A 353,367-nucleotide genomic window follows, 5' to 3' on the forward strand; every position below is an offset into this window, starting at 1 on the left:
TGCGGTGTCGCTCATGCGCCCTTCCCTCCGTTCGGGAGCCCTTCGGGGAACTTGGTCTCGCGTTCGCGGATCGCCTGTTCGCTCTGCTCCCTGAGATGCCAGGGCAGCTCTTCGAACACGTCTTCGAACATGGTGCGGAACGGATGGTGCAGGCCATGGCCGAGGATGCCGTTCTCTTCGGCTTCCTTGGTCGTCTTCTTGACGAATTCGGCGGCCTCGAGGTCCATCTTCTGCTGGCGCTCCTCGTCCCACTCACCGATCTCGATGAGGTGGTTCTTGAGGCGCATCACCGGATCGCCGAGCGGCCACTCGTCGCGCTCCTGCGCGCTGCGATATCCGCTGGGATCGTCCGAGGTGGAGTGTCCTTCGGCGCGGTAGCTGAAGAACTCGATCAGCGTCGGGCCGGCATTGGCGCGGGCGCGGTTGGCGGCCCACTGTTCTGCTGCATAGCAGGCGAGCGGGTCGTTACCGTCGACGCGCAGCGAAGCGATACCGTAGCCGAGACCGCGCGCCGCGAAAGTCGCGCGCTCTGCGCCAGCGAAACCGCTGAAGCTCGAGATCGCCCACTGGTTGTTGACCACGTTGAGGATGACCGGAGCGTTGTAGACGGTCGCGAACAGGCAGGCCGAGTGGAAGTCGCCTTCCGCGGTGCTGCCCTCGCCGACCCAGGTCGCGGCAATCCGGCTGTCGCCCTTGATTGCCGATGCCATCGCCCAGCCGACCGCCTGCGGGGTCTGCGTGGCGAGGTTGCCCGAGATGGTGAAGAAGCTGTGCTCCTTCGAGGAATACATGATCGGCAGCTGGCGGCCCTTCAGCTTGTCGCCCTTGTTCGAGTAGATCTGGTTGATCATCTCGATCATCGGGTAGCCGCGCTGGATCAGGATGCCCTGCTGGCGATAGCTCGGAAACACCATGTCGTCCGCCGCGAGCGCCATCGAGGCCGAGACACTGGTCGCCTCTTCGCCGGTGCACTTCATGTAGAAGCTGGTCTTGCCCTGGCGCTGGCCGCGGAACATGCGCTCGTCGAAGGCGCGCGTCATGGCCATGTGGCCGAGCATTGTGCGCAGCGTTTCCGGGTCGAGCTTCGGGTCCCACGGGCCGTGGGCCTTGTTGTCCTCGCCCAGAACGCGGATCAGGCCATGCGCGAAATCGAGCATGTCTTCCGGCTTGGTGGTCTCGTCGGGGCGCGGCTGCTGGCCGGCCTCCGGAACCTCGATATGCGAGAAGTCGACCGCATCACCGGGTCGGAACTTGGGTTCTGGCACGTGGAGCGAGAGCTTGGGGCGGTTATCGCCAGCTTTCGCAGTACCTTGAGGCCTGTCGGCCATAGAATCGTCTCCCAGACGTAATCTTACGCTTGCGCGTTATTTTATTTCGCGCGGGGGAAACGGTCAAGTACGCCTATGCATACGATTTCCGTCACACCGCGACGGGGGCCTTGATGGCTCCGAGCGGCGTGTAGTCGTGAACCGCGAAATCCTCAATCCGGTAGTCGAAGATAGTCGGCGGGCGCCGCACAATCTCAAGCCGCGGATGACCCTGCGGTTCCCGCGATAGCTGCTCCTTCACGAGGTGTTCGTGGTTGAGATAAAGGTGCGTGTCGCCGCCCATCCACACGAACTCGCCCGGTTCGAGTCGCGCCTGGTGGGCGAGCATGCGCTGGAGCAGCGCCGCCGACCAGAGGTTGAACGGCAGGCCGAGCGCGACGTCGCAGCTGCGCTGGTAGAGAAGGCCATTGAGACGCGGCTTGCCGTCGCGGCCTTCCGATACGTGGAACTGGTAGGTCTTGTGGCACGGCGGCAGCGCCATGCGTGGCACGTCGGCGACGTTCCAGCCCTCGATGATGTGGCGACGGCTGCCCGGATTTTCCTGCAGCGATTCGACGACTTCTGCGACCTGGTTGATACCGCGGCCCTTGCGGAACAGCCCGCCCTTCACCGGCTGGTAGGTCGGCCAGTCGACCCATTGCTTGCCGTACACAGGTCCGAGATCGCCCCACATGGCGGCAAAGTCCTCGTCATCTGCGATGCGCTGGACGAAATCCTCGAGCGAGATCTCGTCGCCCGTCTGCTCGACATATTTGGCGTGCGGCCACTCGTTCCAGATCTTCACGCCCTGTAGCACGAGCGGGCGGATATTGGTGTCGCCGGTAAGGAACCAGAGCAGCTCGCGCGTGGCGGTCTTCCAGTAGACGCGCTTGGTGGTGATGAGCGGCATTGCGCCGTCGGAAAGGTCGAAACGCAGCATTGCGCCGAAGACCGAACGCGTGCCGATACCCGTACGGTCGCGCCGCTCGTCGCCCTCGAGCCAGATGCGGCGCATCAGGTCGAGATATTGGGTTTCGAAATGGGTGTCCGGCATGGCCGAGTTGTCGCTCTTCATCTTATTGCGGCCCTAGGCCCAAAATAACGCAAAAGCCCGCTTGCACCAGTCGCAATCCACACCTATAGGGCCGCCTCTGCCTCGCGGGGTCCGCCCCGCAAGCATCCGGTCGGGGAGTAGCTCAGCCTGGTAGAGCACTGTCTTCGGGAGGCAGGGGCCGGAGGTTCGAATCCTCTCTCCCCGACCATTTTACTTTCCAGAACATCAGGGCGCATTGTCCGCAAATCTGCGGAACAAGCGCAAGTGCGGGCGATTGAATGGCGGTACACTCCCGTCATCAAGGGTCTCGCCGCATAGCCGTGTCCAAGCCTGCCGTCCTGTTCGTCTGCCTCGGCAACATCTGCCGCTCGCCGCTCGCCGAAGCCGCCTTTCGCCATGCCGCCTCCGAAGCTGGCATCGACGTTCACGTCGATAGCGCCGGAACGGCCGGATATCACGTGGGTGAGCCGCCCGATCCGCGCAGCATCGACGAGGCCCGCCGCAGGGGCATCGACATTACCGGCTATCGCGGACGCCAGCTGGGCGAGAGCGACTTCCACGAATTCGACTACATCCTCGGCATGGATTCATCGAACATGGCGAACATCGCGCGTGTCGATCCGGGTGACGGCAAGGCCCGCGTCGCCATGCTGCTCGACCTCGTGCCCGGACAGGAAGGGCGTGAAGTCGGTGACCCCTACTATGGCGGTGCGGAGGGCTTCTCGATCACATGGAGCGAAGTCAGCGCCGGTGCGAATGCGTTGCTGGCAGTCATGATCGAAGAACATGGCTGACGAAGACACCAGCCGGCACCGCTCGGTTCCTGCGTCTCGTATCGGACGCCTCGGCGGTTTCACCCGTCTTGCGGGTGGACTTGCCGGCGGTGCGCTGAGCGAAGGTGCGCGGCGGATTGCCAGCGGAGAGCGCCCGCGCCTCGACCAGCTTCTGCTCACGCCCGCGAATGCGAAGAGGCTTACCGACAGGCTCGCGCACCTTCGCGGCGCGGCGATGAAACTGGGCCAGATGATTTCGATGGATGCAGGCGACCTCTTGCCGCCCGAGCTTTCCGAGATCCTTGCCCGCCTGCGCGAGCGGGCGGATTTCATGCCGCCCAAGCAACTCGACAAGGTCCTGAGTGCGGAATGGGGCAAGGACTGGCGCAAGCGATTCCGCCGCTTCGAGCCGCGCCCGATCGCCGCCGCATCGATCGGACAGGTGCACCGCGCCATGCTGCCGGACGGTCGGCTGCTCGCGATCAAGGTGCAGTATCCGGGAATCGCGCAAAGCATCGACAGCGATGTCGACAATGTAGCCGGTCTCCTGAAGCTGACCGGCCTGCTCCCGGCCGAACTCGACATCGCACCCCTCCTCGCCGCCGCGAAGGAGCAGCTCCACGAAGAGGCCGATTACGTTCGCGAGGGCGCCATGATGACGCGTTTCGGCGAGCTTCTGGAAGGGCGCGAAGGCTTTGTCGTGCCGGAACTCCACGAAGAGCTGACCACCACCCGCATCCTCGCGATGAGTTTCGAGGAAGGCGGGCCGATCGAAGCTCTCGCCAGCGAGCCGCAGGAGCTGCGTGACGAGGTCTTCGCTCGCATGATCGAACTCGTCGCGCGCGAACTGTTCGACAGCCGCCTGATGCAGACCGATCCGAACTTCGCCAACTACCGCTGGCAGGCAAAGACCGGCCGGATCGTGCTGCTCGATTTCGGTGCCGCTCGAGAGGTCTCGGAAGGTATCTCGGCCGACTATCGCAGGCTGCTCTATGCCGGGCTTGCCGAGGACAGGGAAGCCGTCATGGAGGCAGCGATAGAGGCAGGTTTCATGAACCCGCGGGCCCTCGAACGTCATCCGGAGGCGATGCGGCGTGCGGTCGACATCGTCGTCACCCAGATGGCGAGCGATGACCGTCTCGATTTCGGCGACCGCGCCTTCGTGCCCGAGATTCGCGAAACGGTCATGCCGATCGCACGCGACCGCGAAAGCTGGCACCTGCCCCCCGCCGAAACGCTGTTCGTCCAGCGCAAGGTCAGCGGCACTGCGCTGCTGGGAGCAAGGCTGAACGCCCGGGTCGACGTGCGCGGGATCGTCGAACGCGTCTTGGCGGAGACGGCATGAGCGATACGCTTGCAGACGCCGTAGAACGGCTGGTCGGCAAGCGCCCCGCCGACATCCGCCGCTTTGCCGGCGGGGACATTTCGGGCGCGTCGCTTGCGACCTTCGCCGATGGCGAAACCATCGTGGCAAAGTCGGGCCCGGTGGTCGGCATCGAGGCGCGGATGCTCGGAGCGATGGCGCAATCGGGCGCGCCAACGCCGGATGTCATCGCAGCGGATGACGAGGTCATGCTGATCGAGCACCTGCCGAGCGATGCGGGTCTGTCGGGGTCTGCATGGAATTCGCTGGCCGAGGCGCTTGGCCAGTTGCACGCGGAGACTGGCGAGAATTTCGGCTGGCCAGAGAATTACGCTCTACGCGATGTGACGGTCGAGAACGAAGCCTGCGACAGCTGGCCGCAGTTCTGGGGGGAGCGGCGTTTGCTGTGCCACGCCCCTCACCTACCCGCAGCGCTGGCGAGGCGGCTGGACGAACTCGCCTCCAAGCTGGGCGACATGCTGCCGGGCTCACCAAGGCCATCATTGCTCCACGGAGACCTCTGGGGAGGCAACATCCTCGTATCGGGCGGCAGGATCAGCGGACTGATCGACCCTTGCGCCTACTACGGAGACCACGAGGTCGATGCCGCCAGTCTCACAGTGTTCGACCATCCGCCGGGCAGCTTTTTCGCCTCGCTCGGGCTTGAGCCGGGATGGAGCGAACGGCAGCCGGTCTACCGGCTGTGGATGTGGCTGCTCCATGTTCGCCTGTTCGGTGACGGATATCGTCCCGCCGTCGAACGCGAACTGGAGATGCTCGGCTTCTAGAGCCCCTTGCGGCCGAAACCACCGCCGCGCATCTGCGGGGCCGCAGGCATCGGCGCTTCACCGATCACTCCCTGCGAGCGCGCAGCTGGCGCAGCTGGCGCAGCATTGCCGAAACCCTGCGGACGAGCGGGCTGTTGCGGGACTTCCTGCTGCTGCTCGGCGCCTTCGAGGTAATCGACGATCTCTTCGAGCAGGTGCTCTGCCGAGCGATGTTCGCGGGCGAGCAGTCGCTGCGTGATACTGGCATAGCCGAGGAAGGAGAAAGGCCCCTTGATCTTGAGGAAGGTGTTGGTCGCGATCCAGTTGTAGGTCTGCTTTTCCACCTCGAAACCGTGTACTTCCTCCCACCGCAGTCGCGTGCTGCCGAGCACCCCGTGGTAAGTCACGAAATTGCGGTCGTATTCGAGGATTTTGCCCCCATCGAGAAGATAGCGCGCGCCCATTGGCAGGCAGATCACGAAACATCCTGCGATGAGCCAGCCGGCGAAGGACGCCTTGCCGTGGAACGCGCTCCCGGCCAAGACGCCGAGAAAGATGAAACCGATCATGAGGCCGCAGGCCATGGCCACGCGAGACCTCGAATATCTTACGATCTGCATTGTAATTCCCCCGTTTGGGCGAGGGTTTAATGCGAAAATCTTAGCAAAAGCCTGACGTTAGCCGCCGCGCAGGGTCTTCACGCCGAAATCGCGTTCGAACAGGTAGAGCAGGATGCGGGCAGCATCGCCGCGCGTGCCCTCCAGACCGCCATCGCGTTCCATCAGCACGCGCGCATCGTCATGAGCCTTGGGCAGCAGCTCGGTGATCTGCTCGAAACTCGCCACGCTGAAGGGCGTATCGCCTGATTGCCGCGTGCCGAGAAGCTCGCCGCCACCGCGCAATTTGAGGTCTTCTTCGGCGAGCAGGAATCCGTCCTGGCTCTCGCGCATCAGGGCGAGACGCTTCTGGGCGGTTTCGGACAGGCTTTCGCCGTGGAGGAGGACACAGAAGCTCTTCTCGCTCCCCCGCCCCACCCGGCCGCGCAGCTGGTGGAGTTGGGCGAGACCGAAGCGTTCGGCCTGCTCGATCACCATGAGCGTTGCGTTGGGCACGTCGACGCCGACCTCGATCACCGTGGTGGCGACCAGCAGCCGCGCATCGCCGCGCGCGAACCGCTCCATCGCGGCGTCTTTCATTTCCGGTGCGAGCTGGCCGTGGACCATCACCACATCGTCGCCGAACCGCTCTTTCAGGGCCGCATAGCGCGCTTCGGCGGCGGCGATCTCGTCGGGCCCGTCCATCTCGCGGACCATCGGGCAGACCCAGAAGGCTTGCCGTCCCTCGGCAAATTGCGCGGCGAGGCGCTCGACCAGTGCGGGGATCCTGTCCTGCCCCATCACCACCGTGTCGATCGACTGGCGTCCCGGCGGCAGTTCGTCGAGCTTGCTCACGTCGAGCTCACCATATTGCGCGAGAGTGAGCGTACGCGGGATCGGCGTTGCAGTCATGGCAAGGACGTGCGGCGCGCGCTTGCCCTTGTTCGCCAGCATGAGCCGCTGGCCGACACCGAAACGGTGCTGCTCGTCGATCACCACCATCGCGAGGTTCTTGTAGGCAACCTTGTCCTGGAAGATCGCGTGGGTGCCGACGACGATGTCGATGCTGCCGTCCAGAAGCCCCATTAGCGTCGCTTCGCGCGCCTTGCCCTTGTCGCGCCCGGTGAGCAGCGCGACTTCCGCACCGGTAGGCTGGGCCATGCGGCGCAGGCTTTCATAGTGCTGGCGAGCGAGGATTTCGGTGGGTGCGAGCAGCGCCGCCTGCGCGCCCGCCTCGACAGCGATCAGCATGGCTTCCAGCGCAACCACGGTCTTGCCCGCGCCGACGTCGCCCTGCAGCAGGCGAAGCATCGGCGCTTCCTGCGCCATGTCGCTCTCGATCTCGGCGATCGATCGCTTCTGCGCGCCGGTTAGCGGAAACGGCAGGTCGAGCTTGCCGCGATAGCTGCCATCGCCTTTCAAAGGTTGGCCACGGCGTTTGCGATTGTCCGCCCGCACCAGCATCAGTGCGAGGCTGTTGGCGAGCAGTTCGTCATAGGCCAGCCGGTCGCGCGCGAGTTTGTGTTCGCCCTTGTGAGCAAGTTGCAGCGCATCGCGCCAGCCGGGCCAGTCCGATTTCTCGAATTGCGCCGGCTCGATCCATTCGGGCAGCTCGGGTGCCTTCGCCAGCGCCTGTTCGACCAGACCCGCAACACGCGGCTGGGTCAGCCCTTCCGACAGGCGATAGATCGGCTCGCACAGCCGCTGGAGCGTATCGCCGCCCTCCTCGACCACGTGATCAGGGTGGACGATCTGAAGCATGTCGCCATAGCGTTCGAGCTTGCCCGCAACCCAGCGCGTTGCACCGACGGGCAGCTGCTTCTTCGCGGTATAGGAAGCGCGGCCAAAGTAGGTAAGCGCGATGATGTTGCCCACGCTGTCCTGCGCCAGCACACGGTAGGGAGCACGCGCCGATCGCCCGCCCCGATGTTCTGTCACGGTCAGCTTGAGGACGATATTCTCGCCCTCGCCAGCCTCATCGACGGTCTCGACAGAGCGCCTTGTCACGAAGCGTTCCGGCAGGTGGTAGACTAGGTCCTTGAGCCGCGTCAGCCCGAGCTTGTCGAGCGGCTTCTTCAGCTTAGGCCCGACGCCATCGAGCGTTTCGGTCTCTGCGAAAAGCGGATTGAGGACGTCGGGGCGCATGCGCTCACGCTATAGCCGCTTGCACGGCTTTGGCGAGTGCCCTACCCGCGCCCCATGCCGGAAATGCTCACAACCGAAGGCCGCCTCGCCCGCTGCAAGTTCCGCAGCTGGCACCGTGGCACGCGCGAAGCCGATTACATGATCGGCGGCTTCTTCGATCGCTACCACGCGGAATGGGGCGAGGAGGAACTCGCCTGGTTCGAAGCGCTGCTCGAGGAAGACGACGTCGACATCATGGCCTGGGCGCTCAAGACCCAGCCCACCCCGCCGCGCTTCCAGGGCGAGCTGATCGAGAAAATGCAGAAGCTCGACTACGTCGACATTCCGCGTTGACGGGAACAGGCCAAGCCTTACGGCGCTGACCCCATAATGCCCGACCTTTCCCGCATCCTCAAAGCCGACACACCGCTGACGCTGGCGCAGGTCGCGCGCGGCGCGCAGCCGCTGGTGATGGCCGACCTCGCCCGCGCTGGCACGGGCCGCGCGGTCTTCATCGCACCGGACGATGCGGCGATGCGCGGAATCGTCGAGGCGGCCGCATTCTTCGCGCCCGAACTCGACGTCATCGAGTTCCCCGCGTGGGACTCGCTGCCCTACGATCGGGCGAGCCCCGCGCTGTCGATCAGCGCCAAGCGTCTCGCAGCATTGCACCGCCTCCAGACAGGAAAGGCGAAGGCACAGCTGGTTGTCACCACCGCCAATGCGGTTCTCCAGCGCGTGCTCAGCCCGTTCCGCATTCGAGAGAGCGTGCGCGAGTTCAAGCCGGGTACCGAGATCGGTCGCGAGAGCCTGTCGCTGCTGCTGCAGAAACAAGGTTACAGCCGAACCGACACGGTGATCGACAAGGGCGAGTATGCGATCCGCGGCTCGATCGTGGACGTGTTCCCCTCCGGCCTCGACGAAGCGCTCCGCCTCGATTTCTTCGGCGACGAACTGGAAAGCCTGCGCAGTTTCGATCCTAATACGCAGATGAGCACAGGGCGGCTCGACAGCCACCTGCTTCTGCCCGCAAGTGAAGCTCTGCTCGACGAAGACAGCATCAAGCGCTTTCGCAGCCGCTACCGCGAGATGTTCGGCGCCAATGCGACGCAAGACCCGCTTTACGAGGCGGTGAGCGAAGGCCGGCGACTGGCAGGCATGGAGCACTGGCTGCCGCTGTTCGAGGAGAAGCTGGTCACGCTGTTCGATCACCTCGACGACAAGGACACGGTGGTCGTCGACAACGCCTCGCTCGCCGCAGCGGACGAGCGCATCAAGGACGTCACCGACTATTTCGAGCAGCGCAAGGCGGCGAGCGGACAGGCCAAGGGCAGCTATCGCCCTCTCGATCCCAAATCGCTCTACCTGACCTCCGACGAGTTCAAGTCCGCGCTTGCAGAAACGCCGGCGCACCGCGCGACCACATTCGACGAGCCCGAGAGCGACACTGTCATCGATTTCGGCTTCCGTTCGGGCCGCGATTTCGCACCTGAGCGGGCGCGCGGCGACAATGTCTATCCTGTGCTAGCCGATCACCTGAAGGCGCTGGGCAAGGCAGGCAAGCGACCGCTGCTCGCGGCCTACTCCACCGGCAGCCGCGCGCGCATCGCCTCGATCCTGACCGAGGCCGGCGCGGATGTGCAGCTGGCCGAAAGCTGGCAGGAAGCGCTGGGCCTGTCCGCCAAGGGCAAGCCTGCGGCCATGGTGCTGCCTCTGGAAGCCAGTTTCGCCAATGACGAGATGGAGCTGCTCACCGAGCAGGACATCCTTGGCGACCGGCTCGTGCGCCGCAAGAAGAAGCGCAAGGATGCCGACGCCTTCCTCGCCGAACTGCAGGCGCTCAGCGTGGGCGATCTCATCGTCCATACCGAGCACGGCATCGGCAAGTATCTCGGCCTGCAGCCGGTCCCCGTCGGCAAGTCCAAGCACGATTGCGTGCAGCTTGAATACAAGGGCGGCGACAAGCTCTTCATACCCGTAGAGAACATCGACGTACTAAGCCGCTACGGCTCGTCCGAAGAAGCGGTCATGCTCGACCGGCTCGGCGGCGAAGCATGGCAGAAGCGCCGCGCGCGCCTGAAGGAGCGCATCCGCGAGATCGCCGGCGAGCTGATGCAGGTCGCGGCCCAGCGCGCGCTCAAGAAGGCGCCGGTGCTCGAAGTCGAGGACGGCGTCTACAACCAGTTCCTCGACCGCTTCCAGTACGAGGAGACCGACGACCAGGAACGCGCGATCGCCGATGTGCTGAGCGATCTGGAAAGCGGCAAGCCGATGGACCGGCTGGTCTGCGGCGATGTCGGTTTCGGCAAGACCGAAGTCGCGCTGCGCGCCGCTTTCGTCGCGGCGATGAACGGACAGCAGGTCGCGGTGGTCGCGCCCACCACCCTGCTCGCCCGCCAGCACTACCAGAATTTTGCCGAGCGATTCTCCGGCTTCCCGCTGAAGGTCGGTCGCCTTTCGCGCCTCGTTCCCGCCAAGGAAATGAAGGACACGCGCGAAGGGCTGGCCAAGGGCGATATCGACATCGTCGTCGGCACGCATGCGATCCTGTCGAAGCAGACCAAGTTCAAGAACCTGGGGCTGGTCATCGTCGACGAGGAGCAGCGCTTCGGTGTGACGCACAAGGAGAAACTGAAGCAGCTTCGCGCCGATGTGCACATGCTCACGCTCACCGCCACGCCCATCCCGCGCACGCTGCAGATGGCGATGACGGGGCTGCGCGAACTCTCCACCATCCAGACCCCGCCGGTCGATCGCCTCGCAGTGCGCACCTACGTCATGGAATGGGACGACATGGTGATGCGCGAGGCGCTGCTGCGCGAACATCATCGCGGTGGTCAGAGCTTCATCGTCGTGCCGCGCATTTCCGACATGCAGCAGATTTCGGACTGGCTTCACGAGAATGTGCCCGAAGTGAAGTTCGTGCCTGCCCACGGCCAGATGGGCGCAGGCGAGATCGAAGAACGGATGAGCGCGTTCTATGAGGGGAAATACGACGTCCTCCTCGCCACGACGATCGTCGAAAGCGGGCTCGATCTGCCGAGCGCGAACACGATCATCATCCACCGCGCCGACATCTTCGGCCTCGCCCAGCTCTACCAGCTGCGCGGGCGCGTCGGCCGCTCCAAGCTGCGCGCCTATGCCTATCTCACCTACGAGAAGGACGTCGCGCTGTCCGAAGTGGCGGAGAAGCGCCTCAAGGTCCTCGGCGATCTCGACAGCCTGGGCGCGGGCTTCCAGCTTGCGAGCCACGATCTCGACATCCGCGGTGCGGGTAATCTGCTCGGCGACGAACAGTCGGGACATATCCGCGAGGTCGGCTTCGAGCTCTACCAGTCCATGCTGGAGGACGCGATCCTTGCCGCCAAGGCCGGCGAGCTCGGCCTTGAGGCCAAGCCCGAGCGTGTCAGCCCGCAGATCACGGTCGATGCACCGATCATGATCCCCGAAGATTACGTCCCCGACCTCGCCGTGCGCATGGCGCTCTATCGCCGCCTGAACGATGCGGAGAACATGGGCGAGATCGAGGCGCTGGCGGCCGAAATGATCGACCGCTTCGGTCCGCTGCCCTCGGCGACGGAGAACCTCGTCCGGCTCATCCAGATTAAGCTGCAGGCCATCGAAGCGAATATCGCCAAGATCGATGTGGGTGCGGCCGGCACGCTGGTCACCTTTCACAAGGACGACTTCCCCGACGGCCCGGGCCTCATCGCCTATGTCGACCGCCTGCAGGGCACGGCCAAGCTGCGGCCCGACATGAAGCTTGTCATCAGCCGCGCATGGAATTCGCCGGAAAGCCGCCTCAACGGGCTATTCCAGCTGACCAAGGGCCTTTCTGGTATCGTGCGGAAAGCGAAGAAGCGCGAGAAGGCCGCCGCCTAAGCCACCGCTCTTTAGCGGGTGACGAGATTCAGGAACTGGTGCGGCGCCATCGGCTCTGCACGGAAGAAGCCCTGATAGTATTCGCAATCCTCGGCAGCGCAGAAATCTCGCTGCTTCTGAGTCTCGATGCCTTCGACGAGCACCCGCAGGTCCAGTGCCTTCCCCATACCCATGATTGCGCGGAAAATGGCCCGGTCGCGCTCGTCCTCGATCACGCCCTCGACCATCGAGCGGTCGAGCTTAAGGCAATCGATCGGGAGCACCTTGAGGTAGCGGAAGTTGCAGAACCCCGCGCCGAAATCGTCAAGCGCGATGGTGACGTCGAGGACCTTGAGCTGCTGAAGGACGCGGCTGACACGCTCGAGATCGGCCAGCAGCACCTGCTCGGTGATTTCCAGCGTGATCCGGTTGAGCGAGAAGCCGATGCGTTCGGCCAGGCGGGCGAAGTCGATCGCGAAATTGTCGACTGCGAGATCCGCCGGGGTGATGTTGAGCGACAGCTGCATGCCGGGCGGCCAGGACGTGGCCTGCTCCAGCGCCCGACTGGCGATGTGCCGCGAGAGTTGCGCGACATGGTCGGCCCGCTCGGCAATCTGGAAGAGCGTACTCGCGCCAATCAGTCCCACCACCGGATGGTGCCATCGCGCCAGGGCCTCCGCTCCGATGATGCGATCGTCGACGAGCGAGTACTGCGGCTGGAACAGGATTTCGATCTCGTCGCGGTCGATCGCGGCAAGGAGATCGGCCTCGAGCTGGATGTTGGAGCGCGGCGCGGCTTCTATGGTCCCGCTCGACCAGCCGATACGGCGGCCGTGCGACTGGCGCATCTGAGAGGATACTTCGGACAGCCGGTCGAGTATGCTGTCGACGTCGTCATTCTCGCCGGACCGCATCAGCGCAATTCGCGGCGAGAGACGCAGGCTGCCACTCCCGTCGGGATTAGCGATCGGCGCGGCGAGAGCATCGGCCAGCGCCTCGGCCAGCCACTGCCAGCGCTCGCGGCTGCATTCGCCCAGTGCGACCAGCATGAAATTGCTTCCGGAAAGGCGCGAGGCAAGCCAGCCGCTGCTTTCGAACTCGTCGACTGCAAAGTGGCGGATACGCTGCGCAGCTTCCACGAGTGCGCCATCACCGGCGTCTTCGCCGAAAGCGACGTTGACGGTCTCGATCCGCCCCAGCGTGATCAGCATGGCATGGATCGGACACGTGCCGCCATCGTGTGGCCAATCCGCGCACCATTCGGCGACTGTGCGGCGCAATTGCTGCACGTCACCAAGCCCGGTCAGGGCATCGCGCGAATCGTTGTCTACCGTGTCGGCCACACTTGCCATCGCCCTCCCTTAGCAGCGGTTAACGATATGTTAGCCATGTTTTAGCGTTTGTTGCCAAATGGGACAGCGGCCCATAGGGGTTAATCAGGCCCCGCAAAGGTAGTGGCGGCAGGCAGACGGAACGGGTGATGGCCGAATTCAATCGACTTGCACTGCTCGTATCGGATTCCGACCGCGCACAGGAGGCGGCGGATACGATCATTCGACCGCTAACCGATTGGGTTTCCATCGAAGATGCGGACGCGGTTGTCGTTCTCGGCGGCGACGGATTCATGCTGCAGAGCCTGCACGGGATGCTCGACGAAGGGGTTATCAGGCCGGCCTATGGCGTGAATCTGGGCACGGTCGGCTTCCTGATGAACAAGAATCGCCAGCCCGATAAATTGCTGGGACGAATCGCCCGCGCCAAGCCCCACACCATTGCACCGCTTGCAATGGAAGCGGTGACAGAGGACGGTGAAGTGCATCGTTTCTGCGCCATCAACGAGGTCTCGCTGCTGCGTGAAACGCGCCAGACCGCGAAGATCGAAGTGTCGGTCGACGACAAGGTGCGGATCAAGGAGCTCGTGTGCGACGGCGTGCTCTTGTCGACCCCCGCGGGCTCGACAGCCTACAACCTGTCCGCAGACGGCCCGATCCTGCCTCTCGATTCACAGCTGCTCGCGCTGACCCCGATCTCTGCATTCCGGCCGCGTCGCTGGAAGGGTGCGATCCTGCCCGACCGCAGCCAAGTGACCTTCAAGGTACTCGAATCCGAGAAGCGCCCGGTGTCGGCCGTCGCCGACCAGCGCGAGATCCGTCACGTCGCCGAAGTGCGGCTGGAAATCTCGCGCGAGAACGAGCTGACCCTGCTCTTCGACCCGGGTCACGCACTCGACGAACGCATCGTTTCGGAGCAGTTCGTGGTGTGATTGCAACTTGTTGCAGCACGCGTCCATTTTTTTGCAAAACCCCGCTTGCAAAACCGGAATCGCCCCCATATACGCGCGGCCTGCCTTCGGGCTGCTCCCCGATAGCTCAGCGGTAGAGTAGGTGACTGTTAATCACTTGGTCGTTGGTTCGAATCCAACTCGGGGAGCCATTTTCCTTACATCGCGAAGAGCAGCCTCAGCCCTGCCCACAGGGTGAGCCCCGCCGTGCCCCAGCGGATCCACCGCTGCGGCATGAACTTGAGCGCGAGCAGGCTGCCGATCTGGCCGCCGATGGCGACCGCTACAAGAAGCGGCAGGCCGATATCGAAAGCCGCAAGGAAGCGGCCCTCTCCGCCTTTCAGCACTTGGCCGGCAAGCCCGAAGAGCGAGTTCACGAGGATGAAGAAGCTAGCCGTGGCTGCGATCGCGCGCGCCTCGCGCCAGCGGGCAAGGTGCAGCAATGGAGCAAGGAATATCCCCCCACCAATGCCGACGAGACCCGCGAGATAGCCTAACGGCATCGCTCCGAGCGGTATAAAGCGGGCCCAGCGCCGTGCTTCACCCTCCCCTTCGCTTACGGGCAGGAGCATGGTCATCGCCGTCAGGACGAGACTGGCGCCAAGGATCGCAAGGAACGCCCCCTCGCCGATGGGTGTGAGCCCGCCGAGCAAAGCAGCAGGCGCAGCAAGTGCGGTCATGAACAGGGCGCCGCGCCATGGCGTGATCCCGGCACGTGCGAAGCGCAGGGTGCTGCCCGCCACCACGATGATATTGCAGCTCAGCGCCAGCAGCGGGAGGATGCGGTAGTCGACACCCGACAGCGCCAGGAGCGCATTGTAAGTCGAGCCGCCGCCGAAGCCGACGCTCGCGTAAAGCAGTGCCGTAATGAAGAAGGCGGCAATCAGCAGCGGCATGCGGCTTTCCTAGACCGCGTGCCAGCCTGCCGCTAGCCTTGGGCGCACAAGGGAGGACTGGCGCTGTGGACGACGCGGATATCACGCTACCGGAGGGCTTCACGCGAGCCGGCAAGGGAGATGCCTTCGCCATAGGCGAAATCACCGCCGATGCATTCCGCAACGACCCGTTCAACCGGTGGCTCTTCGGCAATTACAAGGGCATCCGCTCGCTCTTCCATATGCAGGCGCGGCGGATTTATGTGCCCCGTGGCTTCGTATACAGCATCGGCGATCAAGGGGCGGCCATGTGGATGCTGCCGGGCGGCGATGCCTCGTTTTCGCAGATGGACTATGCCGCTTTCGCGCTGCCGACAATCTGGCACTGCGGACTGGAAGCCGTGCGAAAGGGCATCAAGACCGGCGAGGCAATGGAGCACGCCCACCCCGACTTCGAACATGCCTATCTCTTCAGCATCGGCGTAAGGCCGTCGCAGCAGGGCAAGGGATTGGGACGGAAACTGATTCAACCAGTGCTGGACGCATGCGACCGCACTGGCACCCGCGCCTATCTCGAGAATTCCAACCCCGCCAATACCGGCTTCTACGCGAGCTGCGGTTTCGAGCCGTGCGGGGAGATCCGCCCGACATCGGACGCTCCACCACTGGTCCCGATGGTGAGAGAACCGCGCCCGCTCTGAAGACGGGCGCGGTTCCCTGAAGTGTGATCAGGCCTTCACGCCCATGGCGCCGTGGCAATGCTTGTACTTGTTGCCCGAGCCACAGGGGCACGGAGCGTTCCGGCTGATGTCCTGATCGGCATAGGGATTGTCGACGAATGCACCGCCCGGACCGGCCGCCGCGCGGGCACTTCCGGCGAGCGCACCGAAGAGTTCGGGACGGTTTTCCGAACCATCGCCGTCACCCGAATTGTCGAGCCCGGTAAGCGGGTCGATGTGGCCGGTGAGGAAGTCGGGCAACTCGGGCAGGTCGACCTGCGGAAGCGGAGCAGGCTCTGCCAGTTCGATCCGCAGCAGCTTGGCGGTGATGTCCTCGCGCAGCTTGTCGAGCATGCGTTCGAACAGGCCGAAGGCTTCCTGCTTGTACTCGTTGATCGGCTGCTTCTGCGCGTGCGCACGCAGCCACACGACCTGCCGCAGCGCGTCGAGCGTGGAGAGATGTTCCTTCCACTGGTGGTCGAGTTCCTGCAGCAGCAGGCTCTTCTCGATGCGGCGCCACATCTTCGGGTCGGCCTTCGAGATTTTCTCTTCCATCCGGCGATCGGCTTCCTCGCGGATGCGCTCCTCGACGATTTCGGGCTCGATGTGATCTTCCTCGAGCCATGCGTCCATCGGGAACTGCATGTCGAAGACTTCGTCGACGCGCGTCTTGAGGCCTTCGATGTCCCACTGCTCGGGATAGGAGCCGGCAGGGCAGTGCTCGGCGACCATGGCATTGATCGCGTCATGGCGCATGTCGACCACGACATCGTCCACGGTCTCGCTATCCATGATTTCGGAGCGCTGTTCGTAGATGACCTTGCGCTGGTCGTTCATCACGTCGTCGTACTGGACGACCTGCTTGCGCACTTCGTAGTTGCGCGCCTCGACCTTCTTCTGCGCGGTCTCGATGGCCTTGGAGAGCCACTTCGAACCGATCGCTTCGCCGTCTTCGAGATTGGCGTTCATCATACGGGCGAACAGCGTGTCCGGCCCGAAGATGCGCAGCAGATCGTCTTCGAGGCAGAGGTAGAAGCGCGAAAGACCCGGGTCGCCCTGACGGCCCGAACGGCCGCGCAGCTGGTTGTCGATACGGCGGCTTTCGTGACGCTCCGTACCCAAGACGAACAGGCCGCCCGCATCGAGCACGCGCTGCTTCTCGGCAGCGACCTCGGCCTTGATGCGGTCGATTTCGAGCGCGCGCTTGGGATCGTCTTCTGCAAGATCGGCAAGCTCTTCCTCGATGCGGAACTCGAGGTTGCCGCCCAGCTGGATGTCGGTGCCGCGACCGGCCATGTTGGTGGCGATGGTCACCGCGCCGATGCGGCCCGCCTGTGCAACGATATGCGCCTCGCGCTCGTGCTGGCGGGCGTTGAGCACCTCGTGCTTCACTCCCTGCTCGTCGAGGAACTTCGAAAGCAGTTCGCTCTTCTCGATCGACACCGTGCCGACCAGCACCGGCTGGCCGATCTCGTTCTTCTCCTTGATCGCCTTGGCGATGGCTTTGAACTTGTCGATCGTGTTTTTGTAGAACTCGTCTTCCTCGTCGATGCGCTGGACGGGGACGTTGGTCGGGATCTCGACCACGTTCATCTTGTAGATGTCCCAGAATTCCGCAGCCTCGGTGGCGGCCGTACCGGTCATGCCCGAGAGCTTGGGATACATGCGGAAGTAGTTCTGGAAGGTGATCGAGGCGAGCGTCTGGTTCTCCGGCTCGATCTTCACGCCTTCCTTGGCCTCGACTGCCTGGTGCAGGCCGTTCGACCAGCGGCGGCCGTCCATCATGCGGCCCGTGAACTCATCGATGATGACGACCTTGTCGTCCTTCACGATGTAGTCGGTGTCCTTCTTGAACATGATGTTGGCCTTGAGGGCCTGGTCGAGGTGGTGGACCACCTGCGTGTTCTCGACGTCGTAGAGGTTGTCGGTCTCGAGCAGGCCGGCTTCCTTGAGCCGCTCCTCGATCGCGTCGGTACCCTCTTCGGTCCAGGTGATGTTCTTGGTCTTCTCGTCGGCCTCGTACCACTCGGGATCGATATCCTTTACGATCTCGTCGATGGCGACGTAGAGCTCCGACTTGTCCTCGGTCGGACCCGAAATGATCAGCGGCGTACGCGCTTCGTCGATCAGGATCGAGTCGACCTCGTCGACGATGGCGAAGTTGAAGGGGCGCTGCACCATCTGGCTGCGCTCGTGCTTCATGTTGTCGCGCAGGTAGTCGAAGCCGAACTCGTTGTTCGTGCCGTAGGTGATGTCCGAACCGTAGGCATCGCGGCGCGAGAACTCGTCGAGGTTCGGCACGATCACGCCGACCGACAGGCCGAGGAAATTGTGCAGCTGCCCCATCCATTCCGCATCGCGGCGGGCGAGGTAGTCGTTCACGGTGACGACGTGGACGCCCTTGCCCTCGATCGCGTTGAGATAGGTGGCGAGCGTGGCGACCAGCGTCTTACCCTCACCCGTGCGCATTTCCGAGATTTCGCCGCGGTGGAGGACGATGCCGCCGATCATCTGCACGTCGAAGTGACGCATGCCGAGGACGCGGACCGATGCCTCGCGCACGGTGGCGAAAGCTTCGGGCAGGATATCGTCGAGCGTCTTGCCGTCGGCGAGCTGCTGGCGGAACTTGTCGGTCTGCGCGCGCAGTTCCTCGTCGCTGAGTGCCTGAAGCTGCGGCTCGAGAGCGTTGATCTGGTTGACGATCTTGCCGATGGATTTGACGTAACGGTCGTTGGACGAGCCGAAAACGGACTTCACGATTGCATTGAACATGGGTGGGCGCGTGCCTCGAGAATAGAAGGAATGTATGGAAAATGCCCGCGCACTGGAAACGTGCCGGGCATGAAACGGGGTCAGCTTTTCAGGCTATTCGTATGCGCGATCGGCGCCGAACTGGACCGTGGGCAGGTAGATGACGACCGGTTCCTGCTTCTTGCAGGGGGTCACTTTTTCGCCGCGCAGCTTCTGCTTGCGCTGCTTTTCCTCGCACGGACACTTCGCTTCGCGGGCATCGCTTGCGCCGGAGGCGGATTGTTCGAAACCGACGCCGATTTCACCGCCCAGCGCGGCATGCGCAGGCACACCGACGGCAGCAAGGCCGGTCAGGAGTGCAAGAAGGGCGAGCAATTGGCGTCGCATAATCAAGCGTGGAGATAGCGCAGAATGCTTAAGGTTTAAAGTCAGGCAGCCTATTTTTCCTACGCGCGGCGCCGCTTGCAGCGCGCCCCCGCCCGTTCTAGCTGCGAAGGCATGGATCTCGAACGCTCTCCGCTCGCCCGCGCCTTTCCCGAAATGCCGGCCATCTCCGGCGTAGAATTGCGTGTCGCCAGGGCTCGGTACAAGGAGTGGGATCGTGCCGACCTGACCTTCGCCAAACTGGCCGAGGGCACCAGCGTGGCAGGTGTTTTCACAAAGTCAGCCTGCGCGTCGAGCGAGGTCGAGCTGGGCCGCGAACAGGTAAAGCTTGGCAGTGCGCGCGCGCTGATCGTCAATGCGGGCAATTCGAACGCTTTCACCGGCATGCGCGGGCGCGAGGCGGTCGAACAAATCATGGCGCAGGTGGCCGACGCACTCGGCTGCAAGCCGAGCGAGGTGCTGGTCTCCTCGACCGGGGTGATCGGCGTGCCGCTTCCAAAGGACAAGGCACGTGCAGGGATCGCCGCGGTCCTCGAGGCCGACACCTGCAGCTGGGAAGAAGCGGCGTCTGCCATCGGCACCACCGACACCTTCACCAAGGGTAGCGGCGCGTCGGCCATGCTCGACGAGACACGCATCGAACTGGCGGGAATCATCAAGGGAAGCGGCATGATCGCGCCCGACATGGCGACCATGCTGGGCTATATATTCACCGACGCAGCCGTGGAGCCGACTTTCCTGCAGGAAATGCTCTCCAAGGCCAATGACGCGACCTATTCGTGCATCACGGTCGATGGCGACACCTCTACCAGCGACACCGTGCTTGCCTTCGCGACCGGCAAGGCAGGCAATCCGCCGCTCGCATCATGGGACGACCCCGGTGCCGACGCGTTCTACGCAGCACTTCTGCAGGTCTGCCGCGATCTTGCGCAGCTGGTCGTGCGCGATGGCGAAGGCGCGCAGAAGTTCATCGAGATCGCGGTGAGCGGCGCCGATTCCGACGAGAGCGCGCGCCGGGTCGGGCTCTCGATCGCCAATTCCCCCCTGGTGAAGACCGCGATTGCAGGCGGCGATGCCAATTGGGGCCGCGTGGTCATGGCGGTGGGAAAGGCCGGCGAACCGGCCGACCGCGACAAGCTCTCGATCGGCTTCGGCGGCACCTGGGCGGCCAAGGACGGCCAGCCGCTCGCCGACTATGACGAGGCCCCGGTCGCCAAGCACCTCGAAGGGCAGGACATCCGCATCGATGTCGACCTTGGCGTCGGTGACGGGCGCGCGACCGTGTGGACCTGCGATCTCACCCACGGATATATCTCGATCAACGCGGACTACCGTTCGTGAGCAGTCTCGACGACGCTATCCTCACCCTGATGCGGCGCGCCACCGAGGAAGCCATCCTCCCGCGCTTCCGCAATCTCGAGGAAGGCCAGGTCGAGGACAAGGGCGGCAACGACCCCGTCACAATCGCCGACAAGGAATCGGAAGCATTACTGCGCGAGGGCCTTGCCGCCATCGACGACAGTCTCGCCTTCGTCGGCGAGGAAAGCGCTCATGCCGATCCCGGCATCCTCGAGCGTCTCGACCAGCCGTGCTGGATCGTCGATCCGGTCGACGGGACGCGCAATTTCGCCCACGGCAAGCCGCCTTTTGCCGTCATCATCGCACGCGCCGACGGAGGCCTTGCCCAGTCGGGCTGGCTCTACGATTGCCTGACGGGGCGCTTTTGCGCCGCGCATCGCGGAAAGGGTGCATTCGTCGACGGCGAGCGCGTCTCCGCCAGGGGAACCGGCCAAACCCCGCCGGTCGCCGCGATCTCGCTGATCTTCATGGAAGAGGAACGCAGGCAGGCGACCCGCCGCCATATCTCGCCCAATTACGAGCTGGTCGACATCCCTTTCTGCGCGGCAGAGCAATACCCGCGCCTCGGGCTGGGCCAGAACGACGTATCGATTTTCGAGCGCACGCTGGCATGGGATCACGCGGCAGGCGCGCTCTGGCTGGAGGAAGCCGGCGGCAGGGTCGCGCGGCCGGACGGCTCGCCCTACCGCGTGGACGAGTGGGACAGGAAAGGCCTTCTCGGCGCCTCCACACCGCAACTTTGGGACAAACTGGCCCTGCAATATGGGCGTTTGTGACCCATTCCTGACAAGCGCACCGGACAGGTGGCAGGTCGAAACCCTTTCCAATAGCGCCAGCGCGCCCTACTCTGCTTGCGATTCACAAAAGGTGTGCCCGTGACCCTTGGAAACTCTGCCGTTTCTGGAAACGAAACTGCTGGCGAGGATATCGCCGAAGAGCTGCCGGTCGCGCCCGAGGCACCCGAAGACCGCTACGTCAATCGCGAGCTGAGCTGGCTGAGCTTCAATCGCCGCGTCCTCGCCGAGAGCGAGAACACCGACTACCCGCTGCTCGAAAGGCTGCGTTTCCTCTCGATTTCGGGCAGCAACCTCGACGAGTTCACCATGGTCCGCATTGCGGGTCTGGAAGGCCAGGTCCAGCGCGGGATCGAAACGCCAGGCATCGACGGCAAATCGCCGCGCCAGCAGCTCGACGCGATCCGCGAACAGGTTCTCGAGCTGGAAGATCGCCAGCAGGAAAGCCTCGACATCCTTCGCGGCCTGCTGCGCGACGAGAACATCCTGATCGCCCTGCCCGACGAGCTCGACAAGCAGCAGATCAAGTGGCTCGACGATTACTTCACCACCGACATCCTGCCTTTGATCACACCGCAGGTGATCGACCCATCGCACCCCTTCCCCTTCGTCGCGAATGGCGGGATGGGCGTGCTGTTTCGCCTCAAGCGCGGCAAGCGCAAGGGCGAGCTGGTCGAGATGGTCCTGATCCCGGCCAATGTCCCGCGCTTCGTGCGCGTGCCGGGCGACAAGGCGATCTATGTCGCGATCGAGCAGATGGTGACACGCTTTGCCGCCGAGATTTTCCCGGGCTTCAAGATCCTGGGTGACGGCATATTCCGCGTCCTTCGGGATAGCGATATCGAGGTGGAAGACGAGGCAGAGGACCTCGTTCGCTACTTCCGCACCGCTATCCAGCGCCGCCGCCGCGGCCGCGCTGTCCTGCTCGAGCTTGATGACGAATGCGATCCGGCGGCAGAAACCCTGCTGCGCGACCAGTTCGACGTCGATGCCGCCATGATCGTGAAGACCGGTGGCATGCTCGGCCTTACAGACTTGGACGCGATTTGCGACGAGCCGCGCCCCGACCTCAAGTTCCCTCCCTTCTCGCCGCGCTATCCCGAGCGCGTGCTGGCGCATGACGGCGATGTCTTCACCGCTATCCGCGAGAAGGACATGGTCATCCACCACCCCTACGAAAGCTTCGAAGTGGTGGTCGATTTCCTTCACCAGGCCGCAGTCGATCCTGCTGTCGTTTCGATCAAGCAGACGCTTTACCGCGCGGGCGACCAGTCACCGGTCATCGCGGCGCTGGTCGAGGCGGCACAGAACGGCAAGGCCGTTACCGCCGTCGTCGAGCTGAAGGCCCGTTTCGACGAAGAACGCAACATCCGCTGGGCAAACGAGCTCGAACGCGCAGGCGTGCAGGTGATCTACGGCTTCACCGAGTGGAAGACCCACGCCAAGGTCAGCCTAGTCGTACGCCGCGAGGAAGATGGCTATCGCACCTACTGCCACTTCGGCACGGGCAACTACCATCCGATCAACGCCAAGATTTATACCGACCTCAGCTACTTCACCGCCGACCAGGCGCTGGGCCGCGATGCGGCGAAGATGTTCAACTTCATCACCGGCTATATCGAGCCCGACGAACTGGAGAAGATCGCGATCTCGCCGATCGGCATGCGCGAGACGCTCTACGAGCTGATCGATGCCGAGATCGCCAATGCGAAGCAGGGCAAGCCCGCGGGCATCTGGTGCAAGCTCAACGCGATCACAAACCAGGCGATCATCGACAAGCTCTACGAGGCCAGCCAGGCCGGCGTGGAAGTGCGCATGGTCGTGCGCGGCATCTGTTCGCTGCGTGCCGGCATTCCGGGCATGTCGGAAAATATCAGCGTGAAGTCGATCATCGGCCGCTTCCTCGAGCATGCCCGCATGTGGGCTTTTGCCAATGGCAAGGAAATGCCCAGCAGGCAGGCCAAGGTCTTCCTCACCAGCGCTGACGCGATGAGCCGCAACCTCGACCGCCGTGTCGAAGTGATGGTGCCGATCTCGAACAAGACCGTGCACGACCAGCTGCTGGGTCAGGTCATGCTCGCCAATATCCTCGACGTCGAACAGAGTTGGCGGCTCGATCCCGACGGGCAATACCGCCGGATGCGCACCGGCGAAGACGCCTTCAACTGTCACGAATACTTCATGTCGAACCCTTCGCTCTCGGGCCGCGGATCGGCGCTGAAATCGCATGATGTGCCGCGCCTTTCGCTGCACGGGGAAAAGCGTTGAGCAGCGCGAAGCTCCGCTCGACGCGTTGGCAGCGCCGATTGATCCATCCCCCGCGCGCTGTGGTCGATATTGGCTCGAACACGGTCCGACTGGTGATTTACGAGGGTACGGGCCGAGCGCCTGAAACCGTGTGGAACGAGAAGGTCGCCGCACGGCTTGGCCGCGACCTCTCGGAAACCGGGCTCATCCCCGAGGAAGCTCAGGAAGAGGCACTCGACGCCCTCGCCCGCTACGCCATCCTGATCGAGGACCGCGGTATCGAGATGGTCCAGACCGTCGCCACCGCCGCTGCACGCGACGCCAAGAACGGGCAGGAATTCCTCGACAAGGTTGCCGCACTCGGTCTCGAACCGCGCCTGCTGTCGGGCGAAGAAGAAGCGTGCGCCTCGGCCTTCGGCGCAATCGGTGCATTCCCCGGCATGAGCGGCATGGTGGCCGACCTTGGCGGTGGCAGCCTCGAACTCGTTGCGATCGGCAATGGCGAATGCATCGATGCGGTGAGCCTGCCCTTCGGCACCTTGCGGCTACCCGCCCTACGCGCGCAGCAGCCGGATTTCGCCGCGACGGTCCATGATGCGGTCTCCAATGTGGGCTGGGCGAAGTCGCACAAGGGTCCGCTATTCATGATCGGCGGCACATGGCGTGCGCTGGCCTATTACGCGATGCGCGAGGCCGACTATCCGCTGACCGACCCGCACGGTTTTTCGCTGTCGGTCGAGGATGCGCGCAACCTTGCTTCGCGGTTGGTGAATGCCAAACCGGAAGAGCTGATGGACATTTCGGGCATCAGCGAGATGCGCGCCAATTACCTGCCGGATGCGGCCGCACTGCTCGGCCCGATGCTCGCGGAGCTGGAGCCGGAGAGGCTGATCTTTTCCAGCTGGGGTATCCGCGAAGGCCTGCTCTATTCGCAGCTCACCGACCTGCAGAAGTCGCTCGATCCGCTGCTTTCGGGCGTTCACGCCTTTTGCGAGCCGCGTGACGCGCCCGTCACCGATGCGACCCGCGTTGCCGGGTGGACGGTCGATCTCGCCAACGGACAGGGCAAGCGTAACGAGCGCCTACGCCTGGCTGCCGCGCAGCTTGCGGCGGGCCTGCAGCGCGTAGAGCCGAACCTGCGCGTCAATCACGCAACCGAATGGGCGCTCGATAAGCGCTGGATCGATTGCAGCGCGCGGGACAAGGCAATGATCTGCGCGGCGCTCTATGGCAGCCTCGGTCGCACTGCGCTTCCCTCCAAGCTACGCGAGATTGCTAGCGACGAGGACCTTCGCGAAGGCGTGACATGGGGCCTCGGCTTCCGCCTTGCACGCCGTCTGGGCGCAGGCTCGCGCACTGCGCTCGGCAACAGCAAGCTACGCCTCAAGAAGAAGTCGCTGGTACTCTACCTCGATGAAAGTCGTGCTGCGCTGGCAACCTGGCCGCTCACGCGCGAGCTGGAAATGCTCGCTGACTGGCTGGAGCGCAAACCCAAGATCAAGATCGGGGATTTCGACTTCGCCGACGAACACGACGAAGACGACGACTAGCGCTTATTCCGCGGTTGCGGGTGCTGCCAGCGGGAAGAACGGGATACGCACTTCGAACGGCGTGCCGTCTTCGCGGTGGAAAGTGTAGAAGCCTTCCATTGAACCGTGGGGCGTATCGAGCGGGCAGCCCGACACGTAATCATGCGCTTCGCCGGGCGCGAGGATCGGCTGTTCGCCGACCACGCCGTCACCATCGACATGCGCGACCATTCCGGCGCCGTCGGTAATCCGCCAGTGGCGTGTCATCAGCTGGACACGCTCGTGCGAAGCGTTCTCGATACGGATGTGATAGACCCAGAACCACTTGCCCGCATCGGGCTGGGACTGTTCAGGCAGGAAGTTCACCGCGACCCGCACGGTAATGCCATCGGTCATGGCGGAATGCTGGAAGAGTTCCTTGATCACACTTCCAAGTTAGGCATTCCCGCGCGGTGGGCAAGAGGCTGGCGCCCAGCAACCCCCAGTTTTTGGCCGCTTGCGACGGATCGATCAGTCCGCGGGATTATGCGTTTCCAGAAAGGCCAGCAGCGCCTTCAAGAAACGCGCTTCCTCGGCGCTGTCACCGAGATAGTGGTCGTCCTCGATTTCCAGCATTTCGATCTCCACGCCGGCAGCTTCCGCTGCCTTCGACAATTGCTCGAACTGGTCGAAGGGGACGCGCATGTCCTGGATGCCGTGGGCCACGAACAAGGGTCGTTCTAACCTCGCGATCTGGTCCGACACCGATATCATCGATAGATCGAACTCGTCATCGCCGGTGATGCGCGGTGTCCAGATGTCCTTGTACCACCGCTTTCGTATCCGGCCCCGGCCGAGATACTGGCTGTCGTAGGCAAGCAGGTCTTCCCAGTCGACGACGCCGGCAAAGCTCGCCCCGCAGCGATAGCGCTCCGGATTGCGCAAGGTCCCCCACATGGAGGCATAGCCGCCATAGCTGGCACCGAAGAGGCACACGCGTGCCGGATCGGCGATACCCTGCGCCACGGCCCAATCGTAGGCATCGTCGATATCGTCCTGCATCGCGCGGCCGATCTGTCCGTCGCCGAGCCGCTCGAACGCCTCACCATAGCCGCCCGAGCCGCGATAATTCGGGCGCAGGACGGCATAACCGCGGCTGGCGAGCAGCTGCGTCCAGTCGTCATAGACCATCGTGTCGCGCACGCCGTAGGGCCCGCCATGCGGCATGATGACCATCGGAAGGCCCTTCGCCGGCCGGTCTTTCGGCAAGGTCAGGAAAGCGCGCATCCGTGTTCCGTCGCGTGCGACGATGTCATGCGCCTGCGTCTGCGAAAGGAGCTTTTCGTCGACGAGCGGGCGCAGGTTCGCGAACAGATCGAGGCTCATCCGCGACGGAGTGAAGACATAGAGGGCGCCGGGATCGGCGTCGCCCGATTGCATCACGAGCATCCGCTCCATTCCCGCGCTGTCGATGATGCGTACCCGGCTGCCCGGAAGCGCCTCCTCGAGCTGGGACTGGATCTTCTGCATTTCCGGCTCGAGCCACTCGGTGCGCGGTTCGTCGTCGGTGTATCTCACGCCAACCGGGCCCTCGCCCCGGCGGATGACAACGCTGTCGATGCTCCAGCGCGGGTTCTCGTAAACGACGTTACCGAGCTCGCCCTTGGAGTAGTCTATCTCGCGCAAGATCGTCTTGCCGTCATCATCGTCGACCATGGCATAGCCTGTGTCGCGCCCGGCATAGATGCCCATGACGTCCCAGGCATCGAGCGCATCGTCATCGCCGCCCTTCACCTTGGTCACACGCCTGTAGCGATCCTCGGGCCCCGAGCGGAAATATATCTTGATGTCCGCTCGCGAGGTCCAGCTCATGCCGAGCCGCACCACGCCCTCGTCATCGGCGAACCACTGGCGCACCTCTTTCTCGGGCTTCTGAACGAGGACTGCAGCGGATGCACCGCTGCCATCAAGCGGGAAACGCCAGACCGCAGGCGGAGTGAAGCGCCGCTCGCTTACAGAGAGGATGACGTAGCGACCATGCTTGTCGGTGTGGAGGACGTCGTCGCCTTCCCAGCCTTGGTCCTCGAAGCCGATGAAGTGAAGCTGGCGCGTGGGAATATCGAAGGCGTGGAGCTTTGTCTCCGCGCTGTATTGTAGCTTCGTGAGACGCATGCGGGTCGATATCAGGATGCGATCGTCGCCGGCCCACTGGAACCAGTTGAAGCCCTCCCGATCGCCGAGGTCGATAGCCACCAGCGGTTCGAGCGTGTCGGAATCGTGCACGGCGAGGATGCGCTTGTCGCCCTCGACCACGACGAAAGCAAAGCGACTGCCGCTCTCCGAAAGCTTCGCCGAATTGAGCTGGCTGCGCCCGGCAAAGGCCTCGACCGGTATTTCGGAAGGTTTCTGCGCCTGTGCAGCGAGAGGCTGAGCCGAAACAACGCCCGAAAAGACCACCGCAACCATGGCCAAGGCGAAGGCCGCTATGAGGCTCCAGACGATCCCTTGCCCCTCCAGAAGCTGCAGTCGCAACCGCCCTTGCGCGCTATCGAGGATGGCAAGCTCCATGATCATTCCGCCGGATTATGGGTGTCGAGGAATTTCTCCAGCGCTTCGAACCAGGCTTCACCGCTGGCAACCTCGCTGAAGCCATGTCCTTCATCCTCGATCAATAGCTCGTCGACCGATACGCCCTGTTCCTTCGCCGCCCTCACCATCAGGTGATACTGTTCCACGTTGACGATCCCGTCGTCCGTGCCGTGGGCCAGAAGGAGTGGGCGTTTGAGCCGCTCCACCTGCTCGAAAGGCGAGACGTCGGCGAGGCGAAAATCCCTTTCCTCCTTGCCTTCGTAGCGGTTGCGCCAGCGACTGGTGGTGCGGCGACTGAAGAACTGCCTGTCGTGACGCAGCATGATATCCCAATCCATGACGCCCGCCCAGGATGCGGCACAGCGATAGCGCTCGGGATTGCGGATTGCGCCCCAGACTGCCGCGTAGCCGCCATAACTCGCGCCGACGAGGCAGACGCGCTCAGGGTCGGCGATACCCTGCGAAACCGCCCAGTCCATCGCATCGTCGAGATCGTCCTGCATCGCGCGTCCGATCTCTCCGTAGCCGAGATCGAAGAACGCATCGCCATAACCGCCCGAGCCGCGATAATTGGGCTGGAGCACCGCATAGCCACGGTTGGCCAGCATCTGCACTTCCGAATTGTACGAAAGCGTGTCGCGAATGCCGTAGGGGCCGCCATGCGGGTTGATGATGAGCGGAAGGCCTTCGGCAGGCCGGCCGCGCGGCAATGTCAGGTAGGCGCGGATCGGTGTTCCGTCGCGCGCGGTGTAGGTGATCGCCTTGGGCTGCGCGAGATGTTCGAAGGGCACGCCCGCGCTCATTTCACCGAGAGCCTCGAGAGTGCCCTCGGCTGGCGTATAGACATAGAGCGCACCCGGATCGGCGGCGCCGCCTGCCTGGATGATCATCCGCGTATCGTCCTCCGAGCGCGAGACGATGCGGACCGTGTCTTCCTCGAGCGCTGCTTCGAGGCCCTTCTGGATCGCACCGAGCTTCTCGTCGAGCCAGACCACTTGCGAGCTGTCATCTGTGTAGGTGACTGCGACCGGCTTGCCATCGCGCGAGAATACCGCCCCGTCCACATCGTATTGCGGATGCTCGTAGACAGTGTCCACGACCTCGGACCGCGCGAGGTCGTAGCGCCTCAACCCGACCTTGCCCGCTTCGTTCTCCTCGAAGACGTAGCCGATATCGCTATCGGGCTCGACGCGGAGGATGTCGAAGTAGCGGTAGGTCTCGTTTTCCTTCTCCAGATCGTCGAGGTGGATCTTGTCGACCATCTCGATGTCCTCTTCGCCGGGCCCGCGGTAGTAGACGCGCAGCTTCTTGCGATACCAGCCGGTCCCGATCCGGACGTTGCCGTCCTTGTCGGCGTACCAGTTCCATATTCCCTGGCGCGAGCCCTGCACCTGATCGCGCTTGCCGTCGCGGGTCAGGTCGAAACGATAAACCGAAGGATAGTGACGCGGATTGGCCTGGAGCGAGACCAGCACCGATGAACCGTCTTCTGCGACCCAGATGACATTGTCGCCGTCGCGGATCGGTTCCTTGCGCCCAATCGAGTAGAGCTCGCCCGTGTCGAGCTCGACCACGAAAAGCCGGGTCCAGTAGCGGTTGTATTCATCATAGGCGGACGCGCTCACCAGCAGCCGCTGGTTTCCGGCCCATCGCACCCAGTTGAGACGATTGCCCTCGCCCATCGCGAATGTGCCGACCGGAGCGCCATTCGCCGCATTGTAGAGCATGACATAGTCCATGCCGTTCACATTCGAACGGCTGGCGAGCTGATTGCCGTCAGGCGACAGCTTTGCGCCGCTCAACTGACTGCGCGCGGCGAAAGCCTTGGCCGGAATTTCCGGCGGACGCGCCTCTGCACTGCTGGCGGACTGATCCTGTGCTGCGAGCGGCGAAGCGCACGCAAGCGAAACGGCAACAACTGTAAGAAAACGCAATGAAACCCCCTGCGACCAAGCGGGCCAACCCTAAGCAAATGGCGAGGCATGACAAGTAGTGGCAGTGAAGTATTGTCGAATTTCTCAACAGCCATCATCGCCCCCAATCATCGGTAACTTTCATTAACCGCAGTTCTCAGTAGGCGGTTAGGGGCATTCGCTTATTCCATGGAAAGGGAAGACCGACTCCAGCCATTGGGACAGGACGGAATCGGGAAAAATCTGGATGGCCCGCCGGTCACCGAAGAGCCGGTCGAGGAGGGAAAAATGTTGTTTCACTTCATCCGCAACCTCAGCCGCGACTGCGGCGGATTCGGCATCATCGAACTTTCGCTGATCGCCCCGCAGGTGATGATCCTGACGTATTACGCATTCGGCCTCTGAGCCCCTTGCCCGAAATCACCTGATCACGGCTTGCCGCCGGAGAGATACTCTTCGAGCTGGCCGAGCCTTTCCTTGCCGAACCACATTTCATCGCCGACGAAGAAGGTCGGTATCCCGAAAGCTCCCCGCTCCACAGCCTGCTCGGTATTCGCAGCAAGCCTGGCTTTTACCTCCGGATCCTGCGTCGCCGTCAACAGGCGCTCCGCATCGAAGCCGCCACTCGCCAGCACTTCGGCCACCACTTCGACATCGCTGCAATCGATGTTGCGCTCCCACACGGCGGGCTGCAGCAGGTCGACCAGCGACTGCATTTCGGCCTGGTCGCTCGCGGCAACCAGCACGCGCTGCAGCAGGATCGTGTTGAACGGAAGGTCCGGGTGCATGGAGAACCTGTCCAGCCCGTGACGGTCGAGGAAGCGACGGAACTCGAGCGCCGCGTAGGGCACCTTCCCCTTCACATTCGCATCGCGCATCATCGGCGGCGAATTGCCCGTGATCTTGTGCATGCCGCCAAGGAACACCGGCGTGACGACAAGCTCGGCGCTGGTGCGCGAGACAACGTCCTTCAGCGGATACCAGGCGAGATATCCGTTGGGCGCACCCAGATCGAGAATGAATTCGACGGTCCTGGTCACTGCTTTCTCCCTCGCCTCCTCATCACAGACCGGTCCGGAAAACACAAAGGGGAAAAGCGCAAACTCTTCTCTTGCGAATGATTATCATTAGCATATTATCGGCTTGCAAAGGAGATCGCATGTCCAAGTCCAACGATTCCACAGTCCTCGACCTACCCTTGCCAGCCCGGCGCCACGAGACCCTCGGCCTCGTCATGATCCGCAGGCTCGCCGGTCACGGCCTCTCGGATGCGCGCGCGACGATGCTCGCCCTCGATGCGGCCGGACCACGGTTTCGCAAATTGCTGCTGCTCACCCGGACGCTGGTGACCGAACTGGCCCGAAGCTCGCGGCGCAAGATCTACCTCGCGCCCTGCTGCGCGGCCGGTATGACCCGCGACGAAGGCCTCATCATGTCGCTCATCGGTGGTGCCGGCCTCGACGTCAGCGAGGCGCTGACCGACAACACCCAGCCCAACACCGCCATCGCCAGCGCGCACGCACTGGGCGAGGAATTGTCCGAGATCGCACTCGCTAGGGGTTGGAGGCGCTAGGACTGCCCGGGACTATCGGGGGCCTCTGCATCGGCACTTTCGGGCATCTCGCCACCCAATGCAGGGCAACCGAGCTGATCTGCTGCCTCGGTCAGCATGGTGTATTGCGGTTCGTCATCCCACTCGAGGCTTTCCGACTGCAACCGCTCGGCGAAGCCCCCTAAGTATGCGAGCTCCCCGTCGGACAGCTCTTCGTCGGTTCCCATCGAAGTAAACGAGCACGGCAGGCCCTGCTCCTTGAGGAAACCTTCTGCCTCGAAAGCAAAGCCCGCGATTTCCTGCGCACCCAGCACTTCCGCATCGCTCGGTGAAATCGGCCAGAGCAGGATGGATTTCACGGCCCCGCCCCGACGTGTCCTGGTCGAGGCCCAGTCGTCATAGCGAAGCGTTTTCTCGAGCGCTTGCGCACGCGCGACATAGGCCTCGGGCGTGTTCGGCGGAGGCGACATGTCGATGTCATTATAGAACTTGGTCCCGAAGTAAGCCACGACGAGTGCCACACCGAGAGCGATCGGCGCATAGCGAACGACCTTGCGCCAGGTCGGGTTCTTTCCGCTCTCCTCGTCGATCCGCATCAGGAGCTCGTCGCGAACCACGAGGGCAGGACCTTCCCAGTCGGGGTGCTCAGCCACAAGAGTCTCGAGGTCCTGTGTGACCCGCCCTTTGACTTCTTCCGCGTCGTCGCCCGTCGCGAGCGCGTCGTAGACGAAACGATTGCGGATGCTCGTAAAAGCGGCCTGTGCCTGCTGGCTCTGCTTCAGTTCTTCGCCATCGAGATAGCCCGAGTATTGCTCGAGCTCGGCCGCCGCCCCCAGCAGCGCGTCATACGAATAATGCATTGCGTCCCTACCCCCATATTCCAAGTGCAGGAACAACTACCCGAAATAACCAGAGCGACAATGCCTTGGAATACTTCCCCACAGCCTGGGGACTGTTAGAATTCCGACATGAAAAGACCCGGCGCAATTGCAATGCTACTGGCCGGCAGCTTGCCGGGATCGCTTGCGGCGCATCCAGCGGAGGCGGACGCCACGCGTTGCCACATGCACAAGGAAACCGGCGCCCTTCATTGTCCCAAGCGTGACGAGCCGGAGGAGACATCACGCGACTATCGTCCAATGCAATCGGTGTCGGTCTACTATCGCAACTGCAGCGAAGCCCGCGCAGCAGGCGTGACACCTATCCGGCGCGGTGAACCCGGCTATCGCCAGGGACTGGACGGCGACAATGACGGCTGGGCTTGCGAACGCTACATCCGCACCCGCCGCTAAAGCCCCGCAGCGCCCAGAGCTCGGTCGAGATCATCGCGCAGGTCTTCGACATCTTCCAGTCCGACGTTGATCCGAAGCAATCCCTCGGTCACGCCCATCGCTTCGCGGTCCTCTGCCGTCATACCCGCGTGCGTAGTGCTGGCGGGGTGGCACATCAGGCTGCGCGCATCGCCGATGTTGTTCGAGATATCGACCAGTTCGAGCGCATCGAGGATGGCGAACGCACGCTCGCGGCTTTCGACGTCGAAAGCGAAGATCGGGCCCGTCGCGCTCATCTGTTCGAGCGCGAGCGCGTGGCGCGGATGGCTCTCGAGGCCGGGATGCAGCATGCGCGGGACGCGGCCCTCGACGAACTTGCCCAGTTCCACCGCATTCTCGCTCTGCTTGTGTGCGCGCATGCTCAATGTCTCGAGACCCTTCAGGACCACCCAGGCATTGAAGGGAGCGACATTGGGTCCGGTGTTGCGCTGGAAAGGCAGCAGGACCTCGTCGATCCACTCCTGCGAACCGCAGACTGCGCCGGCGAGCACCCTGCCCTGTCCGTCCATCAGCTTGGTCGCCGAATAGGCCACCACGTCAGCGCCGAAATCCATCGGGCGCTGGAGCGCGCTGGTCGCAAAGGCATTGTCGACCACGGTGGTGATGCCGCGCGACTTTGCGAGGCCGCAGACATGCGCGAGATCCACCACGTCGAGCGTGGGATTGGCCGGTGTCTCGAAGAAGAAGACCTTGGTGTTGGGCCGGATCGCTGCTTCCCACGCATCATTGTCTGCGCTGTCGACCACGGAGGTCTCGATACCGAAACGCGGGAGCAGATGGTCGAGCAGCCAGCGGCAAGAGCCGAATGCGGCACGCGCTCCGACGATGTGGTCTCCGGCGGACAGCTGGCAGAGCAGCGCAGTCGTCATCGCGGCCATGCCGCTTGCCTGCGCGCGGCACGCCTCGGCGCCTTCCATCAGGGCGATCCGCTCTTCCAGCATTGCCACCGTGGGGTTCTGGAGGCGCGAATAGGTCATGCCTTCGGCTTCGCCTGCAAACCTGTCGGCGACGGTCTGCGCATTGTCGTAGGTGTAGCCCGAGGTGAGGAAGAGCGCTTCGCTCGTCTCGCCATGCTCGCTGCGCCATGTGCCTCCGCGCACGGCCTGCGTTGCGGGACGCCACTTGGAGGTGATCGAACGGTCGGTGCCGGTGGTCTTCTTCATGGCGCCTGCGATAGCACGCAGATTCGCGGCGGCAAGCAGGTCACCCTTCGAGGGCGGCAAGCCCAGCTTCGGCAATATCCGCGCGTCCCACGGCATCGAGCATCTGCGATCCCTCGATGAAGGTGAGCAGCAGGCGCGCCCCGCCGCGCGGATCGGGATCGTCTTCGGGCATGTGCGCCTCGAGCCAGTCGAGCAACAGTCCCATGGTGGACGCCGCACTCTTGCGGAAAGTCTCGTCCCCCGATGCAGCCGCCGCGACGACGTCCCACCACAGCCGCATGAAGGGCTTGAGTTCGTCTGCCGCGGTAACCTGCAATATCTGCCTGACCGTCTCGCACCGGTTGCGCGCACGCTTGGCGGGCAAGGCCGCTTCCAGGCCCGTCTCGTAGAGCTTGGCGAGGTAATCGAGCAGCGCGTCGATCGCGCCCTGCCGGTTGCCGAAGTGATAGATGAGCATGCGATCGCTCGTCCCCGCAGCCTTGGCCAGCGGGCGCAGACTGACGCCGGCAATGCCGTGTTCCAGCACGTGCGCGGCCATTGCCGGCAACAGGGTTTCGCGGGTCATTCGCGGCTTCGGCATGGCCCACTTGTAGCGAGTGCTACAAAAGGCTACAAGTGTAGCACCTGCTACACCCGACTCGGGAGCCCCTAATGTCGCCCTTCGTGATCCTTTTCCTCGCCGGTCTCGCCGCGGCCCTTGCCGCCATGATCTACATCGTCGTCTCGCAAGAGAAGGTGGGCAGCGCCGCGCTTGCAGCCGCGCTTTCGGGCGGCTTCGGTGCGTTCACCGCGATCACCATCCTGTACGAAGGTGTCCTTCCAGTGTGGCTCAACCATACGCAGAACCTGTGGGGCGTGCAGGTCTGGTGGGACCTGCTCATTTCCCTGACCATCGCGCTATTCTTCGTGCTTCCGCGAGCCCGCGCGGCAGGCATGTCCATCTTCCCCTGGCTCCTGTTCGTGGTCTCCACGGCCAGCATCGGCCTGCTCGCCATGGTTGCCCGCCTCTTCTGGCTGGAAAAGCGCGCAGAAGCCGCCTGACCCGCTTGCCGGGCGCGCGGAGGCCTCCTAAGCCCGCCTGCGATGAGCCGCGCGCCCGAGCAACCGCAAGACCCGATCCTCTGGAGCGCTGCGCTGGCGCTTGGCTTCTGGCTGCTGGTAGCTTGGAACCTCGGCATTCCATCGCAGCCCTATTTCGACGAAATCCACTACCTGCCCGCCGCGCGAGACCTGATCGCGCTCGACACTTTCTCGAACCGCGAGCACCCGCTGTTCGGCAAGGAGATGATCGCGCTAGGCATGATGCTGCTGGGCGACAACCCGTGGGGCTGGCGGATCATGCCCTCGCTCGCCGGGGCGCTGGCGCTGTTCGCCGTCCAGCGAACGGTCTGGTTCGGTACGCTGGACCGCTATGCAAGCCTCGTGAGCGGGTTGCTCGTGGCCACGGGCTTCCACCTCTTCATCCACTCGCGCATCGCCATGCTCGATGTCTTTGCCATCGCAGGCATCCTCGTCGCATTCTGGCAATGCGCCGCCGCCATGCGCGAACCCGAGACCGGCCGCTGGCGACTGGCCTTGGCGGGCGTCGCTCTGGGTCTGGCCATGGCAAGCAAGTGGAGCACGCTGATCATTGCGGCGGTCCCGGGACTCGCGTTCCTCGTCCTCCGCTGGTTCGCCGGTCGTCGTCGCCTGCTCCTGAGCCGCCGCGGCATGCCCGTGCCCGGCATGACGCTGGTGGAGGCATTCCTCTGGCTCGGCATCGTACCGTTGCTCGTCTACGCTGCGACATTCTGGCCGGCCTACCACTTCACTTACCAGCCGATCACCGAGGGGCTGATCGCGCACCATCGCTTCATGCTCGAACTGCAGACGCAGGTGCTGAAGCCCCATCCCTACCAGTCGAACTGGCCCGAATGGGTCCTGAACTGGCGCGCGATCTGGTATCTCTACGAGCCTATCGACGGGGCGCAGCGCGGCGTCATGCTGATCGGCAACCCGCTGACGATGCTCATCGGTATTCCCGCACTGATGTGGTGCGCGTGGCAGGGAATCTCGGCGAAGAGGCCGATGCATGGAGCAGTCGCCCTGCTCTACGCGATCAGCCTCGGTTTCTGGATCTTCGCAGCCAAGCCAATCCAGTTCTACTACCACTACTTCCTGCCGAGCACGGCCCTGCTGGTGGCCCTCGCCCTCGCGCTTTCGGACTTGCGGAATGCGGGGCGTGGCAAGATCGCTGGCGCGGTGCTGATCGCCAACCTGCTGGTCTTTTTGTTCTTCTACGAAATCATCGCTGCAGAGCCATTGGCGCGGCCGGACAGCTTCGCCGTATGGACCTGGCTCGAAAGCTGGCGCTAGCGGCCTAGTAGCGGCCCCAGACGAAGCGGCTCGAGAGGGCATAGTTCCAGACCGAGCCGATCCCGATCCCGACCATTGCCGCAAGCACTTCGTGCAACCCCCGCGAAAACAGTGCGCTCGCTACAGCAACATTGGCGAATGCGCCCACTGAACAGGCGGCGACGAAGCTCGCCCAGCCGGCAAGGACCTTGCCGAGCGTCTTCAGGCGGCGGTCGCGATAGGTAAGGAAATTGTTGAGCCAGAAGTTGAAGGTCATCGCCCCGAAGGTCGCGATACCCTGCGCCCAGGTGAAACCCGCGCCGAAGGCAAGCAGACACAGGTAGAGGATGGCGAGGTGCACCAGCACGCCCAGCGCACCGACCGTGCCGAAGAGCGCGAAACGGGTCGGGATGATCCGCCCGAAGCTCTTGTCGTAGAGCCCGGCAAGGAAATCGAGCGCGATCGCGCGGTCGAGTTTGCTCTCGCCTGCCCGCCGCGCGGCAAAGTTCATCGGAAAGTCCTTCACCTTCAGCGGGCGGTCGGAGGTCGCCAGCAGGTCGAGCAGGATCTTGAAGCCAATGCCCGAGAGGCGCGGCACGAGCGCGCGTGCTGTGTCGGATGACAGCAGGAAATAGCCGCTCATCGGATCGGACAGCTCGACGCCGGTCAGCCGCCGCGCGAGACTATTGGCCACCGACGACAGCTTCTCGCGGTCGGGCCTGCCCCACTCCTCCATGCTCGCCCCCTCGGCGAAACGGCTGGCGACAGCGACTTCCGCCTCGCCCGACCGGACAGCCTCGAGCATCGTCTTCAGCAGCTTGGGATCGTGCTGGTGGTCAGCATCCATCACCGCCACATAGGGTGCGGCAGTGGCGCAGAAGCCCTCGATAGCGGCGCTCGACAGGCCCCTCCGGCCGATACGCTGGAGCACGCGAACACGGGTATCGCCTCGGGCCAGCCTGCGCGCCTCGTCGGCCGTGCCGTCGGCGGAATTGTCATCCACCACGAGCACTTCCCACCCGTTCGGGCCCAGTGCATCCTCGATACGATCGACCAGCGGCGCGAGATTGTCGCGCTCGTTGAGCGTGGGGAGGATAATCGCAAGGTCGAGCGTCATGCCGCCCGCCTGACGCGAATTGCCTACAAATTCAAGACAGGGCGGAAAGCGCGCGCAGCACCGCGTCGCCGATTTCGCTGGTCGTGGCGCTTCCGCCGAGGTCCGCACCGCGCACGTCGCTGGCGACGACCTTGGCAACCGCACGCTCGATCCGGCCCGCCTCGGTCTCGCGGCCAAGCGAATGGCGCAGGAGCATCGCAAGGCTGAGGATGGCGGCGATGGGGTTCGCCTTGCCCTGCCCGGCAATGTCGGGCGCGCTGCCGTGGATAGGTTCGTAGAGGCCGAAAGTGCCGAATTCTGTCTGTCGCTCGCCGAGACTGGCGCTTGCAAGCAGGCCGATCGATCCGACGCATGCGCTCGCCTGGTCGGACAGGATGTCTCCGAAGAGATTGCCGGTCAGGATCACGTCGAACTGACCCGGGCTCCGCACCATCTGCATGGCGGCATTGTCGACATACATGTGCTCGAGTTCGACATCGGGATATTCGGCCGCGACCTCGATCACGGTTTCGCGCCAGATGCGGCTGGTCTCGAGGACGTTGGCCTTGTCGACGCTGGTGAGGCGGCGGCGACGTTTCTGCGCGGCGCGGAAACCCGTGTGGGCGATGCGGCGCACCTCGGCCTCGTTATAAGACATGGCGTCCCACCCCTCGCGGCCGCCAGCGCTGGACCGCTCGCCCTTGTCGCCGAAATAGACGTCGCCATTGAGTTCGCGCACGACCAGCAGGTCGATACCACGCGCCACTTCCGGACGCAGCGAGGACATGTCCTCTAGGCCGGGATAGCCCGCTGCGGGGCGCAAATTGGCAAACAGGCCGAGTTCGCTGCGCAGGCCGAGAATCGCCTGTTCGGGACGATGCTCTCGCGGCAGGTCGTCGCATTCGGGATCGCCGACCGCGCCGAAGAGCACCGCATCTGCGCCTCGCGCCATCTCGAGCGTCTCGGCAGGAAGCGGATGGCCATGCCGCTTGTAAGCGATGCCGCCGACGTCGCCTTCGAAAAGCACTAGCCCGGGCAGGGAGAGCGCATCGAGTACGCGCAGCGCCTCGGCGGTCACTTCGGGGCCGATGCCGTCACCGGGCAATATCGCGATTTTCATATCAGGCCATCCGTTCGAGCCGCTGCATCAGGAGTGCCCTTGCGGCTAGAACGTCGGCCCGCGTGTCGGCAAGCAAGTAACGCGCGATTTGCGGCTCCGAAGCGCGCAGAATTTCCAGAGCCTGCTCAAGGCCCGCTATCTCGGGCTTCTGTCCGCCATAGCCGAGCTCGCGCAGAAGCAGCACTTCATAGGCCGCCAGCGCCGGTGCCCAGCCCCGCGCGGAGGGCGCTTTGCAGACGGCATCCAGCAGCGCAGAAAGCGCGCTGTAGAGGCTGGGATAGGGATTGCGTTCGGGCAAGGCGCTGGCGGTCAGCGCGCAGGTCCAGTTGATCGCGGCTGCGGGAAGCGGTTCGGCCAGCCAGGGGCCGCGGCTTTGCGCCAGTTCGAGCCGGGCGAAGGGAAGCTGGCTGTCGGACTTGGCGCGGATTTCCGCCTCGACGAGGTTGCCGGGAATGACGACAGGGCGCAGCTGCCGCCCACGCCCGCCAGCGACATAGGCCGCAACGACACCGCTTTCCTCTGTAAGAAGACGCGCGATCACAGCCGTCTCGCCGTGAGGGCGGGCAGCGATCAGGATTGCCGGTGCGCGAAGATGCATGTTGTTCCCCTACCGCGCGGCAGGGGCGTGCGTCACTTGGTCTTGGCTTCGAGCGCAGCCACACGCTCTGCGAGGTCTTCCGCCTGCTCGCGTGCCTTGGCCGCCATCTGCTTCACTGCGTCGAATTCCTCGCGCGTCACGAAGTCCATGCCGCCGAACGCTTCCTTGGCCCGTTCACGCGCAGTCTCGCGCGCCTCGCGGGTCATGCCCGCAAGTGTACCGGCCGCCGAATTGGCGAGTTTGACGAAGTCGGCGATCATCGGGTTCTGGCTCTGCATGGAGGCTATCTAGGCGCGCGCGACGGCCAGTTCAATTGCCGATGCGCACGCGTTCGACCGCTTCGCCCGAGGAGCCGCCATCGGCATCGGGGTTCAGACGGAGAAACTCGTAATTGAGCAGCGTCGCGAAGCACACCCACGCGAGGTAGGGCAGCAGGAGGACGGCCGCGAGGCGCCGCACGCGCCAGTAAAGGACGATCACCACCAGCAACGACAGCACAATCGCCACCAGCACGCCGAGCGCGAGGGTGAGCTGCTGCATTCCGAAGAAGATAGGCGTCCATGCAAGGTTGAGCAGGAAATGCAGTGCGAAGACCGTCAGTGCAGCGCCGCGTCCGCGTGCTCCCCATGCCGATGCGACCATTGCAGTCGCGAGGCCGATCATGACGTAGAGGATCGTCCAGACGATGCCGAACCACTTCGGTTCGGGATAGATCGCAGGCTTGTCGAGGGCCTGGAACCACGCGCTGCCGGGGCCGGGCCCGACCATGCCGGATAAGAAACCGAGCAGGACGCACAGCGGCACCAGGAAGAGTGCCCAGCGAAGGAAACTTGCGCGCAATTGGCCGCGCGATGCCAGCGTGTTCATGACTGCGGTCCCCGTCGTCGATTCGTTGCCAAGCGTTCTGGCGAGCCTGAGAGCAGCTGGCAATGCGCCGCCGCTCCCCGTCCACTTTCGGGACCGGTCAGACCTTGACCACTGCGTGCTCGATCAGGCTCTTCGCGCAGTCGACGATGCTTTCTTCTTCCTGCCGCGTCTCCCAACCGAGACGCTGCTTGGCATGGCTTGCATCGACGTTGCGAGTCTTGCCGACTTCGCTCTTGATCGAGCGGACACCCGGATTGAACAGGCTGAGCACCGAGACCATCCAGTTAGGCATGATCTTCTTGGGCACCTTGCGGGTATGCTCTGCAGGCAGGCGTTCGCGCAGCACATCGGCGATCTCGATGATCTTCATGAACCTGCCCGCGGCAAGGAAGCGTTCGTTCGCGAGGTTGGGCTCCTCGAGGCAGCGAACGTGGAGGTCGGCGACATCGCGCGTGTCGACGATCGCAAAGCCGAGGTCGGGCGCCATCGGCATCGAGCCGTCGAGCACCTGTTTCACGGCCTCGACAGAGGGCGAGAAGTCCGGATCCTCTACCGGGCCGAGCACCATCGAGGGATTGACCGAGACGAATTCCATGTCCCCGCCATGCTCCTTCACCCAGTCACGCGCGGCGCGCTCGGCAATCGTTTTCGATTTGACGTAAGGATAGACATCGGGGTGGCTGACATCGGTCCAGTCGCTCTCGTCGACCGTATAGACCTTTTCCGCCCGACCGTAGGCGACTGCGGCCATGGAACTGGTCTGCACGAAACGCTTCACGCCGGCATCCTTCGCAAAGCGCAGCGCGCGCAGCGTGCCTTCGCGCGCCGGCACGATCATCTCGTTCTCGTCCTTGGGCGTCGATGCGGCGATCGGCGAGGCAACATGCGCGACGTGGGTGCAGCCAGCCACGGCTTCGGCCCAACCCGCATCGTCCATGAGCTCTGCCTCGAAGACCTTGAATGTGTCTTCGGGCGGATTGCCGAGACGATTGCGCAGCAGGCCCTCGCTCTTCGCCTTGCTGCGCACGGTCGCGTGGACCGTCCAGCCCCTTGCAAGCAGCTGCCTGATCAGTTCGCCGGCGATATAGCCAGTGCCGCCGGTTACGAGCACGGTTCCAGTCATCGCAGTTCTCCCTTTCGGGCAATGCTATGACGGAAGGTTGCTCGCTGCAACCGACTGGCGCGATCAGCGCATCAAGACGAGCTCTTCGGCCATCGTCGGATGGATCGCGGTGGTCGCATCGAAATCGGCCTTGGTGAGGCCAGCCTTCACGGCAATCGCGGCGGCCTGCATCATCTCCGGCGCCTCGGGGGCGATCATGTGGATGCCGACGATTTTTCCGCTGTCTCCGTCGCAGACCATCTTGATCAGGCTGCGCTCGTTGCGGCCTGCCAGCACGTTCTTCATCGGGCGGAAGTCGGACAGGTAGACCTTCACGCTGCCGAGCTTGTTCTTGGCCTCGCCCTCGGTCATGCCGACAGCGGCTATGGGCGGGTGGCTGAAAACTGCGCTCGGGATGCAGGAGTGATCCACGGCTACCGGATCGCAGCCGCCGAAGACCATGTCGGCAAAGGCCTGGCCTTCGCGGATTGCGACGGGGGTCAGCTGCACGCGGTCGGTCACATCGCCGACGGCATAAATGTGGTCGACATTAGTCTTGCTGAAGCGATCGACCTTGATCTCGCCGCCATCGCCCAGCTCGACGCCCGCCTTGTCCAGCCCCAGCCCCTCGGTGTTGGGAACGCGGCCGACTGCGAACATGACGAGGTCAGCCTTTTCCTCGTCCTGGTCGCTGAGCTTTACGAAATAGCCGCCTTCGTCACATGGCTTGATGTATTCGAAGGTCGTGTTGAAGCGGAACTTGATGCCCTTCATCGTGCTGATCTGGAGCAGCCGGTCGCGCACCGCCTCGTCATAGCTGCGCAGCAGGCGGTCGCCGCGATTGACGACGTGAACATCGCAGCCGAACTCGTTGAATACGCCGGCGAATTCGTTGGCAATATAGCCACCGCCCGCGATGATGATCTTCTTTGGCAGTTCGTCGAGGTGGAATGCCTCGTTCGAGCTGATCGCATGTTCGGCGCCCTCGCATTCGGGCATGCGCGGACGCGCGCCGGTTGCGATCAGGATGTACTTGGCCGTAACCTTGCGGCCGCTTGCGAGAGTGATCTCATGCGGGCCGGTGATCTCGGCACGCTCCTTGAAGATCTCGACCTCGTGGTTCTGCAGCGTGTCGGTGTAGGCGCCTTCCAGCCGGTCTACATCGGCCAGCACATTATCGCGCAGCACCTTCCAGTCGAATTTCTTCTCGCCGATTTCCCAGCCGAAGCGCTGGCAATCCTCGAGATCCTCGGCGAAATGTGCGCCGTAGACGAGCATCTTCTTGGGCACGCAGCCGCGGATCACGCAGGTGCCGCCGACGCGGTGTTCCTCTGCAATCGCGACCTTCGCGCCGTGGGCCGCAGAGACACGGCTGGCACGCACGCCGCCAGAACCGGCGCCGATGGTGAAGAGGTCGTAATCGTATTGGTCGGCCATTCGGCGCTCCTGTCAGCTTTCGCGAGTGTCTCTCGCCAACAGGACGCGCCTTGGCAAGTTCCGACTTACCTTCCGCTGCGCGGTCGGTTCCGGTTACGGTTGCGGTTACGATTTCCGCCGGGACGACCGCTAGGCTTGCCGCCCTGCCCTGCGCCCTCGGGCTTACCCTTGCGAGCGGGGTGCTTCTGCTTGGGCTTCGGCTTCTTGGCGCCAGCATTGCCGGTGGGACGGACCTTCGGCTTGGCAAGGCGCGGCTTCTGCTCGCGCTTGGTCGGGCCGACGCCTTCTACCACGGCGCGGAAATTGTCGGGGAGCGGCAGGCGCTCGAATTCCGCGTCGGTCTTCTTGCGGATGTCCTTCAGGTAATCGCGCTCGTCCTCGGCGCAGAAGGCAATCGCGATGCCATCCTTGCCCGCACGCGCGGTGCGCCCGATGCGGTGGACGTATTGTTCGGGCACGTTGGGCAGCTCGTAGTTGATTACGTGGCTGACACCCGGGATATCGATGCCGCGCGCGGCAACGTCGGTCGCGATCAGGATCGGCGTCTTGGCGCGCTTGAACTCGTCGAGCGCGCGTTCGCGTTGCGGCTGGCTCTTGTTGCCGTGAATGGCATTGGCAGGAATGCCCGCCTGACCGAGCTTCTTCACGATACGGTCGCAGCCATGCTTGGTGCGCGCGAAAATAAGCACGCGCTCGAATTTGCCCGGGACCTTGTGGCGCTCGGAAAGCACCAGTTCGAGCAGCGTCTGCTTCTCGTCCTGCTGGACCATGAAGAGATACTGGTCGATGCGTTCAGCCGTCGTGCTTTCGGGCGTCACGCTGACCTTGACCGGATTGCGGCAGTATTTGCCGACCAGTTCCTGGATCTGCTTGGGCATGGTGGCGCTGAAGAAAAGCGTCTGGCGATCGTCCGGCACCAGCTCGCTGATGCGGCGAAGCGCGTGGATGAAGCCGAGGTCGAGCATCTGGTCTGCCTCGTCGAGGACGAGGATTTCCACGCCGTCGAGGCGGAAGGCCTTCTGGTCGATCAAATCGAGCAGCCGTCCCGGCGTCGCGACGAGGATGTCGGTGCCGCGGTGCAGCTTGTTGCGGTCCTTGTTGACCGAAGTACCGCCAACGATCGAGTGGACCTTGAGACCCGCGAGCGCGCCATAGTCCTTGGCGCTCTCTGCGATCTGGCCCGCGAGTTCACGCGTCGGTGCGAGCACCAGCATGCGGCAGGACTTGAACGGCGTCTGCTTGTCGGCGTCCCGCAGGCGGTCGATGCTTGGCAGCATGAAGGCAGCGGTCTTGCCGGTGCCGGTCTGCGCGATGCCGAGCAGGTCTCGCCCTTCGAGAACGCGCGGAATGGCCTGCGCCTGGATCGGCGTCGGCTCGTTATAGCCCTTCATGTCGAGGGCCTGGAGCACGGGCTGCGACAGCCCGAGGTCGGTGAATTGTGTCATGTATACTCGCAATATGCTTGCGGCGCGCAGACGGATTTGTCGCGCGGCGCGGGTGTCAAACGACCCGCGTGAAAAGGGAAGTCCTTGGAAAAACTGGACCGAGGCGCGGCCGGGGCGATGGATGTATCGTCATCGCCGCTTCACGCTGGCTAGCGCGCTTCGATGGCGGCCATGTGGATGCTGCAGTGCAAAAAGTCAATGAGTGCACACTAAAAGAGGCCGCCCAGACGGACGACCTCTCTTCGGGACGGATTTTTTATTGCGCGCGATCAGGCGGCCTTCTTGCCCGCCATGGCGTGAACGTCCGCAGCACCGAGCAACTGCCCGCCAATGCCCCAGTCGCCCTGTTCGACTTCCATGATGCGGACCCAGGTAACGGGGCGCATGGCCTCGCCTTCGACTTCGACCATGGCTTCTGTGACCTTGCCGATAAGGTCCTTCTTCTGGTCGTCGGTGAAGACATTCTTGATCACGTCGATGGTAACGAGCGGCATTAGTATTCTCCTTGAAAGTATCGTTTGGATGTATCGATCGGTGTGTTCCGATGACCTCTGGATAGGCCGCCGATCAACTCCATGCTTGACCTCGGCATGAAGATGTCTGACCTTTTCATGGAGATTTGCCGCAAACGGGGAGTTCGGATGGACGGACCACTGCCCCGGGTCGTGAAATTCGCCGGATTCGAACTGGATCCGCACCGCTTCGAGCTTCGAAGCGAGGGCGAGCGCGTTCATGTCGAGCCGCAGGTGCTATCACTCATCCTGCTTCTCGCAGCAAACCGCGACCGGATGGTGACCAAGGACGAAATCATAGAGGCCGTCTGGGATGGCCGCATCGTCTCGGAATCAGCCATCTCTGCGCGCATCAAGGCCGCTCGCAAGGTGCTGGGAGACGACGGCAAGGCGCAGCGTGTTATCCGCACGATCCACGGGCGCGGATTCCGTTTCGTGGCCGATGTCTGCACGGGCACCGCCGGCAGCGAACCAACACCAACGCTCGAAGCATCTTCCGGACAAATCGAAGCGCCGCCGCCGCGCAGTGCCCGCCCTTCTATAGCGGTCCTGCCCTTCGAGCTTGTGGGCGAGGAAGGGCCGCATGATATCATCGCCGATGCGCTTCCTGCCGACATCATCATGGATCTTGCCCGGATCAACTGGCTGTTCGTGATCTCGCGCGGCTCGAGCTTCCGCTTTCGCGGTGCCGACAGCGATCCGGCGCATGTCGGGGCCGCGCTGAACGTCCATTACTGCCTGACCGGCACCATAGAGCGCAGTGGGCACGAGGTGATCGTGTGGGTAGCTCTCGTCGACACGAGAGACGGGCAAACGGTCTGGTCGGAACGCTACACCGATGCGATCGACCGGCTGCAGGACCTGCGCCCGGAAATCGAGCGGCGAGTGGTCGAGAGTGTGCTCGTCCAGATCCCGCAGAACGAGGTGCGCCTCGCGCGCGGCCTGCCGGTCGCCGAACTCGATGCCTGGGCCAGCTTCCACCTCGGCATCGATCACATGTATCGCTTCAATTCACACGATAACACGACGGCAGCATTCCTTTTCAATCAAGCGCTGGAGCGTGATCCCTATTTCTCACGTGCGATGGCGGGCCTCTCCTTTTCCCACTTCCAGTCCGCCTTCATGTCCTATGACGACGAATCCGAACGGCATGTCGAAATGGCGCGCAGCCTAGCCCAACGGGCGGTCGAAACAGACCGGCTGGACCCGTTCGCCCATTTCAGCGTCGGGCGCTGTTCCTGGCTTGAAGGGCGGTTGGATGACAGCATTTCCTGGTTTGACAGCGCGACAAGCCTCAGCCCGAGTTTTGCGCAAGGAATTTACAATCGCGGCCTTGTCTCGACGATCGCCGGCAAAGCCGAGGCAGCAGATCGCGATCTTGCATTGGCGCTGGAACTGAGCCCGCTCGACCCGATGGCCTATGCGATGATTTCAAGCCGCGCGCTGACACACCTGCAGTTCGGCGATTACGAGAAGGCAGCCGAGTTCGGCGAGCGCGCCGCACTGACGCCGGGAGCGCACAAGCACATCAAGCTGATCGCGGGCCTGACACTTCATCTTGCCGGCCGAGGGGATGAAGCTAAGAGCTGGCTGGCCCGGGCACGGGCGGATGATGCCGAGATCTCGTCGACGAGCTTCTTCCGCTCCTTTCCCTTCCCCCACAACGCACCGCGCGAGACGATTGAACGGGGCCTGCGAGAATTGGGCTTCTGAGTTTTCCCGGTCAGTCGACGAGCCCAGCCGCCTCCAGCAGCCCCTCCGTACTCGCGTCGAACTCCTCGCCACCTTCTTCGATCGCCCTGGCCATCTGCTTGCCGAGTTCGACGCCGAACTGGTCGAAGGGGTTGATGCCCATCAGCACGGCGCTGGCGAAGGTGCGGTGTTCGTGGAATGCGATCAGTGCGCCCAGCGTGGCGGCGTCTAGGTCGTCGCACAGGATCGTCGCCGAGGGTCGGTCGCCCGGGTAATTGCGTGCCGGGTCCTTGCCCTTCTTGCCCGCCATCAGCGCCGCACCTTGCGCAAAGCAGTTCATCAGCAGGATGCGGTGGTGCGCGGGGTCTAGCTCGTCGCCCGGCGCGATGCTGGCTATGAAATCGACCGGGATCAAATGCGTGCCCTGGTGGAGCAGCTGGAAGACCGCGTGCTGCGCATCGGTGCCCACCCCGCCCCAAGTGATGGGCGCGGTCGGGCCGTCGACCGGCTGCATGTCGGCGGTGACGCGCTTGCCGTTGCTCTCCATTTCGAGCTGCTGGAGGTAGTCGGGGAACAGGCCCAGGCGCTCGTCATAGGCGAAGACAGCGCGCGTCTGGCAGCCGCGGACGCGGGTGTAATAGAGATCGGCGAAGGCAGCGCGCAGGACGAGGTTGTTCGCCACCTCCGTGTCGCGGAAGTGCTTGTCGACCTCGGCGGCACCGGCGAGCATCTCGCGGAAATCGTCCATGCCCACGGCCATGGCGATCGGGAAGCCGATGGAGGACCAGATCGAGTAGCGCCCACCCACGCTTTCCTGGAACGGCAGGATGCGCGTCTCGTCGACGCCCCACTCCACCGCTCCTTCGGGATTGGCGGTCAGCGCCACCACGCGGCCACTCGGGTCGGTGACGCCATTGTCGCGCAGCCATTTAAGCGCGCTTTCGGCGTTGGTCATGGTCTCGATGGTGGTAAAAGTCTTGCTGGCGACCGCGATCAGCGTCTTGGCCGGATCACACTTCGCGAACGCCGCCTCCAGCGCCACGCCGTCGATGTTCGAGACGACATGCACGTCGCAGCGCGAGAAATCGCGGCTGAGCGCGTCGACGCCGAGCGCCGGACCAAGAGCGCTGCCGCCGATGCCGATGTGGATGAGGTGGTCGATCTCGCCGAATGCGCCCTGGTGGATCGCCTCGACCAGCATGCCCATACGATCGATCAGCGCAGCCGCTTCCTCGACCTTCGCCTCGTCTCCCACGCCGCGCAGCGTCGCGTGATCGGCCGCCCTGCCCTCGGTCGGGTTCACGACCTCGCCGGCAAAGAGCTTGCGGCGCATTTCGGTGAAATCCATCGCCTCGGCCAGCTCGGCGAACTTCGCGAGCACCGCACGGTCGAGATGCGTTTTCGACCAGTCGAACAGGATACCGCCGGGCGCCATCGGATCGCCCGCGGCCTCGCCTGCCAGCTCGATCCGGCCCGACAGCATCGCCACGCGATCTTCACCGCCCGGCTCGTCCTTACCCTCTCCGCCATCGCGCTCCGTGCTGAACAGTTCGAGCAGCGTGGGCTGCGGAAGGTCGGCGAGTTCGCTCCAGATATCGGCGGCGGCTTTGGTCATGGCGGGCAAAAATCCTTTCGCGGGGTTCGATTGCCGACTAGGGACTTCGGCGATGAATGAGAACCCCCGCCTGACACAACCCGACGCCGATGCGGATCCCGATGCGGTCGCAACCGCCACGAAAGCCGACCACGAAGAGGAAAGCTGGGGCGACTTTACCAAGTTCCTGCTGAAGCTCGTGCTCGCGGTGCTGATCTTCCGCAGCTTCGTCTTCTCGCCCTTCACCATTCCCAGCGAAAGCATGCTGCCGGTGCTGCGAAACGGCGACTACCTCGTCGCAGCGAAGTGGCCCTACGGTTATTCCAAGCTGTCGCTGCCTTTCGAGGCTCCGCTCATCCCGGGCCGCGTTTTCGCCGACCTCCCCGAGCGCGGAGACGTGGTGATCTTCAAGCATCCGGTCGACGGGACCGACTACGTCAAACGCACCATCGGCCTGCCGGGTGACACGATTGCGATGCAAAACGGCACGCTGGTCATCAATGGTGAGCCCGTGCAGCGCGAGCAGGCCGGATTTGCCGACATCCCGATGAGCGTGAACACGCAGTGCCGTCCCGATGGCGGCATCGTGGTCGAAGAGACCACCTGCCGCTATCGCCAGTTCCGCGAGACCCTGCCTTCGGGCAAGAGCTACATGACGCTCGACTTCGGGCCGCGTCCCCGCGACAGTTTCGACACATTCATCGTGCCCAAGGGTCAGCTCTTCGTGATGGGCGACAACCGCGACAATTCGCTCGACAGCCGCTTCCCTGCGACCGCGGGTGGCGGTGTCGGCCTGGTCGATGCCGACCTTCTCGTCGCGCGCGCCAGCATGGTGCTGTGGTCGACCGACGGCAGTGCCGAATGGCTGCTGCCCTGGACCTGGTTCACGGCCGCTCGCTGGGACCGGATCGGAAGCGACATATGAGCGCGTTATCAGACGAAACACGCGCCTGGCTGGAAGAGACCGGCTTCACGGTGAAGGACACCGAACTCTGGCTCGCCGCGCTCACCCACGGCAGCCTCGGCGAGAAGCGCGATTACGAGCGGCTCGAATTCCTCGGCGACCGCGTCCTTGGCCTCTCCATCGCGCAATGGCTCTACGAGCAGAGTGAAGCGCCCGAAGGCAAGCTGGCCCAGCGCCTCAATGCGATCGTCAGCCGCGAGATGTGTGCGAGCGTGGCACGCGGGATTGGCCTGTCCGACCACATGCGCATTTCCAAGCAGGCGCGCGCAGACGGCGGCAAGGATAGCGACAACATCCTCGGTGACGTGATGGAGGCGCTACTCGGCGCGCAGTTCCTCGAAAACGGGTTCAAGGCCTCGCGCAAGCTCATCCAGATCCTCTGGCGCCCTGCACTGGAGAGCGGTGCGGGCGAAAGCAAGCACCCGAAGAGCGCACTTCAGGAGTGGGCCGCGGGCAACCGCCGCAAGCCGCCCGAGTACGAAGTGATCGACCGCTCCGGCCCCGATCACGCGGCACAATTCACGGTACGGGTCAGCGTCCACAAGGTGGGCGAGGCGACCGCAACCGCAAGTAGCAAGGGCGAGGCCGAAAAGGCCGCCGCCAAGGAATTCATGGAGAAGTTCGGATGAGCGATCCGAAAACCAAATGCGGCCTCGTGGCCGTTCTGGGCGCGCCCAATGCGGGCAAGTCGACGTTGGTGAACCAGCTGGTGGGCCAGAAGGTCGCCATCACCAGCGCCAAGGCCCAGACCACACGTGCACGCATGCTCGGCATAGCGCTGCATGAGGACACGCAGATGATCCTCGTCGACACGCCCGGTATCTTCGCGCCCAAGCGCCGCCTCGACCGCGCGATGGTCAGCGCGGCGTGGGAAGGCGCGGAGGCAGCCGATGCCGTCCTGCTTATGGTCGACCCGATCAAGCAACGCCGCCATGAGCTCGAACCGCTGATCGAGGCGCTCAAGGACCGTCCCGAACGCAAGATCCTCGTCCTCAACAAGGTCGACAAGGCGAAGAAGGAACCGCTGCTCGCGCTCGCGCAGGAACTGACCGGCGCTGTCGACTTCGCCGAGGTCTACTTCGTATCCGCACTGACCGGCGACGGTGTGCCCGAGATGAAGGAAGCCCTCGCCGCGATGATGCCCGAGGGTCCGTGGATGTACCCGGAAGACCAGGTCTCCGACGCCAGCGAACGCCTGCTCGCCGCAGAGATCACCCGCGAGCAGCTCTACAAGCAGCTGCACGAGGAACTGCCTTACGACAGCGCGGTGCGGCCCGAGAAATACGTCCAGCGTCCCGACGGCAGCGTGGAAATCCACCAGCAGATCGTCGTCATGCGCGACAACCAGCGCGCCATAGTGCTCGGCAAGGGCGGAAGCCGGATCAAGGCCATCGGCCAGGCCGCGCGCGAGGAGTTGAGCGAACTCCTCGGCCAGAAGGTCCACCTCTTCCTTCACGTCAAGACCGACGAACGCTGGAGCGAGGACAAGGAAATGTTCGAGGAAATGGGCCTCGACTGGGTGAGGTGATAGGCTGGCGCTGATGGACTGGACGGCGCAAGCAGGACAGCTGGGGGCAGCATTCGCGATCGGCCTGATGATCGGGCTCGAACGCGGCTGGAAGCTGCGCGAAGCCGAGGAAGGCTCGCGCGTGGCGGGCATCCGCACATTCTCGCTCTTCGCGCTCGTCGCGGGCATTGCCGGACTGCTTGCACAAGCTGGCCAAAGCATCGTGGCTGGCGTCATCGTGGCAGGGACAGCAGCGATCGCCGCCATCGGTTATTCGCGCTCGATTTCCGACAGCGGCAAGCCGGATGCGACCTCCGCGGTCGCCGCGATGACGACGCTTGCGCTTGGTTTTCTTGCGGGACTGGGAGAACCGGCGATCGCGGTCGCCGGCGGTGCACTCGTCACCGCGTTGCTCGCTCTCAGGACCGAAGTGCACCGCTGGGTCCGGCTGCTCGACGAGGCCGATATCAAGGCGCTGGCACGCTATGCGGTCATCGCTCTCGCGGTGTTCCCCTTCCTGCCCGAAGGTCGCTTCGGTCCCTACGACGCGTGGGAGCCACGCACGCTATGGCTCGTGGTGATCATCGTCACCGGCTTCAGCTTCGTCGGCTACGCTGCAAACCGCATGTTCGGCGCACGGCGCGGGACGATAGCCACCGCCGTGATCGGAGGTGCCTACAGCTCTACGGCCGTCACTCACTCCTTCGCGCAGCGCATCGGTGCGGGCGCCGGTGGCGGTGCGGAAAATGCCGGGATCGCGCTGGCAAGCGCGGTGATGTACCTACGCGTAATCATCCTTATCGCCATTCTCGCAACGAGCCTGCTGCCCCATTTCGTCGGCATCGTCGCCCCGGCCCTGGTGGTCGGTTTCGGGGTTGCCTACTGGCTCTATCGCAAGGCGCCTTCGAGCACGGGCCCCGCACCGCCGGGCAATCCGATCGCCATGCTCCCCGCCCTCACATTCGTCACCTTCGTTGCCGTGGCCGCAGTGGCCGCGCGCTGGGCCGAAACCCGCTTCGGCGAGGAAGGCATCGCGGTGCTCCTGCTGCTGATGGGCAGCATGGATGTCGATGCAGCCATCGTGACCGCAGGCGGTCTGGAGCCTGGCACGATCTCGCCTGACCTCGCCGCACTCGCCATTGCCGGCACGATCCTTGCCAACATGTGCGTCAAGCTGGGTGTGACGATCGTCTACGGCAAGCGCGGTGCAAGACCCGCAGCCCTGGCCCTTGCAGCGAGCATGGTCGCGCTCGCGGCGAGCCTATTGGTGGGTTACCTGGACCTTTAGCTGCGGCTCGCCAGGCTGGCCGATATCGTGGCCGCGATCCTCGCCCAACGCCTTCGCACCAAGCTTGACCAGAACGAATGCGACGAGGAGTACCGGCAGGATCAGCACGCTGTTCTCGGGCCCGAATTCGCCGCCGCTCAGCCATTCCGGACCTACCGGGCGCACTCCGATGATCGAGGCCATGTCGTTGCCGCTGGCGTTGTAGTCGAGGACCACGCCCTGGAAGAAGTTCCAGCCGACATGCATGCCGAAGGACATCCAGATCGCGTTGGTCACCATCACCCCGTAAAGCGCCTTGAACGAGAAGACGACGATGATGAGCGAGGAGAGCAGGGTCGCGTTCGGATTGGTGATGTGGATGAAGCCGAAGATCACGCCAGACACGATCGCAGCGATGAGGAAGCTCGTGCCCTCGGCCAGGTTCCTGAGGAAATAGCCGCGGAAAAACAGCTCTTCCCACCAGCTGACCACCACAGTCATGAAGAAGAACAGCCCCAGCGTCCCCCAGTTCATCGCATCGATCGAAGCGGAGAAAGCGGGCCAGGAGGTGAAATCGGGCGAGCCGTCGCCCCATGCAATGCCGGTGAATTCCACCACACCGAAGAGATAGGCGAGCCCGACGAAGAGAGCGGCCATGACGCCGCTGATGAGGAAGCCGACGATGATCACCGGAATGGTCCGCGCACTCACGGCAAGGCCGAGCGAGGCGAGAGAACGGCGGTCGAGGTAGCGCCGCGCAAACACGACAGCGACCGTCATGGAAATCGCCATCATGATGATGAGAAGCGCGGTGTTCACATACCGGCTCGCATCTGGAATGCCGCCATTCCACAGCTTGAGGCCGGTCTGGAGGCCGAGGTTCAGGACCACGACCAAGGCCACCATCAGCAGCAGTCGCCAGCCTGCGCGAAGCCTGCCCTCTTCCTGATTTACGAACCAGTTTCGCATTTCCTGCACCTCTCCATGCACGCCAGATAGCGTCGCCGGAGAATCGATTTAGCGATATACTGTATTATGTCAACAATACAGCTAAGATATATCTTGTTTCAGGCTCTACCCTGTCGGGCCGAAACGCGCCTTGCTAGCGCTTTTTCGCGATCTTGATCTTGTTCTGCTTGGCGAAGCTCTTGGTCGATTCCTCGCTGCGATTCAGGGCCTTGGCGATCTGCTTGAGGCCCTGCCCCTTGGCGGCGAGGGTGCGGAGCTGGCCCGCCTCCTCGCCCGTCCAGGGTTGCTTGTGCCGCTCGAAGCGCTCCTTGCCCATCAGTCGGCCTTCTTCTTGGCCGCCGCCTTCTTCTTCGGTGCAGCCTTCTTCTTGGCCGGGGCCTTGCGCTTCTTCTTCGCCGGTCCCTTGGCAGCACGCGCATCGATCAGCTCGATCGCCTGCGCCTCGGTCACGTCCTCGGGCTTCATGTCCTTGGGGATCGTGGCATTGGTGGTGCCGTCGGTGACATAGGGGCCGTAGCGACCCGGCATCACCTTCATCTCGCCGCCGCTGGTCGGATGCTCACCCAGCGTCTTGATCGGTTCCGCCTTGCCGCGCCCGCCGCCCTTGCGATTGGCGGCCTGAGCGAGGATGTCGACCGCGCGGTTCATGCCGACCTCGAACACCTCGCGGGTATTCTGGAGCTTCCCGTACTTGCCGTCATGGCGCAGGTAGGGACCGTAGCGCCCGATGGCGGCCTCGATCTCCTTGCCGGTTTCGGGATGCGCGCCGACGATACGCGGCAAGCTAAGCAGCTTCAGCGCCCATTCGAGGTCGAAATCGTCGAGGTCCTTGGGGATGCTCGCACGCTTGGCATCCTTGCCCTCGCCCAGCTGGACATAGGGGCCGAAGCGGCCGCTCTTGCGCTCGACCGGGAGGCCCGTGTCCGGATCCTCGCCCATCACGCCGTCATTAGCGCCGTCGTCACCGTCGCTGCCTGGCTTGGCGAATTGGCGAGTGAACTTGCACTCGGGATAGTTCGCACAGGCGACGAAGGCGCCGAAGCGGCCACCGCGCAGTGCCAAGCGTCCGCCTTCGCGGCCCTCGGTCTCGCAAAGCGGGCAATGACGCGGGTCCTTGCCATCGGCGCGTTCGGGGAAGAGGTAGTCGGACAGGAAGTCGTCCAGCACCTCGGTCACTTCCGAGGGCTTCTTCTCCATGATCTCTTCGGTCTTGGGTTTGAAGTCCTTCCAGAACTCGGCGAGCAGCTTCTTCCACTCCTCGCGCCCGTCCGAAACGGTGTCGAGCTCATCCTCCATCCCGGCGGTGAAATCGAAGGACACGTAGCGCTCGAAAAAGCGTTCGAGAAATGCCGTGAGGAGACGCCCCGATTCCTCTGCAAAGAAACGGTTTTTCTCCATGCGAACGTAATTGCGATCGCGCAGCGTCTGGAGCGTCGAGGCATAGGTCGACGGGCGACCGATGCCCAGCTCTTCGAGCTTCTTAACGAGGCTCGCTTCGCTGAAACGCGGCGGCGGCTGGGTGAAGTGCTGGTTCGCCTCGACCGTCTTCTTGAGCGGGCTGTCGCCCTTGTTGACGACCGGCAGCAGACCGTCCTCATCGTCTTCCGAAGGCTCGTCGCGGCCTTCCTGGTAGACGGCGAAATAGCCCGGGAACTTCACCACCTGGCCGGTCGCGCGCAGCTCGTGCATGCCGGTGCCGTCCCGCAGCGTGATCGTGGTGCGCTCGAGATTGGCCGAGGCCATCTGGCTCGCCATCGCGCGCTTGAAAATCAGGTCGTAGAGCTTGCCCTCATCGCCCGAACTCACGCGGTCGCGGGTGAAATCGGTCGGGCGGATCGCCTCGTGGGCCTCCTGCGCGTTCTTGGCCTTGGTCGAATAGAACCGCGGCTTGTCGGGCAGGTAATAGGCGTCATAGCGGTTCGCGATGGCCTTGCGGCAAGCGTCGATCGCGCTGCCGTCCATCTGCACGCCATCGGTACGCATATAGGTGATCGCGCCAGCCTCGTAGAGCGACTGGGCAAGACGCATCGTGTGGCTGGCGGAGAAGCCGAGCTTGCGCGCAGCCTCCTGCTGCAGCGTCGAGGTCGTGAACGGCGGCGCGGGGCTGCGCTTCAGCGGCTTGGTCTCGATTTCCTCGACCGTGAAACGGGAATCCTCAACCGCTTTCTTGGCGGCCTTGGCGCTGCCCTCGTCACCCAGCGTCAGCTTCTGGAGCTTCTTGCCGTCGAACTTGACCAGCCGCGCGTCGAATTCTGTTCCGTCCTGCTCGAGCTTGGCGAGGACCGACCAGTATTCGTCCGCCTTGAAGTGCTCGATCTCGATCTCGCGATCAACGATCAGGCGCAGCGCGACCGACTGCACGCGGCCCGCACTCTTCGCACCCGGCAGTCGGCGCCAAAGGACCGGCGACAGGGTGAAGCCGTAGAGATAGTCGAGCGCGCGGCGCGCGAGGTAGGCGTCGATCAAATCCTGGTCGAGCTCGCGCGGAGCCTTCATCGCATCGGTTACGGCTTGCTTGGTGATCGCGTTGAAAGTGACGCGGTCGACCTTCTCGGGCAGCGCCTTGCGCTTCTGCAGGAGCTCGCGGACGTGCCAGCTGATCGCCTCGCCTTCGCGGTCAGGGTCGGTCGCGAGGACCAGCCGGTCGGCCTTCTTGGCCGCGTCGCTGATCTCCTTGAAGCGCTTCTGCTTGTCGCGATAGAGCTCCCAATCCATCGCGAAATCCTCGTCCGGGCGCACGCTGCCGTCCTTGGGCGGCAGGTCGCGGACATGGCCGTAGCTGGCGAGAACCTTGAAGTCCTTGCCGAGGTATTTCTCGATGGTCTTCGCCTTCGCGGGCGACTCAACAATAACCAGTTGCATGGGGGTAAAAGCGGTCCCTTACGTGTGTACGTGTATGTACGCGCGATTTTCGGTTCGGTTCGCGGGTCGTCAAGCGGGCAATTCGCTTGAATGCCTATCGCTCCACTTTCACTAGCGCATTGCCCAGATTGGAAACATAGAAAGGCTGATCCTCGCGCCCGATGATTATGCCTGTGAGTACCCCTGGCATTTCGCCCTGCACTTCGAGATTGAGCAGATCCGCCGCGCTCTCCCCAGCTGCACTTCGGCGAAGCCATTCCTGCACTGATTTAGCGCCAGCTTCGGTTTGCGCATCGAACACTACGCGAGTTGCGCCGGTATCGGTGTCAATTGCGATCACCTGGTTTGAAGCAGGAGAAGCCACCCAGAGCGAACCATCAAGAGCCAGACGCATGTTGTCAGGCGATGGCACTTCGGCAAGCACCTTGCGATCGCTCAGGGTCCCTGCTGCAACGTCCAATGTGAATACGAGAACCCGGTTCGCCATGGTCTCGGAAAGGTAGAACTTGCCGTTGGTCTCATCGAGATAGAAGCCATTGGCAAAGTTGAGCCCATCCACGACCAGTTCCGGCTCGCTTGCCAGTTGGCCGTCCTCGGCAGCTGACAACCTGTAGACAGCACCATCGTCCATCGCTTTGTCGACCGCCACAAACAGTCGCTCTTCGCCCTGGTTTTCCGTCGATTGGGTAAACCAGACTGCTCCGGTGCTGTCGGTTATCGCCGTGTTGGCCCCGAACGGATGCGCGTAGACCAACTCGGTTGTGCCAGCTTCGATATTGGTTCGGTAAATGCGTCCGGTGAAGACATCCGCGACAACAACGTGCTTGCCGTCAGGCTCCAAATGAACGCCATTGGGACCGGGAACGACACTTGCCGGTTCTTGTCCAAAGCCAACCGCCGCGAAGTTTCCGAAAGGTTCGAAGGTGCCGTCGGAAGCGACCTTCACTAGACCGTGCCGTTGGTCGGCCACGATCAAGGTCCCGTCATCGAGCTGAACTCCATCTTCGGCGCGCTGAAGTCCTCTGTCGGCCGGGAAGATCGTGGCTTGAGCGATGCTCCACGACTGCTCCTCCCCGTCGGATGCGTCGACCGAGCCTGGCTCAGCGCTGCAACCTACAAGTGATAGTCCTGCCAGAACTGCTGCAAGAAATGGCTTCATGGTTGGTCTCCCCGACAAACGATGCGCCCGCGTGATGGTGATGCTAGGCATTCACTGGGTCAACCCTTCAGCGAGACCCGCCCACCTGCATGCCGTCCCAGTCGCCCGGTGATCTCCAGTTCGAGCAATGCGAGCTGAACAGCCGCGGCGCCTTGCCCCGACTGACGAACGAGCTCGTCGACCGAAACCGGGGCAGTAGTAAGCAGACCTGCGACATCGGCTGGCTCGGTCTCGGCCATTTCCTCATGCGAGAAATCGAACTGGAACGCTGGTTCGCGAAAGGTCGAGCGCGGCTGACCCTCAAAGCCTGTCAGCAGTTCCACCACGTCCTCCGGCGATTGCACCAGCACCGCGCCTTCGCGGATGAGGTGGTTGCAGCCGTGACTGCGCGCTTCGAGCGGGCTGCCGGGGATCGCCATGACCTCGCGCCCTGCCTCGCCCGCCAGCCGCGCGGTGATTAGGCTGCCTGACTTGACCGCAGCCTCCACCACGAGCGTTCCGCTCGCAAGGCCCGCAATGATACGGTTGCGGCTCGGGAAGTGGCTGCCACGCGGTTCGGTGCCGGGAGGCTGCTCGGCGATCAGCAGGCCCTCTTTCGCAATCCGCTCCTGCAGTTCGGAGTGCTGCGGGGGATAAGCGATATCGATTCCGCTCGCGATCACGCCGACGGTTCTGGGCATCGCGCCCTCATGCGCCGCACCGTCGATCCCGCGCGCAAGGCCCGAGACGACGGTAAAGCCAGCCTCCGCCATACCCTGCCCGAAATCGCGCGCCAGCTTGACCGCTGCCGCGCTGGCATTACGCGCGCCTACCATGGCGATGCAGGGCTTCGAGGCGAGCGAGAGGTCGCCGCGATAGGTGACGATCGGCGGTGCGCCGTCGATCTCGCCCAGCAGGCGCGGGTAATCTGGCTGGTCGTGGAAGAGGTATTTCGCGCCCGCCTTGCGGACACCTTCGACCTCGCGGTCGATCTTGTCGAATGGAGCGGCGCGGTATTGCCGCTTCCCGCCTTTTCCAAGTTCGGGGAGCGCCTCCAGCGCTTCTTCCGCGGTGCCGTAGCGCGCCAGCAGCATCGCATAGCTGACCGGCCCGATATTGGGCGAGCGCAGCAGTCGGATGCGGGCGAATGCCTCGTCTTGTGACAGCGGTGCGACCCTTGGATGTGAAGCTTCGTTCACCCCTTGGAGCCGACCTTCGGTTCGGTGCCCGCAGCGAGGCGCTTGATGTTCTCGCGGTGCAGCCAGATCACGAGCACAGCGATCAGCGAAAGCACCTTCACCATCGTCCACCACTGGAAATATGCCGCTGCGAGCGCGGTAGCGACCACGGCGCTCATCCCGGCGACCGAGCTGATACGGGTAATCGCCAGCATGCCCAGCCAAACCACTGCGTAAACTACGCCCAGCGGCCACGCGAGGCCGAATGCGACGCCGGCATTGGTCGCCACGCCCTTGCCGCCCTTGAAGCCGAGCCAGACCGGGAAACAGTGGCCGATCACGGCGAACAGCGCGGTCCAGCCCACTTCCTGCCAGAACAGGTTCCATGCGATCAGCACCGGCACCAGCCCCTTCGCGAGATCGAGCAGCAGCGTTGCCGCAGCCAAACCCTTGCTGCCGGTGCGCAGAACGTTGGTCGCGCCGATATTGCCGCTGCCCTGTTGGCGGATGTCACCCTTGCCCGCGAGCTTGGCCAGGATCAGGCCGAAGGGGATCGAGCCGAAGGCATAGCCGAGCAGCGCCGCCCACAGCACGTTGATGGTGAAATCCGTTCCAAAATCCATTGCGCCGATCCCCAAAGCGTCGTGGCAAGGCTTGAGAAAGCCGAACCTTCTTGTCTAGCGAGGCACTTAATGGGAAGAACCGCCTCCACACAAGGCTGCCGCAACCGGAAGGTCCGATTTGAACTCGAAATCCCCGATACTGCTGTTCGATTCCGGTGTCGGCGGACTGACGGTGCTCTCCGAACTGCGCAAGCTGATGCCCAAGGCGCCGGTGATCTACGCCGCCGACATGGCCGGCCTGCCCTATGGCGGTAAGAGCGAGGCGGAAGTCGCGGCGCGCGTCGCCGGCCTGCTCGGGCGCATGGCCGAACGCTACCAGCCGCGCCTCATCTGCATCGCCTGCAACACGGCGAGCACGATCGCGCTCGGCATGGTGCGCGAGGTGCTGGAAACGCCGATCGTCGGCACAGTGCCCGCGATCAAGCCGGCCGCCGCGATCACCAGGACCGGCACGATCGGGCTCCTCGGCACAGAGGCGACCGTGCGCCAGAAGTATGTCGACGACCTGCAAGAGCAGTTCGCCGAGGGTAAGAGGCTGCTGCGCTACGGCGCCAACCGCCTCGTGGCGCTCGGTGAGAAGAAACTGCGCGGCGAGGCGGTGAGTATCGACGAGGTCGCCAGTGCCGCCTCCGGCCTCGTGCTGCAGCCGGGCGGCGAGGATCTCGACACGGTGGTGCTGGCCTGCACCCACTTCCCGCTGCTCGAGCCCGAGCTGCGCGAAGCCTTCGGCAAGGACGTCACCTTCGTCCACGGGGCCGAGGGTATCGCCAGGCGTATCGAGCATCTGCTGGAAGGCCAGAAATTCAGCTTCTGGAGCAAGAGCCTCGCTGTCACGACAGGCGAGCTCGAAGATTTCAGGCGCCTCGCCCCGGCGTTCGAACAACACGGCATTTCCACGCTCAAGCGCTTCTGAAAAACTGCGAGTCATTCGCAAAGATCGCTGTGGCAAATTTCGGGTGTCTTCACTATGTGCAGCCTCATAAACGGCCGATCTTGGACGGCGCTGAGACGGGTTGCCCCGCGTGAACTACGACCAGATTTTCGACGAAGCGATCGGACGCCTTCATGCAGAAGGCCGCTACCGGGTGTTCATCGACATCATGCGCAACAAGGGGGCCTTCCCCAATGCGCGGTGTTTTCACGGACACAACGGTCCCAAGCCGATCACCGTCTGGTGCTCGAACGATTACCTCGCGATGGGCCAGCACCCCAAGGTGATCGAGGCGATGGAAAACGCGCTGCACGATGTCGGCGCTGGTTCTGGCGGCACGCGCAACATCGGCGGCAACACCCACCTCCATGTCGAGCTGGAACGTGAACTTGCCGATCTCCACGGCAAGGACGCAGCCCTGCTCTTCACGAGCGGCTATGTCTCGAACGACGCGACGCTGTCGACGCTCGCCAAGCTGCTGCCGGGCTGCGTGATCTTTTCCGACGAGCTGAACCACGCCAGCATGATCGCAGGCATCCGCAACTCGGGCTGCGAGAAGCGCGTCTTCCGCCACAACGATCTCGAACACCTCGAGCAGCTGCTGGCTGCCGAGGACGAAGCAACGCCCAAGGTCATCGCCTTCGAGAGCGTTTATTCGATGGACGGCGACGTCGCCCCGATCCACGCGATCTGCGACCTTGCCGAAAAGTACAACGCGCTCACCTATATCGACGAAGTCCACGCGGTCGGCATGTATGGCGACCACGGCGGCGGCATCTCGGAACGTGACGAAGCGGCGCACCGCATCGACATCATCGAGGGCACGCTCGGCAAGGCATTCGGCGTGATGGGTGGCTATATCGCGGCCGACAAGCGAGTGATCGACTGCATCCGCAGCTATGCCCCGGGCTTCATCTTCACAACCTCGCTCAGCCCCGTGCTGGTCGCAGGCGTCCTCGCCGCAGTGAAGCACCTCAAGGAAAGCTCGGAAGAGCGCGATGCACAGCAGGCCGCAGCAGCCATGCTCAAGGAGAAGATGCGCGCGGCAAAGCTGCCCGTGATGGACAGCACCACGCACATCGTCCCGCTCATGGTGGGCGACCCGGTCCGCGCCAAGAAGATCAGCGACATCCTGCTCGCCGAATACGGCGTCTACGTGCAGCCGATCAACTTCCCGACCGTGCCGCGCGGCACCGAACGCCTGCGCTTCACCCCCGGCCCCGCTCACACCGAGGGAATGATGGACGGGCTCGTCGATGCGCTGGTCGAGATCTGGGACCGCATGGACCTGGAATTGCGCGCAGCCGCCTGACGCGCTTAAAGGGGCGACAGCCCGGCGAAATCCAGAAAACAGCGAACCGGGCAGGATGGAGAGCTGCCCGATGTACGACGTCTCGCTGACCGAAAGCTATTTCCCCCGCCAGACCGACTTGGAACTGCGCGATAGCACCGTGGCCTCAGCGATGCGCGATGCTGCAGCCAAATGGCCGGACACCGTGGCGCTCGAAGAGTTCGGCATCGACGGCAAACCGGGCCGCAGATGGACCTTTACCGAGCTTCTTGCCGAGGCCGAGAGCCTCGCTGACGCACTCCTGACCCGTTACCGCCCCGGCGAGAGGATCGTGATCTGGGCGCCCAATATCCCTGAATGGATCCTGTGCGAATATGCATTCGGGATCGCGGGTCTTGTCCTGGTGACCGCCAATCCCGGTTACCAGAAGCGCGAGCTTGCATATGTGATCGAGCAATCCTCCGCAGTCGGCCTGTTCATCGTCGAGAGCTTCCGCGGCAATCCGATGGGCGACATCGCGCGTGCAATCCTGGAAGAGAACGATGCCTTGCGCGAGCTGGTCGACATGGCCGACCGCGATGCGCTCTTCGCCAAGGGATCGCTCGACGCGAGCCGGCCCGACATTGCGCCGCAGGATATCGCGCAGATCCAGTATACTTCGGGCAGCACCGGATTTCCCAAGGGCGTGCTGCTCCATCACTACGGTCTAACCAACAACGCGCGCCATTCCTTCGAGCGGATCGGCATTACCGGCAACGGCAAGCTGCTGCTGGTGGCGCCGCTGTTCCACACCACTGGCTGCGCGGTCTCGGTGCTCGGCGCCTGCCAGTCGGGCACGCATATCGTCCTGCCGCCGCTGTTCGATCCAAACCTCGCGAACATGCTGGTTGAATCGGAAAAGATCACCTCGATCATCGGCGTGCCGACGATGTACATGATGATGCTCGAGGTCGACGATGCCAATCCGCGCGACCTGACCTCGGTCGAGGTGGTCGGTGCCGGCGGCTCGATGGTTTCGCCAGAACTCATCCGCCGTATCAAGGAACGCTTCGGCTGCAAGTTCACCAATGGCTACGGCATGACCGAGACCTCGCCCCTGCTCACCGGAACTCGCGACGACGATCCGATGGACAAGCAGACCGAGACGATCGGACAGCCCTTCGCCCAGCTCGACGTCTCGATCCGCGATCCGCGGACGAACGAGGTCGTCCCGCTCGATACGGTCGGCGAGATTTGCGCGCGCGGCTACAGCGTGATGGCCGGATACAACGACAATCCCGAAGCGACCGCCGAGGCGATCGACGCCGAGGGCTGGATGCACACCGGCGATCTCGGGAAGATGGATGCGCAGGGTTTCGTCACCATCACCGGGCGGGTGAAGGAGATGATCATCCGCGGGGGTGAGAACCTGTTCCCCGTCGAGATCGAGAACGTCCTGCTTGAGCACCCAGATGTGGCGCAGGTCGCCGTGGTCGGCCTGCCTGACGAGAAATGGGGCGAGATCGTCGCCGCCTTCATCCGTACTCCGGACAACTCGCCGTTCGACCCGCAGGCACTCAAGGCGCATTGCCGCGAGCATCTTGCAGCACAGAAGACTCCTGCTGTCTGGGTACACGTGACGGAATACCCGATGACGGGCTCGGGCAAGGTCCAGAAGTTTGAACTACGCGATGCCTATCTCAAGGGTGAATACGCTTCGCTCGGCGCCTGATCTCGCGCCGCATGGGAGTTTGCGCCCCAAGCACGCAAACCCCTTCTGTGAAAAAGCGGCCTATTATTGATTGAAACAATGGGCTTTTCAGATAGTGTCGTTCCACGGAAAGCATTTTCCATTTTTCTTTGGGGTCGTTACTATGAAATATCTTGGCGGAGCGGCACTTGCCGCGGCACTCGCGCTGTCTGCATGTGGTGGTGGTGACGGCGGTTCTGGCCCTCCAACCGGTGGCGGTGGAGGCACTCCTACTCCGACGCCTACACCGACACCAACGCCTGCTCCGACCTATACGAAGTTTGCGGACCTGACAGGGCAGCAGACTTTCCAGACGACCTGCGCAGGACAGGAGCTCTACAACAGCCTGTCTTTGCTTGGCGGCACGCCTTTCGGTAACGATGTCACTATCGTGTCGGACCGAAGCGGACCGAGTTATGACATCACGGTAGACAACATCGGATTCGAAACAGCCCGCTCGCTCAGCTTCACACAGGCCAATCTTGACCCATCATCCACTGCGAACATCGAGCGATACAGTTTCGATGATGGAACGGGTCGGACGCAGCGCCTCTCGGTGTTCGTGCCGATCATCAACAGCACCGAACTCGAATACACGCGCTTCGCCTCGCTCTTCAGCCCGAGCCCGTCTGGTTTCATCAACCTGACATGCGCATTCGGCGTCCCGACAGAGCTGAACGACAGGCCTTCGGGCTCGGTCAACTTTGTCAATTCGACAACTGTCGCGACCTTGGATGTGACCGAGAATGCCGGCGCCGGCCCCACACGCGCATACAGTCCGCGCCCAACTACCGGGGATGCTTTCGCGGACCCATCCACGGGCGAAGTACGCTTCTCGATCAACCTGAAAGGGTTCGAGATCATCAATGGTACCCCTTCGGACGTCGAGACCGATCTCGGCACCTATTCCGGGACAACCTCGATTGATGGCTCTCAGACGCAATTCAGTGGTTCGGTGGTCAATTCCGACAATGTGGTAGCCGGCACTTTCGGTGGCTGGTTCTTCGGTCCGCAGGGGCGGACCATGGCGGTATCCTATTCCATCCAGGATCGCAGGTCCGACAACAGCGATGTTAGTTCTGCAGGCGTATTGTTATTGCGCCGGTAAATCGCTTTAAAGGTCGCTCGGGACGACGAGACAGGCTTGGAGTGACATGAGCGGTAATCCGGAACAGAGGTTCGACGAGGTGGTGTTGGGCCGCCGCAGCATTCGCGGATATCTGGACAAGCCTGTCCCGCGCGAACTGATCGAGGAAGTGCTGGCGCTCGCCATGCGCTCGCCTTCCTCGATGAACACGCAGCCCTATCACTTCCACGTGATCACCGGCGAACCGCTCGACCGGATCCGCAAGGGAAATACCGAGCGCATCCTTGCAGGCGAGCCCGACAGCCGGGAATTCCGCCGTGGAGAGCCCTTCGCTGGCGTTCACCGCGAACGCCAGATCGGCTGCGCCATCCAGCTGTTCGAAGCCATGGGTATCGAGCGCGACGACAAGGAAAAGCGGCAGGACTGGGTGCTGCGCGGCTTCCGCCAGTTCGATGCGCCCGTCTGCGTTATCATCACTTACGACAAGGAACTGTCGGGCAGCGACGATACGCCCTTCGATTGCGGCGCCGTCACCACCGCGCTGGTCAACGCGGCGTGGAGCCGCGGGCTCGGCTGCGTGATCAACTCGCAGGGCATCATGCAGTCGCCGGTCGTGCGCGAGCATGCAAGCATCCCCGACGACCAGGTCATCATGAAAGCCGTCGCCATGGGCTGGCCCGACCCGGACTTCCCCGCCAATCCGGTGAAGATCACCCGCCGCGAGGTAAGCGAGGCAGCACGCTTCGTCGGTTTCGACTGACCAGCAGTAAGTCCATCTTAACCACTGAGACCAGTGGACGGCGGGGCATGTCCCCTTACCGCTCCATTTTGTCGGCCTGCCGCACTAACCTTGCCTATTGCAGCAGAATTAAGACCGATGCCCGAACCAGCTTGCGGAACGGCGCGATGCCGCTCCAAGGCTCGATGGAGGGTAGCAACAATGAAAAAACTGACTTTGGTCGCATTGCCGACCGCACTGACACTGGCGGCTTTCAATCCCGCGCTCGCGCAGGATGACGGTTCGACCGACACCGATGCCGGCACCGACACTGCCGAGCCCACCGGCGCAGTCGTAACCCGCGAAGCTCTCACCGAAGAGCGCGAAGTGGTCGACGACGAGGGCAATCCTGTTCTCGACGCTGATGGAAACCCGACGTTCGAAACCGTCGAAACCGGTTGGGTCCAGACGGTCGAAACGCCGTCGGGCAACACACACACGATCACCAAGGTCGAAGGCGAGCGCGCAGTCGTGACGCACGAAAAGGCCGAACGCGTCGCCCGTGCAGAGCGTCCCGCCAAGGCCGATCGCCCGGACAAGCCCGAGCGCCCCGAGAAGCCCGAAAAGCCGGAAAAGCCTGAGCGTCCCGATCGCCCGGGCCGCGGCGGCTAACCAGCCCGGTTGAATGCGCGCCGTGCGCCCGGTCGTTCAGGAGGCCGGGTGCGCGGCGCCTTACCATTCCAGAATTCATGACGCGAAAGAACCGATGACCAAGCACACCCTGGCATTCGCCGCTTCTGCCCTGCTTGTTGCCTTGCCCCAGGTGGCACGTGCCGACGACGACTACGTCCAGGTCGCGATCGGGGCGGATTACTCGACCGGCGACTATGGTCAGGACGAAGACACCGATTTCCTCGCCATACCGGTTTCGGTGAAGCTCCAGCGAGGCGACTTCAACCTGCGGGTCTCTGTTCCCTACATCAATGTCTCGGGTCCGTCCGATGTCATTCCCGGAGACGGCGGTGTGCGCGGGAACGGTCAGGGCAATGGCGGCGGCGGTGGTCCGTCGAGCTCGTCGCGCTCTGGCATTGGCGACACCAATATCGCGGCGACCTATAGCCTGGGCCTTTCGGATACGACCTACTTCGACGTTACCGGCAAGGTGAAGCTTCCCACGGGTTCACAGGAGAAGGCCCTCTCAACCGGGACCACCGATTTCACCCTGCAGGGCGAGCTTCTGCAGGTCTTCGGCGATGTCAGCGCGGCCGTACGTGCCGGGCGCCGTTTCAATGGCGAGAATGACGATTTCCCGCTCGAGGACGTCTGGCTGGCCGGTGCCGGTCTCTACCTCGTGTCGGGCGACAGCACTTTCGGTCTCGATTACGACTGGCGCGACGGTTCGCTGCCGACAGCACCCAACCGCAGCGAACTGACAGGATCGCTGACCCAGAAGCTCAACGACAGCCTGCGCCTGCAAGGCTACGCCTATACCGGTCTTGCCGACGGCAGCCCCGACGTGGGTGTCGGTGCGCAGGTCCTGGTGCGCTTCGGCGAATAAGCCTCCCGCATCGCCGTACTCGCGCGCCGCGGGAAACCTTGCATGGCTCGATGGTTCGCTTTGCAGGAGGCGAGTTCATGACAGGAAGACTGACCGAAATTGGCGAAGGTTTCTGGCGCGTAAGCGGCAATTTCAAACTGGGTGGGGTTATCAACCTCGGCACCCAGGCTTCGCTCGTGCACCTCGCGGACGGGAATTACGTCTTTCTCGACAGCTATACACTTCCCGACGACGTGAAGAGGGAGGTCGACCTGCTGACCGACGGTGGTCGCAGGCTGACGGCGATCCTCAACCTGCATCCCTTCCATACGCTGCACTGCGAATGGATGCACAACGCGTATCCAGATGCGCGCCTCTACGGGACCGCGCGGCACAACCGGAAGCTGCCGCAATTGCCGTGGCAGGACACGCTGTGCGAGGACGCCGAGCTTGCAGACAAGTTCGGCGTCGATTTCGACTTCAAGGTGCCTGCAGGCGTGCCGCTCGTCTGCGATGACGAGAACGTCCATTTCTCGTCCGTGCTGGCCCTGCACCGCAGCAGCGGGACGATCCACGTCGACGACACGCTCGTTTATCTCGACATGGGCTTTCCGCTCTCGCTGCTGGCGATGATCCGCAGGCTCGATTTCCACCCGACGCTGGCCAAGGCGCTCGAGCCTCGCGCTGGCGCGGCCGACGCGTTTCGCGAGTGGGCAATCGCACTCGGCACAGACTGGGCACAGGCAAAGCGCATCGCTGCGGCTCACAATGCCGTTCTGGAGCTCGAAACGGAGGAATTCCCCACGCTTGTCGGAGAAGCGCTCGGGAGAGTGAAACCCGTACTCGAAAGCCACCGCTCCGAGTACGGATGAGAATTGCCTATCGCAGGTTTACGACGTTGTCGGCCTGCGGACGCGAACGGCTGCCGTCGTACAGGCTCGCCATCGGCTCGTCGGTCACGATGATGCGCTCTGCCGCGCCGAAGCCGTTGAAATCGGTCTTCATTGCCGCGCCGTAGGCACCGAGCATGCCGATCTCGATATAGTCGCCGGCCTGGATGTCCTCGGGCAGGCCAAAGGGACCGGGCATGTAATCGGCGTCGTCGCAGGTCGGGCCGTAGAAGGCGAAGTCCATCTCTGGCTTGATGAGGTCGTCCTCGAGCGCGCGGACCGGGAATTTCCAGTCCACATGCGCAGCATCGAACAGCGCGCCATAGGCACCGTCATTGATGTAGAGTTCTTCGCCGCGGCGCTTTTCCACCTTCACCACGAGGCTCGAGTATTCGGCGCACAGCGCACGGCCCGGCTCGCACCACAGCTCTGCGTTGTAGGCGACAGGCAGCGCGTAGAAGTGCTGGTGGATGATCTTGAAATAGTCTTCGAGCGGCGGCGGCTCCATGCCGGGATAGACGCTCGGGAAGCCGCCACCCACGTCGATCATGTCGATGACCACCGATGCCTCGGCAATCGCCGCACGCGTGCGGTCGAGCGCCTGCACGTAAGCGAACGGGCTCATTGCCTGGCTGCCGACGTGGAAGCAGACGCCCAGCCAGTCTGCATACTGGCGGGTTTCCTGAAGCAGTGCGGGCGCTTCGGTGAGGTCGCAGCCGAACTTGGCAGCAAGGCTCAGCGCGGCGTGCTCGCTCGAGACGCGCAGGCGCACGCAAAGACGCAGGTCGGTCGCGTCATTGCCGTCTTCGTCGCGGGTCGCCTTGACGATCTTTGCCAGTTCCTCGCTGGAATCGAGGCTGAAGGTCTTTACCCCGTGCTGGAAGTACGCCTCGCGGATCGCGCCGGGCGATTTGACCGGGTGCATGAAGCATAGCGTCGCATCGGGCAGGACCGAGCGCACCGAACGCACTTCGGCGATCGAGGCGACGTCATAATGCGTGATGCCGTTGTCCCACAGGATCTGGAACAGGTCGGGCGACGGGTTCGCCTTCACCGCATAGAGCGACTTGCCCGGGAACTTCTCGACAAAGAAGCGGGCAGCGCGCGCAGCGGCGTGCGGGCGATTGAGGATGATCGGTTCGTCCGGCTCGAGGGCGCGAACTACGGACCTGGCGTCGGGATAATGCTGCAACTCAAGGGACCCCCTGAACGGTGAAGTGTCAGACAAGGGCTGCCTTGCGGTTTAGAGTCCCCTTGGGGCAGCGGAGGCGCGCATATAATTCGTACGTCATGAAACGCAAATGAATAATGACGCGAAAGGTTCAACCGGAGGCCGCGATATCGCGAGGCAACCGCGCGATGGACCGACGGGCTGGAAAAAGGCGGAAAAATTGACGCTGCAAGGCTGAAACGGACTTTTGGTTAAGGTCAGTTTAGGCTTTGAGTGCTATCCGCAGCCTATGGGGCTCGCTTCTCGAATCATGTACAGTTTTGCACTTGTGCTCGCAGTTGCGGGCGCGGCTCTCCCGCGCCCTGCCCAAGCCGAAATCTGCATGCTCGCCAGCCAGCAGCAAATGAGCCTCAGCGAAGCGGCTGGCGCAGACGGCTGGGTCTGCGACAACGGCAAGGCCGCAGTTGCTGCCGAAAGCCATGGCTGGCTGAAGTACAGCGGAGACGACCTGCGCGTCGGCCCGACGACCATGGTCGGGCATTCGCTACCCATGGACGGATTCGTCCTGGGGATCGAAGCGGCCGACGGTTCGCTCGACGAGCGCTATTTCTCGGAACACCGGATCGCGGAAGCCTGGACATCGGGTTCGCGCTATGCGCTCGACCTAGACCTGAAACGCGGCGACACCGTCTACGTCCGCTTCGACCAGTCGCTGGGCACCATGGATGCGAAGGAAATCGGCTTCCAGGACCCCGAGTTCGCCGAAACGCTGCGCACCGCATCGCTGATCCTGCTGGGTATCATTCTCGGGATTCTCGGCCTCACCGTCGCCACAAGCACCTTGCTCGCCGTAGCAATCCGGCGTCCCTACGCCTGGCTCCACGCGAGCTACTCGACCCTGCTGACGATCTACGTCGCATGCTCCGGATCGGTGGTATTTGTCGCTTTCCCGTGGCTGTCGCTGTGGGACCGCGCGACGGTGACCTATGCCTCGCTTGCCTGGGCGATAGCCCTTCTCGGGCCCTTCGCCCTCGATTTCTTCCGGCGGGCGGAACTGGGGCGTGGCCTGCGCGGCGCGATCATGGTCTCCGCTTCGTTAGCGTTCCTCGCAGGATTCCTCCTTCCGCTGAGTGCGTTGCTGGATGTGAACCTGCGCACGCTTTACAATGCGGCCTTCCTGCCCGGAATGGTCACGACGATCATCGTCACCGCGGTCGCCTGGCGCCGAGGCAACGAGAACGCGAAGGTTTTCGCGCTCGCATGGGCAATGCCGTTCCTGTTCGGGGCTGAGCGGGTGATCCGCAATCTCGACCTCTACACCCTGCCTCCGATCACCGATTTCGGCTTCCACATCGCGCTGGCCATCGAGGCCTCCATGCTGACGCTCATTATCGGCTGGCAGATCGAGCGCATGCGCAAGGAGCGCGACTCTGCGCTGGCCGAGCGCGCGATCCTCGAGGCGGAATCGCGCCTCGATCCGCTCACCGGCCTGCGCAACCGCCGCGATTATGATCGCCGTGTCTGGAATCGCGGCGAAGTCCTCGGCCTGATCGATCTGGACCACTTCAAGCAGGTCAATGACCGCTATGGTCACGAAACGGGCGATGCCGTTCTCAAGGTGGTCGCCTCCGTGCTCAAGCAAGGCGTGACGGACGGAAAGCTGTCGGGCGCCTGGCGACTTGGCGGCGAGGAATTCGCAGTGATCATCCCGTCGGATGGCCGGGCCATGGCCGAGGTCGAGATCAACGCCCTTCGCAACCGCATCCCGATCGCGATCGACAACAGCATCCCGGGTCTCGAGAATACGGTGACGGCGAGCGCCGGACTGGCCGAGGTCGGAAGCAATTCCAACCTCGCGACTTTCCGCCAGGCCGACCGGATGCTCTATGCTGCCAAGAAACTCGGTCGCGACAGGCTATGCTTCAAGACGGCAGAGGCTGCTCTTTCCGAGAAGAAAGCGACCGAAACTTCGAATGAGCCGGACGATCAGCTCAGCCGGTCGCGGAACGTCGCGTAGCCGAACTCCTTGACGAGCTCGAGCTGGTCGGTCTCGCTGTCCCACATCCAGATGCTGGGTAGCTGGACGCCATTGAAGGTGTTCGTTTTCACCATCGAATAATGCGCCTGGTCGAGGAAGGCGAAGCGCTTGCCGACCTCTGCGCCGCCCGCGATCCGATAATCGCCGATGACATCGCCGGCGAGACAGGACGGGCCGCCGATCCGCACCTCGGGCGTGTCGTAGTTGGTGTCCTCGCCCAGCATGGCCGGACGGTAAGGGGCTTCGATCACATCTGGCATGTGGCAGGTTGCCGAGACGTCCGCGATGGCAACCGGCACTTCGTTGAAGCCGGTATCGAGAATCGTGCCGACGAGGATGCCGGCATCGAGCGCCACGGCTTCGCCCGGTTCGAGATAGATCTCGGCCCCCGTGTCTTCCTTCGCATCCTTGAGGAACTCGACCAGCTCCTCGCGCTGGTAGTCGGCGCGGGTGATGTGGTGCCCGCCGCCCATGTTGATCCACTTGAGCTGCCCGAACCACGGCTCGATCGCGTCGAACACCTTGTCCCAGGTGCGGTGGAGCGGCTCGAAATCCTGCTCGCACAGATTGTGGAAGTGGATGCCCTCGACGCCTTCCATGATTTCCGGCGTGAGCTGGTCGATCGGGAAACCGAGGCGGCTGCCCGGGCTCGAGGGATCGTATCGCGGCACTTCGCCGGTCGGGACCATCGGATTGATACGCAGACCGACCTCGAAATCCTGCCCGCTGGCGCGCGCATTCTCGAGGATGAGCGCAGCGCGCTCCATCTGGCCGGGCGAATTGAAGATCACATGGTCGGAAAGGCGGCAGACCTCGTCCAGCTCGTCTGGCTTGTAGGCGGCACAATAGGTGCTGATCTCGCCGTCATAGAACTCGGACGCCAGCCGCGCTTCCCAAAGGCCCGAGGTGCATACGCCATCGAGATATTCGCCGATGATCGGCGCGGCGCTCCACATGGAGAAGGCCTTCAAGGCGCTGAGCATCTTGATGCCCGCCTCGTCGCGCACGGCGGCGAGCACCTGGCAATTTGCGCGAAGCTTCGCCGCATCCACGACGAATGCGGGGCTGTCGACACGGTTCAGATCGAAGTGGGCAAAGGCGCCCGGATCGCCGGCTTTCGTTTCCATGGAGGCGCATCTAGGCGCGCTCGGCGCCAAGCGAAAGGGGAGAAGTCAGTCCCCGTCAGAGACGCCGGCGGATGCCAGCTTGAATTTCACCACCCTGCCCGCGCGATTGTCGATCATGTAGACGCTGCCGTCACGCGCCAGCGCGATGTCGTGACCGAGGCTTTCGCCCTCCCGCGGATCGATACCCGCATCGAAGACTCGCTCGAGCGAGCCGTCCGCACGGTACACCCGCATGATCGCGCCATATCGGTTCTGGCCATCGCGCCCCTCCACTACCAACGCATAGCCGCTGCCAATGGGTTTGACCGCATAGGGATGCCCCGTCCCGTCCGGCTTCCAGATCGCCAAGGGCTCACCATCGTGAGTAAGCACCTGCAAGCGCGCATTTTCGCGGTCGGCGACGTAGATCCGCTCTTCATCGGCGGCGATGGCGTGCGGCAAGTCGAACTGGCCCTCGCCGGCACCCTCCTCGCCCCACTGCCCGAGGAAATTCCCTTCCCGGTCGAAGATAGCGATGCGATCGTTGATATAGCCGTCCGCGACGAGCACGCGGTCACCCACGAACGCCACGTCTGCCGGCCGCGCGAAATGCGCGCCGTCCTGCCCCGACACACCGCGCTCGCCGATGACGAGCTCTTCATTGCCGTCATGGCTGAAGCGAAGGACCTGTTCGCGGGCGACGTCGGTGATCCAGACCTTGTCCTCGCCGTCGACCGACAGGCCGTGTGGCATCACCAGCGCGCCTGAGCCCCACTTGCCGAGCAACCTGCCATTGGAGGCGAACATGAAGACCGTCGGCTCGGCGATTTCTTCGGCGGGGAACGGCTCCACCCACTCGCGCCCGGCACGGTGCAGCACGAAGATGTGTCCGTGACTGTCGACATCGACCGCGCTCAATTCGCCGAATGCGACGTCCTCGGGCACCTGCGCCCAATCGGTGTCCATATCGACGCGCGGCGCGTCCTCGCGCGCCGGTCCACCGCATGCCGCAAGCGCCAGAGCGCCTGCGGCTGCGAAAGCCCTAGAAACCGACGGGGCCATCAAGTTCCTTCACCTGCCAGGGCAGGCCGTGCTCGTTGAGCATGTCCATGAAGGGATCGGGGTCCATTTCTTCCATGTTGAACACGCCGTCACCTTCCCACTTGCCGGTGACCACCATGGCCGAACCGATCATCGCGGGCACGCCCGTGGTGTAGGAGACCGCCTGGTTGCCGGTTTCCTCGTAAGCGGCCTCATGGCTGCAGATGTTGTTGATGTAGAAGGTCTTCTCGCCCGAACCGTCGAGCGCTTCGCCGGTCGCGATCACACCGATATTGGTGTTGCCCTTGGTGGTTTCGCCCAGCGTTTCGGGCTTGGGCAGGACGGCGGCAAGGAACTGCAGCGGGATGATTTCCTGGCCCTTGTACTTGATCGGGTCGATCCGCGTCATGCCAACGTTCTGCAAAACGGTGAGGTGCTTGATGTACTCGTCACCGAAGGTCATCCAGAAGCGCGCACGCTCGAGCTCGGGATTGAACTTGGCGAGGCTTTCCAGCTCCTCGTGATACATCATGTACATGTTCTTGGGGCCGACACCCTCGAAGTCGAACTCGACCTTCTTGCCCATCGCCGGGGTCTCGACGAATTCGCCGTTCTCCCAGTGACGCGCGGGCGCGGTGACTTCGCGGATGTTGATTTCGGGGTTGAAGTTGGTGGCGAAGGCCTGGCCGTGGTCGCCGCCGTTGCAGTCGAGGATGTCGAGCTGGCGGATGGTCTTGAGCTTGTGCTTCTTCAGCCACATCGTGAACACGCTGGTCACGCCCGGGTCGAAACCCGAACCAAGCAACGCCATCAGGCCGGCGTCCTTGAAGCGGTCGTGATAGGCCCACTGCCACTTGTATTCGAACTTAGCCTCGTCCTTGGGTTCGTAGTTCGCAGTGTCGAGGTAATCGACACCTGCTTCGAGGCAGGCATCCATGATCGGAAGGTCCTGGTAGGGCAGCGCGAGGTTCACCACGAGGCTCGGCTGCGTTTTCCTGATCAGGTTGACCATGGCCGGGACTTCCTCGGCATCGATCTCGTAGGTCGAGATATCGACGCCGGTGCGTTCCTTCACGCTGGCGGCAATGGCATCGCACTTGGACTTGGTACGACTGGCGAGATGGATATCGGTGAAGATATGCTTGTTCATCGCCATCTTGTGAACGCAGACCGAGCTGACGCCGCCCGCACCAATGACCAGGACTGTCGACATGGATGAAACCTCTTTTCTGAAATTCGAATCTTGCGCGCCCTCTAGCGAAATGCACTAGGCTAGCCAAATGGTCCCAGCCGATATTCGCAAACCCACTGAGCAGGGCGTGATCGACGCAGCGGCATCGATTGCCGCGATCCTGCCTCCCACACCCCTGCTGCCTGTCGAGATTGGCGGCATTGCCTGCCATGTAAAGGCGGAGAGCCTGCAGCCGGTCGGGGCATTCAAGATACGCGGCGGCTGGTGGCGCCTTTCCAACTTTTCCGATGAGGAAAAGGCACGCGGGGTGATCGCGGTCTCTTCGGGCAACCATGCGCAGGGCGTCGCCTGGGCTGCCCGCAAGCTGGGAATTGCCGCCACTATCGTGATGCCGCGCAATGCGCCGGCAGTGAAACTCGAAGCGACCCGCGCACTGGGCGCGGAAATCGTCCTCTACGAACGCCCCGGCGAGGACCGCGACGAGGTTGCCGCAAAACTCATCGAGGAACGCGGGGGCACGCTTGTCCACGCTTTCGGCGACCCATGGGTGATCGAGGGTCAGGGCAGCGCCGGGATCGAGATTGCCCGGCAGCTCGGCCGCGCACCTTCCCGCTTGGTCGCTTGCTGCGGCGGCGGAGGCCTCGCTGCGGGCCTCGCCCTCGCCTGCCCCGAAAGCGCGATCCACATCGTCGAACCGCTGGGATGGGACATGGTCGGGCAAGCCGTCGCAAGGAACGATATCGTCCGCGTCGGTGAAAACCCGCCCACGACGATCTGCGATGCCCTGCAACCCGATGCCACGAAGGAGATCAATCTCGAGGTCCTCGCAGGACGCGCAGAGCCCGGCGTCACCGTTACCGACGAAGAGGTTCGCGAGGCACAACGCTTTGCATTTTCAAAGCTCAACCTCGTGGTCGAACCCGGCGGAGCGGCCGCGCTTGCCGCAGCGCTGGCCGGCAAGGTCCCGCTCGACGAGGATACCGTGATCCTGCTCACCGGCGGAAACACCGACGCGGAAAGGTTCGCGAAGACGATCGCGGGAAATTGACATTCGCGGCGCTGCCAAGCAGGTCTAGCGTCACAACAGGGAGGGAAATATCATGCAAGCCCAGATGCTCGCCCCCGCGGCGGTGCTCGTCCTTTGGTCGCTCATAATGCTCTACTGGATGGCCTTCACCCGCCTGCCAGCCATCAAGAAGGTCGGTAGCGGCCTTGGCGAAGCGAAGCCCGGCGGCCGGGGGCAGGACCTTGAAGGGGTCATCCCCGACAAGGTGAACTGGAAGGCGCACAACTACGCGCACCTGATGGAGCAACCGACCATTTTCTACGCTGCCGTCGTGATCCTTGCGATCATGGGCGCCGGCGCGATCGATGTGTTGCTGGCGTGGGCCTATGTCGCCATCCGGATCGTCCATTCGCTTTACCAGGCGACGGTCAACATCGTGAAGCTCCGCTTCCTGCTATTCCTCGTCTCGACGCTCGCCCTGACGGTTCTCGCGGTCCGCGCGGTCATGGCGACCGTCCTGTTCGACCCGTCGCTTGCGCCTGCCTGAGGGAGATCACCCATGGAAATCGCACGTTCCGAAATCCTGCAGCCCGTCGTCGTACTGCTCGCCTGGACGATGATCATGTGGCTGTGGATGTACGCCACCCGCATTCCGGCCATGTCGAAAGCCGGAATTGCGCCCGACGATGCACGCAAGACCAAGTCGCTGGACGAGGCCCTGCCTGCCGAAGTCCAGTGGAAGGCGCATAACTACAACCACCTGCACGAGCAGCCGACCGTCTTCTATGCGACGGCGCTGCTCCTTGCGATGGTGGGCTGGGGCGACGGGATGAACGCGCTGCTGGCGTGGATCTACGTCGGCCTCAGGATCATCCACTCGATCGTTCAGGCGACCGCCAACAAGGTCATGGTGCGCTTCGTACTGTTCGCGCTGTCCAGCCTCGTGCTGATCGCGCTGATCTTCCACGCGGTGATCTACGCGTTCGACATCCACATGTGATGGAACCCGGCGGAGTGCCGGAGCAGCCTATTCGGCCGCTTCGCGCTCCGCCACTTCCAGCGTCGCAAGGAAGCGCTCTGCATCGAGCGCCGCCATGCAGCCCATGCCTGCAGCGGTGACCGCCTGGCGATAGGTGTGGTCGGTGACGTCGCCGGCCGCGAACACGCCGGGAATTTCAGTCTTGGGCGAGCCGGGTTCCGTCAGCAGGTAGCCGCCATCGTCCATGGGCAGCTTGCCCTTGAACAGCTCGGTCGCCGGAGCGTGGCCGATCGCGACGAATGCGCCATCACATTCGAAGGTGCTGTCCGGACCGCCCTGCGTATCGCGCAGGTTGAGATGGTGCAGCGCGCCGTTTTCACCCGCCTCGAAGCTCTCGACAGTCTTGTTCCAGAGCACGGTGATCTTCGGGTGGTTGAGCAGGCGTTCCTGCAGGATCTTCTCTGCGCGAAGCTCGTCGCGGCGATGGATCAGCGTGACGTCGTCCGAGTGGTTGGTGAGATAGAGCGCTTCCTCGACTGCGGTATTCCCGCCGCCGATCACCGCGACCTTCTTGCCGCGATAGAAGAAGCCGTCACAGGTCGCGCAGGCCGAAACGCCCTTGCCGCCCAGTTCCATTTCACCCGGAACGCCCAGCCACTTGGCCTGCGCACCGGTGCAGATCACGAGGACGTCGGCGATATATTCATCGCCGCTGTCGCCCTTGGCGGTGAACGGCGAACCCTTCGATACATCGACGTCGACGATCGTGTCCCACATCATCCGTGTGCCGACGTGTTCTGCCTGCTTCTGCATCTGCTCCATGAGCCAGGGACCCTGGATGACGTCGGCGAAGCCGGGATAATTCTCGACATCGGTGGTGATGGTCAGCTGGCCGCCGGGCTGGAGGCCTTGCACCACGATCGGCTCCATCATCGCGCGCGCGCCGTAAATGGCAGCGGAATAGCCGGCAGGACCGGAGCCGATGATGAGCATCTTGGTGCGATGGGTAGCCATGGTCTTTTCTCTTGGAACGTCTCGGATTGAAGTGAACAGGCTATATGGGGATTGCCCCCGCCAGAGTCACGCCACGAAGCGCGCCTTGAGCCGCTCCTTCAACACCTCATCCACACCTAAGGCGTTTTCGAGATAGGCGTCGAGCGATCCGTGATCCTCCGCTGCCACGCGCCAGAAAGTGGCGAGATAGTCCTCATGGACCTCGAGCAGCGCGCGGATAGCATCGCCGTCGAGCTTGCGGCCCAGCTTAGCCTCGATCCCGGGCACTGACTGGCTGGCCAGCACCTCGAGAGTGGGCGCGTCATTGGTGCGCAGAAACTCGGCCATCTGCTCGTCGCGGTGTACGCCGAGCACATGGAGCACAAGCATGGCTGCGACGCCGGTGCGGTCCTTCCCGGCAAAGCAGTGCACGAGACTGCCTCCCTCGCGCTCGTCCAGCGCCTTGAAATACCGCGAAAACATTTCGGTCATGGCCGGATTGCGGGGCATCCGCGTGTAGACGCCGATCATCCTCTCTCGCGCGAATTCCGCTGTTGTCGTGTCGGGCGCGACGTTCATGTGCGGCGGGCTGGACGTGGTTTCACCCTCATAGGCGATGACCTCGCCCGCCCATCGATCCGAACGGCGACACGGGTTCCGCTCCCGCTCGGATTCGCCGCGCAGGTCGATGATCGTGCGGATATCGAGAGCGTCTACGGCGGCGAGGTCTGCATCGCTTGCGTCGACATGCTGGCCGGACCGCCACAGCAGGCCGGTGCGCACGCTGCCGCCCTCGCCCGTTTTCCACCCGCCGAAATCGCGGAGGTTGTGGATGCCTTCTGTCGGAATGAACGGATCGCGAATCATGAGGTCCCTCGTGCCAGCCATGGCACTGCGTAACAATCCGTATTGCCCGAATTACCGGCCGTGGCGAGGTTTCGTGCCACTGCACATCGCGAGCCGGAACGGAGATGCACGTGGCCCATATCCTGATAGTCGACGACGACGAGATCATTGCCGAAATGGCGAGCCAGATCCTGATGGATGCAGGCCATGCCTCCGGTTGGGTCCCGGACGGCGAAAGGGCACTCGAACTGCTCAACTGGCGGCGACCCGACCTCCTCTTGCTCGATCAGGACATGCCCGGGCTGACGGGCGCACAGGTGCTTCGCTCGCTGCGCAGTTCGGCCGAGAATTACGACCTGCCCGTCATCATGTTCACTGGCATCAGCGGTATCGAGGATGAGAACGCCGCCTTCCACAACGGGGCGCAAGCCTATCTGAGAAAACCCTTCGAGCCCGAAACCCTGCTGCGGCAGGTCGATGAAGTGCTCACCCCGCGTTCCGAGCGGCCACGGCACCTGAGCCTGATGGATCACCTCGAACAGGCCACCGGTCGCTGGCGCGATGCGCCTTCAAAACGCGCCGTTTTCTGATCAGTACTCGACTACGCGGTCGAGGTCTTCGAGGAAAGTCTTGGTCCAGTCCTGGACGTTGTCGTCCCTGACCGTAGCAATAAGCTTTTCATAGCGCGCCTTGCGCTCGTCCCGCGGCATGTCGAGCGCGGTTTTGATCGCATGCGCAAGATCATCGGGACTATGCGGATTGACCAGCAAGGCATCCTCCATCTGCGCCGCCGCACCGGCAAAGCGGGAGAGGATCAGGACGCCGGGATCCTCAGGATCCTGCGCAGCGATGTATTCCTTCGCGACAAGGTTCATGCCGTCGCGCAAAGGCGTGACGAGGCCGATCTTCGAGGCACGGAAGAACCCGAAGAGTTCGGAGTGGCTATATCCGCGGTTGACGTAGCGAACGGGGACGAGATCCACCTCACTGCGCGCGCCGTTGATCTGGCCAGCCTTCTGCTCGAGCGTGGCGCGGATCGCCTGGTAACTGTCCACATCCTCGCGGCTGGGCGGCGCGATCTGCACGAACACCAGATCGCGCGTGCGCTCGGGATTCTTGTCGAAGAAGCGCGAAATACCGTCGAGACGCTCCGGCAGGCCCTTGGAATAGTCCAGCCGGTCCACCCCGATCATGGCAGTCCTGTCGCGGGTCGAGGTCGCAAGCCGCTGTTCGGCCTCCCAGGCATCCTTGGTTTCGCCGAGCGCACTGAAGTGATCCCAATCGATACCGATGGGATAGGCGCGCGCCGTAGTCGTGCGCCCATCGAGTGTCACCGAGCCGGTCCCTTCATCCACCTCCGCGCCCAGTTCGGTCCGGCAATAGTGAAGGAAGCTGTCGAGCCATTCCTTCGTCTGGAAGCCGATCAGGTCGTAGTGCAGCATCGTCCGCACGAGGCGCTCGTGATAGGGTAGCGAGACGAACAGTCGCGTCGCCGGCCACGGGATATGCAGGAAGAACCCGATCCGGTTCTTGAGGCCGCGCGATCGCAAACGTTCGCCGAGCGGGACCAGGTGATAGTCATGGACCCAGACGAGGTCGTCTTCCTCGATCAGCGGTGAGACCAGCTCCGCGAAGCGTTCGTTGACGCGTTCGTAGCCCTTGCCGGTCTCGCGCTCGTACTGCGCAAGATCGAGCCGATAGTGAAACAGCGGCCACAGCGTCGAGTTGGCATAGCCATTGTAATATTCCTCGACGTCGCGCTCCGAGAGATCGATCGTCGCTGTAGTCACGCCGTCGCTGGTCTGGGTGGAGACATTGCCCGTGCGGCCGCTCTCACTCTCTTCGCCCGACCATCCGAACCACAGCCCGCTGCGGTCCTTGAGCGCCGAATGCAGCGCACCTGCAAGACCACCCTGCGCACCTGCCGCGCCGCGCGCCTTGGGCACCGCGACCCGGTTGGAAATCACGACAAGCCGGGCGTCGGCGCTCATCGCACCTCGCTCCAGCTTTTCGAGAGATGGCCTGCAGAGTTGATGATACCTACCAGCGAATAGGTCTGCGGGAAGTTCCCCCAGAGCTCGCCGGTATCATAATCGAGGTCTTCGCTCAGGAGGCCCGACCTGGTCGTGTGGCTGAGCATCGAGCAGAACAACTCGCGCGCCTCGTCGCTGCGTCCGGTCAGGTGCAGCGCCTCGATCAACCAGAAGGTACACACGTTGAAGGCGGTTTCCGGAGCGCCGAAATCGTCCTCGGCAGCGTAACGAAGCATATGGTCGCCACGCCTGAGGTCGCGCTCGACTGCGGCGAATGTCTTGAGGAAGCGCTCGTCATCGGGTTTGAGGAAGCGCAGTTCCACCATCTGGAGCAGGCTCGCATCGAGGTAATCGCTTTCGAAGCTGGCGCCGTAATGGCCGCCATCCTCGCTCCACGCTTCCTGTTCGATCTTGGCCCTGATCGCGTCGGCGCGTTCCTGCCAGAAGGCCACCCGGTCAGCCTTGCCGAGCCTTGAGGCGACCTTCGCAAGCCGGTCGCAGGCGGCCCAGCACATGACGACGGAATAGGTGTGCACCTCCTGCCGCGTGCGGAATTCCCACAGGCCGGCATCGGGCTTGTCGTGCTTCGCCCAGGCCGCTTCGCCCACTTCCTCGAGGTGCGCGAAATCGCGCTCGTCGGCCATGCGCAGCAGGCGCGTGTCGAAGAATGCCTGCGCGGTCGGCATGACGATCTGGCCATAGCAATCGTACTGAACCTGCTTGTAGGCGGCATTGCCGATGCGCACCGGCCCGTTGCCGCGATAACCGGCAAGATGCTCCGCCTCGCTTTCGTGCAGCTCCGGATCGCCCATGACCGAATAGAGCGGCTGGATCTGCCCCCCGCGAGCCTGGTCGATGATGTTGCGAAGGTAGGCGAGATACTTCTCGAGCACGTCGAGCGCGCCGAGGCGGTTCAGCGCCTGCACCGTGTAATAGCTGTCGCGTATCCAGCAGTAGCGATAGTCCCAGTTGCGCTGGCTTCCAGGCGCCTCGGGGATCGAAGTCGTCAGGGCAGCCACAATGGCCCCCGTCTCTTCATGCTGGCAGAGTTTCAGCGCGATTGCCGCGCGAATGACCTCCTCTTGCCAATCGAGCGGGATGTGCAGCCCGCGCACCCAGTGCTGCCAGTATTTCTTGGTCTGCGCTTCCATCCGCCGCAGTTCGCTGCGGATATTGCCCGAGAATGGCTCATCAGGGCCAAGGAAGAAGTGCTGGTCGCTCTCGACGCGGTAGCTGCGTCCCTCGAGGATGTAGCCAACCGGAGCATCGGTCGAAAGGCGCAGCGCCTGGTCGCCGACGAGGTAGCGGATGTGGTTCGTGCCGTTGGTCGTTGCGGCTATGCACTCACCGTAATTCTTCATCGGCGCCAGGCGCACGCGCAGCCGGGGCGCGCCGGCGACGGGCCGCACGATGCGAATGAAGGCGACCGGACGGTACATCCGCCCCGAGCTTTCGAAACGCGGCGCAAAATCGTGGATTTCGAGCGCGCTGCCATCCTCAGCCTCCAGCCGCGTCACGAGGATCGGCGTATTGCGGATATAGTGCTGGCTCGAAGAGACCTGCCCTTCGAGTTCGAAGCGCCAGACGCCTTCGTCGCGCTTGTCGCCATTGAGCAGGGAGCAGAAGACCGGGTCACCATCGACCCGCGGAACACATCCCCAGACGAACCCGCCCCCCTCGTCGACCAGCGCGCTGACCTGGCAATTGCCGATGGGGGAAAGTTCGAGATTGGGTTCGTTCATAGATCCAGCCATTGATGCACTGCAGCGACATCTTCGAGATGATAGCGCGCAGCCTTGCTTGCCCGTTCCCCGACCGCAATGCCGAATCCGGAGAATTCGATTGCAGCGGCCATGCCGTGCTCGTCGGTCACATCGTCGCCGATGAAGACCGGCATGCTGCCGGAGAAGGGTTCGATCGCCATGAAAGCTTCGAGCGCGGCGCCCTTGTTCGCGCCCGGTCTGACGAGTTCCGCAACGCTCTTGCCGCTGGTGACGTCGAGCCCGTGCCGGGACGCAACGCGCGACGCGAAGTCGAGGGTCGCCTCTTCCTTGTGCGGATCACCGCGGAAATGAAGCGCGCCGCCGTGGCTCTTGGTTTCGTAGAAAAGGCCGTGCTCGTCGGCGAAGCTACGCAATTCCGCGACTGCCTCGTCCGGCAATCCGGTGGGGGCTTTGCCGAGGCGCGTGCCATCGGCAAGAAAGCGCGAGGCACCATGCGAACCCGCGCGCGCGATGGAAACTTCGCCGAGATGCGTGTGAAGATCGTCGAGTGCCCTACCACTCACGAGTGCGAGGCGTCCATCGAGCCTGTCGCGCAGGGCGTGGAGATTGCCCGCCAGCGTATCGGGTACGTGGATATCACCCGGCCTCGGCGCAATGCCTACCAGCGTACCGTCGAAGTCGAGGAACAGCGACAAGGGCCCGCGGGCGAGCAGCTCGGCGAGGCTTGGCGGAGATGGGAGCGGAGAGGAGCTGGCCATCGCCCCCGACTTAACGGCTCCTACGCGTCCGTCAAACGATCACTCGGCAGCCGGCAAGCCGGGATTGAGGATGAGTTCGCCATTCTCCACTCGCCAGCCGTCGAGCCGCGAGAGGAAATTCATGCCCAGCACATTGGTGCGGCCGAGGTTCGGCGCGATGACTGCATCGATGCCGCGCGCCTCGATATTGCCTAGGCGCAAGCTCTCGACCGTGGTGAGGTCCGCCGTCACCGTGCCGTTTGCGGTGCTGATCCTGACGGGTAGCCCGCCCGTGCGAGGCTCCAGCCCTGCTGCGCTTGCCGCATCCGCGGAGAAAGCGGTCAATGTGGCGCCCGTATCGACGAGGAATCGCATGGGCGTCCCGTTGACATCCGCCTTGAGCCAGAAATGGCCATCTGGGGACATGGGGATCACTGTCTCGCCGCCTTCGATGCGCTGTTCGGGCATGCCGATCTCGGTGAAGGCGTCCAACCTCGGATCAAAACGGGCGACCTGCACCAGCACGGCGAGCAGAATGCCTACCAGCGCGAGCGTGCTGAGAGTGCGGATGAGCCGGCCGCCTGCCACCTTGTTGCGCAGCATCAGGGCGCCGATCCAGCCCAGGAACAGGGCGGCAATGGTGCCGATCAGCAGGCCGGACCGCGGAACGGTCTGCGCGATTTCCATCAGGCTCGTGAGGACGGGCTCGAAGTCCATGACGACGATATAGGTATGCCTACCCTGCCCGTCGATGAACTTATGGCGCCTCGCGCTTCTCGGTCGCCTCGGCGAGGATCAGAGAGAAGCGACCCTTGCTGTCGGTCCAGCGCTCGCGCGGGGTCCAGCCGCCGGCGAGAAGCAAGGTATTCGCGCTCCTGCGGGTGAACTTGTGGCTGTTTTCCGTGTGGATCGTCTCGCCCGCCTTCATGGCGAACTCGCGCCCTGACACGGAGAAGGCGATGTCGCGGGTCGCCACCAGGTGCATTTCGATCCGGGCGAATTCGTCGTTCCAGACGGCCTGGTGCTCGAGGGCATCGATAGGGATGGTGCCATCCAGCTCGCGATTGATGCGGCGGGCGAGGTTCAGATTGAACTCGGCCGTCACCCCGCGCGCGTCGTCATATGCGGCTTCCAGAACCTCGCGGTCCTTTACGAGGTCCATGCCGATGAGGAGCAACGGCGCCTCACCGTGGTCCGCGCCCAGTGTCGCACGCATCGAGCGCAGCAGGTCGACAGCCGTCCTTGCAACCATGTTCCCGATCGTCGAACCGGGGAAGAACCCCAGCTTTTCCATGCCAGCGACCTCATCGGGCAGAGCGACTTCGCGCATGAAGTCCGCTTCCACCGGATGCACCGCCAGCCCCGGAAACTTCTCGGAAAGGGCGGCTGCGGATTCGCGCAGGAAATCGCCCGAGATATCGAGCGGCACATAGGCACCCGGCTCGATCGCCCTCAACAGGAGCGGTGTCTTGACCGAACTGCCCGAGCCGAACTCGACCACCGCCCTGCCCGCGCCGATCAGCGCTGCGAACTCCTCGCCCCGGCCTTTCAGGATCTCGGTCTCGGCACGCGTCGGATAATATTCCTCGAGGTCGGTAATATCCTCGAACAATTGCGAGCCTGCATCGTCATAGAGCCAGCGCGCCGGAACGGCTTTCTGGCGCTGGCTCAGGCCTGCGAGCACATCTCCGCGAAAGGCGCGGTCCACCCCGTCGTCGTCGCGGTCGACGAGTGCCAATCCGTTTGTTTTCGTCATATGTCCTTTGCCAGTCTCACGCCGGTGAATTGCCAGCGCTGGTGCGGATAGAAGAAATTGCGATAGCTGGGGCGCGAGTGCCCTCTCGCGGTCGCGCAGCTTGCGCCCTTGAGGACGAACTGCCCGCTCATGAACTTACCGTTGTATTCGCCGACTGCGCCCTCTGCCGGTTCAAAGCGCGGATAAGGCAGGTAGGCCGAGCGGGTGAACTGCCAGCAATCGCCGAACAGGCCTTCGCTGCCCACCGGAAGCGGTGGTTCCGCCCGGTCGAGCTGGTTGCCGACCGCCGCATCATGGGCAGGCGCTTCGCCTTCCTGACCGCGCGCGATGGCTTCCCATTCGAACTCGGTGGGCAAGCGATACCCGGTCCATGTGGCAAATGCGTCGGCCTCGAAATAGGAGATGTGCGTAACCGGTGCCTCCGGATCGCGCGCCTGCCAGCCACAATGGGTAAAATGCTCGCCCTCGCGCCAATAGGAGGGCGCTGAAATGCCGTTCTGGTTCACCCAGGCCCAGCCGTCCGACAGCCAGATTGCGGGGTTGCGATATCCGCCATCAGCGATGAACTCGTCCCACTCGCGATTGGTCACAAGCCGCGAAGACAGCGCAAACGGCTCGAGCAGCACACGGTGCGCCGGGCCTTCATTGTCGAAGGCGAACCCGCTCTCCTGATGACCGACCAAGGCGATCCCGCCCGGGTGGCTATGCCAGCCGTCCTCCTGCTTTTGAGCAGGCGGTGGGGTCGCATCCCACATCGCGGAGCCGAGGGGGTTCTGGAACAGAGCATGCTTGATATCGGTCAGCAGCAGTTCCTGATGCTGCTGCTCATGTGCAAGTCCGAGCTCGATCAGAGGCCGAAGGTCCTCGCGCCCGAGCAAAGGCTGCATCGCCTCGTCGACATGCGCTCGCCATTCGAGGATCTCGCCAAGAGTGGGCCGCGAGAGCATCCCGCGGGAGAAGCGCGCGATCCTCTCTCCCTCGGCTTCGTAATAGGAGTTGAAGACGTAGGGCCAGTCATCGTTGTAGAGCGCATAACCGGCCTTGTGGTCGCGCAGGAGGAAGGTCTCCCAGAACCACGTTACATGCGCGAGGTGCCATTTTGCAGGCGATGCGTCTTCCATCGACTGGAGCGTGGCGTCAGCCTCGCTCAAGGGGCCGACCAGGGCCTCGCTCAAAGAGCGCACTTGCCGATAGGTCCCGGCAATATCGCCGCGAGCGCTAGGTTGAGAATGGCTAGTCTGGGTGCGGGGCATGGCCCGGCTCTCCCCTTGCCGGCTGCCAGAATCGAGCAACCGCCGAGCACCATGGCGCATTTCCGTGACGGTTTAAAGGGTGCCGGGTTTCTACGAAATCCGGATTACTTTGAAGGCCTTAGTCAGGCAGCCTTTGTCACGCGGTTGCGGCCTGCGCGCTTGGCCTCGTAGAGCGCCGCATCCGCGCGCGCGAACAGCATGAGCGAGGCGTCGCCCGGCTCGAGCTCCGCATGACCCGCGCTTATCGTGATCGATGGAATGGACGCGCTGTGGGTACCTGCCTCCACTGCCCAGCGCAGCCTTTCGGCAACCCTGAACGCTACATCGGCCGCACAGCCCGGCATGATCCAGATGAATTCCTCTCCGCCGACGCGGCCCACGAGATCCAATTCTCGCGCCTGGCGCGCGGCGATTTCGCCCAACGTCCTGATGACCTTGTCACCGGTCAGATGGCCATGTCCGTCGTTGACCGCCTTGAAGTGATCGATATCGAATACGACGACCGAAAGCGGATAGCCGCATTTTCGCGCCTCGACCACCGCGCGATCGAGGAAGGCCATTGCCGACCTACGGTTGGCCAGCCCCGTGAGTTCGTCGGTGTTGGCCTGCTGCTGTGCGCGAGCCGCCCGTTCCAGCGCCTCGTCACGGTCTCGCTTGAGCGAGTAATCTCCGGTCACATCGCGCACCACCATGAAGACCTGTTCGCGCACGCCCTCGGGCGAGAAGAGATTGCGCGCCCTCGCCCGCAGGATGCGCGAATTGCCGTTTCGATCGACCACTTCAAATTCGATAGCGAATGCTTCGTGGTCGTGCTTGTGTGCCATCAGCGTTGTCTCGATCTGCGCCAGCCCGTCGGGCAGGATACGCTCGAGAATCTCCTCACGCGGAGCCGTACCGGCAGGCAGGCTTGCCAAGTGGCACATTTCCTCGGACCAGAGATGGCGGCGCGGGTCTAGTTCGATGCACCACCTGCCATAGCCTGCCAGTCCCTCGGCGGTTTCCAGCATGTCGACGTTCTGGGCGAGGTGGCGCACATCGCGCCGCAGTTTCCCTGCTAGCTGGCGCGAACGCAGCCCATGGATCGCCACCAAGGCGAATGCGAGGGCGAACAGGAGGCCACTCACACCGGGACGGGGACTGAGGTACGCCAGTCCCGCGAGCACGATGGCCAGCGGCCAAGCTGGTATCGGGAGGGATCGCTCCGATCGCGGTTCGACGTTTTGCACAATGGCCTCCTGCTCATCAGGAGGATTGCGCAGAAATGGTCGAAGGAAGGCTCTACGCCCACCTAGGCGCTTGCACCTAGGCGGCGTTCGCCTGCGCCTGCGAATGCTCGGCGTTGAGGGTCTCTGCGATCAGGAACGCCAGTTCGAGCGATTGCGCCGCATTGAGGCGCGGGTCGCAATGCGTGTGATAGCGGTCCTTGAGCGCTTCGTCGGTAATCGCCACGGCACCGCCGACGCATTCGGTCACGTCCTGTCCGGTCATCTCGATGTGGATGCCGCCCGGATGGGTGCCCTCGGCGCGGTGCACGGCGAAGAAGCCCTTCACCTCGCTGAGGATGCGGTCGAACGGCCGTGTCTTGTAGCCGCTGTCCGACTTGATGACGTTGCCATGCATCGGATCGCAGCTCCACACGACCGGATGCCCTTCCGCCTTCACCGCGCGAACAAGGCGCGGCAGGCCGTCTTCGACCTTGTCGTGGCCGAAGCGACTGATGAGCGTGATCCGACCCGGCTCGCGGGCAGGATTCAGCGTGTCGAGCAGCTTGAGCAGCGCGTCGGTCTCGAGGCTGGGTCCGCATTTCATGCCCAGCGGATTGCCAATGCCGCGCGCGAATTCGACATGCGCGCTGCCTTCAAAGCGGGTGCGGTCTCCGATCCAGACCATGTGCGCGCTGGTGTCGTACCAGTCGCCGGTCAGGCTGTCGCGGCGGGTCAGCGCCTGCTCGTAGGGGAGCAGCAGCGCCTCGTGGCTGGTGTAAAAGCTGGTGCCCTGCAACTGCGGCACGGTCGCCGGGTCGATCCCGCAGGCTTCCATGAAGTCCAGCGACTCGCCGATGCGATCGGCGGTCTCGGCGAACTTTTCCGCCCAGGGGCTGCGGCCCATGAAGTCGAGCGTCCACTGGTGAACCTGGCGAAGGTTTGCGTATCCGCCGCCTGCGAAGGCGCGCAGCAGGTTCAGCGTGGCCGAGGCCTGGAAATAGGCGCGAACCATGCGCTGTGGGTCGTTGGTACGCGTCGCGGCGTCGAACTCGATGCCGTTGACGTTATCACCGAAGTAGCTCGGCAGCGTCACATCGCCCTGCGTTTCCGTGTCGGAGCTGCGCGGCTTGGCAAACTGGCCTGCCATGCGGCCCACCTTCACCACCGGCTGCTTACTGGCAAAGGTCATGACGACCGCCATCTGAAGCAGCACGCGGAAAGTGTCGCGGATGTTGTTCGGATGGAATTCGGCAAAGCTCTCCGCGCAATCGCCGCCCTGGAGCAGGAAGGCCTTGCCGGCCGCAACTTCCGCGAGATCGGCCTTCAGCGCACGCGCCTCGCCTGCGAAAACGAGCGGCGGATGGCTGGCAAGCGCCTGCGTCGCCTCGTTGAGGGCCTCGGCGCTTTCATAGCGCGGCAGGTGCTTCGCTTCGAAATCCTGCCAGCTATCGGGTGCCCATTCGCGTGCCATTATCCATCCATCCGGTACTAAATTCGGTATTGCTTACGAGGCTCATGCCAAGCCCACACAGGCTTTTCGCGCAAGCAGCATAAACTTGGCCAGCACAAAAGCCCGATTGCCGTGATCGCTCCTAGCGACCGCTTTGCGCTGCCCCCGAAGGCACACGGGTAGCGAGTTCCTGACCCTCCGGCAGCACCGCCATGCGCCAAGCGCCGTCGGCAAGATAGCGCTGCGCAAGCTCGAGCATGCGCTCGGGCGAAGGATTGACGTAATCCTGCAGGAACCCGCGAAGCGCGCGCATCCGGCGCGGATCGGTGGTCGAACCCTCGAGCTCGGTCATGAAGAAGTAATTCCCGCTCGAAAGACGCTCGTAATAATTGCGCAGCGGCTCTGCAGCGCGGGCCAGCTCCTCCGCAGTAGGCGGCGTCTCGGCCAGTTCGCGCGCGATGCGGTCGGCTTCTGCGAAGAACACCGGCACATCTTTGGGCTGGAGCTGGGCAAGTCCGACGATCGAGCCGCCGCTTTCAACGTCGGTCGGCCAGTCGAGACGGACCGATGGAGAGTAGCTTGCACCAGAGCGCTCGCGCATGGAATCGAGCAGGCGGTTGCTAATCACCTCGGTAAGGATCGCCAGCTGGCGCGATTCGCGGATGCCGCCGCGCCCGGCACCGGCAGGCCAAGCGATCACTGCGGCAGCCTGGTTCGCCTCTCCCTTGTGGAAGCGCACCACGGTCTCGCCCGCATCGCCCAGTTCATAGGCACGCGCAGCGACTTCGGCAGGGATCGGCTTGCGGTCGGGCAATGCGCCGAACGTCTTGCTGAGCACTTCGACGGCCTGTTCCTTGTCGTAGTCACCGAAGATCAGGACCTCGACCGGGCCTTGCTCAAGGATCGGTTCCCAGACCTCGCGGTAACCCTCGATGTCCGCCGCAGCGAGCATGTCCGGCGTCGCGGTACGGAAGACTTCGAGCTCGTCGTAGAGGAAGTAGTTGAGGTCGCGCGACAGGACACCGCCCGGCGTTGCCGCATAGCTTTCGTAGGCGAGCTGGGCAGCTGCCTTGGAGCGCAGCACCGGATTGGCATCCCAGCGCGGCATGCCGAGCTTGGCAGCGAAGAGATAGAGCTGGTCGGCAAGATCCTGGCGCCGGGTCTGGGCCGAGAAGCTGAAAGTGCCATCACCGATCGCAAAATCGAGGCCGAGCTTGCGCCCAGTGCGGATGCGGTCGAGCTCTTCCTGTCCCAGTTCGCCAAGCCCGGTCGAGAACATCGAGGACTGGCCGAGCTGGATATAGGCCGCGTCTTCGGGATCGAAGGCGAGATAGCCAGCCCCGAAGCGAACTTTCACCAGCGTGCGGCCCGGCTCGAAGCTGTTGGCCTGAAGCAGCGCGGTAACGCCATTGTCGAAAACGATGCGCTCGACATCGCCGATCCCGTGCGGGCCGCGACTGACGATCTGGCCCGGCTCGCCGATTGCCGGCAGGTCGTCGAACGAGATCGTCTGCGCTGCGAGGCGAGCGTTTGCTGCTGCATCGACCCGCTCGAGCAGCGCCGTGCGCAGGACGTTCTCGTCACCGTCGGCCGCGTTTGGCGTCACATAGGTCGCGCGGATCACCGGACCGCTGAACAAGTCTCGCGTGGTCTCAAGAACTGATTCTGGCGTCGCTTTGTCGCGCATCGAGTTGAAGACCATCAGGAAGGTCTCGGGCGCGGCAATCGCCTCGCGGATGTCGACCGCATTGACGAGATCGTCGGCAAAGTTCGCAGCCGGAAGCACCGAACGCTGTTCGACGTAATTGGCGTAGCCGACTTCCATTTCGTCGAGCTCGCGCTCCATTTCCTCACGCGTGGGAGGATTGGCGAGTGCATCGGCGATGACGGCTCGCACGTCAGCAAGCGCAGCCTGCCAGTCGTCGGTGAGCGGTGCGAACTGCACCAGCGTTGCATGGGTGGACCGGCTGAACTTGTCTTCGCTCGCCTGTGCATAGAGGTAGCTTCCGCCAGCGCGCGCCCGCGCTTCGAGACGACGGTTGATCAGCAGCAGAGCCAGCTGCTCTTCAAGGCGACCTTCATTGTAGATGATCGTGTCGTTCACCTGCCGCCAGGGACGGAAATATCCATAGGTGAAGCTGCGCGGCAGCGTCGGCTCGACGATGACAGCCACATCGCCTACCGGGTTCGCCGGATCGGCCCCCTGAGGCGCCACCGGATCGCCGAAATCGGGCGCGTCCACTGACGGGCCCTTGCCTTCCCAGCCGTCGAAGTACTTCTCGACCATCGCGGCCAGCAAGTTGGGGTCGAGATCGCCGACCACCGAGATCACGGTGTTTTCCGGGCGATACCAGCGATCGTAAAAGGCTTCGACCGACGTGCCATTGGCTGCGCGCAGCGTGTCCTCGGTGCCGATGGTGATGCGTTCTGCCATGCGCTGGCCGGCGAACAGGGTCTGGAGGTTTGCCTCCGAAACACGCTCTGAAACGCCACCACGCTCACGCTTCTCGGCGAGCACGATGGGGACTTCGGCGCGCACATTGGCATCGCTCAGCACGGGGCCACGGACCATGCCCGAGATCAGCATCATGCTTTCCTCGAACTTCGCAGGGTCCACATTCGGCAGGTCGAGCTTGTAGACGGTGTGGGTCGGGCTCGTCTCGGCATTGGTGTCGCTGCCGAAGGTCGCGCCCAGCTTCTGCCAGCGCGGAATGGCTTCCGCCGGCCCGAGGTACTGGCTTTCACGGAACAGCAGGTGTTCGAGCAAATGGGCAAAGCCCAGCTCGCTATCTTCTTCGTGGAGCGATCCAGCATCGATACGAACACGGATCGAGACCTGTCCGGGCGGCACGCCGTTCTCGCGCACGCCGTAACGCAGGCCATTGTCGAGCTTGCCGAAGACCCATTCCTCGTCGCGCGGAACATCGCTGTTCTCGTAGATCCAAGGAACTTCGTCCTCGGCCTGCACGCTTGCGGGTGCCGGATAGTCCTGCGCCGGCAGCGTCTGCGGGACGAGCAGCAGTGCGGGAAGGAAGAGCGCGAGACGCCGTGCGGCGCGCGAAAAGTCGGTCATGACAGGCATATAGGCGAGCCCCAAGTGAAGCGCCAGTGAATGAAAGAGATGCTTCGCCGCTGCGGGCCAAGAATGGCTTGTCCTCCAAGGGCCCCGCTCCTACATCGCGGCCATGTTCATCGAGACCGAAACGACCCCGAACCCCGCCAGCCTCAAGTTCTTGCCGGGCCGCCCGGTGATGGGACAGGGAACGCGCGAATTCGCATCGCCCGAAGCTGCCGAGGCGAGCCCGCTCGCGCAGGCCATTTTCGACACCGGCGAGGTCGTGAACGTGTTCTTCGGCGGCGACTTCGTGACGGTGACCGCTGCACCCGGCGTCAGCTGGAGCGATCTCAAGCCGCAGGTGCTTTCGATCCTGCTCGATCACTTCGTTTCCGAGGCCCCGCTCTTCGCTCCCGGCAGCGCCGGCGGCATTGCCGTCCCGCCCGAAGACGAGGAACTGCTCGTTGAAGAGCGCGAGGAAGATGCCGACATCGTCGCCCAGATCAACGAATTGCTGGAAACGCGCGTGCGCCCCGCCGTCGCGGGCGATGGCGGCGATATCCAGTACCGCGGCTTCAAGGACGGCATCGTCTACCTCCAGATGCAGGGCGCCTGCTCGGGCTGCCCCTCCTCCACCGCCACGCTCAAGCACGGCATCGAGGGGCTGCTGAAACATTACGTGCCCGAGGTCGTTGAAGTCCGCGCAGCCTGATTTTCGTCTGCGCCAGAACCAAGGATTTCCATGACCAAGCAGTTCCACGACAACACGCTCTCGGCAGACGCTCTCGATCAGATTTTCCGCGAGGCGCGCAGCTACAATGGCTGGCATGACAAGGAAGTCAGCGACGAGCAGATCCACCAGATCCACGAGCTGCTGAAAATGGGCCCGACCTCGGCCAACATGCAGCCCGGTCGCTTCGTCTGGTGCAAGTCGCAGGAATCGCGTGACAAGCTTGCCGAGATGGCATCCGAGGGCAATCAGGAGAAGATAAAGACTGCTCCCGTGGTCGTGATCATCGGCTACGATATCGACTTCCATGAAGAGCTCCCGTGGCTCTTCCCGCACACCGACGCGAAGAGCTGGTTCGAGGGTGACGAGGAAGGTCGCAAGGAAGGCGCGGCGCGCAATTCAGCGCTGCAGGGCGCCTACCTCATGCTCGCAGCCCGCTCGATCGGTCTTGATTGCGGCCCGATGTCGGGCGTCGACCTCGACAAGATCACCGATCATTTCTTCGCCGACAGCCCGCGGCACCGTGCCGACTGGGTCTGCGCGATCGGCTACGGCGACAAGACGACGATCTTCGACCGTAGCCCGCGGCCCGATTTCGACAAGTTCAATTCGATCGTCTGACTTGCAGGCCGCGCCCGGCTGAGGCAGGGCGCGGACCATGCGAACACTCGCGATAGAAACGGCCACCGAGGCCTGTTCCGTTGCCCTCTTCGAAGACGGCGCGCTCGTCGATGCGCGCCATGTCGAGCTTGGCCGTGGCCATGCCGAGAGGCTCGTCCCGATGATCGGCGAACTGCCTGGTAAGGGCCGCGCCGATCACATCCGTGTCTCGCTTGGCCCGGGAAGCTTTACCGGCGTCAGGATCGGGCTGGCGGCAGCACGCGCGCTGGGCCTCGCCTGGGGCGCCGAGGTCCGGGGCTTTCCCACGCTGGCGCTGGTCGCTGCGACCGCTCGCCAGAAAAAGCCCGGCCCTCTCGGCATTTGCATGAACGGCGGCCACGGCGAGTGGTTCGTCCAGGAATTCGATGAAGGTGGGTTGCCTGCCACAGAGCTCGCTTCGCTTGTCCCGGCCGAAGCCGTTGGCGTGATCCGGTCACCTGCAGTTGCAGGCAACCGCGCTGATGCATTCGCCGAGGAAGCTGGCCGAGAGGTCGAAAGCATCAGCCTCCTGCCCGATGCGCGCTTCGCTCTCTTGGTCCCCGAGCAATTGCTGCTCACGGACCTTTCTCCGATCTATGGCCGCGCACCCGACGCGAAGGCGCCCGGCCGATGACCGATCTCGACAAGCTGATGGAGGTGATGGAGGAGGCTTTCGACCCCCACTTCCGCGAAGCTTGGACGCGCCGGCAAGTCGAAGATTCGCTCCTGACCCCGTCGACATACATGTTGCTCGCCAATGAGGACGGCGGTCCCTGCAGTGATGGCGAATCCGCGGTCGGCTTTGTTCTTGCCCGGCAGGCGGCAGATGAAATCGAACTCCTGCTTATTGCCATCCGTCCCGACTTCCGTGGACGCGGGCTCGGCCGCAAGCTCCTCGAGCGTTTCATTGCCAGCGCCGCTGAACGCGATGCGGCCAAAGTGTTTCTTGAAATGCGGGCGAACAATCCGGCGGAGAATTTCTACCGCAATGCTGGATTCGAGCAGATCGGTATTCGGCACGAATACTATCGCACCGTCCTCGGGACCCCGATCGACGCGCTCACATTCGCCAAATCGCTGCCCTGACAGGCTGTATTTCCGCCTCAAGTTGTAAGCACGCGACAATGATGGCGGATTTTTACAATTTCCAGTAGACAGCGGTAAAAACGAAGCATACGGCCACTATAGATGGGGAGTATGCAGATGGATGAATTTGAAGTCGACATGTCGGAAACGTTGATTACGCTAACCTCGGATATCGTCGCAGCACACGTATCGAATAACAGCGTGGCAGTTGATGATGTTCCTGCCCTTATTTCGAACGTGTATTCGGCACTTTCGGGCCTCGGAACCGGCGGTGCAGCCGAAGAAATCCGCCCTGATCCGGCAGTTTCGGTCCGCGCTTCGGTCAAGAAGGATCACATCATTTGCCTCGACTGCGGCAAGAAGATGAAGATGCTCAAGCGCCACCTGTCGACCGAACACGACATGACACCTGACGAGTATCGCCAGCGCTGGGATCTTGCCGCCGATTACCCGATGGTCGCACCCGATTACGCCGATACGCGCCGCGACCTGGCCAAGAAGATCGGCCTCGGCCGCAAGCCCGGACAGAAGCGCGGTCGCAAGAAGGCTGCATAAAGCCTTTCGGTTCGCCTTGAGATAGACGCCCCGGCCCGATAAGGGTGCGGGGCGTTATTCATTCAGGAAGTCGAATTGCACCAGCGTATCGATCTCGAGCAACTCTGCGCCGACAAGGGCTTGCGCATCACCGAACAGCGTCGCGTCATCGCGAAAGTGCTGTCCGAAAGCGATGACCACCCCGATGTCGAAATGCTTCACGAACGCGCCAACAAGATCGACCCGGGCATTTCGATCGCCACGGTCTATCGTACCGTGCGCTTGTTCGAAGAGGCCGGCATCCTTGACCGGCACGACTTCGGCGACGGCCGTGCGCGCTACGAAGCGGCGCCCGAAGCGCATCACGATCACCTGATCGACGTCGAAACCGGCAAGGTCGTCGAATTCGTCGACCCCGAGCTCGAGGCGCTGCAGAAGCAGATTGCCGAAAAGCTGGGCTATCGCCTCGTCGACCACCGCATGGAACTTTATGGCGTCCGGCTCGACCGCGAAAGCTGAGCGCAAGCTAGCCCGCTATACCGAGAAGCGACTGGCCGCCGCGCGCGGCGAGAACGTTCCGCTGACCATCTTCGGCTGGATTCGCTTCATCCTGCGGACCATCGGCATCATCGCGTTGCTGATGGTTTTCGTGCCGCTCCATTACATCTACCGCATCTTTGCCTACGGCTCGCCCTTCCCGATGCTGTTCCTGCGCTACACGGCGCGAGTTGCCGGAGCCAAGGTCGAAGTCGTCGGAACACCGTTGAAGCGCGACGTCTTCTTCATCGCCAATCATGTCTCATGGTTCGACATCCTCGCGATGGCGGGAGCGAGCGGTACGGCCTTCGTCGCCAAGTGGGAATTGAGCCAGGTGCCGGTCATCGGCTGGCTCTGCCGCCTCAATCGCACCGTCTTCGTCAAGCGCGAGCACCGCATGGGTGTTGCCGAGCAGATAAACGCGCTGAAGGATGCCCTGCAGGACAACTGGTCGGTCACGGTCTTTCCCGAAGGGACGGTGACGGACGGTCATTCGCTGCTGCCGTTCAAGTCATCGATGATCTCGGTGCTCGAGCCGCCACCACCCGGTGTCCTCGTCCAGCCGGCCGTCGTCGATTACGGCGTGCACTCGGAAGAGATCGCATGGGTCGGCGAGGAAAGCGGGCTGCACAATGCGATGCGCGTCATGGCGCGCTCGGGCACGTTCAGGCTGCGGATCCATTATCTCGAGCCCTTCAGTCCCGAGGACCACCACGGGCGCAAGGCGATTGCAGCCAAGGCGCGGGAAGAGATCGAGGAACGGCTCGTGGCGAACCTCGGTAAGCCGCTGCGCGACTACCAGCACGTTGTCGATGCAGTGAGGTACAAGCCGCCCGAAGGGATCGGCTACGACTAGAGTCCGGCGTTGACCAGCCAGTCGTGGAAGAGCCGCACCGGGCGTTCTTCCAGCGCTGTCGGCTTGCACACGAACCAGTAGCTGTAGGGGCTCTCCACCTCGACACCGAAGAGATCGGTAAGGCGCGAATCCGCTGCGCGCTTGAGGTGGTCGTCATGCATGATCGCGATACCGAGGCCTTGCGCTGCGGCTTCCAGCATGAGCTGGCCGGAATCGTACTGGTCGATCGCTGTCGGCTCGAGATCGTGCATATCGAGCTCGTCCTTCCACGCGCGGAAGCTCTCAGGCAGCTCGTTGTGGATCAGGAAGGTCTGCTTGGCGAGAACCTCCTGGTCGGGCTTGTCGCCCAGCTTCGCGGCCAGTTCCTTGCTCGCGATCGCGTGCACCATGTTGAAATCGAGCCGGACCGCGTGGAGCCCGCTCGCAGGACCGCGCGACAGGATGATCGCCGCATCGAGGGTATCGCCCACGCGATCCTCGAGATGCGGGCCGGTATCGATATCGATATGGAGCAGCGGATGGCGTGCACGCAGCTCGGCAAGGCGCGGGAACAGGCGCTGGCTTCCGAAGAGCGGGAGGACGCCGAGATGGAGGCGCAGGACGGAAAGGTTTTCCGACTGGCTCTCCACCGCCCTCGCCAGCGCCTCGAGCTGCGGATTGACCGCCTCGTAGAATGCATGGCCATCGTCGGTCAGCGACATTGCCTGGCGCGCGCGCGTGAAGAGCTTCTTGCCGACGAAATCTTCGAGATTGCCGATGCGGCGGGACAGTGCCGAGGGGCTGAGACCGAGTTCGTCCGCTGCAGCGCGCGCCGAGCCCAGGCGCACGGTGCGGACAAAGGCTTCTAGGGCGCGGAGCGGAGGTAGGCGACGGACTGCCATTTCGAAATCCGCCTATTGCCCCGGACGCGCACTGTCGAGTGGCATTCGGAAAGTTTGTGCAATTCCACGCAAGTGATCAGCCTTCGCCGTCTGCCGATTTGGGCTCGTGCAGCCGAAGCCGCGTAACATGAGTTTCATCACCATCGGTGATTTCTATCCGCCAGCCGCTCGGATGTTCCACGACCGCTCCTACCGGCGGGACCTGTTCGGCCAGCACGAAGGCAAGACCGCCCAGCGTGTCGACCGATTCCTCGACCTCCGCGAGGCGCGGGTCGATGCGTTCGGCGACATCGTCCAGCTCGGCGCGGGCGTCGCAGTCCCACATGCCTTCACCGATCGAAGCGATCCATTCCTCGGGCGCGTCGTCGTGCTCGTCCTCGATCTCCCCGACGATCTCTTCCACCAGGTCCTCGATGGTGATGATGCCATCGGTGCCGGAGAATTCGTCGAGCACGATCGCGAGGTGCATCCGGTGCGAACGCATATCCGCCAGCACATCGAGCGCGTTGCGCGTTTGCGGCACGTAGAGCGGCTGTCGCATCAGCACCGTCCAGTCGGGCGGCGGCGTCTTCTTTTCCGCGAGGAACGGGAAGATGTCCTTGATGTGGATCATGCCGATCACATCGTCGAGCTGGCCGCGATAGACCGGCATGCGCGAATGGCCATGCTCGGAAAAGGTCGCGACAACCTCGTCCCAGCTGGCATCGGCATTGACCGCGATGATTTCGCCGCGCGGCACGGCGACATCGTCGGCATCGTGCTCGCTGAAGTGCAGGAGGTTGCGGAGCATCTGACGCTCGACGCCCGAAAGATCGCCCTTGGCGGTGTCCTCGGTGTCTTCGCTGCCGTTCTCGCCCTCGTGCTCGTCGATAGCTTCTTCCAGCTGCGCGCGCAGTGAGCGCTCGCCGCTTTCGGGGTCGAACAATTTGCGGATTGCGGGCCAAAGCCCGCTGCTACTCTCCGCGTCTCCGGCGGGGGGTGAAGAATTGGCCATGGGCCGGTTGCGTACTCCTATTTGTCGCGATCCCCATATGGGTCCGCGATACCCAGTTTTGCAAGCGCTTCGATCTCGAGTTTTTCCATCGCCGCTGCCTGCTCGTCTGAATCGACGTGGTCATGGCCTGCAAGATGCAGGAATCCGTGAACGAGAAGGTGCGTCGTGTGATCCGCAAGGCTGATGCCTTTCTCGCCCGCCTCGCGCTCACAGGTCCCGAATGCGAGCGCGATATCGCCCAGCATTTCGGGTGGCCCGTCCTCGCCCAGTTCTAGCAGGTCCTCACGCTCGAGCATGGGGAATGAAAGCACATTGGTCGGCTTGTCCTTGCCGCGCCATTCCTTGTTGAGTTCGTGCACCTGCTCGTCCGACGTGAACAATACGCTGGTCGTCAGGCGCGGGTGTGCAAGCGCAGGCTCGACCAGCGCGATAGCCTCATGGGCCTTTTGCGAAAGGAACTCCCAGTCCTCGGCATCAGGCCATCCATCGATTTCGATATCGAGGTCCATCAGTTGAAGCTTTCACGCATCCAAGCAATTCTCTGGCGCGCTTCTGTTTCAGCGGTCAACGCAGAGTCGTATATTCCGAGGTCCAAGCCGTCGCCCCACTCACCCTCAACCGTCCGCCTGTTGAGATGAAAAGTGAAACGTCCATCCTTCCGTTGAAGGATCCGGACACACTCGGAGTCGTCAGGACTGTCAACGACCTTCACAACCTTCAAATCACTCAAGCTGCAGGCCCCTCGTAGGCCTCCACGATACGCCCGACGATCGGGTGGCGCACGACGTCCGCGGCAGTGAAGCGGATGGTGCCGAAACCCTCGACGCCTTCCAGCTTCCCGACCGCATCGGCAAGGCCGCTCATGCCGTCACCACCGGGAATGTCGACCTGACGCGGGTCGCCGCAGATGACCATGCGGCTGTTCTGGCCGAAGCGGGTGAGGAACATCTTCATCTGCTCGCGCGTGGTGTTCTGCGCCTCGTCTAGGATGACGAAGGCGTCGGCCAGCGTGCGGCCGCGCATGAAGGCGATGGGCGCGATCTCGATCTCACCCGATGCCAGACGCCGCTCGACCTGTTCGGGCGGCATGCAGTCATAGAGCGCGTCATAGAGCGGGCGCAGGTAAGGATCGACCTTGTCTTTCATGTCGCCGGGAAGGAAGCCGAGCTTCTCGCCCGCCTCCACCGCCGGTCGGGAGAGGATCAGGCGCTGGACGCTGCCGTTAATCAGCTGGCTCACCGCCTGCGCCACGGCGAGGTAGGTCTTTCCGGTACCTGCCGGGCCCAGCGCGAAGATGATGTCGTCGCGCACGAGGCTACGCATGTAGGTCGCCTGCATGGCGCTGCGCGGAACGATGGTCTTCCGGCGCGTGCGGATCATGATCGGCGGGCCTTCGGGCTTGCCGTCCATGATGCCGTCGAGAGTCGGCTCGTTCGACATCGCGATCAGAGATTCGATCGCGCCCTGGTCGAGATCCTGCCCCATGGCGAGGCGGTCGTACATTTCGTTCAGAACATCGCGTGCGCGGGCGACGCTGTCTTCAGGGCCTTCGATATGGATCGCGTTGCCGCGGGCGGAGATGAACACTCCCAGCCGGTTTTCGACCTGCACTAGATTGGCATCGAACTGTCCGAAAAGCGCGCCGAGGAGGCTCTGGTTCTCGAATTCGAGGTCGATCTGGGCGCGGCGCACTTCGCGCTGCGGTGCTGGCGGTTTGGTCAGGACCGGGTCGGCCTGCCGTGCTGGTTTGCGAGCCATTTGCTCCTTTCGCGTATCTGCGAGTCGGAATCTACGCCTCCGGTCGGCAGGTGCAAGTCGGGCGCTGTCGTGACGGTGGAAAGTAACCGGCTTGTCATGCGTTTGAGGCGCGCTCACACTCCCGCTCCGACTCGCAGTACCGGGAGAATGCAGATGTTTCGTGTTGCCCTCGCCGCCGCTTCCTTCGTAGCCCTTGCCGCTTGTTCGTCGGGCAACGAGACCGCCGAAGCACCTGAGGTCGATGCTCCCGAGACCGAAGCGGCTGAAGTGTCGACGCCGACGCGCGAAGACGACATCCGGCACTTCCTGCTGCAGGAGTATCCGGAGGCCGGAAGCATGCGCTACGCGCTGGCATGGAGCGATCTTGACGGAGATGGCGCTGACGAGGCGATCGTATATCTCGCCGCTCCCTATTTCTGCGGTACGGGCGGGTGCCCGACGCTGGTTCTCACACCGGCCGGGCCGATGTGGCGCAAGGTCGGCGACATCAGCGTGTCGCGCACTCCGGTGACCGTATTGGAGAGCGGCACCAACGGCTGGAAGGACATTACCGTGGCCATCTCCGGCGGAGGCGGTGCGTCGGGCAATGCGCTGATGAAGTTCGACGGAGAGGCCTATCCGTCCAATCCCACGGTCGCTCCGGCGGAGATGACCGAGACGACGGGTGAGGTCTTGATTGCCGAGATGCCGGAATTCATCGACCTCGAGCCCGAGGTCGCCCCGGAAGGCTGATCAGGCCGCGACAGTCTCGCGCAGCTTGCCGGCCAGCGAGTTGGGGCCTGCCTCGACCAGTTCGGCCTGCACCAGGTCGCCGATCGCGGCATCGCCTTCGAACCATACGCTCTGCAACCAGGGCGACTTGCCGAGCCACTGACCCGGATGCTTGCCCTTGCGCTCCACGAGGACTTCGCATGTCCGTCCGACGCTTGCCTCGTTGAAAGCCAGCTGGTCGCGGTTGAGCGCGGCCTGGAGGCGCCGGAGGCGCTCATCCATCACTTCCTTCGCCACCTGACCGTCCATCGTGGCGGCGGGCGTACCGGGGCGCGGCGAATACTTGAAGCTGAATGCCTGCGCGTATTTCACCTCGTCGACCAGCGCGAGTGTCTCCTCGAACTCGGCGTCAGTTTCGCCGGGGAAGCCGACGATGAAGTCGCCCGACAGCGCAAGGTCGGGCCGCGCAGCACGGAAGCGGTCGAGCAGCTTGAGATAGCTCTCAGCCGTGTGGCTGCGGTTCATGGCCTTGAGGACACGGTCACTGCCCGCCTGCACCGGCAGGTGGAGGAAGGGCATGAGCTTGTCGATCTCGCCATGCGCGGCAATCAGATCGTCGTCCATGTCGGCGGGGTGGCTGGTGGTGTAGCGGATGCGTGCGAGGCCATCGACCTTCGCAAGGTCGCGGATCAAGCCTGCGAGGCCTACCGTGTGGCCCTTCTCGTCCTCGCCCGACCATGCCGAGACATTCTGCCCGAGCAGCGTGATTTCTTTCGCGCCCGCATCGACCAGTTTCTTCGCTTCGGTGACCAAGTCGCTGTAAGGACGACTGATTTCCGCGCCGCGCGTATAGGGCACAACGCAATAGGTGCAGAACTTGTCGCAGCCTTCCTGCACGGTGAGGAAGCTCGCCGGATTAGTGCGGCGGCGTTCGGGCAATGCGGCGAATTTGGCGATGGCGGGCATGTCGGTGTCGGTCGCCCGCTCGCCCTTCACCGCCTTGTCGAGCATTTCGGGCAGTCGGTGATAGGCCTGCGGACCGACGACCATGCTGACCGCAGGAGAGCGCTTCATGATCTCCTCGCCCTCGGCCTGCGCGACGCAGCCCGCGACTGCGATCAGCGGCGTCTTGCCCGCTTCCGCGCCCGCCTTGGAGATGCGGCCGATGTCCGAATAGACCTTCTCCGCCGCCTTCTCGCGGATGTGGCAGGTATTGAGCACGACGAGGTCGGCATCCTCGCCCTCGGGCGCAGGCACGATGCCCTGCTGGCCCAGCATCTCGGCCATGCGCTCGCCGTCATAGACGTTCATCTGGCAGCCGAAGCTCTTGACCCTGTAGGTCTTGGGGGAATTGGTCGGTTTCATGACAGGCGGGCGCACATAGCGAAAACGGTGGGTTCCTACAATGAGAAGGGCGGCACTTGGCCGCCCTTCCTTCAGTCTATGTTCGCGAGGCTTACGAAACAGTCGCCTTCACGATCTTGCCCGGGTTTGCCGGCGGCTCACCCTTGGGCAGCGCGTCGACGTGTTCCATGCCGCTCTCGACCTGGCCCCAGACGGTGTACTGGCCGTCGAGGAATTCGGCGTCGTCGAAGCAGATGAAGAATTGGCTGTTGGCGCTGTCGGGCACCTGGGTGCGGGCCATCGAGCAGGTGCCGCGGGTGTGCGGCTCACTGTTGAATTCGGCCTTGAGGTCGGGCTTGTCGCTGCCGCCCATGCCGGTGCCGGTCGGATCGCCACCCTGCGCCATGAAGCCGGGGATCACGCGGTGGAAGACGACGCCGTCGTAGAAGCCTTCGCCGGCAAGCGTGGTGATGCGCTCGACATGGCCCGGGGCAAGGTCGGGGCGCAGCTTGATGACTACGTCCTTGTTCTCGCCATCGCCGGTATCGAGGGTGAAGGTCAGCTTGTCGGCCATTGAAGTGTCTCCTGTAATTCGGTTGGCGCCTACATAGGCTTTCACAGCCTCATGTCACCCTCTGCTTGCTTTCTATGTCCTTGTGCCTAGAGGTTTCGCCCCATGGCGGAGGACGATCGCATCCCCGAGGACGACGTGATGCTGGCGGAAACGCCGGACGAAGGCGGTCGTCCGGACGATCGCATCGACGACGAACGCATGGACGAGGAGAACACGCTCAAGCGCGAGTTCGTCCGCTCGGTCGAAGACGCGCTGGATGCCGGTGAAACGGCGCAGGTCTACGACCTTGTCGAACCGCTCCACCCTGCCGACGTCGCCGACCTTCTCGAGCTGTTCGAAAAGGACGAGCGCCACCAGCTTGCCACGGCCATCACCGACCTGATGACCAGCGAAGTCGTTGCCGAACTCAACGACTACGTGCGCGAGGAGATGATGGAGGCGCTGCCCGCCGACGCGGTGGCGCAGATTGCCGAGCAGCTCGAGACCGATGACGCCGTCCAGCTGATCGAGGATTTGGACGAGGACGACCAGAAGGCCATCCTCGCCGAACTCGATCCGGAAGACCGCACCGCGATCGAGACCGCGCTCGCCTATCCGGAAGAGACCGCCGGACGCCTGATGAGCCGCGAGTTCGTGGCTGTCCCCGAACACATCACGGTCGGCGACCTGATCGACTTCCTGCGCGAGGAGCGCGACCTTCCGGGCGACTTCTTCGAGGTCTTCGTGATCGACCAGCGCATGCACCCGGTCGGCACCTGCCAGCTCTCGTGGGTCCTGCGCACGCCGCGCGAAGTGGCGCTGGGTGACGTGATGAAGCGCGACCAGACGCTGATCCCCGCGGAGCTCGACCAGGAAGAGGTCGCGCTGATGTTCCAGAAATACGGCCTGATCAGCGCCGCCGTAATTGACGATGACGGTCGCCTCGTGGGCCAGATGACGGTCGACGACATCGTCCACATCATCGCCGAAGAAGCGGGCGAGGACGCCCTGCTGATGTCGGGTGCCGGCGAAGGCGACATCAATGAGCCGATCCGCGAGGCATACTCCAGCCGCGTGCGCTGGCTGGTGGCGAACCTCGGCACGGCGCTGGTGGCATCGCTCATCATCGCGCTGTTCGGTTCTGCGATCGAGAAGCTGGTCGCTCTCGCCGTGCTCATGCCCATCGTCGCCAGCATCGGCGGCAATGCGGGGACGCAGACCATGGCCGTGACCGTGCGCGCCATCGCGATGAACCAGCTTACCAGCAGCAACACGCGGCGCATCCTTACCAAGGAACTGCGCGTGGCATTCCTCAACGGCCTTACCATCGCGATCCTGATCGGGGCGGCGACGGCCGTGATCTTCACGCCGCTGCTCGGCGCGGTGATCGCGCTGGCGATGGTGATCAACGTGGTGACGGCGGGACTTGCAGGTGTGCTTGTGCCCGTGGCCTTCGACCGGTTGGACCAAGACCCCGCAGTGGCTTCCAGCGTCTTCGTGACCATGATCACCGATTCGATGGGCTTCTTCGCCTTCCTCGGCCTTGCCGTGGCGATGCAGGTCGTCTGAAGGGGTTGAGGACCCCGACCGATTGCCTAGATTAAGCGCCCATGCCGCTTCACCTGACCAAGATCGCCTTCGGCGCGCAGTCGTATAACGATATCGAAAGCTGGTATGCGCAGCGGCGCAGCCCCAACCTGACGACGCGCTATCGCCCCACCAAGTGGGAACAGTGCATCGGCGGCTCGCTCTACTGGATCCACCAGCACGCCATCGTTGCGCGCAGCGAGATCCTCGGCTTCAGCGAGACCAAGACCGGGCGCTGGTCGATCGACCTCAAGCCCGAACTGATCCGCGTCCATCCCCGCCCCAAGCGCGCACACCAGGGCTGGCGCTACCTCAAGGGCGAACCGCCGCGCGATCTCGCACCGGGTGAGGACATCGGCGATGCCCTGCCCGGCAAGCTCGCCGGAAAGCTGGAACGGCTCGGCCTGATCTGACGCGGATTCGCGCTCTTCCGCCATTCGTGTAGGTTGTCGCACCGCAGCCGCCCGACTTCTCCGAGGTCCCGAGTGGCTAGCCGGAGGAGAGACGGCATGGGACATGCGAAGACCTGTTTGAAAGCAAGCGTGATGGCAGCAGCGGCACTGGTCGCTAGCGCGCCCGGAATTCTATCCGCCCAGTCCACCATCGGGGCCCGCTCGGGGACCGGCACCCATTTCCATCTCATGCAGCTGTCGGTCAAAAGCGGAGAGGTTCCGCTCCAGCGATTCCGCGAAGAGACCCAGACGATCCGCGATTGCGGCGATGCCCGCGAGGTGGGCGAGGCGCTTGGCGCGGACATCCGCAAGAACCGCTGGGTGCCCGCGTGGAAGATACCCAAGCCGGTCAAGGCCGTACTCGAAGAGGTCGAAACGGGCCACGCCACCGGCGTCTTCAGCAACGAGCCCGGGATCATGCGCGTGATCGTGATCTGCCACCGGCTCTAGCCGCTGGCCCGGACGGGCCTCGCGTGCGACGAATTGCGGATCGTTATCAGCGACTTGGGCGTTGATTGGGCAAAGGAGATATTCTCATGCCCGAACGCCAATCCATGCACCCCGATAACGAACTTATCGACGAACTCACCGAATACGACACGCCCTCGCAGCAGAGTTCGTCTGGCGGCGAAGTGAACCGCCAGGTCGGCTCGCGCGGAGAGCTGAACCGCGCCTTCGATCCCGACAATCGCGAGCCGGAAACGGGCTCCGACAATCCCGCGCAGGACGCGATGAAGGGCGAGAAGACCCTTCAGGCAATGCAGGACAGCCGCTCGAACTAAGCGCGCCTGACCAATTCACAGCGAGCGACGCCCCGCCGGTTTGTGCCGGTGGGGCGTTTGTCTTGGCCCGTCAGGAGGACTGCTGCGTTACTCTACTGCCGCGACAGAGAAGCGTTCGAAGAAACCTTTCTCCTGCGCATCGGGAATTTCCGCCGTAATCCCGTAATCGCCCGGCTCCAGCGTAAGTTTGAAATAGCCGGTGGTGCCTTCCGGCATGTCGTGAATGCCGCCCACGAATCGCGCAGGCGCTGGTGTCTGCTGGCCATCTGTCGGGAAGAAGTCCGGCCATCTTGCCGCCGCGTCGACATTCGTATCCTCGTCGATGCGGAAGACATGCGCGTCGTGGCCGACGAAATTGTTGTAAAGTTGCTGCTCTGCGAAGTTCACCCGCACCGAGTTTTCGCCGGTAACGAATGCGCCTTCCGAGATCTCGTAGCCGCTGTTCGAAAGCGTCAGCGTCACATTCGCTTCGGGTTCGGACATTCCGCCGTCTTCGGCGACTACCGTCAGCGGGAACACCATGCCGAATTCGCCGGGCTCGGGATTGTAATTATGCTGGACGCCGTTGGTCTTCACGTAGCATTCGACGATGTAGTTGCCCGGTTCCAGGTACATAGTCGCCTCGCCGGTGACACCATCGGACATCATGCCTGGGCCGCCAAGCCAGATGAGATCGCCAACCCAGGCTGGCATAGTTGCCGCGATCTCGGCCGCCTTCTTCGTGTCTCCGGCAATTGCTGCTGTCAGGCTTTGCTGGATAGGAACGACGATCTGTTCGTCCACCATCTCGGCAGTGATCCCGTCGGGCAGTCGATATACCAGTGCGTGGTGCGTCATCCCACCATTGTTGATCACTCGAATTGTGGTCCAGCCGGACTTGATCGTGTCGGGACCGACAAACGAAAGTCCCTGCACCTCGAGCTCGAGCACGTTTTCCTGAGAACGTTCCGCCTGGGGCGCTTCGGGAGAACACCCGGCTAGAGAAAGAGCGAGTACGGCCCCAATTGCGAAATGCTTCATCGTGGTTCCCCATGCATGCTCGAAGGCAACAGGCAGAAGAGCAGCAGAACCTCGATTTTGCAAATTTGGCGCTGGCCCGCCGCGGACAGGCCTCAGCAAGGCAGTCCTGATGGACGGGTCACTCCCAATCCGCTGATGCCGAACGCCACTCCTTGGCTTCTCCGTCCCAAACGCTTGAGGTAACGCATGGCGTGGGGTTGATCCCGTCACATTGCGATCCGTGGACGTTGGCAAGCACCACTCGGTAGCGCCCGTGGCTCACGACTTCCCAGCCTTGGTTGAGCAACGAGCTGACCTGTCCGTCGACCAGGAAATGGGACATGTTGCCGCCGGTCCCACCGTAAAGCGATGCGGCGGAGGAACAGGCGAAACCGCTTTCATTCAAGACCCAGTCGGCGACCAGATCGCCATCAAGGTCCACTCTTTCTATCGCTCCCCACTCGAGTGCGAATTCCCCGCCGTCAAATTCGGCACAAGCCTCTTTGGCGACAGCGATCTTGTATTGCAGCGGTAGGGGTAACGACGAAATATCCTGGGCTCGCAAGGCCGGTGAAACCAGCAAGCCAGCAATTGCCAGGACGCCCATCAATAAACGCGACTGCTTTTGCATTCGACACCTCCCTCTCACGATCCCCGAACGGGACGCCATCATGCCCGAGGCTCGGGCACCGCGCAAATTCAGGTCAGGAAGCAGAGAACAGCGTAGTAAAGGGACATCACCCCTCGGCAACGGCCGCAGTCTTCTCCGCCACACGGCGCAGCGCGTTGACATAAGCCTCGGGCGGCTGCGCGCCCGGGATCATGAAGCGGCCTTCGACGATCATCGCGGGAACGCCAGTGATGTTCATTTCCATTGCGGCGCGTTCCTCGACGCGGGTCTTGCGGGCAAGTTCCTCGTCGTCGAGCGCGGCTGCAGCGGCAGCGCGGTCGAGACCGACTTCTTCGGCCACGTCGAGCAACACTTCACGCTCTCCGATGCGGCGGCGGTGGTTGAAGTGGGCTTCGAAGAGCGCGAGCTTGAGCTCGGTCTGCTTTTCGGCTCCGTGCTCCTCGATCGCCCAGGTCAGCAGGCGATGCGCGGCGAAGGTGTTCCACATCATCGCATCTGGCGCGGGGTCCGCTTCACCTTCGTAATCGAGGCTGACACCGGCCTGCTCTGCCGCCTGTCGCATCTGGCCCTGCACCTGTTTCGACTGCTCGATCGTGCGGCGGTATTTGCGTGCGATATGCGCGGTTCGCTCTTCGCCCTCTTCGGGCATGTCGGGATTGAGCTCGAAGGCGTGCCAGCGGATGTCCGCGTCCAGTTCGCCGTCGAGTTGGCCCAGCGCCTGTTTCAGATTGCCCCAGCCGACAAGGCACCAGGGGCACATGACATCCGACCAGATGTCGATCGTGAGCTTACGGGGCTGGGTCATCTGTGTATCCACCAATGCATGAGGTGATGTGCTATAGCATGCGGCGGCGGCGCCCTGAACGGTCCTTCTCCGGCGAGCGAGGCCTTCACCTCCTCGTGCGTGTACCAGTTGATCTCGGCCATCTCGGTTTCGTCGATGGTGAGCGCATCGTCATCGGCGTAGGCGTGGCAGCCGATCATCAGCTGGCTGGGGAACGGCCAGGGCTGGCTCGCGACATAGCTGACATCGCGGACCTTCACGCCGCTTTCCTCCAGCACCTCGCGCGCGACACCCTCCTCGATGCTCTCGCCTGGCTCGACGAAGCCAGCGAGCGCCGAGAACGCACCCTCGGGCCAGCCGAGACCGCGGCCTAGCATCAGCTTGCCGTCATATTCGACAAGCATGATCGTAACCGGATCGGTGCGCGGGAAATGGTTCATGCCGCAGGCGGTGCAATTGCGCTGCCATCCGCCCTTGGCGATCTCGGTCGGGCCGCCGCATTGGGCGCAAAAGCGGTGGCGTGCGTGCCAGTCTACAATGCTGCGCGCACCGCCATAAGCCGCGAGGTCCGAAGGCTGGAGCGTCGACATGAGCGACCAGAGCTGCGGGTTCGCCATGCGCGGTGACGCATCGCCCTTGGGCGGCACGGCAGCGAAGCAGGCCTTGCCGCTTTCGCTCTCCGAATAGTCGAGGCCGAGGAATACGAGCTCGGCATCTTCCGCCGCATCGGCCAGCGTGCCCCAGACCAGCCGGCCGTCGTCACCGATCGAGGGCATCAAGCCGTCGAGCGCGAGCAGTCGCGCCTTCCAGTTCATGTATCCCGCCAGCCGCTCCGGGTCGGCGCGGACGTGGTCAGCCCTGTCGATATGCGATCCTGTGAAGGACAGCATCACGCTGCCGCCGCTGCTGCGACAGCCTGGAGATCGGCTGTGAGCGCGGCGATGAATTCCTCGCGGATCGGATAGGTCTCGGGCGGCATGTACTGGGTGTAGAGGCCGGTGCGCATGTTGAGCTTGAAGTCGACCGCGGCGAGCGTGCCTGCCGCACCGCCCCAGCCGAACTGGCCATTGGTCGAGCGGCCGCCCGCGCCGAAGCCCTGTCCGGCGATCCACGTGCCTGCCGTGTCCACGCCTGCGGGAAGCAGGTTGGAGACGCCCGTGCGCACGGTATCGCTTTCCATGACCTGCACCGTGCCGAGCTTGCCGTAGCCGAGCAGCATGCGAAGGAAGCGGTCATAGTCGCGCGGGCTGGAAACGAGCCCGCCGCCGCCAGCCGGGAAGGCCGGCTCGTCGAGGAAGACCGAGCTCGGACCCGGATCGACCGGGATCGGCATCGTGCCCAGGAATCCGTAGTTGGTCGTCATGCGCGCACGCTCGCTATCGGGCACTGCCCAATAGGTGCTCGTCATGCCGCAGGGCTCGAAAATGCGCGTGCGCAGGAAGTCCTCGTAGCTCATCCCCGATGCCACCTCGACCACGCGTCCGAGGAGGTCGAGGCTGGCCGAATAGATCCATTCCGTGCCCGGCTGCGCCACCAGCGGAAGCTCGGCAAGACGGTCCGCGAAAGCCTCTAGCGAGGGCGCGGGCGTGACCTGCGGCAGGCCAGGGATCGGCATGCGGCTGACGCGCCCCCCGACAAGGCCCTGTTTCACGAATTCGCCGAGCAGCGGGCCTTTGGCATCGATGATGTAGCTGAGGCCGGCGGTATGGGTGAGCAGGTGGCGGATCGTGATCTGCGTCTCGGCCGGCACCGTATCGTCGAGGGCGCCGTCTGGGGTCCTCAGCACCTGCATGTCGGCGAACGCCGGGAGAATTTCCGCAAGCGGCGTGTCGAGACCGAAATGGCCGTCTTCGATGCACATCATCGTCGCCATGCCGGTAATCGGCTTGGTCATCGAATAGATGCGATAGAGGGTGTCGAGCCCCACTTCCGCGTCGCTACCGAAGGCCAGCGTTCCTGCGCCCACGGTATGCGCCATGTCTTCCTGACCGCGTCCGAGGGCGACAATCAGATTGGCGACCTTGCCCTCGCGAACATAGCGGCTGGTCAGCTTCGCGAGCTCGGGAAAAGCGTGTCCGACATCGTGCGCCAGCAGGCTCGAAGCACCCGGAATGCCGGCGGCTGCGGTGCCTGCGGCCAGCCATGCTCCGGAGCGGAAGAGCGCGCGGCGGGAAAGCTGGGGTGTGTCGAATTCGCGAAAGGCCATGTAATCACTCTCCGGTCTGGTCTGCGCGCCTTGATGCGCACGCGAAGCTGAACGGTCAATTGCGAATTGAAACGCTTGCAATCGCGAACTGTCCTACCCATATAAGACACATGCTCAATCTACTCTCCTTCCTTTTCGGAATCGTCTCGCTCGTGATCGTCATCCCGGCGACCATCCCGCTTCTCGGCTGGGCCAACTGGCTTGCGTTGCCCCTGATCGTGCTGGGCATCATCATCGGCCAGCTGTCGTCGAGCAGTTCGGGAAGGAATTTCTGCCTGATCGTCCTGCTGATCGCGGCGATCCGCCTCAGCATCGGCGGCGGCGTAATCTAGGCCAGTACCAGCCGCGCGGCTTTCGCGAAGAGCGTGGGCAGGCCCGCATCGTCGAGTTCGGCGATCGGCCACCACTCGCCCTCGCCTTCCGGCTGTCCGGCTCCAGATTGGCGCTCTACCGACAGCTCGATGGCGAAATGGGTGAAGGTGTGGCGAACGACGCCGCGCGCTTCCCAGCTTCCCTCGATGGGAGCCTCGCCCGAGCCGTCGCCGCGTGCAGACCAGCCGTCATCGGGCAGTGCGCGCATGCCGCCGAGCATGCCCGTGCTTTCCCTCCGCACGAGCCAGACCGCACCCTCGCGCTCGATCCACCAGGCCGTGCCCTGACGGGTCGGCTTGGCTTTCTTCGGAGCCTTGACGGGCAAAAGCGCGGGGTCACCCTCGGCCTTACCCTTGCAGTCGCGCTCGAGCGGGCAGATCAGGCATTTCGGAGCGCGAGCGGTGCAGATGCCCGACCCCAGATCCATCATCGCCTGCGCAAAGTCACCGGCGCGGCTGTTCGGCGTGATCGCGTCGGTCGCTGCGCGGATGGCCTTGCGCGATCCGGGCAGCGGTTCGCGGATTGAGAAGAGGCGCGAGACAACACGCTCCACATTGGCATCGACCACCACCGCGCGCCTGCCGAAGGCGATCGCAGCGACGGCAGCCGCGGTATAATCGCCGAGCCCGGGAAGCTTGCGCAGCTCCACCTCTGTATCGGGAAAGCCGCCCATTTCGGCGACGGCACGCGCGGCCTTCACGAGATTGCAGGCCCGCGAATAATATCCCAGCCCCGCCCATGCAGCCATGACGTCTTCCTCGGGAGCGGCAGCGAGCGCTTCGACAGTCGGCCAGCGCGACGTGAAAGCTTCGAAATAGGGCTTCACCGCCGCAACCGTGGTCTGCTGCAGCATGACCTCGGACAACCACACGCGATACGGATCGGGCGCAGGCTCGCCCGGTCGCGCACGCCACGGCAGGTCGCGGGCATGGGCATCGTACCAGTCGAGCAATTTATCGGAGACTATAGCGGCCACGCGCCGCCTATGGCATGAGCGGCAGCGCAATGGGAAGCGACAAGCCGAAATCCGGAACGAAGGCGGGACGAAAGAAATCTCCCAAGCCTTACGAGCGCCCGCGCGGCGGGCAGGCGAAGGCCATTTCCGACCTGATGCCGCAGATAGGGCGTCCGGCATTCCGGCGCTTCGGCTTCGTGCAGAGCTCTGTGGTCAGCCGCTGGCCCGAAATCGTCGGCGAGACGCATGCCCGCGTCTGCATGCCCGAAATGATCCGCTTTCCTCCAGGCGAGAAGTCCGAAGGCATTCTCGAGCTGGTAGTGCTGCCCGCTCATGCCCCGCTCATCCAGCAGGTGCTCCCCGAGATCACCGAGCGCGTGAACCGTTTTTTCGGCTACAAGGCGGTCGCGCGGATCAAGCTTCGGCAAGGTGCGGTTAAGCCGCCCGAAGACAAGAACAAGGTGAAGGCTCCGCCTTCATTGAAGCCCATCCCGATGGAGCTTGGTGACAGCTTGCGCGATATCGGCGACCCCGAATTGCGTACCGTGCTCGAATCGCTGGCGCGCAGTTTCGGCGATGACGACAAGGACAGGAACGACTGAAGTGGTTGCATTACCCCGTTTCACCCGCCCCCTGATGATCGCGGCGGCATCCGCCCTCGCAGTCGGCGCGACAGCGCAGGACGCGCCGCTTCCCGGCTCCGAAATCAGGGGAAACTGGGGCGCCACGGTCACCGAGACCGACGGCGGCCACCTGATCGGCAACCCGCAAGCCGAAGGCAAGCTGGTCGAGTACATGAGCTACACCTGCTCGCACTGCGCCACGTTTGCGCGCTCGGGCGACGGGGCGATCAAGATGCTCTACGTGCCCACGGGCAAGGTCTCCTACGAAATCCGCCACCTGATCCGCGACCCCATCGACCTGACCGCGGCACTTGCCGCGCGCTGCGGCGATGCGGACAAGTTCTTCGGCAATCACGAGGCGCTGATCCTCAAGCACGAGGAATGGATGGCGACCGCGCGCAAGGCAACGCAGGCGCAGCAGGCGCGCTGGAACTTCGGCACCTTCCCCTCGCGTGCGCAGGCCATCGCCAGCGATCTCGGTTTCTACGAAATCATGGAACGGCGCGGCTATTCGCGCAGCCAGCTCGACGTCTGCCTGACCGATTACGACGCCGCAAAGGCCATCGCCGACCGGAGCAATGCCGATATCGCGCGGCTGCAACTGCGCGGCACGCCGACCTTCCTGATGAGCGGAAACAAGCTCGATGCCTACGATTGGCCTTCGCTCCAGCCTTATCTCGACGAGTTGTTCTGACCTGTTTCGCACTGCGCGGGGAGGCGTATTTGCGGGGGACAGCCCTGTGGACACGCAGAACCGCGCGCTTCACCTTACCTTTCGCCTGACATAGGCTTCCCAGTCCACGAGAGAGGATTTTCGATGACCAGTACCCTTCGTTTTGCCCTTGCCGCACCGCTCGCGCTCGCGCTTGCCGCCTGTGGAGGAGGAGCCGAAGAAACGACCGGCGCAATCGAAGGCGAAGCCATCGCCGCCATCCCCGCGCCCGAAGGCTCGAGCTGGCTCGAAGTTGCGAGCAAGACCGACGAAGGCGGCTTTATCATCGGCAATCCCGATGCTCCGCTCAAGCTGGTCGAATACGCCAGCCACACTTGCGGCGCCTGCGCATACTTCGCGGAAACCGGTGCAGAGCCGCTGCTCAACAACTATGTCCAGAGCGGCGTCGTCAGCTTCGAAATCCGTCCCTTCCTGCGCGATCCGCTCGACGTGACCATTTCGACGCTGGCCCAGTGCGGCGCACCGGAAAGCTTCCACGCCCTGTCTGACCAGGCATGGGCTTCGCTCGAGCAGTTCGGCCAGAACCTGCAGTCCAATGGCGCCGCCTATGAAGCCGCCATGCAGGCACCGCCCGAGCAGCGCTTCGTCAGCCTTGCCCAGACTGCCGGCCTGATCGACTTCTTCGCCGCCCGCGGCCTCTCGGCCGACCAGGCGCGTGCCTGCCTGACCGATACCGACAACATCACGCAGATCGCCAACACCTCGAGCGAGGCCGGCACTGCGAACAACATCACCGGGACGCCCACCTTCTTCCTCAATGGCCGCCGCCTCGAGGAAAACCAGTGGCAGGGCATCGAGCCCATCCTGCAGGCAGCCGGCGCCCGGTAAGCCGGGCACGAAAGGGGGGACGGAAAGACGATGCTCATCAAACAGCTCAGACTGAGCGGTTTCAAGAGCTTCGTCGAGCCGTCCACGCTGCGCATCGAACCGGGCCTGACCGGCGTGGTCGGCCCCAATGGCTGCGGCAAGTCCAACCTGCTCGAAGCGATCCGCTGGGTCATGGGCGAGAATTCGCCCAAGTCCATGCGTTCGGGCGGTATGGAAGACGTCATCTTCGCCGGCACGGCCAGCCGCCCGCCGCGCGATTTCGCCGAAGTGGTGCTGTCGGCCGAGGATGACGACGGCGACGAGCTCGAGGTCGTTCGGCGGATAGAGCGCGGCGCCGGTTCGGCCTACCGCGTCAACGGCAAGGACGTGCGCGCCAAGGATGTCGCGCTGACCTTCGCCGATGCGGCGACCGGCGCGCACAGCCCCGCACTCGTCAGCCAGGGCAAGATCGCGCAGGTCATTGCCGCAAAGCCCGTCGAACGGCGGATGATGCTCGAAGAGGCGGCGGGTATCGCGGGCCTCCACGTTCGCCGCCGTGACGCCGAGAGCAAGCTGCGCTCGACCGAGAAGAACCTCGAGCGGCTCGAGGACCTGATGGCGGGCCTCGACAGCCAGATCGCCTCGCTGCGCCGGCAGGCCAAGCAGGCCGAACGCTATCGCAAGCTTTCCGACCAGATAAAGACCGCCGAAGCTCGGCTCGTCTTCGCCCGCTGGCGCGATGCCGCGGCCGCTGCGGAAGAGGCAAAGGAAGCCGCCGCAAACGCAGATGCGCGGGTCGCGGAGGCCCAGAAAGCCGCTAACGAAGCGCAGAAGGCACAGCGCGAGGCAGCCGAGAAACTCTCCGAAGCGCGCGAGGAACAGGCCGATCGCCGCGACGATGCGAGCGCGCACGGCCACCGCATGGCAGCTCTGACCAGCCAGCTGGAAGCTGCCGAACAGCGCCTCGCCGACCTCGAGCGCCAGAAAGTCCGGCTCGAAGAAGACCGCGGCGATGCCGACCGCATGACCAAGGATGCGGCAGAGGCGCTTGCGCGGCTCGAGAAGGAGCTGGCCGAGAGCGAGAAGACGCTCGCCGCCGACGAGGAGCGCCGCCCCAAGCTGGTCGCCCAGAGCGAGGATGCGGAACGCGCCAGCCGTACGGCCGAACTGGCACTCGCCAAGGCCACGGCGGACAATGCCGGTGTCGAAGCCGAATGGCGCGTCGTCGAGGCCGAAGTGCAGCAGGCGAAGACGCGGCTCGATCGTGTCGAGGCGGAAGGTCGCCGGATGGCCGATCAGCGCGAAGCGCTGGCAGGTGAGGACCTCGACGCCGAGGTGCAGCGCGCCCGTAGGGCCGCAGAGGATGCCACCGCCGATATCGCGGCCAAGCGTGCCGCCATCGAAGAGATGCAGTCGCGCAAGACCGAGCTGCAAGCGCAGCGCGACGAAGCGGCGAGCGCCTATTCTGCGGCCAAGGCCGAACTCTCGGGCGTCCAACGCGAATATGACGCGCTGAAGCGCGACCGCGAGGCGCGCGAACGTGCCGCGGCGAAGCGTTCGGGCCGCCAGCAGGCGATCGACGGCGTTCGCGCCGAGAAGGGCTATGAACGCGCTATCGCCGCTGCGCTGGGGCGTGACGGCAAGGCCCTGCTCGGCGCTCCCGACGAGGGTAGCGAAGGCCGCTACTGGACCGGTGCGAGCGCGCCGAAGAAGGTCGCAAGCAGCCTCGCCGACCACATCGCCCAGTGCCCCGATGAATTGCGCGCCCGGCTCGCGCTGGTCCATGTCGTCGAAAGCGATGACGGACGCGCACTGGGCCCGGGCGAAAACCTCGTCACGATGGACGGCATGCTGCGCCGCTGGGACGGTCTCGTCGTCCGCGGCGAAGGCGCTGCCGAGGCCGCGCGTCTCGAAGCCGAGAACCGCTTCGCCGAACTCGACAAGCTGGTGCCCGACCTGCAGGCGGCGGTCGACAAGGCCGAGGCGCAGCAATCCTCGGCTAGCGAGACCCTCTCCGCGCTCCAACGGGACATCGTCGGCGCCGACCGCGATCTTGCCGCAGCATCGGAAACCGAACGCCAGGCGCTACGCACGCTCGACCAGGCCGAGGCCCAGCGCGAACGTGTCGCCGCGCGCCTCGAGGAATTGCGCGAAGCCGAGAAGGAGCATTCGGACATCCTCGGTCAGGCCAAGGCCGAAGTCTCAGCCGCCGAGGCAAAGCGCGACGCGCTACCCGATCCCGAGGCCGGCCGCGCCTCGCTCGATGCGGCGAAGGCCAAGAACGAGGCCGCCCGCGCCGCGCTGCAAGCCCGCGCCGCCGAACTCGCCGCGCATGACCAGTCGCTCGCCGTCGCCCGCGAACGTACCGCCGCGCAGCGCAGCGATATGGCCAACTGGCAGGCCCGCTCGGGCGAGGCCGCGCGCCGCCTGTCGGACATGGCCCGCCGCTTCGAGGAGATCGAGGAACAGCGCGCCATCTTCGCCGCCAAGCCCGAAGGCCTCATGAAGGAGATCGAACAGGGCGACACGGTGCGCGAGCGTCTGGGCGCAGAGCTTGCCGAGGCCGAAAAGGCCGTCGCTGCCGCCGCCGAAGTCGCGCAGGAGGCCGACCGCGCTTTCTCGGCCGCTAACGAAACGCTGGCAGAAGCCCGCGAAAACCGCGCCGGCCTGACTGCGCGCGCCGAGAACCAGGATGCCCGCCGGATCGAAATGGCGCGCGTGTCGGGCGAACGCTTCCAGTCCCCTCCCCCGCTGCTTCCGGCCAAGTTCGAATTCGAGGAGGACGACGTGAAGTCCGCCGAAGCCGAGAGCGAGGAGATGGACCGCCTCACCGCCAGCCGCGAGCGGATCGGCCCGGTGAACCTCGTCGCCGCCGAGGAACTCGAAAAGATCGAGAGCGAGCACGGCACCAATGCCGCCGAGCAGGAAGAACTGCGCGAGGCGGTGAACCGGCTGCGCGGATCGATCGGTAATCTCAACCGCGAAGGCCGCGAACGGCTGCGCGAGGCGTTCGAGAAGGTCAACGCCCATTTCAAGACGCTGTTCTCGCGCCTCTTCGAAGGCGGCGAGGCGCACCTTGCGCTGATCGACAGCGACGATCCGCTGGAAGCGGGCCTCGAGATCTTTGCCCAGCCGCCGGGCAAGCGTCTCCAGTCGCTCACGCTGCTGTCGGGCGGCGAGCAGGCGCTGACCGCGACCGCGCTGATCTTCGCGCTGTTCCTCACCAATCCCGCGCCGATCTGCGTGCTGGACGAAGTCGACGCGCCGCTGGACGATGCCAATATCGATCGTTTCTGCGACCTGCTCGAGGCGATGGTGAAGGAAACCGACACGCGCTACCTCATCGTCACCCACAATGCCGTGACGATGAGCCGCATGCACCGCCTGTTCGGCGTGACCATGATCGAGAAAGGCGTGAGCCGCCTCGTCAGCGTCGACCTCGGCGCCGCCGAAGAGCTGCTGGCAGCGGAATAGGTGGCATCGCAGGACATCTACGATCCCGACTTCGTGCGCGACGTCTTCGATCGCTGCTCGGATCGCTACATCGCCTTCAGCAACGCCTGCTCCTTCGGCTTTACGCAAATCTGGCGGCGGCAATGCGTGGAGATGCTCGATCTCCCGCCAGAAGCGCGTCATGGATACGACTTGATGGCTGGCACCGGCGAGGTCTGGCCGCACCTCCTTTCACATTCGCCCCAAGTGGAATCGATTGTCGCCGTCGATATCTCGGCAGGCATGCATCGCCGCGCGATGGACCGCCTCCACGCGATGCGCGCCCACAAGATCGAATTCCGCGAGGACGACGTTCTTGCCAGCTCGCTTCCCGACGAAAGCGCGGACTTCGTCGTTTCGACGTTCGGGCTGAAGACCTTCAATCCGGACCAGCACCGGCGCCTTGCCGAACTGACCGCGCGCGTCCTCAAACCGGGTGGCCGCTTCGCATATATCGAGGCATCCGATCCCAAGGGCTGGCCGCTGCGACCGCTCTATCGCCTGCACCTCGACCGGGTGCTTCCCATGGTCGAGCGTGTGCTCCTGCGCGGAGCACATGATTTTGCGATGATCGGACAGTATTCCGCCAATTTCGGGGATGCGCGCGAATTTTCAGGAATGCTGGAGGATGCGGGCCTGAACTCGGAATTCCGCAAGTTCTTCTTCGGCTGCGCTTCAGGCGTTTGCGGCAGCAAACCCGCCAGCTCCAAAGCTACAAGCCAGGCAGATTACGAGGCCACGACACCATGAACCAAGGCAAGCTGGCCCTCGCATGCGCCACCATGGCCGCACTTTACGCCCCGCAGGCCATGGCAGGCGAAACCGACCTATACGCGATCCCGATGTCGGAAACCGAGCGGGCCAATCCCGCCCTGCCCACCATCCTGCCGCTGAAGGAACGCGCTGAGGTAGTCGACCGGATCCTTGCCGAGCGGCTGGAGACAGTCATCCCCGCGATCATGCGCGAACAGGGCATCGACATGTGGCTGCTGATGTCGCGAGAGTATTTCGAGGAGCCGGTTCTCGCCACCATGCTCGATGCGCAGAGCTTCCATGCGCGGCGCCGCACGATCCTCATCTTCTTCGATCCGGGCGACGGCCAGCCGGTCGAGCGCCTTACGGTCAGCCGCTACGGCCTCGCCGACCTGTTCGAGCCGTCGTGGGCGCCGGAGGAGGAGCCCGACCAGTGGAAGGCGGTCGCCGATATCATCGCGGCGCGCGATCCCGACAAGATCGCGATCAACTATTCGGATGCGACACGTTTCGGCGACGGGATGACACTGAGCCAGTACCGCGCAATGACCGAGGCTCTGCCTGAGGAGTATGCCGAACGCATCGTCTCGGGCGAGACGCTTTCGGTCCGCTGGCTCGAAAGCCGAACCAAGGCCGAGCTGGACCTTTATCCGGGCATCGTGCGCATCGCGCATGCGCTGATTTCAGAGGCGTTCTCTCGCCGCGTGATCACTCCCGGCGAAACGACTACGCACGAGGTGCGCTGGTGGTACCGCGAGAAGCTCGCCTCGCTCGGCATTGCCCCATGGTTCCATCCCTCCGTCGCGATCCAGCGCGAGGGGACCGAGGGCATGATCTACGAGGACACGGTTATCCAGCCGGGCGACCTGCTGTGGACCGACTTCGGCATCACCTACCTACGGCTCAACACCGATACACAGCATCTCGCCTATGTGCTGAAGCCGGGTGAGACCGAGGCACCGGAGGGTCTGCGCGAGGGCCTGAGGCGCACCAACCGCGTCGGCGATATCCTCACCGCGTCATTCCGGGCAGGCGAAAGCGGCAACGAGATCCTGGCCCGCGCGCGGGCGGCGGCGCTTGCCGAGGGGCTTGATCCATCGATCTACAGTCATCCCATCGGCTTTCACGGCCACGGTGCTGGCACTTCGATCGGGTTCTGGGACAACCAGCAGGCGGACCCGCGCGGCGAATATCCCGTGCTGGCGGGCACCACCTGGTCGATCGAGTTCACCAATTACTACGAGGTCCCTGAATGGGGCGGCCAGCGCGTCGATTTCCGGTCGGAAGAGGACGCCTTCTTCGACGGGGAAACCGTGCGATATCTAGACGGGCGCCAGACCGAGCTGACGCTGATCCCGTCCGACTAGTCAGGATGCGAGAGCGGCTTTCAGGTCGTCGCGAATGGCCTTGAGGCGCGTGACGACTGCCGCATTGTCGGCTCCGCCACCCGAGGCAGGGACCTGGGCGGCAGCCTGCTGGTCCGGCACGCCGCGCAGCGCCGCCTTGGCACCCTTCAGCGTGTAGCCTTCCTTGTTCACGAGGCGGTCGATCCGCTCGACCAGTGCGACGTCTTCCGTGCGGTAATAGCGCCTGCCACCGCTGCGCTTCAGCGGCTTCAGCTGGGGGAACTGCTGTTCCCAATAGCGCAGCACATGCGTCTTGATGCCGGTTGCCTTTGCAACCTCGCCAATCGTGCGCAGAGCGCCGTCTTCCTTATGATCGTCAAACTCGGCCATGTGCCGGTTTTAGGCCGAACGATCAGCCGTTTGCAATCCGCTCTTTCAACAGCTGGCTGGCGCGGAAGGTCATCACGCGGCGGGGCGTGATCGGCACTTCGACACCGGTCTTGGGATTGCGGCCAATGCGTTCTTTCTTGTCGCGCAGCACGAAGCTGCCGAAGCCGGAGATCTTGACGTTTTCACCGCGGGCAAGCGCATCGCTCATCTTGGCAAGCACGTTCTCGACCAGGTCGAGAGACTCGGCCCGGCTAAGGCCCATCTTGCGGTTGATGGTTTCGGCGAGGTCTGCGCGGGTCAGCGTACCCACGGAGCGCATCATATCCATTTTTTGTCCTTCCCCAGACGCGACCCTGGGTTCAAGCTGACTCACAAGCTACTGTATTTTGACGATTCCGGCAATGGACGGGCCGGAAAAATTCAACATTTGTTACATGCGCGCGAGTGATGCGCCCCATGTGAAGCCGCCGCCCATCGCCTCGAACATGACGAGGTCGCCGGGTTTGATGCGGCCATCCTTCTTCGCAACGTCGAGCGCGAGGGGAACCGAGGCCGCCGAGGTGTTGGCATGCTGGTCGACCGTGACGATCACTTTCTCCGGCGCAAGATTGAGCTTGCGGGCGGTCGCATCGAGGATACGGGCATTGGCCTGGTGCGGCACGACCCAGTCGACATCCGCAGCCTCTACCGAGGCGTCTTCAAGCACTTCCCTGAGCACGTCGGCCAGGTTGACCACCGCGTGGCGGAAAACCTCGCGTCCCTTCATGCGCAGCTTGCCGACTTCGCCGGTGGTCGAGGGACCGCCGTCGACATAAAGCAATTCGCGGTGCTCGCCGTCCGCGTGGAGGCGCGTGGCGAGGATGCCCGGCCCGTCTTCTTCGACGTCCTTCGCCTCGAGCACGACGGCACCCGCGCCGTCACCGAACAGAACGCAGGTCGTGCGGTCTTCCCAGTCAAGGATGCGGCTGAAGGTCTCCGCGCCGATCACCAGCGCCTTCTTCGCCATGCCCGTGCGCAGCAGCGAATCCGCAGTGCCCAGTGCGTAGAGGAAGCCCGAGCAGACCGCGTGCACGTCGAATGCCACGCCGCCGCGGCAGCCGAGATTGGCCTGCACCTGCGTGGCGGTGGCGGGGAAAGTGTGGTCGGGTGTCGCGGTGGCAAGGATGATCAGGCCGATCTCGCTTGCATCGATGCCCGCATCCTCGAGCGCCTTGCGCGCCGCTTCGGTCGCGAGGCTGGACGTCGTCTCGCCCTCTCCCGCTATGTAGCGCTGGCGGATGCCGGTGCGCTCCTGGATCCATTCATCCGTGGTGTCGACCCGCTGGGCCAGATCGTCATTGGTGACGCATTGGGCGGGAAGTGCGCTCCCGCTGCCGGTGATCACGGCACGGATCATTTGGCTGCCAGCTCGTCACCGCCGACTTCGCCGAGATCCTTGGCGATGCGGTTGGTGATGTCGTCTTCGAGGAGGCGCGCTGCAACTTCGACAGCGTTCGCGACGCCCTTGGCATTGGCGCTGCCGTGGCTCTTCACGACCACGCCGTTGAGGCCGAGGAAGACGGCGCCGTTGTGGTTGTTCGGATCGAGATGGTGGCGCAGCAGTTCGGTCGCAGGACGCGAGACGAGGAATCCGACCTTCGAACGGATCGAGGAACTGAAAGCGCGCTTCAGGAGGTCGGTCACGAAGCGCGCCGCCCCCTCGATCGCCTTCAATGCGATATTGCCCGAGAAACCGTCGCAAACCACCACGTCGCATTCGCCGCGATTGATCTTGTCGGCTTCGACATATCCTTCGAAGTCCATCGACAGACCGGATGCTGCACGCAGGCTATCGGCGGCTGCCTGGATGTCCTCGGTGCCCTTGGTTTCTTCGGTGCCGATGTTGAGCAGTCGCACGCGAGGGCGCTCGCGTCCTGTGACGATGCGCGAATAGGCAGCGCCCATGATCGCGAATTGCACGAGGTTGCGCGCGTCGCATTCGCGGTTCGCGCCGAGGTCGAGCATGATGACGTCGTTATCGCCGAGCGTCGGCAGCAATGCGGCAAGTGCCGGACGGTCGAGGCCGGGCATGGTGCGCAGCGCGAGCTTGCTCATCGCCATCAGCGCGCCGGTATTGCCTGCAGAGACGGCAGCGCCGGCTTCGCCGCGCTTCACGGCGTCGACGGCAAGACCCATGCTGGTCGTCTTCGCACGGCGAAGCGCGCGGCTGGGCTTCTCGTCCCCCGCGACGACATCTTCGCAATGCAGGATTTCGCTGGCCTCGGCCATGCCGGGATGCTCGGCAAGCGCGGCCTTGATCCGCGTCTCGTCACCGACCAGCAGGAATTTGAATCGATCGTGGCGCCTACGCGCGAGCGCGGCGCCTTCGATCATTACGCGAACGCCTTCATCTCCGCCCATCGCGTCGACGGCGATACGCGGAAGACTCATAACGCTCTCCGACTCAAACTAAGTCTTAAAGACCCTCGGGTGCGAGGACTTCGCGCCCGTTGTAGTAGCCGCAGTGCGGGCACAGGTTGTGCGGACGCTTCAGCTCGCCACAGTTCGAGCACTCGTGATGAGCTTCGACCTTGAGCGAATCGTGTGCACGACGGTTGCCGCGGCGGTGGGGCGATACTTTTCTCTTGGGGACGGCCATCTCGGCACCTGTTCCTCAAACAATTTCAATCAATTTCGGTGGCCGCCCTAGGGGAAGCTCCGGCAACGCACAAGAGCGCGATGACGGCAAACTACCCGACCGTGACGGTGAAGGCGCGCGCTATAGCGAATTTTCCGGATGATGCAAGCGTAGCGGAGGATAAGATCACGCATCCGATTGCGGCACCCGCAACCCCGACCTAGCAAGGCGTGGAGGGTACGCAAGAGGGAGGAATTTTCCATGGCTATCGTCCTGCCGGTCACGCTGACCGCCGCCGCGGCTGCCGCGATCATCAACCTGTGGCTTTCGATCCGTGTCGGTCAGATGCGCATCAAGCACAAAGTCTCCATCGGCGATGATGGCGCGGGCGGCCCGCTCACGGCCCGCATGCGCGCGCAACTCAATTTCGTCGAGAATACCGCCTTCTTCCTCGTGCTGGTCGCAGCGATCGAGCTGTCGGGCCGCGGCGATCCCTGGCTCGCCTGGGTGGTCGCCCTCTACATGATCGGGCGCGTTGCACATGGATTCGGCATGGACGGCGGCACGCTCGCCAAGGGGCGCTCGATCGGAGTCCTAATCACCATGCTGTCGCTGCTCGGCCTTGCGGCCGTCGCCGTGCTGATCACGCTCGGCGTGATGTAAGCGAGTTCAGGCCAGCGCCGCGTCGCTGACGAAGGCGTTGGTCTTTCGCTCCTGCCCGAAGGTGCTGGTGGGTCCGTGACCGGGAATGAAGGTCACGTCGTCGCCCAGCGGCCACAGCTTCTGGGTGATGGCATCGATCAGGTCCTGATGGTTGCCCATGGGGAAATCGGTGCGCCCGATGCTGCCCTGGAACAGCACGTCGCCGACCACTGCGAACTTGCTCGGCCGATGGAAGAAGACCACGTGTCCGGGCGTGTGGCCCGGGCAGTGGATCACCTCGAGAGTGAGCTCGCCCACGGTGACGGTGTCGCCGTCTTCCAGCCAGCGGTCGGGCTCGAAAACCTGCCCGTTCACGCCATAGCGCGCGCCGTCCTCGTCAAGGCGGCTGATCCAGAAGCGGTCGTCCTCGTGCGGACCTTCGATCGGAAGGCCGAGTTCCTTGGCGAGGATGCCCGCCTCGCCGCAGTGATCGATGTGACCGTGGGTAATGAGAATCTTCTCGAGCTCCACGCCCGTCTGCTTCACCGCTGCCTTCAGCCTGTCGAGATCGCCGCCCGGATCGATAAGCGCGCCCTTGTTGGTGCTGGTGCACCAGATCAGCGAGCAGTTCTGCTGGAGCGGCGTCACCGGCACGATGCCGGCTTTCATCGGAGGCTGGGAAGTCGTCTCGGTCATGACATGCGAGATGGCTTGGAGGCCCCGTGAATGCAAGCACCCCTTTGCGCTCGGCGACCGATGCAAATTGATCCAGCGCAATGCACAAGGAAGCTTGTATGCTATCCCATCATGCGAGGAGAACGGATATGCGTCGAATAGAGGCCCTGGTGTCGATCGGCCTGCTGGCCGCGGGTTGTCAGGCGAACAGTTCATCGCTCGAGCAGGCGCCGCCCCTGCCCCCTCCGGCAGCGACGGCGGATACCGAAGTTCCCGTCTTCGTGACCGCGATCTGCGGCGATTGCCACGCGGTTACAGAGGGTACGATCTCGCCCAATCCGCAGGCCCCCGGCTTCGCCGATATCGCCAATTCGCCGGGCCTGACTCGCGAAACGCTCGTCACCTTCCTCTCGGACGCGCACAATTACCCGATGCAGATGGATGTCGATCTGGTGGAGGAAGATATCGAGGTGATCGCCGACTACATGATGACGCTGCAATCGGACGATTATCACCGCACGCCAAGCTGAGGGTTACCTGACGCGAGCCCGCAGGCAGTCAATTAGTGGCCCTCGATTTCCTCGAAATCCAGACCGCATCCGTGACAGATTTCCGGGGCTAATATTGGCGGCGCGATCGGCGAATATCCCAATGGGCGGCCGCAGCGTGGACATTTCACGCTCATGATCGACCAGATCAACCAGACAAACGCCAAGGCGGCCAGAGTGAGGAAAATCAGGAAATCCGCTTTCGAGCTCAGATCGAAAAGCCAGAGCAAGTACGGAAGAAGGAAGACAACGAAGAGGCATCCGCCGCAAGATGACAAGCGGCGGCGGTTGTATGTTTCACGAAGACCCTCGCGATCATCCTTCATGTCACTGCATGCCCCGCATCACTGCTCGCTCGCAGCGATCGGATCGGAAACTAATCGCGACTACCCAGCGCATCATATCCTGCCCCCCTTCCAGACGACGCGGCCGATAACTTCGACTTCGCCACGCTCCAGTTCGATCGGCGCGTAGGCATCGTTCGCGCTGATCAGCGTGATGCGACCCGGCGCGCTTGCCTGGACCTGCTTCACATGGAGCGCATCGCCGATGCGGACCACGTGGATGCCCTCGCCAGCCCGCTTGTGACGGTCGACGAAGATCTCGTCACCACTGCGCAGGGTCGGCTCCATGCTGTCACCCTCCACGCGGATCGCGGTGAGGTCCGCACCTTCCAGTCCCATCTCGCGCAGCCACCGCCGCGAGAAGCGGAACGCGTCGAAGGAAATTTCCTCTGCGGAGAAGGCGCCGGGTCCAGCCGAAGCATCAAGAGCGAGCCTTGGGACGGCGACGAAATCACCCGATTCGCGGCTCGGCCTGAGGTCCGGATCGGCACCCAGTTCGACCTCGTCGACGCCGAAAAACTCGGCCAGCCGGCGGCGGTCTGCTTCTTCCAGCTTGCGCGGGGAGCCCTTGCGGACGAATTGCTGCAAGTAGCTGGGATTACGCCCCAACATCGACGAAAGCGAGGCGAGGCTCGTGCGACTTTTCTCGGTCAGTTCGACCAGTCGCGCGCGTTCCGGGGTCATCTCCGCCATGCCATCGCTCCTAATTCCGCCCCCTTCCCGACCGCCGATAACAGGTGGCGAAAGAGGACCCATGCGAGAAAATTCCTATAGCATAGGATTTTTCCTAGACAAGTAGGATTTGGAGTGGAACGAATCGGGAACGCAGCGAGCGATTCGCTGTTCGGAGTTAGCCACGGGGAGCACCAGACATGTTGATCCGCTCAATCGAGAAATTCCTCCGCGCGCACGACATGCCGCCGACCAAGTTCGGTCGCCTTGCAGCGCACGATCCGCGTTTCGTGCTCGACCTGCGCATGGGCCGCGAACCGCGCAGCGCGACCGAAGCGCGTATCCGCGGGTTCATGCAGGGCTTCGATGCCGCTGCCGGTCAGGGCATGAAGGAGGCGCTCGATGTCCAGTGAGACCAAACCGCCCCGCCCTCCGCGCATCCGGCGTTCCGCAGGCGACAGGCTGCGGCAGGCGCTGATTGTCCTTGCGGAGCACCAGGGTCAGGTCATCACCCATTCCGAAAAGGCCTGGGCGAGCATCACCTTCGCCGGCACGCGCCACAGCCTCTCGCTGCTCTTCGCGGGCGAGGATGCGGTCGAGGCGGGCGAGCATTTCGTGGCCGCCCTGCCTGATCACGAATTCGCGATCCCCGGCCAGCTGGTCGCCGACGCGGGCATCGTCGAGGTAGAGCACCGCCTTTCGCCGAGCCCGCGAATGGTCGTGCAATGCGACCTGCTGCTGCTCGAGGACGCGTAATCAGTAGCCGGCGACGAGATCCATCTGCGGGCCGACCGGCTCACCCTTGTGCCAGCGCTCGAGATTCTCGACGAAACGGTCGGCGGACCGCATGAACATCTTGGTCTGCGCGCGGCCGGAAAGGTGCATGGTGACCTGCGCGTTTTCGAGGTCCCATAGCGGGTGATCCTCGGGCAGCGGCTCGGGATCGGTGACGTCGAGCAGCGCGGCCTCGATCGTCTTGGCCTGCAGAGCCTCGACGAGATCGTCCTGCTTGACCACATCGCCGCGCGCGATGTTCACCAGCACCGCGTTTGGTCGCATGGCGGCAAGCTCGCTCGCTGCGATCATGTGGCGGGTCTCGTCGGTCGAGGGCACCGCGAGGATTACCCAGTCGAACTCACCCAGTTTCTCGCGCCATTCGCCGGGTCTGAGCGAACCTTCACCGTCCGAGCGGCGCACGGGCACGACGGTCATGTCGAAGGCTTCGAGCCGCGTCTTGATGAGCGAACCGATCGCCCCGAGGCCGAGCAGAAGCACGCGCTCGCCCGAAAGCTCGCGCTTGCCCGGACTGTCGAGCAGCCATTCGTGCCGTTCCTGAGCGCGCACCACCTCGCGGTATCCCTTGGCATGGGCGAGCATCAGCATGACGACATATTCGGCGATGGTGATCGCGTTGATGCCGACGCCATTGGTCACGGTGACGCCGCGCTCCTGCAGCACGTCGAGCGGCAGGAAATCCAGGCCCGCATAGATCGAGTTCAGCCATTTGAGGTTGGTCGCGGCATTGGCGATCTCGATCATTGGGTCCTTGTCGTTCAAGTCGAACCAGCCGATCTCGGCCTCCGGCGCCATTTCCAGCGCCTGTTCCTTGGTCATGAACCACATGGGCTCGACCCAATCGGGCAGGCGCGGCTCCACCAGCGGGCGGATCAGGGCAGACATTACGGCTTTGGTCATCTAGCGTCTCTCCAATGTCGCACAGTGACGAACCCGAAGCCGCGTCCAAGGTCAAGTCCGCGATCGCGGAGGCGCCGCTGCATGTCGCGGACGGTTTCATGGGAGAGGACTTCGCAGCCGACCTCTGCAGCTTCGCGGCGGCCAACGAGGCAGAGTTCAAGCGCGCGGTCGTCACGCGGCCCAATGTCGAGCGCGAGCTGGACCTGGCGACACGGCGCTCCTTCACCTTCGAGGGCGATCTCGGCGAGCTGGGCGACCGCTTCCTTGAGCGCGTCCATGCAACGGGCCTGTTCGAGAAGCTCGCCATGGAACCGGTCGAAGACCCGCACCACGAATTCCTGCTGTCGGCACATCGCGACGGCGACCTCTTCACCCCGCACACCGATATCACGGTAAGCGATAACCGCAGTTTCCTCGGCTACGACCGGCTGGTGACGCTCACATATTACGCCCATGTGCCCAGCGCACGCTTCGCGGGCGGCGAGCTGGTGATGCACGGCCTGTTCGGACGCGGCGAGCCGAGGGTCATCGAACCTGCGAACGACCGGCTCGTGGCATTCCCCAGCTTCGCACCGCACGAGGTGAGGAAGGTAGCGCAGCCCGGCGCGCCCTTTGCCGAAGCACGCTTTGCGCTGACCTGCTGGATCGGACGAAAGCTCGCCTAGAGCTTCCACTCCCAGCCGAGCGCATCGCCGTCCATTACCTCGACGCCCTTTGCGGCGAGGCTTTCGCGGATGGCGTCGCTGGTGGCGAAATCCTTCGCGATGCGCGCTTCCTTGCGGCGGATAAGTTCGGCTTCGATCTCGGCCTCGGTGATTTCGGCGGACCTGGGCCGGATGCGCAGGTCTTCGCGAGAGAGGCCGAACAGGTCGAGGCCGAGGACGCGGTCCATCTCCTCGATCACAGCGCGCTTCACGCCGCCATCGACCTTCTTCACGGCGAGAGCCTCTTCGAGCGCAACCAGCGCGATCGGCGTGTTGAGATCGTCCGAGATCGCTTCCGCGAACTTCTCGCGCATCGGTGCGAACTTCTGGTGCGAGGGATCACCCGCCACTTCATCCTTCAGACGCTCGACCGCCATGACGATGCGCTTCAGGCGCGTGAGTGCCGCTTGGAGACCGTCCCAGCTGAATTCCAGCTCGCTGCGGTAATGCGCCTGCAGGCACATCATGCGGTAGGCGAGCGGGTGATAGCCCTTGTCGATCAACAATTGCAGGCGCAGGAACTCGCCCGCGCTCTTCGACATCTTGCCGCTGCGCTCGACGAGGAAGTTGTTGTGCATCCAGATGCGCGCACCGCTGTTCTCGGCGACGTCGAGGCCGTTGGTGCAGCAATGCGCCTGGTTCTGCGCGATCTCGTTCGGGTGGTGGATCTCGCGATGGTCGATCCCGCCGGTGTGAATGTCGAAGGGGAAGCCAAGAAGCTTTCCGCCCATGACCGAGCATTCGAGATGCCAGCCCGGCGCGCCTTTCCCCCAAGGCGAATCCCATTCCATCTGGCGTTTCTCGCCTGCAGGCGTCTTGCGCCAGATCGCGAAGTCGGCCGCATTGCGCTTGCCCTCGACCGTGTCGATGCGGCCCTCGCCTTCCTCGGTGACGGCGCGAGCGAGCTTGCCGTAATCTTCGATCGTCGAGACGTCGAAATAGAGCCCGCTTTCGAGCTCGTAGCAGTGCTTGTCCGCGATGCCTTTGGCGAAATCGATCATCTCGTCGATGTAATCGGTGGCAACCGACCACTTGGCAGGCTGGCGGATGTTCAGCGCCTTCACATCGGCCCAGTATGCCTCGGTATAGTGCTTCGCGATGTCCCAGATCGACTGCGCTTTCTCCGCAGCCATCTTCTCCATCTTGTCCTCGCCCGCATCGGCATCGTCGGTCAGGTGGCCGACATCCGTGATGTTGATGATGTGGGTGAGATCATACCCCTTCCAGCTGAGCGTCCGGCCCAGGATGTCGGCGAAGACATAGGCACGCATGTTGCCGATGTGGGGGTAGTTGTAGACCGTCGGGCCGCAGGTGTAGACGCGCGCCTCGCCCGGGTGGACGGGGGTGAAGGTCTCGATCTCGCGGGTGAGCGAGTTGAACAGCTTGAGCGGCGTTTCGGTCATGCGCAGGCCATTAGGTGGCGGCGGACCTACTGCCAACCCTCCCAGCGCACGGATTCGTCCAGCCCTGCGCGTTTCACATCGAACTGGTTCACCGGCGCATCCGGATCGCGGTAGCCGATGGCCATGCCGCAGAAGAAGATGTGGTCATCGGGAATGTCGACCATTTCGCGCACCTGCGGGCTGTAGGCGGCCCAGGCTTCCTGTGCGCAGCTATCGAGACCTTCTTCGCGCAGCAGCAGCATGATGGTCTGCAGCCACATGCCGATATCGCTCCACTGCGGCGGGCCCATGTATTTCGGCGTGTGGACCAGCATCAGCACCGGCGCCCCGAAGGCGCGGAAGTTCTGCGCGAACCACATCAGGCGCTTGGCCTTGTCCTCACGCGTGATGCCGAGCGAGGCATACATGTCCTCGCCCACGCCGAAGCGGCGCTCCTCGTAAACCCCGTCGAGGCCCTTGGGATAGATATCGTACTCAGGCTTGAGCGCCGCGCGGCCCTTGGGAAATTCCTGCGCCACCCGGTCGAACAGCGCCTGCATCGGATCGCCGGTGAGGATGACGGCATTCCACGGCTGGACATTGCCGCCCGAAGGCGAACGCTGCGCCTTTTCGAGCACGCGGGTGAGGATCTCGCGGTCGACCGGCTGATCGGTGAAGGCGCGGACGGAGCGGCGGGACTGGACGGCTTCTGTGGGGGTCATTTTCTAGTCTTCAACATCGGAGTTTTCCCTCAACCACTGCTCTTCAGCTTCCATTTCAGCCTCCCATTCGGCGATGGCTGCTTGCCTCAGGCTCGCCAGAGTTTCGCCTTCCGAAGGTCGAAGATAAGGTTCGGGTCGAACTACACCCGGCGCACATTTCTTTGCTTTTTCCGGCTCGGCCAACCGGAGAATGTTGTATTCCCCGAGAGTGTTTTCTCGAAGAAACCAAGTAAGGGTTTTATCGACATAACGGGAGTGAAGTACGGCAAGCGCTGAAATTTCTGGGTCATTCATCCGGCCGTCAATCACTCGTGCCACTTCCAAGTCCACGAACCACGGCCAGCTTATGACTATATAGTTGGGATCATTCGGAAATGGCGTAGGAAATTGGCCGATTGCCTTCGCTCGGACCTTCAAATCATAGCAATCTGTTTCGTTGACGCTCGTTGGTGTGGTCGCACATCCGCTCAAGGCCGCGATTACAATAGCCAAGAGCGCTGTCCGCATCACCCCTCCACCTCGAACAATCCTGCAAGCTGCTCGATAATCGTGCCGCCGAGCTGTTCGACATCCATGATGGTCACCGAGCGCTTGTAGTAGCGGGTCACGTCATGGCCGATGCCGATGGCGGCGAGCTGGACGGGGCTTTGCTTCTCGATCCACTCGATCACCTTGCGCAGGTGCCCTTCGAGATAGCCCGCCTGGTTCACGCTCAACGTGCTGTCGTCGACCGGTGCGCCGTCCGAGATTACCAGCAGGATGCGGCGGTCTTCGGGCCGGGCAAGCAGGCGCGTGTGCGCCCAGAGCAGCGCCTCGCCGTCGATGTTTTCCTTGAGCAGCCCCTCGCGCATCATCAGGCCGAGATTGCGGCGCGCGCGGCGCCATGGCTCGTCGGCTTTCTTGTAGACGATGTGGCGCAAGTCGTTGAGGCGGCCCGGATCTGCGGGGCGACCGTCGGCGAGCCACTTCTCGCGGCTCTGCCCGCCCTTCCATGCGCGGGTGGTGAAGCCGAGAATCTCCGTCTTCACGCCGCAGCGCTCTAGCGTGCGGGCCATGATGTCGGCGCTGATCGCGGCGATGGAGATCGGCCGCCCGCGCATCGAGCCCGAATTGTCGATCAGCAGCGTGACGACCGTGTCCTTGAACTCGGTATCGCGCTCCATCTTGTAGGACAGCGCATGGCCGGGGCTGACGACCACGCGGGTAAGGCGCGCAGCATCCAGCAAGCCCTCTTCCTGGTCGAAATCCCAGCTGCGGTTCTGCTGCGCCATCAGGCGGCGCTGGAGGCGGTTGGCGAGCCGTGTGACGATGCCCTGCAGGCCCGCCAGCTGGCTGTCGAGATAGGCGCGCAGCCGGTCCAGTTCCTCGTGATCGCACAGCTCGGGGGCTTCGATCACCTCGTCGAATTTGTCGGTATAGGCCTTGTAATCGAACTCTTCGGGCAAGTCGGTCCAGGGGCGGTTCGGGCGGACGGGCTGCATGCCCTCGCCGTCCTCGTCCGAAGGATCGCCGTCGGACATTTCCTGCTCGCCCTCGACCTCCTGCTCGGCATCGCCATCGGCCTCGCCATCGACGACTTCGCCGCGAGCATCGCTTTCCTGCGGCTGCGCGTCGCCCTGGTCTTCCTCGTCAGTGTCCTGATCGTCCTCGGGCGTATCGCCTTCCTCGTCCTCGCCGTCTTCCTTGCCCTCGTCCTCGGGCGTATCGGGCAGCGTGAGTTCGAGATGCCGGAGCATGTCGAGCGTCAGGTCCTGGAAAGCGCGCTGGTCGTCGAGCGCACCTGCGAGATCGTCCATGTCGGTGCCGATGCGCGACATGATTTCCTCACGCACCATGTCGACACCGGGCTTGGCGCGGTCGGGAATTTCCTCGCCCGTCAACGCTTCGCGCAGCATGAGCGAGAGCGCGGTCGGGAGCGGCACATCATTGGCGGTTTCCGCACGCCCGATCGGATCGGAGGCGGTGCGAAGCTCGACTGCAGCGTCGAGGTTGCCTTTCATGCCCGAATAATTGTTCGAACCCAGCGCCTCGTATCGCGTGCGTTCGATCGCATCGTAGCAGGCGCGCGCGATCGGTTCGGGCGGCGCGCCCTTAGCGTGCATTGCCTCGTTATGATGACGCAGCTTGAGCGCGAAACTGTCGGCGAAACCGCGCGCTTCGCGGGCCTGGTCCTCGGGCAGGTTGCGCCCGGGCAGCGGAACGCGGAAGTTCTTGCCCGACTGGCTCGGGCTGTCCGCGCTCCACGCGACCTCGACCTCCGGCTCGCGCGCGATGGCGCGCGCCGTACCGGTCAGCGCCTGCTTGAAGAGATCGAGGGGAGTCTGGTCTGCCACGCGGCCTAATTAGGACGTCGGAATGCTTTGGCCAGTCTTTTCCCAGTCCTTGATGAAGCCTTCGAGGCCCTTGTCGGTCAGGACGTGCTTGAAAAGGCCCTTGATGACGGCGGGCGGCATGGTCGCGACATCGGCACCCAGGCGCGCGCTCTGCAGCACGTGGACGGGATTGCGGATCGAAGCGGCGAGGATCTCGGTCTGGAAGTCGTAATTGTTGTAGATCAGGCGGATATCGCCGATCAGTTCCATGCCGTCGAAGCCGTTGTCGTCGTGGCGGCCGATGAAGGGCGAGACGAAGGTCGCGCCGGCCTTGGCGGCGAGCAGTGCCTGGTTGGCCGAGAAGCACAGCGTGACATTCACCATCGTGCCGTCCGAGGTCAGCTTCTTGCAGGTCTTGAGGCCGTCGATCGTGAGCGGGACCTTGATGCAGACATTGTCCGCGATCTTCCGCAGGGTCTCGGCTTCCTTCATCATCGTCTCGTGATCGAGAGCGACGACTTCGGCGCTGACCGGGCCATCGACGAGACCGCAGATTTCCTTGGTCACTTCCATGAAGTCACGGCCCGACTTCGCGATCAGCGACGGATTGGTGGTGACGCCATCGAGCAGGCCGGTGTCGGCCATTTCCTTGATGTCGGCGATGTCGGCGGTGTCGACGAAGAATTTCATGGGATGCGGCTCCGGGGAAGTGCTTTCGATTCCTTCGAAGCCTTAGCGGCCCCGCGAGGGCGCGGCTAGAGGCGCGCGCCGGTTCCGAACACCCCGATGATCAGCGGATCGCGTGTCGCTGCCGGATCGGCACGGATCGCGGCTTCCTCGACACCGATTTCGCGCCAGATCGTGTCGTCGATCCGGCCCGCAACCCGGCCCGAGACCGTGGGGATGTCGACCCCGGTCAGCGCGGCCAATGCCTGTCCCACCAGCGGGTCCTGCGCGACGCGCATGGCGGTGCCGAGCTCGGGCACCATGGCCTCGATCAGCGAGCTGCCCATCGAGCCGCGCAGGAATGCGGTAGCCGCAGTCGGACCTCCGTTCACGAGCTCGATTGCATTACGAATGCCGATCGTCCGGACGGCTTCGGTCACCAGCGGAGCGGCGCGGTCGGCACCTTCATAGGCGATGTCCCCGAAGGCATCGGCCAGGCGGTCCTTGAACAGCGCCGAGGTCAGGATGCTCGACAGCACCCCGCCCCGCGCGCCCAGCAGGCTTTCGAGGCCGACGGTGGCGACCTGTTCGTCCCAGAAACCGTCCGGCTGGAGCATGCGTGCAAAGGCACGCTCGCTCGACAGGAAAAGGATGCGCTGGACGGCATCGGTGAGGCTGAAGCCGGGCAGGCCCGTACAGCCGGGGAGCGCCAGTGCCGCGCCGCCGAGGCCGATGCCGCCTAGGAAGGCCCTACGGCCGGTGGGCTTCGCGAGAATATCGGTCATTACTTGTCTCCTCATCAGGTCCCACCCTTGTTTTGTCGCAGTGTCGCCGCCCATATGGCCGGGCCATGAACCGCGTGCGCTGCCTCGTCCTCAATGCCGCTCTCGGCCCGCTCGACTACAAGGTGCCGGACGGCATGGATGTCGGCCCGGGCTCGGTGGTAGAGTGCCCCTTGGGCCCGCGCACCGTGATCGGGATCGTCTGGGAGGCTGAACGGCTGCCGGGGACGGACGTTCCTGCCGAAAAGCTGCGCAACCTCAGGGGCGTATACCCGATCCCGCCGCTGCCCGAACCGCTTCGGCGCCTGATCGAATGGACCGCCGACTACTATGTCGCCTCGCTCGCCAGCGTAACGCGCATGGCGCTGTCTTCGGGTGGCGCGCTGAAAGGGCCGGCGAGCATTACCGAATATCGCCTGACCGGCGGCATGCCCGAGCGCATGACACCGCAGCGGCTGGCGGCGATGGAGGCGCTGGAAGGCGAGCAGGCGACGATCCGCGAACTGGCGGGCATTGCCGGAGTGTCGGAAGGCGTGCTGCGCGGCCTCGTGAACCAAGGCGTGCTCGAACCGGTCGAGGTCGATTGCGACCGCCCCTATGACGAGGCGCGACCCGATTTCGCGCAAGTCGAGCTGAGCGACCAGCAGCGCGAGGCGGCGGACATCTTCTCCAATGCCGTACGCGAGGCGAAGTTCGCGCCCTTCCTGCTCGACGGGGTGACCGGATCGGGCAAGACCGAAACCTATTTTGAACCCGTCGCAGAGGCGCTTCGCATGGGTAGGCAGGTACTCGTCCTGCTGCCCGAGATCGCGCTGACCGAGAACTTCCTCCACCGCTTCGAAGAACGCTTCGGCGTGCCGCCGGTGCTGTGGCACTCCTCGCTCAAATCGACCGAGCGTCGCCGCGCATGGCGCGCCGTGGCGAGCGGAGAGGCGCAGGTGGTGGTGGGCGCGCGCTCCGCACTGTTCCTGCCCTTCGCCAAGCTTGGCCTGATCGTGGTCGACGAGGCGCACGAGACGAGCTTCAAGCAGGAAGACGGCGTGCGCTACAATGCGCGCGACGTGGCCGTGATGCGCGCGCATTTCGAGGGCTTCCCGATCATCCTCGCCAGCGCCACGCCTGCGCTCGAAAGCCTCCAGATGGCCGAGAGCGGAATCTATTCGAAGGTCGACCTGCCCAGCCGCTTCGGCGGGGCGCAATTGCCCGCTATCGACACGATCGACCTCAAGGAGGAGAAGCCGCCGCACGGCATGTGGCTTGCACAGCGATTGGTCGACGGGATTGCCGAAAGGCTCGAGCGCGGCGAGCAGTCGCTCCTCTTCCTCAATCGCCGCGGCTATGCGCCGCTCACGCTCTGCCGCAATTGCGGCTTCCGCTACCAGTGCCCCAACTGCAGCGCATGGCTGGTCGAGCACCGCTTCACCCGCCGCCTCGCGTGTCACCACTGCGGGCACGAGGCGCCCAGCCCCGCCGCTTGCCAGGAATGCGGCGAGCCCGACTGCCTCGTAGCCTGCGGTCCGGGAGTCGAGCGGATCGCCGACGAAGTGGCCGAGCGCCTGCCCGAAGCACGCGTCTTCGTGGCGACTTCGGACACGCTGAATTCGCCAGGGCGCGCGGCGGAGTTCATCGCTGCGGTCGAGGCGAGGGAAATCGACGTGATCGTCGGGACGCAGCTCGTCACCAAGGGCTTCCACTTTCCCGAACTCACGCTGGTCGGTGTGGTGGACGCCGATCTTGGCCTCGAAGGTGGGGACTTGCGCGCTGGCGAACGAACCTACCAGCAGGTCGCGCAGGTCGCAGGCCGTGCCGGACGCGGCGCGAAACCGGGCGAAGTGCTCATCCAGACACGCCATCCCGAGGCGAGCGTCATCGCCGCACTCGCTGCCGGAGACCGCGACGCCTTCTACACGGCCGAAACCGAGATGCGCCGCGACGCAGGCGCTCCGCCGTTCGGTCGCTGGGCCTCGATCATTGTGTCCAGCGAAGACGAAGCCGAAGCACGCGAGGCCGCCCGCCGGATCGGCGATACGCGCCCCGACGTTGCCGACTGCATGATCCTCGGCCCCGCGCCTGCCCCCATGGCGCAGCTGCGCGGGCGCTATCGCTATAGGCTCCTCATGAATGCCCGGCGCAGCGTGCAATTGCAGGACGTGATCCGCAACTGGCTCGGCCGCATCGACCATCCGCCCGGTGTGCGCGTGGCGGTTGACGTCGACCCCTACAGCTTCGTCTGAGGCACTCTCTGCATCCTCGCGCATTGTCGGGGCATGTCAGGCCCCGTTCTCGTACCCATCCTCGGCGACCAGCTGACCCGCGACCTCGCCTCGATCCGCGGGCGGACGAAGGACGACACCGTCATCCTGATGATGGAGGTCTGGGACGAGGCGACCTACGTCAAACACCACAAGCAGAAGATCGCGCTCATCTTCTCAGCCATGCGCCACTTCGCAGAGGAACTGCGCGATGCCGGGTGGACGGTCGACTACGTGAAACTCGATAGCGAGGGCAATTCGGGAAGCTTCACGGGCGAAGTCGCCCGCGCGATCGAAGAGCACTCGCCGCGGCTGGTCAGCGTTGTCGAGGCGGGCGAGTGGCGCGTGCGCGAGGCGATGGACCAGTGGGCCGACAAGTTCGCCTGCGACGTCGAGATCCTGCGCGACGATCGCTTCATCTCCACGCAGGCCGAGTTCGACGAGTGGGCGGAGGACCGCAAGGAGCTCCGCATGGAGTTCTTCTACCGCGAGATGCGCCGCAAGACCGGCCTCCTCATGGATGGCGACAAGCCCGAAGGCGGCGACTGGAATTACGACAGCGAGAACCGAAAGCCGCCCAAGGAAGGCCTCTCCGCACCCGAGCGCCCGAAGTTCGAGCCCGACGGGATCACGCGAGAGGTGATCGAACTGGTCGAGGCCCGCTTCAGTGACCACTTTGGTTCGCTCGAACGCTTCGAATGGCCCGTAACCCGCGAAGAGGCAGAGGAAGCCGCCGACGCCTTTTTTGCCGAGCGGATCGAATGCTTCGGCCCCTACCAGGACGCGATGGTCGCGGGCGAGGACGATCTGTTCCACTCGATGCTCTCGACCAGCATCAACCTCGGCCTGCTCGACCCGCTGGAGCTCTGCCAGCGCGCGGAGAAGGCATACAAGGACGGCAAGGCGCCGATCAATTCGGCCGAGGGCTTCATTCGCCAGATCATCGGCTGGCGCGAATATGTGCGCGGTTTCTACTTCCACCAGATGCCGCACCTGCAGAAAGCGAATGCGCTCAATGCCCAGCGCGGCCTGCCCGAGTTCTACTGGACCGGCGAGACCGACATGGCCTGCCTTGCAGACTGCATTCGTTCGACCCGCGACAACGCACATGCGCACCACATCCAGCGGCTGATGGTTCTCGGCAATTTCGCTCTGATCGCAGGCATCAATCCGCGCGAAGTGCAGGACTGGTTCCTTGTGGTCTACGCCGATGCCTATGAATGGGTCGAACTGCCCAATGTCGCCGCGATGATCCTCTATGCCGACGGCGGCAAGCTCGCCTCCAAACCCTATGCGGCGTCCGGAAATTACATCAACAAGATGAGCAACTACTGCACGGGCTGCAAATACTCACCGAGCAAGAAAACCGGTGAAGGCGCCTGCCCCTTCAACCCGCTCTACTGGCACTTCATGGACCGCCACCGCGAGCGGCTGGAAAAGAACCCGCGCATCGGGCGGATCTACTCGACCTGGGACCGGATGGGCGAGGAGAAGCAGGCGGAGTATCTGGAGAGCGCGGAGGCGTTTCTCGATACGCTCACGCCGGCTGGCAAAGGCTGGGCACAAGACTAAGAAGGCCCGTGCCGGAAAGCCGGCGCCTACACTCTCGCTTTAAGTCACGACCAATCCTCGGATTTGACCCATGGCTGGCATTGGTCGTGTCGTTTCACATGCCTTTCGACTGCGCGGGCGTCATGGGGATGGCCCAAGGGATAGTTTACGCAGCTGTCCAGTGTGCACGCACGGATAGGATCGCCAATGGTCTGATCGCAAGTGACATTTACAACGTCCGGATATGACGGCCCCATCCAACGAACCTCACCCAATATGGGGTTCCCTTTTTCCTTGGTTCCCGTCTCGCGTATTTGGATCCGCTGTTCTCGATTGCCATCCAATCGCATTTCGAATCGAGCACGCGTGGCCACGCACACACCTTCGTTGGTTCTGCACGATTTCATTCGTGGGCCTGTTGAACTCTTGGCGATGTCATCCGCGGCGCCCACCTCCTCATAATAGAGGATTAGAAGGCCGTGCCCCTTCAAATCTGAGCCATCGCTATTCAACTTGACAACGATATGGGGAAACACTGGCTTGCAAGCGCGATCCGTCTCCAGGCTCGTATCCGCCACGAGCGGAGACGCCGAGAAAAATGCAAATGCGAGCGCTAACTGCTTGTGTCGCAAGCTGGCTATAGTCATCGATGCTCCCCCTACTGCGAACCTGCCTGAATCATGTCCGACGCTGACATTTACTTATGAATCCAAATATTTACTAGGTGATATTTGTGATCCTTTTTGCAAAAGTACTTTTGCACATGGCGTATGGCGCAAACTTGCCGCGTAACATTAGCTGTTACTAGATCGATCAGCGCAAGGCTGCGAAAGTCGTACTTGGAATAGCGCTCAGCCCCGCTCCCGCCGCAACAGCTCGGCCTTGATCTCCGTGCCGTAGGCATACCCGCCCAGCCCGCCGTCGGCTGCGATCACGCGGTGGCAGGGGATGAGGACGGCGATATTGTTGGCGCCATTTGCTCCGCCCACTGCGCGGCTGGCCTTGGGGTTGCCGAGCATCGCGGCCTGCTCCCCATAGCTGCGCGTCTCGCCTGCGGGTATCTGGCGTAGCGCTTCCCAGCAGCGCTGCTGGAAGGCGGTGCCCTTGACGTCGAGCGGGATGTCGGCAGTGGTGGCCGTGTGCGGCGCTTCGACGGCGGCTGTCACCTTCTCGAACAGTGCGCGGAATTCCTCGCCGCCTTCGACCAGATCGGCCTTGGGGAAACGGGCGCGCAGTTCTTCCTCACCTTCGCCGAACGAGAGGCAGCATACGCCCTTCTCGGTCGCGGCCACTAGCATTTTGCCGAGCGTCGTTGCGATCACGGACCAGTGTACCGTGCGGCCCTTGCCGCCATCTTTCCAGTCGCTCGCGCTCATGCCGCTGTCTTTCCTGTCCTCGTAGAAGCGCGATGGCGCGCCGTAGCCTGCTTCGTAGATCGCCTGCGTGACGCTCACGCCCTCGCCCAGTGCCTCGTCCGCGCGTTCACGGCGCAGGGCGCGCTGGTAGGCGGCAGGAGAGAGCCCGACCGCGCGGGTGAAGATGCGCTGGAAATGCGTCGGCGAGTAATCGGTGAGCAGGCCCAGCCGTTCGAGCGAAACCGTCTCCTCCGCCTCGCGCAGCACCTTCAGCGCTGCGAGTACGGCGCCTTCTTCGCGGCTCTGCTGGTCGGGCGCGCAACGCTTGCAGGCGCGCAAGCCCGCCTCTTCGGCCGCCTCGCATGTCGCGTAGAAGCGCACGTTCTCGCGCTTGGGCGCGCGCGCCGGGCAAGATGGGCGGCAGTAGATGCCGGTCGAATGCACACCGGTCACGAAGACACCGTCGAACCGCCGGTCTTTGGCCAGCGCGATGCGCCAGCGATCATCGTCGGTCAGGGGTTTCGTCTCGGTCACGTCGCTCATCCTTCTATCGCTTCCGGCGATCTTGCAAGCATGGCTCTGGCAAAAGCTGAGCAGGGCCGCATCCCGCATCTTGCGGTCAATGTGGACGCGACGCTAAGAGAACGGCGGATGGGACGTCTCCTTGTAAAGATTGCCGCGCTGCTCGCGCTCCTCGCCCCTGCCCTTGCGCATGCGGAACCTGCCGATATCGATGCGGCGGCGCGCGGCGTCGTGCGCGTGGTGATCATCGGGAATGATGATGACGAACTCTTCCCGGTAAGCCACGGCACTGGCTTCGCCGTCACCAGCGACCTGATCGTGACCAATGCCCACGTGGTGCGCGACGCGATGAGTGACAATGACCTGCGCGTCGGCATCGTGCCCAGCGGCGGTGGACAGGCGGTCTATGGCCGTATCGTGTCCGTCAATGCGAGGAACGACCTGGCGCTCGTACGCCTGACCGGCAGCCTGCGCCTGCCCCCGCTGGCCATCGCAGGCCGGCCGATTGCCAACAGCGGCGAAGTAACCAGCGTCGGCTACCCCATGAATGTCGACCGCGCGCAAGGCCTCGATCTTGCCGATATCTTTCGCTCGATGCCGCCGGTGAAAAGCCGCGGCTTCGTTTCCGGCGAGCGTCCCAGCCGCCAGTTCGACACCATCCTCCACACCGCCCCGATCGCGCGCGGCAATTCGGGCGGACCGCTGCTCGACCCCTGCGGCCGCGTGGTGGGCGTGAACAGTTTCGGCGCCGACAACGAGGGCGGCGATGCGGAGTTCTTCTTCGCCGTGTCGAACCGCGAACTGTTGCCCTTCCTGCGCGCGAACGAGGTCGAGCCGGTCATCAACGACACGGTCTGCCGCAGCCTTGCCGATCTCGACGCTGCGGAACGCGAACGGCTCGAGCGCGAGCAGATGGAGGCGCTCCAGAGCCTCGCCCAGCGCGCCGAGGAAACCCGCGAACGCCGCGAGCGCGCCCTCCTGAAGGCCCAGCTGAGCGTTGCCGAGGACCGCGAGGACCGCATGGCGCTTGCCTTCATCCTCGTGCTTTTCGCCTTCGGCCTCGCGCTCTGGGCATGGAGCGAGCAACAGAAGATCGATCCCGAAGGCGAAGACGCCGAACTGCGCCAGAAGAAAATCAAGATCGCTTTCGGAATCGCGGGCTTCCTCGTGATCGTCGGCCTTATCGCTTTCCTTACCCGCCCCGGTCTGGACGAGATCGACCGACGTGTGTCTGCCGAGATGCAGGAAGGTACAGGTGGCAACACCACCGACCCCGAAAACCCGGAAACGGGCGATGCCAACCTCGTTTGCCGCCTCATCCCCGAACGCAGCAAGTTCACCGGTGCCAACCCGCCCGACATCGAATTCGACTGGGCCGAGACGGGCTGCGTCAACGAACGTACGCAGTATGGCTATGCTGCAGGCACATGGTCGCGCGTCTTCGTGCCCAATTCCGAAGACGCGGTATCGGTCAACAGTTTCGACCCGGACCGCAGGATCTTCCGCTCCGAGCGCTATCTCCTGCCGCGCAGCGCGATGAACGAAGCGCGCGAGGCCCGCGGCAAGTACACCGCGCCGGTCTGCGGTGCCGAAGGCGCAGCGGTCCAGCTGGGCGATCTGCAGGGCGAAGTCCTCGGCCAGCTCCCCACCCAGCCCAACGAACGGCTGGTCTATCGCTGCGAGACGCGTGAATAGTTCGTGGAGCAGGCGCTAGTCTTTGCCTCGATAATGCTCGGCGTGGCGATCGCATCCGAGCTTACCAACCTGCATCACCTTCTCCGCGCGAAGCAGGTCATCTGGCACTGGGCGCAGCCGGCCTTTGCGATCTTCGTCCTTCTGAACATTGTCGCATTCTGGTGGGGAGCAGCGAACAACCAGGGTTCGATCAGCTTTGCACGGTTCCTGCCGATCCTCCTGCAGCTGGTGCTGCTCGTGCTGCTGGCGGCGGTATCCCTGCCCGACAAGATACCCGACGACCGGCTCGACCTCGGAGAATACTACCACGAGAACCGGCGGTATCAGTGGATCCTGTTCTCTCTATATTTCTGGTCGATCCATATTGGCTTCGTAGCGCGCACCCTAGCGCTCGACATCTCCGCGCTGGACAAGGTCGCCATGCTCGGTCCGGACACGATCGCCGGGCTCATCGCATTCGGGATGATCTTCGCGCAGCGTTGGCGCTGGATTGCGCTCGGCTTCGCCTTCTTCGCATTGTCGCCGATCGCCTGGGCCGCCCGTACGCTGGGCTAGCCGCCGAGACTCAGGCGGCCAGCGCTTCCCCGCTCAGCGTGATGCGATGCATTTCGCGGGCGTAGCCCTGATAATCGTTCATCGCATAGTGCCAGGTGGTCCGGTTGTCCCAGATCGCCACCGTGCCCGGCTCCCATTCGACGCGGCACTGGTGTTCAAGCTTCATCGCGTGATCGAACAGCTCGCGCAGGAGCGGCAGACTTTCCTCGCGGCTCATGCCCACGAAGTGCATGGTAAAGCCCGGATTGACGTAGAGCAGCTTCTGGCCGGTATGCGGGTGGCGGATGACGACAGGGTGCGTCGCGCCGGTCTTCAGGTCCTGCCCACGCAGTTCCTTGCCCTGGTCGGTCTGCGCGTAGAGACCATCGGGCGCATAGATATGGTCCGCGGTGTGGAATGCCTCCAACCCTTCGATCCGCTCCTTCATCTCGTCTGACAGGCTTTCGTAGGCGGCGCCCATATGCGCCCAGAGCGTGTCGCCGCCCTTGGGTGGTAGCGTGCGCGCGACGAGGATGGAGCCCATCGCCGGGACCTGGTCATAGGAGTGATCGGTGTGCCACCCGCCGCCGATATTGGTGGTCTGGTCCTCGCTCTTCCGGACCACCGCGATTTCAGGGTGTTCGTCGGTCAGCGGGAAATAATTGTTGATGTCGATCCCGCCCCAGCGCTTCGCGAAGGCGATATGATCGTCGGGCGAGAATTCCTGGTCGCGGAAGATCGCCACGCCGTGCCGATATATAAGGTCGCGCACCTCATCGAGATCCGCTCCATCGAGCCCCGCCAACGAAACATCGCTAATCTCGACCCCGCAATGCGATGCCATCGGTGTCGTCTTCATCAGGTCTCTCCCGGTCCCGGCTTGGGCCTACTGATTTACCCCACGAAGCGCTCATCTCCAAATTTATCCCGCGTGAGTCGGGTTGCCTTGCCGCACCCCCTTTGCTAGGCGCGCGCCAATCTTGCCGGAGCGACTCATTTTCGCCTCCAACATGGCAGGAAACGACAGACCTTTTTTCCGACCCTTAGAGGACGAGAACGCGTGGAAATTTCCGCCGGTATCAAGGCCAGCCTTGCTGGACGTTACGCTTCGGCCCTGTTCGATCTGGCCAGCGAGGCCGGGACCGTGACTGCGGTCGAATCGGACCTCGACAAGCTTGAAGCAGGGCTCGCCGAATCGGCAGAGCTCAAAATGCTCACCACCAATCCGCGCGTGACGCGTTCGCAGGCCGAAAAGGCGCTGTGGGGCGTTTCGGCCATCATGGGCCTGTCGGACCTCACTCAGAAATTCCTCGGCACGCTGGCGCAGAACCGCCGCCTGCGCGACCTGTCCGGCATCATCCGCGCCTTCCGCGCGATCGCCGCGGCACAGCGCGGTGAAGTCGCTGCAGAAGTCACGAGCGCCCACGCGCTGACCGACGCGCAGCTTGCCGATCTCAAGACCAAGCTGACCGCGCGCGAAGGCCGCACTGTCAAACTTTCCACGAAGGTCGACCCCGAGCTCCTCGGCGGCCTCGTCGTCACCATCGGATCGAAGCGCATTGATGGCTCGATCCGCACCCGTCTCAATTCGCTCTCCCAGGCCATGAAGGCTTAAAGGAACACATCATGGATATCCGCGCCGCAGAAATCTCCAAGGTCATCAAGGACCAGATCGCCAATTTCGGCAGCGAAGCCGAAGTCAGCGAAGTCGGTTCCGTTCTCTCGGTGGGTGACGGCATCGCCCGCATCCACGGCCTCGACAAGGTCCAGGCCGGCGAGATGATCGAATTCGCCAACGGCACGCAGGGCATGGCCCTCAACCTCGAAGCCGACAACGTGGGTGCGGTTATCTTCGGCGCCGACACCGACATCGCCGAAGGCGACACGGTGAAGCGTACCGGCACCATCGTGGACGTTCCCGTCGGCAAGGGCCTCCTCGGCCGCGTCGTCGACGCTCTGGGCAACCCGATCGACGGCAAGGGCCCGATCGAATCGACCGAGCGTCGCCGCGTCGAAGTGAAGGCACCGGGCATCATCCCGCGTGAATCGGTTTCGGAGCCGGTGCAGTCGGGCCTCAAGGCCATCGACGCTCTCGTTCCCGTCGGCCGCGGCCAGCGCGAACTCATCATCGGTGACCGCCAGACCGGTAAGTCGGCCGTCGCGATCGACACCTTCATCAACCAGAAGGAACTGAACGCGGGCGACGACGAGTTCAAGAAGCTCTACTGCGTCTATGTCGCTGTCGGCCAGAAGCGTTCGACGGTCGCCCAGATCGTGAAGCAGCTCGAAGAAAACGGCGCGATGGAATACTCGATCGTCGTCGCTGCAACCGCTTCGGAGCCCGCTCCGCTGCAGTACCTCGCACCATACACCGGCTGTGCGATGGGCGAATTTTTCCGCGACAACGGCATGCACGCCGTGATCGTTTACGACGACCTTTCGAAGCAGGCAGTTGCCTATCGCCAGATGTCGCTCCTGCTCCGTCGTCCTCCGGGCCGCGAAGCTTACCCGGGTGACGTTTTCTACCTGCACAGCCGCCTTCTCGAGCGCGCTGCAAAGATGAACGGCGACAATGGCGGCGGCTCGCTGACCGCACTGCCGATCATCGAAACGCAGGCAGGCGACGTGTCGGCCTACATTCCGACCAACGTGATCTCGATCACCGACGGCCAGATCTTCCTCGAAACCGACCTGTTCTACCAGGGTATCCGTCCGGCAATTAACGTCGGCCTGTCGGTTAGCCGTGTGGGCGGTGCTGCCCAGACCAAGGCAATGAAGAAGGTCTCGGGCTCGATGAAGCTCGACCTCGCACAGTATCGTGAAATGGCTGCCTTCGCGCAGTTCGGCTCGGACCTCGACGCCGCAACGCAGAAGCTGCTCAACCGCGGTGCACGCCTGACCGAGCTGCTCAAGCAGCCGCAGTTCTCGCCGATGCCCTTCGAAGAGCAGACCGTCTCGATCTTCGCCGGCACCAACGGTTACCTCGACGATATCCCCGTCGACCGCGTGAACGACTACGAAGAGCAGATGCTCAGCTACATGCGTGCAGAGCATGGCGATGTGCTCAAGGAAATCCGCACCAGCGGCAAGTTCGAAGACGACACCAAGAACAAGGTCGTCGACGCACTTAAGACCTTCGCCAAGCAGTTCGCCTGAGACCCACGAGCCTAACAGGGAGCCGTCATGGCCTCGCTTAAAGAACTCAAGGGCCGGATCAACTCGGTCAAGTCGACCCAGAAGATCACCAAGGCCAAGCAGATGGTCGCAGCAGCCAAGCTGCGCCGTGCGCAGGCTGCTGCCGAAGCCGCACGCCCCTATGCCGAACGGCTGTCGGGCGTGATGGCCTCACTCGCCGGCAAGGTGAGCGGCGACAGCGCGCCCAAGCTGCTCGCAGGAACCGGTTCGGACAAGCGCCACCTGCTGGTGGTCGTGAACACCGACAAGGGCCTGTGTGGCGGTCTCAACGCGAACATCGTCAAGGCTGCCAAGGCCAAGGCGCGCGAACTGATCGCCGACGGCAAGGACGTGACCTTCTACCTCGTCGGCAAGAAGGGCCGCGCCCCGATCAAGCGCGACTATGCCGACAAGATCGAAAAGCACTTCGACACCTCGAACGTCCGCAACCCGGGCTTCGAAGAGGCCGAAGCGATCGCCGATGATCTGATCGAGCGTTTCGAGAAGGGCGAATTCGACGTTGCCCACCTCGTCTACCCGATCTTCAAGTCGGCCCTCGCCCAGGACCCGACCGCCGACCAGCTGATCCCCGTCCCCTCGCCGGAAAGCGAAGGTACCGGCGGTGACGCAGTGGTCGAATACGAGCCGGGCGAAGAGGAAATCCTCGAGGAACTGCTCCCGCGCTACGTGAAGACCCAGCTCTTCGGTGCGCTGCTCGAGCGCGAGGCATCCGAACAGGGTGCATCGATGACCGCGATGGACAACGCCACGCGCAACGCCGGCGACCTCATCAACAAGCTGACCATCCAGTACAACCGCAGCCGCCAGGCCGCGATTACCACCGAGCTGATCGAAATCATCGCCGGTGCCGAAGCCCTCTAAAGGACGACGAAAAGTGAAGAAACTCGCTCTCCTCCTGCCGATCGCCCTCCTCGCCGCTTGCGGTGAAGAGCCCGCGCCCGAGCCGACCCCGACCGAGACGGTTGCCCCCGAACCGATCGAAACGCTCGCGGCTCCCGATCAGGCGCTGTTTACCGAGATGTATGCCGAAGCATGCCCCTCGGACGATGCGGTGAACACTGCCGTCTGCCGCCGCGCCGGCATGGGCTCCGAAGACGTCGTTTGCGAATTCGGCCTCGGTGAAGACGAATACCTGCGCAACAAGGCAACCCTGACCGCCGGCGACGGCGAATGGGTACTTGCCGATCCCGAAAACGTTTGCGTCGGCTGACGCGATAACTCGAAACCAGGACTTAGATCATGGCCACCGCTCCCAAGCTTAACCAGAGCCCCAACGGCACTATCGCCCAGGTCATCGGCGCCGTCGTCGACGTCGCCTTCGAAGGCGAACTGCCGCCGATCCTGACCGCGCTCGAAACCAAGAACGGCGACAACACGCTCGTTCTCGAAGTCGCTCAGCACCTCGGTGAAAGCACCGTGCGTACCATCGCGATGGACGGCACCGACGGCCTCGTCCGCGGACAGGAAGTCGTCAACACCGGCGCACAGATCTCGGTCCCGGTGGGCCCGAAGACGCTCGGCCGCATCATGAACGTCGTCGGCGCGCCGATCGACGAGCGCGGCCCGATCGGTGCCGAAACCTCCAGCCCGATCCACGCGGAAGCACCGCTCTTCGTCGACCAGTCGACCGAAGCAGCCATCCTCGTGACCGGCATCAAGGTCATCGACCTTCTCGCACCTTACGCAAAGGGCGGTAAGATCGGCCTGTTCGGCGGCGCCGGCGTGGGCAAGACCGTGCTCATCCAGGAACTCATCAACAACATCGCGAAGGGCCACGGTGGTGTGTCCGTCTTCGCAGGTGTCGGTGAGCGTACCCGCGAAGGTAACGACCTTTACCACGAATTCCTCGATGCTGGCGTTATCGCCAAGAACGACGCTGGCGAAGCCATCAGCGAAGGTTCGAAGGTGGCCCTGGTCTTCGGCCAGATGAACGAGCCTCCGGGCGCACGTGCACGCGTCGCTCTCTCGGGCCTGACCATGGCGGAATACTTCCGCGACGTCGAAGGCCAGGACGTTCTGTTCTTCGTCGACAACATCTTCCGCTTCACCCAGGCCGGTTCGGAAGTGTCGGCACTGCTCGGCCGTATTCCTTCGGCAGTGGGCTACCAGCCGACCCTCTCGACCGACATGGGTAACCTGCAGGAACGCATCACCTCGACCACCAAGGGTTCGATCACCTCGGTCCAGGCCATCTACGTTCCCGCCGACGACCTTACCGACCCGGCACCGGCAACCTCGTTCGCCCACTTGGACGCAACGACCACCCTGTCGCGCGCCATCTCGGAGCTGGGCATCTACCCGGCCGTCGACCCGCTCGACTCGACCAGCCGCGTTCTCGAACCGCGCGTTGTCGGCCAGGAGCACTACGAGACTGCTCGCCGCGTTCAGGAAACGCTGCAGAAGTACAAGAGCCTCCAGGACATCATCGCCATCCTCGGTATGGACGAACTGTCGGAAGAAGATAAGCTGACCGTGGCACGTGCCCGCAAGATCCAGCGCTTCCTCTCGCAGCCGTTCCACGTCGCCGAAGTCTTCACCAACATCCCGGGCGTGTTCGTCCAGCTGGAAGACACGGTGAAGTCGTTCAAGGCTGTCGTCGACGGCGAATACGACCACCTGCCGGAAGCTGCCTTCTACATGGTCGGCGGCATCGACCAGGCGGTCGAGAAGGCCAAGAAGCTGGCCGAGGAAGCCTAAGCACATGGCCCTCCACTTCGAACTCGTCACGCCGGCCAAGCTGGTCCGTTCGGAAGACGTCCACATGGTGGTCGTCCCCGGTACGGAAGGCGAATTCGGCGTGCTCGAGGGCCACGCGCCCTTCATGTCGACCATCCGCGACGGCGAAGTCCAGGTCTACAAGACCGAAGGCGGCGCGCCGGAGACCATCGAGGTCCGCGGCGGCTTCGCCGAAGTCGGCGAGAATGGCCTGACGGTCCTCGCGGAGCATGTCGAAGGCTGAGCCTTTCGGACAATCGCACAAGATTAAGGGCGGCCCTCGGGTCGCCCTTTTTCGTTGGTCCACCCTCATTGCCCGCTCGTCGAGCAGGGCTGTCCTTTCCTTTCTCTATGAGCAGGTTAGAAGCGACCCGCATCATATGCAGGAGAGGACTGTGAAACGTGTTTCTACGCTGGCATTGGCAGCGACCATGACCATCGCCACCCCCAATTCGCTCGCCGCACAGGACGGCGTCCCGGGACCCGATGAAGATCCCTACATCTGGCTCGAAGAAGCCCGCAGCGAGGAAGCACTCGACTGGGTGCGCGCCGAGAACAACCGCACCATGGCGCACATGGCGCAGGACCCACGCTTCGACGAGTTGACCGCCGATGCGCTGGCCATCCTCGATGCAGAGGACCGCGTGCCTTACGTCTCGATCCGCAAGGACGGGCTCTACAATTTCTGGCAGGACAAGCAGAACCCCAAGGGCGTGCTGCGCCGGACCACGCTGGAAAGCTACAAGACCGACGATCCCGAGTGGGAAACCGTGCTCGATATCGACGCGCTCGCCGCGGCCGAGGGCAAGGAGTGGGTCTACAAGGGCAGCACCTGCCTGCCGCCCGACCAGCGCATGTGCATGATCGCCCTGTCCGACGGGGGTGAGGACGCCACCATCATGCGCGAATTCGACATGACGACGAAGCAGTTCGTCGAGGGCGGCTTCGTGATCGAGGAGAAGAGCCAGGGCGGCGTGCAGTGGCTCGATGAAGACACGCTGCTGGTCGGTCGCGACTTCGGCGGCGAGACCATCACGGAGAGCGAATATCCCTTCACCACCCGCATGTGGAAGCGCGGCACGCCGCTCTCCGAAGCAGAAGAGATCTTCCGCGGCGACAAGAGCGACGTCTGGGCAGGTTCGGGCCTGATCCGCGACAATGAAGGCACGGTCCACCTTCGCACCGCCTTCCGCGGCATCAGCTTCCACGAGAGCATCAACTACGTCTGGCACAATGGCGAATGGCTCGAGCTCGACATGCCCAAGAAGGCCAATCTCGGCGGTATCGTCGACGGCCAGCTGACCATTTCGACCGACGTCGACTGGGAAACGCAGGGTCAGGTCTTCCCGGCCGATGCGCTGATCTCGGTCGACCTCGAGGAGTTCAAGCGCGATCCGAACGGCGCGAAGAAGACGCTCGTCTGGGCGCCTGCGGAACGCCAGACCAAGCGCGGCGGCGGCGCGACTGCCAACAGCGCCTACATGGCGATCCTCGACAATGTCGTCGGCAAGGTCCTCAAGCTCGACTATGAGGATGGCGAGTGGGTCACGACCGAAGTCAACCTGCCCGACAACGCCACGCTGAGCGTGTCGACCACCTCGTCCGAAACCGACGAGATCATGTTCACCTCGACCGACTTCCTGACGCCGAGCACGCTCTGGTACTCGGACGGCACCGGCGATCCGGAAGTGCTCAAGACCTCGCCCAGCTACTTCGATGCCGAGGGCATGGAAGTCGAGCAGTTCGAGGCGACCAGCAAGGACGGGACCAAGATCCCCTACTTCCTCGTGAAGCCCAAGGGCATGGAGATGGACGGCACCACGCCGACGCTGCTCTACGGTTACGGCGGTTTCCAGATCTCGCAGCTGCCCAGCTACCGCTCGCTCACCGGCAAGCTGTGGCTCGAGAATGGCGGCGCCTTCATCCTCGCCAACCTGCGCGGTGGCGGCGAGTTCGGCCCCGGCTGGCACCAGACCGCGATCCGCGAGAACAAGCAGCGCACCTGGGACGATTTCATCGCGGTGGGCCGCGATGCGATCGACCGCGGCATCACCAATGCCGGCCAACTCGGCATCCAGGGCGGTTCGCAGGGCGGCCTTCTGGTTGGCACGGCCTTCACCCAGGCTCCCGAGCTGTTCGATGCAGCGATCGTTGCGATCCCGCTGTTCGACATGCTGCGCTACCACCTGATCGGCCGCGGCGCTTCGTGGATCGGCGAATATGGCGATCCGCGTATCCCTGAGCAGCGCGCGTGGATCGAAGGCTACTCGCCCTACCAGAAGATCGTCGAGGGCGTGGACTACCCCGCCCCGTTCCTCTGGGCATCGACCGCTGATGACCGCACGCATCCGGCTCATGCCCGCAAGGGTGCGGCCAAGCTCAAGGAACTCGGCCAGCCCTACTGGTATTACGAGGACATGACTGGGGGCCACTCGGGCGGCGTCGACAACGAACAGCGCGCCAAGCTCCAGGCCCTGCAGATGGTCTACCTGATGCAGCGCCTGATGGACGACAACGAGAGCGAATAACCCTTCGCTGGAAGGCACAAAGAAGGGGCGGTCCCGCGTTGGGGCCGCCCCTTTTTCCTTTCCTGAAAGGCTATTTGACCGGGATCATGACCTCGTTGCGGCGCATACGGGCCGGAACGCGCGGCGCATCGTAGAAGGCGTATTCGGGCGCACCGGCTGCTTCCAGGCCCTGCTCTTCCATCCAGCGTCGCAGGAAGCCTTCCATCTTCTCGAGATCCTCCTGACGGCCCCAGCCGTCGAATTTGACGCTCGCCATCTTGCGCGATGGGATCTCTATCAGCGTTATGTCCGATGGCGGTTCGGGCAGGGTCTCCATGGTATAGCTGTCGGGCATGACGAAACGCGTGTTCCAGCTGCCCGTATCCTCGCCCTCGCCAATCGTTACGGGCGAGGTCATGGCAATCTTCTCAGCCTGCTTGCGAATGACGGGTGTCGTCATGCCGATAGGCGCGCGGCCGTCTTCCTGCGCAAAGATATAGGCGGCAAGGCGCCGGAACCCGGCATTCATCGCGCGCCGCCGATCGCCGGTATGCGTGACCTCGGCAACGATCATCGGTTCGTATTCGCGCACTTCGAAAGCGCCCTGCTGGGTGATGAGCTCGAACGCGGGCTCGTCGTTATATCGTCCCTGCGCGTAAACTGCGGTTCCTGCGAGCAATGCCGCGCCCAGACCCATCGCAAGATATTTCGCTTTCACCATTACCGACGTCCTCTGCATGTCTCTATCTGACAGCAGTTACGCAGCCGCTTCGTTCCCGGATGCGAGGCGGGTCACTTTCGCGTCGGCGCATGGAAATCGGGCGGCTTGTCGGCGATCCAGCGCAGGAACTTCGCAACTGCCTCGTTCGCGATCAGCGTTTCGCGATCCTCACCGATCCGCGCCAATTCGGCATTGGTGAAGTTGGCGTGGATAGCCTGGTGGCAGATCGGGTGCACCGGGACCGTGAAACGCCCCTTCTTCGACTTGGGAATCGGGTGATGGTACTGGACCCGCGTGCCGACGGGCCGTTCACAAAGCCAGCAGGTGGTGCGGCCCTCGCTCAGTCCTTCTTCTCCGACGCCTTCTTCTTTTTCATCGTGTCATGGAAGCGGTCGGCCCAGCCGGGTTTGACGAGCTGTTCGGCGCGCACCATGCGAAGCTCGCCCGGGGCGACATCGCGGCTGACGGCGCTGCCTGCGGCGACGATCGCATCGTCGCCGATCTTCACCGGCGCGATCAGCGCGCTATTGCTACCGATAAAGGCGCGCTCGCCGATCACGGTCTTGTACTTGAAGTAGCCGTCGTAATTGCAGGTGATGGTGCCAGCGCCGATGTTGGCGCCCGCCCCCACCGTCGCATCGCCGAGATAGGTCAGATGGTTGGCCTTGGCACCTTCGCCCAGCACTGCCTTCTTCATTTCGACGAAATTGCCGACCTTGCTGCCCTTTTTCATCACCGCGCCGGGGCGCAGGCGGGCATAGGGACCGACTTCGCAATCCTCGCCGACATGCGCGCCTTCGAGATGGCTGAAAGCGCGGATGCGCGAACCGCTTTCGACCTTCACGCCCGGCGCGAAGACGACGTTCGGTTCGACCGTCACGTCTGAAGCTAGATCTGTGTCATAGCTGAAGAAAACCGTCTCGGGCGCCTTCAGCGTCACGCCGTTCTCCAGCGCCTCCTCGCGCTTCAGGTCCTGCCACTGGCGTTCTGCCGCAGCGAGCTCCTTGCGCGAATTGATACCGACGACCTCGTGCGGCCGGTCGGTGACAACGGCGGCGCAGGTACGACCTTCCTTCACCGCCACGTTGACGATGTCGGGCAGGTAATATTCGCCTTGTGCGTTGTCGTTGTCGACGCGGTCGAGCAGGTCGAAGAGCACTTCGGAGCGTGCGGCCATGAGGCCCGAATTGCACAGGCGGCAGGCCCGCTCGGCCTCGTTCGCATCCTTGAATTCCACCATCTTCTCGATGGTCATGTCCGCATGGGTGATCACGCGGCCATATTGCAGCGCGTCTTCCGGTTCGAAGCCCAGCACCACCACGGCGGGCGCATCGGGCGCGCGCAGGCGGGCGAGCATGTCGTTCATCGTGTCGCTCTTGATGAAGGGCGCATCGCCCAGCAGCATCACGACATCGCCGTCGAACCCGGCGAGCGCTTCCTTCGCCTGCGCAACCGCATGGCCGGTGCCCAGCTGCGGCTCCTGCACCACGCATTCGGCGCGTTCGCCCAGCTGGCCGATGACCTGTTCGCGTTCGTCGCCGACGATCACGATCGTGCGGGCAGGCGCAAGCGCTTCGACCGAGGCTATCAGGTGCTCAATGATCGGGCGGCCGGCGATGTTGTGGAGGACCTTGTGCAGCCCGCTCTTGAGGCGGGTGCCCTTGCCGGCGGCGAGGATGACGGCGGCGAATTCGCGGTTCGTACTCATGGCAAAGGGCCATGCCACCAATCGCTTGCAGTTTGAAGAACCATACTGCACCGCAGGCGCAATGGCTGATTTTCCTTTCGACAGCGTCGGCTTCGACCTCGACGGCACATTGCTCGAGACGCACCGCGATCTCGGCACGGCAGTAAACCACGCGCTTGAACACGGCGGCTTCGATCCGGTCCCCGTCGAAAGCGCGACCGATCTGATCGGCGGCGGCGCCAAGATCATGCTCAAGCGGGCCGTGGACGCGCAGGGCGGCCTTGAGCACGAGGAATTCCGCCGCCTCTACAAGGTGATGCTGGGCTATTACTCCGAAAACAACGCGGTCCACACGCGCCCCTACCCGCATGCGCTCGAAGTGCTCGATGAGCTTGCGGGCCGCGGCGTTCGGGTGGCGGTCGTCACCAACAAGTTCGAAGGGTTTGCCCGCCAGATCCTGACCACGCTCGGCATGATCGACCGCTTCGAAGGGATCATCGGCGGCGACAGTCTCGGCAAGGATGCGGACGGTAACTATATCGCCAAGCCTGCGCCCGGCCCCGTTCTCAAGGCCCGCGAGGTCTGCGGCGGAGGATCGATCGCCTTCATCGGCGACAGCAGCTATGACGTCAAAGCCGCACGAGCTGCAGGCGTACCCGTCGTCGTCGCCATGTACGGCTATTGCGACGGCACGGCCGAGGAACTGGGAGCGGACGCGGCGATTGATTCGCTCAAAGGCCTCATTCCCGCCCTCGAACGCCTTTAGGAGCAAGCACTGCCCCTACGGCATCGGGCATGCCCGCCCGCAGTATTGCAAGTGCGAAGGGAACGTGGCAGTCCGCTTCGCCAATTGACCTTTACGTAAACGAAAAACACACAAGCAGGAGCCTCCCATGAGCATCGACTTCAAGGACAAGGTAGCCATCGTCACCGGCGCAGGCGGCGGTCTGGGCCGCGAATACGCGCTCGAACTTGCACGCCGCGGCGCGAAGGTCGTCGTCAACGACCTCGGCGGTGCACGCGACGGCACCGGCCACTCCGACATGGCCCTCCAGGTCGTCGAGGAAATCGAGAAGATGGGCGGCGAAGCTATGTCGAACGGTGGCAGCGTCACCGAGTACGACCAGATGGAAAAGATGGTCGCCGACGCCAAGCAGAAGTGGGGCGGCGTGCACGTCCTCATCAACAACGCCGGCGTCCTGCGCGACAAGACCTTCGCCAAGATGAGCCCGGAAGACTTCGAGTTCGTCCTCAAGGTCCACCTGACCGGCTCGGCTTTCGTCACCAAGGCATGCTGGGAAACCTTCCGTGAGCAGGCATACGGCCGCATCCTGATGACCGCGTCGTCGACCGGCCTCTTCGGCAACTTCGGCCAGGCCAACTACGGCGCTGCCAAGCTCGGCCTCGCCGGTCTCACCAAGACGCTCCAGCTCGAAGGCGCGAAGTACAACATCAAGGTCAACACGCTCTCGCCCGTCGCGGGCACGCGCATGACCGAAGACCTCTTCCCCGAAGAAGCCTTCAAGCTGTTCGATCCGGTGAACGTGGTTCCGGCCGCGCTCTTCCTCGTCAGCGAAGATGCGCCGACCAATGCCATCGTCGGTGCAGGTGCAGGCGGCTATCACTCGGCATGGACCGTCATGAACGATGCCGTCTGGCTGCCCGATGGCGAGCGCACGGTCGAAGGCTTTGCCGCCAACTGGGACAAGATCAGCGAGTTCTCGAACCTCAAGGCCCCGCAGTCGGGCAGCGAGCAGTCGGGCGCGATCCTGACCGCGATGCAGAAGGTTACCGGAACCGGCCCGAGCAGCGCTCGCGGATAAATCCCTCCCCTTATTGCGAAAAGCCCCGCCCCATCGCATGATGGCGCGGGGTTTTTCTTTGGGGGTCTGCATGAATCTGGAAGCCAAGCTGCGCACGCTGCGCATCTCCTCGCTAGCCGTCACCGGTTTCGCGATCCTGCTGGTACTGGCCGGGCTCTCGCAGCTCGTCCTAGGCGGGGTAGCGGTGAAGGAGGAATACGAGCGGATCGAAAGGCTCGAGGCCCTCGCCCCGCCTCCCAGCCAGTACTACGGCTACCAGCAGCAACGCCGCCAGCTTCAGGCGGAATACAACCGTTCGGGTAGCGCATTCTTCATCGAGGGCCGGTTCCTGCCGGCTGGCGACGACCAGAAGCCCGGCATCATTTCAATCATCTCGCTGATCACGCTGATGCTCGCGGCCCTCGGCTTCGTCGTCTCCGCCCTGATCTGGGTATGGCGCGCGCACGCCAATATCCGCGAGGTGGGGATCCGGTCGAAATACGGACCCGGCTTTGCTGTCGCGTCCTACCTCATTCCGGTGGCCAATTTCATGCTGCCCTTCGAGGCCATGCGCGAGCTGCACAATCGCAGCCATGGCGAGTCGGAAGATTTCGCGCACTCGGGCGTCGAGAATGTGACCGCCTGGTGGACGGCCGTGCTCGTCGGCCTGCTCATCTTCAGCGCGATGATCGTGAAGTTCGCACTCGATGCGGGCACCAACCTCATCCTGATGACGCCGCTCTGGATGGAGTTCGCTCTCCTGGCCTTCGCCATCCTCCTGCTGTTGGTGTCCGCATATCTGTTCTCCTCGCTCACGCGGGCCATCACCGCTGCGCAGGAGGAAGTGCTTCCCGAGATCGATCCGGCAGGGATCGAGGCGGAGATGCCCGATAAGCCGCGGGTGAACATCATCGGGGCCTGATTCCGGAACCGTATTGACGTATTAATACACTAAGGGTATCCAGCTCTCCATCTTCAATGGGGAGAGTTGGCATGTACAGCCAGGAAGACCTTAACTCGGCGGTTGCGGCAGGGGCGATCAGCTCCGACGCCGCAAATGCCCTGCGTGCGCATGTCGCAGCGCAGCGCGACGCCGTGCCCGCAGATGCGGAACACTTTAGACTGATCACCGGCTTCAACGACATTTTCGTCAGCATTGGCGCCGTCATCCTGCTCATGGCGATGGCTGCCATCGGCGATGCGATCTGGAGCAACAATAACGGGCCCTCGCCCGCCAGCGGCTTGCTGGTCGCCGGTACCGCTTGGCTTCTCGCCGAGTTCTTCACGGCGAAGCGCCGCATGGCGCTGCCCAGCATCATTCTGCTGCTTGGCTTCGTGGGCGGGGTTTTCTTCGGCCTGCTCGGCGTCTCGATCAATGTAGCCGGGGTGAATAACGGCCCGGGCAACGAGACACTCGCCGTACTGCTGGTCGCCTTGTCGGCGCTCGTCACCGCGGGCGCGGCCTGGTTCCACTGGCGCCGCTTCATGGTCCCGATCACGATCGCTGCGGGCACCGCCGCGATCGCCGGCACGGTTATCGCGCTGATCGTTGCTGCAGTGGGCACCAACAACCAGAACATGGAGACGATCGTCCTGAGCCTTGTCTTCGTGGCCGGCCTGACGATCTTCGGCTTCGCCATGCGCTGGGACATGAGCGACCCGCGTCGCGAGACCCGTCGTAGCGATGTTGCCTTCTGGCTCCACCTGCTTGCGGCACCGATGATCGCACATCCGATCTTCGCCCTGCTCGGCGTCACTGATGGCGCCAATATCGGCGCAGCCGCCGCAGTAGGCGTGCTGGCAGTCTACATCGTCTTCGGCGTGGTCGCCCTCGCGGTCGACCGCCGGGCGCTGCTGGTCTCCGCCCTCGCCTACGTGCTGATCGCGCTGACCTTCCTGTTCCGCGAGTTCGGCGCAGTGGAGCTCAACTTCGCATTGACCGCGCTGGTCATCGGATCCGCCCTGCTCACGCTGAGCGCGCTGTGGACCCCGATCCGCCGCGCCGTGGTCAAGGGCTTGCCGGGCGACATGCAGGCACGCCTGCCGGCCACTGCCTGATAGCTGATACTCCAGCGGAAAAGGGCTCGCACTTCGGTGCGGGCCCTTTTTTCATGTGGGGATCAGTTGTCTACCGCCTTCAGGAGGCGGCGCTCGATGGGAGCGAGGACACCGGGAAGTTCATGACCGCGCTTGAGTACCTGGCCATGCTCGCCGAACAGCGTCCACATGCCCTGCTTGCCGCGCAGCGAGGGGCGCTTCTCCAGCCGCGCCTGAGGACGCTCGGCATGCCGCACGAAGGCGGCGAATGTGGCGGTATCGCGGGTGAAGTCCATCGCATAGTCGCGCCATTGGCCGGCGGCGACCATTCGTCCGTAGACGTCGAGGATGCGGGTCAGTTCTTCGCGAGTGAACCCGACCTGCTCTGGCCGGCGTCCGGGAAAGGCAACGACCGTCGGCGACCCAAGCGCCATCAGTCGCCGGTACCGCTACGCTTGGCCGGCTCACCTGCAGAGCGCAACTCGGCGATCTCCTGCCGGAGAGCCTTCAACTCGTTCTCGAGCTTCTCGACGCAGTCGCGGCTCGGCTCGCACGGATCGTCGCACGGCGTGCCATAGGGGACGAATTCCTTCATCCATTCCTCTGCCGGCACCAGCGTGCTGCGCGCCTTGAGGCCGATCATCGTCGCGCCTTCCGGCACAGCGTCGGTGACAACGGCATTGGCGCCGATCCGCGCGCGCTTGCCCACAGTGATCGGACCGATGACCTGCGCGCCCGAGCCAATGATCACATCGTCCTCGATCGTCGGGTGACGCTTGCCGCCCTTGCCGTTAGTGGGATTGGTGCCGCCCAGCGTCACGCACTGGTAGATGGTCACGTTGTTTCCGATCTCGGCAGTCTCGCCGATCACGGTGAAGCCGTGGTCGATGAAGAAATTGCGGCCGATCTTCGCGCCGGGATGGATATCGATCCCGGTGACCATACGGCTCCAGTGATTGATCAGGCGGGCAAGGAAATAGAGTTCGGCCTCGAAAAGCCAGTGCGCTGCGCGGTGGTATGCCAGCGCCCAGACACCCGGATAGAGCAGCACTTCCCAGCGGCTGCGAGGCGCAGGATCGCGCGCCTTGATCGAGTCCAGATAGGCGATCAGCCGTTCCAACATGGTCTCAATCCTTCCATTAACCCGCTGTCAAAGCAAGCGGGCTTGCTCGGGACCCTGCACGGCATCGAGTGCGTCGCGCCATATGGACATGGTGGCAGGAACCTTGCGTTCAAGGCTCAGGCGGTCGATTTCGGCCACGATCCGCTCGATCGCGGCATAGCTGCGTTCCATGCGCGGGACGAGATAGGCAGGCGCTCCCTCGCCCAGCGCCAGCCCCCGCTGCGCAGCATGGCTGAGCATGAGCTGTGCGGCCATTTCGTCGTCGGGCGGGCCGATTTCGAGCTGGAGCGCGGCGCCCATGCGGCTGCGCAGGTCGGGCAAGGTAATTTCCCAGCCCTTGGCGTCCACCGTGAGCAGGAGCGGATAACCGTCCTCGCGGGCCCGGTTCCACGCATGGAATATCTCGGTCTCGTCCTTCGTGTGGGCATCGTCGATCGCCCCGCCACCCGTGTGTGAGGCGAACCAGCGTGCGAAGAGCGATTTTCCCGACCGTGCGGGCCCTGCAAGGATAGCCGTCCCGAACGGCCAGTCCTGCGATGCGCCGAGCGCTTCGGCAACGGCGCGATTGCCCTCGCCGATAATGATGCTCTCGGGGCCTTTCGTCCCGGACTGGGTAAGAGGCAGCGCAATCTGGCTCATGCTGGACACCCTGCGCCCAAGCTTAGCGGCTGATCAAGAGCGCGGTGGCTCCCTGCTGCACTGTGAAGCCCTGGCCGCGAAGTGCCTCGGCCAGTTCGCCGATCGAGCCCACATAGCTGACCGTCATGACCGACGTGCCTCCGATCGCCGTGCTGCGCACGCCTGTCGAGCGCACTCCCGGAGTGCCGCGCACAGAGGAAAGGACGGCCCCGAAGCTTGCCGCATCGGGTGTCTGGAACTGAACGGTGTAGAGCGCGACCGAGCCTTCTGGCGGAGGCTGGTTGATCGGAGCAGCGCTAATCGCGCCGCCGCTTGCATCTGTCGGCTGCGAAGCTGCCTGCGCACGCGCCTCGTCCTGTTCGCGAAGGCGGCGGCCAAGTTCGACCAGTCGCGCGATTTCGGGATTTAGGTCGCCGGTCTTCACATTGAGCGTGGGATCGGGACGGATCGTGCCGTCCGAGAGGGCAACCTGGAAGATCGCGTCGAATTTGCGCACCGCTTCTTCGAGCATGGCGGGAAGCTGGTCCGGGCTCTCGGCGGTGAGCGTGAAGCTTTCCAGGAATTCGTTGTCCGGGCCGTGGCGCGCGGTGAAGGTCCCCTCCACCGGACCGCCGGGGTAGGTGTAGCGCAGGCGTGCGATCGGGACGAGCACGTCGGCGGCCCCGAAGGAATCGAGGATGTCGCGCCACCAGACACGGCTGCGGCGGTTGGTCTGGCCGTACGTCAGCAGTAGCGATTCCCCGCCCGCGCCGCTCGGCCGCACGTAGTTCACGCTGCTCTGCCCGGCCTGAAATTCTGCCCAGGCGCGCTGCCACGGGTTGCGTTGCTCGTACATGAGCTGCGTCCCGCCCGAGAAAGTCACCGGGAGGAGCAGCATCGGCGCACTGCGCCGTGTCAGGCCGTCATCGCCGAGATAGGCGTTGGCTTTCTGGCGGTCGAAGATCACCCCAAGCGTGGCGATGTAGCGTTTGGGCCCAAGCCGCTCGCGCTGCACCACGATAGCCGAGACCATCCCCGCGATGCGCGATTCGGGAAGATCCGGCCCGTCGATTTTCTCCCACGCCTTCACCTGGGCCTCTCGCCAGGCTTCCTCGCGCGCTTCGATCCCGGTGGATGCACGCACATCGACCTCGATGTCGCTCACCTGGATATCGCGCGATGCGGCCACTGCAGCGATGCCGCGCTCGCCACCGACCTGCGCCTGCGCGAGCCATCCGGCACCGCCTGCCAGCGCAATGCCGGAAGCGATCAGGGCGATGCGGCCACGTGGAGAAAGGGAGGAAAATGTGCGCATGGGCTATGTTGCGGCGCCTTTTGCCCAATCGGTTCGGGAAATCCAAGCGCATTTGCTGGAAATTCGGACCGAACTCGCGCAAAGGCGAGAGCCATGAGCAGCGATACGCCTTCCTACACCTACGAACAGGCCGGAGTTTCGATCGATGCGGGCAATGCGCTCGTGAAGGCGATCGGTCCGCTGGTGAAAGCAACCATGCGCCCCGGCGCCGACGGCGAGATCGGCGGCTTCGGCGGATTCTTCGATCCCAAGGCCGCCGGATATAAGGATCCGCTGCTGGTCGCGGGCAATGACGGTGTTGGCACGAAGCTCAAGCTGGCCATCGATACCGACCGGCACGACACCGTCGGCATCGATCTCGTCGCCATGTGCGTGAACGACCTGATCGTTCAGGGCGCGGAACCGCTCTTCTTCCTCGACTACTTCGCCACCGGCAAACTGGAGAACGGTGTTGCCGAGCGGGTGATCGCGGGCATCGCCGAAGGCTGCAAGCAGGCAGGCTGCGCGCTGATCGGCGGCGAGACGGCAGAAATGCCCGGCATGTATGCAAGCGGCGACTACGACCTTGCAGGCTTCTGCGTCGGTGCCGTCGAACGCGGCGAGCAACTGACCGGCGAACGCGTTGCGCCTGGACATGTCCTGCTCGGCCTTGCCAGCTCGGGCGTCCATTCGAACGGTTTCTCGCTCGTGCGCCGCCTTGCAGAGGACAAGGAATGGAAGCTCGATCGCCCTGCCCTGTTCGACCAGGACAGGCTGCTGATCGAGACGCTCCTCGAACCGACCCGAATCTATGTAAAAACGCTCCTCCCGCTGGTGCGTGACGGGCTGATCGACGCGATGGCCCACATCACGGGTGGCGGCCTGCTCGAGAACATTCCGCGCGTCCTTCCGCAGGGTGCGCATGCCGAGGTCGATGCCGACGGCTGGCAGCAGCCAGGGCTGATGGCGTTCCTGCAGGCGCAGGGGAATATCGAGCCGGGCGAAATGGCGCGCACTTTCAACTGCGGCGTGGGCATGGTCCTCGCGGTCGAGCCTTCCAAGGTCGAACTCGTCCGCAGCCGCCTCGAAGATGCAGGCGAGCAGGTCCTCGCCGTCGGCCACATCGTCGAGGGCGACAAGGGCTGCACGGTGCGCGGTTCGCAAGGGACCTGGTCCGCGCGTGAGGAGTGGGAGGCCGTCCACCTTGGCTGAGAAGGCGAAGGTCGCGATCTTCATCTCCGGGCGCGGCAGCAACATGGCCGCGCTGCTCTATGCCTCGTTACTTTCCGATTCCGCCTTCGAGGTGGTGCTTGTAGCCGCCAACGATCCCGAGGCCGAGGGACTTGCCCTCGCCGAAGCCGAAGGTGTGAGTACCTTCGCGCTTTCTCACAAGGGCATGGTGCGCTCCGATCACGATGCAGCTATGGAAAAGGCCGCGCGCGATGCTGGCGCCGACTATATCGTGCTTGCCGGTTACATGCGCATCCTCACCGATGAATTCGCCACGCGCTGGGAAGGCCGGATGCTCAACATCCACCCCTCGTTGCTGCCGAAGTACCCCGGGCTCGATACCCATCAGCGGGCGATCGATGCGGGCGACAGCCATGGCGGCGTCTCGGTCCATCTCGTTACTCCCGAACTCGATGCGGGCGAGGTGCTCGGGCAGGTCAAGGTCGCCATCCGGCAAGGCGAAACGGCAGATAGCCTCGCCGAACGGGTAAGATTTGCGGAGCATCAGCTCTATCCGCGCGTTGTCAGTGAATATGTGGGCCGCGAGAACGATCCTGAATTCCTGCTCAGCAAGGTGCGCGAGCTGGCGCTCGCCCTGCCGCAATGCCACGAGCGCGAAAGCCACGGTTCGCCCGGCTGGCGCGCCGGAAGCGAGAAATCGGGCAAGTATTTCGCCTATTTCAACGACCAGCATCACGGCAGCGAACATGTCGCCGTGCTGGTCAAGACAGGCAGCATGGATGAGCTGCTCGACCTCGTCGAAGCGCAGCCTCAGGCCTATTTCAAACCCGCCTATTACGGCGCGAGCGGTTGGATCGGCGTGATCCTCAACCGGCCGGGCCTCGATTGGAACCATGTCGCCGACTGGCTGGAGCGCAGCTGGCGCAGCGTTGCACCAAAGAGCGCGACGAAACTAATGGATGCAGCGGACCAATTCTGATGGACCGGTTGACGCCATACATCTTCTTCATCGTCGCGATCCTCGCAATCGGCATGATCGCGCTGCAGGATGACGGCAGCTGGCGAACCGAGGAAGTCGACATGCTCGACGCGGTCCTCATCACCGGCGGCGTGCTCATCGGTGCGCACCTCCTCCGCTTGATCGGCCGGAAGGTGTTCGAGCGCTGGAAGGAGCGTCGCAAGTGACGCCGCCCCGCCCGCATCCCTTTGCCCGCTCGCGGATGGCCGAGCGCTTCGATCGCGTAGTCGAGTACATGTGGGAGCGCGGCTGGGACGAAAAGCCGCCGCTTGAGCCGGAATACCTCTGGAAGATTGGCAGCCGAGGCTTCGATTCCGCCGACGAGATATCCATCAGGAGCGAGGAGACGGTCGCCGATTTCCGAGAACGGCTCGAGGCACTGTGCAAGGCGCTTCGTGAAGAGGCCGATCTCAATGCGCTGGGCCATGCGATGGCATACGGCCAGATCACCGGCGCGATTCGCAAGCGCCACGCGCTCGGCAGGATCTGGCGCGAGGAGCCCGACCTTGCGAGGACACCGATTGCGCCGCCCATCCTGGTAGTCGGCCAGATGCGCAGCGGGACCACGCGTGTCCAGCGCCTGCTTGCAGCCGACCCGCAGCATAGCGGTACGCGCTTCTGCAACAGCCATGATCCTGTACCCTCGAAGCCTGACCTGAGGCCGCTCAAGGGCCGCTTCGCGCTCGCCCTCGCGCGCCGGATCAATCCCTGGCTCGACACCATGCATCCCTTCGGCAGCCTGCGCACCGACGAGGAGATCGGCTGGCTCGCTGCGGCACTCTCGCCAGCGACCTTCGAGGCGCAGTGGCGGATCGATTCCTTCGTGGCCTTCAGTGAAGGCCGCGACCAAGCACCGATTTACCGCGAGTTCGCGCGCATCCTGCGCACCGATGCTGCCAAGATGGGCGATGCCGGAAAGCCGCGCGTCCTCAAATGTCCGCAATTCGCAGAGGATCTCGGTGCGCTGCTCGACGAGTTTCCCGACGCCCGCCTCGTCGTATGCGAACGCGACCATGAGGAAGTGCTTGCAAGCAGCATATCCATGACCGCCAGCCAGATGGCATTCCAATCCGACAATCACGACATCGAGTGGTTGCAGGAGGCCTGGGCGCGCAAGATCGCCGCGCGGCAGGAAGCGATGGACGCGGCTCTTGAAGAATTCGAAGGGCCGGTTGCCCACATTGCATTCTCGGCGCTTAATGCGAACTGGCGATCTGCGATCATGCAGGCGTACCTCACGCTCGGCATGCCGCTGCCCGATCAAAGCCTTGCAGCGATGACTGCGGAGCGGGAAAAGTCGGCACGCGACCCGCATGACCGCCATGCCAGCCAGATCGCCAATTTCGGCTCCGCCGCAAGGGCCTAGAGCGGCCGCTTTCTACATCTGGTCGGCGCCTTGGCCCAGCAGCCGCGCGAGCTGCCGCGGTTCGCCATCGCAATAGGTCTGGAATTCGGCGATCCGGCCGTCCTCGACCCTAGCCCGCCACAACCGGTCCTTCGCGACAAGCGGGTCCCTGGCAGTGGTCTCCCCCTGCATCAGCACTTCGTCGCCGACGACCGAATAGCTGTCGACCTCAATATGGAATTCGGGTTCCATCGTCATGAACATGCGCGTGGCTTCGACGATGTTGCTTCGCCCCTCAAGCCTGCCGCCGGAACTATCGATGAATGTACAATCGGCCGTGATGCACTTGGCCAACGCGAGGTGATCGTGCGCGTTGAATGCCGCCATCAACTGGCGCGCAGCATCCTTCCGCTGATCCTTGAAGAACATTCACGAATCCCCCGCTCGGGCGCATTTTGCCGCAGGTCGGGGCCGGAATCCAGTGTCAGGCGTATCGAGCGGCGAACCGCGGCACGGTCATGTTGCCGTTTGCGCGTGTGACTTCGATTGCCGAGATCATGTCATCGTCAAAACCGACCCGCCAAAACGTGTCGCCGGCTATTTCGCGTACACTTGTATCGAGGCGGCCGCGCAGGAGTACGTCGCCGTCGCTGTAATCGGCCGATTCGATGACGATTTCAGGCCAGTCCGAGCTCTTCCGGAACCGCTCGACCGCATCGATCATGCGATCGAGGCCCTTGATCGCGTCGCCGCTCACGTCGGAAAATACAACGTCTTCAGACACATATTCGGCAGTCCGGCGATATTGCCTGCGATTGAGCGAATCCACGAAAGCACGAACCGCGCTTTCGCGAGTGCGCCGTTCGCGCAGGTGAGGGAACAATGCCGAAAGCATGACGGGCGCACCTTAACCCAAGATGCGCCCGTCACCTAACCTGTTTACTTTTCACACTTTTCGAGCGCGAAAGAGTAACTTTCAGTCGTTCAGCCGACGATTTCGCTCTCGTCGAAGAAGAAATCGATCTCGATCTTTGCATTCTCTTCGCTGTCCGAACCGTGGACCGAGTTTGCTTCGATCGATTCGGCATAGGTCTTGCGGATGGTGCCTTCTTCGGCGTCGGCCGGGTTGGTGGCGCCCATCACGTCGCGGTTGCGCTTCACGGCGTCTTCGCCTTCGAGGACCTGCACGACGACCGGACCCGAGGTCATGAATTCAACGAGGTCACCGAAGAAGGGGCGTTCCTTGTGGACCGCGTAGAAGCCTTCGGCCTGCTCGCGGGTCATCTTGATGCGCTTCGAAGCCACGACGCGCAGGCCGGCTTCTTCAAGCATCTTGGTGACGCCGCCGGTCAGGTTGCGGCGGGTGGCATCGGGCTTGATGATCGAAAAGGTGCGGGTGACCGCCATGATGTGTGTTCCTTGCGAATTTCGAATGTTTATCGGGGGGAGAGAGTTCTCGCGCGCGCCCCTAGCGCCAAGGGGGCGAAGGGGCAAGAATTAGTCGAATCCGCGCGTGACGCTGATCTGTCCCTCGGTCCGACCTTCCACGCGAGTTACCTGAAGCGCGAAACTGGCTTTGCGATCGCGGTTCTCACCACCCAACGTGGTGGTTTCGCCGCCCGACACCTCGATCTCGGGTTCGACACCCGCTTCTATCGCCTGCTTACGATAGAATTCGACCACGTCGGCGCGCGTGTCGGACGTAGTGAACTCGACCGTCACGAAAGCACCCTCGCCTTGTTCGACCCGCGTAGTGTTGGTGATTTCCGCTCCCGGGTAGGCCGTGAACGGCTCCGGCCAGCGAACCGGCACGTTTTCGCCGGCGCGCATGGTGGTGGTCACGCCTGCCGCATCGGTGTGCGTTGCGCGGACCTCGCCGCTTTCCGGATCGATCGTGTAGGAGCCGAGAGCTTCGGCCTCCGCTGCCTCGGCTGCATCTTCTCCAGCACCGGTGTCACTAGCTCCGCAAGCAGAGACAAGGAGGGCGGAGCAGAGGAGAATGGGGGAACAGGATCTCATGCCCAATCGACGGGCGAGATTGCAGCAGGTTCCTGAAAGTTCAGCGGCCTTCGCGCCAACCGCCCTCGGGCGTCTGCTTGAAGATACGGTTCTCGATGTCGTCGCGCGCGGAAAGCGTGCGCCACAAGTCGCGGGCCGCCTCGGTTGCATCGGCATCGAACAGCAGCATCGCGCGATCGAACGCGCTCGCCTCGTCGCGCCACTGACCGTCGGCAAGGATGACCATCCTCGCATCGTTGGGAGCCTCGCAGCCATCTGAAATCAGGATCGGCTGGCGCGCCGCGTGGGGCGCATCGGCAAGGCCGTTGGCAAGGAAGCTGCCGCCGCCCTGCTGCCAGAGAGCATCGGCCAGCCGTGTGCGTAGCCCTTCGTCCGCTGCGACCACCAGCAGCCGCTCGCCCGCCTGCATCACCTTGCGGGCGAGCTTGACCACGGTGACATCCACCGGATCGCGGCTCAGCTGGTAGAAATCGACGAGGATGAAGTGACCCCTTTTCCTGGCTTCAGCTCTGCTCTTCGCCTGCCGGCTTATTGCGCCGGCATCGCTCGGAGCAATAGCGCACGTTGTCCCAGTCGCGCGCCCATTTCTTGCGCCAGGCGAAGCTGAGGCCGCAAGTTGCGCAGATCTTCGTGGGAAGGTCTGCCTTGCGCCTCATCTTCGCCATGAGCGCTGTTTCCGATCAGCTTTCGACCGTATCGGCGATGAGACGATCGATCAGGCGCACGCCGTAGCCCGTGGCGCCCTTGCCCCACGTGCGGCCCGGCTTGTCCGACCAGGCCATGCCGGCGATGTCGATATGCGCCCAGGGCGTATCGTCGGCGATGAAGCGCTGGAGGAACTGCGCCGCGGTAATCGAACCTGCGCCCTTGCCGCCGATGTTCTTCATGTCGGCGATCGGGCTGTCGATCAGCTTGTCGTAGGCCTTGCCCAGCGGCATGCGCCAGACCTTGTCGCCCACGGCCTCGCCCGCTTCGGAAAGGTCCTTGGACAGCTCGTCGTCATTCGAGAATAGGCCTGCGTACTCATGGCCGAGCGAGATGATGATCGCGCCGGTGAGCGTTGCGAAGTCGACGATGCGCGAGGGCTGGTATTCTTCCTGCGTCCAGTGGAGCGCGTCGGCCAGCACAAGGCGACCTTCGGCGTCGGTGTTGAGGATTTCGATGGTCTGGCCGTTCATCGACTTGACCACGTCACCCGGACGCTGGGCATTGCCGTCGGGCATGTTCTCGACGAGACCCATGACGCCGACCACATTGGCCTTCGCCTTGCGCTTGACGAGAGCGAGCATGCCGCCCGCAACCGCACCGGCGCCGCCCATGTCCCACTTCATGTCTTCCATGCCCGGGCCCGGCTTGATCGAGATGCCGCCGGTATCAAAGGTCACGCCCTTGCCGACGAAGGCCACGGGAGCTTCGCTACCGCCGCCGTTCCAGCGGATTGCGAGGATGCGCGATTCGCGCACCGAACCCTGGCCGACGCCGAGGAGCGAACCCATGCCGAGCTCTTCCATTTGCGCCTCGTCGAGAACGACGAGTTCCGCACCGGTGCCCTCGAAGCGTTCCTTGCAGCGTTCAACGAAGCTTTCGGGATAGATGATGTTCGCAGGCTCGGTCACGAGCTCGCGGGTGAACTCGACACCCTCGGCCAGCGCGAGGTGATCCTGCCATGCGGCCTCCGTGCCTTCGGGCGCTCCGACCACGGTGACGCCTTCTAGCGTGATCTTCTGCTCATCCTTCAACTTGGTGCGATAGACATCATAACGCCAGTTGCGCAGGCGCAGGCCGAGCAGCACATGCGCTGCCTCGTTCGCATCCAGCGAGCTGTCGGTCAGGTCGAGAACCACTTCCTTGTCGCCGGTCGACTGGTACTTGCCTGCCAGCGCAGCGCCTGCCTTCTCGAGGTTTGCGAGGCGGCCCTCGTCATTGCGGTCGCCCGCACCAGCCAGCGCGAGGCGAGCAACGCCATCGCCGGTTTCAGCAAAGCCGTCGAAGGTCTGGCCTGCATTGCCCTTGAAACGTGCCGCTTCGGCGCCGGCGCGCATTGCAGCATTCAGGGAATCAGGAAGCTTGCCCTTGTCGACCACATGCGCAATGAGGCGCGCGCCTTGCGGACGGGACTGGCTGAACTGGATGTGCATGGAATCTCCCAAGATATATTCTGGACGGGAAGCCGACCGTGCCGCCGGTCCCCGAGGAAACGCGATTGCGATTAGGCGTGGCCGGTGCGATAGGCAAGCCATGGTCCCGGCCCCAGCCAATAGAAACATAACAGTGTCGCGCCTGCTGGGATCCGGCATGGCCGCGCTCGTGCTCGCCAGCGCATCGCCCGCTTTTGCGCAGGAAGGCGCAGCCACCGGTGCGGGCACCGTGGAGGAACCGGAAGGCGAAAGCCCTAGCGACCTCCCCGCCCCGCAAGACCCGGTCATCGTGGCGAGCCAGGATGATACCCAGCTCCCTCCGCCCGAATTCAACGCCGAGGGCGAACGCCAGATCGCATTCGAAGCCGATATCCTCAGCTACGACAGCGATGCCGACATCACTACCGCCGAAGGCGATGTGCTGCTGCGCTCGGGCGACCGCTCGCTGCGCGCCGACAGCGTCAGCTGGAGCCAGCGCACCGGCGTGATCGTGGCGAGCGGGAATGTCCGCTTCGTCGATGAGAACGGCAACCAGCTCTATACCGAACGCGTCGAGCTGACCGACCAGTTCGAGGCCGGCGCGATGGAAGACCTGCTGCTCGCGCTGCGCGCCGGAGGCAGGCTCGCGGCCAATCGCGGCGTGCGCGAGAACGACGGATCGATCACGCTAGAAGAAGCCGCCTACAGTGCCTGCGCGGTGACCGATCCGGATGGCTGCGACAAGGAGCCGAGCTGGCGGATCACGGCTGAACGCGTGATCTACGACCCCGAGGACGAGCGCGTGCGGTTCCGCGGCGCCTATCTCGAGCTTTTCGGAGCGCGGCTGCTGCCGCTCCCCGGCCTCTCGATCCGTACGGACGGTGGCGCCGTGTCGGGTTTCCTCGTGCCCGACCTGCGAATTTCGGAAAGCAACGGCGTCGAGGTTTCGGGTAGCTACTACCTGCGCTTCGCGGACAACCAGGACCTCACTGTCTCGGGTTATGTCTTCTCCGAGGCACCGCCGATGGTCTCCGCCCAGTGGAGGCACCTGACCGACAAGGGCGCATACCAGATCACCGGCTATGCAACGCACAGCCGCCGCTTCACCGATGCGAGCCGCACCGACACTTTCGACAGCGAGCCGCGTGGCTACGTGTTCGCGAACGGCAAGTTCCAGTTCTCGCCCGAATGGAGCCTTACCGGGTCATTACGCCTCGCCAGCGACCGCACCTTCCTGCGCCGCTACGACATCAGCCGCGACGACCGCCTGCGCTCGATGATCGATCTCGAGCGGATCGACGCCAACTCCTATTTCTCGCTCTCAGGCTGGGCGACGCAAACCCTCAGGCTCGGCCAGGACCAGGACAATGTCCCGGTCGCGCTGCCGGTGCTGGATTACCGGCAGCGGCTCGCCGATCCGGTCGCGGGCGGAAATCTCGAGCTGCAGGTCAACACTCTCGCCATCACCCGGAAGGAAGGTCAGGAGACCGAGCGCGCCTTCGCAAAGGCACAGTGGGACCTGAAGCAGATCACCGGGCTCGGGCAGGTCGTGACCTTCACCGGCCTGCTGCGCGGCGACGTCTACCATTCTGACGGCAACCAGTTCACCCAGACTGCCTCCTATCGCGGCAATCCGGGTTGGGAGACGCGCGGTGTCGCGCTTGGCGCGGTCGATGTCGAATGGCCTTTCGTGGGCGAGCTTTTCGGCGGCGAGCAGGTCTTCACACCTCGCGTGCAGCTGGTGGTGACGCCAGAGATCAAGAATCTCGCGATCCCCAACGAGGACGCGCGCGCGATCGATCTGGAAGACAGCAACCTTTTCGCGCTCAACCGCTTCCCCGGCTACGACCGTATCGAAGACGGCGCACGCGTCACCTATGGCTTCGACTGGAAGCTCCGCCGTCCGGGATGGGAGCTCCTGACAACCCTCGGCCAGTCCTACCGCCTCGATTCCGATCGCGACATCTTCCCCGACGGTACGGGCCTTTCAGAAAAGGTCAGCGACTTCGTGGGCCGCACGCAGCTGCGCTACCGCGATTTCCTCAAGCTCACGCACCGCTACCGGCTCGACAAGGACAATTTCGCCGTGCGCCGCAACGAGATCGACGCGACGATCGGTTCCAGCCGGACCTATGCCGAGATCGGCTACCTGCGTCTCAACCGCGACATCACCACGGTGGAAGACCTTCAGGACCGCGAGGAGCTGCGTGCCGCAGTGCGCGTGGCGTTTGCCGATTACTGGTCCGCATTCGGTTCGGGCGTGTTCAACCTCACCGACCGCGAAGAAGATCCCACGCTCACCAGCGACGGCTTCCAGCCGATCCGCACGCGCCTCGGCATCGCCTATCAGGACGACTGCCTCGAGATGGGCGCGACCTGGCGGCGCGATTACGTGTCAGCAGGCGATGCGCAGCGCGGCGACACCTTCCAGCTTTACTTCAGCCTGAAAAATCTGGGGTTCCGCTAGGTTAGACGGGGCGCTGCGTGTTGGCAGCGCAGGTCAAACGCGCTATCCGCGCCCTCGGTTATCAGCAACGGTTAAGCCGGGGTCAGGCATGACCGCCGCATTCGGGCGCCGAAGACGCGCCGCAAGGGATTTTTTGAGCGTGAACGCAACATTCGTTTCGAAACTGGCCGCCGCGGCCGCAGCTATCGGACTTCTCGCCAGCGCACCGGGCGCCAGCGCGCAATCTGCAGTGGGCGCGCAGGATCCCCTGAACCTGCCCGAGCAGTTCAACATGCTCACCAATCCCGATCCCAACGTTCGCAGGGCAACCGCCGTGGTAAACGGCCACGTCATCACCGGCACGGACCTCGACCACCGCGTCGCGCTGCTGGTCGATGCGAGCCAGAACGAGATCTCGGCCGAGGAAATGGCCCGCGTCCGCGCGCAGGTTCTTCGCAACCTGATCGACGAGACCCTGCAGATCCAGGCTGCCGAAGCCGAGGAAATCGAGATCGACCGGGCGGAGATCAACCAGACCTACAACCGCCTCGCCGCGCAGAACAATCGCCGGGTCGAGGAAATGGATGCCTATCTCCTTTCGATCGGATCTTCGCCGGTTTCGCTGAAGCGCCAGATCGAAGGCGAGCTCGCGTGGCAGCGCCTGCTGCGCCGCAAGGTCGCGATGTTCGTCAATGTCTCTGCCGAGGAGGTGAACGAGCTCATGGAGCGCCTGAACGCTTCGAAGGGCACGGACGAATACTGGGTCTGGGAAATCTTCCTCTCGGCAACGCCGCAGAACGCTGCTGCCGTTGAAGCCAACGCGCAGAAGATCGTCGAGCAGCTGCGCCAGGGCGGCAGCTTCGTTGCCTACGCCCGCCAGTTCTCCGAAGCTTCGACCGCTGCGGTCGGCGGCGACCTCGGCTGGATCCACCTGCCGCAGCTCAAGGATCCGCAGCTAGAGACGGTCGTCGGCCAGATGCAGCCCGGCCAGCTTGTCGGCCCGATCCAAATTTCGGGTGGCTACTGGATCGTCTTCCTGCGCGAGAAGCGCCAGGTGCTAACCGCCGATCCGCGTGATGCAATGCTGAGCCTCAAGCAGATCCAGGTCTCCTTCGACCCGACCGCCGGTGATGCGGCGAACGAGGCGAAGCTGCAGAACTTCATTTCGGGCGTCCAGTCGATGCGCGGCTGCGGCAGCGCCGACGAAGTTGCTGCATCGCTCAACGCAAACGTCGTCACCAACGACCAGATCCGCGCCCGCGCCCTGCCCGAGCAGCTGCAGAACATCGTTCTCGGCCTGCAGATCGGCGAAGTGACGCCGCCCTTCGGTTCGGTTCAGGAAGGCGTGCGCGTGCTGATGCTGTGCGGTCGTGACGACCCGCAGAGCGAAAGCGGTCCGAACTTCGACGAGCTGATGGCGCAGATCGAGGATGAGCGCGTGAACAAGGCAGCCCAGCGCTACCTGCGCGACCTGCGCAACGACGCCTACATCGAGTACAATTGACGCCCGCACTACCCCCGCTTGCGGTATCGCTCGGCGATCCGGCGGGGATCGGACCCGAGATCATCTCGGCTGCTTGGGCCCGGCGCGAACATGAAGGCATAGCGCCCTTCTTCGTGACCGGCGGTGCCGGCGTGCTGTCCGCTGCTGCAAGAGCGTGCGGGATCGCAGTGCAGGTCCAGCAGATCCAGAGCACCTCGCAAGCGGCAGAGGTGTGGGACGAGGCACTCCCTGTGCTGGGCGAGGCAGACCACTCCTATGAACCCGGCACGGTCAGCGAAGCCGGGGCGAACCTCGCCCTGCATTCGCTCGAGACGGCAACCAAGCTGGCTCTCTCCGGAGAAGCCGGAGGGCTGGTCACGGCGCCCATCGCAAAGTCGGAGCTTGCGAAGGTCGGCTTCACCCAACCGGGCCAGACCGAGTATCTCGCGGACGCCTGCGAACTGGATCGCCATGACGCGGTCATGATGCTTGCCGGGCCGAGCCTGCGCGCCGTGCCGCTCACGATCCATCACGCGCTTGCCGAGGTGCCAAAGCTCCTCACGCGCGAACTGATCTGCCAGCGCGCGAGGATTGTCGCGTCCTCGCTGCAGCATGATTTCGGCATCGAGGTTCCGCGGATCGCGGTCTGCGGGCTCAATCCGCATGCAGGCGAGGACGGTCGATTCGGCAGCGAAGAGGCAGAGATTATCGCCCCGGCCATCGAGGAACTGCAGGCAGAGGGCTTCGCGATAACCGGTCCCTATCCGGGCGATGCGCTCTTCACGCCGCGCGCGCGCAGCACCTACGATGTTGCGCTGGCTATGTATCACGATCAGGCACTGATCCCGCTCAAGGCGCTGGACTTCGACGAAGGCGTCAACGTAACCCTCGGCCTGCCAATCGTGCGGACGAGCCCCGATCACGGAACGGCATTCGATATCGCGGGCAAGGGTCTTGCCGATCCCGGCGCGATGATCGCAGCGCTGCGTATGGCAGGCGAAATGGCCGCAAGGCGCGCCCGCCGTGGCTGACCTGCCTCCGCTCCGGGAAGTCATCGCGCGCCACGGCCTCAGTGCGTCGAAGGCGCTCGGCCAGAACTTCCTTTTCGACGAACAGCTGCTCGACCGCATTGCCGCGGTTCCGGGCGACCTCGCCGGCAGGAACGTGCTCGAAGTCGGCCCCGGCCCCGGTGGTCTGACCCGCGCGCTCCTTCGTGCGGGCGCGAAGGTGACCGCGATCGAGATGGACACGCGCTGCCTCCCCGCCCTGTCCGAACTCGCCATGGCCTTTCCCGACCAGCTGCGCTTGATCGAGGGCGACGCGCTCAAGCTTGATCATGACGACGTGATGGGCGGCGAGCCCTACGCGGTGCTATCGAACCTGCCCTACAATGTCGGTACCGCCTTGTTCACGCGCTGGATGGGCGGCGAGGAATGGCCGCCGCTCTGGACCTCGCTCACGCTGATGTTCCAGCAGGAAGTAGCCCAGCGCATCGTGGCGAAACCCGGAAGTTCGGCCTACGGGCGCCTGGCGGTCCTTGCCCAGTGGCGAGCGCAGGCCAAGATGGCGATGAAGGTCCACCGCAGCGCCTTCACCCCGCCGCCCAAGGTCATGAGCGCCATCGTCCACGTCGAACCGGGCGAGATGCCCGAGGGCGTGTCGGCGAAATTGCTCGAACGCCTGACCGAGGCCGCCTTCGGCCAGCGCCGCAAGATGCTGCGCCAGAGCCTCAAGTCCATACCCGGCGCTGTCGACGCGCTCGAAGGGATCGGCATCGATCCCCAGCGCCGTGCCGAAACGCTCGAAGTCGGCGATTTCGTCCGGCTCGCCCGCGTTCTCGGCTAGTCTTCGCGCAGCGCCAGTTTGCGCAGCATCTGTGCGGCAACATCCAGCGACTGGAGCTGGGTCGCATAACGCGCAAAGAGTTCGGGCTCGCAGGCCAGGGCATCGGCCAGTTCCTCGAGCGCGCCAGCCGATCGTTCCATGTCATCTGCGGTGATCTGCGAGCCGTGAAGCGGCGCGGACATCGCCTGGACATTATCCTGCCCGCGCATCTCCTGCATGATACGCTGGAAGGCACGGTCGACCGCGCGCTGGGGTTCGGCATTGGGCAGCCAGTGCTGCACGGTGATGCGATCTTCGAAGGAGACGCCAGCCTGGTCATCCCCCAGCCACACGACCCTCCCCGAAACCGAGAGCGCACCGCGCTGCAGTTCGACATTGCTGCCGACAGCCGGAAGATCGCTACCCTCGATCAGCGCCCCGATGGGCGAGATATTGCACAGGCGCACGACGCCCGCGCTCTGGGGCGCATGCATGGTGGCGCGGACCAGGATGTCTATCCTGTCCTCGCGACGTTCCTGGAGGGCTCTGCCTTGTATTTGCACGACCGTTATTCCTTATAGGTCGCACAGCTTAACCGCGAAACTTTACCAGTCCCTTGACGCGCCGGCAGGCGGTTTCTCAGGCGGCAGCTTTCCTTTTGAGCCTCCACGCGTGCAGAAGCGGTTCGGTATAACCGCTCGGCTGCTCCACGCCCTTGAAAATCAGGTCTTTCGCCGCGCTGAAGGCAGCGCCGTCCCGGTTTTCGAGCAGCGGCTCGTAGAAGGGATCGCCCGCATTCTGCTCGTCCACCTTGGCGGCCATCCTGTGCAGCGCATCCATCACCTGTTCCTCGGTGATAACCCCGTGGAGCAACCAGTTCGCGATGTGCTGGCTCGAGATGCGCAGCGTCGCGCGGTCTTCCATCAGGCCGACATCGCCCAAGTCGGGCACCTTGGAACAGCCCACGCCCTGATCGATCCAGCGCACCACGTAGCCGAGCAGGCCCTGGCAATTGTTGTCGAGTTCCTCGCGGATTTCGTCGTCCGTCCAGTTGGTGCCTTCGGCGAGCGGGATGCTCAGCAGCTCGTCGATCTTGGCCGCATCGCCCAGCCCCTTCTGGATCTCGAACACATCCTCGCGGTGATAGTGGATCGCGTGGAGCGTCGCCGCGGTCGGGCTCGGCACCCATGCGGTATTGGCACCTGCACGCAGATGACCGATCTTCTCGATCATCATCTGCCCCATGAGGTCGGGCGCGGCCCACATGCCTTTGCCGATCTGAGCGCGGCCCGACAGGCCATGCGCCAGGCCGATGCCGACATTGCGCGCCTCGTAAGCCTTGAGCCAGGCGGAGTTCTTCATCTCGCCCTTGCGCATCATCGGGCCGGCACGCATCGAGGTGTGGATCTCGTCACCCGTCCGGTCGAGGAAGCCGGTGTTGATGAAGACGATCCGGTTCTTCACCGCGTGGATACAGGCGGCAAGGTTGGCCGAGGTGCGACGCTCCTCGTCCATCACACCGACCTTGATCGTGTTGCGAGGCAACTCGAGCAGGTCCTCGACCGCATCGAACAGATCATTGGTGAAGGCGCATTCCTCGGGCCCGTGCATCTTGGGCTTCACGATGTAGATGCTGCCTTTCCGGCTGTTGCCGTACTTGCCCAGCCCCGCGACGTCCTGCGCCGAGATCGCGCTGGTCATCACCGCATCGAGAATTCCCTCGGGGATTTCCTTTCCATCCCACAGCATCGCGGGATTGGTCATCAGGTGACCGACATTGCGCACGAACATCAGGCTGCGCCCGGGCAGCGAGTGCTCCTTCCCCTCGCCGTCCTTGAAAGTGATATCTTCGGAGAGCGCGCGGGTTACGGTCTTGCCGCCCTTGTCGAAACTTTCGGAAAGGTCGCCCCGGATGATGCCCAGCCAGTTGCGATAGGCGAGCAGCTTGTCCTCGGCATCGACTGCCGCGACCGAATCCTCGCAGTCGGCGATGGTGGTTAGGGCTGCCTCGAGGACGATATCCGAAATGCCTGCCTTGTCGGTCTTGCCGACCGGGTGATCGCGGTCGAACTGCACTTCGATGTGAAGCCCGTTGTTGCGGAACAGCAGCCCCTTTTCGGTGTGGCCGACCCACTGGCTTTCGTCCTCGAGCTTGCCGTCGTGCTCGTCGGCGAGATCGACCCAGCTCTGGTCAACAAGCGGCAGGGTCTCGTCGAGGAACTTGCGCCCTGCAGCGATCACTGCCGCGCCGCGTTCCTCGTCGTAACCGCCGGGCTTCGCTGGCGGCGCGTCGAGCGCGTCCGTGCCGTAGAAAGCATCGTAGAGGCTGCCCCAGCGCGCATTGGCAGCGTTGAGCAAGAAGCGCGCGTTGAGGATCGGCACCACGAGTTGGGGGCCGGCCATGGTTGCGATCTCGGGATCGACATTCTCGGTGCCGATGGTGAAATCCCCCGGCTCAGGGACGAGATAGCCGATTTCCTCGAGAAAGGCGCGATAGGCAGCCGCGTCATGCGGCTGGTCAGCACGCTCCACGTGCCAAGCGTCGATCTTCGCCTGCAGGTCCTCGCGCTTCTCGAGCAGCGCGGCATTGCGCGGCGCGAACGAGCCGAGCAGCTGTGCAAAGCCTGCCCAGAAAGCGTCCGCATCGCGGCCCAGCGGCGGCAGGACGTCGGTTTCGACAAAAGTGGCCAGCGCCGGGTCGACCTCGATACCGGCGCGCGTCACGTAATTGGTCATGGAACTCCTCTGGGAAAGCGATTGGCTTCGTGATGTGGACCCGGGGAGGAGTGGCACGACCTATGCCGCCAGCCGTTGACGAATGCAAGGCGCGGGGTGGACTTGGAAGCGCGTAAGTCTAAGGAAGTTGCCAATGAAACCGGATATGCCCTCGCAAGCGCTTTTGGACGCCGTGGATGCCGACACGATGCTGGCCGAGGTACAGGATTGGGCCGCGATCAATACCGGCACGGCCAATATCGATGGCCTCAAGACAATGGCCGGTGTGCTCGCCGATGCGTTTTCCGCGCTGCCCGGCGAAGTCGAACTCGTCGATCCGGCTATCGTGACCGCAATTTCCGCCGAAGGGCGCGAGTTTGAGAAGCCGCACGGCCAGCACTTGGTGCTGCGTGTGCGTCCCGAAGCGGAGCGCCGCTTCGTCCTGACCGGGCACATGGATACGGTATTCCCCGTCGACCACCCCTTCCAGGAGACCAAGTGGCTCGACGACGAGACGATCAACGGTCCCGGCACGGCCGACATGAAAGGCGGGCTCAACGTCATCCTCCACGCGCTGAAGACCTTCGAGACGATCGAGGGTTCGAACCGCGTGGGCTATGACGTGATGGTCAATTCGGACGAGGAAACCGGCAGCCTCGCCAGCCGCGGCCTCATCGAGGAACTGGCGCGCGGGAAATACGCCGCGCTGACCTATGAACCTTCCGCCCTGCCCGACGGCACGCTCGCCCATGCGCGCGGCGGCACGGGCAATTACTCGATCACCATCACCGGGCGCAGCGCCCACGCGGGCCGCAACCCGCACGAGGGGCGCAACGCCATCGTCGCCGCCTCAGACCTCGTCCTGCGCATCAAGGCGCTCGAGGCCGAGGACATCACTGTCAATCCCGCCAAGATCGAGGGCGGCGCGGCCAACAATGTCGTGCCAGACCTAGCGATCCTGCGCTTCAACATCCGCCCCAAGTCGACCGATGCGATGAACCGCTTCGACGGCGAACTCGATGCGATCCTTTCGATGATCGAGAGCGAGCACGAAGTCGGCATCCACCGCCACGGCGGTGTCACCCGGCCGCCCAAGCCGGTCGACGAGAAGGCCCAGCGCCTGTTCGACCTCGTCAAGACATGCGGCGCCGAGCTCGGCCAGCAGATCGGCTGGAAATCGACCGGCGGCGTTTGCGACGGCAACAATATCGCTGCCACCGGCGTCCCCGTGGTCGACACCATGGGCGTGCGCGGCGGAGCCATCCATTCGCCCGACGAATTCATGATCGTACCTTCGCTCCGCGAGCGCGCTGCATTGTCCGCGCTGGTGCTGACGAAGCTATCCACCGGAGACCATTTGTGACCTTTCGCCTGCGCGCCGCGCATCTTTCCGATCTCGAACACCTTTACGAGATGGCCAAGCTTACCGGCGGCGGCTTCACCAACCTGCCGGCCGACAAGTCTGCGCTGACCAAGAAGCTCGAGCGTGCGGACGAGGCATTCTCCCGCACCGGAGACGAGCTCGGCGACGACGTGTTCACGCTGGTCCTCGAAAACACCGAGACGGGTCAGGTTCGCGGCACTTGCCAGCTGTTCACCCAGGTCGGCCAGCAATGGCCCTTTTATTCCTATCGGCTCAACACGCTGACCCAGCACAGCCAGGAACTCGACCGCACCGTGCGCGCCGAGCTGCTGAGCCTCGTCACCGATCTCGAGGGCTCCTCCGAAGTCGGCGGATTGTTCCTCCATCCGGGCGAACGCGCAGGCGGACTGGGCCTGTTGCTTGCGCGGAGCCGCTATCTCTTCATCGCCATGCATCGCAGCCGCTTTGCCGACCGCATCCTCGCCGAACTTCGCGGCGTGATCGACGATCGTGGCGGTTCGCCCTTCTGGGACGGAGTGGCAGGGCGCTTCTTCGGCATGACCTTCCAGGAAGCCGACTATTTCAACGCCATCAACGGCAACCAGTTCATCGCCGACCTGATGCCCAAGCATCCGGTCTACGTCGCCATGCTCAACGAAGAGGCCAAGAAGGTCATCGGCGTGCCGCACCCGACGGGCCGTGCCGCCATGCGCATGCTGGAAAACGAGGGCTTCGCCTACGAAGGCTATGTCGACATTTTCGACGGCGGCCCGACGATGACCGCGCGCACGGACAACGTGAAGAGCGTTGCAGAAGCACGCCCGGCGAAGGTTTCGGCAATCGATCTCGATATCGGCGAGCGCGCGCTGGTTGCGACCGGCGAACTCGGTAGCTTCAAGTCCGCCTATGGCATGCGCGAATTCCGTGAAGACGACACCATCGCCATCGACGAGGTCTGCGCCAAGGCCCTCGACGTCGGCGTCGGTGACACCGTCTGGAGCGTGGCGCGATGAGCCTCGTCGAGATCAATTTCGACGGGATCGTCGGCCCTTCGCACAATTACGCAGGCCTCAGCCTCGGCAATATCGCCAGCGCGAGCCACAAGGGCGACACCTCCTACCCCCGCGCGGCTGCGCTGCAGGGCATTGCCAAGATGCGTTCCAACATGGCGCTCGGCCTCGCACAGGGCTTCCTGCTGCCACTGCCCCGCCCCAATGGCGATCTCATCCGCGGCCTCGCGATCGACGAGACTGCTCCGCGCCAGTTGCTCGCCGCCGCATGGTCGGCCTCGAGCATGTGGACCGCCAATGCCGCCACCGTCAGCCCCGCGCCCGATACGGCAGATGGCCGCTGCCACCTGACCCCGGCCAACCTCGTCACCATGCCGCACCGCGCGCAGGAGTGGCAGGACACGCAGGCGCAGCTCGCCATCGCTTTCGGCGACGAAGAGCATTTCACGATCCACGACGCCGTCCTTCCCGCTTTCGGTGACGAGGGCGCGGCAAATCACATGCGCTTTTGCGAGGGTCACGGCGCGCCCGGTGTCGAGGCTTTCGTCTGGGGCCGCCAGGGCGGCAAGTTTCCCGCGCGCCAGCACGAGCAGGCCAGCCGCGCCATCGCGCGCCTCCATGGTCTCGATCCGGACAAGTGCGTCTTCATCGAGCAGAACCCCGAGGCGATCGAAGCCGGCGCCTTCCACAATGACGTGGTCTCCGTGGCGAACGAGCGCGTGCTCTTCACCCACGAGCGCGCCTTCGCCGATCAGAAGGGTGCATACGAGGCGATCCGCGCAGCCTTCCCCGCGCTCGAAGTGGTCGAAGTCCCGGAAAGCGCGGTCAGCCTCGAGGAGGCGATCCGCACCTACCTGTTCAACGCGCAGCTGCTGACCCTGCCCTCGGGCGAAATGGCTTTGGTTGTGCCGAGCGAATGCCAGGAAAGCGCCAGCGTCTGGGCCTATTGCGAGAGCATGCTCGCCGGCAACGGCCCGATCCGCAAGGTCATACCCGTCGATGTGCGCCAGTCTATGGCCAATGGCGGCGGCCCTGCCTGCCTGCGCCTGCGCGTCGTCGCGGACCCGGCGACGATCGACCAGCGCTTCATGCTCGACGAAGCCAAGGCTGACCGTATCGAGGCGGTGATTGCCGAGATGTGGCCGGAAACCATCGATCCTGCCGATATCGGGACCGAAGAACTCGCGCACCGCGTTATCGAGGCGCGCGAAGCCCTGTTGACTGTCCTATCCTTGGACACCCTCGCCTAAACATGGTTCATAAAAGTTAACCACCTCGACTCTGCGTCGGGCGTTCTTACACTCGGCTCTGGATTAACCACGCGAATCGGCAGGAACGTGTTTGTGGCACGTTCATTGCAATTCAAGAGGTTAAGAAAGGAGCATCCGCCAACCATGTGGCAGAAGGTCAAAAGGCTATTCGTGATCAAGACGCGCTTCGAAGCGTATCTGATCATCTATGCCCTTGCCCTTGGCGCGATGACCCGCGGAGCGCACTACACGGTCGAGTATCCCGGAGTGGGCGGTTACCTGCTGTTTGCGGCAACTGCCGGCGCGGTATTCCTGGGCGGCGCGAAGATCCTCGACGCTATCCGCTACGAGCAGGACGCGAAGAAGGCCGAAGAGGCCGAGCCGCCCGCTTCCGACTGATTTTCCGACATTTTTTTGAAGGTGGGGGTTTCTGTTGCTAGCTACCCCCGGAGCCCCGGAATCCGCTTCTGTTGCCCGGTGGGTCCAACCGCGCTTTAGCTTTGTAAGATCAGGGCGTTAGCCCGTCAGATTACGCTGCGAGAGCGAGTGCTTCGTTATCGTTGGCACTTGTGTGTTGTGAACAGTTTTACGGGTTACTCAGCCCGGGCGAAAACACAGTCTTTCAGCACACGTCGATCCTAGTTCGGCCCCGTCAAAAACCGCGTATTTACCGCGGGTTATGGTGGAGCCGCCGGGTACTGCCCCCGGGTCCGTTGTACCTATTGCACAGCGCAATTTATCGCCATAGCCGGCCGAAACCGGCAGAACCCATATAGCGATCCATCGCTTAATGTGAAGTGTACCCCTCCCCCCGCAAGGAAGAGGGGTTCTCACTCAGCCCATCGGGCCCTTGTCGGGAGCATAATCGGGGCGCGCAGCACGCAGCTCGTCGCGGATTTCCTTGAGCAGGTCGAGCTCGGTCGGACCCGCGGGCTTTTCTTCCGGCTTGTCTTCGAACTCTTCCATCACCTTCTTGGCGTAGCGCACCAGAAGGAAGATGATGAAGGCCAGGATCAGGAAGTTGATGATCGCCGTGATGAAGCTGCCGTAGCCGATCATTGCTGCGCCCGCTTCCTGCAGGGCGGCATAATCGTCGAGCGGTCCGTCGTACCCTTCGGGCGTGCTCAGCAGGACGAAGTAGCGCGAGAAGTCCGCGCCGCCGAAGATCGCGCCGACCACGGGCATGATGATCTCGTCAGTCAACGATTTGACGATGGTGGCGAATGCGCCGCCGATGATGACCGCGACCGCAAGATCGATCACGTTACCCTTGGCGATAAATGCCTTGAAATCACTCAGCATAGACAGTCCCTCTCGCAACCCTGTTTGAGGGCGGAAGTTGTTGCATGACAATTCTATGCTCTCAAGGTCTGCATTCCTTGAATGCACAGTCTGGCGTGCTATCTAGATAAGACAGTTTGAAAGGGGAACTTCCGACATGAACCGCATAATCGCCATCCGCACTGCCTTGCTGGGCGCCTTCGCCCTCGCGCTCTCGGCTTGCGGGATCAATTCGGTCCCCGAGAAGGAAGAAGTCGTCAACGCCCGTTGGGCAGATGTGCAGAGCGCCTACCAGCGCCGCGCCGACCTTGTCCCGAATCTCGTCTCGACGGTCCGCGCCGCTGCAGGCTCCGAAGAGGCAATCCTGACGCAGGTCATCGAAGCCCGCGCGCAGGCGACCTCTACTACGATCAATACCGGCGATCTCGGAGATGCCGAGAAGTTCCGGCAGTTCGAACAGGCTCAAGGCAATCTCGGCAGCGCTCTCAGCCGCCTGATGGTCGTGGTCGAACGTTATCCCGAGCTGCAGAGCCAGCAACGCTTTGCCGATCTGATGGTGGCGCTCGAAGGCACCGAGAATCGGATCGACGCCAGCCGCACCCGCTACAACGAGGCCGTGCGCGTCTATAACACTGCAATTCGCACCTTCCCCGAAACCATCGGTGCGAACATCATCCACGGTGCAGAGCCCAAGGAAACCTTCCAGGCCGATGCCGCTGCTCAGACTGCGCCGACGGTCGATTTCGGAGACATGGATCCGGGCGCCAGCGGCAACTGAGCGCCTGGGACCACACAAACGTGCAACGCCTGATCCTGCTATTTGCGCTGGTTCTGGCGGCCCTCGGGTCGCCGGCGCTGGCGCAGGACTATCCCCCGCGTCCCGACGGTCCAGTCTATGACGGCGCCGACCTGATCCCGGCTGTCGAAGAAGAGCGGCTGGCGCAGAAGCTCACCGACTATAATCGCGCCACCGGCCGCGCCATCGTGGTGGCGACCGAGCCCACCACCGGCGGCATCGACACGCAAGTCTATGCCCGCGGTCTTGCCGAGACCTGGGATATCGGCGGAGCGGAAACCGAGCAGGGCGTGTTGCTCTATATCGCGCGTGACGACCGGCAGATGTGGATTTCAACATCGCGCGGTGTTCAGGGAACGCTGACCGACATCTCATCGGGCAGGATCGTGCGTAACACGCTGCGCCCGGCCTTTCGCGAAGGCGATTTCGCCGGAGGCATCGACCGGGCAGTCGACCAGATGATCGAGCGCCTGGATATGGATCCCGCGGACGCCCGGGCCATTGCGGAAGCAGAGGCCGCGGCAGAGCGCGAGCGCGGCGACCGGGGCGGCGTACCCATCGGCGGACTCATCTGGTTCGCCTTCGTATTCTTCTTTTTCATCCTTCCCGCATTGCGCGGGCGTGGCCGGCGCAGGCGCTATCGCCGCGGGCCTTGGGGCAATACCGCACGCGACATCATCCTGTGGGAGGCCGGCAAGGCCATCGCGCGCGGGATCGACAGTTCAAGCCGGGGCAGCAGCTGGGGCGGCGGTGGCGGTTTCAGCGGAGGCGGCGGTTTCGGCGGCTTTGGCGGCGGAGGAGGCGGCTTCAACGGCGGCGGCGCCGGAGGGGGTTGGTAATGGGATATCTGACGCGCGAGAAGCACGCGGTCGTCACACAGGCGGTCGCCGAGGCGGAGAGCAAGACCAGCGGCGAGATCGTGACTGTCCTTGCCGACCGTTCCGACGGTTATACCGACGTGATTCTGGTTTGGGCGGCAGGGTTCGCCTTCACGGCCATGAGCCTGTTCGCAGCCTTCCCCGAACCTTTCCTCAATCTCTGGGACAATCTGGTCGGCGGCTGGGGTACAGACTGGACCACGGGCGGTATCGCGACGGCCACCATCCTGCTCGGCCTGCTTACCTTCGCCTCTAGCTGGCTCCTTCTCTCGATCGACACTCTGCGGTTTCTCTGCATCCCCTCGCCGGTCAAGGAAGCGCGAGCGCATGATGCGGCAATCAGGCATTTCAAGGTCGGCGCCGAGCGGCGCACGCACGGGCGCACCGGAGTACTGCTTTACCTCTCGATGCGCGAGCACCGTGCAGAGATAGTCGCCGACGAGGCCATCGCGACCCGCGTTCCGGCAGAGGTATGGGGCGAGGCGATGGTGGACATGCTCGCCGAGGTCTCGAAGGGCTGCATCGCCGAGGGGCTTGCGGCCGGCGTTCGCGATGTCGGGATCGTGCTCGCGGAGCATTTCCCGCGCGATGCCGACGACCAGAACGAATTGCCCGACCGCCTGATCGAGGTCTGACTAGATGAGTGCACCCGACAATGACGCGCCGGTCGAGATCGTCTGGCAGGGCAAGTACATCACCACCAAGAAGCAGGGCCGCTGGGAATATGTCGCGCGCTCACGCGGGATCCGCGCCGCTGCTATCCTCGCGGTGGACGAAGAGGATCACGTCCTGCTTGTCGAACAGTATCGCGTGCCGCTTGGCCGCAACTGCCTGGAATTTCCGGCGGGCTTGATCGGTGACGATGATGGCGAGGAAGACGAGGACGCGCTCACCGCAGCAGGACGCGAACTCGAAGAGGAGACCGGCTACCGCGCCACTGTGCTTGAGGACATGGGCACCTATTTCTCCTCGCCGGGGATGGTCAGCGAAAGCTTCACGCTCGTACGCGCACGTGGGCTGACGAAGGTCGGCGAAGGCGGCGGGGTCGGGGGCGAGAACATCACCGTGCACCGCGTGGCGCGCAGCGATTTGCCCGAATTCATTGCTGCAAAGCGCCGCGAGGGTTGCGGCATCGACGTGCGTGTGCTCACGCTCCTCGTGCAAGGATTTATCGAGGGAGAGTGAGAATGGCAGGTCGTTGCAAGGGCAAGCTGGCGCTGGTCACCGGCGCGGCGCAGGGACTTGGCGCGGCGCATGCGCGCAGGCTCGCGGAAGAAGGCGCAAAGGTGCTGTGCACCGACATCAATGGTGACGGCGCGGAAGCGACTGCGGCGCGCATCGTCGAGGAAATGGGCGCAGGACACGCGATCGGCGTGCAGCACGACGTGACCGATCCCGATGCCTGGGAACGCGTCGTGGGCGTGGCCGAGAGCGAGCTCGGCGGATTGAATGTGCTGGTCAACAACGCCGGCATCGGCGTCGGCGGCAATATCGAGACCTGCAAATTCGAAGACTGGCAGCGCTGCTTCTCGGTCAATGTCGATTCCATCTTCCACGGCTGCCAGAAGGCGCTGCCCCTCATGCGCGAACACGCGCCCGGATCGATCATCAACATCTCAAGCATCGCAGGCCTGATCGCGAGCGACACCATGCCCGCCTACAATGCCAGCAAGGCGGCCGTGTGGATGCTGTCGAAATCGATCGCGCTGCACTGCGCGAAGAACCGGATGGATATCCGCTGCAACTCGGTGCACCCGACATTCGTCGACACGCCGATCCTCGATGGGACGGCGCGCAATCACAATCTCGACAAGGATGTGCTGATGGAAAAGCTCGCCCGTCAGATCCCGCTCAAGAAGGTCGGCGAACCGGACGATATCGCCAATGCGGTGGTTTATCTCGCCAGCGACGAGAGCAAGTTCATGACCGGTGCGGAGCTGAAGCTCGACGGCGGTATCTCGGCCATGTGAGGATTGCAGGCCTTCTGCCTGCAAGAACGAAGCCCGACCCTTCTCGCCCGATCCCGGACCGTTTGTCCGGGATGATGCGGAAGGATCGAACTCAGTCTGCGATCAGTGCGATCGCCAGGTAGATGAGGATGAAGCTGCCGAAGCCGAGCAGCGTGCCCAGAACGAAGGCGACGCGGACCCAGGTGGTATCGATGCCGAAGTAGCGGCCGATGCCCGAGCAGACACCCATCACTTTGCCATTGCGACGGTCCAGACCGAACTTGTTGCTCGGGCGGACGGTGTTGTCTTCGCGGAACTTGAGGTCGTTCATGCGATCACACCTCCGGGCGTGGCGGGAATGATGGCGGTGGCGAAGAATGCCGCCGACAGGGTAAGCGAGAAGGCTGCTGCGAAAAGCTTGCTGCCGTATTTTTCAAAGTCGAACATGATTCCTTTTCCTGTGTTCTAAAGTGCGATTGTCGTGCCGGTTCAGGCGATGACAGGCGTTGCGGGGACGATAGCCATGGCCATGAAGAAGCCCGTGGCGGCGAGTGCGAAGACCGAAGCGAAAGCGCGGTTGTCGGAAACGTTGAAAGCAAACATCTGGATAAACTCCCTTGAAATCTTGGTTGATCACCGGCCCATCCGGTGGACACCCCAAGCATTGCAACGGGCGTGCCAAAATCGAAAAACGGCGGAATTCAGCCATTCTTAACTGAACAGGCGGACCGGGTTTCGTTCATCAATACGAAAGGTTGGTGAAATTTCCCAACATTTGGAAAGCACCTTTGCAGTGGCGGCCCCGTGGGCCCCGCGCTAGGGATTTTCCCACCCCATGCTCGACCGCATCTCCCTCACACGTTTCCGTAATCATGCCGCGACGGAGCTCAGCGAGACCTCGCGTTTCAACCTGCTCGTGGGCGAGAACGGTGCAGGCAAGACAAACGTACTGGAGGCCCTCTCCCTTCTCGCGCCAGGCCGCGGGCTGAGACGCGCTGCTCTTGCCGACATGGTCCTGCACGACGGGACAGGCGGCTTTGCGATCGGCAGCGACCTCGCACAGGAGGATGGCGATCCCGTCCGTCTCGGCACTTATACCGAGAACGAGCACCCGAACCGGCGCAAGGTTCGCATCAACGGCGCGGAGAGCACCGCCGCGGCACTCGGTGAATGGCTGGCGCTTACCTGGCTCACGCCCGCAATGGACGGGCTGTTCACCGGCCCTGCCGCCGATCGTCGCCGCTTCATGGACCGCATGGCGCTCGCACTCGATCCGGCACACGCCTCGCACGCGACCCGTTATGAAGCGGCGCTGCGCGAGCGGAACCGGCTCTTGTCCGACGATCGGGCTCCTGAAAGCGCCTGGCTCGATGCGATCGAGGCGCAGATGGTCGAGCATGGTGGCCGCGTGATTGCCGGACGCGCGTTGCTGGTCGACACGCTGATGAGCCGCATCGCGCATATGCCGAGCGAGCCCTTTGCCCGCCCCGCACTTACCTATGCACCGGGCGGCACCGACACGGCCGAAGCTTTGTCGCAGGCTCTATATGACGGGCGCGCACGCGACCGGGCAGCGCAGCGCACCCTTTCAGGCCCGCATCGTGACGAGCTGGACGTGGTCCACGCCGCCAAGCGCGTCCCTGCAGCGCAAAGCTCCACCGGCGAGCAGAAGGCCATGCTCGTGGCCATCACCCTCGCCCACGCCGCACTCGCAGCGCAGGGGCGCTCGGGCATCCTCCTCCTCGACGAAGTTGCGGCCCATCTCGATCCGGTCCGCCGCGCGGCGCTGTTCGAGCAGCTCGCGGCAAGCGGCGCGCAGGTCTGGATGACCGGCACCGAACTTGCCCCGTTCGACAGCATCGCGGGCGATGCCGCGGTCTGGAAAGTCTCCGGTGGGAGTGCCAGGCGGCTCTAGCCCTGCTCGGGCAGAGCGGCCTGCACATCGTCCAGCGTATCGGCGACAAGCCTGTCGATCCCCTCGGCTGTCGGATGGATCCGGTCGGATTGGAACAGCTCGGGCGACTGGTAGATGCTTTCGAGCCAGAAAGGCACGAGCTCGGCATCATATTCTCCCGCCAGCTCGCCGTAGAGACCATCGAATTCCTGCTGGTATTCCGGTCCATAATTCGGCGGCGAGCGCATGCCCATGAGCAGGACGGGGATGCCGCGGCTCTGCAGTTCGGCCAGCATGCCCTCGAAATTCTCGCGCGTGGCTGCTGGCTGGATGCCACGCAGCATGTCGTTTCCACCCAGCTCGAGGATGAAGAGATCGGGCTTCACAGGCTGCTGGTCGAGCAGGAAACCGATGCGCTCCAGCCCTCCCGAACTCGTATCGCCCGAAACACCGGCGTCGACGACGGTGGCGTTGATCCCTTCCTGCCGCAGCGCGCGCTGGAGACGCTCGGGATAGCCCTCGTGCTCGGCAAGGTTATAGCCCGCGAAAAGGCTGTCGCCGAAAGCGATGATGCGCACTTCGGGCCCGTCGACGACGATCTCCTCGGGCGCCTCGCTGCCCGTCTCTGCGGCTTCGGCGCTGTCCGCTTCCTCGACTGCGCCGCCACAAGCGGCAAGTGCGAGGGCCATGAAGGGTATCGACAAACTACCAAAGCGCATCGGCAAGCTTCCTTGTGCGAGTGTGGGCCATCTGCCATCGCAGCCGCGTGAATACTTCTCAAGATGCGATTTGCGCACGCGACCTGCGCCTAACCCTGGGATCCACCGAAGCACCGGTGGAAATCCTGAAAGGCCTCGACCTCACCATCGGCAAGGGGGAGACCGTGGCGCTGCTCGGACCCTCCGGTTCCGGCAAGAGCTCGCTCATGGCGGTGCTCTCCGGCCTTGAACGGGCAACCTCGGGCACGCTCAACGTGGCGGGCGAGGATTTCGGGACGATGGACGAAGATGCCCTTGCCCGCGCGCGCCGCGGAAGGATCGGCATCGTGCTGCAGGCCTTCCATCTCCTACCGACCATGACCGCGCTCGAGAATGTCGCGACCCCGATGGAGCTGGCCGGCGAAAGCGATGCACAGGAACGCGCGAAGGCAGAGCTCGAGGCTGTCGGCCTCGGCCACCGTCTCGATCACTATCCTCAGCAGCTTTCGGGCGGCGAACAACAGCGCGTGGCCATCGCGCGCGCCATCGCACCGCGCCCCGACCTGATTTTCGCCGACGAGCCCACCGGCAATCTCGATGCGGCGACCGGCCATGAAATCGTCGAGCTGCTGTTCAGCCGCCGCGAGGAAACCGGCGCCACCTTGCTGGTCATCACCCATGATCCCGAGCTCGCAGACCATTGCGAACGCGTTCTGACGCTCGGCGACGGCAGGATCGCGAGCGACACCGCAGACAAGTCGCGCGCGGCATGAGCTGGGCCACCGCCTGGAGGATCGCGCGCCGCGATCTCAATGCCCGCTTCAAGGGGCTGCGGCTCCTGCTGGTGTGCATCTTCCTCGGGACGGCAGCGCTTGCTGCCATCGGCTCTCTGACCGCGGCGATCGAGCGCGAACTCGCGGCGAACGGACAGGCCTTCCTCGGCGGCGACGTGCAGGTCGAGCTGTGGCAACGCTCACTCAACGAAGAGGAGCTGGGCGCGCTCGAAGAGCTTGGCACCGTGTCCGAAGGCACGCGCATGCAAGCGATGGCGCGCAAGGACGATATCGCCGCACCGATCGAACTGAAGGCGGTCGACGGCGCCTATCCGCTTTACGGCACGCTGCTGCTCGACGGCGGACGCGAGGCCGACGCCCCCTCGGGCAACGAGGCCTATATCGCACCCGGTGCGGCCGACAGGCTCGGCGTTGCTCCCGGAGACACCATTGCGATCGGTACCGAAACGCTGACGGTTGCGGGCATCATCGAGGACGAACCGGACCGCCTCGGCGAAGGTTTCCAGCTTGGTCCGACGATCATCGTCTCCGAAGACCTGCCACAAAGGGCCGGACTTCTCGCGCCCGGCGCCATGTACCAGAGCAAGACCCGCGTCGCGCTCTCCAGCCCGGGCAATCTCGAACAGATCGAGGAAGACCTCGAGGCGCGCTTCCCCGAATCGGGCTTCGACATCGATACGGCAGAACGAGCCGCACCGGGTACTGACAGGTTCGTGGAACGGATGAGCGAATTCCTGACCCTGGTCGGCCTCGCTGCTCTTGTGATCGCGGGGATCGGCATCGGGGGCGGTGTTTCGTCCTACCTCGATGCCCGCCGCCAGTCGGTCGCAACACTCAAGGTATTGGGCGCCGGGAGCAGCGATATAGCGCGCATCTATGCGCTCCAGATCTTCGCAGCCGCCGCTGTCGGCAGCCTTGCCGGCCTTGCTGTCGGCGTGGCGGTCGTGCCAATCCTCGCGCAGGCGCTGGATGGGCTCCTGCCCGTCAATGCCGGCTTCGTGATCGATCCGGGCGCGCTACTGCTGGCCGCCACTTATGGCCTGCTTGTAGCGCTGATCTTCGCCGCGCCGCCGTTGATGCGCGCGCGGCATTTCCCGGCCATGGCGCTGATGCGCGCCCGTGTGGCGCCGCTCGTGCGCGACAAGTCGGCGATCGTCGTCGTGATCCTCGGCCTCGCGGCCATCGTCGGCCTTGCCCTCTTCACCTCGAGCCGCCCGTTGCTCGCCGGAGGCTTCCTTGCCGGGGCCGCAGTTGTCCTCGGCCTCCTCGCACTGCTCGGCTGGGCGATCCGCAAGGGCGCCGCCGCCTTGCCCCGCACCGGCAGCCCGATCGCGCGCGCCGCCATCGCCAATATCCACCGGCCGGGCTCCAGCACCGGCGCACTGGTGACTGCCCTTGGCTTCGGCCTCGCCGCCTTCGTGCTCCTCGCCGCGATCCAGAGCTCGATCGATGGCAATATCGAGAAGCGCGTGCCCGAACAGGCGCCCGACTATTTCGTGCTCGACATCCCGCGCGAACGCGAAGGCGATTTCCGCGACCTCGTGACACAGACGGATGAAGACGCGCGGGTAACAGCCGTTGCCGCGCTGCGTGGCTCCGTGCTCGCATTCGGCAGCGAGGGCGACATGACCCGCACTTCCAGCCTCGAGGAAATCCCCGACGGCGCATGGGCGCTGCGCGGCGAGCGCGGCCTGACCTATGGCGACACGCTCCCCGATGGCGACGAGATCGTCGACGGCGAGTGGTGGGGCCCGATGTACGAGGGCGAATACCTCGTCAGCATCGAAGACGATTTTGCGGAAGCGGCGGGGCTCGAAGTCGGCGACAAGCTGGTCTTCGGCGTGCTTGGCGCGGAAATCGAGACCCGGATCGCCAGCACGCGGCGGATCGATTGGGAGAGCATGGGCTTCAACTATGTCTTCGTACTCAGCCCCAATGCCCTGCGCGACACTCCGCACAACCTTGCCGCAACGGTCGAACTGGCAGAGGGAACGCCGACCGGCCCGCTTCTCCAGTCGCTGGTTCGCGAGTTCCCGTCGACCTCGGTCATCGAAGTGGGTGGTGTCCTCCAGCAGGCACGCACGATCCTCGAGCAGGTGGGCCTCGCAACGCTCGCAGCGGCCAGCGTTGCCGTCCTCGCCGGACTTGCCGTGCTGCTTGGCGCAATTGCGGCTGCGCGGGCCTCGCGGACATACGACACGGTGGTGCTGCGCGTCCTCGGCGCGGATCGCGGGCAGGTGCTCAAAATGCAGCTGGTCGAGTATGTCGTGCTGGCGGGTGCACTGGCGCTCGTGGCGCTCGGCCTCGGCAGCCTTACCGCATGGCTCGTCGTGACCCAGCTGTTCGAATTCGACTGGCTGCCCGACTGGATGGAAGTCTTCGCCGTGCTCGGCTTCGGGCTTGCCATCGTCCTCCTGTTCGCGATCGGCGGCTCGCTGCCGCTGCTTCGCGCCAAGCCGGCACAGGCGCTCCGGGCGCTCTAGTCCCTGCGCACCGGCGCGGCCGGGGGCGGGATATAGTCGAATTCAGGGTCGCGCCGCGGTGGTGGCGGCTCGCGCCCCTTGGGATCTTCGCCATAGATCGTCTCGAACGGCTGACCGTCCTGCAAGAGCCAGATCAGCCCGACGATCGTCCCGATCCAGGGGATCAGCACGACCAGGTACCACCAGCCCGAACGGCCCGTGTCGTGCAGGCGGCGGATCGACAGTGCGAGGTGGACCCAGCCGAAGAACAGGAACAGCGGCAGGCCGACCCACATGAGGAAGCTGTTGGCGTCTTCGCTGAGCGGCGGGGCGTCTTCGACCAGCGCCTCGCCAGCCTGCTGTTCGGCCATGGGAAACAGCGTGTCGGCCAGCGCGAAAAGGGCGATCCACAAAGCGAAGAGCGCAAGCGAGAATATCCAGAACTCGCGGCGCCGCGAACGTCCCTTGAAGTCCGTCATTCGCCTGATCGGCACTATCAACCAATTGGTCATGGCAACCCCTCCTGCCCGTCACGCTTGTAGCGCGAAGTCGCACATGAAAAAGGGGGCCCGAAAGCCCCCTTCCCCAAATTCATATCTGTCCGCTTTCGCGATCAGAACTTGAAACGGACAACGCCGCCGTAGGTGCGCGGTGCGCTCGGGTAACCCGAGATCGTACCAGCCTGCGCAACACCGTCGAAGATGGTCAGGATGTACTCATCGTCGAGCAGGTTGCGGCCCCACACGCCGACTTCGAGGCCATTGTTGAGGGCCAGCGTCATCGAGCCGTTCACCAGGTTCACTTCACGCTTGAAGTTGTTCGGACCTGCGGTCGGCAGGCCGTTGGTGTTGATCAGCTCGTTCGACTCGTGGCTGTAGTCCACGCGGGAGATCAGGCGGGTGCCGTTGAACCACTCGTGCGTGTAGGTCGCGCTGGTCGAGATCGCCCAGGACGGGATGCCGCCCGGACGCAGGCCCGTGAGGTCGCCCGTCGGGCTGTCGGTGAAGCTGTCGAACACCGGATCGAGGTGGGTCGTCGCGAAGGTGAAGACGAGGCCGTCGGTCGGCTGGATCGTGGTGTCGAGCTCGAAACCACGAACCGACTGCTCGCCGGCGTTGTTGAGCTGGAAGCCCGTGCCGGTGAACAGGAATGCCTGGAAGCCTTCGATGGTCTGGTCGAACACCGCGAGGTTGAAGCCGAAGCCGTCCCACTGACCCTTCAGGCCGATTTCATAGACCTCGGCATTTTCCGGGCCGGCGAAACGTGAGCCGGTGGTCAGGTTCGGAACCGCCAGGCCACCGTTGAGGATCGGCGAGGACGGAGCCAGGATCGTCGAGTTGAGCGGCCCCGGGATGTAGTCACCGAACAGCGGACGGCTGTCACGCGAGAGGTTGACCGAGCTCGCCTTGAAGCCCGTGGCGTAGCTGAGATAGCCGTTCACTTCGGGCGTGATCTCGACCGAAGCGCGGGCCAGCCAGGTGAACTCGTCGTCACGCGTCTTGCCGTCTTCCACGGCGTTCGGGACTGCGAGGAAGGGCGGCTGGAACTGGAACGGACGAAGCGCCAGCAGCGGGTTGGTTGCCGGGTTTGTTGCGGCACCCGCGATCTGGCCGAACAGGACCGGGTTGGCCGCTGCGAAGGCACCGATCACTGCCGGATCGGTCGAACCGATGGCACCGGCGATGAAAGCATCGACGAGGTTGATGTTCGCCAGTTCGTCATAGGCCTGCGCCGAAAGAGCGAAGTCCTTCTTGTCGTCGGTGTAGTTGAAGCCGCCGGTCAGGGTCAGGCCATCGATCGGCTCGAAGTCGACCGTACCGAAGATCGACCAGGACGTGTTGTCCATGGCGAAGTTTTCGGTGGTGAGCAGGCCTTCCGAGAAGATGCTGTTCTGCGGCAGGCCAAGAGCAGCTTCGACGCCGTTGAAGACCATCGGATCGCCCGCCAGCAGCGAGAAGAAGGGACGCGCCTGCGAACCGGTGTTCAGCTGGCTGTCCTGCGTGATCGATTCGTCGAAGTAGTAGCCGCCCAGCAGGAAATTGACCGGTCCGTCGAAGTCGGAGCTGATCCGCAGTTCCTGCGTGAAGGTATCGACCCTCTGGTCGCGGATTTCGTTCACGATGTCGGCGCTGGTGAAGTCGACGTCCTGATCGACGAAGTTCTTCAGTTCGCGATACGAAGTGATCGAGGTCAGCGACAGGTCACCGAACGCCCAGTCGAGCTGACCCGAGACGCCGTAGTTGTCGACTTCGTTTTCGGGGATCTTGTTGAGGAAGATGTCGTAGCTGAAGAAGTCGGTGTTGAGCGCGCCGCCCACGCCGAACACGGCAGGTGCCGTGGGGCCGGCGACGAGCGTGCTGACAACGCAGCATGCTTCGTCGATCTTCGAGTAGTCGCCGATCAGGCGGATGCTGATGTCCGAAGTCGGCTCGATCAGGAGCTGGCCGCGTGCCGCCCAGCGGTTACGTTCCGAAACTTCCTCGTCGAGATTGACGATCGTGCCGTAGCCGTCGCGCGTGTTGTAGCTGCCGTCGATCGAGAACGCGATGGAATCGCTGATCGGACCGGTCACGTCGCCCTTGACGACGAGAGCGTTGTAATTGCCGTAGCTGACTTCGGCCGAGCCGCCGAATTCGAACTGCGGCGGACGGGTGACGACCGAGATGACACCGGCCGAAGCGTTCTTGCCGAACAGCGTCGATTGCGGGCCGTTCAGGACTTCGATGCGCTGCACGTTGGGAAGGTCGGACAGTGCCGAGGCAGAGCGCGAGCGGAACACGCCGTCGATGAAGACGCCGACCGAAGGCTCGATGCCGAAGTTGTTGTCGCCGTTACCGAAGCCGCGAATGATGAAGGTCGAGGACGACGAGTTCTGCAGCTGGCTGACGCGCAGCGAGGGGGTGACCGTCTGGAGGTCGAGAACGTCGCGGATCTGTGCCTGCTCGAGGGTCTCACCGCTCGTCACGGAGACCGAAATCGGGGTTTCCTGCAGCGTCTGTTCGCGCTTGGTCGCGGTCACGACGATGATATTGCCGGTGTCCTGCTCTTCGGTTTCGAGCGGCATCTGGTCGGCGTCGGGATCAGCGATCTCCTGGTCCTGCGCATGGGCTACGCTCGGAAGGGCGATAGCGGTTGCACCGGCCAGCAATGCGGCCCGGAGGGTCGTATTCTTGAAATTCATGTAAAGGCTTCCTCTCACAGAAACTTGCGTTTTGAACTGCTGCGCAGTCCCCAAAATCACGCAGTGGCAAGGAATTATTCGTGTCGACGCGCCGCAACAAGGGTGAAGCGGCATACCTATGCAAGACACTTATTAGTGTGCCTTTCGAGTCACACCCCAACCTGCTGCGCAGGCGCACTTGCCGCAGTGCACCATATCGGCTAGGGGCGCGCACGATATGGCAGGGCCGAGACGGCCCGCCGCTACGGCATCCTATTGAAAGCACAAATTATGTCCCGCGACCTTCGCAACGTGGCGATCATCGCCCACGTCGACCACGGCAAGACCACGCTCGTCGACCAGCTCTTCCGCCAGTCGGGCACTTTCCGTGAAAACCAGCGTGTCGAAGAGCGCGCGATGGACTCGAACGACCTGGAAAAAGAACGCGGGATCACGATTCTCGCGAAGTGCACCAGCGTCGAATGGAACGGCACGCGCATCAATATCGTCGACACTCCGGGTCACGCCGACTTCGGCGCCGAGGTGGAGCGTATCCTGAGCATGGTCGACGGCGTGATCCTGCTCGTCGACAGCGCCGAAGGCCCGATGCCGCAGACCAAGTTCGTCACCGGCAAGGCGCTCGGCCTCGGCCTGCGTCCGATCGTGGTCGTCAACAAGATCGACCGTAGCGACGCGCGTCCGCAGGAAGTGCTCGACGAAGTGTTCGACCTCTTCGCATCGCTCGATGCGAACGACGACCAGCTCGACTTCCCCAGCCTGTGGGCCTCGGGCCGCGACGGCTATGCCAGCGAAGACGAAACCGCGCGTTCGGGCGATCTGGAACCGCTGTTCAAGCTCATTGTCGACCATGTCCCCGCGCCGGGTCTCGATACCGAAGCACCCTTCAGCTTCCTCGCCACCCTGCTCGACCGCGACAACTTCATGGGCCGCGTCCTGACCGGCCGTGTCCAGTCGGGCACGATCAACCTCAACGACCCGATCCACGCGCTCGACGCGCAGGGCAATGTCCTCGAAGTCGGCCGCGCGACCAAGCTGCTCTCGTTCGACGGCCTCGATCGCGTACCGGTCGAAAGCGCAGCTGCAGGTGACATCATCGCGCTTGCCGGCCTCGAAAAGGCCACTGTTGCGAACACCATCGCCGATCCGAGCGTGAAGACGCCGATCGAAGCGCAGCCGATCGATCCGCCGACCCTCGCGATGCGCTTTGCCGTCAACGACAGCCCGCTCGCGGGCCGCGAAGGCAGCAAGGTCACCAGCCGCATGATCCGCGACCGCCTCTACCGCGAGGCAGAAACCAACGTCGCAATCCGCATCACCGAGAGCGACGACAAGGACAGCTTCGAAGTCGCAGGTCGCGGCGAACTCCAGCTCGGCGTTCTCATCGAAACGATGCGCCGCGAAGGCTTCGAACTCGGTATTTCGCGTCCGCGCGTGCTGTTCCGTGAAGAAAACGGCCAGCGCATGGAGCCGTTCGAGACGGTCGTCATCGACGTCGATGACGAGCACTCGGGCACGGTCGTCGAGAAGATGCAGCGCCGCAAGGCCGAGCTCACCGAAATGCGTCCTTCGGGCCAGGGCAAGACCCGCATCACCTTCTCGGCCCCTTCGCGCGGCCTCATCGGCTACCACGGCGAATTCCTCTCCGACACGCGCGGTACGGGCATCATGAACCGCCTGTTCGAGAAGTACGACACCTATCGCGGACCGATCGAAGGCCGCCAGAACGGCGTTCTCATCTCGATGGTCCCGGGTGAAGCCGTTCCCTACGCGCTCAACGCTCTCGAAGAGCGCGGCGAACTGTTCATCGGCGGCGGCGCGAAAATCTACGAAGGCATGGTGATCGGCGAGAACGCCAAGCCCGACGATCTCGAAGTGAACCCGATGAAGTCGAAGCAGCTGACGAACTTCCGTTCGACCGGCAAGGACGACGCCATCCGCCTCACTCCGCCGCGCGTGATGACGCTGGAACAGGCCATCGCCTACATCGACGACGACGAGATGGTCGAAGTGACGCCGGAGAATATCCGCCTGCGCAAGGCCATCCTCGACCCGCACGAGCGCAAGCGCGCCAAGCGCGCCGCACAGGCCTGATCGACACCAAATCCACGCTCGGGGTTCGCCCCGGGTGCGGAAAACCTGCACCGTCCCGGATGAGAACGCTAACTCGTCGGGAACCCGATCCTGTTTGGCTGGTTAGGCGGACAGGAGGCAGGGAATGCAACGCATCATGATTGTCGACGACGAGGCTCTCGTCCTGTTCGACATGACAATGACAGTCGAGGATCTCGGTTACGAGGTTTTCTGCGACTGCATCAGCGTGCCCGACGCGCTCGAATGCCTGGGTGACGATTGCCCAGATGCAGCCCTTCTCGACATCGATGTCGGTGGCACCATGGTCTGGCCGCTCGCACGCGTCCTCGACCAGCGCGATTGCCCGATCATCTTCGTCAGCGCGAACAAGGCCCACCCCGAGCTTGAGAACGAGTTCAAGCACTGCGGCTTCATCGACAAGCCCGCATCGGCCGAGCAAATCGAAGCGAAGCTGGGCGCTGTCGTCCGGAAAGGCGAAACTGCGCCTAGAGTTGCGGCCAGTCGAGCCTGAAGCTCAGCTTGCGTGAATAGCCTTCGCCTTCGGGCGATCCCTCGATCTCTCCCTTGAGCTGCCGCGCTGCGGTCTGCATCAGGCGCGTGCCGAAACCCGCCTTCGCGTCATCAAGTTCGGCCTGCTGGCCCTGTTCGCGCCAGTCGAGCGTCAGCTTGCCGTCGTCGACCGTCCAGTCGACCTCCAGACTTCCGTCCTTGACCGACAATGCACCGTATTTCGCAGCGTTCGTGGCCCATTCGTGAAGGATAAGCGCGATCGACGTGATCTGACTGTTCGGCACTTCCACGTCTTCGCCTTCCAGCTCTATCGCCTGTTCGGCACGGCTCGGATTGACGACTGTCTCGATCAGGCTGCGCAGCTGCACAGCGCCGGCACCTCCGATCGCGGAATCGTTCGTCAGCGAATGGGAACGGCCGAGCGCATGTATCCGGTCGCGCAGTTCCTCGGCGAACTCGTCGACCTCGTCAGCCTCGCGCGCGGCGATCGAGACCATGGCGCTGATCACCGAGAACAGGTTCTTCACCCGGTGGTTCATCTCACGGATCATCAGCTCACGCTGCTCGAGCAGCGAGCGTTCGGCAGTGATGTCGATCGTCACACCGATGAACTTGTTGTCATTGTCGCCATAGGCGATGCGCTTGCCCAAGCCGTGAAGCCAGCGGTACTCGCCATTTTCGAGCGGTATGCGGAAGCGCTCGTCGAAGTTCCGCGTGCCGTCCATCGCCTGGCGTAGGGACTGGTTGACGCGGTCGCGGTCTGCTTCGGGCAGTGCATCAAGGATCGGCTGCATGGTGTCGCCAGCATCGCTTTCCTTGATGCCAAGAAGCTGACGTTCGGTCTCGTCAAGCACGGTCTTGTCGGTTGACGGTTCGTATTCCCAGATGCCGATCCTTGCGACCTGCAGGGCGAGGCGCAGGCGCTCGCGTTCTTCGCGAAGGTCGCGTTCGAGCGATAGTGCGTCAGTCACATCGGTGAAGATGAGCGTGGCCCCGTCGATCTCGCCGTCGAGCGTGCGATAGGGAATGGCGCGAAGAAAATATTCGCCCTTCCCGTTTTCAGCATTCATCCGCGTTTCCTGCATTTCGCCCTTGGCTGCGGCCTGGCGTGCGAGGCTGATGTGATCGCGCGTGGTGAAATTGTGCGGCAGGTCCTCGAGCGGATAGCCAATGTGCTTTCGCTCGATCGGGAAGAGCTCGGCAGCAGCCTCGGTGAAACTGCGCAATTGCTGGTCATGATCGACCACAACGACGGCAAGCTGGGTACTGTCGAAGAAGTTCTTCAGGTCGGAATTGGCGACAGTGAGCTGGTCGACCTTGTTTTTTAGCTCGTCGTTGACCGTGGTCAGCTCCTCGTTGGTGGACTGGAGCTCCTCGTTCATCGACATCATTTCTTCGTTGGAGCTCTTCAGTTCCTCATTGGTCGTCTCGAGCTCCTCGACCGTAGAACGAAGCCGGTGGCGCGTTGCCTGCAGTTCTTCCTCGAGGAACTGCTGCTGGCCATGCTCCATGTCGAATTCGTCGAACTCGTCCTCGTCGAATGCGCGTAGGGCCCCGGTTTCCTCGATCACGAAGAGGAAAGCGCTATCCTCGATCCGCTCGCAAGAGATGCGCGCCTCTATGACCCCGAAGTCGGTCCGGATTTCGACGCCCTTGACCCCTGCGCGCCGACTGGAAGTAGCCACCTGCCGGATCAGCGGGCCGACAAGCTCGCGAAGACCGGGCCGTGCAAGCGAGGTAACGAGCACCTGTCGCTCCAGGCGGTCGGGGAAATCGAGATAACGACCGGCCGCACCCCACCTTTCCAGCAACTGGCCCTCCCGGTCGACCAGCAGGCTGACCGGGGCATAGCGTTCGGCAATCGTCTTGAGCGCCGAAATCTCCTTGCCGTCCACCCGTGCGCGCGAAGCCGTGGAATCGAGCATGGGCCGCCTGCGCGGGCTGGCAAAGCGGTCTCCGATGCCGAACTGGAGGGAATATTTCCCGCGGGCATTCTTGCGGCGGTAGATGCGCGAATTCTGATCGACGATCTCGAAGAGGTCTTCGTAGCGACCGATGGATTCGGAAGAGCCGAGGAACAGGCGCCCCTTCTCGACAAGCGAGAAGTGAAACAGCGGAATGACCTGCTTCTGAAGAGATTCGTTAAAATAAATCAGGAGGTTGCGGCAGGATACCAGATCGATCTTCGAGAATGGCGGATCGCGCATGACATTGTGAACGCTGAACCGGACCATGTCGCGAATGTTTGCCGAGACGTGGAACTTGTCGCTTCCGCCGATGACGTAACGATCCCGGAGGTCCTGGGGAATGTCCTCCAGCGCCGACAGCGGGTAGGCGCCACCCCTCGCGATATCGAGCATGCCCTCGTCGATATCGGTCGCAAATATCTGCACGTATGGGCGCTTGTTCTGCTTGCGCGCTGCCTCGGCGAACAACATCGCGATCGAAAACGCTTCCTCGCCGCTGGAGCAGCCAGGAACCCAGACGCGCAACTCCTCGTCATCATTGGCCTTTTCGACGAGTGGTTCGATGACTTGCTCGCGCAGCGTTTCGAATTGCTCGCTATCCCGGAAGAACCGCGTCACGTTGATCAGCAGGTCGCGGAATAGGGCTGTGCATTCCTCCTCATCGTCGCGCAGCTTCTGCAGATAGTCCTTGGCATCGTCGAGCCGGAGCAACTGCATGCGCCGGGCGATCCGGCGAGTAAGCGTAGAACGCTTGTAGCGAGAGAAATCGTGCCCGACCGCCTCGCGCAGGATGTCGCAAAGCTCGTCGATATTGTCGGTGACCGTCTTGGCCTCGTCGACGAAGCCCTCGCTGTTGCTCGACCGGTCGAAGAAGTTGTGGAGCGCTCCCACGATTTCACGCGGTGCTGCAACGATATCGACGAGCCCAGTCGCAATCGCGGACGAAGGCATACCGTCATAGCTCGCACTGGTTGGCTCCTGCGCAATACACAGCCCGCCATGCTCCTTGATCGCGCGGAGACCTCGGCTTCCGTCGCCGCCCGTGCCGGAGAGGATCACGCAGGCAGCGTTTGCCTTCTGGTCGCGGGCAAGGCTCTCGAAGAAATCGTCGATCGGGCGGCGCATCCCGCGCGGGTCCTTGAATTCCGTAAGCTCGAGCACGCCATCGCTCATCGCGAGGCCGTGGCCGGGCGGGATAACATAGATATGATCCTGCTCGACCTTCTCGCCGCCGACCGCTTGGGAAACCGCCATTTCGGTGTAGCGCTCGATCAGCTGCGCCATCAGCGATTCATGCGTCGGATCGAGGTGCTGGACGACCACGAAGGCCATCCCTGTCTGCTCTTTCGTGCCGCTGAAGAGCGCACGCAGCGCCTCCAGCCCACCGGCCGAAGCCCCAATCCCGACGATGGGAAAATCCTGACCCGACATTAGTCCCCCGGAACCCCTATTCGAACTTCGATTGCGCTATGATCGAATGGCTCGAGGCGAGCGCCTCGAAGCTGCCAAGGACAACCCAATTGCTCTCGTTTGTCAACAGGTTGAGCTGCCGCAGGTCCTCACTCAGCGCACGGTCGTAAAGCGCGGCCATTTCCTTCATGGCATTTCCCATCCTGAACTGCGACCCGAGGATCAGTTCGGTACGGTCGTTTCGCGTCAACTTGGACATGTAGATGACGTTGAGGAAGGGCTCGCCCTGTTTCGTCACGTTCGGAACGACGAACTTCGCATCGGTCGCGCGGGGATCGTCCAGATATTCGCGCATCCGCTTGCGCACAGGTCCTGCCCCGCCCTCGGGCTGCAGAAAGCGGCAATTCTTTCCGATCACCTCAGCCTCGTCATAGCCGCAAAGGTCGAAGAACTTCTGGTTGGCCGCGACCAGAGGGCAGTCGGGCCGGGTATAGTCGGCGATGGTGAGCGAGACCTCGCTCTTCCCAATCAGCCCCACAAGGCCTTCGGGCAAATTGGCGGTGTCGTCGAAAGCTGCTTTCCCCATGGGCTAGGCGTAAACCCAGGCGAAGGCGTTGAAAAGAGGCTGGGACACTCGCCGGGGTCACACCGGTGGCCAAGGCTGGTTTCATTTGTTACCAGCCCCGCCATGCAAACCGGAACGCTATTTTCACTCGCCTTCTATTTCATCGCCATGATCGCCATCGGCCTCTGGGCCTGGAAGCGGTCGACCGACACGAGCGAGGGCTATCTCCTCGCCGGCCGTAACCTGCCACCGGCAGTCGCGGCACTGTCGGCAGGCGCTTCCGACATGAGCGGCTGGCTGCTCCTCGGCCTGCCCGGCGCGCTCTACGCTGCCGGTCTCGTCGAGGCCTGGATCGGGATCGGCCTGTTCATCGGTGCCTTCGTGAACTGGTTCGTGGTCGCCCCGCGCCTGCGCAAGCAGACCGAGGAACGCGGCAATGCGCTGACAATTCCCGAATTCCTTGCAAATCGCTTTCCCGACAAGGCAGTCGCGCTGCGGGTCGTCTCCGCGCTGATCATCGTCGTGTTTTTCGCGGTCTACACTGCGGCGGGCCTCGTCGGCGGCGGCAAGCTGTTCGAGACGAGCTTTGCGGGCATCCTGCCGGGCGTCGCCATGAGCGACTACATGCTGGGCATCTGGATCACCGCGCTGGTCGTGCTCGCCTACACCATGATCGGCGGCTTCCTCGCGGTGAGCCTCACCGACTTCGTGCAGGGCCTGATCATGGTCCTGGCCCTCGTGGTCATGCCGCTGGTCGTGATGTTCGGCAGCGGCGGCGAAGCCGGCGGTTCGCTGACCGAGGTCGACGTGCCCGGCTTCCTCAGCCTTACCGAGGGGCTGACGCTCCTCGCCTTCATCAGCACGATTTCATGGGGTCTCGGTTATTTCGGCCAGCCGCACATCATCGTGCGCTTCATGGCCATCGATACGGTCGAGAAGGTCAAGACCGCGCGCAATATCGGCATGAGCTGGATGGGCGTCGCCCTTCTCGGTTCGATCGGTATCGGCATCGCGGGCCGCGCCTATGTCGAGCGCAACGGCCTCGTGGTCGAGGACCCGGAGACGATCTTCATCGTGCTCGCGAACCTGCTGTTCCATCCGGTCATCACCGGCTTCCTGCTGGCAGCGCTGCTGGCGGCGATCATGTCGACCATCTCCTCGCAGCTGCTCGTCGCGTCCTCCTCGCTGACCGAGGACTTTTACAAGCTCTTCTTCCGCAAGCAGGCGAGCGAGCGTGAAAGCGTGAACGTGGGCCGTATCTGCGTCGCGCTGGTGGCGCTGGCGGCCATCGCGATCGCCAGCGATCCGGAAAGCCAGGTGCTCGGCCTAGTCTCCAATGCATGGGCTGGTTTTGGCGCAGCATTTGGTCCGCTGATCATCCTCTCGCTGACGTGGGACAGGATGACCGGCGCGGGCGCGGTCGCCGGCCTCATTGCGGGCGCGGGAACTGTCGCTGCATGGATTGCACTGGGCTGGAACAGCCAGATGCCCGGACTTGACGGCGGACTCTACGAGATCGTCCCCGGCTTCATCGTCAGCTGGCTGGCCATCTGGCTGGTCAGCAAGGCGACCGCGAAAGCTTCGGAACCCTTGCCAGCCTGACGCCGAAGCTGCACACCGCTCCTCCAACGCGAGAGGAGACGAGAATGCGAGCGATACTGGCAGGCGTAGCGGCACTGGCACTGGCTGCGACACCTTCGGCGGCGCAGGAAGACACCGAGACGCCCACGGTCGAGCAGCAGATCGGTGCAGGCGGCCGCCCGGTCGGGGCCAACTGGTCCCGCAGCCCGGTCATCGCGCAGAACGGTATGGCTGCAACGGCACATCCGCTGGCCAGCCAGATCGCACTCGATATCCTCAAGGCCGGCGGCAGTGCGGTCGATGCTGCCATCGCCGCAAACGCCGCGCTCGGTCTGATGGAGCCGACCGGCAACGGCATCGGCGGCGATCTTTACGCGATAATCTACGATCCGAAGACCGACAGGCTTTACGGCATCAACGGTTCGGGCCGTTCGCCCAAGGGCCAGACGCTCGAGCAGTTGCTGGAGAAGCTGGACGGCGCGGACAGCCTGCCCCCCGTCGGCCCGCTGCCTATCACCATACCGGGCACGGTCGATGCATGGTTCACCATGCACGGGAAGTTCGGCAAGCTTCCGATGGCTGACAACCTTGCCCCCACCGTGCGCTATGCCCGTGAAGGCCACCCGATCGCACCGGTCATCGGAATGTATCTCGAGCGTAGCCTGCGCGCCTACACCGCGCGGCAGGAGGCCTACCCCTTCGAATTCGACAATGCCCGCAAGGTCTGGTTCGCCGACGGTAGCGCGCCGGAAGCAGGCGAGATGTTCCGCAATCCCGATCTCGCCAACACCCTCGAGGCGATCGGCACTGGCGGTCGCGATGCCTTCTATGACGGCGCGCTGACCGAGGTCATGGTCGACTACCTGCAGGAGCAGGGCAGCGCCTTCACCCGCGAAGACTTCGCCGACCATTCCAGCGACTGGGTCGAACCGGCCTGTGCCGAATACAAGGATGGCTACGAGTTGTGCGAACTGCCGCCCAACGGACAGGGTTTCGCAGCGCTGCAGATGGTCAACATCCTCAAGAACGTCGACCTGTCGCAGTGGGAGCGGGGAAGCGCCGAGGCACTCCACTACATGGTTGAGGCCAAAAGGCTCGCCTATGCCGACGTGGCGCGCTTCTACGCCGATACCGACTTCGCGCCCTTCCCCGAAGAATTGCTGAGCGAGGAATATGGCCGCGAACGCTTCGCGCTGATCGATCCGGCACGCGCCGCGCCCGAATTCGGCCCCGGCGAACCCAAGCTCGAAGGGCCCGGTGACACGACCTACCTCACCGTGGTCGATGGCGACGGGATGATGGTCAGCCTGATCCAGTCGAACTATCGCGGCATGGGTGGCGGGCTCGTCGCGCCGGGCGCCGGTTTCATGTTCCAGGATCGCGGCGAGCTCTTCAGCCTCGATCCCGCGCATCCCAATGCCTACGAGCCGGGCAAGCGCCCCTTCCACACTATCATTCCCGCCTTCGTGAAGAAGGACGGAAAACCCTTCATGACGCTGGGTCTGATGGGCGGCGGCATGCAGCCGCAGGGCCACGTGCAGGTCCTCGTGAACATCGTCGACTACGGAATGAACCTGCAGGAAGCGGGCGATGCCGCGCGCTTCAATCACGATGGCGGCCGCCAGCCGACCGAGGCGCTGGAAGGCCCGGCAGCCGATCCGCTCGGCACGCTCTATGTCGAACCGGGCATTCCGGCTGAAACGATCGAGAAACTGCAGGCGATGGGGCACAAGGTCGAGGTCGTCGACAACGGCATCATGTTCGGCGGCTACCAGGCGATCGCGCGCAACCCCGAGACGGGTGTGCTGACCGGCGCAACCGAGATGCGCAAGGACGGGCAGGCGAGCGGCTACTGAGGAGAAGCGATATGGCGAAGATCACCGGACTGGGTGGCGTATTCTACGTGGTGAAGGACCCCGCGGCGACGCGCGCCTGGTACCGCGACACGCTCGGCATCGACGGCGAATACGGCCCGCAGCTCGACTGGAGCGAGGAGACCGGTGACAAGCCCTATTCGCTCATCAGCCACTTCAAGGACGACGAGTATCTCAAACCCGGAAAGGGCGGCTTCATGATCAACCTGCGGGTCGACGATCTCGACGGTTTCGTAGCGCAGCTCAAGGACAAGGGCGTCGACGTGCTCGACAGCGTCGACGAAGGCTATGGCAAATTCGCTTGGTTGCTCGATCCCGACGGTGTGAAGATCGAGCTGTGGGAACAGGTCGAAGCACCCGAATAGGCTTTCCCACAGTTCGCAAGCGGATCTGGCAGGATAAATTCAGGCTTCGAGTGGTATGATCCCCTCTATGCGCTGGAAACTTCTGATCCTCGCCATCCCGTTTGCGCTCGCTGCCTGTGTCGGCCAGCCGGCAGAACGCGCGACAAATGCGCCTCGACCGGCCGACAATACGGCCGTAACGGCGTCCTTGGAAAAGCCCGAAACCCGGCAGTGCCTCGCCGACCTTGGCGCCACCGGTGCGACCTTCTCGCCTCTGCCCGACCGCTATTACGGCGCCGGATGCAAGACGGTGAATTCGGTCCAGCTCAGCCGTGTAGGCGGCGATATGGGCCAGCTGCAGGTTACCAATCTCAAGAGCGTCGCCTGCCCTCTGGCAAACACGTTTGCATCATGGGCGCGCTTCGGCGTCGATCGGGCGGCACGACAGGTTCTCGGCAGCCCGCTGGCGCGGATCGAGACGATGGGCAGCTACTCCTGCCGCAATGTGGCTGGGACCGGCAGGTTGTCGGCCCACTCGCGCGCGGAGGCTGTCGATGTCGGCGCATTCGTGCTGGCCGACGGACGCCGCATCAGTGTGAAGAACGGCTGGAATGCCTCGAAAGAGGAGCGCGAGTTCCTGCGCGTGATCCATAGCAGCGCCTGCAAGCGCTTCGGAACGGTGCTCGGCCCGGATTACAACGCCGCGCACCACGACCACCTGCATCTTGAACTCGGGAGTGGGTCGTTCTGCAGGTAGGTGGTGCGCGGCGTCACGACGATGGAAGTGCGACCTTCCGGGCCTGGAGGCTAGCCTACTTCGCCGTGAGGATGATTGCCGGTTCTTCGGTCAGGTGAGCTTCGATACGCAGCCGCACCGCTTCGGCTGCATGCGAGGCGCACAGCTTGTTCATCATGTTCGCCCTGTGGATTTCGACCGTACGCGGACTGATCGACAGCTCGCGCGCGATCATCTTGTTGCTGCGCCCTTCGGCGAGCCAGTCGAGCACTTCGCGCTCGCGCGGGGAAAGGGTCGCGATGCGGTTGCGCGCCTCGACGACCTTGCGGCGCGCTCTTACATAAGCATCGGCCTCTTCGCTGATACGTGACACCATCGTCAGGAGTCGATCGTCACGCAGCGGCAAGCGCAGGTAATCGAGCGCCCCCTGCTTGATCGCCTCGACAACCTTGCCGGGACGCGGATCGATCGAGGTGGCAACGAGCGGGATCCAGGCTGCGTGTTGGGCAAGCTCTTCGAGAACCTCGAGGGCGCTGCCCTCCCCCTCGTCGTCACGCGCAAGCACCACCCCGCGCTGGGGCGGTGCGGCGAGCAATTCGGCGGCATCGGAGTAGACTTCGCAATGGAGACCTAGCTCGAAACCCTTTCGCGCCTGTTCCGCACGGGACCGGGATGAGCCATCGACGATATGGAGTACCTGAGCCTGTTGCATGGCCGGAACCATGTCCGCAATCAGCAGCAATACCAATTACGTATCACTACCAATACGACTGTATTCCCAGCAACTTACGGGAACCCCTAGGGGAGATGGCAGGAAATTCGCATCCAAATCGGATCGATTAGTCTTCGCGCTTCAGGAATGCGTAGTCTGGCAACGAATGAAACGCGTTCTTCAGCGCATCACCCCAGCTTGAAGAGATCGCCTGGAAGTAGGGATCTTCGTGCGTGACGCGGTGCTGGTGACCTGCTTCGAAGGTATCGCGCGCGATCACCTGCAGGTCCAGCGGAAGCCCGACCGAGAGGTTGGCCTTCAGCGTCGAATCGAAGCTGACCATCAGCAGCTTGACCCCGTCTTCGAGGCTCATGTGGCGATCATAGCCGCGGATGATGATCGGGCGGCCGTACTTTGTCTCGCCGATCTGGAAGAAGGGCGTATCGAGGCTCGCCTCGATGAAGTTGCCTTCGGGATAGACCATGAAGAGGCGCGGCTCCATGCCCTGGATCTGGCCTGCGACGATGATCGAGGCGGTGAAACGCCCCCTGCCCTTGGCGCCGTTCGCGTCCTGCCGTTCGGAAATGATGCCGCGCATGAGATTTCCGACCTCGGTGGCGACCTGGAACATGGTCGGCGACTTGAGCAGCGCGTTGTCCCGGTTTTCCGGCTCCTTCGTGCGCTCTTCGAGCTGGCTGATGACGGCCTGCGTGGTGGCGAGATTGCCAGCGGTCATTACGGTGATGATGCGATCGCCCGGCACCTGCCAGGTGAACATCTTGCGGAAGACTGAGATATTGTCGACGCCCGAATTGGTGCGGGTATCGCTCATCAGGACAAGCCCCTTGTCGAGCTTCATTCCCACGCAATAGGTCATTGTATTTCTTTCTTTATTGCTGAACTTGCTGCTGTTCTACAGCAACATCGACTTCGAGGTCTTGCGAGCTGTTGCCAAAGCTTATCCCGGTCACAGGCGATGCATCACGGTAGTCGCGACCCGTGGCGACGCGCACATAGCGTTCGTCCGGGCTGATGCCATTGGAAATATCGAACCCGACCCAGCCGAGCCCTTCGACGAAAGCTTCGGCCCAGGCATGCGTCGCTTCCTGTTCGATGCGGTCGTTCATCATGAGGTAGCCGGACACATAGCGCGCGGGCACGTCGAGCGCGCGTGCAGCGCCGATGAAGATATGCGCGTGATCCTGGCAGACACCTTTCTTTGCCGCGAAGCTTTCCTCGCCCGTGGTGTTCCACCCGGTTGAACCGACGCGGTATTCCACCCTGTCGAGCACGCTGCGCGAAAGTTCGTGCAGCATGTCGAGCCGCTCGCCTTCGAAACTTCCGAGATCGCCGACCAGCTTCTTCATGCCAGGACCCGGGCGGGTTAGCCTGGTCTGGGTAAGGAAGCTCCAGAGCGGGAGGTGGCCCGAATGGTGGCCGATCACCCCGGCATGGTCGTGCGTGTCCACCTTGCCGCGGCAAGTGATCGTCACTTCGGTCGCATCGGGTTCGACCGCGACCAGCGTAGTCGTGTTGTGGTGCTGGTCCTCATAAGTCAGCTCCTCGTGCGCATGGTCGTATTCCATCGACCATTCGAGGATTTCCTGGCCTTGCGTTTCCTTCGGCGTCAGGCGCAGCCGCTGGAGGGCGTGTACGACCGGCGTATCGAAGCGGTATCGCGTGGTATGACGGATAGAGAGGCGCATCAGCTCAGGAACCTGTAATCTCGTGCGATGGCTTCGCCAATCGCGGCGTTCGAGGCCATGAATTCGGTCAGGAACTCGTGCAGCCCCTGGTCGAAGATCTCGTCGATCGAAAGATCGGCGATCCTTGTGTCGGCATCGCGCATGAGCGCATTGCTCTCCCCTTCGGTGCCATGCAGGCGGGCGAGCGCGGCGAGATTGTTGCGCAGCTCGGAATGGCAGAAAGCGAGGCTACGCGGGAAGCGATCGTCGAGGATGAGGAACTCGCAGATACCGCGCGCGTCGATCCGGCCCGCATTGAGCCAGCGATAAGCCCTGTCACCCGAAACCGAGCGCAGCACCGTGTCCCACTGGCCTGTATCGAGGCTCGATCCGACGTAGGAAAGCGAGGGGAGCAGGAGGTAATATTTGATGTCGAGAATGCGCGCGATCGAATCCGCGCGCTCGATGAACATGCCGGACTGCGCGAAGTGATAGCCTTCTTCGCGCAGCATGGAGCCGGTGAGCGCGCCGCGTGCCATGGTAGCGGCGCGGCGGATCGTCTTCACTGCATCCAGCACGTGGTTCTCGCCGACGGGTTTCGCCAGCTGGTCGTCGATGATGAGCCAGTTCTCGTTGATCGCTTCCCACAGTTCGCCGCTGATGGCGTTGCGGGCGAGGCGGGCATTCTGGCGCACCAGCTTGTACATGCAGATGATGCTCGCGGGGTTCGCTTTCTCGCGCAGCATGAAGTTCCACGCCTGGTGCCCGGTGTAGCTCGAATGCTTTTGCTCGTAGGCGGCGCGTTGGCCCGAGGTCTCGATCACCGAGCGCCACTCTTCCTCCGCCGTCACGAGATCGCGGGTGAGCGCCATGCGAAGGCCGGCATCGAGCAGGCGCGCAGTGTTTTCAGCCCGCTCGAGATAGCGGAACATCCAGAACAATCCGTTGGCGGTTCTACCCAGCATCAGTCTTTAAGCACCCATGTATCCTTGGTGCCCCCGCCCTGGCTCGAGTTCACCACCAGCGACCCTTCCTTGAGCGCCACCCGCGTCAGGCCGCCCGGGGTAATGTCGATCTTGTCGGGCGAGACCAGCACGAAGGGCCTCAGATCGACATGTCGCGGCGCCAGCCCCTTCTTGGTGAAGATGGGGCAGGTCGAGAGCGAAAGCGTTGGCTGCGCAATGTAATTGGACGGATTGTCGACCAGCTTGGCGCGGAATTCCTCGATCTCCTTCTTGGTCGAGGCGGGCCCGACTAGCATGCCGTAGCCGCCCGACCCGTGGACTTCCTTCACGACCAGCTCGGCAAGATTGTCGAGCACGTATTTGAGGCTTTCCTCGTCCGCGCAGCGCCAGGTCTCGACATTGGGCAGCAGCGGCTTCTCGCCAGTGTAGAATTCAACGATATCGGGCATGAAGGAATAGATCGCCTTGTCGTCGCAAACGCCGGTGCCCGGAGCGTTGGCAATGGTCACCCCGCCAGCACGATAGACGTCCATGATCCCGGGCACGCCGAGCACGCTGTCGGGATTGAAGGTCAGCGGATCGAGGAATTCGTCGTCCACGCGGCGGTAGATGACGTCGATCGCCTTGTACCCGCTGGTCGTACGCATCGCGACGCGGCCATTTACCACGCGCAGGTCGCTACCCTCGACGAGCTCGGCGCCCATCTGGTCGGCAAGGAAAGCGTGTTCGAAATAGGCGGAATTGAAGATACCGGGGGTAAGCACGGCGACGACCGGCTTGTCGCCCGCGCAATCGGGCGCACATGCGGCAAGGCTCTTGGCGAGGCGGCGCGGATAATCCGAAACGCTCTCGACCGGGCAACGCAGGAACAGCTCGGGGAACATCGCCATCATGGTTTCGCGGTTCTCGAGCATGTAGCTCACACCCGAAGGCGTGCGTGCATTGTCCTCGAGCACGAAGAACTCGTCGGGCCCGGTTCGCACGAGATCGATGCCGACGATGTGAGTGTAGACCCCACCGGGCGGCGTGAAGCCGACCATGTTCGGCAGCCAGGCCTCGTTGTTGCGCAACAGGCTTTGCGGGAGGCGCCCTGCGCGGACGATCTCCTGCCGGTGATAGAGGTCGTGCATGAACGCGTTGAGCGCCGATACGCGCTGCTCGATACCGCGCGTCAGCCGCCGCCATTCGCCCGCATCGATGATGCGCGGCACCATGTCGAAGGGGATCAGGCGCTCCTCGGCGTCATCCTCGCCATAGACATTGAAGGTAATGCCGGTTTTCCGGAAATTGGTCTCCGCCTCGCGGTGTTTGCGGCGCAGGAGCTTGTTTTCCTGGTCGTCGAACCACTCGCAATAGTTCGCGTAGGCGGGTCGCACCGAACCGTCAGGCTCGCGCATTTCATCGAAAAAGCCGGCGTCGCCGCTCATAGTCCCCCGAAATTCGATATCGACCTGCAGGTGGCGCAGGAGGCAGCAGGACGCCGCCCTTCACGAGACTAAAGGTTCAGGCGCGGTCCAGTTCCGAAAGAAGCGCAGCAACCGCTTCATTCGTCAACACGAAACCCATGTGGCTGCATCGCAGGGCGATCGCCCGGTCGCGCTCTCCCGCGCGGCCGCAAGCCGACCGCGGATGGACGACGCCATCGCGCGGGCTCCACATGGCCACCGTCTCGACCGGCGGCTTTTCGCTGAGGACGGTATCGATCTCCGGCTCGTCGACGCGGTGACCGGCAATTGCCTGGTAGGCGCGCCAGCCGTTGTTCGCGCGCGGGCTGCCCGAGAAGGGTGAGCCGAGCGTGACGACCTTCTCGATCTTGTCGGGATGGCGCTTCGCCAGTTCGCGCGCCATGACGCCGCCCAGGCTCCAGCCGATAAGGACGATCTGCTCGCCGCGACGCTGGTAAAGGTCGAGCAGCCGCTCTTCCGTCTTGGCAAAACGGTCAGCGGTCGCGCCGAGATTGACGCCCATGCCCCAGCTTTTCGCCGTGTGACCGGCTTTCTCGAGCTGCTTCGCCATCCAGCGCATACGCACGGGGTGAGCCCCGAAACCGGGGAGAAGCATGATCCGTTTGGGCGAGCGCGCAGGCGTCACTTCAAGCGAAGAGAACCGGCGCTTCACAGGTTCGAGCGGCCAGAGGAATTCGCGCAGCAGCAACAGTGCGCGCGGGCCGCGCGCATCGTCCGGGCAGGGTTCGGAGGCCAGCGCCAACCGGCGGCTCCACTCCTGTCGGGTTTCTTGGAACGGTAATGTTGCCATCGTCGTGCAATAATGCGCCGACGCGATGACAGGTTCCTGAATGAGCCACGCGCACCCCCGTTGCGCCCTTGCCGTGCGTTCCCCATATGTGCGCGCATGGCAGAACTCGTAATCAGGCGCGGCCTCGAAGAACCCGACACCACTGGCGAGTTTGTTCCCCACAAACCCGCGCGTCCGGAAAAGTCGATGGGCGGGCGGCCGTTCAAGCTCGTCAGCGATTATACGCCCTCCGGCGACCAGCCGACCGCGATCGCCGAACTTGTGGGTTCGGCGCGCGAGGACGAGCAGACGCAGGTCCTCCTCGGCGTGACCGGTTCGGGCAAGACCTTCACGATGGCCAAGGTCATCGAGGAACTGCAGCGCCCTGCCCTGATCCTCGCGCCGAACAAGATTCTCGCCGCGCAGCTCTATGGCGAGTTCAAGAGCTTCTTTCCGGAGAACGCGGTCGAGTATTTCGTGAGCTATTACGACTACTACCAGCCCGAAGCCTACGTGCCGCGGTCTGACACCTACATCGAGAAGGAAAGCTCGGTGAACGAGGCGATCGACCGGATGCGCCACTCGGCCACGCGCGCGCTGCTCGAAAGGGACGATGTCATCATCGTCGCCTCGGTTTCGTGTCTCTACGGTATCGGATCGGTCGAGACCTATTCGGCGATGATCTTCGACATCAAGAAGGACGATGTCGTCGACCAGCGCGAGCTGATCCGCAAGCTCGTTGCCCTTCAGTACAAGCGTAACGATGCCGCCTTTGCGCGCGGCAATTTCCGCGTGCGCGGCGACAACCTCGAAATCTTCCCATCGCACTATGAGGACATGGCCTGGCGGGTGAGCTTCTTCGGTGACGAGATCGAGGAAATCAGTGAGTTCGACCCGCTCACCGGCAAGAAGGGCGCGAGCCTCGACAAGGTGCGGATCTATGCGAATTCGCACTACGTCACGCCCGGCCCGACGATGAAGCAGGCGAGCGAAGCCATCAAGTTCGAGCTGCAGGAGCGCCTGAAGGAACTGCACGAAGAAGGTCGCCTGCTCGAAGCGCAGCGATTGGAGCAGCGCACCAATTTCGACCTCGAGATGATTGCCGCCACCGGCTCTTGCGCAGGCATCGAGAACTACAGCCGCTTCCTGACCGGTCGCCTGCCCGGTGAACCGCCGCCCACGCTTTTCGAGTACCTGCCGGAAAATGCGCTGCTCTTCGTCGATGAAAGCCACCAGACCGTGCCGCAGATCGGCGCGATGGCGCGCGGGGACCACCGCCGCAAGCTGACGCTCGCCGAATACGGTTTCCGCCTCCCCTCCTGTATCGACAACCGCCCGCTTCGCTTCAACGAGTGGGACGCGATGCGCCCGCAGACCTTCTGCGTCTCAGCCACCCCTGGCCCGTGGGAGATGGAACAGACCGGCGGCGTCTTCGCCGAACAGGTCATCCGCCCCACTGGCCTCATCGACCCTCCGGTCGAGATCAAACCGGTGGAGGACCAGGTCCAGGACTGCATCGAAGAATGCAAAAAGACCGCCGCCAAGGGCTATCGCACGCTGGTCACCACGCTGACCAAGCGGATGGCGGAAGACCTCACCGAATTCATGCACGAGGCGGGTGTGAGGGTGCGCTACATGCACTCCGATGTGGAAACACTCGAACGCATCGAGCTGATCCGCGACCTGCGTCTCGGCGTTTACGACGTGCTGGTGGGCATCAACCTGCTGCGCGAAGGTCTCGATATTCCCGAATGCGGCCTCGTCTGCATCCTCGACGCCGACAAGGAAGGTTTCCTGCGCAGCGAGACCAGTCTCGTCCAGACCATCGGCCGCGCCGCGCGCAACGTCGAAGGTCGCGTGATCCTCTATGCCGACCGGGTCACCGGTTCGATGGAACGCGCAATCGCGGAAACCGACCGCCGCCGCGAGAAGCAAAAGGCCTACAACGAAGAACACGGCATCACGCCCAAGACGATCAAGCGCAACATCGCCGATATCGTCGCGCATACTGCCGCACAGGACGGGGTCACCGTCGATACGGGCGACGACGAGCGCAACAACCTCGTCGGCCACAACCTGCGCGCCTACATCGAGGACCTCGAGAAACGCATGCGCGCCGCTGCCGCCGATCTCGAATTCGAGGAAGCAGGCCGCCTGCGCGACGAAATCCGCCGTCTCGAAAACGACGAGCTCGGCCTTGGCGACGAGGAGAAGAAGGCACCGCGCGTCGGCCGGAGCGATGCGGGCCGTCCCGGCACGCGCAAGACCCGCTATGGCAAGACGCGCTACAAACGAATGGGCGGCAAGCCCTGATACTTCGACCAGCGCACCCGTTCACTCGATCAGCGTAGAGCCGAGGGGTTCTCTCCAGCGCACGCGGCGTCCAAGTTGCGTCGCGCACACGGCAAGGGGAGAAACCATGAAGCCGCACCTGATCCTGAGTACCGCATTGGCCTTTTCACTTGCGGCCTGCTCGCAGCCAGCCACCGACGATCCAGTGGAGACCCCTGCCGACACAACCGTCTCGGCATCAACCCTCGACGCGGCAGTCGCCAATGAAGCGCGCCCGGAGAGCGCCCGGGAACTCGATGCCAACCGCAAGCCCGCCGAAGTGCTCGCCTTCTTCGGCCTCGAGGATGGCGACGATGCCGTCGATGTGATTTCGGGTGGCGGGTACTGGGCGGAAATCCTGGTGCGCGCAGTCGGCGAGAACGGCAGCGTAACCGCGCTCGAGCCCGAGCAATTCTACGATGAGGAAGCCTGGAGCGCGCTCTCGGAACGCGAGCCGCGCATCGCGGTCGAGCGATATCCGTTCGAGAGCTTCACGCCCGGACCGGACCGGTTCGACTTCGCGATCATGAACCTCAACTACCACGACGTGTACTGGGAATCGGAACAGTTCGGCGTGCCCCGCTCCGAACCGCAGGAGTTCCTCGCACAGCTCTTTGCCGCGATGAAACCCGGCGGGGTTGTCGGTGTGATCGACCATGCGGGCAAGGAAGGCGATACCCGCGCGATCGTTGACGAGACGCACCGCATCGCCCCCTCGGTCGTACGGACCGATTTCGAAGCGGCCGGCTTCGTGCTGGAAGATGCCAGCAGCATGCTCGCCAATCCCGATGACGACTACGACACGAGCGTCTTCGATCCGGCAATCCGCGGCAAGACCGACCGCTTCATGATGAAGTTCGTGAAGCCGGCCGAATAGCCGGGAATTTACGCGGGGCTGCTGCTTTGCCATAGCGTCAGCATGACTACGCGCCTGCTAGCCGCCGCAGCGGCCCTCGCCCTTTCCGCTCCCCTCGCCGCCCAGGAGAAGCCTGATACCGCCTCGGCGGCTTCGGCGGCCATCGAGGCGCAGGTAAGGACGCGCGACCTTTCCGGCACCTTCGGCGGCCAGCGCATCAATTACCGCGCGACCGTGCGCGAGACGATCCTCGAAGGGGACGACGGCACGCAGGAAGCCGTCATCGTGACCACCAGCTATGTGAGGAACCCGCGCGATACATCGCGGCCCGTATTCTTCATCTACAACGGCGGCCCGGGCTCGGGCTCGGTCTGGCTGCAGATGGGCGCATGGGGTCCCAAGCGCGTTGGCATTCCCTCAGACGCACGCGACGACGGTGCGCCGCCCTATCCGCTGCTCGACAATCCCGACAGCCTGCTCGACGTCGCCGACCTCGTCTTCATCGATCCGCCGGGCACGGGCTTCAGCTATCTCACCAAGGGCACGGACCCTGAGAAATATTATGGCCTCAGGCAGGATGCGCGCGCCGTTGCGCAAGTCATCCGGCGCTGGATCAACGATAATGGCCGCTGGAACAGCCCCAAGTATCTCGGCGGCGAAAGCTACGGCACCACCCGCACCGCAATGGTGGTGGACGAGCTCGAAGGCAGCACCTTCAACGACGTCGGGCTGAACGGTCTCATCCTCGTCTCGACGATCCTCGATTTCGCCGGTCGCGAGCCGACGCCGGGCAATGAGATGGCCTATATCGTCACCCTGCCCAACATGGCGGCAGCGGCCTACTACCACGGCAAGGTCCAGGCTTCCTCGGTCGAGGCCATCGCCGAGGAAGCGCGCCAGTTCGCCATCGGACCTTACGCGACCGCGCTGCTCAAGGGGCAGGACCTGCCCGCTGCCGAGCGTGTCGCGGTACGCGCTGAACTGGCGAGGTTGACTGGGCTTTCCGAGACATATCTCGACCAGGCGAACCTGCGGGTGACCAGCCAGCGGTTCTACAAGGAGCTGCTGCGCGACCGGGGCCTCACCATCGGACGCCTCGATGCACGCTACACGGGCCGCGATTATGACAATGCGGGCGAGACACCTGACAACGACCCCAGCTTTTACGGCATCGATGCAGGCTATACCGCGGCGGTGAACCAGTGGCTGCGCGAAGGCCTCGGCTTCGAGACGGACAGGGAATACCAGTCGATCGGGCGCGAGCCGGGACGCTATTGGGACTGGTCGCTGGGCCAAGGCTGGGGCCGCAACGCCTATCTCAACGTCGCTCCGCTCATCGGCAAGGCGATGCGCGAGAATTCTCAGCTGCGCCTGTTCAACGCGCAGGGCTGGTACGACTTCGCGACGCCGTTCTTCGGTGCGGAATACTCGCTCAACCGCTTCGGCATCCCGCAGGACCGCCTGACGTTCAAATATTACGACGCGGGCCACATGATGTACGTACGTGACGAGGACCGGGCAAAACTCACCTCAGACCTGCGCGAATTCATCCGCGCGCGTTGACCGGAGCCGCCCGACAATAATAGCTGCAGCCATGCCTCGTTTCGTCGCTCTTTGTGCGCTCACCCTGCTCGCTGCCTGCAAGCCGCCCGCCTCGGACGATTACGTCACGCGTACGCAGATCGCGGACGAGCGGAAGGCACCTGCCAAACCGATCGCTTCGCCCGATGCCGAGGGCGCGACCTGGGCGACAAGCCCGGAAAGCGGGCGCCTGCTCTACGGAAAGCCGGGTGAAATGCCCCTCCTCTCGCTCGGCTGCGAGGACGGCACGCTAGTCTATCGCCGCTATGTCGCAGCCGATCCCGATGCGAAGGCTGTGCTCGCGCTCATCGGCAACGGCCATGTCGAGCGCCTCTGGATCGATGCTGCGCAGGAAGGCGAGGCTTGGCTATGGCGAGGCACCATCGCTGCCGACGACCCCCGGCTCGACGTCCTGACCGGCCCGCGCTCGGTCGAGGCCACGGTTCCCGGGGCTGGATCGCTAAGGCTCAACGGGAGCCAGCGGCCGGCCGAGTTCATCAGCCGCTGCGCAGGCGAGATTATTCCGCCACCAATTCCCGAAGCATCGCCGGAGTAAGCACCTGCGGCAATTGCCGCGCGTCCTCTCCGGGCGCGTACCAGAGGTAGAGCGGCACGCCTGCCGCGCCTTGCGCTGACAGGAAGTTGGCGATTTCCTCGTCGCCGAGGGTCCAGTCGCCTCGCATCGTGATCACATCGGCCGCCTCGAATGCCGCGAGTGTCTCCTCGCGTTCGATGGCGACGCTTTCGTTGACCTTGCAGGTGACGCACCAGTCGGCGGTGAACCAGACGAATACGGGCCTGCCACTCGCACGTGCCTCGGCGAGCGCACTCTCGGAAAATGCAATGGGCGCGTGGATGCTGCTTTCGGCCCGCACCTCGCGCGGTTCCGGCTCGGGGAAGATCGAAAGCGCGAAGATCGATAGGGCCACGATGGCGGCGAAGAAGAACTTCCCGCCGCCGAGGCCCTTCGTCTGGCGCTGGCCGAGCGAGGCAAGCAGCGCGAGGAGCAGCGTAGCGACGGCTCCGAGCATGACCAGCCAGAACGTGTCGGCGATGCGTGTCAACAGCCACACGAGAGCCAGCACGGTCAGTCCCATCGGGATCGCCATCCAGCGGCGGAAGCGCTCCATCCATGGACCCGGCTTCGGCAGTTTCCTGCGCCATGCGGGAATGAAGCCGAGCAGGAGGAACGGCAGGGCAAGGCCCACGCCGAGCGCAGTGAAGATCGCGAAACCCTCGATCGGACGGAGCACGAGGGCAGCTCCAAGTGCGAGCGCCATGAACGGACCAGTACACGGCGTGGCGACGAAGGCTGCCAGCAGCCCGGTGCCGAACGAACCGCGTACCGACTGCTTGCCGCCGGCAATCGCCATGCCCGGCACCTGGAACAGGCCGAGGAAATTGGCAGTGATCGCCAGCATCAGGAGGAACAGGCCGCCGACTACCCGCGGTTCCTGCAACTGAAACGCCCAGCCGACCTGTTCGCCCGCAGAGCGCAGCAGGAGGATCGCCGCACCGAGGCCCGCGCAGGCAAGGACGACACCCGCGGTATAGGCGATCGCGTCCCGCCGCGCGGCAGCCTCCTCGCCGCCGGCCTTGGCGAGCGCGAGCGCCTTGAGGCTGAGGATCGGGAAGACGCAGGGCATGATGTTGAGCAGCAGGCCGCCGACGAGCGAGGCCAGGAGCAGCAACCACAGGGGGGGCATTTCGACCGCGCCGCGGATCGGTTTCACATTCTCGAGCGGCACGTCGCGCGGCTCCGCCTCGAACCGTACACCCTGCCCGTTTCCGAAGGACAATATGCCCCCGATCTTCTCGGGCTGCGGCACATCGTCCGCCTTACCGAAGCGCTTGAGCGGCACTTCGACGACCAGCAGGTTGCCCTCGCTCACCAGCGTCTGGACGGCGGCATAGTCCGGCGAGACGCCGGAGCCGAGATCGGTATTCTCGATGAAGAGGTGTACCTCGGTGAAATCCAGGCCCTCGGGCAAGGGAATTCCGACACGCAGGCGGTCGCCGGAGATCTCGAATCCCGCAGTGCTGTCGAGTTCGGGCGCGATCTGTGCGCGCCAGCTTCGGAAATCGCCCCCCTCCCGCGCTTGCAATACCGCGTCCTGCGGCACGCAGATCCGATCGGTGCAGGCTAGGTAAGAGACGAAGCCGGTGACCGGCGCGACATTTGCTACCGCTGCCTGCTCGGGCACGTCGATGGGCACGAGAACGGCATATTCGCCCTCGTAGATGTGATTCATCAGGCCGGAAATCAGCAACGTCTTCGGCACGGGATAGAGCGGCTCGCCCGCTTCCCATCCCTCGGGCAGGTTGAGCGAAAGCTGCATCCCCTGCCCCGCATCGCCCGGATTGGACCAGTAGCCATGCCATTCGGGGCTCCTGGGGCTGAATCGCAAGGCCAGCATCCAGGTCTCGCCGGCAACCGGCGCACCGTCGCTGCGGAGCTCTACCGAGATATTGTCGTCGCCGAAGCGTGCTTCCTGGGCAGCGAGGCTCCCGGGAACGAGGCTCGCCAGCAACAGGAACAGCAAGACAAGTCCCGCGCGCCAACCGTCCATTGTGCTTGCGTCTCTCACACCCTGCGCATTAGGGACTGCCCCCATGACAGACAAGCGCGACTTGCTCATCCTCGGTGGCGGCCTCGTCGGCACGACGCTCGCACTGGCCGCAGCCCGCAAGGGTCTTTCCAGCCACCTCGTCGACCGCGCCGATCCGGCCGATCTGACCGCCGAAGGCTTCGACGGGCGCGCCTCGGCGATTTCGACCGCCAGCTGGCGCCTCTTCCGCAATATCGGCCTTGCCGAAGCGCTCGAGCCGCATGGCTGCGAGATCGAGGCAATTGCCGTGCTCGACCAGATGAAGCCGGGCCGTATCGATTTCCGACCCGAGCCGCACGAAGGCACGCTCGGCCGCATGTTCGCCAACCGCCAGCTGCGCATCGCGCTCTACGAAGCGGCGAAGAACGAACCGCTCATCACGATGCACGCGCCGGTCGATGTTACCGAGCGCCACCGCGATGCCTTCTCGGTCAGCGCGACGCTGGCGGACGGGAGGGTGCTGGAGGCCGATCTCCTGATCGGCGCCGAAGGCCGCGGCTCGCCCACGCGCGAGGAAGAAGGCCTCAAGATGGCGAGCTGGGATTATTCGCACCGCGCGATCATCACCGGTCTCGACCATTCGAAACCGCACGAAGGCGTAGCTTGGGAAATCTTCTACGAGGACGGCCCCTTCGCACTCCTACCCATGCTCGACAGCGAAGACGGCACGCACCGCAGCGCGCTGGTGTGGACCGTCGACGAGAAGGACGCAGCAGGCGTGCTCAAGCTGTCCGACCGTGCATTCCTCGCCGAAGTCGAGAAGCGCATGGGCGATATCCTCGGCACGCTGTCGCTCAATAGCGGCCGGTCTTCCTATCCGCTCAGCTTCCAGCACACGGCGCGTATCGTGGGCGAGCGCATGGCGCTGATCGGCGACAGCGCGCACGGCATGCACCCCATTGCCGGTCAGGGCCTCAACCTTGGCTTGCGCGATGTCGGTGCGCTGGTCGAAGTGCTCGAAGAAGCGCGCCGCCTCGGCCTCGATCTTGGCGATGCGCAGGTTCTCGAGCGCTACGAGAAGTGGCGCGCACTCGATTCGATCATGGTCATGGGCGCAACCGACACGCTGACCCGCATCTTCGGCGTACCCGGAAAGACCGCCAGCGCCGTTCGGCGTTTCGGCATGGCCGGAGTCCAGCGTTCCGGCTGGCTCAAGAAGTTCTTCATGGACGAGGCACGCGGCGTGTCGGGCGATGTGCCCGAGCTGATGAAGGCCTGACCTATTCTTCTGCCGGACTCGGTTGTGAGATCCGGTTACCCGCACCATCGCGCAGGCGGCGCGGTTCGAGCACGGCGGCGGTTTCGATTAGGTCGAGCGCGCGCTGGGTGGAAGCGTAACGCTCCGCGTCGCGCAGCCATTGGTCGGCCTGCGAGGCTCCGGGAAGATTCCGTACTTCGGCCACCGCATCGTCTGGTCTGCCGCTGAGCAGGAAGAGCCTTGCGCGCTCTAGGCGCATCTCCGGCTGCGGCGAAGGAGCGCTTTCGCGGCGGATCGTGAAGAGCGCGCCGAGTTCTTCCGTGAAACGTTCGAACCCGCCGCGATCGTCGCCCGATTGCAGCTGGGGTGCCAGACCGTCCAGCCGCGCGATCAGCTGGTCGAGTGTCACCGGCTCGCGCGAGAAGGAGATGATCGTATTGACCGCATTGGGCAATGCATCGCCGAAACGCAGGCGCAGCTGGTCGGCAAGATAGCCGAGCTCGGCACCACGATCGATCGCGCGGCGCACCGCGAAGGCGATCAGCAGGCCCTCGGCGCGCGCGGCGTTGCCTGCCGCCGCCTGCGCCTGGAGGTCGAGCCTTGTGAGACGCTGTTCGGCGGCCGCGAGGCGCTGGTCGAGACCGCCCTGCTGTTCGGCAACACGCTCGACGTCTTCGGCGGAAACTTCGGTTGCGCTCGCGGTAGGCGTGGGAGAAGGCGAAGTGCCAGGTGTCGCGGTCGACGTCAGCGCGGCCTGCGGCCCGCTGCTGGTCGCCTGCGCGGTTTCTTCGCCAGAATCCATGCGCCAGGCGAAGTAACCGACAATCGCGGCACCCAGAGCAAAGGATCCTGCAGCAGCAAGCAAGATGGGCCGCATGCTGGACTGCGCCCGCCGATTGCTAACGAAATTCTCCATTGTACTCCGATCCGCGACCCTTCGCGCACCTGCCTCGGCGGTGCGATCAATCCCGCCTAAACTACTGGCACAAAGCCTGGGCCATGGCCAGTAGCTCGACATCCAGAGGCTGCGGCGCGGTGTGGACAGCTTCCCAGCCATCGCCCGCCAGCTCGGCTATCCGCGGGCCGAGAACCGCGAGCGATATCGCGCTTCGGTCGATGCCCAGCCTTTCGCATTCTGCGCCCAGGCGCTTTGCCGCCTCACCCGAGTGCAGCAGCGCCACTCCGCCGCTCTCGCGCATCATGGAAGCGATATCGTCGGCCAGATCGAGCGGCGCGGTCCGATAAACGACGCGCGTGTCGATCGTGATGCCCTCGGGCGGGTCGAGGTCGACCATGGCTTCGCCCGCGAGGCGCAGAAGGTGACGCTCCTTGCCGGACATGTTGTCGATGAGCTTCTGCAGGCCGCCTTTCCCGGTTCGCAAGACGATGAAGCCCTTCTCGCGCGCGCCATCGGCAGTCGCTTCGCCGACCGCGTAGACCGGTAGCGAGGCGAGCTTGTCCAGCCGCTTTCCGCCGTGGCGAAACACGTTCGAACTGCCGACGAGGAGGGCTGAGAATTCATCCGCAGGCGGGACCGTCCATTCGACCGGTTCCACTTCGAACAGCGGACACCCACTGGCATCGAGGCCCTGCGCGGCGGCCGTCTCGAGCGTGACGGAGAGGCCGGGTTCGGGCCGGAAGACGTAGAGCGGCCGCGTCACGCTGCCGCGCCGAACAGGGCAGTGACATGGGCCGGAGCGCTTTCGAGCAGCTTCCTGCCGAGAGCGCGTGCAGCATCAAGGTCGGTGGTGGCGAAATTCGAGGTTTCTCGTACCCGGACTGCCCCGTCGGCGCTGTAGATCGCCGCCGTCATGGAGAATTCGCTGCCTTCCCGGCGGGTAAACACGGCAATCGGGCTGTGGCAGGTGCCGCCGAGTGCCTCCAAAACTGCGCGCTCGGCCATCACTTCCTCGCGGCTGTCACGGTGATCGATCGCCGAGAGGTATCCTTGCGTTTGCTCGTCACCGCTGCGGCATTCGATGCCGATCGCGGCCTGCGCGGGTGCGGGCAGCCATTCTTCCGGATCGAGCCGAATACCGACACCGGTTTCACCCAGCCGCTCAAGCCCGGCGGCTGCGAGGAAAGTGGCATCGGCCTCTCCCGCACCAAGCTTGGCGATGCGGGTCGCGACATTTCCGCGAATTCCCACGACCTCGAGATCCGGTCTCGCGTGGAGGAGTTGCGCAGCCCTTCGCGGGGCGCTGGTGCCGACCTTCGCCCCGCGCGGGAGCGCAGCGATCGAAAGGGCGCCCAGCAGCACATCGGCCTTGTCCGCACGCGGCAGGATCGCGCCGATGGCAATCTTTCGTGGGCGCAGGGTTTCGACGTCCTTCATCGAGTGGACAGCGGCATCGATACGGCCTTCTGCAAGCCAGATATCGAGCTCGCGCGTCCAGAGCGCCTTGCCGCCGATATCAGCGAGCGGGCGGTCCTGGATCTTGTCGCCACTGGCGATGACCGGGACCAGTTCGACTGCTTCCTCGTGCCAGCCGTGCGCTTCGCACAGGCGGCGACGGGTTTCGACCGCCTGCGCCATGGCGAGGGGCGAACGTCTGGTACCGAGGCGGATGAAGGGCTTATCTGTCATGACGCGCGCTTGCCCTAGCGAGCGATACCGTTAAGGGGAAGCGCCATGGCCCTGGTCCTCGGAATAGAAAGCTCATGCGACGAAACCGCCGCCGCGCTTGTCGATAGCGAGCGTCGCATCGTAGCGCAGCGTATCGCCTCGCAGGACGAGCAGCACGCGCCCTTTGGCGGCGTGGTGCCCGAGATCGCCGCGCGCGCGCATGCAGAGCGCCTCGCGCCGATGATTGCAGGCGTGCTCGAGGATGCAGGCGTCACGCTCGAGGATTGCGACGCGATTGCCGCTACTGCAGGCCCCGGCCTCATCGGCGGGGTCATGGTAGGTCTCGTGAGCGCGAAGGCACTTGCGATGGCGAGCGACGTGCCGCTGATCGCGATCAACCACCTCGAAGGCCACGCGCTCAGCCCGCGCCTCGCCGACGAAGGGCTCGATTTTCCCTACGCATTGCTGCTCGTCTCGGGTGGACACTGCCAGATCCTGCGCGTCGATGGTGTCGGCCGGTATCGCCGCCTCGCCACGACGATCGACGATGCGCTGGGCGAGGCATTCGACAAGACCGCGAAGATCCTCGGCCTCGGTTTCCCGGGAGGACCGGCCGTCGAACGGATCGCGAAGGAAGGCGATGCAAGCGCCGTTCCCCTCCCCCGCCCGATGGTCGGCAGCGGAGAGCCGCATTTCTCCTTTGCCGGACTGAAGAGTGCCGTCCTGCGTGCGCACGAGAGCGGCAAGTACAAAGCAGCTGATATTGCCGCGAGTTTCCAGCAGGCGGCCATCGATTGCGTGGTGGACCGGCTCGAGGTCGCACTCGAGGGCATGCAGGGCGTCGAGACGCTGGTCGTTGCCGGCGGTGTAGCCGCCAATGCCTCGGTGCGCGCGGCGCTCGAGGGCGTTGCAGGCGGTTACGGCATGCGTTTCACCGCCCCGCCACCCAAGCTTTGCACCGATAATGCTGCCATGATCGCCTGGGCGGGGATAGAACGTCTTTCCATGGAGGGATTCGCACCCGACCCGCTGGAAATCTCGGCGCGGCCTCGTTGGCCGCTCGACCCTGATGCGGAACCGGTGCGCGGAGCGGGAGTGAAGGCATGAGCGTCGGGATCCTCGGAGCAGGCGCGTGGGGCACTGCCCTTGCGCAGATGGTCGCCAGCGACGGGCGCGACGTCCTGATCTGGGCGCGCGAGGACGAGCTGGTAGAAGAGATCAACTCCGCCCGCACCAACTCGCTGTTCCTGCCGAGCGCGAAACTCTCGGAAAACATCAAGGCAACAGGCGACCTCGCCGACATGGCCGAGCTCGATGTGTTGCTGGTCGTGACTCCTGCTCAGCACATGGGCAGCGTGCTGGCGGCCATGCCCTCACATCCGCGCGACCTCGTGCTGTGTTCCAAGGGTATCGAGGCGGGCACCGGGCGTCTTATGAACGACGTTGCACGCGATGCCGCTCCGGGAAGTGCCGTCGCAGTACTCTCGGGCCCGACCTTTGCCCACGAGGTGGCAGCCGGCCTGCCGACTGCCGTCACGCTCGCCTGCAGCCAGGGCCGCGAGCAATGGGGACGGATTGCGCCCGTCGTCGCGCGCCCTGCCTTCCGCCCTTACTATTCCGACGATGTGACCGGGGCCGAGATCGGCGGAGCGGTGAAGAACGTCCTCGCGATTGCCTGCGGGGTGGTCGACGGGCTCGGACTGGGCCAGAACGCGCGCGCCGCTCTGATCGCGCGCGGTTATGCCGAAATGCTGCGTTTCGGCGAGAGCCTCGGCGCACGTGCGGAAACGCTGGCGGGCCTGTGCGGTCTCGGTGACCTCGTGCTGACCTGCTCGTCCACATCGAGCCGCAACTTCTCGCTCGGCAAGGCACTGGGCGAAGGCCAGAGCGCGCAGGACCTGATGTCGGACAGGCGCACGGTCGCGGAAGGAGCGCACACCGCGCCGGTGCTGGTCGAACTAGCGGCGCGCCGCGGCGTTGCCATGCCGATCGTCACCGCCGTCTATGACCTGCTGAAGGGCGACGATCCCAAGGCCGTGGTCGAAGATATCCTCTCACGTCCGCTCAAGGCCGAACAGGACAGCGGCGCTTGAACGACAAGCCATCACAGGAAGAGGTCGATCCCGCAAAGGGAGGCGACGACATGGCGACGCTCGCGAAGGGCGGACGCACGAACACGCTCGGCTTCCTGATCCGCCTGCTCGGCAACATACCCTTCCTCTTCATCGGCTACCGTCTCTACGGGGTCGAGGACATGGGCCGCTTTGCAGCTGCCTTCGTGGTCATCGAGATATTCGCGCTCGTTTGCGCACTCGGCGAGAAGCGCGGTCTAGCGCAGCGCCTCACCGAAGGCGCGGAGCAGCACGAGGGCACCCCGGCCAACCTCGTGTTCGACGGGATGCTGGTCTCCTTCGCCTTCGCACTCGTGGCGGCAGGCGTGTTGCTGGTGTTCCCCGTCATCATCTTCCCGAACGGGACAGGCAGCCAGTTCGACATGTGGATGATCGCCGCGATCCCAGCTTTCGCGCTGACCGAAATACTGCTCGCAGCGCAGGCCTATCGCTACGACATCGCCACCACGGTGCGCGCCCGCGCCATCGTCGAACCCTGGACCCGTTCCATCGGCGTGGGGGTGTTCTTCTTCATCCCGTTCCTGAAGGACGGCGGCCTCGCGCTCGCCTTCCTCGCCTCGATCTATGCCGGTCTGCTAACAGCGCTATGGTCCTTCCTTCGCACCTACGGCCTCCCGCGAGGCTGGCGTCCGCGGCCGCGTTACCTCGGCAAGCTGACGAGCAGGGCGCTGCCGCTGATCGGTGCCGACGTGATCGAACGCGGCACCCGCCTGCTGGACGTGTTCCTGCTGGGCCAGTCGGCCTCCGCGGCCGCGGTCGGCATCTACTTCTTCGCGAAGGAAATCGTCAGCGTCCCGCAGAAGCTGAAAACGAGCTTCGAGCCGATCCTTTCGCCGGTGATCACCAAGAACCTGAAGATCGGCAACATGAGCGCCATCGCGGCGCAGGTGCGCCAGGTAGGCTTCTGGATCATCGCGCTGCAGGCCGGCATCGCGCTTGCGCTCGCCATTCCGGGCGAGGCCGTGATGGGCCTCGGCGGCCCGGCGATCGTCGGAGGTACCGGTGCGCTGGCCCTGCTGCTGGCGGCCGAAGTGATCGCGTCGATGGCAGTCGTGTCCGAAAGCGTGCTCGTCTACATCGCCCGCAAGCGCAATCTCGCCATTTCGGTCGGCGTAATCACGCTGCAGGGCGCGCTTACGATCGGGCTGATCCAGCTCGCCGACAATCTCGGCCTCGACGAAGGCTTCAAGGCTGCAGGTGCCGCGCTCGCGTTGTTCATCGCGCTCGGCACTTCGAGCCTCGTCAAGGCGCTGCTGCTGAAATCGCTGCTGAAGGCACCGGTCGCCAACTGGCGCTGGGCGCTTGTCTGGGCGACCGGCCCCGCCGTGGTCGTCGGCTTCATAGCCACGCAATTGCCCGAATGGGCCGAGCTGATCTTCGGCATCCCGGCCATCCTTGCTTCTTATGGCTACGTGATCTGGAAACGCGGCTTCGGCCCGGAAGACCGGGTGCTGTTCCAGAAGAGCCAGAGCAAGGACAAGCCTGCACAAGGCAGCGGAGACGCCTGAGTGCCCTGCGTTAAAAACTGCCATCCCGCCCTCGCCTTCCGAACGAGTGAAGTGCGCCAGAAGGGTCGAACTGGGCGCTTGGCATGCGGCGCGCGGCGCGGCTAAGAGCCCCCTGTGATGTTCCAGCGCTTTCTCATCCCCCTCGGGGCCCTGTCGGTCATCGCGATCGGTCTGGTCGCCAGCACGTCCGGCAGTGCCGAACAAATGGCCGAAAGGCTGGCGCTGCAGAGCGAGCAGGCGCTGGCAGAGGCAGATCTGCCCACGATCGAGGCGCGTTTCGCCAACCGCTTCGGTCACCCTTCGCGCCACCCGGTCCTTTCGGGCGGCGAGGATCTCGACGAGGATGCCCGCCTGAAGGCTGCGCAAACTGTCGCCGGTGTTGCAGGTGTCGGCGGGATCAGCTGGATCGACGGCACGGTGAATGCGGAGAGTGGCGAGCGGCAATTCGAGCCGCTCCACTGCCAGGAAGACGTCGATGGGCTGCTGCGTGTCCGCACGATCCGGTTCGAGGAAGCGAGCGCAGCGCTGGTTCCTGCCAGCCGGTTGCTTGTGAACGAGGTCGCGACCGCTCTTCGCCCGTGTCTCGGCGCGATCATCGCCATTACCGGCCATACCGACCGATCGGGCAGCGAACCCGACAATATCGCGCTCAGCATGGATCGCGCCCGCGCCGTTCGCGAGGCGCTGGTGCGCCGCGGTATTCCGCGCGAGGGCCTGCGTGCCCGCGGTGTCGGCTCGAGCGAGCCGATCCCCGGCCTCACAGCAGAAGATCCCGCCAACCGGCGCATCGAGTTCCGCGTGATCCAGATGAAGCCTTTGCAACCCACTCCGGTCGACACGCCGGGTCCAAGGTAAGAAGGCCGCGCTGATGCCGATATGGTTCGAAACAATTGCCCTGATGCTGGTGGCCTATGGAATTGGCCTCACCATCGGCTGGGCGCTGTGGGGCCGTGCCCCTGTCGCAAACAAGAAGGAAGGTGACGAAACATGAGCGAACTGCTCGCCGAGAACTGGATCCTGCTGGCGATCGCACTGGTCATCGGGCTGGTCGTTGCGTGGTTCCTGTTCCGCACCAATCGCCGCACGCGCGTGACCGGCGCGAGCAAGGACGTGCTCGACGAGGGCGCGGAACGCGCCCAGCGCAACGCCGCGCTGGTCGAGAGTGCACCTGCCGCACAACGCGACGAACCTGCCACGCCCGCTGCCGCCAGCGGCGGTGACGACCTTTCGCGGATCAAGGGCGTTGGCCCCAAGCTCGTCGCCATGCTCAACGGCCAGGGTGTCACCAGCTTCGCGCAGATTGCCTCCTGGGATGACGCCGAGATCGACCGCATCGACGCCGAGCTCGGCCGCTTCCAGGGTCGCATTCGCCGCGACGACTGGGTCGGTCAGGCGAAGCTCCTCGCAGAGGGTAAATCGGCCGAGTTTTCCGACAAGTACGGCGCCGGAGCCTGACCTCCGGAACCTTCTTCGCTGCGGTCCATTGAGTATGTTGGGTCGATCGAGCGAGGAGAGGCTGGATGGGACAGCAGCTTAGAGTACTTGTCGCAGAAGACGAGCTGATCGTGGGATACGATCTGTGCGATACCGTGGCCGAAGCCGGCTACCTGGTCGAAGGCCCCTTCGACGACCTGTCGAGCGCCATGCTCGCCTACCAGAAGATGAAGCCTGACGTGGCCATTCTCGACGTGCAGCTGGGTGACGGCATCGTCTACCCGCTGGCCGAACAGATGATGGCCGAAGACGTCCCGGTTATTTTCCATTCCGGCCAGATCACGCCGCAGGAAGTGGCCAGCCGCTTTCCGCAGGCACAGGCCCTGTCCAAGCCCTGCCCCCCGGCAGAGGTTCTGGAAACCGTCAATAGGGCTGCACAGCACCACTAAACGACTGATCAGGAACGACCTTCCTCCTGCCCCATTCCTTGATTGAACGATCAAGGAAAGGAAAACGCATGTCGCTCCAGCAAATGGTCCAGAACCACCCGCAGGTTCAGGACAAGACCGAAGAACTCGTCCTCGCAGCGCGCCACGCGATGCTCTGCTCGCTTTTCTGCACCAGCTGCGCCGATGCCTGCGTCGCAGAGGAAATGGACATGGCGCAATGCATCCGAAACTGCCTCGATTGCGCCGATGTCTGCGCCGCGACGGCAAGGCTCGCCGTGCGCCGAACCGCCCAGAATATCGACGTTCTTCGCGCCCAGCTCGAAGCCTGCATCAAGGCCTGCGAGACTTGCGCCGCCGAATGCGAAGGCCACGACAATCCGCATTGCGCACTGTGTGCGAAAATGTGCCGCGAATGTGCCGATGACTGCAAGAAAGCGCTCGCGCACGTGAATTGAAGCCAAGACCGGCGATGCGTGGTATGATTGCCGGCTGATGTCCAAGCTGCGCACCTTCTTCGCGCTCGATAGCGCCGACAAGTTCGCCTCGCTCGAGGCGATGGTGCTCGTGCTCTACGCGAAGCTCCTGATCGGCAAGGTTCCGCCGCGCCGGTGGCGCTCGCGCTTCGGGGCGGTTGCCCGATCGAGCGAGAAGTCGGGCGATCTCGAAACCGTCCGCCGCGTCCGCCTGGCAATCATGCGGGCCCTCAACAATGTGCCCGGAGCCCCGAACTGCCTCCCGCAGGCATTGGCGGGCCGCTGGATGCTCGAACGCCGCGGAATTGCCTCCAGCCTGTTCCTCGGGACGCAGCGCGACGAGACCGGCAAGGCACGCTTCCACGCATGGCTCAAGGTGGGCGACGAATGGGTGACCGGCCTGTGCGACGAAGCGCAATATACGCTGCTCGTGCCGGGCGAGCCGGAGACAGCCTGAAAGAGGGTGACTTCTGGCCTTGCGCAGGCCCGCTGCCTCTGCCATCGGCCTGACAAGTTACAAAGGAGACCACATGGCTGGCATGGTGCCGTTCGACTGGAACGATCCCTTCAACCTCGACGATCAGCTGACCGAGGAAGAGCGGATGATCCGCGATGCCGCGCATGGTTTTGCGCAAGGCGAATTGCAGCCGCGTGTGATCGAGGCTTTCTCGACCGAGAAGGATGCTCCCGAGCTGTTCCCCCTGATGGGCGAAGCCGGCCTCCTCGGTGCGACCGTTCCGGAAGAGTACGGCGGCGCAGGTGCCAGCTATGTCGCCTACGGCCTGATCGCGCGCGAGATCGAGCGTGTGGACAGCGGCTATCGCTCGATGGCCTCGGTCCAGTCGAGCCTCGTGATGTATCCGATCCATGCCTACGGTTCGGAAGAACAGCGCAAGAAGTATCTCCCCGGCCTCGCCAGCGGCCAGCTGATCGGCTGCTTCGGCCTGACCGAACCCGATGCAGGTTCGGACCCCGCCGGCATGAAGACTACCGCGAAGAAGGTCGACGGCGGCTATGTCATCTCCGGTTCGAAGACCTGGATCTCGAACTCTCCCTTCGCCGATGTCTTCGTCGTCTGGGCGAAGAGCGAGGCGCATGGCGGCGGCATTCGCGGTTTCGTGCTCGAAAAGGGCATGAAGGGTCTCTCGGCTCCCAAGATCGAAGGCAAGATCTCGCTGCGCGCCAGTACCACCGGCATGATCGTCATGGACGAGGTCGAAGTGGGCGAAGACGCGCTGCTTCCCGAAGTCCAGGGCCTCAAGGGCCCGTTCGGCTGCCTCAACCGCGCGCGCTACGGCATCAGTTGGGGTGCGCTTGGAGCGGCGGAGTTCTGCCTCCACGCAGCGCGCCAGTACGGCCTCGACCGCCAGCAGTTCGGTGTACCGCTAGCCTCGAAACAGCTCTACCAGCTCAAGCTTGCCGACATGATGAGCGAGATCGCGCTCGGCCTGCAGGGTTCGCTGCGCGTCGGCCGCCTGATGGACGAAGGCAAGTTTTCGCCCGACATGATCAGCATCGTGAAGCGCAACAATGTCGGCAAGGCGCTCGATATCGCGCGCAAGGCCCGCGACATGCATGGCGGCAACGGCATTTCGGAAGAGTACCAGGTGATCCGTCACATGGTGAACCTCGAGACGGTCAACACCTACGAGGGCACGCACGACGTTCATGCGCTGATCCTCGGCCGCGCCATCACGGGGATCGCCGCGTTTTGATCAGGCTTCACGGATATTATCGCAGCTCGACCTCCTACCGCCTGCGCATCGCGCTGGAGCTGAAGGGGCTCGACTACGAGTATGTCCCCGTGAACCTGCTGAAGAGCGAACAGAAGGGCGAGGCGTTCACCAGCCGCAACCCCTTCGGTTCGGTCCCGCTGCTCGAAGCGGACGGCAAGGACCGCGTGCAGTCGATGGCGCAGATCGAGTGGCTGGACGAAGCCTATCCGGATCGTCCGCTACTGCCGACCGATATCGAGGACCGCTATGTGGCGCGCGAGCTGGCCTATGCCATCGCGACCGAGCTGCACGCCCCGCTCAACCTGCCGGTGTTGAAATACCTCGCCAACGAATACGGCAAGTCGCAGGAAGAGATCGGCGTGTGGTATCGCCACTGGCTCGCCCGCACGCTCGAACCGCTGGAGGCTCGCCTTGCCCAGCTGGGCACCGGCGACTTCCTGTTCGATAGCCCCGGCTTCTTCGAAGTCTGCCTGCTCCCGCAGGTCTACAACGCCCGCCGGTTCGAGTTCGACTTCAGCGACAAGCCGCATATCGAGCGGATCGAGGCGGCCTGCCTCGCGCTTCCCGAATTCCAGCGCGCCCATCCGGACGCGCAACCCGACAATCCTGAAAACACATAAGAGAGGACACCCATGAAACTCGCCACGCTCAAGGACGGAACCCGCGACGGCAAGCTGGTGGTCGTCTCCAAGGACCTCACCCGCTACTGCGCCGCCGACAATATCGCGCCGACCCTGCAGTACGCGCTCGACAATTGGGACGAGGTCGCACCCCGACTCGAAGCGCTCTACACGGACGTTGAACACCAGGCAGTGCCCTGCGAGCGCTTCCACGAGCGCGAAGCACATTCGCCGCTGCCGCGCGCATACCAGTGGGCGGACGGATCGGCCTATATCAACCACGTCGAACTGGTGCGTAAGGCGCGCGGTGCCGAAGTGCCCGAGAGCTTCTACCACGATCCGCTCATGTACCAGGGCGGCAGCGACAACTTCCTCGCACCGCGCGACGACATACCCCTGAAGGACATCAAGTGGGGCTGCGATATGGAAGGCGAGATCGCGGTGATCACCGACGACGTGCCGATGGGCGTGTCGAGCGAGGACGCAGCCGGTCACATCAAGCTGGTGATGCTGGTCAACGATGTGAGCCTTCGCGGTCTTATCCCGGGCGAACTCGCCAAGGGCTTCGGCTTCTTCCAGTCCAAGCCTGCCAGCGCATTCAGCCCCGTCGCGGTCACGCCCGACGAGCTGGGCGATGCGTGGAAGGGCAGCGTCATTCACCTGCCGCTGATGGTCGACTACAACGGCGAAGCATTCGGCCGCGCCAATGCGGGTGTCGATGCGACCTTCAGCCTTGCCGACCTCGTCGCGCATGCAGCCAAGACGCGTAACCTTTCGGCCGGCACGATCATCGGTTCGGGCACTGTCTCGAACCAGGACGAGAACGGCGGCGCGGGCAAGCCCGTTTCCGAAGGTGGTCTCGGCTACAGCTGCATCGCCGAAATCCGCATGATCGAGACCATCGCCGACGGCGAGCCCAAGACCGGTTTCATGAAGCCCGGCGACACCGTTCGCGTCGAAATGAAGGACGCCGAGGGCCACTCGATCTTCGGTGCGATCGAACAGAAGGTCGTCGAGGCCTGAGTAGCGAACGCCCACTTGCCGGCAGGCGGATCGGCCTGCTGTCCTCGTGGGTGTCGCGCCGCAACGGGGGCGTGTTCGAGGCGGTCGTCGCTCAGGCGAAAATGCTCGGCCGGCTCGGAGCGGAGCCTGTCGTCCTTGGCCTGCGCGAGGAATCGACCTCCGACGACCTTTGGCGTCTTGCCGAATTCGAGACGCATCTGGTCGACCAGTCCGGACCGCAGGCATTCGGCTTTTCGCCCGACCTGCCCCAAACGATCGATGCGGCGCGGCTCGATCTCCTGCATCTCCATGGCATCTGGCAATACCCGACCCACGCGGCGGGCGACTGGGCCAGGGCGACTGGTAAGCCGTTCGTCATCAGTCCGCATGGCATGCTCGATCCATGGATCACCTCGCGCAATGCGTGGAAGAAGCATATCGCCCGCGCCTTGTGGGAACGCCATGCCTGGCGTTCGGCCGCCGCGTTCCATGCACTCACCGACGCCGAAGCTGATGACATTGCCCGCGAAACCCGCGGAGCGCGGATCGCGACCATTCCCAACCCTGCCCCGGCCGTAGCAGCGCCTGACGAGGCCACCCGGGGTCCGAATGCCCTCTACATCGGCAGGATCCACGAGAAGAAGAACCTCGCTGCGCTGATCGGGGCCTGGCTCGCCGCCCGACCGGACCTGCCCGAGGGCGCTACGCTCACGATTGCCGGATGGGGCGATGACGCGGGTGTCGACATGCTCGAGCGAACCATGCGCGAGCACCGCGAGGCGGGGATCGAGTTCGTAGGAACGGCTTTCGGCTCGCAAAAGGCCGCCCTGCTGGACCTCGCGCGGTTCCTCGTCCTGCCCTCACACAGCGAGGGCCTGCCGATGGCGATACTCGAAGCCTGGGCCGCGGGCGTTCCCACGATCATGACAGAGCACTGCCATTTGCCCGAAGGGTTTGCGCAAGGCGCGGCGATCCGCTGCGGCACAGACAGCGATTCCATACGCGAGGCGCTGGTCAGTGGCTTTCGCGCCACCGACGCGGAATGGAAGGACATGTCGCGCGCGGCTCTCGAGCTGGCATCAGGACCCTTCGGCGCGCATTCGGTCTCGGCTAAATGGGAAGCGCTCTACAGCGCCTTGCTCGAAAGCTAGTCGCCCACGCGCTCCATGCGCATGTCGTCTAGACGCAGCGCACCGTTCCCCGGCCTCAGCCAGATGCCTAGAACCTGGTCGGGGCAATCGGGCGCGCTGACGAGCTGGCCACGACCCAGCGCGCCGCCTCCGCCGCTCGGTCTGCCGGGGACCGAACAGGTCACTGAGATCAGCACACGGTCCGCATTCGCACCGGCCACGCTGCCGAAGACGCGGTACTCGCCCGCCTCCAGCACGATCGGTTGCGACAGGACGAGACGCGTCACGCCCGCCCGGTTCTCGATTTCGACCGACTTGTCGCTCTCGCCGACCGAAGAGATGCGGACATCGCCGCTGCCATGCCTTCTCCAGCCGAACGTATTTCCGTTGCCAAGCTCCTCGAACTGCGGATCGGCAAGCAGACCGCCCTGGTTGCGCCTGGCACAATAGGTCCGAGAGATATCGCGCGCCTCGCGCATGTAGTTGCGTTGGGTCAGCTCGCGAACGAGCGGCTCGACGCTCTTGCATGATAGATCGAGGCCCTCGCCCGCACCGGCGAGGAAGCGCGCCCGCGATCGCAGCACCTCGTCGCTGGCACGGAAATCGCCGAGGTATGAGCCCGACCAGAGCGGGTCATCCGCGAGCCTTGCGGCCAGCTGGGCCCTGCCCTCCCCGCTCGCCTCGAGCGAGGTGAAGAAATAGTCGATCCGAGCCAGCCGGGGATGCGCTCGCAGCAGGATATCGAGCTGGCGTGCCGCCTCGGCGTAGTTGCCCTCGGCCAGGGCGGCATCGAAGAAGTGGGCCTGCACCAGCGGTTCACGCAGCCCCATGTTGCGGGCGACCGCAAATGCCTCGCTCGCCGAAGATTTCTCGCCAGAAAGAAGCTTTGCCGCCCCCAGAAATGCGGGCCCGCGCGCGTCGTGGGGTCCGGCAAGGATCGCCCTTGTTGCCAGCGCTTCTGCCTTTTCTGCATCCCCTGATGCCAGTGAACGCGCGGCCTCGACGCGCAGAGCGTCCACGCGGAAAACCTCCGGCACGAGCCGGATGGCGCTAGGCTGGTGTTCGCTGTAGCGGTCGAGACCGGAAAAGATCGCGAGGATACCGAACAGGCCCGCCAGCAGCGTCGCGAGCCAGCGGAAACGCCCCGTGATCATGCGTCCTTTCGCCCGCCGTCCTCGGCATAGGCGTAGTAGTCGTAACCGTAATAGGCCGAATAGCGGTTGTCCGCGCGCGAGGGATCGAACTTAGCCAAGACTGCGCCGAGGATGTTGGGCTCCATCGCGCGAAGGCGCCTGAGCGCCGCCTTGAGCGCCCCGCTACGGCCGCGGTCGGCCTCGATGACGAAGACCGTACCATCGGCAATCGCAGACAGCATCGGCGCATCGGCAAGTCCGAGGACCGGCGGGCTGTCGACAATCACCACGCCGTACTTGTCGGCGAAATGCTCGAGCAATTGCGCCATGCGCGGCGATGCGAGCAGTTCGGACGGTGACGGCGGCACCGGGCCTGCAGGGATCAGGTCAAATGTCGCGTCACCCATGTCGACGGGGACCGTCGCGCTCGCCGGATCGTCCTGCGAGACGAGCAGGCTGGTGAGACCGCGGTCCTTGGAGGCACCGAGTATGCGGTGCAGCGCGGGACGCCGCAGGTCGGCATCGATCAGCAGCGGTGCCACCCCGATCCGCGCGAAGCCCGAAGCTAGCGCGAAACTGGTCGTACTCTTGCCCTCGGAGGATTGGGCACTGGTCACGACAATGATCTTGGGCAGCCCGCGCGGTGTCGAATAAAGCAGCGCACCGCGCATCGAGTTGTAGGCTTCGGAAAGCGCGGATTTCGGATTGCCGAGGGCTTCGATCGGCGCACCGTCCTCTGCACGAGGGACGACACCGAGCAGCGAAAGGCGCAGCTTGTCCTCCACGTCCTCCGGCGTGTGGATCACGTCGTCGAGCTGGTCGCGCAGGAAGATGGCAAGGCCTGCCAGCGCCAGTCCGATCAGGATGCCGAGTGCGAGGTTGCGCGTCAGGCTGGGCGAAGACTGCGCGCTCGGCACTTCGGCGCGGTCGATGATGGTCACATTGCTCGACGCGATGCCGGCCGAAGCGTTGAGCTCACGGTAGCGCTGCAGCAATCCGTCATAGATCGAACGCGCCGTGTCCGCTTCGCGCGCAAGCACATTGTAGCGGACCGACTGGTCCTGTTCTGCAAGCGTGGCCCCGCGCGCCTCCTGGACCTGGTTCTGCAGCCTCTGCTCGGCCACGGCGGCGGCCTGGTACTCGGCCTGGATCGACTGCCTCACGTCGCGCGCGGTCCGCTCGAGCTGGGCGTTGATGCCGGCAATGTCGCCTTCAAGCCGGGCAATGGCAGGATGGTTGGGAAGATAGCGATCGCGCGCGCCCTGCAGCTCGCTTTCCAGCTCCGCCCGGCGCGTCATCAGCGACTGGACAGTGGGATGCGACAAAACCGGCTGCGACGACAGGATCGCGGAATTTCGCACCGCGTCCCAACGCGATTCCGCGGCAATCCTGTTCTCGCGCGCACGAATGGCAGCCTGGTTGTATTGCAACAGGCTGGAGGCCGTGACCGAGCCGGTCGCAAGATCGGGCCCGCTGGGAGCCACCGCGTCGCGCGTGCGGATCAGGCCGACACCGCGCGCATATTCGTTGAGCGCGGCCTCGGTCTGCTCGAGATCGCGTCGTGCCTCGTCGAGCTGTTCGGCCACGAAATTGCGCGCATAGGAAGAGCTGTCGAACCGGCGCTGGAGGTTCTGCTGGATGAACTCCTCGGCAAAGGTGTTCGCGATGCGCGCGGAAAGATCGGGATCGGTGCTGGTAAAGGTGATCAGCGCGATGCGTGTCGAGCGCCGCAGCTCGATATCGAGATTACCCTGCAGCAGGTCGATCGCCCATTTGCGGGTCTGCGCCTCGGTACCCGTGAGCGAGGTTGCGGGGACCTCCATCGCGGCGAAGAAACGTTCCTGGCTGGCGAGGTCGAGCGCGTCGACAACCCGCTCGGCCAGCGCGCGACTGCGCAGGACATCGAGCTGCGTGTTGAGGAAGCGTTCGGTATCCCAGTCGGACGGCGGCGCGATCTGCGTCTCGAAATCGCCTCCCAGAACCTCGTCGCTCTGGTCGTTGATCTGGACCGTCGAGGCCGCGGAATACTGCGGCGTGTCGAGCATGGTCGCAACGACAGCGAGGGCGACGCAGATGCCGAGGATTGCTGCCGCCATCCAGAAATAGCGCCTTACCGCCGAGAACACCTGGCGCAGGGTAGCGCTGACCGCGTTCTCTCCCGGCGCGGGATATTCCGCCGGATAGGTGCCGTCGTGGGCCGATGTCGTGATCTGGTCCATCAGTTGATCGGCCTGAAGAAGCCGACCACGGGCAATGCCTTCACGACGTCGAGATAGGCCCCGCGGACGGTCGAATAGCCGACGACCACGACGTCGCCCGGCACGAGGGCGACATCCGGCGACCGGCCACCGCGGATGTCCTGAAGGTCGAAGCGGCCTGCCAGCCGCTGTCCTTCGACCGTGCGGAAAATGATGACCTCGTCGAGCTTGGCGACGTCCGTGGGGCTGCGTGCGAGCGCCAGCGCCGAGAGCAGCGTCTGGCCCTCGGCATAGGGGAACACGCCCGGTTGCTCGACTTCGCCCTCGACGGCGATGGTGCGAACGCGGCCTTGCAGCACCACGACGTTTACGCGCGGATCGCGGACGAAATCGGCGGCGTAGGCTGCCTCGATACCCTGCGCGAGTTCGCCAGCGCTCTGGCCGCTTGCCCGGATTTCGCCGATCAGCGGCAGGTTCACGAAACCGGCATTGTCGATGACCAGCTCGTCAACCGAGAGCTCGGGCTCGCCGTAGACGCGCACCGCGATCTTGTCGCCGGGCGCGAGGTCATAGCTCTGCGGCTGGATCTGCGAAGGATCGATCGCGACGGCGTCATAGCCGGCCTGCCCTGCCGGAACGACAGGGTCCATCGGCCGCTGGCACGAAGCAAGCAGAGTCACCGCGCAAAGCGCCGCAAATTTCGCCATATCCGCCATGTTGAGGCTGCGGATCATATTTAGCCGTCCCGTCCCTTGCGACCCTTCGACCCGCCCGCAGACGGAGTTAGCAAGCCCGCCATCGCCGCAGCGAGGCACGCAATCGCCATATTTCTAAGCGGATAGTCGACGATCGAGTGCAGCGCAACGATGGCAAGCCCGCCCATTGCAAAGAGCTGGAGGACGTTGTCATGGGGTGACAGCTTCCATGCGCGCTGCGCCATCAGGAAGAGAACCACTGCACCGAGCACAATGAGCAGCGGGGCAAGCATTCCCGCTTCGAGCAGAAACTCCAGATAGTCGTTGTGAGCACGGTTGGGCGATGCGGGCCCCAGATATTCCATGCTTTCATGGGGCAGGAAGGCCTCGGTGAAGGTCCCGATGCCGCTACCCGCCCAGCCGAAGCTCTGGATCGCGGTCACCGTATCCTGCCACAAGGGGAAGCGCGCATCGCCCGTCGCATCGAAACGCTCTGCCACACGGGCAAGCTGCGGATTCGAGCCGAGCAGGAACGGGATGGCGAGAAGGCCCATCGCGATTGCCGTAAATCCATAGAGCAATTGCTTTGTTCGCGTACCCACCTCGGTCCTGAACAGGATCAGCCAGCCGAATCCGATGGCCACCAGCAGCAACGCGATCCCTGCGCGCGATCCTGTCAGCAGGATTGCGAACAGCAGTACCACCAGGGCGGCAAGGACGAGCGGTGCGCGGCGCCTGTCCTGCGCGCGTTTGCGATCGCCCGCGTACCAAGCGGCAAAGGCGAGCGACCCGATCAGGAGGACATCGACCGCCGCGTTGCGATTTGCGTGGAAGGCAGTGAGCCAGCCGCGATGGCTTTTCTCGTAGAGGCGGAAGGCTTCCGGCCCGCCAGCGAGCTGCAAGGCGCCGAGCCCTGCTCCTGCGAGCGCAATGAGGCCAATCGTCAACAAGAGGAAACGCCGATCACGGTGGCCCAGCGTCGAGACGGCCCACATCGTCCCAACCGCCGGGATCAGCGCGAGCAATCCGGCCAATGTCAGTGCAGGGCTGATCGAAAGCGGGCGCCAGCTGTCCTCGGCCCCGACAAGCGCGAGATTGGCGAGCGGGAGTTCCCTTCCGGGTAGTGCCTGCCAGATCACCGGTGGCAGCGGTAGCAGCTGGATGAGAGGCAAGGCGACAAGGGCAGCGCCAAAGAAGAGAAGTGGGCGCGGTACGATGGCACTGCGCCCGGCCCACCAGATCCATGCGACCACCGCCGCGACAAAGCCCAGCTGGACGATGATTTCAGCCTTGGGTGTTGGCGAACCACCACCACCGAGGACCATCGCGCAGGCTACGAAGGCCGCACAAATCCACCCGTGGCGCGACGGTGTCCTGTGATCGAACTTCTCCAGCGCCCTGCTCCCTCTCGAAGGAACCGGAGCCTAGGCGCCGGAGAGCCCTGCGCAAACTACATGTTGCGCGCAATCACCATCTTCATGACTTCATTCGAGCCACCGAAGATCCGCGTGATGCGGCTGTCGCGGTACATGCGCGCGATCGGGTAGTCGTTGATGTAACCGGCACCGCCGTGGAACTGGAGGCACTTGTCGACCACTTCGCCCTGGAGCTCGGTGACCCAGTATTTCGCCATGCAGGCGGTATCGACGCTCAGTTCGCGCTTGAGGTGCTTGGCGATACAATCATTGACGAACACCCGCGCCGCGGTGGCCCGCGCCTTGAGATCGGCCATCACGAATTGCGTGTTCTGGAAATCCCAGATCGTCTGCCCGAATGCCTTGCGACTTTTGACGTATTCCATCGTCGTCTCGAGCGCCTTCTCGATCCCCGTCATCGCGCCCATGGCGATGATCAGGCGTTCCTGCGGCAGCTCGCCCATAAGCTGGTAGAAGCCCTTGCCTTCCTCACCGCCGAGGACCGCGTCGCTCGGCACGAAAACGTCGTCGAAGAAGAGCTCGGACGTGTCCGCCGCGTCCATGCCAATCTTGTCGAGCTTCTTGCCGCGCTGGAACCCTTCCGCTCCTTCCGTCTCGAGCAGCATGAGCGAGATGCCCTTCGCGCGCTCGTTCGGGTCGGTCTTGGCGACGACGATGATGAAATCGGCCGTCTGACCATTCGAGATATACGTCTTGGCCCCGTTGATGCGGTAGCCATTGCCGTCCTTCAGCGCCGTGGTGGTGATGCTCTGGAGGTCGGAGCCGACACCCGGCTCGGTCATCGCGATGGCACTGACCAGTTCGCCGGTGACGAGCTTGGGCAGGTACTTCTTCTTCTGCTCCTCGGTGCCGTGACGCACCAGGTACGGAAGGATCACCGTATTGTGCAGGCTGGCAGCGAAGCCTTCGACACCGTGCTTGGCCTGCTGGTCTATGACGACCATCTCGTGGCGGAAATCGCCGCCATGGCCGCCGTATTCCTCGGGAACGGAGGTGCCGAGCAGGCCTGCCTCACCTGCCTCACGCCAGAAATCGCGCTCGACCTGGCCTTCTTCGCGCCATTTGAGGACGCGCTTCTCGGGCGCATGCTGCTGGTAGAACTTGCCCACGGCATCCGCGAAGATCGAAATCTCCTCGTCGTCCATGAACTCGGGCTGGGGTACGTCGATAACGGCCATCTTACTTCCCCTTCCAGTTCGGCTTGCGCTTTTCGGCGAAGGCCGCGGCACCTTCTCGAGCATCTTCGGAGACGAACACCGGTCCGATGAGCTGCGCTTGCTTGTCGTAGCGCTCGTCCATTGCCCAGCCGCGCGATTCCTTCATGACCTGTTTCGACACGCGAACGGCAAGCGGGCCGTTTGCGGCAATACTGGCAGCCAGTGCCTTCGCACCTTCCAGCGCCGATCCGTCGGTCACACGGTTGATCAGGCCGAGCTCATAGGCACGATCGGCACCGATGAAATCGCCGGTCAGCGCCAGTTCCATCGCGACTCGCTCGGGGATCTGGTCAGGCAGCATCATCACGCCGCCGGCAGCTGCCACGAGACCGCGCTTGGCTTCGGGAATGCCGAACTTGGCATCCTTGTGCGCGACGACGAGATCGCATGCGATCATCAGTTCGAGACCGCCGGCGAGTGCATAGCCTTCGACGGCAGCGATCAGCGGCTTCTTCGGCGGAGCCTGCACCACGCCGCCGAAACCGCGGCCCTCGATGCTGGGCGATTCGCCGCGGAGAAAACCCTTCAGGTCCATGCCCGAGCAGAACGTACCGCCCGCGCCGGTCAGGATGCCGACGCGAAGGTCGTCGTCCTCGTCGAGCCGGTCCATCGCGGCCGCAATTCCTTCGGCTGCGGCCTTGTTCATGGCGTTCTTGGCTTCGGGACGGTTGATCGTGACGATCAGCACACCGTCGTCGACTTCGGTCAGGACGTCATCAGACATGCTCTCTCTCCATTGCGATTTGAAACTGTTCTTGCGCCCTTGCTGCGGGAGGTTTACGCAAACGTCAACCGGCAAAAGCCGCAAGATTCGTTCAAACGAGAGAGGAACACGCCATGTCCGAAGCCTATATCATCGATGCCGTCCGCACTCCGCGCGGGATCGGCAAGCAGGGCAAGGGCGCGCTTGCGGCAATGCACCCCCAGCATCTGGCCGCCACCTGTCTCAAGGCGATCAAGGACCGCAACAACCTCGACACCTCGACCGTGGACGACGTGATCTGGTCGGTCAGCACGCAGGACGGCATGCAGGCGGGCGACATGGGCCGCATGGCCGCGCTCGACGCTGGCTACGACATCACCTCTTCGGGCACGACGCTGGACCGCTTCTGCGGCGGCGGCATCACCTCGGTTGCTCTGGCTGCAGCGCAGGTCATGAGCGGCATGGAAGATTGCGTGGTGGCAGGCGGCACCGAAATGATGAGCCTCACCGCGCAGATGTCGAAGGACAAGATGCAGGCCGGGATCAGGCCGCCGATGATGGGCAGCTACAACGAGCGCCTGCAGGCAAGCCATCCGCAAAGCCACCAGGGTGTTTGCGGCGATGCCATCGCCACGATGGAGGGCTTCACCCGCGAGGAATTGGACGAGGTCGGTTACCGCAGCCAGCAGCGCGCGGCCCAGGCGATCGAGGAAGGGCGCTTCGACAAGTCGGTCGTGCCCGTCGTCGACGATGACGGCAATGTGGTGCTCGACCACGAGGAATTCCCCCGTCCGCAGACCACGATGGAAGGCCTTGCCCAGCTCGAACCGGCTTTCACCAAGATCGCCAATGTCCCGCTCGACAAGAACGGAACCACCTTCGCCGGACTGGTGAATGCGAAATATCCCGATCTGGAGATCAAGCACTTCCACCATGCGGGCAACAGCTCGGGCGTGGTCGATGGCGCTGCCGCAGTCCTCGTGACTAGCAAGGACTATGCGCAGAAGCACGGTCTCAAGCCGCGCGCACGCATCGTGGCGACGGCGAACATGGGCGACGATCCCACGCTGATGCTCAACGCGCCGGTCCCCGCGGCAAAGAAGGTGCTCGAAAAGGCGGGTCTGACCAAGGACGACATCGACCTTTACGAGATCAACGAGGCGTTCGCAGTGGTCGCCGCAAAGTTCGTGCGCGACCTCGATCTCGACTGGGACAAGGTCAACGTGAACGGCGGCTCGATCGCTCTCGGCCACCCGATCGGCGCGACCGGTTCGATCCTGATCGGCACGATGGTCGACGAATTGGAGCGCCAGGACAAGCGCTACGGCCTCGTCACCATGTGCGCCGCGGGCGGCATGGCCCCTGCCATCGTGATCGAGCGTGTCGACGATTTCGTCGACTAGGTTTCTCCGCTAGCCCCTTGCGAAACAATCGCTTCCGTGTTTGGGAGCGTGCTTGTCCGTGGTGCGACATGCGCCCGTTAGATCTCGCCCTGGGGAAGACAGATCGCGATGAATTCGGCCAGCTCGTCGAAAGCGGAACATGCCGCACGCGTCCTTGGCAACATGACCATCGTCGATGCAGGCGAGGTGCAGACGCACCTGCTCCCGGCGCTCGCGCGGATCGAAGGCCCGACCACGCTCGGCTTCCTCAACGCGCATGGCGTGAACCTCTCGTGGAGCGATGCCGGGATCGCGGCGAGCTTTGCCGGGCTCGATTTCCTGCTGCGTGACGGGATCGGCGTGGACATCTGTTGTCAGCGCCTCGGCTGGAAGAGCGGCGCCAATCTCAACGGCACCGATTTCATTCCCATGCTGCTCGACCATTGCCGTGGATCGGTCGCCCTCCTCGGAACGCAATCGCCATGGCTCGACGACGCAGCACGCAAGATCGCCGATCAGGGGCACGAGGTCGTGCTGACGCACCACGGTTTCGAAGAGACAGAGTTTTATGTCTCGAAGGTGCTGGAGACCCGCCCCGATATCGTCGTGCTCGCTATGGGTATGCCCAAGCAGGAGAAGATCGCGCTGGCGATCAAGCAGGCAGCCGACTGGCCGGTTCTTATCGTGTGTGGCGGCGCGATCCTCGACTGGATCGCAGAGCGTTTCGCCCGCGCGCCCGAATTCTTCCGGCGCAACCACCTCGAATGGGCCTATCGCCTCTACAAGGAGCCGAGGCGGCTTTTCCGGCGCTACGTGATCGGCAACCCGCTGCTGCTGTCGCGCCTTCCCGCAATCGGCAAGGCCGTGCGCACGGCGAACATCGCTCCGAAGAACATCGCCCAAGGCTGATAGCAAGAGGCCCACCCCTCACGGGATGGGCCCAAAGCCATCAATTCGAGCGAGAAGCCTGCCGCCTATTTCAGCGGCAGGATCTGCTTGATGATGTAGTCCGCGGCTTCCTCGGGGCTCATCGCAACCGTGTTCACGCGGATTTCCGGCTCCTCGGGCTCCTCATAGGGGCTGTCGATGCCGGTGAAGTTCTTCAGCTCGCCTGCGCGCGCCTTCTTGTAGAGGCCCTTCACATCACGTGCTTCGGCCACTTCGAGCGGGGTGTCGACGTGGATCTCGATGAACTCGCCCTCGCCCATCATGTCGCGGACCAGCTGGCGGTCTGCGCGGAAAGGAGAGATGAAAGCGGTCAGCACGATGAGACCCGCGTCGGTCATCAGCTTGGCGACTTCGCCGATACGGCGGATATTCTCGATCCGGTCGCTCTCGGTAAAGCCGAGGTCCTTGTTGAGACCGTGACGGACATTGTCGCCGTCGAGCAGGAAGGTGTGGCGGTTCATCATCGCCAGCTTCTTCTCGACCTCGTTGGCAATGGTCGACTTACCCGAGCCCGACAGGCCGGTGAACCACAGCACGCGCGGCTTCTGGTTCTTCATCGCTGCGTGATCGTCACGCGTGATGTCGACGGCCTGCCAGTGCACGTTCTGCGCGCGGCGCAGGCTGAAGTGCAGCATGCCGGCACCAACCGTGTGGTTGCTGATCTTGTCGATCAGGATGAAGCCGCCGAGCGCGCGGTTCTCGGTATATGGATCGAACACGATCCGCCTGTCGGTCGTGATTTCGGCGACACCGATCTGGTTGAGGTGAAGCGTCTTGGCCGCGAGGTGCGACCCGTCACCCGACGGATCGTTGACGTCGACCTCGTATTTCGGCTCGGCGACGGTCACGCTGACCATCTGGGTGCCGATCTTCATCCAGTAGGCGCGCCCGACAACGAGCGGGTCCTCGTCCATCCAGACGATGGTGCTTTCGAACTGGTCGGCGACTTCGGGCGGACTGTCGGCCGCCGCCAGCACGTCGCCACGCGAACAGTCGATCTCGTCATCGAGAGTAATGGTCACCGACTGGCCGGCAACGCCCTCTTCCAGCTCGCCATCCATCGTGACGACCGATTTGACCGTGCTCGTCTTGCCCGAAGGCAGCGAACGGACCGTGTCACCCGGCTTGACCGAACCGGTGGCAATCAGACCCGAGAATCCGCGGAAGTCGAGGTTCGGGCGATTGACCCACTGCACCGGCATGCGGAACGGGTGGGTAAGGTTCTCATCCGAGCGCACTTCGACCGCTTCGAGGTGCTCCATCAGCGTCGGGCCCGAATACCAGGGGGTATTCCCGGACTTCGACGTGATGTTGTCGCCCGCAAGGCCCGAGATCGGGATGGCGGTGAACTTCTCGATGCCGATGCTCTCGGCGAAATGTTCGTAATCGGCGATAATCGCGTCATACTTTTCCTGGTCGTAGTCGATCAGGTCCATCTTGTTCACGGCGAGCACGAGGTTCTTGATGCCGAGCTGGTGGCACAGATAGCTGTGGCGCTTGGTCTGGACCAGCACGCCCTTTCGCGCATCGATCAGGATGCAGGCGAGATCGGCGGTCGAGGCGCCGGTGACCATGTTGCGCGTGTACTGCTCGTGTCCCGGGCAGTCGGCGACGATGAACTTGCGGTTCTCGGTCGAGAAGAAGCGATAGGCGACATCGATGGTGATGCCCTGCTCGCGCTCTGCGGCGAGGCCGTCGACCAGCAGCGCGAAATCGATTTCCTGGCCCTGCGTCCCGACTTTCTTGCTGTCGTTTTCGAGCGCGGCAAGCTGGTCCTCGAAGATCATCTTGGAATCGTAGAGCAGGCGGCCGATCAGGGTCGACTTGCCATCATCCACGCTGCCGCAGGTGATGAAGCGCAGCATGGTCTTGTGCTGGTGCTTCTCGAGATAGGCGTCGATGTCCTCGGCGATCAGCGCCTCGGTTTCGTAGACAGGATGCTCGCTCATCAGAAATAGCCCTCCTGCTTCTTCTTCTCCATCGATGCGTCACCCGAATCCTTGTCGATCACGCGGCCCTGCCTCTCGGACGTGGTGGTCAGCAGCATTTCCTGGATGATCTCCGGCAGCGTCGCCGCTTCGCTTTCAACAGCTCCGGTCAGCGGAAAGCAGCCGAGCGTGCGGAAGCGGATCGAGCGTTCGGTGATTTCGGGGCGCTTGCCCATCACCTTTTCGAGCCGCTCGATATCGTCGGCCATGAACAGGCCGCCTTCATATTCGAAGGTCGGGCGTTTGGCGGAATAGTAGAGCGGGACGATCTCGATGTTCTCGAGATGGATGTACTGCCAGATGTCGAGCTCGGTCCAGTTCGACAAAGGGAAGACGCGGATGCTCTCACCCTTCTTCTTGCGGGCGTTGTAGAGGTTCCAAAGCTCCGGGCGCTGGCTCTTCGGGTCCCAGCCGTGGCTCGCGGTGCGGAACGAGAAGATGCGCTCCTTCGCGCGGCTCTTTTCCTCGTCGCGCCGCGCGCCGCCGAAGGCTGCATCGAAGCCGTACTTGTCGAGCGCCTGCTTCAGCCCCTGCGTCTTCCACATGTCGGTGTGGAGCGGACCGTGGTCGAAGGGGTTGATCCCCATCTCCTGCGCTTCGGGGTTCTGGTAAACGAGCAGTTCCATGCCCGCATCGGCAGCGCTCTTTTCACGCAGCGCGTACATGTCCTTGAATTTCCACGTCGTGTCGACGTGCAGCAGCGGGAATGGCGGCGGCGAAGGGTAGAAGGCCTTCTTGGCGAGGTGCAGCATCACCGCGCTGTCCTTGCCGATCGAATAGAGCATTACGGGCTTTTCTGCCTCGGACACCACTTCACGCATGATGTGGATGCTTTCGGCCTCGAGCCGCTGCAAATGTGTGAGGGACATTATGGTCTCTTTACGGGTCTGGTGTGGCTTGCTGGGGGACAGCCGCAATCTGGGTTGTCCGGCACTGGCCAGCAAGCAGCGAAAGATCGCCGCTCGGATAGGAGAAGTTTGAACGCAGCACAATGGCGCAGACGGGGTAATTCACCCGCCTGCAACCGTATGCGATCACTTGGGAAAGCCTAGCGCGAACCGCTGCTCAGCAGGCGATAACCCCACGCGGGGAGCGTTACCTCGTGGCCCTCGCCGATGGTGACCGGCTCGCCGGTGGCGAAGTCAGTGTACTCGCCTTCTGGAAGCCCGTCCGAGAAGGTTGCTCCCAGCGGCTTGCCGCTCATGTTGAACAGGCCCAGCACCTTGTTGCCATCCTCCTGCCTCACCCATGCGAAGAGCTGCTCGGGCGCGGAATTCTCGACCTTGTGCATGACCGCGCCCCACTGCCCGTTCTCGAGCGCCGGATTGGCCTTCCGGAATTCGATCAGCCGGGCCAGCAGCTCGCCATAGTCGCAGCCCTCGCCCTGGCTCCAGTCGATCGGGTCGCGCTCGAAGAACTCGAGCCGCTTGGCGTTGCAGGCCTCCATCCCGTTGTGGATCAGCGGCAGGCCCTCGCCGGTGAAGGAAAGCGCGGTCATCGCTTCGAGCGCTTCGCCGTAGTTTTCCTCCATCGTGCCTTCCCACGCATTGCTGTCGTGGTTCTCGATATAGGTCATGCGCATGGCCTCGCGCGGCCACAGGCTCTCGTTCTCGGCGTAGTAGCCGTAGAAGCTGGTCGCATTGCCCTTGCCATGCGCCACGTTCTTGGTCGTGTTGTGCCAGTCCCATGCGTAGGTCGCATCGAAAGCTGCGTGGTGGAAACCGCTCTGCTGCACTTCGCCGAGCATGAAGACCGGTTTGATCGCATCGAGCCGTGCTCGCGCGGTCTCCCAGAAGTCGAGCGGGACATAACCCGCGACATCGGCGCGGTAGCCATCGATATCGAATTCGCGGACCCAGTATTCCATCGCACCGCCGACATGTTCGCGCACGCCGGGCTTGGACCAGTCGAGGTCGATGATGTCGGACCAGTCCCACCAGGGGGTCGGACGGAAATCGCCCTTCCAGTCCTTCTCGTACCAATCGGGGTTCTTCTTCGCGAGCTCGTTGTCCCATGCGGTGTGATTGGCGACGAGGTCGAGGATGACCTTGAAGCCCTGCGCGTGCGCAGCATCCACGAAGGCGCGGAATTCTTCCTCGGTCCCGAACTCGGGGTTCACGCCGTAATAGTCCTGCACCGAATAGGGGCTGCCGAGCGTTCCCTTGCGGTTCTCTGCGCCGATGGGATGGATCGGCATGAGCCAGAGGATGTCGACGCCAAGCTCCTTCAGACGCGGCAGTTCTTGCTGCGCAGCCTTGAAGGTGCCTTCCTCGGTGAAGTGGCGAGTGTTGATCTGGTAGAGCACGGCATCGCGCGACCATTCGGGATGTTCGATGGTGACCTTGCTCTGCGATTCCCAGCCGGTGGCATCGGGCTCGTCCGCCATGGAGCCCATGGCATAGGCACCGCCTGCAAGGGCAAGCGCTGCAGCGCCAGCAATCAGCTTACGCATGGACATTCTCCTGCGGGATGGCTGCCTTCACGCGCTGCATGGCAAGTGCGGCGATGAGCCAGGAAGCGGCGGCGAACAGCATCGTCCACACCGGTTCGCCCGGGAACAGCCACAGCATCAGCTGGCCCATCACGGTCGCCACAAGCAGCTGCGGCACGACGATGAAGACGTTGAACAGCCCCATGTAGATGCCGAGCTTGGCCTGCGGCAGGTTCGAGGCGAGGATGGCGTAGGGCATGGCAAGGATGCTGGCCCATGCGATCCCGATGCCGACTTCTGCCAGCAGCAGCGTGTTCGCATCGCGCACAAAGAAGAACATCAGGAAGCCGACCGCACCCAGCGTCAGGCAGATCGAGTGGGTCATCACCTGCCCGAACTTGCGGCTGAGCACCGGAAGCAGGGCCAGCGCGGCAACTGCGGCTACGCCGTTGTAGACGGTGAAGAGCACATTCACCCAGTTCGCGCCCTCGTTATAGGCGACGCTCGCCGTGTCGGTGCTTCCGAAGACGTACTGGGTCACGACGGGCGTCGTGTTGATCCACATGATGAAGAGCGCCGACCAGCTGAAGAACTGGACCAGCGCGAGGCGCTTCATCACCTCGGGCATGCCCGCAAAATCGCCCACGATGCTGGAAAGCATGTTCGCGGACTGGCCCTTCTTGGCCATCGAGATCGCGATGGCGCTGAGCAGGCCATAGACCACCAGCAGCCCGCCGAGGAGATACATCTCCTTTTGCAGGTCGAGCCACTGGACCGCGAGCACGACAATCGCGCCGAGCACGACCCAGAAGCCTGCATCCCGGTGGCTCTTGGCCGCGAGCGCGCGGATCGGCTGCGAGGTGTCCGCCTCGGCCTCTTCGCCGAATGCCGCCATTTCCTCGGGCGAGAATTCCCTGGTTGTCAGGATGGTCCACATGACCGCGGTGAACAGGGCGAATGCGCCGAACCAGAAGCTGTATTTCACCGTGTCGGGAATGCCGCCGCCTGTCGCGACGTTCGCCACACCCATCTGCTCGAGAAAATATGGGAAGATCGACCCCACGACCGCACCCGCGCCGATAAAGGCGGTCTGCACCGCATAGCCGGCGCTATGCTGGTCGGTGTTGAGCATATCGCCCACGAAGGCGCGGAACGGCTCCATCGAGACATTGAGCGAGGCATCGAGCACCCAGAGCATCGCCGCTGCGAAGAGAAGCGGAGCGCCAAATGCGGGGCTCAGCGGCATGACGAAGAGCGAAAGCGCGGCGAAGATCGCACCGGTCAGGAAGTATGGACGGCGCCGGCCGAGGCGGTTCCACGTCTTGTCGGAAAGGTGCCCGATGATGGGCTGCACGATCAGACCGGTGAGCGGAGCGGCAACCCACAGTGCGGGCAGGTCGTCCATGCTCGCGCCGAGCGTCTGGAAGACACGGCTCATGTTCGCATTTTGCAGCGCGAAGCCGATCTGGATGCCGAAAAAGCCGAAGCTGATGTTCCACAGCCCGGCAAAGCCCTGACGGGGCTTCTCGCGCAAAGTCGCGTCCATAATTCTCCATTCCTCGTCCCACCCGGGTCTTCGCCCGGTCTCCAATTCGACGAAAGCTGGCACGAGAACCGGCGCGAGGCCACTACGTATACGAATACGCGGGGCCCCTAGCCCCCGGTGCTTCCCCGGACGATCAGCTTGCCCGGCAGTTTGCGCGGCGGCAGGTCGCGTCCCTCGACCTGCGCCAACAGCGTTTCGACCAGCGCCTCGCCCGCACCGCGTACGTCCTGCATGATAGTGGTGAGAGGCGGCGTGGTCAGGGAGGCGGCAGGAATATCGTCGAAGCCCACGACCGCAACATCGCCGGGTACGCGCTTCCCGGCTTCTGCCAACGCGCGCATCGCCCCGATGGCGATGAGGTCGCTCGCAGCGAAAACCGCATCGAAGGACTGTCCGCTTTCGACCAGCGCCTTCGCCGCGGCATAGCCCGCCTCTTCGGTCGTGATGGCGTCATACTGGAGCGATTTGTCGCTCGCGATGCCGGCCGATTTCAAAGCCTCGCAAAGACCCGAATACCGCCCGGCAAATTCCGGATACTGCTCGCCCGCATGACCGAGGAAGGCGATGCCCTTGCGCCCCTTCGAAATCAGGTGTTCGCCCGCAAGACGGCCCGCCTGGACGTTGTCAGTACCCACAGTCGCGCCGCTGCTGTCCATCGAAACCGAGCCCCAGCGCGCAAAATGCGTGCCCTGCTCCTCGAGCTGGTCGAGCCGTTCGCGGTAGAGCGTGTAGTCGCCGTAGCCGAGCAGAATCAGCCCGTCGGCGCGGTGGCTGTCCTGGTACTGAACGTGCCAGTCGTCCTCCATCTGTTGGAACGAGATCAGCAGGTCGAGCCCGCGATTGGCACAGGCGCGCGTGATCGATCCGAGCATCCCGAGGAAGAAGGGATTGATCATGCTCTGGTCGGGCGTGGGGTCTTCGAAGAACAGCAGCGCAATCGTGTTGGACCGCTGCGAGCGCAGCGAAGAGGCATTCTTGTCGACCGTGTAATTGAGATCCTGCGCAATCTGGCGGATCTTCTCGCGGGTCTTTTCGCTGACCGACTTGTCACCGCGCAGCGCCCGGCTGACCGTGGGCTGCGAGACCCCGGCCGCATAGGCAATATCGAAACTGGTGGGCCGTCCGGTCGGCTTGCGTCCCATGTCTCTCCCCGCAGGTGGGCACAGCACGGCCCTACGGGCCGACCTTAGGCAGCGTCCGGTGGCAAAGCAAACCTGCATGATCGCCAAAGCATCGGAAAAGCGCGGCTTTCCGAAACTTTCACAATGTGAACGTTCACTGTTGTTTTTGTGCACCAAGCGCCCGTGGGCCGCAGGGTGCGTATACGTATGCCGTCTATGCGTATGACAATCCCGGGACATACTTGTGGGCGCAGAGCAACCGGTGCGCAAACCGGACTCGCATGAGGATTTTCCGGTCCGGGACTGCCCAAACCACGGCACGGACCACAGGGGAGAGGATTACAAGACATGGCATTCCGCAAGCAGCTTTCCGGCGTCAGCGCGTCGGCTGTCGCACTGGCACTCGCCGGGGGCTTCCCGACGATCGCCTCCGCGCAAACGACCCAGCCCGAAACGCCCGATACCGTCAGCGAAGGACAGCCCGTCGCCGATGAGGACGAAGACAGCCAGGTCATCATCGTCAGCGGTTTCCGCGAATCGCTCGCAACCTCGGTTGCAGAGAAGCGTCGCAGCGACCTGATCCTTGAATCGGTGACCGCCGAAGACATCGGCAAGCTGCCCGACGACTCGATCGGTGAATCGATCGCCCGCCTGCCCGGCGTGACCTCGCAGCGCCTCAACGGCCGCGCCAACGTCATCGCCATCCGCGGCCTCGGCCCCGACTTCTCGCAGACGCTTCTGAACGGCCGCGAGCAGACCTCGACCGGCGACAACCGCGCCGTCGAATTCGACCAGTATCCCTCGGAAGTCGTCAACCAGGTCGTCGTCTACAAGAGCCCGTCGGCCAGCCTCATCGGCCAGGGTCTTGTCGGTACGATCGACGTCCGCACCATCCGTCCGCTCGAAGCACCCGAGACCATTCTCGCGATCGGTGCCAAGGGCAGCTACGCCGACCTCGGCGCGCTCAACGCGGGTTCGGAAGAATTCGGCTACCGCGTGAACGGCACCTATGTCGACCAGTTCGCCGACGACACCGTGGGTCTCGCCCTTTCGGCAGCCTACACCGACGAACCCTACCAGCTGCAGGAATTCAACGCCTGGGGCTATGCCGGCGACGGTACGCCGGGCAATCCGTTCGTGATCGGCGGCAACAAGAGCTTCGTCACCTCGACCCAGCTCCAGCGCTTCGGCGTGAACGGTACGCTGCAGTACCAGGCAAGCCCGAACGTCATGCTGACGCTCGACGGCTTCTACTCGAACTTCGACGATGACCAGTCGAAGCGCGGCATCGAGCTTCCGCTCGGCTTCGGCGCCTTCGGCACCACCTTCGATCCCTCGACCGCAACCGTGGTTGACGGTCCCTTCGGCGGCTTCGCCGAAGCCGGTACCTTCGAGAATGTCGAAGGCGTGGTCCGCAACGACGTCTTCCAGCGCAAGGCAGACCTCTACTCGGGCGGCTTCAACGTCGACTATGAAGGCGATGACGGCTGGAGCGCATTTCTCGACTTCGGTTACTCGCGCACCGATCGCGAAGAGCTGAGCATCGAAAGCTACTCGGGCACCGGTTACAACGCCGGCGTCGGCGCAACCGATACAATCGGCTTCATTTCGAACACGCAGGGCACCAGCTTCAGCCCGACGCTCGACTATTCCGATCCCACGCTGATCGTCCTGACCGACCCGCTCGGCTGGGGTGGCAGCCGCGTCCAGGCCGGTTACTACAACAACCGCATCATCGACGACGAGCTGTTCCAGTATCGCCTCGGCGTCGCCAAGGAAGTCGACAGCTTCATCTCCAAGGTGAACTTCGGCCTGAGCTACACCGATCGTGCCAAGAGCCTGACCCCGGACGAATTCTTCGTCTCGCCGGCTGGCGGTGCGACCGAAGTGACGATCCCCTCGGGCGCGCTGCTTCGTTCGACCGACCTTGGCTATCTCGGCCTCGGCCCGATCGTCAGCTACGACGTTCGAGAGCTGATCGCGGACGGCACGCTGATCCTCGATCCGAACACCTCGAACGATATCCCGGCCAAGGCATACGGCATCACCGAGAAGCTGATGACCGCCTACCTGCAGTTCGACGTCCAGCAGGACATCGGCGGTGGCGAGATCACCGGTAACTTCGGTGTCCAGGCGATCAACACCGAGCAGAACTCGACCGGCCTCGCCTTCGTCGATCTCGACGGTGACGGTTCGCAGGACCGCGTCGACCTCTCGCTGGGCGACAACTTCTGGGACATCCTGCCGAGCGCCAACCTCTCGCTGCGTTTCGACAGCGGCTGGGTGATCCGCCTCGCTGCAAGCCGCCAGATCCAGCGCCCGCAGCTCGACGATCTTCGTGTCGCCATCGGCTACGGCATCAACAACAACGTGGCTGACAGCCCGACCGGCCTCGCACCGTTCATCAGCGGCGGTGGCGGTAACCCGCTGCTTCGCCCTTATCGTGCGAACGCAATCGACTTCAACGTCGAGAAGTACTTCGCCGGCGGTGCAGGCGTGATCGCCGCGCAGGTCTTCTACAAGGACCTCGTGAGCTACATCGACGGTTCGCGCGTCGTGTTCGACTACGCTCCGTTCCCGGTCCCAGCCGGCCAGACGCCTGCCACCACCATCGGCTTCCTCGACTCCGAGGTGAACACCGGCGGCGGCGACTTCTACGGTGCGGAACTGTCGGCGACGATCCCGTTCGACGTCTTCACCGAGGCGCTCACCGGCTTCGGTGTGACCGGCGGTGCCGGCTACACCAAGACAAAGGTCGAGAACGCCAATGGCGACATCGACCAGATCCCGGGTTACTCGGAATGGGTCGCCAACGGCACGGTCTACTATGACCTCAACGGCTTCAGCGCCCGCGGCAGCGTGCGCTACCGTTCGGAATTCCTTGCCGACTTCACCGGCTTCGGCGGATCGCCCACGCGCCGCCTGGCCCGTGCAGAGACGATCGTCGATGCGCAGATCGGTTACGAGTTCCAGCCGGGCAGCGCCCTCGAAGGCCTTTCGGTCTACGTGCAGGGACAGAACCTCACGAACGCACCGTTCGTGTCGCAGTTCAACGTGCCCGAGCCGCGCGCTGTGATCGACTACCAGGAATACGGCCGCCGTTTCCTGGCAGGGTTCACCTACAAGTTCTGATTTCCTCCCGGCCGGGTGCGGCTTGCTGCGCCCGGCCACCCTTGGAACATCAGCACTTCCGGCTTACTCGAACCGCCTATCAGGGTGGTGAGGTGATGACGTGAGCGAGCAAGACCCCTTCAAGATTGTCATTGCCGGAGGCGGAACCGCCGGCTGGATGGCAGCATCCTTGCTCGCTCGCTTCTCACCGGCGCATTTCGAAATCGAGCTGGTCGAGAGCGAGACAATCGGCACCGTCGGCGTCGGCGAAGCCACGATCCCGCAAATCCGCCACTTCAACCAGGCCCTCGGCATCGACGAGGCCGAATTCCTCCGCGAGACCAAGGGCAGCTTCAAGCTCGGCATCGCCTTCGACGGATGGATGGGCGACGGCCATAGTTACATGCATGCCTTCGGCCAGGTCGGCCGCGGCGCAGGGCTCCTACCCTTCCACCAGCACTGGCTGCGCGCCAGGAAGCTTGGCCATGCGCGCCCGCTTGCACATTATTCGCTGAACGAGATCGCGGCGCGCGCCCTTCGCATGCCCGCTCCCGGCGGCCCCGAGCTACCCTATGCCTATCACTTCGACGCCGGCCTCTACGCCGCATTCCTGCGCCGCTTCGCCGAGGCGCGCGGCGTCACGCGCACCGAAGGTCTCATCGAAAGCGTCGAGCGCAATGGCGAGACCGGCGATATCGCTGCCCTCACCCTCGATGGCGATCGCCGTATCGAGGGCGACCTCTTCATCGATTGCACCGGCTTCCGTGGCCTCCTGATAGAGGGTGCGATGGAAGCGGGCTTCGACGACTGGTCGCACCTTCTACCCTGCGACCGTGCTGTCGCAGTGCCCTGTTCGGGCGGCGGCGATTTTACGCCTTACACCCGCTCGATCGCGCGCGAGGCGGGCTGGCAGTGGCGCATCCCGCTGCAGCACCGCATCGGCAATGGCTACGTGTTCTCGAGCGCGCATATCTCCGAAGACAAGGCCGCCGAAACGCTGCTCGCCAATCTCGATGGCGAGGCGGACGGCACTCCGCGCGTCCTCAAGTTCACCACCGGCAAGCGCCGCCGCCAATGGGTCGGCAACTGCGTCGCGCTGGGCCTTGCCGCAGGTTTCATGGAACCGCTGGAGTCGACCAGCATTCACCTCGTTCAGAGCGCGCTTGCGCGTGTGCTCCAGCTGCTGCCTTCAGGACGCCCCGATCCGGCGCTGGTCGACCATTTCAACGCGCAGGCCGATTTCGAATGGACCCGCATCCGCGATTTCCTCGTCCTGCACTACTGGGCGAACGGGCGCGAGGGTCAGCCCTTCTGGGACGCAATGCGCGCGCTCGACCTGCCCGAAACGCTGAGTGCCAAGATCGAGCAATGGCGAGCGGGTGGCCACATCCACCGCGAGCATGAAGAGCTCTTCACCGAGGTCGCCTGGTTCCAAGTCCTCGCCGGACAGGGCGTCGAGGCGGATAGCTACAATCCGCTGGCCGACGCCATGCCCGAAAACGAACTCGTCGGCCTGCTGGCCTCGACCGAAGAACAGATGGTTCGCGCCGCGAATGCCATGCCGCAGCACGTCGAAGTGCTCGGCAAGCTGGTGTCGCAAGCCGCGCGTAAGGAGAAAGTCGCGTGAAACTGAAAGCTGCCCTTCCCCTGATCGCGCTTGCCGCTTCCGCCTGTGCCCATGCGCAAAGCCCCGCGCCTGCAGCGCCTGCCGACACGAGCTTTCGCGATCGCGCACCCTCGGAAGAAATCGTCTATTTCGTGCTGCCCGACCGCTTCGAGAATGGCGACACGTCGAACGACCTCGGCGACTTCACCGGCGGCCCGCTCGATCATGGCTTCGACCCCACGCACAAGGGCTTCTTCCATGGCGGCGACCTTGCCGGCCTCACCCAGCGGCTCGACTATCTCGAGGGGCTTGGCGTCACCGCGATCTGGTTCGCGCCGATCTTTCAGAACAAGCCGGTGCAGGGACCCGAGGGCAATGAAAGCGCCGGCTATCACGGTTACTGGGTGACCGATTTCACCCGCCCCGACGGCCACTTCGGCAGCCGCGCGGAATTCAAGGCATTCGTGGATGCGGCGCACGGCCGCGGGATGAAGGTCTATATGGACATCATTACCAACCACACCGCGGACGTCATCCGCTATGCTGAAGGCGACGAGACCGGTTACGCCTACCGCAGCAAGGGCGATTTTCCCTATTCGCGCAAGGGCGGGATCGACGGCCCCGCGATCAACGAAGGCTTCGCAGGCGACGAGGACCGCAGCGAAGCAAACTTCGCCAGGCTGACCGATCCTTCCTACGCCTATACGCCGGTCGTCCCGGCTGCGGAAAGGCAAGTGAAGGTCCCCGCCTGGCTCAACGATCCGATCTACTATCACAACCGCGGCGACACGACCTTCACCGGCGAAAGCAGCCGGCAGGGTGATTTCGTGGGCCTCGACGATCTGTTCACCGAGCACCCGCGCGTGGTCGAAGGCATGATCGACATCTACGCCGGCTGGATCCGCGACACCGGCATCGACGGTTTCCGCGTCGACACCGCGCGCCACGTGAACCCCGAGTTCTGGCAGGAGTTCGTCCCCGCCATGCTCGAGACGGCCAAGGCCGCGGGCATCCCCAATTTCCACATCTTCGGCGAGGTTTACCGCGACGATCACGACAACGGCTACATCGCGCAATACACCCGCCGCGACGGCTTCCCCGCCGTGCTCGACTTCGCCTTCCAGCAGGGCATCCGCGAGACTGTGAGCATGGGCAAGGGGACCTACATCCTCAACGAGCTGTTCGACGGCGACGTGCTCTATGAAGGCGGCGAGGAAGCCGCACTCAGTATGCCGACTTTCCTCGGCAATCACGACATGGGCCGCTTCACCACCATGCTCCGGTGGGACAACGCGGATATCTCCACCGACGAGATGCTGGCCCGCACCAAGCTTGCCCACGCCATGCTGATGACGCTGCGCGGTTCGCCGGTGATCTACTACGGTGCAGAACAAGGCTTCGTGGGCGACGGCAACGACCAGGCAGCGCGCGAGGACATGTTCCCCAGCCGCACCGACAGCTATAATGACAACACGCTGATCGGCACCGATGCGACCACGGCAGTCAGCAATTTCGATCGCCGCCACCCGCTCTACCGTCTGATCGCCGAGCTTTCCGAGGTTCGCCGCACGCATGACGCGCTAAGCCGCGGCCGCCAGGTGGTGCGCCACTACGGGCAGGAAGCCGGCATTTTCGCCGCCAGCCGCTTCGATCCGGAGGACGGGCGCGAGTACCTTCTCGTCTTCAACACGAGCGGCGAAACGCAAAGCGCGAATGTGACGCTTGGCTACGATGCCCGCATTATCGAAACACTTTCGGGCACCTGCCCTGCCGCAGTGAGCGCACCGGGTAGTGCGGCCTTCACCCTCCCCGCCTTCGGTTGGGCGGTGTGCCGCGTGTCGGAGCGCGCCGAATGAGCTCGGCTGGCGAAACCTCCGGCCTCCCCTGGTGGAAGGGCGCGACGATCTACCAGATCTATCCGCGCAGCTTCCGCGATTCCAACGGTGACGGCATCGGCGACCTGCCCGGCATCACCGAGCGCCTGCCGCATATCGCGGAGCTCGGGATCGACGCGATCTGGGTCTCGCCTTTCTTCAAGTCGCCGATGAAGGACTTCGGCTACGACGTCTCGGACTATGCCGCGGTCGATCCGATCTTCGGCGATCTCGACGATTTCGACGCGATGGTCACGCGCTCTCACGAGCTCGGCCTCAAGGTCCTGATCGACCAGGTCTATTCGCATACCTCGGACGAGCATGAGTGGTTCGCAGAAAGCCGCTCCAGCCGCGATAATCCCAAGGCGGACTGGTATGTCTGGGCGGATGCCAAGCCGGACGGGTCGCCGCCGTCGAACTGGCAATCGGTCTTCGGCGGTCCGGCATGGACCTGGGACGCACGCCGCGGCCAGTACTACCTGCACAACTTCCTGAGCTCGCAGCCGCAGCTGAACCTGCACAACCGCGAGGTGCAGGACGCCGTGCTCGGCGTGATGCGTTTCTGGCTCGAGCGCGGCGTCGACGGCTTCCGCATCGATGCGCTCAATTTCGCGATGCACGACCCGCAACTGCGCGACAATCCGTCCGCGCCCGCCAATGGCAAGGCGCGCACGCGGCCGTTCGATTTCCAGATCAAGAAGTACAACCAGAGCCATCCGGACATTCCCGAGTTCATCGAGCGCATCCGTTCGCTGACCGACGAGTTCGACGGTATCTTCACCGTGGCCGAGGTCGGCGGGGACGATGCCGTGCGCGAGATGCGGCTGTTCACCGATGGCGAGACGCACCTCAATTCGGCCTACAGCTTCAACTTCCTTTACGCCGATGCGCTGACGCCCGAGCTTGTCTGCGGCTCGCTCGCCGAATGGCCCGACGAAGACGGGCTCGGCTGGCCGAGCTGGGCATTCGAGAACCACGATGCGCCGCGTGCCCTCAGCCGCTGGTGCGAACCGCACGAGCGCGATGCATTCGCTCGCCTGAAGGCGTTGCTGCTCGTCAGCCTGCGCGGGAATGCGATCTTCTATTACGGCGAGGAACTGGGCCTGACGCAGGTCGATATCCCCTTCGACCAGCTTCACGATCCCGAAGCGATCGCCAACTGGCCGCTCACTCTCAGCCGCGACGGCGCGCGCACGCCCATGCCGTGGAACGACAGCGCCTGCGCCGGTTTCGGCAGCACCACGCCGTGGCTGCCGCTTGGCGAGGAAAACCGCTCCCGCCCGGTCGAGGCGCAGCGCAAGGACAAGAATTCGCTCCTGAACTTCACCCGCGATGCGATCGCCCTGCGCAAGGCCAACCCGGCGCTGCACCATGGCCGTGTGGCCTCCTGCGATCACGAAGGCGACCTGCTGGTATTCTCGCGCGAGACCGACGGACAGCGGCTCGAATGCCGCTTCAACCTCGGCTCAAAGCCGGTTTCGCTCGATAATTGCCAAGGCCGCGTCTTGATGGCTATCAATGGCGCGAGCCAAAGCGAATTGCCGGCCCATGCCGCCATCATAACGGAGATCTCCGCATGAACCGCCTTGCTCTTTTCCTGGGCGCCGCCCTCCTCCCGCTCGCAACGGCAGCGCAGGCCGAGACCGTCTCCTCGCCCGATGGCCGGATCAAGGTGACCGTCGACGCGGATGGCGAAGGCATTCCCTATTACGAGGTCACCCGCGACGGCGTGCCGATCATCGCCAAGTCGAACCTCGGCTTCAGCTTTACCGATGCCGATCCGATGCGCCGCAACTTCGAGGTCGTCGGCTTCCGCGAGCAGGCGAGCAACAGCACCTGGGAACAGCCCTGGGGCGAGCAGCAGTGGGTCATCGACAGCCATAACGAGCTTACCGTCACCTTCCGCGAGAAGGACGACACTCCGCGCCAGATCACCGTGCGCATGCGCGTTTTCGACGACGGGATCGGTTTCCGCACCGAGTTTCCCGACAGCGTCGAACAGCCGGTTTACAGAATTTCGGACGAGCTGACCGAGTTCAACATCGCCGGCGACGGCACCGCCTGGTCGATCCCGGCGGGTGACTGGAACCGCTACGAATATCTCTACGCCAAGACCCCGATCAGCGCCCTGTCGACCGTGCACACGCCGGTCACCATGGTGCTGGCCAACGGCACGCACCTCTCGTTCCACGAGGCGGCGCTGGTGGACTATGCGGGCATGTGGCTGCGCCGGGTCGACGGCACGCGCCTGCGTGCCCAGCTCGCGCCGAGCCCGCGCGGACCCAAGGTCATTCGCGAAGGCGCTTTCACCACGCCGTGGCGCACGATCCAGATCAGCTCGAACGCCAAGGGCCTGTTCGAGAGCGACATCATCCTCAACCTCAACGAGCCGAACAAGCTCGGCGATGTCAGCTGGTTCACGCCGCACAAATACATCGGCATCTGGTGGGGCATGCATCTCGATATCGAGAGCTGGGCGAGCGGCGAGAAGCACGGCGCGACCACCGAAAACGCCAAGAAATACATCGATTTCGCTGCAGAACACGGTTTCCGCGGCGTGCTGATCGAAGGCTGGAATGTCGGCTGGGACGGCAACTGGTTCGGCAATGGCCGCGAGTTCAGCTTCACCGAGGCCTATCCCGATTTCGATATCGCCGAATTGGCCCGCTACGCCGAGGAAAAGGGCGTGAAGATCATCGGCCACCACGAGACAGGCGGCAATATCAAGGTCTACGAGGAACAGCTCGAAGACGCGATGGCATTCTACCAGTCGCTCGGCATCGATGCGGTCAAGAGCGGCTATGTCGCCGATGCAGGCGGCGTGATAGCGCCCTATGGCGAAGGCGGCATGGGCGAGACCTTCGTGTGGCACGACGGGCAGGAAATGGTCCGCCACCACCTCAAGGTCGTCAAGGAGGCCGCCGAGCACCAGATCGCGATGAACCCGCACGAGCCGATCAAGGACACGGGCCTTCGCCGCACCTATCCCAACTGGGTCAGCCGCGAGGGCGCGCGCGGTGCGGAATACGACGCCTGGGCGGTGCCGAAGAACGATCCGGGTCACGTTCCCGAACTGATCTTCACGCGCCTGCTGTCGGGCCCGATGGACTATACGCCGGGCGTCTTCTCGCTCGAGGGACGCGGTGCGACCGCCCCCGACCTGCCGAGCACGCTTGCAAGGCAGCTCGCGTTCTACGTGACGATCTATTCGCCGATCCAGATGGTCGCCGACCTGCCGGAAAACCTCGTCAAATATCCGCGCGCGCTCGACTTCGTGAAGCGCGTGCCGGCCGACTGGGCCGAAAGCATGCTGGTTGACGGCAAGGTGGGCGAGTACGCCGTCATCGCCCGCCGCGATCGCAATACGCTCAACTGGTATGTCGGCGCTGTCACCGACGAGGCCGAGCGCAATGTGAGCGTGCCGCTGTCCTTCCTCGATCCGGGCAAGAGCTATGCCGCCACCATCTGGCGCGACGGGGCCAATGCCGACGGTCAGGGCGAGGATCGCCACGCGATGGAAGTCGAGAGCCGGACGGTCACCTCCGACCAGACGCTCGACCTGCGGATTGCGCCTGCAGGCGGCTTCGCGATCGAATTCGTGCCGCAGGGGTGATCCGCGCGTTCGCCATCGTCCTGATGGGGGTCACACTGGCGTCCTGCGACGTCGAGCTACTCCCGACCCCGGCGGGGCATTCGCAGACGATCGAACTCGAGGAAATCGCGGCCGAAGGCCTGCCCGACCAGAGGGTAACCGTCTGGCTGCCGCCCGAGTACGAGGAAGATGCGGAGCGCCGCTTCCCCGTTCTCTACATGTGGGATGGCCAGAACCTTCTCGATCCCGCGCAGACGCATTACGGCAAGGCCTGGATGATCCAGGACGTGATGAAGGACCTCGTCGCGGCAGGTGAGGCGGAACCGCACATCGTCGTCGGCATCTGGTCGCCCGACGGCATGGACCGGTACCGGGTCTACGTCCCGCAGTTCGTCGGGGATGCTGACGGCAAGATCGCCGATAACGTCGCAGAAATGGCGGGCGGTCCCGTCGCCTCGCAGCGTCAGCTGGACTGGGTAGCCGACGATCTCACCACGCGGATCGACAGTCAATACCGGACCATTGCCGACCCCGAAGCGCGCACCATAGCGGGCGCGAGCATGGGCGGCGTGATGAGCTGTTTCGCCATCATCGAGCGGCCCGATGTCTTCGACAGGGCTGGCTGCATCAGCGCGCATTTCGCACTCGTCGCGCCCGAGATCGTCGATGGGGACGCTGCGCAAGTCGAGCGGCTGTGGGACGAATACCTGACGGCCAAACTCGGCGCGCCCGACGGTCGCCGCGTTTGGATGGATCACGGCACCGTGGGGCTCGATGGCTATTACGCACCCTGGCAAGAGGCGGTCGCGGCGGATTTCCGCCGCCTCGGCTGGCAGGAAGGCGAAGATTTCACCGCACGCGTCTACGAAGGCGCGGAGCATGACGAGATCGCCTGGAGCCGCCGCATGCCCGAAGTCCTCCGCTGGCTCTGGCGCGACGAATGAGCGAAACCAGCCCTCCCCACGTGGTCGTCCTTGGCGGCGGAAGCGCAGGCTGGATCACCGCCTGCCTGCTGCACAAGGAATGGGGCGCGCGCGGCGGCAAAGTCACGGTCGTCGAGAGCCCCGCGATCGGCATCATCGGCGTGGGCGAAGGATCGACTCCGCAGCTCAAGGCATTCTTCGACCACCTCGGCATCGAGGAAGGCGAATGGATGGATGCCTGCGATGCCACCTACAAGCTTGGCATCCGCTTTTCAGGCTGGAGCGAGGCGGAAGGCTGCGAAAGCTACTTCCACCCCTTCCCCGGCCCGATCGACCTCCACAGCGAACCCGGATTCACGCATAATTGCGCACTGCGCAGGCGAGGCGGCGACGTGCCTGCCCATCCCGACGACTGGTTCCTGGCAAGCGTCCTCGCGGATGGCCGAAAGTCGCCGCATTCGGGCGAGAATTTCCCTTTCCCGCCCAGCTACGGCTATCATTTCGATGCCCACAAGCTCGGCGGCTTCCTGCGCGAATGGGCAGTGCCACGCGGTGTCGAGCATCGCCCGCTCAAGGTCGAAGACGTGGAACTGGCGCAGGACGGCGACATCGCAGCGCTCTTGTGCGAGGGCGGCGAGCGCGTCGAGGGCGATCTGTTCGTCGATTGCTCGGGCTTCGCCTCGATCCTCGCCCAGAAGAAGCTCGGCGTGCGCTTCATCTCCTTCGGCGAGAACCTGTTCAATGACCGCGCCGTGGTCATGCCGACACCGCACCGCGAACCGCCGCGCCCGCAAACCGATGCGATCGCCATGCGAGCCGGCTGGCGCTGGTCGATCCCTCTCACCACGCGAGTGGGCAATGGCTATGTCTATTCCTCGCGCCACATCTCGGACGAGGAGGCGGAGGCCGAGTTACGCGCCGCTATCGGCATGGAGGACAGCGATACCGACGCTCGCTTCCTTTCAATGAAGGTCGGGCGCGTGGAAGACAGCTGGACACGCAACTGCCTCGCCGCAGGGCTGTCGCAGGGTTTCATCGAACCGCTCGAGGCCACCGCGCTCCACATCGTGATCTATACCGCGCTCGATTTCGCCAAGGCGTACGAGGCGGGCGGCTTTACCGCGCAGCACCGCGACACGTTCAATCGCCGGATTGCCGCGCGTTACGACGGGATCCGCGATTACATCGTCGCGCACTACCGCATGAACCGGCGCACCGACAGCGACTACTGGCGAGAAAATGCGGCGAACGACACCCTGCCGGACGGCCTCAAGGCGATGATGACCGCCTGGTTCACGCACAAGGACATCGCCGAGGCGAACCGCGCCGCCAACGGCGAACAGCCCGCCTATTCGCCGATGAGCTGGCATTGCCTGTTTGCAGGCTACGGCTGCTTCCCGCCTGGCGAGAAGCTCCAGCCCCTGCCGCAGGGTGTCGAGGCCGCCGATATCGAGGGGACGCGAAGGATGCTGGCAGCATGCGCAGGCAATTTCCCGCCCTACGAACCCGTTTGATACGAAAGGGGCGACAGGATCGCTCCTGCCGCCCCTGAAATCACTATGTCAGGCCTGATCACCTCTGCGGATCGGGCGTATCGTCGGGTCCGGGATTATCGGCGCCCTGCACCACTTCGCCCGACTGGAAGATCGGCCCTTCGGTCGGGAGCGTGACGACCGGCTCGCCGTCGGCGCCCGTTTCATCGGTAGCGATCACGACCGGGGTCTGACTGGACGCAGGCGGCAGGTCGACCGGTGCCTGGGGTTCACCCGGCGCCGTGACCGGCGCGGTCGCCGGCATGGTGCCGACCAGCGTTTCGCCCGGCTCGACCTCGACATTGGGGTCAAGCGGGTTGGTGTAACCCTGCACCGTGGTGGTTACCGTCGGCGGGCCGTACTGCGAATCCCAGGCGGCGAGATCGACGCGGTATTTCTCGTAGGCACGGAAGAAGTCCTCGAACACGGCCTCGATACGGGGCAGCGCGCTGGCCGCGAACACTTCGAGATCGCCCGGAGCGACGGTCACGACCTCATTGCTGACCTCATAGGCCACGTCGCAGAATTCGTCCTTTGCGGGCGGAAGCGCGAAGTAGTTGTAGACCTGCGTCATGTAGGAATCCTGCACGTCGCGATAGGTCGCACCATAACGCTGGCGGAACTCGCTCTGCAGCGCACGGTTCGTCGCCGACAGTTCGCGCGCGTGGACCTTCAGCTTCTTGGCGTAATTGTCGACCAGCATCGCGTGCTTGGGCGCCTGGCAGTTGAGCGCAGCCACGTTGAGCGCGCTGCGCAGGTTCCACGTCGTTTGCGCAGGGGTCAGGTTCGCATTGACCGTCTGGCGCACGCCCGTGGCGGCAACCATCGGGATCGTCATGCTGTTCGTCGCGCCGCCCGGAGGGGTCGGGCGCGGCGGGATGACTACTGCCGGCGGCGGCGGAGGCGGCGGGGGAGGAGGCGGTGGCGGCGGCGGTGGCGGTGCGCAGGCTGCAAGTGCTGCAAGGCCTGCAGCGAGCGCTGCAAGGCGAATGGTCTGGTTCGAACTACGGCTCACGGTGCGCCGACCCTCCTTTGGTATTCCATCTTCTCTCATCACGCATTGACGAGGGATGAAGCTGGAAGTTTCCTAGCCATATCAGTCGGCAAAGAAAATGCCCGGGGCGAGAGTTTCGCCCCGGGCACGATCAAGCGTCTTGCGCCTGCGTTCAATGGTGCGCGATTACTCGCGGTTGCCGAGGAACTGCAGGAGGAAGAGGAACAGGTTGATGAAGTCGAGATAGAGGCTGAGGGCGCCCATTACGACAGCCTTGCCTGCCATCTCGGTACCGCGGAGGTACTGGTACTCGTTCTTCAGGCGCTGCGTGTCGTAGGCGGTGAAGCCTGCGAAGATCAGCACGCCGAGGATCGAGATCACCAGGCCCATCGCGCCCGACTGGAAGACGAAGGCGTTGAGCAGCATGGCCACGATGATGCCGATCAGGCCCATGAGCAGGAAGTTGCCCCAGCCCGAAAGGTTCTTCTTGGTGGTGTAGCCGAACAGGCTCAGGCCCGCGAATGCGGCGGCAGCGGCAAAGAATGCCGAAGCGACCGATTCACCGGTGTAGATCGCGAAGATCGTCGAGAGCGAGAGGCCCATCAGGACCGCAAAGCCCCAGAACATCGCCTGCAACGTGGTCTTGCTGAAGCGCGCTACGCCGCCGAAGCTGATCACGAGGATGAAGGCGAGCGGAGCAAGTTTGATCACCCAGCCTAGGCCGGTGACCTGCAGCGAGCGGCCATAGGGCGTCTGCACGACGTTGAAGGCCGCTTCGAACAGCGCGGTGTTGACGAACAGCAGCGAGACGATGCCGGTCAGCAGCACGCCCGAGGCCATCATGTTGTAGATCGAAAGCATGTGCTGGCGCAGGCCAGCATCGAAGGTGGTGCCACGCGCAACGGCGTCGCCCGCACGCGGCACGGACGTTGCGTGCTGTGAACGGTCGGTGTCGTTCCAATCGGCCATTACAAATTCTCCCTAGCGCGAGGGACGAATACGCGCCTCGCTTCTGCGAACAATATCGGTGTTAAACAGTATAATTTCAAGCGAAACCGGAAGGCATGTACCTAATGGAATTTAACTGTCTTTTCCGGCAGTTTTACGGGCTTCCCGTCCCATTTCGATCCCGCGATCGCGCGCTGCGGCAAGGCAGTTCGTCATCAGCTTCTCCAGCGCGCCGCCATCATCGAGCACGTCGAGGCCCTTCTGGGTCATTCCACCGGGGCTCGCGACGCGGCTTGCAAGCTCGCGCGGTGAATGCTCCGAAGCCGAGGCAAGAGCGCCCGCCCCATCGACCATCTGCACTGCTAGCCGCTGTGCCTGGGCTTCTTCGAGGCCAAGCTCGCTCGCGGCCGATGCGAGCGCATCGATGAAGCGATAGACGAAGCCAGGCCCTGATCCGGCGAGCGCGGTCACCAGCTCGAACTGGCTTTCATCGGGCAGCCATTCGGCGCTCCCGAGATCCTCCGCGAGCGCAGTGACCGCAGCCCGGTCGCTCTCGCCAAGTCCCCGTGCGACCAGCGCATTGGGCGACTTGCCCAGCGCCACCGCGAGATTGGGCATGAAACGCACCCAGCCCCGCGCATCGGGCAGTTCTTCGGCAAGGGTTTCTAGCTCCACGCCGGCGAGGATCGAGAGCACGATCCCGCCGCGCACCACGCCCGCCATGCCGGGTGCGATATCGCCCAGCATGTGCGGCTTGAACCCCAGCACGACCGCATCGAACGACCGATCCGGAATTTCGGTCGTGAAGGTGATCTCTTGGGGCACGTTCTTCGGGCGCGGATTGTATGCGGTGATGCGCGCCGGATCCATGCCTGCGCGAAGCCAGCCGTCGACCATCGCACCGGCCATGGTGCCGTAACCGTAGATCAGAATGTCCATGCGCGGCAGTTGTAGTGCGCTGGAAGGCAGCTTCAAGCCTCTCCGGCGGCGTCCACCATTGCCGATTTGAGGGCGTCGCGCGGATCCTTGTCGCCCCAGAGCACGAACTGGAAGGCGGGGTAGAAGCGATCGCACTCCTCGACCGCGATCTCCACGAGCGATTGCGCCTGGTCGAGACCGAGCAGTCCATCACTGCCGAGCAGAGTGCCGTTGCGATAGAGAAGCACGCCACCGTTCGACCAGATATCGAAATGGCCGAGCCACATCTGCTCGTTCGCCAGCGCCACGAGTTCCTGCGCAGCTGCCTGCTTCTCGTTGGAGATGCGGATATCGGGCAGGCACAGGATCTGGAGCACATTGTCCTCGCCGCGCCAGATCGCGCGCAGCTGGTACTTCGCCCAGCTGCCCTGGATTTCGCCGCTGATTTCCTCCGCAGTCGCCTCGCAAGGCCAGCCACGCGCCTCGAACAGCGCCACCAGCATATCGAGCGGTGCGGCGTCTTCCTCGACTTCGAATTTGGCGTCGACGGCGCGCATCAGGGGCGATTTCTCAAGCTCATGGCAACCATGTGCCGAACAGCCCCGCCGATTGGCAATCGGTCCGCCGCAGGCTTTTGGGGAGAAACCAAGCCGCTTGTGCAAACCCTGTGCACAAGCACCGGTTTACGGATAGCGGCGCAAATCAGTCGAGCTCGGAGATTTCCTGCCCGTCCTCGCTGGTGAAGGGGAAGGTATCGATCCCCAGTTCATTCAGGCGGTTGACCATTGCGCGCGCTTCGTCGCGGCTGCCGAAGGGCCCCGCAAGCAGCCGGTTCGCCTCGCCCCACGGCGTGGTGAACGGGCCCTTGTCGTCGAGCGCGCCCTGCGCATTGCGCGCTATCCGGCGCCAGTCGAACCCAAGTGCGCGCAGATCGCGGCCCGTTGCCACCTGCACCCAATGGCGCTCGGGATGGCGTTCGACCACGGGTGCGGCAGGTGCGCCTTCGAGCGGATAGATACGCTCGCCCTCGGCGCTGCTGAAGGGGAAGGAATCGATGCCATTGGCCCTCAACCGGCTGACGACATCCCTTGCCTCGGAGGCGCTGCCATAGGGCCCTGCTAGCAGCCGGTTTGCCTCGCCCCAGGGGGCGGTAAAAGCGCTCTTGCCCGACAATTCGCCGCCGGCGTTGCGGCTGATCCGGCGCCAGTCGAAACCGAGCGCGCTGATATCCCTGCCCGTGGCGACCTGCACCCAGTGGCGGGCAGGCTCTGCGGGCGGTGACGGCTCGTCCACCTCGCGCGGTGCCTCGATGGCGGTGATGTCGACCGCTCCGGTGCGCGGCGCCGTCGTCCCCGTTGCCGCAAGGTCGAAATTGGCGAATGCGTCATCGACGCTCTGGGCCGGCGCTGGTGGCGGCGGAGGTGGCGGCGGAGGAGGAGGAGGCGGCGGCGGGGCCGGCGCAGGAGTCGGAGTTGGTGTCGGCGTCGGCCTCGGGGCGGGCTCTGCAGCAGCCTGCTGCGGCCTCCTGCGCAACTGTGTGCGCTCGAGCGGATCGGAAGCGCGGCGGGTGCGGCGTTCCTGTTCCTCGCGCACCCGGCCGAGAGCCGGACCGCTCGGCGCGAGCGAGGCATCGGCATTGCGCACGCTGGCCGCCGACGATCCCTCGTATGCAGCGATATCGGCATCGTCCCGCCCGATCAGCGCAGTGCGCGGGAAAACGCCCAGCGATCCGGCGGCGGCCTGCTGCGCCGAGGTCAGTCGCGGCATGTAGCGCAGATAGGGCTCGATACGGTTCGCGGCGGGAGCGCGCATCATGTCGTTGGCGATCTGGACCGCGGCATCCGCTTCGCCGAGGATCGCGAGGCCGAAAGCGCGAGTGCGGAACGCGGCAAGGTCGCCTTGCTCGAGGAGCGGCAGCAGGGTCGCCTCGAAAGCAGGCTTGTTGCCCGAAATTGCCTGGCTCAGTGCAAGGTGGCGGCGCACCTCGGGATCGTCTTCTACGGACAGCGCCAGTCGGTAGAGTTCCTGCGCGCTAGCATTGTCACCCACGAGATCGAATGCGAGCGCGCGATCCGCCGCCATGGTCGCTTCGGCGACTCCGCCCTGCTCTGCACGGGCGAAGAGCCTGAGTGCCTCGACCGGTCGGCGCGAGCGCGTATAGGCGCGGGCAAGGCCCAGCGAGACGCGGGAATTGGAAGGAGCAATATCCTCTGCCCTGCCGAAAAACCCGATCGCAGCGGCGATATCGCCCAGTTTGAGCGCGGCTTCCCCGGCATCGATGAGCGCCGCGACGTCACCCGAATTGCGCGCAAGGCGCTGGAGCGCATCGCCCAGTTCCTGTGCCCCGGGCGCAGGCAGGGCCTGCACGACTTCCTGCGCCGAAGCAGGAACCAGTCCTGCGACCAGTGCCGAGGCGGCTACGCCGGCCGCCCAATACATACGAGACTTGCGAACCATGTTGCCTTTCAAACGCACCAGGGGGCGCGAAGGTTCAGGCCTTCTTACTGGTTGTTCTGGCGACCGAGGAAGCGCGGGATGTTGAGTGCGCCGCTGCCGCCCTCGTCATCATCCTCGTCCTCGTCATCTTCGACTGCACCCGAACCGCGCGACAGGTTTGCCATCCGCTCGAACAGCGTGCTGCCCTGCGGCGTACCGCCACCTGCTGCAGCGCCCGCGGCGCCTGCTACACCGGCCGCTCCAGCACCACCTGCTGCTCCGCCTTCGGAACCGCCACCTGCGGCGGGACCGCGGTTTGGCTTGGTTGCCAGCGGGCTCTGGCCCTCGGCGATCTGGTCGGCACCGAGCTCGAGCTCGCCGCCCTGCCCGTCGTCCATCGGATCGGACAGGTCGAGCGGCGGCGGAGTGTTGCCGTCGTTCTCGTCGGTCCAGCCTTCGGAAACTTCACCGGCTTCGCCGAAGCCGCTGTCGTCCGCGGGAGGAGGCACGCTGCCTTCATCCGCGTAGTCGTCGAATTCCGCGGTTTCTTCTTCGCGCATGCCGGCGAGCGGGTCGACGATGCCGTCTACGTCATCGTCGTCGTGGCCGAAATCGCCCGCGTCGGCCGGCGAAAGACCTTCCTCGGCAAACGGCTCTTCGGCAGGTTCTTCTTCGAAACTCGCAACCGGCTCCGGCTCGGGCTCAGCCTGCGGTTCGGGAGCGGCGACAGGCTCGGGCTCGGCCGAGAGACCTTCGCTCAGTTCGAACGGCTCTTCCTCGCCAGCGTCTTCCTGAAGGTCGAGGACCGGGCGCTGCGGTGCACGCTGCGGTGCCATCGAGAAGCTGCGCGGCTGCGCCGAGGCGGTCGAACCGTCCTGTTCTATACCGGTGGCAACAACCGAAACACGGATCTTGCCGTCGAGTTCGGGGTTGAACGCCGAACCCCAGATGATGTTGGCGTCTTCGTCGACCAGCTCGCGGATGTGGTTTGCCGCTTCGTCAACTTCGAGTAGCTTCATGTCCTCGCCGCCGATGATCGAGATGATCACGCCCTTGGCGCCGGTCATGCTGACACCGTCGAGCAGCGGGTTGGCGATGGCACGTTCGGCGGCCTCGAGAGCGCGATTGTCGCCCTCGCCCTCGCCGGTGCCCATCATGGCCTTGCCCATTTCGCTCATCACCGAGCGAACGTCGGCGAAGTCGAGGTTGATCAGGCCAGGCATCACCATCAGGTCGGTAATCGAGCGTACGCCCTGCTGGAGCACTTCGTCGGCCAGCGCGAAGGCTTCCTTGAAGGTGGTGTCTGCCTTGGCGACCAGGAACAGGTTCTGGTTCGGAATGACGATCAGCGTGTCGACGTGCTTCTGCAGCTCGTCGATGCCGGCTTCTGCGGCGCGCATGCGGCGCGTGCCTTCGAAGAGGAACGGCTTGGTGACGACGCCCACGGTCAGGACGCCCTTCTTGCGGGCAGCCTCCGCGATGACCGGAGCGGCACCTGTACCCGTACCGCCGCCCATGCCGGCAGCGATGAAGCACATGTTCACGCCTTCCATCGCGTCTTCGATGTCTTCGAACGTTTCTTCGGCAGCGGCCTTGCCCACTTCGGGGCGTGCGCCTGCGCCGAGACCGCCGGTAATGTCGGGACCGAGCTGGATGCGCTTTTCAGCCGGCGAACTGGCCAGTGCCTGCGCATCGGTGTTGGCGACGATGAAATCAACGCCTTCGATTTCGGAGTCCATCATGTTGGCGATGGCGTTGCCGCCAGCACCGCCGACGCCGACAACCATGATCTTGGGGCGCATGTCGTCGCTGGAAGCGGGTCCGATATTGATGCTCATTTACTGGTCCCTTTGGGAATAAATTTCGGCTTCTGCCTGTCCTTGCACCTTTTGGCACAAAGCGAATCTCGCATGCAAAGGTTAAATGCCTTTATCCACAAGGCCCAAGCGTTGTTTCCTGCGGTATTCCGCGCGGCTCAGAAATACTCGCGCACCGCCTGCATGACCCTGTTAACCAGCCCGAGGCCCGAATAGCGGCGGGTCGGCTGGTAACTCGGTCCGACCGTGCGAATATCGACCGGGTCCTCGACCGCGTAGAGACACAGGCCTGCAAGCGTTGCGAAACCGGGTGTCGCATGCGCTTCGGGAAGGCCACGGAGCGCCGGTGGCTTGCCCACGCGGACCGGCAGCCCGAGCGCGCCCTGCATGAATTCTGCAATCCCGTGGAGCTCGGCTCCGCCGCCTGTGAGGACCACCTGCCCACCATTCGCACCCGAAAATCCCATTGCTTTCAGACCCTTGCCGATCTCGGTGGTCATCGTGCCCAGACGGTCGGTGACAATCGAAACGAGCTCGGCACGGGGAATGCGGTTCTGCTCGTCGGCGCCGCGTGCCAGCGGGCCGCCCGTCTCGTCGCCCGGAGCATTGACCGGGATCATTTCACGGTGATCGCTCGGCGTGGCAATTGCCGAGCCCGCAACGCATTTGAGGCGCTCGGCCTGGCTGCGCCGGATACCCAGCGAGGATGCGATTGCATCGGTGATGTCGTTCGACCCCACCGGGATCGACCTGAGGCCAAGCAGCATGCCGCCGGCGTGGACCGAGACATTGGTGACCTGCGCGCCGATTTCGATCAGCGCCACACCAAGATCGCGCTCCTCGTAGGAAAGGCATGCATGGGCCGCTGCAAGCGGACTGGCGACGACACCCTCGACATCGAGATGGGCACTTTGCACCGCCTCGATCAGGTTACGGACCGGTGCGCCCTCGGCGAGCGTCACGTGGATGTCGACCCCCAAGGCCTCAGCGTGGAGACCTGTCGGGTCGGCTACGCCGTGGGCACCGTCGAGCGTGTAGTGCGCCGGCTGGGCATGGAGCACCATGCGCCCGTCGGGCTGGATATGGTCGCGCGCTGCAAACAGCAGGTGTTCGATATCGTCTTCATCGATGCGCCTGCCGCCGATCGCGATCTCGACGCTCGAAATCTTGCTGGAGAGACCCGCGCCCGCGCAGCCGATCCATACGCTCGAAACGCTGGTGTTGGCGTTCGCCTCTGCGGTTTCCACGGCGCTGCGGATTGCGTGCGTGGCGGCGCGCATGTCGGTGACATAACCGCGCTTGATGCCCTCGGCCCTGCGGTGCGAGGAGCCGAGGACGATCATCTCCTCGTCCTCTGCCTGCCCCATGATCATGGCAGACACACGGAACGAGCCGATGTTGACCGCGGCAAAGACGCGGCTGATGCGTGGCAAGGGAGCGTTCGCGGGCGTCGCCATCATTCGCCCTCCACCGCAGCGCTCATCTCGCGCGGGCAAGGCCCGTCCGCGCAGCGCAGATAGGCACGGTCGGGCACGCGCATGTCGATCGCGACCGCCTTGCCTCCGATCAGTCGGTTGCGGCCGTCCATCTCGGCGAATTTCACGAGTGCGGCCGGCCCTTTGTCGCCCTCGGGAAGCGCGAGCAACTGGCCGGACTTGAAGCGCAGGTTCCAGCGGCGGTTGCCGACCCATTCGGCGCCCGCGATCTGCGGCTTGAGCGCCGGCGCGGCATCGAGCAGGCGGCCAAGCTCGGCGACCTGCTTCTGCGCGCCCGGCCCCCAGATCAGCAACATGCCCTCGGCCTCGTCGCGCGAAATCGGCTCGAGCTCGTGCCCGCTCGCATCGACCAAGATCAGCCGGTCGGGCTTCTGGACTACGGCGTGCGGCTCACGCTCGACGATATCGATGCGCAGCAGGTCGGGCAGCTGTCGCGAGACGCGGGCATCGGCCACCCAGGAAAGCTCCAGCAGCCGATCGCGGATCGCATCGACCTCGACCAGTGGCATCGGCCGGTCCTGCTCGCCCAGTACACGCTCGAAGACGGCCTGCTTGCTGAGGCGCTCCACGCCGGTCACGCGCACACGGTCGACCTCGAAGCCCGCGCGGCTCGCCGACTTGGCAAGCTCAGTCCGAGCTATCTCGGGCACACCCGCATAGCTGGCCGCAAACCATGCGACCGTAAGGCCGGCCGCGGCGATCATGACCATGAAGAACTTGTGCCACTGCTCCTCGGTGAAGGGCAGCGCGGCCATCGCGCGGTCGAGAAGGCCAGAGGTATGCCGCTTGGCGGCGCGTGCCTTTTGCGTGCGGCTGCGCGCCGCAGCCGAGCGGCGCACGCCAGTCGGCTTGCGCTTGACCTTAGCCATCCTTGGCTCCGGCAGGTCCCTTGCGCTTGTGATCGCGCAGTGCGGCGGCGATGATCGTCTCGACCAGCTCGCCATATTCGATGCCGGCGTGCTTCGCCTGCTCGGGCACGAGGCTGAGCGGCGTCATGCCCGGCTGGGTGTTGGTCTCGAGCACGAAGAGACCGTCCTCGCCCTGCTCCTCGTCCCAGCGGAAATCGGTCCGGCTCGTGCCCTTGCAGCCGAGCACCTTGTGCGCCTTCAATGCGATCTCGAGGCACAGGTCGCGGATGTCTTCGGGAATATCCGCCGGGCAGATATGGTCGGTCATGCCGTCGGTGTATTTCGCGTCGAAATCGTAAAAGCCGCTCTTGGGCTTCAGCTCGGTCACGGCAAGCGCGCGCGGACCGTCCTCGAAATCCACCACCGCCGAGGTCATTTCGCGGCCCTTAATATAGGGCTCGGCGAGGAGCTCGGGGAAATCCTGCCACGGCCCCTTGGCGCTGCGTGCGATGGGATTGCCGTGATTGCTCTCGTCGGTGACGATGGCGACGCCGACCGAGCTGCCCTCGTTGACCGGCTTCAGCACATAGGGACGTGCGATCGGATCGCGCTCGAACAGGTCCTCGCTCTTCACGATGCGCCCGCCGGGCATGGGAATACCATGCGGCACCAGCGCCTGCTTGGTCAGCTGCTTGTCGATGGCGATCACCGAGGTGGCGAGGCCCGAATGGGTGTAGGGAATGCCCATCAGGTCGAGCATGCCCTGCACGCTACCATCTTCGCCCGGTACGCCATGGAGCGCGTTGAACACGACATCGGGCGCGGTTTCGGCGATGCGGGCGGCAACCTGCCGGTCCATATCGATCCGCGTGACCTTGTGGCCGCGTTCTTCAAGCGCCTTCGCGACGCCTTCGCCCGACATGAGGCTGACCGGGCGCTCGTTCGCCCAGCCGCCCATCAGGACTGCAACATGGAGTTTGGGGAGATCGGTCATATTCGGTCCTTACGGTCGCCCCACACGCTGGATTTCCCATTCGAGCTCGACGCCCGAATGCTCGTAGACACGGCGCTTCACTTCCTCGCCCAGCCCCTCGATGTCGGCGCTGGTCGCGTTGTCGACGTTGAGGAGGAAATTGGTGTGCTTCTCGCTCACCTGGGCACCGCCCATTTTCAGGCCGCGACAACCGGCCGCATCGACCAGCTCCCACGCCTTCTTTCCCGGCGGGTTCTTGAAAGTCGATCCGCCGGTTTTCGTGCGGAGCGGCTGCGAATTCTCGCGTGCCTCGGCAATCTCGTCCATCTTCGCGCCGATCGCTTCGGGATCGCCCGGCTCGCCCTGGAAACGGGCAGCGACGACCACCGCGCCATCGGGCAGCGCGGAATGGCGGTAGGTGTACTGGAGGTCGGCGGCGGGCAGCGTGATCAGCTGGCCATCGGGCATCACGACCTCGCAATCGATCAGCACGTCGCTGACCTCGCGGCCATAGGCCCCGCCGTTCATCCGCACGAAGCCGCCGACGGTGCCCGGAATGCCGCGCATGAATTCGAGGCCGGCAATGCCCGCATCTCGCGCGCTGCTGGCAACGAGGATGCCGTGCGCACCGCCGCCGCATGTGACCGTGTGGTCGTCATGCGTTTCGACCTTGGCGAAAGGCTTGCCGAGCTTGATCACGACGCCGGGCACGCCGCCATCGCGGACGATCATGTTCGAACCGAGGCCGAGCGCCATGACCGGCAGTGTGCCGTCGAGGCGGGACAGGAAATTCTTGAGATCGTCGAGATCGGCCGGCTCGAACAGCCAGTCGGCATTGCCGCCGCTCTTGAACCAGACGAGCTTGGCGAGCGGCGCATCGGGCGTCAGCGTGCCGCGCAGGCCGGACGTGTCGACAGGCGCTTCGATCCCGCCTTCGACAGCGCAATCGGGCGCCATTCCGTCATCCCAGTTCCAGACATCACCCGGCTGATCCATTACGAAGCGCGTTCCCTTTCGATGGCATCGGCGAGTCCCGCTGCCCATTTCGTAATGTCGCCTGCCCCGAGGCAGACGATAAGATCGCCCTCTTCGATTTCCCCAGCGAGTTTCGCTGCAAGGTCCTCGCGGTTCTCGACCGTTTCGGCCGAGCGGTGTCCGCGCGACTTGAGACCCGCCACGAGCGCGGCGCTGTCGACGCCCTCGATCGGGTCTTCGCCCGCAGCATAGACGGGCGCTGCGTAGACCTGGTCGGCCTCGTTGAAGGCGCTCTGGAAGTCTTCCATCAGGTCGCGCAGGCGCGTGTAGCGATGCGGCTGGACCACTGCGATGACGCGGTTCTTTGCAGACTCGCGAGCAGCAGAAAGCACGGCGCGGATTTCGACCGGGTGGTGGCCGTAATCGTCGATCACGGTCGCGCCGGCCACGGTGCCGACATTGGTGAAACGCCGGCGCACACCGCTGAAGCTGTCGAAGCCGTTGCAGATGACCTCGTCCGGACAGCCCATCTCGATTGCAACGGCGATCGCGGCGAGCGCGTTCTGGACGTTGTGGCGACCGGGCATCGGGAGCGTCACGTTCTCGATCCGGCGGTCTTCGGCCTGGTCCTTGGGACCTCGCTGGCGCACGATCACGTCGAAGCGGTTGCCGCCTTCATGCGGCTGGACATTCACCCCGCAGATATCGGCCTGCAGGTTGAAGCCGTAGGTCACCACGCGGCGGTCACGGACCTTGCCGATCACGGCCTGCACTTCCGGGTGGTCGATGCACAGGATCGCCGCGCCGTAGAACGGCACATTGTGGATGAACTCGACGAAGGCGTCCTTCACTCCTTCGAAATCACCATAGTGATCGAGGTGCTCTGGATCGATGTTGGTGACTACCGCAATCGTGCCGTCGAGGCGGAGGAAGCTGCCGTCGCTCTCATCGGCCTCGATCACCATCCAGTCGCTGTCACCGAGGCGGGCGTTCGAACCGTACTGTTCGATAATGCCGCCATTGATGACCGTGGGATCGACCTTGCCGCTGTCGAGCAGCGCGGCGATCATGCTGGTGGTGGTTGTCTTGCCGTGCGTTCCGGCGACCGCGATGGTCGACTTGAGGCGCATGAGCTCGGCGAGCATTTCCGCGCGCTTCACGACCGGGATGCGGTTTTCGAGCGCGTGCGCGACCTCGGGATTGGTCCGGCGAACCGCGGTCGAAGTGACCACCACTGCGGCACCTTCGACGTTCTCGGGCGCATGGCCGATCTTCACGTCGATGCCCTGCTCGCGCAGCCGCTCGACAGTGGGACCCTCGTTGATGTCCGAACCCTGCACCGAATAGCCGAGGTTGTTCATCACCTCCGCGATGCCCGACATGCCGATGCCGCCGATGCCGACGAAATGGATGGTCCCGATATCGGTAGGTACGCCCTTCATTCCGCGCTCTCCCGCTTGGCGCCCTGGCCTGCGACCTGCCCCTGTGTTGCACCGCGGGCATTGTTTCCGCCCACGCGGATGACATCCATCATGTCCGCTCCGCCGAAGCTCTCCACGAGGTCGGCGAGGTCTTCGACCGCCTTGGGACGGCCGCAGTTCCACGCGGCGTGCGCTGCGTTGGCGAGCCCCTGCGGATCGTCCGCAAGGACACGGATCTGCTTGGCCAGTTCCTTGGCCTCGAACTTTTCCTGCCGGATCATCCGCGCCCCGCCGGCCTTGGCCATTTCGCGGGTGTTGGCGGCCTGGTGATCGTCGGTCGCGATGGGCAGCGGGATGAGGATGGCCGGACGGCCGACAGCGGTCAGCTCGGCAATCGTCGATGCGCCCGCGCGCCCGATGAAGAGATGCGCATCGGCCAGCCGCGTCGCCATATCTTCGAAATAGGTAGCGAGCTCTGCCGGGATGCCGTGGTTGCGATAGCGCTCGCGCACCGCGTCGAGATCCTCGGGGCGGCACTGCTGGGTGACCTGCAGGCGCTGGCGGATCGCGGGGGGCAGCATGGCGAGGCCATCGGGCACGATCTCGGAAAGGACACGCGCGCCCTGGCTGCCGCCGGTCACGAGGACGCGCAGCAGTCCGTCTTCGCCATAGGCCGGGAATGGTTCGTCGCGCAGCGAGAGGACCTCGTGGCGCACGGGATTGCCGACCAGGTAGGTCTTGCCCTGGTGCGCGGGCTTGAGGCGCTGCACATCGGGATAGGCAGTCGCGATCGCCTCGACGCGGCCTGCCAGCAGGCGGTTCACGCGGCCGAGCACGGCGTTCTGCTCATGCACGATGGTGGGAATGCCCGCCGAAGTGCTGGCGAGGATTGCAGGAAGCGAGGGATAGCCGCCGAAGCCGACGACCGCGCTCGGCTGGAAGCTGTCGAACAGGCGCAGCGCCATCTTGCGGCCTTCGAGCACGGATTTCGCGCCCCTCAGCCATTGCAACGGGTTCTTGCCGAAGCGGCCTGCAGGAATGACATGCGCGGGCATGAAGTCGGGTTTGCCGGGGATCGCCTCGCCGCGCTCGTCGGTGATCAGCGCGACATGGTGGCCGCGCCGCTCGAGCTCGCCTGCCAGCGCGAATGCCGGAAGCAAATGACCGCCGGTACCGCCGGCAGCGAGGACATAATGACGTGACGACCCGGTCATTGGTGGATTTCGCGCGTGCTGCGCGCCTTGTTTGCATTCATTCCATCCCCCTGCCCGATGCCCAGCAGGTCGCCAAGTCCCCTTGTGGTGGTCTTGAGATAGGGATTGCGCCGCGTGACTGCGACGAGCAGCCCGACGGTAAGGCAGATGGCGATGGTCGAGGACCCGCCGTAGCTCACCAACGGCAGCGTCATGCCCTTCGAGGGGAAGAGCTGGAGGTTCACGAGGATATTGATGAAGGCCTGCCCGCCGAGCAGCGCGACAAGGCCGGTTCCGGCGAGCAGCGCGAACAGGTCGTCCTCGTCCACCAGCCGCATCAGCACCCGTACAATGATGGCAAGGTAGAGGCACACGATCACCGCGCAGGCGATAAGGCCGAATTCCTCGCCGATGACCGAGAAGATATAGTCGGTATGCGCCTCTGGCAGGCTCATCTTGCGAATGCCGAGGCCGTAGCCAGCACCGGTCCAGCCGCCAGCCACGAGCGTGCGACTGGCAAGGTCGACCTGGTCGAAAGCAGTGCCGCCGCCGAAGAAGGAATCGATGCGGTGACGCGCGTTGTCGTAGAGGAAATAGGTCGCGGTCAGTGCGGCGAGTGCACCGCCGATCACAGCGCCGAGCTTTTTCACCTCCACGCCCGAGAGGACGACCATCACGAACCAAACGCCGCCGAACAGGATGGTACCGCCGAGGTTCGGCTGCAGCATGAGCAAAGCGGCAATGAGCACCAGCACACCGGTCGCGATGGTCAGCACCGGAAGGTTCGGATCGCGCATCCGCCATGACAGGATCCACGCCAGGGTGATGGCAAAGGCGGGCTTCAGGAATTCGGACGGCTGGAACTGCATGCCGAGATTGATCCAGCGCCGCGCGCCGTTGATCTCCACCCCGATGAAGGGAACGAGGAACATGAGACCGATCATCCCGCCTGCCAGCAGCACGCCGAGACGCCGCGCGTTCTCCCGGGTCAGGAGCGAGGCACCGACAAGCACGCCCAATGCAATGACCTGCCAGATCAGGTGCCGCCAGAAGAAGTAGAGGGGGTCGAGTGTCTCGGCCGAAGTCGACAGGCGGTTGGCGCTTGCAGGGCTCGCCGCTGCGACCGCGATGGTGCCGAGCGCCATCAGGAGAAGGATCAGGCCGAGCAGCACCCGGTCGATCTCGCGCCACCAGATCTTGATCTGGCTCCAGCGCGAAAGCTTGCCGCCCGGGATATGCGCAGGCTTGCGCTTGGCGCCGGGAACGAAGGGCTGCTGCGCATTCATGCCAGCGCCTCCACCAGCTCGCGGAAATGCTCGCCGCGCTTCTCGAAGTCGGTGTACTGGTCGAAGCTCGCGCAGGCGGGCGAGAGCAGGACGGTGTCGCCCGCCTCTGCCTTGGCGGCAGCTGCCGTCACCGCGCGATCAAGCGTTTCGCACTGTTCCACCGGCACGCGGCCTTCCAGCAGCGCGGCAAAGTCCGGCCCGGCCTTGCCGATGGTGTAGGCGGCTTTGACGTGGGGCAGTTCGGCCTCGCACTCGCCCAGACCCGGCTCCTTGGCGAGGCCGCCGAGGATCCAGTGGATGTTGTCGAAGGCCGCGAGCGCGGGAGCGGAGGCAGCGGTGTTCGTCCCCTTGCTGTCGTTGACGTAGGCAACACCGGAGATTTCCGCGACACGTTCCATGCGATGCGGGAGACCGCCATATGTGCGAAGACCTTCGGCAATTTCATCACTCGACAAGCCTAGATCTTCACAAACAGCCTTCGCCGCAGAAGCGTTCTGCCGATTATGTGGTCCTTGTAGCGCAAGCCATGTTTCTTGGTCGCCCGGATCGATGTCGTCGATGAATTGAATCAACGGGTCCTCAGCGTGGTCAAGCACGCCTTCATCTGCTTCGGCGCGGTAATCGACTACAGCGAACTGGTTGGCGGACTGCATCGAAAAGAGTCGCGCTTTGCTCGCCGCATACTTCGCGAAGTCCCCATCATACCGGTCCAGATGATCCGGCGTGATGTTCAGCAGCACCGCCACATCGCAATCGAGCGAATAGGTCAGGTCGATCTGGTAGCTCGACAGCTCCAGTACATAGACCCCGCCTTCCGGCAGAGGCTCCTGCTCGAGGATCGGCAGGCCGATATTGCCGCCCATGGTGGTCGGCACGCCTGCGGTCTTGAGGATATGGTGGACCAGCGCGGTGGTGGTCGACTTGCCGTTGGTGCCCGTAATGCCGACGACCTTGTGCGCCGGCAGGTGCTCGCGCGCCTGTGCGAACAGTTCGACATCGCCAATCACTGGCACGCCGAACTTGTCGGCATGGGGCTTGATCGGGTGGGTGTTGAGCGGGACGCCGGGGCTGACGATGACGCCCGCATATCCGGTAAGGTCCGCTTCGAGCGGATCGCCGATCGCGCAGCGCCCATTGTAAGGCTCGCGCGCCTCCTCGCGGTCGTCCCACACCAGCACGTCCGCGCCCGCGGCCAGAAGCGCCTCGACCGTCGCCCGGCCGGACCGCGCGAGGCCGAGCACCGCGTATTTCTTGTCCTTCCAGGCGGGCGAGGTGATCATCTGAGCTTGAGCGTTGCCAGCCCCAGGAGTGCGAGCACGATGGCGACGATCCAGAAGCGGATGACGACCTTGCTCTCGGACCAGCCGAGCTGCTCGAAATGGTGGTGGATGGGGGCCATGCGGAAGACCCGCCGCCCCGTGCGCTTGAACCAGAAGACCTGGATGATGACCGAAAGCGCCTCGAAGACGAAGAGCCCGCCGACGATCGCGAGGACGACTTCGTGGTGGGTGGCAACGGCGATCGCGCCAAGCGCGCCGCCAAGGGCCAGCGAGCCGGTGTCGCCCATGAAGACGGCGGCCGGCGGCGCGTTGAACCAGAGGAAGGCGAGCCCCGCCCCCATGATCGCCGCACAGAAGATCGCAAGCTCCCCTGCGCCCGGGACATGCGGAATGCCGAGATATTCGGAATAGTCCACGCGGCCCACGAGATAGGCGATGACTGCAAAGGTGCCCGCGGCGATGATCACCGGCATGGTCGCAAGGCCGTCGAGCCCGTCGGTGAGGTTCACCGCATTGCCCGCGCCCACGATCACGAAGGCGGCGAAGACGAAGTAGAACGGCCCCAGCTCGATGCCGAAGTCATTGATGAAGGGGACGTAGAGGAAGGTGTTGATCTGGCTGACGATGAGCCAGCTCGCTGCGCCTGCGACGATGAACTCGAACAGCAGCCGGACCTTGCCCGAAACGCCCTTGTGGCTGGCCTTGCTGACCTTGTCGTAATCGTCGAGGAAGCCGATCAGGCCGAAGCCGCCGGTCACCGCCATGCAGGCCCAGACGAAGGGATTGGACAGGTCCATCCAGAGCAGCATGGACAGCGTCAGGCTGATCAGGATCATCAGGCCGCCCATGGTGGGCGTACCGACCTTGGCGAGATGCGTCTGCGGCCCGTCCTCGCGGATCGGCTGGCCCTTGCCCTGGCGCACGCGCAGCATGTCGATGAAGCGGGGGCCGATGACGAGGCCGATCAGCAGCGCCGTGAGCAGCGTCGCGCCTGCACGCGCCGTCTGGTAGCGGACGAGGTTGAACAGCCCTTCGAAATTAAAATACTCGGCGAGGAAATAGAGCATCGGGCGGCTTGGCTTCCCTAGGTAAAGTGTTCGACGAGCTTGCCGAGCCCGACCGAGTTAGAGCCCTTCACCAGCACGGCATCGCCTGCGACGATGCCGAAATCCTCCAGCAATGCGATGGCCTCCTCGGCAGATTTGCAATGCTCCCACTCGAGCGGCTTGCCAAGCGAGTTGAAGGCCGGTTTCCCCAATTCCCGCGCCAGAGCGCCCATCTCGTCGCCCACAAGCAACGCATAGTCGACATCTGCGGAAATCAGGCTCTCGGACAGGCCTGCATGGAACTTGGCGGCGAAGTCGCCGAGCTCCTTCATCGAGCCCAGCACGGCGATGCGGCGGCTCGAGGGTGTCTGGCCGAGCTGCGCGAGCGTGGCGCGCATGCTGGCGGGATTGGCGTTGTAGCTTTCATCGATCAGCAGCGCCTTGCCGCCAGGTGCATCGATGCCGTGGCGCTCGCCGCGCCCCTTGAGCCCGCCCATCTCGGCAAGCGCGAGACCGGCTGCGGCCATGTCACCGCCGGCAGCGCGCACCGCGGCCATCACGGCGAGCGAGTTGGCAACCCAGTGCTCGCCCGGTTCGGCGACCGTGTAGCACAGGCGTCCGGTGTCGAATTCGCAAGTAACGAGACTGCCGCCATTGGCGCTCGGGATCGCATCGAGCAGGCGCATGTCAGCCTTCTTCGAGCGACCGAAGCTGACGACCTTTGCGCCCTTGCGCAGCGCGGCGAGACGCAGGCGCTCGAAATATTCGCTGTCGGCGGGGATCACGGCGATGCCGCCTTGCTCAAGCCCGGCAAAGATTTCCGCCTTGGCATCGGCGATCGCCTCCATCGAACCGAGGTTCTCGATATGCGCGGGTGCGATCGTGGTGATGACGGCGACATGCGGACGGACCTGCGCGGTCAGGCCTTCGATCTCGCCCTTGTGGTTCATGCCCATTTCGAAAATGCCGAAACGGCTGCGGGCGGGCATGCGCGCGAGGCTGAGCGGCACGCCGACATGGTTGTTGTAGCTGCGCGTCGAGCGATGCGCCGCGCCGCGGCTTGCGCGCTCGAGAGCTGCGAAGATGGCTTCCTTGACCCCGGTCTTGCCGACCGATCCTGTGACACCGATGATCTTCGCCTCGGTGCGTGCCCGCGAGGCCGCAGCGAGCGCTTCGAGCGCCTCATTGGTGTCCTCGACGAGGATATGCGGATAGTCGACCGGGCGATCGACCACGGCAGCGGCAGCCCCGTTCTCGAAAGCCTTGTCGAGGAAACGGTGGCCGTCCATCGCCTCGCCCTTGAGGGCGAAGAAGAGGTCGCCGTTCACGACATCGCGGCTGTCCATTTCGACCCCGGAGACCTGGAAGTCCCCCGAAGCCTGTCCGCCGACCGCCTCGGCAATGCTTTGTGCGTCCCAAAGGGTGAGCGGGAGGCGGTCGCGCGGATCGGCAGGCCATTCCTGATAGGCCGGGTGGCGCAGGATGGCGGCGCTCACGCGTCACCTCTTGCAATAAGCGCCGCGCATTCGCGTGCGACTTCCACGTCGTCGAAGGGATGGACCCGCATGTTTTCTCCCGATCCGATTATCTGACCCGTTTCGTGTCCCTTGCCCGCGACGAGGACGATGTCGTCCCTGCCCGCTTCGGCAATGGCAGCATGGATGGCTTCGCGGCGGCCTGCGACCTCGCGCGCTTGCGGCGCGCCTTCAAGCACCTGGCGGCGGATTTCCGCAGGATCTTCGCCGCGTGGATTGTCGTCGGTGACGATGACGAGGTCACTCGCCTTGGCAGCGGCTTCGCCCATCGGGGCGCGCTTGCCGTGGTCACGATCGCCGCCCGCGCCGAAAACGGTGATGAGCCTGCCCGAGACATGCGGACGCAGCGCCGCAATCGCGGCCTCGAGCGCGTCGGGCGTGTGGGCATAGTCGATATATACGGGTGCGCCGCTCGGAGCGATGACGGCACGCTCGAGCCGCCCGCGCACGGGCTGGAGGCGCGCAACCGCATCCCAGACGCGGCTCGCATCGATCCCGCTCGCCAGCGCAAGGCCGGCCGAAACGAGCGCGTTCGACACCTGGTAGGCGCCGATCAGCGGCAAGTTGATGGTGCGTTCGGTCCCCGCGTGCTCGACCGTCAACGACTGGCCGAGCTGCGTCGGCTCGCGGCGTGAGAGATGGATGTCCTCACCCTCCTCGCCCACGGTCATGATGGCGAGACCGCGTTTCTCGGCGTGTTCGACGACGCGCTTATTCCACCCGCTGTCGCCCGCGCCCATCCAGATGACCGCAGTCGCATCGTCCGAGACGACCTCGTCGAAGAGGCGCATCTTGGCAGCGAAATAGTCTTCCATGTCCGCGTGGTAATCGAGGTGGTCGCGGCTGAAATTGGTGAAGCCGGCTGCTTCGACCGGGATGCCCTCGTTGCGATACTGCGACAGGCCGTGGCTCGATGCCTCGTAGGCGACATGCGTCACGCCTTCGCGAGCCAGCCCGCTCATGTTCGAAAGGAAGGTGACGATATCGGGCGTGGTGAGACCGGTCGAAACGCTCTCGTCGGGCGTGGTGACACCAAGCGTACCGATGCTCGCGGCGCGCTCGCCCGACATGCGCCATATCTGGCGGGTCATCTCGACGCAGCTGGTCTTCCCGTTGGTACCCGTAACCGCAACGATGTGCTCCGGAACGGGCGTGAAGAACTGCGCGGCCAGTTCGGCGAAAGTCTTGCGCGGATTATCGCTGGCGATGTGGATCGCACCGTCCACCTTCGCCTCTGCGCGCGCGATGACGGCTACGGCGCCGGCCTCGATAGCGGCGGGGATGAAGTCCTCGCCATTGACCTTCGTGCCCTGGAATGCACCGAAGACCGTGCCGGGCGCGACCTTGCGATTGTCGATCGCGAAGCCGGTCACATTGACCTCGCCATCGCCCGGACACGCGATCCCGGCCTGGGCGCAGAGCTTACTCAGCTTCATCCTGCGCCTCCGGAATGAGCGGGGTGATGGCGGAAATGTCGATGTCGCGCGTGTCGTCGGGAAGCACCCCGATCAGCGGGCCGATACGCGGCACGAGACGGCCCACGATGGGCGCTGCGTTCCAGGCGGCGGTACGCTGGTAGGAGCTGGCAAGCGTGCCGCGCGGCTCGTCGAGCATGGCGATCACGACATAGCGCGGGCGATCCATCGGGAAGGCCGCTGCGAAGGTCGAGACCAGCGCAGTCTTGCGATAGCCGGCCTTACCGCCCGGCTTCTCGGCCGAGCCGGTCTTGCCGCCCACGCGGTAACCGGGAGCATCGGCGCTGCGGCCGGTGCCATAGACCGAGATGGCGCGCAGCATCTGGCGCATGCGGCTGGAAGTCGAAGCCTTGAATACGCGGCGGCCCTTGGGCGCCTCGCCCGGGCCGAGCTTCTTGAGCGTGGCCGGGCGATAGACGCCGCCATTGACCATGGCTGCATAGGCGCTGGCGAGGTGGAGCGGCGTCACCGCGATCGAGTGTCCGAAGCCGACGGTCATGTTGGTCAGACGCGGCCACTTGTCGCCCGGCCAGATAGGAAAGCCGCGCGCGGGAATTTCGATTTCAGGACGGGCGTTCATACCCAGATCTATCATGTAGCGACGAAGGCGTTCCGCACCGAGCTCGTCGGCGATACGCGCGGTCGTCGTGTTCGACGAGTGGATCAGTGTCTCCACCGCATTCATTTCCGGGTCCATCTTGTGGCTGTCGCGGATCGTGAAGCGACCGACCGTGACCGGTGAAGCGTCGAAGTCGCGGCCGAGGTCGCGCAGCATGCCGCTGTCGATCGCGGCTGCCACGGTCAGCGGCTTGAAGGTGGAGCCGAGCTCGTAGACCTGGTTGGTCACGCGGTTGAACATCAGCTTCTCGCCCTCGGCATCGATCTTGTTCGGATCGAATTCGGGAAGGCTGGCGAGCGCAATGACTTCGCCCGTGTCGACATCGAGCACGATACCCGCACCGCCCTGCGCGCGGGTCAGCTTCATGCCGCGACGCAGTTCGTCCTCGAGGGCGCCCTGCACACGAACGTCGATCGACAGCGCGACCGGCGTGCCACGAGTCAGCGGGCTGGAAAGGTGATCGTCGAAGACCTGCTCCATGCCGACTCGGCCCTTGCCGTCGGCAGCGACATAACCGAGCACGTGCGCCGCCATCTTGCCTTGCGGATAGTGGCGGTCTTCTTCGGTCGGCATTTCGAGCGCGAGTTCGCCCAGTTCGTGGACGCGGTTGGCTTCCTCGGGCAGCAAGCGCTTGCGGATGTAGCCCGCCTTGCCGCTGGCGAGCTGGGCAGCGACTTCCTTCTGGTCGAGGTCGGGGAAAATCGCCTTGAGCTTGGCCGCCACGCCTTCCGGCGTTCCGACGAGCGGCGCGCCGTCTTCGCCCATCGCCTTGGGATTGAACCACAGGGCATAGGCCGGGAAGGCTCGCGCCATGGGCACGCCGTTGCGATCGACGATCTGGCCGCGCGAGGGAAGCAGCGCGTCTTCCAGAGAGGTCGCGCGCGCACCCTCGCCGCCGATGCCGAGATAGGCGATCCGCGTGAGTGCAAGCAGGGCCACGAAAGCGAAGCCGACCGCGATCCAGAGAACGCGCCAGCGCGCAAGATCGAGCGATTGCTGGCGGATGGTGACGAGTTGGACCCGCCCACTTGCCATCGCCATGCTCACCGCCCCCGGGCCACCGTGGAGAGCGGAGAAAGCGTTCACTGGCCAACCTCTGCCGCTGCTACCGAGACACGAGCGGGCTGGGCCAGTCGCTGGGCGAGGCTGCTCGCAAGGCGCCGGGACGGTTCAGCCGGTTGCACGACTGCGACCTGCTTTGCATCGTCCGAGCCGAGCCATTCGTCGAACAGCCCCTCTTCCTCGCTCTCGCCGGCGTCGGCCATGGCGACACGAATGGGCTGCGGCGCACCGATACCGCGCGGAGTGCCGAGCACGGCAAGCTGGCGCTCCTGTTCGAGATACTGGTCGGCGCGCGGGGCGCTGTAGCCGAATTCGACCCGGTTCCAGTCTGCCAGCTGGTGCTGGTTGGCGCGGGTCTGGAACTCGGTTTCGAGCATCTGCTTGGCGCGCTCTGCCGCGATGATCTGGCGTTCGACGAGGCGCACGTCGCTCTTCACCGCGTTGACCTTGAAAGTCAGCGCGAGGAACGCAGCGAGGCACGCACCGAGCAGCACGAGCCAGCCTATCTGGCGCAGGCGGGAGGTGTGCGTCGTCATGCCGCCTCCCTCGCCGGAGTGGAGGTGCGCACGGCGTGGCGGAGCACGGAGGAACGCGAGCGCGGGTTGCGCTCGATTTCGGCCTGCGACGGCTTGATCGCCTTGGAAACTCTTGAGAAGACCGGATCGACCTGCGCGACCATGGGGACATGTCGCGAGGCGCTCGGGGTCGAGGATGCCTCGCGCAGGTAGCGCTTGACGATCCGGTCTTCGAGGCTGTGGAAGCTGACCACCGCGAGGCGGCCCCCTTCGCGCAGCAGGTGTTCGGCAGCCGACAACCCTTGGGACAGTTCGTCGAGCTCGCCGTTCACGTGAATTCTGATGGCCTGGAATGTGCGGGTGGCCGGGTCCTTCTTGTCGCTCGGCTTGTAGCCAAGCGCCTTGCGCACGACGCGCGCCAGATCGCCGGTCGTCTCCAGCGGGCGCGCGGCGACGATCGCGCGGGCCACGCGGCGCGACTGGCGTTCCTCGCCAAACTGGTAGATCACGTCCGCGATCCGGCTTTCCTCGGCAGTGTTGAGGAAGTCCGCAGCGCTTTCGCCCTCCTGGCTCATGCGCATGTCGAGCGGGCCATCGGCGGAGAAGGCAAAGCCGCGCTCGGCCTGGTCGAGCTGCATCGAGGAAACGCCGATATCCATGACGACGCCGTCGACGCTTTCGACGCCGGCATCGCGCATGACTTCGAGCATTTCAGAGAAACGATGCGGATGAAGAATGAGGCGGGGCGGATTTTCCTCCGTCTCCCGCCAGGTGCGACCCGCAGCAATAGCGTCGGGATCCCGGTCGAACGCATGCACGACGGCACCGCGCTCCAGAAGCGCCCGAGTGTAGCCGCCCGCGCCGAATGTCGCGTCGATCAGCACGTCGCCCGGCTGCGGGTCGAGTGCCTCGATTACCTCGTCGAGGAGGACGGGGATGTGGGGTGCTTCGCTCATTTGCCCTTCGCTTTCGCGTCGGCAAGGAAGCTTTCGCAGGCCGCCTTGGCGCTGGCCCAGTCGTCGCCCATTTCGGCGAGCTGCGCAGGGTTCCACAAGGTGAAGAAGCGGCCACCGCCCTGGAAGTAGAGGCCATCCTCGATCCGGCCGAGAGTGCGCAGGTGTTCGGGCATGACGAAGCGGCCGCTGTCGTCGAAGGGCAGTTCGACGAAGCCGAAGAGCTGGCTGGCGCGGGTGTCGCGGTCGAAGTCGCGGCCGACCTTGTATGCGAGTTCTTCCTCGCGATCGAGCTGGGCGTCGAGTTCGTTCTTGCGCGAAAGGCCGAAGCCGGTGAGGCAGTTCCAGGTCGGATGCTTCATGAGGCACAGAACGCGGCCGTCGGAGCTTTCCTTCACGGCCTTGCGGAACAGCGGCGGGAGCACAAAGCGGCCTTTATCGCCCGCAGGCGAGTAGGCTTGTCCGCTGTACCCTCCGAATTGCACTGCCCTGTCCCCAGCTGGCGTTTATCGTCCTCCCCGGACACAGCTCCCCCGTCCGCCGAAGCGCAAAGCTCCGCCGGCCCGCTTCGCGAATGGCGATGCGCGCAAAGACACTGGCATGTCCGATGTGTGTTGGATTTATCGCGGGAGGCGCGGGGATGGAAGGGAAAATTGCGGGATTTTACGGGATTAGTCTGCAACTAGTTGATTTTAAATCACTTATTTCTGTGAACAGTGCACCCAATCCTTGCCAAAGCGTAAATGCAAACCACGGAAAAGTCCCGAGAATCACGGGTAATCCCGTGCTTTCCCCGCCCGAGTCCCGGATTATCCCGGGCCGAGTCCCGCAATTTCCCGTGGCTGCCTAGTCGCCGAAGATGGAAGCGGTGAGAGCGGCGAGCGCTTCGCGGCGTTCGGGCGTGTCGTAGTGGTCGTCCAGAAGCGCCGCATCGGCGATCAGGAGCACCTCGCCCTCACCCACGCTGCAGCGAGCGGCGATGCCGCTTTCGGCTATCGTGCATTGCGCCTTCGGATCTTCTCCCGAGCTTTCGAACTCGCCTGCAAGCTCCACCGGGACGGCGACTTGTCCAAATGCCGCCTCGCGTTGCCCTTCGGACTGCGCATCGTCGAATTTCAGCTCGAGGCCCCAGCGCGTGAGCAGCGGAGAGATGAGCACCATGTCGTGCGGACGGCGCGGATCGCCGATCGCGAACTCGCTGTGCTGGGTGAGCACGGGATCGGCAAAGATGAGCGCCTTTCCGCCAGCGCGCAGCCAGGCGTCGAAAGCCACGTTTTCCGATGGCGCAAGCGGTCTCGGCTGGGCGAGCACGACCTCTTCCAGCCCTTCGAGCGCATCTGCCTCGAGCGTATCGAGTGGCGTCAGCGTGCGATCTTCCTCCAGTTGTGCGCGTACCCATCCTGGCTGGCTTCCCCCTTCGATCATCGAAGAGATGTCCGCGCCCTCGCCCCAGTAGATTGGCAGCGTGCTGAAGAGACCCAGCGTCGGTCCGCTTTCGCCACCGCCAAGATCGCCACTGGCCTCCGGCGCGGCATTGCACGCGGCCAGCAGCAGTCCCAGCGATATGGCGAGCACGCTAGCGCGCAGGCTGGTCGGCATTCTGGCTGCCCTGTTCCGGAACGACGGCAGGCGACTGCGTGGGCGTCGGCTGGGCGGGCAGGTCGGGAACGACGCCTGCTTCGACCAGCGGATCGTTCTGCGTCGGCGCGGCGCTCGGCTCGGTGGTCGGCGCAGCTGCCGGAACCGCGGCCGCATCGACTTCGCGGGTACGGTCCTGGATGAGGCTGGCAAGGCCGACGAGGAGGATCATCAGCACCACGCCGCCGACACCCACCTGCAGGCGCTGCATGGCCTGTGCGCGCGTGCCGCCGAGCGGCACGTCGGTCACATCCTCGAGGGTCGGCTTGTCACGGGTAAGGTCGAAATGGCGTGGCATGGCCCAAAACTTGGGCGCTGCCGCCGCTCGCGTCAATCGCCGTCTTCGAGCCACTCGAAAACCGGCAGGTCCTTCGAGCGCAGCCAGTCGGCATTGTAGAGCGTCGAGAGGTAGCGGAAGCCGGTATCGCAAAGGATGGTCACGACGCGGGGATTCTCGCGCCCTTCGGCCACAAGCTGCTTGCCCAGCGCGATGGCGCCGGCGACATTGATCCCGCTCGACAGGCCGAGACAGAGGCCTTCTTCGCGCAGCAGCCGCGCAACCCAGCCGAGGCCTTCCTCGTCCGAAATGCGGAACTGCGTATCGATCGGCGCGCCTTCGAGGTTGCCGGTGATGCGGCCCTGCCCGATGCCCTCGGCGACCGAGGAGCCCTCGCCCTTCAGTTCGCCGTTTGCGTAGTAGTTATAGAGTGCCGCGCCGTGCGGATCGGTCAGCGCGATCACGACGTTCTCGTCGAATTCCTTGAGGCCCATTCCGACCCCGGCGATCGTGCCGCCGGTACCAGCCGCGCAGGTGAAGCCGTCGATCCGGCCTCCGGTCTGCTCCCAGATTTCCTTTGCCGTGCCCTCGATATGCGCCTTGCGGTTGGCGGTATTGTCGAACTGGCCTGCCCAGATCGCGCCCTCGGTCTCTTCCGCCATGCGGCGCGAGACGTGCTGGAAGTGATTGGGGTCGGCATATTTGGTCGGCGGCACGGTGACGAGTTCGGCACCCAGTGCGCGCAGGGTCGCCATCTTCTCAGCTGACTGGTTGTCAGGCATGACGATGATCGTCTTGTAGCCCAGCGCATTGGCCACCAGCGCGATGCCGATGCCGGTGTTGCCGGCAGTGCCTTCAACCACGCAGCCGCCCGGCTTCAGCTCGCCGCGCGCTTCTGCATCGCGGATGATGTAGAGCGCAGCGCGGTCCTTTACCGAAGCGCCGGGGTTGGCGAATTCGCATTTGCCATAAATGTCGCAGCCGGCTTCCTTGCTGGGGCCTTCGAGCCGCACCAGCGGAGTATTGCCGATCAGGTCGAGCGTATGCTCGCGTACGGGAATTTGTGTCATGCTGGCCGAGGTAGGCGCGGGTGCCCCCTCACGCAAACAACATCAATCTTCAGGGGCAATAGTAACCTTCAGCCCGTCGAGATCGCCGGTGAAGGGAATCTGGCAGGAGAGACGCGAGGTTTCGACGCGGTGGTCCGAGCTCTCGAGAAGGTCGTCCTCATCTTCGCTCATTTCCGGAAGCTTGCCGGTGAATTCGGGATCGACATGCACGTGGCAGGTCGCGCAGCTGCAGCAACCGCCGCACAACGCCAGCAACTCATCGAAGCCGTTGTCGCGGATGGCTTCCATCACGGTCAGGCCGTCTTCGACCTGGATTTCGGAAGTTTCGCCTTCACGGGTGGTGACGATCAGCTTGGGCATCGATGCATTCCTGTGTTGCGTCGCCCGCCGCGCGGGCCGTATGCGAAGGGCTGCTATTCAAAGCGAGGCGGGAAGGCAAGTCACACTATGGGTCTCACCAAGACGCAGATACGCGAGCATCTCGATGCGGTGGCCTCGGACGACCCCGTGGTCGCAGGCGCGCTCGAACGCGTCGGCTATCCCGAAGAGCGTATTCGCCCGAAGGGCTATCGCACGCTCCTGCGCACCATCGTGGGCCAGCAGGTAAGCGTGGCGGCAGCATCATCGGTATGGAACAAGCTCGAGGCCGAGCTGGGCGAGGAAATGCACGCACACGAACTGCTCGCACGAGATTTCGACACGCTGCGCGGCTGCGGGCTGTCGCGCCAGAAACAGGGTTATGCGCGCAGCCTGTGCGAACTGGTGGCAGGCGGCGAGCTCGATCTGGAAAACCTTCCGTCGGACGACGAGGAAGCGATTGCCGAGCTCACCCGCATCAAGGGCATCGGCCGCTGGTCGGCGGAGATCTACCTGCTGTTTGCCGAAGGGCGGCAAGATATCTGGCCGGCAGGCGATCTCGCCGTTCAGGCGGCTTGCGGAAAGCTGCTCGACATGCCGGAACGGCCGAGCGAGAAGGAAACCCGCGCGCTGGCGGAAAGGTGGAAGCCCTATCGCGGGGCCATGGCCATCTTCACCTGGCATGCCTATGCCGATCCGGCACTGTAATTCGGGAGGGAAAACATGAGCACGCGCAAGGCAATTTTCGTCACCGGCGGCGCATCGGGCATCGGGCGCGCGATCGCGCTCTATTTCGCGGAGCGCGACTGGTTCGTCGGGGTGGGCGATGTCGACGAGGCCGGCATGCGCGAAACGCTCGGCATGATGGGCCACGGCTTCAGCTACCAGCACAAGTTCGATGTGCGCGAGCGCGCGGACTGGGACGAAGCGCTCGACGGCTTCGCCACCGCCGCGGGCAGCCGGATCGACGTGCTCGCCAACAATGCGGGCATTCCGCTGGGCGGCTCGCTCATGGAGAACAGCACCGAGGAAATCGAGCGCTGCCTCGACATCAACCTGAAGGGCGTGCTGTTCGGCGCGCAGGCGGCCTATCCGCACCTCAGGAAGACCGCGCCGGGATCATGCCTGCTCAATACCGCGAGCGCCGCGGGTATTTACGGCACGCCGGGAGCGAGCGTCTATTCGGCAACCAAGTTCGGCGTTCGCGCGATCACCGAGAGCCTCGATGGCGAATGGGCGGAAGACGGGATCAAGGTCCGCTCGATCATGCCCAGCTTCATCGACACACCGCTGCTCGACCACAATCCCAACGCGAGAGCCAACGAGGATATCCGCAGCCGCGTGAAAGAGGCGGGCCTCGAGATCACGCCGGTGGAGGAAGTGGCCAAGGCCGCGTGGGACGCGGTGCATGGCGAAAAGCTGCACACCGTGGTGGGCAAGACCGCCAAGCAGATTGCCTTCGGCGCGCGCTGGATGCCCGGCCGGGTTCGCAAGCAGACGCGCAATTCGACGCGTCCGCTGGGGAAATAGCTTCAGACCAGCTTGTCGATCTTCTTGGCCATGTTGACGTCGCGCAGGGACAGCCCGCCGGCGTCATGCGTGGTCAGCGTGATCTCTACCTTGTTGTAGACGTTGAACCATTCGGGATGGTGGTCGCGCTTCTCCGCGATGATCGCGATGCGCGTCATGAATGCGAAAGCCTCGGCGAAATCGGTGAATTCGAACTTGCGTTCGATCGCCTTGCCTTCACGGGTGAGCGTCCACTCGGGCAGTGCGCGCAGCCAGCTGTCACGTTCCTCGGCGGTAAGTTCCTCGACGGGCATGGCTGCGAATCTCCTCTAGCTGGTCGCGCCCTTCTTGTGGGCTCGGGGCCTTTTGCCTAACGCTGCGCGCCATGCAAGCGCAGCTCATCGCAAACGACATCGCATGCCGCCGTGGCGAAAGGCTGCTCTTCAAGGGGTTGTCGCTTGGCTGCGCGCCCGGTGATGCGCTGCAGGTCACGGGATCGAACGGTGTCGGCAAGTCGAGCCTGATCCGCATCCTTGCCGGCCTGCTCAAGCCTTTTTCGGGCGAGGTCAGCACGACGGGCGCGATGGGGCTGATCGACGAGACGCTGGCGCTCGATGCGAACCAGCCGCTGGGCAAGGCGCTCGCATTCTGGGAACGGATCGACGGTTGCAGAGACCCCTCGCGCGCCTTGGAGGTCCTGCAGCTGGAAGAACTGCTCGACGTGCCGGTGCGCTTCCTTTCGACCGGCCAGAAGAAGCGCGCGGCCTTCGCGCGGCTGCTCAATCGCAACTGCCCCATCTGGCTGCTCGACGAGCCGCTGAACGGCCTCGACACGCAGGCCCAGAAGAGCGTCGAGTCGCTGGTGGCGCTGCATTGCTCGGGCGGCGGGATCGCCGTGGTCGCCTCGCACCAGGCGATGGCGTTGCCCGATGCGGAAACGCTCGCGATCGAGGATTTCGCCGCATGAGCCCCGCCCTCGCCCTGCTTCGCCGCGATCTCGGCCTGCTGATGCCCGGCGGCACCCAAGGCGGCGTCCTGCCGTTGCTGTTCTTCCTCGCCGTGGCGATGCTGTACCCCTTCGCCGTCGGTCCCGATGCGCAACTGCTCGCGCGGACGGGCGGAGGCGTGATCTGGGTCGCTGCGCTGCTCGCCGCGATCCTGCCGCTCGAGAAGCTCGTTGCAGGCGATGTCGAGAACGGCACTTTCGACCAATTGCATCTTCGCGGCATTTCGGAAGAGCTGGCGATGGCAATCCGCCTGGCCGCGCACTGGCTCGCCTTTGCTCCGCTGCTGCTGGTCGCCACCTTGCCCGCAGCGGCATTGCTCGGCCTTAGCGGCGAGACGACCCGGACGGTCCTTCTCGGCCTTCTCGCGGGCACTCCCGGCCTTGCCGCAGTGGGCCTGATGGTGGCGGCGCTTACCGCGGCCATGCGCGGCGGCGCAGCGCTTGCGGGGTTGATGGTGATCCCGCTCGCCGTGCCGATCCTCATTTTCGGTGCCGGCGCCCTCGCCCGGCCGGACGAGAGCGCGATCCTGCTGACAGCGGCGATCAGCCTCGTCCTCGTGGCCATCGCTCCCTTCGCGGCAGGGGCCGCGATCCGGGCGTCGCGCGAAAACTAGAAGACAAGCCTGCGACTAGCCTTTTTGAGTAAGTGACACTGCTGCTATGATTGAATAGCAGACACTATTCGTGGACCGGGTATTGGGGGCACCGCAATGGAAGACGACGAAGAGTTCATAGATTTCTACGCCTTGTTGCAGATCGATGCGTCCTGCGACCGGTCGATGGTGGAGAAAGCCTACCGCCACCTCGCGCAGCTCTATCATCCCGACCACTCCGAAACCGCCGACGTCGACAAGTTCCAGGACGTCACGCGCGCCTACAAGGTCCTCAAGGACGCGAAGCGGCGTGCCGAGTACGACCGGCTGTATGAAGCCGAGCTCGGGCTAAAGCCCGCCACCGCCAAACCGCGCGACGACATCATCATCGATGGGTCCTCGGCGATCGAGGATGCCGAAGCGCATGAGAAGATCCTGCTCGCGCTCTACAAGCGCCGCCGCGAACGGGCGGACCAGCCGGGCGTCATGCCCTATCGCATCCAGTCGGAAATCGGCTGTTCGGACGACAGCTTTGAATTCCACACCTGGTACCTGAAGTCGAAGGGCTTCATCCAGATCACGCAGCAGAGCGAACTGGCGATCACCATCGAAGGTGTCGACCACGTGATTTCGCAGAGCCGTGCCGAAAAGGAAAAGCTGCTCCTCGAGCAATCCAAGCCCGAGGAGGAATAATCACTTAGTAGGGCGGCTTATGCAGGCCGCGCGGACTGGTGGTGAAGATCTCGACCCCGTCTTCGGTGATCCCGATCGAATGCTCGAACTGGGCCGAGAGCGACTTGTCGCGCGTGACCGCAGTCCATCCGTCGCGCAGCATCTTGGCATGCGGGCGGCCGAGGTTGATCATCGGCTCGATCGTGAAGAACATGCCCGGCTTCAGTAGCGGGCCGGTGCCCTTGCGGCCGGTGTGGATCACTTCAGGCGCATCGTGGAACAGGCGGCCGAGACCGTGGCCGCAAAACTCCTGCACCACGCCGTAGCGATGCGACTTCGCATGCGCTTCGATCACCGCGCCGATATCGCCGAGACGCGCGCCCGGCTGGCTCGCCGCCTCGATGCCGAGCATGAGGCATTCATAGGTCACGTCGACCAGCTTGCGCGCCTTGAGCGCGGGCTCGCCGGCGAAGTACATCCGGCTCGTATCGCCGTGCCAGCCGTCCAATAGCGGGGTCACGTCGATGTTGACGATGTCGCCGTCCTTCAACGCCTTCTCGCCCGGGATACCATGGCAAATGACGTGGTTGATCGAGGTGCAGCAGCTGTGCGCATAACCGCGATAGCCCATCGTCGCAGGCACTGCGCCCGCATCAAGCATCATCTCGCGGACCTTGTCGTCGATCGCGCCGGTGGTCACGCCCGGCTGCACGAATTCGGTCAGCTCGTCGAGGATCTCGGCGGCAAGGCGCCCGGCCTTGCGCATGCCCTCGAAGCCCTCGGGCCCGTGAAGCTTGATGGTCCCGTCACGATAGACGGTCTGTTCGCTGTCGATTACCTGGTATTCGGTCATGCGCGCCCATGTAGCGATTGCGCGCGAGAATTGCGAGACCGTCAGCGCTTAACGCTGAATGCATTCGCATATTCGGGCTTCACAGCATCGATTACAGAGGCCGTCACCGGGAAATTGAGCTCATAGGCTCCCTCGGCATAGGGCCCTGCGACATAGGGTCCGAAATAGACGCTGATGCGGTCGAAAGTCTGCTCGTTCGACGATCCGACCAGCACGGTCGCCTCGTCGAGACCGGGGCAATCGGAGAAGCTGCCTCCGGACGTCCGGTTGACCGTCGCCCCCCGCCTGCGGGACCGCGCACGATCGAGCGCATCGCACAGTTTCGCGCCGAGCGCGTTTTCGAGTGCGACCGGCGAATTGAACATCTCGATGCCCTTGATAGCGGCCGAGCGCTCCTTGTCCCACACGAGCGACTGCTTGCCGGTCATGCCGTGCGCGCCGCCCGTGTACACATAGGTATCGGCCGAAAGGGAGAGCCAGCCGGGCAGGTCGGTCACGACCTTCCATTCCTTTTCGAACCCGCGGGCCTTGCAGGTCACGCAATCGCCGGGAAAGTCGACCAGCGACTGCTCCCATTCGCTCTTCTGCTCGGCAAGCGCCTCGTCGCGCTCGGCTTCGAGCATGGCGGCAAGGTCGGCCTGCTCCGATACTTTTGCCGGCCAGCTGTAGGCAAATTCGCGCGTGCCGCCGCTGCGTTTCTCGTCGTCGTTGAAAGACACGCCCTCGATCGCCGGGACCTCCGGCGGCTGGGGGACTTCGGGTGGCTGCGGGGGCGCGGAGGCATCTCCACTGTCTTCTTCGGCCTGCGAGCACGCGGCGCTCGACAGAGCCAGAGAAATCAGGAACAGGGGCGCGCGCATGGAATTACCTTGCCGAGACACTTAAACACGCGAGAGGCATATCATGGCCGACAAAGCCGACCTAATCCAGGCAGACCGTGGACAGGAAGCTATCCCCATCCATCTGGTCAACAAGGCCGGTTTCCCGGATTGGGTCAAATCGCTCTCCTCCGGACAGCGTGCGGCCCTCGCTGCCCAGAAGTTCGACGGTTCGGGTTACCAGGTCGGCATTGTCCCCGATGGTGACAACTGGTTCGTGGTCGGCGGCGTCGCCAATCCCGAAGAACTGTCGAGCTGGTGCATGGCCAAGCTCGCCGAGACGCTTCCCGAAGGCACCTATCGCAGGGCCGAAGGCGATGCCGGCCCCGCCGTGCATGGCTGGCAGACCGCGCAGTACACGTTCGAGCGCTACAAGAAGTCCGAGAAGCCGGTCGGCCCCCGCATCCTGCTGACCAAGGAAGTGAAGAAGATCGACGCAGCCAAGGCCGAAGCGCGCGCGGTCTGTCTCGTACGAGACCTCGTAAATACCCCTGCCGAGGACATGGGCCCGGCTGCGCTCGAAGAACAGTGCGAGAAGCTCGCCAAGGAGCATGGCGGTAAGCTCGAGGTGACGCGCGGCGACAAGCTGGAGCAGGAATATCCCATGGTCCATGCGGTCGGCCGCGCTGCTGCGCGCAGCCATGCGCCGCGGATCATGCACCTCACCTGGGGCAAGGAAAGCGACCCGGTGATCGCCGTGGTTGGCAAGGGCGTTTGCTTCGACAGCGGCGGGCTCGACGTCAAGAGCTCCACCGGCATGCTGCTCATGAAGAAGGACATGGGCGGCGCAGCGCACGCCATTGCGCTCGCAGGCCTGATCATGGGCGCGAAACTGCCGGTGCGCCTGCACCTGCTGGTACCAGCGGTGGAGAATGCCATTGCCGGCAACGCCTTCCGTCCCGGCGACGTGCTCAAGACGCGCAAGGGGCTGACGGTGGAGATCGGCAATACCGATGCCGAAGGCCGCCTGATCCTCGGCGATGCGCTGACTCGTGCATCGGAAGAGAATCCCGAATTCATCGTCGATTTCGCAACTCTGACGGGTGCGGCACGCGTGGCGCTGGGGCCCGACTACCCCGCCCTCATGACCCGCGAGGACGCGACGGCCGACGCGCTGATCGAGGCGGGCCGCGGCGTCGATGACGAGCCCTGGCGCCTTCCGCTGCCCGAAGCCTATGCCGAGTGGCTTTCCTCCGACATCGCCGACACCAACAACGCGCATGGCAATGCCTTTGCCGGTGCCAGCGTGGCCGGCCTGTTCCTCGACAAGTTCGTGGGCGAAGGGATCGACTGGGCGCACTTCGACACCTTCGCATGGCGCCCCACGGCCAAGCCCGGGCGACCCAAAGGCGGCGACGCCTACGGCCTGAGGGCCAGCTGGCACATGCTGCAAAAGCGTTTCAAACCGGAATAGTGACGGCTTGCGCGCTTGCCCCGCGACAGGAGCGAGGGTAAGCGCCCGCAACTGCAACAGGGAAACGACACGTTGAGCGAAGCGGCGAACTACAACCTGCCCACCGGAATCGTCGGCCTCAAGGGCCCGGTGGAGAAACCTGCGCCCGGCACGCTGCCGCTGCGTGGCGATCTGGCGCATATCGCGCTCGCAGACCATTTCCTCGCAGCGCACTACGTCATCCCGCACGAACGCCACATCGGCGACGCCGACGTCGTGCTCAAGATCGCCATGCGCGACGATGCCGACGATGGCGCCACGCTCGCAGCGGGCAGCAAGATCGAACTGCTCGACCAGGCCGGTGACTGGCTCTGGGTCACCGTGGGCCCTGAAGGCCCGAGCGGCTACCTGCGGCTCGGCGCACTCGCACCCGACCAGTGACGCACAAGGTCTTTATCGACGGGGCAGCAGGTACGACCGGCCTCGAGATTGCCGATCGTCTTTCCGGGCGCAGCGAATTCACGCTCATCACGCTCGACGACACCCGCCGCAAGGACACCAAGGCTCGCCGCGAAGCGCTGAACGAGGCGGATGTCGCAATCCTCTGCCTGCCTGACGATGCAGCCCGCGAAGCGGTCGAGCTGATCGACCCTGCTTCGGGCACGCGCATCATCGATGCCTCTTCCGCCCACCGCACCGCCGAGGGCTGGTGCTATGGCTTCCCCGAACTGGTCGGCAGCGAGCGCGTCGCCGATGCGCGGCGGGTGAGCAATCCCGGTTGCTATCCGACCGGCTTCCTGGCGCTTGTCGCACCGCTGGTGCGCGAAGGCCTGCTGCCTGCGGACTGGCCGTACACCGTCAACGCGGTGAGTGGCTATTCGGGCGGCGGCAAGGCGCTGATCGAGCGCTTCGAGGCCGAGGGCGCACCTGCCTTCCGTGCCTATGGCTACGATCTTGCGCACAAGCACCTGCCTGAAATGAAAGAGCATGCGGGTCTCGACCACCCCGTGCTGTTCGCGCCGTCTGTCGTACCTGCCTATCGCGGCATGATCGTCGAGGTACCGCTGCATCTCGGCGCGATGGAAAGCGACCCGCACGCCGACAGCCTGCGCGATGCGCTGGCCGAGTTCTACGACGGCTCGCCCCTCGTCACAGTCCATGAAAAGGGCGTGGTCGGGGAGCTGCTGCTCGAAACCGACGCCGCCCCTTCGGACGGGCTGGAGCTGTTCGTTTTCGGCAATGAAGGCGGCTGGAACGCGCGCCTCGTGGCGCGGCTCGACAACCTCGGAAAAGGCGCAAGCGGAGCGGCGGTGCAGAACCTCAACCTGCTTTGCGGACTGCCCGAAACTGCCGGCCTCAAGCTGCCTGCTGCCTAAAATTTAGGCACGGGACGACCAGCCTTTGGGCAAGCCTGCCCGGCACGCCTTCCACCACCCGCGCATTTGCGCCATTTGTGCAGTTGGCACGCTTCTTGGAACGACGCGCGCAGAATTACATTAGGCCTGTGTGCGGAATTTTCCCGCGCGGCGCCAGACGGGACCGGTGGACACGTGAAAAAGATCGAAGCGATCATCAAGCCCTTCAAGCTCGACGAGGTGAAGGAGGCGCTGCACGAAATCGGCGTGTCCGGCATCACCGTTACCGAGGCCAAGGGCTTCGGCCGCCAGAAAGGCCATACCGAACTTTATCGCGGCGCCGAATACGTCGTCGACTTCCTGCCCAAAGTGAAGCTCGAGGTTGTCGTCACCGACGACATCGCCGAGCGCACCGTCGAGGCCATTGCCGCAGCTGCCCAGACCGGCCGCATCGGCGATGGCAAGATCTTCGTCTCGCCGATCGAAAGCGCGCTGCGCATCCGCACCGGCGAAAAAGACGAAGACGCGATCTGATCCGACTGACCTAATTGCCCGCAGCAAGGCGGGCGCAATACGAACTACCCCAACGGAGGCAACCAAATGGCAAGTGCGAAAGACGTCCTCAAGCGCATCAAGGACGAGGACATCGAGTGGGTCGATCTCAGGTTCACCGACCCCAAGGGCAAGTGGCAGCACCTGACCATGGTCGCCAAGGTTCTGGGCGAAGACGAGCTTGAAGACGGCCTGATGTTCGACGGTTCGTCGATCGCCGGCTGGAAGGTCATCAATGAAAGCGACATGATCCTGAAGCCCGATCTCGAGCGCGTCTATCTCGACCCGTTCAGTGCCGAGCCGATGCTGATCATGTTCTGCGACATCGTCGAGCCGTCGACCGGTGAATGGTACGCCCGCGATCCGCGCACGACCGCCAAGCGCGCCGAGGCCTTCCTCAAGTCGACCGGTGTCGGCGACACGATCTACGTCGGCCCGGAAGCCGAATTCTTCATGTTCGACGATGTCCGCTTCGAAGACGGCTATGCCGGCTCGGGCTACGCCATCGACGACATCGAACTGCCGACCAACTCGGGCAAGGAATACGAGAGCGGCAACCTCGCTCACCGTCCGCGCGCCAAGGGCGGCTACTTCCCCGTGGCACCGGTCGACAGCGCCGTCGACATCCGCGGCGAGATGGTTTCGACCATGATCGAAATGGGCCTCAACTGCGACAAGCACCACCACGAGGTGGCCGCCGCTCAGCACGAGCTCGGCCTCACCTTCGGCACGCTCGTCGAAACCGCCGACAACATGCAGATCTACAAGTATGTCGTGCACCAGGTCGCGCACATCTACGGCAAGACCGCGACCTTCATGCCCAAGCCGATCAAGGACGATAACGGTTCGGGCATGCACACCCACATGTCGATCTGGGACGATGGCAAGCCGACCTTCGCGGGCAACCAGTACGGTGGCCTGAGCGAGAACTGCCTCTACTACATCGGCGGTGTCATCAAGCACGCCAAGGCCCTCAACGCCTTCACCAACCCGACCACCAACAGCTACAAGCGCCTTGTGCCGGGCTTCGAAGCTCCCGTCCTGCTCGCCTATTCGGCGCGCAACCGTTCGGCCTCGTGCCGCATTCCCTACGGTGCGGGCGACAAGGCGAAGCGCGTGGAGTTCCGCTTCCCCGACGCGATGGCCAACCCCTACCTCGCCTATGCCGCGCTGCTGATGGCCGGCCTCGACGGGATCACCAACAAGATCCACCCGGGCGAAGCCATGGACAAGAACCTCTACGACCTGCCGCCGGCAGAGCTCGCCGACGTTCCGACCGTTTGCGGCTCGCTTCGCGAAGCGCTTGAGGCTCTCGAAGCCGACCACGAGTTCCTCTTGAAGGGCGACGTCTTCACCAAGGACCAGATCGACGCTTATGCCGAACTGAAGTGGGAAGAAGTCCTGCGCGTCGAAACCACGCCATGCCCGGCAGAATTCGACATGTACTACAGCGCCTAAACAGCGTCGGTACCGAACAACAAAAGGGCCGCCCGGAGCATATCCGGGCGGCCCTTTTTATTTGCGCAATGCGGAGGCGGGATCAGCGCGGGGCCAGCAATCCTCGCCGCCCCGCAGCGATGAACGTCGCAAGCATCGCGATCACGTAGAACATGGTCAGCATCTCGATCGGCTCCTGTGCCCGGGCCAGATCGAGATGTGCGGCCATCGCCCATACGCCCACCACCCCGAGCGTGAGCGAATAGGCAAGCACCGTCGCTTCGGCATTGAGCATCTGCATCAGCTCGTCGGACGCACGATAGGATACCCATGCGAAGCCGCTCCCGATCACGAGCATCGCCACCCCGCCGATCAACGCGGGCAGCGGCGCGATAATTCCGCCCTCTCCGCCCAGCGCGATAATGATCAGGGCAGCGCCCCAGAGCGCCATGGCGATGCAGGAGGTGAGGAGCTTTCCCTTCTGCTCCTCGAGTTCCTCGACATCTTCCACGTTCAGGATTTTCGCCCCGATCCGGGGGCGAAGTGCCCCTAAGCCCACGCCCACGCCTGCAAGTATGTAGAAGGCCCCCACGAGCACTGCCATTTCGGCGGCCTTCGACAGGCCCGCCAGCAAATCGCCCGAGGTTAGCTTCGACACACCAAACATCGTGACGAAGCCGACCGCGGCGCCGATCACGATTGGCACAGCCAGCTTGCGCAATACCGATTGCTCGTTCCTGCCGCTTTCTTCCGTCATCATTCCGTCGGCTCCCAATCGTCGATAAACAGGTCCGGCACGGCGACGGCGAACAGCTTCGCCATGCGCAGCGCCAGCGGCAGCGAGGGATCGTATTTGTCGGTTTCGACCGCGTTGATGGTCTGGCGCGAAACGCCCAGCCGGCGCGCCAGTTCGCCCTGGCTCCAGCCCTTGCCCTCGCGATGTTCCTTCAAGCGGTTCTTCACCGAATCACTCCGTCTGCCTGTAAAGAGCCCTTTACTGACAAGAGCTATTTACAGTCAAGAGCTCTTTACAGCCTCAAGGCAGCGGAATGGCCCGGATCGGCGTGGGAACGTTCGCTATACGAATTCTTAGGGCCTTGCTCCTAGCAATGTATTCGCAAGTATTGGGGCGGAATTACTGTCATGACTTTCTGGAAGAAGGATATCGCGGAGGACGTGGCCGAACGCCGCGCCGAACGCATTATCCAGAGGAAGCGCAGTAAACAGGACCGCTCGGCCAAGGGACTGGGCGCGGTCGCCATCCCCCGCCGCGGTGCCCGCGCCATCCACCAGCGCAATGAGGATCGCCATGTCCTCAAGGGCAAGAAGGCGACTGCAGACCTCGAAGGCGATATTTTCGACGTCTCGCTGCTGAACCTGTCGTCCAACGGTGTCATGATCGGCAGCGACCGGCATCTCGCCATCGGTGACGAGATCACACTCTCGATCGAAGATTGCGCCCCCATCACCACTGCGGTGCGCTGGGTCCGCGACGGCCGGATTGGTCTCGAATTCATTGCCGAAACCGTCATCATCGCCGAAGCCGGGGTGCGCGACTTCATCATGAAGACGATCCGCAAGGAGCACGAGGCGGCAAGCTATTCGCCCAAGCTCGCTATCGGAAGTGAACGCCGCGATGTCGCCAAGCGCCACCAGCTGGTGTGGGTCGGCAAGCTCAAGCTGGGCGAGAAGGATGCCACCGCACGCCTGCGCAATATCTCGCGCTCGGGCGCCATGGTCTCGCTTTCGGGCAACCTCGATCTCGATGACGACCGCGACGTGATCCTATCTCTGCGTCATGCAGGCGATCTGGCAGGCAAGGTCCGGTGGCACGCAGGCCAGGAGTGCGGGATCGAATTTGCCGACGAGTTCGACGTCTCGCTGCTGGTCAACGAGAGCTATGCCGAGCTTGAGCCGGAAATGGAACGGGCGGCCAAGCGCGGCGACGAAGGCGAAGAAGATTCCGGCCCTTCGGATTACGACCTGCTCCGCGTGCGCCACGGCAATGTCGAAAATCCGCACCATGCCCCCGACATGGAATACAAGGCGCTGACGCTGGAAGAGCTTTACGCGACGCTCCACCCGGAAGGGAAAGCGGAAGGCAAAACGGTCGACGCTGACGAGCCGGCCGAAACCGATCAGGCGTAATTATACTCGAGCAAATCGATTTCCGAGAGGCTGGTGCCAAGATCCGGATGGTTCTTGGCCAGGGCGCGTTTCGCCTTCTTCAAATCGCTTCTAAGGTAGGGCTTCAATCCGCTTTCGGCAGGGCCGAGATCGAAACCGTGTAGCGCTGCGGATGCCGCAGTCGCCGTGACCAGGGACTGCTCCGACAGATATCCGGCCGTCGAAGACTGCCAATATGCGTAGAGGTCGTCCTGCCATTTGGCGAAAGTCCGCGCCGAATTCGCCAGCAAAACGCCAAAGCCCAGATAGGCTGCCGCACAGTCGGTCGAATGTTCCATCAGGTCCGGGCCACCCGGAGGATCGCCGGCTTCCCACAAGAGGAAATGGCACAGCTCATGAGCGAAGGTCCCTGCCAGCGCATCGGGATTGGCAAGCATCTGCGAGCTGTAGCGGATCGTTGCGACCCCATCGACGACCGAGCAGGTTCCGCATGCGCCCATCCCTTCGAAAAAGGTTTCGTCGGGTTGATGGACCGGATCATCGGGCACCATCTCGAGCTCGCAGGGCCAGTCCTGCATGCGCATGAGGCCCCTGACCGCTTGGAAAAGCTCCGGGCCGGTCCTCGCTTCCAGCAGTTGCGGATGTGACGGTCCGATCAACCCGGGAGCGGTGTGGCGGTCACCCAGCATTGTCCGCAGCCATGCGAAACAGGCGAGCAACCAGTCGAATTCTTCGCGCGATATCGGTGGCTTGGACGAAAAAAGCATCGACACCGGTTTACCCGGACCGGTCGAGAATTCCAGTGTCGCTCGTCACGGGCATTTTCCTACTCCCCGCTTTTCTGCCTAATTCCCGCACCTCTTTCACAAGGAGGTCTAGTCCATGTCACGCAAGCCCCTGTTCGATACCGTACGCCGCCTTCTCGGGCGAGGGTTCAGCCAGTCCGAAGTCGAGGTGCTCGACCGCGCCATCGATGCCGCGGGAGTTTCTGCGCAGGACCGTGTTCCATCCGTTCCATCCTGTGGGGTCAGCGAAGCAGGTCTCCAACTCATCAAGCGCTTCGAGGGCTGCGCGAGGCTGCGTCCCGACGGCATGGTCGAAGCCTATCCCGATCCCGGCACGGGCGGCGCGCCATGGACCATCGGCTGGGGCGCTACCGGAGCCGACGTCAATCCGGATACCGTGTGGACGCAGGAGCAGTGCGACGCGCGGCTCCTCCACGATGTCGCGCGCCACGCTGCCGAAGTACGCGAGGCGATCGGGCACGCGCCCACCACTGCGGGCCAGTTCGCTGCGCTCGTCAGCTTCCACTTCAATACCGGAGCGATCGGCCGGGCCACGCTGACCCGCAAGCATGTCGCCGGAGACCATGAAGGCGCCGCCCGAGAATTCGCGAAGTGGAAGCATGCCGGCGGCCGGGTCCTGAAGGGGCTGGTTCGGCGCCGAAACGCGGAGGTGGCCCTGTACCGCTCCTGAGATGCGACGAAACGTGGCGGGCAATCCGGATCGTTCGGAACCTGACCACGGTCCGCGCCGTTTCGAAGGGCAAAGGAGCTTGAAAATGCGTATATTGATGGCTGGAGCGGCAGCGCTCGCCCTCGCAGCGAGCGGAGCTGTCGCGCAAGGTAATGGAAATGGCAAAGGCAACGGCGGCAACAAGGCCGCTGCCAGCCAGAGCCAGGGCACCGAGCGCGGGAATCGCGGCGGAAATGACCGGCAGGAACGCCGGGCCGAACGCCGCGAGGAACGGCAGGACCGCCGGGCAGACCGGATGGAAGACCGCCGCGACCGCGCAGCCGATCGCAGTGAAGAACGCCGCGACCGGCAGGCGGACCGCCGCGAGGATTATCGCGACAATCGCGCCGATCGCATCGAGGATTATCGCGACCGCCGCGCCGACCGGAACGAGAACCGGGGCGATGGGCGTATTCGCTACGGCGATCGTGACGACCCGCGGATCATCCGTGAAATCCGTGACTACGGCTGGCTGGCGCAGGATCGCTCGCGCGGCCTGATCGACGGTTGCCCGCCGGGTCTCGCCAAGAAGCGCAACGGCTGCAATCCTCCGGGGCAGGTCCGCGATCGCTACGAACGCACCCTTTTCGGGGACCGTTACCGGCCCTCGCTGTTCGGCCTCTCTAATTATCGCCGCGGCGACTATTACTACAACGACGGCTATCTCGTGCGTTACGGCGACAGCGGTATTTCGGGCTGGGTCCCGCTGCTGGCAGGCGCTCTTGGCATCGGCAACGTCTGGCCCAGCGGCTATCGCAGCTACGAAGTGCCCCGCTATTACGTCGACTACTACAACCTCGGCGGGCGTGATCGCTATCGCTATGCCGACAACGTCATCTACCGGGTCAATCCCGAAGACGCCGCGATCACCTCGATCGCCGCGCTGATTACCGGTGACGAGTTCACGGTCGGCCAGCCGATGCCTTCTGGCTACGACGTCTACAACGTGCCCTATGGCTATCGTGACCGGTATTACGACAGCCCCGAGTACATGTACCGCTATTCGGACGGCTACGTTTACCAGATCGACCCCGAAACGCGCCTGGTCGCCGCTGCGATCGACCTGCTGATCTGATCCGGAGAGAAATGATGACGAACACCTTCGCCAAACCCTTGGTGCTGGCCGGAGCAATCGCGAGCCTCGCACTCCTTCCGGCATGCAGCGAAACGCAGCCCGGCGAAGCGACCTCCGAAACGCAAGAGGAAACCTCGCTTACCGTGGCCGCGGCACTCGGCGGCAAACCCGACCTCGCAAGCCTCAACGGCGCAGTTTCGAACGCACAGATCACCTCGATCTTCGAGGGTTCGGCCAGCTACACGCTGCTTGCGCCCGTCGACGACGCTTTTGCAGCGCTGGGTGAACAGGGACAGGCCCTGATGACCGAGGAACAGGGGCCGGTGCTCGCCGGTGTCCTTCGCGATCACATCCTGCCCGGCCACCTCACGCCCGAAAACATCGCGGACGCGATCGAAAACCAGGGCGGTGAAGTGAAGATGACCAGCTTCGGTGGCGGGGAAGTCACGTTCTCGATGGACGGCGACACGATCGTTGCGACCAACAGCGCGGGTGAAGAAGCGCGCTTCACCGGCAGCGCAACGGCTGCGACCAATGGCGTGATCATCCCGATCGACACCGTCCTGCTGCCCGGAGAGGCGAGCTAGGACGACCTAGTAGTCGCGGCTGATTTCCGCGACCACGCTTTCGCGACCGACCGTCGAAACGCTTGCCAGCAGCGAAAGCCAGCTGGTGATGCGGAATTCGAGCTCGGTCGCGCTGTAGCCCCGCCCGTCGGTGATGAGCTCGACATAGAAGCGGCGCCCGAAGTTCTTGCCCAACGCAACGCCGGTCTGGCGGTCGAGTGCGGGATCGGCAGAGACGATCCGCAGCCGATCGAGGCCAATGGCACTGCGCAGCTGGTTGATCGGGTCCATCCCGCCGCCGCCGCGCAGGCTCGCCACTGCCGCGCCAAGCTGCAGGGCATCGGTCGCGGATAGCGTGGTGATCGAGCCACCGAAGAGTAGCCGCGCGAGGATCTCTTCCTCGGGCAGTGCCGGATCGGAGGAGAAGGCTACCTCGGGCTGCTGCGCGCTGCCGGTCACGGTGACGATCACGTCGGTCCCATCGCGCTCGGTTTCTGCACGGATGTCAAGGCGCGGGTCGATCGGGAGGTTCTCGTCGAAGGCAATCTCTCCGCGCGTCAACTCGAAGCGCGTGCCCGCGAAGGTGTAGTCGCCGCGGACGACCTCGGCGCTGCCGCCGATACGCGGATCGTCCGTGGTCCCGCGAAGGATGATGTCGGCGCCCCATTCACTGTCGAGGCCCATGCCGTCGACATCGATCCTGCTGCGCCCCCTTGCATCGATCAGGTAGCGCCAGGGCCTTCCCGGCGCGACGCGCGGCGCGCGGTCGGCCGGAGCGTTGATCTCCTGCGTCGCGATTACCGGCAGGCGCATGTCCTCGGCGGCAGTCCCGAGCTCCCAGCTCGCGCGGTTGATGCGCACGCGGCCAGCAATGGTCCCGCCAAGACCGTTCGAGACGATCCTGAGCGGCCCGGTGATGGTCGCGCTGATTCCTGCGGCCTCGAGCAGGCGCGCATTGGTGGCCGCAACGCGCAGATCCAGCGTGGGACCGCGAATCTCGAGCAACCGCCCCTGGACGCGTTCGCCGAGGCCTTCGAGGTCGACGATGCCGCTACCCGTCACCGTGCCTCCGTTCGCGGTAGAGCCGGCGAAACGGGTCAGCTGGAGGCGCGAGCCTGCAAACCGCCCGCGCACGCTCACGTCGCGAATATCGGTGCCCGAAAGCGAACTTCTCACGCGCAGGTCGTCACTCGAGACGGTTCCGCGCACCCGCGGCGTGGCTAGCGAGCCGCTGGCATTGGCGGCAATCGCCACCTGTCCGGTGAGATCGAAGGCCTCTACGGCTGCGAGGCGCCAGAGGCTTTCGGCAGCGCCCTGATAACGCAATTGCCCATCGAGACGCCCGGCGCGCAGGCGCTGCGTGAGGTCTCCGCTCGCCGGCAGGTCGGTGATCAGCGCCTGGACGCGGCCACGCCTGATGTCCTCGTTCGCGAGCACAGCGCGCGCTTCGAGGCGCTGCGGCTCGAGATTTACCAGCAGGGAGAGATCGACCGGCTTGGACGAAAGGACGAGACCCGAGCGCGTCAGGTCATCCACTTTCACGCGCGCGGTCCCCCGCGGCAATCCGCCCCGCGGACTGCTGAAATCCACCACGCCCGAAATCGTCCCGCCGAGGCCGATATCGTTGACCGCGATATCCGCGAGCGACAGCGGCATGCTGGCAAGCTTCAGTTCCAGAGCCGTTTCGTCGGGCGCGAAAATGCCCGAGGCGATGGCGGTTCCGTCACCGTAGTTGAGCTGTGTCGGTGCTAGACGCCAGCCGCCTTCTTCCCGCGCAGCAAGGACCGCGCGGCGAGGCATGGAGATTTCGCGTCCGGCAAATTGTCCCTGCGCCGCCACGGCAATACGCTGCGGCTGGAAACGGGCGTTGAGATCGAGCGCGAAGCGGTTGCCGCGCCGACCGGCAATACTGGCATCGACGCTGCCCCTGCCATCCTCGACCTCGCCGCGCGCAGCAAGACGACCGATGAACAGCGTGCCGTACTGCAGGCCCTGTGCCGTCGCGGTGCCTGAGAAGCTCGTCGTACCGCCGCCGATCACGCCCTGCGCTTCGACCTCTCCTCGACCGATCAGGAGCGGCGTGTCGCCCCCGAAACTGGCGTTGCGCGCGGCAAGGTCGATGTCGAGACCCTGCGCCCCGTCGCGCGGCGCCAGTCCGATGGTGCCGCTCAGGCCGCCTCCGGTCAGGCTGAGGTCGCCCCTGGCACCCCCGTCAACCAGCGTGAGGGCACCGGCCACTTCGGTATCGGAAACGGTGAGCCGCTCGACATCGATCCGTGTCGGGCCGTCTTCCGGAGAGAAGAGCGCAAGTGCCCCTTCGAAGGGGCCGAGCGTGGAATCGCCCTCGGCATCGATCGCGAAGCCCTCTTCGCTCGGCGCGATCGCGACGCTCACATTTTCGAGACCCGTGAACGGGCGCGCAAAGACCATCTGTGCGGTCGGCGCGCCGTCCTCGATGCTGCCTTCGACCGTGAAATCGCCGTATTGCGTGTGCGTGCCCGTGCCAGCGAGCTGCGTCGTGCTTCCCTCGATCGCTCCGTTAAGAGCGACTTCGAGCTTGTCTGCGGTGATGCGCAATGCGTCGAAGTCGATCGCGGCACCGCTGCGCGTGGCAATCCCGCCGCGCACGCGGATGGCTGGCCCGGCAAGGTTTTCCAACGTTGAGTTGGTCACCGGCGCGATTCGTCCGTCGACCTGTGCCGCGACCTGCCAGCCGTTCGGCAATAGATCGAATTCAACCAGCGCCGTTCCGCCAGCCTGTCCGACATTCTCGAGCGGCACACCGTTTGCACGAACCGGACCGCGGATCTGGTAGCGCCCTGCATCGAGATCCCCGCGCAGCGCCAAATTTGCAGCGAGACCGCGGAAGGACAGGCGGATGTCCTCGCCGGAAAGACGGCTTCCCGAAAGCGTCAGTCGGCCACGGCCGTCACCATTGACCAGCCGCGCATCGACCAGCGCATTGCCGGTGTTGATCCGCTCGACCGAAAGCGCCAGCGGAAGACGCCACTGCGCGCCGTCATAGGAAAGCGTGCCGCGCTGGCGCAGGCGAGACACTTCCGCACTGCCGAGCTCGAGGTTTCCGACACGCAGGTCGTGGACGATGGCAAGATCGTCGAACGCGCCGTCGACAGTGGCCTGGAAACTGGTATTCTCGAGCCTGATATCGGCGCCGAAGACCTCCGGGTCGCGAAGGCGGCCGGTCAGATCGAGATTGTCCACACGGTTCTGCGCAAGGTCCACGAGCCCCTCACCATCGAGCCTCAAACCGCGTCCAATCACCGTGATCGTACCGTCGAACGCGCGGTTGTCGATCGCCATGCGCGAAGAAAGGGCGACGTCATTGCCTGCCGCGCGCGCCAGAGTGCCGGAAAGGAAATCGCTCGGGTCGAGCTTGCCGAGGAGTCCGAATTGGCCAGCCCGGTTGGTGATCCTTAGCGCAGCGATCCGATCGTCTTCGGCGCGCACGAGCAGGCCGCCCTTCCAATCGGTCCACGTGCCATCGCCTTCGAGATTCGCTTCGTAGGGACGATCGAGGCCCAGCATTCCGGCCAGTGCGCCGTCGGCCGCCGCACGCAGGTCCGCGGAAAGGTCGAAGTGATCGCCGTCGGGTTCCGCATCCAGTTTGAGGGCGAGACGGTCTTCATCGCCAAGGCTCGCGTCGGCATCGACGAGCAGGCGTCGGTCCTCGATCTGGACTTCCGCGAGCAGGTCGGCCTGCTGCGCCTCATCGCCCGCGATGCCCGGTGCCAGCGTGAGGGCATCGATCTCCAGCCGGTCTATCGAAATATCGAAACCCGGAAGGATCGGGCCTTCATCTTCGCTCGGGAGGAATTCGGGAATGCGCGAAAGCGTGGCACGGCGCGCGGCAAAGCTATCGATCTCGAGCCGGTTGGACAGCCATGCGCGCGGGTTCCAATCGACCTCGGCGCGCGGGATCGTGAGGAAGACACCCTCCGGGTCCGACAAGGCGACATCATGGAGGACGGCCTCACCGTAGATATTGCCCTCGATCCGGCCGATCCGGATGTTGAGCCCGTTGGGGAATGTCTCTCGCGCGATGCGGTCGGCGAGATAGCGCTCTCCGATCGGCGTGTTGAGCAAGGCCGCAGCTGCGACGATAAGCAGCAGCAGCCCGCCCAGTATTCCGAGCGCCCACTTGCCGATCCGGCGCCCCCGTCCCCGGCGCGGAGCTTCCGTCACTTCGGCCTCTTCCGCCATCAGAACGCCTGCCCCAGCGATACGTATACGCCAACAGGGGCGTCGTCGGGGTCCGGGTTGAGCGGCACGCCGACATCCACGCGGATGGGCCCGAACCCGGTGTCGTAGCGCAGGCCTACGCCCGCGCCGTATTTGACGAAGCGGAAGTCTGGGGTCTCTTCAATTGAGACGGCTCCCAGGTCGAAGAAGGGAACGACGGATACGGCCCCATCGAAAAAACCTGTCTCGATGCGCGCCTCAACCGAGGCTTCAACGAGACTGCGCCCGCCGGTCGGTTCGCCGAAATCGTTCTTGGGGCCGATTGCCTGATACCCATAGCCGCGGACCGAAGCACCGCCTCCGGCATACAGGCGCCGAGAAGGAGCAATGGCGAATAGTGGGGCGCCGATGATACTCGAGTAGCGTACGCGACCTGCTGCAATCACGCCCGACGAAACCGACTGGTAGTATGAAGCGTCGACTTGGTTCGGCAGATAATAGAACTGGTCCCCCGCCGTGCGTGCGGTGGAAGGGGCAAGAAAGCCCGTGACCCTGAAGCCCTGAGTAGGATCGAGAAGTGAATCCGTCGTGTCGATGGTCGCGCGTCCGAAGACCGCTCCGACCAAGTAGGTCTGTCGCGGCCTCGGAACGCCTCCGATGACCCTGTTGCGTTCGTCGGAGGCGAGCACGAGTGCGCCGACCGACCAACTGAGCGGTTTCTGGAACAGCAGTGTCGAGAGCCGCTCGTATGACCCCGTCACTGCGACAGTGTTTGCATCGTATGCCACCGTATCCTGCGCGGAAGCATAGGCGTCGATCGTAAGCACCTGGTCACGACCGCCGAAGTTGTTTCGTCTGAATGTGACGCCGGCCAGCTGCTCGCGCGTCCCGATGATGCCGCGCACCCTCAGCAGGCCTTCGGGCGGGAACAGGTTGCGATGCTCCCAGCTCGCCTGGACGCGGATACCTTCCTCGGAGCCGTAGCCGATTGCGCCCGAGATCGTGCGCAGCTTCGCGCGTTCGAGCTCGACATCCATGTCGACCACGCCCGGCTGGTTGCCCTGTGGCGGTGTGACTTCGCGCGGAGTGACGCTGACCGAGGAAACGAGGCCTGTCGCGGTCACTGCGCGGCGCAAGTCCATGGAGAGGCTGCGCTGGTAGGTTTCGCCGGGCTCGAAGCGCGCAATCGTGCCGAGGTGTTTGCCCGAAAGGAACTTGGGGTCGCTGCTGACGACTTCCCCGAAAACATACTTGCCGCCCGGTTCGACCTCGAGCGTGAGATCGCCTTCCTCGCGTTCATGGTCGATCAGCAGGCTTGGTTCATTGATCTCGGCAAAGGCGTAGCCGGTCTCGCCCAGCCTGCGATCGAGCGCGAACTGTTCCTGCACGATCGTGTCGCTCTGCAGGAAGTCGCCGGATGTTATTCCGAAGGAAGCGCGCAGATCCTCGTAATCGGGCGCCTGATCGAGATTGCCTAGGTCGATCGCGCCGAAGCGATAGCGATTGCCGGGAATGACATCGAAACGCACCGTAGGCGTCTCGCTGGCGGCTTCGTCGCCGGGCTGCAGCGCGCCGATCGAGCGAATAACCTGCCCGTCATAATAGCCGTAGACGCGCAGCAAATTGCCAAGCAGTTGCTCGTCTTCGCGGGCGCGCGCTACGAGCTGGGCGATGCTCGCGTCCTCGTCCTGCAGGTTTTCGATCGTCGAGAGCGCTTCGTAACGCAGCAGGAAATCGCCGCGTTCGGAGAACGGCGGTTCGGTCTGCGGGAAACCGAGCACGAGATTGCCGTTGAGACGGACCGTCTCTGCTTCCTCGAGGTCCAGCTGTGCGCGGCCGAGGTCGAGATCGGCAAATTCGATCTCTTCTTCCGCTTCGAGCGGCTCGACATCATCGATCTCGATATCGCTCGGCCATGGCATGTCGATGCCTTCCGGGAGCTCGATCGGCGTGTCCGGATCGGGCGCGTCGTTATTGTCCGAAGCCTCTTCGCCCTCGGTACCCTGCCCTGCCCAGTCTTCGGGATTCTCGACTGCACTATCGGGAATGAGGTCTTCGAGTGCAGGAGGTGCTTCGCTGTCCTGTGCAGCAAGCGGCGCGCTGGCCACAGCCAGGGCTGCACCGCAGAGCAACAAGGATTGGCGGAGTTGGCTAGTCGGCGAGCTTGTATTCAAGCTGGTTGCCGTCCTTGGCCGGCAGGGAATCACCGACGCGCCCTTTCCTTGCCGCGGTTGCGGTTGCGATGTGGCGCTTCTGTTCGGCTTCGGGCATGCGCTCCCATCCGCTGCGGCTGAGCCGTTCGAGCGGGCGATAGCGGACCTTGTACTGCATCCGCTCGGAGCCTTCGACCCAGTAGCCGAGATAGACGTAGGGCAGCCCGCTGTCCGCTGCACGGCGGATGTGGTCGAGGATGATGAAATTCCCAAGCCCGGCGCGATCCTCAATTTCGGGGTCGTAGAAGCTGTAGATCATCGACAGCCCGTCACCCTGAACGTCCGTGAGGCAGGCCCCGACCAGACGGCCCGGTTCGGATCCTACTCCCGGTTCCCGATATTCAACCAAAAAGCTCGATACCGGAGTGTGTTCCACCATATCGGCGAAATCGCTTTCGTCCATCTCCGCCATGCCGCCACCGGGGTGACGTGCGGCAAGATAGCGACGAAGCAACTCGTATTGCTCATCCGTGGCCCACGGACGGCATTCCGACACGACGAGATCGCTGTTCGCCTTGATCGTGCGCTTCTGGCTCGACGAAGGCTTGAATTCGCCCGCCACGACGCGAACCGATACGCAGGCCTGGCAGTCGAGGCAGGAGGGGCGGTAGGCGACGGTCTGGCTGCGACGGAAACCGATCCGGCCCAGCGCTTCGTTCAGCTCATCCGCATTTTCGCCGCGCAGTTCGGTGAAGACCTTCCGCTCGCTGCGGCCCGGCAGGTACGGACACGGCGCAGGGCTGGTCACGAAAAACCGGGGGAAGCGAATGGGTGCCGTCACGGCTGGCAGGTCCTCTCTGAGCGACGTTCTCTAATTCGTTAACAACTCCTTTATGCATAACCCAGGTCCGGGTTTAAAGACAATTAACCACGAAAAAGCGGGCGACCCGACGAGTCGCCCGCTTTCCGGGAGTTTCGCGCTTAAGTTTCCTCAGGCGAGTTCGGCCAGTTCCACGCTGTAGCCCTTGCCTTCCAGTTCCTTCACCAGCCGGTCGATCTGCGCTCCATCGCGTGCCTCGCACTCGATTTCGGTAATCAGGCCCTTGGCAGGAAGCGTGGTGAAGATGCGCTGGTGGTAGATCTCGATGATATTGACGTTGTGCGCGTTGAATTCGCGCATCACCTTGTAAAGCGCGCCCGGGCGGTCCTGCAGAGTGATGCGCAGGCGCGCGAGGCGGCCCGAACGGGCAAGGTCGCGCACTAGGACGTTGGCGAGCAGGCGTGTGTCGATGTTGCCGCCACAAAGCACCAGCCCCACCTTCTTGCCGGCAAACTTCTCCGGATTGGAGAGCACTGCGGCAAGACCCGCAGCGCCCGCGCCCTCGACCACCGTCTTCTCGATCTGGAGCAGCAACGAGACGGCGCGTTCGAGCTTGGGCTCACCGACCAGAAGGACTTCATCGACCAGCTCACGGATGATCTGCCGCGTGAAGGCGCCAGGTTCCTTGACCGCGATGCCTTCGGCCAGCGTGTCGCCGCCGCAGGGGCGTTCATCGCCGGTCACGGCGGAGTACATCGAGGGATAGAGCTCCGCCTGCACGCCGACCATCTGGATGTCGGGATGAAGCGCCTTGGCAACCGTTGCCATGCCGCTCATCAATCCGCCGCCGCCGATCGGCACGACGAGACAATCGAAATCGTCCTTCAGCTCGAGCATTTCGAGCGCCACGGTGCCCTGCCCCGCGGCGACTTGCGGATCGTCGAAGGGGTGGACGAAAGTCAGCCCGCGCTCTGCCTCGAGCTCGCGTGCATGGGCATAGGCCTCGTCGAATGTCTCGCCGAACAGCACGACATTGCCGCCCACGCTCTCGGTCTGCATCACTTTCACGCTGGGCGTGGTCGAGGGCATCACGATCGTGACCGGCACCCCGAGGCGGCGCCCGTGATAGGAAAGGCCCTGCGAATGGTTGCCTGCCGAAGCCGCGATGACACCCTTGGCCATCTGTTCTTCAGTCAGCTGCAGCAGCGCATTCAATGCGCCGCGCTCCTTGTAGGCCGCGGTAAACTGCAGGTTCTCGAACTTCAGCCAGATGTCGGCGCCGGTAATTTCGGAAAGCGTAATCGAGTGCATCATCGGAGTCTTGACCACCGCGCCTTCGATGCGCTGCGCAGCAGCGCGCACATCGTCGAGGGTCAGAAGCTCGGTCGCGCTCTGCTCGGCGCGAAGGGATGATACCTGTGTCATGGCTTCGCCCCTACGGCGCACGTGCAAAGGACGCAATCTTGGAAAGGGTTTGCCTACGCCAAGCTATGCCTTATCGCTGGCGCCACAGATACAGATACCGGGGTCTTTCAATGAAGCTGAAACTTGCTGCCGCCCTCCTCGCCAGCGCTGTCGCCATGCCCGCACAGGCCGATGTGCTGGTCGACAACGTGTCGGGGATCACAATCGACGAGAATGGCGAGGTCAAGCGTTTCAGCGCATTGGTGATCGACGATGACGGCAAGGTCGCGCGGCTGCTCGAGCGGGGCGAAGAAGCGCCGCGGACCGACTACCGCGAGGACGGCGAAGGCCGCGTCATGCTGCCCGGCTTCATCGATGCGCACGGTCACGTGAGCGGCATCGGCTTCGGTGCCCTGACACTCGATCTGTCGGGCACGAATTCGCTCGAGGAAGCGCTCGAGGCGATCCGTGTCTTCGCAGAGGAGAACGAGGCCCGCCCGTGGATCCTCGGACGCGGCTGGAACCAGGAAAAATGGGGTCTTGGTCGCTTCCCCACTGCTGCCGAGCTCGACAGCGTGGTTTCCGACCGTCCCGTCTATCTCGCCCGCGTCGACGGCCATGCCGGTTGGGCCAATTCGCTCGCGATGAAGGCTGCGGGCGTTACCGCGAAGAGCGTCTCGCCCAGCGGCGGCCGGATCGAAACCCTAGCGGACGGCAAGACGCCCTCGGGCGTGTTCGTCGATGCTGCCGAAGAGCTCATGACCAAGGCCATTCCGGCCCCGCGTCCGGTCGAGCGTGATCTCGCGCTCGCCGAAGCGCAGAAGGTCCTCCACGCCCAGGGCATCACCGCGATGGCCGACATGGGCACGACGATCGAGGACTGGCAGGCCTTCCGCCGCGCTGGCGACAACGGCTCGCTCTCGCTGCGCATCATGTCCTATGCCGCCGGACCCGAACAGATGGTCCTGATCGGCGGAAGCGGACCCTCGCCCTGGCTTTACGACGACAAGCTGCGCCTCAACGGGATCAAGCTCTATCTCGACGGCGCGCTGGGCAGCCGCGGTGCATGGCTCAAAGAGCCTTATGCCGACGATCCGCACAACACCGGCCTGCCGCTGACCCCGCCTGCCGCGCTCCGCAATATCCTTGTCCGCGCAGCACAGGGCAATTTCCAGCCCGCCGTCCACGCGATCGGAACCGCAGCCAATGCCGAGGCGCTCAATGCCATCTCGGAGATCGCCGAGAGCTTCGACGGCGACCGCCGCTGGCGCATCGAGCACGTCCAGATCGTCGATCCGGCGGACCTGCCGAAACTGGCAGAGCACGGCATCATCTCGAGCATGCAGCCGGTCCATCAGACGAGCGACATGTTCATGGCGGAGGCACGCCTTGGCCCGGATCGTCTCGATGGGGCCTATGCCTGGAACACCATCCTGCAGCTGGGCGGAAGGCTCGCCTTCGGCTCCGACGCACCGGTGGAATCGGCCAACCCCTTTGCCGGCCTCGCAGTCGCCATCACCCGCGCCAATGCCGAGGGCGAACCCTTCGGCGGCTGGCGCCCGAGCGAAAGCGTGAGCCGCGAGCAGGCGCTCGCCGGCTTCACTTCAGAAGCCGCCTTTGCGGGCTTTGCGGAAGGGCGCTTCGGACGCCTGCTTCCCGGAGAGCGTGCGGATTTCGTGCTGGTCGATGTCGATCCGCTGGTCGACACGCCCGACCAGATCCGGAACACCACAGTGCTGGAAACCTGGGTCGGCGGTCGGAAGGTCTACGAGGCCGACTGATCGGCGTCGGGCGGGGTCTCGGCCTCGCCCTTTTCCTTCGCCTTCGCCTTCGCGTCGCGCTTGTCGAACAGGCGCATCAGCAACAGCGATCCTTCGAACAACAGCAGCAGCGGGACCGCCAGCAGCAGCTGCGAGCCGGGATCGGGCGGCGTGATGATCGCGGCGAGCGCTACCACCAGCACGATGACATAGCGGCGCGCGCCGACGAGCTGCTCGCGCGTCACGATCCCTGCGCGGTGCAGCAGAAGCAGCAGGACCGGAAGCAGGAAGCTCATCCCGAAGGCGAGGATGAACTGCATCACCAGACCGAGATATTCGTTCGCCGTCGGCAACGCCTCGATCTGGAGGCCGCCCGCACTGCCCTCGAAACCGAGGAACCATTCGAAAGCGGTCGGCATGACGATGTAATATGCCAGCGCAGCGCCGCTTGCGAAAAGGAAGGGCGTGGCGAACAGGAATGGCAGGAAAGCCTTCTTTTCCTTCGCATAAAGCCCCGGGGCGACGAAGGCCCAGAGCTGGTTCGCGATATAGGGAAAGGCGATGCAGAAGCCTGCGAACAGCGCGACTTTCAGCTCGACGAAGAAGACCTCGTAGAGCTTGGTGAAGATCAGTTGGCCTTCTCCATCGGCGAACGCGCCCTTCAGCGGCTGGATCAGGAAGCCGAGGATACGGTCTGCAAAATAGAGACAGCCGAGGAACGCGACCACCAGTGCCGCCACACAACGCACCAAGCGCGTGCGCAGCTCGATCAGGTGGTCGAGCAGCGGCGCCTGCGTCTCGTCGATATCCTTGACCTCGAACGCCATGTCAGCTGCCCTTTTCCGGTTCGCCGAATGGCAGGCCGGGTTCGTCCGAAGGTTTCTCGCCGCCGTGCTCGGGCGCTTTCTTGGGCGCGGCGCGCTTTATCGCGGCCTCGGCGGCGGCATCTGCGTCAGGCACTTCCTCTACGGCGGCCAGCGGTTCCATTCCCTGGTCGGGCGGCAGGATGTTCTCGGGAGCGCCCGCTTCGGCCTCGGTACCCTTGGGGTACTTTGCCATGATTTCTTCGTTACGCTTGGCCCACTTGTCTTCCATGTCCTCTATCTCGGCCTGGCGGACCATCTCGTCGAGACCGGCACGGAAGTGGGAGGACATACGGCGCAGCTTGCCGATCCAGCGCCCCGCGGTGCGCATGGCCTTGGGCATGTCCTTGGGGCCGATCACGAGGATCGCCACCACGACGATCACCAGCAATTCGGCCGCGCCGATATCGAACATCGAAAATAGCTCCGCCTAGCTGCGGATCACTTGGGCTCGGAGGTCGTCTTGACCTGGTCTTCCTTCAGGCCTTCTTCCGCCGGCTTCGCCTCGTGCGAAATCTGCTTCGCAGGCTCGGCGTCGTCCTCGTTCATGCCCTTCTTGAAGCTTTTGATTCCCTTGCCGAAATCACCCATCATTTCCGAGATGCGACCGCGCCCGAACAGGACGAGGATGACGAGGGCGATAATGATGAGCTGCCAGGGGCCGAGCGACATTGTAAATACCTTTTGAGCGTGGGCTGTTATGGCCAATATAGGCGTGCGTTGGCGCGAACGCCAGTCAGGCCGCGTCGTTTGCCTGTTCGTCGGCCTCGGCCGGTTCCTGCGGATCCTCGCTGTCGCCCTCGCCCATCAGGTCCTCGTAGGCGTCTTCGACCGGATCGAGCAGGCCTGTCGCGCGCAATTCCGCAATTCCGGGCAGGTCGCGGCGGCTGGTCAGGCCGAAATGGTCGAGGAATTCGGGCGTAGTCGCATAGATCGTCGGGCGGCCCGGAACCTCGCGGCGGCCGGCAATCTTCACCCAGCCCGCTTCCATCAGCACGTCGAGCGTCCCGCCCGATGTCTGCACGCCGCGGATCGATTCGATTTCCGCGCGGCTGACCGGCTCGTGATAGGCGATGATCGCAAGGACCTCGGTTGCCGCACGACTGAGGCGGCGAACCTGTTCGCGCTCCTTGCGCAGCAGGTGGGCGAGATCGGGGGCGGTCTCGAAATGCCAGCGCTTGCCACGCTCGACGAGGTGGATACCGCGCTTCTCGTAGGTTTCGGTGAGCGATTTGAGCGCTTCGCGCACCTCCGCCTTTTCCGCATCACCAAGGAAGCCCGCAATCGCATCGACGCTCATCGGCTCTTCCGCTGCGAACAGCGCAGCTTCGACGGCGCGTTCGAGCTCGGTCACGCGACCCGCCTCAGGCGCATCGGGCCGAAGGTTTCCTCCTGCGCGATCTCCGCCTTGCCCATGCGCGCGAGTTCAAGCGCCGCCACGAAGCTGGAGGCGAGCGCCGAGCGGCGCAGGCGCGGCTCGGCATGCGGCGGAAGGAAATCGCGCAGCTCCATCCATTCGAGCGTCACGCCGAGCATGTTGGACACGCGGTCGAGCGCCGATTCGAGCGTCATCACCGGCCGCTCGCGAACCATGTGGACCGCGGGCGCCGTGCGCGCCTTCACACGGCCATAGGCCTCGATCAGCGCGAACTGGTCGCATTGCCACTGCGTCTTGCGGACGATGGCGAGACCTTCCGGCTTTCCGCGCAGGAACACGTCGCGCCCGATGCGGTCGCCTCCCATCAGGCGGCCTGCTGCCTCGCGCATCGCGCCAAGACGCTGGAGGCGCAGCTGCAGCTTGAGCGCCAGCTCCTCGGGGCTCGGGTCTTCCTGCTCTTCCTTGGGCAGGAGCATCGCCGATTTGAGGTAGGCCAGCCAAGCGGCCATCACGAGGTAATCGGCGGCCAGTTCGAGCTTCAGCGCCTCAGCCTGCTCGATGTAATCGAGATATTGCTCCACCAGAGCGAGGATCGAGATTTCGCGCAGGTCGACCTTCTGGCGGCGCGCCAGGTCGAGCAGCAGGTCGAGCGGACCTTCCCAGCCGTCGAGCTCGAGATAGAGCGCGTCCTTGTCGGCGGTCGCCTCGGCGGCGATGCCGTCCCAGTCCTCGGTCTCCTGCTGGGGCGGATCGGTGAAGAGAACGCCCTCGGTCATGCCGCCTCCTCGGTAATGGCGAGCAGCGCATCGCGCTTCGCAAGAAGGTCCGCTGCCTTGCCGGTATCCGGAGCGTTGCCCATCGCGGCATGCACCCGCTCAAGGCGCGCAGCGGTCCCGTCCGAGAGGTCGGGGAAGCGGTTGGCGATTTGCTGCTGGTCGTCCATTTTCGCCCAGCAATTCAATATGATGTCGCAGCCCGCATCGAGTGCCTTGGCGCCGCGCTCGAGTATCGTCCCGTCTAGCGCCTGCATGTCGATGTCATCGGTCAGCAGTAGTCCGTCGAAGCCAATCTGGCCGCGAATGACCTCGCCGATGACCTTTTCCGAAAGTGTCGCGGGATTGTCGGCGTCCCAGGCGTCGAACACGATATGCGCGCTCATGCCGAGTGGGTGCGAGGACAGCGTGCGGAAGGGTTCGATATCGGTTTCGAGCTCCTCTGCGCTGGCAGTAACGCGGGGCAGCTCCTTGTGGCTGTCCACCGTCGCGCGGCCGTGGCCCGGCATGTGCTTGAGGCACCCGACAACACCCGCCCGCGCCATCCCGTCGAGGACCGCACGACCGAGCGCCGCCACCTGCATCGGATCGCTACCCAAGGCGCGGTCGCCGATCACATCGTCGGTCTCCGGACGGCGGACGTCGAAAGGCGCGTGATAATCGACAGAGATACCGACGTAGGCAAGCTCGATCGCCATCGCTTCCGCATTGACGCGTGCCGCTTCGATCGCGGAGGCAGGAGCCGCTTCATAAAGCTTCGCGAAAGCCTCGCCGGCCGGGTATTTCGGCCATTCGGGCGGCTTCATCCGCACGACGCGGCCACCTTCCTGGTCGATCGAGACAATCAGCCGGTCGCGCCCGTGGATCGCCCGCAGACCGTCGGTCAGCCGCCGCATCTGCTCCCGGGTTTCGCAATTGCGCGCGAACAGGATGTAGCCCGCCGGATCGGCCTCCTTGAAGAAGGCGCGTTCGTCGGGCGTGAGTTCAGGCCCGGAAATGCCGAAAATGGCGGGTGTCATGGGGCGATGCTGCTGCTTTTCGCCTGCGAATCCAAGCGCAGCTGAGTCCACAGGTGTGGAAATTAAGCCAGATCGAGTCCGAAACGGCGCCCTATTTCACGAAACAGGCGAGACCCTCGGCTTTCAGGCGGTCACAGAGCGCCTTTGCCGCGGCCCTATCGCCCGGAAGCGCCTGGAGGCGGTAGACCGTGCCGATATCCACCTGCGCCTCGACAACGCGGTTGCGCACGCCGTTGAGGGCCTCCGTCTGGCGCATCAGCCTGCCCCACGCCTCGTTGGCCGCAGTGCGGGTCGGGAAAGCGCCGACCTGAACGGCGACTCCGGTCGGTTCGGGCGCCCGCGGCCCTTCGTTGAGCGTGGTCGCGAGCGAAGGTCCGGCCACTTCCTCGGGCGGAGGTGCCGGCGGCGTGTCGGCGAGCTTGCCCTCGCGGGTCTGGCCTTCGCCGACCGCATAGCTGGTGTCGCCCGTACCCGGGAAAGTCTTGCCCCCGGCATCGTCGGGCCGGGTCTTGTAGGGTTCGTCCGGCGCTTCGATCAGGCTGCCGTCTGCGAGCGGTTCGTTTCCGCCCGAGCCCAGCAGGAACCACGCGCCCGCCACCAGGGCGCCAACAAGCGCGAGCGAGAGCACACCGAGCATGACGAGACGCGAAGTGGCGAAACCCTCGTCCTGCTCTTCCTCGTCATCCGCCTCGAGCCAGGGCAGGCGATCTTCGGACTCGATCAGCTCGAGATCCTCGCCGTCGTCCCAGTCCTGGTCATTCCCGAAAGGCGTATGCGCCATGGCTCACATCTCCTCGACCGCCTCGACACCGAGAATGCCGAGACCGTTGCGGATCACCTGGCCGACCTGCGCTGCGACGAACAGTCGTGCAGCCGTCAGCTCTGCGTCATCTTCCTGGATGATCCGCTTCGCAGGATCATCATTACCCGCATTCCAGAAACTGTGGAAGGCGGCGGCGAGATCGCCGAGGAAAAAGGCGATACGGTGCGGTTCGCGGGCCTTTGCGGCGGCCTCGACCACGCGCGGGAACTGGGCCGCCTCGCGCACCAGCGCAAGCTCGTCCGCACCCAGGCGGTCGAGATTCGCATCGCTTGGCTCGACGCCTGCTTTGCGCAGCGTCGAGCGGATGCGCGCATGGGCATACTGGAGGTAGAAAACCGGGTTGTCCTTCGAGGCTTCGACCACCTTGGCGAAGTCGAATTCCATCTGCGCTTCCGGCTTGCGGGTCAGCATGGTAAAGCGCACCACGTCCTTGCCCACTTCCTTCACCACGTCGGCGAGCGTGACGAAAGTGCCCGCGCGCTTCGACATCTTCACCGGTTCGCCGTCGCGCATCAGGTTGACCATCTGCACCAGCTTCACATCGAACGGCACATCGCGGCCAGCGCCCTTGGTGAGCGCGGCGACGGCTGCCTTGATCCGCTTGACCGTACCGGCGTGGTCCGCACCCCAGATGTCGATCAGCGCATCGGCGTTTTCGGCCTTCTGGAAGTGATAGGCGAGATCGGCGCCGAAATAGGTCCACGCGCCGTTCGATTTCTTGATCGGGCGATCCTGGTCATCACCGAATTCGGTCGAGCGGAAGAGCGGCAGCTCGACCGGCTCCCAGTCTTCCGGCGGTGCCTTGCCCTTGGGCGCTTCGAGCACCCCATCATAGACGAAGCCGTGTTCGCGCAGCCACGCCTCGGCCTCTTCGGGCTTCTTGGCGGCCTGCAGCTTGGCCTCGGAGGAAAACAGGTCGTGATGGATGCCGAGCAGCGAAAGGTCTTCGCGGATCATGTCCATCATCGCGGCAACCGAGCGTTCGCGGAACAGCTCGAGCCATTCGCTCTCGGGCGCGTCCTTGTAGGCCGGGCCGAATTCCTGTGCGAGGCGTTCGCCGACCGGCTTCAGGTAATCGCCGGGGTAAAGACCTTCGGGAATAGCACCGATGTCCTCGCCCAGCGCTTCGCGGTAGCGAAGGTGCGCAGAGCGAGCGAGCACGTCCACCTGCCCGCCGGCATCGTTGACGTAATATTCGCGGATGACCTTGTGGCCGCTGAATTCGAGCAGGCCGGCCAGCGCATCGCCCACCACCGCGCCGCGGCAGTGGCCCATGTGCATCGGGCCGGTCGGGTTGGCCGAGACATATTCGACATTGACCGTCTGCCCGCCGCCCAGCTGCGAGCGGCCATAATCCTCGCCCAGTGCGGCAATGGCCTTTAGTTCGCGCAGCCAAGCCTGTTCGGACAGGCGCAGGTTGATGAAGCCCGGGCCGGCGATGGTCGCTTCGGTGATGTCCGGTTCGCGCGTCAGGTGCTCGACGATCAGCTCGGCCAGCGCGCGCGGATTGGTCTTCGCCTGCTTGGCGAGCACCATCGCGGCATTGGTCGCAAGGTCGCCATGCGAGGGGTCGCGCGGCGGCTCTACGGTAACGCCCGAACGGTTCGTCTCGGGAGGAAGGTGTCCTTCCATCTCGAGCGCGTTGAGAACGGCATCGATTTTCGCCGCGAAACCGGCGTGGAGAGTCTGGATGTCAGCCATGCCCGCGCGCCTAGACGAATGGCGCAAAATGGCAAGGTGTCAGAGCATCAACGTGTCGCGTTGTAGCGCAGCTGGTCCTCGGTGAGCTGGAAGCCGACGAGCAGTTCGAAGGTCGCGCGCTGGACGGCGGCACGCACTTCCGGGTCTGCCAGCGGGTCGAGCGCTGCGTCGGGATCCCCGGGCTTGCGGCGACGGGTAATCCGCTCGACGACGTCTGCGGGCAGCGTCGCATCGGCGCGATTGACGAAAGCACCGGCCTTGCCCGTTGCGCGGGCGCGCTCTTCACCGTCGGCGAAGTTCAAGGTCACGGTGCCGACGCGCTTCGTCACGACGGCCGTGCCGCCGCGAAGGACGGTCGTGAAATAGGGAAGCTCGACGGTGCGCGCACCGCGCACGTCGGTGCGGCGGGCAACAACGTCGAAGCTCGCTTCGGAATAGACCCGCTCGTTCGCCTCGTTGCAGGTTGAGGTGAGATTGGTCATCGCCGCGGTCACGTCGAGGTCAGACAGCGTCTTGGTCGCGCCGCGGAACAGCGTGACGTCGCCGGTGTAATCGGGAATGCCGACTGCGGGACAGGCCGTACGCACAGCCGTGATACCCACTGCATTGCCCTGCACCACGAGTTCGCCGTCGGACTTGCATCCGGCAAGCGCGAGACCCATTCCAAGGGCAGTCAGGAGGCGAAAGCGATTGGTCATGTCGGCGACATTCCTCATGTGTTCGTATTCAAGAGCCCTTCGGGGCGACGCGTGCCCTAGCTTGGCACGATGCAAAGCGCTAGAGGGGCACTCATGAACGCCCCCTTTCCGTCCACGACACAAAATCCCTCGGGCAACGATCCGCGCCTGCCTCTGCAGCTTCTGATCGCGGCTCCGCGCGGCTTTTGCGCCGGTGTCGACCGCGCGATCGAGATCGTCGAGCGCGCGCTCGAAAAATACGGTGCGCCCGTCTACGTCCGCCACGAAATCGTCCACAACCGCTATGTGGTCGACAGCCTGAAGGCCAAGGGCGCTATTTTCGTCGAGGAACTGGACGAAGTCCCCGACGATGTGCCCGTGGTATTCTCTGCGCACGGCGTGCCGAAATCGGTCCCGGCAGAGGCGGAGCGCCGCAAGCTGCTCTATGTCGATGCGACCTGCCCGCTGGTGAGCAAGGTCCACCGTCAGGCCGAACGCCAGATCGAAAAGGGTCAGCACATCCTTTTCATCGGGCATGCCGGCCACCCCGAGGTCATCGGGACCATGGGCCAGGTGCCCGAAGGACAGATCACGCTCGTCGAAACGGTCGAGGATGTGGCGGCCCTTGCGTTCACGCAGGACGACGATCTCTCCTACCTTACCCAGACCACGCTCTCGGTCGACGATACGGCGGAAATCATCGAGGCGCTCGAGGCGCGCTATCCGCAGATCGTCGCGCCGAAGGCGGAAGACATCTGCTACGCGACCAGCAACCGCCAGGCCGCAGTGAAGATCATCGCGCCCAAGAGCGATCTCGTGCTGGTGATCGGTGCGCCAAATTCCTCGAACTCGCTTCGCCTGGTCGAAGTCGCACAGCGGCTCGGTACCGACGCGCGGCTGATCCAGCGCGCCGATGAAATTCAGCCCGAGTGGCTGGAAGGCATCGGCACCCTCGGCCTGACTGCCGGGGCCTCGGCTCCGGAGAAACTGGTGCGCGAAGTCGTCGACCGGATTTCGGAATGGCGCCTGGTGGAAGAGCACCCGATCGCCGCTGCCGAAGAGAACATGATCTTCAAGCTGCCGCGCCAGCTGACCGAATAGGTGGCGGTCTACACGCATCTCGGCGCCGAGGACCTGGCGCGCCTGATCGCGGAGTACGATGTCGGCGAGCTGACTTCCGCGAAGGGCATCGCCGAGGGCATCTCCAATTCCAACTGGCTCATCGAGACCAGCCGCGGCCGTTACATCCTGACGATGTACGAGCGCCGCATCGACACGGCGCAGTTGCCCTTCTTCCTCGGCCTGCTGGACCATCTCGCGGCCAATGGCTGTGCGGTGCCTGCAACCATTCACGACCGCTCGGGTGCTGGGTTCCGGCAGTTCGACGGCAAGGCGGTCGCCTTGATCGAGTTCCTGCCGGGCGTTTCCCCGACCGAACCGACGGCAGGGCAGGCAGAGGCGGTCGGAGCGGCGCTTGCGAAGGTGCATCTCGCGGCGCAGGATTTCGGCATGGATCGGGCGAACGACCTCGCGCCCGCCGATACTCTGGCCGTGCTCGAGAAATGCGGCGAAGACGCACTTGCAGGGATCGATCCAGCCCTCCCCGACATCCTGCCGCGGGCGCGCGCACTGGTTGCGGGCTGGCCGACGGACCTGCCGCGGTCTGTGATCCACTCCGACCTCTTTCCAGACAACGTCCTCATGCTGGGCAGCAAGGTCTCGGGAATGATCGACTTCTATTTCGCGTGCAACGACGCCATGGCCTACGACCTCGCCGTCACGCACGCAGCCTGGTGCTTTCCGGGCGGCACCTTTGCACCCGAACTCGGGAAAGCACTCGTCTCGGGATACGAGAAGGTTCGCCCGCTCGGTGAGGATGAACGCGAGGCACTTCCGCTGCTCGCACAAGGGGCATGCCAGCGCTTCGTCGCCAGCCGCGCGGAGGACTGGCTCGACACGCCCGCCGACGCCCATGTCCTGCGCAAGGACCCCATGGACTTCGTCCGGCGCTGGGATTTTTACGCCGAGAAGGGCGCTGAAGCGTTTTCCTGACGCGCATCCCGCGCTAGGGGCGCAAGCATGAAGCGGGTCGAGATATTCACCGATGGCGCATGCAAGGGCAATCCCGGCCCCGGGGGCTGGGGCGCGCTGCTGCGCATGGGACGGCATGAAAAGGAAATGTCGGGCGGTGAAGCGGACACTACAAATAACCGGATGGAGATGACCGCAGCTATCCGCGCCCTATCGGCGCTGATCGAGCCTTGCGAAGTCGAACTCTACACCGACAGCAAGTACCTGATCGACGGTATCACGAAGTGGGTGCACGGCTGGAAAAAGCGCGGCTGGGTGAATGCCAGCAAGAAGCCGGTGCGCAATGCCGACCTATGGCATGACCTGATCGATCTGACCGGGCGCCACCGGGTAGAATGGCATTGGGTAAAGGGTCACGCGGGCCACCCGGAAAACGAACGGGTGGATAGCCTCGCCAGCGACGCCGCCGAAGCGATCGCCGCTGGCGGAAGCTAGTTAGGATCAGCTCTCGTCAACCGTTTCGGCGCCCGGGCCGTTCTTCTTGATCGATTCGATGGCGTTCTTGGCGCTGGCCTTCGAGCTGTAGCCCTCGGTCCAGAACATCGTTTCCGAATTGTACATGAAATAAGCGACGTATTCGCCCTTCTTGTTCTGCTTGATCTTGAAGTGGTGCGCCATCGAAAGGCTCTCCCGATAATTGTGAATGGGTCGCGCACCCTAACAAATGATACGCTCTTGGCTAGGCAAAGCGTGCAGGATCGTAGAGCGAAGCATCAAGCTTCTCGGTCATTGCATCCCTGCCCGCCCCGAGAAGCAGTTGCGCGGCAAGGCGCGCGGCGGCGGGAGAGGTCTGGATTCCGTAACCGCCCTGCCCGGCAAACCAGGCGAAGCCTTCGACCTGGGGATCGCGCCCGTAGACCGGCAGCCGGTCGGGCGAGAAACTGCGCAGCCCCGCCCAGCGACGTTCGACAGCCTCGATCCGGCAGTCGACGACCTGCTGGAACCGGTCGATCGCAGTAGCCACATCGATCTCTTCGGGTGCGGCATCGCAGGGCTCACAGGGTATCTCGTCATGCGGGCTCAGCCACAGGCGCCCCGCCTCCGGCTTGAAGTAGAATTGCCCCGATATATCCAGCACGAGCGGCTGGTCGGCAGGCACGACGGGATCGATACGCAATTGCACCACGGTGCGTCTTAGTGGTCCGATGCCGAGCGGACGAGCGCCCGCAAGCTGTGCGAGACTGTCGGCCCATGCGCCTGCCGCGTCGACCACCCAGCTCGCCTTATAGGTGCCGCCAGCAGCAGTTTTGATGGTCCAGTGGGCATCTTTCCGAGAAAGGCTATCGACCCGCGCCCGGCATTCAAGGTCCACCCCGGCCTTGCGCGCACGCGCGAGAAAATGCGCGTGGAGACCGGCCACATCGATATCCGCGCAGGCAGGCTCCCAGACAGCTTCGGTCCAGTCCTCGCGCAGGCCGAGGACTTTCTCGGCGAGCGTTTCGCGGTGCAGCCGCTCGATCGTTGCGCCGGTATTGCCGAACCGCTCCATGAACCGATCGAGCGCGCCCGCGTCTTCCTGCCGCCCGATATAAAGCGCCCCGCGCTGGTGGAGAAAACCGTTGTCGCGCAGGTAATCGCCCGAGGCGAGCGTCAGCGGGACGATCTCCGGCCCGCCGTAACATTCTTCCCAGAAGGCCGCCGACCTGCCGGTGGAATGGTAGCCGGGACGGTCCTCGGCCTCGAGCAGGAGCACTTTCGCCCCGCCCGCGGCCAGTTCCGCAGCAAGGCTCGCACCGGCAATCCCGGCTCCGACAATGGCGAAATCGTAAGTCGTCACTGCCTTGCGGGCACCACCCGGTCGAGGAACTCGGTGATGCCGTCCATCGCGCGGCGGCGAACCCCGTCTACTTCACGCAGGATCTCGTGATGCGCCTCTGGCCCGAATGAGATCAATTCGCCCTTGGGGAACCTGCCGGCAGCGCGCGCTGCGGCCTCGTGCTTCACCAGCTTGTCATTCTCGGTGGAGATCACGAGCACCGGGACATCAACCGCCTCCATGGCGCCGGACGCTTCGAGTTCGCGGGTCGAGGCATAGGCGCGCTCGACCCATCCCCAGCTGCCCGGTCCCATGGCCAGTTCGGGCCGTTTCTCGCGCCACCACAATTCATCCTCGTAGCGATCGTCATCATGGGTCAGGAGGTCGCGGCGGCGCGCGGGCATCTCGCCAGGCTTCTCGCTCCACTTCCACGCAGGGCGCGTGGGGGAGCCGATCTTTGTCATTACCTTGGCCACCGAATGCAGCATCGCGAGCGGAAGCGGCGGTCCGGCCATGCCGAGCATGGGAGCGGAAAGGACAACAGCGTCGGGCTTCACAACGCCATCTACCAAAGCGCGGGCCACGATATGGCCGCCCATCGAGTGTGCTGCGAGCACATGCGGGCCCGGTGTTTCGGCGACCCAGCCGTCCCAGAAATGCTTCAGGTCCGCGACCCAGTCGTCGAAATCGTCGACATGACCGGTCAATGCATCGTCGCCCAACCGGCCCGAGCCGGCCTGCCCCCGCCAGTCGGCCGCCGTTACCCTCCAGCCGGCACGGTGCAACTCCTCGAGGCTCTCGAGGTACTTTTCGTAGAAATCGCCGCGTCCGGGAAGGAACAGGATGGAACCACGCGCAGGCTCGGAACCCGCGGGCCAGTCGATCCGGCGAAGCTCGTGGCCGTCCTCCGCCTGCCAGCGGCTTTCGCTGGCAAGGGGCGGAATGGCACGCCTGTCGATCGGCTTTTCGATAGTCTCGGCGATTGCAACCTCCGTCTCACCGGTCGTCATGGTTACTCTTTAGTAAGCATGTTTGGGTAGGCCAGCCCTCGAAACAACTTCGAAGGCAGGTCATGGACCAAGAGATTTTCACCTACGTTCTGCTCGGCGCCTTGGCAATCGCGCTGCTGGTTGCCGCGTTCACCGACCTCAAGAGCCGGACGATCGGGAACAAGCTCAACATCGCAATCGCTGCTGGCGCTCCCCTGTTCTGGTGGGCCAGCGGCATGTCGCTGTGGCCGGACGTCGCCATCCAGGTCGGCATCGCGGCGGCCACCTTCGTTGTTTGCTGTGCCTTCTTCGCCATCCGCCAGATGGGCGGCGGCGACGTGAAACTGCTCACCGCGCTGGCGCTGTGGTTCCCGCCGACCAACTTCGTCGGCCTCATCCTCATCATGGCAATGGTCGGCTGGGTGCTGACGCTGGCCATGGGCATCTGGGGTGTCGCGCGTTCGAACGTGCTCGGCGCAAAGCCGATCCGCGACACCTTCATCCTGGTGGCCTGCACGCTCATCGCGGCGAACTTCGCAAGTGCCGTGCTGGGCGGGCCGAAGCTCGCCGTGCCGGGCAGCGTCATGGAGGCGATCTCGACAAGCGCAGCCGGTCCGCTCGCCATCGCCATGATCCCCATCGCGATCCTCGCCGTGGTGACCCTGGTGTCGATTCGAATCATCCGTCGTCACAAGCACCAGCCGCGTGTTCCTTACGGCCTCGCCATCTCGATTGCGGGCCTCTGGATCGTCGGCGGCGTCTTTCTGACGAGTTTTTCTGCACCTGTGGCGGGCTGAAAACCCGATTTTAACCAATCGCCACTTAGACACGGAAACCATAGTCGCCCGCATCCGATTCCAAGCGGGCCATACGAGGGGGCTTAATAGCCATGGATAGGAAGAAGCTGGTTCTGTTGGTAGGCGCACTGGTCATTGCGATCGGTACTGCTCTTGTTGCCCGCAGCATGTTCGCTGGAGCCTCTGCTCCGAACGCCCAGGCCGCAGCGGTTGTCGAACCGCAGGGGCCGAAGGTTCTCGTCGCGCAGCGTGCTCTGCCGACCGGCACCATCATCACCGCAGATGCAATCGGCTACCAGCTGTGGCCGGAAGAACTGGTCCAGAACGCCTACTTCCTCGACGGGGAAGCAGACGTCTCGAAGCTGATCGGCACCGTTGTCCGCCATCCGGTTACCGCAGGTGAGCCGGTGACGCAGGGTTCGCTGGTGAGCCCGGGCGACCGCGGCTTCCTCGCAGCAGCCCTTACGCCGGGCATGCGCGCAGTCACTGTCCCCGTGGACGCGAAGAGCGGCGTTGCCGGCTTCGTCTTCCCTGGCGACCGTGTAGACATGGTCCTCACGCAGACCGTGCAGGGTGAAGAAGGTGCTCCGCTGAAAACGTCGGAAACCATCCTTCGTAACCTTCGCATTCTCGCGACCGACCAGTCGACCACGCAGACGACTGTCGACGGCAAGACCCAGGTCAAGGCCTTCCGCACGGTTACTCTCGAAGTGACGCCGACCATCGCAGAGAAGGTCGCAGTCGCCCAGACGATCGGTACGCTGAGCCTTGCGCTGCGTTCGCTCGCCGACAACGAGAACGAACTCGAACGCGCCCTCGCCTCCGGTGAGCTCGTCATCCCCGACGACGCAACCCCGGAAGAAGAGGAACGCCTGCTGCGCGAAGTCGCTGCACGTCCCGACGATGCCAAGGGCACCTATGTCACCGGCGGCGATGTCTCGCGCTTCCAGCGTAGCTCGATGCCCGCACAGTCCCGCCCGCGCGGCGGTGCAGGCGGCAACGGCGGCGCAGCCCAGGTCCGCACCGGCGGTCCGACCGTGATCGTTACCCGCGGCAAGACCGCAGAACGCGTCACCGTGGGCCGTGCAGGAGCACTCAACGCCTCGGTCGCTAGTGGAACTCGCAACGCCGGCAACACCGTTCCGGTCGCGCTGAGCACCGTTCGCTAATCCGATGATCAAGACAGGAAGCCATTCAGGGGGCCATTCCATGAAACGTCGTCTTACCGCTAAATTGCTGCTCGCCGGCCTGGCGCTCGCGCCTCTGGCAGCAGTCCCGACGAACGTGGCCACGGCCCAGTCGGTCGTCAGCCCGAGCCAGGAGATCGTTCTTTCGATCGGCCGCGGCGAACTCGTCAACGTGCCCGGCAACATGGCCGATGTGTTCATCTCGAACGATGCCGTCGCCGATGTGCAGGTGAAGTCGCAGCGCCAGCTGTACCTGTTCGGCAAGGGATCGGGTGAAACCACCGTCTATGCCAGCAACGCTGCAGGCGACATCATCTGGGCAGCCAACGTCCGCGTCGGCTCGAACATCGGCAGCATCGACCAGATGCTTTCGCTGGCAATGCCGCAGGCCAAGATCAACGTCGCCACGATGGGCACCAACACGGTGCTCCTGACCGGCACGGTCGCCGCTCCCGAAGATGCAGCCGACGCCCAGGCGCTGGTCGAAGCATATGTCGGTGAAGGCACCAACGTCATCAGCCGCCTGCGCATGGCAACGCCGCTGCAGGTCAACCTGCAGGTCCGCATCGCCGAAGTCAGCCGCAGTGTTGTCCGCGCCATCGGCGTGAACCTCGCCTCGGTCGACGCATCGAGCGGCTTCAAGATCGGGGTCGGCCAGGGCTCGGGTTCGTGGATCCCGCAGTATACGCCTGGCTCGCCCGCCGGTCTCGGCGTCGGTCTCACCGAAGGTCCCGACGGGGCCACGGTGATCCCGGGCAGCGAACAGGGTACGACCCTCGGCGTCGAGGGCAACCTCCTCGGTCTCGATATCGCGTCGGCGCTCGACCTTGCCGAAACGCAGGGCCTCGTGACCACGCTGTCGCAGCCGAACCTGACCGCGCTTTCGGGCGAAACGGCCGAGTTCCTTGCCGGTGGCGAATTCCCGATCCCGCTCAGCGGCGGTCTGGGCACCACCACCATCGAGTACAAGAACTACGGCGTCAGCCTCGCTTACACGCCGACGGTTCTGGCCAATGGCCGCATCTCGATCCGCGTGCGACCGGAAGTGTCGGAACTCTCGAGCCAGGGCGCCATCACGCTCAACGGCTTCCAGATCCCGGCTCTGATCACTCGCCGTGCGGAAACGACCGTGGAACTCGGCTCCGGCCAGAGCTTCATGATCGCCGGCCTGCTGTCCAACAGCTCGCAGAACACGATCGAGAAAGCTCCGGGCCTCGGCGACGTGCCCATCCTTGGCAACCTGTTCCGCTCGACCAACTATCGCAAGGGCGAAACCGAACTCGTGATCGTAGTGACGCCTTATCTGGTGAAGCCGGTCAACGCCAACGAGATCAAGCTGCCGACGGACGGCTATCTCAAGCCGACCGAGCTCCAGCGTCTGGTCACGCTGCGCGAATCCGGCAGCATTTCGGGCCAGCAGCGTCCGATGCCTTCGGCAAGTGGCAGCGATGCCGCCCCGCAGGTCTCGCAGGCCGAGCAGGACGAAGCCCAGGTGGCAATGCCCGCCGAGGCTCGCCGTAACGAGAAGACCGCGGCTGCCAAGCCCGGCTTCAGCTTCGAATAAGGGAGACGAGTATCATGCGTATCAACATCACTCGCAAACTCGCCGCTCCGCTGGCAGCCTCGCTTGCTCTCACGCTGGGTGCATGTGGCGGCGTCAACATGGACAACCGCACGCTCTACAGCGTCAAGCAGCCGGTGGTCGAACGCTCGAACTTCGTGCTCGACGTGAACACCTCTGCCGACGGCCTGCCCGTCAGCGAACAGCAGCGTCTTGCCGGCTGGTTCGAAAGCATGGGCCTTCGCTACGGCGACCGCCTGTCGATCGACGATGCAGGTAACAGCCTTGCCGTTCGCGACGACGTCGAAGCGCTGGCCGGCCGTTACGGTATCCTGGTCGCAGAAGGCGCCCCGGTAACCGCAGGTCGTGCATCGCCGGGTCAGGCCCGCGTGGTCATCACCCGCTCCAGCGCATCGGTTCCGGGCTGCCCGGACTGGTCGCATACGGCCGAAGGCAACGACAAGAACTCGACCAACCCTAATTACGGCTGCGCAACCAACAGCAACCTTGCTGCCATGGTCGCCAATCCGGAAGACCTCATCGCAGGTCAGCAGGGTACGGGCGAGACGGTCGTGACCACTTCCACCAAGGCTATCCAAACCTATCGCGATGCAGAGCCGACGGGTGCCGGTGGCCTGCCTGAAATCAACACCGAAGGAGGCAACTGAGCCATGAGCGCTTTCCAGAAACCCGGAATGCCCGGCAATCGCGATGCGTTCGCAGCCTATATCTGCGACGAGACCGCGCTGGACGTTCTTCGCCCGGTCGTCATCGAGCTCGGCTGGCAGCCCGAGAAGTGCAACAAGGGTGGCCTGCGCAACGCCGTGCAGTCGCTGTCGGTGTCGGCTAGCCCGAACATCCTGATGGTCGACCTGTCGGAAAGCGGCGACCCGCTGAACGACATCAACGCTCTCGCCGAGGTTTGCGAACCCGGTACGGTCGTGATCGCCATCGGCCAGGTCAACGACGTGCGCCTCTATCGCGACCTGCTCGCGAGCGGCATTCACGACTACCTGCTGAAGCCGCTTTCGGCCTCGGTGCTGCGCGACTCGCTCAATGCGGCACAGGCAGTGTTCAGCGCACCGCGCGGCGGTGAAGCCGAACAGGTCACGCGTCACATCTCGACTGCCATCGTGGGTACCCGCGGCGGTGTCGGTGCCTCGACCCTCGCGACCTCGCTCGCGTGGCTTTACAGCGCCGAGAAGAACATGCCGACCGCACTGCTCGATCTCGACGTGCACTTCGGCACCGGCGCGCTGACGCTCGATCTCGAGCCGGGCCGCGGCCTGACCGACGCGATCGACAATCCGAGCCGTATCGATGGCCTGTTCATCGAACGCGCCATGATCCGCGCGAACAACAACCTCGCCATCCTCTCGGCAGAGGCGCCGATCAATTCGCCGCTGATGACCGACGGCGCGGCCTTCCTGCAGCTGCAGGAAGAATTCCGCCACGCCTTCGAGATGACGCTGGTCGACCTACCGCGCAACATGCTGATCAATTTCCCGCACCTGCTCAACGACGTGAACGTCGTGACGCTGGTTACGGAAATGACGCTCGCTTCGGCGCGCGACACGATCCGCCTGCTTTCCTGGCTCAAGACCAACGCCGCGCACGCCACCCCGGTGGTCGTCGCGAACAAGGTCCAGCCCGGTGCTGCAGAAATCAGCAAGGCCGATTTCGAAGCCTCGATCGAACGCAAGATCGATATCTCGATCCCGTACGACCAGAAGGGCGCAGCCACGGCAGCCAAGCTCGGCAAGACCTTCATCGACGCGAACAGCTCGGGCAAGGCGACTGCGGGCATCAAGCAGCTCGGCAGCCGCATCATCGGCCTCGGCGATTCCGACAGCGAAGAGGCAGCGGAAGTTGCCGGCAAGAAATCGCTGCTCGGCGGCTTCGACCTCAAGGGTCTGATGTCGAAGAAGGACAAGGCGGACGCCGACGCCGAATAACCCTGCAACCGGCACGCGCGGGCCAGTCCCCCGCGTGCCGGAAGCAGACGAACGAATGACGGACGGGACGGAGTAGACAGATGAACACGATCCAGCTCATGCTGGTTGCCGGCGGCGTTCTCGCCTTGCTCGTCTTGGGTTACGCCATCATTGCGGGCCCCAACGCCGGCAAGAACGGCCAGCGACGCCTGCAGCAGCTGCGTTATCGCCACTCGGAGAGCACCGACACCAAGGTGGAGTCGCAGCTCAAGAAGGCAATCGCAGCCCGTAAGCCCAAGGCACACAAGACTGCGGGTTCGGATTCGCGCATCGAAGCACTTGCCCTGCGCCTGGATCGCACCGGCAAGGGCTGGACGCTCAGCCAGTATGCCTATGCTTCGCTCGGCATCGGCCTCGTGGTCGCTCTGATCATGTTCCTTCGCTCGGGTTCGCTGCCGCTTTCCTTCGCGATCGGTACCTTTGCAGGTGCGGGCATTCCGCACTTCATCGTCGGCCGCGCGATCAAGAAGCGCACCAACCAGTTCAACGCGAAGTTTCCGGACGCCATCGAACTGCTCGTTCGCGGCCTGCGCTCGGGTCTTCCCGTGACCGAAACGCTTGCCGTCGTGGCACAGGAAGTGCCTGGCCCGGTCGGCGCGGAATTCAAGGGCATCGTCGAGCGCATCAAGATCGGACGGACCATGGAGGAGTCGCTCCAGGAAACCGCCGACAGGCTCAACATCCCGGAATTCAACTTCTTCTGCATCACGCTCGCCATTCAGCGCGAAACCGGTGGTAACCTCGCCGAGACGCTCTCGAACCTGTCGGACGTGCTGCGCAAACGCGCCCAGATGAAACTCAAGATCCGCGCGATGAGCTCGGAATCGAAGGCCTCGGCCTACATCGTCGGCGCGCTGCCTTTCATCGTCTTCGTCCTGATCTGGTGGATCAACCCCGATTACATCGGCGGATTCTTCGAGGACGAGCGTCTCATCGTAACCGGCCTTGGCGGGCTCGTGTGGATGAGCATCGGTGGCTTCATCATGGCCAAGATGGTCAGCTTCGAAATCTAAGGACCCGAGGGAACAGATATCATGGAAACCGGTACCGGACCCACACTCCTCGGCTTCGACGTCATCCTCGTCGGTTCGATCCTGATGGGAATTGCAGCGCTGGCGGTCGTTTTCGCGATCTACACCGCTGTCACCATCAAGGACCCGATGGCGAAGCGCGTGAAGGCGCTCGAGGGGCGCCGCGAAGAGCTCAAGGCTGGCCTTGTCACTTCGGGCTCCAAGAAACGCCAGAGCCTCGTGCGCAAGTCGGACACCACCGACAAGGTGCGCGATACGCTCGGCAACATGAAGGTCCTCCAGGACAGCCAGGTCCAGGAAATGCAGCAGAAGCTTGCCTGGGCAGGCTTCCGCAACAAGGAATTCGCAGTCGTCCTTATCGGTCTGCGCATGGTCCTTCCAGTCGTGCTCGGCCTGATCGCGACCATCCTGCTCTATGTCGTCGAGATCTATCCCGACTGGCAGTTCAAGCGCGTCGCCGCGCTCGGCCTGATCGTATTCCTCGGCTACAAGGGGCCGGAGATCTATCTCGCGAACATCGCGGGCAAGCGCACCGACGCGATCCGCAAGGGTCTGCCCGACGCGCTCGACCTCCTGGTCATCTGCGCCGAGGCCGGTCTTACGGTCGACGCCGCCTTCAACCGCGTCGCCAAGGAACTGGGCCGCGCTTATCCGGAGCTGGGTGACGAATTCGCCCTGACTGCGATCGAGCTGTCATTCCTCAACGAGCGCAAGAAGGCCTTCGACAACCTCGCCTACCGCGTGAACCTCGAGGCGGTGAAGGGCGTGGTCACGACCATGGTCCAGACCGAACGCTACGGTACGCCGCTTGCCTCCGCGCTGCGTGTGCTGTCGGCCGAGTTCCGTAACGAGCGCATGATGCGCGCCGAGGAAAAGGCCGCACGCCTTCCGGCGATCATGACCGTGCCGCTGATCCTGTTCATCCTGCCGGTGCTGTTCATCGTGATCCTTGGCCCGGCGGCCTGTTCGATCTCCGACGCGTTCTCGTGATCGAAGCTCCGCAAGGAGCCACATAGAACCAAGCGAAAAGCCTGGTCGGCTAATTAGTCGGCCAGGCTTTCTGCGTCGAATTCGCCAGCATTGTCACGCAGGCGGGAGAGCATCTCGCGGAAAGTCTCCTGCTCTTCGGCAGAGAGGACCGAGAACATCTCGGCCTCGATCTTCAACGCGAGCGGCATGATGCCGGCGTGCACCGCCCTGCCCTCGGCTGTCAGCTCGAGCAGGTGCGAGCGTCCGTCCTTCGCATTGGGCGCGCGCTTGGCGAGACCGCGAGTCTCGAGAACCTTGCAGGCGCGGTTGACCGGCACCTTGTCCATCAGCGTCATCTGTGAAAGCTCGCGCTGCGTTAGCGGCCCGCTGTCGCCGAGAACCGCCATGATGCGCCACTCGGTAGTCTTGAGCGCAAACCGCTTGCGATACTGCTCCGCGATACGCGTGGAGATCGCGTTCGAGGCGATCGACAGCTGGTACGGCAGGAAGTCGGCGAGGCGTTTTGCTGGTTTGCGTGACGGCATGGGCCATAGCTGTAACCTTCCCGCGCGGCTTGGCAAGGTTTCAGCTGTGACTATCACATGTGCAACTACCCCCAGGCGCTACTTGTATGCGGGCTGATCCCACCAGGGATAGAAGTCGGGCATGTCCTTGCCGACGGTGTCGGGATAGGCCGGCGCACGCTTTTCAAGGAAGCTCGCGATACCCTCTTTCGCATCGTCGCTGCGGCTGAGGCGATAGATCGCGCGGCTGTCGATCCGGTGCGCATCCATCGGATGGCCAGCCGCTCCCAGCCGCCAGAGCATCGCGCGGGTCATGGCGACCGAAACCGCCGAGGTGTTGTCCGCGATCTCGCGCGCGATACCGATGGCGGCATCCATCAGCTCGCCCTGCGGGTGGACCGAACGCACAAGACCACGTTCCTTCGCCTCGGCAGCGTCGAAGATCCGGCCGGTCATGCACCATTCGAGCGCGGTCTGCATGCCGACGAGGCGCGGCAGGAACCAGCTGCTTGCCGCTTCCGGGGTGATCCCGCGCCGGGCGAAGACGAAACCGAAACGCGCATTGTCGCTGCACAGGCGGATATCGAAGGGCAGCTGCATCGTCACGCCGACACCCACGGCCACGCCATTGCAGGCGCCGATAAGGGGCTTTTTGGAATCGAACAGGCGCAGCGTCAGCCGCCCTCCCCCGTCGCGCACGCGTTCGTCGGAGAGATTCTCGACCGGGTTCGGATCGGAAAAGACGTGTCCGCCACCCTCGGGCGTCAGGTCGGCGCCCGCGCAGAAGGCCCTGTCGCCATGTCCCGTCACGATCACGGCACGCACGCTGTCGTCGGCATCGGTCACGTCGAGCGCATCGATGAACTCGTCCATCATGACCCGCGTGAAAGCGTTCATCTTCTCGGGCCGGTGCAGCGTCACGGTGGCAATGCCATCGGCGATATCGAGCTTGATCTGCGTGTAGGAACTCATTTGGATTCGTCTCCCTCGGACCCGTCAGCTTGGAACACATGGAACACGGTCCTGGATCTAAAACCTCTCGCGGCGCGAAGAACGGCAGTCGGGCGCGGAGGAGATTGGCATGAGGACCGTGGCATCTGGCGCGACGATAGGCACAAGCGGGCGAGTAGGGAAGCGCGCTCGTGCATTCGTAGTCATTGCCTAGGCCCTAGTCTAAATCCCCCACCCTTGGCACAAGGCTGCGCATGGGAGAGAAAACCGTAGCCATGCTCACCGCAGGGGGGCTCGCGCCCTGCCTGTCCTCGGCCGTCGGCGGGCTGATCGAGCGCTATACCGAGATCGCGCCCGATGTCCGCATCGTCGCCTATCGCAATGGTTATGCGGGCCTTCTCACCGGCAATTGGATCGAGGCAACCGAGGATGTGCGCGCCAACGCGGGCCGCCTCCACGCCTTCGGCGGCAGCCCCATCGGCAACAGCCGCGTCAAGCTGACCAATGTCGAAGACTGCGTGAAGCGCGGGCTGGTGGAGGAAGGCCAGGACCCGCTCGAAGTCGCCGCAGAGCAGCTGAAGCGCGACGGGATCGACATCCTCCACACGATCGGCGGGGACGATACGAATACCGCTGCCGCCGACCTGAAGGCGCATCTTGCCAAGATCGGCTCCGATCTCACCGTTGTCGGCCTGCCCAAGACGATCGACAACGACGTCGTGCCGATCCGCCAGTCGCTGGGCGCATGGACCGCCGCGGAACAGGGCGCGCTCTACGCCCGCAACATCATCGCGGAATTCTCCGCCAATCCTAACATGCTGATCGTGCACGAGGTCATGGGCCGCCACTGCGGCTGGCTGACCGCCGCGACTGCGCGTGCACACCATGAATGGGTCGGTACGGCGCCCTTCGCCGAGTGGGTAGACAATGCCGCAGCCCGCTGGGACGTCCACGGCGTCTACATCCCCGAGCGCGCGTTCGACCTGTCGCAGGAAGTCGCGCGCCTGCGCGGCATCATGGACGAACACGGCGGCGTGAACCTGTTCATTTCCGAAGGTGCTGGCATGGGCGAGATCGTCGCCGCAATGGAAGCTGCCGGAGAAGAGGTCCCGCGCGATGCCTTCGGCCACGTGAAGCTCGACAAGATCAATCCGGGCCAGTGGTTCGCCGACCGGTTCGCCAAGGAGCTGGGCGCCGAAAAGGTGCTGGTCCAGAAGAGCGGCTACTTCTCGCGCTCCGCCCCGGCCAATGCCTCCGATCGCGAGCTCATCGAGCATTGCACGAGGCTGGCGGTCGACGCCGCGCTTGCCGGAACCAGCGGGGTCGTCGGACACGACGAGGAGCGCGGCGACGAACTCCGCGTCATCGAATTCGAACGCATTGCGGGCGGCAAGAAGTTCGACGTGACACAGAGCTGGTTCAGGGAATTGCTCTCCGAACTCGGGCAGGCCTGAAGCGATCGCGCCGGACTGGTTCCCGGCAAACGCCAAAATATTCCTCGGAACAGCGCAATTGGGGGCACGTTCGACAGAACGTATCCCCAACCTTTCCAAGGTATTCCATGTCCCAGATCCAGACTTGCAACCCGGCTACGCGTGAACCACTCGAAACCTATGACCTGATGGGCAAGAACGAAGCCTTTGCGCTTGTCGACGCTGCCCATGAGGCTTTTCTTTCCTGGAAGAACCGCAGCCATGAAGAGCGCGGCGACATCCTGCGCAAGATCGCGCAGACCCTGCGCGACAATACCGACCGTATCAGCGAGATGATGACCCGCGAGATGGGCAAGCTCCTGAAGGACGGCAAAACCGAGGTCGAGATCTGTGCCCGCATCTTCGAATATACCGCTGACAACGGCCCCTCCGCGCTGGCCGACGAAGAGCGTACGCATTCCGGCGGGAAGAAGCGCGGCATCGTCACCTACTCGCCCATCGGCGTGATCTATTCGATCCAGCCGTGGAATTTCCCCCTCTACCAGCCCGTCCGCGTGCTGGCCGCCAATGCGATGGCGGGCAATGCCTGCATCCTGAAACATGCGTCGATTTGCACCGGCAGCGGGTTGCTGTTGCGTGACCTGTGCCTGGAGGCGGGTCTGCCAAAAGGCCTGTTCGACGTGGTTCTTGTCGATCACGATATATCGGACGACATCATCAAGCACGACAAGATCCGCGCCGTGACGATGACCGGCAGCGATGGCGCGGGCAGCCATATCGGCAAGACCGCCGCCGCAGCACTGAAGAAAACCGTGCTCGAGTTGGGATCGAACGATGCCTATCTCGTGCTCGAAGATGCCGATATCGACCTCGCCGTGAAGACCTGTGTCACCGGACGCCTCTACAACAATGGCGAGACATGCGTTTCGGCCAAGCGCTTCGTGGTGACCGATGCGGTCTATGACGAGTTCGTCGAAGCCTTCGTCGAACGGATGAAATCCGCCAAGATGGGCGACCCGATGGACGAGGAGACACAGCTGGGCCCCGTATCCGGCAAGGATCAGTTCGATACGCTGGTGGAACAGGTGCAGAAGAGCCTCGATGGCGGGTGCACGCTGCTGTGCGGCGGTGATCCCGAAGACGATCCCGACGGCTGGTATTACCCCGCAACCGTGCTGGCCGATTGCAAGCCGGGCACGCCCGCCTATGACGACGAACTATTCGGCCCCGTAGCCTCGATCATTCGCGCAAAGGACGATGAAGACGCCATGCGCATCGCCAACGACAGCCGCTATGGCCTTGGCGGAGGCATCTTCACCAAGGACGAAGACAAGGCCATCCGGCTTGCGCGCGACCATTTCGACACCGGCATGGTGCGGGTCAATTCCTTCGGCGCGGCAGACCCCAACATGCCTTTCGGCGGCGTGAAAGACAGCGGATATGGCCGCGAACATGGCGGCTTCGGAATGAAGGAATTCGTCAACGCCAAGGCGATCTTCCTTCCCTCGTAATCACCTCTGATCTGCACGGAGATTTTCAATGAAAGTTCTCATAGCCGGAGCAACCGGCAATACCGGCGCGCGCCTCGTCAGCGAATTGGCCGAACGCGGTCATCATCCTGTAGCGCTCGTTCGTGAAAGCTCGGACACCAGCGTCCTGCCTGAAGCCACCGAGCAGCGCCTCGGTGATCTAACCGACCTTCAAGACGATGTCGCTTCGGACTGCGAAGCTGTAGTCTTTGCGGCAGGTTCGGGCGGAGACACAAGCGCAGAAATGACCGACAAGGTCGATCGCGACGGCGCTATCGATCTCATCGACAAGGCCGAAAAGAACGGCGTGCGCAGGTTCGTGATGCTGAGCTCGGTCGGTACGGAAAATCCCGACCCCGACAGCGATCTCGCCCACTATCTGCAAGCAAAGCATGACGCGGACGAACATCTCAAGGCCAGCGATCTGGAATATGCCATCCTGCGCCCGGTCGCGCTGACCGACGACGGACCGACCGGCTCCGTCATTCTCGGCGACGAGGTGGATGCCAGGGGCAAGGCAGCACGCGGCGATGTCGCCGTCCTTTTGGCCGATGCAGTGGAACAGGACGAGTGGGCGGGCGCCGTAAGGCTAATGCAAACCGACTACTGACAGCCATCCTCAAACGCAAAGCGCCGCCCGTTCCTTGAGCGAACGGGCGGCGCTTTTACGTTTGAAGCAGGATCGGTTAGCGCGGTGCCATACGGATCGCGCCGTCGAGGCGGACGTCTTCGCCGTTGAAGTAGCCGCACTCGATCATGGTCATGGCGAGCTGCGCGTACTCTTCCGGATTGCCGAGGCGCTTGGGGAACGGGACCGATGCGGCCAGCGCTTCCTTCACCTGCGGCGGGGCTGCGTTCATCAGCGGGGTGTTGAAGATACCCGGCAGGATGGTGTTCACGCGGATGCCCTCGTTCATGAGGTCGCGCGCGATGGGAAGGGTCATGCCGATCACGCCGCCCTTCGATGCCGAATAGGCCGCCTGGCCGATCTGGCCGTCTTCACCGGCAACCGATGCGGTGTTGACGATCGCACCGCGGTCACCGTCGTCCGAAAGCGGGTCGAGCGTCATCATGCCTGCTGCCGACTTGGCGATGCAGCGGAAGGTGCCGATCAGGTTCACCTGGATGACGAATTCGAAGGCCGAGAGCGGGAAGTGGCTGATCTCGCCGGTCTGCTTGTCGCGCTTGGCGGTCTTGATGGCGTTGCCGATGCCCGCGCAGTTGACGAGGATACGCTCCTGGCCGTGCGCCTCGCGTGCCTTTGCAAAGCCCGCGTCGACGTCTTCGTCGCTCATCACGTTAACCTTGCAGAAGATGCCGCCGATGTCCTTGGCGACGGCTTCGCCCTTCTCTTCGTTCATGTCGAAGATGGCGACCTTGGCGCCCTTGGCGGCGATGGCGCGGGCGGTGGCTTCACCGAGGCCCGATGCGCCGCCGGTGACGACTGCGGGGGTATTGCTGCTGACTTCCATGGGGGTAATCCTCTCGTGATATTAGAAGCTTAAAGAGCCTCGACGATAGTGACGTTGGCGACACCGCCGCCCTCACACATCGTCTGGAGGCCGTATTTCTTGCCGCGCGCCTTCAGGGCGTGGACGAGCGTGGCCATGAGCTTGGTGCCCGAAGCGCCGAGCGGGTGGCCCAGTGCAATCGCGCCGCCATTGACGTTAAGGCGTTCGGGATCTGCACCGGTGTGCTTCAGCCATGCGAGCGGCACGGGCGCAAAAGCCTCGTTGACCTCGAACAGGTCGATGTCGGAGATTTTCATTCCGGCACGCTCGAGCGCGCGGTCGGTCGCGAACAGCGGCTCTTCCAGCATGATGACCGGATCGCCTGCGGTGACGGTGAGGTTGTGGATGCGCGCCAGCGGGGTGAGGCCGTATTCCTTCAGCGCCTTCTCGCTGACGACCAGCACCGCGCTCGAGCCGTCGCAGATCTGGCTGCTGGTTGCAGCGGTGATGGTGCCTTCGGGGCTGAGCAGCTTGACGCCGGCGATGCTTTCGAGCGTCGCGTCGAAACGGATGCCCTCGTCCACCGTGTGCATTTCGGTGCCCTCGGGCGTTTCCACCTCGACCGGAACGATCTCGGCTTCGAATGCGCCCGACTTGGTCGCCTCGATCGCCTTCTGGTGGCTCGACAGGGCGAAACGGTCGAGATCTTCCTTGGTGAAGCCGTGCTTCTTGACGATCATCTCGGCGCCCATGAACTGGCTCCACTGGATACCGGGATATTTCTCTTCGAGGCCGGGCGATTTGTAGTTCCCGAGGCCTTCCTTCATGTGGAACATCGCGGTCGAGCCCATCGGCACGCGGGTCATGCTTTCCACGCCGCTTGCGATGACCACATCCTGCGTGCCGCTCATCACGGCCTGCGCGGCGAACTGGATCGCCTGCTGCGAGGAACCGCACTGGCGGTCAATGGTGACGGCGGGGACGCCCTCACCCAGATGCTTGGAAGCGAGCACGGCATTGCGGCCGACCTGCATCGCCTGTTCGCCGCCCTGGCTGACGCAGCCCATCACGACGTCGTCGATTGCCTTGGCCTCGAGGCCCGAACGCTCCATCACTGCGTCGAGCGACTTTGCTGCCAGATCGACCGGGTGCACCCCGGCAAGCCGCCCTCCCCTGCGCCCACCTGCTGTCCTGACGGCTTCGACGATATAGGCTTCGGGCATGGGGGAGAATCCTCTTTCCGTTTCAATTTGCGACCGGCCTATGGCTGCTTTCCGTTTACGTCAAGTGCCGCTTGGGTGGACGAGCGCGGAGGCGTGCTTGCGGGCAGCCGGAGCGCGTCGTAAAGCTCGCCCCATGGCGCTCAAGAAGCTTTTCGAAATCAACCCCGACCTCGACCGCGAGGCACTGGCCAAGCGATTTGCCGAGCATGGCCGCGTCCAGGTGCGAAATGTCCTAACCGAAGAAACCGCTCGCGAGATCCAGATGATCCTTGCGCGCGGCACCAAGTGGGGCATGGCCGTGCAGGCCGGTGACGGCCCGGGCCAGGAACCGCAGAGCTGGCGGATGGAGGAAATCCAGGCCCCCGGCGGTGCGGAGAAGGTCAACGCCGCCGCCAATGCCGCCCACCAGGCCAGCGCGAAAGGCGATTACGGCTTCCGCTTCGCCCAGTATCCGATCCTCACCGCGGTGCAGGAAGGCTGGGACCCGGGCGGTCCGCACGAGTTGCTCCTCGAATATATCAATTCGCCCGAGTTCCTCGACCTTGCGCGCGACATTACCGGCACCCGCACGCTGACCAAGGCGGACGGGCAGGCATCGCTCTATGCCCCCAACCACTATCTGGGCCGGCATATCGACAGTCATGTCGCCGAAGGATGGCGCTACGCCTACGTCCTCAATTTCGCGCGGGACGACTGGCATCCCGACTGGGGCGGCTATCTCAACTTCCTCGACGAGGACGGCGACATAGTCGAGGGCTTCCGCCCGCGCTTCAACGCGTTGAACCTCTTCGCCGTGCCGACCAGCCACCAGGTCTCCTACGTCCCGCCTTTCGCACCGATGGGCCGTACCGCGATCGTGGGCTGGATCCGCGACCAGTGAGCACAGCCCCGCAGGACTGGCACGCACGCGCCATCGCTGCGGAGCGCGGCGGCGATATTGCCGGCGGGCGCAAGCTCCTCGAACAGGGCCTCGCCGAACATCCCGGAAACGCGCAGCTGCACAACAGTGCCGGATCGATGGCCATGCGCGCCGGGGATGCCGCGGCAGCCGAGGCAGCCTTCGCACGCGCCATCGCGCTTGATCCCTCGCAGGTCGACTATTCGCTCAATCGCGCCATCGCGCTGGGTAAGCTCGGTCGGTCTCGCGAAGCTCTGGCCCTGCTGCGCGAGAAGGAGGCTGCCGCCGGCAGCATCGCGAAATACTGGTCGATCCGCGGGAATACCGCTCGCGCGGCTGGCGACTCGGCGGATGCTGCCATGAGCTATGACCGCTGCCTCGTGGTCCAGCCGGGCCACGCAAAGGCGCTGCACGGCCGGGCACGTGTGGCGCTCGACCGCGGCGAGGACCAGGCGGTAACGCGCTTCGACATTGCCCTGTCGGTCAACCAGGCCGAGGCGGACCTCTGGCTGGGCAAGGCGCAGGCGCTCGATGCAGCTGGCGACCATCAGCAGGCCCGTTCGATAGCCGAGCAGCTCGTGGCGCATGCCCCGCACTGGCTCGAGGCGCTCAAGCTCCTCGCACAGCTGCGCCTCGGCATGGGGGACGAGGACTACGCCGGCCATTACCGCGAGGCGGCCGCGCGGCTTCCTGCCGATCCGAATATTCCCACTGCCCATGCCGACCAGCTCGCAGGGCTCGATCACGCTGCCGAAGCGGCCGAAGTGGTGGCGGAGGCGCGCAAGCGCTTTCCTGACAGCCCGCAGTTCGCCCTGATGGAAGCCGTCCATGCCGGAGCAGCCGGCGATCAGGAGCGCGCCGAGGCAATATTCGCCGACCTGCAACTCGACACCCCCGACCGCGCGATCCACGAAGCCCGCCATCGGATCAGGCGCGGAGAGCTCGAAAGGGCCGAAAGCCTGCTCGAGAAGGCGCTGGCGGGAGGCGGCTCGCTTCATTCGACCTATGCGCTGCTCGGTATTGTCTGGCGGCTTACAGACAATCCGAAGGCGCAATGGCTTCACGGGCAGGAAAACCTCGTCCAGCTGCGCCCGCTGCGCGATGCGGAAAGCATCATGCCGCAGGCGATCGAGCGCCTGCACGAATTGCACGACCACTCGCCCCTGCCGCTCGGCCAGTCGCTTCGTGGCGGCTCGCAGACGCGCCACATCCTGTTCCAGAGGCACGAAGAGATCTTCGCGAAGCTTCACCGGGCTATCCTCGGAACGCTCGAGGACTACAGGGCTGGACTGCCGCCGGCCGATCCCGATCACCCGCTCCTGCGGCACCGTGACGATCCATGGGAGCTCACCGGATCATGGTCGGTGCGCCTGCGGGGCGGCGGCGACTATCACACGTCGCACATTCATCCCGACGGCATGTTGAGTTCAGCGCTGTACCTGATCGTGCCCGAGGCGGCACAGGGCGATGACCAGCAGGGCTGGCTCGAGGTCGGTCGTCCCCCGCCGCATCTCGGCCTCGACCTGCCTCCCCTGAGGACCATCCAGCCCAAGGAAGGGCATCTCGCCCTGTTCCCGAGCACGCTTTACCACGGCACGACGCCCTTCGAGGAATCGCTGCGGATGACGGTAGCTTTCGACGTTGTTCCTGTGGCAAGGCCCGCCACATGACGAGCGAAGCGGACAAGGGCGAAGCCTGGAAGGAATTCTGGGCGCGGCAGAGCGCCAATGGCAAAAGCGGCGGCGGTTGCTTGCCCGAACGCTGGGGCGTCATTGAAAAGGTCCAGAAGAGCGCGTGGGAGGCATTTCTGCCCAGCGTCCCCGAGAATGCGAAGGTCCTCGACCTCGCGACGGGCGATGCGCGGGTGCTGCGCTGGATGCTGGCGCTACGGCCCGACCTGAAGGCGGTCGGCGTCGATCTCGCGCCCCGCCTGCCCCCGCCCCCGCCCGGGGTCGAAGTCCATCCGAATATCGCGATGGAAGACCTCCCGTTCCCCGACAGCAGTTTTGGTGCGGTGACGAGCCAGTTCGGCTTCGAATACGGCGATAGCGCCAAGGCTGCCGGAGAGATCGCGCGCGTGCTCGCACCGGGCGGCCTCGTGGGCCTCATGGTCCACCGCGGCGACGGCCCGATCCTCGAGCACAATCTCAACCGCAGACATCAACTGCAATGGGCGCTCGGCGAGAATGGCGTAGCCGAAGCCGTGAAGGAAGCGCTGCGCGAGGGCGCGGGCGGCATAGACAAAGGCGCGCGGATCGCAGCCGAGATTGCCGCGAAGGGCGCAAAGGAGTTCGGGCAGACGTCACCGGCCTGGGAGATCCCCGAGGCCATCCGGCGCTCGTGCCTGATGGGGCGCAGCTCCGGTGCCGGCTCGATTTCCGAGACGATCGGCGTGATCGAAACGCAGGCGAAGAACGAGCTCGGCAGGATCGACTCCCTCGCAGAAGCATGCCGCACTGCGGATGACCGCGGCGACATCGTCGATGCCTTTGCGGCGCATGACCTTTCGCTCAGGGAAACTCGCGCGCTGGAAGACCCTTCCGGCCGGGCAATCGCTGATTTCCTGACTTTCTCCTGATCGGCTGGCTCTAGGCCTCCTTCGAGGCAAGCTCCGGAAATAGAAAAAGGGCGCCAGGCACGAAGCCTGACGCCCTTTTCTTTGTGCTCCCCACCCGAAGGCGGGGAGACACATGTCCCGATTAGAAGCGGAACTGAGCCGAGAAGAAGAAGTCACGGCCCAGCACGTCGTACGTGCTCGGGTAGGTGTTTGCCTGTTCCGAGTTGTTGAAGTCACCCAGAAGCAGCGAGTTGGTGTCGTTGATGACCGTACCCGAAGCATCGAATTCCGGCGACGACGGCAGGGTATCGAACAGGTTGTTGATACCAGCCGACAGCGTCAGCTTGTCGGTTGCTTCGACCGAAACGGTCAGGTCGATCAGGTCGTAGGCGTCGATACGCTCAACGTGGTAGTCGAACGTCGGATCATCGTCTTCGACGGCCGACAGGTGACGCCAGCGAACCGAGGTGGTCACCGGACCGTCCGACCAGCTGAAGCGCGAGGTCCACTTGAACGATGCCTGCGGCTCGCCACAGGTCAGGCCGAATTCACCCGCACAGGTCACGACGTTGCTCGTGTCCGTCACGTCCGGAATGAAGTCGTTGCTTTCCGTCCAGGTTCCGAGGAACTGGATGGCCATGCGCGAGTCAGCTTCGCCGAAGAGCGAGAAGCCGACGTCGGTGCCGTAGTTGACCTGAAGGTCGACGCCCGAGGTGCTGAATTCGGCGATGTTAGCGCCACCCAGAACCGGCGGGTTGGTACGACCGAACGCACCGTCAGCGTCACGCGTGCCAACGAAGTTGAGGCAGCGCGGGTCGCTCAGGTCCTGTGCCTGGTTGTAGCACAGGTCCAGAGCCTGCTGGAGGCTGATCGTGGTGATCGCGTTGTCGATGGTGATGTCGAAGTAGTCAGCCGTGATCGTCAGACCAGGGATGAAGCTCGGCTCGAGCACAACACCGAAGCTGTAGCTGTCCGAGGTTTCTTCTTCGAGGTTCGGGTTACCACCGAACAGGGCAGCGATCTGGCCGTCGGGCTGAAGCACGACGTTGTTGCCGATGTTTGCCTGCGGAACACCGTTCGCAAGACAGGTTGCCAGAAGGCCACCGGTCGGGATCGGGCCGTTGCCTGCACCGTCACCGGCACACGGGTCGTTCGCGCCCGGGAAGCCGATTGCGGTACCCTGGAACAGCTCGTTCACGTTCGGTGCGCGAACTGCACGCTGGTACTGACCACGGAAGGTGATGTCCGGGATCGGCTGGATCTGGATACCACCAGCGTAGGTCCACACGCCGCCAACCGTCTCGAGCGAGTAGTCCGAGTAACGGCCTGCACCGGTGAGCTCGACGCGGAAGCCGCTTTCGGTCTCGAACGGGATGTTGAGCTCGGCGAACACTTCGTTGACGTCATAGCCGCCCGAGGTCGGCGAACCGGCGTTGAAGCCAGCCACGTCGCCCGAAGCGAGGAATTCGTCAGGAAGGAACTGAGCTTCGACGATACGACGCTCTGCACCGATTGCGAAACCGACAGCTTCAGCTTCACCCAGGGCGAAATCGCCGAAGGTACCCGAGACCACACCGGTCAGGACCTGCAGCTTCGAGATGTCGCCGTTCTGAGCCTGGATGCGGAACGAGTCCACCATTGCCGGGGTCAGGGTGTTGGGGCCGAAGATGTTGATCGGGGTCGGGCCCGTGCCGTTCACACCAGCGGTGAAGCGCGAAACCGACGCGTTACCCTGCTGGATGTTGGCGTTACGGGTACGTGCGAACATGTAGTACGCATCGTAGCTCAGGTAGTCGTTGATCGCGCCGCGAGCACCCGTGACAAGACGGAATGCGTTACGTTCGTCGAGGTTACGACGGCCGCCGGCTTCGAGAAGACGACGACGGACCTGAACGTCGATCAGACCGTCGTTCTGGGCGGCACCGGTTTCGTTCGCGTCGAGATCGCGGAACGCTGCGATGGTTGCAGCGTCGACGAAGCCGTTGGCTTCGAGCGAGTCGATGTCGAGGAAGGTGTTGACCAGGATCGGGGTCGGAGCGAGTTCCGCATCAACGCGGTTGTTCGAATACGAAAGTTCGCCGTAGAGCTCGAGGCCCGACGAAATTTCATACGCTGCGTTACCACCAAGCAGGTAGCGCTCTTGCGGCAGCTGCAGGTAGTTGACCGGAGCGTAGTTATAAAGGTCGCCCGGGTTGTCGTATTCGCGGATCGAGCCATCGGCGTTGAAGATCGCGAACGGGTTGCCGTCAACCGACGAATCGAACGGCGAACCGACGGTGTCGGCATCGCCACGATAGGTCAGGCGGGTAGCCGGCGGAAGCGACGAACCCAGCTGGACGAGGGGCGAACCACCCAGTGCGAATTCCGAGAAGTCACGGTCGCCCTGGAAGATTTCTTCACGGTTGTAGTATTCCGCATAGGCCGTCACGTTACCGCGACCGTCAGCGAAGTCGCTGCCGACTGCACCGTGGACCTGATAGCGGGCACCGTCGCCACGCTCGGTGATCGAGTACTGGCCGCCAACTTCGGCGCCGTCGAGTTCACGAAGGCGGAAGTTAACAACACCGGCCATAGCGTCCGAACCGTAAACGGCCGAAGCACCACCGGTCACAACGTCAACCGAATCCAGCAGGAACTGCGGGATGGTGTTGAGGTCGGTGATCTGGTTTGCGTCGTAGAACTTCCAGCGGCGGCCGTTGACCAGCAGCAGGGTGCGGGTCGCGCCGAGGCCACGAAGGTTCAGCGAGGCAGTACCGTTACCGGGGTTGTTCGAGAACGACGTAACGCCGGGAACGACCTGCGGGAGCGTGTTGACAACGTTTTCAACGTTGACGGTACCCGAGAGCTTGAACTCTTCGGCGTTGACGACTGCAACCGGTGCAGCGGTTTCGACGTTGCGGCGCGCAATACGCGAACCGGTAACGACGATCGGTGCGGCCGAAGTTTCTTCGGCAGCGCCCGACTCAAGCGCCGGGTCCTCATCGGCCTGCGCCAGAGCGGGCGAAGCGATCATGGCACCAGCCATGACCGTGCCCGTCAGGAGCGAAGCCTTGGTGAAACGGTAAGACATTAGTATCCCCTCAAATTCGGCCACCACCCATGCGGCAGCCACAGAAAAGAATGGATCCAGACATTAGTCCGAATGTGGCGCATCTAGGCTCATGGGGGGTGGCGGAGCAATCGTCGAACCAAATGATATAGTCGTAAAATTGCCGGTGTGACATTCCGGTTACAGTTGAAACGGCCCCTGAAAAACGGGCGAAAGTGCCTCTTCAGCGCCTCGGCGTTATCACCGTGTTGCATGCGTATCGCGCTATTTTCCAATCATGCGAGACGCGGAAATTTTCTTGCAGGCCCGGGTTTCTTTCAGCCTGTCGCTGCTTGTCCACAGGCGGACCCTGAAGACGGGAAACGCAAAGAAAAAGCCCGGCGGTTTCCCGCCGGGCTTTCCTGTTTCCGGATGGTCAGGCTCAGAGCCCGCCCGGTCCGCAATCGTTCGCCAGGAAGTCGAGCATCTTGGTGTAGAACTGCTCCTGGTGCTCGTACATCAGCGTCGAGTAGAAGTGGTCCGCACCGGTCAGGGTGAGGAACTGGGCATCGGTCTTGCCCGCCTTCTGGATCGCGTCGCGATAATCCTCGAAGTTGAAGTAGAGGACGCGCGCGTCGACGTCGCCATGGACCATGAGGAGCGGCACGTTGACCTTCGACACTTCGTTGATCGGGTTGATGCCGATCATGCCGCGACGCTGTGCCCAATCGTCGATCGCCGTCGGCGTCCACGGGTTGCTGCGCAGCTTGTAGACCTTCTCGGGATCCGCGACTGCTGCACCCGCGATGACGCACTGGTAGATGTTGGGATCACGCGAAGCCGCAACGAGGGCTGCGTAACCGCCGTAGGACCAGCCGAACATCGCGATGCGGTCCGGATCGACGAGACCCTGCTCGACGAGGTAGAGCGCGCCGTCGTCCTTGTCGTCCTGCATGGCGAGACCGTGCTGGCCATAGGCGCTGTCGAACAGTTCCTTACCCCAGCCGACCGACATACGGTACTGCGGCTGCAGGACCATGTAGCCGGCATTGGCCAGCAGCTGGCCCCACTCGTCATAGCTGATGACTTCGTTGACGTGCGGGCCGCCGTGCGGAAGCACGACCAGCGGGAACGGTCCCTCGCCCTTGGGCTTGGTGACGTAACCGGCGATCATCTTGCCGTCGCGCGCGGGGTAGCGGATGAACTCGACATCCGACAGGTCTTCCGCCTTCAGCAGCGGGTTGCGGCTGCCGAGCTTGCTCATGCGGCCGTCCTTGACCAGCCAGAACGAACCCGGGTCACGCGGACCGCGGTTCTGGACGATCATGGTGTTGCCATCGCGCGAACGGCTCGAGATCGAAACCTCGTGGGCGTTCGGGATCTGGGCTTCGAGCGCGTCGTAGAGCGCCTTTTCCTGCTCGTCGAACCAGATGCGGTTGCGCTTGTCCCACGGATAGCGGGCCGCCACGAGGCGGTCGTCACCCGGGAGCGAGCTGGTCTGGATCCACATGATGTCGGCCTGGTCGGTACCGGCGAGCTTCTCGCCGAACTGGCCCTTGTTGAAGTCGAACTCCCACAGCGAAGCCTTGTCCTCGCCGCGGTTGTCGATGACGTAGCCGATGTTGGGATCGTCCTGCTTGAAGCCGACGAGGCCCATGAAGCCCGAAAGGACGCGGTAGAGGTTTTCGTGATCGTCCTGGTCGTAGCGGGCGAATTCGGTCCACGAACCGTCACCCGGCTTGCGGTAATACGTCACTTCTTCCTTGGAAGCGCGATCGTAGCCCGAGGTCCAGCGCGGGTTGCCCTGGCTGTCGAAGACGGCAGTCGGATACTTCTCGCTGCCCTTCAGGACGAGCTGCTTGGAGCCGGTCTTGAGGTTCAGCTTGTAGTATGCGCGCGGACGGAAGGCCGAGAACGGATCGACTTCGGCGGCGCTGCCGACCGAACGACCGGTACCGATCAGGATTTCGTTCGGCTCGTCGGGAAGCAGCGTTGCGATGCTGAAGACGCCCTCGACACGCTGGAACTTCTTCTTGTTCACGTCGAAAATGAACGAAGCGTAGTCGTAGGTGCCTTCTTCGGGGCCGTTCACCTTCTTGCGGTTCTGCTGCCACGCGGTGCCGAAGATGAAGTCGTCGCTGACCCACTGTGCGCCGATGATTTCCATCGGGTCGGCAGCGATACGATAGGGCTTACCACCGAGATTGTCGGTATCGTAAAGCTCCATCAGGTAGTCGCCGTCACGGCTCTCGTTCTTGATGACGAGCAGGCGTTTGCCGCTGGGCGAGACCTGGACGGTCGTCATGGTGTCACGGAGAGCCCAGACTTCGATGGGAACGGTAGGCTGGCCGGTGGTCTGTGCAGTGGAAGGCGCGACCCCCAGTGCAACGGTGCAGGCAGCTGCTGCAAGAAATACTGATCTGAACTTCTTCATTTTTGAACTCTCACAAGACGTGTCCCGGGGGGACGGATGAACCCCTTGAATTAAAATGGGCGGCCCCGCGACTAAACGCGAGGCCGCCCGAACTTACTTACCCTGTTCTGAATAAGATCAGAACTGGATATTGAAGCGGGCGAAGAATTCGCGCCCGTTATAGTCGTAGCCTGCACCCAGTGCCGTGTTCGAGATATCGGTGATACCCGAAGCGAAGGGGCTGACCTGCGGCGGAGCGGTGTCGAAGACGTTGCTCACACCGACCAGGAGGTCCCAGGTGTCGGCACGGTAGCGGATCGACGCGGTGTGCAGGAACTGCTCTTCGGCGTAGCCGATCGGGCGACAGTACACACCGTCACCGACAACGACACCGTCCGGAACGCCGTTCGCGTCACGCGAACCGCCACCGAGACAGGTGCTGCCCGTCTGGCCGATGAAGTTGCCGTCCGCGTCGTAACCGAAGACGTCGGAGAACGGGTCGATGTTGTCCGGATCCTGGTCGAAGCCACCGATGTAGCGGGTGTTCCAGGTGAAACGCCACTTGTCGATGTCCGCCGTGAACGTCGCACGACCGGTCCATTCCTGCAGACCCACTTCGCCTTCATCGCGGTCGCTGATGAAGTTGCCGGTGGTGTCGTCGATGAACAGCGTGCTGCGCTCGATCAGGTGGTTCGCACGAACGTTCAGACCGAGGTCGACGATCGTACCGAACGCCTGGACTTCCTTCGACAGACGGCTGTTGAAGTCGAGACCACGGACGCTTTCTTCGTTCAGGTTGATGAAGCCAGCGAACACATCGGAGATCAGCTGCGAGCCGGTCGTCGATGCCGTGATACGGTCACAGAAGGCCGAACGTTGCGGATCTTCGCGGGTGTAGCAGTCCGAGACGATGAACCCGACCGAAGGAGCGATGATCGAGTCCTTCACCTTGATGTCGTAGTAGTTCGTGCTCAGGGCGAAGTCCCAGCCGTCACCGAAGGTTTCCTCGAAAGCGAAACCGGCGGTCAGCGAGCGCGACGTTTCCGGATCGATGTCGAGTGCACCACCGCGGGTAACTTCCACGCTGGCGATCTGGATCGGCGAGAGCGACTGTCCCGTGGTCGGGTCGATCTGCAGACCGACCGTGGTCGGGTCGCGACCTTCACGGATACAGTTGTCGAGGATGCGCTGGTCACGCGTCTCGTTCGTCGGATCGTAGGTGCCGGTCGCGACGTCGAACGCCGCATCGGGAACCGCACAAGGGTCGGTGACCGAGTTGAAGCCCGACTGCGAACCGAGGAAGTTCTCGCGCAGGTTCGGCGCACGGAACGAAGTACCGTAGCTGAACTTGAGCAGCAGGGATTCGATCGGACGCCAGCCGGCCTTGATCGAGTAGGTGTAGTTGGTGCCGTAGAATTCCTCGTCGGTGATACGGCCCGAGAGGTTCAGGTTGAGTTCCTGGACCCAGGGCTTGCCAGCCTGCAGAGGAATGTCGATTTCACCGAACGCTTCCTTGATTTCCTTCGAACCGGTGGCGCCGCTGTCGGCGAAGAAGCCGAAGAACAGGCCGTTCGAAGCGACATCGCTGGCGACCGAGTTGATCTCGTCACGGCGATACTCGACACCGAACACACCGCCGACCGGGCCGGCCGGGAGGGTGAAGAGGTCGCCGGTGACGAATGCGTTCACGACGATCTGTTCGTAGGTGGTGTCGAACGAACGGTCACCGAAGACGTAGTCACGCTCGGCCTGCGTTGCGAAGTCGCCCTGGGCGGAGCCCAGCACGCTGTCGGCGAACAGGTTGACCGCGACACAGCCGTCCAGGAGGTCGGGCATTGCGAGACCGGGGTTGGCGAGAGCCGAAGCATCACACGGATCGATTGCCGGCAGACCGCCGGTGACCTGTGCGATGAACGAGTTACCGACCGTGGCACCCGAGATGTAGTCGTCGGCAATGCCGTCGCCGTTGTTGTCGACTACGCCGTCGCCGTCGAAGTCCATCGTCGGGTCGATACCCAGAGCGAAGGCAAGCTTGTCTTCGCGGATACCGCGAACGTTCGACTTACCGTCTGCGTACGAATAGACGCCCGAAACTTCGAAGCTCCAGCTCGGAGCGATGAAGGGCAGGTCGCCGCGAATGCCGAACACGCCGCGATACTGCTCCTGCGTGACGTCGGTGTTGTTGCGGTCGCCTTCGATGGCGAAGACCGGACGGACCGAGATCGGACCGAAGCCGGTCAGACCCGAACCGGGCAGCGAACCTTCGGTGTCGGAACGACAGTCAACACCGGTAACGTTGGTGTTACAGGGGTTGAAGGCGTTGTTATCCGGCACGTACGGGAAGATCTGGGCGAAGAACTCGTTATCGCCGCGGATTTCCGCACGGGTGTACATCGCTTCGAAGAACGGAGTGATGTTGGCTTCACCCGGGAAGGTGTACTCACCGTATGCGAGGATGTTGTAACGCTTCTGTTCGCTGAGGAACGTCTGATCGGGGTTTGCACCGTTCAGGTTGTAGTCGTTCAGGAAGTCGATGTCGCGAACGCCGTCACCATCGGCATCCACCGGACCGCCGAAGAACGATTCCGAGTAGCCCGGGATGCCCGAGTTACCGGTCTGACCACCGAAGTAGGTGTTGTTGTCACGATAGACCGAACCGACGTTGGTGAACGGAATGATGATACGGTTGTTGAAGCCGTCCTGGATACATTCGCTCGTCGAAGTGGTGACCGTGCCGTTCGAGTCGGCAAGCGCGTTGGCCTGCTGGTCGATCGTAAGACGACGGACTTCACCGGTGTTGGTGATGTCGAGGTTGGTCGTACAACCGCGGAAGAAGTCACGATCACGCAGACGGATGGTGTCACGATAATCGTACTCGGCGCCGATGCCGAAGAAACCGCGGTCGGTGTTGAAGCCCCAGGCTGCGCCGACCGTGTAGTCGTCGCCACCACCTTCGGGGTTGATGTTGCCGAATGCAGTCAGCTCGAGACCGTCGAAGTCCTTGCGGAGGATGACGTTACCCACACCGGCAACAGCGTCCGAACCGTAAACCGACGATGCACCGTCGAGGAGCAGGTCGTAGCGGTCGATCAGCGTGCTGGGCAGCAGGTTGAGCGAAGGAGCGGTCGGTGCGCCTTCCACACCGGCCGGTGCGAGGCGACGGCCGTTGATGAGGAGCAGCGTACGGTCTGCGCCGAGGCCGCGAAGGTCGAGCGTGGTCGAACCCGGGCCGTTGTCGAGCACGAAGCCCTGGAAGGTTGCGTCGATCTGGACGCCGGCGGCGCTTTCCGAGCGCTGCAGGATCGAGGTCGGATCGAACAGACCAGCTTCCTGCTCGCTTTCGGTCGTCAGGACCTGCAGCGGCGAGATGCTGGAGTAGGTGTCGCGACGGATACGCGAACCGGTAACGACGATGGCGCCTTCACTGCGCTCGCCGCTGGCGCCGGTCGACGTGACGTCGACGACGTCGCCGGTGTTGGCGTCGTTGTTGTCTACGCCGTCGGGACCGTCGCTCTGGACGACGCATTCGCCGTCGACTTCGTCGGTGCCTTCAGGGCAGTCTGCGTCCTGAGCGAACGCCTGGCTGCCCGAAACGAGCGCCAGGGCGGAAGCCGAAAAGGCCAGACCCTTGATCGTGTTGATTTGTAATTTTCGCATTAGATACTCCAGTCGCGACAACCGGAACTGCGCTCCCGAGTCAGGACTCACCAATCGACACTCCCCTAGCGGCGTCGAAATGGCGTTGAATCAGTCCCGGACAATGGTCCCCCAGTCCCTGATGAGACGGGTTCTGCGTTAACCTCAGGTACAAGTCAAAGCGAGTGAGCCGCTTTTGGGCGCGATGTTGCGAAAATCCCACATTTTCCCGCCGGTTTCACGAGAGTTGCAAATGGCAACGCAACAATGGGATTCGCACCGCCCTCTCCAAGTCATAATATTTCGCGCGAGCCAGTCACAGTAGCGTCGTATTTGGCAACCGCTGCGAATCGGCGGATTTGTTGCAGCCATATGAAAACGGGCAGGAGCACATCCGCGCCCCTGCCCGCCTGAATGCCGTATGCAGATCAGCCGACCTGCATCTCCAATGCTCCGTCGCCTTCGTCGATCTTGACCGTCGAACCGTCGGGCACCTTGCCCGATAGGATCATGTCGGCGAGCGGGTCCTGCACATAGCGCTGGACCGCACGCTTGAGCGGCCTTGCGCCGTAAACCGGATCGTAGCCGACACGGCCGAGCCACCGCTTGGCGCCATCGGTGAGATCGAGCACGATCTTGCGATCCTTGAGCAGCTTCTGGACCCGCGCGACCTGGATATCGACGATCGGTGCCATGTGCTCCTGCGCGAGGCGGTGGAACAGGATGATCTCGTCGAGACGGTTGAGGAACTCGGGGCGGAAATGGCCGCGCACGACGTCCATCACCTGCGGCTCGACATCCTCGACCTTCTGGTCGTCGTCCATGTTGGCGAGATACTGGCTGCCGAGGTTCGAGGTGAGGATGATCAGCGTATTGCTGAAATCCACCACCCTGCCCTGCCCGTCGGTCAGACGCCCGTCGTCGAGCACCTGCAGCAGGACGTTGAAGACATCGGTGTGCGCCTTCTCGACCTCGTCGAAGAGCACGACCTGGTAGGGCCTGCGCCTTACGGCCTCGGTCAGTACGCCGCCTTCTTCATATCCGACATATCCCGGAGGCGCGCCGATCAGGCGGGCGACCGCGTGCTTTTCCATGAACTCGCTCATGTCGATGCGAACCATGGCCTGGTCGTCGTCGAACAGGAAGCCGGCGAGAGCCTTGGTGAGCTCGGTCTTGCCGACGCCGGTCGGGCCGAGGAAGAGGAAGCTGCCCAGCGGACGACCGGGGTCCTGCAGGCCCGCACGCGCACGGCGCACTGCCTTGGAGACCGCGTCGATCGCCTGGCTCTGCCCGATCACCCGCTTCGACAGGATGTTCTCCATGTCGAGCAGCTTCTCGCGCTCGCCTTCCATCATCTTGTCGACGGGGATACCCGTCCAGCGCGAGACCACGCCGGCGATATCGTCTTCGGTCACCTCTTCCTTGAGAAGCGCATTCTCGGTGTGGCCGCTGGCCTCCTCGAGCTTCTTCTCGAGCTCAGGGATCTTGCCGTACTGCAGCTCGCCCGCCTTCGCGAGGTCGCCCGCGCGCTGGGCCTGCTCGAGTTCGAGCCGCGCCTGGTCGAGCTCTTCCTTGATCCGGCCTTCGGCATGGATCTTGTCACGCTCGTTCTGCCAGCGGGTGGTCAGTTCGCTCGACTGCTGCTCGAGCTCGGAAAGCTCCTTGCGCAGCGTTTCGAGGCGATCCTTGGAGGCGCTGTCGGTTTCCTTCTGCAGCGCCTGCTCCTCGATCCGCAGCTGGATGATGCGGCGGTCGAGACCCTCGATCTCCTCGGGCTTCGATTCCACCTCCATGCGGATACGCGAGGCCGCCTCGTCCATAAGGTCGATCGCCTTGTCGGGCAGGAAGCGGTTCTGGATGTAACGGTTGGAGAGCTGCGCCGCCGCGACGATCGCGCCGTCGGTGATGCGCACGCCGTGGTGCAGCTCGTACTTGTCCTTGATGCCGCGCAGGATGCTGATCGTGTCCTCGACGCTAGGCTCGTCGATATAGACGGGCTGGAAGCGCCGCTGGAGCGCCGGGTCCTTCTCGACATACTTCTGGTACTCGTCGAGCGTGGTGGCACCGATGCAGTGGAGTTCGCCGCGTGACAGCGCGGGCTTCAGAAGGTTGCCGGCATCCATGCTGCCTTCGCTCGCGCCCGCACCGATCAGCGTGTGCATCTCGTCGATGAACAGGATGATCTGGCCTTCGGCGCCCTTCACTTCGTCGAGAACCGCCTTCAGGCGTTCCTCGAACTCGCCGCGATACTTCGCGCCGGCAATCAGCGCGCCCATATCGAGCGACATGAGCGTACGGCCCTTGAGGCTGTCGGGCACGTCGCCATTGGCGATGCGCAGCGCGAGACCTTCGGCAATGGCGGTCTTACCCGTGCCGGGCTCGCCGATGAGGGCGGGGTTGTTCTTGGTACGACGCGCGAGGATCTGCACCGTGCGGCGGATTTCCTCGTCGCGGCCGATCACAGGGTCGAGCTTGCCGTCGCGCGCCGCCTGCGTGAGGTCGCGCGCGTACTTCTTCATCGCGTCGTAGCTTTCCTCGGCCCCGGCACTGTCCGCAGTGCGGCCACCGGTGACTTCCTGGATCGCTTCCTCGAGGGACTTGGTATCGACGCCGGCCCCCTTGAGCGCCTTGCCTGCGTCGTTGTCCGCCAACGTAAGCGCCTGCAGCACGCGCTGGACGGGCACGAAGCTGTCGCCAGCCTTTTCGGCAAGCTGCTCTGCCTGGTCGAGCGCACGCACGGCGTCATTGTCGAGACCCGGTGTCTGCTGCGCACCACCACCGGAGACTGAGGGAATCTTGCCGAGCGCGGTGTCGATCTCGGTGATCGCCACGCCGGGATTGCCGCCGGCGCGCTGGATCAGCTGCGCGGCCATGCCCTGCTCGTCGTCGAGCAGCGCCTTCAGGAGGTGCGCAGGCGTGATGCGCTGGTGGTTCATGCGGATCGCAACCGTTTGCGCGGCCTGCAGGAAGCCTTTTGCGCGATCGGTGAACTTCTCGAGATTCATTCGAATACCCTCATGCTTGAATTACCACTCGAATATGGTGTTGCGATTATGCAACACAAGCCCTCCCCCGCATTTTATCACGAGGTGTATTAGCTGCATATAGGGGTAAGGAGCGCGTTGGCGAGGGGGCAACGCGAAAAAGTCTGCCGCGCGATCGCCAAGAGCTTCTCGAGCGACGGAATCCAGGCACAAAAAAACCCGCCGGAAGGCGGGCGATCTGTCGGTGGTTGCGGGGGTTGGATTTGAACCAACGACCTTCAGGTTATGAGCCTGACGAGCTACCGGACTGCTCCACCCCGCGGCACCGTGCGTGTCTTTGGGACGTGTAGCCCAGAGACACAAAAGCCGCCGCTCGGTTCGCACCGGCAGCGG

333 protein-coding genes, 3 tRNA genes and 1 other RNA gene (1 of these 337 cut by a window edge) are annotated in these 353,367 nt (G+C 63.8%); 158 read left to right on the forward strand and 179 right to left on the reverse strand.

From position 1 onward, the window contains the following. From K3163_RS09555 to thyA, 3 genes are all read right to left on the reverse strand, one after another. Positions 1-15, reverse strand: the 5' portion of a protein-coding gene (locus K3163_RS09555) for an alpha-ketoacid dehydrogenase subunit beta (RefSeq protein WP_221554056.1). 1,047 nt of this gene lie to the left of the window's left edge; only the first 15 of its 1,062 coding nucleotides appear in the window; the start codon lies at positions 13-15; the stop codon falls past the left edge of the window. Next, complete coding sequence (locus tag K3163_RS09560; protein ID WP_221554057.1) at positions 12-1,328, reverse strand: 3-methyl-2-oxobutanoate dehydrogenase (2-methylpropanoyl-transferring) subunit alpha; 1,317 nt, start codon at positions 1,326-1,328, stop codon at positions 12-14. Before K3163_RS09560 ends, K3163_RS09555 begins: the two co-directional genes overlap by 4 nt. Before the next feature lie 91 nt (positions 1,329-1,419). After that, complete coding sequence (gene thyA / locus K3163_RS09565; protein WP_244920431.1) at positions 1,420-2,382, reverse strand: thymidylate synthase; 963 nt, start codon at positions 2,380-2,382, stop codon at positions 1,420-1,422. Positions 2,383-2,492: 110 nt separating this feature from the next. Between thyA and K3163_RS09570 the strand changes: the two genes are divergently transcribed. The 4 genes from K3163_RS09570 (at position 2,493) to K3163_RS09585 (ending at position 5,285) form a co-directional block, all read left to right on the forward strand. Continuing rightward, a tRNA-Pro gene (locus K3163_RS09570) sits at positions 2,493-2,569 on the forward strand. A 112-nt stretch (positions 2,570-2,681) separates the two neighbouring features. Beyond that, complete coding sequence (locus tag K3163_RS09575; protein WP_221428122.1) at positions 2,682-3,155, forward strand: low molecular weight protein-tyrosine-phosphatase; 474 nt, start codon at positions 2,682-2,684, stop codon at positions 3,153-3,155. Continuing rightward, positions 3,148-4,479 (forward strand): ABC1 kinase family protein, encoded by a 1,332-nt coding sequence (locus K3163_RS09580; protein ID WP_221554058.1) that lies wholly within the window; start codon positions 3,148-3,150, stop codon positions 4,477-4,479. Before K3163_RS09575 ends, K3163_RS09580 begins: the two co-directional genes overlap by 8 nt. Continuing rightward, a complete protein-coding gene (locus tag K3163_RS09585) occupies positions 4,476-5,285 on the forward strand; it encodes a fructosamine kinase family protein (protein ID WP_221554059.1) in 810 nt (269 codons plus the stop codon). The genes K3163_RS09580 and K3163_RS09585 overlap by 4 nt, the downstream gene beginning before the upstream one ends. Here the strand turns inward: K3163_RS09585 and K3163_RS09590 are convergent. After that, positions 5,282-5,884 carry a hypothetical protein gene (locus tag K3163_RS09590; RefSeq protein WP_221554060.1) on the reverse strand — a complete coding sequence of 201 codons (603 nt, stop codon included), beginning with the start codon at positions 5,882-5,884 and terminating at the stop codon, positions 5,282-5,284. The two genes, K3163_RS09585 and K3163_RS09590, sit on opposite strands and share 4 nt — an antisense overlap. 57 nt (positions 5,885-5,941) lie before the next feature. Then, positions 5,942-8,005, reverse strand: coding sequence for an ATP-dependent DNA helicase RecG (gene recG, locus K3163_RS09595; protein WP_221554061.1), 2,064 nt, complete (start codon positions 8,003-8,005; stop codon positions 5,942-5,944). Positions 8,006-8,059: 54 nt separating this feature from the next. Here recG and K3163_RS09600 point away from each other — a divergent pair, with 54 nt between their 5' ends. Beyond that, positions 8,060-8,338, forward strand: coding sequence for an FAD assembly factor SdhE (locus K3163_RS09600; RefSeq protein WP_221428117.1), 279 nt, complete (start codon positions 8,060-8,062; stop codon positions 8,336-8,338). 36 nt (positions 8,339-8,374) lie between these two features. Beyond that, positions 8,375-11,866, forward strand: coding sequence for a transcription-repair coupling factor (gene mfd, locus K3163_RS09605; protein ID WP_221554062.1), 3,492 nt, complete (start codon positions 8,375-8,377; stop codon positions 11,864-11,866). Positions 11,867-11,877: 11 nt separating this feature from the next. Here the strand turns inward: mfd and K3163_RS09610 are convergent, their stop codons facing one another. Further along, positions 11,878-13,197 carry a bifunctional diguanylate cyclase/phosphodiesterase gene (locus tag K3163_RS09610; protein ID WP_221428115.1) on the reverse strand — a complete coding sequence of 440 codons (1,320 nt, stop codon included), beginning with the start codon at positions 13,195-13,197 and terminating at the stop codon, positions 11,878-11,880. A 128-nt stretch (positions 13,198-13,325) separates the two neighbouring features. On the opposite strand from K3163_RS09610, the gene K3163_RS09615 reads away from it, so the two are divergent. After that, a complete protein-coding gene (locus tag K3163_RS09615; RefSeq protein ID WP_221428114.1) occupies positions 13,326-14,108 on the forward strand; it encodes an NAD kinase in 783 nt (260 codons plus the stop codon). 95 nt (positions 14,109-14,203) lie between these two features. Next, positions 14,204-14,278: transfer RNA gene (locus tag K3163_RS09620), tRNA-Asn, on the forward strand. Positions 14,279-14,284: 6 nt separating this feature from the next. Here K3163_RS09620 and K3163_RS09625 read toward each other — a convergent pair. Beyond that, complete coding sequence (locus K3163_RS09625; RefSeq protein WP_221554063.1) at positions 14,285-15,022, reverse strand: sulfite exporter TauE/SafE family protein; 738 nt, start codon at positions 15,020-15,022, stop codon at positions 14,285-14,287. 65 nt (positions 15,023-15,087) lie between these two features. Here K3163_RS09625 and K3163_RS13710 point away from each other — a divergent pair, with 65 nt between their 5' ends. Beyond that, complete coding sequence (locus tag K3163_RS13710; protein WP_345719724.1) at positions 15,088-15,702, forward strand: GNAT family N-acetyltransferase; 615 nt, start codon at positions 15,088-15,090, stop codon at positions 15,700-15,702. A 27-nt stretch (positions 15,703-15,729) separates the two neighbouring features. Here K3163_RS13710 and secA read toward each other — a convergent pair whose 3' ends face one another. Next, complete coding sequence (gene secA, locus K3163_RS09635; RefSeq protein ID WP_221554064.1) at positions 15,730-18,492, reverse strand: preprotein translocase subunit SecA; 2,763 nt, start codon at positions 18,490-18,492, stop codon at positions 15,730-15,732. A 93-nt stretch (positions 18,493-18,585) separates the two neighbouring features. Then, positions 18,586-18,858 carry a hypothetical protein gene (locus K3163_RS09640; RefSeq protein ID WP_221428110.1) on the reverse strand — a complete coding sequence of 91 codons (273 nt, stop codon included), beginning with the start codon at positions 18,856-18,858 and terminating at the stop codon, positions 18,586-18,588. A gap of 111 nt (positions 18,859-18,969) precedes the next feature. Here K3163_RS09640 and argJ point away from each other — a divergent pair, with 111 nt between their 5' ends. The 4 genes from argJ to K3163_RS09660 all read left to right on the forward strand — a co-directional run bounded on the left by argJ (position 18,970) and on the right by K3163_RS09660 (position 24,805). Further along, the gene (argJ, locus tag K3163_RS09645) at positions 18,970-20,196 is read left to right on the forward strand and encodes a bifunctional glutamate N-acetyltransferase/amino-acid acetyltransferase ArgJ (RefSeq protein ID WP_221554065.1); all 1,227 of its coding nucleotides are present in this window, start codon (positions 18,970-18,972) and stop codon (positions 20,194-20,196) included. Positions 20,197-20,225: 29 nt separating this feature from the next. Next, positions 20,226-20,990, forward strand: a complete 765-nt coding sequence (locus tag K3163_RS09650) for an inositol monophosphatase family protein (RefSeq protein WP_221554570.1) — start codon at positions 20,226-20,228, stop codon at positions 20,988-20,990. A gap of 99 nt (positions 20,991-21,089) precedes the next feature. Next, entirely contained in the window at positions 21,090-23,276 is a 2,187-nt protein-coding gene (locus K3163_RS09655) for an RNA degradosome polyphosphate kinase (protein WP_425594720.1), read from the forward strand. A gap of 59 nt (positions 23,277-23,335) precedes the next feature. Beyond that, positions 23,336-24,805, forward strand: a complete 1,470-nt coding sequence (locus K3163_RS09660) for a Ppx/GppA phosphatase family protein (protein ID WP_345719725.1) — start codon at positions 23,336-23,338, stop codon at positions 24,803-24,805. A 3-nt stretch (positions 24,806-24,808) separates the two neighbouring features. Here the strand turns inward: K3163_RS09660 and apaG are convergent, their stop codons facing one another. From apaG to K3163_RS09680, 4 genes are all read right to left on the reverse strand, one after another. Next, on the reverse strand, positions 24,809-25,207 hold the full coding sequence (apaG, locus tag K3163_RS09665; RefSeq protein ID WP_221429558.1) for a Co2+/Mg2+ efflux protein ApaG: 399 nt from the start codon (positions 25,205-25,207) through the stop codon (positions 24,809-24,811). 87 nt (positions 25,208-25,294) lie between these two features. Continuing rightward, on the reverse strand, positions 25,295-27,331 hold the full coding sequence (locus K3163_RS09670) for a prolyl oligopeptidase family serine peptidase (RefSeq protein ID WP_221554067.1): 2,037 nt from the start codon (positions 27,329-27,331) through the stop codon (positions 25,295-25,297). Between the two features lie 2 nt (positions 27,332-27,333). After that, the gene (locus K3163_RS09675) at positions 27,334-29,286 is read right to left on the reverse strand and encodes a prolyl oligopeptidase family serine peptidase (RefSeq protein ID WP_221554068.1); all 1,953 of its coding nucleotides are present in this window, start codon (positions 29,284-29,286) and stop codon (positions 27,334-27,336) included. Between the two features lie 407 nt (positions 29,287-29,693). After that, positions 29,694-30,305 carry a 2-hydroxychromene-2-carboxylate isomerase gene (locus tag K3163_RS09680; RefSeq protein ID WP_221554069.1) on the reverse strand — a complete coding sequence of 204 codons (612 nt, stop codon included), beginning with the start codon at positions 30,303-30,305 and terminating at the stop codon, positions 29,694-29,696. A 119-nt stretch (positions 30,306-30,424) separates the two neighbouring features. Here K3163_RS09680 and K3163_RS09685 point away from each other — a divergent pair, with 119 nt between their 5' ends. Then, complete coding sequence (locus K3163_RS09685) at positions 30,425-30,838, forward strand: DUF6628 family protein (protein WP_221554070.1); 414 nt, start codon at positions 30,425-30,427, stop codon at positions 30,836-30,838. On the opposite strand, the gene K3163_RS09690 is transcribed toward K3163_RS09685, so the two are convergent. Continuing rightward, positions 30,835-31,677 carry a hypothetical protein gene (locus K3163_RS09690; protein WP_221554071.1) on the reverse strand — a complete coding sequence of 281 codons (843 nt, stop codon included), beginning with the start codon at positions 31,675-31,677 and terminating at the stop codon, positions 30,835-30,837. The two genes, K3163_RS09685 and K3163_RS09690, sit on opposite strands and share 4 nt — an antisense overlap. Before the next feature lie 108 nt (positions 31,678-31,785). Here K3163_RS09690 and K3163_RS09695 point away from each other — a divergent pair, with 108 nt between their 5' ends. Beyond that, positions 31,786-32,109, forward strand: coding sequence for an excalibur calcium-binding domain-containing protein (locus K3163_RS09695; RefSeq protein ID WP_221554072.1), 324 nt, complete (start codon positions 31,786-31,788; stop codon positions 32,107-32,109). Here the strand turns inward: K3163_RS09695 and K3163_RS09700 are convergent. Both K3163_RS09700 and K3163_RS09705 read right to left on the reverse strand, forming a co-directional pair. Beyond that, on the reverse strand, positions 32,106-33,311 hold the full coding sequence (locus tag K3163_RS09700; RefSeq protein ID WP_221554073.1) for a trans-sulfuration enzyme family protein: 1,206 nt from the start codon (positions 33,309-33,311) through the stop codon (positions 32,106-32,108). The two genes, K3163_RS09695 and K3163_RS09700, sit on opposite strands and share 4 nt — an antisense overlap. A gap of 40 nt (positions 33,312-33,351) precedes the next feature. After that, positions 33,352-33,876, reverse strand: a complete 525-nt coding sequence (locus K3163_RS09705; RefSeq protein WP_221554074.1) for a TetR/AcrR family transcriptional regulator — start codon at positions 33,874-33,876, stop codon at positions 33,352-33,354. Positions 33,877-33,962: 86 nt separating this feature from the next. Between K3163_RS09705 and K3163_RS09710 the strand changes: the two genes are divergently transcribed. Together K3163_RS09710 and K3163_RS09715 are read left to right on the forward strand one after the other, a co-directional pair. After that, complete coding sequence (locus K3163_RS09710) at positions 33,963-34,352, forward strand: hypothetical protein (RefSeq protein WP_221554075.1); 390 nt, start codon at positions 33,963-33,965, stop codon at positions 34,350-34,352. Between the two features lie 42 nt (positions 34,353-34,394). Further along, on the forward strand, positions 34,395-35,666 hold the full coding sequence (locus K3163_RS09715) for a phospholipid carrier-dependent glycosyltransferase (protein ID WP_221554076.1): 1,272 nt from the start codon (positions 34,395-34,397) through the stop codon (positions 35,664-35,666). A gap of 4 nt (positions 35,667-35,670) precedes the next feature. Here the strand turns inward: K3163_RS09715 and K3163_RS09720 are convergent, their stop codons facing one another. From K3163_RS09720 to K3163_RS09760, 9 genes are all read right to left on the reverse strand, one after another. Then, positions 35,671-36,762: a glycosyltransferase gene (locus K3163_RS09720; protein WP_221554077.1), complete on the reverse strand. Its 1,092-nt coding sequence runs from the start codon at positions 36,760-36,762 to the stop codon at positions 35,671-35,673. A 31-nt stretch (positions 36,763-36,793) separates the two neighbouring features. Further along, positions 36,794-37,861 (reverse strand): 3-isopropylmalate dehydrogenase, encoded by a 1,068-nt coding sequence (gene leuB / locus K3163_RS09725; protein WP_221554078.1) that lies wholly within the window; start codon positions 37,859-37,861, stop codon positions 36,794-36,796. A gap of 1 nt (position 37,862) precedes the next feature. Next, positions 37,863-38,459 (reverse strand): DNA repair protein RecO, encoded by a 597-nt coding sequence (gene recO, locus K3163_RS09730; RefSeq protein WP_221554079.1) that lies wholly within the window; start codon positions 38,457-38,459, stop codon positions 37,863-37,865. 32 nt (positions 38,460-38,491) lie between these two features. Continuing rightward, complete coding sequence (locus tag K3163_RS09735; RefSeq protein WP_221428094.1) at positions 38,492-38,737, reverse strand: accessory factor UbiK family protein; 246 nt, start codon at positions 38,735-38,737, stop codon at positions 38,492-38,494. A 31-nt stretch (positions 38,738-38,768) separates the two neighbouring features. Next, positions 38,769-39,326, reverse strand: coding sequence for a TspO/MBR family protein (locus tag K3163_RS09740; protein ID WP_221428093.1), 558 nt, complete (start codon positions 39,324-39,326; stop codon positions 38,769-38,771). 97 nt (positions 39,327-39,423) lie between these two features. Further along, the gene (locus K3163_RS09745) at positions 39,424-40,449 is read right to left on the reverse strand and encodes an NAD-dependent epimerase/dehydratase family protein (RefSeq protein WP_221554080.1); all 1,026 of its coding nucleotides are present in this window, start codon (positions 40,447-40,449) and stop codon (positions 39,424-39,426) included. Between the two features lie 63 nt (positions 40,450-40,512). Then, the gene (gene gorA / locus K3163_RS09750) at positions 40,513-41,865 is read right to left on the reverse strand and encodes a glutathione-disulfide reductase (RefSeq protein ID WP_221554081.1); all 1,353 of its coding nucleotides are present in this window, start codon (positions 41,863-41,865) and stop codon (positions 40,513-40,515) included. Positions 41,866-41,930: 65 nt separating this feature from the next. Further along, a complete protein-coding gene (locus K3163_RS09755; protein WP_221428090.1) occupies positions 41,931-43,310 on the reverse strand; it encodes a DEAD/DEAH box helicase in 1,380 nt (459 codons plus the stop codon). Between the two features lie 269 nt (positions 43,311-43,579). Next, complete coding sequence (locus K3163_RS09760) at positions 43,580-43,804, reverse strand: tautomerase family protein (RefSeq protein WP_221428089.1); 225 nt, start codon at positions 43,802-43,804, stop codon at positions 43,580-43,582. Positions 43,805-43,951: 147 nt separating this feature from the next. Here K3163_RS09760 and K3163_RS09765 point away from each other — a divergent pair, with 147 nt between their 5' ends. Continuing rightward, positions 43,952-45,535 carry a winged helix-turn-helix domain-containing protein gene (locus K3163_RS09765; protein ID WP_221428088.1) on the forward strand — a complete coding sequence of 528 codons (1,584 nt, stop codon included), beginning with the start codon at positions 43,952-43,954 and terminating at the stop codon, positions 45,533-45,535. Between the two features lie 10 nt (positions 45,536-45,545). On the opposite strand, the gene pgi is transcribed toward K3163_RS09765, so the two are convergent. Beyond that, positions 45,546-47,129, reverse strand: coding sequence for a glucose-6-phosphate isomerase (pgi, locus tag K3163_RS09770; RefSeq protein WP_221554082.1), 1,584 nt, complete (start codon positions 47,127-47,129; stop codon positions 45,546-45,548). Positions 47,130-47,181: 52 nt separating this feature from the next. Between pgi and lepB the strand changes: the two genes are divergently transcribed. Genes lepB through K3163_RS09790 form a run of 4 tightly spaced genes read left to right on the forward strand, consistent with a single transcriptional unit; the run spans position 47,182 to position 50,867 of the window. Then, complete coding sequence (lepB, locus tag K3163_RS09775; RefSeq protein WP_221428086.1) at positions 47,182-48,033, forward strand: signal peptidase I; 852 nt, start codon at positions 47,182-47,184, stop codon at positions 48,031-48,033. Then, complete coding sequence (gene rnc / locus K3163_RS09780) at positions 48,030-48,701, forward strand: ribonuclease III (RefSeq protein WP_221554083.1); 672 nt, start codon at positions 48,030-48,032, stop codon at positions 48,699-48,701. The genes lepB and rnc overlap by 4 nt, the downstream gene beginning before the upstream one ends. Beyond that, positions 48,698-49,600, forward strand: coding sequence for a GTPase Era (gene era, locus K3163_RS09785; protein WP_221554084.1), 903 nt, complete (start codon positions 48,698-48,700; stop codon positions 49,598-49,600). Before rnc ends, era begins: the two co-directional genes overlap by 4 nt. A gap of 13 nt (positions 49,601-49,613) precedes the next feature. After that, on the forward strand, positions 49,614-50,867 hold the full coding sequence (locus K3163_RS09790) for an MgtC/SapB family protein (RefSeq protein ID WP_221554085.1): 1,254 nt from the start codon (positions 49,614-49,616) through the stop codon (positions 50,865-50,867). Here the strand turns inward: K3163_RS09790 and K3163_RS09795 are convergent. The 6 genes from K3163_RS09795 to plsY form a co-directional block, all read right to left on the reverse strand. Then, entirely contained in the window at positions 50,841-51,815 is a 975-nt protein-coding gene (locus tag K3163_RS09795) for a CPBP family intramembrane glutamic endopeptidase (protein ID WP_221554086.1), read from the reverse strand. The two genes, K3163_RS09790 and K3163_RS09795, sit on opposite strands and share 27 nt — an antisense overlap. A 133-nt stretch (positions 51,816-51,948) precedes the next feature. Further along, positions 51,949-52,131 carry a hypothetical protein gene (locus K3163_RS09800; protein ID WP_040965891.1) on the reverse strand — a complete coding sequence of 61 codons (183 nt, stop codon included), beginning with the start codon at positions 52,129-52,131 and terminating at the stop codon, positions 51,949-51,951. After that, positions 52,131-54,677 carry a type I DNA topoisomerase gene (gene topA / locus K3163_RS09805; protein ID WP_221554087.1) on the reverse strand — a complete coding sequence of 849 codons (2,547 nt, stop codon included), beginning with the start codon at positions 54,675-54,677 and terminating at the stop codon, positions 52,131-52,133. Before topA ends, K3163_RS09800 begins: the two co-directional genes overlap by 1 nt. Before the next feature lie 94 nt (positions 54,678-54,771). Further along, entirely contained in the window at positions 54,772-55,836 is a 1,065-nt protein-coding gene (locus K3163_RS09810) for an SMP-30/gluconolactonase/LRE family protein (protein WP_221554088.1), read from the reverse strand. A 59-nt stretch (positions 55,837-55,895) separates the two neighbouring features. After that, on the reverse strand, positions 55,896-57,014 hold the full coding sequence (gene dprA / locus K3163_RS09815; RefSeq protein WP_221554089.1) for a DNA-processing protein DprA: 1,119 nt from the start codon (positions 57,012-57,014) through the stop codon (positions 55,896-55,898). Beyond that, entirely contained in the window at positions 57,011-57,616 is a 606-nt protein-coding gene (gene plsY, locus K3163_RS09820) for a glycerol-3-phosphate 1-O-acyltransferase PlsY (RefSeq protein ID WP_221554090.1), read from the reverse strand. The genes dprA and plsY overlap by 4 nt, the downstream gene beginning before the upstream one ends. A 118-nt stretch (positions 57,617-57,734) precedes the next feature. Between plsY and murI the strand changes: the two genes are divergently transcribed. From murI to K3163_RS09860, 8 genes are all read left to right on the forward strand, one after another. Continuing rightward, positions 57,735-58,529 carry a glutamate racemase gene (murI, locus tag K3163_RS09825; protein ID WP_221554091.1) on the forward strand — a complete coding sequence of 265 codons (795 nt, stop codon included), beginning with the start codon at positions 57,735-57,737 and terminating at the stop codon, positions 58,527-58,529. 109 nt (positions 58,530-58,638) lie between these two features. Further along, positions 58,639-59,859 carry a 5-aminolevulinate synthase gene (gene hemA, locus K3163_RS09830; RefSeq protein WP_221554092.1) on the forward strand — a complete coding sequence of 407 codons (1,221 nt, stop codon included), beginning with the start codon at positions 58,639-58,641 and terminating at the stop codon, positions 59,857-59,859. A 70-nt stretch (positions 59,860-59,929) separates the two neighbouring features. Then, entirely contained in the window at positions 59,930-61,549 is a 1,620-nt protein-coding gene (locus tag K3163_RS09835) for an AMP-binding protein (protein WP_221554093.1), read from the forward strand. A 142-nt stretch (positions 61,550-61,691) separates the two neighbouring features. Continuing rightward, positions 61,692-62,675, forward strand: a complete 984-nt coding sequence (locus K3163_RS09840) for a hypothetical protein (protein ID WP_221554094.1) — start codon at positions 61,692-61,694, stop codon at positions 62,673-62,675. Positions 62,676-62,721: 46 nt separating this feature from the next. Next, the gene (locus K3163_RS09845; RefSeq protein ID WP_221554095.1) at positions 62,722-63,414 is read left to right on the forward strand and encodes a nitroreductase; all 693 of its coding nucleotides are present in this window, start codon (positions 62,722-62,724) and stop codon (positions 63,412-63,414) included. Between the two features lie 180 nt (positions 63,415-63,594). Further along, complete coding sequence (locus K3163_RS09850) at positions 63,595-64,044, forward strand: hypothetical protein (RefSeq protein WP_221554096.1); 450 nt, start codon at positions 63,595-63,597, stop codon at positions 64,042-64,044. Between the two features lie 94 nt (positions 64,045-64,138). Then, positions 64,139-64,930 (forward strand): transporter, encoded by a 792-nt coding sequence (locus K3163_RS09855; RefSeq protein WP_221554097.1) that lies wholly within the window; start codon positions 64,139-64,141, stop codon positions 64,928-64,930. Between the two features lie 77 nt (positions 64,931-65,007). Beyond that, positions 65,008-65,781, forward strand: coding sequence for a hypothetical protein (locus K3163_RS09860; protein WP_221554098.1), 774 nt, complete (start codon positions 65,008-65,010; stop codon positions 65,779-65,781). Positions 65,782-65,788: 7 nt separating this feature from the next. Here K3163_RS09860 and K3163_RS09865 read toward each other — a convergent pair whose 3' ends face one another. Further along, positions 65,789-66,991, reverse strand: coding sequence for a type III PLP-dependent enzyme (locus tag K3163_RS09865; protein WP_221428067.1), 1,203 nt, complete (start codon positions 66,989-66,991; stop codon positions 65,789-65,791). A gap of 289 nt (positions 66,992-67,280) precedes the next feature. Here K3163_RS09865 and K3163_RS09870 point away from each other — a divergent pair, with 289 nt between their 5' ends. Continuing rightward, positions 67,281-68,987, forward strand: a complete 1,707-nt coding sequence (locus tag K3163_RS09870) for a sensor domain-containing diguanylate cyclase (RefSeq protein ID WP_221554099.1) — start codon at positions 67,281-67,283, stop codon at positions 68,985-68,987. On the opposite strand, the gene K3163_RS09875 is transcribed toward K3163_RS09870, so the two are convergent. Genes K3163_RS09875 through K3163_RS09885 form a run of 3 tightly spaced genes read right to left on the reverse strand, consistent with a single transcriptional unit; the run spans position 68,957 to position 72,368 of the window. Then, on the reverse strand, positions 68,957-70,135 hold the full coding sequence (locus tag K3163_RS09875; protein WP_221554100.1) for a carboxynorspermidine decarboxylase: 1,179 nt from the start codon (positions 70,133-70,135) through the stop codon (positions 68,957-68,959). The two genes, K3163_RS09870 and K3163_RS09875, sit on opposite strands and share 31 nt — an antisense overlap. 45 nt (positions 70,136-70,180) lie before the next feature. Beyond that, on the reverse strand, positions 70,181-71,176 hold the full coding sequence (locus K3163_RS09880) for a peptidyl-alpha-hydroxyglycine alpha-amidating lyase family protein (protein ID WP_221554101.1): 996 nt from the start codon (positions 71,174-71,176) through the stop codon (positions 70,181-70,183). Continuing rightward, positions 71,157-72,368: a saccharopine dehydrogenase family protein gene (locus K3163_RS09885; RefSeq protein WP_221554102.1), complete on the reverse strand. Its 1,212-nt coding sequence runs from the start codon at positions 72,366-72,368 to the stop codon at positions 71,157-71,159. Before K3163_RS09885 ends, K3163_RS09880 begins: the two co-directional genes overlap by 20 nt. 67 nt (positions 72,369-72,435) lie before the next feature. Here K3163_RS09885 and K3163_RS09890 point away from each other — a divergent pair, with 67 nt between their 5' ends. Genes K3163_RS09890 through K3163_RS09900 form a run of 3 tightly spaced genes read left to right on the forward strand, consistent with a single transcriptional unit; the run spans position 72,436 to position 74,353 of the window. Then, positions 72,436-73,395 carry a threonine ammonia-lyase gene (locus K3163_RS09890; protein ID WP_221554103.1) on the forward strand — a complete coding sequence of 320 codons (960 nt, stop codon included), beginning with the start codon at positions 72,436-72,438 and terminating at the stop codon, positions 73,393-73,395. A 52-nt stretch (positions 73,396-73,447) separates the two neighbouring features. Further along, a complete protein-coding gene (locus K3163_RS09895) occupies positions 73,448-73,900 on the forward strand; it encodes an MAPEG family protein (RefSeq protein ID WP_221428061.1) in 453 nt (150 codons plus the stop codon). A gap of 12 nt (positions 73,901-73,912) precedes the next feature. Next, positions 73,913-74,353, forward strand: a complete 441-nt coding sequence (locus tag K3163_RS09900) for an MAPEG family protein (RefSeq protein WP_221554104.1) — start codon at positions 73,913-73,915, stop codon at positions 74,351-74,353. Between the two features lie 27 nt (positions 74,354-74,380). Here K3163_RS09900 and trxB read toward each other — a convergent pair whose 3' ends face one another. After that, positions 74,381-75,346, reverse strand: coding sequence for a thioredoxin-disulfide reductase (gene trxB / locus K3163_RS09905; protein WP_221428059.1), 966 nt, complete (start codon positions 75,344-75,346; stop codon positions 74,381-74,383). Between the two features lie 66 nt (positions 75,347-75,412). Then, on the reverse strand, positions 75,413-76,192 hold the full coding sequence (locus K3163_RS09910) for a tyrosine-protein phosphatase (RefSeq protein ID WP_221554105.1): 780 nt from the start codon (positions 76,190-76,192) through the stop codon (positions 75,413-75,415). A gap of 110 nt (positions 76,193-76,302) precedes the next feature. Here K3163_RS09910 and K3163_RS09915 point away from each other — a divergent pair, with 110 nt between their 5' ends. Then, entirely contained in the window at positions 76,303-76,761 is a 459-nt protein-coding gene (locus K3163_RS09915; protein ID WP_221554106.1) for a response regulator, read from the forward strand. Here K3163_RS09915 and K3163_RS09920 read toward each other — a convergent pair whose 3' ends face one another. The 9 genes from K3163_RS09920 to K3163_RS09960 all read right to left on the reverse strand — a co-directional run bounded on the left by K3163_RS09920 (position 76,762) and on the right by K3163_RS09960 (position 89,402). Further along, positions 76,762-78,162 (reverse strand): alpha,alpha-trehalose-phosphate synthase (UDP-forming), encoded by a 1,401-nt coding sequence (locus K3163_RS09920; protein WP_221554107.1) that lies wholly within the window; start codon positions 78,160-78,162, stop codon positions 76,762-76,764. After that, positions 78,159-79,946: a glycoside hydrolase family 15 protein gene (locus tag K3163_RS09925; protein ID WP_221554108.1), complete on the reverse strand. Its 1,788-nt coding sequence runs from the start codon at positions 79,944-79,946 to the stop codon at positions 78,159-78,161. The genes K3163_RS09920 and K3163_RS09925 overlap by 4 nt, the downstream gene beginning before the upstream one ends. Further along, positions 79,943-80,686: a trehalose-phosphatase gene (gene otsB / locus K3163_RS09930; RefSeq protein WP_221554109.1), complete on the reverse strand. Its 744-nt coding sequence runs from the start codon at positions 80,684-80,686 to the stop codon at positions 79,943-79,945. The genes K3163_RS09925 and otsB overlap by 4 nt, the downstream gene beginning before the upstream one ends. Positions 80,687-80,725: 39 nt before the next feature. Then, on the reverse strand, positions 80,726-81,382 hold the full coding sequence (locus K3163_RS09935; RefSeq protein ID WP_221554110.1) for a retropepsin-like aspartic protease family protein: 657 nt from the start codon (positions 81,380-81,382) through the stop codon (positions 80,726-80,728). A 40-nt stretch (positions 81,383-81,422) separates the two neighbouring features. Then, entirely contained in the window at positions 81,423-82,421 is a 999-nt protein-coding gene (gene egtD / locus K3163_RS09940) for an L-histidine N(alpha)-methyltransferase (RefSeq protein WP_221554111.1), read from the reverse strand. Beyond that, positions 82,418-83,674, reverse strand: coding sequence for an ergothioneine biosynthesis protein EgtB (gene egtB / locus K3163_RS09945; RefSeq protein ID WP_221554112.1), 1,257 nt, complete (start codon positions 83,672-83,674; stop codon positions 82,418-82,420). Before egtB ends, egtD begins: the two co-directional genes overlap by 4 nt. Positions 83,675-83,796: 122 nt before the next feature. After that, on the reverse strand, positions 83,797-84,798 hold the full coding sequence (locus K3163_RS09950) for a GGDEF domain-containing protein (protein WP_221554113.1): 1,002 nt from the start codon (positions 84,796-84,798) through the stop codon (positions 83,797-83,799). A gap of 178 nt (positions 84,799-84,976) precedes the next feature. Beyond that, entirely contained in the window at positions 84,977-86,350 is a 1,374-nt protein-coding gene (locus K3163_RS09955; protein ID WP_221554114.1) for a class II 3-deoxy-7-phosphoheptulonate synthase, read from the reverse strand. Between the two features lie 121 nt (positions 86,351-86,471). Further along, a complete protein-coding gene (locus tag K3163_RS09960; protein ID WP_221554115.1) occupies positions 86,472-89,402 on the reverse strand; it encodes a M16 family metallopeptidase in 2,931 nt (976 codons plus the stop codon). A 112-nt stretch (positions 89,403-89,514) separates the two neighbouring features. Here K3163_RS09960 and K3163_RS09965 point away from each other — a divergent pair, with 112 nt between their 5' ends. The 7 genes from K3163_RS09965 (at position 89,515) to K3163_RS09995 (ending at position 93,766) form a co-directional block, all read left to right on the forward strand. After that, positions 89,515-90,096, forward strand: a complete 582-nt coding sequence (locus K3163_RS09965; protein WP_221428047.1) for a NifU family protein — start codon at positions 89,515-89,517, stop codon at positions 90,094-90,096. Positions 90,097-90,126: 30 nt separating this feature from the next. Continuing rightward, positions 90,127-90,735, forward strand: coding sequence for a malonic semialdehyde reductase (locus K3163_RS09970; RefSeq protein WP_221428046.1), 609 nt, complete (start codon positions 90,127-90,129; stop codon positions 90,733-90,735). 37 nt (positions 90,736-90,772) lie between these two features. Then, the gene (tsaB, locus tag K3163_RS09975) at positions 90,773-91,387 is read left to right on the forward strand and encodes a tRNA (adenosine(37)-N6)-threonylcarbamoyltransferase complex dimerization subunit type 1 TsaB (protein ID WP_221554116.1); all 615 of its coding nucleotides are present in this window, start codon (positions 90,773-90,775) and stop codon (positions 91,385-91,387) included. Continuing rightward, positions 91,384-91,839 carry a ribosomal protein S18-alanine N-acetyltransferase gene (gene rimI, locus K3163_RS09980; RefSeq protein WP_247712650.1) on the forward strand — a complete coding sequence of 152 codons (456 nt, stop codon included), beginning with the start codon at positions 91,384-91,386 and terminating at the stop codon, positions 91,837-91,839. Before tsaB ends, rimI begins: the two co-directional genes overlap by 4 nt. Before the next feature lie 117 nt (positions 91,840-91,956). Continuing rightward, positions 91,957-92,394 (forward strand): Ros/MucR family transcriptional regulator, encoded by a 438-nt coding sequence (locus K3163_RS09985; protein ID WP_221428044.1) that lies wholly within the window; start codon positions 91,957-91,959, stop codon positions 92,392-92,394. A 75-nt stretch (positions 92,395-92,469) separates the two neighbouring features. Beyond that, on the forward strand, positions 92,470-92,892 hold the full coding sequence (locus tag K3163_RS09990) for a Fur family transcriptional regulator (RefSeq protein WP_221428043.1): 423 nt from the start codon (positions 92,470-92,472) through the stop codon (positions 92,890-92,892). Beyond that, positions 92,864-93,766 carry a lysophospholipid acyltransferase family protein gene (locus K3163_RS09995; RefSeq protein WP_221554117.1) on the forward strand — a complete coding sequence of 301 codons (903 nt, stop codon included), beginning with the start codon at positions 92,864-92,866 and terminating at the stop codon, positions 93,764-93,766. The genes K3163_RS09990 and K3163_RS09995 overlap by 29 nt, the downstream gene beginning before the upstream one ends. On the opposite strand, the gene K3163_RS10000 is transcribed toward K3163_RS09995, so the two are convergent. The 4 genes from K3163_RS10000 to K3163_RS10015 form a co-directional block, all read right to left on the reverse strand. Then, positions 93,763-94,647: a LysR substrate-binding domain-containing protein gene (locus tag K3163_RS10000; RefSeq protein ID WP_221428041.1), complete on the reverse strand. Its 885-nt coding sequence runs from the start codon at positions 94,645-94,647 to the stop codon at positions 93,763-93,765. The genes K3163_RS09995 and K3163_RS10000 overlap by 4 nt on opposite strands. A gap of 76 nt (positions 94,648-94,723) precedes the next feature. Then, positions 94,724-95,641: a hemolysin family protein gene (locus tag K3163_RS10005; RefSeq protein WP_221554118.1), complete on the reverse strand. Its 918-nt coding sequence runs from the start codon at positions 95,639-95,641 to the stop codon at positions 94,724-94,726. Between the two features lie 17 nt (positions 95,642-95,658). Beyond that, positions 95,659-96,150: an rRNA maturation RNase YbeY gene (ybeY, locus tag K3163_RS10010; RefSeq protein ID WP_221554119.1), complete on the reverse strand. Its 492-nt coding sequence runs from the start codon at positions 96,148-96,150 to the stop codon at positions 95,659-95,661. A gap of 217 nt (positions 96,151-96,367) precedes the next feature. Next, positions 96,368-97,399: a PhoH family protein gene (locus tag K3163_RS10015; RefSeq protein ID WP_221554120.1), complete on the reverse strand. Its 1,032-nt coding sequence runs from the start codon at positions 97,397-97,399 to the stop codon at positions 96,368-96,370. Between the two features lie 153 nt (positions 97,400-97,552). Between K3163_RS10015 and K3163_RS10020 the strand changes: the two genes are divergently transcribed. Further along, complete coding sequence (locus K3163_RS10020) at positions 97,553-98,131, forward strand: hypothetical protein (RefSeq protein WP_221554121.1); 579 nt, start codon at positions 97,553-97,555, stop codon at positions 98,129-98,131. Here K3163_RS10020 and miaB read toward each other — a convergent pair whose 3' ends face one another. Both miaB and K3163_RS10030 read right to left on the reverse strand, forming a co-directional pair. After that, positions 98,132-99,475, reverse strand: coding sequence for a tRNA (N6-isopentenyl adenosine(37)-C2)-methylthiotransferase MiaB (gene miaB / locus K3163_RS10025; RefSeq protein ID WP_221554122.1), 1,344 nt, complete (start codon positions 99,473-99,475; stop codon positions 98,132-98,134). It abuts the gene before it with no gap. A gap of 91 nt (positions 99,476-99,566) precedes the next feature. Continuing rightward, entirely contained in the window at positions 99,567-100,028 is a 462-nt protein-coding gene (locus K3163_RS10030) for a peptidylprolyl isomerase (protein ID WP_221428035.1), read from the reverse strand. Between the two features lie 102 nt (positions 100,029-100,130). Here K3163_RS10030 and mgtE point away from each other — a divergent pair, with 102 nt between their 5' ends. The 4 genes from mgtE to K3163_RS10050 all read left to right on the forward strand — a co-directional run bounded on the left by mgtE (position 100,131) and on the right by K3163_RS10050 (position 102,828). Further along, positions 100,131-101,576 carry a magnesium transporter gene (mgtE, locus tag K3163_RS10035; protein WP_221554123.1) on the forward strand — a complete coding sequence of 482 codons (1,446 nt, stop codon included), beginning with the start codon at positions 100,131-100,133 and terminating at the stop codon, positions 101,574-101,576. Positions 101,577-101,617: 41 nt separating this feature from the next. Then, positions 101,618-102,007: a DUF1489 family protein gene (locus K3163_RS10040; RefSeq protein ID WP_221554124.1), complete on the forward strand. Its 390-nt coding sequence runs from the start codon at positions 101,618-101,620 to the stop codon at positions 102,005-102,007. 96 nt (positions 102,008-102,103) lie between these two features. After that, positions 102,104-102,496, forward strand: a complete 393-nt coding sequence (locus K3163_RS10045) for a hypothetical protein (RefSeq protein WP_221554125.1) — start codon at positions 102,104-102,106, stop codon at positions 102,494-102,496. Positions 102,497-102,582: 86 nt separating this feature from the next. Beyond that, positions 102,583-102,828 (forward strand): hypothetical protein, encoded by a 246-nt coding sequence (locus K3163_RS10050; protein ID WP_221428031.1) that lies wholly within the window; start codon positions 102,583-102,585, stop codon positions 102,826-102,828. Between the two features lie 87 nt (positions 102,829-102,915). Here K3163_RS10050 and K3163_RS10055 read toward each other — a convergent pair whose 3' ends face one another. The 5 genes from K3163_RS10055 to K3163_RS10075 form a co-directional block, all read right to left on the reverse strand. After that, positions 102,916-103,848, reverse strand: a complete 933-nt coding sequence (locus K3163_RS10055) for a hypothetical protein (RefSeq protein ID WP_221554126.1) — start codon at positions 103,846-103,848, stop codon at positions 102,916-102,918. A gap of 118 nt (positions 103,849-103,966) precedes the next feature. Beyond that, positions 103,967-104,458 (reverse strand): hypothetical protein, encoded by a 492-nt coding sequence (locus tag K3163_RS10060; RefSeq protein ID WP_221554127.1) that lies wholly within the window; start codon positions 104,456-104,458, stop codon positions 103,967-103,969. A 106-nt stretch (positions 104,459-104,564) separates the two neighbouring features. Beyond that, positions 104,565-105,263, reverse strand: coding sequence for a DsbA family oxidoreductase (locus tag K3163_RS10065; RefSeq protein ID WP_221554128.1), 699 nt, complete (start codon positions 105,261-105,263; stop codon positions 104,565-104,567). Beyond that, positions 105,260-106,132 (reverse strand): NAD(+) diphosphatase, encoded by an 873-nt coding sequence (nudC, locus tag K3163_RS10070; protein WP_247712651.1) that lies wholly within the window; start codon positions 106,130-106,132, stop codon positions 105,260-105,262. Before nudC ends, K3163_RS10065 begins: the two co-directional genes overlap by 4 nt. Beyond that, positions 106,132-107,448 carry a serine hydrolase domain-containing protein gene (locus K3163_RS10075; RefSeq protein WP_221554129.1) on the reverse strand — a complete coding sequence of 439 codons (1,317 nt, stop codon included), beginning with the start codon at positions 107,446-107,448 and terminating at the stop codon, positions 106,132-106,134. The genes nudC and K3163_RS10075 overlap by 1 nt, the downstream gene beginning before the upstream one ends. A gap of 110 nt (positions 107,449-107,558) precedes the next feature. Here K3163_RS10075 and K3163_RS10080 point away from each other — a divergent pair, with 110 nt between their 5' ends. Beyond that, complete coding sequence (locus tag K3163_RS10080; protein ID WP_221428026.1) at positions 107,559-107,780, forward strand: hypothetical protein; 222 nt, start codon at positions 107,559-107,561, stop codon at positions 107,778-107,780. Here the strand turns inward: K3163_RS10080 and K3163_RS10085 are convergent. Then, on the reverse strand, positions 107,777-108,796 hold the full coding sequence (locus tag K3163_RS10085; RefSeq protein ID WP_221554130.1) for an A/G-specific adenine glycosylase: 1,020 nt from the start codon (positions 108,794-108,796) through the stop codon (positions 107,777-107,779). The genes K3163_RS10080 and K3163_RS10085 overlap by 4 nt on opposite strands. 14 nt (positions 108,797-108,810) lie before the next feature. Between K3163_RS10085 and K3163_RS10090 the strand changes: the two genes are divergently transcribed. The 6 genes from K3163_RS10090 (at position 108,811) to K3163_RS10115 (ending at position 116,550) form a co-directional block, all read left to right on the forward strand. Continuing rightward, on the forward strand, positions 108,811-109,377 hold the full coding sequence (locus K3163_RS10090; RefSeq protein WP_221554131.1) for a DUF721 domain-containing protein: 567 nt from the start codon (positions 108,811-108,813) through the stop codon (positions 109,375-109,377). A 1-nt stretch (position 109,378) separates the two neighbouring features. Then, the gene (locus K3163_RS10095) at positions 109,379-110,092 is read left to right on the forward strand and encodes a DsbA family protein (RefSeq protein ID WP_221554132.1); all 714 of its coding nucleotides are present in this window, start codon (positions 109,379-109,381) and stop codon (positions 110,090-110,092) included. Positions 110,093-110,215: 123 nt separating this feature from the next. Further along, a complete protein-coding gene (locus K3163_RS10100; RefSeq protein WP_221428022.1) occupies positions 110,216-110,959 on the forward strand; it encodes a thioredoxin domain-containing protein in 744 nt (247 codons plus the stop codon). 30 nt (positions 110,960-110,989) lie between these two features. Then, positions 110,990-114,412: a chromosome segregation protein SMC gene (gene smc, locus K3163_RS10105; RefSeq protein WP_221554133.1), complete on the forward strand. Its 3,423-nt coding sequence runs from the start codon at positions 110,990-110,992 to the stop codon at positions 114,410-114,412. Then, entirely contained in the window at positions 114,413-115,180 is a 768-nt protein-coding gene (locus K3163_RS10110) for a class I SAM-dependent methyltransferase (protein WP_221554134.1), read from the forward strand. After that, entirely contained in the window at positions 115,177-116,550 is a 1,374-nt protein-coding gene (locus K3163_RS10115; RefSeq protein ID WP_247712653.1) for a M24 family metallopeptidase, read from the forward strand. Before K3163_RS10110 ends, K3163_RS10115 begins: the two co-directional genes overlap by 4 nt. Here K3163_RS10115 and K3163_RS10120 read toward each other — a convergent pair whose 3' ends face one another. From K3163_RS10120 to rpmF, 5 genes are all read right to left on the reverse strand, one after another. Beyond that, the gene (locus K3163_RS10120; RefSeq protein WP_221554135.1) at positions 116,551-116,919 is read right to left on the reverse strand and encodes a MerR family transcriptional regulator; all 369 of its coding nucleotides are present in this window, start codon (positions 116,917-116,919) and stop codon (positions 116,551-116,553) included. 22 nt (positions 116,920-116,941) lie between these two features. Then, positions 116,942-117,241, reverse strand: coding sequence for an integration host factor subunit alpha (locus K3163_RS10125; protein WP_221429554.1), 300 nt, complete (start codon positions 117,239-117,241; stop codon positions 116,942-116,944). Positions 117,242-117,349: 108 nt separating this feature from the next. After that, the gene (locus tag K3163_RS10130; RefSeq protein ID WP_221554136.1) at positions 117,350-118,315 is read right to left on the reverse strand and encodes a beta-ketoacyl-ACP synthase III; all 966 of its coding nucleotides are present in this window, start codon (positions 118,313-118,315) and stop codon (positions 117,350-117,352) included. Further along, a complete protein-coding gene (gene plsX, locus K3163_RS10135; protein ID WP_221428017.1) occupies positions 118,312-119,349 on the reverse strand; it encodes a phosphate acyltransferase PlsX in 1,038 nt (345 codons plus the stop codon). Before plsX ends, K3163_RS10130 begins: the two co-directional genes overlap by 4 nt. Positions 119,350-119,374: 25 nt before the next feature. Continuing rightward, complete coding sequence (gene rpmF / locus K3163_RS10140; protein WP_040965823.1) at positions 119,375-119,557, reverse strand: 50S ribosomal protein L32; 183 nt, start codon at positions 119,555-119,557, stop codon at positions 119,375-119,377. A gap of 240 nt (positions 119,558-119,797) precedes the next feature. On the opposite strand from rpmF, the gene K3163_RS10145 reads away from it, so the two are divergent. Next, the gene (locus K3163_RS10145; protein WP_221428016.1) at positions 119,798-120,199 is read left to right on the forward strand and encodes an MAPEG family protein; all 402 of its coding nucleotides are present in this window, start codon (positions 119,798-119,800) and stop codon (positions 120,197-120,199) included. Between the two features lie 6 nt (positions 120,200-120,205). Here K3163_RS10145 and K3163_RS10150 read toward each other — a convergent pair whose 3' ends face one another. Continuing rightward, a complete protein-coding gene (locus K3163_RS10150) occupies positions 120,206-120,847 on the reverse strand; it encodes an MBL fold metallo-hydrolase (protein ID WP_221429553.1) in 642 nt (213 codons plus the stop codon). Positions 120,848-121,002: 155 nt separating this feature from the next. Between K3163_RS10150 and K3163_RS10155 the strand changes: the two genes are divergently transcribed. Further along, positions 121,003-121,383, forward strand: coding sequence for a hypothetical protein (locus tag K3163_RS10155; RefSeq protein WP_221554137.1), 381 nt, complete (start codon positions 121,003-121,005; stop codon positions 121,381-121,383). Positions 121,384-121,415: 32 nt separating this feature from the next. Here the strand turns inward: K3163_RS10155 and K3163_RS10160 are convergent, their stop codons facing one another. Next, positions 121,416-121,727, reverse strand: a complete 312-nt coding sequence (locus tag K3163_RS10160) for a hypothetical protein (protein ID WP_221554138.1) — start codon at positions 121,725-121,727, stop codon at positions 121,416-121,418. 72 nt (positions 121,728-121,799) lie between these two features. After that, positions 121,800-122,438 (reverse strand): S24 family peptidase, encoded by a 639-nt coding sequence (locus K3163_RS10165; RefSeq protein WP_221554139.1) that lies wholly within the window; start codon positions 122,436-122,438, stop codon positions 121,800-121,802. 179 nt (positions 122,439-122,617) lie between these two features. Here K3163_RS10165 and K3163_RS10170 point away from each other — a divergent pair, with 179 nt between their 5' ends. Together K3163_RS10170 and K3163_RS10175 are read left to right on the forward strand one after the other, a co-directional pair. Next, positions 122,618-122,830, forward strand: coding sequence for a hypothetical protein (locus K3163_RS10170; RefSeq protein ID WP_221428013.1), 213 nt, complete (start codon positions 122,618-122,620; stop codon positions 122,828-122,830). Beyond that, complete coding sequence (locus K3163_RS10175; RefSeq protein ID WP_247712654.1) at positions 122,820-123,173, forward strand: hypothetical protein; 354 nt, start codon at positions 122,820-122,822, stop codon at positions 123,171-123,173. Before K3163_RS10170 ends, K3163_RS10175 begins: the two co-directional genes overlap by 11 nt. Here the strand turns inward: K3163_RS10175 and K3163_RS10180 are convergent, their stop codons facing one another. Then, positions 123,174-124,112 carry a D-2-hydroxyacid dehydrogenase gene (locus K3163_RS10180; RefSeq protein WP_221554140.1) on the reverse strand — a complete coding sequence of 313 codons (939 nt, stop codon included), beginning with the start codon at positions 124,110-124,112 and terminating at the stop codon, positions 123,174-123,176. It lies immediately after the preceding gene. A 14-nt stretch (positions 124,113-124,126) separates the two neighbouring features. On the opposite strand from K3163_RS10180, the gene K3163_RS10185 reads away from it, so the two are divergent. Further along, positions 124,127-124,777, forward strand: coding sequence for a 2OG-Fe(II) oxygenase (locus tag K3163_RS10185; protein ID WP_221554141.1), 651 nt, complete (start codon positions 124,127-124,129; stop codon positions 124,775-124,777). Here the strand turns inward: K3163_RS10185 and cysS are convergent. The 6 genes from cysS to K3163_RS10215 all read right to left on the reverse strand — a co-directional run bounded on the left by cysS (position 124,774) and on the right by K3163_RS10215 (position 130,683). Continuing rightward, the gene (gene cysS, locus K3163_RS10190; protein WP_221554142.1) at positions 124,774-126,219 is read right to left on the reverse strand and encodes a cysteine--tRNA ligase; all 1,446 of its coding nucleotides are present in this window, start codon (positions 126,217-126,219) and stop codon (positions 124,774-124,776) included. The genes K3163_RS10185 and cysS overlap by 4 nt on opposite strands. A 26-nt stretch (positions 126,220-126,245) precedes the next feature. Beyond that, complete coding sequence (locus tag K3163_RS10195) at positions 126,246-126,920, reverse strand: nitroreductase (protein WP_221554143.1); 675 nt, start codon at positions 126,918-126,920, stop codon at positions 126,246-126,248. Positions 126,921-126,923: 3 nt separating this feature from the next. Beyond that, a complete protein-coding gene (locus tag K3163_RS10200) occupies positions 126,924-127,412 on the reverse strand; it encodes a hypothetical protein (RefSeq protein WP_221554144.1) in 489 nt (162 codons plus the stop codon). 14 nt (positions 127,413-127,426) lie between these two features. Beyond that, positions 127,427-129,253 (reverse strand): cobaltochelatase subunit CobT, encoded by a 1,827-nt coding sequence (gene cobT, locus K3163_RS10205; protein WP_221554145.1) that lies wholly within the window; start codon positions 129,251-129,253, stop codon positions 127,427-127,429. 9 nt (positions 129,254-129,262) lie between these two features. Next, the gene (gene fsa / locus K3163_RS10210; RefSeq protein WP_221554146.1) at positions 129,263-129,922 is read right to left on the reverse strand and encodes a fructose-6-phosphate aldolase; all 660 of its coding nucleotides are present in this window, start codon (positions 129,920-129,922) and stop codon (positions 129,263-129,265) included. Positions 129,923-129,987: 65 nt separating this feature from the next. Next, positions 129,988-130,683 carry a DUF4197 domain-containing protein gene (locus tag K3163_RS10215; protein ID WP_221554147.1) on the reverse strand — a complete coding sequence of 232 codons (696 nt, stop codon included), beginning with the start codon at positions 130,681-130,683 and terminating at the stop codon, positions 129,988-129,990. A gap of 65 nt (positions 130,684-130,748) precedes the next feature. Here K3163_RS10215 and K3163_RS10220 point away from each other — a divergent pair, with 65 nt between their 5' ends. Together K3163_RS10220 and K3163_RS10225 are read left to right on the forward strand one after the other, a co-directional pair. Then, positions 130,749-132,914: a primosomal protein N' gene (locus K3163_RS10220; protein ID WP_221554148.1), complete on the forward strand. Its 2,166-nt coding sequence runs from the start codon at positions 130,749-130,751 to the stop codon at positions 132,912-132,914. A gap of 33 nt (positions 132,915-132,947) precedes the next feature. After that, positions 132,948-134,504, forward strand: a complete 1,557-nt coding sequence (locus K3163_RS10225) for a cryptochrome/photolyase family protein (protein WP_221554149.1) — start codon at positions 132,948-132,950, stop codon at positions 134,502-134,504. An 830-nt stretch (positions 134,505-135,334) separates the two neighbouring features. On the opposite strand, the gene K3163_RS10230 is transcribed toward K3163_RS10225, so the two are convergent. Beyond that, the gene (locus K3163_RS10230; RefSeq protein WP_221554150.1) at positions 135,335-136,381 is read right to left on the reverse strand and encodes a bifunctional transcriptional activator/DNA repair enzyme AdaA; all 1,047 of its coding nucleotides are present in this window, start codon (positions 136,379-136,381) and stop codon (positions 135,335-135,337) included. Between the two features lie 108 nt (positions 136,382-136,489). Between K3163_RS10230 and K3163_RS10235 the strand changes: the two genes are divergently transcribed. Together K3163_RS10235 and K3163_RS10240 are read left to right on the forward strand one after the other, a co-directional pair. Then, entirely contained in the window at positions 136,490-138,055 is a 1,566-nt protein-coding gene (locus K3163_RS10235) for a S1 family peptidase (RefSeq protein WP_221554151.1), read from the forward strand. A 33-nt stretch (positions 138,056-138,088) separates the two neighbouring features. Beyond that, entirely contained in the window at positions 138,089-138,610 is a 522-nt protein-coding gene (locus tag K3163_RS10240; RefSeq protein ID WP_247712695.1) for a hypothetical protein, read from the forward strand. Positions 138,611-138,620: 10 nt separating this feature from the next. On the opposite strand, the gene K3163_RS10245 is transcribed toward K3163_RS10240, so the two are convergent. Next, positions 138,621-139,448 carry a TauD/TfdA dioxygenase family protein gene (locus tag K3163_RS10245; RefSeq protein WP_221554153.1) on the reverse strand — a complete coding sequence of 276 codons (828 nt, stop codon included), beginning with the start codon at positions 139,446-139,448 and terminating at the stop codon, positions 138,621-138,623. Positions 139,449-139,649: 201 nt separating this feature from the next. Between K3163_RS10245 and K3163_RS10250 the strand changes: the two genes are divergently transcribed. The 7 genes from K3163_RS10250 to K3163_RS10280 all read left to right on the forward strand — a co-directional run bounded on the left by K3163_RS10250 (position 139,650) and on the right by K3163_RS10280 (position 147,027). Continuing rightward, positions 139,650-140,204 carry a F0F1 ATP synthase subunit delta gene (locus tag K3163_RS10250; protein WP_221427998.1) on the forward strand — a complete coding sequence of 185 codons (555 nt, stop codon included), beginning with the start codon at positions 139,650-139,652 and terminating at the stop codon, positions 140,202-140,204. Positions 140,205-140,215: 11 nt separating this feature from the next. Continuing rightward, complete coding sequence (atpA, locus tag K3163_RS10255) at positions 140,216-141,745, forward strand: F0F1 ATP synthase subunit alpha (protein WP_221427997.1); 1,530 nt, start codon at positions 140,216-140,218, stop codon at positions 141,743-141,745. A gap of 27 nt (positions 141,746-141,772) precedes the next feature. Next, positions 141,773-142,645, forward strand: a complete 873-nt coding sequence (locus K3163_RS10260) for a F0F1 ATP synthase subunit gamma (RefSeq protein WP_221427996.1) — start codon at positions 141,773-141,775, stop codon at positions 142,643-142,645. Between the two features lie 13 nt (positions 142,646-142,658). Then, complete coding sequence (locus tag K3163_RS10265) at positions 142,659-142,994, forward strand: hypothetical protein (protein ID WP_221427995.1); 336 nt, start codon at positions 142,659-142,661, stop codon at positions 142,992-142,994. A gap of 29 nt (positions 142,995-143,023) precedes the next feature. Beyond that, complete coding sequence (gene atpD / locus K3163_RS10270) at positions 143,024-144,481, forward strand: F0F1 ATP synthase subunit beta (protein WP_221427994.1); 1,458 nt, start codon at positions 143,024-143,026, stop codon at positions 144,479-144,481. A gap of 4 nt (positions 144,482-144,485) precedes the next feature. After that, positions 144,486-144,743, forward strand: a complete 258-nt coding sequence (locus tag K3163_RS10275) for an ATP synthase F1 subunit epsilon (protein WP_221427993.1) — start codon at positions 144,486-144,488, stop codon at positions 144,741-144,743. Positions 144,744-144,894: 151 nt separating this feature from the next. Further along, on the forward strand, positions 144,895-147,027 hold the full coding sequence (locus K3163_RS10280) for a prolyl oligopeptidase family serine peptidase (protein ID WP_345719726.1): 2,133 nt from the start codon (positions 144,895-144,897) through the stop codon (positions 147,025-147,027). Positions 147,028-147,097: 70 nt separating this feature from the next. On the opposite strand, the gene K3163_RS10285 is transcribed toward K3163_RS10280, so the two are convergent. The 3 genes from K3163_RS10285 to glmU all read right to left on the reverse strand — a co-directional run bounded on the left by K3163_RS10285 (position 147,098) and on the right by glmU (position 149,435). Then, positions 147,098-147,727 (reverse strand): SOUL family heme-binding protein, encoded by a 630-nt coding sequence (locus tag K3163_RS10285; protein ID WP_221554155.1) that lies wholly within the window; start codon positions 147,725-147,727, stop codon positions 147,098-147,100. Between the two features lie 71 nt (positions 147,728-147,798). Then, positions 147,799-148,071 carry an HNH endonuclease gene (locus K3163_RS10290; RefSeq protein ID WP_221429551.1) on the reverse strand — a complete coding sequence of 91 codons (273 nt, stop codon included), beginning with the start codon at positions 148,069-148,071 and terminating at the stop codon, positions 147,799-147,801. After that, complete coding sequence (gene glmU / locus K3163_RS10295; RefSeq protein WP_221554156.1) at positions 148,068-149,435, reverse strand: bifunctional UDP-N-acetylglucosamine diphosphorylase/glucosamine-1-phosphate N-acetyltransferase GlmU; 1,368 nt, start codon at positions 149,433-149,435, stop codon at positions 148,068-148,070. Before glmU ends, K3163_RS10290 begins: the two co-directional genes overlap by 4 nt. Positions 149,436-149,496: 61 nt before the next feature. Between glmU and K3163_RS10300 the strand changes: the two genes are divergently transcribed. The 4 genes from K3163_RS10300 (at position 149,497) to K3163_RS10315 (ending at position 153,274) form a co-directional block, all read left to right on the forward strand. Beyond that, positions 149,497-150,180, forward strand: a complete 684-nt coding sequence (locus tag K3163_RS10300; RefSeq protein ID WP_221554157.1) for an HAD family hydrolase — start codon at positions 149,497-149,499, stop codon at positions 150,178-150,180. A 127-nt stretch (positions 150,181-150,307) separates the two neighbouring features. Next, the gene (locus K3163_RS10305) at positions 150,308-151,237 is read left to right on the forward strand and encodes an SDR family NAD(P)-dependent oxidoreductase (protein ID WP_221427988.1); all 930 of its coding nucleotides are present in this window, start codon (positions 150,308-150,310) and stop codon (positions 151,235-151,237) included. 70 nt (positions 151,238-151,307) lie between these two features. Further along, positions 151,308-152,138 (forward strand): DUF4328 domain-containing protein, encoded by an 831-nt coding sequence (locus K3163_RS10310; RefSeq protein WP_221554158.1) that lies wholly within the window; start codon positions 151,308-151,310, stop codon positions 152,136-152,138. Between the two features lie 71 nt (positions 152,139-152,209). Next, positions 152,210-153,274, forward strand: coding sequence for a hypothetical protein (locus K3163_RS10315; RefSeq protein WP_221554159.1), 1,065 nt, complete (start codon positions 152,210-152,212; stop codon positions 153,272-153,274). A gap of 62 nt (positions 153,275-153,336) precedes the next feature. Here K3163_RS10315 and K3163_RS10320 read toward each other — a convergent pair whose 3' ends face one another. The 4 genes from K3163_RS10320 to K3163_RS10335 are packed head-to-tail and all read right to left on the reverse strand — an operon-like array spanning position 153,337 to position 156,309. Next, entirely contained in the window at positions 153,337-153,687 is a 351-nt protein-coding gene (locus K3163_RS10320) for a DUF2794 domain-containing protein (protein ID WP_221427985.1), read from the reverse strand. Beyond that, complete coding sequence (epsC, locus tag K3163_RS10325; protein WP_221427984.1) at positions 153,687-154,376, reverse strand: serine O-acetyltransferase EpsC; 690 nt, start codon at positions 154,374-154,376, stop codon at positions 153,687-153,689. Before epsC ends, K3163_RS10320 begins: the two co-directional genes overlap by 1 nt. A gap of 27 nt (positions 154,377-154,403) precedes the next feature. Further along, positions 154,404-155,015 carry an HdaA/DnaA family protein gene (locus K3163_RS10330; protein WP_221554160.1) on the reverse strand — a complete coding sequence of 204 codons (612 nt, stop codon included), beginning with the start codon at positions 155,013-155,015 and terminating at the stop codon, positions 154,404-154,406. A 22-nt stretch (positions 155,016-155,037) separates the two neighbouring features. Further along, on the reverse strand, positions 155,038-156,309 hold the full coding sequence (locus K3163_RS10335) for a heavy-metal-associated domain-containing protein (RefSeq protein ID WP_221427982.1): 1,272 nt from the start codon (positions 156,307-156,309) through the stop codon (positions 155,038-155,040). Positions 156,310-156,402: 93 nt separating this feature from the next. Between K3163_RS10335 and purM the strand changes: the two genes are divergently transcribed. The 4 genes from purM to K3163_RS10355 are packed head-to-tail and all read left to right on the forward strand — an operon-like array spanning position 156,403 to position 159,863. Further along, positions 156,403-157,500 carry a phosphoribosylformylglycinamidine cyclo-ligase gene (gene purM, locus K3163_RS10340; protein WP_221554161.1) on the forward strand — a complete coding sequence of 366 codons (1,098 nt, stop codon included), beginning with the start codon at positions 156,403-156,405 and terminating at the stop codon, positions 157,498-157,500. After that, the gene (gene purN, locus K3163_RS10345; protein WP_221554162.1) at positions 157,493-158,458 is read left to right on the forward strand and encodes a phosphoribosylglycinamide formyltransferase; all 966 of its coding nucleotides are present in this window, start codon (positions 157,493-157,495) and stop codon (positions 158,456-158,458) included. Before purM ends, purN begins: the two co-directional genes overlap by 8 nt. After that, positions 158,458-158,664 carry a hypothetical protein gene (locus K3163_RS10350; protein ID WP_221554163.1) on the forward strand — a complete coding sequence of 69 codons (207 nt, stop codon included), beginning with the start codon at positions 158,458-158,460 and terminating at the stop codon, positions 158,662-158,664. The genes purN and K3163_RS10350 overlap by 1 nt, the downstream gene beginning before the upstream one ends. Further along, positions 158,661-159,863, forward strand: a complete 1,203-nt coding sequence (locus K3163_RS10355; protein ID WP_221554164.1) for a sulfotransferase — start codon at positions 158,661-158,663, stop codon at positions 159,861-159,863. Before K3163_RS10350 ends, K3163_RS10355 begins: the two co-directional genes overlap by 4 nt. A 12-nt stretch (positions 159,864-159,875) precedes the next feature. Here K3163_RS10355 and K3163_RS10360 read toward each other — a convergent pair whose 3' ends face one another. From K3163_RS10360 to K3163_RS10390, 7 genes are all read right to left on the reverse strand, one after another. After that, entirely contained in the window at positions 159,876-160,271 is a 396-nt protein-coding gene (locus tag K3163_RS10360) for a nuclear transport factor 2 family protein (protein ID WP_221554165.1), read from the reverse strand. Positions 160,272-160,326: 55 nt separating this feature from the next. After that, a complete protein-coding gene (locus K3163_RS10365; RefSeq protein WP_221554166.1) occupies positions 160,327-160,737 on the reverse strand; it encodes a nuclear transport factor 2 family protein in 411 nt (136 codons plus the stop codon). Between the two features lie 89 nt (positions 160,738-160,826). Beyond that, entirely contained in the window at positions 160,827-161,249 is a 423-nt protein-coding gene (gene ndk / locus K3163_RS10370) for a nucleoside-diphosphate kinase (protein ID WP_221427975.1), read from the reverse strand. A gap of 90 nt (positions 161,250-161,339) precedes the next feature. Next, positions 161,340-161,861, reverse strand: coding sequence for a hypothetical protein (locus tag K3163_RS10375; RefSeq protein WP_221554167.1), 522 nt, complete (start codon positions 161,859-161,861; stop codon positions 161,340-161,342). Between the two features lie 40 nt (positions 161,862-161,901). Beyond that, the gene (locus K3163_RS10380) at positions 161,902-162,417 is read right to left on the reverse strand and encodes a DNA polymerase III subunit chi (protein ID WP_425594724.1); all 516 of its coding nucleotides are present in this window, start codon (positions 162,415-162,417) and stop codon (positions 161,902-161,904) included. Continuing rightward, a complete protein-coding gene (locus tag K3163_RS10385) occupies positions 162,365-162,526 on the reverse strand; it encodes a DUF2256 domain-containing protein (RefSeq protein WP_221554168.1) in 162 nt (53 codons plus the stop codon). The genes K3163_RS10380 and K3163_RS10385 overlap by 53 nt, the downstream gene beginning before the upstream one ends. Before the next feature lie 15 nt (positions 162,527-162,541). Continuing rightward, on the reverse strand, positions 162,542-163,999 hold the full coding sequence (locus K3163_RS10390) for a leucyl aminopeptidase (RefSeq protein ID WP_221554169.1): 1,458 nt from the start codon (positions 163,997-163,999) through the stop codon (positions 162,542-162,544). 157 nt (positions 164,000-164,156) lie between these two features. Here K3163_RS10390 and K3163_RS10395 point away from each other — a divergent pair, with 157 nt between their 5' ends. The 4 genes from K3163_RS10395 (at position 164,157) to rsmA (ending at position 169,752) form a co-directional block, all read left to right on the forward strand. Beyond that, entirely contained in the window at positions 164,157-166,445 is a 2,289-nt protein-coding gene (locus tag K3163_RS10395) for an LPS-assembly protein LptD (protein WP_247712655.1), read from the forward strand. Between the two features lie 139 nt (positions 166,446-166,584). Further along, a complete protein-coding gene (locus tag K3163_RS10400; protein ID WP_247710087.1) occupies positions 166,585-167,928 on the forward strand; it encodes a peptidylprolyl isomerase in 1,344 nt (447 codons plus the stop codon). Next, positions 167,925-168,938, forward strand: a complete 1,014-nt coding sequence (gene pdxA / locus K3163_RS10405) for a 4-hydroxythreonine-4-phosphate dehydrogenase PdxA (protein ID WP_221427969.1) — start codon at positions 167,925-167,927, stop codon at positions 168,936-168,938. The genes K3163_RS10400 and pdxA overlap by 4 nt, the downstream gene beginning before the upstream one ends. Then, positions 168,931-169,752: a 16S rRNA (adenine(1518)-N(6)/adenine(1519)-N(6))-dimethyltransferase RsmA gene (gene rsmA / locus K3163_RS10410; RefSeq protein ID WP_221554171.1), complete on the forward strand. Its 822-nt coding sequence runs from the start codon at positions 168,931-168,933 to the stop codon at positions 169,750-169,752. Before pdxA ends, rsmA begins: the two co-directional genes overlap by 8 nt. Here rsmA and K3163_RS10415 read toward each other — a convergent pair. Next, complete coding sequence (locus tag K3163_RS10415) at positions 169,749-170,294, reverse strand: PilZ domain-containing protein (protein ID WP_221554172.1); 546 nt, start codon at positions 170,292-170,294, stop codon at positions 169,749-169,751. The genes rsmA and K3163_RS10415 overlap by 4 nt on opposite strands. A 76-nt stretch (positions 170,295-170,370) precedes the next feature. Then, complete coding sequence (locus tag K3163_RS10420) at positions 170,371-172,467, reverse strand: malate synthase G (protein WP_221554173.1); 2,097 nt, start codon at positions 172,465-172,467, stop codon at positions 170,371-170,373. Between the two features lie 133 nt (positions 172,468-172,600). Here K3163_RS10420 and K3163_RS10425 point away from each other — a divergent pair, with 133 nt between their 5' ends. From K3163_RS10425 to K3163_RS10440, 4 genes are all read left to right on the forward strand, one after another. Next, positions 172,601-173,809 carry a hydrolase gene (locus K3163_RS10425; RefSeq protein WP_221554174.1) on the forward strand — a complete coding sequence of 403 codons (1,209 nt, stop codon included), beginning with the start codon at positions 172,601-172,603 and terminating at the stop codon, positions 173,807-173,809. After that, on the forward strand, positions 173,806-174,822 hold the full coding sequence (locus tag K3163_RS10430) for an arginine N-succinyltransferase (protein WP_221554175.1): 1,017 nt from the start codon (positions 173,806-173,808) through the stop codon (positions 174,820-174,822). Before K3163_RS10425 ends, K3163_RS10430 begins: the two co-directional genes overlap by 4 nt. Then, complete coding sequence (locus tag K3163_RS10435; protein WP_221427963.1) at positions 174,819-176,069, forward strand: N-succinylarginine dihydrolase; 1,251 nt, start codon at positions 174,819-174,821, stop codon at positions 176,067-176,069. The genes K3163_RS10430 and K3163_RS10435 overlap by 4 nt, the downstream gene beginning before the upstream one ends. A 144-nt stretch (positions 176,070-176,213) precedes the next feature. Next, positions 176,214-176,468: a hypothetical protein gene (locus tag K3163_RS10440; RefSeq protein ID WP_221554176.1), complete on the forward strand. Its 255-nt coding sequence runs from the start codon at positions 176,214-176,216 to the stop codon at positions 176,466-176,468. A 57-nt stretch (positions 176,469-176,525) separates the two neighbouring features. Here K3163_RS10440 and ssrA read toward each other — a convergent pair. Together ssrA and mscL are read right to left on the reverse strand one after the other, a co-directional pair. Further along, positions 176,526-176,870: a transfer-messenger RNA gene (gene ssrA, locus K3163_RS10445) on the reverse strand. Between the two features lie 33 nt (positions 176,871-176,903). After that, positions 176,904-177,371, reverse strand: a complete 468-nt coding sequence (gene mscL, locus K3163_RS10450; RefSeq protein ID WP_221427961.1) for a large conductance mechanosensitive channel protein MscL — start codon at positions 177,369-177,371, stop codon at positions 176,904-176,906. Positions 177,372-177,507: 136 nt separating this feature from the next. On the opposite strand from mscL, the gene K3163_RS10455 reads away from it, so the two are divergent. Genes K3163_RS10455 through K3163_RS10475 form a run of 5 tightly spaced genes read left to right on the forward strand, consistent with a single transcriptional unit; the run spans position 177,508 to position 180,994 of the window. After that, positions 177,508-178,128 (forward strand): LemA family protein, encoded by a 621-nt coding sequence (locus K3163_RS10455; protein WP_221554177.1) that lies wholly within the window; start codon positions 177,508-177,510, stop codon positions 178,126-178,128. Between the two features lie 20 nt (positions 178,129-178,148). After that, positions 178,149-178,985 (forward strand): TPM domain-containing protein, encoded by an 837-nt coding sequence (locus K3163_RS10460; RefSeq protein ID WP_345719727.1) that lies wholly within the window; start codon positions 178,149-178,151, stop codon positions 178,983-178,985. Then, on the forward strand, positions 178,985-179,659 hold the full coding sequence (locus tag K3163_RS10465; protein ID WP_221554178.1) for a TPM domain-containing protein: 675 nt from the start codon (positions 178,985-178,987) through the stop codon (positions 179,657-179,659). Before K3163_RS10460 ends, K3163_RS10465 begins: the two co-directional genes overlap by 1 nt. A 4-nt stretch (positions 179,660-179,663) precedes the next feature. Beyond that, entirely contained in the window at positions 179,664-180,209 is a 546-nt protein-coding gene (locus K3163_RS10470) for an NUDIX hydrolase (RefSeq protein WP_221554179.1), read from the forward strand. 2 nt (positions 180,210-180,211) lie between these two features. Beyond that, entirely contained in the window at positions 180,212-180,994 is a 783-nt protein-coding gene (locus tag K3163_RS10475) for an SDR family oxidoreductase (protein WP_221427957.1), read from the forward strand. A 91-nt stretch (positions 180,995-181,085) separates the two neighbouring features. Here K3163_RS10475 and K3163_RS10480 read toward each other — a convergent pair whose 3' ends face one another. The 3 genes from K3163_RS10480 to K3163_RS10490 are packed head-to-tail and all read right to left on the reverse strand — an operon-like array spanning position 181,086 to position 181,576. Continuing rightward, positions 181,086-181,304 carry a PspC domain-containing protein gene (locus K3163_RS10480; RefSeq protein WP_221427956.1) on the reverse strand — a complete coding sequence of 73 codons (219 nt, stop codon included), beginning with the start codon at positions 181,302-181,304 and terminating at the stop codon, positions 181,086-181,088. Beyond that, positions 181,301-181,420, reverse strand: coding sequence for a recombination protein F (locus K3163_RS10485; protein ID WP_221427955.1), 120 nt, complete (start codon positions 181,418-181,420; stop codon positions 181,301-181,303). Before K3163_RS10485 ends, K3163_RS10480 begins: the two co-directional genes overlap by 4 nt. A gap of 42 nt (positions 181,421-181,462) precedes the next feature. After that, entirely contained in the window at positions 181,463-181,576 is a 114-nt protein-coding gene (locus K3163_RS10490; RefSeq protein WP_221427954.1) for a recombination protein F, read from the reverse strand. A 232-nt stretch (positions 181,577-181,808) separates the two neighbouring features. Here K3163_RS10490 and recF point away from each other — a divergent pair, with 232 nt between their 5' ends. Then, positions 181,809-182,888, forward strand: a complete 1,080-nt coding sequence (gene recF / locus K3163_RS10495) for a DNA replication/repair protein RecF (protein WP_221427953.1) — start codon at positions 181,809-181,811, stop codon at positions 182,886-182,888. Here the strand turns inward: recF and K3163_RS10500 are convergent. Next, the gene (locus tag K3163_RS10500) at positions 182,885-183,556 is read right to left on the reverse strand and encodes an arylesterase (RefSeq protein ID WP_247710085.1); all 672 of its coding nucleotides are present in this window, start codon (positions 183,554-183,556) and stop codon (positions 182,885-182,887) included. The genes recF and K3163_RS10500 overlap by 4 nt on opposite strands. Before the next feature lie 77 nt (positions 183,557-183,633). Here K3163_RS10500 and K3163_RS10505 point away from each other — a divergent pair, with 77 nt between their 5' ends. Together K3163_RS10505 and K3163_RS10510 are read left to right on the forward strand one after the other, a co-directional pair. After that, positions 183,634-184,338 (forward strand): ABC transporter ATP-binding protein, encoded by a 705-nt coding sequence (locus tag K3163_RS10505; RefSeq protein WP_221427951.1) that lies wholly within the window; start codon positions 183,634-183,636, stop codon positions 184,336-184,338. Then, positions 184,335-186,842 (forward strand): ABC transporter permease, encoded by a 2,508-nt coding sequence (locus K3163_RS10510; RefSeq protein WP_221554180.1) that lies wholly within the window; start codon positions 184,335-184,337, stop codon positions 186,840-186,842. Before K3163_RS10505 ends, K3163_RS10510 begins: the two co-directional genes overlap by 4 nt. On the opposite strand, the gene K3163_RS10515 is transcribed toward K3163_RS10510, so the two are convergent. Next, the gene (locus tag K3163_RS10515) at positions 186,839-187,300 is read right to left on the reverse strand and encodes a DUF805 domain-containing protein (protein WP_221554181.1); all 462 of its coding nucleotides are present in this window, start codon (positions 187,298-187,300) and stop codon (positions 186,839-186,841) included. The genes K3163_RS10510 and K3163_RS10515 overlap by 4 nt on opposite strands. Positions 187,301-187,434: 134 nt before the next feature. Then, positions 187,435-190,002 (reverse strand): TonB-dependent receptor, encoded by a 2,568-nt coding sequence (locus K3163_RS10520; RefSeq protein WP_221554182.1) that lies wholly within the window; start codon positions 190,000-190,002, stop codon positions 187,435-187,437. A gap of 270 nt (positions 190,003-190,272) precedes the next feature. On the opposite strand from K3163_RS10520, the gene typA reads away from it, so the two are divergent. Beyond that, positions 190,273-192,093 carry a translational GTPase TypA gene (typA, locus tag K3163_RS10525; protein ID WP_221427947.1) on the forward strand — a complete coding sequence of 607 codons (1,821 nt, stop codon included), beginning with the start codon at positions 190,273-190,275 and terminating at the stop codon, positions 192,091-192,093. 124 nt (positions 192,094-192,217) lie between these two features. Then, entirely contained in the window at positions 192,218-192,604 is a 387-nt protein-coding gene (locus K3163_RS10530) for a response regulator (RefSeq protein ID WP_221427946.1), read from the forward strand. Here the strand turns inward: K3163_RS10530 and K3163_RS10535 are convergent. Both K3163_RS10535 and K3163_RS10540 read right to left on the reverse strand, forming a co-directional pair. Then, positions 192,579-196,001, reverse strand: a complete 3,423-nt coding sequence (locus K3163_RS10535; RefSeq protein WP_221554183.1) for a CheR family methyltransferase — start codon at positions 195,999-196,001, stop codon at positions 192,579-192,581. The genes K3163_RS10530 and K3163_RS10535 overlap by 26 nt on opposite strands. A gap of 16 nt (positions 196,002-196,017) precedes the next feature. Beyond that, on the reverse strand, positions 196,018-196,566 hold the full coding sequence (locus K3163_RS10540; RefSeq protein WP_221427944.1) for a PAS domain-containing protein: 549 nt from the start codon (positions 196,564-196,566) through the stop codon (positions 196,018-196,020). A 102-nt stretch (positions 196,567-196,668) separates the two neighbouring features. Here K3163_RS10540 and putP point away from each other — a divergent pair, with 102 nt between their 5' ends. From putP to K3163_RS10560, 4 genes are all read left to right on the forward strand, one after another. After that, on the forward strand, positions 196,669-198,147 hold the full coding sequence (gene putP / locus K3163_RS10545; protein ID WP_221554184.1) for a sodium/proline symporter PutP: 1,479 nt from the start codon (positions 196,669-196,671) through the stop codon (positions 198,145-198,147). Positions 198,148-198,191: 44 nt separating this feature from the next. Beyond that, entirely contained in the window at positions 198,192-199,982 is a 1,791-nt protein-coding gene (gene ggt / locus K3163_RS10550) for a gamma-glutamyltransferase (protein WP_221554185.1), read from the forward strand. An 11-nt stretch (positions 199,983-199,993) separates the two neighbouring features. Next, the gene (locus K3163_RS10555; RefSeq protein WP_221427941.1) at positions 199,994-200,365 is read left to right on the forward strand and encodes a VOC family protein; all 372 of its coding nucleotides are present in this window, start codon (positions 199,994-199,996) and stop codon (positions 200,363-200,365) included. Between the two features lie 67 nt (positions 200,366-200,432). Next, positions 200,433-201,101 (forward strand): extensin family protein, encoded by a 669-nt coding sequence (locus K3163_RS10560; protein WP_221554186.1) that lies wholly within the window; start codon positions 200,433-200,435, stop codon positions 201,099-201,101. A 55-nt stretch (positions 201,102-201,156) separates the two neighbouring features. On the opposite strand, the gene K3163_RS10565 is transcribed toward K3163_RS10560, so the two are convergent. The 6 genes from K3163_RS10565 to K3163_RS10590 all read right to left on the reverse strand — a co-directional run bounded on the left by K3163_RS10565 (position 201,157) and on the right by K3163_RS10590 (position 206,650). Then, a complete protein-coding gene (locus K3163_RS10565; protein ID WP_221427939.1) occupies positions 201,157-201,792 on the reverse strand; it encodes a response regulator transcription factor in 636 nt (211 codons plus the stop codon). Positions 201,793-201,919: 127 nt separating this feature from the next. Further along, positions 201,920-202,669: a proteasome-type protease gene (locus K3163_RS10570; protein ID WP_221427938.1), complete on the reverse strand. Its 750-nt coding sequence runs from the start codon at positions 202,667-202,669 to the stop codon at positions 201,920-201,922. Positions 202,670-202,682: 13 nt separating this feature from the next. Then, positions 202,683-203,498 carry a transglutaminase family protein gene (locus tag K3163_RS10575; RefSeq protein ID WP_221554187.1) on the reverse strand — a complete coding sequence of 272 codons (816 nt, stop codon included), beginning with the start codon at positions 203,496-203,498 and terminating at the stop codon, positions 202,683-202,685. Continuing rightward, positions 203,498-204,442, reverse strand: a complete 945-nt coding sequence (locus K3163_RS10580; RefSeq protein ID WP_221554188.1) for an alpha-E domain-containing protein — start codon at positions 204,440-204,442, stop codon at positions 203,498-203,500. The genes K3163_RS10575 and K3163_RS10580 overlap by 1 nt, the downstream gene beginning before the upstream one ends. Next, complete coding sequence (locus K3163_RS10585) at positions 204,442-205,869, reverse strand: circularly permuted type 2 ATP-grasp protein (RefSeq protein WP_221554189.1); 1,428 nt, start codon at positions 205,867-205,869, stop codon at positions 204,442-204,444. The genes K3163_RS10580 and K3163_RS10585 overlap by 1 nt, the downstream gene beginning before the upstream one ends. Positions 205,870-205,945: 76 nt before the next feature. Further along, the gene (locus K3163_RS10590; protein ID WP_247710084.1) at positions 205,946-206,650 is read right to left on the reverse strand and encodes an alpha/beta hydrolase family protein; all 705 of its coding nucleotides are present in this window, start codon (positions 206,648-206,650) and stop codon (positions 205,946-205,948) included. Positions 206,651-206,794: 144 nt separating this feature from the next. On the opposite strand from K3163_RS10590, the gene uvrB reads away from it, so the two are divergent. From uvrB to K3163_RS10610, 4 genes are all read left to right on the forward strand, one after another. Beyond that, positions 206,795-208,990 carry an excinuclease ABC subunit UvrB gene (gene uvrB, locus K3163_RS10595; protein ID WP_221554190.1) on the forward strand — a complete coding sequence of 732 codons (2,196 nt, stop codon included), beginning with the start codon at positions 206,795-206,797 and terminating at the stop codon, positions 208,988-208,990. 106 nt (positions 208,991-209,096) lie between these two features. Further along, on the forward strand, positions 209,097-209,885 hold the full coding sequence (locus K3163_RS10600; protein ID WP_247712657.1) for a class I SAM-dependent methyltransferase: 789 nt from the start codon (positions 209,097-209,099) through the stop codon (positions 209,883-209,885). Between the two features lie 42 nt (positions 209,886-209,927). Then, positions 209,928-211,427 carry a S10 family peptidase gene (locus K3163_RS10605; protein ID WP_221554191.1) on the forward strand — a complete coding sequence of 500 codons (1,500 nt, stop codon included), beginning with the start codon at positions 209,928-209,930 and terminating at the stop codon, positions 211,425-211,427. Between the two features lie 31 nt (positions 211,428-211,458). Continuing rightward, the gene (locus K3163_RS10610) at positions 211,459-212,001 is read left to right on the forward strand and encodes a hypothetical protein (RefSeq protein WP_221554192.1); all 543 of its coding nucleotides are present in this window, start codon (positions 211,459-211,461) and stop codon (positions 211,999-212,001) included. On the opposite strand, the gene K3163_RS10615 is transcribed toward K3163_RS10610, so the two are convergent. Next, positions 211,964-214,015 (reverse strand): protein-disulfide reductase DsbD family protein, encoded by a 2,052-nt coding sequence (locus tag K3163_RS10615; RefSeq protein ID WP_221554193.1) that lies wholly within the window; start codon positions 214,013-214,015, stop codon positions 211,964-211,966. The two genes, K3163_RS10610 and K3163_RS10615, sit on opposite strands and share 38 nt — an antisense overlap. Positions 214,016-214,058: 43 nt before the next feature. On the opposite strand from K3163_RS10615, the gene K3163_RS10620 reads away from it, so the two are divergent. Further along, complete coding sequence (locus tag K3163_RS10620) at positions 214,059-215,273, forward strand: FAD-dependent monooxygenase (RefSeq protein WP_221554194.1); 1,215 nt, start codon at positions 214,059-214,061, stop codon at positions 215,271-215,273. A 1-nt stretch (position 215,274) separates the two neighbouring features. Here K3163_RS10620 and K3163_RS10625 read toward each other — a convergent pair whose 3' ends face one another. The 3 genes from K3163_RS10625 to hemC all read right to left on the reverse strand — a co-directional run bounded on the left by K3163_RS10625 (position 215,275) and on the right by hemC (position 217,839). Then, positions 215,275-216,129, reverse strand: a complete 855-nt coding sequence (locus K3163_RS10625) for an MICOS complex subunit MIC60 (RefSeq protein WP_247712658.1) — start codon at positions 216,127-216,129, stop codon at positions 215,275-215,277. Between the two features lie 100 nt (positions 216,130-216,229). After that, positions 216,230-216,913 carry a uroporphyrinogen-III synthase gene (locus K3163_RS10630; RefSeq protein ID WP_221554196.1) on the reverse strand — a complete coding sequence of 228 codons (684 nt, stop codon included), beginning with the start codon at positions 216,911-216,913 and terminating at the stop codon, positions 216,230-216,232. Next, positions 216,910-217,839 carry a hydroxymethylbilane synthase gene (hemC, locus tag K3163_RS10635; RefSeq protein WP_221554197.1) on the reverse strand — a complete coding sequence of 310 codons (930 nt, stop codon included), beginning with the start codon at positions 217,837-217,839 and terminating at the stop codon, positions 216,910-216,912. Before hemC ends, K3163_RS10630 begins: the two co-directional genes overlap by 4 nt. Positions 217,840-217,884: 45 nt before the next feature. On the opposite strand from hemC, the gene tsaD reads away from it, so the two are divergent. The 13 genes from tsaD (at position 217,885) to K3163_RS10695 (ending at position 228,323) form a co-directional block, all read left to right on the forward strand. Next, complete coding sequence (tsaD, locus tag K3163_RS10640; RefSeq protein ID WP_221554198.1) at positions 217,885-218,925, forward strand: tRNA (adenosine(37)-N6)-threonylcarbamoyltransferase complex transferase subunit TsaD; 1,041 nt, start codon at positions 217,885-217,887, stop codon at positions 218,923-218,925. Next, positions 218,922-219,911, forward strand: a complete 990-nt coding sequence (locus K3163_RS10645) for an NAD(P)H-dependent glycerol-3-phosphate dehydrogenase (protein ID WP_221554199.1) — start codon at positions 218,922-218,924, stop codon at positions 219,909-219,911. Before tsaD ends, K3163_RS10645 begins: the two co-directional genes overlap by 4 nt. A 50-nt stretch (positions 219,912-219,961) precedes the next feature. Beyond that, positions 219,962-221,458, forward strand: coding sequence for a lipopolysaccharide biosynthesis protein (locus K3163_RS10650; protein WP_221554579.1), 1,497 nt, complete (start codon positions 219,962-219,964; stop codon positions 221,456-221,458). A 117-nt stretch (positions 221,459-221,575) separates the two neighbouring features. Further along, positions 221,576-222,313, forward strand: coding sequence for an OmpA family protein (locus K3163_RS10655; protein ID WP_221554200.1), 738 nt, complete (start codon positions 221,576-221,578; stop codon positions 222,311-222,313). A gap of 13 nt (positions 222,314-222,326) precedes the next feature. Then, positions 222,327-222,449, forward strand: coding sequence for a hypothetical protein (locus tag K3163_RS13650; protein WP_280638285.1), 123 nt, complete (start codon positions 222,327-222,329; stop codon positions 222,447-222,449). Then, positions 222,446-222,913 (forward strand): hypothetical protein, encoded by a 468-nt coding sequence (locus tag K3163_RS10660; RefSeq protein ID WP_221427922.1) that lies wholly within the window; start codon positions 222,446-222,448, stop codon positions 222,911-222,913. The genes K3163_RS13650 and K3163_RS10660 overlap by 4 nt, the downstream gene beginning before the upstream one ends. A 65-nt stretch (positions 222,914-222,978) precedes the next feature. Further along, complete coding sequence (locus K3163_RS10665) at positions 222,979-223,341, forward strand: response regulator (protein ID WP_221554201.1); 363 nt, start codon at positions 222,979-222,981, stop codon at positions 223,339-223,341. A 149-nt stretch (positions 223,342-223,490) separates the two neighbouring features. After that, entirely contained in the window at positions 223,491-223,796 is a 306-nt protein-coding gene (locus K3163_RS13730) for a four-helix bundle copper-binding protein (protein ID WP_486659978.1), read from the forward strand. Between the two features lie 37 nt (positions 223,797-223,833). Further along, positions 223,834-224,271 carry a lasso peptide biosynthesis B2 protein gene (locus K3163_RS10675; protein WP_221427919.1) on the forward strand — a complete coding sequence of 146 codons (438 nt, stop codon included), beginning with the start codon at positions 223,834-223,836 and terminating at the stop codon, positions 224,269-224,271. 82 nt (positions 224,272-224,353) lie between these two features. Then, the gene (locus K3163_RS10680; RefSeq protein ID WP_221554580.1) at positions 224,354-225,529 is read left to right on the forward strand and encodes an acyl-CoA dehydrogenase; all 1,176 of its coding nucleotides are present in this window, start codon (positions 224,354-224,356) and stop codon (positions 225,527-225,529) included. Then, positions 225,529-226,170 carry a maleylacetoacetate isomerase gene (maiA, locus tag K3163_RS10685; RefSeq protein ID WP_221554581.1) on the forward strand — a complete coding sequence of 214 codons (642 nt, stop codon included), beginning with the start codon at positions 225,529-225,531 and terminating at the stop codon, positions 226,168-226,170. The genes K3163_RS10680 and maiA overlap by 1 nt, the downstream gene beginning before the upstream one ends. Before the next feature lie 12 nt (positions 226,171-226,182). Continuing rightward, positions 226,183-227,193: a fumarylacetoacetate hydrolase family protein gene (locus K3163_RS10690; protein WP_221427918.1), complete on the forward strand. Its 1,011-nt coding sequence runs from the start codon at positions 226,183-226,185 to the stop codon at positions 227,191-227,193. Between the two features lie 50 nt (positions 227,194-227,243). Continuing rightward, positions 227,244-228,323 carry a glycosyltransferase gene (locus K3163_RS10695; RefSeq protein WP_221554202.1) on the forward strand — a complete coding sequence of 360 codons (1,080 nt, stop codon included), beginning with the start codon at positions 227,244-227,246 and terminating at the stop codon, positions 228,321-228,323. Here K3163_RS10695 and K3163_RS10700 read toward each other — a convergent pair. From K3163_RS10700 to K3163_RS10725, 6 genes are all read right to left on the reverse strand, one after another. Beyond that, positions 228,320-229,456 (reverse strand): tetratricopeptide repeat protein, encoded by a 1,137-nt coding sequence (locus tag K3163_RS10700; protein WP_221554203.1) that lies wholly within the window; start codon positions 229,454-229,456, stop codon positions 228,320-228,322. The genes K3163_RS10695 and K3163_RS10700 overlap by 4 nt on opposite strands. After that, complete coding sequence (locus K3163_RS10705) at positions 229,453-231,654, reverse strand: GumC family protein (RefSeq protein WP_221554204.1); 2,202 nt, start codon at positions 231,652-231,654, stop codon at positions 229,453-229,455. Before K3163_RS10705 ends, K3163_RS10700 begins: the two co-directional genes overlap by 4 nt. Continuing rightward, on the reverse strand, positions 231,654-232,367 hold the full coding sequence (locus K3163_RS10710; RefSeq protein ID WP_221554205.1) for a polysaccharide biosynthesis/export family protein: 714 nt from the start codon (positions 232,365-232,367) through the stop codon (positions 231,654-231,656). Before K3163_RS10710 ends, K3163_RS10705 begins: the two co-directional genes overlap by 1 nt. Before the next feature lie 2 nt (positions 232,368-232,369). Beyond that, positions 232,370-233,653, reverse strand: coding sequence for an O-antigen ligase family protein (locus K3163_RS10715; RefSeq protein ID WP_221554206.1), 1,284 nt, complete (start codon positions 233,651-233,653; stop codon positions 232,370-232,372). Positions 233,654-233,778: 125 nt separating this feature from the next. Then, a complete protein-coding gene (locus K3163_RS10720) occupies positions 233,779-234,942 on the reverse strand; it encodes an acyl-CoA dehydrogenase family protein (protein WP_221427912.1) in 1,164 nt (387 codons plus the stop codon). Position 234,943: 1 nt separating this feature from the next. Continuing rightward, positions 234,944-235,705: a crotonase/enoyl-CoA hydratase family protein gene (locus K3163_RS10725; RefSeq protein ID WP_221427911.1), complete on the reverse strand. Its 762-nt coding sequence runs from the start codon at positions 235,703-235,705 to the stop codon at positions 234,944-234,946. A 113-nt stretch (positions 235,706-235,818) separates the two neighbouring features. Between K3163_RS10725 and K3163_RS10730 the strand changes: the two genes are divergently transcribed. After that, entirely contained in the window at positions 235,819-237,087 is a 1,269-nt protein-coding gene (locus tag K3163_RS10730; protein WP_221554207.1) for an acetyl-CoA C-acetyltransferase, read from the forward strand. Positions 237,088-237,195: 108 nt separating this feature from the next. Next, the gene (locus tag K3163_RS10735) at positions 237,196-237,975 is read left to right on the forward strand and encodes a WecB/TagA/CpsF family glycosyltransferase (protein WP_221554208.1); all 780 of its coding nucleotides are present in this window, start codon (positions 237,196-237,198) and stop codon (positions 237,973-237,975) included. Positions 237,976-238,040: 65 nt separating this feature from the next. Here K3163_RS10735 and cysN read toward each other — a convergent pair whose 3' ends face one another. The 5 genes from cysN to K3163_RS10760 form a co-directional block, all read right to left on the reverse strand. Beyond that, positions 238,041-239,963, reverse strand: coding sequence for a sulfate adenylyltransferase subunit CysN (gene cysN, locus K3163_RS10740; RefSeq protein ID WP_221554209.1), 1,923 nt, complete (start codon positions 239,961-239,963; stop codon positions 238,041-238,043). Beyond that, positions 239,963-240,871 carry a sulfate adenylyltransferase subunit CysD gene (gene cysD, locus K3163_RS10745; RefSeq protein ID WP_247710081.1) on the reverse strand — a complete coding sequence of 303 codons (909 nt, stop codon included), beginning with the start codon at positions 240,869-240,871 and terminating at the stop codon, positions 239,963-239,965. Before cysD ends, cysN begins: the two co-directional genes overlap by 1 nt. Before the next feature lie 179 nt (positions 240,872-241,050). Next, positions 241,051-242,454, reverse strand: coding sequence for an alpha-amylase family glycosyl hydrolase (locus K3163_RS10750; RefSeq protein ID WP_221554210.1), 1,404 nt, complete (start codon positions 242,452-242,454; stop codon positions 241,051-241,053). After that, complete coding sequence (locus K3163_RS10755; RefSeq protein WP_221554211.1) at positions 242,447-243,979, reverse strand: MFS transporter; 1,533 nt, start codon at positions 243,977-243,979, stop codon at positions 242,447-242,449. Before K3163_RS10755 ends, K3163_RS10750 begins: the two co-directional genes overlap by 8 nt. A gap of 107 nt (positions 243,980-244,086) precedes the next feature. Next, positions 244,087-245,121 carry a LacI family DNA-binding transcriptional regulator gene (locus tag K3163_RS10760; protein WP_221554212.1) on the reverse strand — a complete coding sequence of 345 codons (1,035 nt, stop codon included), beginning with the start codon at positions 245,119-245,121 and terminating at the stop codon, positions 244,087-244,089. 327 nt (positions 245,122-245,448) lie between these two features. On the opposite strand from K3163_RS10760, the gene K3163_RS10765 reads away from it, so the two are divergent. From K3163_RS10765 to K3163_RS10795, 7 genes are all read left to right on the forward strand, one after another. After that, a complete protein-coding gene (locus K3163_RS10765) occupies positions 245,449-248,232 on the forward strand; it encodes a TonB-dependent receptor (protein ID WP_221554213.1) in 2,784 nt (927 codons plus the stop codon). Positions 248,233-248,332: 100 nt separating this feature from the next. Continuing rightward, on the forward strand, positions 248,333-249,838 hold the full coding sequence (locus K3163_RS10770; RefSeq protein ID WP_221554214.1) for a tryptophan halogenase family protein: 1,506 nt from the start codon (positions 248,333-248,335) through the stop codon (positions 249,836-249,838). A 2-nt stretch (positions 249,839-249,840) separates the two neighbouring features. Then, positions 249,841-251,673, forward strand: coding sequence for an alpha-amylase family glycosyl hydrolase (locus tag K3163_RS10775; protein ID WP_247712710.1), 1,833 nt, complete (start codon positions 249,841-249,843; stop codon positions 251,671-251,673). Continuing rightward, positions 251,670-253,271 (forward strand): alpha-amylase family glycosyl hydrolase, encoded by a 1,602-nt coding sequence (locus K3163_RS10780; RefSeq protein ID WP_221554215.1) that lies wholly within the window; start codon positions 251,670-251,672, stop codon positions 253,269-253,271. The genes K3163_RS10775 and K3163_RS10780 overlap by 4 nt, the downstream gene beginning before the upstream one ends. Continuing rightward, positions 253,268-255,304, forward strand: coding sequence for a glycoside hydrolase family 97 protein (locus K3163_RS10785; RefSeq protein ID WP_221554216.1), 2,037 nt, complete (start codon positions 253,268-253,270; stop codon positions 255,302-255,304). The genes K3163_RS10780 and K3163_RS10785 overlap by 4 nt, the downstream gene beginning before the upstream one ends. Further along, on the forward strand, positions 255,301-256,227 hold the full coding sequence (locus tag K3163_RS10790; protein ID WP_221554217.1) for an alpha/beta hydrolase: 927 nt from the start codon (positions 255,301-255,303) through the stop codon (positions 256,225-256,227). The genes K3163_RS10785 and K3163_RS10790 overlap by 4 nt, the downstream gene beginning before the upstream one ends. Next, entirely contained in the window at positions 256,224-257,720 is a 1,497-nt protein-coding gene (locus tag K3163_RS10795; RefSeq protein ID WP_221554218.1) for a tryptophan halogenase family protein, read from the forward strand. Before K3163_RS10790 ends, K3163_RS10795 begins: the two co-directional genes overlap by 4 nt. 58 nt (positions 257,721-257,778) lie before the next feature. On the opposite strand, the gene K3163_RS10800 is transcribed toward K3163_RS10795, so the two are convergent. From K3163_RS10800 to K3163_RS10920, 25 genes are all read right to left on the reverse strand, one after another. Further along, a complete protein-coding gene (locus K3163_RS10800; RefSeq protein ID WP_221554219.1) occupies positions 257,779-258,753 on the reverse strand; it encodes a hypothetical protein in 975 nt (324 codons plus the stop codon). Positions 258,754-258,918: 165 nt separating this feature from the next. Next, the gene (locus K3163_RS10805; protein ID WP_221427897.1) at positions 258,919-259,701 is read right to left on the reverse strand and encodes a Bax inhibitor-1/YccA family protein; all 783 of its coding nucleotides are present in this window, start codon (positions 259,699-259,701) and stop codon (positions 258,919-258,921) included. 111 nt (positions 259,702-259,812) lie between these two features. Beyond that, a complete protein-coding gene (locus tag K3163_RS10810) occupies positions 259,813-260,619 on the reverse strand; it encodes a pyrroline-5-carboxylate reductase family protein (RefSeq protein ID WP_221554220.1) in 807 nt (268 codons plus the stop codon). Between the two features lie 32 nt (positions 260,620-260,651). Then, positions 260,652-261,155 carry a type III secretion system chaperone family protein gene (locus K3163_RS10815; protein WP_221427895.1) on the reverse strand — a complete coding sequence of 168 codons (504 nt, stop codon included), beginning with the start codon at positions 261,153-261,155 and terminating at the stop codon, positions 260,652-260,654. 145 nt (positions 261,156-261,300) lie between these two features. Next, positions 261,301-263,055: an SPOR domain-containing protein gene (locus K3163_RS10820; RefSeq protein WP_247712660.1), complete on the reverse strand. Its 1,755-nt coding sequence runs from the start codon at positions 263,053-263,055 to the stop codon at positions 261,301-261,303. Positions 263,056-263,099: 44 nt separating this feature from the next. Next, entirely contained in the window at positions 263,100-264,872 is a 1,773-nt protein-coding gene (ftsZ, locus tag K3163_RS10825; RefSeq protein WP_221554221.1) for a cell division protein FtsZ, read from the reverse strand. A gap of 137 nt (positions 264,873-265,009) precedes the next feature. Then, the gene (gene ftsA, locus K3163_RS10830; protein ID WP_425594721.1) at positions 265,010-266,311 is read right to left on the reverse strand and encodes a cell division protein FtsA; all 1,302 of its coding nucleotides are present in this window, start codon (positions 266,309-266,311) and stop codon (positions 265,010-265,012) included. Next, positions 266,308-267,216, reverse strand: a complete 909-nt coding sequence (locus K3163_RS10835) for a cell division protein FtsQ/DivIB (protein ID WP_221554222.1) — start codon at positions 267,214-267,216, stop codon at positions 266,308-266,310. The genes ftsA and K3163_RS10835 overlap by 4 nt, the downstream gene beginning before the upstream one ends. Continuing rightward, entirely contained in the window at positions 267,209-268,189 is a 981-nt protein-coding gene (locus K3163_RS10840) for a D-alanine--D-alanine ligase (protein WP_221554223.1), read from the reverse strand. The genes K3163_RS10835 and K3163_RS10840 overlap by 8 nt, the downstream gene beginning before the upstream one ends. A 9-nt stretch (positions 268,190-268,198) precedes the next feature. After that, positions 268,199-269,125 (reverse strand): UDP-N-acetylmuramate dehydrogenase, encoded by a 927-nt coding sequence (murB, locus tag K3163_RS10845; protein ID WP_247710195.1) that lies wholly within the window; start codon positions 269,123-269,125, stop codon positions 268,199-268,201. Between the two features lie 38 nt (positions 269,126-269,163). Further along, positions 269,164-270,585 (reverse strand): UDP-N-acetylmuramate--L-alanine ligase, encoded by a 1,422-nt coding sequence (gene murC / locus K3163_RS10850; protein WP_221554224.1) that lies wholly within the window; start codon positions 270,583-270,585, stop codon positions 269,164-269,166. After that, the gene (gene murG, locus K3163_RS10855) at positions 270,582-271,778 is read right to left on the reverse strand and encodes an undecaprenyldiphospho-muramoylpentapeptide beta-N-acetylglucosaminyltransferase (RefSeq protein WP_221427888.1); all 1,197 of its coding nucleotides are present in this window, start codon (positions 271,776-271,778) and stop codon (positions 270,582-270,584) included. The genes murC and murG overlap by 4 nt, the downstream gene beginning before the upstream one ends. Next, a complete protein-coding gene (locus K3163_RS10860) occupies positions 271,775-273,043 on the reverse strand; it encodes an FtsW/RodA/SpoVE family cell cycle protein (RefSeq protein WP_221554225.1) in 1,269 nt (422 codons plus the stop codon). The genes murG and K3163_RS10860 overlap by 4 nt, the downstream gene beginning before the upstream one ends. Continuing rightward, positions 273,040-274,323 (reverse strand): UDP-N-acetylmuramoyl-L-alanine--D-glutamate ligase, encoded by a 1,284-nt coding sequence (gene murD, locus K3163_RS10865; protein WP_221554226.1) that lies wholly within the window; start codon positions 274,321-274,323, stop codon positions 273,040-273,042. Before murD ends, K3163_RS10860 begins: the two co-directional genes overlap by 4 nt. After that, on the reverse strand, positions 274,320-275,390 hold the full coding sequence (mraY, locus tag K3163_RS10870) for a phospho-N-acetylmuramoyl-pentapeptide-transferase (protein ID WP_221427885.1): 1,071 nt from the start codon (positions 275,388-275,390) through the stop codon (positions 274,320-274,322). Before mraY ends, murD begins: the two co-directional genes overlap by 4 nt. A gap of 17 nt (positions 275,391-275,407) precedes the next feature. Next, on the reverse strand, positions 275,408-276,865 hold the full coding sequence (locus K3163_RS10875; protein ID WP_221427884.1) for a UDP-N-acetylmuramoyl-tripeptide--D-alanyl-D-alanine ligase: 1,458 nt from the start codon (positions 276,863-276,865) through the stop codon (positions 275,408-275,410). Continuing rightward, complete coding sequence (locus tag K3163_RS10880) at positions 276,862-278,340, reverse strand: UDP-N-acetylmuramoyl-L-alanyl-D-glutamate--2,6-diaminopimelate ligase (RefSeq protein WP_221554227.1); 1,479 nt, start codon at positions 278,338-278,340, stop codon at positions 276,862-276,864. Before K3163_RS10880 ends, K3163_RS10875 begins: the two co-directional genes overlap by 4 nt. Beyond that, the gene (locus tag K3163_RS10885) at positions 278,327-280,039 is read right to left on the reverse strand and encodes a peptidoglycan D,D-transpeptidase FtsI family protein (protein ID WP_221554584.1); all 1,713 of its coding nucleotides are present in this window, start codon (positions 280,037-280,039) and stop codon (positions 278,327-278,329) included. The genes K3163_RS10880 and K3163_RS10885 overlap by 14 nt, the downstream gene beginning before the upstream one ends. Before the next feature lie 41 nt (positions 280,040-280,080). Next, positions 280,081-280,596, reverse strand: a complete 516-nt coding sequence (locus K3163_RS10890; RefSeq protein ID WP_221427882.1) for a hypothetical protein — start codon at positions 280,594-280,596, stop codon at positions 280,081-280,083. Then, positions 280,593-281,531: a 16S rRNA (cytosine(1402)-N(4))-methyltransferase RsmH gene (gene rsmH, locus K3163_RS10895; RefSeq protein ID WP_221554228.1), complete on the reverse strand. Its 939-nt coding sequence runs from the start codon at positions 281,529-281,531 to the stop codon at positions 280,593-280,595. Before rsmH ends, K3163_RS10890 begins: the two co-directional genes overlap by 4 nt. Then, positions 281,528-281,953 (reverse strand): division/cell wall cluster transcriptional repressor MraZ, encoded by a 426-nt coding sequence (locus K3163_RS10900; RefSeq protein WP_244920221.1) that lies wholly within the window; start codon positions 281,951-281,953, stop codon positions 281,528-281,530. Before K3163_RS10900 ends, rsmH begins: the two co-directional genes overlap by 4 nt. Positions 281,954-282,374: 421 nt before the next feature. Next, positions 282,375-283,127 carry a motility-associated ABC transporter substrate-binding family protein gene (locus tag K3163_RS10905; RefSeq protein WP_221554229.1) on the reverse strand — a complete coding sequence of 251 codons (753 nt, stop codon included), beginning with the start codon at positions 283,125-283,127 and terminating at the stop codon, positions 282,375-282,377. After that, the gene (locus K3163_RS10910; protein ID WP_221427878.1) at positions 283,105-283,464 is read right to left on the reverse strand and encodes a hypothetical protein; all 360 of its coding nucleotides are present in this window, start codon (positions 283,462-283,464) and stop codon (positions 283,105-283,107) included. The genes K3163_RS10905 and K3163_RS10910 overlap by 23 nt, the downstream gene beginning before the upstream one ends. A 32-nt stretch (positions 283,465-283,496) precedes the next feature. Beyond that, on the reverse strand, positions 283,497-284,513 hold the full coding sequence (locus K3163_RS10915; protein ID WP_221554230.1) for a cysteine synthase A: 1,017 nt from the start codon (positions 284,511-284,513) through the stop codon (positions 283,497-283,499). Positions 284,514-284,555: 42 nt separating this feature from the next. Further along, positions 284,556-284,873, reverse strand: a complete 318-nt coding sequence (locus tag K3163_RS10920; RefSeq protein WP_221427876.1) for a 2Fe-2S iron-sulfur cluster-binding protein — start codon at positions 284,871-284,873, stop codon at positions 284,556-284,558. Positions 284,874-284,960: 87 nt separating this feature from the next. On the opposite strand from K3163_RS10920, the gene K3163_RS10925 reads away from it, so the two are divergent. Next, positions 284,961-285,578, forward strand: a complete 618-nt coding sequence (locus tag K3163_RS10925) for a DNA-3-methyladenine glycosylase family protein (RefSeq protein WP_221554231.1) — start codon at positions 284,961-284,963, stop codon at positions 285,576-285,578. Between the two features lie 15 nt (positions 285,579-285,593). Beyond that, positions 285,594-286,400, forward strand: coding sequence for an SDR family oxidoreductase (locus K3163_RS10930; protein WP_221554232.1), 807 nt, complete (start codon positions 285,594-285,596; stop codon positions 286,398-286,400). Between the two features lie 2 nt (positions 286,401-286,402). On the opposite strand, the gene K3163_RS10935 is transcribed toward K3163_RS10930, so the two are convergent. After that, a complete protein-coding gene (locus K3163_RS10935) occupies positions 286,403-286,693 on the reverse strand; it encodes a 4a-hydroxytetrahydrobiopterin dehydratase (protein WP_221427873.1) in 291 nt (96 codons plus the stop codon). Positions 286,694-286,764: 71 nt separating this feature from the next. On the opposite strand from K3163_RS10935, the gene ccmA reads away from it, so the two are divergent. The 3 genes from ccmA (at position 286,765) to K3163_RS10950 (ending at position 288,671) form a co-directional block, all read left to right on the forward strand. After that, positions 286,765-287,346: a heme ABC exporter ATP-binding protein CcmA gene (ccmA, locus tag K3163_RS10940; RefSeq protein ID WP_221427872.1), complete on the forward strand. Its 582-nt coding sequence runs from the start codon at positions 286,765-286,767 to the stop codon at positions 287,344-287,346. Beyond that, positions 287,343-287,999: a heme exporter protein CcmB gene (locus K3163_RS10945; RefSeq protein ID WP_221554233.1), complete on the forward strand. Its 657-nt coding sequence runs from the start codon at positions 287,343-287,345 to the stop codon at positions 287,997-287,999. Before ccmA ends, K3163_RS10945 begins: the two co-directional genes overlap by 4 nt. Positions 288,000-288,095: 96 nt before the next feature. Continuing rightward, entirely contained in the window at positions 288,096-288,671 is a 576-nt protein-coding gene (locus tag K3163_RS10950) for a DnaJ domain-containing protein (RefSeq protein WP_221554234.1), read from the forward strand. A 4-nt stretch (positions 288,672-288,675) separates the two neighbouring features. On the opposite strand, the gene map is transcribed toward K3163_RS10950, so the two are convergent. Both map and K3163_RS10960 read right to left on the reverse strand, forming a co-directional pair. Next, on the reverse strand, positions 288,676-289,503 hold the full coding sequence (map, locus tag K3163_RS10955) for a type I methionyl aminopeptidase (protein ID WP_221554235.1): 828 nt from the start codon (positions 289,501-289,503) through the stop codon (positions 288,676-288,678). Positions 289,504-289,544: 41 nt separating this feature from the next. After that, on the reverse strand, positions 289,545-290,363 hold the full coding sequence (locus K3163_RS10960) for a DUF3298 and DUF4163 domain-containing protein (protein WP_221554236.1): 819 nt from the start codon (positions 290,361-290,363) through the stop codon (positions 289,545-289,547). 43 nt (positions 290,364-290,406) lie between these two features. Between K3163_RS10960 and K3163_RS10965 the strand changes: the two genes are divergently transcribed. The 5 genes from K3163_RS10965 (at position 290,407) to glnA (ending at position 295,139) form a co-directional block, all read left to right on the forward strand. Next, positions 290,407-291,795, forward strand: a complete 1,389-nt coding sequence (locus K3163_RS10965) for a leucyl aminopeptidase family protein (RefSeq protein WP_221554237.1) — start codon at positions 290,407-290,409, stop codon at positions 291,793-291,795. 72 nt (positions 291,796-291,867) lie between these two features. Continuing rightward, entirely contained in the window at positions 291,868-292,215 is a 348-nt protein-coding gene (locus tag K3163_RS10970) for a hypothetical protein (RefSeq protein WP_221554238.1), read from the forward strand. Continuing rightward, positions 292,212-293,150: an N-acetyl-gamma-glutamyl-phosphate reductase gene (gene argC, locus K3163_RS10975; protein WP_221554239.1), complete on the forward strand. Its 939-nt coding sequence runs from the start codon at positions 292,212-292,214 to the stop codon at positions 293,148-293,150. The genes K3163_RS10970 and argC overlap by 4 nt, the downstream gene beginning before the upstream one ends. Before the next feature lie 174 nt (positions 293,151-293,324). Further along, complete coding sequence (locus K3163_RS10980) at positions 293,325-293,663, forward strand: P-II family nitrogen regulator (RefSeq protein ID WP_221427864.1); 339 nt, start codon at positions 293,325-293,327, stop codon at positions 293,661-293,663. 66 nt (positions 293,664-293,729) lie between these two features. Continuing rightward, positions 293,730-295,139 carry a type I glutamate--ammonia ligase gene (glnA, locus tag K3163_RS10985; protein WP_221427863.1) on the forward strand — a complete coding sequence of 470 codons (1,410 nt, stop codon included), beginning with the start codon at positions 293,730-293,732 and terminating at the stop codon, positions 295,137-295,139. 82 nt (positions 295,140-295,221) lie between these two features. Here glnA and K3163_RS10990 read toward each other — a convergent pair whose 3' ends face one another. Beyond that, a complete protein-coding gene (locus K3163_RS10990; RefSeq protein ID WP_221427862.1) occupies positions 295,222-295,878 on the reverse strand; it encodes a hypothetical protein in 657 nt (218 codons plus the stop codon). Continuing rightward, positions 295,875-296,081, reverse strand: a complete 207-nt coding sequence (locus K3163_RS10995; RefSeq protein WP_221427861.1) for a helix-turn-helix transcriptional regulator — start codon at positions 296,079-296,081, stop codon at positions 295,875-295,877. The genes K3163_RS10990 and K3163_RS10995 overlap by 4 nt, the downstream gene beginning before the upstream one ends. Positions 296,082-296,261: 180 nt before the next feature. Here K3163_RS10995 and K3163_RS11000 point away from each other — a divergent pair, with 180 nt between their 5' ends. Then, positions 296,262-297,266 (forward strand): PilZ domain-containing protein, encoded by a 1,005-nt coding sequence (locus tag K3163_RS11000; RefSeq protein ID WP_221554240.1) that lies wholly within the window; start codon positions 296,262-296,264, stop codon positions 297,264-297,266. Here the strand turns inward: K3163_RS11000 and K3163_RS11005 are convergent. Then, positions 297,257-298,012: a hypothetical protein gene (locus tag K3163_RS11005; RefSeq protein ID WP_221554241.1), complete on the reverse strand. Its 756-nt coding sequence runs from the start codon at positions 298,010-298,012 to the stop codon at positions 297,257-297,259. The genes K3163_RS11000 and K3163_RS11005 overlap by 10 nt on opposite strands. 115 nt (positions 298,013-298,127) lie before the next feature. Here K3163_RS11005 and K3163_RS11010 point away from each other — a divergent pair, with 115 nt between their 5' ends. The 3 genes from K3163_RS11010 (at position 298,128) to K3163_RS11020 (ending at position 300,422) form a co-directional block, all read left to right on the forward strand. Then, entirely contained in the window at positions 298,128-298,721 is a 594-nt protein-coding gene (locus tag K3163_RS11010) for a lysozyme (RefSeq protein WP_221554242.1), read from the forward strand. Between the two features lie 85 nt (positions 298,722-298,806). Then, a complete protein-coding gene (locus K3163_RS11015) occupies positions 298,807-299,835 on the forward strand; it encodes a hypothetical protein (protein WP_221554243.1) in 1,029 nt (342 codons plus the stop codon). An 11-nt stretch (positions 299,836-299,846) separates the two neighbouring features. Beyond that, positions 299,847-300,422 carry a fasciclin domain-containing protein gene (locus K3163_RS11020; protein ID WP_221554244.1) on the forward strand — a complete coding sequence of 192 codons (576 nt, stop codon included), beginning with the start codon at positions 299,847-299,849 and terminating at the stop codon, positions 300,420-300,422. Positions 300,423-300,428: 6 nt separating this feature from the next. Here K3163_RS11020 and K3163_RS11025 read toward each other — a convergent pair whose 3' ends face one another. From K3163_RS11025 to K3163_RS11040, 4 genes are all read right to left on the reverse strand, one after another. Further along, positions 300,429-304,622 carry a translocation/assembly module TamB domain-containing protein gene (locus tag K3163_RS11025; protein WP_221554245.1) on the reverse strand — a complete coding sequence of 1,398 codons (4,194 nt, stop codon included), beginning with the start codon at positions 304,620-304,622 and terminating at the stop codon, positions 300,429-300,431. Then, complete coding sequence (locus K3163_RS11030) at positions 304,622-306,709, reverse strand: autotransporter assembly complex protein TamA (protein WP_221554246.1); 2,088 nt, start codon at positions 306,707-306,709, stop codon at positions 304,622-304,624. Before K3163_RS11030 ends, K3163_RS11025 begins: the two co-directional genes overlap by 1 nt. Positions 306,710-306,752: 43 nt before the next feature. Beyond that, positions 306,753-307,595 (reverse strand): arginyltransferase, encoded by an 843-nt coding sequence (locus K3163_RS11035; RefSeq protein ID WP_221427853.1) that lies wholly within the window; start codon positions 307,593-307,595, stop codon positions 306,753-306,755. Positions 307,596-307,745: 150 nt separating this feature from the next. Further along, positions 307,746-308,999: a threonine ammonia-lyase gene (locus tag K3163_RS11040; RefSeq protein WP_221427852.1), complete on the reverse strand. Its 1,254-nt coding sequence runs from the start codon at positions 308,997-308,999 to the stop codon at positions 307,746-307,748. A gap of 110 nt (positions 309,000-309,109) precedes the next feature. Between K3163_RS11040 and K3163_RS11045 the strand changes: the two genes are divergently transcribed. Continuing rightward, entirely contained in the window at positions 309,110-310,759 is a 1,650-nt protein-coding gene (locus K3163_RS11045) for an amidohydrolase (RefSeq protein ID WP_221554247.1), read from the forward strand. Here K3163_RS11045 and tatC read toward each other — a convergent pair. The 9 genes from tatC to K3163_RS11090 form a co-directional block, all read right to left on the reverse strand. Beyond that, the gene (gene tatC / locus K3163_RS11050; RefSeq protein ID WP_221554248.1) at positions 310,744-311,565 is read right to left on the reverse strand and encodes a twin-arginine translocase subunit TatC; all 822 of its coding nucleotides are present in this window, start codon (positions 311,563-311,565) and stop codon (positions 310,744-310,746) included. The genes K3163_RS11045 and tatC overlap by 16 nt on opposite strands. A gap of 1 nt (position 311,566) precedes the next feature. Then, on the reverse strand, positions 311,567-312,016 hold the full coding sequence (tatB, locus tag K3163_RS11055; RefSeq protein ID WP_221554249.1) for a Sec-independent protein translocase protein TatB: 450 nt from the start codon (positions 312,014-312,016) through the stop codon (positions 311,567-311,569). Between the two features lie 26 nt (positions 312,017-312,042). After that, entirely contained in the window at positions 312,043-312,273 is a 231-nt protein-coding gene (tatA, locus tag K3163_RS11060; RefSeq protein ID WP_221427848.1) for a twin-arginine translocase TatA/TatE family subunit, read from the reverse strand. Between the two features lie 64 nt (positions 312,274-312,337). Further along, on the reverse strand, positions 312,338-312,955 hold the full coding sequence (gene scpB, locus K3163_RS11065; protein ID WP_221554250.1) for an SMC-Scp complex subunit ScpB: 618 nt from the start codon (positions 312,953-312,955) through the stop codon (positions 312,338-312,340). Beyond that, entirely contained in the window at positions 312,952-313,755 is an 804-nt protein-coding gene (locus K3163_RS11070; RefSeq protein WP_221427846.1) for a segregation and condensation protein A, read from the reverse strand. The genes scpB and K3163_RS11070 overlap by 4 nt, the downstream gene beginning before the upstream one ends. Then, complete coding sequence (gene nagZ, locus K3163_RS11075) at positions 313,752-314,771, reverse strand: beta-N-acetylhexosaminidase (RefSeq protein ID WP_221554251.1); 1,020 nt, start codon at positions 314,769-314,771, stop codon at positions 313,752-313,754. The genes K3163_RS11070 and nagZ overlap by 4 nt, the downstream gene beginning before the upstream one ends. Before the next feature lie 91 nt (positions 314,772-314,862). Next, on the reverse strand, positions 314,863-315,552 hold the full coding sequence (locus tag K3163_RS11080) for an SPOR domain-containing protein (RefSeq protein ID WP_221427844.1): 690 nt from the start codon (positions 315,550-315,552) through the stop codon (positions 314,863-314,865). A 3-nt stretch (positions 315,553-315,555) separates the two neighbouring features. Beyond that, complete coding sequence (gene argS / locus K3163_RS11085) at positions 315,556-317,295, reverse strand: arginine--tRNA ligase (protein WP_221554252.1); 1,740 nt, start codon at positions 317,293-317,295, stop codon at positions 315,556-315,558. A gap of 47 nt (positions 317,296-317,342) precedes the next feature. Then, positions 317,343-317,993, reverse strand: coding sequence for a hypothetical protein (locus tag K3163_RS11090; RefSeq protein ID WP_221427842.1), 651 nt, complete (start codon positions 317,991-317,993; stop codon positions 317,343-317,345). A 93-nt stretch (positions 317,994-318,086) separates the two neighbouring features. Here K3163_RS11090 and ispH point away from each other — a divergent pair, with 93 nt between their 5' ends. The 3 genes from ispH to rnhA are packed head-to-tail and all read left to right on the forward strand — an operon-like array spanning position 318,087 to position 320,498. After that, complete coding sequence (ispH, locus tag K3163_RS11095) at positions 318,087-319,073, forward strand: 4-hydroxy-3-methylbut-2-enyl diphosphate reductase (RefSeq protein WP_221427841.1); 987 nt, start codon at positions 318,087-318,089, stop codon at positions 319,071-319,073. After that, positions 319,074-320,024 (forward strand): homoserine kinase, encoded by a 951-nt coding sequence (gene thrB, locus K3163_RS11100; protein ID WP_221427840.1) that lies wholly within the window; start codon positions 319,074-319,076, stop codon positions 320,022-320,024. A 27-nt stretch (positions 320,025-320,051) separates the two neighbouring features. Further along, positions 320,052-320,498, forward strand: coding sequence for a ribonuclease HI (rnhA, locus tag K3163_RS11105; protein ID WP_221427839.1), 447 nt, complete (start codon positions 320,052-320,054; stop codon positions 320,496-320,498). Positions 320,499-320,504: 6 nt separating this feature from the next. Here the strand turns inward: rnhA and K3163_RS11110 are convergent, their stop codons facing one another. The 3 genes from K3163_RS11110 to K3163_RS11120 form a co-directional block, all read right to left on the reverse strand. After that, entirely contained in the window at positions 320,505-320,681 is a 177-nt protein-coding gene (locus K3163_RS11110) for a YegP family protein (protein ID WP_200982644.1), read from the reverse strand. A gap of 61 nt (positions 320,682-320,742) precedes the next feature. Further along, on the reverse strand, positions 320,743-321,840 hold the full coding sequence (locus tag K3163_RS11115) for an NAD(P)/FAD-dependent oxidoreductase (protein ID WP_221554253.1): 1,098 nt from the start codon (positions 321,838-321,840) through the stop codon (positions 320,743-320,745). After that, the gene (locus K3163_RS11120; RefSeq protein WP_221554254.1) at positions 321,837-322,829 is read right to left on the reverse strand and encodes an alpha/beta fold hydrolase; all 993 of its coding nucleotides are present in this window, start codon (positions 322,827-322,829) and stop codon (positions 321,837-321,839) included. Before K3163_RS11120 ends, K3163_RS11115 begins: the two co-directional genes overlap by 4 nt. 62 nt (positions 322,830-322,891) lie before the next feature. Here K3163_RS11120 and K3163_RS11125 point away from each other — a divergent pair, with 62 nt between their 5' ends. The 7 genes from K3163_RS11125 to K3163_RS11155 all read left to right on the forward strand — a co-directional run bounded on the left by K3163_RS11125 (position 322,892) and on the right by K3163_RS11155 (position 330,368). Next, positions 322,892-323,605 (forward strand): A24 family peptidase, encoded by a 714-nt coding sequence (locus K3163_RS11125; RefSeq protein ID WP_221554255.1) that lies wholly within the window; start codon positions 322,892-322,894, stop codon positions 323,603-323,605. Positions 323,606-323,697: 92 nt separating this feature from the next. Next, on the forward strand, positions 323,698-324,774 hold the full coding sequence (gene cpaB / locus K3163_RS11130; protein ID WP_221427835.1) for a Flp pilus assembly protein CpaB: 1,077 nt from the start codon (positions 323,698-323,700) through the stop codon (positions 324,772-324,774). A gap of 40 nt (positions 324,775-324,814) precedes the next feature. After that, positions 324,815-326,356, forward strand: a complete 1,542-nt coding sequence (locus K3163_RS11135) for a type II and III secretion system protein family protein (RefSeq protein ID WP_221427834.1) — start codon at positions 324,815-324,817, stop codon at positions 326,354-326,356. A 14-nt stretch (positions 326,357-326,370) separates the two neighbouring features. Further along, positions 326,371-327,021, forward strand: a complete 651-nt coding sequence (locus K3163_RS11140; RefSeq protein ID WP_221427833.1) for a CpaD family pilus assembly protein — start codon at positions 326,371-326,373, stop codon at positions 327,019-327,021. A 3-nt stretch (positions 327,022-327,024) separates the two neighbouring features. Continuing rightward, positions 327,025-328,308 carry a pilus assembly protein CpaE gene (locus K3163_RS11145; protein ID WP_221427832.1) on the forward strand — a complete coding sequence of 428 codons (1,284 nt, stop codon included), beginning with the start codon at positions 327,025-327,027 and terminating at the stop codon, positions 328,306-328,308. 80 nt (positions 328,309-328,388) lie between these two features. Beyond that, complete coding sequence (locus tag K3163_RS11150; protein WP_221554256.1) at positions 328,389-329,360, forward strand: type II secretion system F family protein; 972 nt, start codon at positions 328,389-328,391, stop codon at positions 329,358-329,360. A gap of 21 nt (positions 329,361-329,381) precedes the next feature. Further along, a complete protein-coding gene (locus K3163_RS11155) occupies positions 329,382-330,368 on the forward strand; it encodes a type II secretion system F family protein (protein ID WP_247712661.1) in 987 nt (328 codons plus the stop codon). A gap of 53 nt (positions 330,369-330,421) precedes the next feature. On the opposite strand, the gene K3163_RS11160 is transcribed toward K3163_RS11155, so the two are convergent. Together K3163_RS11160 and K3163_RS11165 are read right to left on the reverse strand one after the other, a co-directional pair. After that, a complete protein-coding gene (locus K3163_RS11160) occupies positions 330,422-330,892 on the reverse strand; it encodes a MarR family winged helix-turn-helix transcriptional regulator (RefSeq protein ID WP_221554257.1) in 471 nt (156 codons plus the stop codon). 78 nt (positions 330,893-330,970) lie between these two features. After that, positions 330,971-331,843, reverse strand: coding sequence for a crotonase/enoyl-CoA hydratase family protein (locus K3163_RS11165; RefSeq protein ID WP_221554258.1), 873 nt, complete (start codon positions 331,841-331,843; stop codon positions 330,971-330,973). A 233-nt stretch (positions 331,844-332,076) separates the two neighbouring features. Between K3163_RS11165 and K3163_RS11170 the strand changes: the two genes are divergently transcribed. The 3 genes from K3163_RS11170 (at position 332,077) to K3163_RS11180 (ending at position 335,394) form a co-directional block, all read left to right on the forward strand. Then, positions 332,077-333,276: a pyrophosphate--fructose-6-phosphate 1-phosphotransferase gene (locus K3163_RS11170; protein WP_221554259.1), complete on the forward strand. Its 1,200-nt coding sequence runs from the start codon at positions 332,077-332,079 to the stop codon at positions 333,274-333,276. Between the two features lie 107 nt (positions 333,277-333,383). Beyond that, complete coding sequence (locus K3163_RS11175) at positions 333,384-334,766, forward strand: NAD-dependent succinate-semialdehyde dehydrogenase (RefSeq protein ID WP_221554260.1); 1,383 nt, start codon at positions 333,384-333,386, stop codon at positions 334,764-334,766. A gap of 28 nt (positions 334,767-334,794) precedes the next feature. Beyond that, on the forward strand, positions 334,795-335,394 hold the full coding sequence (locus K3163_RS11180) for an SDR family oxidoreductase (protein WP_221554261.1): 600 nt from the start codon (positions 334,795-334,797) through the stop codon (positions 335,392-335,394). A 76-nt stretch (positions 335,395-335,470) separates the two neighbouring features. On the opposite strand, the gene K3163_RS11185 is transcribed toward K3163_RS11180, so the two are convergent. Continuing rightward, positions 335,471-336,256 carry an SDR family NAD(P)-dependent oxidoreductase gene (locus tag K3163_RS11185; RefSeq protein WP_221554262.1) on the reverse strand — a complete coding sequence of 262 codons (786 nt, stop codon included), beginning with the start codon at positions 336,254-336,256 and terminating at the stop codon, positions 335,471-335,473. A gap of 29 nt (positions 336,257-336,285) precedes the next feature. Beyond that, the gene (locus tag K3163_RS11190; protein WP_221554263.1) at positions 336,286-337,458 is read right to left on the reverse strand and encodes an acetyl-CoA C-acetyltransferase; all 1,173 of its coding nucleotides are present in this window, start codon (positions 337,456-337,458) and stop codon (positions 336,286-336,288) included. Between the two features lie 133 nt (positions 337,459-337,591). Here K3163_RS11190 and K3163_RS11195 point away from each other — a divergent pair, with 133 nt between their 5' ends. Genes K3163_RS11195 through K3163_RS11205 form a run of 3 tightly spaced genes read left to right on the forward strand, consistent with a single transcriptional unit; the run spans position 337,592 to position 340,934 of the window. Then, positions 337,592-338,338: a 2OG-Fe(II) oxygenase gene (locus K3163_RS11195; protein ID WP_221427823.1), complete on the forward strand. Its 747-nt coding sequence runs from the start codon at positions 337,592-337,594 to the stop codon at positions 338,336-338,338. Next, the gene (locus tag K3163_RS11200; protein ID WP_345719729.1) at positions 338,335-340,026 is read left to right on the forward strand and encodes a putative 2OG-Fe(II) oxygenase; all 1,692 of its coding nucleotides are present in this window, start codon (positions 338,335-338,337) and stop codon (positions 340,024-340,026) included. Before K3163_RS11195 ends, K3163_RS11200 begins: the two co-directional genes overlap by 4 nt. Then, entirely contained in the window at positions 340,023-340,934 is a 912-nt protein-coding gene (locus tag K3163_RS11205) for a class I SAM-dependent methyltransferase (RefSeq protein ID WP_221554264.1), read from the forward strand. The genes K3163_RS11200 and K3163_RS11205 overlap by 4 nt, the downstream gene beginning before the upstream one ends. A 121-nt stretch (positions 340,935-341,055) precedes the next feature. Here K3163_RS11205 and K3163_RS11210 read toward each other — a convergent pair whose 3' ends face one another. From K3163_RS11210 to K3163_RS11230, 5 genes are all read right to left on the reverse strand, one after another. Continuing rightward, entirely contained in the window at positions 341,056-343,983 is a 2,928-nt protein-coding gene (locus K3163_RS11210; protein ID WP_221427821.1) for a TonB-dependent receptor domain-containing protein, read from the reverse strand. Between the two features lie 400 nt (positions 343,984-344,383). Further along, on the reverse strand, positions 344,384-346,375 hold the full coding sequence (locus K3163_RS11215; RefSeq protein ID WP_221427820.1) for an alpha/beta hydrolase family protein: 1,992 nt from the start codon (positions 346,373-346,375) through the stop codon (positions 344,384-344,386). Positions 346,376-346,492: 117 nt separating this feature from the next. Then, entirely contained in the window at positions 346,493-350,011 is a 3,519-nt protein-coding gene (locus tag K3163_RS11220) for a TonB-dependent receptor domain-containing protein (protein WP_221554265.1), read from the reverse strand. 407 nt (positions 350,012-350,418) lie between these two features. Next, on the reverse strand, positions 350,419-352,995 hold the full coding sequence (clpB, locus tag K3163_RS11225; RefSeq protein WP_221554266.1) for an ATP-dependent chaperone ClpB: 2,577 nt from the start codon (positions 352,993-352,995) through the stop codon (positions 350,419-350,421). Positions 352,996-353,219: 224 nt separating this feature from the next. Next, positions 353,220-353,296: transfer RNA gene (locus K3163_RS11230), tRNA-Met, on the reverse strand. Positions 353,297-353,367 lie beyond the last annotated feature (71 nt).

The organism is Qipengyuania xiapuensis (assembly GCF_019711395.1).
GTDB lineage: Bacteria > Pseudomonadota > Alphaproteobacteria > Sphingomonadales > Sphingomonadaceae > Qipengyuania > Qipengyuania xiapuensis.

Excerpts from the sequence above, each read along its gene's own strand:
- K3163_RS09560 (WP_221554057.1), bottom strand. The coding sequence starts at position 1,328 with ATGGCCGACAGGCCTCAAGGTACTGCGAAAGCTGGCGATAACCGCCCC.
- thyA (WP_244920431.1), bottom strand. The coding sequence starts at position 2,382 with ATGAAGAGCGACAACTCGGCCATGCCGGACACCCATTTCGAAACCCAA.
- K3163_RS09580 (WP_221554058.1), top strand. The coding sequence starts at position 3,148 with ATGGCTGACGAAGACACCAGCCGGCACCGCTCGGTTCCTGCGTCTCGT.
- K3163_RS09585 (WP_221554059.1), top strand. The coding sequence starts at position 4,476 with ATGAGCGATACGCTTGCAGACGCCGTAGAACGGCTGGTCGGCAAGCGC.
- K3163_RS09590 (WP_221554060.1), bottom strand. The coding sequence starts at position 5,884 with ATGCAGATCGTAAGATATTCGAGGTCTCGCGTGGCCATGGCCTGCGGC.
- recG (WP_221554061.1), bottom strand. The coding sequence starts at position 8,005 with ATGCGCCCCGACGTCCTCAATCCGCTTTTCGCAGAGACCGAAACGCTC.
- K3163_RS09600 (WP_221428117.1), top strand. The coding sequence starts at position 8,060 with ATGCCGGAAATGCTCACAACCGAAGGCCGCCTCGCCCGCTGCAAGTTC.
- mfd (WP_221554062.1), top strand. The coding sequence starts at position 8,375 with ATGCCCGACCTTTCCCGCATCCTCAAAGCCGACACACCGCTGACGCTG.
- K3163_RS09610 (WP_221428115.1), bottom strand. The coding sequence starts at position 13,197 with ATGGCAAGTGTGGCCGACACGGTAGACAACGATTCGCGCGATGCCCTG.
- K3163_RS09615 (WP_221428114.1), top strand. The coding sequence starts at position 13,326 with ATGGCCGAATTCAATCGACTTGCACTGCTCGTATCGGATTCCGACCGC.
- K3163_RS09625 (WP_221554063.1), bottom strand. The coding sequence starts at position 15,022 with ATGCCGCTGCTGATTGCCGCCTTCTTCATTACGGCACTGCTTTACGCG.
- secA (WP_221554064.1), bottom strand. The coding sequence starts at position 18,492 with ATGTTCAATGCAATCGTGAAGTCCGTTTTCGGCTCGTCCAACGACCGT.
- K3163_RS09640 (WP_221428110.1), bottom strand. The coding sequence starts at position 18,858 with ATGCGACGCCAATTGCTCGCCCTTCTTGCACTCCTGACCGGCCTTGCT.
- argJ (WP_221554065.1), top strand. The coding sequence starts at position 18,970 with ATGGATCTCGAACGCTCTCCGCTCGCCCGCGCCTTTCCCGAAATGCCG.
- K3163_RS09650 (WP_221554570.1), top strand. The coding sequence starts at position 20,226 with ATGCGGCGCGCCACCGAGGAAGCCATCCTCCCGCGCTTCCGCAATCTC.
- K3163_RS09670 (WP_221554067.1), bottom strand. The coding sequence starts at position 27,331 with ATGGAGCTTGCCATCCTCGATAGCGCGCAAGGGCGGTTGCGACTGCAG.
- K3163_RS09685 (WP_221554070.1), top strand. The coding sequence starts at position 30,425 with ATGTCCAAGTCCAACGATTCCACAGTCCTCGACCTACCCTTGCCAGCC.
- K3163_RS09690 (WP_221554071.1), bottom strand. The coding sequence starts at position 31,677 with ATGCATTATTCGTATGACGCGCTGCTGGGGGCGGCGGCCGAGCTCGAG.
- K3163_RS09695 (WP_221554072.1), top strand. The coding sequence starts at position 31,786 with ATGAAAAGACCCGGCGCAATTGCAATGCTACTGGCCGGCAGCTTGCCG.
- K3163_RS09700 (WP_221554073.1), bottom strand. The coding sequence starts at position 33,311 with ATGAAGAAGACCACCGGCACCGACCGTTCGATCACCTCCAAGTGGCGT.
- K3163_RS09705 (WP_221554074.1), bottom strand. The coding sequence starts at position 33,876 with ATGACCCGCGAAACCCTGTTGCCGGCAATGGCCGCGCACGTGCTGGAA.
- K3163_RS09710 (WP_221554075.1), top strand. The coding sequence starts at position 33,963 with ATGTCGCCCTTCGTGATCCTTTTCCTCGCCGGTCTCGCCGCGGCCCTT.
- K3163_RS09715 (WP_221554076.1), top strand. The coding sequence starts at position 34,395 with ATGAGCCGCGCGCCCGAGCAACCGCAAGACCCGATCCTCTGGAGCGCT.
- K3163_RS09720 (WP_221554077.1), bottom strand. The coding sequence starts at position 36,762 with ATGACGCTCGACCTTGCGATTATCCTCCCCACGCTCAACGAGCGCGAC.
- leuB (WP_221554078.1), bottom strand. The coding sequence starts at position 37,861 with ATGAAAATCGCGATATTGCCCGGTGACGGCATCGGCCCCGAAGTGACC.
- recO (WP_221554079.1), bottom strand. The coding sequence starts at position 38,459 with ATGCATCTTCGCGCACCGGCAATCCTGATCGCTGCCCGCCCTCACGGC.
- K3163_RS09735 (WP_221428094.1), bottom strand. The coding sequence starts at position 38,737 with ATGCAGAGCCAGAACCCGATGATCGCCGACTTCGTCAAACTCGCCAAT.
- K3163_RS09740 (WP_221428093.1), bottom strand. The coding sequence starts at position 39,326 with ATGAACACGCTGGCATCGCGCGGCCAATTGCGCGCAAGTTTCCTTCGC.
- K3163_RS09745 (WP_221554080.1), bottom strand. The coding sequence starts at position 40,449 with ATGACTGGAACCGTGCTCGTAACCGGCGGCACTGGCTATATCGCCGGC.
- gorA (WP_221554081.1), bottom strand. The coding sequence starts at position 41,865 with ATGGCCGACCAATACGATTACGACCTCTTCACCATCGGCGCCGGTTCT.
- K3163_RS09755 (WP_221428090.1), bottom strand. The coding sequence starts at position 43,310 with ATGACACAATTCACCGACCTCGGGCTGTCGCAGCCCGTGCTCCAGGCC.
- K3163_RS09760 (WP_221428089.1), bottom strand. The coding sequence starts at position 43,804 with ATGCCGCTCGTTACCATCGACGTGATCAAGAATGTCTTCACCGACGAC.
- K3163_RS09765 (WP_221428088.1), top strand. The coding sequence starts at position 43,952 with ATGGACGGACCACTGCCCCGGGTCGTGAAATTCGCCGGATTCGAACTG.
- pgi (WP_221554082.1), bottom strand. The coding sequence starts at position 47,129 with ATGACCAAAGCCGCCGCCGATATCTGGAGCGAACTCGCCGACCTTCCG.
- lepB (WP_221428086.1), top strand. The coding sequence starts at position 47,182 with ATGAATGAGAACCCCCGCCTGACACAACCCGACGCCGATGCGGATCCC.
- rnc (WP_221554083.1), top strand. The coding sequence starts at position 48,030 with ATGAGCGCGTTATCAGACGAAACACGCGCCTGGCTGGAAGAGACCGGC.
- era (WP_221554084.1), top strand. The coding sequence starts at position 48,698 with ATGAGCGATCCGAAAACCAAATGCGGCCTCGTGGCCGTTCTGGGCGCG.
- K3163_RS09790 (WP_221554085.1), top strand. The coding sequence starts at position 49,614 with ATGGACTGGACGGCGCAAGCAGGACAGCTGGGGGCAGCATTCGCGATC.
- K3163_RS09795 (WP_221554086.1), bottom strand. The coding sequence starts at position 51,815 with ATGCGAAACTGGTTCGTAAATCAGGAAGAGGGCAGGCTTCGCGCAGGC.
- K3163_RS09800 (WP_040965891.1), bottom strand. The coding sequence starts at position 52,131 with ATGGGCAAGGAGCGCTTCGAGCGGCACAAGCAACCCTGGACGGGCGAG.
- topA (WP_221554087.1), bottom strand. The coding sequence starts at position 54,677 with ATGCAACTGGTTATTGTTGAGTCGCCCGCGAAGGCGAAGACCATCGAG.
- K3163_RS09810 (WP_221554088.1), bottom strand. The coding sequence starts at position 55,836 with ATGAAGCCATTTCTTGCAGCAGTTCTGGCAGGACTATCACTTGTAGGT.
- plsY (WP_221554090.1), bottom strand. The coding sequence starts at position 57,616 with ATGGATTTTGGAACGGATTTCACCATCAACGTGCTGTGGGCGGCGCTG.
- K3163_RS09835 (WP_221554093.1), top strand. The coding sequence starts at position 59,930 with ATGTACGACGTCTCGCTGACCGAAAGCTATTTCCCCCGCCAGACCGAC.
- K3163_RS09840 (WP_221554094.1), top strand. The coding sequence starts at position 61,692 with ATGAAATATCTTGGCGGAGCGGCACTTGCCGCGGCACTCGCGCTGTCT.
- K3163_RS09845 (WP_221554095.1), top strand. The coding sequence starts at position 62,722 with ATGAGCGGTAATCCGGAACAGAGGTTCGACGAGGTGGTGTTGGGCCGC.
- K3163_RS09850 (WP_221554096.1), top strand. The coding sequence starts at position 63,595 with ATGAAAAAACTGACTTTGGTCGCATTGCCGACCGCACTGACACTGGCG.
- K3163_RS09855 (WP_221554097.1), top strand. The coding sequence starts at position 64,139 with ATGACCAAGCACACCCTGGCATTCGCCGCTTCTGCCCTGCTTGTTGCC.
- K3163_RS09860 (WP_221554098.1), top strand. The coding sequence starts at position 65,008 with ATGACAGGAAGACTGACCGAAATTGGCGAAGGTTTCTGGCGCGTAAGC.
- K3163_RS09870 (WP_221554099.1), top strand. The coding sequence starts at position 67,281 with ATGTACAGTTTTGCACTTGTGCTCGCAGTTGCGGGCGCGGCTCTCCCG.
- K3163_RS09875 (WP_221554100.1), bottom strand. The coding sequence starts at position 70,135 with ATGGAAACGAAAGCCGGCGATCCGGGCGCCTTTGCCCACTTCGATCTG.
- K3163_RS09880 (WP_221554101.1), bottom strand. The coding sequence starts at position 71,176 with ATGGCCCCGTCGGTTTCTAGGGCTTTCGCAGCCGCAGGCGCTCTGGCG.
- K3163_RS09885 (WP_221554102.1), bottom strand. The coding sequence starts at position 72,368 with ATGTCGACAGTCCTGGTCATTGGTGCGGGCGGCGTCAGCTCGGTCTGC.
- K3163_RS09890 (WP_221554103.1), top strand. The coding sequence starts at position 72,436 with ATGGTCCCAGCCGATATTCGCAAACCCACTGAGCAGGGCGTGATCGAC.
- K3163_RS09895 (WP_221428061.1), top strand. The coding sequence starts at position 73,448 with ATGCAAGCCCAGATGCTCGCCCCCGCGGCGGTGCTCGTCCTTTGGTCG.
- K3163_RS09900 (WP_221554104.1), top strand. The coding sequence starts at position 73,913 with ATGGAAATCGCACGTTCCGAAATCCTGCAGCCCGTCGTCGTACTGCTC.
- trxB (WP_221428059.1), bottom strand. The coding sequence starts at position 75,346 with ATGGCTACCCATCGCACCAAGATGCTCATCATCGGCTCCGGTCCTGCC.
- K3163_RS09910 (WP_221554105.1), bottom strand. The coding sequence starts at position 76,192 with ATGATTCGCGATCCGTTCATTCCGACAGAAGGCATCCACAACCTCCGC.
- K3163_RS09920 (WP_221554107.1), bottom strand. The coding sequence starts at position 78,162 with ATGAGCGCCGACGCCCGGCTTGTCGTGATTTCCAACCGGGTCGCGGTG.
- K3163_RS09925 (WP_221554108.1), bottom strand. The coding sequence starts at position 79,946 with ATGAACGAACCCAATCTCGAACTTTCCCCCATCGGCAATTGCCAGGTC.
- otsB (WP_221554109.1), bottom strand. The coding sequence starts at position 80,686 with ATGGCCAGCTCCTCTCCGCTCCCATCTCCGCCAAGCCTCGCCGAGCTG.
- K3163_RS09935 (WP_221554110.1), bottom strand. The coding sequence starts at position 81,382 with ATGGACTTCGAGCCCGTCCTCACGAGCCTGATGGAAATCGCGCAGACC.
- egtD (WP_221554111.1), bottom strand. The coding sequence starts at position 82,421 with ATGACGAAAACAAACGGATTGGCACTCGTCGACCGCGACGACGACGGG.
- egtB (WP_221554112.1), bottom strand. The coding sequence starts at position 83,674 with ATGCCCCGCACCCAGACTAGCCATTCTCAACCTAGCGCTCGCGGCGAT.
- K3163_RS09955 (WP_221554114.1), bottom strand. The coding sequence starts at position 86,350 with ATGGCACGCGAATGGGCACCCGATAGCTGGCAGGATTTCGAAGCGAAG.
- K3163_RS09960 (WP_221554115.1), bottom strand. The coding sequence starts at position 89,402 with ATGACCGACTTTTCGCGCGCCGCACGGCGTCTCGCGCTCTTCCTTCCC.
- K3163_RS09965 (WP_221428047.1), top strand. The coding sequence starts at position 89,515 with ATGTTCATCGAGACCGAAACGACCCCGAACCCCGCCAGCCTCAAGTTC.
- K3163_RS09970 (WP_221428046.1), top strand. The coding sequence starts at position 90,127 with ATGACCAAGCAGTTCCACGACAACACGCTCTCGGCAGACGCTCTCGAT.
- tsaB (WP_221554116.1), top strand. The coding sequence starts at position 90,773 with ATGCGAACACTCGCGATAGAAACGGCCACCGAGGCCTGTTCCGTTGCC.
- rimI (WP_247712650.1), top strand. The coding sequence starts at position 91,384 with ATGACCGATCTCGACAAGCTGATGGAGGTGATGGAGGAGGCTTTCGAC.
- K3163_RS09985 (WP_221428044.1), top strand. The coding sequence starts at position 91,957 with ATGGATGAATTTGAAGTCGACATGTCGGAAACGTTGATTACGCTAACC.
- K3163_RS09995 (WP_221554117.1), top strand. The coding sequence starts at position 92,864 with ATGGCGTCCGGCTCGACCGCGAAAGCTGAGCGCAAGCTAGCCCGCTAT.
- K3163_RS10000 (WP_221428041.1), bottom strand. The coding sequence starts at position 94,647 with ATGGCAGTCCGTCGCCTACCTCCGCTCCGCGCCCTAGAAGCCTTTGTC.
- K3163_RS10005 (WP_221554118.1), bottom strand. The coding sequence starts at position 95,641 with ATGGCCAATTCTTCACCCCCCGCCGGAGACGCGGAGAGTAGCAGCGGG.
- ybeY (WP_221554119.1), bottom strand. The coding sequence starts at position 96,150 with ATGGACCTCGATATCGAAATCGATGGATGGCCTGATGCCGAGGACTGG.
- K3163_RS10015 (WP_221554120.1), bottom strand. The coding sequence starts at position 97,399 with ATGGCTCGCAAACCAGCACGGCAGGCCGACCCGGTCCTGACCAAACCG.
- K3163_RS10020 (WP_221554121.1), top strand. The coding sequence starts at position 97,553 with ATGTTTCGTGTTGCCCTCGCCGCCGCTTCCTTCGTAGCCCTTGCCGCT.
- miaB (WP_221554122.1), bottom strand. The coding sequence starts at position 99,475 with ATGAAACCGACCAATTCCCCCAAGACCTACAGGGTCAAGAGCTTCGGC.
- K3163_RS10030 (WP_221428035.1), bottom strand. The coding sequence starts at position 100,028 with ATGGCCGACAAGCTGACCTTCACCCTCGATACCGGCGATGGCGAGAAC.
- mgtE (WP_221554123.1), top strand. The coding sequence starts at position 100,131 with ATGGCGGAGGACGATCGCATCCCCGAGGACGACGTGATGCTGGCGGAA.
- K3163_RS10040 (WP_221554124.1), top strand. The coding sequence starts at position 101,618 with ATGCCGCTTCACCTGACCAAGATCGCCTTCGGCGCGCAGTCGTATAAC.
- K3163_RS10045 (WP_221554125.1), top strand. The coding sequence starts at position 102,104 with ATGGGACATGCGAAGACCTGTTTGAAAGCAAGCGTGATGGCAGCAGCG.
- K3163_RS10050 (WP_221428031.1), top strand. The coding sequence starts at position 102,583 with ATGCCCGAACGCCAATCCATGCACCCCGATAACGAACTTATCGACGAA.
- K3163_RS10055 (WP_221554126.1), bottom strand. The coding sequence starts at position 103,848 with ATGAAGCATTTCGCAATTGGGGCCGTACTCGCTCTTTCTCTAGCCGGG.
- K3163_RS10060 (WP_221554127.1), bottom strand. The coding sequence starts at position 104,458 with ATGCAAAAGCAGTCGCGTTTATTGATGGGCGTCCTGGCAATTGCTGGC.
- K3163_RS10065 (WP_221554128.1), bottom strand. The coding sequence starts at position 105,263 with ATGACCCAGCCCCGTAAGCTCACGATCGACATCTGGTCGGATGTCATG.
- nudC (WP_247712651.1), bottom strand. The coding sequence starts at position 106,132 with ATGCTGTCCTTCACAGGATCGCATATCGACAGGGCTGACCACGTCCGC.
- K3163_RS10075 (WP_221554129.1), bottom strand. The coding sequence starts at position 107,448 with ATGGCCTTTCGCGAATTCGACACACCCCAGCTTTCCCGCCGCGCGCTC.
- K3163_RS10080 (WP_221428026.1), top strand. The coding sequence starts at position 107,559 with ATGCTCAATCTACTCTCCTTCCTTTTCGGAATCGTCTCGCTCGTGATC.
- K3163_RS10090 (WP_221554131.1), top strand. The coding sequence starts at position 108,811 with ATGAGCGGCAGCGCAATGGGAAGCGACAAGCCGAAATCCGGAACGAAG.
- K3163_RS10100 (WP_221428022.1), top strand. The coding sequence starts at position 110,216 with ATGACCAGTACCCTTCGTTTTGCCCTTGCCGCACCGCTCGCGCTCGCG.
- smc (WP_221554133.1), top strand. The coding sequence starts at position 110,990 with ATGCTCATCAAACAGCTCAGACTGAGCGGTTTCAAGAGCTTCGTCGAG.
- K3163_RS10115 (WP_247712653.1), top strand. The coding sequence starts at position 115,177 with ATGAACCAAGGCAAGCTGGCCCTCGCATGCGCCACCATGGCCGCACTT.
- K3163_RS10120 (WP_221554135.1), bottom strand. The coding sequence starts at position 116,919 with ATGGCCGAGTTTGACGATCATAAGGAAGACGGCGCTCTGCGCACGATT.
- K3163_RS10125 (WP_221429554.1), bottom strand. The coding sequence starts at position 117,241 with ATGATGCGCTCCGTGGGTACGCTGACCCGCGCAGACCTCGCCGAAACC.
- K3163_RS10130 (WP_221554136.1), bottom strand. The coding sequence starts at position 118,315 with ATGATCCGTGCCGTGATCACCGGCAGCGGGAGCGCACTTCCCGCCCAA.
- plsX (WP_221428017.1), bottom strand. The coding sequence starts at position 119,349 with ATGAGTCTTCCGCGTATCGCCGTCGACGCGATGGGCGGAGATGAAGGC.
- rpmF (WP_040965823.1), bottom strand. The coding sequence starts at position 119,557 with ATGGCCGTCCCCAAGAGAAAAGTATCGCCCCACCGCCGCGGCAACCGT.
- K3163_RS10145 (WP_221428016.1), top strand. The coding sequence starts at position 119,798 with ATGGCTATCGTCCTGCCGGTCACGCTGACCGCCGCCGCGGCTGCCGCG.
- K3163_RS10150 (WP_221429553.1), bottom strand. The coding sequence starts at position 120,847 with ATGAAAGCCGGCATCGTGCCGGTGACGCCGCTCCAGCAGAACTGCTCG.
- K3163_RS10155 (WP_221554137.1), top strand. The coding sequence starts at position 121,003 with ATGCGTCGAATAGAGGCCCTGGTGTCGATCGGCCTGCTGGCCGCGGGT.
- K3163_RS10160 (WP_221554138.1), bottom strand. The coding sequence starts at position 121,727 with ATGAAGGATGATCGCGAGGGTCTTCGTGAAACATACAACCGCCGCCGC.
- K3163_RS10165 (WP_221554139.1), bottom strand. The coding sequence starts at position 122,438 with ATGGCGGAGATGACCCCGGAACGCGCGCGACTGGTCGAACTGACCGAG.
- K3163_RS10170 (WP_221428013.1), top strand. The coding sequence starts at position 122,618 with ATGTTGATCCGCTCAATCGAGAAATTCCTCCGCGCGCACGACATGCCG.
- K3163_RS10175 (WP_247712654.1), top strand. The coding sequence starts at position 122,820 with ATGTCCAGTGAGACCAAACCGCCCCGCCCTCCGCGCATCCGGCGTTCC.
- K3163_RS10180 (WP_221554140.1), bottom strand. The coding sequence starts at position 124,112 with ATGACCAAAGCCGTAATGTCTGCCCTGATCCGCCCGCTGGTGGAGCCG.
- K3163_RS10185 (WP_221554141.1), top strand. The coding sequence starts at position 124,127 with ATGTCGCACAGTGACGAACCCGAAGCCGCGTCCAAGGTCAAGTCCGCG.
- cysS (WP_221554142.1), bottom strand. The coding sequence starts at position 126,219 with ATGACCGAAACGCCGCTCAAGCTGTTCAACTCGCTCACCCGCGAGATC.
- K3163_RS10195 (WP_221554143.1), bottom strand. The coding sequence starts at position 126,920 with ATGACCCCCACAGAAGCCGTCCAGTCCCGCCGCTCCGTCCGCGCCTTC.
- fsa (WP_221554146.1), bottom strand. The coding sequence starts at position 129,922 with ATGAAATTCTTCGTCGACACCGCCGACATCGCCGACATCAAGGAAATG.
- K3163_RS10215 (WP_221554147.1), bottom strand. The coding sequence starts at position 130,683 with ATGACCGATATTCTCGCGAAGCCCACCGGCCGTAGGGCCTTCCTAGGC.
- K3163_RS10220 (WP_221554148.1), top strand. The coding sequence starts at position 130,749 with ATGAACCGCGTGCGCTGCCTCGTCCTCAATGCCGCTCTCGGCCCGCTC.
- K3163_RS10225 (WP_221554149.1), top strand. The coding sequence starts at position 132,948 with ATGTCAGGCCCCGTTCTCGTACCCATCCTCGGCGACCAGCTGACCCGC.
- K3163_RS10230 (WP_221554150.1), bottom strand. The coding sequence starts at position 136,381 with ATGAGCGACGTGACCGAGACGAAACCCCTGACCGACGATGATCGCTGG.
- K3163_RS10235 (WP_221554151.1), top strand. The coding sequence starts at position 136,490 with ATGGGACGTCTCCTTGTAAAGATTGCCGCGCTGCTCGCGCTCCTCGCC.
- K3163_RS10240 (WP_247712695.1), top strand. The coding sequence starts at position 138,089 with ATGCTCGGCGTGGCGATCGCATCCGAGCTTACCAACCTGCATCACCTT.
- K3163_RS10245 (WP_221554153.1), bottom strand. The coding sequence starts at position 139,448 with ATGAAGACGACACCGATGGCATCGCATTGCGGGGTCGAGATTAGCGAT.
- atpA (WP_221427997.1), top strand. The coding sequence starts at position 140,216 with ATGGATATCCGCGCCGCAGAAATCTCCAAGGTCATCAAGGACCAGATC.
- K3163_RS10260 (WP_221427996.1), top strand. The coding sequence starts at position 141,773 with ATGGCCTCGCTTAAAGAACTCAAGGGCCGGATCAACTCGGTCAAGTCG.
- atpD (WP_221427994.1), top strand. The coding sequence starts at position 143,024 with ATGGCCACCGCTCCCAAGCTTAACCAGAGCCCCAACGGCACTATCGCC.
- K3163_RS10275 (WP_221427993.1), top strand. The coding sequence starts at position 144,486 with ATGGCCCTCCACTTCGAACTCGTCACGCCGGCCAAGCTGGTCCGTTCG.
- K3163_RS10285 (WP_221554155.1), bottom strand. The coding sequence starts at position 147,727 with ATGGTGAAAGCGAAATATCTTGCGATGGGTCTGGGCGCGGCATTGCTC.
- glmU (WP_221554156.1), bottom strand. The coding sequence starts at position 149,435 with ATGAGTACGAACCGCGAATTCGCCGCCGTCATCCTCGCCGCCGGCAAG.
- K3163_RS10300 (WP_221554157.1), top strand. The coding sequence starts at position 149,497 with ATGGCTGATTTTCCTTTCGACAGCGTCGGCTTCGACCTCGACGGCACA.
- K3163_RS10305 (WP_221427988.1), top strand. The coding sequence starts at position 150,308 with ATGAGCATCGACTTCAAGGACAAGGTAGCCATCGTCACCGGCGCAGGC.
- K3163_RS10310 (WP_221554158.1), top strand. The coding sequence starts at position 151,308 with ATGAATCTGGAAGCCAAGCTGCGCACGCTGCGCATCTCCTCGCTAGCC.
- K3163_RS10315 (WP_221554159.1), top strand. The coding sequence starts at position 152,210 with ATGTACAGCCAGGAAGACCTTAACTCGGCGGTTGCGGCAGGGGCGATC.
- K3163_RS10320 (WP_221427985.1), bottom strand. The coding sequence starts at position 153,687 with ATGGCGCTTGGGTCGCCGACGGTCGTTGCCTTTCCCGGACGCCGGCCA.
- epsC (WP_221427984.1), bottom strand. The coding sequence starts at position 154,376 with ATGTTGGAACGGCTGATCGCCTATCTGGACTCGATCAAGGCGCGCGAT.
- K3163_RS10330 (WP_221554160.1), bottom strand. The coding sequence starts at position 155,015 with ATGAGCCAGATTGCGCTGCCTCTTACCCAGTCCGGGACGAAAGGCCCC.
- K3163_RS10335 (WP_221427982.1), bottom strand. The coding sequence starts at position 156,309 with ATGCGCACATTTTCCTCCCTTTCTCCACGTGGCCGCATCGCCCTGATC.
- purM (WP_221554161.1), top strand. The coding sequence starts at position 156,403 with ATGAGCAGCGATACGCCTTCCTACACCTACGAACAGGCCGGAGTTTCG.
- K3163_RS10350 (WP_221554163.1), top strand. The coding sequence starts at position 158,458 with ATGGACCGGTTGACGCCATACATCTTCTTCATCGTCGCGATCCTCGCA.
- K3163_RS10360 (WP_221554165.1), bottom strand. The coding sequence starts at position 160,271 with ATGTTCTTCAAGGATCAGCGGAAGGATGCTGCGCGCCAGTTGATGGCG.
- K3163_RS10365 (WP_221554166.1), bottom strand. The coding sequence starts at position 160,737 with ATGCTTTCGGCATTGTTCCCTCACCTGCGCGAACGGCGCACTCGCGAA.
- ndk (WP_221427975.1), bottom strand. The coding sequence starts at position 161,249 with ATGGCGGTCACCCGCACCTTTTCGATCATCAAGCCCGATGCCACCCGC.
- K3163_RS10375 (WP_221554167.1), bottom strand. The coding sequence starts at position 161,861 with ATGAGATCCTGTTCCCCCATTCTCCTCTGCTCCGCCCTCCTTGTCTCT.
- K3163_RS10385 (WP_221554168.1), bottom strand. The coding sequence starts at position 162,526 with ATGGCGAAGATGAGGCGCAAGGCAGACCTTCCCACGAAGATCTGCGCA.
- K3163_RS10390 (WP_221554169.1), bottom strand. The coding sequence starts at position 163,999 with ATGCACATCCAGTTCAGCCAGTCCCGTCCGCAAGGCGCGCGCCTCATT.
- K3163_RS10395 (WP_247712655.1), top strand. The coding sequence starts at position 164,157 with ATGGCCGCGCTCGTGCTCGCCAGCGCATCGCCCGCTTTTGCGCAGGAA.
- K3163_RS10420 (WP_221554173.1), bottom strand. The coding sequence starts at position 172,467 with ATGACCAATTACGTGACGCGCGCCGGTATCGAGGTCGACCCGGCGCTG.
- K3163_RS10425 (WP_221554174.1), top strand. The coding sequence starts at position 172,601 with ATGAAACCGGATATGCCCTCGCAAGCGCTTTTGGACGCCGTGGATGCC.
- K3163_RS10435 (WP_221427963.1), top strand. The coding sequence starts at position 174,819 with ATGAGCCTCGTCGAGATCAATTTCGACGGGATCGTCGGCCCTTCGCAC.
- K3163_RS10440 (WP_221554176.1), top strand. The coding sequence starts at position 176,214 with ATGTGGCAGAAGGTCAAAAGGCTATTCGTGATCAAGACGCGCTTCGAA.
- mscL (WP_221427961.1), bottom strand. The coding sequence starts at position 177,371 with ATGCTGAGTGATTTCAAGGCATTTATCGCCAAGGGTAACGTGATCGAT.
- K3163_RS10455 (WP_221554177.1), top strand. The coding sequence starts at position 177,508 with ATGAACCGCATAATCGCCATCCGCACTGCCTTGCTGGGCGCCTTCGCC.
- K3163_RS10465 (WP_221554178.1), top strand. The coding sequence starts at position 178,985 with ATGGGATATCTGACGCGCGAGAAGCACGCGGTCGTCACACAGGCGGTC.
- K3163_RS10470 (WP_221554179.1), top strand. The coding sequence starts at position 179,664 with ATGAGTGCACCCGACAATGACGCGCCGGTCGAGATCGTCTGGCAGGGC.
- K3163_RS10475 (WP_221427957.1), top strand. The coding sequence starts at position 180,212 with ATGGCAGGTCGTTGCAAGGGCAAGCTGGCGCTGGTCACCGGCGCGGCG.
- K3163_RS10480 (WP_221427956.1), bottom strand. The coding sequence starts at position 181,304 with ATGAACGACCTCAAGTTCCGCGAAGACAACACCGTCCGCCCGAGCAAC.
- K3163_RS10485 (WP_221427955.1), bottom strand. The coding sequence starts at position 181,420 with ATGTTCGACTTTGAAAAATACGGCAGCAAGCTTTTCGCAGCAGCCTTC.
- K3163_RS10490 (WP_221427954.1), bottom strand. The coding sequence starts at position 181,576 with ATGTTTGCTTTCAACGTTTCCGACAACCGCGCTTTCGCTTCGGTCTTC.
- recF (WP_221427953.1), top strand. The coding sequence starts at position 181,809 with ATGCTCGACCGCATCTCCCTCACACGTTTCCGTAATCATGCCGCGACG.
- K3163_RS10500 (WP_247710085.1), bottom strand. The coding sequence starts at position 183,556 with ATGGCCCTCGCACTTGCCGCTTGTGGCGGCGCAGTCGAGGAAGCGGAC.
- K3163_RS10510 (WP_221554180.1), top strand. The coding sequence starts at position 184,335 with ATGAGCTGGGCCACCGCCTGGAGGATCGCGCGCCGCGATCTCAATGCC.
- K3163_RS10515 (WP_221554181.1), bottom strand. The coding sequence starts at position 187,300 with ATGACGGACTTCAAGGGACGTTCGCGGCGCCGCGAGTTCTGGATATTC.
- K3163_RS10520 (WP_221554182.1), bottom strand. The coding sequence starts at position 190,002 with ATGAATTTCAAGAATACGACCCTCCGGGCCGCATTGCTGGCCGGTGCA.
- typA (WP_221427947.1), top strand. The coding sequence starts at position 190,273 with ATGTCCCGCGACCTTCGCAACGTGGCGATCATCGCCCACGTCGACCAC.
- K3163_RS10530 (WP_221427946.1), top strand. The coding sequence starts at position 192,218 with ATGCAACGCATCATGATTGTCGACGACGAGGCTCTCGTCCTGTTCGAC.
- K3163_RS10535 (WP_221554183.1), bottom strand. The coding sequence starts at position 196,001 with ATGTCGGGTCAGGATTTTCCCATCGTCGGGATTGGGGCTTCGGCCGGT.
- K3163_RS10540 (WP_221427944.1), bottom strand. The coding sequence starts at position 196,566 with ATGGGGAAAGCAGCTTTCGACGACACCGCCAATTTGCCCGAAGGCCTT.
- putP (WP_221554184.1), top strand. The coding sequence starts at position 196,669 with ATGCAAACCGGAACGCTATTTTCACTCGCCTTCTATTTCATCGCCATG.
- ggt (WP_221554185.1), top strand. The coding sequence starts at position 198,192 with ATGCGAGCGATACTGGCAGGCGTAGCGGCACTGGCACTGGCTGCGACA.
- K3163_RS10555 (WP_221427941.1), top strand. The coding sequence starts at position 199,994 with ATGGCGAAGATCACCGGACTGGGTGGCGTATTCTACGTGGTGAAGGAC.
- K3163_RS10560 (WP_221554186.1), top strand. The coding sequence starts at position 200,433 with ATGCGCTGGAAACTTCTGATCCTCGCCATCCCGTTTGCGCTCGCTGCC.
- K3163_RS10565 (WP_221427939.1), bottom strand. The coding sequence starts at position 201,792 with ATGCAACAGGCTCAGGTACTCCATATCGTCGATGGCTCATCCCGGTCC.
- K3163_RS10570 (WP_221427938.1), bottom strand. The coding sequence starts at position 202,669 with ATGACCTATTGCGTGGGAATGAAGCTCGACAAGGGGCTTGTCCTGATG.
- K3163_RS10575 (WP_221554187.1), bottom strand. The coding sequence starts at position 203,498 with ATGCGCCTCTCTATCCGTCATACCACGCGATACCGCTTCGATACGCCG.
- K3163_RS10580 (WP_221554188.1), bottom strand. The coding sequence starts at position 204,442 with ATGCTGGGTAGAACCGCCAACGGATTGTTCTGGATGTTCCGCTATCTC.
- K3163_RS10585 (WP_221554189.1), bottom strand. The coding sequence starts at position 205,869 with ATGAGCGGCGACGCCGGCTTTTTCGATGAAATGCGCGAGCCTGACGGT.
- uvrB (WP_221554190.1), top strand. The coding sequence starts at position 206,795 with ATGGCAGAACTCGTAATCAGGCGCGGCCTCGAAGAACCCGACACCACT.
- K3163_RS10600 (WP_247712657.1), top strand. The coding sequence starts at position 209,097 with ATGAAGCCGCACCTGATCCTGAGTACCGCATTGGCCTTTTCACTTGCG.
- K3163_RS10605 (WP_221554191.1), top strand. The coding sequence starts at position 209,928 with ATGACTACGCGCCTGCTAGCCGCCGCAGCGGCCCTCGCCCTTTCCGCT.
- K3163_RS10610 (WP_221554192.1), top strand. The coding sequence starts at position 211,459 with ATGCCTCGTTTCGTCGCTCTTTGTGCGCTCACCCTGCTCGCTGCCTGC.
- K3163_RS10615 (WP_221554193.1), bottom strand. The coding sequence starts at position 214,015 with ATGGACGGTTGGCGCGCGGGACTTGTCTTGCTGTTCCTGTTGCTGGCG.
- K3163_RS10620 (WP_221554194.1), top strand. The coding sequence starts at position 214,059 with ATGACAGACAAGCGCGACTTGCTCATCCTCGGTGGCGGCCTCGTCGGC.
- K3163_RS10625 (WP_247712658.1), bottom strand. The coding sequence starts at position 216,129 with ATGCGGCCCATCTTGCTTGCTGCTGCAGGATCCTTTGCTCTGGGTGCC.
- hemC (WP_221554197.1), bottom strand. The coding sequence starts at position 217,839 with ATGACAGATAAGCCCTTCATCCGCCTCGGTACCAGACGTTCGCCCCTC.
- tsaD (WP_221554198.1), top strand. The coding sequence starts at position 217,885 with ATGGCCCTGGTCCTCGGAATAGAAAGCTCATGCGACGAAACCGCCGCC.
- K3163_RS10645 (WP_221554199.1), top strand. The coding sequence starts at position 218,922 with ATGAGCGTCGGGATCCTCGGAGCAGGCGCGTGGGGCACTGCCCTTGCG.
- K3163_RS10650 (WP_221554579.1), top strand. The coding sequence starts at position 219,962 with ATGGCGACGCTCGCGAAGGGCGGACGCACGAACACGCTCGGCTTCCTG.
- K3163_RS10655 (WP_221554200.1), top strand. The coding sequence starts at position 221,576 with ATGTTCCAGCGCTTTCTCATCCCCCTCGGGGCCCTGTCGGTCATCGCG.
- K3163_RS13650 (WP_280638285.1), top strand. The coding sequence starts at position 222,327 with ATGCCGATATGGTTCGAAACAATTGCCCTGATGCTGGTGGCCTATGGA.
- K3163_RS10660 (WP_221427922.1), top strand. The coding sequence starts at position 222,446 with ATGAGCGAACTGCTCGCCGAGAACTGGATCCTGCTGGCGATCGCACTG.
- K3163_RS10665 (WP_221554201.1), top strand. The coding sequence starts at position 222,979 with ATGGGACAGCAGCTTAGAGTACTTGTCGCAGAAGACGAGCTGATCGTG.
- K3163_RS13730 (WP_486659978.1), top strand. The coding sequence starts at position 223,491 with ATGCTCTGCTCGCTTTTCTGCACCAGCTGCGCCGATGCCTGCGTCGCA.
- K3163_RS10675 (WP_221427919.1), top strand. The coding sequence starts at position 223,834 with ATGTCCAAGCTGCGCACCTTCTTCGCGCTCGATAGCGCCGACAAGTTC.
- K3163_RS10680 (WP_221554580.1), top strand. The coding sequence starts at position 224,354 with ATGGTGCCGTTCGACTGGAACGATCCCTTCAACCTCGACGATCAGCTG.
- K3163_RS10690 (WP_221427918.1), top strand. The coding sequence starts at position 226,183 with ATGAAACTCGCCACGCTCAAGGACGGAACCCGCGACGGCAAGCTGGTG.
- K3163_RS10700 (WP_221554203.1), bottom strand. The coding sequence starts at position 229,456 with ATGATCACGGGGCGTTTCCGCTGGCTCGCGACGCTGCTGGCGGGCCTG.
- K3163_RS10705 (WP_221554204.1), bottom strand. The coding sequence starts at position 231,654 with ATGGACCAGATCACGACATCGGCCCACGACGGCACCTATCCGGCGGAA.
- K3163_RS10710 (WP_221554205.1), bottom strand. The coding sequence starts at position 232,367 with ATGATCCGCAGCCTCAACATGGCGGATATGGCGAAATTTGCGGCGCTT.
- K3163_RS10715 (WP_221554206.1), bottom strand. The coding sequence starts at position 233,653 with ATGGTCCTCGGTGGTGGTGGTTCGCCAACACCCAAGGCTGAAATCATC.
- K3163_RS10720 (WP_221427912.1), bottom strand. The coding sequence starts at position 234,942 with ATGGCCGTTATCGACGTACCCCAGCCCGAGTTCATGGACGACGAGGAG.
- K3163_RS10725 (WP_221427911.1), bottom strand. The coding sequence starts at position 235,705 with ATGTCTGATGACGTCCTGACCGAAGTCGACGACGGTGTGCTGATCGTC.
- K3163_RS10730 (WP_221554207.1), top strand. The coding sequence starts at position 235,819 with ATGTCCGAAGCCTATATCATCGATGCCGTCCGCACTCCGCGCGGGATC.
- K3163_RS10735 (WP_221554208.1), top strand. The coding sequence starts at position 237,196 with ATGAATTCGGCCAGCTCGTCGAAAGCGGAACATGCCGCACGCGTCCTT.
- cysN (WP_221554209.1), bottom strand. The coding sequence starts at position 239,963 with ATGAGCGAGCATCCTGTCTACGAAACCGAGGCGCTGATCGCCGAGGAC.
- cysD (WP_247710081.1), bottom strand. The coding sequence starts at position 240,871 with ATGTCCCTCACACATTTGCAGCGGCTCGAGGCCGAAAGCATCCACATC.
- K3163_RS10750 (WP_221554210.1), bottom strand. The coding sequence starts at position 242,454 with ATGCGTAAGCTGATTGCTGGCGCTGCAGCGCTTGCCCTTGCAGGCGGT.
- K3163_RS10755 (WP_221554211.1), bottom strand. The coding sequence starts at position 243,979 with ATGGACGCGACTTTGCGCGAGAAGCCCCGTCAGGGCTTTGCCGGGCTG.
- K3163_RS10760 (WP_221554212.1), bottom strand. The coding sequence starts at position 245,121 with ATGGGACGCAAGCCGACCGGACGGCCCACCAGTTTCGATATTGCCTAT.
- K3163_RS10765 (WP_221554213.1), top strand. The coding sequence starts at position 245,449 with ATGGCATTCCGCAAGCAGCTTTCCGGCGTCAGCGCGTCGGCTGTCGCA.
- K3163_RS10780 (WP_221554215.1), top strand. The coding sequence starts at position 251,670 with ATGAGCTCGGCTGGCGAAACCTCCGGCCTCCCCTGGTGGAAGGGCGCG.
- K3163_RS10785 (WP_221554216.1), top strand. The coding sequence starts at position 253,268 with ATGAACCGCCTTGCTCTTTTCCTGGGCGCCGCCCTCCTCCCGCTCGCA.
- K3163_RS10795 (WP_221554218.1), top strand. The coding sequence starts at position 256,224 with ATGAGCGAAACCAGCCCTCCCCACGTGGTCGTCCTTGGCGGCGGAAGC.
- K3163_RS10805 (WP_221427897.1), bottom strand. The coding sequence starts at position 259,701 with ATGGCCGATTGGAACGACACCGACCGTTCACAGCACGCAACGTCCGTG.
- K3163_RS10810 (WP_221554220.1), bottom strand. The coding sequence starts at position 260,619 with ATGGACATTCTGATCTACGGTTACGGCACCATGGCCGGTGCGATGGTC.
- K3163_RS10815 (WP_221427895.1), bottom strand. The coding sequence starts at position 261,155 with ATGCGCGCCGTCGACGCCAAATTCGAAGTCGAGGAAGACGCCGCACCG.
- K3163_RS10820 (WP_247712660.1), bottom strand. The coding sequence starts at position 263,055 with ATGGTTCGCAAGTCTCGTATGTATTGGGCGGCCGGCGTAGCCGCCTCG.
- ftsZ (WP_221554221.1), bottom strand. The coding sequence starts at position 264,872 with ATGAGCATCAATATCGGACCCGCTTCCAGCGACGACATGCGCCCCAAG.
- ftsA (WP_425594721.1), bottom strand. The coding sequence starts at position 266,311 with ATGATGGCGACGCCCGCGAACGCTCCCTTGCCACGCATCAGCCGCGTC.
- K3163_RS10835 (WP_221554222.1), bottom strand. The coding sequence starts at position 267,216 with ATGGCTAAGGTCAAGCGCAAGCCGACTGGCGTGCGCCGCTCGGCTGCG.
- K3163_RS10840 (WP_221554223.1), bottom strand. The coding sequence starts at position 268,189 with ATGACCGATCTCCCCAAACTCCATGTTGCAGTCCTGATGGGCGGCTGG.
- murB (WP_247710195.1), bottom strand. The coding sequence starts at position 269,125 with ATGGCGCCCGATTGCGCTGTCGAAGGCGGGATCGAAGCGCCTGTCGAC.
- murC (WP_221554224.1), bottom strand. The coding sequence starts at position 270,585 with ATGAAGGGCGTACCTACCGATATCGGGACCATCCATTTCGTCGGCATC.
- murG (WP_221427888.1), bottom strand. The coding sequence starts at position 271,778 with ATGACCGGGTCGTCACGTCATTATGTCCTCGCTGCCGGCGGTACCGGC.
- K3163_RS10860 (WP_221554225.1), bottom strand. The coding sequence starts at position 273,043 with ATGAATGCGCAGCAGCCCTTCGTTCCCGGCGCCAAGCGCAAGCCTGCG.
- murD (WP_221554226.1), bottom strand. The coding sequence starts at position 274,323 with ATGATCACCTCGCCCGCCTGGAAGGACAAGAAATACGCGGTGCTCGGC.
- mraY (WP_221427885.1), bottom strand. The coding sequence starts at position 275,390 with ATGCTCTATTTCCTCGCCGAGTATTTTAATTTCGAAGGGCTGTTCAAC.
- K3163_RS10880 (WP_221554227.1), bottom strand. The coding sequence starts at position 278,340 with ATGAAGCTGAGTAAGCTCTGCGCCCAGGCCGGGATCGCGTGTCCGGGC.
- K3163_RS10885 (WP_221554584.1), bottom strand. The coding sequence starts at position 280,039 with ATGGCGATGGCAAGTGGGCGGGTCCAACTCGTCACCATCCGCCAGCAA.
- K3163_RS10890 (WP_221427882.1), bottom strand. The coding sequence starts at position 280,596 with ATGACGACGCACACCTCCCGCCTGCGCCAGATAGGCTGGCTCGTGCTG.
- rsmH (WP_221554228.1), bottom strand. The coding sequence starts at position 281,531 with ATGAGCGAAGCACCCCACATCCCCGTCCTCCTCGACGAGGTAATCGAG.
- K3163_RS10905 (WP_221554229.1), bottom strand. The coding sequence starts at position 283,127 with ATGCCGACCAGCCTGCGCGCTAGCGTGCTCGCCATATCGCTGGGACTG.
- K3163_RS10910 (WP_221427878.1), bottom strand. The coding sequence starts at position 283,464 with ATGCCACGCCATTTCGACCTTACCCGTGACAAGCCGACCCTCGAGGAT.
- K3163_RS10915 (WP_221554230.1), bottom strand. The coding sequence starts at position 284,513 with ATGACACAAATTCCCGTACGCGAGCATACGCTCGACCTGATCGGCAAT.
- K3163_RS10920 (WP_221427876.1), bottom strand. The coding sequence starts at position 284,873 with ATGCCCAAGCTGATCGTCACCACCCGTGAAGGCGAAACTTCCGAAATC.
- K3163_RS10925 (WP_221554231.1), top strand. The coding sequence starts at position 284,961 with ATGGGTCTCACCAAGACGCAGATACGCGAGCATCTCGATGCGGTGGCC.
- K3163_RS10930 (WP_221554232.1), top strand. The coding sequence starts at position 285,594 with ATGAGCACGCGCAAGGCAATTTTCGTCACCGGCGGCGCATCGGGCATC.
- K3163_RS10935 (WP_221427873.1), bottom strand. The coding sequence starts at position 286,693 with ATGCCCGTCGAGGAACTTACCGCCGAGGAACGTGACAGCTGGCTGCGC.
- ccmA (WP_221427872.1), top strand. The coding sequence starts at position 286,765 with ATGCAAGCGCAGCTCATCGCAAACGACATCGCATGCCGCCGTGGCGAA.
- K3163_RS10945 (WP_221554233.1), top strand. The coding sequence starts at position 287,343 with ATGAGCCCCGCCCTCGCCCTGCTTCGCCGCGATCTCGGCCTGCTGATG.
- K3163_RS10950 (WP_221554234.1), top strand. The coding sequence starts at position 288,096 with ATGGAAGACGACGAAGAGTTCATAGATTTCTACGCCTTGTTGCAGATC.
- map (WP_221554235.1), bottom strand. The coding sequence starts at position 289,503 with ATGACCGAATACCAGGTAATCGACAGCGAACAGACCGTCTATCGTGAC.
- K3163_RS10960 (WP_221554236.1), bottom strand. The coding sequence starts at position 290,363 with ATGCGCGCGCCCCTGTTCCTGATTTCTCTGGCTCTGTCGAGCGCCGCG.
- K3163_RS10965 (WP_221554237.1), top strand. The coding sequence starts at position 290,407 with ATGGCCGACAAAGCCGACCTAATCCAGGCAGACCGTGGACAGGAAGCT.
- glnA (WP_221427863.1), top strand. The coding sequence starts at position 293,730 with ATGGCAAGTGCGAAAGACGTCCTCAAGCGCATCAAGGACGAGGACATC.
- K3163_RS10990 (WP_221427862.1), bottom strand. The coding sequence starts at position 295,878 with ATGATGACGGAAGAAAGCGGCAGGAACGAGCAATCGGTATTGCGCAAG.
- K3163_RS11000 (WP_221554240.1), top strand. The coding sequence starts at position 296,262 with ATGACTTTCTGGAAGAAGGATATCGCGGAGGACGTGGCCGAACGCCGC.
- K3163_RS11005 (WP_221554241.1), bottom strand. The coding sequence starts at position 298,012 with ATGCTTTTTTCGTCCAAGCCACCGATATCGCGCGAAGAATTCGACTGG.
- K3163_RS11010 (WP_221554242.1), top strand. The coding sequence starts at position 298,128 with ATGTCACGCAAGCCCCTGTTCGATACCGTACGCCGCCTTCTCGGGCGA.
- K3163_RS11015 (WP_221554243.1), top strand. The coding sequence starts at position 298,807 with ATGCGTATATTGATGGCTGGAGCGGCAGCGCTCGCCCTCGCAGCGAGC.
- K3163_RS11020 (WP_221554244.1), top strand. The coding sequence starts at position 299,847 with ATGATGACGAACACCTTCGCCAAACCCTTGGTGCTGGCCGGAGCAATC.
- K3163_RS11025 (WP_221554245.1), bottom strand. The coding sequence starts at position 304,622 with ATGGCGGAAGAGGCCGAAGTGACGGAAGCTCCGCGCCGGGGACGGGGG.
- K3163_RS11040 (WP_221427852.1), bottom strand. The coding sequence starts at position 308,999 with ATGACACAGGTATCATCCCTTCGCGCCGAGCAGAGCGCGACCGAGCTT.
- K3163_RS11045 (WP_221554247.1), top strand. The coding sequence starts at position 309,110 with ATGAAGCTGAAACTTGCTGCCGCCCTCCTCGCCAGCGCTGTCGCCATG.
- tatC (WP_221554248.1), bottom strand. The coding sequence starts at position 311,565 with ATGGCGTTCGAGGTCAAGGATATCGACGAGACGCAGGCGCCGCTGCTC.
- tatB (WP_221554249.1), bottom strand. The coding sequence starts at position 312,016 with ATGTTCGATATCGGCGCGGCCGAATTGCTGGTGATCGTCGTGGTGGCG.
- tatA (WP_221427848.1), bottom strand. The coding sequence starts at position 312,273 with ATGTCGCTCGGCCCCTGGCAGCTCATCATTATCGCCCTCGTCATCCTC.
- K3163_RS11070 (WP_221427846.1), bottom strand. The coding sequence starts at position 313,755 with ATGACCGAGGGCGTTCTCTTCACCGATCCGCCCCAGCAGGAGACCGAG.
- nagZ (WP_221554251.1), bottom strand. The coding sequence starts at position 314,771 with ATGACACCCGCCATTTTCGGCATTTCCGGGCCTGAACTCACGCCCGAC.
- K3163_RS11080 (WP_221427844.1), bottom strand. The coding sequence starts at position 315,552 with ATGGCGCATACGCCTTTCGGGAATGACCAGGACTGGGACGACGGCGAG.
- argS (WP_221554252.1), bottom strand. The coding sequence starts at position 317,295 with ATGGCTGACATCCAGACTCTCCACGCCGGTTTCGCGGCGAAAATCGAT.
- K3163_RS11090 (WP_221427842.1), bottom strand. The coding sequence starts at position 317,993 with ATGACCAATCGCTTTCGCCTCCTGACTGCCCTTGGAATGGGTCTCGCG.
- ispH (WP_221427841.1), top strand. The coding sequence starts at position 318,087 with ATGAACGCCCCCTTTCCGTCCACGACACAAAATCCCTCGGGCAACGAT.
- rnhA (WP_221427839.1), top strand. The coding sequence starts at position 320,052 with ATGAAGCGGGTCGAGATATTCACCGATGGCGCATGCAAGGGCAATCCC.
- K3163_RS11110 (WP_200982644.1), bottom strand. The coding sequence starts at position 320,681 with ATGGCGCACCACTTCAAGATCAAGCAGAACAAGAAGGGCGAATACGTC.
- K3163_RS11120 (WP_221554254.1), bottom strand. The coding sequence starts at position 322,829 with ATGACGACCGGTGAGACGGAGGTTGCAATCGCCGAGACTATCGAAAAG.
- K3163_RS11125 (WP_221554255.1), top strand. The coding sequence starts at position 322,892 with ATGGACCAAGAGATTTTCACCTACGTTCTGCTCGGCGCCTTGGCAATC.
- cpaB (WP_221427835.1), top strand. The coding sequence starts at position 323,698 with ATGGATAGGAAGAAGCTGGTTCTGTTGGTAGGCGCACTGGTCATTGCG.
- K3163_RS11135 (WP_221427834.1), top strand. The coding sequence starts at position 324,815 with ATGAAACGTCGTCTTACCGCTAAATTGCTGCTCGCCGGCCTGGCGCTC.
- K3163_RS11140 (WP_221427833.1), top strand. The coding sequence starts at position 326,371 with ATGCGTATCAACATCACTCGCAAACTCGCCGCTCCGCTGGCAGCCTCG.
- K3163_RS11145 (WP_221427832.1), top strand. The coding sequence starts at position 327,025 with ATGAGCGCTTTCCAGAAACCCGGAATGCCCGGCAATCGCGATGCGTTC.
- K3163_RS11150 (WP_221554256.1), top strand. The coding sequence starts at position 328,389 with ATGAACACGATCCAGCTCATGCTGGTTGCCGGCGGCGTTCTCGCCTTG.
- K3163_RS11155 (WP_247712661.1), top strand. The coding sequence starts at position 329,382 with ATGGAAACCGGTACCGGACCCACACTCCTCGGCTTCGACGTCATCCTC.
- K3163_RS11160 (WP_221554257.1), bottom strand. The coding sequence starts at position 330,892 with ATGCCGTCACGCAAACCAGCAAAACGCCTCGCCGACTTCCTGCCGTAC.
- K3163_RS11165 (WP_221554258.1), bottom strand. The coding sequence starts at position 331,843 with ATGAGTTCCTACACGCAGATCAAGCTCGATATCGCCGATGGCATTGCC.
- K3163_RS11170 (WP_221554259.1), top strand. The coding sequence starts at position 332,077 with ATGGGAGAGAAAACCGTAGCCATGCTCACCGCAGGGGGGCTCGCGCCC.
- K3163_RS11175 (WP_221554260.1), top strand. The coding sequence starts at position 333,384 with ATGTCCCAGATCCAGACTTGCAACCCGGCTACGCGTGAACCACTCGAA.
- K3163_RS11180 (WP_221554261.1), top strand. The coding sequence starts at position 334,795 with ATGAAAGTTCTCATAGCCGGAGCAACCGGCAATACCGGCGCGCGCCTC.
- K3163_RS11185 (WP_221554262.1), bottom strand. The coding sequence starts at position 336,256 with ATGGAAGTCAGCAGCAATACCCCCGCAGTCGTCACCGGCGGCGCATCG.
- K3163_RS11190 (WP_221554263.1), bottom strand. The coding sequence starts at position 337,458 with ATGCCCGAAGCCTATATCGTCGAAGCCGTCAGGACAGCAGGTGGGCGC.
- K3163_RS11195 (WP_221427823.1), top strand. The coding sequence starts at position 337,592 with ATGGCGCTCAAGAAGCTTTTCGAAATCAACCCCGACCTCGACCGCGAG.
- K3163_RS11205 (WP_221554264.1), top strand. The coding sequence starts at position 340,023 with ATGACGAGCGAAGCGGACAAGGGCGAAGCCTGGAAGGAATTCTGGGCG.
- K3163_RS11210 (WP_221427821.1), bottom strand. The coding sequence starts at position 343,983 with ATGTCTTACCGTTTCACCAAGGCTTCGCTCCTGACGGGCACGGTCATG.
- K3163_RS11215 (WP_221427820.1), bottom strand. The coding sequence starts at position 346,375 with ATGAAGAAGTTCAGATCAGTATTTCTTGCAGCAGCTGCCTGCACCGTT.
- K3163_RS11220 (WP_221554265.1), bottom strand. The coding sequence starts at position 350,011 with ATGCGAAAATTACAAATCAACACGATCAAGGGTCTGGCCTTTTCGGCT.
- clpB (WP_221554266.1), bottom strand. The coding sequence starts at position 352,995 with ATGAATCTCGAGAAGTTCACCGATCGCGCAAAAGGCTTCCTGCAGGCC.